General features: G+C 70.5%; 380 protein-coding genes and 24 pseudogenes. 197 read left to right on the top strand and 207 right to left on the bottom strand.

What is annotated here, in order from left to right; all coding sequences use genetic code 11:
- Positions 1–121: 121 nt before the first annotated feature.
- Entirely contained in the window at positions 122–2,197 is a 2,076-nt protein-coding gene (locus tag GQF42_RS37685) for an alpha-galactosidase (RefSeq protein ID WP_158931058.1), read from the bottom strand.
- 680 nt (positions 2,198–2,877) lie between these two features.
- Here GQF42_RS37685 and ltrA point away from each other — a divergent pair.
- Both ltrA and GQF42_RS37675 read left to right on the top strand, forming a co-directional pair.
- Positions 2,878–4,344, top strand: a complete 1,467-nt coding sequence (ltrA, locus tag GQF42_RS37680; protein ID WP_158927462.1) for a group II intron reverse transcriptase/maturase — start codon at positions 2,878–2,880, stop codon at positions 4,342–4,344.
- 196 nt (positions 4,345–4,540) lie between these two features.
- Entirely contained in the window at positions 4,541–5,338 is a 798-nt protein-coding gene (locus GQF42_RS37675; protein WP_158927460.1) for a tyrosine-protein phosphatase, read from the top strand.
- A gap of 19 nt (positions 5,339–5,357) precedes the next feature.
- Here GQF42_RS37675 and GQF42_RS37670 read toward each other — a convergent pair whose 3' ends face one another.
- The 20 genes from GQF42_RS37670 to GQF42_RS37580 all read right to left on the bottom strand — a co-directional run bounded on the left by GQF42_RS37670 (position 5,358) and on the right by GQF42_RS37580 (position 27,038).
- Entirely contained in the window at positions 5,358–5,480 is a 123-nt protein-coding gene (locus GQF42_RS37670) for a DUF6126 family protein (RefSeq protein WP_158927458.1), read from the bottom strand.
- Positions 5,477–6,100 carry a helix-turn-helix domain-containing protein gene (locus tag GQF42_RS37665; protein WP_158927457.1) on the bottom strand — a complete coding sequence of 208 codons (624 nt, stop codon included), beginning with the start codon at positions 6,098–6,100 and terminating at the stop codon, positions 5,477–5,479. Before GQF42_RS37665 ends, GQF42_RS37670 begins: the two co-directional genes overlap by 4 nt.
- Positions 6,101–6,565: 465 nt before the next feature.
- Positions 6,566–7,951, bottom strand: a complete 1,386-nt coding sequence (locus GQF42_RS37660; RefSeq protein WP_158927456.1) for an aspartate aminotransferase family protein — start codon at positions 7,949–7,951, stop codon at positions 6,566–6,568.
- The gene (gene dxs, locus GQF42_RS37655) at positions 7,948–9,996 is read right to left on the bottom strand and encodes a 1-deoxy-D-xylulose-5-phosphate synthase (RefSeq protein ID WP_233273618.1); all 2,049 of its coding nucleotides are present in this window, start codon (positions 9,994–9,996) and stop codon (positions 7,948–7,950) included. The genes GQF42_RS37660 and dxs overlap by 4 nt, the downstream gene beginning before the upstream one ends.
- Before the next feature lie 34 nt (positions 9,997–10,030).
- Complete coding sequence (ispG, locus tag GQF42_RS37650; RefSeq protein ID WP_158927455.1) at positions 10,031–11,158, bottom strand: flavodoxin-dependent (E)-4-hydroxy-3-methylbut-2-enyl-diphosphate synthase; 1,128 nt, start codon at positions 11,156–11,158, stop codon at positions 10,031–10,033.
- Positions 11,159–11,162: 4 nt separating this feature from the next.
- Positions 11,163–12,185 (bottom strand): adenosyl-hopene transferase HpnH, encoded by a 1,023-nt coding sequence (hpnH, locus tag GQF42_RS37645; protein ID WP_158927454.1) that lies wholly within the window; start codon positions 12,183–12,185, stop codon positions 11,163–11,165.
- Between the two features lie 5 nt (positions 12,186–12,190).
- The gene (locus GQF42_RS37640; RefSeq protein ID WP_158927453.1) at positions 12,191–12,832 is read right to left on the bottom strand and encodes a phosphorylase family protein; all 642 of its coding nucleotides are present in this window, start codon (positions 12,830–12,832) and stop codon (positions 12,191–12,193) included.
- A 1-nt stretch (position 12,833) separates the two neighbouring features.
- The gene (gene shc, locus GQF42_RS37635) at positions 12,834–14,858 is read right to left on the bottom strand and encodes a squalene--hopene cyclase (protein ID WP_158927452.1); all 2,025 of its coding nucleotides are present in this window, start codon (positions 14,856–14,858) and stop codon (positions 12,834–12,836) included.
- 117 nt (positions 14,859–14,975) lie between these two features.
- On the bottom strand, positions 14,976–16,040 hold the full coding sequence (locus GQF42_RS37630; protein ID WP_199273143.1) for a polyprenyl synthetase family protein: 1,065 nt from the start codon (positions 16,038–16,040) through the stop codon (positions 14,976–14,978).
- A 68-nt stretch (positions 16,041–16,108) separates the two neighbouring features.
- Positions 16,109–17,545: a hydroxysqualene dehydroxylase HpnE gene (gene hpnE / locus GQF42_RS37625; protein WP_158927448.1), complete on the bottom strand. Its 1,437-nt coding sequence runs from the start codon at positions 17,543–17,545 to the stop codon at positions 16,109–16,111.
- Positions 17,542–17,784 (bottom strand): DUF6380 family protein, encoded by a 243-nt coding sequence (locus tag GQF42_RS47835; protein ID WP_376000812.1) that lies wholly within the window; start codon positions 17,782–17,784, stop codon positions 17,542–17,544. The genes hpnE and GQF42_RS47835 overlap by 4 nt, the downstream gene beginning before the upstream one ends.
- Positions 17,784–18,746 carry a presqualene diphosphate synthase HpnD gene (gene hpnD / locus GQF42_RS37620; RefSeq protein WP_199272932.1) on the bottom strand — a complete coding sequence of 321 codons (963 nt, stop codon included), beginning with the start codon at positions 18,744–18,746 and terminating at the stop codon, positions 17,784–17,786. Before hpnD ends, GQF42_RS47835 begins: the two co-directional genes overlap by 1 nt.
- Positions 18,743–19,639: a squalene synthase HpnC gene (gene hpnC, locus GQF42_RS37615; protein ID WP_158927444.1), complete on the bottom strand. Its 897-nt coding sequence runs from the start codon at positions 19,637–19,639 to the stop codon at positions 18,743–18,745. The genes hpnD and hpnC overlap by 4 nt, the downstream gene beginning before the upstream one ends.
- Before the next feature lie 360 nt (positions 19,640–19,999).
- On the bottom strand, positions 20,000–20,788 hold the full coding sequence (locus GQF42_RS37610) for an ABC transporter ATP-binding protein (protein ID WP_158931056.1): 789 nt from the start codon (positions 20,786–20,788) through the stop codon (positions 20,000–20,002).
- Positions 20,789–20,807: 19 nt separating this feature from the next.
- Complete coding sequence (locus GQF42_RS37605) at positions 20,808–21,740, bottom strand: ABC transporter permease (protein ID WP_158927442.1); 933 nt, start codon at positions 21,738–21,740, stop codon at positions 20,808–20,810.
- 59 nt (positions 21,741–21,799) lie between these two features.
- Positions 21,800–22,645, bottom strand: coding sequence for a glycosyltransferase family 2 protein (locus GQF42_RS37600; RefSeq protein WP_158931054.1), 846 nt, complete (start codon positions 22,643–22,645; stop codon positions 21,800–21,802).
- 32 nt (positions 22,646–22,677) lie between these two features.
- Positions 22,678–23,457: a CDP-alcohol phosphatidyltransferase family protein gene (locus GQF42_RS37595; protein WP_158927440.1), complete on the bottom strand. Its 780-nt coding sequence runs from the start codon at positions 23,455–23,457 to the stop codon at positions 22,678–22,680.
- Positions 23,435–24,496, bottom strand: coding sequence for an iron-containing alcohol dehydrogenase family protein (locus GQF42_RS37590; RefSeq protein WP_158927438.1), 1,062 nt, complete (start codon positions 24,494–24,496; stop codon positions 23,435–23,437). The genes GQF42_RS37595 and GQF42_RS37590 overlap by 23 nt, the downstream gene beginning before the upstream one ends.
- Positions 24,484–25,236, bottom strand: coding sequence for a phosphocholine cytidylyltransferase family protein (locus GQF42_RS37585; protein ID WP_158927436.1), 753 nt, complete (start codon positions 25,234–25,236; stop codon positions 24,484–24,486). Before GQF42_RS37585 ends, GQF42_RS37590 begins: the two co-directional genes overlap by 13 nt.
- On the bottom strand, positions 25,233–27,038 hold the full coding sequence (locus GQF42_RS37580) for a DUF5941 domain-containing protein (RefSeq protein WP_158927434.1): 1,806 nt from the start codon (positions 27,036–27,038) through the stop codon (positions 25,233–25,235). The genes GQF42_RS37585 and GQF42_RS37580 overlap by 4 nt, the downstream gene beginning before the upstream one ends.
- A gap of 359 nt (positions 27,039–27,397) precedes the next feature.
- Here GQF42_RS37580 and galE point away from each other — a divergent pair, with 359 nt between their 5' ends.
- The 3 genes from galE (at position 27,398) to idi (ending at position 30,227) form a co-directional block, all read left to right on the top strand.
- Positions 27,398–28,369 (top strand): UDP-glucose 4-epimerase GalE, encoded by a 972-nt coding sequence (galE, locus tag GQF42_RS37575; protein ID WP_158927432.1) that lies wholly within the window; start codon positions 27,398–27,400, stop codon positions 28,367–28,369.
- A 148-nt stretch (positions 28,370–28,517) separates the two neighbouring features.
- A complete protein-coding gene (locus GQF42_RS37570; protein ID WP_158927430.1) occupies positions 28,518–29,459 on the top strand; it encodes a cation diffusion facilitator family transporter in 942 nt (313 codons plus the stop codon).
- Positions 29,460–29,633: 174 nt separating this feature from the next.
- Entirely contained in the window at positions 29,634–30,227 is a 594-nt protein-coding gene (gene idi / locus GQF42_RS37565) for an isopentenyl-diphosphate Delta-isomerase (protein ID WP_158927428.1), read from the top strand.
- A gap of 6 nt (positions 30,228–30,233) precedes the next feature.
- On the opposite strand, the gene GQF42_RS37560 is transcribed toward idi, so the two are convergent.
- Entirely contained in the window at positions 30,234–30,728 is a 495-nt protein-coding gene (locus GQF42_RS37560) for an ATP-binding protein (RefSeq protein ID WP_158931052.1), read from the bottom strand.
- A gap of 176 nt (positions 30,729–30,904) precedes the next feature.
- A complete protein-coding gene (locus GQF42_RS37555) occupies positions 30,905–31,504 on the bottom strand; it encodes an HdeD family acid-resistance protein (protein ID WP_158927427.1) in 600 nt (199 codons plus the stop codon).
- Between the two features lie 129 nt (positions 31,505–31,633).
- Between GQF42_RS37555 and GQF42_RS37550 the strand changes: the two genes are divergently transcribed.
- Positions 31,634–32,407, top strand: a complete 774-nt coding sequence (locus tag GQF42_RS37550; protein WP_158927425.1) for an enoyl-CoA hydratase/isomerase family protein — start codon at positions 31,634–31,636, stop codon at positions 32,405–32,407.
- On the opposite strand, the gene GQF42_RS37545 is transcribed toward GQF42_RS37550, so the two are convergent.
- Both GQF42_RS37545 and GQF42_RS37540 read right to left on the bottom strand, forming a co-directional pair.
- Complete coding sequence (locus GQF42_RS37545) at positions 32,394–33,029, bottom strand: DJ-1/PfpI family protein (protein ID WP_158927423.1); 636 nt, start codon at positions 33,027–33,029, stop codon at positions 32,394–32,396. The genes GQF42_RS37550 and GQF42_RS37545 overlap by 14 nt on opposite strands.
- Positions 33,030–33,133: 104 nt before the next feature.
- Positions 33,134–34,093 carry a GlxA family transcriptional regulator gene (locus GQF42_RS37540; RefSeq protein WP_158927421.1) on the bottom strand — a complete coding sequence of 320 codons (960 nt, stop codon included), beginning with the start codon at positions 34,091–34,093 and terminating at the stop codon, positions 33,134–33,136.
- A gap of 200 nt (positions 34,094–34,293) precedes the next feature.
- Between GQF42_RS37540 and GQF42_RS37535 the strand changes: the two genes are divergently transcribed.
- Both GQF42_RS37535 and GQF42_RS37530 read left to right on the top strand, forming a co-directional pair.
- Positions 34,294–36,738: a Tex family protein gene (locus GQF42_RS37535; protein WP_158927419.1), complete on the top strand. Its 2,445-nt coding sequence runs from the start codon at positions 34,294–34,296 to the stop codon at positions 36,736–36,738.
- 103 nt (positions 36,739–36,841) lie between these two features.
- On the top strand, positions 36,842–37,411 hold the full coding sequence (locus GQF42_RS37530; protein WP_158927417.1) for a DinB family protein: 570 nt from the start codon (positions 36,842–36,844) through the stop codon (positions 37,409–37,411).
- A 42-nt stretch (positions 37,412–37,453) separates the two neighbouring features.
- On the opposite strand, the gene GQF42_RS37525 is transcribed toward GQF42_RS37530, so the two are convergent.
- Entirely contained in the window at positions 37,454–39,094 is a 1,641-nt protein-coding gene (locus GQF42_RS37525) for an ABC-F family ATP-binding cassette domain-containing protein (protein WP_158927415.1), read from the bottom strand.
- 36 nt (positions 39,095–39,130) lie between these two features.
- Positions 39,131–40,162, bottom strand: coding sequence for an oxidoreductase (locus GQF42_RS37520; RefSeq protein ID WP_158927414.1), 1,032 nt, complete (start codon positions 40,160–40,162; stop codon positions 39,131–39,133).
- Positions 40,163–40,263: 101 nt separating this feature from the next.
- On the opposite strand from GQF42_RS37520, the gene GQF42_RS37515 reads away from it, so the two are divergent.
- Positions 40,264–41,178 (top strand): FAD-dependent oxidoreductase, encoded by a 915-nt coding sequence (locus GQF42_RS37515; protein WP_158931050.1) that lies wholly within the window; start codon positions 40,264–40,266, stop codon positions 41,176–41,178.
- Positions 41,179–41,212: 34 nt separating this feature from the next.
- Here the strand turns inward: GQF42_RS37515 and GQF42_RS37510 are convergent, their stop codons facing one another.
- Positions 41,213–43,180 carry a Xaa-Pro dipeptidyl-peptidase gene (locus tag GQF42_RS37510; protein WP_158927413.1) on the bottom strand — a complete coding sequence of 656 codons (1,968 nt, stop codon included), beginning with the start codon at positions 43,178–43,180 and terminating at the stop codon, positions 41,213–41,215.
- Positions 43,181–43,366: 186 nt separating this feature from the next.
- Between GQF42_RS37510 and GQF42_RS37505 the strand changes: the two genes are divergently transcribed.
- Positions 43,367–44,860: a M1 family metallopeptidase gene (locus GQF42_RS37505; RefSeq protein ID WP_158927412.1), complete on the top strand. Its 1,494-nt coding sequence runs from the start codon at positions 43,367–43,369 to the stop codon at positions 44,858–44,860.
- A 10-nt stretch (positions 44,861–44,870) separates the two neighbouring features.
- Here GQF42_RS37505 and GQF42_RS37500 read toward each other — a convergent pair whose 3' ends face one another.
- Genes GQF42_RS37500 through GQF42_RS37490 form a run of 3 tightly spaced genes read right to left on the bottom strand, consistent with a single transcriptional unit; the run spans position 44,871 to position 47,818 of the window.
- Positions 44,871–45,827 (bottom strand): adenosine kinase, encoded by a 957-nt coding sequence (locus GQF42_RS37500; RefSeq protein ID WP_158927411.1) that lies wholly within the window; start codon positions 45,825–45,827, stop codon positions 44,871–44,873.
- Positions 45,824–46,312, bottom strand: a complete 489-nt coding sequence (locus tag GQF42_RS37495; RefSeq protein ID WP_158927410.1) for a macro domain-containing protein — start codon at positions 46,310–46,312, stop codon at positions 45,824–45,826. Before GQF42_RS37495 ends, GQF42_RS37500 begins: the two co-directional genes overlap by 4 nt.
- Positions 46,313–46,354: 42 nt before the next feature.
- Entirely contained in the window at positions 46,355–47,818 is a 1,464-nt protein-coding gene (locus GQF42_RS37490) for an amino acid permease (RefSeq protein ID WP_158927408.1), read from the bottom strand.
- Between the two features lie 234 nt (positions 47,819–48,052).
- On the opposite strand from GQF42_RS37490, the gene GQF42_RS37485 reads away from it, so the two are divergent.
- The gene (locus GQF42_RS37485) at positions 48,053–48,772 is read left to right on the top strand and encodes a MerR family transcriptional regulator (RefSeq protein ID WP_158927406.1); all 720 of its coding nucleotides are present in this window, start codon (positions 48,053–48,055) and stop codon (positions 48,770–48,772) included.
- On the opposite strand, the gene GQF42_RS37480 is transcribed toward GQF42_RS37485, so the two are convergent.
- The 3 genes from GQF42_RS37480 to GQF42_RS37470 are packed head-to-tail and all read right to left on the bottom strand — an operon-like array spanning position 48,758 to position 53,384.
- Positions 48,758–50,941, bottom strand: a complete 2,184-nt coding sequence (locus GQF42_RS37480) for a 3-hydroxyacyl-CoA dehydrogenase NAD-binding domain-containing protein (RefSeq protein WP_158927404.1) — start codon at positions 50,939–50,941, stop codon at positions 48,758–48,760. The genes GQF42_RS37485 and GQF42_RS37480 overlap by 15 nt on opposite strands.
- Before the next feature lie 41 nt (positions 50,942–50,982).
- Positions 50,983–52,197, bottom strand: coding sequence for an acetyl-CoA C-acetyltransferase (locus GQF42_RS37475; protein ID WP_158927402.1), 1,215 nt, complete (start codon positions 52,195–52,197; stop codon positions 50,983–50,985).
- A gap of 35 nt (positions 52,198–52,232) precedes the next feature.
- Complete coding sequence (locus tag GQF42_RS37470; RefSeq protein ID WP_199272931.1) at positions 52,233–53,384, bottom strand: CaiB/BaiF CoA transferase family protein; 1,152 nt, start codon at positions 53,382–53,384, stop codon at positions 52,233–52,235.
- A 265-nt stretch (positions 53,385–53,649) separates the two neighbouring features.
- Between GQF42_RS37470 and GQF42_RS37465 the strand changes: the two genes are divergently transcribed.
- Positions 53,650–54,837: a saccharopine dehydrogenase family protein gene (locus GQF42_RS37465; RefSeq protein ID WP_158927401.1), complete on the top strand. Its 1,188-nt coding sequence runs from the start codon at positions 53,650–53,652 to the stop codon at positions 54,835–54,837.
- A gap of 124 nt (positions 54,838–54,961) precedes the next feature.
- Positions 54,962–55,150 (top strand): hypothetical protein, encoded by a 189-nt coding sequence (locus GQF42_RS37460; protein ID WP_158927399.1) that lies wholly within the window; start codon positions 54,962–54,964, stop codon positions 55,148–55,150.
- On the opposite strand, the gene GQF42_RS37455 is transcribed toward GQF42_RS37460, so the two are convergent.
- Positions 55,114–55,857, bottom strand: coding sequence for an endonuclease V (locus GQF42_RS37455; protein ID WP_158927397.1), 744 nt, complete (start codon positions 55,855–55,857; stop codon positions 55,114–55,116). The two genes, GQF42_RS37460 and GQF42_RS37455, sit on opposite strands and share 37 nt — an antisense overlap.
- Positions 55,858–55,917: 60 nt before the next feature.
- On the opposite strand from GQF42_RS37455, the gene GQF42_RS37450 reads away from it, so the two are divergent.
- The gene (locus tag GQF42_RS37450; protein WP_158927395.1) at positions 55,918–56,214 is read left to right on the top strand and encodes a YciI family protein; all 297 of its coding nucleotides are present in this window, start codon (positions 55,918–55,920) and stop codon (positions 56,212–56,214) included.
- A 13-nt stretch (positions 56,215–56,227) separates the two neighbouring features.
- On the opposite strand, the gene GQF42_RS37445 is transcribed toward GQF42_RS37450, so the two are convergent.
- On the bottom strand, positions 56,228–57,337 hold the full coding sequence (locus tag GQF42_RS37445) for a WD40/YVTN/BNR-like repeat-containing protein (RefSeq protein WP_199272930.1): 1,110 nt from the start codon (positions 57,335–57,337) through the stop codon (positions 56,228–56,230).
- A 208-nt stretch (positions 57,338–57,545) separates the two neighbouring features.
- On the opposite strand from GQF42_RS37445, the gene ssgD reads away from it, so the two are divergent.
- The 4 genes from ssgD to GQF42_RS37425 all read left to right on the top strand — a co-directional run bounded on the left by ssgD (position 57,546) and on the right by GQF42_RS37425 (position 62,087).
- A complete protein-coding gene (gene ssgD, locus GQF42_RS37440) occupies positions 57,546–57,962 on the top strand; it encodes a spore wall synthesis regulator SsgD (protein WP_158927393.1) in 417 nt (138 codons plus the stop codon).
- Between the two features lie 328 nt (positions 57,963–58,290).
- Positions 58,291–59,916, top strand: a complete 1,626-nt coding sequence (locus GQF42_RS37435) for an ABC-F family ATP-binding cassette domain-containing protein (protein ID WP_158927391.1) — start codon at positions 58,291–58,293, stop codon at positions 59,914–59,916.
- A gap of 169 nt (positions 59,917–60,085) precedes the next feature.
- Positions 60,086–60,862 (top strand): dimethylargininase, encoded by a 777-nt coding sequence (ddaH, locus tag GQF42_RS37430; protein WP_158927389.1) that lies wholly within the window; start codon positions 60,086–60,088, stop codon positions 60,860–60,862.
- Between the two features lie 250 nt (positions 60,863–61,112).
- A complete protein-coding gene (locus GQF42_RS37425) occupies positions 61,113–62,087 on the top strand; it encodes an acyl-ACP desaturase (RefSeq protein ID WP_158927387.1) in 975 nt (324 codons plus the stop codon).
- A 68-nt stretch (positions 62,088–62,155) separates the two neighbouring features.
- On the opposite strand, the gene GQF42_RS37420 is transcribed toward GQF42_RS37425, so the two are convergent.
- Positions 62,156–62,401 (bottom strand): WhiB family transcriptional regulator, encoded by a 246-nt coding sequence (locus GQF42_RS37420; protein ID WP_158927385.1) that lies wholly within the window; start codon positions 62,399–62,401, stop codon positions 62,156–62,158.
- 270 nt (positions 62,402–62,671) lie between these two features.
- On the opposite strand from GQF42_RS37420, the gene GQF42_RS37415 reads away from it, so the two are divergent.
- Entirely contained in the window at positions 62,672–63,460 is a 789-nt protein-coding gene (locus tag GQF42_RS37415; protein WP_158927383.1) for a VOC family protein, read from the top strand.
- Positions 63,461–63,497: 37 nt separating this feature from the next.
- On the opposite strand, the gene GQF42_RS37410 is transcribed toward GQF42_RS37415, so the two are convergent.
- From GQF42_RS37410 to ligD, 3 genes are all read right to left on the bottom strand, one after another.
- Entirely contained in the window at positions 63,498–64,598 is a 1,101-nt protein-coding gene (locus tag GQF42_RS37410; RefSeq protein WP_158927381.1) for a LacI family DNA-binding transcriptional regulator, read from the bottom strand.
- A 220-nt stretch (positions 64,599–64,818) separates the two neighbouring features.
- Complete coding sequence (locus GQF42_RS37405; RefSeq protein ID WP_158927379.1) at positions 64,819–65,757, bottom strand: ornithine cyclodeaminase family protein; 939 nt, start codon at positions 65,755–65,757, stop codon at positions 64,819–64,821.
- 353 nt (positions 65,758–66,110) lie between these two features.
- A complete protein-coding gene (gene ligD, locus GQF42_RS37400; protein WP_199272929.1) occupies positions 66,111–67,130 on the bottom strand; it encodes a non-homologous end-joining DNA ligase in 1,020 nt (339 codons plus the stop codon).
- A 94-nt stretch (positions 67,131–67,224) separates the two neighbouring features.
- Between ligD and GQF42_RS37395 the strand changes: the two genes are divergently transcribed.
- Together GQF42_RS37395 and GQF42_RS37390 are read left to right on the top strand one after the other, a co-directional pair.
- Positions 67,225–68,286 (top strand): ATP-dependent DNA ligase, encoded by a 1,062-nt coding sequence (locus GQF42_RS37395; protein ID WP_158927377.1) that lies wholly within the window; start codon positions 67,225–67,227, stop codon positions 68,284–68,286.
- A gap of 373 nt (positions 68,287–68,659) precedes the next feature.
- On the top strand, positions 68,660–69,709 hold the full coding sequence (locus GQF42_RS37390; RefSeq protein ID WP_158927375.1) for a DUF3048 domain-containing protein: 1,050 nt from the start codon (positions 68,660–68,662) through the stop codon (positions 69,707–69,709).
- A 27-nt stretch (positions 69,710–69,736) separates the two neighbouring features.
- Here the strand turns inward: GQF42_RS37390 and GQF42_RS37385 are convergent, their stop codons facing one another.
- Entirely contained in the window at positions 69,737–70,201 is a 465-nt protein-coding gene (locus GQF42_RS37385) for a MarR family winged helix-turn-helix transcriptional regulator (protein WP_158927373.1), read from the bottom strand.
- A gap of 191 nt (positions 70,202–70,392) precedes the next feature.
- On the opposite strand from GQF42_RS37385, the gene GQF42_RS37380 reads away from it, so the two are divergent.
- The 7 genes and pseudogenes from GQF42_RS37380 to pcaDC all read left to right on the top strand — a co-directional run bounded on the left by GQF42_RS37380 (position 70,393) and on the right by pcaDC (position 76,193).
- Positions 70,393–71,148, top strand: coding sequence for a CoA transferase subunit A (locus GQF42_RS37380; protein ID WP_158927371.1), 756 nt, complete (start codon positions 70,393–70,395; stop codon positions 71,146–71,148).
- The gene (locus tag GQF42_RS37375) at positions 71,148–71,792 is read left to right on the top strand and encodes a CoA transferase subunit B (RefSeq protein WP_158927369.1); all 645 of its coding nucleotides are present in this window, start codon (positions 71,148–71,150) and stop codon (positions 71,790–71,792) included. Before GQF42_RS37380 ends, GQF42_RS37375 begins: the two co-directional genes overlap by 1 nt.
- A gap of 173 nt (positions 71,793–71,965) precedes the next feature.
- Positions 71,966–72,325: pseudogene (locus tag GQF42_RS37370) on the top strand (3-oxoadipyl-CoA thiolase); the annotation flags it as partial.
- Positions 72,326–72,344: 19 nt separating this feature from the next.
- Positions 72,345–73,118, top strand: coding sequence for a protocatechuate 3,4-dioxygenase subunit beta (pcaH, locus tag GQF42_RS37365; RefSeq protein WP_158927365.1), 774 nt, complete (start codon positions 72,345–72,347; stop codon positions 73,116–73,118).
- 5 nt (positions 73,119–73,123) lie between these two features.
- Entirely contained in the window at positions 73,124–73,726 is a 603-nt protein-coding gene (gene pcaG, locus GQF42_RS37360) for a protocatechuate 3,4-dioxygenase subunit alpha (protein ID WP_158927363.1), read from the top strand.
- Entirely contained in the window at positions 73,723–75,063 is a 1,341-nt protein-coding gene (pcaB, locus tag GQF42_RS37355) for a 3-carboxy-cis,cis-muconate cycloisomerase (RefSeq protein WP_158927361.1), read from the top strand. The genes pcaG and pcaB overlap by 4 nt, the downstream gene beginning before the upstream one ends.
- Positions 75,060–76,193: a bifunctional 3-oxoadipate enol-lactonase/4-carboxymuconolactone decarboxylase PcaDC gene (pcaDC, locus tag GQF42_RS37350; RefSeq protein WP_158927359.1), complete on the top strand. Its 1,134-nt coding sequence runs from the start codon at positions 75,060–75,062 to the stop codon at positions 76,191–76,193. Before pcaB ends, pcaDC begins: the two co-directional genes overlap by 4 nt.
- 53 nt (positions 76,194–76,246) lie before the next feature.
- Here the strand turns inward: pcaDC and GQF42_RS37345 are convergent, their stop codons facing one another.
- The gene (locus GQF42_RS37345; protein WP_158927357.1) at positions 76,247–78,931 is read right to left on the bottom strand and encodes an AAA family ATPase; all 2,685 of its coding nucleotides are present in this window, start codon (positions 78,929–78,931) and stop codon (positions 76,247–76,249) included.
- A gap of 345 nt (positions 78,932–79,276) precedes the next feature.
- On the opposite strand from GQF42_RS37345, the gene GQF42_RS37340 reads away from it, so the two are divergent.
- Entirely contained in the window at positions 79,277–80,410 is a 1,134-nt protein-coding gene (locus tag GQF42_RS37340; RefSeq protein WP_158927355.1) for a DUF2510 domain-containing protein, read from the top strand.
- 170 nt (positions 80,411–80,580) lie between these two features.
- Here GQF42_RS37340 and GQF42_RS37335 read toward each other — a convergent pair whose 3' ends face one another.
- Entirely contained in the window at positions 80,581–81,195 is a 615-nt protein-coding gene (locus GQF42_RS37335) for a TetR/AcrR family transcriptional regulator (RefSeq protein WP_158927353.1), read from the bottom strand.
- Positions 81,196–81,449: 254 nt separating this feature from the next.
- Between GQF42_RS37335 and GQF42_RS37330 the strand changes: the two genes are divergently transcribed.
- Complete coding sequence (locus GQF42_RS37330; protein ID WP_158927351.1) at positions 81,450–82,259, top strand: phosphatase PAP2 family protein; 810 nt, start codon at positions 81,450–81,452, stop codon at positions 82,257–82,259.
- Positions 82,256–83,218: a DMT family protein gene (locus GQF42_RS37325; protein ID WP_158927349.1), complete on the top strand. Its 963-nt coding sequence runs from the start codon at positions 82,256–82,258 to the stop codon at positions 83,216–83,218. Before GQF42_RS37330 ends, GQF42_RS37325 begins: the two co-directional genes overlap by 4 nt.
- A gap of 78 nt (positions 83,219–83,296) precedes the next feature.
- On the opposite strand, the gene GQF42_RS37320 is transcribed toward GQF42_RS37325, so the two are convergent.
- The 4 genes from GQF42_RS37320 to GQF42_RS37305 form a co-directional block, all read right to left on the bottom strand.
- Positions 83,297–84,163, bottom strand: a complete 867-nt coding sequence (locus tag GQF42_RS37320; protein WP_158927347.1) for a phospholipid scramblase-related protein — start codon at positions 84,161–84,163, stop codon at positions 83,297–83,299.
- A 66-nt stretch (positions 84,164–84,229) separates the two neighbouring features.
- On the bottom strand, positions 84,230–86,278 hold the full coding sequence (locus GQF42_RS37315) for a phosphocholine-specific phospholipase C (RefSeq protein WP_158927345.1): 2,049 nt from the start codon (positions 86,276–86,278) through the stop codon (positions 84,230–84,232).
- 215 nt (positions 86,279–86,493) lie between these two features.
- Positions 86,494–88,323 carry a molecular chaperone HtpG gene (gene htpG, locus GQF42_RS37310; RefSeq protein ID WP_158927343.1) on the bottom strand — a complete coding sequence of 610 codons (1,830 nt, stop codon included), beginning with the start codon at positions 88,321–88,323 and terminating at the stop codon, positions 86,494–86,496.
- A gap of 76 nt (positions 88,324–88,399) precedes the next feature.
- A complete protein-coding gene (locus GQF42_RS37305; protein WP_158927341.1) occupies positions 88,400–88,825 on the bottom strand; it encodes a cold-shock protein in 426 nt (141 codons plus the stop codon).
- Positions 88,826–88,983: 158 nt separating this feature from the next.
- On the opposite strand from GQF42_RS37305, the gene GQF42_RS37300 reads away from it, so the two are divergent.
- Genes GQF42_RS37300 through GQF42_RS37295 form a run of 3 tightly spaced genes read left to right on the top strand, consistent with a single transcriptional unit; the run spans position 88,984 to position 91,141 of the window.
- Positions 88,984–90,048 carry an aromatic ring-hydroxylating dioxygenase subunit alpha gene (locus GQF42_RS37300; protein ID WP_158927338.1) on the top strand — a complete coding sequence of 355 codons (1,065 nt, stop codon included), beginning with the start codon at positions 88,984–88,986 and terminating at the stop codon, positions 90,046–90,048.
- Positions 90,045–90,215, top strand: a complete 171-nt coding sequence (locus GQF42_RS45165) for a hypothetical protein (protein WP_199272928.1) — start codon at positions 90,045–90,047, stop codon at positions 90,213–90,215. The genes GQF42_RS37300 and GQF42_RS45165 overlap by 4 nt, the downstream gene beginning before the upstream one ends.
- Complete coding sequence (locus tag GQF42_RS37295; RefSeq protein ID WP_233273616.1) at positions 90,212–91,141, top strand: PDR/VanB family oxidoreductase; 930 nt, start codon at positions 90,212–90,214, stop codon at positions 91,139–91,141. The genes GQF42_RS45165 and GQF42_RS37295 overlap by 4 nt, the downstream gene beginning before the upstream one ends.
- Positions 91,142–91,228: 87 nt before the next feature.
- Here the strand turns inward: GQF42_RS37295 and GQF42_RS37290 are convergent.
- Together GQF42_RS37290 and GQF42_RS37285 are read right to left on the bottom strand one after the other, a co-directional pair.
- A pseudogene (locus GQF42_RS37290) lies at positions 91,229–91,405 on the bottom strand (LacI family transcriptional regulator); the annotation flags it as partial.
- 56 nt (positions 91,406–91,461) lie between these two features.
- Complete coding sequence (locus GQF42_RS37285) at positions 91,462–92,139, bottom strand: MmyB family transcriptional regulator (RefSeq protein ID WP_158927334.1); 678 nt, start codon at positions 92,137–92,139, stop codon at positions 91,462–91,464.
- A 250-nt stretch (positions 92,140–92,389) separates the two neighbouring features.
- Between GQF42_RS37285 and GQF42_RS37280 the strand changes: the two genes are divergently transcribed.
- The 3 genes from GQF42_RS37280 (at position 92,390) to GQF42_RS37270 (ending at position 94,043) form a co-directional block, all read left to right on the top strand.
- Positions 92,390–93,046 (top strand): helix-turn-helix domain-containing protein, encoded by a 657-nt coding sequence (locus GQF42_RS37280; RefSeq protein WP_158927332.1) that lies wholly within the window; start codon positions 92,390–92,392, stop codon positions 93,044–93,046.
- Positions 93,047–93,060: 14 nt separating this feature from the next.
- Positions 93,061–93,618 (top strand): toxin-antitoxin system, toxin component, encoded by a 558-nt coding sequence (locus GQF42_RS37275; RefSeq protein WP_158927330.1) that lies wholly within the window; start codon positions 93,061–93,063, stop codon positions 93,616–93,618.
- A gap of 191 nt (positions 93,619–93,809) precedes the next feature.
- Positions 93,810–94,043 (top strand): hypothetical protein, encoded by a 234-nt coding sequence (locus tag GQF42_RS37270; RefSeq protein ID WP_158927328.1) that lies wholly within the window; start codon positions 93,810–93,812, stop codon positions 94,041–94,043.
- Positions 94,044–94,071: 28 nt separating this feature from the next.
- Here GQF42_RS37270 and GQF42_RS37265 read toward each other — a convergent pair whose 3' ends face one another.
- Together GQF42_RS37265 and GQF42_RS37260 are read right to left on the bottom strand one after the other, a co-directional pair.
- A complete protein-coding gene (locus GQF42_RS37265) occupies positions 94,072–94,752 on the bottom strand; it encodes a 4'-phosphopantetheinyl transferase family protein (RefSeq protein WP_199272926.1) in 681 nt (226 codons plus the stop codon).
- Positions 94,700–95,605 carry a metallophosphoesterase family protein gene (locus GQF42_RS37260; RefSeq protein WP_158927325.1) on the bottom strand — a complete coding sequence of 302 codons (906 nt, stop codon included), beginning with the start codon at positions 95,603–95,605 and terminating at the stop codon, positions 94,700–94,702. The genes GQF42_RS37265 and GQF42_RS37260 overlap by 53 nt, the downstream gene beginning before the upstream one ends.
- A 271-nt stretch (positions 95,606–95,876) precedes the next feature.
- Here GQF42_RS37260 and GQF42_RS37255 point away from each other — a divergent pair, with 271 nt between their 5' ends.
- Positions 95,877–97,001 carry an ATP-grasp domain-containing protein gene (locus tag GQF42_RS37255; protein ID WP_158927323.1) on the top strand — a complete coding sequence of 375 codons (1,125 nt, stop codon included), beginning with the start codon at positions 95,877–95,879 and terminating at the stop codon, positions 96,999–97,001.
- 98 nt (positions 97,002–97,099) lie between these two features.
- Here the strand turns inward: GQF42_RS37255 and GQF42_RS37250 are convergent, their stop codons facing one another.
- Positions 97,100–100,144, bottom strand: a complete 3,045-nt coding sequence (locus GQF42_RS37250; RefSeq protein ID WP_158927321.1) for a glycoside hydrolase family 38 N-terminal domain-containing protein — start codon at positions 100,142–100,144, stop codon at positions 97,100–97,102.
- 55 nt (positions 100,145–100,199) lie between these two features.
- On the bottom strand, positions 100,200–101,537 hold the full coding sequence (locus GQF42_RS37245; protein WP_158927319.1) for a 6-phospho-beta-glucosidase: 1,338 nt from the start codon (positions 101,535–101,537) through the stop codon (positions 100,200–100,202).
- Positions 101,538–101,949: 412 nt separating this feature from the next.
- Here GQF42_RS37245 and GQF42_RS37240 point away from each other — a divergent pair.
- From GQF42_RS37240 to GQF42_RS37220, 5 genes and pseudogenes are all read left to right on the top strand, one after another.
- Positions 101,950–102,429 (top strand): annotated as a pseudogene (locus GQF42_RS37240) (DUF4981 domain-containing protein); the annotation flags it as partial.
- A gap of 158 nt (positions 102,430–102,587) precedes the next feature.
- Positions 102,588–104,414, top strand: coding sequence for a LamG-like jellyroll fold domain-containing protein (locus GQF42_RS37235; RefSeq protein WP_158927317.1), 1,827 nt, complete (start codon positions 102,588–102,590; stop codon positions 104,412–104,414).
- A gap of 103 nt (positions 104,415–104,517) precedes the next feature.
- On the top strand, positions 104,518–105,276 hold the full coding sequence (locus tag GQF42_RS37230) for an IclR family transcriptional regulator (protein WP_158927315.1): 759 nt from the start codon (positions 104,518–104,520) through the stop codon (positions 105,274–105,276).
- A gap of 39 nt (positions 105,277–105,315) precedes the next feature.
- Positions 105,316–105,886: pseudogene (locus tag GQF42_RS37225) on the top strand (L,D-transpeptidase family protein); the annotation flags it as partial.
- A 206-nt stretch (positions 105,887–106,092) separates the two neighbouring features.
- Positions 106,093–107,499 (top strand): glycoside hydrolase family 16 protein, encoded by a 1,407-nt coding sequence (locus GQF42_RS37220; protein WP_158927313.1) that lies wholly within the window; start codon positions 106,093–106,095, stop codon positions 107,497–107,499.
- An 82-nt stretch (positions 107,500–107,581) separates the two neighbouring features.
- On the opposite strand, the gene GQF42_RS37215 is transcribed toward GQF42_RS37220, so the two are convergent.
- The gene (locus tag GQF42_RS37215) at positions 107,582–108,493 is read right to left on the bottom strand and encodes a helix-turn-helix domain-containing protein (protein WP_158927311.1); all 912 of its coding nucleotides are present in this window, start codon (positions 108,491–108,493) and stop codon (positions 107,582–107,584) included.
- A 145-nt stretch (positions 108,494–108,638) separates the two neighbouring features.
- On the opposite strand from GQF42_RS37215, the gene tkt reads away from it, so the two are divergent.
- The 7 genes from tkt to GQF42_RS37180 all read left to right on the top strand — a co-directional run bounded on the left by tkt (position 108,639) and on the right by GQF42_RS37180 (position 117,633).
- Positions 108,639–110,714, top strand: coding sequence for a transketolase (gene tkt / locus GQF42_RS37210; protein WP_158927309.1), 2,076 nt, complete (start codon positions 108,639–108,641; stop codon positions 110,712–110,714).
- An 87-nt stretch (positions 110,715–110,801) separates the two neighbouring features.
- Entirely contained in the window at positions 110,802–111,947 is a 1,146-nt protein-coding gene (gene tal / locus GQF42_RS37205; RefSeq protein ID WP_158927307.1) for a transaldolase, read from the top strand.
- Positions 111,944–113,560 (top strand): glucose-6-phosphate dehydrogenase, encoded by a 1,617-nt coding sequence (zwf, locus tag GQF42_RS37200; protein ID WP_158927305.1) that lies wholly within the window; start codon positions 111,944–111,946, stop codon positions 113,558–113,560. The genes tal and zwf overlap by 4 nt, the downstream gene beginning before the upstream one ends.
- A complete protein-coding gene (gene opcA / locus GQF42_RS37195) occupies positions 113,557–114,483 on the top strand; it encodes a glucose-6-phosphate dehydrogenase assembly protein OpcA (RefSeq protein WP_158927303.1) in 927 nt (308 codons plus the stop codon). The genes zwf and opcA overlap by 4 nt, the downstream gene beginning before the upstream one ends.
- Before the next feature lies 1 nt (position 114,484).
- The gene (gene pgi / locus GQF42_RS37190; protein WP_158927301.1) at positions 114,485–116,152 is read left to right on the top strand and encodes a glucose-6-phosphate isomerase; all 1,668 of its coding nucleotides are present in this window, start codon (positions 114,485–114,487) and stop codon (positions 116,150–116,152) included.
- A 2-nt stretch (positions 116,153–116,154) separates the two neighbouring features.
- Positions 116,155–117,033: a phosphogluconate dehydrogenase (NAD(+)-dependent, decarboxylating) gene (gene gnd / locus GQF42_RS37185; protein WP_158927299.1), complete on the top strand. Its 879-nt coding sequence runs from the start codon at positions 116,155–116,157 to the stop codon at positions 117,031–117,033.
- Between the two features lie 6 nt (positions 117,034–117,039).
- Positions 117,040–117,633: a histidine phosphatase family protein gene (locus GQF42_RS37180; protein ID WP_158927297.1), complete on the top strand. Its 594-nt coding sequence runs from the start codon at positions 117,040–117,042 to the stop codon at positions 117,631–117,633.
- Positions 117,634–117,725: 92 nt separating this feature from the next.
- On the opposite strand, the gene GQF42_RS37175 is transcribed toward GQF42_RS37180, so the two are convergent.
- From GQF42_RS37175 to GQF42_RS37165, 3 genes are all read right to left on the bottom strand, one after another.
- Positions 117,726–119,648, bottom strand: coding sequence for an ArnT family glycosyltransferase (locus GQF42_RS37175; protein ID WP_158927295.1), 1,923 nt, complete (start codon positions 119,646–119,648; stop codon positions 117,726–117,728).
- Positions 119,649–119,819: 171 nt separating this feature from the next.
- A complete protein-coding gene (locus GQF42_RS37170; protein WP_158927293.1) occupies positions 119,820–121,607 on the bottom strand; it encodes a sugar phosphate isomerase/epimerase and 4-hydroxyphenylpyruvate domain-containing protein in 1,788 nt (595 codons plus the stop codon).
- A gap of 93 nt (positions 121,608–121,700) precedes the next feature.
- Positions 121,701–122,597 (bottom strand): shikimate dehydrogenase, encoded by an 897-nt coding sequence (locus GQF42_RS37165; RefSeq protein WP_158927291.1) that lies wholly within the window; start codon positions 122,595–122,597, stop codon positions 121,701–121,703.
- Positions 122,598–122,760: 163 nt separating this feature from the next.
- On the opposite strand from GQF42_RS37165, the gene GQF42_RS37160 reads away from it, so the two are divergent.
- Positions 122,761–123,426 carry a TetR family transcriptional regulator gene (locus GQF42_RS37160; protein ID WP_158927289.1) on the top strand — a complete coding sequence of 222 codons (666 nt, stop codon included), beginning with the start codon at positions 122,761–122,763 and terminating at the stop codon, positions 123,424–123,426.
- Positions 123,427–123,606: 180 nt separating this feature from the next.
- Positions 123,607–124,965: an MFS transporter gene (locus tag GQF42_RS37155; RefSeq protein ID WP_158927287.1), complete on the top strand. Its 1,359-nt coding sequence runs from the start codon at positions 123,607–123,609 to the stop codon at positions 124,963–124,965.
- Between the two features lie 190 nt (positions 124,966–125,155).
- Here the strand turns inward: GQF42_RS37155 and GQF42_RS37150 are convergent, their stop codons facing one another.
- On the bottom strand, positions 125,156–125,497 hold the full coding sequence (locus tag GQF42_RS37150) for a VOC family protein (RefSeq protein WP_158927285.1): 342 nt from the start codon (positions 125,495–125,497) through the stop codon (positions 125,156–125,158).
- Between the two features lie 157 nt (positions 125,498–125,654).
- Positions 125,655–126,257, bottom strand: a complete 603-nt coding sequence (locus tag GQF42_RS37145; RefSeq protein ID WP_158927283.1) for a TetR/AcrR family transcriptional regulator — start codon at positions 126,255–126,257, stop codon at positions 125,655–125,657.
- Positions 126,258–126,361: 104 nt separating this feature from the next.
- On the opposite strand from GQF42_RS37145, the gene GQF42_RS37140 reads away from it, so the two are divergent.
- A complete protein-coding gene (locus GQF42_RS37140; protein WP_158931040.1) occupies positions 126,362–127,240 on the top strand; it encodes an NAD(P)-dependent oxidoreductase in 879 nt (292 codons plus the stop codon).
- Positions 127,241–127,283: 43 nt separating this feature from the next.
- Here GQF42_RS37140 and GQF42_RS37135 read toward each other — a convergent pair whose 3' ends face one another.
- Complete coding sequence (locus GQF42_RS37135) at positions 127,284–127,724, bottom strand: PPOX class F420-dependent oxidoreductase (protein WP_158927281.1); 441 nt, start codon at positions 127,722–127,724, stop codon at positions 127,284–127,286.
- 108 nt (positions 127,725–127,832) lie between these two features.
- Here GQF42_RS37135 and GQF42_RS37130 point away from each other — a divergent pair, with 108 nt between their 5' ends.
- The 3 genes from GQF42_RS37130 to GQF42_RS37120 all read left to right on the top strand — a co-directional run bounded on the left by GQF42_RS37130 (position 127,833) and on the right by GQF42_RS37120 (position 131,052).
- Entirely contained in the window at positions 127,833–128,411 is a 579-nt protein-coding gene (locus GQF42_RS37130) for a TetR/AcrR family transcriptional regulator (protein ID WP_158927279.1), read from the top strand.
- Complete coding sequence (locus tag GQF42_RS37125) at positions 128,408–129,763, top strand: MFS transporter (protein WP_158927277.1); 1,356 nt, start codon at positions 128,408–128,410, stop codon at positions 129,761–129,763. The genes GQF42_RS37130 and GQF42_RS37125 overlap by 4 nt, the downstream gene beginning before the upstream one ends.
- A 65-nt stretch (positions 129,764–129,828) precedes the next feature.
- Positions 129,829–131,052 carry a serine hydrolase domain-containing protein gene (locus GQF42_RS37120; protein WP_158927275.1) on the top strand — a complete coding sequence of 408 codons (1,224 nt, stop codon included), beginning with the start codon at positions 129,829–129,831 and terminating at the stop codon, positions 131,050–131,052.
- Between the two features lie 30 nt (positions 131,053–131,082).
- On the opposite strand, the gene ribA is transcribed toward GQF42_RS37120, so the two are convergent.
- Positions 131,083–131,754, bottom strand: coding sequence for a GTP cyclohydrolase II (ribA, locus tag GQF42_RS37115; RefSeq protein WP_158927273.1), 672 nt, complete (start codon positions 131,752–131,754; stop codon positions 131,083–131,085).
- Positions 131,755–131,792: 38 nt separating this feature from the next.
- Between ribA and GQF42_RS37110 the strand changes: the two genes are divergently transcribed.
- Positions 131,793–132,569, top strand: a complete 777-nt coding sequence (locus GQF42_RS37110; RefSeq protein WP_158927271.1) for a creatininase family protein — start codon at positions 131,793–131,795, stop codon at positions 132,567–132,569.
- A gap of 101 nt (positions 132,570–132,670) precedes the next feature.
- Here GQF42_RS37110 and GQF42_RS46375 read toward each other — a convergent pair.
- The 5 genes and pseudogenes from GQF42_RS46375 to GQF42_RS37085 all read right to left on the bottom strand — a co-directional run.
- Positions 132,671–133,816 (bottom strand): annotated as a pseudogene (locus GQF42_RS46375) (lysylphosphatidylglycerol synthase domain-containing protein); the annotation flags it as partial.
- 125 nt (positions 133,817–133,941) lie between these two features.
- The gene (locus GQF42_RS37100; protein WP_407699516.1) at positions 133,942–135,198 is read right to left on the bottom strand and encodes a class I SAM-dependent methyltransferase; all 1,257 of its coding nucleotides are present in this window, start codon (positions 135,196–135,198) and stop codon (positions 133,942–133,944) included.
- Entirely contained in the window at positions 135,195–136,358 is a 1,164-nt protein-coding gene (locus GQF42_RS37095; RefSeq protein WP_158931036.1) for a glycosyltransferase family 4 protein, read from the bottom strand. The genes GQF42_RS37100 and GQF42_RS37095 overlap by 4 nt, the downstream gene beginning before the upstream one ends.
- A 14-nt stretch (positions 136,359–136,372) precedes the next feature.
- Complete coding sequence (locus GQF42_RS37090; protein ID WP_158927267.1) at positions 136,373–136,771, bottom strand: 6-pyruvoyl trahydropterin synthase family protein; 399 nt, start codon at positions 136,769–136,771, stop codon at positions 136,373–136,375.
- 116 nt (positions 136,772–136,887) lie between these two features.
- A complete protein-coding gene (locus GQF42_RS37085; RefSeq protein ID WP_158927265.1) occupies positions 136,888–137,871 on the bottom strand; it encodes a zinc-dependent alcohol dehydrogenase in 984 nt (327 codons plus the stop codon).
- A gap of 107 nt (positions 137,872–137,978) precedes the next feature.
- Here GQF42_RS37085 and GQF42_RS37080 point away from each other — a divergent pair, with 107 nt between their 5' ends.
- Positions 137,979–138,740, top strand: a complete 762-nt coding sequence (locus GQF42_RS37080) for a CDP-alcohol phosphatidyltransferase family protein (protein WP_158927263.1) — start codon at positions 137,979–137,981, stop codon at positions 138,738–138,740.
- A gap of 68 nt (positions 138,741–138,808) precedes the next feature.
- Here the strand turns inward: GQF42_RS37080 and GQF42_RS37075 are convergent, their stop codons facing one another.
- The 11 genes from GQF42_RS37075 to GQF42_RS37025 form a co-directional block, all read right to left on the bottom strand.
- A complete protein-coding gene (locus GQF42_RS37075) occupies positions 138,809–139,519 on the bottom strand; it encodes a YcnI family copper-binding membrane protein (RefSeq protein WP_158927261.1) in 711 nt (236 codons plus the stop codon).
- Positions 139,520–139,577: 58 nt separating this feature from the next.
- Positions 139,578–140,192: a hypothetical protein gene (locus GQF42_RS37070; protein ID WP_158927259.1), complete on the bottom strand. Its 615-nt coding sequence runs from the start codon at positions 140,190–140,192 to the stop codon at positions 139,578–139,580.
- A gap of 51 nt (positions 140,193–140,243) precedes the next feature.
- A complete protein-coding gene (locus GQF42_RS37065) occupies positions 140,244–140,513 on the bottom strand; it encodes a hypothetical protein (RefSeq protein WP_158927257.1) in 270 nt (89 codons plus the stop codon).
- Between the two features lie 246 nt (positions 140,514–140,759).
- On the bottom strand, positions 140,760–142,124 hold the full coding sequence (locus GQF42_RS37060; RefSeq protein ID WP_158927255.1) for a GH1 family beta-glucosidase: 1,365 nt from the start codon (positions 142,122–142,124) through the stop codon (positions 140,760–140,762).
- A 29-nt stretch (positions 142,125–142,153) separates the two neighbouring features.
- Positions 142,154–142,993: a carbohydrate ABC transporter permease gene (locus GQF42_RS37055; protein ID WP_158931032.1), complete on the bottom strand. Its 840-nt coding sequence runs from the start codon at positions 142,991–142,993 to the stop codon at positions 142,154–142,156.
- A gap of 13 nt (positions 142,994–143,006) precedes the next feature.
- Positions 143,007–143,993: a carbohydrate ABC transporter permease gene (locus GQF42_RS37050; protein ID WP_158931034.1), complete on the bottom strand. Its 987-nt coding sequence runs from the start codon at positions 143,991–143,993 to the stop codon at positions 143,007–143,009.
- Between the two features lie 8 nt (positions 143,994–144,001).
- Positions 144,002–145,318: an ABC transporter substrate-binding protein gene (locus GQF42_RS37045; protein WP_158927253.1), complete on the bottom strand. Its 1,317-nt coding sequence runs from the start codon at positions 145,316–145,318 to the stop codon at positions 144,002–144,004.
- 232 nt (positions 145,319–145,550) lie between these two features.
- A complete protein-coding gene (locus GQF42_RS37040) occupies positions 145,551–145,709 on the bottom strand; it encodes a hypothetical protein (protein ID WP_158927251.1) in 159 nt (52 codons plus the stop codon).
- Positions 145,710–145,992: 283 nt separating this feature from the next.
- Positions 145,993–147,408 (bottom strand): (2,3-dihydroxybenzoyl)adenylate synthase, encoded by a 1,416-nt coding sequence (locus GQF42_RS37035; RefSeq protein WP_158927249.1) that lies wholly within the window; start codon positions 147,406–147,408, stop codon positions 145,993–145,995.
- A gap of 165 nt (positions 147,409–147,573) precedes the next feature.
- Positions 147,574–148,074 carry a DUF3592 domain-containing protein gene (locus tag GQF42_RS37030; protein ID WP_158927247.1) on the bottom strand — a complete coding sequence of 167 codons (501 nt, stop codon included), beginning with the start codon at positions 148,072–148,074 and terminating at the stop codon, positions 147,574–147,576.
- Positions 148,075–148,301: 227 nt separating this feature from the next.
- Positions 148,302–151,586 carry a GH92 family glycosyl hydrolase gene (locus GQF42_RS37025; RefSeq protein ID WP_233273614.1) on the bottom strand — a complete coding sequence of 1,095 codons (3,285 nt, stop codon included), beginning with the start codon at positions 151,584–151,586 and terminating at the stop codon, positions 148,302–148,304.
- A 601-nt stretch (positions 151,587–152,187) separates the two neighbouring features.
- Between GQF42_RS37025 and GQF42_RS37020 the strand changes: the two genes are divergently transcribed.
- Positions 152,188–153,045 carry a helix-turn-helix domain-containing protein gene (locus GQF42_RS37020; RefSeq protein ID WP_158927243.1) on the top strand — a complete coding sequence of 286 codons (858 nt, stop codon included), beginning with the start codon at positions 152,188–152,190 and terminating at the stop codon, positions 153,043–153,045.
- Positions 153,046–153,072: 27 nt separating this feature from the next.
- Here the strand turns inward: GQF42_RS37020 and GQF42_RS37015 are convergent, their stop codons facing one another.
- The 6 genes from GQF42_RS37015 to GQF42_RS36990 form a co-directional block, all read right to left on the bottom strand.
- The gene (locus tag GQF42_RS37015) at positions 153,073–153,525 is read right to left on the bottom strand and encodes an NUDIX domain-containing protein (protein WP_158927241.1); all 453 of its coding nucleotides are present in this window, start codon (positions 153,523–153,525) and stop codon (positions 153,073–153,075) included.
- A gap of 32 nt (positions 153,526–153,557) precedes the next feature.
- Positions 153,558–154,844, bottom strand: coding sequence for an MAB_1171c family putative transporter (locus GQF42_RS37010; protein WP_158927239.1), 1,287 nt, complete (start codon positions 154,842–154,844; stop codon positions 153,558–153,560).
- Positions 154,845–154,855: 11 nt separating this feature from the next.
- Complete coding sequence (locus GQF42_RS37005; RefSeq protein WP_158927237.1) at positions 154,856–155,332, bottom strand: hypothetical protein; 477 nt, start codon at positions 155,330–155,332, stop codon at positions 154,856–154,858.
- A gap of 832 nt (positions 155,333–156,164) precedes the next feature.
- Positions 156,165–158,480, bottom strand: coding sequence for an FdhF/YdeP family oxidoreductase (locus tag GQF42_RS37000; protein WP_158927235.1), 2,316 nt, complete (start codon positions 158,478–158,480; stop codon positions 156,165–156,167).
- A 64-nt stretch (positions 158,481–158,544) separates the two neighbouring features.
- Positions 158,545–159,063 carry an SRPBCC family protein gene (locus tag GQF42_RS36995; protein WP_158927233.1) on the bottom strand — a complete coding sequence of 173 codons (519 nt, stop codon included), beginning with the start codon at positions 159,061–159,063 and terminating at the stop codon, positions 158,545–158,547.
- Positions 159,064–159,233: 170 nt separating this feature from the next.
- Complete coding sequence (locus GQF42_RS36990; protein ID WP_158927231.1) at positions 159,234–159,866, bottom strand: DUF1345 domain-containing protein; 633 nt, start codon at positions 159,864–159,866, stop codon at positions 159,234–159,236.
- Between the two features lie 264 nt (positions 159,867–160,130).
- Between GQF42_RS36990 and GQF42_RS36985 the strand changes: the two genes are divergently transcribed.
- Together GQF42_RS36985 and GQF42_RS36980 are read left to right on the top strand one after the other, a co-directional pair.
- Complete coding sequence (locus GQF42_RS36985; RefSeq protein WP_158927229.1) at positions 160,131–161,945, top strand: FUSC family protein; 1,815 nt, start codon at positions 160,131–160,133, stop codon at positions 161,943–161,945.
- Positions 161,946–162,097: 152 nt separating this feature from the next.
- On the top strand, positions 162,098–162,880 hold the full coding sequence (locus tag GQF42_RS36980; RefSeq protein ID WP_158927227.1) for an aminotransferase class IV family protein: 783 nt from the start codon (positions 162,098–162,100) through the stop codon (positions 162,878–162,880).
- 398 nt (positions 162,881–163,278) lie between these two features.
- Here GQF42_RS36980 and GQF42_RS36975 read toward each other — a convergent pair whose 3' ends face one another.
- The gene (locus GQF42_RS36975) at positions 163,279–164,331 is read right to left on the bottom strand and encodes an Lrp/AsnC family transcriptional regulator (RefSeq protein ID WP_233273613.1); all 1,053 of its coding nucleotides are present in this window, start codon (positions 164,329–164,331) and stop codon (positions 163,279–163,281) included.
- Between the two features lie 125 nt (positions 164,332–164,456).
- Here GQF42_RS36975 and GQF42_RS36970 point away from each other — a divergent pair, with 125 nt between their 5' ends.
- Together GQF42_RS36970 and GQF42_RS36965 are read left to right on the top strand one after the other, a co-directional pair.
- Positions 164,457–165,173 (top strand): SDR family NAD(P)-dependent oxidoreductase, encoded by a 717-nt coding sequence (locus GQF42_RS36970; RefSeq protein ID WP_158927225.1) that lies wholly within the window; start codon positions 164,457–164,459, stop codon positions 165,171–165,173.
- Positions 165,167–166,270: an amidohydrolase family protein gene (locus GQF42_RS36965; RefSeq protein ID WP_233273612.1), complete on the top strand. Its 1,104-nt coding sequence runs from the start codon at positions 165,167–165,169 to the stop codon at positions 166,268–166,270. Before GQF42_RS36970 ends, GQF42_RS36965 begins: the two co-directional genes overlap by 7 nt.
- Here GQF42_RS36965 and GQF42_RS36960 read toward each other — a convergent pair.
- The 6 genes from GQF42_RS36960 to GQF42_RS36935 all read right to left on the bottom strand — a co-directional run bounded on the left by GQF42_RS36960 (position 166,201) and on the right by GQF42_RS36935 (position 173,548).
- On the bottom strand, positions 166,201–167,208 hold the full coding sequence (locus GQF42_RS36960) for a zinc-binding alcohol dehydrogenase family protein (RefSeq protein WP_199273139.1): 1,008 nt from the start codon (positions 167,206–167,208) through the stop codon (positions 166,201–166,203). The genes GQF42_RS36965 and GQF42_RS36960 overlap by 70 nt on opposite strands.
- A 276-nt stretch (positions 167,209–167,484) precedes the next feature.
- The gene (locus GQF42_RS36955; RefSeq protein WP_158927221.1) at positions 167,485–169,086 is read right to left on the bottom strand and encodes a glycoside hydrolase family 13 protein; all 1,602 of its coding nucleotides are present in this window, start codon (positions 169,084–169,086) and stop codon (positions 167,485–167,487) included.
- Between the two features lie 26 nt (positions 169,087–169,112).
- Complete coding sequence (locus GQF42_RS36950) at positions 169,113–169,979, bottom strand: carbohydrate ABC transporter permease (RefSeq protein WP_158927219.1); 867 nt, start codon at positions 169,977–169,979, stop codon at positions 169,113–169,115.
- On the bottom strand, positions 169,976–170,920 hold the full coding sequence (locus tag GQF42_RS36945) for a carbohydrate ABC transporter permease (RefSeq protein WP_158927217.1): 945 nt from the start codon (positions 170,918–170,920) through the stop codon (positions 169,976–169,978). Before GQF42_RS36945 ends, GQF42_RS36950 begins: the two co-directional genes overlap by 4 nt.
- A 51-nt stretch (positions 170,921–170,971) precedes the next feature.
- The gene (locus tag GQF42_RS36940) at positions 170,972–172,330 is read right to left on the bottom strand and encodes an ABC transporter substrate-binding protein (protein WP_158927215.1); all 1,359 of its coding nucleotides are present in this window, start codon (positions 172,328–172,330) and stop codon (positions 170,972–170,974) included.
- A 198-nt stretch (positions 172,331–172,528) separates the two neighbouring features.
- Complete coding sequence (locus GQF42_RS36935) at positions 172,529–173,548, bottom strand: LacI family DNA-binding transcriptional regulator (protein WP_158927213.1); 1,020 nt, start codon at positions 173,546–173,548, stop codon at positions 172,529–172,531.
- A 376-nt stretch (positions 173,549–173,924) separates the two neighbouring features.
- On the opposite strand from GQF42_RS36935, the gene GQF42_RS36930 reads away from it, so the two are divergent.
- Positions 173,925–177,191 (top strand): discoidin domain-containing protein, encoded by a 3,267-nt coding sequence (locus GQF42_RS36930; protein WP_158927211.1) that lies wholly within the window; start codon positions 173,925–173,927, stop codon positions 177,189–177,191.
- Positions 177,192–177,332: 141 nt separating this feature from the next.
- Here the strand turns inward: GQF42_RS36930 and GQF42_RS36925 are convergent, their stop codons facing one another.
- The 7 genes from GQF42_RS36925 to GQF42_RS46370 form a co-directional block, all read right to left on the bottom strand.
- Positions 177,333–180,944 (bottom strand): discoidin domain-containing protein, encoded by a 3,612-nt coding sequence (locus GQF42_RS36925; RefSeq protein ID WP_158927209.1) that lies wholly within the window; start codon positions 180,942–180,944, stop codon positions 177,333–177,335.
- A 247-nt stretch (positions 180,945–181,191) separates the two neighbouring features.
- Positions 181,192–182,910 (bottom strand): methyltransferase, encoded by a 1,719-nt coding sequence (locus tag GQF42_RS36920; RefSeq protein WP_158927207.1) that lies wholly within the window; start codon positions 182,908–182,910, stop codon positions 181,192–181,194.
- 41 nt (positions 182,911–182,951) lie between these two features.
- Positions 182,952–184,118 (bottom strand): 4-hydroxybenzoate 3-monooxygenase, encoded by a 1,167-nt coding sequence (locus GQF42_RS36915; protein WP_158931026.1) that lies wholly within the window; start codon positions 184,116–184,118, stop codon positions 182,952–182,954.
- A gap of 192 nt (positions 184,119–184,310) precedes the next feature.
- Positions 184,311–184,646: an ATP-binding protein gene (locus GQF42_RS36910; RefSeq protein ID WP_233273611.1), complete on the bottom strand. Its 336-nt coding sequence runs from the start codon at positions 184,644–184,646 to the stop codon at positions 184,311–184,313.
- A 279-nt stretch (positions 184,647–184,925) separates the two neighbouring features.
- The gene (locus GQF42_RS36905; protein ID WP_158927203.1) at positions 184,926–185,717 is read right to left on the bottom strand and encodes an anti-sigma factor family protein; all 792 of its coding nucleotides are present in this window, start codon (positions 185,715–185,717) and stop codon (positions 184,926–184,928) included.
- Between the two features lie 25 nt (positions 185,718–185,742).
- Positions 185,743–186,345 carry a sigma-70 family RNA polymerase sigma factor gene (locus GQF42_RS36900; protein WP_158927201.1) on the bottom strand — a complete coding sequence of 201 codons (603 nt, stop codon included), beginning with the start codon at positions 186,343–186,345 and terminating at the stop codon, positions 185,743–185,745.
- Positions 186,346–186,832: 487 nt separating this feature from the next.
- Complete coding sequence (locus tag GQF42_RS46370) at positions 186,833–187,039, bottom strand: hypothetical protein (protein ID WP_233273862.1); 207 nt, start codon at positions 187,037–187,039, stop codon at positions 186,833–186,835.
- Here GQF42_RS46370 and GQF42_RS36895 point away from each other — a divergent pair.
- Positions 186,969–187,229 carry a plastocyanin/azurin family copper-binding protein gene (locus GQF42_RS36895; RefSeq protein WP_233273832.1) on the top strand — a complete coding sequence of 87 codons (261 nt, stop codon included), beginning with the start codon at positions 186,969–186,971 and terminating at the stop codon, positions 187,227–187,229. The two genes, GQF42_RS46370 and GQF42_RS36895, sit on opposite strands and share 71 nt — an antisense overlap.
- A complete protein-coding gene (locus GQF42_RS36890; RefSeq protein WP_158927199.1) occupies positions 187,226–188,215 on the top strand; it encodes a metallophosphoesterase family protein in 990 nt (329 codons plus the stop codon). The genes GQF42_RS36895 and GQF42_RS36890 overlap by 4 nt, the downstream gene beginning before the upstream one ends.
- Before the next feature lie 201 nt (positions 188,216–188,416).
- Here the strand turns inward: GQF42_RS36890 and GQF42_RS36885 are convergent, their stop codons facing one another.
- Both GQF42_RS36885 and GQF42_RS36880 read right to left on the bottom strand, forming a co-directional pair.
- Complete coding sequence (locus GQF42_RS36885) at positions 188,417–190,003, bottom strand: Na+/H+ antiporter (RefSeq protein WP_158927197.1); 1,587 nt, start codon at positions 190,001–190,003, stop codon at positions 188,417–188,419.
- 187 nt (positions 190,004–190,190) lie between these two features.
- On the bottom strand, positions 190,191–193,613 hold the full coding sequence (locus GQF42_RS36880) for a glycoside hydrolase family 3 C-terminal domain-containing protein (protein WP_158927195.1): 3,423 nt from the start codon (positions 193,611–193,613) through the stop codon (positions 190,191–190,193).
- Between the two features lie 317 nt (positions 193,614–193,930).
- Here GQF42_RS36880 and GQF42_RS36875 point away from each other — a divergent pair, with 317 nt between their 5' ends.
- Together GQF42_RS36875 and GQF42_RS36870 are read left to right on the top strand one after the other, a co-directional pair.
- A complete protein-coding gene (locus tag GQF42_RS36875; protein WP_158927193.1) occupies positions 193,931–194,626 on the top strand; it encodes an ROK family protein in 696 nt (231 codons plus the stop codon).
- A 246-nt stretch (positions 194,627–194,872) separates the two neighbouring features.
- The gene (locus GQF42_RS36870; protein WP_199272925.1) at positions 194,873–196,081 is read left to right on the top strand and encodes a L,D-transpeptidase; all 1,209 of its coding nucleotides are present in this window, start codon (positions 194,873–194,875) and stop codon (positions 196,079–196,081) included.
- Positions 196,082–196,100: 19 nt separating this feature from the next.
- Here GQF42_RS36870 and pntB read toward each other — a convergent pair whose 3' ends face one another.
- The 5 genes from pntB to GQF42_RS36845 all read right to left on the bottom strand — a co-directional run bounded on the left by pntB (position 196,101) and on the right by GQF42_RS36845 (position 203,619).
- Positions 196,101–197,567, bottom strand: coding sequence for a Re/Si-specific NAD(P)(+) transhydrogenase subunit beta (pntB, locus tag GQF42_RS36865; RefSeq protein ID WP_199272924.1), 1,467 nt, complete (start codon positions 197,565–197,567; stop codon positions 196,101–196,103).
- A 6-nt stretch (positions 197,568–197,573) separates the two neighbouring features.
- Complete coding sequence (locus GQF42_RS36860; protein ID WP_158927189.1) at positions 197,574–199,130, bottom strand: Re/Si-specific NAD(P)(+) transhydrogenase subunit alpha; 1,557 nt, start codon at positions 199,128–199,130, stop codon at positions 197,574–197,576.
- Positions 199,131–199,271: 141 nt separating this feature from the next.
- Complete coding sequence (locus tag GQF42_RS36855) at positions 199,272–200,981, bottom strand: CocE/NonD family hydrolase (RefSeq protein ID WP_158927187.1); 1,710 nt, start codon at positions 200,979–200,981, stop codon at positions 199,272–199,274.
- A gap of 188 nt (positions 200,982–201,169) precedes the next feature.
- Positions 201,170–202,429: a protein kinase domain-containing protein gene (locus GQF42_RS36850; protein ID WP_267906158.1), complete on the bottom strand. Its 1,260-nt coding sequence runs from the start codon at positions 202,427–202,429 to the stop codon at positions 201,170–201,172.
- Between the two features lie 80 nt (positions 202,430–202,509).
- Positions 202,510–203,619, bottom strand: coding sequence for an alpha/beta hydrolase (locus GQF42_RS36845; protein WP_158927183.1), 1,110 nt, complete (start codon positions 203,617–203,619; stop codon positions 202,510–202,512).
- A 371-nt stretch (positions 203,620–203,990) separates the two neighbouring features.
- On the opposite strand from GQF42_RS36845, the gene GQF42_RS36840 reads away from it, so the two are divergent.
- Positions 203,991–205,604 (top strand): glycosyltransferase family 2 protein, encoded by a 1,614-nt coding sequence (locus tag GQF42_RS36840; protein WP_158927181.1) that lies wholly within the window; start codon positions 203,991–203,993, stop codon positions 205,602–205,604.
- Between the two features lie 12 nt (positions 205,605–205,616).
- Here GQF42_RS36840 and GQF42_RS36835 read toward each other — a convergent pair whose 3' ends face one another.
- From GQF42_RS36835 to GQF42_RS36810, 6 genes are all read right to left on the bottom strand, one after another.
- Entirely contained in the window at positions 205,617–207,824 is a 2,208-nt protein-coding gene (locus GQF42_RS36835; protein WP_158927179.1) for a bifunctional glycosyltransferase/CDP-glycerol:glycerophosphate glycerophosphotransferase, read from the bottom strand.
- Between the two features lie 550 nt (positions 207,825–208,374).
- On the bottom strand, positions 208,375–209,211 hold the full coding sequence (locus GQF42_RS36830) for an ABC transporter permease (protein ID WP_158927177.1): 837 nt from the start codon (positions 209,209–209,211) through the stop codon (positions 208,375–208,377).
- Between the two features lie 152 nt (positions 209,212–209,363).
- Entirely contained in the window at positions 209,364–210,665 is a 1,302-nt protein-coding gene (locus GQF42_RS36825; protein WP_233273610.1) for an MFS transporter, read from the bottom strand.
- Entirely contained in the window at positions 210,662–211,876 is a 1,215-nt protein-coding gene (locus GQF42_RS36820; protein WP_158927175.1) for a type III PLP-dependent enzyme, read from the bottom strand. Before GQF42_RS36820 ends, GQF42_RS36825 begins: the two co-directional genes overlap by 4 nt.
- Positions 211,873–213,561 carry an IucA/IucC family protein gene (locus GQF42_RS36815; protein ID WP_158927173.1) on the bottom strand — a complete coding sequence of 563 codons (1,689 nt, stop codon included), beginning with the start codon at positions 213,559–213,561 and terminating at the stop codon, positions 211,873–211,875. Before GQF42_RS36815 ends, GQF42_RS36820 begins: the two co-directional genes overlap by 4 nt.
- A gap of 37 nt (positions 213,562–213,598) precedes the next feature.
- Positions 213,599–215,179, bottom strand: coding sequence for an IucA/IucC family protein (locus tag GQF42_RS36810; protein ID WP_233273609.1), 1,581 nt, complete (start codon positions 215,177–215,179; stop codon positions 213,599–213,601).
- A gap of 408 nt (positions 215,180–215,587) precedes the next feature.
- Between GQF42_RS36810 and GQF42_RS36805 the strand changes: the two genes are divergently transcribed.
- Both GQF42_RS36805 and GQF42_RS36800 read left to right on the top strand, forming a co-directional pair.
- The gene (locus GQF42_RS36805) at positions 215,588–216,352 is read left to right on the top strand and encodes a response regulator transcription factor (RefSeq protein WP_158927171.1); all 765 of its coding nucleotides are present in this window, start codon (positions 215,588–215,590) and stop codon (positions 216,350–216,352) included.
- Positions 216,349–217,758 (top strand): sensor histidine kinase, encoded by a 1,410-nt coding sequence (locus GQF42_RS36800; protein WP_158927169.1) that lies wholly within the window; start codon positions 216,349–216,351, stop codon positions 217,756–217,758. The genes GQF42_RS36805 and GQF42_RS36800 overlap by 4 nt, the downstream gene beginning before the upstream one ends.
- Positions 217,759–217,846: 88 nt before the next feature.
- Here the strand turns inward: GQF42_RS36800 and GQF42_RS36795 are convergent, their stop codons facing one another.
- The 7 genes from GQF42_RS36795 to GQF42_RS36765 form a co-directional block, all read right to left on the bottom strand.
- On the bottom strand, positions 217,847–218,713 hold the full coding sequence (locus tag GQF42_RS36795) for a 3-hydroxybutyryl-CoA dehydrogenase (RefSeq protein WP_158931016.1): 867 nt from the start codon (positions 218,711–218,713) through the stop codon (positions 217,847–217,849).
- A gap of 2 nt (positions 218,714–218,715) precedes the next feature.
- Complete coding sequence (locus tag GQF42_RS36790) at positions 218,716–219,024, bottom strand: hypothetical protein (RefSeq protein WP_158927167.1); 309 nt, start codon at positions 219,022–219,024, stop codon at positions 218,716–218,718.
- A gap of 109 nt (positions 219,025–219,133) precedes the next feature.
- The gene (locus tag GQF42_RS36785) at positions 219,134–220,624 is read right to left on the bottom strand and encodes a purine-cytosine permease family protein (RefSeq protein ID WP_158927165.1); all 1,491 of its coding nucleotides are present in this window, start codon (positions 220,622–220,624) and stop codon (positions 219,134–219,136) included.
- Positions 220,621–221,361 carry an enoyl-CoA hydratase/isomerase family protein gene (locus GQF42_RS36780; RefSeq protein WP_158927163.1) on the bottom strand — a complete coding sequence of 247 codons (741 nt, stop codon included), beginning with the start codon at positions 221,359–221,361 and terminating at the stop codon, positions 220,621–220,623. Before GQF42_RS36780 ends, GQF42_RS36785 begins: the two co-directional genes overlap by 4 nt.
- On the bottom strand, positions 221,358–222,539 hold the full coding sequence (locus GQF42_RS36775; protein WP_158927161.1) for an acyl-CoA dehydrogenase family protein: 1,182 nt from the start codon (positions 222,537–222,539) through the stop codon (positions 221,358–221,360). Before GQF42_RS36775 ends, GQF42_RS36780 begins: the two co-directional genes overlap by 4 nt.
- Before the next feature lie 35 nt (positions 222,540–222,574).
- Positions 222,575–224,668: an acetate--CoA ligase family protein gene (locus GQF42_RS36770; protein WP_158927159.1), complete on the bottom strand. Its 2,094-nt coding sequence runs from the start codon at positions 224,666–224,668 to the stop codon at positions 222,575–222,577.
- Complete coding sequence (locus tag GQF42_RS36765) at positions 224,665–225,561, bottom strand: SDR family NAD(P)-dependent oxidoreductase (protein WP_233273608.1); 897 nt, start codon at positions 225,559–225,561, stop codon at positions 224,665–224,667. The genes GQF42_RS36770 and GQF42_RS36765 overlap by 4 nt, the downstream gene beginning before the upstream one ends.
- Before the next feature lie 234 nt (positions 225,562–225,795).
- Here GQF42_RS36765 and GQF42_RS36760 point away from each other — a divergent pair, with 234 nt between their 5' ends.
- The 5 genes from GQF42_RS36760 to GQF42_RS36740 all read left to right on the top strand — a co-directional run bounded on the left by GQF42_RS36760 (position 225,796) and on the right by GQF42_RS36740 (position 233,187).
- Positions 225,796–226,683 carry a TetR/AcrR family transcriptional regulator gene (locus GQF42_RS36760; protein WP_158927155.1) on the top strand — a complete coding sequence of 296 codons (888 nt, stop codon included), beginning with the start codon at positions 225,796–225,798 and terminating at the stop codon, positions 226,681–226,683.
- Complete coding sequence (locus GQF42_RS47040) at positions 226,664–227,320, top strand: NUDIX hydrolase (protein ID WP_325100385.1); 657 nt, start codon at positions 226,664–226,666, stop codon at positions 227,318–227,320. Before GQF42_RS36760 ends, GQF42_RS47040 begins: the two co-directional genes overlap by 20 nt.
- A 925-nt stretch (positions 227,321–228,245) precedes the next feature.
- Positions 228,246–229,388, top strand: a complete 1,143-nt coding sequence (locus GQF42_RS36750) for a globin domain-containing protein (RefSeq protein ID WP_158927153.1) — start codon at positions 228,246–228,248, stop codon at positions 229,386–229,388.
- Between the two features lie 168 nt (positions 229,389–229,556).
- Positions 229,557–230,690, top strand: coding sequence for a nitric oxide synthase oxygenase (locus GQF42_RS36745; protein WP_158927151.1), 1,134 nt, complete (start codon positions 229,557–229,559; stop codon positions 230,688–230,690).
- A gap of 451 nt (positions 230,691–231,141) precedes the next feature.
- On the top strand, positions 231,142–233,187 hold the full coding sequence (locus GQF42_RS36740; protein ID WP_158927149.1) for an ATP-binding SpoIIE family protein phosphatase: 2,046 nt from the start codon (positions 231,142–231,144) through the stop codon (positions 233,185–233,187).
- A 25-nt stretch (positions 233,188–233,212) separates the two neighbouring features.
- Here the strand turns inward: GQF42_RS36740 and GQF42_RS36735 are convergent, their stop codons facing one another.
- Genes GQF42_RS36735 through proB form a run of 3 tightly spaced genes read right to left on the bottom strand, consistent with a single transcriptional unit; the run spans position 233,213 to position 236,789 of the window.
- Complete coding sequence (locus GQF42_RS36735; protein WP_158927147.1) at positions 233,213–234,454, bottom strand: pyridoxal phosphate-dependent aminotransferase; 1,242 nt, start codon at positions 234,452–234,454, stop codon at positions 233,213–233,215.
- Positions 234,454–235,704, bottom strand: coding sequence for a glutamate-5-semialdehyde dehydrogenase (locus GQF42_RS36730; protein ID WP_158927145.1), 1,251 nt, complete (start codon positions 235,702–235,704; stop codon positions 234,454–234,456). The genes GQF42_RS36735 and GQF42_RS36730 overlap by 1 nt, the downstream gene beginning before the upstream one ends.
- Before the next feature lie 2 nt (positions 235,705–235,706).
- Positions 235,707–236,789 carry a glutamate 5-kinase gene (proB, locus tag GQF42_RS36725; protein WP_158927143.1) on the bottom strand — a complete coding sequence of 361 codons (1,083 nt, stop codon included), beginning with the start codon at positions 236,787–236,789 and terminating at the stop codon, positions 235,707–235,709.
- 265 nt (positions 236,790–237,054) lie between these two features.
- On the opposite strand from proB, the gene GQF42_RS36720 reads away from it, so the two are divergent.
- The 7 genes from GQF42_RS36720 (at position 237,055) to GQF42_RS36690 (ending at position 246,557) form a co-directional block, all read left to right on the top strand.
- Positions 237,055–238,341 carry an MFS transporter gene (locus GQF42_RS36720; RefSeq protein ID WP_158927141.1) on the top strand — a complete coding sequence of 429 codons (1,287 nt, stop codon included), beginning with the start codon at positions 237,055–237,057 and terminating at the stop codon, positions 238,339–238,341.
- A 267-nt stretch (positions 238,342–238,608) separates the two neighbouring features.
- Positions 238,609–238,833 carry a hypothetical protein gene (locus GQF42_RS36715; protein WP_199272923.1) on the top strand — a complete coding sequence of 75 codons (225 nt, stop codon included), beginning with the start codon at positions 238,609–238,611 and terminating at the stop codon, positions 238,831–238,833.
- Entirely contained in the window at positions 238,827–242,033 is a 3,207-nt protein-coding gene (locus GQF42_RS36710) for a non-ribosomal peptide synthetase (RefSeq protein ID WP_199272922.1), read from the top strand. Before GQF42_RS36715 ends, GQF42_RS36710 begins: the two co-directional genes overlap by 7 nt.
- Positions 242,030–242,746, top strand: coding sequence for an alpha/beta fold hydrolase (locus GQF42_RS36705; protein WP_199272921.1), 717 nt, complete (start codon positions 242,030–242,032; stop codon positions 242,744–242,746). Before GQF42_RS36710 ends, GQF42_RS36705 begins: the two co-directional genes overlap by 4 nt.
- Positions 242,747–242,769: 23 nt before the next feature.
- A complete protein-coding gene (locus tag GQF42_RS36700) occupies positions 242,770–243,516 on the top strand; it encodes an SDR family NAD(P)-dependent oxidoreductase (RefSeq protein WP_158927139.1) in 747 nt (248 codons plus the stop codon).
- A 100-nt stretch (positions 243,517–243,616) separates the two neighbouring features.
- A complete protein-coding gene (locus tag GQF42_RS36695; protein ID WP_158927137.1) occupies positions 243,617–245,197 on the top strand; it encodes an AMP-binding protein in 1,581 nt (526 codons plus the stop codon).
- Between the two features lie 10 nt (positions 245,198–245,207).
- A complete protein-coding gene (locus GQF42_RS36690) occupies positions 245,208–246,557 on the top strand; it encodes a condensation domain-containing protein (protein ID WP_158927135.1) in 1,350 nt (449 codons plus the stop codon).
- A gap of 69 nt (positions 246,558–246,626) precedes the next feature.
- Here GQF42_RS36690 and GQF42_RS36685 read toward each other — a convergent pair whose 3' ends face one another.
- From GQF42_RS36685 to GQF42_RS36620, 14 genes are all read right to left on the bottom strand, one after another.
- Entirely contained in the window at positions 246,627–248,657 is a 2,031-nt protein-coding gene (locus GQF42_RS36685; RefSeq protein WP_158927133.1) for an AfsR/SARP family transcriptional regulator, read from the bottom strand.
- An 18-nt stretch (positions 248,658–248,675) separates the two neighbouring features.
- Positions 248,676–250,022, bottom strand: a complete 1,347-nt coding sequence (locus GQF42_RS36680; RefSeq protein ID WP_158927131.1) for a lysine N(6)-hydroxylase/L-ornithine N(5)-oxygenase family protein — start codon at positions 250,020–250,022, stop codon at positions 248,676–248,678.
- Between the two features lie 119 nt (positions 250,023–250,141).
- A complete protein-coding gene (locus tag GQF42_RS36675) occupies positions 250,142–252,157 on the bottom strand; it encodes an FAD-dependent oxidoreductase (protein ID WP_158927129.1) in 2,016 nt (671 codons plus the stop codon).
- Entirely contained in the window at positions 252,150–253,742 is a 1,593-nt protein-coding gene (locus tag GQF42_RS36670; protein WP_158927127.1) for a methionine--tRNA ligase, read from the bottom strand. Before GQF42_RS36670 ends, GQF42_RS36675 begins: the two co-directional genes overlap by 8 nt.
- Positions 253,739–254,107 (bottom strand): cupin domain-containing protein, encoded by a 369-nt coding sequence (locus GQF42_RS36665; protein WP_158927125.1) that lies wholly within the window; start codon positions 254,105–254,107, stop codon positions 253,739–253,741. Before GQF42_RS36665 ends, GQF42_RS36670 begins: the two co-directional genes overlap by 4 nt.
- A 70-nt stretch (positions 254,108–254,177) precedes the next feature.
- Complete coding sequence (gene ddaH / locus GQF42_RS36660) at positions 254,178–255,044, bottom strand: dimethylargininase (protein ID WP_158927123.1); 867 nt, start codon at positions 255,042–255,044, stop codon at positions 254,178–254,180.
- A gap of 145 nt (positions 255,045–255,189) precedes the next feature.
- Positions 255,190–256,053, bottom strand: a complete 864-nt coding sequence (locus GQF42_RS36655; protein ID WP_158927121.1) for a hypothetical protein — start codon at positions 256,051–256,053, stop codon at positions 255,190–255,192.
- 29 nt (positions 256,054–256,082) lie between these two features.
- Complete coding sequence (locus tag GQF42_RS36650; RefSeq protein WP_158927119.1) at positions 256,083–256,670, bottom strand: cupin domain-containing protein; 588 nt, start codon at positions 256,668–256,670, stop codon at positions 256,083–256,085.
- Positions 256,671–256,712: 42 nt separating this feature from the next.
- Entirely contained in the window at positions 256,713–258,554 is a 1,842-nt protein-coding gene (asnB, locus tag GQF42_RS36645; protein WP_158927117.1) for an asparagine synthase (glutamine-hydrolyzing), read from the bottom strand.
- Positions 258,555–258,559: 5 nt separating this feature from the next.
- A complete protein-coding gene (locus tag GQF42_RS36640) occupies positions 258,560–259,300 on the bottom strand; it encodes an SDR family oxidoreductase (RefSeq protein WP_158931007.1) in 741 nt (246 codons plus the stop codon).
- A gap of 680 nt (positions 259,301–259,980) precedes the next feature.
- Entirely contained in the window at positions 259,981–261,717 is a 1,737-nt protein-coding gene (locus GQF42_RS36635) for an HAD hydrolase-like protein (protein WP_158927115.1), read from the bottom strand.
- A gap of 6 nt (positions 261,718–261,723) precedes the next feature.
- Complete coding sequence (locus tag GQF42_RS36630; RefSeq protein ID WP_158927113.1) at positions 261,724–262,110, bottom strand: L-rhamnose mutarotase; 387 nt, start codon at positions 262,108–262,110, stop codon at positions 261,724–261,726.
- Complete coding sequence (locus GQF42_RS36625) at positions 262,107–263,027, bottom strand: dihydrodipicolinate synthase family protein (protein ID WP_158927111.1); 921 nt, start codon at positions 263,025–263,027, stop codon at positions 262,107–262,109. The genes GQF42_RS36630 and GQF42_RS36625 overlap by 4 nt, the downstream gene beginning before the upstream one ends.
- A gap of 125 nt (positions 263,028–263,152) precedes the next feature.
- Positions 263,153–264,238 carry an NAD(P)/FAD-dependent oxidoreductase gene (locus GQF42_RS36620; RefSeq protein ID WP_158927109.1) on the bottom strand — a complete coding sequence of 362 codons (1,086 nt, stop codon included), beginning with the start codon at positions 264,236–264,238 and terminating at the stop codon, positions 263,153–263,155.
- A 775-nt stretch (positions 264,239–265,013) separates the two neighbouring features.
- On the opposite strand from GQF42_RS36620, the gene GQF42_RS36615 reads away from it, so the two are divergent.
- The 3 genes from GQF42_RS36615 to GQF42_RS36605 all read left to right on the top strand — a co-directional run bounded on the left by GQF42_RS36615 (position 265,014) and on the right by GQF42_RS36605 (position 268,925).
- Positions 265,014–266,054, top strand: coding sequence for a LacI family DNA-binding transcriptional regulator (locus GQF42_RS36615; protein ID WP_158931004.1), 1,041 nt, complete (start codon positions 265,014–265,016; stop codon positions 266,052–266,054).
- A gap of 151 nt (positions 266,055–266,205) precedes the next feature.
- On the top strand, positions 266,206–266,679 hold the full coding sequence (locus tag GQF42_RS36610; protein WP_158927107.1) for a hypothetical protein: 474 nt from the start codon (positions 266,206–266,208) through the stop codon (positions 266,677–266,679).
- A 242-nt stretch (positions 266,680–266,921) separates the two neighbouring features.
- Complete coding sequence (locus GQF42_RS36605; RefSeq protein WP_158927105.1) at positions 266,922–268,925, top strand: SpoIIE family protein phosphatase; 2,004 nt, start codon at positions 266,922–266,924, stop codon at positions 268,923–268,925.
- 41 nt (positions 268,926–268,966) lie between these two features.
- Here GQF42_RS36605 and GQF42_RS36600 read toward each other — a convergent pair whose 3' ends face one another.
- Complete coding sequence (locus tag GQF42_RS36600) at positions 268,967–271,582, bottom strand: LamG-like jellyroll fold domain-containing protein (protein WP_158927103.1); 2,616 nt, start codon at positions 271,580–271,582, stop codon at positions 268,967–268,969.
- A 331-nt stretch (positions 271,583–271,913) separates the two neighbouring features.
- On the opposite strand from GQF42_RS36600, the gene GQF42_RS36595 reads away from it, so the two are divergent.
- A complete protein-coding gene (locus GQF42_RS36595; protein ID WP_325100383.1) occupies positions 271,914–276,008 on the top strand; it encodes a beta-galactosidase in 4,095 nt (1,364 codons plus the stop codon).
- A 149-nt stretch (positions 276,009–276,157) separates the two neighbouring features.
- Here GQF42_RS36595 and GQF42_RS36590 read toward each other — a convergent pair whose 3' ends face one another.
- The 4 genes from GQF42_RS36590 to GQF42_RS36575 form a co-directional block, all read right to left on the bottom strand.
- Complete coding sequence (locus GQF42_RS36590; protein WP_158927101.1) at positions 276,158–277,132, bottom strand: magnesium transporter CorA family protein; 975 nt, start codon at positions 277,130–277,132, stop codon at positions 276,158–276,160.
- Between the two features lie 152 nt (positions 277,133–277,284).
- Positions 277,285–277,509, bottom strand: a complete 225-nt coding sequence (gene infA / locus GQF42_RS36585; protein ID WP_123099872.1) for a translation initiation factor IF-1 — start codon at positions 277,507–277,509, stop codon at positions 277,285–277,287.
- Entirely contained in the window at positions 277,506–278,297 is a 792-nt protein-coding gene (locus GQF42_RS36580) for a GNAT family N-acetyltransferase (RefSeq protein WP_158927099.1), read from the bottom strand. Before GQF42_RS36580 ends, infA begins: the two co-directional genes overlap by 4 nt.
- Positions 278,298–278,588: 291 nt before the next feature.
- Positions 278,589–279,530: a heavy metal transporter gene (locus GQF42_RS36575; protein ID WP_158927097.1), complete on the bottom strand. Its 942-nt coding sequence runs from the start codon at positions 279,528–279,530 to the stop codon at positions 278,589–278,591.
- Positions 279,531–279,652: 122 nt separating this feature from the next.
- Between GQF42_RS36575 and GQF42_RS36570 the strand changes: the two genes are divergently transcribed.
- Both GQF42_RS36570 and GQF42_RS36565 read left to right on the top strand, forming a co-directional pair.
- Entirely contained in the window at positions 279,653–281,080 is a 1,428-nt protein-coding gene (locus GQF42_RS36570; protein WP_158927095.1) for an FtsW/RodA/SpoVE family cell cycle protein, read from the top strand.
- Positions 281,081–281,129: 49 nt separating this feature from the next.
- Positions 281,130–281,567: a Sec-independent protein translocase subunit TatB gene (locus tag GQF42_RS36565; RefSeq protein ID WP_233273607.1), complete on the top strand. Its 438-nt coding sequence runs from the start codon at positions 281,130–281,132 to the stop codon at positions 281,565–281,567.
- 153 nt (positions 281,568–281,720) lie between these two features.
- Here GQF42_RS36565 and GQF42_RS36560 read toward each other — a convergent pair whose 3' ends face one another.
- From GQF42_RS36560 to GQF42_RS36540, 5 genes are all read right to left on the bottom strand, one after another.
- Positions 281,721–281,945: a hypothetical protein gene (locus GQF42_RS36560; RefSeq protein WP_158927091.1), complete on the bottom strand. Its 225-nt coding sequence runs from the start codon at positions 281,943–281,945 to the stop codon at positions 281,721–281,723.
- Between the two features lie 291 nt (positions 281,946–282,236).
- The gene (locus GQF42_RS36555) at positions 282,237–283,187 is read right to left on the bottom strand and encodes a hypothetical protein (protein WP_158927089.1); all 951 of its coding nucleotides are present in this window, start codon (positions 283,185–283,187) and stop codon (positions 282,237–282,239) included.
- Between the two features lie 279 nt (positions 283,188–283,466).
- On the bottom strand, positions 283,467–284,282 hold the full coding sequence (locus GQF42_RS36550) for an SAM-dependent methyltransferase (RefSeq protein ID WP_158927087.1): 816 nt from the start codon (positions 284,280–284,282) through the stop codon (positions 283,467–283,469).
- An 82-nt stretch (positions 284,283–284,364) separates the two neighbouring features.
- Positions 284,365–284,583 carry a DUF397 domain-containing protein gene (locus tag GQF42_RS36545; protein ID WP_375999129.1) on the bottom strand — a complete coding sequence of 73 codons (219 nt, stop codon included), beginning with the start codon at positions 284,581–284,583 and terminating at the stop codon, positions 284,365–284,367.
- Between the two features lie 29 nt (positions 284,584–284,612).
- Positions 284,613–285,479: a helix-turn-helix domain-containing protein gene (locus tag GQF42_RS36540; RefSeq protein ID WP_158927083.1), complete on the bottom strand. Its 867-nt coding sequence runs from the start codon at positions 285,477–285,479 to the stop codon at positions 284,613–284,615.
- A 316-nt stretch (positions 285,480–285,795) separates the two neighbouring features.
- Here GQF42_RS36540 and GQF42_RS36535 point away from each other — a divergent pair, with 316 nt between their 5' ends.
- Positions 285,796–286,248 carry an ATP-binding protein gene (locus GQF42_RS36535; RefSeq protein WP_233273606.1) on the top strand — a complete coding sequence of 151 codons (453 nt, stop codon included), beginning with the start codon at positions 285,796–285,798 and terminating at the stop codon, positions 286,246–286,248.
- A 1,188-nt stretch (positions 286,249–287,436) separates the two neighbouring features.
- On the opposite strand, the gene GQF42_RS36530 is transcribed toward GQF42_RS36535, so the two are convergent.
- Both GQF42_RS36530 and GQF42_RS36525 read right to left on the bottom strand, forming a co-directional pair.
- Positions 287,437–288,093 (bottom strand): L,D-transpeptidase, encoded by a 657-nt coding sequence (locus GQF42_RS36530; RefSeq protein WP_158927081.1) that lies wholly within the window; start codon positions 288,091–288,093, stop codon positions 287,437–287,439.
- Positions 288,083–288,604, bottom strand: coding sequence for a SigE family RNA polymerase sigma factor (locus GQF42_RS36525; protein WP_158927079.1), 522 nt, complete (start codon positions 288,602–288,604; stop codon positions 288,083–288,085). Before GQF42_RS36525 ends, GQF42_RS36530 begins: the two co-directional genes overlap by 11 nt.
- Positions 288,605–288,691: 87 nt before the next feature.
- Here GQF42_RS36525 and GQF42_RS36520 point away from each other — a divergent pair, with 87 nt between their 5' ends.
- The 4 genes from GQF42_RS36520 to GQF42_RS45160 all read left to right on the top strand — a co-directional run bounded on the left by GQF42_RS36520 (position 288,692) and on the right by GQF42_RS45160 (position 293,706).
- Positions 288,692–289,153, top strand: a complete 462-nt coding sequence (locus GQF42_RS36520) for a sigma-70 family RNA polymerase sigma factor (RefSeq protein ID WP_158927077.1) — start codon at positions 288,692–288,694, stop codon at positions 289,151–289,153.
- Entirely contained in the window at positions 289,150–289,818 is a 669-nt protein-coding gene (locus GQF42_RS36515; RefSeq protein ID WP_158927075.1) for a hypothetical protein, read from the top strand. The genes GQF42_RS36520 and GQF42_RS36515 overlap by 4 nt, the downstream gene beginning before the upstream one ends.
- A complete protein-coding gene (locus GQF42_RS36510; RefSeq protein ID WP_158927073.1) occupies positions 289,815–291,464 on the top strand; it encodes a transglycosylase domain-containing protein in 1,650 nt (549 codons plus the stop codon). Before GQF42_RS36515 ends, GQF42_RS36510 begins: the two co-directional genes overlap by 4 nt.
- Positions 291,465–292,095: 631 nt before the next feature.
- A complete protein-coding gene (locus GQF42_RS45160; protein WP_199272919.1) occupies positions 292,096–293,706 on the top strand; it encodes a hypothetical protein in 1,611 nt (536 codons plus the stop codon).
- A gap of 1,384 nt (positions 293,707–295,090) precedes the next feature.
- Here GQF42_RS45160 and GQF42_RS36500 read toward each other — a convergent pair.
- Together GQF42_RS36500 and GQF42_RS36495 are read right to left on the bottom strand one after the other, a co-directional pair.
- Entirely contained in the window at positions 295,091–296,758 is a 1,668-nt protein-coding gene (locus GQF42_RS36500) for a flavin monoamine oxidase family protein (protein WP_158927072.1), read from the bottom strand.
- A gap of 79 nt (positions 296,759–296,837) precedes the next feature.
- Complete coding sequence (locus GQF42_RS36495; protein ID WP_158927071.1) at positions 296,838–297,572, bottom strand: TetR/AcrR family transcriptional regulator; 735 nt, start codon at positions 297,570–297,572, stop codon at positions 296,838–296,840.
- A gap of 107 nt (positions 297,573–297,679) precedes the next feature.
- Here GQF42_RS36495 and GQF42_RS36490 point away from each other — a divergent pair, with 107 nt between their 5' ends.
- The 8 genes and pseudogenes from GQF42_RS36490 to GQF42_RS47830 form a co-directional block, all read left to right on the top strand.
- The gene (locus GQF42_RS36490) at positions 297,680–299,374 is read left to right on the top strand and encodes an amidohydrolase (protein WP_158927070.1); all 1,695 of its coding nucleotides are present in this window, start codon (positions 297,680–297,682) and stop codon (positions 299,372–299,374) included.
- A gap of 77 nt (positions 299,375–299,451) precedes the next feature.
- Positions 299,452–301,107, top strand: a complete 1,656-nt coding sequence (locus tag GQF42_RS36485; protein WP_158927069.1) for an ABC transporter substrate-binding protein — start codon at positions 299,452–299,454, stop codon at positions 301,105–301,107.
- Complete coding sequence (locus tag GQF42_RS36480) at positions 301,104–302,060, top strand: ABC transporter permease (RefSeq protein ID WP_158927068.1); 957 nt, start codon at positions 301,104–301,106, stop codon at positions 302,058–302,060. Before GQF42_RS36485 ends, GQF42_RS36480 begins: the two co-directional genes overlap by 4 nt.
- Complete coding sequence (locus GQF42_RS36475) at positions 302,057–302,935, top strand: ABC transporter permease (protein WP_158927067.1); 879 nt, start codon at positions 302,057–302,059, stop codon at positions 302,933–302,935. Before GQF42_RS36480 ends, GQF42_RS36475 begins: the two co-directional genes overlap by 4 nt.
- Entirely contained in the window at positions 302,932–303,942 is a 1,011-nt protein-coding gene (locus GQF42_RS36470) for an ABC transporter ATP-binding protein (protein WP_158927065.1), read from the top strand. The genes GQF42_RS36475 and GQF42_RS36470 overlap by 4 nt, the downstream gene beginning before the upstream one ends.
- Positions 303,939–304,766 (top strand): ABC transporter ATP-binding protein, encoded by an 828-nt coding sequence (locus tag GQF42_RS36465; protein ID WP_158927063.1) that lies wholly within the window; start codon positions 303,939–303,941, stop codon positions 304,764–304,766. Before GQF42_RS36470 ends, GQF42_RS36465 begins: the two co-directional genes overlap by 4 nt.
- Positions 304,767–304,997: 231 nt before the next feature.
- On the top strand, positions 304,998–305,459 hold the full coding sequence (locus tag GQF42_RS36460; protein ID WP_158927061.1) for a PD40 domain-containing protein: 462 nt from the start codon (positions 304,998–305,000) through the stop codon (positions 305,457–305,459).
- 266 nt (positions 305,460–305,725) lie between these two features.
- A pseudogene (locus GQF42_RS47830) lies at positions 305,726–305,854 on the top strand (IS256 family transposase); the annotation flags it as partial.
- A gap of 54 nt (positions 305,855–305,908) precedes the next feature.
- Here the strand turns inward: GQF42_RS47830 and GQF42_RS36455 are convergent.
- Together GQF42_RS36455 and GQF42_RS36450 are read right to left on the bottom strand one after the other, a co-directional pair.
- Positions 305,909–306,692: pseudogene (locus GQF42_RS36455) on the bottom strand (SDR family oxidoreductase).
- A gap of 106 nt (positions 306,693–306,798) precedes the next feature.
- On the bottom strand, positions 306,799–307,671 hold the full coding sequence (locus GQF42_RS36450) for an aldo/keto reductase family oxidoreductase (RefSeq protein WP_158927059.1): 873 nt from the start codon (positions 307,669–307,671) through the stop codon (positions 306,799–306,801).
- 131 nt (positions 307,672–307,802) lie between these two features.
- On the opposite strand from GQF42_RS36450, the gene GQF42_RS36445 reads away from it, so the two are divergent.
- A complete protein-coding gene (locus GQF42_RS36445) occupies positions 307,803–308,225 on the top strand; it encodes a winged helix-turn-helix transcriptional regulator (protein WP_158927057.1) in 423 nt (140 codons plus the stop codon).
- Positions 308,226–308,552: 327 nt separating this feature from the next.
- Positions 308,553–309,395, top strand: coding sequence for a patatin-like phospholipase family protein (locus GQF42_RS36440; RefSeq protein WP_158927055.1), 843 nt, complete (start codon positions 308,553–308,555; stop codon positions 309,393–309,395).
- Positions 309,396–309,954: 559 nt separating this feature from the next.
- Here the strand turns inward: GQF42_RS36440 and GQF42_RS36435 are convergent.
- Positions 309,955–312,186 (bottom strand): alpha-L-fucosidase, encoded by a 2,232-nt coding sequence (locus GQF42_RS36435; RefSeq protein ID WP_158927053.1) that lies wholly within the window; start codon positions 312,184–312,186, stop codon positions 309,955–309,957.
- 473 nt (positions 312,187–312,659) lie between these two features.
- On the opposite strand from GQF42_RS36435, the gene GQF42_RS36430 reads away from it, so the two are divergent.
- The 12 genes from GQF42_RS36430 to GQF42_RS36370 all read left to right on the top strand — a co-directional run bounded on the left by GQF42_RS36430 (position 312,660) and on the right by GQF42_RS36370 (position 324,535).
- A complete protein-coding gene (locus GQF42_RS36430; RefSeq protein WP_158927051.1) occupies positions 312,660–313,721 on the top strand; it encodes a sugar ABC transporter substrate-binding protein in 1,062 nt (353 codons plus the stop codon).
- 46 nt (positions 313,722–313,767) lie between these two features.
- Positions 313,768–315,330 carry a sugar ABC transporter ATP-binding protein gene (locus GQF42_RS36425; protein WP_158927049.1) on the top strand — a complete coding sequence of 521 codons (1,563 nt, stop codon included), beginning with the start codon at positions 313,768–313,770 and terminating at the stop codon, positions 315,328–315,330.
- On the top strand, positions 315,323–316,366 hold the full coding sequence (locus GQF42_RS36420; protein WP_158927047.1) for an ABC transporter permease: 1,044 nt from the start codon (positions 315,323–315,325) through the stop codon (positions 316,364–316,366). The genes GQF42_RS36425 and GQF42_RS36420 overlap by 8 nt, the downstream gene beginning before the upstream one ends.
- A gap of 92 nt (positions 316,367–316,458) precedes the next feature.
- Complete coding sequence (locus GQF42_RS36415) at positions 316,459–317,793, top strand: enolase C-terminal domain-like protein (protein WP_158927045.1); 1,335 nt, start codon at positions 316,459–316,461, stop codon at positions 317,791–317,793.
- A complete protein-coding gene (locus GQF42_RS36410) occupies positions 317,786–318,688 on the top strand; it encodes an amidohydrolase family protein (RefSeq protein ID WP_158927042.1) in 903 nt (300 codons plus the stop codon). The genes GQF42_RS36415 and GQF42_RS36410 overlap by 8 nt, the downstream gene beginning before the upstream one ends.
- On the top strand, positions 318,679–319,116 hold the full coding sequence (locus GQF42_RS36405; RefSeq protein WP_158927040.1) for an RbsD/FucU domain-containing protein: 438 nt from the start codon (positions 318,679–318,681) through the stop codon (positions 319,114–319,116). Before GQF42_RS36410 ends, GQF42_RS36405 begins: the two co-directional genes overlap by 10 nt.
- Positions 319,113–320,150 (top strand): zinc-dependent alcohol dehydrogenase, encoded by a 1,038-nt coding sequence (locus GQF42_RS36400; RefSeq protein ID WP_158927038.1) that lies wholly within the window; start codon positions 319,113–319,115, stop codon positions 320,148–320,150. The genes GQF42_RS36405 and GQF42_RS36400 overlap by 4 nt, the downstream gene beginning before the upstream one ends.
- Position 320,151: 1 nt before the next feature.
- Positions 320,152–320,913: an SDR family NAD(P)-dependent oxidoreductase gene (locus GQF42_RS36395; RefSeq protein WP_158927036.1), complete on the top strand. Its 762-nt coding sequence runs from the start codon at positions 320,152–320,154 to the stop codon at positions 320,911–320,913.
- Positions 320,898–321,539 carry a bifunctional 4-hydroxy-2-oxoglutarate aldolase/2-dehydro-3-deoxy-phosphogluconate aldolase gene (locus GQF42_RS36390; RefSeq protein WP_158927034.1) on the top strand — a complete coding sequence of 214 codons (642 nt, stop codon included), beginning with the start codon at positions 320,898–320,900 and terminating at the stop codon, positions 321,537–321,539. Before GQF42_RS36395 ends, GQF42_RS36390 begins: the two co-directional genes overlap by 16 nt.
- Complete coding sequence (locus GQF42_RS36385) at positions 321,536–322,756, top strand: sugar kinase (RefSeq protein ID WP_233273605.1); 1,221 nt, start codon at positions 321,536–321,538, stop codon at positions 322,754–322,756. The genes GQF42_RS36390 and GQF42_RS36385 overlap by 4 nt, the downstream gene beginning before the upstream one ends.
- Before the next feature lie 59 nt (positions 322,757–322,815).
- Positions 322,816–323,859: an aldo/keto reductase gene (locus GQF42_RS36375; protein WP_158927032.1), complete on the top strand. Its 1,044-nt coding sequence runs from the start codon at positions 322,816–322,818 to the stop codon at positions 323,857–323,859.
- Positions 323,834–324,535, top strand: a complete 702-nt coding sequence (locus GQF42_RS36370) for a FadR/GntR family transcriptional regulator (protein WP_158927031.1) — start codon at positions 323,834–323,836, stop codon at positions 324,533–324,535. Before GQF42_RS36375 ends, GQF42_RS36370 begins: the two co-directional genes overlap by 26 nt.
- A 339-nt stretch (positions 324,536–324,874) precedes the next feature.
- On the opposite strand, the gene GQF42_RS36365 is transcribed toward GQF42_RS36370, so the two are convergent.
- Entirely contained in the window at positions 324,875–325,780 is a 906-nt protein-coding gene (locus tag GQF42_RS36365) for a LysR family transcriptional regulator (protein WP_158927029.1), read from the bottom strand.
- A 146-nt stretch (positions 325,781–325,926) separates the two neighbouring features.
- On the opposite strand from GQF42_RS36365, the gene GQF42_RS36360 reads away from it, so the two are divergent.
- Positions 325,927–327,045 carry a PrpF domain-containing protein gene (locus tag GQF42_RS36360; protein ID WP_158927027.1) on the top strand — a complete coding sequence of 373 codons (1,119 nt, stop codon included), beginning with the start codon at positions 325,927–325,929 and terminating at the stop codon, positions 327,043–327,045.
- Positions 327,042–328,469: a C4-dicarboxylate transporter DctA gene (dctA, locus tag GQF42_RS36355; RefSeq protein ID WP_158927025.1), complete on the top strand. Its 1,428-nt coding sequence runs from the start codon at positions 327,042–327,044 to the stop codon at positions 328,467–328,469. Before GQF42_RS36360 ends, dctA begins: the two co-directional genes overlap by 4 nt.
- Positions 328,470–328,701: 232 nt before the next feature.
- Here the strand turns inward: dctA and GQF42_RS46360 are convergent.
- Positions 328,702–328,875, bottom strand: a pseudogene (locus GQF42_RS46360) (metallophosphoesterase); the annotation flags it as partial.
- A 308-nt stretch (positions 328,876–329,183) separates the two neighbouring features.
- Entirely contained in the window at positions 329,184–330,668 is a 1,485-nt protein-coding gene (locus GQF42_RS36345; RefSeq protein WP_158927023.1) for an RICIN domain-containing protein, read from the bottom strand.
- A 468-nt stretch (positions 330,669–331,136) separates the two neighbouring features.
- On the opposite strand from GQF42_RS36345, the gene GQF42_RS36340 reads away from it, so the two are divergent.
- From GQF42_RS36340 to GQF42_RS36325, 4 genes are all read left to right on the top strand, one after another.
- Complete coding sequence (locus GQF42_RS36340; protein ID WP_233273604.1) at positions 331,137–331,595, top strand: glycoside hydrolase family 97 N-terminal domain-containing protein; 459 nt, start codon at positions 331,137–331,139, stop codon at positions 331,593–331,595.
- A gap of 189 nt (positions 331,596–331,784) precedes the next feature.
- A complete protein-coding gene (locus tag GQF42_RS36335; protein ID WP_325100381.1) occupies positions 331,785–332,687 on the top strand; it encodes an expansin EXLX1 family cellulose-binding protein in 903 nt (300 codons plus the stop codon).
- Between the two features lie 143 nt (positions 332,688–332,830).
- Positions 332,831–333,361 carry a SigE family RNA polymerase sigma factor gene (locus GQF42_RS36330; protein ID WP_158927019.1) on the top strand — a complete coding sequence of 177 codons (531 nt, stop codon included), beginning with the start codon at positions 332,831–332,833 and terminating at the stop codon, positions 333,359–333,361.
- Positions 333,358–334,143 carry a superantigen-like protein SSL4 gene (locus tag GQF42_RS36325; RefSeq protein ID WP_158927017.1) on the top strand — a complete coding sequence of 262 codons (786 nt, stop codon included), beginning with the start codon at positions 333,358–333,360 and terminating at the stop codon, positions 334,141–334,143. The genes GQF42_RS36330 and GQF42_RS36325 overlap by 4 nt, the downstream gene beginning before the upstream one ends.
- On the opposite strand, the gene GQF42_RS47035 is transcribed toward GQF42_RS36325, so the two are convergent.
- Positions 334,034–334,357, bottom strand: a complete 324-nt coding sequence (locus GQF42_RS47035; RefSeq protein ID WP_407699515.1) for a hypothetical protein — start codon at positions 334,355–334,357, stop codon at positions 334,034–334,036. The genes GQF42_RS36325 and GQF42_RS47035 overlap by 110 nt on opposite strands.
- A gap of 47 nt (positions 334,358–334,404) precedes the next feature.
- On the opposite strand from GQF42_RS47035, the gene GQF42_RS36315 reads away from it, so the two are divergent.
- Positions 334,405–336,825, top strand: a complete 2,421-nt coding sequence (locus GQF42_RS36315; RefSeq protein WP_233273603.1) for a non-reducing end alpha-L-arabinofuranosidase family hydrolase — start codon at positions 334,405–334,407, stop codon at positions 336,823–336,825.
- Positions 336,826–336,973: 148 nt separating this feature from the next.
- Here the strand turns inward: GQF42_RS36315 and GQF42_RS36310 are convergent, their stop codons facing one another.
- Positions 336,974–338,587, bottom strand: a complete 1,614-nt coding sequence (locus GQF42_RS36310; RefSeq protein WP_158930994.1) for an RICIN domain-containing protein — start codon at positions 338,585–338,587, stop codon at positions 336,974–336,976.
- On the opposite strand from GQF42_RS36310, the pseudogene GQF42_RS47825 reads away from it, so the two are divergent.
- A pseudogene (locus tag GQF42_RS47825) lies at positions 338,586–339,005 on the top strand (hypothetical protein); the annotation flags it as partial. The gene GQF42_RS36310 and the pseudogene GQF42_RS47825 overlap by 2 nt on opposite strands.
- 208 nt (positions 339,006–339,213) lie before the next feature.
- Here GQF42_RS47825 and GQF42_RS46350 read toward each other — a convergent pair.
- From GQF42_RS46350 to GQF42_RS36295, 3 genes are all read right to left on the bottom strand, one after another.
- The gene (locus GQF42_RS46350; RefSeq protein ID WP_233273601.1) at positions 339,214–339,432 is read right to left on the bottom strand and encodes a hypothetical protein; all 219 of its coding nucleotides are present in this window, start codon (positions 339,430–339,432) and stop codon (positions 339,214–339,216) included.
- Between the two features lie 112 nt (positions 339,433–339,544).
- Entirely contained in the window at positions 339,545–340,117 is a 573-nt protein-coding gene (locus tag GQF42_RS36300) for a HutD/Ves family protein (protein ID WP_158927014.1), read from the bottom strand.
- Between the two features lie 178 nt (positions 340,118–340,295).
- Positions 340,296–342,113, bottom strand: a complete 1,818-nt coding sequence (locus GQF42_RS36295) for a hydroxysqualene dehydroxylase (protein WP_158927012.1) — start codon at positions 342,111–342,113, stop codon at positions 340,296–340,298.
- A gap of 224 nt (positions 342,114–342,337) precedes the next feature.
- Between GQF42_RS36295 and GQF42_RS36290 the strand changes: the two genes are divergently transcribed.
- On the top strand, positions 342,338–342,751 hold the full coding sequence (locus GQF42_RS36290; protein ID WP_158927010.1) for a hypothetical protein: 414 nt from the start codon (positions 342,338–342,340) through the stop codon (positions 342,749–342,751).
- A 56-nt stretch (positions 342,752–342,807) separates the two neighbouring features.
- On the opposite strand, the gene GQF42_RS47820 is transcribed toward GQF42_RS36290, so the two are convergent.
- The 4 genes from GQF42_RS47820 to GQF42_RS47360 form a co-directional block, all read right to left on the bottom strand.
- Positions 342,808–343,227 (bottom strand): IS3 family transposase, encoded by a 420-nt coding sequence (locus tag GQF42_RS47820; protein WP_158927007.1) that lies wholly within the window; start codon positions 343,225–343,227, stop codon positions 342,808–342,810.
- A gap of 93 nt (positions 343,228–343,320) precedes the next feature.
- Positions 343,321–343,485 carry a hypothetical protein gene (locus GQF42_RS36275; protein ID WP_233273600.1) on the bottom strand — a complete coding sequence of 55 codons (165 nt, stop codon included), beginning with the start codon at positions 343,483–343,485 and terminating at the stop codon, positions 343,321–343,323.
- A 222-nt stretch (positions 343,486–343,707) separates the two neighbouring features.
- Positions 343,708–344,145, bottom strand: coding sequence for a hypothetical protein (locus GQF42_RS47365; protein WP_325100380.1), 438 nt, complete (start codon positions 344,143–344,145; stop codon positions 343,708–343,710).
- Complete coding sequence (locus GQF42_RS47360) at positions 344,061–344,651, bottom strand: hypothetical protein (protein WP_325100379.1); 591 nt, start codon at positions 344,649–344,651, stop codon at positions 344,061–344,063. Before GQF42_RS47360 ends, GQF42_RS47365 begins: the two co-directional genes overlap by 85 nt.
- 275 nt (positions 344,652–344,926) lie before the next feature.
- Between GQF42_RS47360 and GQF42_RS36265 the strand changes: the two genes are divergently transcribed.
- The gene (locus tag GQF42_RS36265) at positions 344,927–345,436 is read left to right on the top strand and encodes an SRPBCC family protein (protein ID WP_158927006.1); all 510 of its coding nucleotides are present in this window, start codon (positions 344,927–344,929) and stop codon (positions 345,434–345,436) included.
- Between the two features lie 113 nt (positions 345,437–345,549).
- The gene (locus GQF42_RS36260) at positions 345,550–346,455 is read left to right on the top strand and encodes a helix-turn-helix domain-containing protein (RefSeq protein ID WP_158927005.1); all 906 of its coding nucleotides are present in this window, start codon (positions 345,550–345,552) and stop codon (positions 346,453–346,455) included.
- Between the two features lie 347 nt (positions 346,456–346,802).
- Here the strand turns inward: GQF42_RS36260 and GQF42_RS36255 are convergent, their stop codons facing one another.
- Positions 346,803–347,801, bottom strand: coding sequence for a helix-turn-helix transcriptional regulator (locus GQF42_RS36255; RefSeq protein WP_158927004.1), 999 nt, complete (start codon positions 347,799–347,801; stop codon positions 346,803–346,805).
- 301 nt (positions 347,802–348,102) lie between these two features.
- Between GQF42_RS36255 and GQF42_RS36250 the strand changes: the two genes are divergently transcribed.
- Positions 348,103–348,528 carry an organic hydroperoxide resistance protein gene (locus GQF42_RS36250; protein ID WP_158927003.1) on the top strand — a complete coding sequence of 142 codons (426 nt, stop codon included), beginning with the start codon at positions 348,103–348,105 and terminating at the stop codon, positions 348,526–348,528.
- A 1,176-nt stretch (positions 348,529–349,704) separates the two neighbouring features.
- On the opposite strand, the gene GQF42_RS36245 is transcribed toward GQF42_RS36250, so the two are convergent.
- Positions 349,705–350,007, bottom strand: a complete 303-nt coding sequence (locus GQF42_RS36245; RefSeq protein WP_407699514.1) for an FAD-dependent oxidoreductase — start codon at positions 350,005–350,007, stop codon at positions 349,705–349,707.
- Here GQF42_RS36245 and GQF42_RS46345 point away from each other — a divergent pair.
- Complete coding sequence (locus GQF42_RS46345; protein WP_233273599.1) at positions 349,982–350,317, top strand: hypothetical protein; 336 nt, start codon at positions 349,982–349,984, stop codon at positions 350,315–350,317. The two genes, GQF42_RS36245 and GQF42_RS46345, sit on opposite strands and share 26 nt — an antisense overlap.
- A 3-nt stretch (positions 350,318–350,320) precedes the next feature.
- Here GQF42_RS46345 and GQF42_RS36240 read toward each other — a convergent pair whose 3' ends face one another.
- Positions 350,321–351,229, bottom strand: coding sequence for a LysR family transcriptional regulator (locus tag GQF42_RS36240; protein WP_158927000.1), 909 nt, complete (start codon positions 351,227–351,229; stop codon positions 350,321–350,323).
- Positions 351,230–351,354: 125 nt separating this feature from the next.
- On the opposite strand from GQF42_RS36240, the gene GQF42_RS36235 reads away from it, so the two are divergent.
- On the top strand, positions 351,355–352,158 hold the full coding sequence (locus GQF42_RS36235; RefSeq protein ID WP_158926998.1) for an SDR family NAD(P)-dependent oxidoreductase: 804 nt from the start codon (positions 351,355–351,357) through the stop codon (positions 352,156–352,158).
- 157 nt (positions 352,159–352,315) lie between these two features.
- On the opposite strand, the gene GQF42_RS36230 is transcribed toward GQF42_RS36235, so the two are convergent.
- Positions 352,316–352,999, bottom strand: coding sequence for a DUF4232 domain-containing protein (locus GQF42_RS36230; protein WP_158926996.1), 684 nt, complete (start codon positions 352,997–352,999; stop codon positions 352,316–352,318).
- A gap of 37 nt (positions 353,000–353,036) precedes the next feature.
- On the bottom strand, positions 353,037–354,110 hold the full coding sequence (locus tag GQF42_RS46340; RefSeq protein WP_233273830.1) for an RICIN domain-containing protein: 1,074 nt from the start codon (positions 354,108–354,110) through the stop codon (positions 353,037–353,039).
- Between GQF42_RS46340 and GQF42_RS46335 the strand changes: the two genes are divergently transcribed.
- Complete coding sequence (locus GQF42_RS46335; RefSeq protein WP_233273861.1) at positions 354,087–354,362, top strand: hypothetical protein; 276 nt, start codon at positions 354,087–354,089, stop codon at positions 354,360–354,362. The two genes, GQF42_RS46340 and GQF42_RS46335, sit on opposite strands and share 24 nt — an antisense overlap.
- 255 nt (positions 354,363–354,617) lie before the next feature.
- Positions 354,618–356,750, top strand: coding sequence for a protein kinase domain-containing protein (locus GQF42_RS36220; RefSeq protein WP_158926994.1), 2,133 nt, complete (start codon positions 354,618–354,620; stop codon positions 356,748–356,750).
- A 457-nt stretch (positions 356,751–357,207) separates the two neighbouring features.
- On the opposite strand, the gene GQF42_RS36215 is transcribed toward GQF42_RS36220, so the two are convergent.
- A complete protein-coding gene (locus GQF42_RS36215; RefSeq protein WP_158926992.1) occupies positions 357,208–357,549 on the bottom strand; it encodes a hypothetical protein in 342 nt (113 codons plus the stop codon).
- A gap of 369 nt (positions 357,550–357,918) precedes the next feature.
- Here GQF42_RS36215 and GQF42_RS36210 point away from each other — a divergent pair, with 369 nt between their 5' ends.
- The 3 genes from GQF42_RS36210 to GQF42_RS36200 all read left to right on the top strand — a co-directional run bounded on the left by GQF42_RS36210 (position 357,919) and on the right by GQF42_RS36200 (position 359,611).
- Complete coding sequence (locus GQF42_RS36210) at positions 357,919–358,605, top strand: TNT domain-containing protein (RefSeq protein ID WP_158926990.1); 687 nt, start codon at positions 357,919–357,921, stop codon at positions 358,603–358,605.
- A gap of 39 nt (positions 358,606–358,644) precedes the next feature.
- Positions 358,645–359,034, top strand: a complete 390-nt coding sequence (locus GQF42_RS36205; protein ID WP_233273598.1) for a hypothetical protein — start codon at positions 358,645–358,647, stop codon at positions 359,032–359,034.
- Between the two features lie 331 nt (positions 359,035–359,365).
- Entirely contained in the window at positions 359,366–359,611 is a 246-nt protein-coding gene (locus GQF42_RS36200) for a hypothetical protein (protein WP_158926988.1), read from the top strand.
- A 148-nt stretch (positions 359,612–359,759) separates the two neighbouring features.
- On the opposite strand, the gene GQF42_RS36195 is transcribed toward GQF42_RS36200, so the two are convergent.
- A complete protein-coding gene (locus tag GQF42_RS36195; protein ID WP_158926986.1) occupies positions 359,760–360,272 on the bottom strand; it encodes a hypothetical protein in 513 nt (170 codons plus the stop codon).
- A gap of 362 nt (positions 360,273–360,634) precedes the next feature.
- Between GQF42_RS36195 and GQF42_RS46330 the strand changes: the two genes are divergently transcribed.
- A complete protein-coding gene (locus GQF42_RS46330) occupies positions 360,635–361,039 on the top strand; it encodes an SCO4402 family protein (RefSeq protein WP_407699538.1) in 405 nt (134 codons plus the stop codon).
- Positions 361,040–361,313: 274 nt separating this feature from the next.
- Here GQF42_RS46330 and GQF42_RS36185 read toward each other — a convergent pair whose 3' ends face one another.
- Positions 361,314–361,745, bottom strand: coding sequence for a winged helix-turn-helix transcriptional regulator (locus GQF42_RS36185; protein ID WP_158926984.1), 432 nt, complete (start codon positions 361,743–361,745; stop codon positions 361,314–361,316).
- 87 nt (positions 361,746–361,832) lie between these two features.
- On the opposite strand from GQF42_RS36185, the gene GQF42_RS36180 reads away from it, so the two are divergent.
- The 5 genes and pseudogenes from GQF42_RS36180 to GQF42_RS36165 all read left to right on the top strand — a co-directional run bounded on the left by GQF42_RS36180 (position 361,833) and on the right by GQF42_RS36165 (position 365,076).
- Positions 361,833–362,648, top strand: coding sequence for an NAD(P)H-binding protein (locus GQF42_RS36180; protein ID WP_158926982.1), 816 nt, complete (start codon positions 361,833–361,835; stop codon positions 362,646–362,648).
- A gap of 256 nt (positions 362,649–362,904) precedes the next feature.
- A pseudogene (locus GQF42_RS46325) lies at positions 362,905–363,168 on the top strand (site-specific integrase); the annotation flags it as partial.
- Positions 363,125–363,565: pseudogene (locus GQF42_RS36175) on the top strand (SAM-dependent methyltransferase); the annotation flags it as partial. The pseudogenes GQF42_RS46325 and GQF42_RS36175, both read left to right, overlap by 44 nt.
- Positions 363,566–364,190: 625 nt before the next feature.
- Positions 364,191–364,640 (top strand): DUF4395 domain-containing protein, encoded by a 450-nt coding sequence (locus GQF42_RS36170; RefSeq protein WP_158926980.1) that lies wholly within the window; start codon positions 364,191–364,193, stop codon positions 364,638–364,640.
- A 7-nt stretch (positions 364,641–364,647) separates the two neighbouring features.
- Positions 364,648–365,076: a thioredoxin family protein gene (locus GQF42_RS36165; protein WP_158926700.1), complete on the top strand. Its 429-nt coding sequence runs from the start codon at positions 364,648–364,650 to the stop codon at positions 365,074–365,076.
- Here GQF42_RS36165 and GQF42_RS47815 read toward each other — a convergent pair whose 3' ends face one another.
- On the bottom strand, positions 365,077–365,256 hold the full coding sequence (locus GQF42_RS47815; protein ID WP_407699537.1) for a BTAD domain-containing putative transcriptional regulator: 180 nt from the start codon (positions 365,254–365,256) through the stop codon (positions 365,077–365,079).
- A 119-nt stretch (positions 365,257–365,375) separates the two neighbouring features.
- Positions 365,376–365,480, bottom strand: a pseudogene (locus GQF42_RS47810) (hypothetical protein); the annotation flags it as partial.
- A gap of 789 nt (positions 365,481–366,269) precedes the next feature.
- Between GQF42_RS47810 and GQF42_RS36150 the strand changes: the two are divergent.
- The 3 genes from GQF42_RS36150 to GQF42_RS36140 all read left to right on the top strand — a co-directional run bounded on the left by GQF42_RS36150 (position 366,270) and on the right by GQF42_RS36140 (position 368,120).
- Positions 366,270–366,902 (top strand): DUF4956 domain-containing protein, encoded by a 633-nt coding sequence (locus GQF42_RS36150; RefSeq protein WP_158926978.1) that lies wholly within the window; start codon positions 366,270–366,272, stop codon positions 366,900–366,902.
- On the top strand, positions 366,899–367,729 hold the full coding sequence (locus GQF42_RS36145) for a polyphosphate polymerase domain-containing protein (protein WP_158926977.1): 831 nt from the start codon (positions 366,899–366,901) through the stop codon (positions 367,727–367,729). Before GQF42_RS36150 ends, GQF42_RS36145 begins: the two co-directional genes overlap by 4 nt.
- Positions 367,730–367,967: 238 nt before the next feature.
- A complete protein-coding gene (locus GQF42_RS36140; RefSeq protein WP_158926975.1) occupies positions 367,968–368,120 on the top strand; it encodes a hypothetical protein in 153 nt (50 codons plus the stop codon).
- A 298-nt stretch (positions 368,121–368,418) separates the two neighbouring features.
- Here the strand turns inward: GQF42_RS36140 and GQF42_RS36135 are convergent, their stop codons facing one another.
- Positions 368,419–369,963, bottom strand: coding sequence for an SDR family oxidoreductase (locus GQF42_RS36135; RefSeq protein ID WP_233273595.1), 1,545 nt, complete (start codon positions 369,961–369,963; stop codon positions 368,419–368,421).
- Between the two features lie 202 nt (positions 369,964–370,165).
- Between GQF42_RS36135 and GQF42_RS36130 the strand changes: the two genes are divergently transcribed.
- The 3 genes from GQF42_RS36130 to GQF42_RS36120 all read left to right on the top strand — a co-directional run bounded on the left by GQF42_RS36130 (position 370,166) and on the right by GQF42_RS36120 (position 373,108).
- Positions 370,166–371,719, top strand: a complete 1,554-nt coding sequence (locus tag GQF42_RS36130; protein ID WP_158926973.1) for a bifunctional phosphatase PAP2/diacylglycerol kinase family protein — start codon at positions 370,166–370,168, stop codon at positions 371,717–371,719.
- Between the two features lie 154 nt (positions 371,720–371,873).
- A complete protein-coding gene (locus tag GQF42_RS36125; protein ID WP_158926971.1) occupies positions 371,874–372,059 on the top strand; it encodes a CsbD family protein in 186 nt (61 codons plus the stop codon).
- 206 nt (positions 372,060–372,265) lie between these two features.
- Positions 372,266–373,108: a YihY/virulence factor BrkB family protein gene (locus tag GQF42_RS36120; protein WP_233273594.1), complete on the top strand. Its 843-nt coding sequence runs from the start codon at positions 372,266–372,268 to the stop codon at positions 373,106–373,108.
- Between the two features lie 437 nt (positions 373,109–373,545).
- Here the strand turns inward: GQF42_RS36120 and glgX are convergent, their stop codons facing one another.
- The 4 genes from glgX to GQF42_RS36100 form a co-directional block, all read right to left on the bottom strand.
- Entirely contained in the window at positions 373,546–375,639 is a 2,094-nt protein-coding gene (gene glgX / locus GQF42_RS36115) for a glycogen debranching protein GlgX (RefSeq protein WP_158926968.1), read from the bottom strand.
- Between the two features lie 449 nt (positions 375,640–376,088).
- Positions 376,089–376,538: a helix-turn-helix domain-containing protein gene (locus GQF42_RS36110; protein WP_158926967.1), complete on the bottom strand. Its 450-nt coding sequence runs from the start codon at positions 376,536–376,538 to the stop codon at positions 376,089–376,091.
- A gap of 270 nt (positions 376,539–376,808) precedes the next feature.
- Positions 376,809–376,949, bottom strand: coding sequence for an STAS domain-containing protein (locus GQF42_RS47805; RefSeq protein WP_158926966.1), 141 nt, complete (start codon positions 376,947–376,949; stop codon positions 376,809–376,811).
- A 223-nt stretch (positions 376,950–377,172) separates the two neighbouring features.
- A complete protein-coding gene (locus GQF42_RS36100) occupies positions 377,173–377,526 on the bottom strand; it encodes a hypothetical protein (protein ID WP_158926965.1) in 354 nt (117 codons plus the stop codon).
- A gap of 476 nt (positions 377,527–378,002) precedes the next feature.
- Here GQF42_RS36100 and GQF42_RS36095 point away from each other — a divergent pair, with 476 nt between their 5' ends.
- Positions 378,003–378,320, top strand: a complete 318-nt coding sequence (locus tag GQF42_RS36095; protein ID WP_158926964.1) for a MerR family transcriptional regulator — start codon at positions 378,003–378,005, stop codon at positions 378,318–378,320.
- Between the two features lie 80 nt (positions 378,321–378,400).
- Here GQF42_RS36095 and GQF42_RS36090 read toward each other — a convergent pair whose 3' ends face one another.
- The 3 genes from GQF42_RS36090 to GQF42_RS36080 all read right to left on the bottom strand — a co-directional run bounded on the left by GQF42_RS36090 (position 378,401) and on the right by GQF42_RS36080 (position 379,843).
- The gene (locus tag GQF42_RS36090; RefSeq protein WP_375997682.1) at positions 378,401–378,835 is read right to left on the bottom strand and encodes a DUF2267 domain-containing protein; all 435 of its coding nucleotides are present in this window, start codon (positions 378,833–378,835) and stop codon (positions 378,401–378,403) included.
- Between the two features lie 75 nt (positions 378,836–378,910).
- A complete protein-coding gene (locus GQF42_RS36085; protein WP_158926962.1) occupies positions 378,911–379,306 on the bottom strand; it encodes a DUF2267 domain-containing protein in 396 nt (131 codons plus the stop codon).
- Positions 379,307–379,411: 105 nt separating this feature from the next.
- Positions 379,412–379,843: an Hsp20/alpha crystallin family protein gene (locus GQF42_RS36080; RefSeq protein ID WP_158926961.1), complete on the bottom strand. Its 432-nt coding sequence runs from the start codon at positions 379,841–379,843 to the stop codon at positions 379,412–379,414.
- 128 nt (positions 379,844–379,971) lie between these two features.
- Here GQF42_RS36080 and GQF42_RS36075 point away from each other — a divergent pair, with 128 nt between their 5' ends.
- Positions 379,972–380,619, top strand: coding sequence for a type III effector protein (locus GQF42_RS36075; RefSeq protein ID WP_158926960.1), 648 nt, complete (start codon positions 379,972–379,974; stop codon positions 380,617–380,619).
- A gap of 88 nt (positions 380,620–380,707) precedes the next feature.
- A pseudogene (locus tag GQF42_RS36070) lies at positions 380,708–381,169 on the top strand (carbonic anhydrase); the annotation flags it as partial.
- A 326-nt stretch (positions 381,170–381,495) separates the two neighbouring features.
- Here GQF42_RS36070 and GQF42_RS36065 read toward each other — a convergent pair.
- Positions 381,496–381,731 (bottom strand): annotated as a pseudogene (locus GQF42_RS36065) (Sua5 family C-terminal domain-containing protein); the annotation flags it as partial.
- Between the two features lie 268 nt (positions 381,732–381,999).
- On the opposite strand from GQF42_RS36065, the gene GQF42_RS36060 reads away from it, so the two are divergent.
- Together GQF42_RS36060 and mgtA are read left to right on the top strand one after the other, a co-directional pair.
- Complete coding sequence (locus tag GQF42_RS36060; RefSeq protein WP_325100378.1) at positions 382,000–382,992, top strand: diacylglycerol/lipid kinase family protein; 993 nt, start codon at positions 382,000–382,002, stop codon at positions 382,990–382,992.
- 214 nt (positions 382,993–383,206) lie between these two features.
- The gene (gene mgtA, locus GQF42_RS36055; protein WP_158926958.1) at positions 383,207–385,933 is read left to right on the top strand and encodes a magnesium-translocating P-type ATPase; all 2,727 of its coding nucleotides are present in this window, start codon (positions 383,207–383,209) and stop codon (positions 385,931–385,933) included.
- A 267-nt stretch (positions 385,934–386,200) separates the two neighbouring features.
- Here mgtA and GQF42_RS36050 read toward each other — a convergent pair whose 3' ends face one another.
- From GQF42_RS36050 to GQF42_RS36040, 3 genes and pseudogenes are all read right to left on the bottom strand, one after another.
- Positions 386,201–386,878, bottom strand: coding sequence for an HdeD family acid-resistance protein (locus GQF42_RS36050; protein ID WP_158926956.1), 678 nt, complete (start codon positions 386,876–386,878; stop codon positions 386,201–386,203).
- A 51-nt stretch (positions 386,879–386,929) separates the two neighbouring features.
- A complete protein-coding gene (locus GQF42_RS36045; protein WP_158926954.1) occupies positions 386,930–388,165 on the bottom strand; it encodes an NAD(P)-dependent alcohol dehydrogenase in 1,236 nt (411 codons plus the stop codon).
- 23 nt (positions 388,166–388,188) lie between these two features.
- A pseudogene (locus GQF42_RS36040) lies at positions 388,189–388,362 on the bottom strand (cytochrome P450); the annotation flags it as partial.
- A 442-nt stretch (positions 388,363–388,804) separates the two neighbouring features.
- Between GQF42_RS36040 and GQF42_RS36035 the strand changes: the two are divergent.
- The 15 genes and pseudogenes from GQF42_RS36035 (at position 388,805) to GQF42_RS35965 (ending at position 405,014) form a co-directional block, all read left to right on the top strand.
- Complete coding sequence (locus GQF42_RS36035; protein ID WP_158926952.1) at positions 388,805–391,249, top strand: lysylphosphatidylglycerol synthase transmembrane domain-containing protein; 2,445 nt, start codon at positions 388,805–388,807, stop codon at positions 391,247–391,249.
- Between the two features lie 35 nt (positions 391,250–391,284).
- A pseudogene (locus GQF42_RS36030) lies at positions 391,285–391,392 on the top strand (transposase); the annotation flags it as partial.
- A gap of 354 nt (positions 391,393–391,746) precedes the next feature.
- Complete coding sequence (locus GQF42_RS36025; protein ID WP_375992532.1) at positions 391,747–392,775, top strand: lytic transglycosylase domain-containing protein; 1,029 nt, start codon at positions 391,747–391,749, stop codon at positions 392,773–392,775.
- 118 nt (positions 392,776–392,893) lie between these two features.
- Positions 392,894–393,943 carry an RNA polymerase sigma factor gene (locus tag GQF42_RS36020; RefSeq protein WP_158926950.1) on the top strand — a complete coding sequence of 350 codons (1,050 nt, stop codon included), beginning with the start codon at positions 392,894–392,896 and terminating at the stop codon, positions 393,941–393,943.
- 107 nt (positions 393,944–394,050) lie between these two features.
- Positions 394,051–394,980 carry an ABC transporter ATP-binding protein gene (locus GQF42_RS36015; RefSeq protein WP_158926948.1) on the top strand — a complete coding sequence of 310 codons (930 nt, stop codon included), beginning with the start codon at positions 394,051–394,053 and terminating at the stop codon, positions 394,978–394,980.
- Positions 394,977–395,747, top strand: coding sequence for an MlaE family ABC transporter permease (locus GQF42_RS36010; RefSeq protein ID WP_158926946.1), 771 nt, complete (start codon positions 394,977–394,979; stop codon positions 395,745–395,747). The genes GQF42_RS36015 and GQF42_RS36010 overlap by 4 nt, the downstream gene beginning before the upstream one ends.
- Positions 395,748–395,750: 3 nt before the next feature.
- Positions 395,751–396,575, top strand: coding sequence for an MlaE family ABC transporter permease (locus GQF42_RS36005; RefSeq protein WP_158926944.1), 825 nt, complete (start codon positions 395,751–395,753; stop codon positions 396,573–396,575).
- A 20-nt stretch (positions 396,576–396,595) separates the two neighbouring features.
- A complete protein-coding gene (locus GQF42_RS36000; protein WP_158926942.1) occupies positions 396,596–397,843 on the top strand; it encodes an MCE family protein in 1,248 nt (415 codons plus the stop codon).
- Positions 397,840–398,880 (top strand): MCE family protein, encoded by a 1,041-nt coding sequence (locus GQF42_RS35995; protein ID WP_158926940.1) that lies wholly within the window; start codon positions 397,840–397,842, stop codon positions 398,878–398,880. Before GQF42_RS36000 ends, GQF42_RS35995 begins: the two co-directional genes overlap by 4 nt.
- Positions 398,877–400,040 (top strand): MCE family protein, encoded by a 1,164-nt coding sequence (locus GQF42_RS35990; RefSeq protein WP_407699513.1) that lies wholly within the window; start codon positions 398,877–398,879, stop codon positions 400,038–400,040. The genes GQF42_RS35995 and GQF42_RS35990 overlap by 4 nt, the downstream gene beginning before the upstream one ends.
- Positions 400,037–401,146, top strand: coding sequence for an MCE family protein (locus tag GQF42_RS35985; protein WP_199272917.1), 1,110 nt, complete (start codon positions 400,037–400,039; stop codon positions 401,144–401,146). Before GQF42_RS35990 ends, GQF42_RS35985 begins: the two co-directional genes overlap by 4 nt.
- On the top strand, positions 401,143–402,444 hold the full coding sequence (locus GQF42_RS35980; RefSeq protein ID WP_158926938.1) for an MCE family protein: 1,302 nt from the start codon (positions 401,143–401,145) through the stop codon (positions 402,442–402,444). Before GQF42_RS35985 ends, GQF42_RS35980 begins: the two co-directional genes overlap by 4 nt.
- Entirely contained in the window at positions 402,441–403,715 is a 1,275-nt protein-coding gene (locus tag GQF42_RS35975; protein ID WP_158926936.1) for an MCE family protein, read from the top strand. Before GQF42_RS35980 ends, GQF42_RS35975 begins: the two co-directional genes overlap by 4 nt.
- A complete protein-coding gene (locus tag GQF42_RS35970; protein WP_158926934.1) occupies positions 403,712–404,200 on the top strand; it encodes a hypothetical protein in 489 nt (162 codons plus the stop codon). Before GQF42_RS35975 ends, GQF42_RS35970 begins: the two co-directional genes overlap by 4 nt.
- A 43-nt stretch (positions 404,201–404,243) precedes the next feature.
- Positions 404,244–405,014, top strand: coding sequence for a hypothetical protein (locus GQF42_RS35965; RefSeq protein WP_233273593.1), 771 nt, complete (start codon positions 404,244–404,246; stop codon positions 405,012–405,014).
- Positions 405,015–405,107: 93 nt separating this feature from the next.
- On the opposite strand, the pseudogene GQF42_RS35960 reads toward GQF42_RS35965, so the two are convergent.
- From GQF42_RS35960 to GQF42_RS46315, 3 pseudogenes are all read right to left on the bottom strand, one after another.
- Positions 405,108–406,647 (bottom strand): annotated as a pseudogene (locus GQF42_RS35960) (ISL3 family transposase).
- A 354-nt stretch (positions 406,648–407,001) separates the two neighbouring features.
- Positions 407,002–407,379: pseudogene (locus tag GQF42_RS35955) on the bottom strand (IS701 family transposase); the annotation flags it as partial.
- Positions 407,379–407,742: pseudogene (locus GQF42_RS46315) on the bottom strand (transposase); the annotation flags it as partial. The pseudogenes GQF42_RS46315 and GQF42_RS35955, both read right to left, overlap by 1 nt.
- Positions 407,743–407,997: 255 nt before the next feature.
- Here GQF42_RS46315 and GQF42_RS35945 point away from each other — a divergent pair.
- From GQF42_RS35945 to GQF42_RS45155, 7 genes are all read left to right on the top strand, one after another.
- Positions 407,998–409,602 carry an amino acid permease gene (locus tag GQF42_RS35945; RefSeq protein ID WP_158926926.1) on the top strand — a complete coding sequence of 535 codons (1,605 nt, stop codon included), beginning with the start codon at positions 407,998–408,000 and terminating at the stop codon, positions 409,600–409,602.
- A 62-nt stretch (positions 409,603–409,664) separates the two neighbouring features.
- Entirely contained in the window at positions 409,665–410,576 is a 912-nt protein-coding gene (locus GQF42_RS35940; RefSeq protein ID WP_325100377.1) for an urea amidolyase associated protein UAAP1, read from the top strand.
- 1 nt (position 410,577) lies between these two features.
- Positions 410,578–411,378, top strand: coding sequence for an urea amidolyase associated protein UAAP2 (locus GQF42_RS35935; RefSeq protein WP_158926924.1), 801 nt, complete (start codon positions 410,578–410,580; stop codon positions 411,376–411,378).
- The gene (uca, locus tag GQF42_RS35930; protein ID WP_158926922.1) at positions 411,375–414,968 is read left to right on the top strand and encodes an urea carboxylase; all 3,594 of its coding nucleotides are present in this window, start codon (positions 411,375–411,377) and stop codon (positions 414,966–414,968) included. Before GQF42_RS35935 ends, uca begins: the two co-directional genes overlap by 4 nt.
- Before the next feature lie 5 nt (positions 414,969–414,973).
- Positions 414,974–416,677 (top strand): allophanate hydrolase, encoded by a 1,704-nt coding sequence (locus GQF42_RS35925; protein ID WP_158930976.1) that lies wholly within the window; start codon positions 414,974–414,976, stop codon positions 416,675–416,677.
- A gap of 41 nt (positions 416,678–416,718) precedes the next feature.
- Positions 416,719–417,402, top strand: a complete 684-nt coding sequence (locus tag GQF42_RS35920) for a TetR/AcrR family transcriptional regulator (protein WP_158926920.1) — start codon at positions 416,719–416,721, stop codon at positions 417,400–417,402.
- A gap of 252 nt (positions 417,403–417,654) precedes the next feature.
- Positions 417,655–418,236, top strand: coding sequence for a hypothetical protein (locus GQF42_RS45155; RefSeq protein ID WP_199273179.1), 582 nt, complete (start codon positions 417,655–417,657; stop codon positions 418,234–418,236).
- Between the two features lie 243 nt (positions 418,237–418,479).
- On the opposite strand, the pseudogene GQF42_RS35915 reads toward GQF42_RS45155, so the two are convergent.
- Positions 418,480–419,361: pseudogene (locus tag GQF42_RS35915) on the bottom strand (IS3 family transposase); the annotation flags it as partial.
- Between the two features lie 650 nt (positions 419,362–420,011).
- On the opposite strand from GQF42_RS35915, the gene GQF42_RS35910 reads away from it, so the two are divergent.
- Together GQF42_RS35910 and GQF42_RS35905 are read left to right on the top strand one after the other, a co-directional pair.
- Entirely contained in the window at positions 420,012–424,190 is a 4,179-nt protein-coding gene (locus GQF42_RS35910) for a S8 family serine peptidase (protein WP_158926918.1), read from the top strand.
- A 207-nt stretch (positions 424,191–424,397) separates the two neighbouring features.
- Positions 424,398–425,390, top strand: a complete 993-nt coding sequence (locus GQF42_RS35905) for a helix-turn-helix domain-containing protein (protein ID WP_067039413.1) — start codon at positions 424,398–424,400, stop codon at positions 425,388–425,390.
- 175 nt (positions 425,391–425,565) lie between these two features.
- On the opposite strand, the gene GQF42_RS35900 is transcribed toward GQF42_RS35905, so the two are convergent.
- The 3 genes from GQF42_RS35900 to GQF42_RS35890 form a co-directional block, all read right to left on the bottom strand.
- Positions 425,566–426,606, bottom strand: a complete 1,041-nt coding sequence (locus GQF42_RS35900) for a 3-hydroxyacyl-CoA dehydrogenase NAD-binding domain-containing protein (RefSeq protein WP_233273592.1) — start codon at positions 426,604–426,606, stop codon at positions 425,566–425,568.
- 136 nt (positions 426,607–426,742) lie between these two features.
- Positions 426,743–427,483, bottom strand: coding sequence for a carboxymuconolactone decarboxylase family protein (locus GQF42_RS35895; RefSeq protein WP_158926916.1), 741 nt, complete (start codon positions 427,481–427,483; stop codon positions 426,743–426,745).
- A gap of 306 nt (positions 427,484–427,789) precedes the next feature.
- A complete protein-coding gene (locus tag GQF42_RS35890) occupies positions 427,790–428,983 on the bottom strand; it encodes a PucR family transcriptional regulator (RefSeq protein ID WP_158926914.1) in 1,194 nt (397 codons plus the stop codon).
- Between the two features lie 296 nt (positions 428,984–429,279).
- On the opposite strand from GQF42_RS35890, the gene GQF42_RS35885 reads away from it, so the two are divergent.
- From GQF42_RS35885 to GQF42_RS35870, 4 genes are all read left to right on the top strand, one after another.
- Positions 429,280–430,968 carry an alpha-keto acid decarboxylase family protein gene (locus GQF42_RS35885; RefSeq protein ID WP_158926912.1) on the top strand — a complete coding sequence of 563 codons (1,689 nt, stop codon included), beginning with the start codon at positions 429,280–429,282 and terminating at the stop codon, positions 430,966–430,968.
- A 55-nt stretch (positions 430,969–431,023) separates the two neighbouring features.
- Positions 431,024–432,244: an FUSC family protein gene (locus tag GQF42_RS35880; RefSeq protein WP_158926910.1), complete on the top strand. Its 1,221-nt coding sequence runs from the start codon at positions 431,024–431,026 to the stop codon at positions 432,242–432,244.
- A 199-nt stretch (positions 432,245–432,443) separates the two neighbouring features.
- Positions 432,444–433,226, top strand: a complete 783-nt coding sequence (locus GQF42_RS35875; RefSeq protein WP_233273591.1) for an alpha/beta fold hydrolase — start codon at positions 432,444–432,446, stop codon at positions 433,224–433,226.
- Between the two features lie 32 nt (positions 433,227–433,258).
- Positions 433,259–433,915 (top strand): helix-turn-helix transcriptional regulator, encoded by a 657-nt coding sequence (locus GQF42_RS35870; RefSeq protein WP_158926906.1) that lies wholly within the window; start codon positions 433,259–433,261, stop codon positions 433,913–433,915.
- Positions 433,916–433,977: 62 nt separating this feature from the next.
- Here the strand turns inward: GQF42_RS35870 and GQF42_RS35865 are convergent, their stop codons facing one another.
- On the bottom strand, positions 433,978–435,717 hold the full coding sequence (locus GQF42_RS35865) for a DUF3533 domain-containing protein (protein WP_158926904.1): 1,740 nt from the start codon (positions 435,715–435,717) through the stop codon (positions 433,978–433,980).
- 486 nt (positions 435,718–436,203) lie between these two features.
- A complete protein-coding gene (locus GQF42_RS35860) occupies positions 436,204–436,368 on the bottom strand; it encodes a hypothetical protein (RefSeq protein ID WP_158926902.1) in 165 nt (54 codons plus the stop codon).
- A 97-nt stretch (positions 436,369–436,465) separates the two neighbouring features.
- Here GQF42_RS35860 and GQF42_RS47800 point away from each other — a divergent pair, with 97 nt between their 5' ends.
- Positions 436,466–436,936, top strand: a complete 471-nt coding sequence (locus tag GQF42_RS47800) for a PAS domain-containing protein (RefSeq protein WP_407699512.1) — start codon at positions 436,466–436,468, stop codon at positions 436,934–436,936.
- On the opposite strand, the gene GQF42_RS35850 is transcribed toward GQF42_RS47800, so the two are convergent.
- Positions 436,819–437,613: an IclR family transcriptional regulator gene (locus GQF42_RS35850; protein WP_158926898.1), complete on the bottom strand. Its 795-nt coding sequence runs from the start codon at positions 437,611–437,613 to the stop codon at positions 436,819–436,821. The two genes, GQF42_RS47800 and GQF42_RS35850, sit on opposite strands and share 118 nt — an antisense overlap.
- 98 nt (positions 437,614–437,711) lie before the next feature.
- On the opposite strand from GQF42_RS35850, the gene GQF42_RS35845 reads away from it, so the two are divergent.
- The 3 genes from GQF42_RS35845 to GQF42_RS35835 are packed head-to-tail and all read left to right on the top strand — an operon-like array spanning position 437,712 to position 440,581.
- Positions 437,712–438,908: a CaiB/BaiF CoA transferase family protein gene (locus GQF42_RS35845; protein WP_158926896.1), complete on the top strand. Its 1,197-nt coding sequence runs from the start codon at positions 437,712–437,714 to the stop codon at positions 438,906–438,908.
- Positions 438,905–439,669, top strand: coding sequence for an enoyl-CoA hydratase/isomerase family protein (locus GQF42_RS35840; RefSeq protein WP_158926894.1), 765 nt, complete (start codon positions 438,905–438,907; stop codon positions 439,667–439,669). Before GQF42_RS35845 ends, GQF42_RS35840 begins: the two co-directional genes overlap by 4 nt.
- 15 nt (positions 439,670–439,684) lie before the next feature.
- Positions 439,685–440,581, top strand: coding sequence for a bile acid:sodium symporter family protein (locus tag GQF42_RS35835; RefSeq protein ID WP_158926892.1), 897 nt, complete (start codon positions 439,685–439,687; stop codon positions 440,579–440,581).
- Positions 440,582–440,780: 199 nt separating this feature from the next.
- Here GQF42_RS35835 and GQF42_RS35830 read toward each other — a convergent pair whose 3' ends face one another.
- On the bottom strand, positions 440,781–441,239 hold the full coding sequence (locus GQF42_RS35830; RefSeq protein ID WP_233273590.1) for a winged helix-turn-helix transcriptional regulator: 459 nt from the start codon (positions 441,237–441,239) through the stop codon (positions 440,781–440,783).
- Positions 441,240–441,716: 477 nt separating this feature from the next.
- Between GQF42_RS35830 and GQF42_RS35825 the strand changes: the two genes are divergently transcribed.
- Positions 441,717–442,412: an SDR family oxidoreductase gene (locus GQF42_RS35825; protein WP_158926888.1), complete on the top strand. Its 696-nt coding sequence runs from the start codon at positions 441,717–441,719 to the stop codon at positions 442,410–442,412.
- Positions 442,413–442,914: 502 nt separating this feature from the next.
- The gene (locus GQF42_RS35820) at positions 442,915–443,049 is read left to right on the top strand and encodes a hypothetical protein (protein WP_325100376.1); all 135 of its coding nucleotides are present in this window, start codon (positions 442,915–442,917) and stop codon (positions 443,047–443,049) included.
- A 118-nt stretch (positions 443,050–443,167) separates the two neighbouring features.
- Here the strand turns inward: GQF42_RS35820 and GQF42_RS46310 are convergent.
- A pseudogene (locus GQF42_RS46310) lies at positions 443,168–443,682 on the bottom strand (IS5/IS1182 family transposase); the annotation flags it as partial.
- A gap of 442 nt (positions 443,683–444,124) precedes the next feature.
- Here GQF42_RS46310 and GQF42_RS35815 point away from each other — a divergent pair.
- Positions 444,125–444,433, top strand: a complete 309-nt coding sequence (locus GQF42_RS35815) for a putative quinol monooxygenase (RefSeq protein WP_158926885.1) — start codon at positions 444,125–444,127, stop codon at positions 444,431–444,433.
- A 53-nt stretch (positions 444,434–444,486) separates the two neighbouring features.
- Positions 444,487–445,745, top strand: a pseudogene (locus tag GQF42_RS35805) (transposase).
- 412 nt (positions 445,746–446,157) lie between these two features.
- On the opposite strand, the gene GQF42_RS35800 reads toward GQF42_RS35805, so the two are convergent.
- Positions 446,158–446,574: a VOC family protein gene (locus GQF42_RS35800; protein WP_158926882.1), complete on the bottom strand. Its 417-nt coding sequence runs from the start codon at positions 446,572–446,574 to the stop codon at positions 446,158–446,160.
- A gap of 2 nt (positions 446,575–446,576) precedes the next feature.
- Complete coding sequence (locus GQF42_RS35795; protein WP_158926881.1) at positions 446,577–447,419, bottom strand: NAD(P)H-binding protein; 843 nt, start codon at positions 447,417–447,419, stop codon at positions 446,577–446,579.
- A gap of 74 nt (positions 447,420–447,493) precedes the next feature.
- Between GQF42_RS35795 and GQF42_RS35790 the strand changes: the two genes are divergently transcribed.
- Positions 447,494–448,393: an AraC family transcriptional regulator gene (locus tag GQF42_RS35790; protein ID WP_158926880.1), complete on the top strand. Its 900-nt coding sequence runs from the start codon at positions 447,494–447,496 to the stop codon at positions 448,391–448,393.
- Between the two features lie 270 nt (positions 448,394–448,663).
- Here GQF42_RS35790 and GQF42_RS35785 read toward each other — a convergent pair.
- Positions 448,664–448,786: pseudogene (locus GQF42_RS35785) on the bottom strand (enoyl-CoA hydratase-related protein); the annotation flags it as partial.
- Here GQF42_RS35785 and GQF42_RS46305 point away from each other — a divergent pair.
- A pseudogene (locus GQF42_RS46305) lies at positions 448,784–448,873 on the top strand (MarR family transcriptional regulator); the annotation flags it as partial. The pseudogenes GQF42_RS35785 and GQF42_RS46305 overlap by 3 nt on opposite strands.
- 77 nt (positions 448,874–448,950) lie before the next feature.
- Here the strand turns inward: GQF42_RS46305 and GQF42_RS35775 are convergent.
- From GQF42_RS35775 to GQF42_RS35755, 5 genes are all read right to left on the bottom strand, one after another.
- Positions 448,951–449,373: a Sec-independent protein translocase subunit TatB gene (locus GQF42_RS35775; RefSeq protein ID WP_158930972.1), complete on the bottom strand. Its 423-nt coding sequence runs from the start codon at positions 449,371–449,373 to the stop codon at positions 448,951–448,953.
- Between the two features lie 4 nt (positions 449,374–449,377).
- Positions 449,378–450,307, bottom strand: coding sequence for a twin-arginine translocase subunit TatC (gene tatC / locus GQF42_RS35770; protein WP_158926878.1), 930 nt, complete (start codon positions 450,305–450,307; stop codon positions 449,378–449,380).
- A gap of 114 nt (positions 450,308–450,421) precedes the next feature.
- Positions 450,422–450,673 (bottom strand): Sec-independent protein translocase subunit TatA, encoded by a 252-nt coding sequence (tatA, locus tag GQF42_RS35765; RefSeq protein WP_158926876.1) that lies wholly within the window; start codon positions 450,671–450,673, stop codon positions 450,422–450,424.
- Between the two features lie 237 nt (positions 450,674–450,910).
- Entirely contained in the window at positions 450,911–452,002 is a 1,092-nt protein-coding gene (locus GQF42_RS35760) for an alpha/beta fold hydrolase (protein WP_233273589.1), read from the bottom strand.
- Between the two features lie 292 nt (positions 452,003–452,294).
- Entirely contained in the window at positions 452,295–453,047 is a 753-nt protein-coding gene (locus GQF42_RS35755) for a maleylpyruvate isomerase family mycothiol-dependent enzyme (RefSeq protein WP_158926874.1), read from the bottom strand.
- A 461-nt stretch (positions 453,048–453,508) separates the two neighbouring features.
- On the opposite strand from GQF42_RS35755, the gene GQF42_RS45150 reads away from it, so the two are divergent.
- Positions 453,509–453,709, top strand: a complete 201-nt coding sequence (locus GQF42_RS45150; RefSeq protein WP_199272915.1) for a Clp protease/crotonase-like domain-containing protein — start codon at positions 453,509–453,511, stop codon at positions 453,707–453,709.
- Between the two features lie 16 nt (positions 453,710–453,725).
- Positions 453,726–453,938: an enoyl-CoA hydratase-related protein gene (locus GQF42_RS45145; protein ID WP_199272914.1), complete on the top strand. Its 213-nt coding sequence runs from the start codon at positions 453,726–453,728 to the stop codon at positions 453,936–453,938.
- Positions 453,939–453,951: 13 nt separating this feature from the next.
- On the opposite strand, the gene istB is transcribed toward GQF42_RS45145, so the two are convergent.
- Both istB and istA read right to left on the bottom strand, forming a co-directional pair.
- Entirely contained in the window at positions 453,952–454,722 is a 771-nt protein-coding gene (gene istB / locus GQF42_RS35745; protein WP_158926872.1) for an IS21-like element helper ATPase IstB, read from the bottom strand.
- Positions 454,719–456,158: an IS21 family transposase gene (istA, locus tag GQF42_RS35740; protein ID WP_158926870.1), complete on the bottom strand. Its 1,440-nt coding sequence runs from the start codon at positions 456,156–456,158 to the stop codon at positions 454,719–454,721. Before istA ends, istB begins: the two co-directional genes overlap by 4 nt.
- Before the next feature lie 130 nt (positions 456,159–456,288).
- Here istA and GQF42_RS46300 point away from each other — a divergent pair, with 130 nt between their 5' ends.
- The 5 genes from GQF42_RS46300 (at position 456,289) to GQF42_RS35715 (ending at position 460,838) form a co-directional block, all read left to right on the top strand.
- Positions 456,289–456,693: an enoyl-CoA hydratase/isomerase family protein gene (locus GQF42_RS46300; RefSeq protein ID WP_233273588.1), complete on the top strand. Its 405-nt coding sequence runs from the start codon at positions 456,289–456,291 to the stop codon at positions 456,691–456,693.
- A 538-nt stretch (positions 456,694–457,231) separates the two neighbouring features.
- Positions 457,232–457,834 carry a TetR/AcrR family transcriptional regulator gene (locus GQF42_RS35730; protein ID WP_158926866.1) on the top strand — a complete coding sequence of 201 codons (603 nt, stop codon included), beginning with the start codon at positions 457,232–457,234 and terminating at the stop codon, positions 457,832–457,834.
- Entirely contained in the window at positions 457,831–458,709 is an 879-nt protein-coding gene (locus GQF42_RS35725; protein ID WP_158926864.1) for an alpha/beta fold hydrolase, read from the top strand. Before GQF42_RS35730 ends, GQF42_RS35725 begins: the two co-directional genes overlap by 4 nt.
- Before the next feature lie 70 nt (positions 458,710–458,779).
- On the top strand, positions 458,780–459,607 hold the full coding sequence (locus tag GQF42_RS35720; RefSeq protein ID WP_158926862.1) for a class II aldolase/adducin family protein: 828 nt from the start codon (positions 458,780–458,782) through the stop codon (positions 459,605–459,607).
- Positions 459,608–459,728: 121 nt separating this feature from the next.
- The gene (locus tag GQF42_RS35715; RefSeq protein WP_158930968.1) at positions 459,729–460,838 is read left to right on the top strand and encodes an alpha-hydroxy-acid oxidizing protein; all 1,110 of its coding nucleotides are present in this window, start codon (positions 459,729–459,731) and stop codon (positions 460,836–460,838) included.
- The last annotated feature ends 535 nt before the right edge of the window (positions 460,839–461,373 follow it).

Genomic DNA, 461,373 nt, shown 5'->3' with positions numbered 1-461,373 from the left:
ACCGTAGGCAGGGGTTGACGAACGGTGAGATGAGCCACTCCAAAAGAGTTCGCCATCCAGGAATAGACCGGTCGTCAGGCGCGTTGACCGTGAGATCGCCGCGGGTGTTCCGGCAGAAGGATCAGATGCGCCGCAGCCGGAGAACCGTCGCGTCCAGGTCACCCTTGAGGCCGGTGCGCAGCCCGTGGTGCAGCAGGACGGCCCCGCGGTGCACCTCGCCGGTTTCGCGGCATTCATACGACGCCGCCGGGTCGAGTCCGCGCAGTCGCAGCGCCGGCGCCGACTCGCCGTGGCTCTGCGCCTGGAGCCAGGCCAGGACCACGATCTCCGCACCGCGGAGGTACTGCACGGCGCTCAGGCCGCCGGCCGGAGGCCGCAGCCGGTACAACTCGCCGTGCTGGACGACCGGGCGGATCTCCTTGTACAGATCCACCCAGCGCCGGGCCTCGGCCAGTTCCTCGGCGCTCCACTCGGTGAGGTCGCCGCCGATGCCCAGCACGCCCGCCATGGCGCTGACGAACCGGAACCGCAGCGGGCTGACGCGCCCGTTGAGCTGGGTGTTCGGGCTGTCGGTGACCCAGGCGGCCATGACCCGGGCGGGGTGGAGCTGGCTGAATCCGTGCTGGATGGCGAGCCGGTCCAGCGGATCGGTGTTGTCGGAGGTCCACACCTGGTCGGTGCGGGTCAGCACCCCGAGGTCGATCCGGCCGCCGCCTCCCGAGCAGGACTCGAAGGCGACGCCGGGGTGGGCCGCGCGCAACCGGTCCAGCAGGGCGTACAGGGCACGGACGTGGTCCACCCACAGCCGCTGCGGGTACGCCTCGCCCGGCCAGCCCGCGTCGGTGAAGCAGCGGTTGAAGTCCCACTTCACATAGTCGATGGGGGCGCTGGACAGGAGGGTGTCCAACTGGTCCCACAGATAGTGCTGGACGTCCTCGCGGGCGAGGTTGAGCACGAGCTGGTTGCGCAGTTCGGTCCGCCTGCGTCCCGGCTGGTACTGCACCCAGTCCGGGTGCGCGCGGTACAGCTCGCTGTCCGGGTTGACCATCTCCGGTTCGACCCAGATGCCGAACTGCATGCCGAGGCCGTGCACCTGGTCGGCCAGCGACTTCAGGCCCTGCGGGAAGCGGTCGGGGTTGGGCGTCCAGTCGCCGAGCCCGGCACGGTCGCTGGTGCGGGCGCCGAACCAGCCGTCGTCCACCACGAACAGCTCCACACCGATCCCGGCGGCCCGGCGGGCGAGCGCGAGCTGCTGCTCCTCGGAGATGTCGAAGTTCGTCGCCTCCCAGGAGTTGAACAGCACCGGCCGGTCCCGCTCCGCGTCCGGGACGACGTACGCGCGCTGGTACGCGTGCCAGGTGCGGCTCGCGCCGCCGAAGCCGCCCTCGCTCCACAGACCGGCGAAGACGGGGGTGGTGTACGACTCCCCCGGCTGCAGGAGCAGCAGGCCGGAGTCGTCGTAGCCGGCACCGCCCGTGATCTGCACGCGCGCGTCCGGGAGTTGCGCGACCGCCATCCGCCAGGAGCCGGACCAGCCGAGCGCGCAGCCGTAGACCTCGCCGTGTTCCTCCGTGGCGTCGGTGTCGAGGGCCACCCAGGGCAGGTGCTGGTGGCCGGTGTGGCCGCGGCGGCTGCCGATGACCTTCTCGCCGTAGGTGAGGGGGGCGGTGGTGAGCCGGGACTCGGCGGCCCAGCGGCCGTGCAGCTGGGACAGCCGCCAGCCGTCGCGGTCGGGCAGGGTCCAGGTGGCCGCGTCGGCCCGCAGCAGCTCCACGCGCGCGTGCCCGCCGTTCTCCACCGTCACCCAGCGCTCGACGACGTCACCGCGCATCCGGTAGTGCAGGGTGATCGTGATCCCGTCGTCGTCGAAGCGCAGGTGCAGTTCGTTGTCGCCCTGCGTCGCGTACGAGCCGAAACGCCACTCGGTGCCACGGCGTTCCTCGGTGCGCACGGACAGGGCGGGGCGGACGAAACGGGGGCCGCCCTCGACGGGGTACTCCTCGCGGCCGTCGAGCGGGGACTCGAAGGGCCAGTAGCCGGGCAGCGGGTCCCGCGCGAGGGCCTCGGCGTCCTCGATGGCGATCCGTGGCCCCCAGTGGAGGTGGAGCAGCTCGTCCGCATCGGTGAGATGCAGGGCATAGCTGCTGGCCGGCCCCGAGAGGAGCCAGGTACGACCGTCTTCGGCGATGTCCACCACAGATACCTCACAGGTGTCAACAGATCCGCTCAAGTGCCAACATCATCAAGCCCCTCAACCCTGGTGACAATGCCTGTGGACAACTCCTTGGTGCGCCGTGAGGCGCTTGTTGTTCGAGTGGGGGTGAAAGACCACCACCGTCGCCCTGTCGCAGCAGGGCGGCAGAAGCTGAGGGCAGCTCCTCCCAGGAGGTGCTGGGAAGGGCGGCAAGCAGCCCTGACGAAGTCGGGACGTGCCAGTACTGCCAGATGGCGCGGGTCCGGCGAGCGAGACGGAAAGGAGTACGCGAGGAACCGGCGTTGACGCCTCCTAAATCCACACCAGCTCCAACCTGGCGGATGTGGGCTGGGTGCGGTGCGTCCCTGACCAGCAAGGAGGGCAGGGAACTCTTCGGGTATCGCTGGAATGTGCTCGGGGAGGCCACGGTGAAGTGCTGCGGGGTAGCCGTGGCGATGCCGCGGGGGTAGAGCCGGACTCCTCCTCCGTCGATCGAACAACGAGTGAACACGGGAACCGCCCTGGTCCCGCCTACGCGCCGTGCTCCCAGCGCGGTGGGGGGCTGGGTCCACCGTCGACCGATCGGGCCAGGACGGAGCGGAGCCGCCGTAGTACTCCGAGCCGGGGAGAGCCCGGCACATGGGGAAGGGCGGCAGCGGATTCGAGAAGGGAAGGAGGCTGCAATGCCGAAAGACGCGCTGCTGAACAGCAGTGCTCCCGGGGCTCTGATGGGGTCTCACCAGCGGGTATCGGGGATGCAGGCCAAACTTCACCGTTGGGCGGCGGCCGATCCCGGCCGCAGGTTCGACGATCTGTTCAACCTCGTGTACGACCCGGCGACGCTGCTTGTGGCGTTCGAACGGGTCGCGGGAAATAAGGGGGCAAATACCCCAGGCGTCGACGGTCTTACCGCCGTCAACGTGGAGCGGGATATTGGCCCTTACGGGTTCCTGGAGGGCCTTCGGCGCGCACTCAAGACGGGTGAATTCCGCCCACTGCCGGTGCGTGAACGCAAGATCCCCAAGCCTGGTGGTAGTGGGAAGGTGCGCATGCTCGGCATCCCGACCATCGCCGACCGGGTGGTCCAGGCGGCCCTGAAGCTGGTGTTGGAGCCGATCTTCGAGGCCGAGTTCAAGCCGGTCTCCTACGGTTTCCGACCCCTGCGGCGGGCACACGACGCGATCGCCGAGATCCACTTCTACGGCACCCACGGCTACCGCTGGGTCCTGGACGCGGACATCGAGGCGTGCTTCGACTCGATCGACCACACGGCCCTGATGGACCGGGTGCGAGCGCGAGTGAAGGACAAGCGCGTGCTGCTGCTGGTCAAGGCGTTCCTCAAGGCCGGCGTCCTCACCGAGACCGGCCACCGCGAGGACTCCCTCACCGGCACCCCACAGGGGGGCATCCTCTCCCCGCTCCTGGCGAACATCGCCTTGTCGGCGCTCGATGAGCACCTGACCGGGCCGTGGGAGCCGGGCGCGGAGATGTCCACCGCATCCCGACGCTCCAGGCGTCGTCGCAAGGGTCTGCCGAACTGGCGAATCGTCCGCTACGCGGACGATTTCGTCGTCCTCGTGGACGGCAGCCGCGACGACACCGAAGCGCTGCGCGGGGAAATCGCCGATGTGCTGGGACCGCTCGGTCTTCGCCTCTCGGAGGGCAAGACACAGGTGGTGCACATGTCGGACGGGTTCGACTTCCTTGGGTTCCGCATCCAGTGGTGCCGCAAGCGCGGATCGGACAAGTGGTACGTCTACACCTTTATCGCTGACCGGCCCATCCGGCAGCTGAAGGACAAGATCCGTGCCCTCACGAACAGAACGTCGCAGCGGGATCCCAGGACCGTGCTGATCAGGCTCAACCAGATCATGCGCGGCTGGGCCAACTACTTCAAGCACGCAGTCGCGAAAGTCACCTTCAAGGTCATCCAGCGCTTCGTATGGCGCCGGGTGATCAACTGGTGGATCGTGCTGCACCGCTGGAGGAAGAAGGACGTCCGTCGACGCTTCACCGACCACACCGGACGGTGGAAACGACCGTCGGCGGACGGGGTCGAGTTGTTCGACATCCAAGCGGTGGCGGTCACCCGTTACCGCTACCGAGGCAACACGATCCCCAACCCCTGGAACCGCCTCAACCACGCCTGAAACGGCAGCGTCCGTGGAGAGCCCGGTGCGGTGAGAGTCGCACGCCGGGTTCGGCGAGCGGCGCGGAGAAACGGGCTGGTGGAGACGCCAGTACCGCGCTCCGCGCCGACTCAACCCCGAGGAAACCGATGTCGTATGGTCGACAGAGCGCCCGCCGCCGAGACGCGACGGCGGGCCCCGACCGGGAGGAGCCCCCGTGACGCAGCAGGTCCCGTCGACCGAGCCGGAGCTGGCCGGTGTGCGCAATTTCCGTGACGTCGGCGGACTGCCGACCACGGACGGGCGCCGGGTGCGCCACGGCGTGCTGTTCCGCAGCGGGCACCTTGCGCACGCCACCGAGGACGATGCCGCCTTCCTCGCCTCCCTGGGTCTGCACACGATCTTCGACTTCCGTAACGCGGCCGACCAGCGGCTGGAGGGCCCGGACGTCGCGCTGCCCGGCGTGCGGAACATGAACCTGCCGCTGAGCGACCCCGCGGACGGCGCGGAGTTCTGGAAGATGGTCCGGGACGGCGACCTCGACCAGCTGCGCGGGATCCTCGCCGACGGCAAGGGGGCGGCCCGGATGGTCGCCTCGTACCGGACGATCGTCAAGGAGCGCACCGCCGAGCACTCCCGGGTGCTGCGCTCGCTCGTCGAGGACAGCGTGCCCGCGCTGATGCACTGCGCGGCCGGCAAGGACCGCGCGGGCATCTCCATAGCCGTGACGCTCCTCGCCCTCGGCGTGGAGCGCGAGGCGATCGTCGCCGACTACCTGGAGTCCAACGCCAAGCACCGCCGCTACAAGGTCCGCCGCAGCGGCAGCGCGGACAGTGCGTACACGCCCGAGGTGATGGAGCTGCTCAGCCCGCTCTTCGACGCCCGCGCCGAGTACCTCGAGGCGGCCTTCGAGAGCATCGAGGACACCTGGGGCGGTGTCGACCCCTACCTGCAGCAGGCTCTCGGCCTCACCCCCATCGACCGGGACCGCCTGCGCGAGCGCCTGCTGGACTGAGCGCACACGCCCGGCCCGGTCAGCCCTTGCCGCCCAGCGCGAACAGCAGGTAGAGGAAGGCGGCCAGGAGGTGGCCGACGGCGATGTAGATGATCAGGCGGATCCACAGGGAACGGGGGAATTTCGTCTCGTAGTTGCTCATGGCAGCTCTCCGGTCAACGGCCCCAGGCACAGTGCGGTCGTGGGGCTCTGCAGCAGGGTGTGGACGAACAGCAGCTCGACGCCGTCGTGGTCCTCGGCGGCGAGCCGGTGCGGGGTGAGCGAGTCGAAGTGGGCGCTGTCACCGGGCGCGAGCAGGTGCGCGGTGTCGCCGAGGCGCAGGCGCAGGCGGCCTTTGAGGACGTAGAGCCATTCCTCGCCGGGGTGGACGCGCACGATGTCGCCCTGGGCGCCGTACGGCGCCTGCACGCGCAGGGCCTGCATGCCCCGGCCGGACGCCCCGGCCTGGAAGTACGTCCAGCCGCCCGCCCGGGTCGGCTCCATGTCGCCGGCCCGCACGATCGCGTCCCGGTCGGCGACCGTCTCGCCGAGCAGGTCGGAGACCGTCGTACCGTAGATACGCGCGAGGGCGAGCAGCATCGGCAGTGACGGCTGGCGCTGCCCGGTCTCCAGCCTGGACAGATGGGCGGGCGAGAGCCCGGCGGCGCGGGCCGCGGCCTCCAGGGTGAGGCCGGCGCGCCGACGCAGTGCGCGCAGCTGTGGCGCGACCGCGGGAAGTGCGTCGCCCGGCTCCGCCGGTGGCGCGGCGTCTGAGGCGTTCATGCCTCCATTCAGCCCCAGATTTGCCTAAGCGGCAAATTTCTTGCCTGTGAGGCAAAAGCTTGGCGCGGCCCGGTGACGCCACGCGTCATGGGGATCTCCCGCGCCCTGCGGCCGGGCTGCTGCTAGGCCCCCCAAGGACTTGAACACGTTCAAAAACTGGGGGACCGCATCATGTCCGGATCGGACACACCCCGTTCGGCCGGCTCGCCCGCCGGTGCCCTCGGCCCGCTCTCCCTCGTCCTCGGAGCCGTCGCCGCCGCGGGCGCCTGGCCCACGCAGACCTTCCTGGTGTTCCCCTGGTCGCTGCTCGCAGCCGGTCTCGCCGTCACCTTCGGCGCCATGGGGATCCACTACGCCGGCCGGAGGTGCAGCCGGCTGTGGACCTCGGTGACGGGGACCGTGCTGGGCGCGGTCGGGCTCGTCGGCCTCTTCCTCCTCTTCGTGGTGCTGTACCGGGCACGGCGGTCAGCGGTTGGCCACCGCCTGCTTGATCAGGGTCTTGCCGAAGTCCCACATCAGACCGCCACCGCTGTGCGCGTCGTCCATCACGGCGGTGAAGGCGTCCACGAACCGGTCCACGTCCGCCGTGTCGAGCACCAGCGGCGGGATCAGCTTGATCACCTCCAGGTGATCGCCGGAGACCTGGGTGAGGATCCGGTGCCGTTGCAGCAGCGGTACGACGACCATCTGCGCGAACAGGCCCTTGCGGGCCGCCTGGAGCACGGTCCAGCGGCTGCGCAGCTTGAGCGAGGACGGCTTGCCGAACTCGATGCCGATCATCAGGCCACGGCCGCGCACGTCGGCGAGCAGCTCGTACTTCTCGATCAGCGCGGCCAGCCGGGACCTGAGCAGCTCGCCGGTGGTCCGCACCCCGGCGACGATCTGCTCGTTCTCCATGACCGACAGCACGGCGAGGCCGCACGCCATGGCCTGGGCGTTGGAGCCGAAGCTCGCCGAGTGGACCAGCACGCGGTCCATGGACGAGTAGACCTTCTTGAAGATCCAGTCCTTGCCGAGGGTCGCCCCGACCGGGACGTAGCCCCCGGAGAGCGCCTTGGCCACGCACACCAGGTCCGGCTCGACACCGTCCTCGTACTGGTAGGCGTAGAAGTCGCCGGTGCGGCCGAGGCCGGTCTGCACCTCGTCGGCGATGAGCAGGGCCTTGTGGCGGTGCAGCAGGTCCTGGGCGGCGCGCAGGTAACCCGGCGGGGCCTCGTGCACGCCCTTGCCCTGGATCGGCTCCACGATCAGGGCGGCCACGTCGCCCTTGCTCAACTCCCGTGCCAGGGCGTCGAGATCACCGAGCGGTACGGCGGTGTCGGGCAGCAGCGGGGCGAACCCGTCGCGGAAACCGTCCTCCCCGTTGACGGAGAGGGAGCCCGTGGTCAGGCCGTGGAAGGCGTGGTCGCAGTAGAGGACGCGGGGCTTTCCGGTGGCGTAGCGGGCGAACTTCAGGGCCGTCTCGACGGCCTCGGTGCCACTGTTGCCGAAGAACACCCGGTCCAGGTGCGGACTGTGCACGAGCAGCCGCTCGGCGAGCAGGCCGGGCAGCGGCTGGCAGTCGAAGCGGGTGAGGTCGGCGAGGTCGAGGTCGAGGACGTCGTGCAGCGCCCTGCGGACGACCGGGTGGTGCCGGCCGAGGCCCATCACGCCGAAGCCGGCGAGCATGTCCAGGTAGTCGTTGCCTTCCGCGTCCCAGAAGTGGGCGCCCTCGGCCCGCTCGTAGACCTTGTCGAAGCCGATGGTGTGCAGCATCCGCGGGAGCTGTGGGTTGAGGTACTTCGTGTGCAGCTCGTAGCGTTCGGCTCCGCGCTCGGCGAGGGTGGCGCCGAGGTCGAACTCCGTGCTCATTCCTTCTCCTTGTCAGCGCTCCGAAGGAGCGCGGGGGCCCTGTCGGCGTGCGGCTGCCGCCGCGCCGGGGGCACCTCCCCGCTTGAACGGAGCCGAGAGTTCGGGGGTGCGACCGTCCCCGACGGTGCCACGGCCGCGGTGCGGCCCTGCCCGGAGCCTGCGGCCGCGCCCGCGGCGTCCCGCACCGCGAGACTCGCGCCGATCCGCCCGGCGATCTCGACGGGCGTGAGTCCGATGTCGGCCAGCACCTCGCCGCGCTTGGCGTGCGCGAGGAACTGCTCCGGGATGCCGAACCGCCGTACCGGCACATCCACGTCGGCGTCGCCGAGGGCCAGGGCGACGGCCGAACCGACGCCCGCCGCACGGCTGTTGTCCTCGACCACGGCCACCAGCCGGTGCTCGGCCGCGAGTCCGGGCAGCGCCGGATCGACCGGCTTGACCCAACGGGGGTCCACCACCGTGCAGTCGATGCCGCGCGCCTGGAGCAGGTCGGCGGCCTGGAGGCACACCGGCGCCATCACACCGACGGCCACCAGCAGCACCTCGGGGCGCTCGCCGCGGTGCAGGACGTCCATGCCGCCGACCTGGGCGACGGCCGGGATGTCGGGGCCGACCGACTCCTTGGGGAAGCGGATCAGAGTGGGCGCGTCGTCCACGGCGACGGCCTCGCGCAGCTGGGCGCCCAGCTGGCCGGCGTCGCGCGGGGCGGCGATCCTGAGGCCGGGGACGACCTGCAGGACGGACATGTCCCACATACCGTTGTGCGAGGCGCCGTCGGCGCCGGTGACACCGGCCCGGTCCAGGACGAAGGTGACCCCGCAGCGGTGCAGGGCGACGTCCATCAGCAGCTGGTCGAAGGCGCGGTTGAGGAAGGTCGCGTAGACGGCGACGACCGGGTGCAGTCCGCCGGTCGCAAGGCCGGCCGCGGAGACGGCCGCGTGCTGCTCGGCGATGCCCACGTCCCACACCCGCTCCGGGAAGCGCTCGGCGAACTTGGCCAGGCCCACCGGGTGCAGCATGGCCGCGGTGATGGCGACGACGTCGTCACGCTCCTCGCCGATCCGGACGATCTCGTCAGCGAACACCGACGTCCAGGACGGACCGCCCGAGGGCGCGAGGGGCTCGCAGGTGAGCGGGTCCATCACGCCGACGCTGTGGAAGTGGTCCTCCTCGTGGGCGAGGGCCGGCTCGTAGCCACGGCCCTTCTCCGTCAGGCAGTGCACCAGGACGGGACCGTGGAAACGTTTCGCGCGGCGCAGCGCCGACTCGACGGCCTTGAGGTCATGGCCGTCGATCGGGCCGACGTACTTCAGGCCGAGGTCCTCGAACATGCCCTGCGGGGCGAAGGCGTCCTTGAAGCCCTTCTTCGCGCCGTGCAGGGACTCGTAGATCGTGTTGCCGACGACCGGGGTGCGCAGCAGTACGTCCTTGCCCCAGGCGAGGACCTTCTCGTAGCCGTCGGTGGTGCGCAGGGCGGCCAGGTGGTTGGCGAGGCCGCCGATGGTCGGGGCGTACGAGCGCTCGTTGTCGTTGACGACGATGATCAGCGGCCGGTCCTTGGCGGCCGCGATGTTGTTGAGCGCCTCCCAGGCCATGCCGCCGGTCAGTGCGCCGTCGCCGATGACCGCGACCACATGGCTCTTCTCCCCCAGCACCTGGTTCGCCTTGGCCAGGCCGTCGGCCCAGCCGAGCGCTGTGGAGGCGTGGCTGTTCTCGATGACGTCGTGCTCGGACTCCTCGCGCGAGGGGTATCCGGACAGTCCGCCCTTGCCGCGCAGTTTGGAGAAATCCTGACGGCCTGTCAGCAGCTTGTGCACATAGCTCTGGTGTCCGGTGTCCCACAGGATGCGGTCGGCCGGTGACTCGAAGACCCGGTGCAGCGCGATGGACAGCTCCACCACGCCCAGATTGGGTCCGAGATGACCGCCGGTCCTCGACACGGCCTGGACGAGGAACTCTCGTATCTCGTGGGACAGTTCACCGAGTTCCGCCTCGGACAGCGCCTTCAGGTCGCGTGGTCCCCGGATGTTCTCCAGAATGGTCACGCTGGGCCCCCTCTCGGTCCGTGCTTGCCTCAACTCACTTGTCTGCGGGGCTCGTCCGCTCGGCAATCTTCGCGGCCTCCTCGATGAGGGTCTCGACGATCTTCGACTCGGGCACGGTCTTGACGACCTCGCCCTTCACGAAGATCTGCCCCTTTCCATTGCCTGAGGCAACCCCGAGGTCGGCCTCGCGGGCCTCACCCGGACCGTTGACCACACACCCCATCACCGCAACACGCAACGGCACCTCCATGCCGTCCAGTCCCGCCGTGACCTCCTCGGCGAGCTTGTACACATCCACCTGGGCCCGGCCGCAGGACGGACAGGAGACGATCTCCAGACGCCGCTGTCTGAGGCCCAGCGACTGGAGGATCTGGATGCCCACCTTGACTTCCTCGGCCGGCGGCGCGCTCAGCGACACCCGGATGGTGTCGCCGATGCCCCGCGACAACAGCGCCCCGAAGGCGACCGCCGACTTGATCGTGCCCTGGAAGGCCGGACCGGCCTCCGTGACACCCAGGTGCAGCGGGTAGTCGCACTGTTCGGCCAGCTGCCGGTAGGCCTCGATCATCACGACCGGGTCGTTGTGCTTGACCGAGATCTTGATGTCACGGAAGTCGTGCTCCTCGAAGAGCGACGCCTCCCACAGGGCCGACTCCACCAGCGCCTCGGGAGTGGCCCTGCCGTACTTCTGGAGCAACCGCCGGTCCAGCGAACCGGCGTTGACCCCGATCCGGATCGGCGTGCCGTGCTCCCCCGCGGCCCGCGCGATCTGCTTCACCTGGTCGTCGAACTTCTTGATGTTGCCCGGATTGACGCGCACGGCGGCACAGCCGGCCTCGATGGCCGCGAACACGTACTTGGGCTGGAAGTGGATGTCCGCGATCACCGGGATCTGCGACTTCTGCGCGATCGTGGCGAGGGCGTCCGCGTCGTCCTGCGTGGGGCAGGCGACGCGGACGATCTGGCAGCCGGACGCGGTGAGTTCCGCGATCTGCTGGAGGGTGGGGCCGATGTCCGACGTACGGGTCGTCGTCATCGACTGCACCGACACCGGGGCCCCGCCCCCGACCGCCACCGGCCCGACGCTGATCTGCCGCGACTGCCGCCGCGGTGCGACCGGCCGGGCCGGCACCTCGGGAACGCCCAGGGGAACGGCGCTCACGCCGTCACTCCCGGTTCCCCGAGACGGTCTCGCGCATCGCCCGCAGCGACTCCTTCAGGGAGCCCATGGTGGCAAGAACGGCGGTGGGCTCGTAGCCGCAGTGCGCCATGCAGTTGTCGCAGCGCGGGTCCTTGCCGCGGCCGTACTGGTCCCAGTCGGTCTCCTCCAGCAGCTGCCGGTAGGTGGGCACATAACCGTCGCTCATCAGGTAGCAGGGCTTCTGCCAGCCGAAGAGGGAGTAGCTCGGGATCGCCCACGCGGTGCAAGGGAAGTCGACCTTGCCTTCCAGGAAGTCCAGGAAGAGCGGGCTCTGGTTGAGCCGCCACTTGGCGCGGTTGCCCCCCGAGAAGGCCTTCTTGAACAGCTCCCGGGTCTGCTGTACGCCGAGGAAGTGCTCCTGGTCGGGAGCCTTGTCGTAGGCGTAGGCGGGCGAGAGCATCATCTCGTCCACCTTGAGGTCGTCGTTGAGGAAGTTCAGCACGTCGATGACGGTCTGCGGGGTGTCCGTGTTGAAGAAGGTCGAGTTGGTGGTCACCCGGAAGCCGCGCCGCTTGGCCTCCTTGATGGCCTCCACCGCCTCGTCGAAGGTGCCCTCCTTCGCCACGGAGGCGTCGTGCCGCTCGCGCAGCCCGTCGACGTGCACGGCCCACGCGAAGTACGGGGAGGGTTTGAACTTGTCCATCTTCTTGCGCATCAGCAGCGCGTTGGTGCACAGGAAGACGAATTTCTTCTTGGCCACCAACTGCCGTACGATCTCGTCGATCTGAGGGTGCATCAGCGGCTCTCCGCCCGCGATGGACACCATCGGCGCACCGGACTCGAGAACGGCTCCGACGGCCTGCGCCACGGGCATCCGCTGCTTGAGCACACCCGCCGGGTGCTGGATCTTGCCGCAGCCCTCGCACTTGAGGTTGCAGGCGAACAGCGGCTCCAATTCGACCAGCAGGGCGAATTTGTCCCGCTTCCTGAGCTTCTGTTCGAACAAGTACGTAGCGACCTTGATGGTCTGACGCAGCGGCATGGCCATCTGGCTCACCTCCTGGGGAGCAGCGAAGAACGGTGCCATTCGAAAAATGCGGGAAGCACGGAACGAAGAACACGGAAAGCTGATATTCCACCGCGTACCGTTCCGATCCGGACGAGTTCATGTTCTGGTGCGTCCACGACCACCCGCACGGCCGCAACCGGACGCTCACCGGTGCGCGCAGCGGCGAGGAGCGTGGCGGCCGACTCCATGTCGACCGCGATCGCGCCTCGCGCGAGCAGCTGCGCGCGCTCCGGACCTCGCACGACGTGGTCGGAGCCGGTGAGCGGTCCGGTGTGGACCGTGCGCCCGGGCAGCAGGCGTACGAGTTCCTTGACCAGCAACTCGGTACCCACGCACGGGACGCTGCCGCGCGGGTCCCTGGTCTCCTCGGCGACCACCAGGTCACCGGGGTGCATACCGGGGGCGAGCCCCGCGCAGAAGCCGGTGGCCAGCACGGCGGCCTCGGCGAGCGCCGGGACGGCGAGCCGCCGGGTGACGGAGCGTTCCGCCGCACGGGGCCCCATGCCCGTACGGAGGAAGGTGACCGGCCCGTCGGCCCCGTGACGGTCGCCGGTGCGCAGGGCGAGGTGCTCGATGCCGAGCGCGCAGGCGATCAGCAGCGGGGCCGGTGCGGGCTGAGTGCTCACCTCAGCCCACCTTGACCTCGGAGTGGGGTTTTCTGGCGAGCAGGCCACGCTCGAACGGGTCGCCGTGCAGGTACCGGCCGAGCGCGGTGAGCGGGAAGACCTGCCGGTACAGGTGGTAGTTGATGGAGAAGTCCCAGGGGAAGCCGGTGCCCGTGAAGTACGGCTCGTCCCAGCTGCCGTCCTCCCGCTGGGTGTCGGCCAGCCACTGCACACCGCGCTCGACGGCCTTGGAGTCCTGCTCCCCCGCCGCGAGCAGCGCCATGAGCGCCCACGCGGTCTGCGAGGCGGTGGAGGCGCCACGACCGCTCCACTCCTTGACGTACTTGTAGGAGCGCAGGTCCTCGCCCCAGCCGCCGTCGTCGTTCTGGATGCTCTCCAGCCAGGCCACGGCCCGCCGGATCGCCGGGTGCGAGCCGGGCAGCCCGGCTGCGGTCAGGGCGGGGACCACCGACCCGGTGCCGTAGATGTAGTTGACGCCCCAGCGGCCGAACCACGAGCCGTTCGACTCCTGTTCGGCGAGCAGCCAGTCGATGCCGCGCCGGGTGCGCGGATCGTGGGCGAGACCCTCGGCGGCGAGCATCTCCACGACGTGCGCGGTGACGTCCGCCGACGGCGGGTCGATGACCTCGCCGAAGTCGCAGAACGGCAGCCGGTTGGGGAACGGGCTGGTGTTGTCGACGTCGAAGGCGCCCCAGGCGCCGTTCTTCGACTGCATCCCCAGGTTCCAGCGCACCGCCCGCGCAATGGCCTTGTCCATGCGCTCGGGGTCGTGGTGGCCGACCCGGCGCAGCGCGAGCGCGACCTCGGCGGTGTCGTCGATGTCCGGGTAGTTGTCGTTGTGGAACTCGAACGCCCAGCCGCCCGGCGGCAGTCCGGGGCGCTTCACGGCCCAGTCCCCGGGCCGGACGATCTCCTCGCCGAGCATCCAGTCGGCCGCCTTGACCAGTTGCGGATGATCGGCGGGCAGCCCCGCGTCGACAAGCGCGATGGCGGCGAGGCAGGTGTCCCACACCGGGGACTGGCAGGCCTCGATCATCCGGGAGCCGTCCTCGCGCCACACGGCGAAACGGTCCAGCGAGGCGATGCCCTCGCGCATCACGGGGTGCTCGAGGTCGTAGCCGAGCAGGTGCAGGGCGATGACCGAGTACACGGCCGGCGGCTGGATGCCGCCCCAGCAGCCGTCGTTCTCCTGCCGCTCGATGATCCAGCGGGCGGCCGAGTCCATCGCCGCCCTGCGCAGCCTGCGCGGGACGACCTTGCGCAGCTGGTGCAGCCCCTTGTCCAGCCGCTGGAAGGCGCCCTCCCAACTCGTCACCGGAGCAAGCGGCCTGGGCGGGTTGGGGCTGGCCGGGTCGGTGTGCAGCTCGTCCAGCGGGAAGGGCGCCGGGCGCACCGGACGCTTGGCCGAGACGACGGTCAGCGGCACGATCGTCTGCCGGGCCCAGCAGCCGAAGTCGTAGATGTTGAGCGGCATCCAGGTCGGGAAGTAGATCAGTTCCGGCGGGAGTTCGGGCAGGTCCTCCCACTTCCACCAGCCGAACAGGGCGAGCCAGATCCGGGTGAAGACACGGGAGGCGGCGATCCCGCCACGCTCACGGATCCAGGCGGATGCTTTCGCCATGTGCGCCTCGTCGGGCGCGTCGCCGGCCAGGCGCAGGGCGACGTACGCCTCGATGGTGGTGGACAGTTCCCCCGGGCCCTTGTAGAAGGAGGCCCAGGTGCCGTCCTCGCGCTGCTCGCTGCGGATGAACATCGCGGCGGCCTGCGTGGTCTTCTCGTCACGGATCCCCAGGAACTGACGGAGCAGCAGGTCCTCGGCGTCCATGGTGACGTTGGTCTCGAGGTCGCCCTTCCACCAGCCCTGGGCGTCCTGCCGTGCCAGCAGGAAGTCGGTGGCGCGCCGGGCGGCGCGTGTGGCGGCTTGGTGTACCCCGGCCGCCTCGGGGGTGCTGAGAGTGGTGTCGCTGGCCGCGGCCGCGTGGGACGGCAGGGTCGCCCCGGTGCTTCCGTCGGTCGTCGCTGTCATGGCTTCCCCTTAGTGCAGTCGTGCGAGTCGTGCTGCTGTGGGTCCGCCGTCGGCCGGTGTCCTGCGTCGTACGTATGACACCGGCCGGCGACTACGCGAGGCTTGAGCCGATAGTGATCATCTCTTTCGTACGACGACGAAGTCGGCGAGCGCCGTGAAGGCGTCCCGGACCCGGCCGGGCATGTGGACGACGTCGAGGGCTTCGATGGCGATGGTGTGCTGACGGCGCGCTTCGTCGGCCGTCCACTCGCGGCCGCCGGCCTCCTCGATCAGGGCCGCGCGGGCGGCGAACTCCTCCTCGGAGAAGTTCTCGAAGTCGCTGCTCTTGGCGTCCGCGGCGAGGATCTCGCCAAGCTTCTCGGAGGCGGAGCCGCCTGCCGCGAGCGCGGCGACGACCGGCAGGGACTTCTTGCGCTGGCGCAGGTCGCTCCAGGTCTGCTTGCCGGTGGCCTCCGGGTCGCCCCAGATGCCGAGGAGGTCGTCGACGGCCTGGAAGGCGAGGCCGAGGTGGTAGCCGTACTTCTCCAGCGCGTCGGCGGTGGCGTCGTCCGCTCCGCCGAGGACCGCACCGATGGAGCTGGAGGCGGCGAGCAGCGCGCCGGTCTTGTTGCCCTCCATCTCCAGGCACTCCTCGACGCTGACGCGGTCGCGGTGCTCGTAGGAGATGTCCTGCGCCTGACCGTCGATCAGGGCGCGGCTGGCGGCGGTCAGCCGACGTGTGGCACGGCCGGCCTCGACGGTGCCCAGCTCCAGCAGGACCTCGTTGGCGAGGGCGAAGAGGGCGTCACCGACCAGGATGGCCTGGGCCGGGCCGTGCACCTTCCAGACGGTGTCACGGTGCCGGCGCTGCTCGTCGCCGTCCATCAGGTCGTCGTGCAGCAGCGAGAAGTTGTGAACGAGTTCGACGGCGACGGCCCCCGGCACGCCGACCTCGGGGGCGGCACCGGTGACCTCGGCGGAGAGCACGGCGAGGGCGGGCCGTACGGCCTTGCCGCCGTCGCCGGCGGCGGGGTTTCCGGCCGCGTCGATCCAGCCGAAGTGGTAGGCGGCGACGGTGTCCATGGGAGGCGCCAGCCGGTCGACAGCCGAACGCAGGACCGGTGTGGCCAGGGTTCGGCCGCGCTCCAGCAGCGCGGTCACGTCCACCGCGGTCCTCCGAGCGGGGGTCGGGGCCGGGGGCACAGTGGGCACAGTCTCTCCTCTTGTTGCGGTGCCGGGGGTGCGGGGGCCCGCCCGGTGCTGCTCGAGCATCAGGCCGCCTCCTCGAACGCGAAGAGACGGCGGGGGCGGGGCCGGCCCAGGGCGCTCAGCGCGGCGTCGGCCGCGCTCACTCCACTACGGACCGCACTCTCCATGGTCGCGGGCCACCCTGTGGCGGTCCACGCTCCGGCCAGGTACAGGCCGGGGGCCTTGGTGCGGGCGCCGGGCCGCAGCCGCCCGACGCCGGGGACCGGGGCGAACGTGGCCGTACGCTCCCGGGTCACGAAGAAGTCCTTCACCACGGCGCCCCGGGTGCCCGGGATCAGCCGCTCCAGCTCCGGCAGATAGCGCTCGCGCAGGGTGGCCACGGGCGCGTCGATGTCGTCGTGCGCGGCCGACTGCGACAGCGCCAGGTACTGCCCCGCGGCGAGCCCGGAGGAGTCCGTGCGGTCGAAGACCCACTGCACGGGGGTACCGAGGGCCGCGAAGAAGGGGCGGGCGAGCACCTTGCGGTCGTACACGATGTGCACGTTGAGGATCGGCGCGGCAGGAATGCCGAGCAGCCGCTCGGGGGCATCGAGCGCGCCGGTGGGCAGCAGGTCGTGCGTCTCCTGCTGGGGTACGGCGAGGACGACCGCGTCGGTTTGCAGCGTCTCGCCGGGAACCTGAACGCTCCACGTCCCGTTCTCGTTTGTAGAGACGGAGGTGACGCGTGTACGGACCTCGGTACGGACGCCCGCGGAGTCGAGCGCCTTGCGGGCCAGGCGGTCGTGCAGTTCGCCCAGGGGGACGCGGGCCCAGCCGATGTCGGCCGCGCCCGGGTAGGACAGCAGACCGGTCTTGAACACCATCGCGGCGAGCCCCAGCGAGGCGTCGCCCGCGACCGCGTTGAGGGTGGCGACCCCGACCAGGTCCCACAGGGCCTCGATGGCACGCGCCGACTGGCCGTGCGCGGCCAGCCAGCTGCCGAAGTCCTGGGTGTCCAGGGTCGGATCGGCGAGGTCGAGCCCCTTGAGCGCGAGCGCGGCACGCCCGACCGCGGCACGCTCGGCGAGCGAGAGATGCGGATAGGCGGCCAGGCTGCGCCCCAGGTGGAGCGGGACGGGCAGTGGGTCGCGCCGGATCCTGCCGAGCCGTCGCCCTTCGGGCTTGGCGACGTCGACGACGGGCACGTCGAGGCGGTCCTGCAGCGGCGCCAGCGCCGCGCCCTGGATCCGGTCGAGGAACCAGCGGTAGGCGGTGCAGCAGCGCAGGTACACATGCTGGCCGTTGTCGACGGTCAGCTCGCCGCGCTGGAAGGAGAAGGCGAGGCCGCCCAGCCTCGGCCTGCCTTCGAGCAGGGTGACACGGACGCCCGCGTCCGCGAGCGCGAGCGCGGCGGTGATCCCGGCGAGCCCGCCGCCGACCACTACGGCACTGCGGCCTGCCGCCCCCTCGGCTCCCGCGGTGTCAGCGTGCGCCTGTGCGGGGCGCGAGCGGTCGGTCATCGTGCGTCCTTCCGTGCGAGCGCTCCGCGGGGAGTGCCGTGCTGGGCCGTCGGCCGTCCGCGGGTCCCTCGTGGCTCGTCACACCCACGCAGCGGCAACCGCATCGCCGGCACGGCCCCGCGTGCCTTCGGGGCGCGAGCGTGCTGGTCGAACGGTGCGCGGTCGGCCGTCGCAGTCTGGGACGCCACGCCGCCGTGGAGGGTTGCCTGCCGCATGTCCCCTGGTTCGGTGAGGTCCATCAGGCGCGCCTCCTGACGGACCGCGGCGCGGTGTGGCGGGTGACGTTGCGGGCGTCGAGTCCCGACAGTCCGCGTACGGCCACGTAGGCCTTCTCGCGTCCGGGCAGCGAGACCCGGCCGCGCAGCACAGCTTCCGGATCGCGCTCGATGCGGTCCAGCAGCCGGCGGTAGATGCCGGCCATGGCGGCCACACAGGCGCCGCTGCGCCGGTCGAGCATGGGGAGCAGCCGGTAGCCCTCGGCGAAAAGGGCGCGGGCCCGCCGCACTTCGAAGTGCACGAGGCCCGCGAAGTCGGAGCCCTCCGGTGGCGTCGGCCCGTCGAACCCGGCCGAGCAGCCGAACTTGGCCAGATCGTCGGCGGGCAGATAGGTACGGCCGCCCTGAGCGTCCTCGCGGACGTCTCTGAGGATGTTGGTGAGCTGCAGCGCGAGACCGAGCGTGTCGGCGTACTCGGCGGCGCGCTCGGCACCGCGCGCGCCCCGTTCGGTGCCGAACACGCCGAGCGAGAGGCGGCCGATGGCACCGGCGACGCACCGGCAGTAGACCTTCAGGTCGTCCCAGGTCTCGTAGGTCTCCCCACGCAGGTCCATCTGGACGCCGTCGATCAGCTCGTCCAGCCCGCCGAGCGGGATCGGGAAGGCAGTGGCGGCATGGGCGAGGGCGACGGCCACCGGGTCGGTGTCGTCCTCCTCGACCTGGCCCTCATGGACCCGGGCGAGCAGCGCCCTGGTGTCCTCGAGGCGGGTCAGCTTGGTCTCGCCGGGCAGGTCGCCGTCGCCGATGTCGTCCACGCGCCGGGAAAACGCGTACAGCGCCGACATGGCGCGACGCTTGGGCGTGGGCAGCAGCCGGATGCCGTACGCGAAGTTACGGGCCTGCTGCCCGGTGACGGCCTCGCAGTAGCTGTAGGCGGCGAGCACCGGCGCGGACACGTGCGACGGAGACTCCACGGTCCGGATCACCCCTCTTCTCGCAGGATCACGCCCGCCTCACGCAGCAACTGGACCTTGCCGGGTCTGGGCGGGCCGGGAAGTACGTCGTATTCGGCGGCGGCGATCGCCCTGATCGCCGCTCTTCCCCCCGCCACGAACCCTGCGAGCAGCAGCTTCAACCTGCCGTGGACGCTACCCACCAGGGGGGCGCCTTCATTCAACAGATCGCGGGCGCGTTGTGCTTCGTATGCAACCAGGGCGCGCACCGATGCGCCTGCGGATTTCCCGCCAAGATCCGCTTCCTGCACGTGGAAGCGCTTCATGTCGACGGCCGGGAGGTAGATCCGGTCGCGGGCGAGGTCCTCGGCCACGTCCTGGAGGTGTTCGACGATCTGCAGCGCGGTGCAGATCGCGTCGGAGAGGCGGATCCGCTCGGGGGTCGCGGTGCCCGTGACCCCGAGGACGAGGCGGCCGACGGGGTTGGCCGACAGTTCGCAGTAGGCCAGGAGGTCGTCGTAGGTCTCGTACCGGCTGACGAGCTGGTCCTGGCGGTTGGCGGCGATCAGGCCGAGGAAGGGCTCGGGGGTGAGGCCGCGGCAGCGGACGGTGGGCTGCAGGCGGCGCAGCAGCGGGTGGTGCGGGCTGCCGTCGAAGACGCGGCGCAGGTCGGTCTCGAAGGCGTCGAGCAGGACCAGGCGGTCCTCGGCCCCGTCGGGCGACACGCCGAGGGCACGGGCGTCGGCGCCGCCGGGCGCCAGGTCCCCGTCGCCGATGTCGTCCACCAGACGGGCGAAGCCGTAGACGGCCATGAGGTCGTCGCGCCACGCCCGGGGCAGGAAGAAGGGGGCCACGGGGAAGTTCTCGCTCGCGGCCTTGTCCAGGGTGGCACGCTGCAGGGCCGGCGCCGCCTCGGTGGCCGTCATCGGGCGCTGCCCTGGGCGGGGACGGCACATGCTGCGTTGAGCAGGGGAGTTTCCGTAGCCATTGCCGTCACATCTCCCGTTCTACACTGCCGACCCAATACACACTATTTCGGACACGCCGCCCGGCAATTCACGGGGTCGCCCTGGCGCAGGGTGTCGCGCATTATCGCCCCACTTGCCGCTTTCCGGCACTGGTACAGCTTACGTTGTACAACGCATCGAGGTCCGCCGGGGAGTCCTGCAGATCACAACAACGCACCGATTGACGCCAAGATTCCTTGCGCGAGCCCGAGTTGACGTTTCCTTTGCAGCCCGGGGCCCGGCCGGACGGACTCCGACGGACCCCTGGCCGAAAACAGGCTACTTCCCCGTGAACTTCTCGTACTCCTTGAGCACCTCTTCGGTCGGGCCGTCCATACGCAGCTCGCCGCGCTCCAGCCACAGGACGCGGTCGCAGGTGTCGCGGATGGACTTGTTGTTGTGGCTCACCAGAAAGACCGTTCCGGCCTCCTTGCGCAGTTCACGGATGCGCTCCTCGGAGCGCATCTGGAACTTGCGGTCACCGGTGGCCAGGGCCTCGTCGATCATGAGGACGTCATGGTCCTTGGCGGCGGCGATGGAGAAACGCAGCCGGGCGGCCATACCGGAGGAGTACGTCCGCATCGGCAGAGTGATGAAGTCGCCCTTCTCGTTGATCCCCGAGAAGTCCACGATCTCCTGGTAGCGCTCCTTGACCTGCTCCCGGGACATGCCCATGGCGAGACCGCCCAGGATGACGTTGCGCTCACCGGTGAGGTCGTTCATCAGGGCCGCGTTGACGCCCAGCAGCGAGGGCTGGCCTTCGGTGTAGACCTTGCCGCGCTCCGCGGGCAGCAGACCGGCGATGGCGCGCAGCAGGGTCGACTTGCCGGAGCCGTTGGAGCCGATCAGACCGACGGCCTCGCCGCGGTAGGCGACGAAGGACACCCCGCGCACGGCGTGCACCTTGCGCACGCCCCGCGCCGCGTCGTCGGAGCCCCGCTTGAGGATCCTGCTCAGCGCGGCCGTGGCACTGCCCTTGCCGGTCCTGGCGCCGTTGACGCGGTAGACGATGTGCACGTCGTCGGCGATGACGGTGGGGCGGCGCTCGCCGGTGTTCTGCCCGGGGATCTTCTGCCCGGCGTTCTGCTCAGCCACGGCCGTACCTCTCCTCCGCCTTCCAGAAGTACACAAAACCTCCGGCGAAGGCGGCGACGGCCCAGAACAGCGCGATGGCCCACACGTGCGGCGGCAGGTTGGCGGCGCCGTAGCCGTCGATCAGCGCGTAGCGCATCAGGTCCATGTAGACCGCGGCCGGATTGACCTGGAGCAGCCGGACCGCCAGCTCCGAGCGGCCCTCCATGATCTTGCTGATGGAGAACATCACGCCGGAGGTGTACATCCAGGTGCGCAGGATGAACGGCATCAGCTGGGCGAGGTCCGGCGTCTTGGCGCCCATGCGGGCCACGATCAGCGCCAGCCCGGTGTTGAACAGGAACTGCAGCAGCAGGACCGGCACGATCAGGAGCCAGGACGGGCTCGGGTAGCTGCCGAACCCGACCGCCACGACGAACATCACGATCATCGAGAAGAGCAGCTGCTGGAGCTGCTGGAGCGAGAAGGAGATGGGCAGCGAGGCGCGCGGGAAGTGCAGGGCGCGCACCAGGCCCAGGTTGCCGGAGATCGCCCGGACGCCCGACATGATCGAACTCTGGGTGAAGGTGAACACGAACACGCCGGTGACCAGGAACGGGATGTACACGTCCTGGGACAGGCCGCGGCTCGCGTGCAGGATGACGCCGAAGATGAAGTAGTACACGCCGGCGTTCAGCAGCGGTGTCGCCACCTGCCAGAGCTGGCCGAGCTTGGCCTGGCTGTACTGCGCGGTCAGCTTCGCCTGTGAGAAGGCGAGGATGAAGTGGCGCCTGCCCCACAGCTGACGGACGTACTCGGCGAGCGAGGGGCGGGCGCCGCTGACGGCAAGCCCGTACTTGGCGGCGAGCTGCGCGGCCGTCAGTCCCTCGTCGGGCGACGGTATCGCGTTCACCGCGGCGGCACCGCCGTCATGGGTTGTGTGACTCACGAGTGGAAATCCGGACTCTCTTGGTAAGAAGCTTGCTCTCTTCGGGTAAGAGAAGCTTCTCAGATCACCGGAGGCCGGCCCAACCGGGTCAGCCGCCACACCGTGCGCCAGCGCATGGGGCGGCGCGGGCCGCACGACGTCGTCCAGCCCTCCTTGAAGCCGCCGAACCAGGCCTTCAGGGCCGGGGCGGACGGACGGCGCAGCAGTGTGAGCAGCAGCCAGACACCGAGGTAGACGGGGACCAGGAGGACGGGCAGGTTGCGGCGCGCCAGCCAGACCCGGTTGCGGGCGACCATGCGGTGGTAGACCGCGTGCCGCGAGGGCGCGGTCGTGGGGTGGTACAGGACCATGTCCGACCGGTAGTCGATCATCCAGCCGGCGTCCAGGGCCCGCCAGGCCAGGTCGGTCTCCTCATGCGCGTAGAAGAACTCGTCCGGCAAGGTCCCGGCCTCGGCGAAGACCCGGGTGCGCACGGCGTTGGCGCCGCCCAGGAAGGTGGTGACCCGGGAGGAGCGCATCGGGTCGGAGGCGCGCAGCCGGGGCACATGGCGGCGCTGGGTCTCGCCGGTGTCGGGGTCGGCGATGCGGAAGCTGATGATGCCCAGTTCGGGGTCGGCCTCGAACGCCTCGCGGCACAGCTGAGCGGTGTCGTGCCGGGCGAGCAGCCCGTCGTCGTCGAGGAACAGCAGTATGTCGACATCCCGGCCGCCGGGCCCGAAGGCCTCTATACCGACGTTGCGGCCGCCGGGGATGCCCAGGTTCTCGGCCAGCTCGATCGTCCGTACGCCCTCGGGGACGTCCGGGACGGGCGAGCCGTTGCCGACGACGACCACCTCGATACGGTCGCCGTCCTGCTTGGCGACCGAATCGATGAGGGCCTTCAGCTCGTCGGGCCGGTTGCCCATGGTGATGATGACGGCGCCGACCTTCACGGCACTCACTTCAGCCTGCTGGAAGCGAGGATGGACACCAGGTGCAGCAGGGTCTGCAGCAGGGCGATACCGGCCAGCACCGCGACACCCAGCCGGGAGAAGAACAGGTCGCCGCGCACGTGGTCGACGACCGCCAGCACCAGGATCAGCAAGGACGCCTCGATGCCGAGGATCAGCCGGTGGAACTTGAGGGCGGCGGCGGCGCGGCGGGCCAGCTTCATGCCGGAGGAGCGCATCTCGGCGGCGGCTTCCTGGACCGGCGGCTTGCCCGCCTGGTGGCGGGCGACGCCGACGAGGTCGGTCTCGGCCTTGATCAGGATGGCACCGAGCGCCGCCAGCGTGCCGAGGAAGGCCCAGAGCCAGTCGACACGGCCGCCGCCCCACAGGTCGGCGGCGCGCAGGCCGAAGCCGACGAGCACGGCGGCGTCGGTCAGATAGGCGCCGACCCGGTCGAGGTAGACGCCGTTCAGCGAGTACTGCTTCTTCCAGCGGGCGATCTCGCCGTCGACGCAGTCCAGCAGCAGGTACAGCTGGACGCAGACCACGCCGAGCACGGCGCCCCAGATCCCCGGCACCAGGAGTGCCGGGGCGGCGAGCACGCCGAAGACGGTCATCAGGTACGTGAGCTGGTTGGGCGTGACCCTGGTGTTGACCAGGTAGCGGTCGACCCGCAGGGACACCTCACGCATGTAGAGGCGTCCCATCCAGTGCTCACCGCTGCGCCGGTCCTTCACCCCCGCGGGGTGAACGACCGGACGGAGTTCAGCTACCGATGGCCTTGACATAGTCGGCGTAGATGTCCTTGATCTGGTTCGGCTTGAGGTCGAGGTGCTCGATGATCGTGTAGCGGCCGGGGCGGGTCTCCGGGGCGAACTCCACCGCGCGGACGAACTCGTCCACGGTGAAGCCGATCTCCTCCGGCAGCACCGGAAGCCCGTGCCGGCGCAGGACCTCGGCGGTGTGGGCCGCCTCCTCGTGGGCCCCGCGCAGATACGTCGCGAAGGCCGCGCCGAGCCCGCACTGTTCGCCGTGGGCGGCCGCCCGCTTGGGGAACAGCAGGTCGAAGGCGTGGTTGATCTCGTGGCAGGAGCCCGAGGACGGCCGGGAGTCACCGGAGATGGACATCGAGATGCCGCTGAGCACCAGCGCCTCGGCGAGCACCTGGAGGAAGTCGTTGTCGCCGATGCCGCCGGGGTGCCGCAGCACCGCCTCGCCGGCCTGGCGGGCCACGGCCGCGGCGAGACCGTCGACCTTCTCGCCGGTGACCCGGTTGGACAGCTCCCAGTCCGCGACCGCGTTGATGTTGGAGATCGCGTCGCCGATGCCGGCCCGGACGAAGCGGGCCGGGGCCTCGCGGATCACGTCCAGGTCGATGACGACCGCGATCGGGTTCGGCACACCGTAGGATCCGCGCCCGGCGTCGTTGTCGAGGGTGGCGACCGGCGAGCACAGGCCGTCGTGCGCGAGGTTCGTCGGTACGGCGACCAGGGGCAGGCCGACGCGGGCCGCGGCGAACTTGGCGCAGTCGATGATCTTGCCGCCACCGAGCCCGACGACCGCGTCGTAGTGACCGGACTTCATCTCGCCGGCCAGCCGGATCGCGTCGTCGAGGGTGCCGCCGCCCACTTCGTACCAGGAGGCGCCGGGCAGTGAGGGGGCGATGCGCTCGCGCAGCTTGGCCCCGGAACCACCGCTGACCGCGACGGCGAGCCGGCCGGACTGCGCGATGCGCTCGTCGGCGAGAACGCCGGCCAGGTCGTCCAGGGCACCCGGGCGGATGTCCACGACGACCGGCGAGGGAATGAGCCGGGTCAGTAGCGGCACGCGATCTCCCGTCCCTTGGCGAGGTCGTCGTGGTTGTCGATCTCGACCCACTGGACGTCGCCGATCGGCGCCACGTCGATCCGGAAGCCGCGGTTGACCAGCTCCTGGTAGCCGTGCTCGTAGAACTGCTGCGGGTCGGTCTCCCAGACCGCCTTGAGCGCGTCGGCCAGGTCGGGGGCGGCGTCGCCCTCGATGAGGGTGACGCCGATGTACTCACCGGTGGCCTCGGCGGGGTCCATCAGCTTGGTGATCTTCGTCATGCCCTTCTCGGGGTCGACGACGACCTTCATCTCCTCGTCCGCGAGGGACTTCACGGTGTCGAGGGCGAGGATGATCCTCTTGCCCTCGCCACGCGCGGCGAGCAGGGTCTTCTCGACGGAGACCGGGTGCACGGTGTCGCCGTTGGCGAGGATCACGCCGTCCTTGAGGGCGTCACGGCCGCACCACAGGGAGTAGGCGTTGTTCCACTCCTCGGCTTTGTCGTTGTCGATGAGGGTGAGCTTGAGGCCGTACTTCGCCTCCAGGGCCGCCTTGCGCGCGTAGACGGCCTCCTTGCGGTAGCCGACGATGACCGCGACCTCGGTCAGGCCGATCTCGGCGAAGTTGCCGAGGGTCAGGTCCAGGACCGTGGGCTCGCCCTCTATGCCCGCGGGCCCCACCGGCACCAACGCCTTGGGCAGGGTGTCGGTGTAGGGGCGCAGGCGCCTTCCGGCGCCGGCCGCCAGCACGAGGCCGATCATGCGGATTCTCCTTCGTCGTGTACGGCGGGCGCCCCTGCGGACACCCAGAAGCGGATGCTCTCGGCGAGCACCACGAGGGCTACGGCCACGGCGAGGACCGTGAGCGCGACCGTGAACTGTGCAGCGGTGAGGACCGCAGCCAGGACGGCGACGAGCAGCGTCCGCCCGTCGTGCCCCCCGATGACGCGCACCAGCCAGGCCGGTGGCGCTCCGGCGTTGCCGCGGATGCGGTACACCGTGTCGTAGTGATGGTAGGCGACGGCAGCCACCAGCCCGAAAGCCGCTGGAAGGGCGCCGTTCACGTCCGCCCTGGCCGCGAGGATCAGTACCGTGCCGTATTCGGCGGCGCGGAAGAACGGCGGGACCAGCCAGTCGAGGGCGCCCTTGAGGGGGCGGGCGACGGCGAAGGCCGAGGTGAGGACGTAGACCAGGGCGCCGATCACCGGCAGTGCCGAGCCGAAGTCGGTGACGGCCGCGCAGGCGAGGACCGCGGCGCCTCCCGCAAGGGCGACCGCGGGGACCGCGAGACCCGGCAGGCCCCGCTCGAGCACACGCTGTACGACCTCGGTGAGCGGGCCGGAGTCGGCCAGGTCGGCGAGCGCCCCGGCGGCCCGATCGGTCCGCCGCGCCTTGCGGGTCAGGGACCGCAGCACCCGGCCCGCCGTGGTGTACGTCGCCGCGACGGCACAGCCGACGAGCAGGACGTAGAAGGTGATCCGGGGTGTGGTGGCCGCGGTGAGGACCGCTATCAGCGCCCAGCGCTCGCCGATGGGCAGGACTATCATCCGGCGCGCCCACACCGTCCAGCCGACGCCGTCGAGCCTGTCGGAGAGGGCGGCGGTGGGGCTGGTGTTGGCGGTGGCGTCGTGGTTGGCCTCGTTGAAGGAGAAGTCGACCACGTGCCGGCAGGTCTGCAGGATCATCGCGCCGAGCGCGAGGGCCCATACATCGTCGTGGCCGCCGCCGCGGGCCGCCCCGAGGGCGAGGCCGGCGTAGTAGGCGTACTCCTTGGCCCGGTCGAAGGTGGCGTCGAGCCAGGCGCCGAGCGTGGAGTACTTGAGGGCATAGCGGGCGAGCTGGCCGTCGGTGCAGTCCAGCACGAAGGACGCGATCAGCAGCACACCGGCCGCGACGAACCCCGCGCGCGTGCCCGTCGCCGCACAGCCCGCCGCGATCAGGGCGGTGAGCAGCGAGGCCGTCGTGACCTGGTTCGGGGTCAGGCCTCGGCGGGCGCACCAGCGGGCGATGTAGCGCGAGTACGGGCTGATGAAGAAGGTGGTGAAGAATCCGTCACGGGACTTCACGGCCGACTTCAGGCGTACGGCCTCCTCGTCCACGGCGGCGACGGCCTGCCGGGCCTCGTTGCGGGCCTGCGGGTCGGCGGGGACGGCGGCGACTAGGCTGCCCAGCTCGGGCCGGTGCACCTCGCTGCCGTCGGCGTCGAGGGCGGTGACGATGCGGTCGGTCAGGCTGTCGACCGCGAGGGCCGTACCGCCGCCCGGGAAGGTCTCGCGGGCCACGGCCCGGGTCAGCGCCTGCCGGGCGGCCGGCTGGGCGGTGACGGCGCCGGGGACGGCGGACAGCTCGAAGCGAGGGTCGGTCAGGCCGAGGCGCAGGGCGTGCTGGTGGCCGACGAAGCCGGCGTCGACCAGGGCAACACGTTCACCGGCCGGGGCGGCGGCGAGCAGGGTCTCGGCCTCGGAGGCGTCCTCCGCCACGCGCACGTCGAAGCCGAGGGACCGCAGATCGTTCTCCAGGGACGATCCGGGTACCGGCTGACCGGTGACGATGGCGGTCGACAACCGAACTCACTCCCTGGGTGCCGACGCACGGGCGCCGGTCGCTTGCATGGTGGGGCGCCTGTCTGCGGCACCCGGGCGACATGTCGGCGAAGGCTATCCGATGGGCCGGAATCCGTGTTCACCGGCCGTTCACGGCCCGGCCCACGGGGGCTGCCCCGGCCTTTGCCGCGATCATCATCGGGGATTCGGGGCCCGGCCGACAAACCGTCGGCGCAGATCCGGGCAACCGGGACACCTCCCGGGCCCGCGTCCCGGCCCCCTCCGGACCCGCGTCCCGGCCCCCGCTGCCCACCGGCCCACCGGCACGAGCGCAGCTGCGCTTCGCTCCGGCAGGGGAGGTCGGCCTAGGCTGGGCGACCATGACGTGGCTGATCACCGGAGGAGCCGGATACATCGGGGCGCATGTGGCACGGGCCATGGCCGGCGCCGGGGAGAGCGTGGTGGCGCTGGACGACCTGTCGGCGGCGGTGCCCGCCCGGTTGCCCGCCGACGTCCCGCTCGTCGAGGGCTCGACGCTGGACGGGGACCGGCTCAAGCGGGTCCTGACGCAGTACGGCGTCACGGGCGTCGTCCATCTCGCGGCGCGCAAGCAGGTCGCGGAGTCGGTGGCCGGGCCCACCCGTTATTACCGGGAGAACGTGGGTGGCCTCGCCACGCTGCTGGACGCGGTCGCAGAGGCGGGGGTCCGGCGGCTGCTGTTCTCCTCGTCGGCGGCCGTGTACGGCAATCCGGACGTGGACCTGATCACCGAGGACACCCCCTGCGCCCCGGTGAACCCCTACGGCGAGACCAAGCTGGCCGGGGAGTGGCTGGTGCGGGCCGCGGGGCGGGCGCACGGGATCTCCACCGTGTGCCTGCGCTACTTCAACGTGGCGGGCGCGGCGGCGCCGGAGCTGGCGGACACGGGCGTGTTCAACATCGTGCCGATGGTCTTCGACCGGCTCACCCGCGACGAGGCCCCGAGGATCTTCGGGGACGACCATCCGACGCCCGACGGCACCTGCGTCCGGGACTACGTCCACGTGGCCGATCTCGCCGAGGCGCACCTGGCGGCGGCCCGGCGGCTCGCCGACGGGGACCTGTCCGGGGACCTGACGCTGAACGTCGGGCGCGGCGAGGGTGTCTCGGTGCGGGAGCTGATCACGGTCATCGGCGAGGTGACCGGAGACCGCCGGGAACCCGTGGTGGAGGGGCGCCGGCCGGGCGACGCGCCGCGCGCGGTGGCCTCGGCCGAGCGGGCGGCGCGGGAGCTGGGCTGGCGGGCCCGGCGCGATGTGCGCGAGATGGTCGCCTCGGCCTGGCAGGGCTGGCAGCTGCACCACGGGGGCTGAGCCCGCAGCGCCCTGACCTGCGGAACGTTTCCGCAGGTCAGGGCACATGACAACGGTGTTCAATGCCGCGTTGCCCCATACCCCCCACCCGTAGTTCACTGGGCCTGCCGGACGGATCCCGCAAGGGCACAGGAAGGGTGGTTTCTCCATGGGGGCAGGGCACGACCACGGGCACGCGCACAGCCATGCGCCGGCCACGGGTACGGCCGCGGCGGCGTACCGCGGGCGACTGCGGATCGCGCTGGGCATCACACTGACGATCATGGTCGTCGAGATCGTCGGCGGCCTGGCCGCGGACTCGCTCGCGCTGATCGCGGACGCGGCGCACATGGCGACCGACGCGGTGGGCCTCGGCATGGCCCTGCTCGCGATCCACTTCGCGAACCGCCCGCCGAGCACCAACCGCACGTTCGGTCTCGCCCGCGCCGAGATCCTCGCCGCCCTGGCGAACTGCCTGCTGCTGCTCGGCGTAGGCGGCTACGTGCTGTACGAGGCGATCGAGCGGTTCGTCACTCCCGCGCAGACGCGCGGCGGACTGATGGTCGTGTTCGGTCTGATCGGCCTGGTCGCGAACTCGATCTCGCTGACCCTGCTGATGCGCGGGCAGAAGGAGAGCCTGAACGTGCGCGGCGCCTTCCTGGAGGTGGCCGCGGACGCGCTCGGCTCGTTCGCCGTGCTGGTCTCGGCGGTGGTCATCCTGACCACCGGCTGGCAGGGGGCCGACCCGGTCGCCTCGCTGGTCATCGGGGTGATGATCGTGCCGAGGACGGTCAAGCTGCTGCGCGAGACGCTGGACGTGCTGCTGGAGGCCGCCCCCAAGAACGTCGACATGTCCGAGGTGCGGGCGCACATCCTCGCACTGGACGGCGTGGAGGACGTTCACGACCTGCACGCCTGGACGATCACCTCGGGCATGCCGGTGCTCTCGGCGCACGTGGTGGTCAGCTCGGACGTGCTGAGCGCCATCGGCCACGAGAAGATACTGCACGAGCTGCAGGGCTGCCTCGGCGACCACTTCGACGTGGAGCACTGCACCTTCCAGCTGGAGCCGGGCGGACACGCCGAGCACGAGGCACGTCTGTGCCACTGAACGCACGTGCGGGCGTTCGCCCCTGCGGGCGGTTCCCGGCGGCGGTCGCCGGGCACGATGATCTACCGGGTCCCCGTCCTGGCACGGCGCCGCGCGCGGACGTGCGGGGAAGTGCCGGGAGTGCCGGATTCGTACGGCAGACTTGGGGTGCGAAGAACGAGGCGAAGGATGGGTATGCCGATCACACCTGCCACCGCGACGCACAGCTCGTCGGAGGGCACCGCAGAGGCGATTTTGCTGGAACTGGTCGACGAGAAGGGTGTGACGATCGGCACGGCGGAGAAGCTCGCCGCCCACCAGCCGCCCGGACAGCTGCACCGCGCGTTCTCGGTGTTCCTCTTCGACGAGCAGGGTCGGCTGCTCCTGCAGCAGCGTGCGCTCGGCAAGTACCACTCCCCCGGTGTGTGGTCCAACACCTGCTGCGGCCATCCCTACCCGGGCGAGGCACCGTTCGCGGCGGCGGCCCGGCGCGCCTTCGAGGAACTGGGCGTGTCGCCGTCGCTGCTCGCGGAGGCGGGCACGGTCCGCTACAACCACCCCGACCCGGCCTCGGGCCTGGTCGAGCAGGAGTTCAACCACCTGTTCGTCGGCCTGGTGCAGGCCCCGCTCGCACCGGATGCGCAGGAGGTCGCCCAGGCCGCCTTCGTGACGGCGGCCGAGCTGGCGGAGCGGCATGCCCGCGACCCGTTCTCGGCCTGGTTCATGACCGTGCTGGACGCCGCCCGCCCGGCGATCAGGGAGCTGACCGGCCCGTCCGCGGGCTGGTGAGCGCCGCTACGGCAGCGTCGCGGGCTTGAGCGGCAGGGCGGCCCAGATCACCTTGCCGCCGCTCGCGGTGTGCTCCACGTCCACCGTGCCGCCCGCCTCCCGGGCCACCTCACGGACCAGCAGCAGGCCCCGGCCGCCGGTCTGGCCGTGGTCCGCCTCCAGGGCGGTCGGCCGGTAGGGATGGTTGTCCTCCACGGACACCCGCACCCACTCGGCTCCGACGGCGACCTCCACGGCCAGCACCGGCGACAACAGCGCCGCGTGCCGGACCGCGTTGGTGACCAGCTCGGAGACGATCAGCAGCAGGCCGTACACCAGCTCGTCGGAGACCGGTACGCCCTGGCGCAGCAACAGGTCCTTCACGGCATGCCGGGCCTGCGGGACCGAGGCGTCCACGGCGGGCGCGGTGAACCGCCAGACGCCCTCGTACGGCAGGGGATCGGGCGGCCGTGCGGCGCCCACCGCTGGGCGCGGGCCGTCCCCGCGCCCGTGGTTGTCCATCGTCCGATCGCCACCCTCGCGCTCGATTGTCACCACACGTCGAGTGTTGGTAACGATCGGCTCCGTCCCGGATGCCTGAACACAAGTCAGCGGGTATCGAACACTTTGTGACCGAGTGCGTATGACACGGTCACGTGTGGGACTGTTTCCTGTCCCCTCGCACGCCGCTTCGCGAACTATTCGGGTTGTACGGGTTTGGCTCCGTCCTTGCCCGAGACGAGCCCGACGACGCGGCGCCCGCCGTAGCCGGTGGCCACGAGACCAAGGCCGTCGAAGAGCAGGGCGAGCGAGAAGAAGGCACCAATCACGTACTGGCTGCTGCTCGGCCAGGAGCCGAGGACCAGGATCCCGAGCAGCAGGTCGAAGGCGCCGAGGAGCAGCGTCCAGCCCAGCTGCGGTCCGCGCACGACCAGGCCGCCGACCAGCCGGAAGAGACCGCCGGTGAGGAACAGCAGGGCGGCGAACATGGTGAGGGCGGCGGCTGCCGCGTGGGGCAGGCGGATCACGACGACGCCGGCCGCGATGTTCAGGGCCGCGACGATGACGCCCAGCCAGAAGTAGCTGGTGCCGCGAGCCTGGACCGCGTGCACCAGGCCGACGATCCCGCCGATCAGCAGCAGCCAGCCGAACAGCAGCATCGACGTCAGTGTGGCGACCGCGGTGTAGACGAGTCCGACGAGTCCGGCGAGAACCAGGATCACGCCGAGTGCCGCGAGCAGACCGAAGCCGCGGCGCAGTGTCTTCGCTCTGTCCGTGCGCTTGCCGGCCCTGGCCATCGCAACCTCCTCGGTCGCCGCCTTCTTCGCGCCTCCCTTCCTTTTTGTCCCCGCTGGGCGGGATTCCGTAACTCCCGGCTCCGCCCGCTCCCGGACTGCTCCCGGACGGCTCCCGGATACGATCCGCGCATGGAGTCCCAGCTGTCCCACCACGTCGAAGGCGCCGTCGCCACCGTCGTCATCCGCCACCCGGCCAAGCGCAACGCCATGACGGCGTCCATGTGGCGGGCGCTGCCGCCCCTGCTGGAGGCGTTCGCGCGCGATCCCGGCGTACGGGCGCTGGTGCTGACCGGGGAGGGCGGGACCTTCTGCGCGGGCGCGGACATCAGCACGCTGCAGGGCTCGCCACAGGAGGCACAGGGGCTCGCGGTGGCGGCCGAGGAGGCGCTGGCCGCGTTCCCCAGGCCGACCCTCGCCGCGGTGCGCGGGCACTGCGTGGGCGGCGGGGCGCAGCTCGCGGCGGCCTGCGATCTGCGGCTGGCGGAGGAGAGCGCGCTGTTCGGGGTGACCCCGGCGCGGCTCGGCATCGTCTATCCGGCCTCCTCGACCCGTCGGCTGGTGTCGCTGGTCGGCCCGGCCACCGCCAAGTACCTGTTGTTCACGGCCGAGTTGATCGACGCCGGGCGGGCGCTGCGCACCGGTCTGCTGGACGAGGTGCTGCCGGACGGCGAACTGGACAAGCGGGTCGCGGAGTTGACCCGGGTCCTGGTCGCGCGCTCGCAGCTCACACAGGGCGCCGCGAAGGAGTTCGCCGAGGGCCGGACGGACCGGGACGCGCACTGGGCGCGGCAGGCGCAGGGCAACCCCGACACCGCGGAAGGCGTCGCCGCGTTCCTGGAGCGCCGCCGGCCGCGCTTCACCTGGAGCGCGGCCGGGCCGGAGAACGTGACTACGTCAGGCTGAACCGCCCGCCCGCGCGGAACTCCTCGACGAGGTGCGCGGGCGCCTTGACCGGGGAACCGGCGTCGTAGGGCGGCTGGGGGTCGTACTCGGTCAGCAGCTGGACGGCCTGGGCGTGTTCGTCGCCCGCGATCCGGCCGGTCAGCGTGAGCGCCATGTCGATGCCGGAGGAGACCCCGGCGGCGGTGACGTACTTGCCGTCGGTCACGACCCGCTCGCCGGTCGGTTCGGCACCGAACTGCTCCAGCAGCTCCAGGGCGGCCCAGTGGCTGGTCGCACGACGGCCGTGCAGCAGACCCGCGGCGGCGAGCAGCAGTGAGCCCGAGCAGACCGAGGTCGTCCAGGTGCTCGTCGCGTCGGCCGCGCGCAGCCAGTCCAGCAGGACGTGATTCTCCATCTGCGCCTCCGTGCCGGGCCCGCCGGAGACCACCAGGAGGTCGGGGCTCGGCAGCTCGTCCAGGGCCCGGTCGGCGGTGACGGCGAGAAATCCGGTGTCCGTACGGATCGGCCCGGGCCGCTCGGCGACGAAGGTGAGGTGCGCGTCCGGCAACCGGCTGAGGATCTCGTAGGGCCCGACGGCGTCCAGGGCGGTGAAACGGTCGTAGACGACCATGGCGATCTCCATGGGGGCTCCTTCGGTGGGTGTGAGGGCTTCGACGGGTGCGTGGCCGTCACCGGTGCCGTGGCTCTTCGCGCGGTCGGCCCGGCGTTCTCCACAAGCGGCCCCCTTCAGCGGGCCGGGGCCGGGTGGAAGCGTCTGCGGTACTCCACCGGGGGTGTGCCCAGGGCGCGAAGGAAGGCACGGCGCATGGCCTCGGGCGTGCCGTAGCCGCTGGCGCGGGCGACCTCCTCGACGCCGCCGACGGTGTCCTCCAGCAGGCGGCGGGCGTGCTCGAGACGGACCCGGTCGACGTAGCGCCCTGGGGTCACGCCGGTCTCCTCGCGAAAGGCGCGGGCGAAGTGGCGCGGTGAGAGCCGGGCCCGGGCGGCGAGGGACTCGACGGTCAGGTCGCCGCCCGGGTGCTCGGTGATCCACCGCTGCACCTCCCGCAGGGGCGCGCGCTGCGCGGTCTGGGCCGCCAGCTGGGCGCTGAACTGCGCCTGGTTGCCGGGCCGGCGCAGGAAGACCACCAGGTGCCGGGCGACGGCGAGCGCGACCTCGCGGTCCAGGTCCTCCTCCACCAGGGCCAGGGCCAGGTCGATGCCGGAGGTCACCCCGGCCGAGGTGGCGACGTCTCCGTCACAGATGTAGATGGGCTCGGGTTCCACGGTGACGGCCGGGTGGTCCCGGGCCAGCGTGTCGCAGTAGGCCCAGTGGGTCGTCACCCGGCGGCCGTCGAGCAGACCGGCGGCGGCGAGCAGGATGGCGCCGGTGCACACGGAGACGAGCCGCCGGGCGCGCGGTCCGTGGGTGTGCAGCCACTCGATCAGCCGCGGGTCGGGGGCACGGGTGCCCTCGCCGCCCGGGACCAGCAGGGTGTGCGGGTCGGGCGCCGAGGTGAGCGCCTCGTCGGGGACGAGGTTCAGCCCGCTGGAGGTACGCACCGGGCCGCCGTCCAGGGACGCCGTGTGGATCCGGTACGCCCCGGGCGTGAGCTTCTCGGCGCCGGCGAACACCTCGAGCGGGCCGGTGACGTCGAGGCTCTGAACGCCGTCGAAGAGGACGAAGAGGAGCGTGCGCTGCGGCATGTCATCGATTCTTCGCCGCCCGGAGCATGGCCGCAATGACGAGATTCCCACCTTTTCTGCCATGTCCGGCGCTCTTTTACGGCGAGGTGCGACGGGACAGGGGGACCGGCGGCCCGCCGGTGAGCCGCCCTGATCACCGGTTGTCGGTGCCACCTGCCACAATTGCCGCGCAACCTCAGTGGAGAAGGCGGTACGGGATCGTGACGACACCCGGGTCCAGCGGATCCATCAGCGTGGGATCCATCGAAGGCAGGATCGCCGAGGAGCTCGGCGTACGGGAGCGGCAGGTGAAGGCCGCGGTGGAGCTGCTCGACGGCGGTTCGACGGTGCCCTTCATCGCCCGCTACCGCAAGGAAGCGACCGAGATGCTCGACGACGCGCAGCTGCGCACGGTCGAGGAGCGGCTGCGCTACCTGCGGGAACTGGAGGAGCGGCGGGCGGCGATCCTGGAGTCGGTGCGCGAGCAGGGCAAGCTCACCGACGAACTCCAGGCGCGGATCCGCAGCGCCGAGACGAAGGCGCGTCTGGAGGACATCTACCTCCCGTACAAGCCCAAGCGGCGTACCAAGGCGCAGATCGCGCGCGAGGCCGGCCTGGAACCGCTGGCCGAGGGGCTGCTGGACGACCCGTCGGTGGAGCCGCTCGCCGCTGCCGCCGCGTTCGTGGACGCCGACAAGGGCGTCGCCGATCCGCAGGCCGCTCTGGAGGGCGCGCGGGCGATCCTCACCGAGCGGTTCTCGGAGGACGCCGACCTGATCGGCGAGCTGCGCGAGCGCATGTGGGTGCGCGGGCGCCTCGCCGCGAAGGTGCGCGACGGCAAGGAGGAGGCGGGCGCCAAGTTCGCGGACTACTTCGACTTCGCCGAGCCGTTCACCGAGCTGCCCTCGCACCGGATCCTGGCGATGCTGCGCGGCGAGAAGGAGGAGGTCCTCGACCTCGTCCTGGAGCCGGAGGAGCCCGCTGAGTCCCCGGCGGGACCCTCCTCCTACGAGGGCATCGTCGCCTCGAAGTTCGCGATCGCCGACCGGGGCCGCCCCGCCGACAAGTGGCTGACGGACACCGTCCGCTGGGCCTGGCGCACCCGCATCCTGGTCCACCTCGGCATCGACCTGCGCCTGAGGCTGCGTACGGCCGCCGAGGACGAGGCGGTGAACGTCTTCGCGGCGAACCTGCGCGACCTGCTGCTGGCCGCCCCGGCCGGCACCCGCGCGACGCTGGGCCTGGACCCCGGATTCCGTACGGGTGTGAAGGTCGCCGTGGTCGACGCCACCGGCAAGGTCGTCGCCACCGATGTGATCTACCCGCACGTCCCGGCCAACAAGTGGGACGAGGCCCTGGCCAAGCTGGCCCGGCTCGCCAAGGAGCACGCGGTCGACCTGGTCGCGATCGGCAACGGCACGGCCTCCCGCGAGACCGACAAGCTCGCCGGTGAACTGATCACCAGGCACCCGGAGTTGAAGCTCACCAAGGTGATGGTGTCCGAGGCGGGCGCGTCGGTGTACTCGGCCTCGCCGTACGCCTCGCGGGAGTTTCCCGACATGGACGTGTCGCTGCGCGGCGCGGTCTCCATCGCCCGGCGGCTGCAGGACCCGCTGGCCGAGCTGGTGAAGATCGACCCCAAGTCCATCGGTGTCGGCCAGTACCAGCACGACCTGTCCGAGGTGAAGCTGTCCCGCTCGCTGGACGCGGTGGTCGAGGACTGTGTGAACAGCGTCGGGGTGGACGTCAACACCGCGTCCGTGCCGCTGCTTTCGCGGGTGTCGGGCATCTCCTCGGGCCTCGCCGAGAACATCGTGGCGCACCGCGACGCCAACGGCCCCTTCACCTCCCGCGCGGAGCTGAAGAAGGTGGCGCGGCTCGGCCCCAAGGCGTACGAGCAGTGCGCGGGCTTCCTGCGCATCCGCGGCGGCGACCCGCTGGACGCCTCCAGCGTGCACCCGGAGGCCTACCCGGTGGTGCGCCGCATGGTGAAGACCACTGGCCAGGAGGTGGCCTCCCTCATCGGCAACACGGGCGCGCTGCGCTCGCTGCGGCCCGCCGACTTCGTGGACGACACCTTCGGTCTGCCGACCGTGACGGACATCCTGAAGGAGCTGGAGAAGCCCGGCCGCGACCCGCGTCCGGCCTTCAAGACGGCCACCTTCAAGGAGGGCGTGGAGAAGATCGCCGACCTGTCCGCCGGGATGGTGCTGGAGGGCGTGGTGACGAACGTGGCGGCCTTCGGCGCGTTCGTGGACGTCGGCGTCCACCAGGACGGCCTGGTGCATGTCTCGGCCATGTCGAAGACCTTCGTCAAGGACCCGCGCGATGTCGTCAAGCCCGGGGACATCGTCAAGGTGAAGGTCCTGGACGTGGACATCCCGCGCAAGCGGATCGCCCTGACCCTGCGCCTGGACGACGAGGCGGCCGCGCAGGGCGGCCAGAGCGGCCAGGGCGGCCAGGGTGGCCAGGGTGGCGGCAGCCGGCAGCAGCGCGGCGGGGGCCGGCCGCCCCAGCAGCGCCAGGGCGGCCAGGGTCAGGGTCAGGGCCAGCGACAGGGCCGTGGCGGCGGTGACCGGGGCGGGCGGCAGGCGCCGGCACCGGCCAACAACGCGATGGCCGACGCACTGCGCCGCGCGGGTCTGCTCGACCCCAGGAAGCGCTGAGGCGACGGGGGCCGGAGCCACCGGGTCCGGCCCCCGTGCAGCCCCCCCGCCGCGAGGGAAGAAATCCGGTGGACGAAGGTCGTCCGACCGGCAGACTGCCCTCATGACCGATGCCAAGGACGACCTGCGGGTCTACCTCCAGGACGCCCGCGACGTACTGCTGTGGAAGCTCGAGGGCCTGTCCGAGTACGACGTCCGCCGCCCGCTGACCCCGACGGGCACCAATCTGCTCGGCCTGGTCAAGCATCTGACCGGTGCCGAGGCCCTGTACCTGGGGGCGGCTTTCGGACGGCCCTTCGCGGGCACCCCGCTGTGGTTCACCGGGGACGCCGCGCCCGACAGCGACCTGTGGGCGCGGGCCGACGAGTCACGCGAGGACATCGTCTCCGGATACCGCCGGGCGTGGGCCCACGCCGACGACACGATCGCCGTGCTCTCCCTGGACGCGGTCGGCCGGGTGCCGGGCGCACCACGCGAGATCACACTGCACCGGGTGCTCACCCACATGATCGCCGAGACCCACCGGCACGCCGGACACGCGGACATCGTGCGCGAACTGATCGACGGCACGGTGGGCCTGCGGCCGGACGGCGTCCATGTCGCACCGTACGATCCCGGGCACGCCGGCCGGGTCGAAGAGGCGGCGAAAGAAGCCGCGGCGCGCTGCTCGTAGAGCCCCGCAGGCCCGATGGCGCACCGCGGGCCCCGCGGTGCGCTACCGCTCCGTCACCTTCCCGTCCGCCACCTCCAGGCGCCGGCCCACCCGCACCGCGTCCAGCATGCGGCGGTCGTGGGTGACCAGCAGGAGGGTGCCGGTGTAGGTGTCGAGGGCCGACTCCAGTTGCTCGATGGCGGGCAGGTCGAGATGGTTCGTCGGCTCGTCCAGGACCAGCAGGTTGACGCCCCGGCCCTGGAGCAGGGCGAGGGCGGCGCGGGTGCGTTCACCCGGGGAGAGGGTCGCGGCCGGGCGCAGCACGTGCTCGGACTTCAGGCCGAACTTGGCGAGCAGCGTGCGCACTTCGACCGGCTCGGTGTCGGGGACGGCCGCGCAGAAGGCGTCGAGGAGTGTCTCGGAGCCGTGGAACAGACCGCGGGCCTGGTCGACCTCGCCGACCAGGACGCCGGAGCCCAGGGCGGCGTGGCCCGCGTCGAGCGGGACACGGCCGAGCAGCGCGCCGAGCAGGGTGGACTTGCCGGCGCCGTTGGCCCCGGTGATCGCGACCCGGTCCGCCCAGTCGATCTGCAGGGAGACCGGGCCGAAGGTGAAACCGCCGCGCCGGACCTCGGCGTCCCGCAGGGCCGCCACGACGGCGCCGGAGCGTGGTGCGGAGGCGATCTCCATCCGCAGCTCCCACTCCTTGCGCGGCTCCTCGACCACGTCCAGCCGCTCGATCATGCGCTGGGTCTGCCGGGCCTTGGCGGCCTGCTTCTCGCTGGCCTCGCTGCGGAACTTGCGGCCGATCTTGTCGTTGTCGTTGCCGGCCTTGCGCCGGGCGTTCTTGACGCCCTTGTCCATCCAGGACCGCTGCATCCGCCCGCGTTCCTCCAGGGCGTTCTTCTTCCCCTCGAACTCGTCGTACTCCTCGCGGGCGTGCCGGCGGGCCACCTCGCGCTCCTCCAGGTAGGCCTCGTAGCCGCCGCCGTAGAGGTTGATCTGCCGCTGGGCGAGGTCGAGTTCGAGGACCTTGGTGACCGTGCGGGTGAGGAACTCGCGGTCGTGGCTGACGACGACCGTGCCCGCGCGCAGGCCGGTGACGAAGCGCTCCAGCCGCTCCAGGCCGTCGAGGTCGAGGTCGTTGGTGGGCTCGTCGAGGAGGAAGACGTCGTAACGGGACAGCAGGAGCGAGGCGAGGCCGGCCCGGGCCGCCTGGCCGCCGGAGAGGGAGGTCATCGGCTGGTCGAGGCCGACCGCAAGGCCGAGGGAGTCGGCGACCTCCTCCGCGCGTTCCTCCAGGTCCGCGCCGCCCAGGTTCAGCCAGCGATCGAGGCTCAGCGCGTAGGCGTCGTCGGCACCGGGCGCGCCGTCGACCAGGGCCTGGGTGGCCTCGTCCATGACGCGCTGGGCCTCGGCGACGCCGGTGCGGCGGGCCAGGAACGCGCGCACGGTCTCGCCCGGCCTGCGCTCCGGCTCCTGCGGCAGATGGCCGACGGTCGCGGCGGGCGGGGACAGCCGCAGCTCGCCCTGCTCGGGCGCGACGAGCCCGGCGAGCATCTTCAGCAGCGTGGACTTGCCCGCGCCGTTGGCACCGACCAGCCCGATCACATCGCCGGGCGCGACGACGAGGTCGAGCCCGGAGAAGAGGGAGCGGTCGCCGTGCCCGGCGGCGAGGTTCTTGGCGACGAGGGTGGCAGTCATCAGGACGTCGATCCTAATGGGCCCGCCGCCCCGCGCTCAGCTCCGTTTCCCGCCGGTCACCGGTGCCGCGAGCACGCCCGACGCCGTCCGGGCGACGAGGTACGCCTCCCCCTTGACCGCCCGTGGGACCAGGGCGACGCGGTGCCGGCCGGGTTCTAGGGTGCCGTCGAACACCTCGTGGCCATGGGTGCGGCGGAGCCGGTCGAGACGGTACGCGGTGATCCGCACCCGGCACGGCGCGCTCACCTCGACGTCCGCGGCGTCGCCGGCGGCGGCCAGCGCGGTCAGCAGGCGCCGCGGGCGCGGGCCGTGGTCCAGTGCCTGCTCGATCTGGGCGACGAGCAGCGGCACGATCGGGGCGAGGCCGTCCACCACCGCGATCTCCACCCCGGCGCGCTCGAACGCGGCCAGGACGGCGGCCCGTTCGGCCTCGCCCACCGCCCGGCCGAAGGCGACCGCGCCGTAGCCGCGCAGTTCCTCGGCGGGGACCGCGCTCGCGTCCTGGGTGATGTCGGTGCCGATGCCGATGGTGCGCAGCGCCGCGGCCAGCCGGGCGAGGACGGCGACCCGGGCGCCGATCAGCAGCACCCGGCGGCGGGGCGCGCCGCAGCCGTCGCGCAGGGCGGTCAGGGCGGCGCGGTAGCCGGGGCCGTGGAAGCGGAACGGCCCTATGCCGGGATAGCCGTTGCGCTCCGGATCGGCGTGCTCGTCCGTCTGCCAGACGAAGTCCCGCCAGACGTAGTCCTCGCCGTCGCGCTCGATGACGGCGGTGACCGCACCACAGGCCAGGTCCTCGCACTCGGGACAGCCGTAGAGGACGAACCGGCCGTCCGGGAGCGGCGGCTCGGCCTCCAGCAGCAGCGCGCGTACCTGTTCGGTGAAGATGGCGGGCGGGACGTCCGAGGCGAGCGGGGAGACCGCGTCCAGGTCGGACAGCTGGAACAGCAGCGGACGGCCGTCCACGACGAAGTCCACGAAGTCGCGGTGGACCTGGTACCCGCCGTCGGCGAGGACGGCGCCGGCGCGGGTCGCCGGTGCCAGGCCGAAGGTCGCGTATGCGGCAGACATGTTGTGAGTATCCCCACACCGGAGCGGTTGTGAGCGCAGCATGACAGGTTCGCTCGGACAGGGCTTATCGTCCAGGCGTGGACAGCGAGCCGAATGACGAAGTGATCGTGGTCGGAGGCGGGGCCGCCGGGCTGACGACGGCCGTGCTGCTGGCCGAGTCCGGGCGGCGGGTGCGGGTGTGGGCGCGGGAGCCCGCCGAGCGTACGACCTCGGCGGTCGCCGGCGGCCTGTGGTGGCCGTACCGCATCGCACCCGAGCTGCTGGTCGGCGCCTGGGCGCTGGAGTCCCTCGCCGTGTACGAGGAGCAGGCGCGACGGCCGCAGGAGACGGGTGTACGCCTGGTCGACGGCGTACACCGGGGGACCCGGCTGGACGAGCTGGGCGACTGGGCGGGCCGGGTGCCGGGGCTGCGGGAGACCGCCGACGGCGTGGCGGCGCGGCTGCCGGTGATCGACATGCCGACGCATCTGGCCTGGCTGCGGGAGCGGTTGGCGAAGGCCGGCGGGGAGGTGGAGATCCGCGAGGTCACCGATCTGGCCGCGGTGCCCGCCCGTGTCGTCGTCAACTGCGCGGGCCTCGGAGCCCGTTCGCTGGTACCGGACCCGCAGCTGCATCCGGTGCGCGGGCAGCTGGTCGTGGTGGAGAACCCGGGGATCACGACGTGGTTCACCTCCGTCGACCACTCCTGCGCGGCCTCGACGTACTTCATCCCGCAGCCGTACGGCCTGCTGTTGGGCGGTACGGCGGAGGAAGGCGACTGGTCCCTGGAGCCGGTCCCGGCCACCGCCACGGCGATCGTCGCCCGCTGCGCGGAGATCCGCCCGGAGGTCGCCGGTGCCCGGATCCTGGCGCACCGGGTGGGGCTGCGGCCGGCCCGCAGCGCCGTACGGCTCGAACGGGAACTTCTGCCGGACGGTCGCGCACTGGTGCACAACTACGGGCACGGCGGTGCCGGGGTGACGGTGGCCTGGGGGTGTGCGCGGGAGGCGGCCGGGCTGGCCTCTGCCGGAGTCTGAGCGGGACGCCCTGTGCTCCCGGCCGCCTGCGCCGTCAGCTCGCCGGGAGGTGCCGGACGGCGGCCGGGGTGCGGACGCCCATCAGGATGCCCGGGGTGGGCTGCGTGACCGCGCCGCCGGACGTGGCGCGGGCGAAGGCCGCCGGGCCGCCGACCAGCGGGAGGCGGGCCGTCGTGGCGGACAGGTCGACGGTCAGGGTGGGCTTGGTGGACGGCGGGTCGATGAGGTCCTTGTCGGTGCCCGCGATGATCAGGGCCAGGCGGTGTCCCTGGGGGACAACGTGGTCGGTGGCGGCCAGGTCGAGGGTCATCGTGTAGGCCCTGCCCGGGGTGAGCGGGACGCCCTTGCCGAGCGAGGCGTAGTGGCCGAGGTCGGCCCAGCCGCGGCTGAACACGGTGTAGTCGACCTTGGTCGTCCTGGCCTTGGTCGCCTTGAAGCAGGCGCTGTCCCCGGCCGTGCTCTCACCCCAGCAGGTGCGGTTCGTCAGTGTGGTGATGCCCTCGGCCGCGTCGGCGTAGTCGCGGATGGTGTCCGGGCCGACGTCGACCAGAACCGCTGACAGGTGGGCCGAGGCGGTGGTCGGGGTCGCCGTCACCGTGACCGTGGACGAGCCGGACAGCCGTAGGTCGTGGGTGAGCGGTGCGGTGAGGAAGCCGGACTTCTCGGGTGTCGGCGTGGTGAGGTGGGCCGCCCAGTCGGTCTCGCTCAGCTTCGGGTCGTCGGTGAAGGCCGCGGTGCCGCCGGCCCGGCGCAGGCCGAGCGTGCCGACGCCGGCCCGGGTGCCGGGGGCCGGGTGCAGGGCGGTGGCGCGGGTGGTCTGCGGGGGCCAGACGCGGGAGGTGACCCACTGGTCGGGGTGGCGCTCGATGTCGGCCATCGGCTCGCGGTCGATGCCGTTGTCGTAGCCGAGGAGTTCGTGGTCGAACCAGCGGTGCAGGGTGTCCACCCAGGCGCCGCGCCGGTAGTCGAAGGGGTCGACGTGCCCGGTCTGGGAGAGCCAGATCTTGCGCTCGACGCCGTGCTGGGCGAGGGCGTCCCACCACTGGCCGAAGTGCTTGGTGCGGACGTTGAGGTCCTGCATCCCGTGGACCAGGAACACGCTCGCGCGCACCTTGGCGGCGTCCTTGACGTAGTCCCGCTCGGTCCACAGGGAGGTCCAGTCGCCGCTGCGCGGGCTCCCGTCGGTGAGCTTCTTCTGCACGGCCGCGCAGTGCGGCTTGGCCGCGTCGCTCTCGACATCGCCCGCGAGGTCGGCGGGGCCGCCGTCGTACAGCGGGGCTCCCTGGGCGAAGTAGTAGTCGTACCAGGAGGAGATGCCGCTGATCGGGACGATGGTCCTCAGGCCCTTGACGCCGGTGGCGGCGACACCGTTGGCGATCGTGGCGTCCCAGCTCTTGCCGATCATGCCCGTTGCGCCGTTGGTCCAGGTGGCCTTGACGGTCTTCGTCCCGGTACGGCTGGTGTACGCCGTGGCACGGCCGTTCAGCCAGTCGACGACCGCCTTGGCGGACTGGATGTCGGAGCGGCCGCCGACGTCGACACAGCCGTCGGAGCGGTTGGTGCCGGCGAGGTCGACACCGACGAAGGCGTAGCCGCGGGGCACGAAGTAGTTGTCGTAGAACAACGGCATCTGGACGACGTGGCCTTGGGCGTCGTAGGTCTTGACCTGGCTCTCGTTGCCGCGTCCGCAGCAGGAGAAGTAGGGGCTCGCGTCCATGATGACAGGCACCCGGTGGCCCTGCCGGGCGGGTTCGGCGGGCCGGACGATGTCGGCGGCTACCCGGTCGGGCTTCCCGTCCCGGTCCCCGTCGAAGCCCGTGTCCACCCAGACGGACTCGCGGATGGCGTGGGCGTAGGAGTACACGGGTCGGCTCTCGCGGGGTGTTCGGCCCGCGCGGTCGGCGGCCTGTGCGGCGACCGGGGTGAGGAAGGCGGCCGTCAGGATGACGACGACCGCGCTCGCGAGCGGTCTCCAGATCGTGAAGCGCGTGCGTTTCGGCATGCGCGGACGGTACTCCGGTCAACTCCCCGGCAGAAGAGGGCTCCACGAGACCCCGGGTGACGGATGACGGCTGAATGGCGATCGTGTGACAGCGGGTGCTGTGGACAGGCAGGGGGTCACAGGGAATGAATAGGCTCCGCAGTGATCCATCGAACGCACTTGCACTCCCGACGACTTGGAGCTGACGTGCACCGCAGAATCATCGCGCCGGGCGCACTCGCGGCGGCCTCCCTCCTGCTGGCGATCCCGGCATCGGCCGCGAGCTACACCCCCGGCGCACCGGGCATCGGCGACCCCTACTACCCGTACTACGGCAACGGCGGCTATGACGTCTCGCACTACGACCTGAGGCTGCGGTACCAGCCCAGGACGGACGAGCTGCAGGGCACGGCGACGATCCTGGCGCGGACCACCCAGGACCTGTCCAGCTTCGACCTGGACTTCCTGCTGGACGTGAGCGAGGTGCGGGTCAACGGCGCGAAGGCGGCCTTCTCGCACTCCCAGCAGCACGAGCTGGTCATCACGCCCAAGACACCGCTGGCCAAGGGCACGCCGATCACGGTGGTCGTCCGCTACAGCGGGGTGCCGTCGACGAAGACCGCGTACGGCTTCAACACCTGGCACCGCACCCCGGACGGCGCGGTGGCCGCCGACGAGCCCGAGGCCGCCTGGTGGTGGTTCCCGAGCAACGACCACCCGAGCGACAAGGCCACCTACGACGTGTCGGTGGCGGTGCCCGACGGCACCCAGGCCATTTCCAACGGCACGCTGCAGTCGACCAGTTCGCGGCTGGGCTGGACCCGCTACAGCTGGCGGCAGAACAAGCCGCAGGCCACCTATCTGGCCACGCTGGCGATCGGCAAGTTCGACATCACCACCGGCACCTCCGACGGCGGGGTGCCTGTCGTCAACGCCTACAGCAAGGACCTCGGCGACAACGACGGAGCCGCGCGGGCCAGCGTGGAGCGCACCGGGGAGATCGTCGACTGGCTCAGCAACTACTTCGGGCCGTATCCGTTCAGCTCGGCCGGCGGGTACGTTCCGAACACCACCACCGGGTACGCGCTGGAGACCCAGACCCGTGTCTACTACAGCCCGAAGCAGTTCGCGAAGGGCGCCAACCCCTCGGTGGTCGTGCACGAACTGGCCCACCAGTGGTACGGCGACGACGTGTCGCTGAAGGGCTGGAAGGACATCTGGCTCAACGAGGGCTTCGCGACGTACGCGCAGTGGCTGTGGTCGGAGCACGAGGGCGAGGGCACCACGCAGCAGCTCGCCGACTACGTGTACGCCTCGCACCCGGCCGACGACGCCTTCTGGACGGTCAAGCCCGGTGACCCGGGCCCTGACCACCAGTTCGACGACGCCGTCTACGACCGGGGTGCCGTCGCCATCCAGGCGCTGCGCGACCGGGTCGGCGACGACGCGTTCTTCCGCATCCTCAAGGGCTGGCCCAAGGAGCACGCGTACGGCAACGCCTCGGTGGCCGACTTCCAGCGGTACGCCGAGCGGGTGTCCGGCAAGCCGCTCGCCGCGCTGTTCGGCACCTGGCTGTTCCAGCCGTCGAAGCCGGCCGGGTCGGCGGCCCACGCCGTGTCCCTGGCCAAGGCCGGCACGACGGTGGCCCAGCCCAAGTCGTGGAAGAAGATCGAGGCGGCCCACGGCGGCCACGGGAACTGACCCGGGCGCGTCAGCGTCTCGGTCCGGCCGCCGTCCTGAGCAGCCGGTCCCGGTCCATCGCGTCCGCGCGGGAGGCCGGGACCGTGCAGGCGTACGCCCCGGCGATCGCGCCGTAGCGGGCACAGGTCTCGGGCGGCTCTCCGGCGAGGCGGCCGTAGAGGAACGCGGCGGCGAAGGCGTCGCCCGCGCCGTTGGAGTCGACCACGGGTGCGGGCGGGGTCTCGGCGGGCACCCGGGTCAGCTCGCCGTCGGCCAGCAGATACGCGCCGTCGGGGCCGGCGGTGGCGACGACCGTCCGGGCCCGGCCCCGCTCGACGATGCGCCGCATGGTCCGCTCGGGGTCGGCCAGGGCGGCGGCCGACAGGAAGACGACATCGGCCGCGTACGCGAACGGCTCGTGGTACGGATTCTCGCCGTCCCAGTCGTGCAGATCCGTCGACAGGGGCACGCCGGTCGCGGTCAGCACCGGCAGGGCCTCGGCACAGGGCTGGGTGATGGTCACATGGACGTGCCGGGCGGCCGTGGCGAGGGCGCCGAGGGTCTCCTCGGGGAAGCGGTCGCCGGGGCGGGCGCGGCTCGTGTCGTACAGGGACAGCCGGCGGCCGTCGGGGCCGACGAGGTTGACCGCCCGTCTGGTCCCGGCGGGCTGCGGGAGCGCGGTGAGGCCGATGCCGTGCTCGCGGTGCAGGGCGCGCACGAGGTCGCCCTCGGGGTCGTCGCCGAGCAGGTCGAGGTGGTGGATGCGCAGACCGAGGGCGGCGAGGCCCAGCGCGACGAAGTCACCGGTCTGACCGGCCCGGGTGCGGATCCCGGAGTCGATCATGTAGCTGTCGGCGTACGGCAGGGGCAGCTCGGGAACGTGGATGATCGTGTCCACACCGGCGCCGCCGAGCACCAGGACGTCCGTTCTGCCGGTCCGCAGGGCATCGGTCTGCGGCGCGTGTGCCTCACCGGTCCGTGTGCTCATCCCCGGCCCTCCCCGTGGTCGTACACCGTCACGCTGATCCCGCGATGCACCAGCCGTTCCGTGATCAGCGGCTCCATGCGGGACCATGTGCCGCCCGCCAGGCCACAGCCTATGCGGGGCATGTGCACGGACGCGCCGCGTTCCGTCACGTCGTCGGCGAGGCGGGCGAGGGCGGTGTCGATCGCCTCGTAGCGGACCGGGACCCCCTTGCTGCCGGTCCTGATCCCGCGCTGGCCGATCATGTTCGCGACCCACACGGACGGCCCGACCGGGACCAGCTGGACCGCGCCCAGCCCGAAGTCGTTGTGAGCGCGGTCGCGATGCCAGGCGCGGTACGCCTTCTCCGGTTCGGACCAGCGCTGTGAGAGCGCGAGGACGAAGCCCCTGCCCCAGCCGCCGATGTCGTTGCAGACATGAGCGATCACCTTGGCGCCCTTGACCGACGGAACGGTGGCGTCACCCCGGACATACGTGATCCCCGACATGACGCCACCGTAGGCGATGCCACTGACAGTGGCCCCGAGCTGCTACTTCGTCAGCTGCTCCGGCTCCTTGGCGGCGTTCTCGGCCACGCGCCGGCGCACGCCGAACCAGCCGGCGACGAGCATGACGGCGATCACCGGGATCAGCAGGATGGTCTTGCGGCCGACGTCGGGGTCGTTCCACATCATGCCGAGGCAGATCAGCAGGAAGGCGATGGTGGCGATCTCGATGACCGGGCTGAACTTCAGCTGGAAGTGCGGCCGGGTCACCAGGCCCGCACGGGCGCGCCGGACAAAGACCATGTGGCAGATCATGATGATCACCCAGGTGCTGATGATGCCGAGGGAAGCGACGTTCAGCACGATCTCGAAGGCCTGGCTGGGCACGAAGTAGTTCAGGGCGACGCCGAGCACGCAGACCGCGCAGGTCAGCAGGATGCCGCCGTAGGGCACCTGGCTGCGGCTCATCCTGGCGGTGAACTTGGGTGCGGAGCCCGCCATGGCCATGGAACGCAGGATGCGGCCGGTCGAGTACAGGCCGGAGTTCAGCGAGGACATGGCGGCGGTCAGCACGACGAGGTTCATCACGTCACCGGCCGCCGGGACACCGATCTTGGACAGGACGGTCACGAACGGGCTCTGGTCGGCGGAGTACACCGAGCCGGGCAGCAGCAGCGCGAGCAGGACGACCGAGCCGACGTAGAACAGGCCGACGCGCCACATGATCGAGTTCACCGCGCGCGGGACGACCTTCTCCGGCTCGGCGGTCTCGCCGGCGGCCACGCCGACCAGCTCGAGGGCGGCGTAGGCGAAGATCACGCCCTGCATGACCAGGACGACCGGCATCAGGCCGTGCGGGAAGAATCCGCCGTGATCGCTGATCACGCTGAGGCCGGGGGTGTGGCCGCCGACCTTGTGCTGGGTGGCCAGCAGGAAAATGCTGATCAGCATGAAGCCGACGATGGTGGCGACCTTGATGATCGCGAACCAGAACTCCATCTCGCCGAAGATCTTCACCGAGATCAGGTTCACGGCCAGGACCACCGCGAGGGCGATCAGCGCGAGCACCCACTGCGGGATCGAGGTGAAGAAGCTCCAGTAGTGCGTGTAGAGCGCGATCGCGGTGATGTCCGCGATGCCCGTGGTCGACCAGTTCAGGAAGTACATCCAGCCGGCGACGTAGGCGCCCTTCTCGCCGAGGAACTCGCGCGCGTAGCTCACGAAGGACCCGGAGGACGGCCGGTACAGGACCAGCTCGCCCAGGGCACGCACGACGAAGAAGGCGAAAACGCCGCAGACCAGGTAGGCCAGAGCGAGCGCCGGGCCGGCGTTGTGCAGTCGGCCGCCGGCTCCCAGCAGGAGGCCGGTGCCGATGGCACCGCCGATGGCGATCATGTTGATGTGGCGGGCCTTGAGGTCCTTGCTGTAACCGGCGTCGCCCGCGTCCGCGGGCGTCTGGGCCACCTGGGGGGCGGCGGCCGGTGCCGATACCACGGCGTCCTTGCTCACGGGTGGTTCCACTTCCTGGTGCGCCCGGGCCTCGTGAGCCCGGGGGTCGTGCAGGGGGCGGCCCGCACCACCCTGTCGAACTGCGGCACAGACCAAGGCAGCAGTTTCCCAGAAAGATCCGCAGTAGTCGGTGGCCCATGTCACAGAGCGTCGCTTCTCACACGATCCACTCAGGGTCTACGCGATGTTCACCACGGGTTTCACACTCTTGGTGAGACAGCGATACTGCTGCACATGACGACCGACGCGACGTCCGCCACCGGGGGGCCGACCCTCACCATCGACGAGCTGGCCGCCCGCTCGGGCGTCACGGTCCGTACCGTCCGTTTCTACGGCAGCAGGGGGCTGCTGCCGCCGCCGGTGATCGGTCCGCGCCGGGTGGGACAGTACGGGCCGGAACACGTGGCGCGGCTGGCCCTCATCGAGGAGTTGCAGCAGCAGGGCATGACGCTGGCGGCGATCGAGCGGTACCTGCGGCAGCTGCCCGCCGATCTCACCCCGCACGAGCTGGCCATTCACCGCGCGGTGGTGGCGTCCTGGGCGCCGGACGGGGTGGACACGGTGTCACGGAGGGAGCTGGAACGGCGGGCCGGGCGGGCCCTGTCGGCCGAGGACGTGCGGCGGCTGGCGGCCATGAACGTCGTCGCGGAGGCCCAGGACGGCACCTTCCGGGTCGACGCGGGGCTCCTCCGGCTCGGTGTGCAACTGCTGGACGTGCCGCTGTCGCACGAGGCGATCCTCGCGGCGCGCAAGGTGCTCATCGAGCACTCGCGCGCCGCGGCCCGTGAACTCTCCCAGCTCTTCCGCGACGAGGTGGCCGAGCGTGCCGCGCAGGACGTGAAGTCCCTGTCGGCGCACATGCACCCGTTGGTGGTGCAGGCGTTGCTGACGACGTTCCAGCGCTCGCTGCGGGAAGAGCTGAGCGAGTGGGTCACCGGCTCAGGAACGGACTGAGTCGGCGAACGGCTCCCCCTTCTCGGCCTTCTCCACGAGCAGCGCGGGCGGGGTGAACCGCTCGCCGTAGGCCGCGGCCAGCTCCCGCGCGCGGGCCACGAAACCGGGCAGGCCTCCTTCGTAGCCGTTGATGTACTGCAGCACACCGCCGGTCCAGCCCGGGAAGCCGATGCCGAAGACGGAGCCGATGTTGGCGTCGGCGACCGAGGTCAGGACACCCTCCTCCAGGAGCCGCACGGTGTCGAGCGCTTCGGCGAAGAGCATCCGCTCCTGCATGTCCCGGAACGGGATCTGGTGACCGGGCCGCGTGAAGTGCTCACGCAGGCCCGGCCAGAGTCCGGCCCGCTTGCCGTCCTGCGTGTAGTCGTAGAATCCGGCGCCGCCGCTGCGGCCGGGGCGGCCGAACTCGTCGACCATGCGGTCGATGACCGCCTCCGCCGGGTGCGCGGTCCAGGTGCCGCCCGCCTCCTCGACGGCCCGCTTCGTCTCGTTGCGGATCTTGCGCGGCAGGGTCAGGGTCAGCTCGTCCATGAGGGAGAGCACCTTGGCCGGGTAGCCGGCCTGGGCGGCGGCCTGCTCCACGGAGGCCGGCTCGATGCCCTCGCCGACCATGGCGACGCCCTCGTTGATGAAGTGGCCGATCACCCGCGAGGTGAAGAAGCCGCGCGAGTCGTTCACGACGATCGGCGTCTTGTTGATCTGCCGGACCAGGTCGAAGGCCCGGGCGAGGGCCTCGTCGCCGGTGCGCTCGCCCTTGATGATCTCCACCAGCGGCATCTTGTCGACCGGCGAGAAGAAGTGCAGCCCGATGAAGTCGGCCTGGCGCTCCACTCCCTCGGCGAGGGTGGTGATCGGCAGGGTGGAGGTGTTGGAGCACAGCAGCGCGTCCGGCGCGACGACGGACTCGATCTCCTGGAACACCTTGTGCTTGAGCGCGGTGTCCTCGAAGACGGCCTCGATCACCGCGTCGCAGCCCGCGAGGTCGGCCGCCTCGGCGGTGGGCGTGATCCGGGCGAGCAGCGCGTCCGCCTTCTCCTGGCTGGTACGGCCCTTGGCGACGGCCTTGGCACACAGCTTCTCGGAGTAGCCCTTGCCCTTGGCGGCCGCCTCGGCGGAGACGTCCTTGAGGACGACCTCGATACCCGCGCGGGCGCAGGAGTAGGCGATGCCGGCGCCCATCATGCCGGCGCCGAGGACGGCGACCTTGCGGACCTGGCGGGGTTCGATGCCCTTGGGCCGGTTGGCGCCGGAGTTGACGGCCTGGAGGTCGAAGAAGAACGCCTGGATCATGTTCTTCGAGGTCTGCCCGGCGGCCAGCTCCACGAAGTAGCGGGCCTCGATGACCTGGGCGGTCTCGAAGTCGACCTGTGAGCCCTCGACGGCCGCGGCGAGGATGTTGCGCGGGGCCGGGTAGGGTGCGCCGCCGGTCTGCTTGCGCAGGTTGGCCGGGAAGGCGGGCAGGTTGGCGGCGAACTTCGGGTTGGCGGGCGTGCCGCCCGGGATCCGGTAGCCGGGCTTGTCCCAGGGCTGCTGGGACTCGGGGTTGGCGTCGATGAAGGCGCGGGCCTTGGCGAGGAGTTCCTCGGAGGTGGCGGCGACCTCGTGCACGAGGCCGTTCTCCTGGGCGCGGCGCGCGTTGTACTGCTGGCCCTGCAGGAGGACCTTGAGCAGCGCGTCGGCGATGCCCAGCAGCCGCACGGTGCGGACGACGCCGCCTCCGCCGGGGAGCAGGCCGAGGGTGACCTCGGGGCAGCCGATCTTGGTGCCGGAGGTGTCGAGGGCGACCCGGTGGTGGCAGGCGAGGGCGAGTTCGAATCCGCCGCCGAGGGCCGCGCCGTTGATCGCGGCGACGACCGGCTTGCCGAGGGTCTCGATGCGGCGCAGGTTGCGCTTGATGGCGAGGCCGCCGTCGAAGAGGTCCTGCGCGGTCTCGGGGGTGACCCGGATCAGGTCACGCAGGTCACCGCCGGCGAAGAAGGTCTTCTTCACGGAGGTGAAGATGATGCCGCGGATCGAGTCCCGCTCCGCCTGAAGGCGGTCGGTGATCGCCGCGAGGGAGTCGCGGAACGCCTGGTTCATGGTGTTCGCGGACTGGTTGGGGTCGTCCAGGACGAGGGTGACGACACCGGTGTCGTCCTGCTCCCAGCGGATGGTCGTGCTTTCGGTCATGACGTTGGTCTCCGTTGAAGTCTGTTGATTCCGCGGGGAGTTCAGATGCGCTCGACGATGGTGGCGATGCCCATGCCGCCGCCGACGCACAAAGTGGCGAGGCCGTAGCGCTTGTCCTGGCGCTCCAGTTCGTCCACGAGGGTGCCGAGGATCATCGCGCCGGTCGCGCCGAGCGGGTGGCCCAGCGCGATGGCTCCGCCGTTGACGTTGACCTTGTCCAGCGACAGGCCCATGTCCTTGACGAAGCGCAGCACGACCGCGGCGAACGCCTCGTTGATCTCGACCAGGTCGATGTCGTCGATGGTGAGGCCGGCCCTGGCGAGCGCCTTGCGGGTGGCGGGGGCGGGCCCGGTGAGCATGATGGTGGGCTCGGAGCCGGACACGGCCGCGGCGACGATCCGCGCGCGCGGGGTGAGGCCGTAGCGCTCGCCGATCTCCTTGGAGCCGATCGCGACGAGCGAGGCGCCGTCCACGATGCCGGAGGAGTTGCCCGCGTGGTGGACGTGGTCGATCTTCTCCACCCAGTGGTACTTCTGCAGCGCGACGGCGTCGAAGCCGCCCAGCTCGCCGATGTCGGCGAACGACGGCTTGAGCCCCGCGAGCGAGTCGGCGGTGGTGCCGGGGCGCGGGTGCTCGTCGTGGTCGAGGACGACCAGGCCGCTGCGGTCCTTGACGGGGACGACCGAGCGTTCGAAGCGGCCCGCCTTCCAGGCGTTGGCGGCGCGCTCCTGGGACAGGGCCGCGTACTCGTCGACGTCGCGGCGGGAGAAGCCCTCGATCGTGGCGATCAGGTCGGCGCCGATGCCCTGCGGCACGAAGTTGACGGCGAGGTTGGTCATCGGGTCGTTGAACCAGGCGCCGCCGTCGGAGGCCATCGGCACCCGGGACATCGACTCCACGCCACCGGCCAGGACGAGGTCCTCGAAGCCCGAACGGACCTTGGCGGCGGCCATGTTGACGGCCTCCAGGCCCGAGGCACAGAAGCGGTTCTCCTGTACACCGGCGACCGTGTCCGGCAGGCCCGCGGCGATCGCCGCGATCCGGGCGATGTCGGAGCCCTGGTCGCCGACCGGTCCGACGACACCGAGGACGATGTCGTCGATCGCGGCGGGATCGAGGCCGGGGAAACGGTCGCGGAGCTCGTGGATGAGGCCGACGACCAGGTCGATGGGCTTCGTGCCGTGCAGGGCGCCGTTCGCCTTGCCACGGCCGCGCGGGGTGCGGATCGCGTCGTACACGTACGCTTCGGTGCTCACTGGGGTGCCTTTCGGAAAGGGTGGGCCGAGCAGGGTCAGTCGCTGCCCGCGACCGGGTCGTCGTTCACGAGGTCGGGTATGCCCCAGTCCCGCGCCACCGTCCCGGTGTCCGCGCCGGGCAGGGCGGGGCCCGTGCGGACGGCGGTGGGGGTCGCGGAGAAGCGGGGGGCGGGGGCGGGCTGGGTGATGCCTCCGTGGGCGGTGAAGGTGCCGCGGGCGACGAGGTGCGGGTGGTGCGGCGCCTCGCCCAGGGACAGCACGGGGGCCACACAGGCGTCGGTGCCCTCGAAGAGGGCCGTCCACTCCGCGCGCGTGCGGGACTTGAAACGGGCGGCGACCCGCTCGCGCAGCTCGCCCCAGCGGGTCCAGTCCTTGTGGGCACCCGCCAGGTTCTCCAGATCGATGAGGCGCAGGAACTCCTCGTAGAACCGGCCCTCCAGAGCACCCACCGCCATGTACCCGCCGTCGGCGGTCTCGTAGGTGCCGTAGTAGGGGCAGCCGCCGTCGAGCAGGTTGGCGGCGCGCCGGTCCTGCCAGCCGCCGGCCGCGAGCATGCCGTGGATCATCGCGGACAGGTGGGCCGTGCCGTCGACGATGGCGGCGTCGACGACCTGCCCGGTGCCGGTCGCGCGCGCGTGGTACAGGGCGGCGAGGACGCCGACGGCCAGGTAGAGGGAGCCGCCCGCGTAGTCGCCGAGCAGGTTGGCGGGGACGGCCGGGGGCTCGTCCGGGCGGCCGATCATGCCGAGGGTGCCGGTCAGCGCGATGTAGGCCACGTCGTGGCCCGCGCGCTGGGCGAGCGGTCCGTCCTGGCCCCAGCCGGTCATCCGGCCGTAGACCAGGCGGGGGTTGCGGGCGTGGCAGTCCTCGGGGCCGATGCCGAGGCGCTCGGCGACGCCCGGGCGGTAGCCCTCGATCAGGACGTCCGCCCGCTCGGCGAGGTCCAGCACGCGCGCGGGGCCGTGCGGGGTCTTCAGGTCGACCACGACGGAGCGCTTGTTGCGGTTCGTCACGTCGTACGCGGGGTCGATCCCGAGGCCGGGGCCGCCCGGGCGGTCCACCCGGACCACGTCCGCGCCCAGGTCGGCCAGGAGCATGGCGGCGAACGGGCCCGGCCCGATACCGGCCAGCTCGACCACGCGCACGCCGGTGAGCGGGCCCTGCCCCGGCTTCGCTGCCGTCGTCATGCTCCAGCCCCCAGACGTGTGTGACACAACTGATGTAACACCTGTGATGCTAAGAACGCGTTCCATCGGACACAAGACCTGAACGAGCAAGCGCTTAGCCAAGTGCCCGGTGACTCCCGGATCGCCCGGGAGAGTGAAGGGCGGGCGAGGTCCGTGGCGTTCCTGGTGTCAGCCACCGCTGCCTCCGGGCCGGTCGTCGTCGCTCGTTCCCCTCACGCTAGCCTCGGCCACCGACAGCGGCGCGGGCTGCACGACAAGGGGTGTCATGAGCAGGCTAAACAGGACGGATCGTCCCTACGACCTCGTGCTCTTAGGAGCCACCGGCTTCGTCGGCACACTCACCGCCGAGTACCTCGCCGCGCACGCGCCCGAGGGCCTGCGCTGGGCACTGGCGGGCCGTGACGAAGGGAAGCTGGAGCGGCTGCGCGAACGGCTGCCCGGCGGCGCGGACATCGACGTCCTGCGGGCCGACGTGGCCGAACCGGGCACCCTGCGCGCCCTCGCCGAGCACGCGCGCGTGGTGGCCACGTCCGTCGGGCCGTACCTGCTGTACGGCGAGGATCTGGCCGCCGCCTGCGCGGACACCGGCGCCGACTACCTGGACCTGACCGGAGAGCCGGAGTTCGTGGACCGCGTGTACGTCCGGCACGACGCACGCGCGCGGGAGACGGGCGCGCGTCTGGTGCACGCCTGCGGCTTCGACTCCGTGCCCCACGACCTGGGCGTGCACTTCACGGTCGGGCAGCTGCCCGAGGGGGTGCCGCTGACCGTGGACGGGTACGTGAGCGCCGACGCGGCCTTCTCCGGCGGCACCCTGGCCTCGGCGCTGATCCAGTTCGCGCGCGGCCGGCAACTGCTGGGTGCCGCACGCGAGCGGGCCCGGCACGAGCCGCGGCTCATGGGGCGCCGGGTCGCGACCCCGACGGGCGCGCCGCGGTTCGCCGCGGAGGTCGGCGCGTGGGCGCTGCCCCTGCCGACCCTCGATCCGCAGATCGTGCGCCGCTCGGCGCGGGCACTGCAGCGGTACGGTCCGGACTTCCGCTACCGGCACTACGCCGCGGTGCGGCGCCTGCCGGTAGCGCTCGGCGGGCTCACCGCCGTCGGCGCGGTGGTGGCCGCCGCCCAACTGCCGCCCGCTCGGCGCTGGTTGTCGGACCGGCTCCGGCCGGGCGACGGGCCGAGCGCACAGAAGCGGGCGCGGAGCCGGTTCTCGGTGCGTTTCGTCGGCGAGGGCGGCGGGCGGCGCGTGTTCACGGAGGTCGCGGGCGGCGACCCCGGTTACGACGAGACGGCGAAGATGTTCGCCGAGGCCGCCCTGTGCCTGGCCTTCGACGACCTTCCGCAGACGGCCGGGCAGGTCACCACGGCACAGGCGATGGGCGACGCCCTGACGGAACGGCTGCGCGCCGCAGGCATCACGTTCCGCGTGGCGGCAAGCGCCCCGGAGGCCTGAGAGGTTTGAGACTTCCGCTCTCAAAAGTCCACGCCGCCTGCAGTCATGGCCGACAAAGTCTCACCGGGTTTCTCAATGAAACGATGAAGACACAGGCAGCGGAGCGGAAGGAGGCGGGGAAGGCATGAAGTTCGTGCTCGAAGTGACCGTGGACGAGGGTGCGCCGGCGCAGGAGCGGGCGGGCGAGCTGGGCCGGATCCTGCGCTACTGGGGCGGCAATCTGCACCACTACGCCCTCGAACCGGGCGACGGATCGGCCGTCCACGACTCGGCGTATCAGGAGGTCGGCGCCTGGCGCGTCGTCGCTTCCTGAGCACCACCCGGAGCAGTCCTCTGTGCCGCCTGCCGTAGCGCCCGGCGGCACAGGGCGTCGGCCCTGCGCGTGGTCTCGGGCAGCCGGTAGCGCGGGGTGAGGGCCAGGGTGTGGGCCAGGGCGTTGTCCAGGCTCACCCGGTGGCCGACCGAGACGAAGACCGGCTTGACGCCGTCCCGGGTGCGCAGGGCGCGCCCGACCTCCTCGGTCCCCGCGAGCAGCGGGGCCGAGGCGCCCCGCGCGGGGCCGGGCTCGTCGTAGGTGAAGGTGAACGGGTTCTTGGCGACACCGATGACCGGCAGGCCGGTGAGCACGCCCAGATGGCCGGCGAGGCCGAAGCGGCGTGGGTGGGCCAGGCCGTAGCCGTCGCACACGACCAGGCCGGGCGGGCACGGCAGCCGCTCCAGGGCGGCCACAACGGTGGGGATCTCCCGGAAGGCGAGCAGCCCGGGCACGTACGGGAAGGACACCCGACCCACGGCCGTCGCCTCGGCCACCACGTCCAGGGTGGCGGCGTCGAGCACGACGGCCGCCGCGGCGACGAGGTCGAGAGCGTCGTCGTAGGCGACGTCGACGCCGGTGACGTGGCCCGACCCGGGCGGCGGTCCGGGCTCGTCCAGCACCACCCGCCCGCGCAGCTCGTCCTGCACGGCACGGGCCTCTTCCTCGGTCGCGGGCCAGCCCGCCGGTACGCCTACGGTCGTCATGGTGACCAAGACTGTACGGCTCGGGGCGGACTGTCACAGTCCGGGGGTAGCCTCGGGATCATGTTCGTCCTCGATGTGACCTACACTGCCCCGCCCGCCGCCGTCGACGCCCTGCTGCCCGACCATGTGGCCTGGTTGCAGGAGCAGTTCGACAAGGGCGTCTTCCTCGCCGCCGGCCCCAAGAACCCGCGTGACGGCGGGGTGATCCTGGCCGTCGGGGAGGACCGCGCCCGGATCGAGGAGATCATCGCGGGCGACCCGTTCGCCGTCGCCGGTGTCGGCACGTACCGCGTCACGGAGTTCGTCGCCACGAGAACGGCCCCGGAGCTGGTCCGCCACCGGCACACGCCGAGCTGAGCCGTCCGCCGGCTCAGCGTTCCAGCCGGGCCACCCTGCCCTGTTCGCCGGCCGCCCAGCAGCTCAGGTCGGGCGTGCAGGCCACGGTGTCGTACGAGCCTGTGTCGATGGTCCGCCAGGTGCGGCCGCCGTCGGTGGTCAGGTCGGTGCCGGTGGGGCCGACCGCGAGCGCGGCGGTGCGGCTGTGCGGCAGCCAGGCGGCTCCGGAGCGGTAGGCCGGCGGGGGTGTGGCGGCCGGCGTCCAGGTACGGCCGCCGTCGGCGGTGACGGCGGCCGCCTGCGGCGAGGGCTGGCCGGGGCGGTAGTCACCGCCGACGGCGAGGCCGTGGAGGCCGTCGCGGAAGGCGAGCGCGAAGACGCCCTTGGCCGGATCGCCGGCCGGGATCGGGGTGTCGGCCGCCGTCCAGGTCAGTCCGCGGTCGGCGGAATGCAGCACGCGCGCGCGGGCGCCGCCGCCGGTGGCCAGCCAGACGTCCTTCGGGCCCGAGGTGACCAGGCACTGGCCGCTCGCGGCGAAGCCGGCCTCGCCGTCCAGGGCGGGCGGCATGCCCTGCGCGGGCAGCACCCGCCAGGAGCGTCCGCCGTCACTCGTGGACAGGATGCGGAACCTGCCGTCCACCGGGTCGCCCATGGCGAGGCCGTGCCGGCGGTCGAAGAAGGCCAGGCAGTCGTAGAAGGCGTTCGGGTCGGTGTTGCGGAAGGACTCGGTCCAGGTCGCCCCGCCGTCGTCGGTGCGGTAGACGCGGGAGGCCTCGCCCTCGCCGATGGCCAGCACCACCGCGCGCCGCGCGTCGAACGCCTCCACGTCCCGGAACTGCAGGTCGCCGGCGCCCGGCGGAGAGACGTTGCGCCAGCTCGCCCCGCCGTCCGTGGTGCGCAGCACCGTACCGCCCGTGCCTGCCAGCCAGGCGGTGTGCCGGTCGACGGCCGCGAGCCCCCGGAAGCGGACCTGCGGGGTACCGGGATCCTTGGGCGCCCAGTGCACTGCCCCGCTGCCCTGTCCGAGAGGGCGGGCCTCGGCCACCGGGACTGTCAGCGCGGCGAGCGCCGCCCCGCACGCCACCCCCGCCGCCACCAGCCGGCCCGTCCGTCCCCTGCCTCGTATGCTCCCCAAGCGCCTCATGGCGGGCGAAGCTAGCCCACCGGACCGGCGCCGTCCAGGGGGCCAACTGCCCGCCGCTTCGGGCAGAAAGACCTGATTGAGAGGGTGTGAACGCGGTGACCGAGGTCACTCGTTCTCCGTGTGCACGCTTCGGCCGGATCCGTCGTCTCTTCCAGTGCCGGGTGTCGCACACCCGGGCGTCGTCCAGCCGTCACGAGGGAGCAAGGCGTTGTCCACCGTCATCGAGCAGCCCGTAGAGGCCCGTCTCGTCGCCGCCGCACCGCGCATGCCGAACATTCCCGCCACGCTGCGCTACGACCGACGTGATCCCTTCGCCGTCGTCATGACCTTCCCCGCCCCGGCCACCCTGGAGAACGTCGAGGTGTGCTGGACCTTCTCGCGCGAGCTGCTCACCGCCGGGCTGCGGGGCTCCGAGGGCCACGGGGACGTCCGGGTGCGGCCGTACGGCTACGACCGCACGGTGCTGGAGTTCCACGCCCCCGAGGGCACCGCGATCGTGCATGTGCGCTCGGGCGAGATCCGGCACTTCCTGGAGGCGACCCACGACCTCGTGCCCGTCGGCCTCGAACACCTCCAGCTCGACCTGGACCACGGCCTGGCCGAACTGATGCGGGACGCCTGCTGACCGTCACGCGCGCGTGCACCGCGCGTCCGCTGCGCCGGGCGCGTGCCGAGGGCCGCCCTGATGAATTGCGTTGACAGCCGCCGCGGCCCCTCCTACCGTTTATCCCGGTCCTGTTGCCGTCGATTGGAGAAGGACGTTGCTCGTCTGAGGTCCTGAGGCACCGCGAAGCACCGGTGAGGTGTGCGCGGCGTACGACCTCGGCGTCCGAGCCGTCCCCCAGGCACAGGCCTTTTTTCATGGCCTCGTCGTGCCTCAGACTCTTCGGTTCCCGCCTCGTGGTGTCTCGAGATGCGTTCACCGACCGCACGCACCTGTACGCGAGGCCTCCATGTCATCTTCCCTCACCTGTACGTCCCTGACCTTCGCCTGGGCCGACGGCACCGCCGTCTTCGACGGCCTCGACATCGCCTTCGGCCCCGGCCGGACCGGGCTCGTCGGCGTCAACGGATCAGGAAAGTCAACCCTGCTGAAGCTGCTGGCCGGGGAACTGACCCCGACCGACGGCACCGTCAAGGCGGCCGGCGAGATCGGCTATCTCCCGCAGAACGTCACCCTCGACACCACCCTCCGCGTCGACCAGGCTCTCGGAATCGCCGCCCGGCGGGCCGCGCTGCACGCCATCGAGGCGGGCGACGTCGCCGAGGAGCACTTCGAGACGGTCGGCGACGACTGGGACGTCGAGGAACGCGCCCTGGTCACGCTCGGCGAGCTGGGCCTCGGTCATATCGGCCTGGACCGCACCGTCGGCGAGATCTCCGGCGGCGAGTCGGTGCTGCTGCGGCTGGCCGCGCTGCTGCTGCGCCGCCCGGACGTGCTGCTGCTGGACGAGCCCACCAACAACCTCGACCTGTACGCGCGCCGCCGGCTGTACCAGGCCGTCGCCGCATGGCCCGGCGTCCTGATCGTGGTCAGCCACGACAGGGAACTGCTCGACCTGGTCGACCAGATCGCGGAACTGCACTCCGGGGAGGTCACCTGGTACGGCGGGAACTTCTCGGCCTACGAAGCGGCCCTCGCCCTGGCGCAGGAGGCCGCCGAGCGGATGGTGCGCGTGGCCGAGGCCGACGTGCGCAAGCAGAAGCGCGAACTGGCCGACGCCCAGGTCAAACTGGCCCGCCGCAAGCGGTACGGGCAGAAGATGTTCGAGCAGAAGCGCGAGCCGAAAATCGTCATGGGGGCACGCAGACGCGCCGCCCAGGAATCCGCGGGCAAGCACCGCATCATGCACGAGGAACGGCTCGCCGAGGCCCGCGACCGGCTGGACGAGGCGGCGGAGGCCGTACGGGACGACGACGAGATCCGCGTCGACCTGCCGTACACGGCCGTGCCGCCCGGCCGGCAGGTGCTCACTCTGGAGAACCTGGAGCCGGCCCACGGGGCGCGCATCGAGGGCGTCCTCGATCTGCGCGGCCCGGAGCGGATCGCACTCGTCGGCCGCAACGGCGCGGGCAAGACGACGCTGCTGCGGACGATCGCCGGGGAGCTGGCCCCGGTGACCGGCGAGGCACACACGCACGTGCCGCTGCGCTTTCTGCCCCAGCGGCTGGACGTGCTGGACGACGCGCTGACGGTGGCCGAGAACGTGGCCCGGTTCGCGCCGAGCGCCACCAACAACCGGATCCGGGCGCGCCTTGCCCGCTTCCTGTTCCGGGGCGCGCGGGCCGATCAGAAGGCGGCCACCCTGTCGGGCGGCGAGCGGTTCCGGGCGGCACTGGCCGCGCTGATGCTCGCCGAACCGGCACCCCAGCTGCTGCTGCTCGACGAGCCGACCAACAACCTCGACATGGCGAGCGTGCAGCAGCTGGTCTCGGCCCTGGAGTCGTACGAGGGCGCACTGGTCGTGGCCAGCCACGACATGCCGTTCCTCCAGTCGATCGGGATCACTCGCCGACTGCTGATCGAGGACGGGCAGCTGAAGGAGGTCACTGAGGAGGACCTCGGGTATCCCGCCTAGCCGGCGGGGTGCCCGATGCCGGGACGTCCCGGGCGCCGCCGGGACGTCTCAGGAGGGGCACAGCCTGACAACGAGGGTTTTGCCCTGGCCGGAGCGGGCTGCATGATGGCGAAACCGGTGCCGTGTACATGAGCACCGACCACCGCACCATCGATACGAAAGGCCCCTCGTGCCCAGCAAGAAGGCCCTCGTCCGCCGCCCCGGCCCCCGCCTCGCCGAAGGTCTGGTGACGCACATCGAGCGGGAGAAGGCCGACGTGGGGCTCGCCGTCGAGCAGTGGGAGGCGTACGTCGAGGCGCTGCGCACGCACGGCTGGGAAACGATCGAGGTCGACCCGGAGGACGACTGCCCGGACTCGGTGTTCGTCGAGGACACCGTCGTCATGTACAAGAACGTGGCGTTGATCACCCGGCCCGGCGCCGAGTCCCGGCGCATCGAGACCGTCGGGGTGGAGGAGGCGGTGGCCCGCCTCGGCTGCTCGGTGAACTGGATATGGGAGCCGGGCACGCTGGACGGCGGTGACGTCCTCAAGGTCGGCGACACCGTCTATGTGGGCCGGGGCGGGCGGACCAACGCGGCCGGCGTGCAGCAGCTGCGGGCCGCCTTCGAGCCGCTCGGCGCCCGCGTGGTGGCCGTCCCCGTCAGCAGGGTGCTGCACCTGAAGTCCGCGGCGACCGCGCTGCCCGACGGCACGGTGATCGGGCACATCCCCAAGCTGGACCGGCCGTCGCTGTTCCCGGGCTTCCTGTCGGTGCCGGAGGAGTCCGGCTCGCACGTGGTGCTGCTCGGCGGCCACAAGCTGCTGATGGCGCAGAGCGCCCCCAAGACGGCGGAACTGCTGACCGATCTCGGCCATGAGGTCGTCACGGTCGACATCAGCGAGTTCGAGAAGCTCGAGGGCTGTGTGACCTGCCTGTCGGTGCGCCTGCGGGAGCTGTACTCCTGACCGGCTGATCCCGCGACGTCGACGGCCCTGGGACCGATGCACCCCGGGGCCGTTCCGCATACCCGCGAAGAGCTGGGCCACGTGTGTCCGAAATCCGTTCCAGGGGTGCTGATCAGCGATCTTTACGACGAACTTAACCTACGGCTTCGTAACCTACGGATTCGTAGCCTACGATCACGTAGGTTCTCCGGCCCCGCTCGCCGGACCGTCCCCTTCTCTCCCCCCTGCCCGGCGTCCCCCTGGAGTTCCCGTGACGATCACCTCCCCTCACCTCGGCAGCCCGTCCGTCTGGACCGACGCGCGGCTGCTGTACGCGCTGGAGGAAGTGGTCGAGAACGAACTGAACCGGCATCTGAAGGTCGCCAAGGACTGGATGCCGCACGAGTACGTGCCCTGGAGCGACGGCCGCAACTTCCCCGGCCTGTTCGAGGACGGCGAGGCCTGGGACAAGGGCCAGTCCAAGGTGACCGAGATCGGCCGGACCGCCCTCGTGGTCAACCTGCTCACCGAGGACAACCTGCCGAGCTACCACCACGAGATCGCCACGCTCTTCGGCCGCGACGGCGCCTGGGGCACCTGGGTGCACCGCTGGACGGCCGAGGAGGGCCGGCACGGCATCGTGATGCGCGACTACCTGCTCGCCTCGCGTGCGGTGGACCCGGACAAGCTGGAGCAGTTCCGCATGGCGCACATGAGCGAGGGCTTCGAGTCCGACAACGGGCACTCGATGCTGCACTCGATCGCCTATGTCGCCTTCCAGGAGCTGGCCACGCGGATCTCGCACCGCAACACCGGCCACCAGTCGGGCGATCCGGTCTGCGACCGCATGCTGGCGCGCATCGCGACCGACGAGAACCTGCACATGGTCTTCTACCGCAACCTGCTCAAGGCCGCCTTCGAGCTGGCACCCGACCTGACCATGCAGGCAGTCCGGGACGTCGTGGTGAACTTCCGGATGCCCGGCCACGGCCTCCCCGGCTTCGAGCGGGCCGCCGCGCAGATGGCCATCGGCGAGGTCTACAACCTGCGCATCCACCACGACGACGTCCTGCAGCCCGTGCTGCGCTTCCTGAAGGTCCTGGAGATCGACGGCCTCGGCCCCGAGGGCCGCGAGGCGCAGGAGGAACTCGGCCTGTTCATGGGCGGGCTGAACGCCGAGGCCACGAAGTTCGACGAGAAGCTGGCCGCGCGCAAGGCCCGGCTGGCGGCACGCCTCGGCGGCTGACTGCGACGGGCGCGGCCCCGGCCCGAGCAGGGTGTCCGTCCGGCGTCGGACGGGCACCCTGCTCGGGTTCAGTTGGAGGTGCGGCGCAGGGCCAGGCGTTCCTTCTCGGAGAGCCCGCCCCAGACGCCGAAGCGCTCGTCGTTGGCGAGGGCGTAGTCCAGGCAGGCCGGACGCAGCTCGCACATGGCGCAGATGCGCTTCGCCTCGCGCACCGAGCTGCCGGGCTCGGGGAAGAAGAAGTCCGGCCCGGTCTGGGCGCACAGGGCCTGTGCCTGCCAGGTCTCGTCGGCCGGGGTGATCGTGTCGAAGTGCATGCCAGGATCGTGCCGTCCGGCGAAAAACGTTCGCTCAACGGCGGATCAACGCCGCCGCCCGGACCTGGGGCCGCCTTGATGATGCTCCCCCGGTCCCGGCCCGTGCACGGCGGCGCGCGGGCGAGAAGGAAATCCTGGGGAACGCCTCCGGCCACCAGGTGTGCGGCCACGGGCCGCTCCGGCGCGCCGCGGTGCTCCGGCGGCGATTGTCAGTGGGGGGTGCCAGACTCGGCAGTGCAGAGGACGGGACCCCTTTCGAGGAGGGCGAAGATGCTCACCACCCGGTTCGTCAACGGCGCTCCGAACTGGATCGATGTCACCACGTCCGACATCGACGGCGCCCGCTCCTTCTACGGCGGCCTGTTCGGCTGGGAGTTCCGGTCGGCCGGACCGGACGCCGGCGGCTACGGCTTCTTCCAGTCGGGCGGCAGGACCGTCGCGGGCGGCATGCAGGCCGGCCCGGAGCAGGGTCCGCCGACCTGGACCGTGTACTTCCAGAGCGCGGACGCCGAGGCCACCGCCAAGGCGGCCGAGCAGGCCCACGGCAGCGTGCTGGTCCGGCCCATGGACGTGATGGGCCAGGGACACCTGGCGGTCCTCGCCGACCAGGCGGGCGTGCCGTTCGGGATCTGGCAGCCCGCAGCGATCAGAGGCATCGAGGTGGCGAGCGAGCCGGGCTCGCTGTGCTGGGTCGAGTTGTACACACGGGACGTCGCTGCGGGCGCCGCCTTCTACCACAAGGTACTTGGCCTGGAGACCTCCTCGACCCCCTTCCCGGGCGGCATGTACACCTGCCTCAACCCCGCGGGTGCCGGTGAGGACGCGATGTTCGGCGGGATCATGTCCCTGGCCGAAGGCGGCGCGGCGCAGGACCACCCGTACTGGCTGCCGTACTTCGAGGTCGAGGACGCGGACGCCGTGGTCGACAAGGCGCAGCAGCTCGGCGGAGTGGTGCGGATGCCGGCCACGAGCATGGCGGGCGTCGGCCGCATGGCCCAGCTCACCGACCCCTACGGTGCCCGCTTCGCCGTGATCCACAGCGCCTCGCAGAAGGGCTGAGCCGGGCGCCGGCGGCCCGGCGCGGGCTCGCCCGTGGCTATGCGGAGGCGCGGCGGACCAGTGTCGTCGGGAGGATCACACCGCCGTCGGGCGGCGTGTCCGCCGTGGCTCCTGCGCGGTCGCGGCCACCGGACAGACCGCGCAGCAGCAGGCGGGCCATCAGCCGTCCCATCTCCTCGATGTCCTGACGGACCGTCGTCAGCGGCGGGTCGGCCTCCATCGCGACGGGCAGCATGTCGTCGAAGCCGATCACTGCCACGTCCTCGGGCACGCGCCGGCCGCTCGCGCGCAGCACGCGCAGCGCGCCGAGCGCGGTGAGGTCGTTGGCGGCGAACACGGCGTCCACGTCCGGGCAGCGGTCGAGAAGCGTACGCATCGCGCCTTCGCCGCCGCCCGGCGTGAAGTCGCTCTCCACGACCAGCCGGGGGTCGCTCCCGCCGGGCAGGTCGGCCATGACGTCCCGGTATCCGTCGAGCCGGTCCACGGCCGAGGTCTGGTCCAGGGCACCGGTGATGTGTGCGACACGCCGGCGGCCGAGGTCCACGAGATGGCGTACGGCCGTGCGGGCGCCGCCCCGGTTGTCGCAGTCGACGTACACCACACCCGGGTTGCCACCGGCCCGGCCGGGGCGCTCGGGGCCCGGGGCCCGGGTGTCGCCGCCCCAGTCGGGCCGCCCGCCGAACACGGTGGGCACGCCGGCGTCGTGGATGAGGCCGGGCAGCGGGTCGTCCAGGTGCAGCGAGAAGACGAGGGCGCCGTCGACGTGTCCACCGGCGAGGTAGCGGGCCACGCGCGCGTGATCGTCACGGCCCTCGGTGAGCAGCAGCACCAGCTGGTTGTCGTGGGCGGTCAGCTCCTTGCTGATGCCACGGAGTTGGAGGGCGAAGAAGGGGTCGGCGAAGACCCGGGTCTCGGGCTCGGCGATCACGACCGCGACGGCGTCGTGCCGCCGGGTGACCAGGCTGCGCGCCGCCTGGTTGGGGACGTAGCCCAGCTCGGCCACGGCGCGCCGGACCCGCTCGGCCAGCGGCTCGCGCACCCCGTCGCCTCCGTTGACCACCCGCGACACGGTGGCGCGGGACACACCGGCCCGCGCGGCCACGGCCTCCAGCGTGGGACGCGACACTGCCTCGGTCACTCAGGACTCCTCCTCGGCGGCTCGCGGCCAGGATAACCGCGAGGTGGGGACGGCGCCGGTGCCGCAACAGCCCTTCGGCCGGGGTGGGTTGCCCGGCAGCGGTGTCGCACCGCGGCCTGCGGTGCGGGCGTCCGGCCGACCCGCACCCGGACGCCCCGGTCACGGGCGGCACACGGTGCGGGACACGACCGGCACCCCCTTTCGGCATGCGGCGCGTGGCTCAGCTCAGCAGGTCGATCGTCGCTCCCACGCCCCGGCGCTCCGCCTCCCGCCAGGCGAGCCAGGTGAGGGCGAGATCCTGCCAGGGCAGCCCTACGGGGGCGTACACCGTGCGTTCGCGCGCCGAGCCGCGCCCGGGGCGGGTGCCGCGCAGGATGTCGGTGAGGGTGGCGTCGGCGGTGGTCCGGGTCAGTTCGGGGGCCGCCAACACGCCCATGTCGATGGCGAGTTCCTCGTCGTCGACGACGAGCAGTGCGGCGTCCAGCAGGTCGGGGGCGAGTTCCCGTTTGCCGGGCTCGTCGGTGCCGAGGCTGGTGAAGTGCTGTCCGGGGCGGGTGTCGGCGAGGGCGAGCAGCGGTGTCCGGGACCAGGTCGCGAGCAGGACGGTGTCGGCAGACTCGGCCACCGCGGCGGCGGAGTCCAGGACCCGGCCGCCGTGCCGGGCGGCGAACGCGGCGGCGCGCTCGGGGTCCGTGTCGTGGACGACGAGGTGCCGCGGCCGGTGCTCGCCCGTCAGGCCGCGCAGCGTCAACTCGGCCTGGGCGCCCGCTCCGATCACCCCGAGGACGTCGTACGCCGCCGGGGCCAGCAGTGCGGTGCCCAGGGCGGCGGCCAGTCCCGTCCGCCAGGCGGTGACGGTGGCCGAGTCCAGCAGCGCGAGCAGTTCGCCGTCCGCGCCGCTGTACAGGCAGATCACCCCGCGCAGGGCGGGCCGGGCACCGGGGAACTTGGCGTTCGCCTTCACCGTGTACGCGTCGATGCCGGGCAGCAGGCCGGGGACGAGCACGGTGGCCGTGCCGGGAAACGGCAGGTCGGTACGGACCCGCCGACCGGGTACGGCCACGGTGCCGGCCGTACGGAAGCCGTCGCGCAGGGCTGTGAGACAGGCCGCCGGCTCCAGCAGGGCCTCGAGGTCGCTTCGGGTCAGGACACGGGTCATCCCGGCATGATCGCTTGTACCGGGGGGTGTTGTCAGTCCCGCACGCACATGCCGCACGAGAGCCTCCCTCCTCCCCCAGCTCTCTCGCGGCGGCCTCGCACGCACCGAGCCGGCACAGCCGACGGCCTCCGACACAGCCGCCGGCGGCCGGAGCCCGGGACAGCGCCGGGACCGGCCGGCAGCGGGGCGGATGCAGGCGGCAGCGGGGCGGATGCGGGCGGCAGCGGGTGGGCGGGTCCAGCCGCGGAGCGGGACCGGCGGGCAGCAGCGCGCGCAGTTGGCGGCAGCGCGCCCGCAGGGCGAGCGCGGCCGGCCGCAGAGCCTGTGCGGCCGACAGCAGGGCGGGGCCGTGTTCAGGAAGTCTGGTCGCGGCGGGCCCGGCTCGGCTGGACCCGCTTGGGTTCGCCGGGCATCTTGGGGTACTCCGGTGGGTACGGCAGATCGCCCAGCCCGTGGTCGTGTTCGTCGCGTCGGGCCAGCTCCAGGAGCGCGTCCAGGCAGTAGGCGTGGTCGTCCATGTCGGCGTGCACGTCGCCGAGTTCGGCGAAGCGAGCCGGCATGGTGGCGAGGTCGAAGTCGCGGGGGTGGACCGCACCGACCTCCTCCCAGCGCAGCGGCGCCGAGACGGGCGCGTGCGGGCGCGGCCGTACCGAGTAGGCGGAGGCGATGGTGCGGTCACGGGCCGTCTGGTTGTAGTCGAGGAAGATTCGGCTGCCCCGTTCCTCCTTCCACCACTTGATCGTCACCTGGTCGGGCATCCGGCGTTCCATCTCCCGGCCGACCGCGATCGCGGCGCGCCGCACCTGGGTGAAGGTCCAGCGCGGTTCGACGGGCACGAAGACGTGCAGGCCGCGGCCGCCGGAGGTCTTGGGCCAGCCGCGCAGCCCGCCGAACTCGTCGAGGACCGCGCGCAGTTCGTGGGCGGCGCGGACGGCGTCGTCGAAGTCCGTGCCGGGCTGCGGGTCGAGGTCGATGCGCAGTTCGTCGGGGTGGTCGACATCGGTGGCACGCACCGGCCAGGGGTGGAAAGTGAGAGTGCCGTACTGGGCCGCCCACACCACGGCTGCCTGCTCGGTGGGGCACATCTCGTCGGCGCTGCGGCCGCTGGGGAAGGTGATGTGCGCAGTCGGGATCCAGTCGGGCATGCCCTTGGGGGCCCGCTTCTGGAAGAACCACTCACCGTCGACGCCGTCCGGGTAGCGCTCCAGGGTGGTCGGCCGGTTGCGCAGGGCGCGCAGGATGCCGGGGCCGACGCCGACGTAGTACCGGGCGACGTCCAGCTTGGTGAAACCGCGCTCGGGGAAGAAGACCTTGTCCGGGCTGGACAGCCGTACCGTCCGGCCGGCCACCTCCAGTTCCACCGCATCACCCATGCGGCCACGGTAGGCGTACCCGGCACAGCGCGCATACCGGAAGGCAGTGGGTGACAGCGGGCACTCGCCACCGTATGCGAGCAGAATCGGACGCATGGATCTGCCGGTGATGCCTCCCGTGAAGCCCATGCTCGCCAAGTCCGTGGCGATGATCCCGCCGGGTATGGACTACGAGGCGAAGTGGGACGGCTTCCGGGCGATCGTGTTCCGTGACGGGTCCGAGATGGAGGTGGGCAGCCGTACCGGAAAGCCGCTGACCAGGTATTTTCCGGAGCTGGTGGCCGCGTTGCGGGAGCGGGTGCCCAAGCGGTGCGTGCTCGACGGGGAGATCGTGATCGCGCGGGGTGGGCGACTGGACTTCGACGCGCTGAGCGAGCGGATCCACCCGGCGGACTCCCGGGTGCGGATGCTCGCCGAGAGGACCCCGTCGTCCTTCGTCGCCTTCGACCTGCTCGCGCTGGACGACCGGTCGCTGCTCGACGTGCCGCTGACCGACCGCCGGGCCCTGCTGGACCGGGCGCTGACCGGGTCGACCCCGCCGGTGCACCTGGCACCGGCGACGAGGGACCTCGAGGTGGCACAGAGGTGGTTCGAACAGTACGAGGGCGCCGGTCTGGACGGCGTCGTCGCCAAACCGCTCACCCTGCGCTATCTGCCGGACCAGCGGGCCATGTTCAAGATCAAGCACGAGCGGACGGCCGACGTCGTCGTGGCCGGATACCGCTTCCACAAGAGCGGCCCGGTGGTCGGCTCACTGCTGCTCGGCCTGTACGACGACCACGGCAGGCTCCAGCATGTGGGTGTCTCGGCCGCCTTCGCCATGAAGAAGCGGGCCGAACTGGTCGAGGAACTCCAGCCGCTGCGCATGGACGACGTGACCGGGCATCCGTGGGCGGCCTGGTCGGACGAGTCCGCCCATGAGACGGCCCGGCTGCCGGGCGCGCCGAGCCGCTGGTCGGGAAAGAAGGACCTGTCCTGGGTACCACTCAGGCCGGAGCGGGTCGCCGAGGTGGCCTACGACCACATGGAGAACGGGCAGCGTTTCCGGCACACCGCCCGCTTCCGCCGCTGGCGCCCGGACCGCACACCACAGAGCTGCACCTACGCCCAGCTCGAGGAGCCGGTGCGGTACGACTTGGCGGAGATCCTGGGCTGACGCTGCGCTCGGCCCTCCCCCGACGGCGCCTTCCGGAGTGCCGCGCGATGCCATCGGGGCATGGCCCGTGTACGCACCGCACCGCCGTGGCTCACCGCGCCGCGCGGCCCACCTCCCGTCCGACACGACCCGCTCCCCCGTCCGACATGGCTCAGCGTCGTCCGGCGCGGCCCACCTCCCGTCCGACACGCCCCCGTCCGGACACGACCCGGCCCCGCCCAACCCGGCTCCCCGTCCCGCACAGCGCCCGTCCGACACCTCCCGCGCCCCTCAGAGACGCTGCCCCGCCCCCCGCCCGGGTCACACCCCGCGTCTGTTCGGCCCAGTGGGCGCGCATGGCCGCATGCGATCGGGTAGGGCCAGCCTCGACCTGATGAGCACACAATCCGACTACGCGGGCAGGGTGGCAACAGTGGGCACGAGATGCGGAACGCGCACGCGGCGCGCAGCACTGACGGCGGCTGTGCTGGCCACCTCACTGACCGTCTCCCTCACCGCGGGCTGTTCGCGCCGCGGCCGGGACGACGACCGCGCCCCGCAGCACATGCCTGCCCCCGCACAGCCCACGACGGTGTCACCGGCCTCGGCGCCGCCGGTCACCGCGGCGGGCCAACCGCTCGCCGTGAAGATCGACAACGCGCCCGCGGCCCGCCCGCAGACCGGCCTTGAGGCTGCGGACGTGGTGTACGCGGAACAGGTGGAGGGCGGCCTGAGCCGGCTGATGGCGGTGTTCGCGACCAGGCTGCCGGCGGCCGTCGGACCGGTGCGCAGCGCACGCGAGTCCGATCTGGAGCTGCTGCGGCAGTTCGACCGGCCGGCCCTCGCCTTCTCCGGCGCCCAGCGCAGCCTGCTGCCGCTGATCGGCAGGGCGCCGCTGTGGGCGCAGTCCCCCGACCGGGCGCCCGCCGCCTACTTCCGGGGTGCCGGCAGGCGCGCCCCGCACAATCTCTATCTCCGGCCCTCCCGGCTGCTGTCCGCGGCCCCGGGCAGGGCGGCGCTGACGACCGGCTTCGGCTACGGCCCCGCCCCGTCGTTCGGCGGCATCCCCACGGTCTCGCGCACGGTGCACTACCCGGCCGCCCGCTTCACCTTCACCTGGTCCCCGGCGCGCGGCCGCTGGCTGGTCGCGATGGACGGCACGCCCGCCGTCACGACCGGCGGGACGCGGGTGGCGGCCGCGACCGTCGTCGTGCAGTACGTCAGGATCCACGCCTCGCGCTATCACGACGCGCTCGGCAACCACACGCCGTACACCGAGACGGTCGGCGCCGGGACGGCGGAGGTGCTGCGCGACGGTCGGTCCTTCGCCGCCTCCTGGTCGCGGCCGGCCGCGACGGGTGGGACGACGTTCACGGCGGCGGACGGCCGGCGGATGAACTTCGCCGCCGGTCCGGTGTGGGTGGTGCTCACGCCGGAACAGTGACGCGTCGCGAACCGACCCGCCCCTTGCTCAGCCCTGCGCGGCCATCGGCTCGGCCGGGTTGCGCAGGCCCTCCGCCGCGTCCGCGACCCGGCGGATCAGGTCGAAGAAGACGGTCTGTTCCTCCGGCGAGAGCGGGGCGAGGAACACCTGGTTCATCCGGGCGGTGCGCACGGTCAGCTTGCGGTGGGTGCGCAGTCCGTCGTCGGTCAGGCGGAGCAGGAAGCGCCGGCCGTCCTGCGGGTCGCGCACCTTGGTCAGCAGCCCGCGGCGGCCGAGCCGGCTGATCACCTCGGCGATGGTCGACCGGTCCAGGCCCACCCGCTCCCCCACGGTCCGCTGGTCGAGACCCGGCTCGGCGACGAGCGCGTTCATGACCGCGAACTGCGGCGAGGTGATCTCCTCGGAGACCATCGTGTTCCACAGCAGGTAGTGCGCCTGCTGGAGCCGCCGGGCCAGATGCCCGGGATGGGTGGCGAGGTCCACCGCGGCCATGTGCACTCCCCTGATCGCCCTGATCACTTCGTTGGTGTACTGAACAATACCTGTCGACCGGACGACCTGTCTCCCGTAAAGAGTGCAGGTAGTCCACGTCTTGACGGGTGCCTTCTGCGGTGGCAGCGTGTTAAAGACCTCGCAGAAATACTCAGTGCGCTGATTAATGGCGAAGAGATGAGGCTTCACGGATGGACAAGGTGGTCGCCACGGCCCAGGAGGCGGTGGCCGATGTACCGGACGGCGTGTCCCTCGCGGTCGGCGGGTTCGGGCTGAGCGGTGTGCCGAACGTGCTGATCCAGGCGCTCCACGAGCGCGGGGTCGGCGGGTTGAGCGTGGTGTCGAACAACTGCGGGGCGATGGAGACCGGACTCGCCGTGCTGCTGGCGGCGGGCCGGATCGCCCGGGTGACCGGCTCCTACATCGGCGCCAACAAGGAATTCGCCCGCCAGTACCTGGCCGGTGAGCTGGAGGTGGAGCTGATCCCGCAGGGCACGCTGGCCGAGCGGCTGCGCGCGGGCGGCGCCGGGATCCCCGCCTTCTACACCCCGGCGGGGGTCGGCACCCAGGTCGCCGAGGGCGGGCTGCCCTGGCGCTACGACGGCGCCGGCGGTGTCGCGGTGTCCTCGCCACCCAAGGAGGTGCGGGAGTTCGACGGTGTGCAGTACGTCCTGGAGCGTGCCATCCGCACCGACTTCGCACTGGTCAGGGCCGCGAAGGGGGACCGGCACGGGAACCTGGTCTTCAACAGGTCGACCCGGAACTTCAACCCGCTGGCCGCGATGGCCGGCAAGGTCGCGATCGCCGAGGTGGAGGAGCTGGTCGAACCCGGCGAGATCGACCCGGACGCGGTGCACCTGCCGGGCGTCTTCGTCCAGCGGGTCGTGGCGCTGACCCCCGAGCAGGCGGCCGACAAGCGGATCGAGCAGCGGACGGTGAGCAGCTGATGGCCTGGACACGCGAGGAGATGGCCGCCCGCGCGGCACGCGAGCTGCGCGACGGCCAGTACGTCAATCTCGGTATCGGCCTGCCGACGCTGATCCCGAACCATCTGCCGCCGGGCGTCGAGGTGGTCCTGGAGTCGGAGAACGGGATCCTGGGCACGGGGCCGTATCCGACCGACGACCAGGTCGACCCGGACCTGATCAACGCCGGCAAGGAGACCGTCACGGTCCTGCCGGGCGCGTCCTTCTTCGACTCGGCACTGTCCTTCGCGATGATCCGCGGCGGGCACATCGACGTGGCCGTGCTCGGCGCGATGCAGGTGTCCACCGGCGGCGACCTGGCCAACTGGGCGGTACCCGGCAAGCTGGTCACCGGGATCGGCGGCGCGATGGACCTGGTGCACGGCGCCCGGCAGGTGATCGTGGTGATGACGCACACCGCGAAGGACGGCACCCCGAAGATCCTCAAGGAGTGCACTCTGCCGCTCACGGGCAAGGCATGTGTGAACCGGGTCATCACCGATCTGGCGGTGCTGGACGTCACCGACGAAGGGCTGGCCCTCGTGGAGACCGCCCCCGGCGTCACCGTGGACGAGGTCGCCGCCCGGACCGACGCTGAACTCGCCATAGCGGAGGACCTGCTGTGAACACGGTTCACATCGCCGATGCCGTCCGCGCCCCCATCAGCTGCCACAACGGCGCCCTGGCCTCCGACCACCCCGACGGCCTCGCCGCCCACACCATCCGCGCGCTCCTCGACCGCGCCCCGGACCTGGACCCGGCCCTCATCGAGGACGTCGACCTCGGCAACCCCGACGGCGTCGGCGAGGAGGGCCTGCGAGGCACCGGTCGCGAACCCCGCGTCCGCATCGGCGCGACCGGGGCGTCAGCGACCGACCCGCACCACTTCGGGCTCGCCCCGGTCGAGGCCGCCAACCGGGCACTTGCCAGGGCAGCCAAGGAATTTGACGATCCGCAAGTCCGCGAGCTGAATGCGGCGCCCGCCGCCCAGGTCCTCGGCTGCCTCGCCGAATGGCCCGAGTTCACCCCGGCCGTCCCCAACCCCCGGGGCGGAGCCGGCGCGCCCGGCCACCCGTTCGCCCGCCGCGGCTCCGGCACCGGTGCGGCCGCCCTCTGCATCGGCGTGGGCCAGGGCCTCGCCCTCGTCCTCGAACGATAAGGAAGCACCAGGTATCCCCATGGCTCTCACCCAGCAGCACATCGACCAGGAGATCGCCGCCGAACACGCCGCGTACGAAAAGCGCGTCGCCGACGGCGCCCCTGTCGAGCACCACCCCCGCCGCGACTACACCCCCTACCGCTCCTCCGTCCTGCGCCACCCCGAACAGCCGCCGGTGTCCATAGACACCAGCAGGGACCCGGAGATGGTGGAGCTGCACTCCCCCGCCTTCGGCGAGCGGGACATCACCGGGATCGACAACGACCTGACCCGGCAGCACACCGGAGAGCCGGTCGGCGAGCGGATCACCGTCTCCGGACGGCTGCTGGACCGCGCCGGGCGCCCGGTGCGCGGCCAGCTGATCGAGATCTGGCAGGCCAACTCGGCCGGCCGCTACGCCCATCATCGCGAGCAGCACGACGCCCCGCTCGATGCGAACTTCACCGGCGTCGGCCGCACCCTCACCGATGCCGAGGGCCGCTACCACTTCACCACCATCCAGCCCGGCCCCTACCCCTGGCGCAACCATGTCAACGCCTGGCGCCCCGCCCACATCCACTTCTCGGTGTTCGGCGCGGCGTTCACGCAGCGGCTGGTGACGCAGATGTACTTCCCGAACGATCCGCTCTTCGCATACGACCCGATCCTTCAGTCGGTGACGGACGACGCGGCCCGGCAGCGGCTGGTCGCCACCTACGACCACGGTCTGTCGGTGCCGGAGTTCTCGCTCGGCTACCACTGGGACATCGTGCTCGACGGCCCGGCCGCCACCTGGATCGAAGAAGGACGCTGACCGCCATGACGAAGATCGACACGAGCGGCCCGGAACACGTGCTGCCCACCCCGTCCCAGACGGTCGGCCCGTTCTACGGCTACGCGCTGCCCTTCCGCGGGGGCGAGGACATCGCACCCCTGGGCCACCCCGACACCGTCACCGTGCACGGGTACGTCCTCGACGGCGAGGGCGATCCGCTCCCGGACGCGCTCGTCGAGCTGTGGGGGCCACGCCCCGACGGCACCGTGCCGCAGGTGGACGGCTCCCTGCGGCGGGATCCCGCCACCGGTGCGTATCTGGGCCGCAACGGCGTGGAGTTCACCGGCTGGGGGCGCATCCAGACGGATCCGAACGGCCACTGGTACGCGCGCACGCTGCGGCCCGGTGCGCGTGGACGCGGCGCCCCGTACCTGAGCGTGTGCGTCTTCGCCCGCGGCCTGCTCATGCACCTGTTCACCCGGATCTACCTGCCGGGCGACGCGGCGGCCCTCGCCGGGGACCCGCTGCTCGCCCGGGTGGGCGACCGGCGCGACACGCTGATGGCGACGGACGAGGGCAGCGGCACCTACCGTTTCGACATCCGCCTTCAGGGCGAAGGCGAGACGGTCTTCCTGGAGTTCCAGTGACATTTGCGTCTCCCGCGTACACCGACAGCGGCCTGCTCGCCCCCGAGTGGGGCCTGTCCGGCGCGGCCCGCGAGACGAGCGACCACGCGTATCTGCGCGCCCTGCTCGACGCCGAGGCCGCCCTGACCCGGGCCCAGGCCGCGCTCGGGCTCGCGCCGGCCGAGGCTGCGACCGCCGTGACCGGGGCGGCCGTCCCCGCGAACTTCGACATCCGGTCCCTGGCGGCCCGCACCCCGGCGGGCGGCAACCCCGTCATCCCGCTGGTCGCCGACCTGACCACGACGGTCGGCGCGGTGTACGGTCCCTACGTCCACCGGGGCGCGACCAGCCAGGACATCATGGACACGGCGACGATGCTGGTCGCTGTACGCACCCTGGAGCTGGTCCTCACCGACCTGGGCCGGACCGAGCGGGCGCTGGCCGGGCTCGCCGCGGAGCACAGGGACACGGCGATGCCCGGGCGGACGCTCACCCAGCACGCCGTACCGACGACGTTCGGGCTGAAGGCGGCAGGCTGGCGTTCCCTGGTGCTGGACGCCCGCGACCGCATCACCCGGGTACGGGACTGCCTCCCGGTCCAACTCGGTGGCGCGGCCGGGACCCTGGCCGCCTTCCAGGCGTACGGCGCCCGGGACGCGGGCGCGCTGACGCAGGCGTACGCCCGTGAACTCGGCCTCACCGCACCGGCGTTGCCCTGGCACACACTGCGGACGCCGGTCGCCGACCTGGCCGGCTGCCTGGCCTTCGCGGCGGGGGCGCTCGGCAAGCTCGCGGCGGACGTGCTGACGCTGGCGCGGACCGAGATCGGCGAGGTGAGCGAGGGCAGCGGCGGAGGCTCCTCCGCCATGCCGCACAAGGCGAACCCGGTGCGGTCCACGCTCCTCGCGGTCGCCGCCCGGCGCGCCCCGCAGCTCGCCGCCACCCTGTACGGCTCCCTGGCCGCCGAGGACGAGCGGCCGGCCGGCGCCTGGCACGCCGAGTGGGCGCCACTGCGCGACCTGCTCCGGCTGGTGGGCGGGGTGAGCGCGCAGGCGGCCGAGCTGGCCGAGGGCCTGCGCGTGCACCCCGCCGCAATGCGCCGGAACCTCCACGCCACCGGGGGGCTGATCGTGTCCGAACGGCTGTCCGCCGCGCTGGCCCCCGCCCTCGGCCGTGCGCGCGCCAGGGAGCTGCTGACCGATCTGGCCCGCCGTGCCCGCGAGGAGGACCGACCGCTGCGCGAACTCCTCGCCGGGGAACCGGGTTCGCAGGGCCTCGACCTGGACGACCTCACCGACCCGGCCCGCTGCACCGGCTTCGCCGGTGTGCTCACCGACCGTGCCCTGGAGCGACGTTGACCGCACCACTCCTCAACCATCTGTCGCAGGGCCCGGATTCCGCGCCCCCGCTGCTGCTCGGACCCTCGCTCGGCACCTCCTACGCCCTGTGGGACGCGGTCGCGCCCGAACTGTCCGTCACTCACCGGGTGGTCCGCTGGGACCTGCCCGGGCACGGCGGCTCGGCGGCGGACCTGATCGGGCCGGGCGCGAGCGTCGGCGACCTCGCCGCGCTGGTGCTGGACCTGGCCGACGCGCTCGGCATCGACCGGTTCGGCTACGCGGGCGTCTCCCTCGGTGGCGCCGTCGGCCTGCACCTGGCCGTGCACCACCCCGACCGGCTGACCTCGCTGGCGGTCCTGTGCTCCGCCGCCCGCTTCGGCGATGCCACCGCCTGGCGGGAGCGGGCGGAGCGGGTGCGGCGCGAGGGTCTCGAGTGGCTGGTGGAGAGCGCCGACGCGCGCTGGTTCACCCCGGGGTTCACCGTGCCCGCGCTGGTCCGGGACCACCGGGAGGCCGACCCGGAGGCGTACGCCGCCTGCTGCGACGCGCTGGCCGCGTTCGATCTGCGCGACCGGCTGGGCGAGATCGCCGTACCGACCCTGCTCGTGGCGGGCCGCCAGGATCCCGCGACACCGCCCGCGCAGTTGCGGGAGATCGCCGACGCCGTCACCGGTTCGACGCTGGTGGAGCTGCCCGGGGCCTCGCACCTGGCGCCCGCGCAGTGCCCGCGGGCTGTTCTGGCCGCGCTGCGCACCCAGCTCGACGGACCGCCGGCAAGCGGGATGGAGGTGCGCCGTCAGGTGCTGGGCGACACCCATGTGGACCGGGCGCAGGCCCGGCAGACCCCTTTCACCGCCCGCTTCCAGGACTTCATCTCCCGCTACGCCTGGGGGGAGATCTGGACCGACCCGACGCTGTCCCGCCGTGAGCGCAGCATGATCACCCTGACCGCGCTGGTCGCGCACGGCCACTACGACGAGCTGGCCATGCACGTCCGAGCGGCGAGGCGCAACGGGCTGACGCCGCAGGAGATCGGCGCCGTGCTGCTCCAGAGCGCCGTGTACTGCGGAGTGCCTGCCGCCAACTCCGCGTTCGCGACGGCCCAGCGGGTCCTCGAGGAACTCGCCGAGGAGGAGGATTCGGGCTGACGGCCGGAGGCCCGGGGAGCCCTGCCGGCCGTGGCTTCAGCTGCGCCCTGCGCCTACCGCAGCCCCTTCCCCGTCTCCAGCATCTCCCTCGCCTGGGCCACCAGGCCCTCCGCCCCGCACGCCCGCGCCAGGTCCAGACCACGCTTGAGTTCCGCGACGGAGCGGGCGGCGATGCCGTACTCGACGCGGGCCGCCGCGTGTTCGTACTGGCAGGGTGAGGCCTCCAGGTAGGTGACGGCCTGGGCGGCGAGCTGGACCGCGCGGGCTCCGGTCTCCAGGGCGGCGGCGCAGCGCAGGGCCTCGCCGATCGCGGTGTCCGTGCCGAAACGCTCGGCCTGCCGGCGGGCGTCGGACGCGAGCTGGGCGGCCCGGGCGGGGTCCTGCCCGGCAAGGGCCCTGGCGAGGTCGACGGCCCAGGGCGCGAGGACGGGGTTGTGGCCGCCGCGCGAGGTGGCCGTCTTCTCGGCCGCTTCGAGTTCGTTGATGCCGTCCTCGACGCGGCCGACGGCGAGCAGCAGCCGGCCGCGTACGGAGCGGATGTCGGGCAGCACGATGGTGGACGGGTAGGGCGGTGCGAAGCCGTACTGGTCGGCGATCGTCCAGGCCTCCTGGACCCGGCCGCGGGCCAGCAGCGTGTCGACCAGTCCGCAGGTGGCCGACCAGTACAACGGCAGCCTCCGGCCTACGCGTTCGGCGAGGACGAGCGCCTCACGCAGGGTGGCCTCGGCGTCGCGCAGCCGGCCCTGTCTGCGGTAGGCGAGACCGAGGAAGGCGTTGGCGAGGGAGAGATGGCCGCCGCGCCAGCCGGCGGTGGTGTAGGCGCGCAGGGCCTCGGCGAACAGGCTCTCGGCGCGGTCGAGCCGGTCGGCGTAGGCGTACGCGCTGCCGAGCATCATCAGCAGCTCGATGCCCCACTCCTGGTCGGTCCAGCCGAGGCCGGGCGCCAGGCGGCCGTTGACCAGGGCACGGTCGCACAGTTCGAGGACCTCGGAGGCGCTCTCGCCATGGGTCATGGCGTCGAAGCCGCGCAGGATGAGCAGGGCGCGTTCGGAGTTGTCGCGGCCGGTGCAGGTGCCGGCGAGTTCGGCCAGACGCGCGGAGCGGGCCGGGGAGACGGTCTCGCCGTGGATGCCCTCCCACATGAACTGCACGGCCTGCAGCCGCAGTTTGACCGGGCCGGGCTCGTGCCGCGCGGCCTCGGCCTCGACCGTGCGGACGGCCTCCTCCAGCTGGTCGTTGTGGAGCAGCGCCTGGGAGAGCCGGACCAGCGCGTCGACCCGCCGCTCGCCGTCGAGGCCGGACATGCCGAGGGCGTGCTGGAGGTGTTCGATGGTGACGGCGGGTGCGGTGAGCAGGGTGGCGCAGCCCAGTTCGTACAGGACGTGGGCGTGCACCTCGGGGAGCGGCGGCTCCCGCAGGGCGCGTTCGAGACAGGTGCGGGCGGCGTCGGGTGCGCCGACGGCGAGGTGCTCGCGGGCCGCCTCGCGCAGTTGCTCCACGAGTTCCTCGTCGCCGTCCGGGTGCACCTTCAACAGGTGCCGGGCGGCCTGGGCGGCGCCACGGTCCAGCTCGGTGATGATCTGGGCGGCCACGCCGTGCATGGCGGTGCACACGCCGGACGGGATGGAGTTGTAGACGGCGGTGGCGATCAGTGGGTGGACGAACTCCAGCTCGCCCTCCTCGTGTTCGACGCCGGTCGCGGGGTCGGGCGCGGTGAGGATGCGGGCGTTGCAGAGGAGTTCGGCGCAGTGCCGGGCGATGTCGTCGTTCATGGTGGCGAGGCGGGCGACCATGTCGACGGTGATGGAGGTGCCGAGGATGGCGGCGGCCCAGGCGAACCGGGTGGCCTCCAGGCCGAGGCCCTTGAGCCGGTCTACCAGTCCGCCGCCGCGGGCGGAGCGGTTGAGGGCGCGCAGTTCCCCGGCACGGGACTCGACCGGCTGCAGTTCGCTGTCCTGCACCTTGGCGAGAAGTTCGACGGTGTCGTAGGGGTTGCCGCCGGTGACGGCCCACACCTCGCGGCAGAACGCGTCGTCGGCGTGCCGGCCGAGGCCGACGCGGGTGAGTCCGGCGCAGGCGTCCGGGGTGAGGGCGCTGAGGTTGTTGACGGCACGGCCCGAGGCGGCGGCCACCGCGTCGAGGTGGCTGGCGCTGTCCCCGGCGACCTCGCCGGGGCGGCGGGCCACGACGACCAGGACGGAGACGTCGTCCAGCCGCTCGGCGAAGGCGGCGAGCCAGCGCAGGGTCTCCTGGTCGGCCCAGTGCGCGTCGTCGATCAGCAGCACGAGGGGCCATTCACGGCGGGCGAGCCGGCGGACCGCGGCCACGAGGCCGTCGCACACGTACTGCGGGTCGGCGCTGCCCTCCTGCGGATCGACTATGCCAAGGGCGGGACCGGCGATGTCGTACCAGTCGCCGAGGTACTCACGCGCCTCCTCCGGCAGCAAGGAGAGCAGGGCGGGCTGGAGCAGCTGTCGCACCACGTTGAACGGGACGGACCTGAGGGTCTCCGCGCCGCGCGCGGACCACACGGTGCAGTTGCGGCGCTCCGCGATGCGGCGGATCTCGGCGAGCAGCGCGGTCTTGCCGAGTCCCGCCACGCCGCGGAAGAGCAGCAGACTGCCCCCGGACGAACGGTCGGCGCACAGGACGTCGAGTGCCTCGGTGACGGCGGCGATCTCCGCGTCCCGCTCCCACAGGGAAGCCGAGGCGGCCGTCGGGGGCCGTCCCTTCGTCATCCCGATACCTCCCCAGGTCGCCCGAATGACGTACAGAGCACGAGCGTAGCCGTCAGGTGGGGCCCGTGGTGGGCGGTCGGGGCAGCTGTTGCCCCGCCGGGTGAAAGCGGGTGCGGCCAGGCGACGCGCGCGCCGCCCGAACCGCCGGTCAGCAGCCGACGGAGCGTCAACATCGCCGCCCGGGGCGGTGCCGGAGACGGTCGCCGGACGGCCGTCGAGGAGGTCTGCGGTGGAGCACGACAAGAAAGTCGGACGGGAGAAATCGGAGGCGAAATATTCCGGTCCGTTCCGTTCGCGACGGATCCTCTCATCGCACTTTCACGCTCGCCTCATACGGTGGGGGGCATGACGCAGGTGACTCCCCCCGGGTGGTACCCCGACCCCGGGCAGACGAACGACGGTCCGCCCACCGAGCGCTGGTGGGACGGCAAGGCCTGGACGGACCAGACCCGCCCCGCCGGGACGGCCGCCGCGTGGGGTCCCCCGGCACAGCAGCCGCCGGACGCGGGCGCGCAGCCGGCGTTCCCGTCGCCTCCTGGACCGGCCGGTCACGACGCCCAGCCGACGCCCCCCGCTCCTGCCGGCCACGGCGCCCAGCCCGGGTACCCGGCGTATCCGGCGTACCCCGCCGAGCCGCCGGCCGGGTCCCGGCGCGGGCTGCGTACGGGCATAGCCGTCGCGGCGGCGGTCGCGGTACTGGCGAGCATCGGCGTCGGTGTCTACGCCCTGACGAAGGACGACGGAGGCGGCGGCGACCGCGCAGGCTCGCGCCGGAGTGCGCCGGGCGGGCAGAACGGTGGAGAGAGCGGCGGGCCGTTCGGCGGGTCCGGCGGCGGCTCGGGCGGCTCCGGAGGCTCTGGGGGCCCGGACGGGTCCGGGGGCGCCGGCGGGTCCGGCGGGTCCGGTGGCGGTTCGCCGTCGCCGGGGCAGTCCGACGCGCCCAAGGTGCCCGGCGGCGGCACGGTGCCGGACCCGGTCAACGGGATCAGCCTGCCGGTGCCGCAGGGCTGGACCGGGAAGGTCATCAGCGTCGGCGCGCAGGTCACCTCGAACGACTCCTACAAGTGCCCCGGAAATTCCGGCCAGACCTGCACCGCGGGCGGCGCCTACACGGCTCCGGCGGTGGTGCTGGGCAACAAGGGCACGACACCCGAGGCGGTCGCCGAGGCGGACATCGCGGCCAACGCCAAGGAGTCCTACGGCGGCGACACCTACGGCAGCATCACCTCGCACCAGCAGCTGGCCTCCCAGGCGGTCACGGTCGCCGGGCAGAAGGGCTACATGGTGCGCTGGAAGGCGGTCACCAGCAAGGGCTCCGACGGCTACGTGGAGTCGGTCGCCTTCCCCTCGCCCAACGACGCCCAGCAGATCGTGGTGGTCCGCTTCGGTGTGGACGTCGGCCAGAAGCTGTCCGTCATCGACGAGATCCTCAAGGGGATCAAGGTCTCCTCCGGCAGCGGCGACGGCCAGAACGTCTGAGCCGCGCCCGCGCCGCGGGCCGTCCGGGACCGGGACGCGAAGCGGCCGGGTGGGGCACCCCTCCGCTCAAGAGGAGCCCCACCCGGCCGCGGGGTGCGCGCCGCCCCCGTCCCCACGGTGCGGCGCGGGCAGGTCGCCGTTCAGTCATCCCGTGAACGGCGGCCTGGGTCTTACGTCAGCCCGAGTGCGGGCAGCACGATGGCCTCCACGAACCGGACGAGGTAGTCGGCGTCGGCGTACTGGCCGCTGAGCACGGGCCGCACACGCAGGACGCCGAACATCATCGCGGGGACGTACTCGAGCGCCGGGTGGCCCGCCGGGACCTCGCCCCTGGCCACGCCCCGGGCGAGCATCTCCTGCAGCGCGGCGATCTCCGGGTACACGAGTGCCTCGCGCAGCGCCTGGGCCAGTTCCTCGTCGGCCGTCCATGCGTGCCCCAGCGCCTGGAGCAGGCTGGTGTCCTTGCCGGACCAGTCACCGGCGGCCCGCGCGGCCTGGCGCAGGTCCTCGGCGAGGGATCCGGTGTCGATGCCGGCGAAGCGCACCCGGCGGCTGGCGCGCAGCGCCGCCGCGACGAACTGGGGCTTGGTCTTCCACTGCCGGTAGAGCGTGGACTTGCTGCACCGGGTGCTGGCGGCGACGCCCTCCATGGTGACGGACTCGTAACCGCACTCGCGGATCTGCTCCAGCACGGCGTCGAAGAACTCCCGCTCACGCTCCGGCGTGATCTTGGAGCGGCGCGAGGCGACGACCGTCTCCGGTCCCTCCGCGGCCTGCGACGTCATGCGGTGCTTCCCCTCACTCGTGTCCGACGGGTCGTCCATGTACGGCCCCACTGCAGTCCGGCTCGAGCCCGGCTCAACCGGGTCCGCCGACTCTGGCTCCAGTGTGGCGCACATCAATCGATACGCCAGTGTACCGGTACTCAAGCGTATCGGTACACTGGCGTTTCGGTACGGCGACGTATCGATGGGTTCGGGCCCGGTGTGGGACCCGCCCGCACCACCACACGCACCACCGTCAGTGAAAGGGCCGGGGGATGACTGCGCGAACCGAGCCTGCGGAAGCAGAAACGGAGCCGCCGGACGCGACCACGCGTCCGGCACTGATACGTGAGCTTCTCCTCGTCGCGGGGCTCTTCCTGGTCTACAAGCTCGGCCGGCAGCTGGCCACGGGCCACACGGGCGACGCCATCCACAACGCTCACCGCGTGTGGGACCTGGAGCGGACGCTGCATCTCCCCCACGAGAACGCCGTGCAGTCCGCACTGCTGCACGGCGACACCCTCGTCCACATCGCGAACACCTACTACGCCACCGTCCATTTCCCGGCGACGCTGGCCTTCCTCGTCTGGCTCTACGTCAAGCGGCCCGCCCACTACATCTGGGCCCGCCGGGTCCTTGCGGCCGTCACCACGGCCGCCCTGGTGCTGCCCTTCACCTTCCCGCTGACCCCGCCCCGGATGCTGGCCGGGACCGGCCTGGAGGACACCGGGAGGATCTTCGGCCCGTCCGTGTACGGCCCGCCGTCCAGCGACCACCTGTCCAACCAGTTCGCGGCGATGCCGTCGCTGCACTTCGGCTGGGCACTGATGGTGGCGGTCGGGCTGATCGTGGCCACCCGGTCCCGGTGGCGCTGGCTGTGGCTGCTGCACCCGCTGATCACCCTGCTGGTGATCGTGGGCACGGCCAACCACTACTGGCTCGACGCGATCGTCGCGGGCGCCATGCTCGGCATCGCCCTCGCCGTGATCCATCCGCCGCGGCGCACGGCCACCACGGCCGGACGCGACGCAGGCCGGCGCCGGGTCACCCCCGACACCCCCGTACTGGTGGGAGCGGGCCGATGAGCGCCGCCGCCGTGGTCGCCGTGGCCCTCTCACTCGTCTCGGCCGTCGCGTACGCCCTCGCCGCGGTCGCCCAGGAACGCCTCGCCTCCCGCAGCACCGGCAGCGGCCTGCTGCGGCTGCTGGGCACGGGTGCCTGGTGGTCGGCGGTCGCCCTGAACGCGGGCGCCGCACTGCTGCACGTCGTCGCGCTCAAGTACGGCCCGCTGACCCTCGTCCAGCCGCTGGGAGCACTCACTCTGGTCGCGGCCGTGCCGCTCGGGGCGCGCGCGGCCGGGCGCCGGGTCAGCGCGGTGGAGTGGCGCGGTACGGCGCTCACCCTGCTCGGGCTCGCCGCACTGCTCGTGACCGCTTCCGGTCCGGCGCCCGAGCGGGTGCTGTCGCTGACCGAGGCGCTGGCGGTCGCCGGTACGACCGCCGCCGCGATCGGCATGCTGTCCCGGCCCGGCGCCCGCCCGGGGCTCAGGCACGCGACGGCGTCCGGCTTCGCCTCCGGTGTCGCCTCGGCGCTCACCCAGACGGTGACGGTGGCGGCCACCGAACGCACCGGCCCGGCGCTCGGCACCGAGGTGATCGTGGTCGCCGTCCTGGTCGCCGCGTTCGCCGTGGGCGGGCTGCTGCTCTCCCAGACCGCCTACCGCGGCGGCCTCGGCGCCCCGTTGGCCGTGGTCACCCTCGCCAATCCGGTGGCCGCCGCCGTGATCGGCCTCACCCTGCTCGGCCAGGGCCTGCAGGGCGGCGTCGGCGGGGTGCTGCTGGCGCTCGCCGGCGCGGCCCTCGCCGCCTGGGGCGTGATCCTGCTCACCCGGGTCACCCCGCAACGCGGGCAGGAGGACCCGGTCCACGAGGACGACGACCACCCCGTGGCCGCGGTCCTGGCCCTGGAACCGGGCACGGCGACCGCCGAACCCGCGCTGGTGCCACGGCAGCCGGACAAGCCGGGACACCTCACCACACTGTGACCGCACAGAACGGCGGCCGGTGCACGCATCCTCTGCGCGCACCGGCCGCCGTCGCCGTACTCCCCCGTCGGGGCAGGCTCAGTTCCAGCCCCGCGAGTCCTGCTTGAGGGCGGTGTCGACGGTCAGGGCCGTCGCCACCACGAGGCTCAGCAGCGGCTCGGGAAGCTGGTAGTGGATCTGCAGGACGTAGTTGTCCGCGGTCGTGAACAGGGTCTTGGCGAGGCCTTCCCAGGTCTTGGTGATCCGGGCGACCTCGTTGTCCGCGTGGTCGACGATCGCGAAGTTCCAGGCCCGCCAGTTCTCCGCCTTGATCGCGCCGACCTGCTGGCCGTTCGCGTTCATCGCGAAGTTGATCTTCCCGATCATGTTCTGCTGGACGATCTCACCGACCGGCGAGCCGTCCGGGCGCGTCACGACGACCCGGGACTTGAAGAACTTCGCGGGCCGGGTCAGCACCAGCTGGGGCTGACCATAGGCGTCACGGATCTCCAGCTTGTGGGTCATGAACTGGTCGAGGCTGGAGACGAAGCGCAGGATCTTCTTCAGCGCGCCCTGCCCGACCTCGGTGACCGAGCCGATGTCCCGGCCGTGCTGGTCCATGACCTTGTACTCGTTGGTCAGCTCGATCAGCTTGGCCTTCTGGTTCACGACCAGAACGGGCTCGGTGAACAGGGTGCCGCCGCCGGGGCCGCCCGCCTGCACACCCGCCTTCTGCTGCACCTGCCGCTGCACCTTGGGGTCGGCGGCCTGCTGCTGCGGGACGCCGAACTGCTGGGCGGGCGCCTGCTGCTGCGCGGCGGCCTGCGCCTGCGGAGCCTGGCCGGCCGGTGCCTGCGCCGGGTTGGTGTGCTGGGTCCACTGTGTGCCGTCCCAGTAGCGGAGCGTCTGGGGCGCTCCGTGCGGATCGGGGTACCAGCCTGCAGGAGTGTTGGATTGCGTGGTCACCGGGGCACACTACCCTGATCTGACCAGTACCTGACCAGTCCGCACGGAGCGGTGTTCATCGCCCGTTCACTGTGTGACGATCGCCGGGTCGCTGACGCCCGGACGCCCGTTCTCGACATGGCCGGCGAAGCCGCGCAGGAACGCCGGGTCGGCGTCGCAGGTGACGGTCACGTCGTACCAGCGCTTGCTCGCCGTGAGGTCGACGGTGTGCTGGACGGTCGCGCCGGGCCGTACGGTCACGGTGGCCGGGTGACCGCCGTAACCGTTCACGACCTTGAGCTGCACGGCCCCGGAGCCCTTGTTCGTGAAGGCGAGTTCCAGGTGGTCGCCGGCCGGCCGGGCGGTCACCTCCGGGCCGGCGACCTTGCCCCTGCCCTTGAAGACGCGCAGGAAACCGTTCGGGCCGTGCACCGCGAGGTCGTGGGTGCCGCCCGACCAGAACGAGTTCCAGGTGTCGGAGAGGGTCTTGCCGGCCTCGGTGGTGTAGGTCCAGGGACCGTCGGTGCGGTTGCCGGAGGTCACGAGGAAGGCGGCGCCCGCGTGCGCTCCCGAGGCGAACGTGAGCGTGAGCTTGCCGTTCGCGGTGTCCGCGGAGGCGTCCACCACCGGGGCGTACCTGAGCGGGCGGGTGGGGCGGTGCCCGCGCTCCTGCTTGGGCAGGGACGGGTTCGCCGGGGGCTTGGGCACGTAGTCGGGGTGCCGGTTGTGGTCCGGCGGCTGGTAGCCGGCCGTGGACGGCAGCGCGACCGGCTTGGTGTCCTTGTGGGAGAAGTCGAAGGCACTGGTCAGGTCGCCGGTGACGGTCCGCCGCCAGGGCGAGATGTTCGGCTCGTGCACACCGAAGCGGCGCTCGATGAAGCGGATGATCGAGGTGTGGTCGAGGGTCTCGGAGCAGGTGTAACCGCCCTTGCTCCACGGCGAGACGACGAGCATCGGCACGCGCTGCCCGAGCCCGTAGGCACCGGCGACGTGGCTGATGTCGCCCTTGAACAGGTCGAGGGCGGGGTCCACGGTCGACAGGCCCTGCGCGGCGGAGGCCGGCGGGAACGGCGGGACGACGTGGTCGAAGAAGCCGTCGTTCTCGTCGTAGGTGATGAACAGCGCGGTCTTGCCCCACACCTCGGGGTTGCTGGTCAGCGCGTCCAGGACCTGGGAGACGTACCAGGCGCCGTAGTTGGCGGGCCAGTTGGGGTGCTCGGTGAAGGCCTCGGGCGCGACGACCCAGGAGACCTGCGGCAGCTTGCCGGCCTTCACGTCGGCCTTCAGCCGGTCGAAGAAGCCCTCGCCCTGCTTGGCGTCGGTGCCGGTGCGGGCCTTGTCGTACAGCGGGTCACCGGGCTTGGCGTCCCGGTACTGGTTGAAGTACAGCAGGGAGTTGTCGCCGTAGTTGCCGCGGTAGGCGTCCTGGATCCAGCCCCAGCTGCCGTTCGCGTCGAGGCCGTCGCCGACGTCCTGGTAGATCTTCCAGGAGACCCCGGCCTTCTCCAGGCGCTCGGGGTACGTCGTCCAGCCGTAGCCCTTCTCGTCGTTGCCGAGCACCGGGCCGCCGCCCCGACCGTCGTTGCCGACGTAACCCGTCCACATGTAGTAGCGGTTGGGGTCGGTGGAGCCCATGAACGAGCAGTGGTAGGCGTCGCAGAGGGTGAAGGCGTCGGCGAGCGCGTAGTGGAACGGTATGTCCTCGCGGGTCAGGTAGGCCATGGTCGTGCTGCCCTTGGCCGGTACCCACTTGTCGTACTTGCCCCCGTTGAAGGCGGCGTGCGTGTCGTTCCAGCCGTGCGGCAGGTCCTGGATGAAGGCGAGGCCCAGATCGTCGGCGTCGGGGTGGAAGGGCAGGATGTCCTTCGTGCCGTCGGACTGCTTCCAGACGGACTTGCCGTTCTGCGAGACGGAACGGGGGTCGCCGAAACCCCGGACACCGCGCAGCGAACCGAAGTAGTGGTCGAAGGATCGGTTCTCCTGCATGAGGACAACGACGTGCTCGACGTCCTGGACGGTCCCGGTGCGGTGGTGGGCGGGCAGCGCGGCCGCCCGCTGGATGCTGCTGGACAGCGCCGTGAACGCCGTGGTGGCACCCGCGAGTTGAAGGAAGCGGCGCCGGTTGACTTCGGCCATGGGTGTTCGGGTCCTCTCGTCCTGACGTACGTAATGCCGCCCAGATGACGGAATCTGCGCGGAGCGAGTGTTCCAAGAGCAGCAAACGTCAGGGAAGGGTCTGATGGCGCCCATGTGAAAGTCGGCGGTCCGTGCGGTGCCGCTCCGGCCACGGTCACAACGGACCGCGGCCGGCGGACAAACACCCCAAAGAGCTGATGCGTGGGGCGTATCGGTCAGATCGTCCGAGCGAGGCGGTCGGCGAGCAGCTTGGCGAATCGGGCCGGGTCGGCCAGATCGCCGCCCTCCGCCAGCAGGGCGGTACCGTACAGCAGCTCGGCCGTCTCGGTCAGCTCCGGGTCCTGCGCCCGCTGTTCGTACGCCTCCCTCAGCCCGCTGACCAGCGGGTGCCCGGGGTTCAGCTCCAGGATCCGCCGCACCGCAGGCAGTTCCTGGCCCATCGCCCTGTACATCTTCTCCAGCGTCGGCGAGATACCGTCGGCGTCACTGACCAGGCAGGCCGGGGAGCTGGTCAGCCGAGTGGTCAGCCGTACGTCCTTCACACCGTCCAGCGTCTCGCCCAGCCAGCTCAGCAGCGGCGCGTAGGCGCCGGACTTCTCCTCGGGCACCTCCTCCTCGGCGGGCAGGTCGACCGCGCCCCGCGCGACGGACCGGAACTCCTTGCCGTCGTAGTCGCCGACCGCCTCGGCCCAGATCTCGTCCACCGGGTCGGTGAGCAGCAGGACCTCGTACTCCTTGGCCTTGAAGGCCTCCAGGTGCGGGGAGTTCTCGACCTGCGCGCGGCTCTCGCCGGTCATGAAGTAGATCTTGTCCTGGCCGTCCTTCATCCGGGCGATGTAGTCGGCGAGGGTGGTGGGCTCCTCGCCGGCGGTGGAAGCGAACGACGCGATGTCGAGGATCGCCTTGTGGTCCTCGGCCGGATCGAGCAGGCCCTCCTTGACCGCCGGCCCGAACTCGCGCCAGAAGGTGCGGTACTTGTCGGCGTCGTTCGTCATGAGGTCCTTGACCGTGGACAGGACCTTCTTCGCCAGGCGCCGCCGGATCAGCTGGATGTGCCGGTCCTGCTGGAGAATCTCACGGGAGATGTTCAGCGACAGGTCGGCGGCGTCCACGACCCCCTTGACGAAACGGAGGTGGGACGGCAGCAGCTCACGGGTGTCGTCCATGATGAACACGCGCTTGACGTACAGCTGGATGCCGTGCCGGGCGTCGCGCTGGAACAGGTCGTGCGGGGCACGCGCGGGCAGGAAGAGCAGCGCCTCGTACTCGAACGTGCCCTCCGCCCGCATCCGGATGGTCTCCAGCGGGTCGGTCCAGTCGTGGCTGATGTGCCGGTAGAACTCCCGGTACTCCTCCTCCCCGACCTCGGAGCGCGGGCGCGCCCACAGCGCCTTCATCGAGTTGAGGGTGTCGTCGCCCATCCGGATGGGGAACGCGATGAAGTCCGAGTACCGCTTGACGATCTCCCGGATCTTCCACGCGTCGGCGTAGTCGTGGAGGGCGTCCTCCTCGTCCGCGGGACGCAGGTGGACGGTGACCGCCGTGCCCTCCGGCAGGTCCGGGGCGGTCTCCATGGTGTAGGTGCCGCCGCCGTCCGACTCCCAGCGCACACCGGTCTCCTCACCGGCCTTGCGAGTGTGGAGGGTGACCTTGTCGGCGACCATGAAGACGGAGTAGAAGCCGACTCCGAACTGGCCGATCAGCTCGGCCGATTCCGCACTCTCCTTCATCCGGCGCAGTGTCTCGGCCGTACCGGAGCGGGCGATGGTGCCGATGAGGCCCACCACGTCCTCGCGGGACATGCCGATGCCGTTGTCGCGCACGGTCAGGGTGCGGGCTTCCTGGTCCGCCTCGATCGCGATGTGCAGGTCGTCGGCCCTGAGGCGGTCGTCGGTGAGACCCGCCAGGCGCCGCTTGTCCAGGGCGTCGGAGGCGTTGGAGATGAGTTCCCTCAGGAAGATGTCCTTGTTCGAGTAGATCGAGTGGACCATCAGCTGCAGGAGCTGGCGCGCTTCGGCCTGGAACTCCAGCGTCTCGGTGCTCATTGCGTCCTTTCTCCGGTGTCCGGCAGGGCGCTGCCGTCCGGCCCGTCCGCCCTTGCCGTCCTGTCCGTCCTGTCCGTCAGTCCTCGATCCAGCCGTGCCGTTTGGCGAACAGGACCAACTGCTTGCGCGTGGCCAGGATCTGTTGTCCCGTCAGGTCTGGGACGCAGGCCAGCAGCAGCTCCGTCACCTCGCGTGTGTACTCGGCCGAGCCGAGCACGTCGCACATCGGTTCCTGGCCGTCGGCTGCGGCCGCAACGCGGTCGGCGGACTCGGCGGTCTGCGACGGCGCCCCTTCCGCGTCCTTCGCGAACCGGACGGAGGAGGCCTTCAGCCCGCGTCCGCCGTTCTCCACCTCGAACTCCACCGCCAGGCCCGACCGCACGGACGACTCGGGAATCAGCAAGTCGTTCACATGCAGGAAGACGTCCTCCCCGCCCTGCTCCGGCGCGATGAAGCCGTACCCACGCATCCCGTCGAACCGGACCACCCTGCCGACAGCCATCCACAACCCCCGCGTCAACGCCACACACAGCCTCTGTACTGCCGCTCAGCGTACGCGACTTGCGGGAGCGGGGTGTTTCCGCGTGGCGGAAGGAGCGTTGCGGTCCTTCGACGCGCTCCCCGACGATGCCAGCACCTCGACAGACAGGAGCCGGCTCCATGCCCCATGCAACCGCCTTCGCACGGAATCAGTGGTATGTCGCCGCCTACAGCCAGGAGGTCGGGCGCGAGCTGCTCGGCCGGACGATCCTCGGCGAGCCGCTCGTGCTGTACCGCGCCGAGGAGGACGGCGCCCCCGTCGCCCTGCACGACCGGTGCGTCCACCGCCGCTACCCGCTCTCCGAGAGCGGCCTGGACGGCGACCGGATCGTCTGCGGCTACCACGGCTTCACCTACGACCGGTCCGGCACCTGCGTGTACGTACCGGGCCAGAAACGCGTTCCGCGCACCGCTCGCGTCGCCTCCTACCCGGTGCTGGAGCAGGACTCCCTGGTGTGGGTGTGGATCGGCGACGCGGCCCTGGCCGACCCGGGAACCGTCCCGCGGGCCCGGCACCTCGACTCCCCCGGCTGGGTCACCGTCCGGGGCATGGAGCCGATCGACGCCGACTACGGCCTGCTCGTCGACAACCTCCTCGACCTCTCGCACGAGACCTATCTGCACGGCGGCTACATCGGCACCCCCGAGGTCGCCGAGACGCCCATCACCACCGAGGTGGACGAGGGCGCGGGCATCGTCCGGGTCAGCCGGCGCATGGAGGACGCCGAGTGCCCGCCGTTCTACGCCCGCTCCACCGGCATCACGGGCCGGATCACCCGCCGGCAGGACATCGAGTACCACGCGCCCTGCCTGTATCTGCTGCACAGCCGTATCGCGCCGACGGGGGTCGCGCCCGCGCCGGACGGCAGCGACCCGCACGGCTTCCGCACCGAGATCACCTACGCCATCACCCCCGCGTCGGACGGCAGGGTGTACGACTTCTGGGCGGTCTCCCGGGACTGGGCCACGGACGACGCCGAGGTCACCGAGTTCCTGCGGGCCAACAACCACACCGTGGTGATGCAGGACGTGGACGCCCTGCGTCTGCTCCAGCGCACCCTGGACACCGAACGCACCGGCTACCAGGAGCTGAGCATCAACATCGACACCGGCGGCCTGGCCGCCCGCCGCATCCTGACCCGGCTCGCCGAGGAGGGCGACAAGCCGCAGGAGCGGGTCCGGTGAGCACACCCACCGGCGAGGTCTACCGCATCGACTGGCTGCCCGGCACCGATGTGCTGCACGGTACCTGTCACTGCGGGGCCGAGCGCACCGCACAGGATCCGGTGACGATGTGGAAGTGGATGGTGGCGCACCCCGCGGGGCACGAGGCCGGGGAGGACACACGGTGACGCAGAGCGAACTGGTCGTCGTGCAGCGGCGGTTGGCGGCGGACGGCGTGGTGTCGCTGACTCTGCGCCACCCGCTCGGCCGGCAACTGCCCGCCTGGGAGCCCGGCGCCCATGTGGACCTGCTGCTCGGGCCGGGGCTGGAACGGCAGTACTCGCTGTGCTCGGACCCGGCGGACCGCTCCGCATGGCGGATCGCGGTGCTGCGCGAGCCGCACGGGCGCGGCGGATCGGCCCACGTGCACGCCGAGTTGGACGTGGGCGCCAAGGTGCGGGTGCGCGGGCCGCGCAACCACTTCCGGCTGGAACCCGCCCGCCGCTACCTGTTCGTCGCGGGCGGCATCGGCATCACCCCCCTGCTGCCGATGCTGGCCGCGGCCGAGGCGGCGGGAGCACAGTGGTCGCTGCTGTACGGCGGCCGGTCCCGTGCCTCCATGGCTTTCACGGGGGAACTCGCGCGCTATGGCGACCGGGTCGTCCTCGCCCCGCAGGACGAGACGGGCCTGCTGGACCTGGGCCCGGTGCTGGACGGCCTGCCGGAGGACGCCCTGGTGTACTGCTGCGGTCCGGGGCCACTGCTGGACGCCGTCGAGGAGCGCTGCCCGGCCCGGTCACTGCGCGTGGAGCGGTTTCGGCCGAGGGAGCAACAGGCGCACTCCGAACGGGAATTCGCGGTGGTCCTCACCCGCAGCGGCCGTACCGTCACCGTCCCGCCGGACGTCTCCGTGCTGGACGCGGTGCGCGCCGCCGGGGTCGAGGTGCTGTACTCCTGCGCCGAGGGGACGTGCGGCACCTGTGAGACCGGGGTGCTGGAGGGCGCCCCGGACCACCGGGACTCGGTCCTCACCGAGGAGGAGCGGGCGGCCGGCGACACGATGATGATCTGCGTGTCGCGGTGCCGGGGCACCCGTCTGGTGCTGGATCTGTGACGCGCCCCCGTCTCAGGGCGTCAGGTGGGCCCCCACCTCGCTGAACTGCCTCGTCGGCCACAACGTGTTGGCGCTGCCGGACAGGCCGAGACGGCGCAGGTCGGCGCGCGGCCGGGTCGGACGCTCGTGGCCGAGGACGTCGAGAGCCGTCGGCACCGCCGGCCGGGTGGCCCGGGAGACGCCGGGCTCGCCGCTGAGCACCCGGCCGACCGTGGCCTCGCCGGCCCCGACGTTCTTCGCCGCTTCCGCAAGTCGTCGTGTCATGAACGCGGGTGTCCCGACCCGGCGCCGCCGACGACCTGAACGTCGGCGGTGCCGGGTCAGTCCTGGGGTGCCGGGACGACCGTGAGGTGGGCCGCCGTCGTGCCACGCGGACGGCGCGCGCGGCGTGGGGCGGGCGGGGCGGGCCGGCGGGCATCGCGCAGGACCATCGTCAGCCGTCGGTAGCCGATCTCCCGGAGGGTCTGCGGCGTCTCGTCGACCACCCGGCACTCGGTCGGGCCCCGGCGCGGGTCGGGGTGGAGCAGCAGCCGGACGGCCCCGTCGAGCCGGGTCCCGGCCTCGCCGACGGCCCGCATCCAGTGCGGCAGGCCCTGCCGGTAGGCGGCCTCCATGAGCGGGTCCTGGGCGATCTCCCGCCGCACCGCCTGGAGTTCGTGATCGTGGCCGTACGCCTCCAGGGCGGTCCTGAGATGGGCCAGCATCGGCAGGCACCAGCCCGGCTCGTGCTCGCCGAGGATCTCGGAGGCGTCCGGGTGGAAGAGCACGAACCGCAGGAAGTTGTCCCCCGGCATGGCCGTCGGATGCGGGCGCACGCCGCGAAAGAGCGTCGCGTACGCGCTGTTGGCCATGATGACGTCCCAGCGGTGATCCACGACGAGGGAGGGCAGGGCGAGGGACTCCAGCAGTGCGGCGTAGTCCTGGAGGTACGCCTGGGTGTCGCACGTCTCGGGGACGGGCCGCGGTGCCGGCCGCTGCCCTCCTGCCTGATGTGCCATCGGGAGGTCACCCCTCTTGCCTCTGCGGCCTTGACGCGGCCCCTGCGATCCTGCGACCCCGGCCTGTGGCATGTCAACTATCGTGGCATTTCTTGCCTGTTGACGGCTGAAATTCGCCACAGTTGTGGCGACACCTGGATGTGGGTTCCAGGCACCGGCTAATCTCCGGGAAGTTCACGGTGACCGCTCGCGAAACGCACGGACGCAACGGACACATCGGAAGCCTTCGAGAGACGTAGGAGTTCTGTCGGTGACGGATGGCTACGAGGATCCGGGCGCCTCGGCGACCGCTCAGCTGCCGGCCGTCGTCGCCCGCGTCACCGCGCTCGCCGACCGGCTCGGCGTACCGCACAGCGAGGTCTTCGACGTCGGACGGCTCTCCGTCGCCTGCGGCGTCCCCGAGCCGGTGGTCAGGGCCCTGCTCAGCGGACGGCCCGCGGGCGAACCGGACGTCCAGGCACGCTTCCTGCAGCGCCTGGGCCTGCTGCGCCGCACCCGGCTGAAGCCCAACGGCCGCAAGTACACCCAGCAGGAGATCGCCGACGGGGCGGGCATGTCCCGCCAGCAGGCCGGCGCCCTCATCAACGGCGACCGCCGGCCCACCATGGAGCACTGCAACGCGCTCCAGCGGTTCTTCCGGGTGCACGCCGGTTTCCTGACCGCCGAGGACCCCGAGGCACTGGCGGGTGCGCTGCAGCGCACCGAGCAGGAGCTGCTGCAAAAGCTTGCCGACCGCGAGCGGGCCGATGCCGGGGCCGACGCGGATCCGCTGGAGCGGCTGCTGCAGGACCACGGGGTGCGCGGGATCGCGTGGCGGGCGGCGCAGTTACCGACCGACCAGCACCGGGACAAGGTCGCGGAGTGGCTGGACATGCTCTTGGAGAGCGTCAAGCGGCCCGAGTCGTGAGCCGGGGGAGGACCGTGGGCATCGGCAGGGACATGCGCCGGCTGTGCAACGAGTTGGTGGGCGGGCTGACCCTGCCCGCGCCTGCGCCGCCGCAGGAGCTGTACCGCGCGCTGTGCGGGGCGATGAGCCGCCGCCGCGGTCGGCCGGTGACCTTCCGTACGGCCGCCTTCCCGTCCGGCACCGCGAGCGGGCTCTGGCTGGATCTGACCGACCGCGATCTCGTCGTCGTGGAGGAACGTACCGCCCCCGGCCACCAGTTGGTGATCCTCGGTCACGAGCTGTGGCACATGCAGGCCGACCACTGCGGGCACCCCGTGGCCGGGATCGGGGTCGCCACTCGGCTGCTGGACGACGACACCGACCAGGCCGCGCTGCAGGCCGCGGTGCAGCGGGTCGCGGCCCGCACCCGCTTCGACCTCGCCGAGGAACAGCAGGCCGAGACCTTCGGGCTGCTGCTGGCGAGCAAGTGCCGTACCTGGCTGGCCGGTTCGGCCCCGCGCGGCTCGGGCCGGCGCGACGACCTGGCCGGCCGTATCGAAGCGACCCTGGGCTATCCGGGGCCGCAGGGCTGAACCGCCCGGGACGCCCTGCTGTCCGAGACGCCCTGCCGTGCGGGCGTCGCCCCGGGGGATCCGTCGGGCCGGCCTGCGCCGAGCGGGGGATCCGGGGCGCAGCGGGACGGCGTTGTCAGTGGTGGACGGCAAGCTGGAGACGTGCGCCCACGGGCGCGCGACCGTGACGCCTACCCGGGGAGAGCCGACCGATGCCCACTGCCGTACTGACCGACCGTGAGCGCACCGCCGTACAGGCCTATCTGCGGCTGTTGCACACGGTGCGCGCCGCCTTCGACGGGCCGCCGGACGCGGGCCGGCCCGCCCTGGTGCCACCCGCCGTGCTGGCCGAGGCGGAACAGGCCCTGGCCCGGGCGGGGCTCAGGGGCAACGAGGAGGAGTTCTTCCGCCTGCTGCGCAACTGGCACCCGCACCCACCCGCCTGACGGCCAACCGGCCCGCCATGCCGGGGCGTCACGCGTGCGGTACGACCACGGCGGTGGCCACCAGCGCGTCGCGTACGGCCCACCGGCCGTCGAAGGCCTGGAGCCTGCGGCCCGCGACCAGGGGGCCGGGGACGAGGAGTTCGGCGTGCAGGGTGCCGTGCGCGGCGCCCTCCGGATCGGTGTGCAGGGTGATGTCGGCCTCGGAGAAGTCCAGCCACTTCCGGGTCAGCGGGAACCATGCCTTGTAGACGGACTCCTTGGCGCTGAACAGGATCCGGTCCCAGTGCACGGCGGGCCGCTGCGCGGCGAGCCGGGCGAGCCGCTCGGCCTCGGCGGGCAGGAACACGCTGTCGCCGACACCCTCCGGAAGCGGCCCGTGCGGCTCGGCATCGATTCCGAGGGAGGCCAGTTCGCCCGCGCGGACGAGCGCTGCGGCGCCGTAGCCGTCGCAGTGGGTCATGCTGCCGATCAGGCCGGCCGGCCAGACGGGGGCGCCCCGCTCACCACTGACGACGGGCTGGGCGGGCACGCCGAGCTTCTCCATGGCCCGCCGGGCACACCCGCGCACGGCGGCGAACTCACGGCGGCGCTTGGCCACCGCGCGCTCGACGAGCGCCTCCTCCTCGGCGAAGAGCGGCGTGTCCCACAGCGGGTCGTCACGGTGTGCCTCCACGGCCACGACCAACCCCGGGAGCAGCTCCTCGATCACCGGCTTCGACCTCCATCGGCAGGATACTGCGCAGCCGGCCCGGCGGTTCCGGACGCTTGCGCCACTCTCGGGGATAACCCACGGACACCTCCACGAAGCGGACTCCGTCGTGCCAGGTGGTGCGGGGGATGTGCAGATGACCGTAGACCATGGTCGCGACGGGGAACCGGCGGTGCCAGTCGGCGGTCAGCTCGGTGCCGCACCACATGGCGAACTCGGGGTGCCACAGCACCTCGGTGGGATGCCGGTGCAGCGGGTAGTGGTTGGCCGGCACGACGGGCAGGCCCGCGGGCAGCGCGGCCAGTCTGCGTTCGGTCTCGGCGACCCGGGCCCGGCACCAGGCGTCCAGGGTCGGATAGGGGTCGGGGTGCAGCAGGTACTCGTCGTTGCAGACGATGCCCGTGCTCTCCGCGTAGGCCAGGCCGGCGGCCTTGGTGGCGCAGCCGGCCGGCAGCCACGAGTAGTCGTACCCGAGGAAGAGCGGGGCGACGGCGACCGGGCCGCCCGGGCCCTCCCACACCGGGTAGGGGTCCTCGGGGGTGACGACGCCCAGCTCCCGGCAGAGGGCGACCAGGTGCTCGTAACGGGCGACACCCCGCAGGGTGACGGTGTCCTTGGGATGGGTCCACAGGTCGTGGTTGCCCGGCGCCCACAGCACCTTGGAGAAGCGGCCGGCGAGCGTGGCGAGCGCCCAGCGGATGTCGGCCACGGTCTCGGCGATGTCACCGGCCACGATCAGCCAGTCGTTCTCACCGGTGGGGTGCATGCCCTCGACCAGGGCGCGGTTCTCCGGATAGGTGATGTGCAGGTCGCTGATGGCCAGCAGCTGTCCGGCCCCGGCCGTCGACTCCACCCCGTACCCCTTTCCGATCATCCTCGCCCGGACCACAAGAACACATTCCCGGACTCGGTACAAGATGCGCCCCGGCCAGGTGCCCGGGGCCCCCGCGGGTTCGGGAATCCGTAACGCCCGCGTTGCACGCGCAGGCCCTTGAAAGCCGTATGATCGGCCCAACACCGACGATCCAACCTCCCTTTTCGCAGGGGTTGTTCGGTGTCCCTCCTCTCTCCTGCCCGGGCACGGGCCGCTCCGCCCTGCCCGAAATCCCCGAAAGGCGGCCTGCATGCTCTCTCGCGTACGCGTCTGGCTCAACCGCACGTACGCGGAGAACGTCTTCTTCATGGAACAGCTGCGCAGAAATCCCAGCGACCGCGCCGTGGAGATCCATGCGACGCACGGGGACCCCGACTCCCCCGTGCTGGCCGCCGCCGACACCGCCGACCTGGAGCCCGAGGGCCTGTCCCCGGCCGCCTATGTCGAGTACGCGCTCGACCAGTGCGCCCGGCGCGGTATCGACGTGTTCGTGCCCCGGCTGCACCAGGCGGCGATCGTGGCGCACCGCGCGGAGTTCGCGGCGGCCGGTACGGCGCTGCTGGCGCCGACCCCCGAGGCGGTGGCGGTGTTCGAGGACAAGGCGACCGCGTACGAGGCGGTCCGCTCGGTGGGCGTCCCGGTGCCGCCGTGGTGGCGGGTGCACACGGCGGACGAACTCGCCGCAGCGGTGGCGGAGTTGGAGGCGGCCGGGCACAAGGCGTGCTTCAAGCCGGCCGCCGGTGCGGGCGGGGTCGGCTTCCGGGTGATCACCCGCGCCCCGTTGTCGCTGACCCATCTCGCGGGCTTCCCCGGCCCGTACGTACAGCTGGACCTGGTCCTTCAGGCGCTGCGGCACTGCGAGGAGCCGGTGGACTGGCTGGTGATGCCGCGCCTGGAGCAGCCCGAGGTGTCCGTCGACGTCCTCACCGGGCCCGACAACCGGGTGCGGCTCGCGGTGGGCCGCACCAAGAACGGCCGTCGGCGGGGCTTCACCCTGGACGAGCGGTGGCTGGCCCCGGCCCGGCTGATCGCGGAGGGCTTCGGGCTGCACCACCTGTCCAACATCCAGTTCCGTATGTACGGCGACCGGCCGGTGCTGCTGGACGTCAACACACGGCCGGCCGGCGGGCTGCACCAGCTGTCGCTGTGCGGGGTGAACGCCCCCTGGGCCGCCGTGCAGCTGGCGCTCGGCGAGGACCCGGGGGTCGTCGAGCCGCCGTTCCTCGGGCAGGACTACACGGTGGTGGCGGGGCCTCGGCCGTTGCTTCCGGCGCTTCCGCGGCAGCGGACGCAGGAGACCGAGATCCAGCTTCCCGCCGTGCCCGTGCCGCTGCCCGTGCAGGCGGCCTCGGCCGCGCAGGTACTGCCGCTCTAGGCCAAGTGCCGGTCCGCTGCGGCCCGTCGTGCCCGCACGGCGCAGCCGCCCATCGGGCACGGCCCGCGCCCCATAGGAGCACGGGACTCACCGGCGGCTCAGCGTGACACTGCCAGCCGCAGGGTGCGCACCTCGAAGGGCCGCAACCGCACCGGTACGGCGTCACCGTCGGTCTCGGCCGGCTCGAGCGGGCGTTCCAGCAGGTCGGTGACCTCGGCGCGGGCCAGCGGGAAACCGGTGCGCAGGACGCCGCTCGCACGGCCGCCCCGGCATTCGTACAGCCGGACCACCACGTCCCCGGAGCCGTCGTCGGCGAGCTTGACCGCCTCGACGGTCACGCCCTCGCCCTCGGCAAGGACGACGGGCTCGGGCTCGCCCGCCGAATCGGCCACGCGCAGCGGGAGGTTGAGGGCGTAACCCTCGGCCACCGCGTCCTCGATGCCGGCGCCGGGCAGCAGCGCGTAGGTGAGGCGGTGGCGGCCCTGGTCCGCCTCGGGGTCCGGAATGCGCGGGGCGCGCACCAGGCTGAGGCCGACCGTGGTGGTCGTACCCCCGTCCTCGCGGACCGTACGGGTGACGTCGTGGCCGTAGGTGGAGTCGTTGACGACCGCGACGCCGTAGCCGGGTTCGGCGAGGTGCACCCAGCGGTGGCCGCAGACCTCGAAGCGGGCCGCCTCCCAGCTGGTGTTGGTGTGGGTCGGTCGCTGGACGTGGCCGAACTGGATCTCGGCCGAGGAGTGCGGGGCGCGCACGTCGACGGGAAAGACCGCCTTGAGGATCTTCTCCGTCTCGTGCCAGTCGATGTCCGTCTCGAAGTCGATCCGGGCGCTGCCGGCCCGGACGCTGATCGTCTGGGTGATCCGGGAGCCCCTGCCGAAGCAGCGGACCACGCGGATCGCGCCGACGAGGGGTCCCTCCTCGACCACGGTGACCGAGTCGGTCTCCAGCAGCTCGGTGCAGCGGTTGCGGTAGTGCTTGTCGATGTCCCAGGCGTCCCAGAAGTTGGGCAGGTCGGTGTGGAGACGCAGGAGGTTGCCGGGACCGGCGAGGACCTCGCGGCCCGCCAGCAGATCGTGTACGGACGTCAGGGTTCCGTCCTGCGCCACCTGCACCCGGACGATTCCGTTCTCCAGGGTGTGCCCGCTCACCGTCACCGGATGCGGGGGCACGGCCGGGGTGAGGGGCGCGGAGCCGTTTGCGGGCACCCGTACGTACACCGGTGCGCCCTGCGGGGTGCGGACCACCTCGGCGCGCTCGCGGGGGCTCGTGTTGAACACACGGGGCGCACCGGCGCCCAGGGCGGCGACCGCCTCGGCGGTGAGTGCCGTCAACTCCTGTGCCACGCGGGCGTACTCGGCCTCGGCCTCGCGGTGCACCCAGGCGATGGAGGAGCCGGGCAGGATGTCGTGGAACTGGTGCAGCAGGACCGTCTTCCACAGCCGGTCCAGCTTCGCGTACGGGTAGGCGTAGCCCGGCGCGTGCAGCGCGGCCGTGGTGGCCCACAGCTCGGCCTCGCGCAGCAGGTGCTCGCTGCGCCGGTTGCCCTGCTTGGTGCGGGCCTGGGTGGTGTAGGTCGCGCGGTGCAGCTCCAGGTACAGCTCGCCCACCCAGACGGGGGCGTTCGGGTACTCGGCGCGGGCCTTGGCGAAGAACGCGTCCGGGTGCTCGATCTCGACCTTGGCCGAGCCTTCCAGGTCCTTCAGGCGGCGGGCACGTTCCAGGATCTCGCGGGTGGGGCCGCCTCCGCCGTCGCCGAAGCCGAAGGGGGCGAGGGAGCGGTTGGCGCCGCCCTTCTCGGCGTAGTTGCGCACGGCCCGGGACATCTCCTCGCCGCTGAAGCGGGCGTTGTAGGTGTCGATGGGCGGGAAGTGGGTGAAGATGCGGGTGCCGTCGATGCCCTCCCACCAGAAGGTGTGGTGGGGGAAGGCGTTGGTCTGGTTCCAGGAGATCTTCTGGGTGAGGAACCAGTCGTTGCCGGCGAGTTTGGCCAGCTGGGGGTAGGCGGCGGTGTAGCCGAAGGAGTCCGGCAGCCAGACACCCTTGGTCTCGACGCCGAAGTGGTCCATGAAGAACCGCTTGCCGTGCACCAGTTGGCGGGCGAGGGCCTCGCCACCGGGCAGGTTGCCGTCGGCCTCCACCCACATGCCGCCGACCGGCGCCCACTGGCCCTTCGCCACGGACTTCTTGATCCGCTCCCACACGTGCGGGCAGGTGTCCCGGACCCACTCGTACTGCTGGGCCTGGGAGCAGGCGAAGACGAACTCCTCGTACTCGTCGGCGAGCGCGGTGGCGTTGGAGAACGTCCGCGACGTCTTGCGCCTGGTCTCCCGGATCGGCCAGAGCCAGGCGGTGTCGATGTGGGCGTGGCCGACGCCGGAGAGGAGGTGCGCGCTGGCGTGGGCGGGCTTGGCCAGCACCGGGCGCAGGGCCTCGCGTACGGCGGGCGCCGAGCCGGAGACGTCGTCGAGGTCGAGCAGGTCCATGGCCCGGTCAAGGGCGTGGGTGATCTCGTGCCGGCGCGGGTCGTGCTCGCCGAGTTCCCGCATCAGTTCGCGCAGCACCTGCAGGTCGAGGTCGAGGTGCCAGACCTGTTCGTCGAGGACGGCGAGGTCGGCGCGGCGGAACGTGTACAGGGGGCGGTCGCCTGCCGTACGCGGATCGCCGAGCGGGGTCGGGTGGGCGAAGAGGTCCGCGAGGATGTCCGGGTTGGAGGCCGCCTCCACCAGGTACTCGACGGCTTCGCCGCCGGCTGCCGGGCGGGCGACCGGCACGTACTGGTTGAGCGGGTTGACCGCCTTGAGCGGGGTGCCGTCGGCGCGGTGGACGAGAGCCTCGGCCTGGTTGCCGGGCCAGTCCCCGGCGAAGCCGAGGTCGATGACGGCCTCGACGCGCCTGCCGGCCCACTCGGCGGGCACGTCGCCCCGCATCCGGAACCAGGTCGTGCCCCAGGGCGGCCCCCACGGGGTGTCCGTCGCGAACGGCGTGTACACGGCGGCCGCGGCCTCCTCGAACGAGACCGGTTCCCCGGGGGCCTGCCAGGCCGCCACCTCCAGGGGGACGCCGGCGGCGTAGCTCGCGGGCTTGATGCGCTGGTCGTGGAGGCGCGCGACGCGCTCCTCGATGCGACGGCGTTCGTCGTGCATGGCGATCTCCAGGAGGGAGAGGCGAGCATGGGGTGAAAGCGCTTACCGAGAGTCCTCACTCAAGGTACGCGAGGCCAGGATGGACCTCGGTGTAGCCCTCCACCAGTGCGCGCGCGACGGTGACCGAGTCGACCAGCGGGTGCAGCGCGAAGGCCTTGACCGCCGTGCGCCGGGAGCCGGACTCGGCGGCGGCGAGCACCTCGCGCTCGACGGCCTTGACCGAGCAGACCAGCCCGGTGGCGTGCCCGGGCAGCGGAGCGACCGCGACGGGGTGGGCGCCGTTGGCGTCGACCAGGCAGGGGACCTCGATCACCGCATCGCCGTCGAGCGCCGACAGCGTGCTGCCGTTGCGCACGTTGAGGATCAGCGTGGTCCGCTCGTCACGGGCGATGGCCCGCATCAGGGCGAGGGCGACCTTCTCGTAGCCGCCGGACAGATCGTCGGCCTCGCGCTCGCCCGCACCGGCGCTTCGCCGGTTCTCGGCCATGTAGGTGGCCTCGCGCTCGGCCCGGGTGCGGTCCCAGGCCCCGAGAGCGGAGGTGTCCGGGCGCAGGGCCTCGTCGTAGAACCGGGCCTGCTGGTCACGCAGGAAGGCACCCCGGGTCCGCTCGGCCTGCTGGTAGGCGCGTACGGCTTCCCGGTTGAAGTAGTAGTAGTGCAGGTACTCGTTGGGGATCGCGCCGAGCGACCGCAGCCAGTCGGCGCCGAAGAGTCTGCCCTCCTCGAAGGAGCCGAGCAGGGCGGGGTCGGCGAGCAGGCGCGGGAGTTCGTCGCGGCCGGCGACGTGCAGGCCGCGCACCCAGCCGAGGTGGTTGAGGCCGACGTAGTCGATGAAGGCCTGCCCCGGGTCGGCGCCGAGGGCGCGGGCGATACGACGGCCGAGGCCGACGGGTGAGTCGCAGATGCCGATGACGCGGTCGCCGAGATGCCGGGACATTGCCTCGGTGACCAGGCCGGCCGGATTGGTGAAGTTGATGACCCAGGCGTCCGGGGCGAGGCGCGCCACGCGCCGGGCGATGTCGACGGCGACGGGCACGGTCCGCAGGCCGTAGGCGATTCCTCCGGCGCCGACGGTCTCCTGGCCGAGGACGCCCTCGGCGAGCGCCACGCGTTCGTCGTCCGCCCGGCCCTGAAGGCCGCCGACGCGGATCGCGGAGAAGACGAAGTCGGCGCCGGCGAGTGCCGCGTCGAGGTCGGTGGTGGCGGTCACCTCGGGCGCGTCGGGGATCCCGGCGGCCTGTTCGTCCAGTACCCGGGCCACCGCATACAGTCGACGGTCGTCCAGGTCGTGGAGGACGACCTCGGTGACCCGCCCTTCGGCGTGGTCGGCCAGCAGTGCACCGTATACGAGCGGCACGCGGAACCCGCCGCCGCCCAGAATCGTCAGCTTCACCTCTGCACCCTTCCCTGATCCTTGGCCACGACCACGTCCCGTTCCTCCGGCCCGCAGGCCCTCGTCCCGTCCGTGCCGGGGAACGGGGTGGCGTCCGCGAACGGAACGTCCCGGTCGTCCGCCGCGATCATGCCCGTTCGACCGGCACCCCGGCCACGGCCGTGCCCCGCGCCTGCGCGGCGGGCGGGCCGGATCCCGCCCGCACCGGGCAAAGGCCCCTGGATGCTGCCCGCGAAGGCCGTCCTCGCTGCCGACGCGGGCCGGGAGTGGTGCTCACGACGGACCGTTCCGCCGAGCGGCGCAGGTCGGCGGCCGAGTCGTCGTCAGGGGTGCCCGGTGGCCGGTCCGGACGAGCCGCACACGGCGCAAGGGTGGACTGCGCACGCCGTTGCGCACGGCGGGGGCCACGGTGGCGACGGGCACCCGCGTGGCCCACTGGGCGGCCACCGAGTCCACCCCGGCTCTTCAGGGTGGCTTCATCCCGTGGTCCCGGGACCACGGAATCGTGCACCGGGTGAGCGACGGAAGAGCGGCCGGGCGCACCGGCGCCGGGCCGTACGAGCACCGGGAGAGCCGGGCTCCGGTCGGCATCCGGTGTCTGCGGCACGAGGGGATCGTCCTCGTCAACGACCACGAGGTCCGCGGTCTCGGCCGGCTGGCGGCGAGTTGGGAGCTGGTGCGGGCCGACGGCCGGATCCTGACCGCCCCGGCCGAACTGCCCGATCTGCGGCCGGGCGAGACGGCGGCCGTGTCCCTGCCGTTCCGGCTACCGCAAGGCGGCGGGCCGGCGTGGCTGACGCTGCGCGTGACAACGGCGGCGGACGAGCCGCGGGCGCCGCGCGGTACCGAGCTGTGCGCACCCCGGGTCCTGCTGCCGGCGGCTGCCGCGGTCGCGCGGCACACCGGGACCGAGGGTGTCGTACGGCCGTCCTACCCGGCCCCGGCCCCGGCCCCGGCCAGGACGGTCCGCCGGAGTCGGCCGCTGCGCGCCGTCTGACCTCTGAGCGCGTCTCCAACCCCCTTCTGCCCCCTGACTTCTACGGAGCACACGTGTGTACGTCGCATGACCCCGTTCGGGGCGAGGCCGTGCAGGCCGGTGCCGGACGGCGCAGTTTCCTCAGGGCCACCGCGCTGCTGGGCGCCGCCGCCACAGCCGCAGGCGCGCTGCCGGCGGTTGCCGAGGCGGCCGTGCTCAGCGGCCGGCGGCCCGACCCCCAGAGCCGTCGTTTCACCCTCGCGGTGATGCCCGACACCCAGTACCTGTTCGACGGGCCGAGCATCGACCCGGCGCCCGTCGAGGCGTCGTTGCGGTATCTGCTGGAGCACGGGCAGGACGAGAACATCGTCTTCCTGTCCCATCTCGGTGACCTCACGCAGAACGGCGCCGAGGAGGAGTTCGCCGCGATCGGCCGGGCGTTCGGGATCCTCGACGGGGCGGGCGTCGGCTACAGCGTCCTGGCCGGCAACCACGACGTACCCTCCTCGACGGACGACCGGCGTGGCTCGACGCCGTACCTGAAGGAGTTCGGTCCGCAGCGCCTGAGCGGCAGGCCCACGTTCGGGGGCGCCTCCCCGGACGGCTACAACACCTGGCACGTGTTCCGGGCGGCCGGGCGCGAGTGGCTGGTGCTGGCGCTGGACTGGCGGCTGTCGGCCGAGGGGTTCGCGTGGGCGAAGGACGTCCTCGCCGAGCACCCTGGAACGCCGGTCATCCTGACCACGCACGAACTCGTCGCCGAGGACGCCCGGTTGTCGGCGTACGGCGAGCAGTTGTGGGACCAGCTGATCGAGGACCGCGACCAGATCTTCCTGACCCTGAACGGCCACTACTGGCCGGCCGGGCGGGCCATCCGCAGGAACGCGGCCGGCCACGAGGTCCACCTGCACCTGACGAACTACCAGAACCGTTACTTCGGCGGCGCGGCGATGATCCGTCTGTACCGGTTCGACCTGGACCGGAACGTCATCGACGTCAAAACCGTCTCGCCGTGGATCCTCGGCCGCGCCGGCCGGGGCCTGAACGCGCTGGAGCGGCAGGAGATGGAGCTGAGCGGCGACGCGGACCGCTTCTCGGTCGGCATCGACTTCGCCGCCCGCTTCGCCGGCTTCGACCCGGTACGGGCCCGCCCCCCGCGCCCGGTCTCGAAGATGCTGGTCCCCGGCACGGTCGCCTACTGGCGTTTCGAGTCGCCCGTCTCGGGCACCGTCCGCGACGTGTCCGGCCGGGGCAACGACCTCACCGTGGTCACGGTGGGCGACGGCGCGCTCGCCTGGTCGGCCGACCACCACCCGGACCAGCCGGGCCACGGCAGCCTGGAGTTCCAGGGCCACAAGGCGCCGCTGCAGGGCGCGTACCTGCGCACGGTCGACGGTGCACCGCTCAACTCGGCGACGTTCGGGCACGGTTACACCATCGAGGCGTTCTACCGGCTCCCGGCCGACTGGGACCCCGCCCACCACGCCTGGTCGGGCCTCGTCGGCCGCACCGGCACGGGCGGCGCGGCCGGCAGGACCGCGGACGACCCGGACGAACCGCTGGCCACGCTCTCGCTGTCGAACGGCCGTGAGCCGCAGTGGGCGATGCGTCCCCTCAATCAGGAGGGCATCGCCACCAACTGGGGACAGGAGACCCCGCTGGAGACCTGGTGGCACCTGGCGGTCGTCAACGACGGCTCCCACACCACGCTCTACGTCGAGGGCTGCCCGGTCGTCCGCAACCCCAAGGCCCCGGCCGTCGGCATCACCTCCGTCGGACTGCCGTGGTTGCTCGGCGGCTACGAGTACGCCGGAAAGATCGACCAGATCCTGCACGGCCGCCTCGGCGACGTCCGGATCGTCGCGCGGGCGCTGCCCGTCACCGCCTTCATGAACCACTGACCCTGGCCACCTCCCGCACACGTACGCGTCCCCGTACTGTCGGCGGTGGCGCTCTCGTCGGGAGCGGCGGGGCGCGACGGCGACGAGGACGAGGTGGGAGCGGATGGGCGAGCGGTCCGCCGCAGACCGGCTGCTGTCCGTGCTCGCCGCGTTCGACCACGAGCACCCGGCCCTGTCGCTCACGGACATCAGCCGCCGGGCCGGGCTCAGCCTGACCACCGCGCACCGGCTGGCGGGCGCCCTGGCCGCGTGGGGCGCGCTGGAGCGCGACGCGTCCGGGGTCTACCACGTGGGGCTGCGGCTGTGGGAGGTGGCCGCGCTCGCTCCACGCGGCCTCGCCCTGCGCCAGCTGGCGCTGCCGTATCTGGAGGACCTGTACGAAGCGACGCACGAGAACGTGCAGTTGGCGGTGCGCGACGGTACGGAGGTCGTCTACGTCGAGTGGCTGCAGGGCCGTTCGGCGGTGGGCGTGCACATCCGCATCGGCGCGCGCTGGCCGCTGCACGCCACCGGGGTCGGGCTCGCCCTCCTCGCGCACGCCGGTCCGGCTGTGCAGGAGGAGTACTGCTCCGGGCCGCTCGCCTCCTTCACCCCGTACACGATCACCGATCCGGCGCGGCTGCGGCGCGCGCTCGCCGAAGTGCGCCGCTCAGGGGTGGCGGTGAGCGAGCGTCAGGTGACGCAGGACGCGCTGTCCGTGGCGGCGGCCGTCAGCGGCCCGGGTGGTGAGGTCGTGGCGGCCGTGTCGGTGGTGGTGCCCCGCACGGGCGCCCAGGTTCCGGCGCTGGCCCCGGCGGTCCGGCTGGCGGGCCGCGGGATCTCCCGGGCCCTGGGCTGGCGGCCGGAGCACGGCGTGCGCTGACAAGCCCGAGGACGAGAGCCGGCACCCCGGTGACGCTCCGGGCACCGGTTCAGCGACACCCGGCTGGACTTCCGGCCGCAGACCCACTGGGCTATCGGTACGAAGATCACGCTCGGTCTGCGGCTGACGGACGTCGAGGGCGCGGACGCCGTCCACGGCGTTCAGGACAAGGTCGTCGGTTCTCACATCGGCCGCGAACAGATCAGCACGGTCGACCTCGCGACGAAGACGATGACCGTCCGGCGCTCCGGAGCGACCGTCGCCACCCACGCCCGTCACCGGCGGCGACTCCTCACACACCACCTGGTCCGTACTCATGGTGATCAGCGCGCGGTTCAGGCAGACCCGGATGGAGTCCCCCACGGTCGGCCTCGGCGACGAGTGCGACGTCCCGGACGTGCCGCACGCCCAGCGGCTCACCGCCTCCGGCACCTTCGTGCACAGCAACTACTGGGCGTCCACCGCGCTGTTCGGGCACCAGAACACCAGTCACGGCTGCATCGGCCTGCACGACGCCAAGGGGGCGGGTGACACCTCGGTGGACGGCTACAGGTTCCACGACGGCTCGGATCTGTCGTGGGCCGACTGGCGGGCGGGCAGCGCGGTCTGAGCCGGTACGGGCGACTTCACCCGGTGAACTCTTCTGAGAATCAAGGACTTTGCTTGCTTCAAGGCTTGACGGTCGCCGGGGCGGGGAGCACATTGGCGGCGTCGTGAGAGCGCTCTCAATCGCGCGGCGATGGGAGCGCTCTCACCTTTCTCCCGCCCCCCGCTCCCCACTCCCCGTACTCCGTACCCCGTAACCGAGAGGCCCCCATGAGCGCACCCTCCGGCATACCCAGACCCCGCCACCCACGACCCCGCCCGCTGCGACGCGCGCTCGTCGCCGTCGTCGCCACGCTCGGCCTGTCCACGGCCCTCGCCACGGCTGCCACGGCGCCCGCCGACGCCTCCGCGCCCGCACCCCCGTCCGGCTGGACGCAGGTCTTCCTGGACGACTTCGACGGCGCGGCCGGCTCGGGCGTGAACACCTCCAACTGGCAGTACGACACCGGGACCTCGTACCCCGGCGGAGCCGCCAACTGGGGCACCGGCGAGGTAGAGACGATGACGTCGAGCACGAACAACGTCGCCCTGGACGGCAGCGGCGACCTGCTCATCACCCCGCGCCGCGACGCCTCGGGCAACTGGACCTCCGGCCGGATCGAGACCACCCGCACCGACTTCCAGCCCCCGGCCGGCGGCAAGCTGCGCGTGGAGGCCCGGATCCAGATGCCGAACGTGACCGGTGACGCGGCCGCCGGCTACTGGCCCGCGTTCTGGATGCTGGGCGCGCCGTATCGCGGCAACTACCAGAACTGGCCGAGCGTCGGCGAGCTGGACATCATGGAGAACGTCAACGGCCTGAACAAGACGTGGGCCACCATGCACTGCGGCACCAACCCCGGCGGCCCGTGCAACGAGACGACCGGCCTCGGCAACTCCACCGCGTGCCCGAACACCACCTGCCAGTCGGGCTTCCACACCTACACGATGGAGTGGGACCGCTCGGTGAGCCCGGAGGCCATCCGCTTCTACGTCGACGGTGTCAACTACCAGACGGTCACGGCGAACCAGGTGGACGCGACGACCTGGGCCAACGCCACGAACCACGGCTTCTTCGTCATCCTGAACGTGGCGATGGGCGGCGGCTTCCCGGCGGCGTTCGGCGGCGGCCCGACCGGCTCCACCGATCCGGGCCACCCGATGGTCGTGGACTACGTCCAGGTGCTCCAGTCCGGCGGCAGCGGCGGCACTCCCCCGCCGGGCAACCGCGACGCCTACAGCCCGATCCAGGCCGAGTCCTACGACGGCCAGTCCGGCGTCGGCACCGAGACCACCACGGACACCGGCGGCGGGCAGGACATCGGTTACCTCGCGAACGGCGACTGGGCGCTGTACAAGGGCGTGAACTTCGGCTCGGCGCCGGCCACGCAGTTCTACGGCCGGGTGGCGAGCGGGGCCGCGGCCGGGGTGAGCGGCCTGGTCCAGGTACGACTGGACAGCCCCACCAGCACCCCGATCGGCAGCTTCGCGGTGGGCAACACGGGGGGCTGGCAGTCCTGGCAGACGATCCCGGCCAACATCAGCTCCGTGACCGGCACACACGACGTCTATCTGACCTTCTCCAGCGGCCAGCCGGCGGACTTCGTCAACGTGAACTGGTTCGACTTCGGGCACTGACCCAGCCGGCAGAGAAGAGGGTGGCTCCACGCACGCGTGGAGCCACCCTCTTTCCGTCCGCGCACACGTCTGCGCACGCGGCTCAGCGCAGCTCCGCCCGGAACGCCACCGGGGTCCGGCCGGTGTGCAGCTGGAAGAACTTGGAGAAGTTCGCCGCGTCGGGGAAGCCGACGGCCACGCCGACACGGCCGATCGGCAGGTCGGTGTGGGCGAGGAGGCGTTTGGCCTCGAGGATCACGCGTTTGTCGATGAATCCCTTCGGCGTCTCGCCGGTGGCCGAACGGACGGCGCGCACGAGGGTGCGGCGGGAGTAGCCGAGGGCGTCGGCGTAGGCGCTGACGCTGTGGTTGGTGGCGAAGCCTTGCTCGACGGCGTCGCGGAACCGGGTGAAGGTGCTGTCGGTCTGCTGCCGGGAGGCCTCGGCGGAGCTGGCCGCGAGGTGGGCGAGGCGCAGCAGGAACGCGGTCAGGGTGTGCCTGAGGACGGCTGTGTGCAGGCTGAGCGGGAGCGTCGCGGTGTCCTCGTACTCGCGTTGCAGCTGGTCCAGGGAGGCCTGGAGGGCGGCGAGCCGGTCCGGGTCGGGGCGCAGCAGGGGCGGCAGGTCGTAGCGGTACAGGCCGGTGGCCTCGACGGTGGCGCGGGGCAGGAAGCCGGGCTGCATGGTCAGGACGGTTCCGTGGTACGCGGACTTCCGGGAGAAGCGGTGGACCTGTCCGGGTCGGATCCACAGCAGGTCGCCGGCCGAGGCCTCGTACTCGGCGAAGTCGATCATGTGGCGTACGGGGCCCTCGGTGAACAGCATGACGACGTGGAAGTCGATGCGGTGGACTCGCTCCAGCGGGGCGTCGGCGTGCCAGGTACGGCCGGTGCCCATGGGGCCGACCTGCATGCCGACGCGACCGACGGCCAGCTCGGTCGGAAAGGGGAAGGTCCTGATTCCGCCACCGTCGCCGCTCTCGGCACTGCCGCCACCTTGTGGCGTTCTGTCAGCCATGTCCTGTTCGCGCCGTCCATCTTCCGTGATCACTGTCCCAGATTCACCACAGACTGACACACCCCGACCTTCCTTCGAAAAAGTCAGACTTTTAAGTTTGAACACGTCAGGCCAGCCATCCGCACCGAACGAGGACTTCTTGAAGATGACCACGCAGACTTCCGAGAGCTTCGAGTGGACCGACCTCGACCGGCGCGCCGTGGACACCGCCCGCCTGTTGGCGGCCGACGCGGTACAGAAGGTGGGCAACGGCCACCCGGGCACGGCGATGAGCCTGGCACCTGCCGCGTACACGATCTTTCAGAAGGTGATGCGTCACGACCCGGCGGACCCGGAGTGGGCCGGCCGTGACCGCTTCGTCCTCTCCCCCGGTCACACCTCGCTGACCCTGTACACGCAGCTCTTCCTCGCCGGGTACGAGCTGGAGCTGGACGACCTGAAGGCGTTCCGCACGCACGGCTCCAAGACGCCCGGCCACCCCGAGTACGGCCACACCGCGGGCGTGGAGACCACCACCGGCCCGCTGGGCCAGGGCGTCGCCAACGCCGTCGGCATGGCGATGGCGGCCCGCTACGAGCGCGGCCTGTTCGACCCGCAGGCACCCGAGGGCACCTCTCCCTTCGACCACACCATCTGGGCGATCGTCTCGGACGGCGACCTGGAGGAGGGCGTCTCCGCCGAGGCCTCCTCGCTGGCCGGCCACCAGAAGCTCGGCAACCTGGTCTTCGTCTACGACGACAACCACATCTCCATCGAGGGCGACACCGCGACCGCCTTCTCCGAGGACGTCCTGGGGCGGTACGAGGCCTACGGCTGGCACACCCAGCGCATCGAGCCGACCGCCGAGGGCGACGTCGACCCCGAGGCCCTGTACGCGGCGCTGAAGGCCGCGCAGGCGGAGACCGGGCGGCCCTCGATCATCGCCATGCGCACCATCATCGCCTGGCCGGCCCCGAACGCCCGGAACACCGAGGCCTCGCACGGCTCCGCGCTCGGCGAGGACGAGATCGCCGCCACCAAGCGTCTGCTCGGCTTCGACCCGGAGCAGACCTTCGAGGTCGCCGACGAGGTCATCGAGCACACCCGCCGGGCCCTGGACCGGGGCGCGGAGGCGCACGCGGCCTGGGACAAGCAGATCGCCGAGTGGCGCACCGCCTCGCCGGAGCGGGCCACGCTGTTCGAGCGGGTCGGCAAGGGCGAGCTGCCCGAGGGCTGGCAGGACGCGCTGCCGGTGTTCGAGGAGGGCAAGTCGGTCGCCACCCGCGCCGCCTCCGGCAAGGTGCTGCAGGCGCTCGGCCCGGTGCTCCCGGAGCTGTGGGGCGGCTCCGCCGACCTGGCCGGCTCCAACAACACCACCATCGACAAGGCCAGCTCCTTCCTGCCCAGGGGCAACCCGCTGCCCGAGGCCGACCCGTACGGCCGTACCGTCCACTTCGGCATCCGCGAGTTCTCCATGGCCGCGGAGATGAACGGCATCGCACTGCACGGCAACACCCGCATCTACGGAGGCACCTTCCTGGTGTTCTCCGACTACATGCGCAACGCCGTCCGCATGGCGGCACTGATGCAGCTGCCGGTGACGTACGTCTGGACGCACGACTCCATCGGCCTGGGCGAGGACGGCCCGACCCACCAGCCGGTCGAGCACCTGGCCTCGCTGCGCGCCATCCCGGGCCTGAACGTCGTCCGCCCGGCGGACGCCAACGAGACCGCGGTGGCCTGGGCCGAGATCCTGAAGAGGCACGCTGTGAACCCCGCCCCGCACGGGCTCGCGCTCACCCGCCAGGGCGTGCCGGTGTACGCGCCGAACGAGGACGCGGCCAAGGGCGGCTACGTGCTGCGCGAGTCCTCGACCGAGGTCCCGGAGGTGATCATCATCGCGACGGGTTCCGAGGTGCAGCTGGCCGTGGCCGCGCGGGAGGCGCTGGAGGCGGGGGGAGTCGGCACGCGTGTGGTGTCGATGCCGTCCGTGGAGTGGTTCGAGGAGCAGGACCGGGCGTACCGGGACTCGGTGCTGCCGCCGGCCGTGAAGGCCCGGGTCGCCGTGGAGGCCGGGATCGGTCTGACCTGGTACCGCTACGTCGGCGACGCCGGCCGGATCGTCTCCCTGGAGCACTTCGGCGCCTCCGCCGATGCCAGGACCCTGTTTGCCGAGTTCGGCTTCACCGCCGAGAACGTCGCCGCCCAGGCCCGCGCGTCGCTCGCCGCCGCGCGAGGCTGACCCGGGCGCGACATCAGATCCGCGACACAGAAGAATCCGCGACATACGTCCGCGACGACAAGACAACGCGACGAGAAGACAAGAAAGATGACTGACGTGACCGAAGCAATCGCCACCGCCGGAGCCCTCAAGCGCCTCGCCGACGAGGGGGTCTCCATCTGGCTGGACGACCTGTCGCGCAAGCGGATCGCCTCGGGCAACCTGGCGGACCTGATCGAGAACAGGAACGTCGTCGGTGTCACCACCAACCCGTCGATCTTCCAGGCCGCCATCGGCTCCGGCGAGGGCTACGAGGAGCAGCTCACCGACCTCGCCGTCCGCGGTGTGACGGTGGACGAGGCGGTGCGGATGATGACGACCGCCGACGTGCGGGCTGCCGCCGACATCCTGCGTTCCGTGTACAGCGCCTCCGAGGGTCGCGACGGCCGCGTCTCCATCGAGGTCGACCCGCGCCTCGCCCACCAGAGCGAGGCCACCGTCGCCGAGGCCAAGCAGCTGGCCTGGCTGGTGGACCGCCCCAATGTGATGATCAAGATCCCGGCGACCAGGGCGGGCCTGCCGGCAATCACCGAGGTCATCGGGCTCGGCATCAGCGTCAACGTGACCCTGATCTTCTCCCTGGAGCGCTACCGCGAGGTGATGGCCGCCTACCTGGCCGGCCTGGAGAAGGCCCGTGAGCGCGGCATCGACCTCTCCACGATCCACTCGGTGGCGTCCTTCTTCGTCTCCCGCGTGGACTCCGAGATCGACAAGCGGCTGACCGCCCTCGGCACCGACGAGGCCCTCGCCCTCAAGGGCCGCGCGGCCCTCGCCAACGCCCGCCTCGCCTACGAGGCGTACGAGGAGGTCTTCGCCTCCGAGCGCTGGCTGGCCCTCGCCGGCGACAACGCCAACAGGCAGCGTCCGCTGTGGGCCTCCACCGGTGTGAAGGACCCCGCCTACAAGGACACCCTGTACGTGGACGAGCTGGTGGCGCCGGGCACGGTCAACACCATGCCGGAGGCCACGCTGAACGCGGTCGCCGACCACGGCGAGATCACCGGTGACACGGTGACCGGCGACTACGCCGGGGCCCGCGCCGACCTCGACGCGGTCGAGCGGCTCGGCATCTCCTACGACGGGATCGTCCAGCAGCTGGAGGACGAGGGCGTCGCCAAGTTCGAGGCGGCCTGGCAGGACCTGCTGGACGCTGTTGCGAAGTCCCTGAACAGCAAGGGAGTTGACGCCCGATGACCGAGAACGCACCCGCCGCCGCGGCACCCGCGAAGGCGCAGGCACCGGCGAAGTCGCCGGCGGAGGTGACCGTGCCGCTCGGCTCGGCCGCCGACTGGGGGAACCCGCTGCGGGACGCCCGCGACCGCCGCCTGCCGCGCATCGCCGGCCCCTCCGGTCTGGTGATCTTCGGTGTGACCGGTGACCTGTCCCGCAAGAAGCTGATGCCGGCCGTGTACGACCTGGCCAACCGCGGTCTGCTGCCGCCGGGCTTCTCCCTGGTCGGCTTCGCCCGCCGGGAGTGGGCGGACCAGGACTTCGCGCAGGTCGTCCACGACTCCGTGCGCGAGCACGCCCGCACCCCGTTTCGCGAGGAGGTGTGGCAGCAGCTTGCCGAGGGCATGCGGTTCATCCCCGGTGACTTCGACGACGACACCGCGTTCAAGCAGCTCAAGGACGCCGTGGAGGAGCTGGACGCCTCCCGTGGCACCGGCGGCAACTTCGCCTACTACCTCTCGGTGCCGCCCAAGTTCTTCCCCAAGGTCGTGCAGCAGCTCAAGAAGCACGGCCTGGCCTCCCCGCCCGAGGGTTCCTGGCGGCGCGCGGTCATCGAGAAGCCGTTCGGCCACGACCTCGACAGCGCCCGCGAGCTGAACGCGATCGTGCACGGCGTGTTCGAGCCGGACCAGGTGTTCCGCATCGACCACTACCTGGGCAAGGAGACCGTCCAGAACATCCTGGCGCTGCGCTTCGCCAACCAGATGTACGAGCCGATCTGGAACCGGTCGTACGTCGACCACGTGCAGATCACCATGGCCGAGGACATCGGCATCGGCGGCCGGGCCGGCTACTACGACGGCATCGGCGCCGCCCGTGACGTCATCCAGAACCACCTTCTGCAGCTGATGGCGCTCACCGCCATGGAGGAGCCGATCGCGTTCGACGCGGAGGCGCTGCTCACCGAGAAGCTCAAGGTGCTCAAGTCGGTGCGGCTGCCGGCCGACCTCGGCGAGCACACCGTGCGCGGGCAGTACGCGGAAGGCTGGCAGGGCGGCGAGAAGGTCGTCGGCTACCTCCAGGAGGACGGCATCGACCCCAAGTCGAAGACCGACACCTTCGCCGCGATCAAGCTGGGCATCGACAACCGCCGCTGGGCGGGCGTCCCGTTCTACCTGCGCACCGGCAAGCGGCTGGGCCGCCGGGTCACCGAGATCGCGGTGGTCTTCAAGCGGGCTCCGCACTCCCCCTTCGACTCCACCGCCACCGAGGAACTGGGCCAGAACGCGATCGTCATCCGCGTCCAGCCCGACGAGGGCATGACGGTCCGGTTCGGCTCGAAGGTGCCGGGCACCTCGATGGAGATCCGGGACGTGTCGATGGACTTCGCCTACGGCGAGTCGTTCACGGAGTCGAGCCCGGAGGCGTACGAGCGGCTCATCCTGGACGTGCTGCTCGGCGACGCGAATTTGTTCCCCCGTCACCAGGAAGTGGAAGAGTCCTGGAAGATCCTCGACCCGATCGAGGAGTACTGGGCGGCGCACGGCCGGCCGGCGCAGTACGCGTCGGGCAGCTGGGGACCCGGAGAAGCGGACGAGATGCTCGCACGAGACGGACGGAGCTGGCGCAGGCCATGAAGATCGACCTGACCGACACCACGGCAAGCAAGATCAACAAGGCGCTGGTGGACGGCCGCCGCGCCATCGGCACCCCGGCCGTGGGCATGGTCCTGACGATGGTCATCGTCACGGACGAGGAGAACGCCTACGACTCGATCAAGGCTGCCGAGGAGGCCTCGCACGAGCACCCCTCGCGGACCCTGGTCGTCATCAAGCGGCACGCCCGCACCCTGCGCGACCGCACCCACTCCCGGCTCGACGCCGAGGTGCGGGTCGGCTCGGAGGCCGGCGCCGGCGAGACCGTCGTGCTGCGTACCTACGGCGAGGTGTCCGACCACGCCGACTCGGTCGTCCTGCCGTTGCTGCTGCCGGACGCGCCCGTCGTCGTGTGGTGGCCCGTGGAGGCCCCCGACGCCCCGTCCAAGGACCCGCTGGGCGCGCTCGCCCAGCGCCGGATCACCGACCTGTACGCGGCGCTCAAGCCGATGGAGGTCCTGGAGACCCGGGCCCGCAACTACGCGCCGGGCGACACCGACCTCGCCTGGACGCGGCTGACGCTGTGGCGCTCGATGCTGGCCGCCGCCCTGGACCAGGCCCGCACCAGGATCACGTCGGCGGCCGTCGAGGCCGAGGCCGACAACCCCAGCGCCGAACTGCTCTCGCGCTGGCTGGAGGCCCGGCTGAAGGTGCGCGTGGACCGCGTGGTCACCGCTGGACCGGTCGTCACCGCCGTACGCCTCGGCACCGCGAACGGCGAGATCGTCATCGACCGGCCCGAGGGGCCCCTGGCGACACTGACCCTGCCGGGCCAGCCGCCGCGCACCCTCGCGCTCAAGGTCCGCCCCACCTCCGAACTCATCGCCGAGGAGCTGCGCCGCCTCGACGCCGACGAGATGTACGCCATCGCCCTGAAGGGCGAGGCCGCCAAGGAGAACGCCTGACATGGCAGCAACCCAGCCTTCCGGGTTTCCCAAGCTCAGCAACCGGCCCGAGTGGACGGCCCTCGCCGACCACCGCGCCGAGGGCCGGCCGCACCTGCGCGAACTGTTCGCGGCGGACCCCGGCCGCGCCGAGCGGTACGTCGTACGGGTCGGCGACCTGTACATCGACTACAGCAAGCATTTGATCACCGACGAGACCCTGGCCCTCCTCCAGGAACTCGCCACCGCCACCGACGTGTTCGCCCTGCGCGACGCCATGTTCCGCGGCGAGAGGATCAACGTCACCGAGGACCGGGCGGTGCTGCACACCGCGCTGCGTGCCCCGCGCGACGCGGTCGTCGAGGTCGACGGCGAGAACGTGGTGCCGAAGGTGCACGCCGTCCTCGACAAGATGGGGCGCTTCGCCGACCGGGTCCGCTCGGGTGAGTGGACCGGCCACACCGGCAAGCGGATCCGGAACGTGGTCAACATCGGCATCGGCGGCTCCGACCTCGGCCCCGCCATGGCGTACGAGGCGCTGCGTCCGTACACCGCACGGGAGTTGACGTTCCGGTTCGTGTCCAACGTGGACGGCGCCGACCTGCACGAGGCGACCCGCGACCTGGACCCGGCGGAGACCCTGTTCATCGTCGCGTCCAAGACGTTCACGACGATCGAGACGATCACCAACGCCACCTCGGCGCGCTCCTGGCTGCTGAAGGCCTTCGACGGCGACGACAAGGCGGTGGCCAAGCACTTCGTGGCCCTGTCGACCAACGCCGAGAAGGTCGGCGAGTTCGGCATCGACCCGGACAACATGTTCGAGTTCTGGGACTGGGTCGGCGGCCGCTACTCGTACGACTCCGCGATCGGCCTCTCGCTGATGATCGCCGTCGGCCCGGACCGGTTCCGTGAGATGCTCGACGGTTTCCACCTGGTCGACGAGCACTTCCGTACGGCACCCGCCGAGGCCAACGCACCTTTGCTGCTGGGCCTGCTGGGCATCTGGTACGGCAACTTCTACGACGCCCAGTCGCACGCGGTCCTGCCGTACAGCCACTACCTGTCGAAGTTCACGGCCTATCTGCAGCAGCTGGACATGGAGTCCAACGGCAAGTCGGTGCAGCGCGACGGCGAGCCGGTGCAGTGGCAGACCGGCCCGGTCGTCTGGGGCACACCGGGCACCAACGGGCAGCACGCCTACTACCAGTTGATCCACCAGGGCACCAAGCTGATCCCGGCCGACTTCATCGGCTTCGCCCGCCCGATCGGCGAGCTGAGCGGTGAACTCAAGGCCCAGCACGACCTGTTGATGGCCAACTTCTTCGCCCAGACCCAGGCGCTCGCCTTCGGCAAGAGCGCCGAGGAGGTCCGCGCGGAGGGCGTGCCCGAGGAGCAGGTGGCGCACCGCACCTTCCACGGCGACCACCCCACCACCACGATCCTCGCCGGTGAGCTGACCCCGTCGGTGCTCGGCCAGCTGATCGCCCTCTACGAGCACAAGGTGTTCGTGCAGGGCGCGGTCTGGAACATCGACTCCTTCGACCAGTGGGGCGTGGAGCTGGGCAAGGTCCTCGCCAAGCGCGTCGAACCCGCCCTGACCGAGGGCGCGGACGTGCCCGGTCTCGACCCCTCGTCCAAGGCCCTCGTCGCCGCCTACCGCACTCTCAAGAACGCATCGGAGAACTGATCATGCAGCTCGGTCTCATCGGTCTCGGCAAGATGGGCGGCAACATGCGCGAGCGGATCCGCCGCGCCGGCCACACCGTCATCGGCTACGACCGCAACCCCGACGTCTCCGACGTCAAGTCCCTCGCCGAACTGGTCGAGCAGCTCGACGCGCCCCGTCACATCTGGGTGATGGTCCCGGCCGGCACCGCCACCCAGACCGTCATCGACGAACTCGGCGACCTGCTCGAGCCCGGTGACACGGTGATCGACGGCGGCAACTCCCGCTGGACGGACGACGAGAAGCACGCCGCCGCGCTCGCCATCAAGGGCATCGGCTTCGTGGACGCCGGTGTCTCCGGCGGCGTGTGGGGCCTGCAGAACGGCTACGCGCTCATGGTCGGCGGCGACAAGAAGCACGTGGAGGCCCTTGAGCCGATCTTCGAGGCGCTCAAGCCGGACGGCCCCTACGGGTACGTCCACGCGGGCCGGGTCGGCGCCGGACACTTCTCCAAGATGGTCCACAACGGCATCGAGTACGCCATGATGCAGGCCTACGCCGAGGGCTGGGAGCTGCTGGAGAAGGTCCACTCCGTGGAGAACGTCCGCGAGGTGTTCCGCTCCTGGCAGGAGGGCACCGTCATCCGGTCCTGGCTGCTGGACCTCGCGGTCAACGCCCTGGACGAGGACGAGCACCTGGAGAAGCTGCGCGGCTACGCGGAGGACTCCGGCGAGGGTCGCTGGACCGTCGAGGCGGCCATCGACAACGCGGTGCCGCTGCCCGCGATCACCGCCTCCCTGTTCGCCCGGTTCGCCTCCCGGCAGGACGACTCCCCGCAGATGAAGATGATCGCCGCGCTGCGCAACCAGTTCGGCGGCCACGCGGTCGAGAAGAAGGACTGATCCGCCGTGGGGGACCTTCTGCTGGTCCGCCACGGTGAGACGGAGTGGAGCAGGTCGGGACAGCACACCAGCTGGACCGACCTGCCCCTGACCGAGCACGGCGAGGAACAGGCCAAGTCCCTCGCCCCGCTCCTCACCGGACGGACCTACGCCCTCGCGCTGGCCAGCCCGCTGGGCCGCGCGATACGCACCGCCGAACTGGCGGGCCTGACCGGGGTCGTGCCCGATCCCGACCTGCACGAGTGGGACTACGGCGGCTACGAGGGCATCACCACCGTCGACATCCACCGCACGCGTCCCGGCTGGGACCTGTGGACCGACGGTGTGCCGCCCGGCCCCGAAGGGCACCCGGGCGAGTCACCGCAGGAGATCGGGGCGCGTGCCGACCGGGTGCTGGCCCGCGTCGACGCCGCGCTCGCCGAGGACTCCGGCGACGTCGTCCTCGTCGCCCACGCCCACTTCCTGCGGGTGCTCACCGCCCGCCGGCTGGGCCTTGCCCCCGCCGAGGGCCGGCTGTTCCAGCTGGCCACCGCGACGGTCAGCCTGCTGTCGACCGAGCACGGGCGGCCGGTGATCGCCGAGTGGAACAGACGGCCGTGACGACTCTGCGTCCGCGCGGCAGGTGCGCAGCGGGGGCCTGCCCGTAACGGCCGTCACCCGCAAGGCGCCTGTCCATGGGCCCGCGGCCCGGTTCACCTCTGGTGGGCCGGGCCGCAGTCGTACAGCCGGTGCACCCGGTCGTGGGAGCCGTACGCGGACGCCGGGACGAGCGTGCAGTGACGGGTCGTCCAGTGCACGAGCCCGCCGACGGGCGTGTGGTCCCGGTGCCGGTGATCGGCCAGGACATCGGTTCGCTTGAGGACGACGTAGCGCAGCCGGCCGGAGTCGATCAGCCGGTGGAAGCGGGCGGACGACGGGTACGGAACCCTTCCGGTGAAGCCGCCCATGGGCATGATGTGCGCGTTCGCCGAGATGACGTAGGGCGCGGCGGACCACCAGCCGGGCATCGCGGCCAGGTACTCGGCGTCGCCACGGTGTGCGGTGAGGTAGCCGAGCATCTGCCGCTGGGCGGGGGTCAGCCGTGCGAGGGGGTTGCCGGGCCGGCTGCTGCTGGGGCCCACGCGGGCCAGCGAGCCGGGCTGGTTGTAGCGCAGCGACAGCGCCGACGCCGACCACGCGGCGGGCACGAGCAGGACCGCGGCCAGGCCCAGGGCAAGACCGGCGGTGACCACGCGCGGGCGGCGCCGGATCGCGGCCGGGACCAGGGCCGACACGCCGAGGACGGCTGCCGCGGGGGCCGCCCAGGGCAAGAAGCGCGGGTACCACAGGGTCAGCCCCACACACCAGGCGGCGTTCGCGGCGAGTGCCACCGGCAGCACCCAGGCGCGCCGGCCGCCCCGCAGGCCCGCCCGCCGTGCCTGTACGACACCGGCGCCGGCGAACGCGGCGAGCGGCACCGCGACCACACCCATGTAGTAGGTGTGCCCCGTCACGCTGCCGAAGCTGAAGACCAGGAAGAACGTCGCCAGCCACACACCCCACAGCACCTGCCCGGCGAGCATCCGGTCGGTGCGGGCCGCGCGCCGCCGCCACAGGGCCACCGCGCCGCCGACGAGCCCGAGCGCGGCCAGCGGGTACAGCCACCCGGTCTGCGTGGCGAGCCCGGGGCTGAACATCTTCCACACGCTGTCGCCCATGCCGGGGCCCGAACCGGCCACCCGCAGGCTCTGGTTGGGCGCGACACTGCCGGTGCCGGCCGCGTCGACGCCGACCGTCTGGAAGCGGGTGAGGAAGTTGTAGCCGACGACCAGGCTGAAGGGCGAGTTGTCGGTGGTGCCGTCCAGATAGGGCCGGCCGGAGCCCGGGGTGAGGGCGGCCACCACCATCCACGACACCGACACCGCGAACATCACCGCGGCGGCGAGCGCGAGATCGCGCAGCCGGCGCCGCAGCGCCAGGGGAGCGGCGACCAGGTAGGTGGCGGCGAGCGCGGGCAGCACCGCCCAGGCCTCCAGCATCTTGCACTGGAAGGCCACGCCCACCCAGAACCCGGCGAGCAGCAGCGGGGCGACCCTGCCCCGCTCGGTCGCCCGCTGCACGGCCTCGGCGGCCAGCAGGAGCAGCAGGACGAACGGCGCGTCCTCGGTGACGGACCGCCCAAGACCGATGGTCACCGGGGTGAGGGCCAGGAAGGCGGCCGCCAGCAGTCCGGCCGGCGCGCCCGCCCAGCGCCGTACCACCACATGGAGCAGCACCACGGAGGCCACGACCTCGAGCGCCTGCGGCAGCACCAGCGCCCACGGGTGGAAGCCGAACATCAACGCCGACAGGGCCTGTGGCCACAGGAAGCCGGGCAGCTTGTCGATCGTGAGGGTGTTGCCCGGATCGAAGGAGCCGTAGAAGAACGCGACCGGGTTGTCCGTCATGCTGCGCACCGCGGCGGCGTAGAAGCCGTGGTAGGAGCTGTGGTTCAGGCCCCACAGGGTCAGCAGCGCGGCGAGTGCAGCTATGGCCACCAGTACCGGACGCTCGTACCTGCTGGTACGCGGGCGGGGCGCGGACACGGGCGGCGGGCCGCCGTCCCGGACGACCGACTCGGTGGGGGTGCTCAGCATGAACGGCCTTTCGGGCTCCCGGAAAACGTGGTGATCCGGGCGCAGCGCGCATACCGGATCTTGCGGAGTATCCGCCTCCGGACATGTACGGAGCCTGAACCGGAGCTGAACCCGGTATAGGTCTCACCGGCCTCTCACCCCTACGGGGTATCCGGTAAGAGGCCGGTCAGTTCAACGCAAGAGCCGCCCCGCGTGCTGGGCCGCGAGCCGCACCGGCGCGTTCGCGGCGCCGTAGCCGTGGTGGCCGGGATCGCGCTGGACCAGTTCGAAGAACACCCGTCCGACGGTCTCGGTGTAACAGTGCCGGAAGGTACCGCCCGCGTCCCGGTCGTAGAGGATGCCCAGCTCACGGTAGGCCTCCAACTCGCCCTCGGCAAACGTGAATCGGGCCGCGAGGTCGTCATAGTAGTTCCCCGGCACCCGCAGCAGCCGGCCGCCGGCCGCGCGGAAGGAGCGGGCCGCGGCCACCACGTCGTCGGTGGCCAGGGCGATGTGCGCGGCATGCACGGTCTCGTCGGCGGGCGCCGCACCGACGGTGAGGGCGATGCGGACGCTGCCGTCGGCATTGGCCACGGCCCGGCTGCGGCGCAGCCCGTAGGGGTCGGCGAGGTCGACGCTCTCCTGGGCATCCAGGCCGAGGACGCCGCGGTGGAAGAGCGTCGCCTCGTCGAAGTGGTGCCAGGGCTGGGTGAGGGCCAGGTGGTCGACACGGGTGCCGCAGGCGGACTCGGGGGTGTCCTGCAGATCGGCGAAGTCACCACGCCAGGCGTGCAGTTGGGGCTCCTCGGCGGCGAGGAGGAACAACTCCGTGCCGTCGGGCGCGGCGACCGCGTCGAGCAGGGCGTCCTCGGGGGCTCGGCGGCGGGGCAGGACGGGGGCGTGCAGGGCCTGCGCACGGCGGGCGGCAGCGGCGGGGTCCGCGGACGCGAGCCCGATCGCGGCGAGCCGGGTGCCCTCACGGCGGTCGGCGGCGGTGTTGACCAGGATCCGGGCCTCACCGTGCTCCCACAGGTCCACGGGCTTGCCGCGGTGCCGGGCGGTGCGGGTGAAGCCGAGGGCGGCCAGCACCGCGGCGACGGGCTCGGCGTCCGCGGTGAGCAGCTCGGCGAAGGCGACGCCGGTGGGAACGACCGGCGGCGGCAACTCAGCGGTCCCGACGGCCTCCTGAAGCAGGAGCAGGGACCGGTGGGCGTCCACGGCGGTGGAGCCGGCATCCGCCTGCCGGTGGACGTCGTTGAAGACCTCCAGCGACAGCGGCCCGCGGTACCCGGCGGCGAGCACCAGCCGCACCAGCCCCGCGACGTCGAAGCCGCCCTGACCCGGGAAGCACCGGTGATGACGGCTCCACTGCAGCACGTCCATGGCCGGCAGCGGCGCGTCGGCCAGCTGCAGGAAGAAGATCTTCTCGCCGGGTATCTCCGCAACCCCCCGGGGATCCGAGCCTCGGGCGAGGATGTGGAAGCTGTCCAGGCAGATGCCGAGCGCCGGATGCCCGGCCGCCTCGACGATGCGCCACGCATGGTCGTACGTGTTCACGTACCGCCCCCAGGCGAGTGCCTCGTACGCCACCCGGATGTCGAACTCCGCTGCCATTTCCGACAGTTGGACCAGCTGCTGGGCGGCGAGGCCGTCGTAGTCCAGGGCGAGCGGGGACACGCTGGAGCACACGAGCACGGTGTCGGCGCCGAGCCGCCGCATGAGGTCGAACTTGTGCCGGGCGCGCCGCAGATTCGACGCGAAGACCTCCTGCGGGACGGCCTCGATGTCCCGCATCGGCTGGTACAGATCGATGCGCAGCCCGAGATCCGCGCACCGGGCACGGATCTCCTCGGGGGACAGCGGGCTGGCCAGGAGATCGTTCTCGAAGATCTCCACACCGTCGAACCCGGCACGGGCCGCGGCGGTGAGCTTCTCGGTGAGGGAACCGCTCAGGGAGACGGTGGCGATGGAGGTGTGCATACCTGGACTCCTTGACGGGGCTGTGCTGCCGCGCGCCCGAAGAGAGCGCGGGGAACGGGAACTGCGCGGGCAACCAAGGACGGCTCGCGGCGGTCATCCGGCACAGGCGACCGAACTCTCCGCCCCGGCCAGCTCCTCGAAGTCGGCCAGCATCCGCGCACGGTCCGGCTCCACTCCCGTGAACAGCCGGAAGGAATCCGCAGCCTGGAACACGGCCATCCCGCCTCCGGGCAGCACCGCACAGCCACGTTCCCGCGCGACCCGCACCAACTCCGTCTCCAGCGGCCGGTACACCACCTCGGCGACCCACACCCCGGGCCGGAGCAACGGCGCACGCAGCGGCAGCCCGGGATGGGCCGCCATCCCGGTGGGCGTGGCGTGCACAAGCCCACCGGCCCCGTCGGCCTGCGCGAGCAGCTCCGGCAGCTCGTCAGGGCCCGCGGCCTGCGCCCGGCCGGGGCCGAAGTGCCGGACGAGGGAGTCGGCAAGGCCGACGGCCCGGCCGGGCAGCGCGTCGACGACGGTCACCCGCCCGGCTCCCAGCGTGAGCACGGCGTGTGCCACGGCGGCGCCCGCACCGCCCGCGCCGAGCTGGACGACCCGTTCCAGCGGGGCGTCCGGCAGACCGCGCGCGAAGGAGGCGGCGAATCCGGTGACGTCGGTGTTGTGGCCGACGGCCCGGCCGCCCGCGTCGAGGACGACCGTGTTGACCGCGCCGAGCGCCTCGGCCTGCGGGTCGAGCGCGTCGAGGTGCTCGAGGACGAGCTGCTTGCAGGGATGGGTGATGTTCAGCCCGTCGAAGCCGAGGTCGCGGGCGGCCCGGACCAGCTCGCCGACCGCCTGCGGGGCCACGCCGAGAACGTCGAGGTCGAGGAGGCGGTAGAGGTAACGCAGGCCCTGCCGGTCCGCCTCCCGCTGGTGCAGGGCGGGGCTGAGCGAGGGGCCTATGCCTGCCCCGACCAACCCGACGAGATACGAGTCCTTGGCCACGCGGACCTCCCGAGACAGCGTTAATGTACGAACCAGTACGTTAGCTATATCAGCCCCGAGTGCCGCCGAGAAGGCCCCCGGCGGTAACCGGGGCCCTGCTTCTACAATCACCGGCACCGCGCACGAGCGCTGCGCCCAGGCACCCCCGGCCCTAAGGAAACCGATGACCAGCGTCGAAGAACCCCTGCGCCCCGGCGGGCGGACGCGCGACGCCGCCCGTACCCGGGCCGAGATCCTCGACGTGGCCACGCAGGAGTTCGCGCGGGCCGGCTACGACGGCGCCCGGGTCGACGAGATAGCGGCCCGCACCCGCACCACCAAGCGGATGATCTACTACTACTTCGGCGGCAAGGAACAACTGTTCACGGCGGTGCTGGAGCGGGCGTACGGCGTGATCCGGGAGGCCGAGCAGCAGCTCGACGTCGAGCACCTGGACCCGGTCGCGGCGATCCGGCGCCTGGCCGAGCTGACCTTGGACCACCACGAGCAGCACCCGGACTTCATCCGCCTGGTCAGCATCGAGAACATCCATGGCGCCGAGCACATCGCGGCCTCCGAGAAGCTCGGGAGGATCAGCTCCCCGGCCCTGGACGTGATCCGCCGCATCCTCGCCGCCGGGCAGGAGTCCGGGCTGTTCACGGCCGACGTGGACGCGGTCGACCTGCACGCGATGATCAGCTCGTTCTGCTTCTTCCGGGTCGCCAACCGGCACACCTTCGGCGCCCTGTTCGGCCGCGACCTGGTGGACCCGGGCCGGCGCGAGCACTACCGCACCATGCTCGGCGACATGGTCATCGCCTACCTGACGGCGGAACGGGCCGGCGACTGACGTCCGCACACCAGGGCCCCGCACGGACTCTTGACACACGGGAAACACGGGCGCAACATCCCACCCACCGTAACTAACTATCCAGTGGGTTCATTACGCCGAGACCCGGCCCCACCCGTCGTCGTGTCCCTCCGCCGCTCACTCCCCCGCAGGGTGGAGTCCCCCCGAAGGAGCACCGCCGTGTCCGTGCCCGTCCCCGCACCCGCCTCCGACGCCCCTGCCGGCCAGCCCTGGAAGGCGGCGACGGCCGCCTGGATCGGCAGCGCGCTGGAGTACTACGACTTCTTCGCCTACGGCAGCGCCGCCGCACTGATCTTCCCGAAGGTGTTCTTCGACGCCTCCGCCCCGGCCACCGCCACCCTGCTCTCGCTGGCCACCTTCGGCGTCGCCTACGCCGCCCGGCCGCTCGGTGCCCTGGTGCTCGGGCATGTCGGCGACCGGCTCGGCCGCAAGAAGATCATGGTGTTCACGCTGCTCCTGATGGGCCTGTCGACCTTCCTGATCGGCTGTCTGCCCACCCGCGCCCAGGCCGGGTCGCTCGCGCCCGTCCTGCTCGTGCTCTGCCGTGTCCTGCAGGGCATATCGGCGGCCGGCGAGCAGGCCGGCGCCAGTTCCATGAGCCTGGAACACGCGCCGGAACACCGGCGCGGATTCTTCACCAGCTTCACGCTCAGCGGCACCCAGGGCGGCCAGCTCATCGCCACCCTCGTCTTCATCCCGATCGCCCGGCTGCCCGAGGACCAACTGCTCTCCTGGGGCTGGCGGGTGCCGTTCTGGCTGAGCGTGGCGGTCGCCGTCGTCGGCTACGTCATCCGGCGCCGGCTGCGCGAGACCCCGGCCTTCGCCAAGCAGGCGGCCGGCGAGGGCGTGGTGCGGCTGCCGCTCGCGGTGCTGCTGCGCGAGCACTGGGCGGACGTGCTGCGGGTGATCGCGGGCGCGCTCATCGCCTCGGTCAGCACGATCTTCACCGTGTGGGCACTGGCGTACGCCACCAGCGACGCGGTCGGCATGTCCCGTACGTCGATGCTGTGGGTCGGCGCCCTCGCCAACCTGGTGGCGCTGGCCGCGATCCCGCTGTGGGCGACGCTGTCGGACCGGATCGGGCGCCGCCCGGTGTTCCTGATCGGCGCGGTCGGCAGCGCGGCGGCGATGGCCGGCTACCTGTGGGCGATCTCCACCGGCTCCTACCCGTTGACCCTGGCCCTCGGCATCGTCGCCTTCGGCGTGCTCTACAGCGCCGCGAACGGCGTGTGGCCCGCCTTCTACGGCGAGATGTTCGCCACCCGGGTCCGGCTGTCCGGCGTGGCGATCGGCACGCAGACCGGCTTCGCGGTGGCCGGGTTCGCGGTCACCTTCGCCGCCCGGATCGCCGGCCCGGGCGGCGACGACTGGTCGGCGGTGGCCCTGTTCACGGCCGCACTGTGCGTACCGCCGGTCGTCGCCGCACTCTCGGCCCGCGAGACGCACACCGTCCCGGCGGAGCTGCTCGGAGAGCGGGACGCGCGGCGCCCGGCACCGGCACAGCGGGTCACGGCCTGAGACGGCACACTCCACGGGCCCGGGTCCAGGTCCGGGTCCGGGTCCGGGTCCGGGTCCGGGGTCGGGTCCGGGGTCGGGGGCGCGATCGGAACCGGGGCAGGGCCGAGACCGAGGCCAGGGCCGCAGCCAGGACCGAGGTCAGGGCCAGGGGCAGACGCCGGATCCGGGGTCGGGGTCGGCGCCGGGGCTGCTACGGACGTGGGTGGCGTGGCTCGTACAGCGCCAGCTCGCCACCGCCCGGCAGCCGCAGCGCGGTCACCCGGCCCCAGCGGACCTCCTCCACCGGCCGGGTGAACTCCACTCCCCGCTCGGTGAGTTGACGCCGGGTCTCGTCGAGGTCGTCGCACATGAGCATCAGCTCGTGCGCGGGCTCACCCTCGGTGGGGTGGCAGGCCACCTCGGCGGGCGGCGCCTTGAAGATGAGCCATCCGCGGCCCGCGTCGACGTAGTTCCAGCAGAGCGTGCCGCGCAGAAAGGCCCGGTCGGCCTCCGGGTCCCGGCTGTAGAGCACCACATGTGCACCGTTGATCACGCGCGGAGGCTAATGCCGCGCACGGGGCCGGACAAGCACCGGCGGCCCGCGACCCGCCGTACGCGCGCGCCCGTCGTGCACGCGCACCCGCCGAACCTCCGCACCACCGCACGGGCCGCACGCGACGCACGGGCCGCGTCCACCGCACGGTCGGCGCTCACGAGGCCGGCGGCACCGCCGCGTCGAGCAGGGGACCCAGTTCCGCCACGACCGTCCGCAGCGGCCGTACGTCCTGCTCGGCGCGGGCCAGGATGATCGCGCCCTCCAGGGTGCTGATCATCAGCGTGGCCAGGGCCTCGGCGCGGGCGGCGGGGACCCCCATGTCGCCGAGGGCCCCGGTGAGCGGCTCCCGCCACGTGGCGAACGCGGCGGCCACGGCCTCGCGGGTCGCCCCGCCGGCCGACGCCCGCTCGACCGTGGCGGCGGCCACCGGGCAACCCCCGCCGAAGCCCTGCGCCTCGTACTCGTCGGTCCACTGCGCGATCATCGCCGCGAACAGAGCGCTCGGGCTCGGCTCGTCCAGGTCGGCGACAAAGCGTGCGATCCGCTTGCCCGCGTACCGCCCCGCCCACCCCACCGCCTCGTTGACCAGCTGTTCCTTGCCACCCGGGAAGTAGTGCTGAAGAGAGCCGCGCGGCGCGTCCGCGAGGGCCGCGACCTCCCGCATCCCGGTCGCGGCGATCCCGTCGCGCCGGATCAGCTGGGCCGCACTGAAGACCATCCGCTCCCGCGGGCCCCGCCGCGCCTGTGCCTCACCCATCACCGGCCTCCGTTCCGCACCCCGCCCACTCTATGACCGACGTCATAACGACGGCTACCATGACAGCGGTCATAGGCGGCTCGCGCGAAGGGGAGGACGACACCGTGAACGTGGGTTTCATCGGACTCGGAGTGATGGGCCGGCCCATGGCACTGCGCCTGGCGTCCGCCGGCACTCCCCTCGTGGTCTGGAACCGCACCCCGCAGCGCACCGCACCCCTGCGCGCCGCCGGTGCCCAAGTCGCCGCGGATCCCGGCGAGGTGTTCGCGCGCACGGACGTGGTGCTGCTGATGCTCGCCGACGAAGCCGCCGTCGACACCGTCCTCGCCCGCGGCACACCCGCCTTCGGCACCCGCGTCGCGGGACGCACCGTGGTCCACATGGGCACGACGTCCCCCGAGTACTCGCACGCCCTGGAGTCCGACGTCCGCGCCGCCGGCGGCCACTACGTCGAGGCTCCCGTCTCCGGATCGCGGGTCCCGGCCGAACAGGGGCAACTGGTCGCCATGCTCGCCGGCGACGAGGAAGCCGTGACCGCCGTACGCCCCCTGCTCGCGCCCCTGTCCCGGGAGACGTTCGCCTGCGGCGAGGTGCCCGGCGCCCTGTTGATGAAACTCTCCGTCAACCTGTTCCTGATCACCCTGGTCACCGGACTGACCGAGGCCTACCACTTCGCCGAACGCCAGGGCCTGGACCGCCGCCTGTTCCTCGACGTCCTCGACGCGGGCCCGATGGCCAGCCCGGTCTCCCGGATGAAGGCACCCAAGCTGCACGAGCGGGACTTCACGGTGCAGGCCGCCGCACTGGACGTCCTGAAGAACAACCGCCTCATCGCCGAGTCCGCCCGCAGGGCCGGCCTGGCCTCACCGCTCCTGGATGCGTGCCACGCGCTGTTCGAGGAGACCGTTGCGCGGGGGTACGGCGACGAGGACATGGTCGCCGTACTGCGGGCGATCGAGGCGCGGACGACCGAGGGGGTGTAGGCGGGGGGGGCCGTTCACCGGGCCGTCGGCCGCCGGCTGCGCCTCAGCCTTGCTTGGGGATCCCGTACACCCGGTCCACCCGCAGCCGCACCACCAGCCGGCGGTCGCGGACCATCGCCGCCCGGTAGTCGTCCCAGTCGGGGTGTTCGCCGAGGACGTCACGGTAGAGCCGGACCAGCTCCTCGACCGTCTCGTCGTGCGGGTCCCGGGCGACCGGGCTCAGTTCGGCCGTGCCCTCGGCGACGGTGTACTCCCAGCGGTCTGCGCTGGTCACGTGGTAGGAGGCGCGGGGATCGCGGCGCAGGTTGCGGGTCTTGGCGCGGTCGTCGGTGACGGAGATGCGGATGGTCCGCTCGTCGGGGTAGTAGGCATGGCTGACATTGGACAGCTGGGGGCGGCCGTCCTGCTTGAGGGTGACCAGGGTGCCGCCGTGGCCTGCGGAGAGCAGGTCGAGCAGTGCGTTCTGGGTGGAGTCGTCGGTCATAGCACCGTCAACTCGTCGCGGCGGCCCCGGCATTCCCCGGAGCCGTGGGCCGAACGGGTGACAGGCACCTCGTAGACACTGTCTACTCGCGCCTGGTAGACAGTGTCCATGACCGACTACGACAGCGGGTTGCGGGAGCGTCTGGTCGACGTGGGGGTGGAACTGCTGGCCGCCGAGGGGCTGTCGGCGCTGACCCTGCGGGAGATCGCGCGGCGCGCCGGGGTCTCGCACGGGGCGCCACGCCGTTACTTCCCCACCCATCTGGAGCTGCTGTCCGCCATCGCACGCCGCGGCTTCGCCGACCTGGCCGACCGAGTGGGGACGGCGCCCGGGCCCGGCACCGACCCCCGCGCCCGGGTGGCCGCGCTGGCACGGACGTATCTGGAGTTCGCGCTGGACCGGCCGGGGATGTACGAGCTGATGTTCCGTCATGATCTGCTGGAGAGCGGCCACTTGGGGTTGCGGGACACCAGTCTTCCGTTGTTCGAGCTGCTCGCCGGGCTGGTCGGTGAGGTGCGGCCGGAGGCCGACGCGCGCGAGGTGGCGGGCGCGCTGTGGGCGAACCTGCACGGGATCGCCCAGCTGTGGCGCTGGAACAGCCTGCAACTGGCCGTCGGCGGCAAGGACTTCGGGCCACTGCTCGATGCGGCGCTGGCGGCGCATCTGGGGGCGGTGGGGGGCCGGTGAACCGGCGGTGGACGCTGGCGAGCAGCGTGGCGGGCGCGGTGGTCGTCGCGCTGGACGGTACGGTCCTCACGGTCGCGCAGCCGCGTCTGCAAAGAGATCTGGGCGCGACGTTCGCCGAGGTGCAGTGGACCAGTACGGGATATCTGGTCGCGGTGGCGAGCCTGCTGGTGTTCGCGGGGCGGCTCGGTGACCGGTACGGGCACCGGCGGGCGTTCGCGCTCGGCATGCTGGGATTCGGGGCGGTGTCGGCGGCCATCGGTCTCGCGCCCGGTGTGGAGTGGGTCATCGGACTGCGGGCGGTGCAGGGGGTGTTCGGGGCGCTGTTGCAGCCGGCCACGCTGGGCATGCTGCGGGTGGCGTTCCCGGCGGAGCTGCTGGCGAGGCCGCTCGCCGTGCGGACGGCGGCGATCGGGCTGGCGGCGGCAGCGGGACCGCTGGTGGGCGGGGCGCTGGTGACGCATCTGGGCTGGCGGGCGGTGTTCTTCGTGAACGTGCTGCCGGCGCTCGTCTTCGGCCTGCCGGCCCTCCTGCGCCCCGAGCGGACCCCGCCCGGCGACGCCCGGACCGCGCTGGACATCCCGGGCGCCGCACTGCTCACGCTGACCCTGGCCTGCCTGGTGGACGCGCTGAGCGCCGGGGCCGTCAACCGGTCGTCGGCCCTCTTCCTCGCCGCGACCGGCGCCGCCTTACTCGTCCGGCACGAGCGGCGTACGGCGCGTCCGCTGCTGCCGCCGGGCCTGGTCGGCTCACGGGCGGTCGGGGCGGGGCTCGGTGTCCTGGTCGCGGTGTCGGCGTCCCTGTTCGGCACGCTCTTCGTGGCCACGTACGTGCTCCAACGCGGCCTCGGGCTCGACCCCTTGGTGAGTGCGCTGCGCAGTCTGCCGCTGGCGGCGCTGATGGTGGTGTCCGCCGCGCTGTGCCCGGTGCTGCTGCGCCGGTTCGGAACGCGCGGTACGACGGCAGTGGCTGCGACCGTGCTCGCGCTCGGTGTTCTCGTGCTGTCCCGGGCCGGGTCCGTGCCGGTGTTCGGCTGCGGTTTCGCGCTGCTGGGCGCCGGGTTCGGGACGGTGATGGTGGCGGCCACCCATGCGATCGTCTCCGCGGCGGAGCCGGCCGTGGCCGGGGTGGCGGGCGGGCTCCAGCAGACCGTGCTGAACGTGGGCCCCGCTCTCGGCGTGGCCGGCGCGAGTGCGCTGCTGGACGCCGGGACCGGGCCGGCGCTGCTCGTCCTGGCGGCCGTCGCCGGGCTCGCGGTACCGGCGGCCTGGGCGCTGTCCGGGCGGGGCCGCGTCGCGTCCGTCACACCCGTTGCCGAAGATCACCTCCCGGACGGTGTTCCTGCGCGACGATGAGCACCGGGTGCGCACCGGCCGGGCGGCCGGACGGCATCGGGTACGACGGCGACCGGAGGAGAGCGATGGCACAGCTGCGACAGGAAGTCGACCCGGGTGAGGCGGGGTTGGACGCGAAGGCGCTGGACCGCCTGGACCGCTGCTTCGCCGACCACGTCGACGCGGGGCGGCTGCCCGGCTTTCTGCTGGCCCTGGCCCGGGGCGGGCGGGTCGCGCACCTCACGACGTACGGGCGACGCGATGTCGCGGCCGGTCTTCCTGTCACGCCGGACACGTTGTGGCGGATCTACTCGATGACCAAGCCGGTCACCGCCGTCGCGGTGCTGCAGCTCATGGAGGAGGGCCGGCTCGGCCTGGACGATCCGCTGGAGCGCCATCTGCCGGCATTCGCCGACCTGCGGGTGTACGAGGGCGGCTCGGGCGCCGGAATGCGCACCCGGCCCGCCGCCGGCCCTGTTCTCCTGCGCCATCTGCTCACCCACACGGCCGGGTTGACGTTCGGCTTCTACCACACGCATCCGGTCGACGCCCGGTACCGCGAGTCGGGCCTGGAGTACTCCGTGCCGCCGGGCGCCGATCTGGCCGAGACGGTCGAGGTGTACGCGCGGATGCCGCTGCAGTTCGAGCCGGGCACGCAGTGGAACTACTCGGTCGCCTCGAACGTGCTGGGCCGGGTGATCGAGGTGGTGTCCGGGCAGCCGCTGGATGCCTTCTTCGCCGAACGGATCCTCGGCCCGCTCGGCATGACCGACACCGGGTTCCACGTCACGGCCGAACAGGCGCCCCGGCTGGCCGAGTTGTACGGGGAGAGGGACGAGGGCGGGATCGCACCGGTGCCGGGGCTGCCGGTGCACGGCCGGCCCCGGTGCCTGTCCGGCAGCGGTGGCCTGGTGTCCTCGGCGTACGACTTCCACCGGTTCATGGAGATGCTGCGCCGGGGCGGCGAACTGGACGGCGTCCGGCTGCTGTCGGCGGACAGCGTCACGCTGATGACCGGCAACCGGCTGCCCGGCGGCGCCGTCCTGCGGGCCTTCGGCTCCCCGGTCCACCAGGAGCCCGGCAACGACGGTCTCGGCTTCGGCTTCAACGTCTCGGTGGTGGTGGACCCGTCCCGCACCCTGGCCCCGTCCAGCCTCGGCGCGTACGGCTGGACGGGCGTGGCCACGACCGCGTTCTGGGTCGACCCGGCCCACGAGCTGACGGTGCAGTTCATGACCCAGCTGCGCCCGCGGACGCTGAAGGTGTTCCCGCAGCTGCGGCGGCTGGTGAGCGAGACCCTCGTTCAGTGACCGCCGGTGGGCCGCCAGGGCGCCGGGCCGTCAGGAGCCATGGGCGACGGCGTCCAGGTGGGGCAGGATGTGGTCCAGCCGCTCGCGCTTGGTGCGCAGGTAGGTGATGTTGCTCTCGCACGGCTCGATCAGCAGGGGCACGCGCTCGGCGACCTGGATGCCGTGCCGGACGAGTGCCTCCCGCTTGCGCGGGTTGTTGGACATCAGCCGTACCGAGCGCACGCCGAGGTCGCGCAGCATCTCGGCGGCGACGCGGTAGTCGCGGGCGTCGACGGGCAGGCCGAGCGCGAGGTTCGCCTCCACCGTGTCCAGGCCCTCCGCCTGCAGGGCCATCGCGCGCAGCTTGGCCAGCAGGCCGATGCCGCGGCCCTCGTGGCCGCGCAGGTACACGACGATGCCGCTGCCTTCGGCGACGACGGCGCGCAGCGCGGCCGCCAGCTGGTCGCCGCACTCGCAGTGCCGGGAGCCGAACGCGTCCCCGGTCAGGCACTCGGAGTGCAGCCGGGTGAGCACGTTCTCGGTGCCGATCTCGCCGTACACCAGGGCCACTTGCTCGTCACCGCGGTCGTGGTCCAGGTAGCCGATCGCCTGGAACTTGCCGTACACGGTGGGCAGGGGTGCATTCACGACGCGTTCCGTGCCCGATCGCCGCGCGGACTTCGCGCCCACTGCGCCGATGTTGACGCCGTTGTTTTCTGTCATGATCTGTTTCCTCAGCAGAGACGAAAGGCCGTGAAAAAATGAGTGGTTCGGGCGTGCGTGCGGCGGCACACGGGGTGATGCCGGCGGACACCACGGAAGACGTACGGGCGCGGGGGGCGCTCGCCACGGCACAGGTGGCCGTCCTGCCCGTCGGCAGCTTCGAACAGCACGGGCCCTTCCTTCCGCTGGCGACCGACACCCTGGTCGCCTGTGCCGTGGCGCGTGAGATCGCCGCCGCATACCCGGTGCACCTCCTTCCTCCGGTGACGGTCTCCTGCTCGCACGAGCACGCCGGGTGGCCGGGGACCGTCAGCATCTCCGCCGTGACGCTCCACGCGGTGGTCCGGGACATCGCGGCGTCGCTGCGCCGCGGCGGGGTCGACGCGCTCGTGGTGGTCAACGGGCACGGCGGCAACTACGTGCTGGGCCACGTCGTCCAGGAGGCGTCCGCGCGCGGTGAGCGGATGGCGCTGTTCCCGGCCGTCGAGGACTGGGAGGCCGCCCGGGATCGGGCGGGGGTCGAGACCTCGCTGCTCACCGACATGCATGCCGGGGAAATCGAGACCTCGATTCTTCTGCACGCTCATCCTGAATTCGTCCGCCCTGGCTACGAGTCCGCCGATTTCGTCGCGGACGACCGTCGTCATCTGCTCACCGTGGGAATGTCCGCCTATACCGAATCGGGCGTCATCGGCCGTCCTTCCCTGGGGTCGGCGGAAAAGGGGAAGGAACTGCTGGCAGCCCTGGTGGAATCCTTCTCGGCGGTGTTCGCGCTGCTCACCGCGCCCGACGACGCCGGGGACGTCCGGGCGTAGCCGCGCAGTCCGGCGCTCCAGCGGGCGAGGAGCACGACGGCGCCGGGCAGGCTCGCCACGAAGCTGAGCACGCCGTACACCACGGCGACGGCGACTCCGCTGCTCGCACCGAGTCCCGCGGCGCCGAACGCCCAGGCGGTGACGCCCTCGCGGGGGCCGAATCCGCCGACGTTCAGCGGCAGTCCCATGGCGACCAGGGCGAGGACCGCGAGCGGGACCAGCACCGCGACGGGGGCGGCGCAGCCGGTGACCCGGGCCGCGACGACGAACGTCGCCAGGTGTCCGGCCAGGATGACGGCGGAGGCCAGCGCGACACCGGGCCCGGTCTGCCGCGAGAGCAGCCCCTGCCGGGCCTCGCCGAGGAGGCTGTGCAGCGGGCCGTGGCGTCGGGTGGGCGCACGGTTCATGCGCAGGGCGGCGACGACGGCGAACGCTCCTGCGGCGGCCAGGGCGGCGAGCGGAGCGACGTTGCGCGCGTCGTCGCGTACCGGCGAGGGCAGGACCAGCAGCGCCGCCGCGCCGAACACGGCCAGCGCGATCTGCCCGGCAACGCGCTCCAGGACCACCGCCTTCACCGCGCGCCGCAGATCGCCGGCGCTCTGCCCGTGCCGGACCGCCCGGTGCACATCGCCCAGGACCCCGCCGGGCAGCGCCGCGTTCAGGAACAGCGCGCGGTAGTAGTCGGCGACGGCGGACCCCAGCGGCAGCCGGATCCGCAGCCCCCGGGCCACCAGGTGCCAGCGCCAGGCGCTCAGCACGGTGGTGACCCCGCCGATGCCCAGGGCGGCCAGCAGGGACTCGGTGTCGATACGGCGCAGCCCGTCGAGCAGCGCACCGGTCCCCAGCCGCCACAGCAGCACACCGAGGATGACCGCACCGGCGAGGGTCCCGAGGTGGGCACGCAGGGTACGGGGGCCGCGGCGACGGGAGGCGGGCGCCTCCCCCGACGTTGGTGCGGACACGGATCCAGGCTCGGACGCGGGGGCGTGGGCCGGCACGGGCGCGGTGGGTGAGGTGTGCGCGGGCGCGGTGGGTGAGGTGTGCGCGGGCGCGGTGGGTGAGGTGTGCGCGGGCGTGAACGCGGCGCCGTGGGCCGGGACTTCCGACGGCGCGCCGCCGCCGGCACCGACCTGCGGCTCCGCCTCCGCACCGCGCACGCGCGCGTGTGCGGTATCGCCGGGCGTTCCGCCCGCCCGCTCACCGACTCCCCCGGCCCGAACCGCATCCGCCGACGCCGAACCGCCCATGCCGGCCGCCTGCCCGGCATCCGCACCGCGCACCCGCGAGCGCCGCGGGCCGGAAGGCGTTGCGCCCGCGCGTGGGTCGGCTCCCGTGGTCCGGGATGCCCGGTCCGTTGCCGTCGTTCGGGCCGTCATGTCGTGCCGCCCCTCGGCCGGGGCAGGGCCAGCAGATCGCTGTGGTGGACCATCACCCGCAGTTCGCCGGCCGCGCAGGCGGCGAGGCGCGCGCGCAGATAGCGCGCGGCGCGGTCGCGCAGCGCGGGCCGCTGCTCCACGGCTGCGCCCACCCAGCCGCGCAGCCACTGTTCGGTGAGCGCGGCCTGCTCCGGGCCGAGGCGCCACGGGCTCGGATGCACGCGTACCGCCGCCCCGCGCGCGGCGAACGCCTCGCAGGTCGCGGTGACCGCGTCCGGGCCGAGCAGTCCGGCGCGCCGCTGATGGTCGTTGAACGCCTCGGCGATCTCGGCGTCCAGCGGGTCGGCGGGAGTGAGTTCGACGCGTCCGGCGACGGACAGCGTGAGCAGAGCGGGGCAGCCCGCACCGGTGCACGCGTCGACGAGGGTGCCGACCTCTTCGCGGGTGAGGACGTCGAGCAGCGCGGAGGCGGTGACCAGCGAGGCGCCACCGAGCGCCTCCGGGGTCAGCCGGGCCACGTCCGCGCGCCGGGTCTCGACGGTGACCCGGCTGCCGTCGGCGGCGGAGCGCGGGGAGGCCGCGGCCGCGAAGTGCAGGAGGTAGGGGTCGCGGTCGTGCAGGACCCAGTGCTGGGCGCCGTCGAGGCGGGGTGCGAGCCAGCGGCCCATCGAGCCGGTGCCGCAGCCCAGGTCGTGCACGGCCAGTGCGCCGGTGCGGCCCGGCAGGTTCGTCAGCCGGATCCTGAGCGGGTCCAGCAGGTCCTGCGCGCGGGCGGCCGCGTCGGCCGGTTCCCGCAACTGCAGCCACTCGGGCGCGTACCGGGGCGGTTCGTCGGGGTCGGGGTCGGAGTCGGAGTCGCGCAGCCGTACGGTGGCCCGCTCGCCGGGACGCCCGACGGGCCCGGCTCCGGCGACGACCGAGAGCACCGAGTCGGCGGCGGCCGCGGGACCTCCGCTCCGGGCGGCATCCACAACGGACGGGGCTGCGGCGGGCGTTCCGGCGCGCGGGCCGTCCGCCCCGACGCCCCCCTCGTCCGTCTCCTCCCCGGGGCGGGCCTCGGTCGTCGCGGGCCCCTCGCCCCCGCTCCCCCGGCCCGCGCGGGCCGCTGCGTGCACAGCGTCATGGTCCACGCCGATCCCGGTCGGCTCCGTCGCGTCCTCGTTCTCGCTGCGCCGCATCGACTCCGCCTTCCTGGGCCGGGGTTGGGCCGGGATCGCGGCGGCGCCGTGCGTCACGGTGTTGCGCCTGGTCATGCCACCCTCCTCGGGGCCTCGGGGAGCCGGCCGAGCACAGCGGCCAGGCTGCGGGCGGTGGTGGCCCAGCCGTCGAGGGCGGCGCGGCGGGCCCGGGCGGCGGCCTTGAGGCGGCGGCGTACGTCGGGCTCGCCGAACCAGCCGCGCAGTTCGGCGGCGAGCGCGGCGGGGTCCTCCGGCGGGACGAGGATGCCGGGCACGCCGCCGTCGGGGGCCCGGCCGACGGCCTCCGGTACGCCGCCGACGTCGGTGGCGAGGACGGGGATGCCGCGGGCCAGGGCCTCGGTCACCGCCATGCCGTAGGTCTCGGCGTAGGAGGTCAGGACCGTCAGGTCGGCGGCGGCGTAGACGGCGTCGAGGTCGGCGCCGGAGCGCGGCCCGGTCAGGTGCAGACGGTCGGTCAGGCCGTGGCGGGCGATGAGGGCGCGCAGCCGGGCGACGTACTCGGGGTCCTGGCCGAGGCCGCCGACGCACTCGCAGGTCCACGGCAGGTCCCGGACGGCCGCGAGCGCCTCCACGAGCCGGTGCTGGCCCTTGCGCGGGGTCACCGCGGCCACACACAGCAGCCGGGAGACGCCGTCGGTGCCGGGGGCGAGGGGCGCGATGTCGGCGCCGGGTGCGGCGACGTGCACCCGGTCGGGGGCGAGGCCGTGGTGCGAGACGAGCCGGCGCACGGCCCAGTCGCTGGTCGCGATCACGGCGGGCGCGGCCCGCAGCACGGCCCGTTCGCGGGCGTCGAGGTCGGCGGCGACGGCCGGGGCGAGGCCGGTCTCGTCGCCGAGCGGCAGATGGACGAGCACGGCGAGGCGCAGCCGGTCGGCGTGCGGGGTGACGATCTCGGGGACACCGCAGGCGACGAGCCCGTCGAGCAGGACGACCGCGTCGTCCGGCAGGTCCCGCAGGGTGCGGGCGAGCCGGTCGCGGGCGGGCCGGTCGGGACGCGGCCAGGTGCCGGGCGCACGGTGCCGGGTGACCTGCCAGCCGAAGCCGGGCAGGTCCAGGCAGACCCGGCGGTCGTAGGCGTTGCCGCCGCTGGGCGCGGCCGGGTCGTCGACGCCGCCGGGCAGGACGAAGTGCACGGTGCGCAGGGACATGGGGGTGACTCCGGCGCTCTCGGCGGCGGGCTGTGCCGGCACGTAGGACAGGCGGGCCTGCTGCATGGTCGTCGTCCCGGTCACAGGCCACGCTCGTAACTCGCCCAGGCGATGTGCGACTCGTGCAGGGTGACGGTCATCCCGGCGAGCCCCTTGGCGCCTTCACCGAGCGCGCCCCGGTGGATGCGGGCGGCGAGCCGGTCGGCGATCACCTTGGCGAGGAACTCGGTGGAGGTGTTGACACCGGCGAACTCCGGTTCGTCGTCGAGGTTGCGGTAGTTCAGCTCGGCCGTGATCAGGCGGAGTTCCTGGGTGGCCAGGCCGATGTCGACCACGATGTTGTCCTGGTCCAGCTGTTCGCGGCGGAATGTGGCGTCCACGAGGAAGGTGGCGCCGTGCAGTCGCTGCGCGGGCCCGAACACCTCGCCGCTGAAACTGTGGGCGATCATGATGTGATCGCGGACGGTGATGCTGAACAACGGACGACCCTCCAGGTGCGGCGCGTCTGGTCCCCCGGACGGTGCCTGTCCGGGGATGACGTGTAGTACGGCTCTTCGCTTCCCCGTGTTCAGCCCTCTCTCACTCTTTTCTCAGGTCAGACCGCCTCGGCATACCGGATCCGGTGGCACAGGGCCGGGATCCGGCCGGTGGCGAGCTTGGGCATGACGTCGGGGAGTTGCTCGAACGCGCTCTCACCGGTGATGAGCGCGTCCAGGGCCGGGTCGGCGAGCAGGTCGAGGGCGAGTGCCATCCGGTCGGCGTAGTCGCGGCCGGCGCGGGCTGCCGGGGAGACGGTGCCGACCTGGCTGCTGCGCACGGTGAGCCGACGGGAGTGGAATGCCTCGCCGAGCGGCAGGCTCACGCGCCGGTCGCCGTACCAGCTCAGTTCCACGACCGTGCCCTCGGGGGCGAGGAGCTGCAGGGCGCGGGTGAGGCCGGTTTCGGTGGCGCTGGCGTGGACGACGAGGTCGCAGCCGCCGCGGGCGTCCTCGGGTGTGGCGAAGTCGACGCCGAGTGCCTCGGCGGTCCTGGCGCGGGCGGGGTCGGCGTCGACGAGCTGGAGGCGGACGCCGGGGAACCGGGCGAGCAGGGCGGCCACCGAGCAGCCGACCATGCCGCCGCCGACCACCGCGATCCGGTCGCCGATCAGCGGGGCGGCGTCCCACAGGGCGTTCACGGCGGTCTCCACGGTCCCGGCGAGCACGGCCCGGGCGGCGGGCACCGACTCGGGTACGACGGTCACGGCGCTCACTGGAACGACGTAACGGCTCTGGTGCGGATACAGGCAGAAGACCGTGCGTCCGATCAGCTCAGCCGGGCCCTGTTCCACCTTGCCGACGCTGAGATAGCCGTACTTGACCGGGCCGGGGAAGTCGCCGTCCTGGAACGGCGCCCGCATCGCGGCGTGTTGGCTCTCGGGCACCTGGCCGCGGAAGACGAGTGTCTCGGTGCCGCGGCTCACCCCGGAGTACAGGGCGCGGACCAGGACCTCGCCTTCGGCGGGTGCCGCGAGGGTGACGTCGCGCAGTTCCCCGTGACCGGGCGACCGCAGCCAGAACGCGCGGGCCGAGCGGTTCATCGGCATCCTCCTGAACATTAGGCAAGTTGTTCACGTACCGAGAAGTGCACAGGCCGCGCACAGTACGCGGCGTTGATCGACTCTGTCACTCGGCCGGAGGGTGTGCGGTGGCCCTGAACAACACGTATGACGCGAGGCTTCAGCAGGAGACCGCTGTGGGAGCGGGCGTACAGGTCCTGCTGCTGGCCCTGCTCGGCACGGCGATAGGCATGGGGCCGGCCGGCTGGCTGACGGGGCTCGCGTTCGCGTTCGCCACCTGGGCCGTGCTGGCTCGGGCACTGCACCGCTCGCGCCTCAGTTCCTTCGGGCCGGCCAACCGGGTCACGTTCGGCCGGGCGACCCTGGTCGGCGGGGTGACCGCGCTGGTCGCGGACTCCTTCGAGAGCGCCCCGCCGGTGACGCTGATGGTGGGGCTGACCGCGGTCGCCCTGCTGCTGGACGGCGTGGACGGCAAGGTGGCCCGCCGCACGGGTACGTCGACGGCTCTCGGCGCGCGTTTCGACATGGAGGTCGACGCGTTCCTGATCCTGGTGCTGAGCGTCTACGTCGCCATGCAGCTGGGTCCGTGGGTGCTGCTGATCGGCGCGATGCGCTACGCGTTCGTCGCCGCCGCCCGCCTCGCCCCGTGGCTGAACGCCCCGTTGCCGCCGTCCTTCGCCCGCAAGACGGTGGCCGCGGTGCAGGGCATCGCCCTGCTCCTGGCGGGCGCCGAGCTGCTGCCGCGCCCGGCGAACCTCGCGATCGTGCTGCTGGCGCTGGGCTCCCTGGTGTGGTCCTTCGGCCGCGACGTGCGCTGGCTGTGGCGTGCGTCGCGGACGTCGGCGCAGGTCCCGACCGAGGCGCCGGTCCTGGAACTGGCGGCACGCTGAGCGAACCGCCGCCAGAGGGAAGGGCCCGGACCGGGATGCCGGTCCGGGCCCTTCCCCCTGCATGTGATCTACGACTGCGGCTTGCGGCTCCGGACGAGCGCGAAGGCGGCCGCCGCGAGGCCGAGGACGCCGACGACCAGGCCGGCGATGCCGAGCCCGCGGGCCGTGGAGTCGCTGGAGCCGGACGCCTGGGCGGTGGCGGCGGCGCTCTTGGCAGGGGCCGGGGCGGCGCTCGCGTCACCGGCGGTCAGCTTGAGCACCGGGGCCGGGTTCTCCGGCTCGTCGGCGCCGGTGGGCTCCTCGATCCAGCGGACGATCTTGCCGTCGGAGTAGGTCTGGAGCGTCTTGAAGGCCAACTGTCCGGTGTCGTCGGGCAGTTGGCCGAAGGCGACGTTGAAGTCCTCGTACTGTCCGGCGCCGATCTTCCCGCCCGTGAACGTGATCTCGGAGGCGGCCTCGGTGATGGTGCCGTCGTCGGTCTTGACCGGCGTCTTGAGCTTGGTGGTGGTGACCTTGGCGCTCCAGCCGTCCTGCGGGTGGACCAGCACGCCGAGGACGGGGTGGTCGGTGGGCAGGAAGACCTCGACCTTGGTGGTGGTGGCGTTGTCCTCCTCATTGGGGACGCGGAAGGTCAGGACGCCGTCGGTGGCGCCCTTGGCGTAGCTGTCGGGGTGGACGGTGACGTGCGCGAACGCGGCACCGGCGGTGAGCAGGACGGTGGCGGCGGCGCCGGCGGTGACGGTCGCGGCGCGGCGCAGGGCCGGGTGTGCTGCGGACATGGGTGAGTCGGTCTCCGTACGAGAGGTGTGGTGGTACGAGAGGTGTGGAGCATCCGGGTCAGATCGAGTACGGGACCGGGTGCGGGGGGCCGCGCCGGCCGACCGCGTGCCGCAGCGGGGTCCGGCGGGGTGGTGCGGGGTCGGCCGGGACGCGTACGGGGCGCGGGGCGGGAGCGGGCAGCGGGGCGCCGTGCCACCAGGCGGCGAGGCCGGGGACGAGCGTGGCGGTGCGGCGCAGCAGCGACCACAGGGCGGCCTCGCCGCGCCGTAGCCACCAGGAGGCGGCCAGTGCGGCGAGAAAGTGGGTGGCAGTGGCGTGCGCGGTGAGATGCGGGGCCCCCGGGTGGACGTGCATCGCGGCCATGTCGTGGGCATGCACCGCGGCCATACCGTGGCCGGACGTGGTGACACGCCCTGTGGTGCGGTGGGCGGCGTCGAAGCCGGCGTGCAGGGCGGCCTGGGTGAGCAGCATGGCGGCGCCGATCCCGGCGAGCGACCGCTCCCGTCTGCCGAGGACCCAGCCGAGCGCGAACACGCCGAGGAAGCCCGCCGCGTCCGCCCACAGCGGTGGCATGTCGCCCATGGCGAGCCCGTGCCCGGCCGCGGCGAGCAGCACGCACACCGCGGCGAACACCGCGGCCCGCAGACCTCTCACCGCCGGGGACGCGCTCATGGAGAGGGAGTCTCCCACGGTGAGGGGATACGTGGGGCAGGGGTGTGGTGTTCAGGTGCCGTGCCGCGCCCCGGACGGCACCGGCCCCGCCGTCGGCAGGGCGCCCGTCGCCGTGGTGCCGACGAGTTCGAGCAGGCCCGCGGCGAAGGCCGGGGCGTCGGTGGGAAGCCCCAGCCGCCCCGGCTCCGCCAGGGCTTCGCCGTACGCCGTACCGGTCGGCGAGGGCCCGGCCCGCCACGAACGGTCCCTGCCCGTGCCCGCAACGGGGACGGGGCGGTCACGGGGCGGCAGGCTCCCGGTTCCTCGCGGGGCGTTCGGCACGTCGTACGGCTCCCGCCGCCGTCACGGCGGGCCGGTGGCCGGCAGGGCCGTGGTGGTGAAGGCGGCGAGCAGGGTGCACGGGACGCGAGGGGACGGCATGCGGTTCTCCTTGCGGGGCGGAGGCGCACGTGCCGCTCTCCGTCCCGGGCGTGCGAATGTCGCATACATGACATTCGACATGCGCGGTGTGGCCGGGAGACCGGTGGGCACGGGTCTCCCTTCCCGTGCCCACCGGCCGGCCCCGGGTCAGGCGGCCCGGCGGCCCCGGCCGCGGTGGACACGGACGATGTCCGCGTACCGGTGGCCGCTGCCCTTGATGGTGCGCACCTGGGTGCGGTAGTCGACGTGAATCAGGCCGAAGCGCTTGGCGTAGCCGTACGCCCACTCGAAGTTGTCCAGCAGCGACCAGGCGAAGTAGCCGGCGAGCGGGGCCCCCTTGCGGGCGGCGGAGGCGCAGGCGGCGAGGTGCCGCTCCAGATACTCCTGGCGCTCGGGGTCGTCCACGCTGCCGTCGGGGCGGACCACGTCTTCGAAGGCCGAGCCGTTCTCGGTGACGTAGATCTTCCGGGCGCCGTACTCCTCGGTGAGCCTCAGCAGCAGGGTCTCGATGCCGCTCGCGTCGATCTCCCAGTCCATGCCGGTACGCGGGACGCCCTCACGGCGCACGGCACGCACGTACGGCGGCGGGCCGTCGGGGGCGTCGGCGACGTAGGCCGGGAAGTAGTAGTTCAGGCCGAGCCAGTCCAGGTCCGTCGCGATCGTGTCCAAGTCACCTGTCTGGACGGGGAGTTCGACGCCGTATGTCTCCACCATGTCGGCGGGGAAGCCGCGGCCGTGCACCGGGTCGAGCCACCAGCGGTTGACGTGGCCGTCCTGGCGGCGGGCCGCCTCGACGTCCTCGGGGCGGTCGGTGGCCGGATACACGGTGGAAAGGTTGTTGACGATGCCGACCTGGGCGCCGGGGGCGGCGGCGCGTACCGCCTGCGCGGCCAGGCCGTGGCCGAGGAGCAGGTGGTAGGAGGCGCGCACGGCGGCAGCCGGATCGGTCCAGCCGGGCGCCATCTTGCCCTCGAGGTGGCCGATCCAGGCCGAGCAGGACGGCTCGTTGAGGGTCGCCCACAGCTTCACCCGGTCCCCGAGGCGGGCGGCGACGGCCGAGGCGTATTCGGCGAGCGCGAAGGCGGTGTCCCGCTCCGGCCAGCCGCCCCGGTCCTGCAGCGCCTGCGGCAGGTCCCAGTGGTAGAGCGTGACCGAGGGGGTGATGCCCGCCTCCAGCAGGCCGTCCACCAACTCGTCGTAGAACGCGAGACCCTTGGGGTTGACCGGCCCGGTGCCCGCGGGCAGCACGCGTGGCCAGGCCACGGACAACCGGTAGGCGTCGACGCCGAGTTGCCGCATCAGGGCGATGTCCTCGCGCCAGCGGTGGTAATGGTCGCAGGCGACGTCACCGGTGTCGCCGTTCGCGGTCTTCCCCGGGATGTGCGAGAACGTGTCCCAGATCGAGGGCGCACGGCCGTCCTCGGCAACGGCCCCCTCGATCTGGTACGCCGCTGTGGCCGTACCCCACAGGAAGTCGTGCGGGAAGGCGGCGAGGTCGATGCGTTCGGACACGGAAGTCCCTTCGGAATGCGGGGTGTTGGTCACTTGACGGCACCTGCCGTCAGCCCGGCGACGAGATAGCGCTGCAGCAGCAGGAACCCGGCCACCACGGGCACGCTGACGACCAGCGAGGCGGCCATGATCTGGTTCCAGTAGACGTTGTTGAGGGTGGAGTAGCCCTGGAGGCCGACGGCCAGGGTGCGGGTGGTGTCGTTGGTCATCACGGACGCGAAGAGCACCTCGCCCCACGCGGTCATGAAGGCGTAGACGGCGACCGCGACGATGCCGGGGATCGCGGCCGGTACGACGATCCTGAGCAGCGCGCCGAGCGGGCCGCAGCCGTCCACCAGCGCCGCCTCGTCCAGGTCGCGCGGCACCGAGTCGAAGTAGCCGATCAGCATCCAGATGGAGAACGGCAGCGAGAAGGTGAGGTAGGTGAGGATCAGCCCGCCGCGGGAACCGAACAGGGCGATGCCGGTGGCGTTGCCGATGTTGACGTAGAGCAGGAACAGCGGAAGCAGGAAGAGGATGCCCGGGAACATCTGCGTCGACAGCACGGTCACCGTGAACACGCGCTTGCCGCGGAATTCGTAGCGGCTGACGGCATAGGCGGCGAAGACCGCGATGACCACCGAGCAGACGGTCGCCGCGCCCGCCACGATCAGCGAGTTCACGAAGTAGCGGGCGAGCGGGACCGTCGACCAGATGTCGATGTACGGCCGGATGGTCAGCCCGCTGGGCAGCCAGCGGAACTTGCCGGTGACGTCCGCGAGCGGCTTCAGCGAGCTGGAGATCATCACGTACACCGGGATCAGTACGAAACCGGTGAGCAGGGTGAGGAAGATCCGCCGCGACCAGGTGAACGAACGCGACGGCGCCATGGGCGAGTCGGTGCTAGCCATCGGAGGCCCTCCGTCCGCGCGAGGTGACGAGCAGGTAGGTGCCGGTGACGACGAGCAGGAACAGCAGCAGCAGGACGGACATCGCCGAGCCGGTGCCGAAGTTCCAGGTGACGAACGAGGCCTGGTAGATGTGGACCGAGATGAGGTCGGCGGCGTCCGGGGCGGACCTGCCGAACAGCACGTACGGCGTGTTGAAGTCGTTGAACGTCCACAGGAACAGCACCAGGACCAGTACCTGGTTGACCGGGCGCAGCGAGGGCAGGGTGATACGGCGGATCTGCTGCCAGGTCCCGGCGCCGTCCAGCGCGGCGGCCTCGTACAGCTCCCTCGGGATGTTCTGCAGGCCGGCCATCACGATGAGGAAGGCGAACGGCCAGCCCTTCCACACCGACACCGTCAGCAGCGCGTAGAAGCTGTTGTCTCCGATCAGCCAGAAGGAGGGCTTGCCGGTGAGGTGGAGCTGGTCGTGCAGGACGTGGTTCACCAGGCCGTTGTCGTGCTGGAACATGAACACCCAGGTGATGACGGCCGCGTACACGGGCAGCGCGTACGGCACCAGGAACAGGGCGCGCAGCAGACCCCGGCCGCGGAAGCTGTCCTGCATGAAGACGGCGGCGGCGGTGCCGATCAGCCAGCACAGGCCGACCGACAGCAGGGTGAAGCCGACGGTGACGAAGAAGGAGTGCAACAGCGCGTTGCCGACGGGCGCGTTGAAGTCCACCGACACCTTGTAGTTGCTGAAACCGGACCAGGGCGCGGTGCCCCAGTCGCGGATGTAGAACTGGGTCAGTTCCTTGAAGCTCATGATGATGCCGATGACCATCGGCACCAGATGGACCAGGAGTTCGAGCACGAGGGCGGGCAGGAGGAGCAGGTAGGGCAGGCCGGCCCGGCGGATCCGCCCGGTGCGGCGGCGCTCGCGCGTCGCCGCACCGGGGGAAGCCTCGCGCACCGGATCCTTGAAGGCGGTGGTCGTCATCGTCTCGTTCACGCCGCCGGCATCTGCTGCTGGGCCTTGTCCAGCGCGGCCTTGACCGAGTCGGTGGTCACCGCGCGCCCGGCGGCGGCATCCGCGAACAGGTCCTTGACGGCCGTACCGACCGCCGTCTCGAACTGCGACTCGGAGGCGACCTGTGGCAGCGCCGCCGCGGAGGTGGCGAGGGTGTTCTTGAGTACGGCGTTGGCCGGGGTGCCGAACGCCGCATCCGCCTGGGCGGACTTGACCGGCGGGATGGAGCTGTAGGCCTTGTTGAGGATCTTCTGCTCCTCGTCGGAGGTCATGAACTTCACGAACTGCGTGGCGCCGTCGAGGTTGTGGGTGTTCTTGAAGACGGCGAGGTTGATGCCGGCGACCATCGAGTTGACCTGGGTGCCGGTGCCGGGGGTGCCGGAGATCACCGGTACGGGCGCGATGCCGTAGGCGTCCTCGCTCATGCCCTGGGACTTGAGGTTGGCGGCGGCCGACTGCCACAGCAGCATCGCCTGCTTGCCCTTGGCGAAGTCGCTGACGGACTGGTTCTGCGCGTACTCGGCGTCGCCGGCCGGGATGACCTTGTCCTTGGCCATCAGGTCGACGTAACTCCTGACCGCGTCGACGACCTTGGGATCGGTGAAGTTCGGCTTGCCGTCGGCGGTGAAGAAGTCGGCGCCGTGCTGTTTGGCGAAGACGAAGACGTGGTGGATGTTCTCCGCCAGGCTCGCGCCCTCGGCCCCGAGCGCGGACTTGCCCTTGGCCTGGATCTTCTTGCCGTCGGCGACCAGTTCGTCCCAGGTGGCCGGGGGCCTCGCGATGCCGGCGTCGGCGAAGATCTTCTTGTTGTAGTAGAGGGCGTACGCCATCGAGTACAGCGGGACCGCGGCCGGGTCCTTGCCCGCCGCGCCGGTCGAGCCGAGCGCGGAGTCGACGAACCGGTCCTTGCCGCCGATCTTGGCGAGGTTCTTCGCGTCCCACGGCAGCAGCGCGCCGGTCGCCTGCAGCGAGGCGCTCCAGGTGTTGCCGATGTTGAGCACGTCCGGGCCCTGGCCGGAGGTGGTGGCGGTGAGGATCCGGTTGAGCAGGTCGGACCAGGGCACGACCTCCAGCTTCACCTTGATGCCGGTCTGCTTCTGGAACTTGGTGAGTTCGGGCCCCAGCACCTGCTGGTCGACGGCGATGCTGGCGCCCTGGTTGGAGGCCCAGTACGTCAGTGTCTTGGGTGAGTCGTTCGACCCGCCCCCGGTCGCGGAACCGCCGCCGCAGGCCGTGGCCGCGAGGGCGAGAGACAGGGTGACGGCGCCGGTGGCCGCGGCTCGGATTCTGCGCATGGCTCCTGGTGTCCCTTTCCGGGAGTCGAACTCCGAGGCCCGCCCCGGGAGCCGACACCGCGTCAGCGCGACTCCCGAAGGCTCCTCATGGCTTAATTTACGACGTGAGTTAAACCGCGTGAGCGACGTCCGTCAAGGGGTTGAGCACAGGTGACGGCAGTCGTGATGAACTCGATGACCGACAGGCCCGCCGAGCACGGCGGGCAGGGCGCCGTGCCCCGCCCGGCGGGAGTCAGCGGAGGGTCTTGCGCCAGGCGTACCGGCCGAGGAGGAACACGAACGGCACATATCCCGAGAAGACCGCCCAGATCCACAGCAGGGCGGCTTCCGCTCCTCCCCGGACGGTGCTGACGGCCACGTCGAGAAGGAGTGCCAGCAGCACGAACGCCACGCCGGCCATGTGTACCGCAAGTCGGACCACAGGCTCGTCGCCACCAAGACGGCGAGCGACAAGTACATGAGCGTCAAGAAGCTCGGATCCGGCGGGAACTACGTCGACGTCCGGATGGTCATGCATGCCTCCAACCCGTTCTGCAAGGGCCTCGGCACCATCAAGGGTGCGATCGACGGCACCCTCCAGATACACATGACCACGTCCGGGAACCGGGAGATCCGTTCCGGCAACCACCGCCTCATGCCGAACCACTACATCTGCATCTACGACGGCGGCCGGGTCACCGGCGTCTACACCCGCGAGGCCCTGGTCCGGGGCCCGGCCGATCCCGGCCACCGGACGTCCAGGCGTCGCGGAGACGGCCGGCCACCACCAGGTTGCCGTCCGGGGTGCGCCGCACGAGGTCGCCGGTGCGGAGGTACCCGTCGGTGGTGAAGGAGCGTGCGTTGTGGTCCGGCGCACGGTAGTAGCCCCGCGGCGTGTACGGGCCGCGGGCGAGGAGTTCGCCGGGCTCTCCGTCGGGCACGTCCTTGCCGTCGGCGTCGACGATGCGGATCTCGTCGTCGGGCGAGAGCGGACGGCCCTGGGTGGTCAGCACGGTCTCGTCCGGATCGGCAGGCCGGGTCACAGTGAGCGGCCCCTCGGCCCCGCCGAAGACCTGCTGCAGGCGACAGCCCTGTGCGGGACCTGCCGTCACGGTGGCCGCCCGGCGCAACGGCGCGCCGCCGACCTGCAGGAGCCGCAGACTGCTCACGTCGGCCCGGGCCGTGGGAAGTGCGTCGAGCCAGAGGCGGGCGACGGCGGAGGGCACCGACGTGACGGTGACCCGCTCTCGCCCGATGACCGGAAGGCACACGGCGGGTTCGGGGTTCCCGGCCAGGACGACGGTGCCACCGGCACAGAGGGTGCCGACGATGCCGGGGCAGCCGAAGGCGAGGTTGGACTCGGCGGGCAGCGCGGCGAGATACACGTCGTCCCCGGTGAGGGACACCACCTCGGCGGCGGCCCGAGCCTGGTAGGCGTAGTCGTTGTGGGTGCGCGGAACGAGCCGGGGCGCCGTGGTGCTACCGGCGGAGAGCAGGAAGAACGCCACCTGGCCGGCGCTCTGCGCGAGCGGGCGTTCGGGCGGGGCGTCGATGGAGCCCAGCGGGAAGTAGTGGCAGCCCGACGGGTCGGTGGACAGGCCGCCGTACGGGGACGCGGTGCCCGGCGCCTCATAGGTGAACACCCGCCGCAGGAAAGGACCTTGGGCCGCGAGGTCCGCGGCCATCGCCGTGTGGTCGAAGCCCTGGTACGTCGAGGGACCGACGTAGCCGACGGCCTCGGTGACCCGCACGATGTGGGACACCTCCGGCGCGCGGTGCGACAGCGGGCAGAGCACCGGGACGGCGCCGGCCCTCATCAGCGCGAACACGGTGACGACGAACTCGGGGACGTTCGGGAGCTGCACGACGACCCGCTGCCCGGGCCTGAGGCCGCGCAGCCGGAATCCGGCGGCCGTGCGGTCCACGCGGCGGTTCAGGTTCGCGTACGTGATGCGGGTCTCGCCGTGCACGAGCGCGGTCCGCGGTCCGTACTGCAGGGCTGCGTCGCGCAGCAGGTTGTCCAGTGTGCGGCCACGCCAGTGGCCCGCCGCCCAGTAGCGGTCGGCGAACTCCTCGGGCCAGGGGGTGCAGCCGTCGAGCAGGGATGCCATGTGCCTCTTTCCGTACCGGTTTCTGCGGCAACCCAATCCGGCAACACCTCTCTGCACAATGTGCTTTCCCGACGACGGATGCCGGGTTCCCTCGGTGGAAGGTCCAATGGGCGCTGCCGACCACCCCTGACAGAGGGCCGGACGCTGCTGTGCGCGGGCCGTCCCTCAACCGCGGATGCGGTCGGCGACGAGTGCTCCCGAGCCGGCCACGGCCAGCCCGAGACCGACGGTGAAGGTGAGCCACCGGTGCTCGATGAGATCCCAGGGGCCCCAGCGCAGGGCACCGGCCGCCTGGGCGTCGTCCGGGTCGGCGGGATCGTAGACGACGGTGGTGTGCACCCGCCCGTCGTCGCCGGCCGGGCCGCTCGGCACGTAGAGCGTGTGCGCGAGCCGGGGTTCCGCGACGTACTCGTCGAGACCCTGGGCGTCACGGAAGGTGAGCCACACGTTGGTCGTGGAGCATGTGGTTCCGCGGCCGGTCGAACAGGCCCGGGCGATGGAGGCGTCGCCGGGCACCCGGCGTCCGTGGGCACGGAGCGCGGAGATCCGGCTGTCGCCCTGGACCACCTCGGTGAGGGAGACCGCAAGGATGCCCGCCCCGATCACCGCCATCACCACCGCCGCCACGGTGCGGCTGCCTGTCCTCGTACGCCTGTCCGTCTGCATCCTCAAACGCTATGGCCCGGTGGGACAGCGGCACTGGACCGGGTCCAGACGGTGGCGACTCGTGCTCCGACCAGGGCCGAGCAGCCGCGCAACCCGGTCAACGACCGGTCGGTGTACGACCGGTCGTCCGGCACAGCCCCTGCCGATGGCCCCGCACGTCCGGCGGGCCGGCTCCCGTGGCTCGAGTCCCCGGGAACCGGCCCGCCGTCGTCAGTGTCCGCCGGGTCTCACTGGCCGAAGCCGTAGGCGAACAGGTGGTCGGAGCCGGTCGAGCCCGTCACGGGCAGGGTGATCGACGCCACCTGCTTGGACGCGTCGAGCGGGACCTTCGTGGCGAAGACGTACGTCTTCACGCCGTCCCGGCCACCGCTGCCGGTGTTCCGGTAGCCCGTCGTGACGGCCGTGGTGTCACCCGCGAGCGGCTTGCTCGAACCACCGTTGAGCGTCCAGTCCGAGAAGCCGACCGTCGCCTTCGACGTGGTGCCGTCGGTGTAGTTGACGGTCACCGTGCCCGAGACCCCGCTGCCGTCGGTCGGTGCGTTGGTCGCCGTGCCCAGCAGGCCCAGCGACGCGCCCGACGTGCCGGCGGGCATCGGGATGGTCTGGCCGGCTATCTCCAGGTTGTCCAGCTGACCGGGCGTCACGGCCGGCCAGGTGTAGGAGATGCCGTCGGCCGTGACGGTGGAGCCGCTCGTGACGCCGGCGGCCGAGAGCGCGTTCTGCGAGAACGCCCAGCCTCCGCTGTCGAAGCCGCCCGAGAAGCTCGTGCCGTCGGGGTAGATGCCTTCGTTGGTGTCGTACGGCCACAGCTCGCCGGCCTTGGCCACGGCCACGCGGAGGGCCGCCCCGCTCAGTGCCGCCCCGGTGCTGTGGTCGCTCAGCGCGAAGGCGACCGGGAACGTTCCTTCGCTCGCGCCCGCCGTCACGTGGAATTTCACCTCGGCGCTGCCGGAGGCGGGCACCTTCACCGAGCCGGAGACGGGGTCGAGCGTGGCGCCGGAGGGCACGGTCGCCTTCCAGTCCACGGTGACGTCCTTGCCGCCGAGGTTGGTGAGGGCGAGCGTGCCGTCACCGGACGCGCCCGGCTGGAGCACCAGGCCGTCGCTGGAGGGGCCGGTCGCGGCCAGCACACGGTCGCCGCCCGTGGTGTCCGACGGCGGCGCCGCCGACGGGCCGGACGCCCAGGACGTGTCGGGCTGGGTGCCGAGGGTGAAGTCGAGCGTGCCCGCGCCCTTGAACTGCTGGTAGGTCAGCCAGGAGGTGTTCCACTCCTTGCCCTTGACGTCGAGGGACTGCACGTACGGGGCCTCGGGTGCCGCCTGCGGCGCGTTGATCCGCACCGTCTTGCCGCCTGCGAAGGTCACCTCGGCCACCGGGAACACCGGGCTGCCGAGCGCCAGGGTGTCGGCGCCCGGGGTCTCGGGGTACATGCCCAGCTCGGACCAGACGTACCAGGAACTCATCGCGCCGAGGTCGTCGTTGCCGAACGAGCCGACCGGAGCGTTGAAGTACAGCTTCTGCTGGGCCTCGCGGACGGCCGCCTGGGTCTTCCACGGCCGGCCCGTGTAGTCGTACTCCCAGGGGATCTCCACGCTGGGCTCGTTGCTCAGGTTGGCGTTGGTGTTGCCGGGGTTCGTGATGTTGTCGAGCAGGCTGTCCAGGTAGGACGAGTACGCCTGGTCACCGCCGCGCGCCTGGATGAGCTGCTTCAGGTTGAACGGGACCATCGGCGTGTACTGGGCCGACGTGCCCTCCACGAAGCCGTTGGAGGTGCCCGGGGTGAAACCGCCGGCGAACTGGCCGTCCTTGTTCTTGGCCTGCATGTAGCCGGTCTGCGGGTTGAAGACGTTCATCCAGTCCTGGGCGCGGGTGGCGAACTTCTCGTAGACGGCCGTCCTGCCCAGCGCCTTCGCGAAGGCGGCGAGGGCGTAGTCGGCGGAGTCGTACTCCAGTTGCGTGGAGACCGGGCCGTAGAAGTTGCAGCAGCCGTAGTCGTTCTCGTCCAGCGGGAGGTAGCCCTTCGCGTCCCGCACCGACTCACCGGGGCGGTCGTTGTTCGCGGCGGTGGCCTCGTGCTGCAGGGCGGCGAGCGCCTTGTCCGTGTCGAAGCCGCGGGCGCCGAAGGCGTACGCGTCGGCGATGATGCCGGCGGCCGGGTCGCCGACCATGACGTAGCTCTCGCCGTTGTTCGAGGCCCACTTGGGCAGCAGGCCCGTCTGGTCGTAGCCGTTGAGCATCGAGGTCACTACGTCGCCGGCGACCTTGGGCTCGGCCATCGCCATCAACTGGGTCTGAGAGCGGTAGGTGTCCCAGCCCGAGTAGTTGGCGTACTGGGCCTGCTGGCCCCTGGCCAGCTTGTGGATCTGGTTGTCCATGCCCATGTACTGGCCGTTGTCGTCCGAGAAGACGTTCGGGTGCAGCAGCGCGTGGTACAGCGCGGTGTAGAACTGCACCTGCTGGTCGGTGGTCCCGCCGCCGATCCGGATCTTGTTCAGCACCGCGTTCCAGGCGTCGTGGTTCGCCTGCTCGACGGTGTCGAGGTTCCAGTTCCTGACCTCGGTGGCGAGGTTGTCCGCCGCGCCCGCGTCGCTGGTGTAGGAGACGCCGACCTTGGCCCGCACCGTCGGGTTGGCGGAGGTGTCGAACGTCAGGTACATGCCGTTGGCGCCTGTCGTGGGGGGCTCGGCGGACTTGCCGGCGCTTGCGTGCACGGTCGGGGACGGGGTCGCGGGAACGGTGAAGTGCTGTTCCCTGAGCGGCTTCGACGGGTGTGCCTGCGGGTTCTGCCGGGCCTTGCCCGCCTTCAGCGACGTCGCGCTGCGGTTGATGGTGCTGCCGGCCCAGGTGCCGCTCGCGGTGAACGGCTGGTCGAACTTGATGTCGAAGTGCAGGGTGTACCGGTTGTTCGCGCCGCAGAAGTGGCCGCTGTCGACCGCGCCGCTGATCTCCTTGTCGTTCACGACCTGGACACGGGTGCCGTCCACCTGCGTGGCACCGCCGCTGAGCTTGAAGAGCAGGTTCGCCTGCCGGCCCGCGGGGAAGGTGAAGCTGCCCAGGCCGGCGCGTGTGGTGTCGGTCAGCCGGGTCGTGACTCCGTTCGCGTCGGTGACCTTGTAATACCCGACACCCGTCTGCTCGTCGGCGTGGCCGAAGCCGACGGACGTGTCGCCGAGGTTGCCCGACAGGGCGCCGGTCACCGGCAGGATGGGCAGATCGCCCGCGACACTGCAGCCGGGTCCCGAGACATGGGTGAGGCTGAAGCCGGAGATCTTGTTGTCGTTGTACTCGTAGCCGCCGCCCTCGGGGCGGTTGGGCGTCGTGTCGGGACCCCACTGCACCATGCCGGCGGGCATGTCGGGGCCGGGGAAGGTGTCCACCTCTCCGGAGGTACCGATGAGGGGGTTGACGAGGGACGCGGGGTCTTTCACCAAGGCCGGTGGTGCGGCGGTCGCGGCATGGGCGGCGCCGATCGCGGGGAGCGGGAGTGCCGCGATGCCCAGGACGGAGATCACGGCCAGGCGTTGGCGGAGTCTTTTTCGGTTACGTGGCGCGGCTGAACGTCGGGGTCGGACCATCGGTTGCCTCCGCAGCGGTTCGTGCTTCGCACAGGTGCTGACGTGCCGAAGGACAGGGGCATCAGTGACAGGCAACGGTGCCGGTCGCCTCGGACGGCCTGACAACGTTGCCATACACGAGTGTCGAGTGAAACGCGTGGGCTTACGGCATGTCAACGAGGTCAACAGCACTTTCTGAGCGCGAAGTTCGCAGTCGGCGACTGCCTGCTCTCGCCGGCGACACGGCCAACGGTCCGATCGGGCACCGCCCCCTCGGCCACGCCGGCCGCGTCGCACAAGCGACGGGCAACGACACGGGGCGAGTTGCCGCCGCCCTGGACGACCACTCGAAGATCGCTCTCGCCCCGTGGGCGGGGAGCCGCTCGCGGCCGGCTCGACGGTTGTCCCAAGTCAGCGCGATGACGGGGGTGGTCGTTGCCGCCACCCCCGTGGACGGCAACGACCACACCTCGATCACCAGAAGGTGAAACTATCCCCTTTTAGTGATCTGATCAAGTGGCTAGAGTGGCCTGACCCGCCAATCTGATGGAGTACTTGCATGCCCGAGCGCACCTTCGACGGCAGTGAACTGCGCAACCGCCGCGTGCTCCTGCGCCAGTCCCAGTCCGAGTTGGGTGCGGTGCTGGGTGTGGGGACCAACGCGGTGTCGCGCTGGGAGACCGGTCAGGCCACTCCCCCGCCCGAGCGGCTTCCCGGCATCGCCGCGGCGCTCGACGCGGACCTCGACGACCTGTTTCCGCGCCTGGAGCCGCCCCACCTCGCGGACCTGCGATGCGACGCCGGCATGACGCAGGCGGACACCGTGGCGGTCACGAAGACCCGTTCGCCGATGTCGGTCCGCGCTGCGGAGCGCGGCAAGCGGCCACTGCCGGAGGCGTTTCACGAGCCGCTCGCCGACGCGTACGGCGTCACCGTCACGGAGTTGCTCGCCGCCCAGAAACGCAGCTTTGGTCACGTCGTGCCCGTGCGAGCCCCCACGGGGGCGTCGGCGGCCTCGGTGGCGCACAAGCTCGCGCACCTGCGGGACGACGTCTTCCAGGGTGCGCTGCCGTCGGACGCCGAAATCGCCGCCGAGGGCAACCGTAAAGCGGGCAGGCCCGTACTCACGGAGGCCGTGGTCGAAGCGTTGCGACTGGGAACGTACGCCGCGCTCTCGGACGAGATCCTCAATGCCCTGGCGCTGGCCCTCGACGTGCCGTCGGTGTTCTTCCGGAGCCCGGACCCCCAGATCGAGCAACTGGTGGTGTCGACGCGCGCCGTCCGGAACAGTTTCACGGTGGAGGCGGCGCGCGGCGGCGAGCACGAGATGCCCCCCGCCGCGCGGGCCGAACTCCTGGACTTCATCAGCAGCACGATGGCCGAGATCCTCGGCCCCGATTCCGGCCTGCCCGAGTAGGCTTCGCCGCTCTGCTGCCGCGCTCGGCTAGCGCGCGAACTCGCGGTACGTGGTGCTTCCCTCGGCGAGACAGGCCAGGGCCGCCTCCCAGACCGGCCGCACGGCGGGCGGGATCTCGTCCGGCCCGATCTCGTCCGGTGCGCTGAACCGGTAGTCGGTCAGCTCGCTCTCCTGCAGGACGATCGCGGCCCGCTGCTCCTCGCCGAGCACTCCGCCGTCGAAGACGAAGTAGATGTGGCTACCGGCCGGCGTCCGGACGAAGGCGCTCACCAGGAGCCGCCCGACCGCCTGGTCGATGCCGAGTTCCTCCAGCAGTTCACGGCGCGCCGCCTGGGCCGGCGTCTCACCCTCGTCGACGCCGCCGCCCGGGAGGTTCCAGCCCGGCTTGTAGCCGGGCTTGACGATCAGGAACCGGCCCTCGCCGTCCCGCAGGACTGCCGCGGCGGACATCGTGGGACGGTCGGGGTTGGGGGAAGTCATGTGCAAACCTCGGTGTTCTCGGTATCGGTTGCTCAACTGTGGCCGGTGGGCTGGCGGGTGAGCAGATTCAGGGCGTCGGAAGCTGTGGTGAGCCTGTAGGCGGATGCCAGGTTCCGCAGGTGGGTGACCTCCTCGCGCGGGGTGGCACCGGGGTCGAAGGGATACGGCGCGCTCGTGCCCGTCGACTCGGGCACGGGCTCGTCGACCGTGGACAACGCGGCGCGGATCCAGAGCGCTTCGGCCTGCACATCGGTGGCATGCTGCGGCCTGAGGTCGTTCTCGGCGCGCGCGAAGGCACGCTCGGCAAGGTCGTGAGGCGCGTGCCGTCGCAGCAGGAAGACCACGTCGCGGACGTCCATGGCGAATCGGTCCAGACGGGCCGGCAGTGACGGGTCCGGGCTGAAGAACAGGTCGCGGGCAGCATCGAGGCGTGCCGCCTTCGCCGTGACGCGGGTGAAGAGCGTGCTGGGGCGGTACCGGACGGCGTCCGGGAAGCGCAGTGCGAGCTGCCGCCAGAGAGGGGACAGCTCGACGAGGCTGCGCAGGGCGTGGTACCGCTCGCGTGCGGCGTGCGTCGCCGGTGCGATGGCGCCGAGGCCCCAGAGCAGAAAACACAGGTACAGGAGGGTGTCTGTCACCATCTCCTGCGTGTGTTCCGTGCCGTTCGAGACCCTGGAGAAGGTCACGACGAGGAGGAAGGCTATGCGGAGCACCGAGTAGACCGTCGTGATCACCATGGCGGTGGACATCATCCGCAGGCCGATGCGCAGGGAGCGGAACGGTGCGTCCTTGACGGCACCTCCCCACTGGACCGCGCACACTGTGGCAGCGACACCGGCGTACAGGTAGAACAGCCCCATGTACACGGCGACGGCCGCCCCGTCGTGGTACCGCGCGATGAAGTAGGGGGTGGACGTGTCGGGCTTGCCCAGCAGGAAGAAGAAGATCACCGCCATCACCAGGACGGTGGCCGCCGAAGCCCGGGTAGCGACGCGGTGGACGACGGCGGACAGCCGGACGGCACGGGACCGCTCGCCGTCCGGTCCTGCCGTGCGGTAGACCGCTGTGACGTAGCGCAGGATGACGCAGATGCCGATGATGGACAGGACGTGCTTCACGAAGTAGGCCAGGTCGGGCAGACCAAGGCTGTCCAGCACGGCATATCCTGCGCTGGTGCGGCTCAGCCATGCCGCGGCGAAGGCCACGAAGGCCCCCCACAGCGACCGGTCTCGCCGGTGGCCCCTGACGGCGGACTTGGCTCTCAGTCCGGCTTGTATGAGCAGCAGGCCCGCGATGAGGTAGGCCAGGAGGTCGGACATGTTCTGGTCTTTCAAGTCTTGGGCCTGCCGTAGGTGAAGTCCTGGGCGAGGCTTCGCGTGGTCGGGTCGTCGATGGAGTGCTGGGTCTGCGCCATGCGGTTGATGAGCGCTGCCGCGTCCTCTGCACGCTGTTCGACCCAGGTCTCGTATCGCCGACGGGCGGAGACCCGCCCCTCGGCCACCAGCTGCTCGGCGCGCTCGGCCGAGAAGTTGGCCAGCAACTCGTCGGTGCCGATGACACCGGTGGAGTCCTCGGCCCACAGGTGGACCAGCTCGTGCAGTTTGACCTGTCTCTCGTGCCACGGGGAACCGCTGTTGACGTGGAAGATCAGGTCGAGAGGCCGGGTGTCGTGCCGGACGTACAGGCCGCAGATGCCGGTGACGCCGGCAATGCGGTCCGGCAGAGGTCTCATGACGATGCGCCGGCCCCGGGCCTGTTCCATGTTCCGGACCAGTTGGTCCAGGTCGAAAGGCTCCGGCAGCGGCATCGACGAGACGATCAGCTGCGTCTCGCGGCGGAGCGCACGCCGTGACAGCCCGACTCGAGCGGGAGCCGGCGCACCGTACGACGCATTGCGGGCAGGGTCCGCGTCCTTGCCCGTATTCCGCCTTTTTCGACCACGCCAGATCATCCGCACGCAGGTTCTGCACTCGCGCCACGGTGGCTGCGGTCGCCGTGGCCCGGCTCCTGGGACATGGCGGATCGCGAAGACAGCGGTGCAGGCCGGTGGCATCCCCGGATGCCGCAGCCTTGGGCGACGCCCGGACGTTCGCCCCCGCTCCACCGTTCGGTCACGACGCTGCAGCTCCATCCCTGAGGTTTCAGGCCAATGTATCGCCCCCGGTTCACCTGAAGTGGCGCAAGAGGCACCCCCTCGCCCCTTGAAGGGGTGAGTCGGACACTCAGTCCTGGGTGCAGCGAATCACTACGTGGAACCACAGGAACGGCCGCTTCCGCAGCCCGGATCTTGCAATGCGTCCGCCTTGAATGTCAACGATCGCAGGCAGAGCGGGAGTCCGGACTGCGGGGGCGCCGGGGCCGGTGGGGAGCCTCGGCGGGATGCTGGGCATGACCGTCCTGGGCGCCGTGGCCGCCTCTGTGGTGAGCCGGCACGTCGGGCCCGCCGGCACGGCGACGGCCACCGCGGTCCGCGCGGCGTACGGGCACGCGCCCGCCGAGACCTTCGCCGCCGCGCTCCCGTTCGCGCCGGCCGCCCTGATCGCCGCACTCGCCCTGCGCGAGACCCTGCTGCGGGGCTGCCCCGACCAGCGTTCATGCCTTCCCGGGACCGGCAGCAAGGATGAAGCCGCGTCGGGACCCTACGCCTGTGGTGCGGTACGCAGCCGGGCAGCCGCGGGCTCCAGCCGGACCAGGATTGCCTTGGACGTCGGCTGGTTGCTGATCTCGGCCACGCTGTCGAGGGGCACCAGGACCTGTGTCTCCGGGTAGTAGGCGGCGGCGGAGCCGCGTGTGATCGGGTACGGGACGACTTCGAAGTCCTCGGCGCGGCGCGCGGTGCCGTCCGTCCACACGCCGACCAGATCGACGCGTTCCCGTTCGGCCAGCCCGAGTTCGCTCATGTCGTCCGGGTTCACCAGCACCACCCGGCGGCTTCCGTGGATGCCCCGATAGCGGTCGTTGGGCGTGTACGGGATGGTGTTCCACTGGTCGTGGGAGCGCAGCGTCTGCAGCAGCAGATGGCCCTCCGGGACCTGCGGCATCTGCCAGGCGTTGCAGGTGAACAGCGCGGTGCCCGACGCGGTGGGGAACACGCCCTCGTTGACCGGGTTGGGCAGTCTGATGCCGCCGGGACGCGCCACGCGCCGGTTGAAGTCGTGCAGGCCGGGCACGATGCGGGAGATCCGGTCCCGGACGGCCCCGTAGTCGGCTTCGAACTGCTCCCAGGGGATGCCCGGCCTGCCGTTCAGGGTGCGCCGGGCCAGACGGCACAGGATGGCGACCTCGCTGAGCAGGAGCGTGGAGGCCGGCTTGAGCCGCCCGCGGGAGGTGTGCACCTCACTCATGGAGTTCTCCACGGTGACGAACTGCTCTCCGCCGGCCTGGACATCGCGTTCGGTGCGGCCCAGCGTCGGCAGGATGAGCGCGGTGCGACCGCAGACGGTGTGCGACCTGTTGAGCTTGGTGGAGATGTGCGCGGTCAGGCGGCAGGTGCGCATGGCCTCCTCGGTGACGGCGCTGTCCGGAGCGGCCCTGACGAAGTTGCCCGCGACGCCGAGGAACACCTTGATACGGCCCTCGCGCATCGCCCTGATCGAGTTCACGGAGTCCAGTCCGTGAGCCCGGGGCGGGTCGAACCCGAACTCCTCCCGCAGTGCGTCCAGGAAGGAGTCCGGCATCTGCTCCCAGACGCCCATCGTCCGGTCGCCCTGCACATTGCTGTGCCCGCGTACGGGGCAGGCGCCGGCCCCCGCTCGGCCGAGGTTTCCGCGCAGCATCAGGAAGTTCACGATCTCCCGGACGGTGGCCACGCCGTGCTTGTGCTGCGTGATTCCCATGGCCCAGCACACGATCACGCGTTCACTGCGCAGGACGTCGTCGCGGACCTGCTCGATCTCCGTACGGGTCAGACCGGTCGCGGTGAGCACGTCCGGCCAGGCGATCCCCCGGACGTGCTCGGCGAACTCCTCGAAGCCACTGGTGTGGGACCGGATGAAGTCATGGTCCAGCACCTGCCCCGGCCGGGCGTCCTCGGCCTCGACCAGCAGCCGGTTGAGCCCTTGGAACAGGGCCAGGTCACCGCCGGATCGAATGTGCAGGAACCGGTCGGCGATCCGGACGCCGTGCCCGATCACTCCGCGTGCCTTCTGCGGGTTCTTGAATCTCAGCAGTCCGGCCTCGGGCAGCGTGTTCACCGCGATGACGCGCGCGCCGTTCAACTTCGCCTGCTCCAGGGCGGACAGCTGCCGCGGGTGGTTGGTGCCGGGATTCTGGCCGACCAGGAAGATGAGGTCGGCGTGGTGGAGGTCGTGGAGGCTGACCGTTCCCTTGCCCGTGCCCAGCGTCTCGTGCAGGGCGAAACCGCTGGACTCGTGGCACATGTTGCTGCAGTCGGGCAGGTTGTTAGTGCCGAACGCCCGGGCGAACAGCTGCAGGACGAACGCGGCCTCGTTGCTGACCCGGCCCGAGGTGTAGAAGACCGCCTCGTCCGGAGAGTCCAGGGAGGTCAGCTCCGTGGCGAGAAGTCCCAGCGCCTCGTTCCAGCTGATCGGCTCGTAGTGGTCGCAGTCCGGTCGCTTGACCATCGGTTCGGTCAGCCGGCCCTGGTGGTTCAGCCACATGTCGGAGCGCCGGCCGAGTTCGGACACCCGGTGCCTGCGGAAGAACTCCGCGGTCACACGGCGTGTCGTCGCCTCGTCATTGATGTGCTTGGCGCCGTTCTCGCAGTACTCGTTGCGGTGCCTGTGTCCCGGAGTGGGATCCGCCCACGCGCAGCCGGGACAGTCGATCCCGCCCACCTGGTTCATGGTCAGCAGGTCCACACCGGTTTTGGCCAAGGACGTCTGCTCCAGGGAGTACTCCAAGGCGTGCACCACCGCCGGAACTCCCGCGGCCCATGTCCTGGGGCGCGTGACGGTGAGATCGTCCTCGGGCTCCTCGCTCGGCGGCTTCGTCATCCGGTTGCCTCTCCCTTGGCCTGTGCCCTCACGTGGATCAGCCGATCGTGTGCCCTCGGACGGATCAGCCGACCGGCCAACAGGGCACCCGGCTCCTGGGCGGATTCGGTTCCGCGTGCCGTACGTGTCCGTTGTGGATCGCGCCGCGCCAGGCACCGCCGGCTTCTCCGAGCCCCTCGATGAACTCCTTGAAATGCCCGAGTTCCAGCCGCACCACGCGGCCGGTGACACGGGAGGCGCGGGGCAGCCGCCCCGCCATACCGCGCGGCTCCACCTCCATGCGCACCGTGACCGCGGTGCCGCCGTCGGCGGTGGGGCTGAACGACACCTCTCCCCGGTGCCGGGGGCGCCGGTCAAGGCTGCGCCAGACCAGGCGGGAGTCCGGCTCCTGCTCCACGATCTCCGCCTCGAACTCGCTGTGCACCGGTCCATAGCCGATGACCCATGCGGTCACGGTCGGCCCCACCTGTTCGACCCTCTTCACCGAGGCCATGAACCGGGGAAAGCTCTTGAACTGGGTCCACTGGTCGTAGGCGGTACGCACCGGCACCGCGACCTCGATCTTTTCCTCGACGGTGTGCATGGCCGGTGTACCTCCCGGTGCTGCTCCCCCACCCCAGTGTCGTCGCCCCGCCGACAGGTCGCCACATGAGCGACCGCGTCCCGGCGGGGAGGCGGGTCGTCGCACGCGTGGTGTGCGGCCCTCCGGGCTCACGCTCCGGCCGCCGGTCCCGGGCGGTCTCCAGGGAGGGGTCAGCGCGTGACGATGCCCGCGACGAGGTTGACGGCGGTGGCGAGCACGCTGGTGCCGAAGACGTAGGACAGAAGGCAGTGCCGCAGCACCATGGCACGGATCGCCGAGCTGGACACACCGGTGTCCGAGACCTGGTAGGTCATACCGAGGTTGTAGCTGAAGTAGAAGAAGTCACGGTACGCCGGCAACTGCTCGGAGTTGAAGTCGATCCCGCCCATGGCCTGCGGGTAGTAGAGGAAGGCGTAGCGGGTGGCGTACATCAGATGGAGTGCGGCCCAGGCCATGAACACACCGCCGAGCGCCGTCGCGGCATGAACGGGGTCGGCATTGCCGAAATGGAGCACCACGATTCCGAGGAGTCCGCACACGGCGGCCGCGATCACGGCGATTTCCTCGGCCACCGGGCGCAGGTCCTCACGCCGGGCGTGGCCGCGCGTCGCTTCGGCGTTCATGGGCCACAGCACGATCCAGCCCGACACCACGAAGAACGCCTCTGTGGCGGCGATGCCCGCGAGAATACCGAGCGGTGCATCGGTCGGGACGCCGACGGCGGCCCCGATCACCATTCCCGCGACCACGGCGCATGCGAGTCGGGGGATTGCGGACCGGAACAGTGACACCCGTGTCCTCATACGTCACAACAGTAGCGGCGTCAGCCCTGCCAGCGCCCTCGCACAAAAGTCGCTAGCGTGATGACATGCGGCATGAGGGCGTCGCTGCCGGCAGCGTAGACGTGGCCGCCGGGCCGCCTGCCGCCGCGGTCGACGGCCGGCACACCCTGCTCGTGCGAGCCGTCGGCGGCTCGGAACCACTCGTGGCCGCGGGAGCGGTCGATCGCGCGATCGCCGACCGCCGGCTCTTGCGCGCGGCGAGGGTGCATGCGGAGGCGACGGTGTATGCGCAAGGGGACCCGCGGACGGCATGAGGGCACCGCTGCCCGTGCCGGTTCGTCTGATGTCCAGGCATCCGCTGTGGCCCGGGGGAAGTGGCGGGGGCCGGCCGGCAGCGCCGCGCGGGCGCTGTCCCCGCGCGGGGCGCTCGCCCTGCACAGGGTGGACGGAGCCTTCCTCTTCGCCCTGCGAGCGGCCCTGGCCATGGCCGTGGTGGCGCTGCCGATCGTCCTGGCCGGGCGACCGGATCTCGCGGTCTACGCCATGCTGGGTTCCTTCACCACCACGTTCGGACGCAATGTGCCCTACGCACGGCGCGCCCGCGTGCTCGCCGTGGTCGGCGTGGCCATGACGGCGTGTGTGGGCTGTGGCTCGGCCCTCGCCGCGTGGGCGGATCCACGCGCCGGCGGAGCGGGCGCCGTCGTGGTGGCGGCAGCCACCGCGGTCGTCGCCGGGGCGACCAAGTTCGGCTGCGACGCCACGCGGCTCGGGGGGCTCGGCGCGGTCCTCCTGCTGTTCTCGTTCGCCGTGGCGGCCAACAGTTCGGCCACCTTCGCCGATGTCCTGCCCCGGACCGGGCTGGCCGCCGCTGCATCGCTGGTGGCGTGGGCGCTGGCGGTGACCGGCTGGTTCGTGCACCCGGACCGCCCTCAGCGCCTCGCCGTCGCCGCGGCCCTGCGCGCGCTCGCGCAGCTGCTGGAGGCGACCGCGGCCGGCGCCGAACCCGCGCGGCAGCGGCACCGGGCGACCATCGCCGTCCTGGCGGCGTACGACGCCCTCGGTCTCGCACCGCCCACGCACGCCCGGCAGGGTCCCCGGGGCGGGGTCTGTGTGCAGCTGACGGACATGTCCTGGTCGATACTGGTCGGCTCCGCAGGCCTGTCGCCGAACGGCCTGTCCACGGCTCGGCGCCTGCGCCTGCAGGCCCAGGCGCTCGCGGACCGGCGCCGCAGGCCTCCCCCGGTGCTGCCCGGCGCGTCCCGGCCGACCGCGGACCCGCACGGAGGCGAGGGGCGCCTTGCGCCGGGCGTGGCTGCCGTACCGGAGCGGCGCGCTGCCCGGCGCGCCTCCGAACTGATCACGGGGTGCCGTCGGGGCGGCCCGGGTCACCTGTCGGTCTGGGTGGTTCCCGCGCTGCGCATGCTCCTCGGCACCGGGGTGTCGGGCGCTCTGGCCCTGCTGCTCGGTCTCGGGCACGGCTACTGGGCGGCGATCTCAGCCGCAGCCGTACTGCACTCGGTCAACGTCCGCACGACCGCGCAGCGGGCCGTCCAGCGCTCGCTCGGTACGGTCGTCGGCCTGTTGCTCGCCCTCGCCGTGCTGGCCGCGCATCCGGGGCCGGCGGCCCTTGCCGTCGTCGTCGTGGTCCTGGAATTCCTGCTGGAGTACGTCGTGGTCCGCAACTACGGTCTCGGTGTGGTCTTCCTGACACCGCTCGCGCTGCTGATGAGCGACCTGGCCGCGCCCGAATCCGCGGGTGAACTCGTCCACGACCGCGGGCTGGCCAGCCTGCTCGGCATCGTGGTGGGTCTGCTCTGCGCGCTGCTGGTGTCCGGTGGCCACGCCGCGGTGCGGGCCGAACGGGCGCTGGCGCAGTGCGAGGCGGCTGCCGAGCAGGCGGAGCGCGCGCTGGCCGGCCCGGGGCCCCCGCATCCCGGGGTCCAGATGCGACTGGCGCAGGCTGTCGTGGAGTTGCGCGAGGCCGACGACGCCGCGGCGGGCGAGCTGTGGTCGGCGGGCATCGACCCCGTTGAGCTGGCCGCGGCGGAGCAGCGTGGCTACCTCCTGCTGGCAGGGCTGCTGCGCCGTCGATGGGAGTGAGTCCTCAGGCAGGATGACCCGACCGGCACGGGATCCGTGCCCTGCTGCCGTCGTGGCCCGGGCCGCGCGGGCGCCTGCCGCGTGTCGTTGAGGGAATGCCTGGGGATCTGCCAAGCGCTCAATCGCAAGCCGGCAACAGCCACACTGACCTCATGGCTACTGTCAATGGGCTGCCCGCGTCCGTCGAGCAGATGGCGGGCCTCGCCCTCACGAACTACGGGCATTTCACCACCATGCGGCTGGACGGCGGAGGGATCCGCGGACTCCCGCTGCACCTGGACCGGCTCGAGCGGGACTGCGCCGCGCTCTTCGGGGCGCCTCTCGACCGGGAGCGGGTCCTGCACTGCGTACGACAGGAGGTCGGACGGCAGGCCGGTCCGCTGATCGTACGTGTCACCGTCTTCGACCCCGCACTGGACCTGGCGCACCCGGCCGGGAAGGCGGACCCGCACATCCTCGTGACCACGCGTCCGGCGAGCGCTCTCCCGCCGTCTGCGCTCAGGGTCAGGTCTTTCGCGTTCCACCGTGACACTGCCGCCGTCAAGCACGTCGCGCTCTTCAGCCAGCTGCGACTGCGGCGTGCGGCGCAGCTCGCCGGGTTCGACGACGTCCTGTTCACCGACCCCGACGGGCGGGTCTCGGAGGGCTGCACCTGGAACATCGGCTTCTTGGACGAGGCCGGAGAGGTGGTCTGGCCCGACGCCGACATCCTGCCGGGGGTCACCATGCGCCTGCTGCACAAGGCTCTGGAAGGGAGCACCACGCGCGAGGTCCGGATCGCCGAACTGCCTTCCATGCGGGCCGCTTTCGCCACGAGTGCCGCTGTGGGAGTGCGCGCGGTCCTCGGGGTCGACGACCTGAGGTTCCCCGACGGCGACAGCGCGCTCGCACCACTCCGGGAAGCCTATGCCGCGCTGCCGGCGGAACGTCCGTAGCGGTCTGTGCGGCTCTCTCCAGCGGGACATCCCCAGGGTCGCAACGGTCGGGATCAGCCGACGGCGTGCCCCCGGTGCCGGGCGGGCTCTCGCCCGGCACCGGGGGCGCCCGCCATATCACTCCTTGTCGCGCAGCGTGTACATCCCCTTCTTCGGCCCGCGCGGGACGGGAAGGGCGTACGGATCCTTCCCCGGTCTGCGCGCACCCCTGCCGAACAGCTTGTTGAACATGCCGCGCCCTCCCCAGGTCCCGCGTGATCGTCCGGCGCAGCACAGGCGGCCCCACCGACACCGCTTCTGCAGGGTTTCCACCGGTGCTTCACGGGTTCGGTCCGGGTCGGGAGGACCGACGATCCGACGATTCCGGCCGGGTCGGGCCGGGCCGCCGCCGTGCGTCCTCAGCGTCGCGCCCGAGCGCTGCGCGGCGCGACGAGACGGTCGCCGGACACGAGCGTGCCGGCCTGCTTGATCTGCTGGAGCACAGGAGAGATCTCCATGCTCTGGACGCCGGACATGGACCCGATGCGGTCCGACGTGAACTCGAAGAGTTCGTTGAGGTCTCGGCAGTGCGCGACGGCATGGAGGTTGCAGGGCCCGGAGACGGCCGCGGCGAAGGCGATTGCGGGTTCCTGCGCGAGTGTGCGTCCCACGCTCTTGACCGCCGCGGGGTGGACGCGGAGCCAGAGGAGGGCCCGAGCGTGATAGCCCAGCGCCGCCGGGGCGATCTCGACATCCACATGGACGACGCGGCGCCGGAGCAGGACGTGGAGGCGGCGTGACACGCGCCCGGGCGTGAGGTCCGCCGCCGCACCGAGATCGACAAGGCTGGCGCGGCCGTCCGCGGCGAGCACGTCGAGCATCTTCTCGTCCTCGGCAGTGAGCTGCACCGGATCGCGCGGGACGACCGGGGATTCCGTGAAAGGGGACCCCTCGCTCCCGAGCATCGCCTCCTGCTGTGGAGTCAGGGTGCCGCGCAGAGCGGCCCAGTAGTGGCCGCGGCCTCCGACGAACTGGCGCAGTACCGCGGATGCGTGGATGTCGATGACGGCCGCGGTGCGCGGAAGCCGCTGTCCGAGCAGGTCCTCGCGCTGTTCGCGGGTCCGCGACCGGACGGCGCAGGTGATTTCGGAGCCCGCGGCGCCCAGGGCCACCCAGCTGACATCGTCGCGCTTCGCGAGCGCGTCGGCGATCGCCGGGACGCTGCCGGGGCGGCAGCGCAGCCGCACCAGCCACCTGCTCTGTCCCAGCGCCCCCGGATCGACGACGCCCGCGACGCGGATGACACCCTCGGCGCGCAGCCGACGATACCGGCGTGTGACGGCGCCTTCGGCAAGGCCGAGCGCATCCGCGATCGAGGCGAACGAGGCCCTGGGGGCGACCTGGAGCGCGCGAATGAGACGCACATCCTCGGGCTGCACAACGGCGGATTCCTTCATGAACGCTGCTGCCATGAAGGCAATCGTACGAAGTCACGCCTCGGACGTGCCTCGAAGACGGAGGTGAGGAGAGGCTTGGGACGCACCTGGGGCGCTGCTCCCGGCACCCGGAGAAACGCGAAGAAAGGACGTGGCACGAAGTGTCATCAGCTGACGCGGACCGGCACCCGCCGACCGCTCTCATCGTCGGAGCGTCGCGCGGTCTCGGCCACGCGATGACGGCCGAACTCCTCGGCCGGGGGTGGAACGTCATCGGCACGGTCCGGGACGCGACTGCCAGGACGCCCTTGCACGATCTCGCGGACCGGTCCGACGGGCGGGTCCGCGTCGAGCATCTCGACATCAACGAGCCCGCACAGTCGGCTGCCCTGCGCGAGCGTCTCGCCCACCGGGAACTCGACGTGCTCTTCGTCAACGCAGGGACCACGAACCATGAGCAGACGCCGATCGGTGCGGTCCCGACAGCCGATTTCGTCGAGGTGATGCTCACCAACGCGCTCTCCCCCATGCGCGTCGTCGAGACGCTCGAAGACCTCGTGTCCGCGACCGGACTCATCGGGGCGATGTCCTCCGGGCAGGGCAGCATCACGAACAACACGACCGGATCGCGGGAGGTCTACCGGGGCAGCAAAGCAGCCTTGAACATGTTCATGCGCAGCTTCGCGGCCCGGCGGGCCGAGACCCGGCGCGCCTTCGTACTGATGGCGCCCGGCTGGATCCGCACCGACCTCGGGGGACCCGATGCGCCGTTCACCCTCGACGAAACCGTCCCGAAGATAGTCGACGTTCTCCTGTCGAGGCTGGGAAAGCCCGGTCTCGCGTACCTGGACCGCTTCGGCCGGAGCGTCCCGTGGTGAACCCGACCGGCCCGGCCCCCACCATGACCGGCGGCCGTGCGAACGACGACCTGAAGATCATCGCGATCGAGGAGCACTGGAACAGCATCCGTCTCCGCGACGCGCTCGACCGCCTGCAGAACGGGGCGCGCGACGAGAGTGTCGCCTTCAACACCATGGGCGGCAACCGGGCCCGGCTCGAGGACATCGGCCGGGGCCGCATCGAGGCGATGGACGCCGCCGGGATCGACGTCTCGATCTTGTCGGTCGTCACGCCCGCCACCCAGGCGCTCCCCGCCCGGGAAGCCGTCGCACTGGCCCGGGAGGCGAACGACGAGGCGGCTGACGCGGTCCGCGCGCATCCGGCCCGCTTCCGCGCGTTCGCGACCCTGCCGACCGGCGATCCCCGGGCCGCGGCCGCGGAACTCGAACGGTGCGCCACCCGGCTGGGCCATGTCGGTGCGATGATCCACGGCCGCACGGGCAGCCGTACGCTGGACGACCCCGCCTACGACGACCTGCTCGGCACCGCGGCCCGCTTGCACCAGCCCCTCTTCATCCACCCGCAGATCCCGTCGAACGAGCTGCGCGATGCCGCGTACCGAGGCCTGGATCCACTGATCGACCTCGGACTTGCGACGTTCGGCTGGGGCTGGCACATGGAGGCGGGTCTGGCCGCGCTACGGCTGATCCTGCGTGGCACGTTCGACCGCCACCCCGACCTTCAGCTCGTGCTCGGGCACTGGGGCGAGATGCTGTTGTTCTGGATGGATCGGGTCGACAGCCTCTCCGGGCTCGCAACGCACCTCGAGCGCCGGGTGTCGGACTACATCACGACCAACATCCACATCACCAGCAGTGGGATGCTCCAGGAACGACTGCTGCGCCACGCCCTCGACTTCACGGGTGCCGACCGGGTGCTGTTCTCCACCGACTACCCCTTCCACCGTCCCGACGCGGTGGCGGTCAGGCGGTTCTTCGACGCCATCCCCGATCCCGCGGACCGCTCCAAGATCGCTTCCGGCAACGCGGAGACACTGTTCGGGCCTCAGGACAGGTCGTTGACGAGCACCGCCGCCCCGTCGAACCGTCCGGCCTTGAGGTCCTGGAGCGCCTGATCGGCCTGTGAGAGCGGATAGGCGTGCGTCGTCGCGTGCACCCCGTGCCGCACCGCCCGGGACAGGAACTCCCGAGCGTCCTCACGGGTGTTGGAGGTGACGCTGCGCAATTCCTTCTCGTAGAAGAGGTCGCTCTCGTAGTGCAGGGGGGGCGTGTCGCTCAGATGGATGCCGGCGACCGCCAGCACGCCGCCGCGGTCCAGGGCCCGCAGTGCGACCGGGACCAGGTCGCCGACGGGGGCGAAGAGGATCGCGCTGTCCAGCGGCTCGGGCGGCGTGTCGTAGGCCTCCCGCGCCGAGGCGGCGCCCAGCTCCAGGGCGAGGCGCCGGGCGACGGCGCCCCGTGTCATGACGTGCACGGTGGCACCCTCGGCGATCGCGACCTGCGCGCACAGGTGGGCGCTGCCCCCGAAGCCGTACAGTCCGAGGCGCCCGCCCGGTGGCAGCGACGCCCGGTGCAGCGCCCGGTAGCCGATGATGCCGGCGCACAGCATCGGGGCGAGCGAGATGTCGTCGAGTTCGTCGGGCAGCCGGTGCGCGTAGGCGGCCGGCACGGTCGTGTACTCGGCGTAACCGCCGTCGGCGTCCCAGCCCGTGTAGAGCGAGGCCGGACACAGGTTCTCGGTGCCCCGTCGGCAGTACACACAGTCCCCGTCCGTGCGGCGCAGCCAGGCCACTCCCACCCGCTCCCCGACCGTGAAGTCCCGCACCGCGGCCCCGAAGCTCTCGACCACGCCGACCACCTCGTGACCAGGCGTGACCCTGGGACGGTGCACCGGCAGGTCACCCTCGGTGACATGCAGGTCGGTACGGCACACCCCGCACGCACGCACGTGCACCAGCAGCTCGTCGTCGGCCGGCACCGGAACGGGCTTCCCGACCAGCTGCAGGGCCCCGTCCTCGACGGGCCGCGGCCCGTCCACGGCCCACGCCCGCATCGTCGTCCCGTTCGTCATGGCGTTCCCCGTCCGCCGAAGCCGTGCATGTCCGCGCTCCTCGTCCGGCACCCGGCCGAGAACACCGGTCCGGAACTCCAGTCTGTAGCAGAGGACGGCGTTCGGCGCGCGGTCCCTCCGGGGGTGACCGCAGGCGAGAACCACCGAGAAGGACCCGCAGGTGCTGAGACCGACCCCACCGACGTTGCGGGCAGGGGCGGGCCGCGCCGCCCACCTCCATGAGCGGCGCGGCCCGGTGCGGTCGGTGCCGCGTCCGGGTCAGGGCAGGCGCAGCCAGACCGCGGTATCGGTGGGCAACTGCCCGTCCCTCAGCTGTGCGCTGCTCAGCAGGACCTGCCGGTGCGGTGGCAGCGGCGCCGGCTCCGCGCCCAGGTTGACCACGCAGCCGAAGCCGGCGTCACGGGTGAAGGCGAGAACCTGGGGGCCGCTGGGAAGCCAGGTCATCTGCCCGTCACCGAGGGCGATCTCGCTGCGGCGCAGGCGCAGCGCCGTGCGGTACAGGCTCAGCATGCTGTCCCGGTCCGCCACCTGCCGCTGCGCCGTCATCGCCGACCAGGCCGCAGGCTGGGGCAGCCAGGGCCGAGTGCCCTCGGGGCCGAAGCCGAACGGCGGGGCGTCGCCGCTCCACGGCAGTGGCACGCGGCAGCCGTCCCGGCCGGGGTCGGCTCCTTGGGTGCGGTGGAACATCGGGTCTTCGATGACCGAGTACGGCAGGTCCTCGACCTCGGGCAGGCCCAGCTCCTCGCCCTGGTAGAGGTAGACGGAGCCGGGCAGGGCCAGGCTCAGCAGCGCCGCCGCCCGGGCGCGCCGGGTGCCCAGCGCGAGGTCGGTGGGGGTGCCGTGGGTCTTGGCCGCGAAGTCGAATCCGGTGTCGGCACGCCCGTAGCGGGTGACGGTCCGGGTCACGTCGTGGTTGGCCAGTACCCAGGTGGCGGGCGCTCCGACGGACGTGTGCACGGACAGCGTGGTCGTGATCGCCTCGCGCAGCCGCACGGCGTCCCAAGGGCAGGTGAGGAAGCCGAAGTTGAAGGCTGTGTGGAGTTCGTCGGGGCGCAGGTAGCGGGCGAAGCGCTCGGGGTCGGGCAGCCAGACCTCACCGATCAGGGCGCGCGGCGGGGTGTAGGACTCGGCGACCTTGCGCCAGTCCCGGTACACCTCGTGGATCTCGTCGCGGTCCAGGTAGGGATGCGGGACCGCGCCGTCCACCAGGTCGGGAAGCGCCGGGTCCTTGACGACCTCGGCGGCGGAGTCGATACGGACCCCGGCCGCGCCGCGGTCGAACCAGAAGCGCAGCACCTCCTCGTGCTCCCGGCGCACCTCGGGGTGCTGCCAGTTCAGGTCGGGCTGGGCGGAGGCGAAGCGGTGCAGGTACCACTGGCCGTCCGGGACGCGGGTCCAGGCGCTGCCGCCGAACTGCGACATCCAGTTGTTGGGGGGAAGTTCGCCCCTTGCGCCTCGGCCCTCGCGGAACCAGAACCGATCGCGCTCCGGGGAGCCCGGGCCTGCGGCGAGCGCCTCCTGGAACCAGCGGTGCCGGTCGGAGACGTGGTTGGGGACGATGTCGACGATGGTGCGGATCCCCGAGGCCAGCGCCTCGGAGATCAGTTTCTCGGCCTCCCGCAGGCTGCCGAAGGCCGGGTGGATGGCGCGGTAGTCGGCCACGTCGTAGCCACCGTCGGCCATCGGTGAGGCGTACCAGGGGGTGAACCAGAGCGCGTCGACACCGAGTTCGGCGAGATACGGCAGCCGGGACCTGACGCCCGCCAGGTCGCCCACCCCGTCGCCGTCCGCGTCGGCGAAGCTGCGCACGTAGATCTGGTAGATCGCGGCGCCACGCCACCACTCGTGGGGTTGGTGCACGGTAGAAGTCTCCTCGGGAGATGGTGTCAGCCCTTGAGGCTGCCGGCGGTGAGCCCGGACATGATGGAGCGTTGGAAGATCAGGAAGAAGATCACCGTCGGCACGGCGGAGATGGCCGAGGCGGCGATCAGCACGTTCTCCGGCACGCCCAGGGAGAGCGAGTAGATGCCGGCGTTGAGTGTCTGCCTGGTCGGGTCGGGCTCGGCCAGCAGCGGCCAGAGGAAGTCCTTCCACACGTTGACCAGGGCGAAGATGGACACCACACCGATGATCGGCCGGGACATGGGCAGCACGATGGAGAGCAGTGTGCGCAGCGGTCCGGCGCCGTCGATGGCGGCGGAATCGAGCAGTTCCTGGGGCACCGAGTCGAAGAAGCGCTTGAGCAGGTAGATGTTGAAGGCGTTGGCCACCGACGGGAGCCAGATCGCCCAGGGCGAGTTGAGCAGGTTCTGGTGGATCAGCGGCAGGTCCAGCACGGTCAGGTACTGCGGGACGACCAGCACCATGGCCGGGATCATCAGGGTGGCCAGCATCAGGCCGAGGATCGCGTTGCCCAGCGCCGGCCGCAGTTTGGACAGCGAGTAGGCCGCCGCGACGTCCAGGACGAGCTGGAAGGCGAGTGCTCCGAAGGCGTACCACAGCGTGTTGAGCAGCAGGTGGGCGATGTTGAGGCGAGACCATGCGTCGCTGTAGTTGGAGGCCTCGATGTGGTGCGGGTAGAAGGTGGGCGGGGTCTGGATGGACTCGGTGGTGCCCTTGAGCCCGCCCGTCACCAGCAGGTAGAGAGGGCCGAGGAAGGCCAGCGTGAAGGCGACGACGACCAGGATCAGTGCCGCGCGGTACAGCGTGCGGTTCAGCTGGGCCGGATTGACCAGGGTGCGGGTGTCGCTCATGACTCCAGCCTCCGGTTGAGTCGCACGTAGATCACCGAGAACGCGGCGAGCACCAGCAGCAGGAGCAGCCCGAGTGCGCAGGCGGCGCCGTAGTTGGAGAAGTTGAAGGCGTACTGGTAGATGAGGTAGACGACCGTGGTGGTCGAACCCTCCACGCCCTGGCCGCCGTTGGTGAGGATGAACGGCTCGACGAAGACCTGCATGGTGGCGACGATCTGAAGCATCAGCATCAGCGAGAGGACTAGTCGGGTCTGTGGGATCGTCACGTGCCAGACGCGCCGCAGCAGTCCGGCGCCGTCCAGTTCGGCGGCCTCGTACAGCTCACCGGGTATGTTCTGCAGCGCCGCCAGGTAGATCAGTGTGGCGCTGCCCATGTTCATCCAGGTGGAGGCGATGACGACGGCGAGCATCGCCATGTCCGGGGACTGCAGCCAGCCGGAGGTGGGCAGGTGCAGCAGCTGCAGTGACCGGTCGATCGGCCCGTACTCGGGGTTGTACAGGTACTTGAACAGCAGCAGTGAGGACACCGGCGGAAGCATCACCGGCAGGTAGACCAGGATTCTCAGGTAGCCGCGCGCGTGCCGCAGTTCGTTCATCACCACGGCCGTGACGAACGGCAGCGCGAATCCGAACAGCAGGGCCAGGCCGGTGAATTCGGCGGTGTTCCGCCAGGCCGGCCAGAAGCTCGGGTCGTGCACGATCTGGTCGAGGTTGTGCAGGCCGACCCAGGTGGTCCTGCCGGCCTTCGCCTTCTGGAAGCTCATGATCACTTCGCGGACCATGGGATACCACTGGAAGCAGGCGAAGCAGAGCACCGCGCCGATCAGGAAGCCGTGTGCGGTGAGGTTGCGCTGTACGGATCTGCGCAGTGTCCCGGCCCGGCCGGCCGCCGCGGCGGCGGGCGGCGCGTCGGTTCCGGAGGATGCGGTCACGACCGCCATCGTCGATCTCCTTGGGAGGCTGCTCGTCCCGGGGCCTGGCGCCCCTTGCGGCTACTGGGCGTTGGCAAGGACCTGGTTGACCTGCTGCTCGGCGGTGTCCAGCAGCTTCTTCAGGTCGGCGTCGCGGCTCGTCAGTGCGGACGCCATCGCGGTGTCCAGGATCTTGTAGATGGCCTGGGCGTTTCCGGGCTCGGTCACGCCGGGGACATTGGCCTTGACGAAGGGATCGAAGGCCTTCACCGACATGGTGGCGTTCGCGGCCTTGAGCTGGGCGTCCTTGGCAGCGGTCGCGCCCTGGAACAGCTGCGGCTCGGGCAGGCCGACCGCCTGGCCGGAGGCCTTGGAGCGGGGGTAGTTGTACTGCTGGCCCTGGCCCTCCGTCAGCCAGAGGTAGCTGAGCAGCTGGATCCCGGCCTTGATCTGCTCGGGGGTGTCCTTCACGTTGAACATGTAGTCGTCGCCGCCGGTGAGGGTGCCGGCGCCGGGACCGTTCTGGCCGGGTACCGGGCCCATGCCGAAGTCCTCGTAGTGGGCGCCGAGGCTCTGCACCATGTAGGTGATGTCGTCAGGGGCGGCTATGTACATCCCCAGCTTGCCGGCGGCCATCTGCTTCTGGAGGTCGCCCCACTTGTAGAGCTGGGTGCTGCCCATGACGTTGTCGTCGAAGCGGAGCTTGTGCAGGTTCTGCAGCACGGCCAGGCCCTGAGGGTTGTTGAAGGCCGCCTTGGTGCCGTCGTCGCTCACCATCCGGCCGCCCTGGGCGTAGATCTCGGCGGTGAAGTGCCAGCCGCCGTTGTTTCCCGCGCTGTAGTCGCCGTACCCCGCGATGCCCTTGCCGAGGGCGGCGATCTTCTTGGCGTCGGCCTCGACCTCGGCCCAGGTCTGCGGCGGTTGGTCGGGGTTGAGTCCGGCCTTCTGGAAGAGCTTGCGGTTGATGATCACGCCCATGGTGTAGTTGGTGCGCGGAATGCCGTAGACCTTCCCGTCGGTCTTCTGGGTGTCCCACACCGAGGACATGATGTCGTCCTTGACCGGCAGGTTCCCGGAGGTGACGTACTGCGTGATGTCGGCCGCCCGGCCGGCGTCCAGGACCTGCTGCTTGTCCGTGAAGTAGGTGTAGAAGACGTTGGGCTCGGTGCCGCCCTTGAGTGCGGCGGTGAACAGTTCAGGGGTCTCGCACGGGAACGTGTCGATGCTCTTCACCGTGATGTTCGGGTGCAGCTTCTCGAAGGCCGCGATGTCGTCGGCCCACTGCTTCTGCTGCGTCGGGCGGCTTTTCGGCGGGGCGCAGTCGATGGAGATGGTGACCTTGCCGTTGCTCGGCTTGGTACCGCCGCCGGAGGAGCTGGAACAGGCGGCGGCGGTCAGGGTGAGAGCGCCGACGATCAGCAGCGCTGCGGATCTGCGCATGAGTGGAAGACCCCTTCATGGGCGGAGTGCGTGGGATGTGGCGCGCCTCACTCAAGCACCAACCCGTCGGTCGCGCAATATCTCGACGGTAGTTTGCAAGAACTCAACGTAGAAACGTGATGGGTCGCGCCACGGACAACGCAAAGGGCCGCACCCCATGGGGTACGGCCCTTGTCGGCGCTGCGAGTCGGTGCTCCGTCAGCGGCTGGGCTCCCTCCGCGCCAGACCGGTGGATCCGCGCACCACCAGCTCCGGCTCGAAGAGCAGCTCGTCGTGGGTGACCTTGGCACCGGCCAGCTCTCCCACGAGCAGCTCCACGGCGGCGCGGCCCATCGCCTCGATGGGCTGACGGATGGTGGTCAGCGGCGGATCGGTGCAGGTCATGAAGGAGGAGTCGTCGTAGCCGATGATCGACACATCCCCGGGCACATCGAGCCGGCGCCTGCGGGCAGCGCGCACCGCCCCCAGGGCCAGCGGGTCCGAGGCGCAGATGACGCCGGTGACACCACGCTGCAGCAGGCGCGCAGCCGCGGCCTGGCCACCCTCCAGGGAGAACAGCGCGTGTGCGACGTCCTCCTCCTCGAGTTCCAGCCCTGCCCTGTCCAGTACCGTGCGGGCCGCCGCCAGCTTGCGCCGCGACGGCATGTGATCGGGCGGTCCGAGCACCAGGCCGATCCGGCGGTGTCCCAGCGACAGCAAGTGCCCGGCGCCCTGTTCCACCGCGACCGCGTCGTCGCAACTGACCTGCGGGAAGTCCAGGTCGGGTATGGCGGCGTTCATCAGCACCGTCGGCAGACCACGGCGGGACAGCCGCTCGTAGTGCTCGTGCGGGGACTCGGCCTGGGCGTACAGGCCACCGAAGAAGATCACGCCCGAGACCTGCTGCTGGAGCAGCAGTTCCACGTAGTCGGCTTCGGAGACACCGCCCGCCGTCTGCGTGCACAGCACCGGTGTGAAGCCCTGCTGCGCCAGTGCGCTGCCGACCACCTCGGCGAAGGCGGGGAAGATGGGGTTCTGCAGCTCCGGCAGGACCAGCCCGACCAGTCTCGAGCGCTCGCCCCGCAGTTGGGTCGGGCGCTCGTAGCCGAGCACGTCCAGGGCGGTCAGCACGGCCTCGCGGGTCTGCTCGGAGACACCGGGCTTGCCGTTGAGCACCCGGCTGACCGTCGCCTCACTGACCCCGACTTTCCTGGCCACCTCGGCAAGTCGTCGCGTCATGGCTCAAGCCTAGGGCATGATCCGCAATCCACTTACAGTTCGACGTAAAAATTCGTCAGCACTTGCAGCAAGGACGTCGGGACAGTGACGACAAGGAGGCTCACAACGCCGGAGATCCATATCTTACGAGAAAAAGTCAGCATGAAACAAAATCTGGTCCGAATATTGCTCGACTCTGTCGGAGCCAATACGGTGCTGCACGCGCCGCCGCCTGTGATCGGATCCTCCCGCTCCATCTGTTCGCACCTGCTCCATCCGCCTTGCCCGGCCGCAAAGGGCCGGCGAAGCGCTGCGTCGTGCCCCAGGGCACCTGGCCTCGGGCACCCCACCCGGCGGCGGCACGCCTCACGACGGCTTCGGCCCCAAGGAGCAACCCTTGTTCCAGTTCCTCCACACACTCAGACGCGCGGTCGCCCTGAGTGGCACCGGCGCACTGCTGGTCGCCACGGGCGTCCTCCTGTCGGCGCCCTCGGCATCGGCCGCCACCACCACCGCCACCACTGCGACCGCCACCGGCGGCAGTGGTGCCGCCCTGCCCTATGTCGAGGTCCAGGCGGAGAACGCCGCCACCAACGGCGGTGTCATCGGCCCCAGTTACACCCAGGGCCAGCTGGCCGACGAAGCCTCCTACCGCAAGGCCGTGACCCTGCAGGGGGCGGGCAAGTACGTCACCTTCACCACCCCGGTGGCGACGAACTCGATCAACTTCCGGTACAGCATCCCGGACAGCTCGAACGGGTCGGTCTACAACGCGCCGTTGTCCCTGTACATCAACGGCACCAAGCAGAGCGACTTCACCCTGACCAACGCATACAGCTGGTTCTACGGCAGCTACCCCTTCACCAACACCCCGGGCAGCAACCCGCACCACTTCTTCGACGAGGCCCATCGCCTCTTCACGCAGACATATCCGGCCGGGACCACCTTCACGCTCCAGGTGGACCCCGAGGACACCGCATCGTCCTACACCATCGACTTCGCCGACTTCGAGCAGGTCGGTGCCGCGCTGACGCAGCCGGCCGGCTCGGTATCGGTGACCGGCAAGGGCGCGGACGCGACCGGTGTCAACGACTCGACCAGCGCCTTCAACTCGGCGATCAGCGCCGCGGGTGCCGGTGGCACCGTGTGGATGCCGCCGGGCACATACAGGATCCCGGGCCACATCGCGGTGAACAACGTGACGATCGCCGGTGCCGGCATGTGGTACTCGACGGTGACCGGGTCGGCGCCGGGCTTCTACGGCAACTCGGCACCGTCGCCGAGCACCGGCGTGCACCTGGAGAACTTCGCGATCTCCGGCGACGTCCAGGACCGCAACGACAGCGCGCAGGTGAACGGCATCGGCGGCGCGATGAGCAACTCCACCGTGTCCAACGTGTGGATCGAGCACGAGAAGGTCGGCGCCTGGATGGACGGGCCGATGGACGGCCTGACCTTCAGCGGGATGCGGATCCGTGACACCACCGCCGACGGCATCAACTTCCACGGCGGTGTGACCAACTCCAAGGTCACCGGCAGCGACATCCGCAACACGGGCGACGACGGCATCGCGACCTGGGCCGACGCCGGCATCGGCGCGGACGCGGGCGACACCGTCTCGGACAACACGGTGCAGCTGCAGATGCTCGCCAACGGCATCGCGATCTACGGCGGGCACGACAACACCGTGAGCGGCAACCTGGTGCAGGACACCGGCATCACCCAGGGTGGCGGCATCCACGTCGGACAGCGCTTCAGCTCCACCCCGGTCGGCACCACGACCATCTCCGACAACACGCTGATCCGCAACGGAAGCCTCGACCCCAACTGGCAGTTCGGGGTCGGCTCGCTGTGGTTCGACGGCAGCCAGGGGGCCATCAACGGCCCGGTCAATGTGACCAACGCGCTGATCCAGCAGAGCCCCTACGAGGCTGTCCAGTGGGTCGAGGGCACTGTCAGCGGTGTCCACCTCAACAACGTGACCATCGCCGGGACGGGCACCTTCGCCCTTCAGGAGCAGACCGGCGGCTCGGCGAGCTTCACCAACGTCACCGCGACCGGTGTGGGCGGGCCCGCCCCCGTCTACAGCTGCGAGGGCGGCAACTTCAGCGTCACCGACGGCGGCGGCAACTCGGGCATCGGCGGCACCGCGTACTGCGGCGGGTGGCCCACCCCGGTCTACCCGCCCTATCCGGCCACCACGGTCACCGCCTCCCCCAGCGCGCTGAGTTTCGGCTCGCAGGCCGACGGGACGACCAGCGCGGCGCAGACCGTGACGGTCTCCAACCCGACCGGTTCCTCCGCCTCCGTCTCCTCCATCTCCACCAGCGGCGACTTCGCCCAGACCAACAACTGCGGCAGCTCCGTCGCGGCGAACGGCTCGTGCACCGTCAGCGTCACCTTCAGGCCGACGGCGACCGGCACTCGCACCGGGACGCTGACCGTCGACACGGGCGGCACCACCAACACCGTCGGCCTCTCCGGCACCGGCACCGCCGCCGGCCCCGTGCTGAGCGCCGACCCGGCGGACCTGTCCTTCCCCGGCACCGTGGTCGGCTCCTCCGCCGGCGTCAGGACGGTGACGGTGACCAACACCGGCACCACCACGGCGAGCGTGTCCGGCGTCGCGGCGAGCGGTGACTTCAGCCAGACGAACAACTGCTCCACCATCGCCGTCGGCGCGTCCTGCACGGTGAGCGTCACCTTCAAGCCCACCGCCCCCGGATCCCGCACCGGCACCCTCACCGTGTCGGGCAACGCGAACAACAACCCGCTCACGGTGGCCCTCGCCGGCAGCGGCATCGACAGCAGCACCGACGTGGCGGCCGGCCGGCCGGCGTCGACGAGTTCGAGCAACAGCCCGTACGTCGCCTCGAACCTCACCGACTCCGACGCCTCCAGCTACTGGGAGGGCACCAACGGCTCGTTCCCGCAGTGGGCCCAGGTCGACCTCGGCCAGAGCTACAGCGTGGGCAAGGTCGTGCTCAGGCTGCCGCCGTCGACGGCATGGGGGGCCCGCACCCAGACCCTGTCACTGCTGGGGTCCACGGACGGCTCGACGTTCTCGACCATCGTGGGGCCCGCCGGCCACACCTTCGATCCGAACACCAACAACAACACCGTGACCATCACCTTCAACGCCACCACGGCGCGCTACGTGCGGGCGAACATCACCGCGAACACCGGGTGGAACGCGGCTCAGTTGTCGGACTTCGAGGTGTTCCCCGGCGGCGGCGGATCCGGCACGGTCAGCACCGATCTCGCGGCCGGCAAGGCCACCGGCGAGTCCAGCCACACCCAGACGTACGCCTCGTCGAACGTCACCGACGGCAACCAGTCCACCTACTGGGAGAGCGCCGACAACGCCCTGCCGCAGTGGGTGCAGGTGGACCTCGGCTCGCAGCAGAGCGCGTCCCGAGTGGTCCTCAAGCTGCCCGCGGGCTGGGGCTCCCGCGACCAGACGCTGTCGCTGCTGGGCAGCACCGACGGCACCGCCTTCACCACCGTCAAGGCGTCGGCGAGCTACACCTTCGACCCCGCTACGAACAACACGGTCACCATCGATTTCCCCGCGACCACCCTGCGGTACTTCCGGGTGAACATCACGGCGAACTCCGGTTGGCCGGCGGGGCAGATCTCCGATTTCCAGGTCTGGAACACCTGATCCGACCCGAACCCGCGGTGCCGCCGAGTGCTCGTGCGCTCGGCGGCACCGTTGGAGGAATCGGCGCCCGACCGTGGAGAGCATGACGGCCCGGGGGCCGGCCCACGCGGTTGTGGGCCGGCCCCCGGGGATCCTGCACCGTCAGGGATTGACGTTGATGGTGAACGTCGTGGTCGGGTTGTACACGTCGACGTGGTTGTCGGTCTCGGTCAGGTGGTTGAACGTCGCCGAGCCCACGGCCGGGCCCTGTCCCGACTCGGGCAGCGGGTTGGCCCAGATGCCATAGCCGGACTTGGCGTCGTAGGCGTCTCCGCTCTGCTGTGCCCCGGTGATGGACGTGTTGGTGAAGACGGTGTCCTTGACGGGGTTCTGCGCCGTGCCGCCCACGTAGTCGGTCTGGAACATGATGCCGGCGTACGTCGGGTCGACGATGTCGGTGTCGTTCACCCGGATCCCCTGGAACGGCTGCGTCGCGGAGAACAGCCAGATCGCGGGGAACACCTGGCCGCCCCAGAAGTGCCCACCGTCGCGCACCAGCGAGACGTTCTGGACGGTGGTCGGCTCGGTGCCGAATCCCTGGAAGGCATAGCCGAAGTTCAGCGAGCTGATGGTGATGCCCGAGTAGGTCAGCGTGTCGGCCACGTACAGGTTCTGCAGGGTGTTGTTCTCACCGCCGTAGACGGCGACTCCGGCCGCCCGCCACGGGGTGAGCGCGGTCAGGTTCTGGAAGGTGTTGCCGGTCAGGTCCGAGGAGTTGTGCTCCTGGGCCGCGAACAGTGCGAAACTGTCGTCGCCGGTCGACCGGGCCTCGTCGTTGCTCACCAGGTTGTCCTGACTGCCGTTGGTGAGGTTGATGCCGTCGGCGAAGGTGTCACGGATCCGCATGTTCGTGGCCCTCAGACCGTTCACGTGGGTGCCCCAGATGGCGCACACCTGGTGCTCGATCCAGACGTCGTCGACGGTGATGTTGGAGACGTCGGTCAGGTCGAAGACCTTGCCGGGCCCGTCGATGCGGGAGGTGTAGTTGCCGAACCAGCCGAAGCCCTGGAAAGTGGAACCGTTGGCGCTGCTCTGCACCGACCAGCCGACGTCCGAGTTCTCCGACGTGGCCGGGGAGTTGAACTGGGTGTACCAGGGGCCTGCGCCCACCACCTTGACGGCCTTGCCGTAGACGTTGAACTTTCCGGTGGTCTGGTACTGCCCGGCGGGCAGGTAGACGCCGACGAGCTTGCCCGTGGTGTCCTGCCGGACGGTGTCGAGCGCCTTCTGCACGTCCTGCTGGCCGAAGCCGGCCGGCGTGAGGTAGGCGTTCGGGTCCGGGTTGGCCACCGGGGCGACCTGCTCGGTGTTGATGTAGTCGATCGCGTACTGCGAGGTGTTGGACGAGTCCTTCTGCAGCTTGATGACGCTGCCCTGGGGCACGGTCCGGTCGAGCAGCACGTGCGTCTCGTCGTAGATGTGACGCGGCGATCCGGCGCTGGGATCGTTGCCCGGGCCGGTCTCCGCGCCGTACAGCCACGCGTACTTGGAGTTCAGCGTGATGGTCTGCAGGAAGGTGCCGTCGACATAGACGTCCAGGGTGGCGGTGTCACCACCGCCGCCGGGGGCGTCGGGGATGGAGAAGCGGGTCACCAGGGTGTTGGTGCCGGCCCGGGTGGTCCACTGGACGTAGGCGCCGGTGCTGTTCAGGGTGACGGCCTTGCGCCCGGACGCCTCACCGGCCAGGTCACCGATGGTGCGGTTGGGGCCGACCACGGCGGCGCCGCCGCCGATCTGGCCGTCCTCACCCTGGTAGACGTCGTAGGGCATGTTGGCGCCGCGGCCGACGAAGAGCGAGAGGTCACTGGTGTTGTTGGCCTGCTTGACCGACAGTTCGTTGGTGTCGACGGCGATCACGGTGTGCACCGTGTACTTGCCGTTGACGGCGGTCCAGCTGCCCAGGTTCACGGGGGGAGCACTGGCGCCGGCGGCTATCGTGCCGGTGTAGGAGCCGGTCAGGGTGGTGAGCGTCTTGCCGGTGCTGTCGAGCAGGGTGAGCGTGACGCCGTGGGAACCGCTGCCCGAGGCGAGCGTGCCCTGGTTCTTCAGCGTCACCGAGAACGTGACGTTGTTGCCCGCCGAGGGGTTGTTCGGGGTCCAGTCCACGGTTGCGACCAGGTCCGAACTCTGTACCGGCGCGACGACAAGGTTGTCCGGGTTGGTGAAGGCGTTGTTGTCGTAGCCCAGCTCGATGAAGCTCTTCGCCTCGTCCACCTTGGCGGTCAGCTGGTACGTACCGGCCGTCTGCGTGCCTATCGCCGCGGACACCTTGGTGGAGGCGCCGGCCGCCAGCGCGCCGACGGGGGCGGTGCCGACCTTGGTGCTGCCCAGGTAGAAGTTGACGTCGGAGGCCGGAGCCGCCGCGGTGCCCACGTTGGCGACCGTGGCGGACGCGGTGACCGAGTCGGTCTCCACCGGGGCGGACGGGGACCACGAGGACGCGGAGACCGTCAGGTCGGGGTTCGGGGCCGGCGTGCCGATCACCTGGAGTTCGCCGACCTGGCCGCCGGGGGCTCCGCTGTTGCTGGTGATGCTGAGTTCGACGTCCGCGACCCTGGCGCTGACCGGAATGGTGACGGTGTTGCCGGTGCTGGGGTCGAAGGTGTACGTCTGCGCGGCCGAGATGCCGGTGAAGTCCGTCGCGCTCTGCTCACGGCCGAGCACCTGGATGGTCTGGGTGCGGGTGGACCAGGCCGAGGCCGGGTTCAGCTTCACCACGACGGAGGTGACGTCGGCGTTCGCGCCGAGCTGTACGGTGAGCCGGCTCGGGTACGAGGAGCCCTCGAAGTACGTGGTGGGGTCGCCGTCGTTCGCGTTCGCCGGGGCGTAGATGTACGTGTACGGGGTACCGGTGATCGGCTTGTGCAGCGCCAGGTTGGTGCCGGTGCCGCCGGTGCCGTCGCGGGTGACGGTGTTGCCGGCGGGCGAGACGTTGCCGGCGGCGTCGCGTGCCTTTACGTAGTACGACACCGTCGCCGTGCCCGGCTGGTTGTCGGTCCAGGTCAAGGTGGTGCCGCCGACGGTGCCGGCCAACGCGCCGTTGCGGTAGACGTCGTAGGCGGTGACGCCGACGTTGTCGGTCGACGCTCCCCACGACAGGGCGATCCGGCCGGCCTGCGGCTGGGTGTAGGACAGGGTGCCGGGCGCGGTGGGAGGTGTGGTGTCGGTGGTGCTCGGCCCGTACACCTGGAACCCGGAGACCTGGGCCGCCGGCCATCCGGTGTTGGCCGTGACCAGCGCCCGCAGGTAACGGGTGCCGGTCGCCGCGAAGTTGATGGTAACCGTGCTGTTGGTTCCCGGGTCGAACGTGTACGGGGCCGACGCCACGATGGTGGTGAAGTTGCTGCCGTCGGTGCTGCCCTGGACCGACAACGTCTGGGTGCGGGCGGGCCAGTTGGCGACCGGCACCTGCAGCACGAGCTGGTTGACGCTGGTGGTCGCGCCCAGGTCGACCTGCAGCCACTGCGGGAAGGCGTTGTTGGCGCTCTCCCAGTAGGTCGACTGGTCACCGTCGTTGGCGTTGGACGGCGTGTAGGTCTGGGTGTAGCTGCTGGCGCTCATGGTCCTGCCCGCCGCCAGATCGGTCCCGGCGGCGTGGGCGGGTACGGCCTGCAGCACTGCCAGCAGCGCTGCCAGCATGCTGAGCACTGCGACGACGGCGGTTCGCTGCCGGCCCGAAGCGGGCAGCGCGGAGGATCTTCCGGTGGTTCTCATCCTCGTCCTCGGCTCCTTGAAGGGGTGGGGATACGGATGCGAGGGCTGACGAACTCGGTGCGTTGGCGACGGCGCGGAAAATCTCAGTGTCGATCTAGTGAGATTGCCAATGATTCGATGCAAAAGTCGCAACTTGAACTGAAAGGAAGCTACAGAGCAGCCATGCACTCGTCAATGAATGTGACAGCGCGGGCCGTTGCCGTCCGCTCCTGGGACCTGCCGCCGAAGTACGCGCCACCAGGCGTGATCAGGCGAGGCGCACAGGCACGGCAGGCTGGAACGCAGAGGCCTTTCGGGCGTGCAGCACGCTGCCGTCGAGGGGCAGCGGCGAGCAGTCCACGAGTGTGAGTCCCGCTGCGTCCAGCAGTCGGGCGTAGTGGTCGGCGCGCCGTTCGCGGCCGCCGACGTTGCACATCATGTGGAGGTCCCACGCGGTGGCCAGCGAGGTCGAGCCGTCGGTGGGCAGTACGCGTTCGACGATGAGCAGATCGGCGTGGGCGGGCATCGCGCGGGAGCAGTGGTGCAGGATCTCGCGGCAGCGGTCGTCGTCCCAGTCGTGCAGCACACGCGACAGGATGTAGACGTCCCCACCCGCCGGCACGTCCGCGAAGTCGCCCGCACGGTAGGCGCACCGGTCGCCGTGTCCGCCGGCGTCGAGGGAGCGGCGGGCGCCCTCGATGACGTGCGGGCGTTCCAGCAGAATGCCGCGCAGACGCCGATGCGCGGCGAGAATGCGGCCGAGCAGCTCCCCGTTCCCGCCCGCGATGTCGACGACGGTCCTGGGTACGGGTGCCTGGCCCGCGGCCTTGATGACCGGATGCGCGGGCAGTGGCTCGAACATGTGCGAGCTTGCGGCCATGGACCGGTCGAAGAGTTCGGCGAGTTCGGGGTGGCGTGCGAAGTAGTCGAAGTGGTTCTCGCCGAAGAGGTGGTCGAAGGCGACGTCTCCCGTGCGCACGGTGTGTGCCAGGCCGGCGAAGGACCGGTAGAACGGGCCTCCGTACATCAGGGCGAGCGGTCGCATCGAACCCGTCGAGTCGGCGCGCAGCAGCGCGCCGAGTTCGGTGAGCCGGTAGCCGGTCCGGTCCCTCGCCACCACGTCGAGCATCGCGAGGTATCGCAGCAGCCTCGCCAGGTTCTCCGGCTCGGCACCGACCGTCCGTGCCAGGACCTCGACACCGATCCCCGTCGTCACCTCCATGGCCTCGGGCAGGCGCAGTTGCGCGAACGCCGCCAGGGCCTGTGTCGTCCATGCTCCGGTCAGCAGGCGCAGGAGCGATTCGGCAGGTTGTCGCGCGCGGTGCTCGTCCAGGTGGGCGGCGAGCACGTCCCGGTGGTCTCCGGGTACGTACAGCTCCACCCGCTGATACCCGGCCTTCGATTCGGCGGGTGCGGCGAAGTAGAACACCGTGCCGTCCTCGTGCGGGGTGTAGCCCCCGCCGTCGGGGACCGCCCCGTAGCGTCCGAAGGCCGCGCACAGGCCGCGCAGCTCCAGCGGGTCCGGGCCCTCGACCTCGAAGGCGAGGTGCGCCTCGTGCTGCCAGGTGCGCTCGTGCTCGGCGAGCCGGGTCAGGTCCGAGCCCTCCGGCACGGCAAGTGCGAACACCTCGACCATGCGCCGTGCCCCGTCCAGACCCACCACCGTGGGGCGCAGGATCTCCACGTCGAGCTGCGTGGCCACGCGTCCGTGACGCAGGGCCAGGCGGTCACGGACGACGACACTCGGCTGTGCCGGGGCGTCCGAGGCCAGCCCGCACTCCGCCAGTGTGGCGCGCAGCGCCTGCGGATGCGGCGGGAAGACGAGCAGCGCGGCGTGTGCGAAGCGGCAACGGTCCACCAGCATGCGCAGTTCAGGGCCGTCCAGGCCGGGCAGCAGGAGCGAGAGCAGGGTGGGGGTGTCCTGTTCCCTGACGAATTCGACTGCCGCGCGCAGGCGCGCCACGTCGGTGGGCAAGGTCGTCATCATCGCGAAGGCATCCTCGTTTCGGTGCTCGGGCGGAACCGCGCTCATACGCCGACGTAGTTCTCGGCGAACCAGTCCTGTTGACTGCGGGACGTGCGCAGCGACTCGATGCGGGCACGCCGCAGGGAGTTGTGGAACGACGACTCACCGTCCGAGCCGGATGGGCCGTGCAGCAGCTGGGTCATCCACTGCGAGAAGTCCTGCGCACGCCAGATGTGTGCCAGACACTGAGCCGAGTAGCGGGCAAGCCCCCGGCCGTCGCCGTGCCCGAGGTCGTCGATCAGGGCACGGGCGAGGATCTCCGCCTCCAGCACCGCGAGATTCGCACCCTTGGCCGCGGACGGGCTGATCACACTCGCGGCGTCGCCGGCGAGGAAGAGCGCTCCGTGGCGGAGCGGTTCGAGTACGTCGGACTCAAGGCTGACGACGGCCCGCTGGACGATGCGGCCCCGGTGCAACGGGCCGTGGTCCGCGGCGTGCATCCGCAGCTCGAGTTCGTCCCAGATCCGGTCCTCGGGCCAGGTGTCGGCCGGGCTGTCACGCTCGCACTGCAGGTAGTAGCGCGTGACGTCGGGGGTGCGCGCCATGTGACCGGCGAAGCCCCGGTCGTGCACCGCGTAGCCGACGGCGTCGAGACTCGGCGGTGCTTCGACGAGCAGGCCGAGCCAGGACACGCCGTGGTCGCGGTGGTGGCGGCGGACCGCACCGGGCGGGAGCGAGCGTCGCGCGGCGCCGTGCCGGCCGTCGCAGCCGGCGACGTATCGGGCTCGCCATGGGCCGCAGCGTCCGTCCGGCGCGCGCACCGTGACGGAGGGCCGGGCGCAGTGCGCTCCGAGCACGGACACCGCCTCGGTGTCGAAGTGGATCCGGCCGCCGACATCCAGGAACTGCGTCAGCAGGTCCGTGACCAGGTACTGCTGCGGATAGACGGTGTGCTGCTCACCCAGCCCGAGGCCGCTGTAGTCCAGGCGGAAACCGCCGCCCTCGGTGCGGAACTCGCAGGTACCGTGCGCCCGGCCGCGCCGGTGCAGACCCTCGGCCAGGCCGTGTCGCTCCAGAATCCGTACGGTGTTGGCGGCGAGGAAGCCGGCACGTGCGCGGGTCTGGACGTGCGCGCGACTGGCGCGCTCCAGGATGACGCAGTCGATCCCGCCCCTGTGGAGGAGATTGCCGAGCACCAGCCCGGCCGGCCCGGCGCCGAGGATGACCACGTCAGCCGCGCCGTCAACTGCTCGAATATTCTGACCTTCCGTCACGGAAGTGGATCTTAATTGCCCAAAAACAACGGATCCGTAGATATCACTCCACGGCGTACAGGGCGTACAGATCTACTATTTGGTCCGTTCGTCAGGACGGCAGGTCGAGCAGCCGCCGAAGAGCCGCGCGGCCCGGGACGGGGCCGGTCATGCCGAGCACCGGAGGCAGGCGCGGACTTCCCGGCCGCCGCACGTCTCGTGGATCTCGGTCGACTGGGCGAGGTACCTGACGATGCCGGTGCCGCGGCCGTGTTCGTCCGGGGCGGCATCGTGCGGAACGCGCTCCACCTCGGTTCCCGAGTCGCTGACCACGATGTACAGGGCGCCGTGGTCGAGGACGAGCACCAACGTCATGCACTCGCGGCCGTACTGCGCGGCGTTGGCGGTGAGTTCGTCGACGATGAGCACGGCGGAGTCACGCTCGTTCTCGGGAACGCTCCAGCACTCCAGCAGATCCGCCGCGAAGTGACGCGCGGCGGACACATGCGCCTCCCGTGCAGGCAGGGTCAGCGTCGCCCGATGGGAGCAGGGCCGTGAGCTGATGCACTCGGAATCGGTCACAAACATGGTCTTCTGGCTCTTCTGTGTGGGTGCGAAGGCTGGATCGGGGCAAGGACCGTCAAGAACGAGGAGGCGGTCGGGGTTGGTACACCGGAACCGGCACGTGAGCACTCATCTGGTAATACGCACGCAAGCGACATACGGTTCGAGGGATTCGCACCTTTTCCAGCTTTTGCCGCTTCCGACCGCTTACGGCCGACCTCACGCCCGGATCGTGACCAGCTTCTGGCCGTTCCCGGCGATGATCTCGAAGCGGTCGATGGCTCCCGGAGCCATGGGGACCGCCCCGGGAATCTTCGTTCCGGGCGGGTACGCGCCGGCTCGCCAGGTGGCGGCGGCCTCTCTGGTCCCGCCGGTCCCGACCGCCTGCAACCGGCAGATCACACCGGCCGGCGCACCGTGGGCCGAGACCTGCAGGACACTGCCCCAGGCCGAGGAGAAGACCTTCACCGAGGCGGTGACGCCGGTGGTGGAATCGGTTCCGGAGAAGGTGCGCGACGGAGTCGGTGCCGCAGGTCCGGGCTGTGTGCCCTGCCCTGTCACGGAGGCACTGGTCGCCAGCCAGGTGCCGCCGACCGCTGCCGCCGCGACCAGCATCAGGGAGGCGACCGCGCCGGCCAGTTGCAGCCGCCAGGTCCTGCGGCGCCTGGCCGCGGCCTGCTGAAGCAGCCTGTCGATGAATCCTGCCCCGGCCTCCTGCGGCGCCGCGGACCTGCCGGACGGTGCCCCCGGTGTGGCCTGTACGCTCTCGGCCGCCCGCCGCACCAAGCGGTCGGCCAGGTCCTCGTCGCCCACGGGCACCGTCCGGCCTGCCGCTTCGGCCTCCGTGACCATCTCGAGCAGCGCCGGCAGTCCGGCCAGCTGCTCGTGTTCCGCGCGGCATGCGTCGCATGTCTCCAGGTGGGCGCGTACCTCTTCCATCTCGGCCGGGGACAGCGCGCCCAGGACGTACCCTCCGAGCGCCATCCGCAGGGCGTCGTGGTCCGCGTTCACGGCCGGCACCTCCTCCACGCCTCGGTCATGGCTCGATGCCTCGTTCCTGCAGCGCAAGCCGGAGGGCGTGCAGGGCGTAGTACGTCCGGGACTTGACGGTGCCCAGCGGGATGCCCAGCACGCCCGCGGCCTCCGCCATGGTCCGGCCCCGGTAGTACGTCTCGACCAGTACGGCGCGGTGGTCCGGGGACAGCGTCCGGATGGCGTCGGCCACCGCCCAGCTCTGCAGCGCCTGCTCGATCGGGTCCTCGCCCGGCGCCTGATCGGCAGCCCGTTCCAGGGCCTCGCCGCCGGTCTCCGCCGGCCTGGCCTGCCGGGCCCGGTGGGCGTCGATGACCAGGTGCCGGGCGACCGTGAACAGCCAGGCCCGGGCAGGCCCGCGTCGGGGTTCGAACGCGGCGGGGTGCTGCCACGCCCGCAGCAGCGTCTCCTGTACGACATCCTCGGCCCACTGCCGGTCTCCTGACGTCAGGCGCAGCGCGTAGTGGAACAGGGGACCCGCGTGCTCGGCATACAGCGTGCGGATCAGTTCCTCGTCCCTGGCCGAAATGGCCCCTTCACCAGAGACACGGTCCGCAGAGCGATCCGTATCGGCCGTTTCACCATGTTTTCGGGCACTCCATGGCATAAATCGATCATTACGCATACACGCGCTTTTGTCGTGCCACATGACGTCCGTGGCGACAGGTTCGACCGGGGAGATCGCAAAGAGAGCCAATAAAAGGCGCGTACCAGTCGAACCGGCCGGAACCTTTGCCCGTGAAGTCGGACAAGAGCCGAGACAAGCGGCACATCGTCGCTGAGCGTCGTGGCACTGCCACCGCAAGGCCGCCGCACTGCGAACCCCCGCTCGCCGGGGCCGGTGCCAAGGACGCGGCCGTCGCACGTGGATTCCGCGCGCCGGACCGTCGCACGCGCTCGGCCACCACCTTCCCTCTTTCTGATCGGTAAGGAACGAACACCATGGACCCGAACTCTGGTCACGCCGGTGGACGATCACGCGTCGCGGTCGGGCTCACCGCCGTGACGGCGACCGCCCTCGGGCTTCTGGGCGGCTGCGGCCACTCCTCGCACTCCACCGCGGTCGGCGCCATCACGGCCGGCCCAGGTCAGCGTCAGGTGGCCGGGATGCCCGGTGCCTCCGCGCCGGGGCACCCGACGGGCACAGCACCCGCCACCTCGCCAATGCCCAGCATGAGCATGCCCATGAGCCCGCCCAGGACGGGCTCGACGGATGCGCCGGATGCGCCGGTGAGCGGGGTCGCCGTGACGATCAGGAACTTCGCGTTCTCCCCGGCCACGCTGAAGGTCCCCGTGGGCACGACGGTGACCTGGACCGACCAGGACACCGACACCCACACCGTCACCAGCACCGGATCGGGCGGACCGTTGCACTCGCCCGCTCTGGCCACCCACGCCACCTACAGCTACCGGTTCACCACACCGGGCACCTACGCCTATCTCTGCACCATCCATCCCTTCATGACGGCAGAGGTGGAGGTGACCCGATGACCGGGTACCGTGACGCGCAGGACCCCGTCCCGGACGGTGCCGCCGACCAGCCTGCCGGGGAGCACGGCATGTCACGGCGTCAACTCATGCGACACGCGGGATGGTTCGGCGGGGCCGTCGTGCTGACCGTGGCCGCCGGAGAGGTGACCAGCCGCATCGCCGGCCCCCGGGGCACGGGCGCCGAGGCCGTCGCGGCAACGGGCGGCGCCCTCAGGTTCGTTCAGGTCTCGGACAGTCACATCGGCTTCCACGGGCCGGCGAACACGGACGTGGCCGGCTCGTTCACCAAGGCGATCGACCAGGTCAACGCGCTCGGTTTCCGGCCCGACTTCGTCATGCACAGCGGCGACCTGACCCACCTGTCCACGGCGGACCAGTTCGACCAGGTCAGGCAGATGATGACCAGGCTGCGGACGGACCGCGTCTTCACCGTGCCCGGCGAGCACGACTCCATCGGCGACGCGGGCCGCGCATACCGCCAGATCTTCGGCAGCGGCACACTCGGCGACGGCTGGTACAGCTTCGACACCCACGGAGTGCACTTCGTCGCCCTCGTCAACACCCTGAGCCTGGAAAAACTGGGTCACCTCGGCACCGAGCAGATCGACTTCGTGCGCAAGGACCTGTCGGGACTGTCCTCGGACACCCCGATCGTGGTCTTCAGCCACATCCCTCTGTTCGCCATGTACCCCCAGTGGGGCTGGAGTACGGACGACGCGCTGAAGGTGATCGCGCTCCTGCGCCGATTCTCCTCGGTGACCTGTCTCAACGGACACGTCCACCAGCTGTTCACCAAGACGGAGGGCAACATCACCTTCCACTCCGCCACCACCACCGCCTACCCGTTGCCGAAGCCGGGACGGGCCCCCGCCCCCACTCCCCAGGTCGTGCCCGCCCGACAGCTCAAGGCTGCGCTCGGCATTCGCACCGTGGGCTACCGGCAGGGCGACCGGGAGCTGGCCGTCAAGGACGAGCGCCTGGCATGAGCGCGCGTATGGGCAGTGGTGAGGTCCACGGGCGAGACGGCGGTGTCCGGAACCAGGAGCCATCCCCTGACGGCCGACCACGGCACCGGCCGCCCCGCTGCCGGGTGAGAAGAAGCGCCTCTCGGCCGGAGCGCTCCGCCGCATGGTCATCGACCACCTTCGGGCTCGTCCCGACGGGGCGTTCACGGTCGGCAGGATCGGTCAGTCACGGGGGCGGAGGCTGGCTTCCTCGAGGTCGAGTTCGTGCTGGATCCGGCGCCGGGTGGCGTTGCTGATCTTGTTCGCTTCGTAGAGATGCTGAAGTTCGGCCACCTCGATGGCGATGAGTGTCCGGCGTATCTCGCGGTAGGCGTCGGCAGGACGGGCGTCCGGGTCGCTGTAGTGGGCGTCCTCAACCTGGTGGATGCGCGCTTCCAGGTGACGGCGGGCCTGTATCAGGGCGGCCTGGGCAGCAGCACCCAGATCCGCGAGCTGATCCGGATCGCCGAGCAGTTTGAGTTCGTCGAGAGCGGCGTTGGCAATATGACGGCGGGTGCGGGCCTCCTCGCGGGCGGTGTGCTCCGGTTCCAGAGCGATGCCGGAGCGGCGGACGACGGGGGCCAGGGTGAAACCCTGGAAGATGAGCGTGAGGGCGATGGTTCCGGTGGTGAGCGTGAGAACGAGCGCCCTGTGCGGCAGCGGCGCCCCTGTGTGGGTGACCAGGGGGATGGAGAGTGCGGCTGCCAGTGGCATGACGCCGCGGGTGCCCGCCCAGGACAGGACGGCCGGAACGCGCCAGGAGAGGCGGTTGTCGGCCTCCAGGTGCCGGCGGTGGATCAGGGCGGACAGCGGGAAGATCCACAGCAGGCGGATCGCCAGCAGAGTGAAGGTGATCACCGGCACCCACAGCGGCCAGCCGTGTTCGTCGCGCGCGAGTTGCCGGACGGCCGAGGGAAGCTCGAGACCGATCAGGGCGAAGACGACGCTCTCCAGCAGAAAGGTCACGGTGTCGTAGACGGCACGGACCTGGAGGCGGACGGGGGCGTTGCTGAGCTTGTGGCCGGTGCTGCCCAGGACGACCCCGGACACGATGACGGCGGTCACGCCGGAGGTGTGCGACTGCTCCGCGATGACGTAGGAGGCGTAGGGAGCGACCAACGCGATGACGGTCTCCAGCATGGGGTCGTCGGTGCGTCTGCGGATCAAGGTCACCACTGCGGCGAGCGCCGCCCCGATGAGGGCTCCTCCGCCTGCAAGGATCAGGAACTCCACAACGGTCCCGGGCACGCTGATGGCGCTGCCGGACACCGCGGTGGCCACGGCGACCTTGTACAGGACCAGTGAGGTGGCATCGTTGAACAGGCTTTCCGCCTGCACCATGGCCTGCACGCGCGGCGGAAGAGACAGGCGCCGGCCGAGCGCGGTCACGGCCACGGGGTCGGTGCTGGCCAGGACGGAGCCGAGGATGAACGCGGTGGCGGCGGTGAGCGGGGTGATCGCATGGGCCACATACCCGACGGCGACGGCCGAGGCGAGGACCAGGCCGAAGACCAGGCCGGTCACGGGCCGCCATACGGTGCGCAGGTCGCGGACGGAGATCTCCTCGGCCGAGGCGTAGAGCAGCGGCGGCAGCACCAGAACGTTGATCACGTGAGGCGGCAGGCGGACCTCGGGAACCCCGGGCACCAACCCCACGACGAGACCCGCGACCACGAGGAGCGAGGGGGCGGGCAGGCTCCAGCGCCGGGCACCGGTCGCCACCGCTGTGGCCACGACCACCAACAGTAGGACGACGATCAGGCCGGTCATGGAGCGTCCTCAGTGGATTACGGCTTGTTACCCCCCGCTGGCCAGGTGCTTTACCAACGTAACCGACCTCGGTCGTGCACGCAGCCAAGTGCAGCGCTCCACAGCGCTGTCCGTCCCGCTCCGAGCGAGAGCGGGACGGAGCGGGGCGGGCAACATCAGGTTCGGTGGGCGGACTCAGCCCGTCCGCTCAGCCGATGGCGATGGCGAACACATGGATTCCGCTGTCGTTCGGCAGGGTGATCGTCGCGACCGTCCTGGCCGGGTCCAGGGCGCCGCCGGTGGTGTAGAGGCTGACGGCGTGGTCGCCGATGGTGTCGCCGGGAGGCCGGTGCCAGTTGGCGGTGGTGACCGCGAGCTGGGAGTTGCCGCTCGCGGCGTTGCTCCACCAGTCGGGGAAGGTGATCGGGATGTCGGCGCTGGTGCCGTCGGTGTAGGTCACGGTCACCGTGCCGGAGTGCGTGGAGCTGATGCCCGTGCCGAGGAGCCCGAGCCTGCTTCCCCGGCCGTGCACGTCGACGGCCTGACCCGCCGCGGCCACGTTGTCGTACTGGCCGGGCTGTGTGTCGGGCCACTGGTAGGACAGCCCGTTCGCGCCGACGGTGACACCGGGGGTGTAGCCGACTGCGGCAAGTTGCGAGGCGGAGAAGCTGTACCCGCCCGGGTCGAGGTTGCCGGGAGTCGCGCTCCCGTCGGCGGTGATGCCTCGGTTGTCGAAGGCGTCGGACAGCTTGGTGTACGGCACGACCGTGACCGCGTCGGCGCTGCGGGTCTGTCTGCCGTTCAGGGTGAAGGAGGCGTTGCCGGTGAGGGTCGTCGAACCGGCGGCGCCGGTCGGCGCGGTCACCCGCCACGTGGTACTGATCGAGCTGTGGGGCCGGACGACGGTGGGCACGGAGTTCTGTGCGGTGTCCGGTTGGACGCTCCAGCCGTGGGGCGCGGCCAGCGAGAGCTTCAGGCCGCGGACGGCGCTGTCGCCGGTGTCGGTGAAGGTCTGCTTGACCGTCCGGGTGCTGCCCGGCTCAGTGAGGTGGGCCGCCGTGACCGAGGTGTACTGGGTGCCCAGGGTCTTGTTGACGGTCACCGAAGTGGCGAGCGGGGTGTCCGCGGAGGACTCGCCCACGTGGACGGGAGAGGTGCCGTCGAGGACGGTCCAGGCGTGGGCGTTGGAGTCCCAGGTGCGCAGCGCGTCGCCGTCCAGGGTGAGCGTCACGTTCCTGGTCTGGCCGGCCTTCAGCGTGACCTTTGCGAATGCCTTGAGTTCCTTCGGGGGCTCGCCCGCGCTCTTGGGGTGTCCGATGTACGCCTGCACGACGTCGGAGCCGGTCCGCTTGCCGGTGTTGGTGACGTCGACGCTCAGTGTGATCTTGCTGCTGGTGCCTGCGCCGGCGGTGACTCGGCCGGGGTCGCGCCTCAGGTGGGAGAGCTTGAAGGTGGTGTACGACAGGCCGTAGCCGAAGGGGAACAGCGGAGTCCGGTCGGTGTCCTGGTACCAGCGGTAGCCCACGTCCAGCTGCTCGCTGTAGTCGTAGACGCCGTCGACTGCCGGGTAGCGGCCGGGGGCGGCCGCGGTCGCGGTCTGGGTGTCCGTCGTCGGGAAGCTGACGGGCAGCCGGCCGCCGGGCTCGGCGTCACCGGTCAGCAGCGCGGCGAGCGCGTTGCCGTCCTCCTGGCCCGGGTACCACATGTCGAGCACCGCCGGGACCTTGTCCAGCCACGGCATGAGTACGGGGGCGCCGGCGCGCAGCACGACCACGGTCTTGGGGTTGGCTGCGGCCACCGCCTCGATCAGGGCGTCCTGGGTGCCGGGCAGCGCCAGCGTGGTGCGGTCCGAGCCCTCGCCGGAGTGGTCGCCCACGACCACGACGGCGGCTTCGGCGTTCTTCGCGGCCGCGACGGCTGCCGCGATCCCGGGATCGGGAAGGGTGGGGGCGGACCAGCCGAGGCTGACCGAGGCGTCGCCTGCGTTCTCGTAGTACTCCACCCGGATGCTGTGGTGTTCGCCCGCCTTGAGCTGGACCGGTGCGCTCGTGACGGTCTGTGCCGCGTGGTCGCTCCAGTTGTCGACGATCAGCTTGTCGTCCAGGTAGACGCGGCTGCCGTCGTCGCTGGTGGCGGAGAAGGTGTAGGTGTCGGTGACCGGTGCGGTGAGTGTGCCGGTGTAGCGGGCGGAGAACCCGTCGGCCGGGATGCCGGTCGCCGGAGAGCCGGTGTTCCAGTCGAAGTCGATGTTCGTCTCGTCGCGGGTCAGTGCGGGGGTCCCGTCGAGGAACTTGTTGGTGAAGTACTCACCCTTCAGGCCGCTCAGGGCGGAAGCGGGGATGACGGGCCGGCCCGAGTCGCTGCCCGCCTTCACGTAGTTGACGTCGCCCGAGGTGCCCAGCCTCGCCTTCAGGCCACTGACCGGGTCCACCTTCTTGTACGGGGTGACCGCGGAGCTGCCTCCGCCGCCGGTCACCGCGGTGTCGGCGTTGGGGCCGATGACGGCGAGGGAGGTGAGCCTGCCGGTGTCCAGTGGCAGGGTGGAGTTGTCGTTCTTGAGCAGGACGCTGCCGTCCTCGGCCGCCCGGCGGGCGAAGAGGCTGTCCTGCTCGAAGTCCGCCGTCGGCGGGGTGTGCGGATCGAACAGCCCGGTGCGGAACTCCAGTCGCAGTATGCGGCGGACCGCGTCGTCCAGCACGGACTGCGGCACCTGCCCGGCCTGCACCGCGGCCGGCAGTTGCCTGAAGTACGTCGTGCCGCTGAACTCCTGGTCCAGGCCCGCCAGCGCGGAGGCGACCGTGGAGTGGTTGGCCGGGTAGTCGGTGTCGATCACCCCGTCGAACTTCCAGGTGTCTATCAGCACATCCCGCAGGATCTGCGCGTTCTCGCACGCGTAGACGCCGTTGACCTTGTTGTACGCGCACATCACCGACCAGACCTTGCCGTCCTTGACGGCCTTTTCGAAGGCCGGCAGGTAGATCTCGTGCAGTGTGCGCTCGTCGATGTCGGAGCTGGACGTCTGGCGTGCGTTCTCCTGGTTGTTCCCCGCGTAGTGCTTCACCTGGGCGGCGACGCCCTGGGCCTCGATGCCGCGGATCTCGGCGGAGGCGATGTCGCCCGCGAGTTCGGGATCCTCGCCCAGCGTCTCGAAGTCCCGGCCGCCCAGGGGGGTCCGCACGATGTTGACCATCGGGCCGTAAAGCACCTGATAGCCGCGCGACTTGGCTTCCGTGCCCATCACGGTGCCGTAGCCTTTGGCCACTTCGGGGTCGAACGAAGATGCCAGCGACACCGGCGACGGCAGCGCGGTGGCCGGCTGTCCGTCCCGTACACCACCCGGTCCATCGCTGAACTGCAGACCAGGAACGCCCAGCCGCGCGACCCCCGGGGTGTAGCCGGTGGCGTGCGAGCCGGTCGGGTTGTCGACCGCCGTCATCATGGACGCCTTCTCGGCGTTCGTCATCTGCGCCAGCAGCAGCTCGATCCGCTTCTCCACCGGCAGGGACGAGTCCAGCCAGGGTCTCGCCCCGGCGGAGCTGCGTGCGGACTGTGCTCCGGCGACTGCGGGGACCGCCAGAGGCAAAGTCAGAGCGGCAGCCGCCACCGCGACCGCGAGTCTCGCCTTACGCATGCGGAACACTCCAAGTGAGGGGTACGGCGCTGTGCGGAGGATCCGGGGACGTACCGCACAGCCTGCGTGTGTCGGTTGTCGGGACGGAAACGTCCTTGAGCGGTTCAGCGGCGTACTCGGCCGACCGGTGGCCGGTTGATCGCGTCGGCGATGCGGGGCAGATCGGGGAAGTCGCCACCCGTACGCCGGAGTTCGGTCCTGAAAGCCCGGTACGAGTGGGGCGCTGCACGGTTCCTGGTGCCTTGCGGAAGTCCACGCTATGGTCGGCGAAATAAGGCCGTCAAGAGTCGTAAAGTGACTCTGTTTTATTCCTTTGAATGGCGGAATTCGATGAATGGATCGGCCTCAACCCGGCGGAGGAACTCTCGCGCAGGTTCGGCCACCAGATCCTCGTCGCCAACGACGCCGACATGGGCAGCCGCGGGGAACACGCCTTCGGCGCCGCCCGCTGCGTCGACGACTTCTTCTGCATCAAGGCATCCCATGGCATCGGAGCCGGGCTGGTCCTGGCCGGGCGTACCTACCGTGGTTCCAGCGGGATCGCCGGCGAGATCGGCCGCACCCACTTGGAAGGCGCGTCCAACCTGTGCCGTTGCGGCAACCGGGGCTGCCTGGAGACAGTCGTCTCCATCACCGAGGTACGCCGTCAGCTGGCGCACGTCCTGCCGTCCGAGCATCCGGCCGATCGACCCGGCCCGGGCTGCGAAGGTCCGCCCTCACTGGCAGACCTGGCCACCCGGCCCGCTGCCGCCCGGGTGATCACCGACGCAGGACGCACCCTCGGCCTGGTCCTCGCCGACCTCGTCAACTGCCTGAACCCAGCAGCGATCATCCTCGGCGGCGACCTCAGCGCCGCCGGGGAGCCCCTGGCACAGGGCGTGCGCGAGTCCGTCAACCGCTACGCCCAGCCTGCCAGTGCCAACGCCGTCACCATCAGCGTCAGCACGCTCAGGCAGCGCTCCGAACTCCTCGGCGCCGTGGCAACCGCCATCCAGCAGTCCGCAGTCGACTGAGCCCGCCCTCCCCGCGGGCTTCGAGAGAGCAGACGAACACGCGCCGTCCGGCCGTCGAGCAGAGCCTCGGCGACGCTCTCACGGCGCGTGGAATACGCCACAATTCATTCCCTTCAGGGCGGATCAATGGGTAAAAGTGGAATTTGATGCCGGTTGCCGCTCCTCCGGTGGCCGGTTTCCGGGATTCAACGATCAGCGGCATAGGAGAAGTGTTTGATCACGCCAAGTAAGCGACATACCAGGCTGATGGCTACGGCCGGCACACTCGGCGGCGTCCTCGCACTCACGGCCCTCGCCGGTACCGGCAATGCTGCCACCAGCGGAAACAACGCCGGGAACAGTCCGAAGCCGCAGGCGCAGGCAAGTCGGGCGGGCGCCCAGGACGCCTCCGACGCCCGAATAGGGATCACGCCGGGTGAAGGTGCCCACAACGTCGGGATCACCGGCCCCGTCAAGGTCACGGTGAGCAACGGCAAGCTCACCAAGGTGACCATGACCGCCGTCGCGACCGGCACCGAGATCCCGGGCACCCTGTCCGCAGACGGAACGTCCTGGAACCCGAACGGCCGGCTGGCGAAAGCCACCCAGTATCAGGTCGCCGCAGAGGCCCAGGACGCCCAGGGGCGCCCCGCCACCGGGAACGCCACGATCACCACGGTCTCGCCGGCCAACGACTTCATCGGGCACCTCTCCCCCATGGACGGCTCGACCGTCGGCGTGGGCATGCCGGTGACGGTCACCTTCGACAAGGCGATCAGCGACAAGGCCGCCGTGGAGTCGAAGATCCGGGTCAGTTCCAGCAGCGGGCAGCAGGTCGTCGGTCACTGGCTCAACGGCAACCGCCTGGACTTCCGCCCCGAGACCTACTGGAAGCCCGGCTCCACCGTCACCGTCCAGCTCACGAGCCACGGCGTCCGGAAGACGGTCACGTTCAAGATCGGCCGGAGCCAGATCAGCACCGTCGACGCCAGGACGAAGCAGATGACCGTCGTACGGGACGGGAAGACGATCAAGACCATCCCGATCTCGTCCGGCAGCCCCGAGCACCCGACGTACAACGGTCGGATGGTCATCTCGCAGAAGTTCGGGCAGATCCATATGAACGGTGCGAGCGTCGGCCTCACGAAGAAGGACGGCAAGCCCGCGTACGACATCAGCGACGTACCGCACGCCATGCGCCTCACCGACTCCGGCACGTTCATCCACGGCAACTACTGGGGTGCCGACTCGGTCTTCGGCAAGGCCAACACCAGCCACGGCTGTGTGGGCCTCAAGGACGCCAAGGGCGGCGGCGACGGCGGGCAGCCCGCCGCGTGGTTCTTCGACAACTCGATGACCGGTGACGTCGTGATCGTCAAGAACTCCGACGACAAGACCAGGCTGGCCCCGGACAACGGCCTCAGCGACTGGAACGTGCCCTGGACCCAGTGGGTCTCGGGCAACGCGACCGGATGACGCACCGGACCGACACGGCTCACCGGCCTGCCGCCGTCGTCTGGCGCGCGGCCGAGGCCGTCCCGTGGGAACCGTCGGTGCCGAGCGCGGCCAGGATGCCCTCGACGCTCTGCCTGGCGTCGCCGAAGAGCATGCTGCTGTTGTCAAGGAAGAACAGCGGATTCTGCACGCCCGCGTAGCCGGATGCCATGGAGCGTTTGAAGACCACGACCCGGTCCGCCTCCCAGACCCGCAGCACCGGCATGCCGGCGATCGGGCTGGCCGGGTCGTCGATCGCGGCCGGGTTGACGGTGTCGTTCGCGCCGATGACCAGCACGACCGAGGTACCGGCGAAGTCGTCGTTGATCTCGTCCATCTCCAGGACGATGTCGTACGGGACCTTCGCCTCGGCCAGCAGGACGTTCATGTGCCCGGGCAGGCGCCCGGCAACGGGGTGGACGCCGAAGCGGACCTCGACGCCCCGCTCGCGCAGCCGGCGCGTCAGCTCCGCCACGGGGTGCTGGGCCTGGGCGACGGCCATGCCGTAACCGGGGGTGATGATCACGGAGTGGGCCTGGGCGAGCATCTCGGCCGCCTCCGCGGCTTGCACCCCCCGGTGCTCGCCCTGTTCCTCCTCGCGGCCGGCGGGCGCCTCGATGCCGAAACCGCCCGCGATGACGGAGAGGAAGGACCGGTTCATCGCCCTGCACATGATGTAGGACAGGTAGGCACCGGAGGAGCCCACCAGCGCGCCGGTGACGATGAGCAGGTTGTTGTCGAGCAGGAAGCCGGCCGCGGCCGCCGCCCAGCCCGAGTAGCTGTTGAGCATCGAGACGACGACGGGCATGTCGCCGCCGCCGATCGCGGCGACCAGGTGCCAGCCGAGCGCCAGTGCCAGCACGGTCACCGCGATCATCAGCGCCAGGTTCGGACTCATGGTGAACCAGACGGTCAGTACGACGAAGGCGCCGAGCGCACCGAGGTTCAGCGCGTTCTTGCCCGGCAGCATCAGCGGACGGGATTTGATACGCGCCGAGAGCTTGAGGAAGGCGACGATCGAGCCGGTGAAGGTGACCGCGCCGATGAAGATGCCGATGAACACCTCGGCGTGGTGGATTCCCAGCAGGTCGGCGTCGATCCGAGTCTGTGCCCTGCCGTGGGCTTCCACCTCCAGGTAGCTGTTCCAGCCCACCAGTACCGCGGCGAGGCCGACGAAGCTGTGCAGCACCGCGATCAGTTCGGGCATCTGCGTCATCTCGACGCGGCGGGCCCGCCACAGGCCGATCACCGCGCCGAGCGCCATCGCCAGCACGATCAGGGCCACCGCCCCGGCGGTGATGCTCCGGGCCGCCACCACGACCGTGGCGACGAGTGCGAGGGCCATGCCGGCGATGCCGTAGACGACGCCGGCGCGGGAGGTGCGGTGCTGGGACAGGCCGGCCAGGCTGAGGATGAACAACAGGGCGGCGACCAGGTCGGCCGCGTGGGATGCCGTCAGTGAGGTCATGTCGGCTCAGCCTTTCGAGAACATGGACAGCATGCGGCGGGTGACGGCGAAACCTCCGAAGACGTTGACGCTCGTCAGCAGGATCGCCAGGAAGGCCAACGTGGTGACGAACCGGTTCTCGTGCCCGATCTGCAGCAGGGCGCCGATCACGACGATGCCGGAGATCGCGTTGGTCACCGACATCAGCGGTGTGTGCAGAGCATGGTGCACCTTGCCGATGACGTAGTAGCCGATCACGACCGCCAGGGCGAACACGGTGAAGTTCCCTGCGAGTTGGGCGGGTGCGAAGGCCACCATCAGGAACATGACGAGCATGCCCAGCCCGATCAGGCCGAAGCGCCGCGCGGGCGTGAGCCACAGTTGCTTGGGCGCGGGCTCGGCGGGCTCGGTCTGCGGCGGGGCGGCAGGGGCGGCCGAGACCGCCACGGGAGGCGGCGGCCAGGTGATGTCTCCCTCCCGCACCACGGTCACGGCCCGCTGCACGGCGTCGTCGAAATCGATCGCCAACTGCCCGTCCCTGCCCGGAGTGAGCAGCTTCAGCAGGTTCGCCAGGTTGGTGCCGAAGAGCTGTGAGGCCTGGGCGGGCAGCCGGGAGGCGAGATCGGTGTAGCCGATGATGGTGACCCCGTTGTCGGTGACCACCGCGCGCCCCGGCACGGTGCCCGCGACGTTGCCGCCCTGGGCTGCGGCCATGTCGACGATGACGCTGCCCGGCTTCATCACGGCCACGTCCTCGGCGGACAGCAGGCGCGGCGCCGGCCGGCCCGGGATCAACGCAGTGGTGATCACGATGTCCACGTCCTCGGCCTGCCGGTGGTACAGCTCGGCGGCGGCACGGTCGTAGTCGGCGGAGGTCGCCCTGGCGTAGCCGTCGGTGCTCGTCTCCTGCGCGACGTCCACCGGGAGGTACTCGCCGCCCAGCGACTTCACCTGGTCCGCGACCTCGGGCCGCGGGTCGGTGGCCCGTACGACCGCGCCGAGGCTGGAGGCGGCGCCGATCGCCGCCAGACCGGCCACGCCCACGCCGGCGACCAGCACCTTCGCCGGTGGCACCTTGCCCGCCGCGGTGACCTGGCCGGTGAAGAACCGGCCGAAGACGTGCGCGGCCTCGATGACCGCCCGGTAGCCGGCGATGTTCGCCATCGAGGACAGCACGTCCATCGACTGGGCCCGCGAGATGCGTGGCACAGCGTCCAGCGCCAGCGCCGTCACCCCGGCGGCGGCCAGCGTCCGCAGCAGCTCGGGCCTCTGTGCGGGGGCCAGCAGGGCGACCACGGTCGCGCCCTCCCGCAGCCGGGTGACCTCCGTGTCGGAGGGAGAATTCACTTTCAGGACGACATCCGCATTCCAGGCCTGGCCGATACTGGCGCCGGCATCGAGGTAGGCTTGGTCGCCGAAGCCGGAGGCGGCACCGGCCCCGGACTCCACCACCACCTCGTACCCGAGGGCCAGCAGCTGACGAGCCGTCGCCGGCGTGGCCGCGACCCGCGTCTCGCCGGAAACGGACTCGACCACGACGCCGATGCGCTGGGGCGGGTGTTGCGCAGATTCTTGTGCAGACATGTCTCGTGTTCTCTCCTTGGGAGGAGGGCTTGACGGGTATCCGCGTTCGAGGGACGCCCACAGGACTTTCCCGTGGACGCGGGCCGCAGGAAACCTACCCGTCGGAGCCATCTGAGCCGACGGACACGGCCCTGATGTATTTCACTTGGCCGTCCCGGCGCCATGACTCGCCAGGACCGGTCGGCGCAAGGGCAGCACCAGACGGGACGGATCGGCCTGCGGGGAGCTGAACGAGACGTCGCTGCCGGGCGGGGTGGTGCCGCCGTACGCGGGGTCCTCGGTGTCCAGGACGAGGGCCAGCCGGTGGCCCGCCGGCAGGTCGTAGGCCGTGTCGAAGAGGGCGACGTCGAGCGGGAAGGCCTGCCCCGGAGTGTGGCCGGACCAGCTCTGTGGCGCGTGCGAGACGAGTTTGCCCAGGCCGAGGGCGTTCACGTCGTAGACGTAGGCGAAGACGGTGCCCTGCGACGCGGAGGAGGTGACGGTGGTGTGCAGCACGGCCTGACCGCGGATGCGCTGGACGGACGGGTAGGGCGCCGACTGCCAGACGGCGGCAGCGAACCGGGGCAGCAGCGGAACCTCGACGCTCGGCGGCAGCTCAGCGACCTGGTCGAGCACCCCGGACAGTTCGGTGACCCCGGCGTCCGCTCCGGAATCGATGCCACCGGTGATCGTGGTGTGCCATCCGGTGTCGGCCGGACCGTCGAGCGTACCGGTACCGAGGGCGTCCTCAGGGCCGAGCGGCAGTGACCGGGTCCGTGAACCCACGGCCTGCCAGCTGGGATAGTCCTCTACACCGCTTCCGTTCCTGACGTGCAGTTCCACCGGTGCGCCATGGCCACCCGAGGTGTCGCCGCCGCCCTTGAGCCGCTGGTCGAACCACTCACGTGCGTCCGCCCATGTCGCGTTGTCCAGGCCGAGGAATCCGGTCAGTTCCTGGGTGGCGTGGTCTCCGGGGCGCATGATCAGGCGCTTGGGGCCGGTCAGCTTCTGGTAGAAGTACGCGATCTGGCTGGAGTTGAAGATGCTGTCGCTCCACGCGTTGGCCAGCAGGACCGCCGTACCGTGGGCATTGAGGCGATCCACATAGGTCTCGGGAGACCGCGTCCTGGCCCACTTGACGACTGCCTGCATGTCGCGATTGGCATAGAGGTCGGCCAGAGTCTGCGCGTACTCCGCGCCCGGACGGCCGGTTGGCGCCTGCAGGGCGTTGAGCAGTGCCGCCGCCTGCAGATGCCGGGTCTGCCCGCTGTAGAGGGAGCTGACCAGGTCACCCCAAGCACTCAGTGCGGCCACCGCCTTGATCCGCGGATCGGAGGCGGCACCCAGCAGGGACATGCCCGCGCCCAGTGACAGACCGAGCATGCCGACGCGCCCTGGGTCGGCCTCGGTGTGCGCGAGGGTCCAGTCGATGACGGTAGAGACGTCGCCGACATCCGTGGGCCCGCCGACGTCCACCCGTCCGCCGGAGAGCCAGAATCCGCGTACCGTGTAGGTGACCACCACATAGCCGTCGGCAGCCAGCTTCCGGCCCTGAGCGACGTACTCCAGGTCGTTCTGCCCCCAGGAGGCGGGCTGCACGATCACCGGATGACGTCCGCGCGAGTCGGCGCCCGGTGTTCCGGCGGCGGGCGTCAGGACGTCGGCCTTGAGGACCACGCCGTCCTTCATGGGGATGTCGACCAGGCGCAAGGACGACCCGGCGGTGACGGCGGCCTGTGACCGCGCAGGAGAAGTGGTGGCTGCGGCGGGAACCGTGCCGATGCTCGCGCACAGGGCGACCGAGGTCACCGCCGCCGCGCCCGCCAGCCTCCCCCGGACCAGGTGCGCACGAATACGGCCGTAACCCGTCATCGGTGTCCCCATCAGGCTCGGATCGGACCGTGATGCCCCAACGGCATCCATCCGGTGTGGTGATCGGAGCCTAGAGAGACTCACGTGGCCCCCGGGAGTGCATGACCAGCCAAATCTACCGGCCAGTAACCATCAGGGCTCGGCCTCTTCCGTGGGCCGCGGGCCGCGACCGTGGCCCACGGGGACCTCTACCTCTGTCGAGGTGCGCCCTGGGACAGGACGACCCGCAGGACGGTATGACCGGGCACCTGGCTGCCGGGCGAGGGTGTCTGCTCGCATACGCGGCCGACGGGCGTGCCGGGGCGAGGGCAGGCTCGGTGCCGGATGGGCTGGACGCGTACGCCGGCTGCCGCGGCGCTCGAGCGGGCTTCGGTCATCGTCTCGCCGATCAGCGAGGGTGCCGCGACCCGGGGACGAGCAGGAGCGTGGTACCCGGTGATCGCGTAGGTGCACACGGCGGCCCCCAGCAGCACCGCCATCGCCTGCAGTGGCCGGCGGATGCGCCGGCGGCGCACGGGGCGTTCCTTCCGGGGGTCCGGGGGCGGCGGCACCCGGGTGTGCCGATCCGTCGCGGGTGGCGCCGGCAGCGCCGAGGGGGCGGCCGTGTCGCTGCCTGCCAGCAGCTTCCCGATGGCCTCGCGCATCTCTTCGGCGCTCTGGTAACGGTCGGCACGGTCCTTGGCCAGGGCGCGCAGCACCAGGGTGTCGTAGGCGGCAGGCAGCTGCGGGGCGTGGGCAGAGGGGGGCACCGGCGGTTCCGAGAGGTGCTTCATGGCCACGGCCAGCGGGGTGTCACCGGTGAACGGGGGGCGGCGGGTGAGCAGTTCGTACAGCAGGCAGCCGGTCGAGTACAGGTCGGTGCGGATGTCCACCTGCTCGCCCCGGGCCTGTTCCGGCGAGAGGTACTCGGCCGTGCCCACCACCACCGAGGTGCGGGTGAGGGTCGTACCCGCCCGGTCCACGGAGCGGGCGATGCCGAAGTCCATCACCTTCACGGTGCCCTCGTGGGAGAGCATGACGTTCGCCGGTTTGATGTCCCGGTGGACGATGCCGTGGCGGTGGGCGTGGTCGAGCGCCTCCAGCACGTCGGCGGTGAGTTCCAGGGCGTGCTCGGGCCCGACGACCGGTGCCTCGCGCACGAGTTGGAGCAGCGTGGTGCCCTTGACGTACTCCATCACGAGGTACGGGACGAGGTGGCCGTCGATCGTGTCCTCGCCCGCGTCGTAGACGGCGACGACGGACGGGTGGCCCAGCAGGGCCGCCGAGACGACCTCACGGCGAAAACGCGCCCAGTGTTCGGTATCGGCCGCCAGTTCCGGCCGGAGCGTCTTCACGGCGACCTGGCGGAACAGCAGCAGATCGTACGCCAGCCACACCTCGGCCATCCCCCCTTGACCCAGGACCTGTTCCAGACAGTAGCGTCCGCCCAGACGACGTGAACGGTCCACGGTGCTCCCCCCTCGTTGCCGACTTCCGTCGCGGCACCGTAGGGGCGGTTCTTGTGGGATCTCTGTGATCCTTCGTGGGCTCAGGAGGACGGCGTGGGGCCCTCCATCTGCTCGCTGATCCACTGCATGGGCTCCTCCATTTCCCTGAGGTAGGTGGCGCCGTTGTGGGTGCCGCCGGGTATCTCCCACAGCTTGGTGTGGACGGGGCCCTTGCCGTAGGCGGCCATGAAGTTCTTGACGGCGTTGACGGTCACGGGGTTCTCCCTCGTTCCGACCTGGAACGCGACGTAGACGTCCGGCCCCTTCGTGGCCGCCAGCCGCTTGGCCAGCACCTTGGGGTTGTTCTCCGCCATCTCCTTCTCGTGGCCCCGCCACAGCGGGGAGTCGGGGACGATGTCGGGGCCGTTGGCGATGGCCGTCTTGAACCTGTCGGGGTGCTTGAGGACGGCCTTCAGGCTGGCGAAGCCGCCGGTGGAGGAGCCCATGTAGCTCCAGCCCGCACGGTCCTTGATCGTACGGAAGTTGGCCTTCATCAGGTCCGGGACGTCCTCTGTCAGCCAGGTGCCCATCTTCGGCTGGTCGGGGATGTCACTGGCGTCCCAGTAGATGCCGTGCGTGTCCGGGCCCGGATTGAGGATCGGCATGGCCAGCAGGAAGGGCTTGCTCCTGCCCTGCTCGTACCACTTGGAGACGCTCTTCTCCAGCGAGAGCCGGTCCGGGCCGAACTCGCCCACCGACCAGTAGTTGCTGTCGTTGCCGGGGCCACCGGGCAGGGCGATCATCACGGGGAAGCCGCTCGCGGCGAACTTCGCGTCCTGGTACTCCTTGGGCGCCCAGACCCACACCTTGCCCTTGAACCCGGACTTGGGTCCGTCCAGGGTGACGACGCTGACGTGGGTGCCGTCGCTCAGGGTCTTGACGTTCTTGAACTCGGCCCTGGGGCCCGTGGGCATCAGCGACTTGGAGTCGGCGGCCTTCGCGCCCTTGCCGTCCTGCGCGCCGTCGGCGGCCCGGTCGTAGGTGACCGGGTCGCCCTTGTCCGTGAACGGCGGGATCTCGTAGTGGCTCATCACCTGCCAGGCGATCAGTCCGAGCGTGGCCGCGGACGCCGCCCCGATGATCCGACGTCGGGCCCGGGACGTGCGGCGCCGGCCCTTGGACCGGTGGGTCCCGGCAGGTGGATTCCTCATCTTGCTGCTCCGGCTGGTACTGCCCCGATGGGGCAAGAAGGTCAGTTCCGTCCGGTTGGATGGACGCGCCAGGACCGGAGGTTGCCTGGTCGAGCCGTTCAGCAGGTCTTTGATGCGAAATCCTGACAATCAGGCTCATGCCTCCTTGCCGCTTCAACGGTATCGGGGGAAACCGTCACAGGGGGGAGGGGCCTGTTGACCGCCCCGGCGCAGGGGATGCGCCGGGGCGGTCCGTCGTCGTGGCTGGTCAGCCGAGTGAGGTGAGGAAGGTGTTGACATACTGCGCGACTGTGCCAGCGGGAACCTGAACACGTCCTGACTGCAGTCCTACATAATGTAGGAGTTCATCGACCGCACGAACGGGAGCAGAGTTGTCCAGCGCACAGGACGGGGCGGTCACGGTGGTGGTCATCGCCTACAACGACGCGGAGCACATCGCGCAGGCGGTGACCTCGGCTCTCGCACAGGGCGATGCGGTGGGCGAGGTCGTCGTCGTCGACGACGCCTCCACCGACGACACGCCTCACGTACTGGGACAGCTCGCAGCCACCGAGCCGCGCGTGCGCGTCGTACGCCGTGCGGTCAACAGCGGCGGCTGCGGCACCCCGCGCAACGACGGGATCGACGCGGCCCGCCACCCGTGGCTCGTCTTCCTCGACAGCGACGACGTGCTTGCGCCGAAGGCCGTGGACACGCTCCTCGCCGTCGCACTGCGGCACGGCGCCGATGTGACGGCAGGCCTGTGCGTCCGGCGCGAGCTGCCCGGTGGACGCGAGATCCCCTGGCAGGAAGCACTGTTCACGACGGAGGCCGTGTACGACGGGGTGGCCGGGCGCCCGCAGACGCTGTGGGACACCCTGTCGGTGAACAAGATGTACCGCCGTGACTTCCTGCTGTCCCGGCGGATCCGCTTCCCCGACGGCGCCGCGCACTACGAGGACTTCGTGTTCACCGCGCGTGTCTACGCGGCCGGGCCGCGCTTCGCCGTCACACCCGAAACCGTCTATGTCTGGCATGTGCGCTATGGCACAGGCCAGGCTTCGATCTCACTGCGCCGGGACCGGATCCAGAACTGGCAGGACCGGGTCAACGCCCATCAGCAGGTGCTGGAGATCATGCGGGGCAGCGGCGACCAGGATCTGCTGATCGCCGCGCAGACGAAGTTCCTCGAGTTCGATCTCGCCGTCTACCTTCGTGAACTGCCGCAGCGCACGCCGGAGTACCAGGACGACTGGTGGCGGATCGCCCGCGAGCACGTGGGCGCCTTCGAGACGGAGGCGGTGCGGCGGGCCACTCCCGCTGCCCGCTGGCGCACCGAGGTGCTGCTCGGCCGCGAGCGCCGTGCGGTGGACGTCCGGCGGCTGGCCGAGTTGGCGGCCGACCCACCGCGGCTGGCACCGCCGTACGCCGGTGACGCGCGGCGACCGCTGTGGGACGAGGCGGATTCCATCCCCGAGGCAGCGGACGAGATCGTGCTCGACGGTCTCGGCGACACCCCTGTCGCACAGTTGCCCTTCTACGCCCTCGGGAACGTGGGTGCGGGTCGCCGGCTGGTGCTCGAACTACGACTGGGCGACCTCTACGGCAGGACCGCGCACGCCGGCCCGGAGCGGGCGACCGTCGAGTTGCGGCACCGGGTGACGGGCGCGGCACACCGGTACGAGGCCGCGTGGGAGGCCGGGCCGGACGGACACGGCTGGCGTGCCGTCGTCACCGCCGACGTGGCGGCGCTCTGCGAAGGCGGCACGATCACCACCTGGGACGCCTGGGTGACCCTGACGTTCCGGGACGGCGAGTCGACCACGAGGCCGCTCCGTGCGGGATCCGGCCTCAGGCGGCTGGTGCGGATGGGCCGCCGAGGACGGGTGCTGCTGCTCCAGCCGTACGCCACCAGCAGTGGCGGCCTCGCCGTGCACGTCACGGACGGCCTGTCCGGGATGCGCCGCGTTGTCGCGGGACGCGTCGCCCGCCGCGTACGGAGCTGAGCGGCGACGGGGTCAACTGCCTGTCTGCGCCGGTCCGTTCGTGCTGGCCGGCTCTCCCAGGAAGACGCTGCGCACCACGCGCTCGGCCGCGTGCCCGTCGTCGTAGGGGCAGAAACGTGCCCGGAATCCGGATCGCCGCTTGGCCATGTGCGGCCCTGTGTACTCGCCGCTGAGGAAGATCTCGGCGAGTTGCTCCTGCGTGGTGGCGACCACTCCGGGCGCTTCGGCGAGGAGGTCGAAGTAGACGCCACGTGCGCGACGGTACGTCTCCCAGTCGGGCGCGTAGATCACGATCGGCCGGTCCAGGGCGGCGTAGTCGAACATCACCGAGGAGTAGTCGGTGATCAGGACGTCGGCAGCGATGCACAGGTCTTCGACCGACGGGTGGGACGAGACGTCCATGACGCCCTGCGACGGGACGGTCCGAGGGGTGTCGAAGTAGTGCGCGCGCACCAGCAGGACATGGTCGTCCCCGAGCTGTTCGGCGAACCGCCGCACGTCGAGCAGGGCCGCTTCCCGGTCCTCGTGGTCGCGGTGGGTGGGCGCGTAGAGGACGACGGTCCGCCCGGGGGTGATGCCCAGTTCGGCCCGCACCCGGTTGGCGCGGTCGGGCGAGGCGTTGACCAGCCGGTCGACGCGCGGATAGCCCGTCTGCAGTACCTGGTAGCCGCCGGGGTAGACCCGGGTGAACACCTCGGTGGTGTGCGGGTTCGGCGAGACCAGGAAGTCCCATCGCCCGCACTGCTCCACCAACCGGTCGAAGTTCATGCCGCGTGCGGCTGCGGGGTGGTCCCGCAGGTCCGTCCCCATCTTCTTCAGCGGGGTGCCGTGCTGTGTCTGCACCAGCACCGCGCCGCGCCGCTTGGGCAACTCGTAAGGAAAGTTGACGTTGTTGACCAGATACCTGGCCCGCGCCATGGTGCGCAGGCATCGTGCCGATCCGTCCACCACGTACTCGACACCCGGCGGAATGGATCCCGTCCTGTCCTTGGCGACCACCCACACCCCGCGGATGCCGGGCGCCAGCTCGCGGGCCTTCTCGAAGACGGCCGCGGGGTTGCAGGCGTAACCGCGGCTCCAGTAGGCGGCGTAGACGGCGAGGCCGTCGTCGACGGGAAGCAGCAGACAAGCACGGTAGTAGGCCCGCCGCAGCGCCTTCGCCGCGAGCCGGGGTGCCCGCCGCGCCGTACTGCGCGCCCGGCCGAGGGCGGTACGGAGTGCGAGACGAAGCCGGTTCACCGGTTCCAGGGCCACGTACGCGGAGTGGGCGTCCCGCTCCACCAGCCGGTACTGCAGGCCACGCAGCCCGGACGGGTGGGAGTAGTCGCGTGGCCGGAACCTGCGGAAGTGCTGCGACGCCTGCCGGAAGAAGTCGCGCCGCATGGTCTGCGGCACGAGTCCGGGGGTGGCGAGCACCGTCGTCGCATGTCGTACGGTCCGGTCGAACACCGCCCTGCGGAAGGGCTCGGCGGTCTCGGCCTCGCGGTCGATGAAGGCGAAGATCCGCTCGTACTGGCCGAAGAGATCGAAGTGCTTGGGGCTGGAGGTGTTGGTGATCGCTCCCTCACGCCCGCGCCGGTAGTGGTAGCAGACACGGTCGAGCATGCTGATCCGGCGCGCCGCGAGCAGGACCGGGTAGGTGACGGAGATGTCCTCGTAGTAGCCGTGCCCGAACTCCACGTCCAGGCCCAGCAGGAACTCGCGGCGCAGCACCCTGCTCCACGCGGTCATGATGAGGTCCAGGGTGCCCGGGCGCTCGGCGAGCGTGAACGTCTCGGGGGCGTCCCGGAACAGATGCGCACGCACGTTGCGCTCCATGCCTCCCTCCGGGTCGACGAGGGCGTGGTCGACGAGAAGCACGTCGGGCTCGGTCCGCTTGAGCCGCTCCGCGACCGCGGCGAGTGCCCCGTCGGCCAGCCGGTCGTCGCTGTCGACGAACCACACGTACGTGCCACTGGCCCGCGCCAGTCCCTCGCTGCGCGCTCGGCCGAGGCCGACGTTCTGCGGCAGGTGGACCACGCGCAGCCGCCGGTCCCGGGCCGCGTACTCGTCGAGAAGGGCACCGCTGGAGTCGGGGGAACAGTCGTCCACGGCCACGACCTCGATGCCCCGAAAGGACTGCGACGCCCCGAGGACCGAGTCGAGGCACTCCGGCAGATACTCCTGCACCTGGTAGACGGGCAGGACGATACTGATGAGTACCTCTTCGGACGGCTGCACGGCCGGGGTGTCAGTCGTTACCACATGGTCTCCAGGCAGGTGTCGGTGTGTATGTGTGCCACGCTCGGACCGGGGTCTGGCAGATGCGAGGGGCCTCCTTCGGGGTTGCCGGGACCTCGTCGTGCGCCGGGGTACGCTGCGGATCGCCGTGCCGACGACGTTGACGCGGTACCGCCCCGCGGACCGCGCCACGATGCCGGTCACGGGGCAGCGGCACCGATCCGATGACGGCGTTGCGTCCCACCCGTGCGGTCGTCTCACAGGAGAACGCGGCAGCTCCTCGAGCACACAGTAGTCCTACATGTTGTAGGAGGACCAGTGCGGTCGTGCCGGGCGAGCCGAGAACGGGCCGGCACCGCATGAACCCACGCGCATGCGGCCGAGCGTCGCACCGACGTGCGACTCAATCCGTGTGTCCCGTCGCCTGCTGCGGTTCGACGACGTCCCTGCGGGTGACGGACAGGGGATGACCGCAAGGACGATCGCAAGGACCGTGGTGCTCGTCTCCAGCGGCGCGTACGGCAGCGTCGAGCGCCTCCCGTCCGGGCCTCTACTCGGAAGAACGGCTCGGCGCCGGGCTCCTGAGAAACCTTCTGACCTCGCGCGGGGACCCCGTGCGGGCGTCCGGCCCCGGGCGGTACAGACGGTGCCGGGCGACCAGCTCAAGGGTCACCGCCACCGCGATGGCCTGCACGGCCATGAGCGCGATGAGGACGAACAGTTGCACCGCCGCGGCCGGCAGGGGGCCGGCTCCTCCGAGGAGCATGCCGACGAACGCGCCGGGGAGTGTGACCAGCCCGACCGTACGAGTCTGGTCCAGGCCGGGCAGGAGGGCCTCGGAGGCCGCGGGACGTGCGATCTCCATGCGCGCGTCGCGGTCCGGGAACCCCAGCGCCATCGCGGCTTCCACCTCTCCACGGCGCTGGGACAGTTCGTCCAGGGCACGCCGTCCGGCTAGCACGGTCACGGTGAGTGCCCCGCCGATGAGGATGCCCGTGATCGGAATCAGGGCGACGCCCTTGAGAGGGACCAGTCCGGTGGCGAGGAGCGCCACGACGACCGGTATCACACCGACGGCGATCGGGGCGGCCGTCCACCACCAGGTGTGGTTGCCGGTGATTCTCCGCCCGGCCGTGCGCACGGCCACCGCGAACATGACCACGAGGAACGCCAGGAGCCCCGGCACCGACTTGACGGCCCAGGTGATGACCACCGAGACGAGGGCGAGCTGGACGCCGGCCAGGAGGATCTCCCGGGCCCGGCTCCTGTACGGGTGCGGATCGAGACGGGACCGGCCCGCGACCACCGCGGCCACCAGCAGGAGAGCGGCGAGCAGGACACCGAGGGTTGCGTTGACCGGTACGAGGGATGCCGTGCTCGACGCCACGTTTTCCACCTCAAGAAGCTGCTGGACGGGCCGATGGGGTGCGCGGGCCCCTCACCTGACCGGCCCCTGCGGCCGACAGCGCAGTCTACGTCGCCGTCCTTCCGCCGCGGTTCACGCCTGCCAACGCCGCTGAAGCCGAGCCCGCGAACGTGTCAGACGTCGGGCCGCCGGTCCCCCGTCGGCCGGGCTGAGGCGAGGGCCGAGCTGGTGAGGGAAGCCGCTCCTGCGACTCGGGGACGCCGTTGGACTCGACGGGTGACCAAGGAGGAGAGCGCAAGTGCGGAGGACGCCGAGACGACGCCGCCCAGGACCAGTGTCGAGCGGGCGCCGAGGGTGTCCGACACCAGGCCGACCAGCGGGGCGCCCACGGGGGTGCCGCCGAGGAGGACCAGGAAGTAGACGGACATGACACGGCCTCGCAGGTGTGGGTCGGCATGGAGCTGGGTCAGCGCGTTGGCGGTGGTGGTCACGGTCACTGCGGCGAAACCGGTGGGGATCAGCAGGGCCATGAACGAGCCGCCGTCCGGCATCAGGCCGAGCGCCGCTTCCAGTGCCCCGAAGACGATCGCGGTGGAGATCAGGCGGCGTGCGCTCGGGGGCCTGTCACAGCTTGCCCCGTAGAGCGCGCCGGTGAGGCTGCCCAAGGCGTAGGCGGCGGAGAGGCAGCCGAAGGCGGCGGCGCTCGTGTGGAAGGCCGTGATGGCGACGAGGGAGATGGTGACCTGGAAGTTGAGCCCGAATGTGCCGACGAAGGCGACGAGGCTGATCGGCAGGAGCAGTTCCGGGGTGGAGGCGACGTGGCGGAAGGCGTCGCGCAGTCGGGTACGGCCGCGTCGGGGGCGGCGGTGGTCGCCCGGGTCCGTACGGATGGTGGCCAGGCCGTAGAGGACGGCCAGGTAGGAGACCGCGTTCGCGAGGAACACCGGGCCCGTGCCGAAGGCGGCGACGGTCAGGCCGGCGAGGGCGGGGCCGACCGTGCGGGCCACGTTGAACTGGGCGGAGTTCAGGCTGACCGCGGTGGCCACCCGCTCCCGGTCGACCAGTTCGGAGATGTAGGCGTTGCGGGCGGGACCGTCCAGGGCGGTGGCGGTGCCGAGGGCGAACGCCAGCACGTAGACGGACAGCAGACTCACCGCGCCGGTGACGGTCAGCAGTCCGAGCAGGAGTGACTGCACTGCCATGGCCGTCTGGGTCACGAGCAGGATCCGTCGCTTGGGGTACCGGTCGGCGAGGACGCCTCCGGTCAGGCCGAACAGGGTCTGCGGGAGGAACTGCAGTGCGGTCACGAGGCCGACCGCGCTGCCGCTGTTGCCGGTGATGTGCAGGACGAGCAGGTCCTGGGCGGCACGCTGCATCCACGTGCCGATGTTGGAGGTCAGCTGCCCGAACAGGTAGCGGCGGAAATTCCGGACGGAAAGTGTGGCCGTCACCGGCATGCGGGAGCCCGTGCTCATGACATCCGGTGGGCGTACGTGCCGCAGGTGACGGACTCCTCGGCATCGTCGAGGTGATGGAAGGTCGGGTGCGGGTGCATGAGGAACCCGTGGTGCGAGATGTTCCAGGCATAGGCGCCGGCCATGGCGAAGGCGACCCGGTCGCCGACGCGCAGCCGCTCCACCATGACCCGGCGAGCCAGGACGTCCTTGGGCGTGCACAGCTGTCCGACCAGCGTGACCGGCTCGTCACGGGCCTGCGGCCGGTCCCAGGGCCGCGGCCAGACGTCGTCGGGGATCACCTCGAAGGGCTGGTCGTGCTGTTTGGCGGCCGGAGTGCGCAGATGGTGGGTGCCTCCGCGCAGCACGGCGAACGCCTCCCCGCGGCTGGACTTGATGTCCAGGACCTCGGTGACGTACCAGCCACAGTACGCGGTGACCGAACGGCCGGGCTCGATCCGCAGCGTGAGGCGAGGGTGGCGGGCCAGGATCCGGGCCAGCCCCGCGCCGAACACGGGCCAGTCGAACACCTTGTGCGGGTGTGTGTAGTCGACGTCCATTCCCCCTCCGACGTTCACCTCGGCCAGGTCTGCTGCGCGTCCGCGAGCCCAGCCTTCGGCCCAGGTCAGGACCTCGTCGACCAGGGCCAGTTGAGCCTGGGCCGTAAGGCCGCTGGCCAGGTGAAGGTGCAGGCCGCGCAGCCGGATCCGCGGTTCGGAGGCGATCAGCTCCAGGCAGCCGTCCAGGTGCGCGGGGTCCATGCCGAAGGGGCTCGGTTGGCCGCCCATGGCGAGGGCGACCCGGCCGACGTCGACGGGCAGGTTGGCGCGCAGGAGGACGTCGGCACCGCGGTCGCCCAGCAGGGTGGTGAGGAGACGTAGTTCGTGTTCGCTCTCGACGTGCAGGCGCTCCACTCCGGCTTCCAGCGCCCGAGCCAGCTCCGTCGGCGTCTTGCCGGGACCTCCCAAGGCGAGCGGCGCGTCGGGGACGAGCCCGCGGACGTGGCTCAGTTCGCCGCCGGAGGCCACCTCGAATCCGTCGACGTGCGCGGCCAGGGCCCGCAGGATCCGGGGATCGGAGTTGGCCTTGGCCGCGTACAGAAGCTCGACGCGTTCGGGCAGCGCGGCCCGGATGGCGTGCACGTGCTCACGCAGGGCCGGGAGGTCGTAGACGTACGCGGGCAGGTCGTCGCCGGTCAGCCGCCCGACATGGTCGAGCAGGACGGGCCTCACCGGAACACCTCCCGGGGAAAGTCCGCACCGAGCGGGCTGGGCAGCGGTACGTAGGTGGCATGCCGGTCGGCCTGACGGGCCCAGCGCAGCAGGAGGTTGGCCTTGGCGGGCAGGGGTACGCCGGACAACAGGGCGCGCAGGCGCGGCGGTTCGGCGGCGCTGCGGGCGTAGGCGTCGAGGTGGTCGCGGACCAGGCCCCAGAGGGCGGGTTCCAGCGTCGGTTCGAGGTCGGCCAGGGCGCTGAGGACTTCGGCGGTGTGGTTGACCAGGAGGCAGTAGGCGACCCGGTTCCAGCCATGTTCGGGATCGTAGGTCAGGGGGCCCCGCACGTCTTCGGGCAGATCGGCGAGGGCGTGCCGGTGGTGTTCGGCCAGGAGCTTGGTGCCCTCCAGGTCCCTGAAGAGCATCTGCGCGGGGGTGCCGTCGGGATGCACACCGACGACGACGTTCTGCAGGTGCGGTTCCAGGACGACGCCGTGTTCGAAGTAGGCGGCCAGCACCGGTGGCAGCAGCAGTCGCAGGTACGCGTCCCACCAGGCCAGGACGTCTGCGTCGCCGCGGGCGAGCAGATGGGAGACGTGGGCCGTACTGGTCGGGTACTCGTCCGCCACCGCGGCGGCGAGCAGGGGTGTCACCCCGGGACGCAGATGCCGGCGCAGGCCGGAGCGGACGATGACGCCGAGGCCCTCCAGGAGTTCCTTCCCGGCAGCGAGCGTCCGGTAGCCGGGCTCGGCCAGCAGCGCACACCCGGGGAAGCGGCCGGCGAGTCCGGCGAAGACGGGCTGCAGCAGGCGGTTGAGGGCGACGGCACCGGACAGCTCGTAACCGGCGTGCCTGCGCAGGCAGTTGGTGAGGCGGACGTTGAGGCTGAACTTCAGGAAGGTGTCGCTGTCGGGGTCGTACAGCGTGCGCACCGATGCGGTCGGCACCAGCTCCGGTCCGCCCACTTCGGCGTCGACGACATCACCGGCGGCCACTGCCTGCCGTAGCCGGTCGTGGCCCTGCAGCAGCCGGTACTGCCAGGGATGCACCGGCAGCACCGCGAATCCCGGATCGGACGCCGGGCACAGCACGTCCAGCTCCCGCAACTCGCCCTCCTCGCACACGAGATGACGGCGAACGGCCAGGTGGCGCAGACGGAAGCGCGCGCCGGTCTCCGGGCCGTACGCCAGCCAGTCCGCCGGATCGCCGGTGCGGGCCTTGGGAGTGGGGTGGAAGCGATGGCCGAACACGAGGGACTGCTCCGACGCGACGTACGGATCGGGGTGCGGTGAGGCGCCCGCCCGCTCGTCCAGAGCGGTGCGGATCGTCTCACGGCTGTCGGCGACCTGGCTCAGGAACTCCTCGTTGGCGACACCCGTACGCAGTTCCAGTTCGTCCCGGATGTATCCGGCCAGCTCCTTCCAGCCGACCGCCACCCAGGCGTCGTTGTCGAGCCGCTGCACCGGTCCCCGGAAGCGGTGGGCTCCGAGCAGCGAGACCCTGCGCAGCGGGGAACGCAGCAGGACGCCCCGGCGGGGCAGACGTAGCAGGAGGTGGCCGTCGTCGACCGTCACCTGGTGCTCGGGAGCCGACACCTCGCGGATCAGGCAGTTGAGCAGCGTGTGGACGGTGACGGTGTCGGCTGTCGTCACGGGCGTGCTTGCGCCGGTCGGGGTGTCGTGGGTGGCGGTGCCGGTGCTCATACGGTCGCTCCAGGGGGACAGCGGTCGGTGCAGGGAATCAACGGCAGGACGCCAGGGGGTTGAGGACGGGCGTCCACTGGGCCTTGCGCGGGTTCTGGGCCAGGCGCATGGCGACGGTCGCCTTGAGCGGCATCGTGTCGCCGAAGAACGCCGCCGCGTCCTCGCAGTCCGGCAGGCCGGCGTACACGCGGCGGCCGACCTCGGCCACCGCGCCCCACAGCGCCCGGGGGTCGGCCGCCCGTGTCCGGCTGAGCACGGCGGCCAACTCGGTGAAGACTCCGCTGACGAGACCGCCGAAGAGTTTGGTACGCAGCGCGTCCAGGTCGTCTCCCGCGCGGGTGCCCAGCAACGGCGGCAGGGTGAAACCGCACCGGGCCAGGCGGCGCGGGCTGACCCGCACGCCGTCCAGATCCCGGTACAGCACCCGCACCGGCCGCCCGTCCCGCAGTACGACCAGGGTGTTCTGACCGTGCGCCTCCAGCGCCACCCCCATGGACAGCAGCGTCAGTACGGGCGGCAGCACGAGCCCCGCGAAGTCCGCCAGCCAGCGCACCGGGTCACCCGACACCACAGCGGCTCCGGTCGCGTGGACGGCGGTGAGCGGAACCGCGATCTCTCCGGCGTCGAGGTAGCACTCGGTCGACTCCCGGATCATCGCGGCCAGGCTCTCGCAGGGCTGTCCGTCCACGCGCACCGCGCCGCCGCCCAGCTCCCGCAGGACGCGCAGGCTGCCGCGGTACCCGGCCTTGTCGATGACGGCCGCGACCAGGTCCGACAGCGGGGGCCCGTCGGCGACCTCGGCCGGGGAGATGGTGCGCCGGTAGTTGGTGACCTGCACGTCGAGCGCCGTCTTGATGTGGCAGCCCGGCAGGACATCCAGCGGGGCGAGGGTACGCAGCGACAGCAACGGCCGGGCTCGGATCGTCTCCTCCACGACGGCCAGGCCGGGGTGGTGCGCGAGCATGTGGTCCCGCTGCCAGGGGTGCAGCGGGAGGAGGATCGTGTCGCCGTCCCGCAGTCGCCACGGCCAGTCGCCGGCCCCCTGCCAGCGGTCGGCCGGGACACGGAGCAGCGCCAGCCGGACGACCGGGTGGTGCTCAGGAGCGTAGGCGAGCACGTCGTCGATCGACATGCCGGTACGCGTCCGGCAGCAGGGATGCTGCGGGTGACCGTCGACCACCGCCTGCTCGGCGTCCGCCGAGTCCTTGGGTGGGACCCTTTCGCCGGCGTTCGCGGCCCTGGCCAGGGCCAGATTGACCACGCTGTTGTCCAGCTCGGCCGCCAGTCGCTGCGCCGCGGGGGTGCGCAGGCCCAGGTGCTCCAGCAGCTGCGCCGGTCCGTGGATCGGCCCGCTCGGACCCGATACGGCGAAGTCGTCGGGCACCTCGGCGAACGGCCGCGCACTGGATTCGGCCGCCGAGAGTGCACCGCCCCGCTGCAACTCGACCACGAGGGCGTCGGACTCCCGGCGATGCCCGGTCACGCCGGGCAGGGGCTCCCGTACGAAGGCGCCCCACAGCCGGCCGAGCACGGTGGCACGTGCTCCCGGCAGCGCGGTCGTGAAGGGTTCCACCAGGTCCGGGCGCGTGCGGCGTAGTTCATCAAGGGGCATGGGCATGGGCATCCCAGGTGCTCGTGGGGGCGCTCGGCGCACGGTGCTCCGGTGGCACCGGCCGGGCAACCGACACTATGGGAAGACGATCAAACGCAGTGCCAGGGCACGTACAGCAGCGATCCCGGATTCCTCCGATGAGACGTTTTTTCTTCCTCACCTCAAGCCGATTCCACCGAGAGGTGGATTCCCGTCACGCGGCCTGCCCCTGCCTCGGTTCTCGGCCGTCACCTGGGGGAACGGAACACTGCCGTGCTCGGCCTTAACTCTGGGCTTGCTCCCCGCTGTCCCTGTCCTGGATGTCGTCATCGCACTGTGCCCGAGCGGTTACGCCGATCGTGGAGGATCACCGGCTCGAGGGAGGCTGCGGCGTTTGCGCCGCACTCGTCGGCCGAGGTCTGTGAGCCTTTCGGCATGCGTGTCTTGCTGATCGAGGACGACGACCGGGTGGCCGGACCGTTGGCGGAGGGACTGAGCCGCTTCGGATTCACCGTCGAACACGCCAGAAACGGGGCCGACGGCCTCGCCGCGCGGGAGGCGGAGATGGTGCTGCTGGACCTGGGGCTGCCCGACATGGACGGCATCGACGTCTGCCGTGCCCTCCGCTCCCGTTCCGCCGTACCGATCATCATGATCACTGCAAGAGACGACGAGGTGGACCGCGTACTCGGACTTGAGCTGGGTGCGGACGACTACGTCTCCAAGCCGTTCGGCGTGCGGGAACTCGTCGCCCGGATCCGTGCCGTGACACGCCGCGCCCGACCCCCTGCGCCGGCCACCCCGCGCGAGGAGCCGCAGCCCTCGGACGACCTGGCACGACACCCCGGGGCGTCCCACTCCCAGCGGATCGGCCCGCTGACCATCGACCACCGCACCCGGCGGGTGCACCTGCACCAGGCACCCGTTGCCCTCGCACCCAAGGAGTTCGACCTGCTCGTCTGCCTCGCCGAGGACCCCGGAGCCGTCTGCTCCCGCCGGCAGATTCTCGACACGGCGTGGGGACCCCACTTCTTCGGCCCCACCAAGACCCTGGACGTCCACATCGCCGCACTGCGCCGCAAACTCGGTGACTCCTCCTGGATCGAGAACATCCGCGGAATCGGCTTCCGCCTGGTCCCTCCGGCTCACAGCGACGCCACGTCCCCCGCAGAACCGGCGCGCGGCGGAGAGTCCCGGTGACCCGTCGCCTGCTGCTCAGCCATCTGAGCCTCATGCTGTTCGTCCTGCTCGCGCTCGAAGTGCCGTTCGGCATCCTCTACGCCCGCAGCGAGCTGTCCCGCTTCTCCCATGCGGCACAGCAGGGGGCGATGACACTCGCCGAGGTCTGCGAGGACAAGATGGAGCACGGGCTGACGGCCGACCTGCCCGAACTGGCCCGCGCGTACGGGCAGCGCACCGGCAGTCGCGTGCTCGTCGCCGGCCACAAGGGCACTGTCCTCACCGACACCGCTGCCCGCGCCCCGGTCGGCAGGGACCTGTCCGCCGAGCCGGACATCTCCACCGCACTGCGCGACCAGCCCGCCGTCGGCACCCGCAGCGACCCGTCCACCGGGGGCGAGGTCCTTTTCGTCACCGTGCCGGGTGGCTCCGACACCGCCATCGCCTGCGTGGTGCGAACGGTCTACACGCTGGGCTCGCTCAAGGCGAAGGTCCACGGCACCTGGCTGGCCCTCGCCGGCGTCGGGCTCGGGGTCCTGACCGCCGTCTCCCTGATCGGCTTCGCTCTCGCCCGCTCGATCACCCGTCCCGTCCAGGCCCTGGAACGCGCCACCGCGCAACTCGCCGAAGGGCGGATCACCGATCCGCCGGCCACCGATCACGGGCCGCCGGAACTGCGTCGGCTCGCCGTGTCGTTCACGAGAACCGCGACCCGGCTCCAGCACCTGCTCCAGGCCCAGCAGGCGTTCGCCTCCGAGGCGTCCCACCAGCTCAAGACTCCCCTGACCGCACTGCGCCTGCGCCTGGAGAACTTCGAGCCCCACCTCGCCCCCTGTGCCCATGACAGCCTCGACAAAGCACTCGGGGAGCTGGAGCGGCTCAGTCGTATGGTGCAGGGGCTGCTCGCGCTCGCCCGGCTGGAGAACTCCGAGATCAGACCGGAGGCGGTCGATCTCAGTGCCGTAGTCGCCGATCGCGCGGCCATCTGGACGGCCTTCGCCGACGAGCAGCAGGTCGGCATCATCGTCCGCGGGGCCACCGGCGCTCGTGTGTGGGCGGTCCCGGGAGCCCTGGAACAGATCATCGACAACCTGCTCTCCAACGCGCTGCGCGTGTCCCCGCCGGGAACCGCCATCACGCTGGCGACCACCACCGCCCCGAGGGAAGGCGGCGGCACCCCGCCCATGACGGAGCTGCATGTCACCGACCAGGGCCCCGGCATGTCCGAGGCCGAACGGCGCAGCGCCTTCGACCGGTTCTGGCGAGCCGCCGATGCCGACCACGACGGCACGGGCCTCGGCCTGCCGATGGTCCGGCAGCTCACCCGCGCCTGCGGTGGCGAGGTCGCCCTGGAGGCGGCCCCCGACGGCGGGCTCGACGCCGTCGTCCGCTTTCAGTGCGCCGAGAGCCGCCTTCACCGGGAATGACCGGATCTCTCCACGCACGCCGCCCACGCAGGCCGCCCGCAGCAGCGCTGTTCGCTGCCCGGCGGCATCACCGGTCACCTCGGCAGGCTCAGGCACTCCCGTAGTCGTAGAAGCCGCGGCCGGTCTTCTTGCCGAGGTGTCCGGCCTCGACCATACGCAGCAGCAGCGGAGGCGGTGAGTACAGCGGCTCCTTGAACTCGGCGTACATGGACTCGGCGATCGCCTGGGTGGTGTCGAGTCCGATCAGGTCGGCGAGCGCCAGCGGGCCCATCGGGTGTGCGCAGCCGAGGACCATGCCCCGGTCGATGTCGGCGGCGGAGGCGAAGCCGGATTCCAGCATCCGGATCGCGGACAGCAGATACGGCACGAGGAGCGCGTTCACCACGAAGCCGGCACGGTCCGATGAGCGGACGACCTGCTTGCCGAGCACGGAGGTGGCGAAGTGCTCGGCGCGCGACCGGGTCTGTTCGCCGGTCAGCAGCGAGGGCACCAGCTCCACCAGGGCGAGGACCGGGACCGGGTTGAAGAAGTGGATGCCGATGACGTGTTCGGGCCGGGAGGTGGCCCTGCCGAGCTTGACGATCGGGATCGACGAGGTGTTGGAGGCGAGGACGGCGTCCTCGCGTGCGACGACCTTGTCCAGGGCGGCGAAGACGTCGACCTTGGCCCTCTCGGTCTCCGCGACGGCCTCGACGACCAGGTCACGGTCCGCGAAGTCATCGAGGTCGGTGGTCAGACGGATCCGCGCCAGCGCCCGCTCGTGGTCCGTCTCCGACAGCTTTCCGCTGCGCACCGCGCGGGCCAGTGACTGTTCGATGCGCCGTCGCCCGGCGGTGAGGGCGTCGGTTCCGCTCTCGGCGACCAGGACGTCCAGGCCGGCCCGGGCGCAGACCTCGGCGATTCCCGAGCCCATCTGCCCGGCGCCCACGACGCCGATCCGCTGCGGGGTTTCCATGGTCATCTGTCCCTTCTGTGGGCGGCGAGCAGCGCAGTGAGCCCCAGGCGGGCGCCCTCGGCTCCGCCGGTCGGCAGCCGTTGGGTACTGCCGAGGGCACGGCGCACCCACCACGGGTGTTCCAGGCGAGCGGTGTGCGGGAGATGGAGGGGGAAGCAACGGGACGCGACCTGGACACGCGGCCGGTGCCCTGCCTCCGGGCGGTGCCCGGTGTCACCGAGACGGACCAGTGCCCGGTGCCAGGAGCTGTCGTCGGCAGCCATCCGGTGGGACGCCTCCAGGATCCGGTGGCCGGTGCCGTCGGGTGTCATCTCGCAGACGACGAGCCGACGGCCGCGGTGGAGGTGACGGGCAGCATCAGGCGGGCCGGGCCCGCGAGTTGAAGGGGCCTGCGGGCGGCGCCGGCGGGAGCGGCCGTGGTCACGCGGTGTGTGCCGTCAGGGAGGTACCCGGCGGCACGTCCGGGTCCAGGCCGTCGTCGGCGTGGTCGACGACGGCGCGCTCGGCCGTCACGTCCAGCGACCTGCAGACCAGCAGATACAGTCCGGCCGAGACGACCAGGCCGACGATCATGGTGATGTCCAGGCCGCCCATCCACCGCGCGGCGGGCCCCATGCTGTCGCCGACGACCGCGAACGGCATCATCGAGGCGAAGCCGACGGCGTAGGAGAGCAGCCCTCGCCAGCTCCACCGCCCGTAGATGCCGCGCGGGTTGAAGATCTCCCGGATCGAGTAGTGGCCGCGGCGTATCACGTAGAAGTCGACCAGGTTGATCGCCGTCCACGGGGTGAACAGGTAGCCGAGCACGACGAGGAAGCGTTCGAACTGCTGGAGGAACGTCTCGTCGGAGCCGAACGCGATCGCTGTGGACAGCAGGCCGATCACGAGCAGGGTCGCGACGCGTTTGGCGACGGTCGGTCTGATCCGCCTGACGGAGTCCATGCTGGACAGGAGCGTCAGGCTGCCGCCGTAGAAGTTGAGGGTGCCGATGGTGACGAGCGGCAGGACGGAGGCCAGCAGCAGGGTCAGGCCGAATCCGTGGAAGACCTTGTTGCCGGCGGAGATGATCGATTCGACGAGTGCCGCCTTCGGGAACAGTCCGGCGGCCACGGTGCCGACGAGCATCATCCAGGCGCCACCGATCGTGGCTCCGAGGTAGGTCCACCAGAACGAGGAGCGCACGCCCACCGTCGGTGGCAGGTAGCGGGAGTAGTCGGAGACGTAGATGGACCAGGAGAGCTGGTAGACCGCGGCGGTGAAGAACTGGACCAGGAAGGGTGAGAGGGCGAAGGCACCGAGGTCGGTCTGTGCGGGGCTGAACGGGTCGACGGCGACGATGCCCACGCTGAACACGACCAGGGCCACGAACATGAGGTAGGTCAGCCAGCGCGACGCCCGGTGGATGAAGTCGTAGCCGACCACCGCCAGGACGATGCCCACCACGGCGTAGCCGACATAGCTCGCCCCGTCGGGCACATGGGCCAGGTGGTCCAGCGTGCGGCCGACGAGGATCTGGTTGAACGCGGTGTATCCGACGTACGTCGTCAGGGCGGTGACCCATACGAGCAGGGCGCCGACGAACCCGAACTGCGGGCGGGACTGCACCATTTGCGGCAGGCCCAGCTGCGGCCCCTGGGTGGAGTGGAAGGCCATGAAGAACGTGCCGAAGGCGCTGCCGAGGACGACGGCGATCGCCGTCCAGATCAGGTTGCCGCCCAGGGCGACCCCGATGGCGCCGGTGGCGACGGTCGCCAGGTGTGCGTCACCGGCGAACCACACCGGGAACAGGTGCCAGACCTTGCCGTGGCGTTCGGCCAGGGGCACGTAGTCGATGGAGCGAGTCTCGATGACCGGGCGGCCGGAGGAGGGAGTGGCCGCCGCAGCAGTGGTCGAACGCGAGGTGGCGGTCATGTCGGATCCTCGGTGGCGGGTCGGGCGGCCTGGTTGAGGGATGCGTAGGCGAGCTGCTCCAGCAGCAGGGTGGACTCGCGCGGGGTGTCCGCGGCGGCGTCGATGACGCGCTTGGTGACGGCGATCGCGAGCGGCGGCAGCGCGGCCAGTTCGCCGGCGACCCGCAGGGCCTGCTCCAGGTGCGCGCCCGGCTCGCAGACCTCGGTGACCAGGCCCCAGGCCAGGGCCTGGTCGGCGCTCAGGCGCCGTCCGCGCAGGACGAGTTCGCGGGCGCGGGCCGGTCCGACGGCGCGGACCGTGCGGTAGGTGCCGCCGGAGCTGGGGAGGATGCCGATGCCCACCTCGGGCAGACCGAACACCGCGGTCGCGTCCGCCACCCGGAAGTCGGTGGCCAGGGCGAGTTCCAGGCCGCCGCCGAGGCAGTAGCCGGCGACGGCGGACACGGTGGGCTGCGGCAGCCCGGCCACCTTCTCGTACACCGCTCCGGAGTCACGGTAGTAGGCGGTGATCGCCTCGGGAGTCATCTCGCGCAGCTCACCGGTGTCGGCACCCGCGGAGAAGACCCGGTCGCCGCCGGTCAGGACGACGGCACGGCTGGTGGTGACGGCCTTGTCGTCCAGGGCGCGCAGCAGCTCGCGTTCCAGGTGCGTGGAGAGGGCGTTGAGTTTCGCCTCCCGGCGCAGCGTCAGCACGGCGGTGCTGCCGCTGCGCCGGATCTCGACGGTGCCCGCGCTCACGCCCGGGTGCTTCCGGTCGTCGGGAAGTCGAGCATGCCGAGGCCGCGCTTGCCGATCTCGTTGGCGATGACCAGGCGCTGGATCTCGGAGGTGCCCTCCCAGATGCGGTCGACACGCAGTTCGCGGTAGAGCCGCTCGACGGGGTAGTCGCGCATGTAGCCGCGGCCACCGAAGATCTGCACGGCCCGGTCGGCGACACGGCCCGCGGCCTCGGAGGCGGACAGCTTGGCCATGGCCGCCTTGGCGTGCAGCGTCTTACGGTCGCCGCCCTGGTCGAACTCCCAGGCCACCTGGTGGACGAATGCGCGGTTGACGGCGATGTCGACGGCCGAGTCGGCGAGCATGCCCTGGATCAACTGACGTTCGATGAGGGCCCGTCCGCCCTGGACGCGTTCACGGGCCCACTCGGTGGCCAGGGCCAGGGCGCGTTCGGCGGCGCCGACGGTGCGGGCGCCGATCATCAGGCGTTCCTCGGTGAACCAGCTGCGGGTCAGGTCGTAGCCGCCGCCGATCTCGCCGAGCACCGCGTCCTTGCCGACCTCGACACCCTCGAAGACGTACTCGGGGTGCTCGTAGACGAAGGTGTGCATGTAGCGGGGGACGCGCTTGAGGCGCACGCCCGGCAGGTCCTTGTCGACGAGGAGGAGGGTGGGTGCCCTGTACTCGCCGACCAGGGCGAGGACAAGGAAGAAGTCGGCCGCGTCGCCGACCGTGACGAACCACTTCTCGCCGTCGATGCGGTAGCCGTCGGCGGTCGGCGTGGCGGTGGTGGCGATGCCCTGCGGGTCGGAGCCGGCGTCCGCCTCGGTGATGGCGACGGCGTCACGGCGCTGTCCGAGGATGTCGGGGACGAGGTAGCGCTCGCGCTGGGCGGGGGTGCAGGCGGACAGGGCGTTGGCCGGCCGCCACACCGTGTCCCACAGCGCGTTGGTGAGCTTGCCCAGCTCTTCCTGGACGACGACCTGCTCCAGGACGCTCAGTCCGGCGCCGCCCCACTCGGTGGGCATGTTGACGGCCTGCAGTCCGTCGGCGAGCACCTCGTCGCGGATGCCGCGCAGCACCTCGGACGGCAGACCGTTGTTGGCCTCGCAGGCGTCCTCGTGGATCATGATCTTGCCGGCGAGTGCGGCGGCCCGTTCCTTGAGTTCGGTCAGGCGCGGGGTGTAGGCGAAGTCCATGCGGGTCTCTCCTCGTGAGGTGGGGTGACGACGGGTCAGGAGCCGAGGACGAGGCGGGCGTCGAGGCCCAGGCAGCCCTCGGGGGTGACGAGCAGGGGGTTTACCTCCAGCTCGTCGATCTCGGGGTGTGCGGCGGCGACGGCCGTGATGGCCTCGACCGCCCGGGCGGCGGCCGCGACGTCCACGGCGGGCCGCCCGCGGGTGCCGTGCAGCAGGGGTGCGGCGGTCAGACGGGCCAGCAGGGACTCGGCCTCGGCCGCGGTGACGGGCGCCAGCGCGAGCCGGACGTCGCGCAGCACTTCGGTGAAGACGCCGCCGAGACCGACGAGCGCGACGGGACCGAAGCGGGGGTCGCGGCGGACGCCGACGATGAGTTCGACGCCGTCCGTCGTGTCGGCCATGGCCTCGACGCAGTAGCCGGGCGGGGCGAGGCGGCGCGTCATGTCGGCGTGCGCGGCCCGTACGCCGGTTTCGTCGGCGAGGCCGAGCGCGACGCCGCCCGCGTCGGACTTGTGCAGCAGGCCCATGGCCTTGAGTACGACGGGCCCGCCGATCTCCCGGGCGGCCGTGGCCGCCTCGTCCTCGGTGTGCACCAGGCGGGCGGCGGGGAACGGGAGCCCGACGTTGCGCAGCAGTTCGCGTGCGGTCCAGTAGTCGTCGGCCGTGGCGGGTGCCGCGGGATTGGGCAGGGCGGGCACCCGGGGGGCGGGCCGCTCGGAGCGTTCGGCGATCCGGCCGAGGACCCCGGCCGCGTGCTCCACCGCGCCGAAGACGCAGACGCCCTGGTCCTTGAGTTCCGTGGCGGCGGGCCGCTCCGCGTACATCGTGTGGACGGCGACGGGCTTGCCGTGGGCGCGGACGTGTTCGGCCATCACACGGGCGGTGGCCCTCTCGGCGTTCGCGAGCGCCTCGCCGTAGCCTCCGTAGCCGCCGAAGTAGCCGGTGACCAGGACGGCGTCGACCTCGTCGGCGCTCAGCGCCAGGTCGAGGACCCGGCCGAAGGAGGTGATGTCCTGCTCCCCCGCCCCGGCCAGGTCGACCGGGTTGGTGGTGCCCGCGGAGGGTGGCAGCTCGGCGGCCAGGGCGGAGGTGAGAGAGGCGCCGAACTCGGGGACGACCAGACCGTGTGCCTCGGCGAGGTCGCTGGCGAGGGAGGCGTGACCGCCGCCGTCCGCGATGACGGCGACGCGGCGTCCGCCGCCCCGGCGGTTGCGGTGCAGTGCCCCGAGCAGGTGGGCGAGTTCGGCGACGCTGGCGACGCGGTCCACGCCCGCGGCCCGGCACGCTGCGTCGATGACCGCAAGGTCGCTGGTGAGCGCTCCGGTGTGGGAGCGGGCGCCGCGCATGGAGGCCTGCCCGGCGCCGACCGTGAGAAGAACGACGGGCTTCCCGGCCCCTACGGCGTCGGCGGCGGCACGGGCGAAGGCCCGTCCGTCACCGAAGTCCTCGCAGTACAGCGCGATCAGCTCGGTGCCGTCGTGTGCGGTGTAGCCGTGGATGAGGTCGGCGGCGGTGAGGTCGGCCTGGTTGCCGAGGGAGGCGAACCGGGAGAAGCCGAGACCGTCCCGCTCCAGGTGGCGGCCGAGTTCGAGGGCCATGTTGCCGCTCTGGGAGATGAACCCGACGGGCCCTGCGGGCATGTCGTTGGAGGCGAGGCGCAGCCCGCTGGTGGTGTCGAGCACGCCGAGGCAGTTCGGGCCGAGCAGGACCGCGCCCGCCTGCCGGATACGCGCGGCCAGGGCCGACTCGCGCTGCCGGCCCTCCTCGCCGAGCTCGGCGAAGCCCGCGGTGATGCCGACGATCGCCCGGGCGCCGGCGGCGAGGGCGTCGTCCACGGCGTCGGCGAACCCCGCGGCGGGCACGGCGATCACGGCGAGGTCCACGCCGCCCGGCGCGTCGACGGCGCGACGGTGGACGGGGCGGCCCAGCACGGGTTCGCCGCGCCGGTTGACCAGGTGGACCGGGCGCCGCCGGTCCCCGCGCAGCGCCTGGACCGCGATCCAGTTTCCGTACTTGGTCTGGTCGTTGCTGGCTCCGATGACGGCGACCGAGGCCGGGTCGAAGAGCGCGGACAGGTCACGGGCGGCGTCGGCGGGTGCGGCCGTGCCGTCGGGGAGTGTGAGGGTCACGGGGCGATCTCCAGGGCGTCCGGGCTGTTCGGGGAACCGGGGGTGTGCGGCGCGTCGAGGGCGCCGGGCGATTTCGGGGCGCCGGGCGTGCGGACCGCCAGGTCCGGGGCCGGGTGGCCGGTGCCCCAGGCGTCCACGCCGCCGTCGACGACGACGGTCGTGCCGGTGACGTACGAGCCGCCCGGGGAGGCGAGGAAGGACACAAGCCCGGAGACCTCCTCCGGGCGGCCCAGCCGGCCGAGCGGGACGGCCTGCTCCCAGGTGCGGCGGTCCTCGTCGCCGTACGCGGCCGCCATCCCCTCGGTGGCGATGGTGCCGGGGGCGACGCACACGGTGCGGATGCCGTAGCGGCTCCACTCCAGGGACAGTCCGGCGGCGAGGTTCTCCAGGGCGGCGCGTGCGGAGGTGGCGTGCACCATGCCGGGGATGCCGCGGCGCGGGGAGAACGCCATGAAGAACACGGCGCCGGACCGGTTCGGGATCATCGAGCGGATCGCGACCTCGCGGGTCATGGCCCAGCCGGCGTCCACGGCGAGGTCGTGCACCGCGCGCCAGCCCCTTGGGGTGATCTCCTCGGCAGGGGCGGTGAACTGGCCGCCGGCGCTGTTGACGAGCACGTCGATACGGCCGAACGCCGCCAGGGCGGCGTCCACGACCCGGGTGGCCGCGCCCTCCTCGCGGATGTTCGCGGGGACGGTCAGACAGGTACCGCCGGCGGTCTCGATCTCGGCGCGTACCTCCTCCAGCGGACCGGGGCGGCGGCCGCAGACCACGACCTTCGCCCCGCAGGCGGCGAAGTCGGCGGCGATGGCGCGGCCGATGCCGGTGCCCCCGCCCGTGATCAGCACGACCTTGCCGTCGTGCACATCAGGGCGCAGTGGTGTCGTCCCCACGGTGCTCTCTTTCCTGCCGGGATCAGGGCATGCGGAACCATGACGGGGATCCGTGCCCGGGACGTCGACTAACTGATGCGTCGGTCGGGAATTGCCCTCACTCTGAGATGCCGTACGAGCGCTGTCAATAGGTTGTACAACCTGCGGTTTCTCTGATCGTGCAGGCATTGTGTGCGCCCCGGCACACACCAGCGGTATTGCGATTTACGCAACGGAGGCCTACGCTTGGGGAGCATGGACGACACAGCGCAGCGCGTGCGCAGCGTGATCGCATCGGTCGCGGACACACACCGGGAGTTCGCCGCACGCATCGGCCTGGAGCCGACCAAGCTCTCCAAGTCGCTTCAGGGCAGCCGCCGCTTCACGGCCAAGGAGTTGTCGGCCATCGCCGCGGCGGGCGGCGTCACCGTGGACTGGCTGGTGTACGGCCGGGGCACGGGACCGCGTGCGGCGGCCGAGCGGCGGCCCGCCGAGCCGGGGGGACAAGCGGCGCCGGCCGAGCAGGCGGGCGACGAACGCCGGCGCACCGAATTCCTCGAGGCGGCCTGGAAACTGATCTCCGAGCACGGCTACCACGACGTGCGGATCGCTGACATCGCCCGCGCGTGCGGCACCAGCAGCGGTGCCGTGCACTACTACTTCCCCACGAAGCAGGACGTGCTCAGTGCGGCACTGCTGCACTGCGTCCACAGCGCCTTCGAGCGGCAGAGCGCCGAACTCAGGGCCGTGGACAGCGCCCACGAACGCCTGCTCAGGCTCATCGACATGCAACTGCCCACGCCGGGCCGGGTCCGGGACGAGTGGCTGGTGTGGCTGCAGTTCTGGACGGAGACGGCCTTGCGGCCCGAACTGCGCGCCATCCACAACGACTTCTACGCCCGCTGGCGCGAGGCCGTGGTCAGGATCATCCGCAGGGGGCAACGGCAGGGAGAGTTCAGTGCCGACGCCGACGCCGAGCAGCTCGCGCTCGGCATCACCGCGCTCACCGACGGCCTGGCCATCCAGGTACTGACCGGGGCTCCGCAGGTGACCGCCGAGCGGATGCGGACGGTCCTGGTGGACTTCATCGCGCGCGAACTGCTCGCACGGACAGGGGGAACCCGTGAACGCAGCCATGCCTGAGGGGCTCGGCGCCACCGCGACGGCCTCTGCCCTGGGGGAGGTCGCCGACCGGGTGCGGGCCAATCTGGCCGTGTTCGAACGGCGCGAGGCCACCGCATCACAGGCCTCCCGGCGCGCCGGCGTCTGCCTTACTCTCTTCGCCCACCGCGGCCGGGCCCACGTCCTGCTGATCAAGCGAGCCCCGCGCGGCCGAAACGCCGGTCAGTGGGCGCTGCCCGGTGGCCGGCTGGACGACGGCGAGACTCCGGTGGCGGCGGCGCTGCGGGAACTGGCCGAGGAAACGGGAGTCCTCGCGGATCCCGGCGAGGTGGCCGGGCTGCTCGACGACTTCGTCACCGACTCCGGTTTCGTCATCACGCCGGTCGTCGTCATCCCGCGGGAGCCGGTGACCTTCACACGCGACCGGCGCGAGGTCCACTCACTGCATCCCATCCCGCTGCGCCGGCTCACCGACCCGGACATCCCTCGCTGGCGAACCGACGGCGACGGCCGCCCGCTGCTCCAACTGCCACTGCGCCGGGGCATGGTGGTACACGCCCCGACAGGCGCACTGCTGTGGCAGTTCCGCGAGGTGGCCCTCCTGGGCCGCCCCACACGGGTGGCCGACCTCGCGCAGCCGGCCTTCACCCGCGCGTGAGGTAACACCCTCCGGCTGCTGGTACAGACGCTGGTCCGCCGGAGCGCAGGGTATTCCCGGAGCAGGGCCGCAGCCCGGAACCCGAGTGCCCCGGTTATCCGGATTTACCGACAGAGATCACATTCAGCTCGGCGAATTCACACGGTATTACGCTGTCATGAGCCATGCCTTCTGAATACACTGCAGCTCCCGAAACCGACGGGTTTCGGGTGGCAATGCGGAGTGGGCTTCGACACGTCACCGGCAGAAGCGGACGCGAATTTCGCGAAGTTGCCGGGCTGCCGCACCGCAGCCTGATTCCGGCCGGTTCCACACGGTTTATCCGGTCGGTTCTGCATCGACCTCCCCTCCTCGGCGCCGAACCCACGCCTCGCAGACCGGCCCGCGGGGCGAAAGCGCGCGAGTGGCGGCGAGGTCGTGCCTATCCTTTGGTTGACGGGTGAAGATTGTGTATTAGGGTGAATGCGTTCCTGCCGATCGCCACCGAGCGGCAGGACGTCCCAGGGAGTTCCGCCCCGTCCATTCCCAAGTCGCCGATGTGCGGCCGAGTTGAACCCTGGCGTCGTATCGTGACGGCGCCACAGCCGAATGGCGGACCCTTTCTGGGTGCAGGGTGGGCAACCGGCACAGCGGAACCCCGTGCCGGTCATCGGCCTGTCCCGGGCAGTCGCGACCGGTTGTGCAGCGGTCGTGGCGGTCCCCGCTCCCCACTGCTCTGACACTGAATTTCCCTCATGGTGATGACGATTCAATCTGAAGCGGGAGGCGCCCGGTGATTTTCTCCCGAGCGTCGCGAGGACGCCGTGACGCAGCGGATGCCACGGCGCAGTCACCGGAATCAGCAGCGCCTCCTGCCGCTCCCTCACCCCCGGCGCCGAGTCCGCTGCCGGACCTCGTGCCGCTGACCGCGGAGGAGATCGCCCTGATGCGCGCAAGCGTGACCGTGGTCGGCCCGCACGCAGCGGACATGACGGTGTATTTCTACGCCATTCTGTTCGCACGCCACCCCGAGGTGCGCGGGCTCTTCCCGGACAACCTGGACGTGCAGCGCGACCGGTTGCTGCGCGGGCTGCTGCAGATCGTCGACCTCGTCGACGACCCGGAGAACCTGATCCGGTTCTGCGGCCGGCTCGGCCGCGACCACCGCAAGTTCGGGGCGCTGGACGGCCACTACCCCGCGGTGGGCGAGTGCCTGCTCGCCTCCCTGGCCCGCTACGCAGGCCCGGCGTGGAGCCCGGAACTGGCCGCCGCATGGACGCACGGATACGGCGTCGTCGCCCAGGTGATGATGCACGCGGCGGCGGAGGACGCCCGCACGGCGCCCGCGGTGTGGGAGGCGGAGATCATCCACCACCTGCACCGCGGCCACGGCATCGCGGAAATCACCGTGCGGCCCGACGCGCCCTACCCGTACACGGCGGGCCAGTACGCGAGCGTGGAGACGCCCTGGCACCCCAAGGCGTGGCGCTACTACTCGCCCGCGCACGCACCGCGACCGGACAACACCGTGACCTTCCACGTGCGCGCGGTCGCCCAGGGCCAGGTCAGCCAGGGCCTGGTCTACGGCGCCAAGCCCGGGGACATGGTGCGGCTCGGACCCGCTCAGGGCGACATGACGCTCGACCCGCGCGCCGAGCGGGATCTGGTGTGCGTGGCCGGCGGGACCGGCATGGCACCCATCAAGGCCCTGGTCGAGGACGCGGCCCGCATCGGGACGGAACGCTACGTCGACGTCTTCGTCGGCGCGCGGACCGCCGAGGAGCTGTACGGCCTCGACGACATGCTCAGGATGTCCCAGCGGCACCACTGGCTGTCCGTGCGGGCCGCGGTGTCGCACGAGCGTATTGCGGGGCTGGAGGGCACCCTGCCACGGGTGCTGAACGAGTTCGGGCCGTGGTACCGGCACGAGGCGTTCCTCTCCGGGCCGGTGGACATGGTCACGCAGGCCAGCGCCACCCTGGCCCGGCAGGGTATCCCGCAGGAGCGGATCCATTTCGACCCCTTCGACGTACCCGCACTCGAGGCCGCTTTACTGCCCCGGCAGTTGCGGGAACCACCCGAGGACTGAGCGTCGCCCGATCCGGCCGACCCAGCCCCGGCCGCGCGGCCACTCGCTTGCCGCGCCCGCCCGCCGGACTCGGCATCGCCCCGTCCGCTCCCGGGCCGAGCAGTCGCCGGACCACCTCCGGCGCGCAGGGCCCGTGCGAGCACCAGACCCCGAGCAGGAGAGAACCCGGTGCAACTCCCCCCTTCGTCCGACCCGGCTCGGCGCCGCCCGTCGGCGCCCGAGGCCGTCCTGGCGGCCGCCGAGGTGTTCATCCGCCAGTACGCCGCCGAGAACCCGGGCGACGGCGATCCGCACCGGCGGCTCGCGGAGGTCACCGCGGAGGTGGAGCGCTTCGGCACGTACGCACACACCCCGGCGGAGGTGGCGTTCGGCGCCCGGGTGGCCTGGCGCAACGCGGCGCGCTGCATAGGCCGGCTCTACTGGAACAACCTGATCGTGCGGGACCTGCGGCATGTCACACATCCCGACGACATCGCCAGGGAGTGCTTCGAGCATCTGCGGATCGCGACCAACGGAGGCCGTATCCGGCCGGTCATCAGCGTCTTCGCCCCCGATCGCCCCGGCCGTCCCGCCGCCAGGCTGCTGGGCGAGCAGTTGGTGCGCTACGCGGACGACCCGCGCAGCGCCCAACGGGTGGCGCTGGCCAGGGACTTGGGCTGGAAGGGCGGCGAAACCCCCTTCGAGGTGCTGCCGTTGCTGGTGCAGCCCGGCTCCGGCATGGCCCCGGAGTTCTACGAGGTGCCCGAGGACGCCGTGCTGGAGGTGCCGTTGACGCATCCGTACCATCCCGGGTTCGCCGCCCTCGGTCTGCGCTGGTACGCGGTGCCGGCCGTCAGCGACATGTCGCTGGAGATCGGCGGGGTCACGTACCCGGCCGCGCCCTTCAACGGCTGGTACATGGGCACCGAGATCGGCTCACGCAACCTCGCCGACACCGACCGCTACAACCTGCTGCCCACTGTCGCCGAGTTGTTCGGCCTCGACACCCGCAACGAGCGCACCCTGTGGCGGGACCGCGCCCTGGTCGAGCTGAACCTGGCGGTGCTGCATTCCTACGAGCAGGCAGGGGTGAGCATGGCCGACCACCACACGGAGTCGCAGCGGTTCCTCGCGCACGTGGACCGCGAGAGGCGGCACGGGCGCCCGGTGCCGACCGACTGGAGCTGGATCGTCCCGCCCCTGTCCTCAGGGGCGACCGCGGTGTTCCACCGCTACTACGACCCCGAGGACCCCGACCTGCGACCGGCCTTCGTGCACCGGACCACGGGGGCGCCGCAGGGATGCCCCTACGGCGCGGTCTGAGAGGGCACTGCTTGCCAACAGCTCTTCACCGAGGCCCGGCGGTTGCGCCTGCGGGGCGTGGTGGGTTGTGCGGCCGGCGAGACGGCGCGTCGGCTGTCGACGTCGGGGACCCTTGTACTCCCGCGGGGCGGCAAAGCCGGGTCGACCGGCCTCGCCTTCACGGCCGACGGCACGACACCGGTCGCCACTCTCGACTCCCTGACGGGCAGGGCATCTGGCGGCTGAGCCGACGGTTGTCGCAAGCAAAGCCGGGGACATATGCGAACGGCGGTGTATTGTTTTGGTTTGCCTGATTTGCGGAGCTGTTCGTCACTGAATGTACAGATCCGCGAGCCAGGAGTAAGTAGGAGGCGAATTGATACCTGCGACAGGCAGAGCCGGGGATCACCCTCAGCCGCCAGGGCCGAGCCGTCCGGCCGCCTCGTACAAAGCGGCGCGGAGCGCGGAGGCGATGCTGGCCCTAAAAGCCGCCGAGTGCCTGGACAGCCGGGGCGCGCTCCTGCACCGGTGGGATCCTGTCGCTCGCCGGCTGCGCCTGGTCGCGGTCAGCGGGGTGGCCGCGGAGAGCGCCGAGGCGTGGGCGGAGCTGTCCGAAGACCAGCAGGTGGCGCCCGTACGCGCCCTGCGGTGCGGTGAGTACGCCTGGGTGGCCGGGGACAACCTGGGCACCGGGGCGGCCGGCACGGCAGCGGTGCCCCTGCTCGGTGCCGATGGGCCGATCGGCGTGCTGTCCGTGATCACGGCGGGGTCCGGCGAGCCGGACGAGATACAGCGGTCCTTTCTGCATTCGGTGGCGGGATGGGCCGCTGCCCGTCTGGAGGACTTGCCCCACCCGGCACCTGCCTGCCGTTCGGTGGCCGGTTCCGAGCGGACGGTTCGGATGGGCAAGCTGACCTCTGCGCTCGCGGAGGCGGTCGCCTCTCGGGAGGTCGTGCAGGCCGTGGCGGCGCACGTCCTGCCCCCGTTCGGCGCCGACGGGCTCATAGTCTGGGTGTTCGAAAGCGGCCGACAGCATGTGGTCGACTCCCGCGGATACACGCAGGAATTCCTCGGCCTGCTCGACGGGCTCGCGGTCACCGACTACCCCGTGGCCGCCGACGTGTTCGGGGCATGTACTCCCCGGTTCATCGAATCGGCCGCAGAGTACTGCCGACGTTATCCCACACTGGGGCACATACCGGCAGCGGCCCGGAAGAACGCGTGGGCGTTCCTGCCCATGGTCGCCTCCGGGCACGCCATCGGCATGTGCCTGGTGTCCTTCACCCGGCAACGCTCCTTCACCGACGAGGAGCGCACGCTGCTGACCGCCTTGAGCGGTCTGGTCGGCCAGTCGCTGGAACGGGCCCGGTTGTTCGACGTGGAACACGCCCGGGCACAGGGGCTGCAGCGTGGCCTGCTGCCCCGGACGCTGCCCCGCCTGCCTGCCACCTGCGCTGCCGCACGCTACCTGCCCGCGGGCAGGGGCGAGCAAGTCGGTGGCGACTGGTACGACGTGATCCCGCTGTCCGCCGACAGGGTCGCCATGGTGATCGGCGACGTCATGGGACACGGCATCCCCGAAGCGGCCACCATGGGCCAGCTGCGCACCGCGGTACGCACCCTCGCCGACTTGGACATACCTCCCGACGAGTTGCTCAGCCGTCTCAACGACCTGGTGAACGACCTGGGTGAGGACTGCTACGCCACCTGCCTGTACGCCGTCTTCGACCCGATCACCCGGATATGCTCCTTCTCCCTGGCCGGCCACGTCCCCCCGGTCGTCGTCCATCCCGATGGCACCGTCCACAGGCCCGACCTGACTGCCGACCCGCCGCTGGGGGCCGCCGAGCCACCGTTCGAAACCCACCAGATACTCCTGCCCGAAGAGTGCCTGCTGGTCCTGTGCACCGACGGACTCGTCGAATCCGCCACCCAGTTCGTCGACCAGGGACTGGCCCGACTGCACCAGGTCCTCACTCAGCACGCGGCGCCCACGTTCACGGCGCTGGACGAGAACGACGCCGTCCGGCGCCTGGACGACCTGTGCGAGACAGTGGTCGCGGCCCTGCTGCCCGACCATGGCAGCACGAGCGACGACGCGGCCCTCCTCATCGCCCACACGCAGGCCACCGACGCCGGCGATGTCGCCTCCTGGATCCTCCCGGAGGATCCCCGCGCTGCCGGACAGGCCCGCGCACACGTCCGCAACCAACTGGCCGCCTGGGGGCTGGACGAGCTGGCGATCACCACCGAGCTGCTGGCCAGCGAGCTGGTCGGCAACGTGATCCGGCACGCCAAGGGCCCCATCCGGCTGCGCCTGCTCCGCAGCCGCTCGTTGACCTGCGAGGTCTACGACGGCAGCCCCAGCACCCCGCGTATCCGCCACGCCGCCCACACCGACGAGGGCGGCCGCGGCCTGCAACTCGTCGCCGCCCTTTCCAAACGCTGGGGCGCCCGCTACCTGCACGACGGCAAGTGCATCTGGACCGAACAGGACATCCCCCAGTGCGCGGCATAGCGGGACCTCGAACACAAGGAACGCCCTAGATCCGGCCCTCCGGGCGAGCGAACTGCGTCGGGTACGGGCGAGCGGGAAGGTGTGCCGGAGTGGTGCTCTCGACGAGGTCGCGGATCGCGGCCACACCGCGGGCGATGCGGTCTTGGGACTCGCTGCCCACGGAGACCCGGATATGGCGATCGCACGAGTCCCCGTACCCGATGCCGGGCACCACGCTGATCCCGCTCTCCTTCAGCAGCCGGCCGGCGAACTCGGTGGAGTCGAGGCTGGATCCGCCCAGGGAGACGAAGAGATAGAACGTCGACGTGCCGGGCAACGTGTCGATGCCGTTGTCAGCGAACCAGGTACCGACACGGTTGCGCAGTTGGACGGTGCGCTGGATCTGCGGTCTGGTGATGTCCAGAAGGTCGTCGAAACGTTCGGCGAGATAGGCAGCCAGAATGGTCGGCGCACAGGTGACCAGGTGCTGGTTGATCTTCAGAATCTGGTCGGTGAGCCGCTGGTTGGCGATGAGGTATCCGATCCGCCAGCCCGAGACGCCGTAGTTCTTCGACATCGAGTTGACCGTGACCGTGTGCTCCTTGTCCGGGTCGAGCGCCCCGGCCGCGAGGAACTCGGTGCCCGGCGGCATGAACTCGTTGTACGCCTCGTCGACGATCAGCAAGAGCCCATGACGGTCGGCCAGTTCGTGCAGGTACTCCAGCTCGGCCCGGGTGTAGATGTGCCCGCTGGGGTTGTTCGGGTTGTTGATGATGACGGCACGCGTGCGCGCAGTGACGAAACGTTCGAAGTCGAAGACGGGCACATCGTGGGGAACCATCACCGGCTCGCCACGGCACATACGGATCTGCGCCGGATAGCTCAGCCAGTACGGCTCCGGCACGATCACCTGGTCGCCGGGGTCGAGGATGGCCATGAGCGCCATGTAGATGGCGGCCTTCGATCCGGCGGTGACGATCACCTCGGTGTCCGGGTCCACCGGGAGCGTGAACCTTGTCTCGTAGTACTTGGCCAGCAGCCGACGCAGCTCCGGCAGCCCCCGGGAGTGCGAGTAGTGGTGCAGATCGGGCGTCGTGAGCCCGTCGAACGACGGCAGTGGCAGGTCGAAGAAGGCCTCGCCGAGGGACAGCGTGATGATGTCCCGTCCGGCGGCCTTCATGTCGTAGACCAGGTTGTTGTACTGGACCGACAGTGCCTGGCCGATGTCCTCCATCAGCAAGGAGGTGCGCAACGGCTGCTTCGTCGCGGTGTGCAGTTGTCCCCCCATCAGATCGTCCTCGTCTGGCCACTGCCCCAGACCACGTTCTTCACGGTGGTGAGCGCGTCCAGGCCCATGGGCCCCCGCACATGCAGCTTCTGGGTGGAGACGCCGATCTCCACGCCGTAGCCGAACTCGCCGCCGTCGGAGTAGCGGGTGGAGGTGTTGACGAAGACGCTGCCGGAGTCGACCTCCCGGGTGAAGCGCCGCGCCACGTCGATGTCCTTGGCCACGATGCCCTCCGCGTTGGAGGTGCCCCACCGACGGATGTGCGCGATGGCGCCATCGGCATCGGGAACGACCTTGACCGCGAGCACGAGCCGCAGGTACTCGGTGCCCCAGTCCTCCTCGGTCGCGGCGACCGCCTTCGGCCAGACGCGCTGCACGGTCTCGTCACCGCGGATCTCCACGCCCGCCTCGGCCAGTAGTCCAAGGACACCGGGCAGCCAGGTCTCCGCCAGGTCCTCGTGGACCAGCAGCGTCTCCATCGCGTTGCACACGCTGGGCCGGGAGGTCTTCGCGTTGATCGTCACAGCGGTCGCGATGTCCAGGTCGGCGGAGCCGTCGATGTAGGTGTGGCAGTTGCCGGCGCCGTCGATCACCGTGGGTACGGTGGCGTTCTGCTCGACGGAGGCGATCAGCTCCGGGCCACCTCGCGGGACGAGCAGGTCGACGTACCCCTTGGCACGCATGAGTTCCATGGCGGCGTCACGGGACGGGTCCGACACCAGCTGAACGGCCGCGGCGGGCACTTCGTCGTGCTCGGAGACGGCCTCCGCCAGGGCCGCCATGATCGCGGCATTGGTGGCCGTGGCCATGGACGAACCGCGCAGCACCGCGCAGTTGCCGGTCTTCAGGCACAGCGCCGCGACCTCCGCCGTGACATTGGGCCGAGCCTCGTAGATCACGGCGACGACGCCCAGCGGCTCCCGCACCTGCTCGACCAGCAGCCCGTTGGGCCGCGTCCAGCCCTTGACGACCTCACCGACCGGGTCCGCCAGCGACGCCACCGTGTGGATGGCCTTCACCAGGCCGGCCATCCTGCTCTCGGTCAGGGTCAGGCGGTCGATGAGGGTGGGGGTGACGCCGGCCGCACGGGCGGCCTCGATGTCCTGCTCGTTCGCCTTGATGATCGAGTCCCGGTGGCGCTCGACGGCGGCCGCCATGTCCAGGAGGACCTGGTCCTTCTGGGCCGTGGTCAGCTGCTTGACGTGGGCGGACGCCTCCGCAGCAGCACGGCAGATCTCGGTTACCGACACAACTAGCCTCCAAAAATCCGTACGTAGTCACAGTCGTCGAACAATGCCGAGGCGGACCGGCCGCCGGCCCCGGCCTCCGCCGAGCCGAGGCGGACGCTGCCGCGGGCGATCACCCGGGAATCCGTGCCGACGATGTCCACGACGTCGCCGCTGTCGAAGGACCCCCTGATCGCGCCGACGTTCCCGCCGAGCAGGGCTCGGCCCGACTCGATCGCCTGCTGCCCCGCGGCGTCGCAGATCACGGACCCGCTCGGGGGGTTGCGGAACGCACGCCACAGGCGACCCAGGTCGGGTGCGGCGCAGTGGGATGTGCGCGGCGGGAAGACGGTCCCCGCCACCTCGTCGCCCCGGAAGGCCGCGACCAGGGCGGTGGAGTCCATGGCATCGGCCACCACGGTGCGGACCCCGGCGTGCGTGGCGATCCAGCAGGCGCTCAGTTTCACGAGCATGCCGCCGGTTCCGCCGTCCCCGGTGGATCCCCCGGCGACTGCCTCGACCTCGGAGATCGGACCCGTGACCTCGGCGATGCGCACAGCGTCGTCGCCGAGCAGCGGGTTGCCGTCGTAGAGGCCGGCCACGTTGGTGAGCAGCAGAAGCAGCCGCGCTTCGATGAACCCGCTCAGCAGAGCGGCCAGTACGTCGTTGTTGCGCACGCCCAGCGCGTCGTTCTCGTTGACGATGGGCACCATGCCCAGCGACCGCATCAGGTCGAGCGTGCCGCGGACTCCCCCACCGTGTTCCGGCGCGACGAGATCGTGCGGCGTCAGCATGATCTGCCCTGTTTCAAGACCGTACGCGGCAAATCGGGCATGGAGCGCGGCGTACAGCACTCCCTGGCCGAGTGCCGCCGCGGTCTGCGCGGCCTCCGTCGTGTCCTGTGTCAAAGTGCTGTGCCTGGTCCGGCCCAGTGCAATGGCCCCCGAGGTGACAAGCACCGGCGCCAGACCGGCCTCGATTCCCTTCGACACCGTCGCGCAGAGGGTGTCGAGCTTGACGGGGTCCACCTCTCCCCGAGTGATCAGGGACGAGGTTCCAACCTTGATGACGACCCGGTTGCCGGTGCCGTCGTTCATTCCATCCCGCATGGTCTCCTCGCCTGGACCTCGGCAGTCGATATGAGAGAGCGGAGGGGCGGTGGCCGCTTCCAAGGGGAGATGGTTGCCGGGGGTGGTGTTCTCCCAATGTGCTGCCGATTCGCAGCCGCTGTCGGGCACTCGCCGCGTCGCCAACTGGCTGAACTCGCCGGGGTTTTGCCGCATGATCAATTGGGCGGGGGTCCGGTGTTCAGGACTCGCCCGGCATCGCGCCGCGTGCCTCGGCCACGGGGCGAATTCAGAATGGGGAACTCCTATGGCAGAACCTACGGTGTCCAGCATTTCGTCGCCGGGCCTGTCTCCCCAGTCACCCCCGGCGGACCCCAGTACGCGCAACACCTGGGTGCTGGTGTCGTTCACCGCCGTGACCAACCTGACCGACGGCGTGACCAAGGTGGCACTCCCTCTCGTCGCCACGTCACTGACCGACTCACCGGCTCTGGTCTCGGGTGTGCTGCTCGCCCTGACCCTGCCGTGGCTGCTGGTCGCGCTGCACGTGGGCGTGCTGGTCGACCGGTCCGACCGTCGCAGGCTGCTGTGGCTGGCCAACACCATGCGCATGACCGTGGTGCTCGCTCTTTTCACCGCCGTGGCGACCGACGTGGTCAGCCTGCCCATGCTCTACGGGGGAGGGCTGATCCTCGGTGTCGCGGAGGTGATAGCCCTGACGTCGGCCGCGGCGCTGGTCCCGGCCGCCGTGGCACCGGCCGGTCGCGAGCGCGCCAACACCTGGGTGACAGCGGCGGAGACGCTGTGCAACGAGTTCGCCGGGCCCTTCGTGGGTGGCATCCTCGTCGCCGTGAGCGCTTCGATCGCGCTCGGCGCGACCATCGGCGGATACGCGTTGGCCATCCTCATCCTCCCCTTCCTGGTGGGCCGGTTCCGGGTCCCACGGCAGTCCGGTCGGCGGGAATCGACCGTCCATCAGCAGATCTGGGAAGGCCTGCGGTTCCTGTGGGACCAGCGGCTGCTGCGGATGCTCTCGCTGACGGTCACCGGGCTCATCACCTGCTGGTCCGCCTGGTTCGCCCTCATGCCGCTGATCGCGACGAAGGAGTTGGGCCTGAGCGCGGACCGTTACGGCATGCTCGTGGGGGCGCTGGGCGTCGGTGGCGTCGTGGGCACGATGAGTGTCGGCCTCGCCAACCGGCTCCTCGGCCGACGGTGGGTCATGTTCGCAAACGTCTTCTTCTCCGCTTCCATGGTCGCTGTCCCGGCGTTGACCAGCAACGTCTGGGCGATCGGTGCAGCTGCGTTCCTCGGCGGCATGGGGGGCACCCTGTGGACGGTCAACTCCCGCAGCATCAGTCAGGCTCTGGTGGGTGCCGAGTTGATGGGCCGCTACAGCGCCGCCGCCCGGGTCTTCTCCTGGGGCTCCAGCCCGGTCGGTGCCGCGGTGGCGGGGGTGCTCGCCCAGTGGCTGGGGTACCGGGTGACGTTCGGCCTCTTCGCCATGGCCACGGCGGTGGTCATCGTTCCCTTCCTGCGGGTCTTCACGCCGAAGGTACTCACCGAAGTCGAAGCTCGGATCTCGGCCCGCTGAGGGTCGGGGCGTCCCTCCACTCGCGCGGTGCCCTGCGCGTCAGTACGTGACGGTCGGCACACGTCACAGGGCAGGCGCATCGACAGCACATCGAGAGAACAACTCGGCTCGCAAGAATCGTCGTGCAGGCGTCGTAAGCGCCCGGCGGAGCCCCTTCGCGGGACACGCCCACCGTTACCTGTTGCACGAGCGGACCCACGCTCGGCGTACGAGCACTCGGCATGAGGTGGAGACAACGTGCTGACCACACCGCCAGACCTTGACTCGATGATCGCGCAATATGCCACGGCAGATTTCGGCGACTCCACATTGATCCAGGAGGCCGGTCTGGAGTCGCTGTCGCTTCTACGCCTGGCTGTCGAGGTCGCCGCCGGCGAGGACGCGGAGATCGACGCTGCGGGCCTGGTCGACCTACGGACGGTCGGGGACCTCAAGGTCTGGCTTACCAGCCTGGTCCCGGACAACGCGGATGGGACCGGTGCCGCGTGCTGAAGAACTCCGAGGCCCCCAGCACGGCGGACGCCACCCTGCTGCCTCTCACCGATCCCCAGAAGGGGCTGCTCGTCGTCGACAGCAGGGTGCCGACCCGCGAGATCTACAACCAGATCATGCGGTTCGACCTCGACCCGCGGCTCCCGGACGAGGCCATCGGCCGTGCCCTCGCGGTACTGGTCACGGTTCAGCCTGCTCTGCGCCAGGTCTTCGGCCACCTGCCGAGGATGCATTCCAGGTTCACTCCTCCGCCGCAGACGGGACAGGTGCCCTTCGAGCGGGTGGACGTACCGCCGGGCGAGTACGCCGCAGCTGCCGAGGCATTGGCGAGGCGGCTCGGGCAACGCCCCTTCGACCTCGCGGCAGGGCCGGCCTGTCGATTCGGATACGTACGCGCCACTGACGGCTCCGCGGCCGCCATTTTGATGTGCGGCCATCACATCATCGGGGACGGCGTCTCGGCGGGGCCGATCATCCGTGACCTGGAATCCGCGCTGACCTCGAAGCTCACCGCAGAGGACGTCGAAACGCTGCGCGAGGCACGCGAGTCGGCCTTCCTCAGGGAACTCGAGGCGCAGAACCGGGCCTCCGGCTCGCCTCAGACGGCCGAGCACGTCAAGGTCTGGGCCGAGCGGTTGCGTGACGTCCCACCTCTCGTGCTGAACCCCCGGCCGGGGCGGCCCGAGGAGACGGACTTCTCCGGGGCACGCCTTTCGTGGCTACTCAGTGAGCAGGAGGCGTCCGGCTTCCAGGAGACGTGCAAACGGCTCTCCGTCACGCCCTTCGTACTGCTGAGCGCCGTCTACGGGGCCGTACTCGCCCGGCACGGTGGTGTGTCCACGGTTCTGATCGGCAGTCCCCTGTCGGCCAGGCGCACAGTCCGCTCGTACGACCTCTGCGGGTTCTTCGTCAACACGCTGCCCGTCACGGTCGACGTGGACTGGTCGCGCACGGTGGACGAGCACATCGCCGAGACCGTCCGGGAAGCCGTCGACCACTGTCGTGCCAGGGTCGCCGTCACGCTCAACCAGCTCGTGGCGGCTGTCGGGCAGGACCGCACCAGCAACCGCAACCCCTTGTTCTCCTGCATGCTCGCGATGCAGGACACCTTCGACGGGAAATCGGCCGGCGCCGTCGTCGGGGTGCAGGAACCAGGCAACGGAACGGCGAAGTTCGACCTGTGGCTCGGTGCCACGAAGGTGGAGGGCCGATGGTTGCTGGAGCTCGAGTACGACCGGCATCTGATATCGGAGGCTGTCGCGGACGCGCTGCTCGCGTCGCTGCGCACGGCACTGCGTCGCACGCTCGAGGACGGCACCCGTGCGTTGGCCGACCTGTTCACCGACCTGACCACCGACGGCGAGCTTCCGGACACGGCCGTCGAGTCTGCGGACGGCGGCCTGCCGGCGCCGGCTCCGGCCTGCTCTCTCGCGGAGTGGATCGAGCGGGCCGCTCGCCGTACGCCCGACGCGGTCGCCGTCGAGGAGCCCGTGCGGAACCTGACGTACGGCGAACTCCTGGCCGCCGCCGAGCGAACCGCCGACGGACTGGCCCGGCTGGGCGTCACACCGGGGCAGGTCGTCGGCCTGTCCCTGGACGGGCTGTGCGACACCGTGACCGCGATGCTCGCGATCCTGCGCTGCGGTGCCACCTATCTGCCACTGGACACGAGCCTGCCGCGGGAACGCCTCGCCCACATGGTGGACCAGGCAGGCTGCCGCCTGATCGTCGGCCACGGCCTCGACCTTGCCGGGACGCGCACCACCAGCCTGGCCGAACTCTCCGTCCCCGGCGACGGGCCCCGTGCCTCGGGCGGTTCCGCCGACTCGGCGGTGTACCTGATGTTCACCTCGGGATCGAGTGGCCTCCCCAAGGGGGTGGTGATGGGCCACCGGCCGCTGCTGAACCTGGCCGCGTGGCAGATCTCCGCCATGGAGCACGATGCGACGACGCGCTTCCTCCAGTACGCGCCCCTCGGCTTCGACGTCTCCTTCCAGGAGATCATTCCGACACTCGCCTCGGGCGGCACCGTCGTGTCCCGCGAGCCGGCCGACCGGCGGGACTTTCCGGCGCTGATCCGGCGCGTCGAGGAGACACGGGTCAGCCACGTCTTCCTGCCGGTGGCGGCCCTCCGCTCGTTCGTCCAGGCGGCGCGGCGCGCCTCGGCCCACTTTCCGGACCTGCGGCGCGTCTGCGTCTCCGGTGAGCAGCTCCTCGTCGACGACGAGATCCGCCGCTTCTTCGTCGACCACCCGGAATGTGTGCTCGTCAACCTCTACGGTCCCACCGAGACCAATGCCGCCACGGTGCACGAGATGCGGGGCGACGACGCGCAGTGGCCCGCCCACGCACCGATCGGCCGCCCGTTGCCGGGCGTGGCGGCGTACGTGGTCGACGAGACGGGCCATCTCGCACCCGTCGGCGTACCCGGCGAGCTGCACCTCGGCGGCGTCAGCCCCGCGGACGGCTATCTCGACGCAGAACGGACCGTGGCGAGCTTCCTGCCCGACCGGTTCTCCGGCGACGGCACCTCGCGCATGTACCGCACAGGTGACCAGGTGGTGCGGGACGCCGACGGGACACTGATCTTCCTCGGCCGACGGGACGGCCAGACGAAGATCCGCGGTTACCGGGTGGAGCTGGGCGAGATCGAGGCGGTCGCCAACACCGCGGCCGGCGTCCGACAGTCCGTCGCCGTGGCGAGAGGGCTCGGGGCCGACCGCGAACTGGTCCTCTTCCTCGTCGCGGAGCCCGGTGCCGACCCCGATCACGCACAGCTCCAGGCCCGGATCTCCGCAGCACTGCCGCCGTACATGTCGCCGTCCTGGATCTTCGACAGCGACCGGATACCGACGTCGCGCACCGGCAAGACCGACCGGGACGCCCTCGTCGCCCTGGCGGACCGGCTCGCCACCGAGCAGAAGACGAACGCGGCCACGACCACGGTCGAATACGCCTCCGATCTGGAGCGCGGCCTGGCCGCCATCTGGTCGTCGATCCTGGAGACCGACGGCATCGCCCGCGACCGGTCCCTGATCGATTACGGAGCCCACTCCCTGAACATCTTCACGGCCTTCGCCGAGATCGAGGAGGAGTACGGCACGACGGTCCCGGTACCGGCGTTCTTCCGGTCGCCCACGATCGCGACGCTCGCCGAACTCGTACGGGCGAGCCTGGCCGAAGACGAGGCCCGGGCGTGACGGCCGTGGCGGTGCCCGGCCGCCCCATCAGGCTGGCGGGGGGCGAGGACCGCCCCGGCTGCCTGATCCTGCCCGGAGCCGGTGGCGGACTCACCCCGTACGTGGGGCTGGCCTCGGTGCTCGGCAGGTCCCATTCCGTCGACTTCGTACGGCCCTTGGGGCTCATGCCGGGCGAAGAGCCGGAGACGACGGTCGAGGAGATGGCCGAGTCGGTACTCGGCATCGTCAACAGGACAGCCACGGCGCCGCAGTTGGTGGTCGGCTGGTCACTCGGCGCCCTCGTGGCATGGGAGGTCTGCGCCAGGCTCGCCGAGGACGAACACCGGCCGGATCTCGTGATCGTCGACAGTTTGCCGCTGCCGCGGGTGCCCGAGCCGGGCGAGGACGAGTGGATCCGGGACAAGATGGTGGCCGATCTCGGCCCGAAGGCGGATCCGCAGACCGTCGCCAGGATGGTGCGCACCTTCGTGGCGCAGGCCGCCGCCCTCACCGACTACGCGACCGAGTCGAGTTACCCGGGCAGGGTGCTGCTCCTCGTGTGTCGCCCGTACGACAAGGCCGGCCGGGAGGCCGCCGTACGACGCTGGCGGGAACTCGCGCCGAACCTGGACCTCGCCCACCTCGACGCCGGACATCACGACGTGTTCGAGCCCGCGCACCTTCCCCAGTTGACCGAGGCCATTCACGCGTTCCAGAACCAGGACGGACGATGACAGCGCAGACAGGGACGACAGTGATGAATCGGCCTCCGGTAGCCGTCGTCAGCGGCGGAACCCGCGGTATCGGCCTCGCCTTCAGCCGGCGTCTGGTGAAGCTGGGTTTCCGGGTGAACGCGCTGTACCGGTCCGACGAGGACGGTGCGCACGAGGCGGTGCGGGAGTTGGGCCCCAGCCTCAGCACCGTGCGGGTGGATCTGGCCGACGGAACCTCCGTGGTCGAAGCGGCGGAGGCGGTCCTGACGGAATGCGGGCCGCCGACGGTTCTGGTCAACAACGCCGGGACGAACGTCGACCGTCCGTTCCTGGAGATGAGCCACGACGACTGGCGGCGGGTCATCGACACCAACCTCTCCGGTGTCTTCTATCTGACCCGCGCGCTCGCCCCGGCGATGGTGGCCTCCGGCACCGACGCGACGATCGTCAACGTAGGCGCCACCACGGGCATCCGCCCCCGCCGCAACGGCGCCAACTACTGTGCCAGCAAGGCGGGTCTGCTCCATCTGACCAAGTGCCTCGCTCTCGAACTGGCACCCCGCGTCCGGGTCAACTGCCTGATTCCCGGCAACACGGAGACCGACGAACTGGTCGAACGGTTCAACCTGAACGATCCGGACGCCCGGCGCGCGATGCTCGACGAGATACCGCAGCGGCGGATCGCCGCCCCGGAGGAGATGGCGAACGCCCTCGAGTTCCTCGTCGGCCCGAACAGCGCGTACATGACGGGACAGAAGCTCGTCGTGGACGGCGGACAGTTCATGTGGTGACGGGCACGGCGGCACGTCCGGGCGCGAGCAGTACCCCACTTCTTCGGCCTCTCGATCACCGCGACCTCTCGATCAGCGTCTCCTCCGAAAGGGAAGCACCATGACGACCCGCACCCTCTACGACTGGTTCCGGGCCTCCGCCGAGGCGAATCCGGACGATCCGGCCCTTGAGGTGCTCGACGTCACCTTCACCTACGCCGAACTACGGGCCGCTGCCGAGTGGATGTCGGCCCGCATGGTCGAAGCGGCGGGTGGCCGGCCCGGCAGAGTGGGCCTGCTCACCTCACGCACCGCGGTCAGCTTCGTCGCCTGTCTGGCGGTACAGCGGCTGGGTGCGACCGCGGTGCCGCTGAACCCCGCCGCCCCGGCGTCGCGCAACCTCGACATCACCAAGGAGGCCGGACTCGATCTCGCGGTGTTCGACGACACCGCGGGTGACGGTGCGGCGGAGTACCGGCACAACGCCGGGGTCCGGCTGCTCGACATGACCGGCGAGAAGTGGCGCCCGCTGCTCGCCCCCGAACCCTCGGACGACATCCCGGACCAGGGTCACCCGGCCGAGACCGGCACCGCGTACATCATCTTCACCAGCGGAACCACCGGCAGACCCAAGGGCGTGCCCATCACGTACGCCAACGTGAACGCGTTCCTCATGGAGGCCATTCCGCGCTATGAACTCGGCCCCGGCTGCCGGGTCTCGCAGACCTTCGAGATGTCCTTCGACGGCTCGGTCTCCGAGATGTTCAGCACCTGGGGGTCCGGCTCGACCCTCTGCGTGGCACAGCACGGTGACGTGTTCACCCCGGTGCGGTTCATCAACACCAAGCGGCTCACCCACTGGATGTCGGTGCCGTCCGTCATCTCCTTCGCCAAGCGCCTGCGCGCGCTGGCCCCCGGGAGCATGCCCACGCTGCGGCGTGGCCTGTTCGGTGGGGAGAGGCTCGGCTTCGACCAGGCCGAGGCGTGGTCCGCCGCGGCGCCGAACGCGGTCATGAACAACTGCTACGGCCCGACGGAGACCACGATCGTCATCACCGGGTACGAGGTTCCGCGGGAGCGGGCCGACTGGCCGCAGACCACCGACCGGTCCCTCCCCATCGGCCACCCGCACCCGCTCATGGACTGGCTCCTGCTGGACGAGGACCTGCGGCCCGCCGACGACGGGGAGCTGTGTGTGCGTGGCCCGCAGCGTTTCCCCGGCTATCTGGACTCCGCGGAGAACGCCGGGCGGTTCGTCCTCATGGAGTCGGGCTCGGACTGCGACTCGCACCACGGCCGCGGCCGCATCCACGACGGCCAGGAGCCGCTCACGCCGGAGCACTACTACCGCACCGGCGACCGGTGCCGGCTCGAACACGGTGAACTGTTCCACCTCGGACGGATCGACGGACAGGTCAAGATCCGTGGCAACCGGATCGAACTCGGTGAGATCGAGTCGGCGCTGCGGTGTCACCCCTCGATCGACGAGGCCATCGTCCTAGTCGTCCGCGCCGCTGACGGCGAGAACGAACTGCGCGCCGTGTACACCGGCAAGGAGGTCCCGGCGGACGAGTTCCCGAAGCTGGTCTCCGCCCTGCCCCGCTATATGCGTCCGCGCAGCTACCACCACCGTGAGTCGATCCCGCTGACCACCGTCGGGAAGGTGGACCGCAAGCGGCTGACCGACGAGTTCGCGGCCTGAGGAGACGAGTGTGACCACCAGACCTCCGGTCATCCCGGCGACGGCCCAACAGGCGGCCCGTTGGCGCACGTTGCAAAGCGCCAGGGACAGTTCCGTGTACCACATCACCTGGCGACTGGGGTGTGCCGGACACGTCGACTTCGACGCGCTCGCCGCCGCCTGGCAGACGGTGACGGACCGTCATGACAGCCTGCGCTCCCGGTTCGTGGCGCGCGACGGCGAGTTGGACCTGGTGATCGAACCGGCCGTGGACGTTGCCGCGCGGCTGATCGAGCCGGACGTACCAGACGTCGGCCAGGCCGCTCAGGAGTTCTGGCGCATCGCTGCGGAACTCCACACACAGGAGTTCCACCTGGACACGGGCCCCATGGCCCGGCTGGCCCTGGTCAGGATCGGGGAGCAGGAGGAACTTATCCTGACCATCCATCACATCGTGGTGGACGGCTGGGGGATGACCGTTCTGCTCGACGACCTCTCCGCCGCGTACGCGAGCTTGGTCCGAGGCGAGAAGCCGGTCTTCACCGACGACGCCCCCAGTTTCCACAGTTACGCCGAGAGGCTGCGCTCGCAGGAGGAGCAGGGCCGTTGGCGACGAAGCCTCGACCATTGGCGTACGGCACTCGACGGGGTCGTGCTCACGACGGTGGCCCACGATCGCGAGCCCGGCCGGCCCACGGCGGTCGGCGATCCCGGCAAGACCGTGCGCTACCGGTTCACCGCGCAGGCCGGCTCGGGACGTGCGGCACTGGCCCAGGAACTCGGTGCCACTTTGTCCTCCGTGATGCTGGCCGCCTGGCAGATCGTTCTGGCGCGGGGCGGGGAACGCGAGTTGACCGTCGGGGTCCACAGTATGAACCGGAGCACCCGCAGCGAGCAGGCACTGGTCGGATTCGTCAGCAACTCCTGCCTGGTCCGCGCCACGGTCGACGATCACGCATCGATCCGTGCGGTGGCCACGGCGGCACGGGACGCGACCTGGAACCTGCTGGCCCACCAGGGCGTGCCTTTCCCGGTCGTGCACGCGGCCCTTGCGCAGGAGACCCGGTCACGCCTGACCAACGTCAAGCTGACCCTCAACTACCTCGGGCCGATCGCCCAGGACATGACGCTCGGCGACATCGGCCTGACCATGCTCCAGGCCCCGAACCGCGCCGCCCGTGCGGACATGTTCGTCAGCTACTGGGACGACAGCGACGGGATCCTCGCGGAGATCGAGTACAACACCGAGGTGTACGAGGAGGAGACCGTGCTGCGGATGATGCGCGACATGGATGACGTCCTGATCCTGGCCGCGGCGGACGTGGACCGCCCGGTGGGCGCAGTACAGGTGCTGACCCGGTCCGCTCCCGCTGCGGGGTAGGTCCTGCGGCCCCGGCAGACCCCGAACGGAGCAGGGCCCGCCCGGCGGTTGCCGTGCGGGCCCTGCCGGTCAGGACTGCAGGTACGCCGGGCGGGATCCGCTCGCGCTCAGCCTGCACCGCATTCTGCCGAGGGATTCGATCAGGATCCCGGTTCTGTCGCGCGTGACCAGGGCGTTGAGTGTCTCCCGCTCTCGGCGGTACCACGCTCCGGGAGCCAGCCTCGTCTGCTCCCGCGCGGCGACGGCGTAGTGGTCGACAACGCGTTGCACGGCCTCGGTGGCCTCCTGGTCCGAGCCTGTGATCTCTCGCGCCAGGGCCCGGACACTCTGCGGGACACGGTACCGGTCGATCGCGAGCGATTCGATGAGACCGACATCGACAAGCCGTTCGGCGATCTTGTGTGCCTCACCCTCCCTGGTGCCGAGGAGCACGGCCAGCGCCGCGACGGTGACAATGGTCAGATCGAGGAAGCCCAGTCGCCGCAGTGCCGTCACCGCTGTCACCGCCGCCCCACCGGACTCGTCGGACAGAAGGTGGAGACTCTCCAGCAGTGAGTCGCGCAGGCTGACGTTGCCGTCGGCCAGGAAGTCCAGCCGCTGGTGCGGCTCGGTCACGTACCGTGCGAAGTCCGCGACCGTCCAGTCGGGCCGGGTCGCGAGTCGGTCGACGGCGAGGCGGAGCGCGAGGGGCAAGTAGTCGCAGGACCTGGCGAGTTCGGAGGCGGAGACGGGTTCCGCGTCGATGCGTGGTACGCCAACGCCCTTCCGGAGCAGGTCGATCGAGGCGGACACGGCCAGCCGTCCCAGACGCAGATGCGTGAGGCCGTCCACGCCTCCTATGGGCGATCGGCTCGTGATGAGAAGCGAGCTGCCAGGCGGCGCGGGGAGGAATGCCCGGATCTGGGCGGAGTCGCGGACGTTGTCCAGCACGATCAAGGCCCTGCCTCCGGCCGGACCGGCCCACGTCTGCAGTGCCGCCGCGTCATCGACGCCCTGATCCGTTCCGAACGAACGCAGAACCATCTGCATCGCCTGGTCGGGCCGCAGGGCGGCGCTGCCTGTCGTGCCCCGCATGTCCACATGGACCTGCCCGCCCGGGAAATCGCCGGCCGCGGCATGCGCAGCCCCGATTGCCAGGGCGCTCTTGCCCGATCCCGCCAGCCCGTGGATCACCACTGCCGGGCGTCCCTCGGCCAAGAGTGCCCCGAGCCGGGCCAGTTCGGATGTGCGGCCGACGAACAGCGAGGGTCGATGCGGGAGCAGACATGGTGCCGCCTGCGAGGACACGGCAGGCTCCCTGGGACCGGACACCGTCGCGCCGTGCGGGGCGCCCCGGTCGTTGAGACTCGGGTCCTCTTCCAGGATGCGCTGCTGCAGCTCGCGCAGTGGCCGGCTCGGATCGATGCCCAGTTCATCGGCGAGCAGGTGGTGGAGGTCCCGGTACGCCCCCAGCGCCTCGGCCTGTTGCCCGGTCCTGTACAGCGCCATCATCAGGTGCTCGTGGAGCCGTTCCCGCAACGGATGCTGGGCGACCAGGAGTTTGAGTTCGGGCAGTACGTCCTCGTGTTGTCCCAGGGCGATCTGCACGCCGAACTTCGCCTCCATCACCGCCAGCCGGGACTCCTCCAGACGCGCGGACTCGGCCATGATCGAGGAGGTGAGGGTGACGTCAGCGAGAGGAGAGCCCCGCCAGAGTTCGAGTGCGGCGCCGAAGGACTCCATGGCCTCGACCAGCTTCCCCGAGGCGCGCTGCATGCGGCCGGAGGCGACGAGTGACTCGTACGCGTGAAGGTCGAGGCTCCCGGACGGCACCGCCAGCTGGTACCCGGCGGGCCGGGTGAGAAGGGTCTTCCCGGCGGAGTCACCGATGGCGGCGCGCAGCCGCCACACACAGCCCGCCAACAGGCTGCCCACGTGGCTCGACGGTCCGTCACTCCACAGTTCCGAGTGCAACTGCTGTGCGGGCACCAGATGGTTCGCGTTCAGGAGCAGTACCGCCATGAGCGCCCGCTGCTTGGCGGCCTTGATGGGGACCCAGTTCTCTCCGTCGTGGAACTCGACCGGCCCCAGAATGCGGAACTTGATCGGTGGTTGACGCATCGCTGGCCTCTCTGTCCCCTAGACCGGGACCGTGACCGGGGCGTGGCGACGGGCGACCAGCGAGGCTCGGATCTCGCCGGCCCGCACGGCGACCATGGACAGCAGGTTTCCGGTGATGCCGTGCGTGTGTTCCGTACCGCCCTGCAGATAGAAGCCGGTCTCCACCGTCTCGTCGGTGTGCAGCCGGTAGTCGCGGTGGACCAGCAGCCGGCCGCTGTCGTCGCGCCGGCAGGCCCCGGTGAGGGAGCCGAGCAGTACGGCGTGGTCGGGCTCGGTGTAGCCGGTGGCGTACACGATGACGTCCGCGGTCATCCGCTCCTCGGATCCGTCCGCCAGGTTGCGGACCTGGACGGCCACCCCGTCCGCCTCGTCCTCGACATGCGTGACCTGGGCGGCGCCCATGATGCGCAACCGGTTCTCACCGCGGACCTTCTCCTGGTAGGAGCGCCGGTACAGCTCGTCGATGAGGTCGATGTCGACGACGCCGTAGTTGGTGTTGCGGTGGTACTCCATGAGCCGGTTGCGTACGGAGGCGTCCGCGCCGTGGTACAGGTCGACCGCCTCGGGGTCGAAGATGCGGTTCGCGTACGGGCTGTCGTCCGCCGGGCTGTAGCCGTAGCGGGAGAGCACCGAGCAGACCTCGGCGCCGTCGTAGGTGCGGTGGAGATGGTCGGCGACCTCGGCGGCGCTCTGGCCGGCGCCGACCACGACGAAGCGGCGCGGGGCCGCCACCGGGAAGTCCGCGAGGCGGTGCAGGAACTCGCTGGAGTGCCAGACGCGTGCGGAGCGTACGACGCCATCGGGCATCCGGGGGACGAGGCCGGTGCCGAGGGCGAGGTTGCGCGCCCGGTAGGTGGCCCGCTCGGCGCCGTCGACGTCGAGCGCGCTCACCTCGACCTCGCGCACCGGGCCGGGCGCCGCGCTGCCGGCGACCGGTTCGACGGCGGTGACCTCCAGTCCGTAGCGCACCATGTGGTCCACGCCGTCGGCGCACCAGCGCAGGTAGTCGTGGAACTCCTCACGGGTGGGGTACAGCACCTTGTGGTTGATGAAGTCCACCAGGCGTCCCTTGTCGTGCAGATACGACACGAAGCTGAACCGGCTGTTCGGATTGCGCATCGTCGCCAGGTCCTTGAGGAAGGACACCTGCATGGTGGCCCCCTCGATCAGCATGCCACGATGCCAGCCGAAGGACGGCTGTTTCTCCAGGAAGGCGGCGGTCAGCCGTTGGTCCGGCGCCACGGTCTCGTTGTGTTCCTCGATGGCGATGGCCAGGGCGAGGTTGGCCGGACCGAAGCCCACGCCGACGATGTCGTAGACCGAGTCGGGCTGGTCGAGTTCATGCGCTGAGGGCAGGAAGGTCATCGTTCAACGCCTTTCGATTGGAGGGCTCTGACGGAAGCGGCGGCTGATGTCCGATGGCGGGAGGGCAGGAGCGGGTCGAAGGCGCGCCCTCCCGGTCCGCGTGCCGTGGCGGGCAGGCGTCATCCGAGTGCCTGCACGGCGTGGGCCGCGGCCGACTCCGCCACCGCGGGTGCGATCTTGAACCCCCCGCCCGAGCCGCCCGTGGCGAACACGATGCGCGAGTCGGCAGGGTCCGGGCCGAGCAGCGGGCGCCCGTCGGTGGTGAAGAGATCGACGCCGTGGCGCCCGCCGACGAAATCGGCCGCGCCCATCCAGGGCCAGCGCCGCACGGCTCCTTCGCGGATGTGCTCGGCCTGGGCGGGGGTGACGCTGTCCCCGCCGCCGGGCGGTACGTCCCACTCGTCCGCCGGGCGGCCCACCAGATACCCGCCCGCGCCGACCCCGGTGTGCTGTGGGCGCGCCCACAGACCCGTGACGAGGTCCACCACGGTCGGCAGGCACTGGCTCTCCGGGTGCCGGAAGAAGGCGTAACGGATGCGCTTGGTCCGCGTGCTCCCGGTGGGCGCCGAGAGGCGGTGTCCGCGGATCCACGGTGTCGCGGCGCCGGCCGCGAGGACCACGGCGCGTGCTCTGACCTCGCCCTGGTCGAGGGTGACCTGGACCTGGTCGGCCCGCTGGTCCACGCGTTGGACCCGGCCCGGCAGGACGAAAGCCCCGTGCGCGGCGGCGTCGTACCGGTGTCCACGGCAGGTGGCGACCGGGTCGGCATGACCCCCGGCCGGTTCCCACAACGCGCCGGCCACGTCATGCGTACGAAACCCCGGGAAACGCTCGCCGAGTTCGCCCGTAGTGAGCAGATGGGCCTCGATTCCGGCGTCCGTCAGCTCGGCGACGCCCTGCTCGGCCTGGTCCAGGTCCGCTTCCCCGAGCAACACCAGGGATCCGGTCCGCCGAAACCCGTTCGGGCGACGCCGGGCCGCACCCTCCTGCCAGGCCAGTTCGTAGCTTCGCAGGGCGAGTCGGCGCAGAACCGGGTCGGTTTCGAAGGCCCGCACGAGCCCGCCCGAGTACCGGGTGGCCGCCGGGTCCCCGTCCGAGGGGGCCGTCATGGCGACGCGTATGCCCTGACGTGCGAGGACGTCGGCGGTGGCAGCGCCGAGTACACCGGCGCCGATCACGAGCACGTCGTAGGCCCTGCCGTCGCGCCCGGCGCCGCTGTGGCCCGTCGTGGGCCGCCTCGGTGGTTCGCCGAGCGGTATCACCTCCCAACCGGGGCAGGCCGTGCCGGGCGCGCCCGGTTCGGGTTCCCCTTCGGGGGTGAAGCGGCGGTCCGCGTGAGCGCGCAGGGCGTCGAGGAGCGCCGTCCCCGTGAGGTCCGGCCGGGCGGTGAGGACGGCGGCGGCTGTGGCGAGGGCCGACTCGACGTAGGTGGAGGCGCCGCTGCGCAGCCTGGTGACGCGCGCCGTGTGGCCCGCGTCCCCGAGGAGTTCGGCGAACTCGTCGACCGCGCAGTCGTCGGTGAAGTACAGCGCGCCCGTGAACCCCGCCGCCCGCTGGGCACGGGCTGTTCGGGCCGCACCGACGTGGGTGCCGCAGACCACGAGCGCGTCGGCGTCGCCCGGCTCCACGAGACGCACACCGTCGGCGGACAGGCCGAGGAACAGTTGGGCGAGTACCGCGCCGTAGGTGCTGCCGTCGTCCAGCACCGCGAGGCGCGAGTGTCCCGCCCGCCGGATCGCGGAGCGCAGTTCCACGAGCTGGGCCAGGTCGTCGGGGCACCAGCGCAGTGCGGCTCCGGCCGTCCCGTCGAGCAGGCGCGGCGCGGTGGCCAGGGGAAGCAGGAGCGGCAGGCCCGCGCAGCGGTAGACCGGAAGGGCGAGACGGGCACCGGCGCTGTTGAAGTGGCCGACGACCAGGGCGTAGCCGCCGTCGGCGACGACTGCCTCGGCGACCTTCCGGGCGACGATGGCGTCGCCGCGGTCGTCGTGGAATTCCCACTGCACGCCGTCGTGCGCCGCGGCGGCACCTTCGAGCAGCTCGCCCCAGGCGGCGCGGGGGCCGGAGAAGGGGCCGACGACCGCGGCGCGCACCGGGCGCACGCCGTGGTCGTCGGCCGCACCGCTCACGTCAGCCACCGAACACCGCCTTGTCGGGAACGGCGAGCGGGGTGCCGGCCGGCGGAGCCGCCATCGCCGCCGCGTCCACCCGGCGGCCCGCCGCGACGCCGAGCAGCTCGGACAGACGGGCCGAGGCCGCAGGCAGGATCGGGGCGGCCCAGGCGGCGAGGCCGGTGGCCACCGCCAGCTGGGCCACGACGGCCGAACGGTGTGCTGCGGCCCCCTCGGGGCGGTCCCGCTCATGGCTGTGGACATGTCCGAAGTCCGTCGCCAGCGCCACCACTTCGTCGAGCAGGGCGACCGCGCGCCGGGTGTCGTAGCCCTCTACCCCGTAGGCCTCCCGCAGCTCGTCGACCAGTCGGGTCAGCCGTTCCTCCAGCCTGTTCCAGGCGGCGCCCCGCGGACGCTCGCGGGGCACGACGCCGCCGCAGTCCTCGGCCACCGTGGTCAGCAGTGTGCGCAGCCAGCCGTCCCATGCCTCGTCGAGGTGCCGGCGGCTGCGCTCGAGCGCAGCCGGGGTGAAGTTGGTCTGGCGGCCGTTGGGGCGGTCCGACAGAACGTGGTAGCGCAGTACGTCCGCGCTGGTACGGGCCAGCTCGTCCCGGGCCCAGATGGCGTGACCCCTGCTGGTGGAGAACTTGAGCCCCTCGAGGCGGTAGAACTCGTTGACGACGAAGGCGCGCGGCAGGGGCGCGTGCGCGGAATGGGCCAGGAACGCGGCCGGGTTCAGCACGGCGTGGAAGTAGCCGTTGTCGAAGCCGAAGAACTGCACGGGACCGGGAGCCTGGTGGCCGGTGTCACACTGCTCCCATTCGATCAGATAGCCCGGGGCCATCTCGAACCAGACGTACACCCGCTGGTCCCTGAAGCCTTCGACGGGCACCGGCACACCCCAGTCCGAGGGATGGCTCACGGCTATCTCGGGCAGCCCTCCGTGCAGCATCCGCTCGCACAACGCACGCAGGTGCGGCGGCATGTCGACACGCTGCCAGAAGTCCTGGAGCTGGTCGGCGAAGGGGGCGAGCGGGAAGTAGAGCCGCTCGCAGTCGCGCAGTTCGGCCGGGGCGCCGCAGCCGGTGCAGACGGGGTCGCGCAGATCGGCGCAGTCGTTGGGCCGGCCGCACGGCTCGCAGGCGTTGCCGTTGGAGGCGGAGCCGCAGTGCGGGCAGTCTCCCTTCACGTACGCCTCGTACAGCCAGCGCTCGCAGCCGGTGCAGTACGGCAGTGGTCGGGTGCGCGCGACGATGTGGCCCGCGTCGTACAGCACCTCGAAGAAGTCCTGGACGTGGGCGAGGTAGCCGACGGTGCGGCGCGGACGGACGACCGTGTCGAAGTCCGCGTGGGCCCGGGACCAGACTTCCTCTATGGACTCACCGTACTGGTCGGCGACTTCCTGTCCCTTGAGGCCGCCGTCCTTCAGCCCGCGCACCGGCACATAGCTCTGGTGGTCGTCGAGCCCGGTGGTGTAGCGGACGTCCACGCCGTCGGCGGCCAGGAAACGGCGCAGCACGTCTCCGGCGAGATACGGGCCCGCCATGTGCCCGAGATGCAGGGGACCGTTGGGGGTGGGTGGCGTCGCGGTGATCCACGCGAGGTTGCTCATGCGGAGACCTCCGGGTCCTTGGCAGGCTCGTGCAGCGGCCAGTAGAAGGAGACCCACTGAAGCTCTTCGTCGCCCGTGCTGTGCACCACGTGCTCCTGGTTGCGCGGCAGTACCACCACGTCGCCCGCGCTGCACGACGTCTCTTCGCCGTCGAGTGTGACCCGGCCGGCGCCGGACGTGACGATCATGACCTCGTCCTGGTCGTGGCAGTCCGGTGCGCTGCTGCTGCCCGTCGGCAGGAAGCAGGCCATGGCGCCGAGCGGCGGCTCTTCCGCTGCGGCGCCCGCCCAGGGGATGATCCGCTGGCAGTGCATACCGAATTCCTCGGCGGCGGAGCTTTTGTCGACGCGGATTTTGGTGATCAACGGTCGGATCCTTTCACAACGTGCGGGCCCTGAAGCGGCATTCGTCTCTGTCCAGGCGCTGCAGGTGTGGTCAGCCGCGCAGCTCCAAGGTGCAGCACTTGGCGCCGCCACCGGCTTTGAGCAGCTCGGGCAGGTCGATTCCGATGGGCTCGTATCCTCTTTTCCCGAGCTGTGCGGAAAGGTGCGTCGCCGTGCTCGGCAGCAGTACGTGCCGGCCGTCACAGAAGGCATTGAGCCCGAACACTTCGGCGTCCGCCTCGGTGGCGAGTATCGCGTCCGGGAAAAGTTCTCGCAGTACGGCTTGGCTGCCGGCGGAGAAAGCCTCGGGGAAATACATGATGTCGTCGTCGGAGAGCACCGCCAGCGCGGTGTCCAGGTGGTAGAAACGGGGGTCCACCAGGGACAGTCCGGTGACGGGCACACCGAAGAACTCCTGTGCCTCGGCGTGGGACCGCGGGTCGGTGCGGAACCCGGTGCCGGCCAGCAGACGGCGTCCGGCCAGCAGGTAGTCGCCCTCGCCCTCGTTGATGAACTCCGGCCAGTGGACCTCGGTGTAGCCCTGCTCACGGAACCAGGCCAGGTAGGCGGGGCCTTCGGCGGTGCGCTCCATGTGCCGGAAGCGCGCGGCGAGGACCTTTCCGTCCACGACGGTGGCCCCGTTGGCCGCGAAGACCATGTCGGGCAGTCCGGGGATCGGTTCGATCAATTCGACGGTATGGCCCAGTTCGCGGTAGAGGTCGCGCAGCCGTTCCCACTGGACGAGTGCGCTCCCGGCGTCCGACGGCTTTTCCGGATGCATCCAGGGATTGATGGAGTAGGTGACGTCGAAATACCGAGGAGCACACATGAGGATCCGCTTGGGTGTCGCGGTCCTGTGGTGCCGTTCCGCGGTCGGTCCGGGGCGGTCGGCGGGGGTGATGGGATCCGAATACGGCATGGGTGTTTCCTTCTCCGTTGATGAGGAATTAGCCCACCAGAGGCCCGGAACGGCCATCCCGTCGATACGGCACGAAATGGTCGCCTCGCGGTGCGATCGGCACCGGGGCTTCTGCGTGTGTGAGGAGCGTGGGAGGTCGGCCGGATCAGTCGACGACGAACACCCCGGAGCGGTTGACCTCTTGAAGGAACGTCACGTCGGCGAGGAGCGTCGCTTCGTCCGCGTGCTTGAGCAGGACGGCGGCTCCGCCGCCCTCACCCACGGTCCGCTCGACCGGCTCGCCGAGCGCCGGCATGAAGAGGTCGTTGCGGTACGAGGGGAGGCTGCGGACCTCGTCCAGACCGGTGAAACCCGTCAGCGTGCCGCTCCGCCGTACGGTGAAGGCGTAGTCGGCCACGAACCCGTCCGGGGCCTGGGCCTCCCGTCCCGACTGGCCGGCGACGCCCAGGAGGTCGCAGAGTCCCGGTAGCGGTGCACCGGCGACCCGGTGCGCGAACTTCACCACCTTGACCTGCTCGCCGCCGAGTACCACCTCGAAGCAGACGGGCCCGTCGGCGACGGCGGTCGCCGCGGCCAACGGCTGCAGCCGTTCCCGCAGCAGCTTGACCTCCACCGAGTCGGGCAGGACGTTCACGACCGCGGTGAGTAGCGAGCGCGGCCCCTCGTCCAGGCTGTAGCACCGCCAGGTGTCGGTGAGGCACAGTTGTCCGTCCACCACCACGCCGTTGGCGAAGTACGGCGTGCCCGGCACGAAGTCATGGACGACGACCCGCCCGCCGTCGCGCCACAGTCCGTCGAGATCCGCCGGGCGCAGCGGCCTGTCCGGGCCGGCGAAGAGCGCGGACCCCGTGTTGGCCGAGAACTCCGGGCGGAGCACCTTGAGACCGTTCGCGGCCTCGGCCAGATGCCGGGTGAGCGTGCCCGGGTCACTGAAGTACGCCGTTTCGAAGGCCAGTCGGGTGTCGATGCGCCGTACGGTCTCGTGCTGGACCACTTTGCTGTTCGTCATGGCTTGGCAGGCTCCAACGATCGTGTTTCTCACACCGCACGGGCGTCCTCGCGCACGACGTCCTCCACGTGGGGAAAACCGTCCGCGATCTTGTCTGCGGTGAACTCTCCGTCGAACCCTTCCGAGGTGAGGTAGAGACGTACGGCGCGGAAGTCGGGGCGCAGCCCCATGTCGAACCAGTGGCGTGTGCCGGCCGGCAGGGACAGCAGGTTGCCGTCCGTGGCCACCAGGATGTGGACCTTGCCCTCCGCCCGGATGTAGAAGCAGGCCCCGCCGTCGGCGAAGAACCAGATCTCGTCCTCGCTGTGGGTGTGCTCGTTGAAGTACGTGCGGCGCGAGTCCTGCACGTCCTCGACCCACTCCTGGTTGGTCTCGTCGAGGCGGACCGTGACGGTCTCGGCCCTGCGGTCGCGCCCGTCGGAGTCGAACGCCTCGATCTCCGCGCTGTAGGCCGCGACCAACGCCGCGTCGGAGGCGTCCCGGTCGACCCGGCCGACCTCCCGGTTCCCGAAGCACGCGCCCAGCGGAGCGGGGATCTCGGCGATCTGCCGGTCGTCCCGGGTGCGGAGCAGCGTCCGCGTGGGGTCCGCCTCGGGCGTGACACGGAGCAGTGTCATGGGTTTCACCTTCCCTTTCCCTGTGGTGCAGCCGCCGCGGGGTCAGGCGAGCTGCAGCGCGGGCCGGTGGACGTCGAGCCAGGTCGCCATGTCGAGCCAGCGCTCGAGCCCTGTCCTGAGCGCCGGGGACACGTCCTGCGCACGCTGGTTCAGGACCTCTTTCAGCACCCGGCGGTCGGTCAGCTCCTGGACCGGATGGTTGCCGTCGGCCAGCACGTCGGAGGCCTGCCGCAGCAGTTCGCCGGTGTACGCCGGGTCCTGCGTCGAGGGGTAGGGAGCCTTTCTGCGCTCCACCACCGAGCGCGGCAGCTCGTCCCGGGCGGCCGCGCGCAGCAGGCTCTTCTCCGCGCCGTCGAAGGTCTTGAGGGACCAGGGCGTGTTGAAGACGTAGGACACCAGACGGTGATCGCAGAACGGCACACGGACCTCGAGCCCGGCGGCCATGCTGAGCCGGTCCTTGCGGTCGAGGAGAATGCGCATGTACCGGGTGAGGTGCAGATGCATCTGCGTCCGCATCCGGGCGTCGGTTCCGCTCTCCCCCGCAAGGCGCGGCGCCTGTGCCACCGCGTCCGCGTAGCCCTGCCGGATGTACTCGGTCAGGTCCAGGGAGGCGCGCAGCTCGGGGGTGAAGACCTCGACCCCGGTGTGCGGGCTGGTGACATGGGTGTGGTCGACCCAGGGGAAGTTCTCCGCGCGCTGTGCCCTCGGGTCGTGCATCCACTTGTAGCCGCCGAAGACCTCGTCCGCCGACTCCCCGGACAGGGCCACGGTGGAACTCTTCCTGATCTCCTGGAACAGCAGGTAGAGCGAGTTGTCGGCGTCCCCGAAGCCGGTCGGCAGGTCGCGCGCGCCGACGACCGCCCGGCGCACCTGCGGATCCGCCATCCGTATCGCGTCCAGGACGACGTTCGTATGGAGTGTGCCGGACCGTTCGGCGACCTCACGGGCGAAGGGGGCGTCCGGCGAGTCCCGGAACCGGTCGGCCGTGAACCGCTCGCCGTGCTGCACGAAGTCCACGGAGAAGCTGCGGATCCGCTCGGACGTGCCCAGCTCACGCTGCGCGAAGGCGGTGATGACACTGGAGTCGAGGCCGCCCGACAGCAGGGTGCAGCGCGGCACGTCGGTCACGAGCTGGCGCCGGATGATGTCCGACAGCAGTTCGTGGACCCGCTCGACCGTGGTGTCCGTGTCGTCCTCGTGCGCCGCCGCTTCCAGCTGCCAGTAGGTGTGCTCGCGCAGACCGTTCCGGTCCACGGTGATCACGGTGCCGGGGCGGACCTCGGCCATCCCCCGCCACACCGCGTGCCCCGGGGTGCGGATCCAGGAGAACGCCTCGCGCAGGCCCGCCAGGTCGACGGTGCGCGATACCTCGGGGTGGGCAAGGATCGCCTTGGGCTCCGAGCCGAACAGGACGTCGTCGCCGAGGCGGTAGTGGTAGAGCGGCTTGACGCCGAGCCGGTCGCGGACCAGCAGCAGCCGCTGGGTACGCCCGTCCCAGATCGCGAACGCGTAGATGCCATTGAGCTGTTCGACGAAGGCGTCGCCCCACTCGAGGTAGGAGCGCAGAACGACCTCGGTGTCACTGGCCGTGCCGAACTCGTGGCCGCGTCGGCGCAACTCGGAGCGCAGTTCGCGGAAGTTGTACAGCTCTCCGCTGTAGGTGAGCGCCACCTCCCCGCCGTCGGCGTCCACGGCCATGGGCTGGACTCCGCCCTCGAGGTCGATGACGGCGAGCCTGCGGTGCCCGAGTGCCACCCGGGGGCGCAGCCACACGCCCCCGGCGTCGGGCCCGCGCAGAGCCATCGTGTCGGTCATGGCCTCGGCCGTCGCGCGCTCGAGGGCAAGGTCACGGACGGGCGAGTACCAGCCTGCTATTCCACACATGTCGGCTATTCCTTGGAGGCGTTGGACGGCGGCTCGAAGTCGAAGGAGCGGATGAAACAGTCCCTGGGCTGGCTCACGGCGAACAGGATGCAGTCGATCAGCGACTGCGCGGTGAGGTCCGCCCCGGCCCGGCGGTCGGTGGTCTCCCACTCCGGGCCCAACGGATCCACGTTCCTGAAGTCCGGCGGGTACAGCGAGATCACTCGCACGCCCTCCGGCCGCAGCCGCTGGGACAGGATCTCGGCGAAGTTCGCCTGTGCCCCCTTGGCGGCGTAGAAGGCCGGGTTGCCCCCGCACGGGTCGCTGCGTCTGGAGGCCGCCATCGAGATCATGTTGACGATGTCGGGCCGTTCCGACCCGCGCAGCAGCGGCAGGAAGTGCTTTGCCATCAGGACGGTCCCCGTGCCGCCGGACGCGATGGTCGCCGTGATCTCGTCGTCGGTGGCGGCGTCGAGGTCGAAGCCCTCGAGCCACCCGGCGCCGTTGTTGAGGACGATGTCCACCCGGTCCGTGAGTCTGCCGACCTGCTCGGCGAAGGCCCTCACCGAGGCGGGCTCGGCCAGGTCGCAGGAGAAGGCGTGGACCTTGTCGTACCCCAGCGCGACGATCTCGTCGCGGGTGGCCTGCGCCGCCTCCAGGCTACGGGCGGACAGATAGACCTCGGCCCCCAGCGCGGCGAAACGGACGGCCAGGGTACGACCGAAGTCACGGGCCGCGCCGGTGACGACAACACGTGTGTTCTTCATGTGTGTTCCTCGGTTCACAGTCAGCTCGGTCGCATCGCTCTGCGCCGGCAACCGGTGGAGCAGGTGGCCGACAGCGGTCTTGGCCCACTCGTCGGCCGACGGGCAGGTGTGGTGCTCGTCGGGCAGGCAGGTCGCGAGCATCGCGGTGCCCGGGCCGCCGCCCGGAACTTGCTCGCGGTGTACGCGGCGAGCAGCCCCCGGGGGTTGCGCCCCCAGCCCGACGAGACGGTGACGCGCGTGCCGCCGTCCGCGATGCGCGGCAGAAACGTCCTCGCGTACACGCCGCCCACGCTCACGCGGATCACCGTGTCGAAGTCCTCGGGCGGCACCTCCCACACCGGGGGCTTGCGCGGTGATGGCACCGGCGTCGGCGACGACCGGACCGGGCACGCCCGGCTCGCGGTGCACCCGCTCGGCCCGGGCGTCCACCCACTCGGCGTCGGTGACGTCAGCCCGCTCGAAGCGGTGGCCGTCGCCCCGTTCGGACGCCGGCTCACCCAGCGCGTCGGCGCCGCGGCCGCAGCCCGCCACCGGATGGCCCAGTGCGGCGAAGCGCCGGGCCAGGGCCTGCCCGAGGCCCCTGGTCACCCCGGAGATGACCACCGGCTGCCTGCTGTCCGTCACAGCGTCCCTTTCCTGCGGCTCGGTACTCCGTGCTGCGACCGCGCGCGCCGACGGGGTCAGCCGTCCAGCCCGGTCAGCACCCTGACCGGAGCGTTCGGGCGCAGATCGGTGACGATCCGGGCCGGGCGTCCCGGACGGTCGCGCAGGACCTGATCGGGCGGGAAGAACCCGTAGCGGGTCACGAGCAGGAAGTCGATGCCCAGCTCGTCCGCGGCAAGGACGTCCTGCCGCGAGTCGCCGACCAGCACCACGTCCCGCGCGTCGGCACCGGCCTGCCGCAGAATCTCCGCGAGGCGGCGGGACTTGGGCTCTTCTCCGCCGAGTACGGCGCGGAAGGCGCCGAGCAGTCCGCCCGCGTCGAGCACCTTGACCGCCTCGTCCCCGAGCGTGCCCGTCGCGACGTAGAGCGGGATGTCCCGGGCGGCCAGGCCCTGTACGGTCTCCGCGGCGTGCGCGCACAGCGGCGCCTCGGGATAGCGGCGGGCCAGCTGGTCTGCGTACGCCCCCGCGTGCTGGTCGTAGAACGCCTCGAAGTCCGGGGACGCGAGGCCGTGTTCCACGCTCATGCGGTGAAAGGCGACGAAGTGCTCCCGCCGTGACCGGCCGAACGTGCGCCGGAACTCGTCCGTGAACCGTTCGACCAGGTTGCCCGGGAAGCCGGCGAACGCGGCGCGGACACACTCGACCTTCAGCTCGTTCGAGTCGACGAGCACACCGTCGAGGTCGAAGACGACCACCGGGTAGCGCGCCAGGACGTCCGCCAGGCGCTCCCCGGACGCGCGGGCGAGTGCCTCGTCCAGCAGGGCCGCGGAGAACCCGGCGGACGATGCCTGCGCGAGGAACCCGATGGCCCTCAGCTTCTCCTCGGCCCCCAACGAGGCGGTTTCCTCGATGCGTTGGACATAGGTGGGGTGGATGTCGCGCATACCCGCGATCGCGTACAGGCCGCTGGGGCCCCAGCGATACCTGTCCATCAGTGGGTGGAAGTGCCGCACGATGAGTTCCATCAGCGGCTGTAGCCGGTCCGGGCCCTCGCCCAGCACGGGGAGCAGTTGCTCGATGCGGGTGTTGCCCGCGCCGCGCCCCATCCCGTACACGGTGCCGTCCAGCCACAGGGCACCGCTCTGTGCCGCGACGACCGTGTTGTGCAGGGCGAAGCCCTGGTTGTCGTGGGCGTGGATGCCGACCGGGGCGTCCTGTCCGGTACGGAACAGCTCGACCAGCTCGGCGGTGCGCTCCGGCCGCAGGGACCCCAGCGAGTCGGCCATGTAGACCGCCTCGAGCGGGCCCATCGCGACCACGGCGCCCAGGCAGGCGGAGAGTTCGTCGGCGGATGCGAGGTCGATCTGCATGAGGTTGAGGCAGACCCCGTACCCGGCCTCGCGGAGCGAGCCGACCGCGTCCGTGACGTCGGCCGCCTTGTCGTAGCGCACCGCGACCCGCACGAGTTCCACGGGCAGTGAGCCGGGGGCCAGCTTCTCCCTGAGCAGTCCGCCCACTTCCGCCGGGGGCGGACCGACGAGGTCGGCGGCGTCCACCATCACCGCGAAACGCAGCTCGTGGTCCTCGGGCAGGGCCTTCCGCAGGTTGGGGGTCAGCCCTTCGGGCAGCTGTCCGTACGGCCCGAACCCGTCCTTGGTCAAGCGGACGTAGCCCAGCTCCACCACGTCGATGCCGAGCCCCGGGCAGGCGGCCAGATACTCCTCGACGAGAGCGGTGTCGAAGTTCCAGTTGGTGTAATAGCCGCCGTCACGTAGCGTGCAGTCGAGAACGGTCAACCCGACGCGGTCCACAGGCGCTCACTTCCCGTCGAGGTCGGGCAGCGTGTTGGTGAAGTCCACATGGTGAATGCGCTGCATTTCGGCCCAGTTCAGCTTGGCGTCGTGGTTCTCGTGCCGGACGAGAAGACCGCCGTCGGCGTGCATCATGTCGTCCCATTCCTGCACGGCCGGGTGCAGGTCATTGGCGCGCAGGAAGTCGCGCGTGGGATCGAAGTGGTCCTCGGCCTCGACGTACATGAAAAGCGTCAACGGCTCGATGAAGAAGATCTGGAGCTTGCGGACGCCGATGGTGTCGAGCGCACCGCCCGGGGCGACAATCTCCGGAATGGCCTCACGGTGCAGCGCGATGTACTTCTCGGCGGCGGCGTCGTCCTTGAGCCGGATGGTGAAGGCGTGGTTCTTCATCGATTGAACTCCTTGGCGAGAGAAAGCAGGTTCTGGTAGGTGTGGTGCACTTCGGTCCACGTCTCGTCGTCGAGCACATGCCGGCTCGGCCCGCGCACATGCGTGCTCTTGACGATTCCGCGCTCCTTGAGGAAGCGCTTCGCGATGGACAGGTAGTAATCGGTGCTGTTCATCATGTGGCACATCAGGTACGAGAGGGGGTGGCCGATCCGCTCCGCCTCCGCACGCCTGCCCTGTTCGAGCAAATTCCAGAGGGCTATGACGATTTCGGCGATCTCGGTGGCGGGAATGGTGCCCGTCAGGCCTCGCCGGTGGCAGTCGAGCAGCATCATTCCGCCGTCGCCCTCGAAAATACGGGCCCGGCCTCCGGTCGCGTCGCGCAACTGGCTGACGCGCGGCGGGGTGGGCTGCGCCTCCGGCTTGAAGAGGACCCGCTCCTCGCCGTACTCCTCCAGCAGCTGCACCTGGGCGGCGATGCTCAGCGGCTGCTTCGCCAGGCTCTTGGCGTGGTGGACGATGACGGGGATGTCGACGGCCTCGATGACCTTGCTGTAGTAAGCGACCATGCCCGCGTCGTCCAGCGGAATCGTCGCCGGGTGCATGACAAGAAGGGCGTCGACGCCGGCCTCCTGCGCGTGGCGCGAGTACTCCACCGCGGCGTTCGGGGTCTCGGCCCCCGTGCTCATGATGGACACGCCGCGACCCCGGGCCGCCTTGGCCGACAGCTCGGCGACCCGCAGCCGCTCCTCGTGGGTCAGGCGCAGCACCTCCGAGACCTGGCCCACGACGAAGCCGTCACAGCCGACGTCGAACATGTGCTCCGTCTGAGCGAGGAAGTCGTCCTCATCGACCCTGGCGCCGTCCTCCGTGTAGGGCATGAGGACGACAGGGAGAACCCCCTTGATGTCATGGGTCATTCACATTCACCTCTCACTTGGGCCACTTGGGCATGGCGGGGTACGGCAGTCGGCGGCGGACTCCCGTGGAGCTGGCGACGGACGTACTGCGACGGACTTGGTGACGGGCCGCGACGGCGTGGCGCTCAGCGGTCGCCGAGGAGCCGGGCCGCTTCCTCGGCGGCCCACGGGGCCATCTTGAAGCCGCCGCCGTTGAAGCCGGTGACGAGCATCAGCCCGGCCTCCCCGGGGACCCACGCCACTCGCGCGCGTCCCTTCGGGGCATAGCACTCGGCGGCCCTGAAGCCTCCGAGTGACGCACTCCCCCCGACCCATCCGAAGCGCCGCGCCCCTGCCTTGAGGGCGAGCCGGGACTGGTCGGGGTCCACGACGGTGCGTCCCACCGGCCCTTCGATGCGATACCCCGTGGGATGGCCGAGCAGCATCCCGGCGGAGTCCGGGTCCGGCCTGCCGTTGACGTCGTACACGTCGTCCATGTACGCGGGATGATCCGCGACGGAACCGTTGGGGCTGCGCAACTCGACCTGGATCGCCTGTGCCCACAGGTCGTGCCGGACGCCCCAGGAGTCGAGCAGCCGCGGCGTATGGGCGCCGGCGGCGAGGACGACCGCGTCGGCCGGTATCTCGCCCGCGGTACCGCGCACCCCTCGAACCCGCCCTCCCGTGCGGGTCAGGCCGTCCACCCGGACGCCTTCCAGTACCCGGCCCCCCTTGCGGACGCCGGCCCGGACGAGCGCACGCGTCGTCTCCAGGGCATCGAGATAACCGGCTTGCGGCTCCCAGACCGCGCCCTCGACCGAACTGCTCAGCACATGGCCGAACCTGCGCTCCGCGTCGGCACCCGAAAGCCACTCGGCCGGAGCGGACTGCGCGATACGGTCCGTCAGCATCCGGGCGTGTTCGAGCCTGCTCGGATGCGGAATATAGAGAAATCCTGTCCGATTAAACGCTACATGAATTCCGGTGCGCCGGGAGAATTCACGGTAGAAAGACAGGCCCAGAATCGAACGATCGACAAGGACAGGGTCGTCGTGATAACAGCGCACAATGCCGCCGCTCCAGGCGGTGGTGCCGAGCCCGATGCGGTCCTGCTCGACCAACAGTACTTTTCGGTTGCGACCTGCGAGTTCATGAAATAAGGCCGCACCCATGATGCCACCACCGACTATGACAGCGTCCAGAACTTCAGGCTCGCCCAGGCCCAAATACACGGAACCTTCCCCCATACAGCCGCCAAAGGTGCAACTGGATCACGCGGACAGCCAGGTGAACAATGGATTCCGTTTGTTCCCCGATGGCTTCCCTGACTAATGACCTTGGCACCCCCGTTTAATACTTGATCAAGCTCCGCAAGTAGAACACACGAGCTTGAGCCTCGACAAGTGACCGTGATCACGAGGGGTGGATGTTTTCGCGGACACCAGCCTTACATCCAGCTAGGACCGACTTTTGATCGGATGGTTACTGACCGGGTCAAGTGCGGCATAGCAGCTGTATGGGGGTTTGAAGTCGCAAGCCCGTACGGATCTCGGAGGAATCCGGCGCGGGGCCCTGTCCGGCGCGATCGGCCGGACAGGGCCCTGGGCTCAGCTCACTTGCACTGGCCGGTGCGCGGCCCGTTCACGATGACGCTGCCGCGGCAGCCCCCGTCGCCCGAGCGGGCTCCGGCCGGTGGTGGGCGCCGCTTGCGCGAGGCGGCGACGCCGTCGCGCCGGGACGGTCGACGACGTCCGCCGCGGAGGAGCAGCAGAGGGACGGCGTCGGGAGCCGTCAGCCCGGCCCACTCTCGCCGAGCCGCGGCGGGGGTCGGGGACGTGGTGGACGGGTCCCCCGGCTGCCGCCCGTGGGCGTGAGGAAAGGACCCGTCATCCGCACAACGGGTGGGAGGGTGCGTCATGGGTCAACTCCTCGTGGCGCAGGCGGCGGCGCCGGTGAGAATGGGCGGGCGAGGCACAGGTATCGGGAGATGGGCGAGACGTGGCGGATATGACGGGCGAGGGGCGTTCGGTGACGCTGCAGGGGATCGCCGAGCGGTTGGGGTTGCATGTCTCGACCGTCTCGCGGGTGCTCAACGGCCCGGCAGACGAGCGGGGCCGGGCGGCGTCGGGCGAGACGGCGCGCCGGATCCGGGAGGTGGCCGAGGAGTTGGGCTACCGTCCCAACCCGCACGCCACCAGCCTGCGCACCCGGCGCAGCAACCTCGTCGGAGTGCTCTTCCCGCGGCTGTCGGAGATCGTGGTCGCCACCGTCTACGAAGGCATCGAGGAGGAGGCGACCGAGCGGGGGCTGTCCACCTTCGTCACCAACACCCATGACGATCCGGCGGTACAGCGTGAGCGGATCGCGATGGTGCTCGGCCGCCGGGTGGACGGGCTGATCATCGGCGACGCGCATCTGGACGGCGCGGCGCTCGCCTACCCAGCACTGGAGCGGACCCCGTTCGTCCTCGTCAACCGCCGCAGCGCAGCCGACCACCCGGCGGTGACCTGTGACGACTACCTGGGCGGGCGGCTGGTGGCCGAGCACTTCCTGGCCCTGGGCCACCGGGAGGTCGCGGTCATCGCCGGGGAGCCGTTCGCCAGCACCGGCACGGACCGCACCGCCGGTTTCACCGACCGTTACCGCCAGGCAGGCCTCCCCCTGCCCGCCCACCGGGTCCACCACTGCCCCTTCGACACCACCGGCGGACGCCGGGCAGCCCTGGCCCTGCTCAGCCGCCCGGACCGGCCCACTGCTGTCTTCGCCGTCAACGATCTCGCCGCGATCGGCGCGATGGGCGCGGCCCGCGACCTCGGCCTGCGCCTCGGACAGGACCTGGCCCTGGCGGGTTTCAACGACACCCCGCTCGCCGCCGAACTACCCGTCCCCCTCACCAGCGTCCGCTCGCCCATGGCGGAACTCGGCAGGATCGCCGTACGCCAGCTCCTGCTCCGCATCGCCGGCGAGAAGGCCGCCTCGCAGCGGCTGCACCCCGAACTGGTGGCCCGCGCATCCACCGGCTCCGCGCTCGGACCGCCCCTACGCTGATCCCACCCGCTGCTTCGTCCCCTTTGCACTCCCCGCCAAGCGCACCCGATGCCCACGTACCCAAACGATTGCGCCAAACGTTTGGGTACGTCAACCTCGGTACATGAACGCAGTGTTGAGCTTTCCGTCGAGAGCCATCCAGGAGGCAGAGATGCGCATTCCCCCCAACCGTCGGACCTCGCTGCCGGCCCTGGCGATCATGGGCGCACTCCTGAGCGGGTGCAGCGGCAGCACGCACTCCGCCACGGATCCCCTGAAGCATCCGTGCACACTCCTCGACACCGCGGAGGGCAGAGCCGTAGTGCAGCCGTCGACGGGAAGCGGCGAGGAGATCGTGAACCACGAGGTGAGCGAGTGCGCCCACAAGGAGGCGGACCTCTACGTCGCCCTGGCACACGCGCCGTACACCCGGACGTCGTTCCAGCACGTGGTCGACGGCACCTGGGGGAACCGACCTGCCGTGCGCAAACCCGGCCTCGGTGACGCCGCATACGGCTTCCGCGAGTCGGGGCACGAGCCCGCCCTGCTCGACGTCCTCAAAGGCGACCGGCTCGTTCAGATCACCGCGCCCACCCTCGCCACCGCCGAACGGACGGCTCGAGCCGTCCTGCAAGGCCTGGCATGAACAGACGCAACCGATGCGCCGGCTTCAGCCGAGACCCTCCCCCGCCGGCCAGGTGGCTTCAGGCACGCATGGTGGCGACGCCGGAGTCTGCCGTCCCCGGCGGGTCCGGCGTACCCAACCTAGACTCAAGGGGACGGAGCTCACCGCGAGACGGCCCTGCCGGCGACTCGGCCACCGGTTCGTGCGCAGGGCAGGGGATGCGCATGTCAGGTCCACGAACGAGACGCGCACGTGTGGGGCTGGTGCCCCTTACTGCCGTCGCTGGTGGGCTGCTCGCCCTGCTGATCGGGCTTGCCTTCACGATGCTGCTCTGGTCGATCATCGGGCTCGGCGAGTCGGCGGCTGCCGACCGCCGCACAGAGACGGCGCTCGCCCAGGCGAGGACGGTCGAGGGACTCGTCGTCGACCTGGAGACAGGCCAGCGCGGCTTCGTCATCACCGGGGAGAAGCAGTTCCTCGAACCATGGCAGACCGCACGGACCACGTTCTCCGGCCAGGCACAGGAACTGGTGCGCCTCAGCACCACCCCCGGCCAGAGGACACTGGCCCAGCAGATCAGGCAGGCCGGCGAGTCCCTCATCCACGACTACTCGATTCCGCTGGTCGCGGCTGCGGGCCGTGGGGATGCCCGGGCACGCGGCGTGCAGTCGACGCTGGAAGGCAAGCGGCGCGTCGACGCGCTCAGGAAGCAGTTCGACCGGTACGACTCGACCCAGGAAACCCTGATCGCGGCGCGTGAAAGCGCGGCCAATTCTGACGCCCGGGAAGCGGTCGTGGCGGCGTCGATCGGCCTCACCGGCTCCATGCTCCTCATCGCGACCTTCGCCGGGTACGTGATCCGGGCCGTTGTCTGGCCGGTCCGCAAGGCGGCCGGCGTGGCGTCCCGGCTCGCCGACAGCGACCTCTCCGTGCGGATGCCCGAAACCGGCAGGGGCGAGATCGGGCAGCTCGGGACGGCGTTCAACACCATGGCCTGCTCGCTTGCGGAGAGCCGTGAGCAGACACGTCGAACCCACCTGCGTCTGGAACTGTTGTACGAAGTCGGCATTGTCATCGGCACGACTCTCGACGCGAAGCAGACCGCACAGGAACTGGTACGCATGCTGGTCCCACGCTTCGCCGACTTCGTCACCGTCGATCTTGCCTTGCCCGCCCTGCTCATCGACGAGCCGCTCGCCGACCACGGCGCATGGGCTCGCCGCGTCGCACTGGGCGGTGTCCGCGATGACCCCCCGCTCGACCCTGTGGGCTCACAGATCACTCTCGCGACCGCGAGCGCGACCTTCGTACCCGACCTTCGCACCTCCTCCGTATGGCAGGCCCAACACGGCCAAGAGGCCCGCACGCTGCTGGACTACGGCATGCACTCGCTGATCACCGCCCCGCTGTACTCACGGCGCACGCTTGTGGGTGCGGTCGGCCTCTGGCGAGCGGAGAACCCCAGCCCGTTCGCGGAGGACGAGCTGTCCGATGCCGAGGAAATCGCGGCCAAGGCCGCCGTGGCGATCGACAACGCCCTCAGCTACGCCCGCGAGCACGACACAGCTCTGACACTGCAGCGAAGCATGCTGCCCCGCAGCTTCAACCCGCCCGACGGCATCGAGATCGCCCACCGCTACCTGCCCGCCTCCGACGCCAACGAGGTGGGCGGCGACTGGTACGACGTGGCCGCCATGCCCCCCGACAAGGCCGCCCTGGCCATCGGCGACGTCATGGGGCACGGCATCCCCGCAGCCGCCGTCATGGGGCAGATGCGCAGCACACTCCGCGCCCTGGTCCGCATGGACCTGCCCCCCGACCAGCTGCTGCACCACCTTGACCAGGCAATCCAGGACCTCGACGGCCCGATCCTGGCCACATGCCTCTACGGCGTCTGTGACGCCGCGGCCAACCGCTGCCGGCTCGCCCGGGCCGGACACCCCCCACCTGCCCTGATCACCCCCGACGGCACGGCCCACCTCATCGACCTGCCCCCTGGCGCACCACTCGGCATCGGTGGCATCTCCTACACGACCACCGAGATCCCCATCGCTCCCGGGACCGTGCTCGTCCTCTACACCGACGGGCTCGTCGAAGCCCGAGAGCACGACCTCGATGAGCGCCTGGAGGAGCTGACCCACCTCCTCGCCGGTATCCATCCGTCCCTCGACGAGCTGGCCGACACCCTCATCAACCGCCTCGCCCCGACCCCCGCACAGGACGACATCGCCCTCCTCATCGTCCGCATCGGCACCGCGATCCCCTGAGCCCGATGAGATCCACCGGCTCGGACCCGGGCCGAGAGCGGTCACGTCAGGTCGAGTTCCAGTACGGTGACCGAGAGCGGAGGCACGGTAGTGGTGAAGGACGCTGCCGCGCCGGTGACGGTGCTCGTCCTGGGCACCAACGTGTCCGGTTCCGTCAGCGTGTTGGTGGCGGTGCGCGAGGTGCCGGTCAGGACCGTCACGGTGGCACGCCTCTTGACCCCCTTGGCCAGTCCCTTGAGTTCGACCGGCACGATCGCCTTCTCCGTCCCGCAGTTGACGACCGCGAGGTGGAGGCGGTTGCCGGAACGGGTGGCCACGGTGGCGAGGCCGGGCAGCGCACGTGCGGTGGCGGGCAGCACCGTGGTGCCGAGCCTGCTCGTCAGCATGTGCTGTGCCCAGTAACTGGGTGACGCGTAGCTGGTGAGGTTGTCGTAGGCGATCAGGTTCGTGGCCCAGACGTTGTTCTTGACGTGTGAGAAAAGCGGCGCGTAGCACTCCATGAGGACCTGGTCCGAGTTGCGGATCAGCCCCGCCAGCCAAGCGGCGTCGCCGAGTGCCGCGTTGAGGTCGGGTGTGGGGCGGCCCTCCTGCGCCGCCCACTCCCCGACGAACACCTTCGTGGAGTTGCGGTCCCGGTTGTCGTACTTGTGGGTGGAGGCCTGGGCGGCGGACGGCGCCAGATAGTAGTGCTCGTCGATCAGGTCCGGCGTGCGGCTCGTCACGGGCGTCGTGGCGATCAGCTTGAGATGCGGGTACTTCGCCTTGATCGCGTCGTGGAAGGCCGCGAACCGCTCGTCGTAGGACCCCGAGGAGTCGAACCAGTCCTCGTTGCCGATCTCCACGAACTCCAGCGCGAACGGCTCCGGATGTCCGTCGGCGGCACGTCGTGCGCCCCAGGTGCTGGTGACGGGGCCGGTGACGTACTCGATCTCGTCGAGTGCGTCCTGGACGAACGGCCGCAGCGCGTCGCCGGTGACGTGTTCGCCCTTGAGCGAGTAGCCGGCGTAGACGGCGAGGACCGGCTGGGCGTGCATGTCCTCGACCCATTCCAGGTACTCGAGGAGTCCGAGGCCGTCCGTCGACCAGTAGCCCCAGGCGTCGTCCGGGTGGCCCGGGCGCTCCCAGACCGGGCCGATGGTGTTCTTCCAGTTGAACCGTGTCGCGATGGTGTTGCCCTCGATGAAGTTGCCGCCCGGGAAGCGCAGGAACTTCGGCCTCAGAGCGACCAGTTTGTCCATCAGGTCGATGCGCAGGCCGTTGGGCCGGTCGTTGTAGGTGGGCGGGAAGAGGGACACGTGCTGGAGCCACAGGGTCTCGCCCGCGGCGGCGGGGTCGGCCGTGGTGATGGTCAGCCTCGCGTCACCGACCACCGGGGTACGCGAACCGGTGCGCAGGCTCAGCTCGAACGGCCGGCCGGGGAAGGCGGTGCCGATGTGGGGCACGTGGGCGGAGGCGTACACGGCCCTGCCGTCGGCCGACTCGATGGCCACCGTGAGCGGGCCGATGCGTCGCGACGCCTTGGCGAACAACCGGGCGGTGTAGGTGGTTCCGGGCCGCACCGGTATGCCCCAGAAGCCGTCGTTGGCGACACCCGCCCGGCTTCCTGCCCCCGCGCTGCTCGGCAGCACGACCTTGAGGGAACGGTTGAGCGCGGTGTTGAGGGGGGTGGCGGTGTCGAGTGCGAGGGTCGCCCCGCCGACGCCGGACCAGTGGACGGGCGTGGTGTCGTCGGCCATCATCGCGCGGTTCTGCACCAGTTCGGCGTAGATGCCACCCTCGCCGGAGTGGTTGATGTCCTCGAACATCAGACCCGGCAGGACGGGTGACACGGCATGCGCGGGGTTGCCGACGTCCACACTCAGCAACGGCGTCGTGGCGTCCACGGGGACTCCGGCCAGCGCCGCGATCTGGTCGGAGGTGAGGACGGACGGGAACATCCACACGTCGTCGATCAGCCCGTTCCACTGGTCGACGTGCCCACCGCCGTAGAGCGCACGGCCGACGGCGGTGTCGCCACTGCCGGCCCAGCCCGCGCCGTAGGCGGTCTCCCCCTCCAGCACCCCGTTGACGTAGAGGCGGATGACGCCGGCGGTCGGGTCGCTGACTCCCGCCAGGTGGGTCCAGGTGCCGGTGGTGGGCGCCGAAGCGGCGGCCGCCACCGCGGCGTTCTGGGTGGCGTCCGAGCCCAGCCGGGCGAAGGCGAAGGTGCCGGTGTCGTCGCGCAGCCCCAGGTAGAAGGAGCTGACGACCTTGCCGTCGATACTGACGGCGGTCTGGTAGCCGCCGAGTTGGGCGAGATTGACCCAGGCGCTCACCGAGAACGCCTTGGAGGTGTCGAGGGCCGGCCCGGACGCCGTGGCGTTGCCGCCCGCCGTGAGGCTCAGGCTGTGCGTGCCGACCTTGCCGGTGCCCCAGCCCGCCGCACCCTGGAGCGTCGCGGTGCGACCGTTGCCGGAGGACTCGGCGGCAACGGTGCCGGAGCCCTCGTCGAAGGTCCAGTGCGCGGCTGCGGCGGGGAGGTCCGCGACAGTGGCGTCTGCGGTCGTGCGGGTGAGTTCGGCGGCCCCGGCGGGAGCGGCGGCGAAAGTCCCCGCGAGGGAGACGGCGCCCAGGACGGTGAGCACGGTTCTGCGGGGCACTCCGGCTTCTGAAGGCATGCAGCCCATTCCTTCGTTCGATATCCCGTACGGTGGTCGACACTTCGAGCAGCTGGGATCTTAGGGTCTTGGCGAGTTCCGTCAACACCCCTTGCACGGCAATGCTTTTGCAGGCCCCGTCGACCCCGCGGCTCTCAAAAGACAACGGCGTCCGAGGTCTTGCGCCGCTCTCACCAACCGGCAACACTCCTCATGCCAACAGATTCGCACATAATTCAAACCTCTGAAGCCACGAGTTCTGGTGCAAGTGGTTGGCATTCGGGGGGCGATCAGCTTGCTGGAGGACCAGATGAAGGCTCATGGCCCGGGTCGCCGGGCAGCCAGACGTCGCTTGTCGGTCGCTGCGACCATCGCCCTGATGTGCGGAGTGGGCATCGGCGCGCAGCCCGCGGCGGGCGCCGTCCCGGCCTCCTCCGCCGCGTCCGCCGCGGCCTCACCCGCGACACACTCGGTGACGTACGACGGCTACTCGTTCATGATCGACGGGAAGCGGACGTACCTGTGGTCGGGAGAGTTCCACTACTTCCGGCTGCCGAGCCAGGCCCTCTGGCTCGACACACTGCAGAAGATGAAGGCGGCGGGCTTCAACGCGGTGTCGCTCTACTTCGACTGGGGCTACCACTCCGCGGCACCCGGCGTCTACGACTTCACCGGCGTCCGCGACGTGGACAAGCTCCTCGACATGGCCAACGACCTGGGCGTCTATGTCATCGCCCGGCCGGGCCCGTACATCAACGCCGAGGTCGACGGGGGCGGTTTCCCCGGCTGGCTCTCCACCAAGGCCGGCAACACCCGCACCTCCGACCCTGAATACCTGAAGTACAGCGACGAGTGGCAGACGCAGATCGACCGCATCATCAAACGCCACCAGCTCACCGACGGCACCGGGTCGGTCATCGAGTACCAGGTGGAGAACGAGTACTACCACGGCTCGGCGGCCGGCCGTACCTACATGAAGCACCTGGAGGACAAGGCGAAGGCCGACGGCATCACCGTGCCGCTGGTCGGCAACAACAACGGCACCTTCAACACCGGTGACGCCGCCCTGGACGTGGACGGCGCCGACTCCTATCCGCAGGGCTTCAACTGCTCCGATCCCACAAAGTGGAACGGTGTGCCCGACATCGGCTACGACCATGCGGCCGGAAAGCCGCTGGCAACCGCCGAGTTCCAGGGCGGCGCCTTCGACCCGTGGGGCGGCCCCGGCTACGACAAGTGCGCCCAGCTCATCAACGACCGGTTCGCCGACGTGTTCTACAAGCAGAACATCGCGGTCGGCGCCACCTCGCAGAGCTTCTACATGACCTACGGCGGCACCAACTGGGGCTGGCTGGGCATGCCGGAGAACTACACCTCCTACGACTACGGCGCCGCCATCCGCGAGACCCGCCAACTCGACCCCAAGTACGACCAGGACAAGCTGATCGGCTACTTCACCCATGCCGTCGCCCCCCTGACCAAGACCGACGCGCTACCCGCCACCCCCACCGACAACCCGAAGATCGTCGACACCGCGCGCGCCAACCCCGACACCGGAACGCAGTTCCATGTCCTGCGGCACGCCGACTCCACCGCCACCAGCAGCGACAGCGCCCATGTGACGATCGACCTCGGGGCCCACCCCGGATACACCTACGACGACCCGGACCCGGCCCTCACGTACACCGGCGGCTGGTCGCACGTGGGCGCGGAGCAGAACTACACCGGCGGCGACTACCAGCACACCGAGTCGTTCTCGAACACCGCCGGCGACACCGTGTCCGTGCCCTTCACCGGCACCGGCGTGAAGTGGATCAGCAACCTCGACACCAACCACGGCATCGCCGACGTCTACCTCGACGGCACCAGGGTCAAGACGGTCGACACCTACGGCGCCTCCAAGCAGAACCAGTACGTGGCGTACCGGGCGAGTGGCCTCGCCAAGGGGCCGCACACCCTGAAGATCGTGGTGACCGGAACCAAGGGCCCCGCCGCCTCCGGCACTTTCGTGACGGTCGACGCCGTCGACGTGACCACCGGCTCCGCCGCGACGGCGCCCGTCTACACCGTCCCGCAGCAGCCCGGCACCGCCCTCACCCTGGACGGCCGCGAGTCCTCGATCATCGTCGCGAACTACGACCTGGGCGGCAACCACCTCCAGTACTCCACCTCGCAGATCATGACCAACGCGACGATCGCCGGACGGGATGTCGCGGTGCTCTACGGCGACCACGGCTCGGACGGCGAGACGGTCCTGCACTACGCGTCCAGGCCGACGGTGATCTCCACGGGCGGCGCCGTCACCTCCACCTGGGACCCGGCCAGCGGTGACCTGCGCCTGAACTACCGGCACACCGGCCTGACCCGGGTCACCGTCACCGCGGGCTCCCACCCGCTGCTCCTGCTGCTCGCCGACACCTCGACGGCAAGGACCTTCTGGCGGCAGGACACCGCGTCCGGCCCGGTGCTGGTCCGCGGCACCCACCTGCTGCGCGGAGCAGAATCCACCGGTACCACCCTGCGCCTGACCGGCGACACGGGCAGCGACGGTTCGCTCGAGGTCTTCGCCGACGCCGACTCGCTGACCTGGAACGGCACATCGGTCCGCACAACGTCCTCGGCGAGCGGCAGCCTCACCGGCACCGTGCCCACCGCCGCCCCTGTCACCCTGCCGGCCCTGACCGGCTGGAAGCACATGCAGGAGTCCCCCGAGGCACAGCGCGGCTTCGACGACTCCACCTGGCAGGTGGCCGACAGGACCACCACCCACAGCACCACACAACCAGGCAGCCTCCCCGTGCTGTTCGCCGACGACTACGGCTTCCACACCGGCAGCACCTGGTACCGCGGCAGGTTCACCGGCACCGGCAAGGAGACGGGCATCACCCTGGCCACGCAGAGCGGCGGCCGGGCCGCAGCCTCCTCGGTCTGGCTCAACGGCACCTTCCTCGGCAGCTCCACCGCCGACGGCCAGAAGACCTACGGCTTCCCGGCCGCAGCGGTCAGGACCGGCGGCGACAACGTGATATCCGTGCTGACGGTCAACATGGGCCACGAGGAGGACTACAACGAGTCCAACGGCAACAAGGCCGCCCGCGGCCTGACCGGCGCCCTCCTCGACGGCAACCCGCTGAACACGGTCACCTGGCGACTGCAGGGCGTCCGTGGTGGCGAAACCCCCGTCGACACCGTACGCGGGCCACTGGCCACCGGCGGTCTGTACGGTGAACGGGCCGGCTGGATGCTGCCCGGCTACCCCACCGGCAACTGGACCCCGGCCACCCTGCCCGCCACCGACACCACCCCCGGCGTCTCCTGGTACACCACCGACGCCGCCCTCGACCTGCCCAAGGGACAGGACACCTCGCTCGGCCTGACCATCACCGACGACCCGTCGCGCAAGTACCGCGCCGAGATCTACGTCAACGGCTGGGACATGGGCAACTACGTCAACTACCTCGGCCCGCAGCACAGCTTCCCCGTCCCCGACGGCATCCTGAACCCGAACGGGAACAACCGGATAGCCATCGCCGTATGGAACCTGGACGGCTCCACCGGCGGCCTCGGCAAGGTCGCGCTGACCGACTACGGAAGCTACGCGTCCTCGCTGAGGGTCCCGCAGAACGACAGCCCGCGCTACGACCGGACGCGGTACGCCATGCCCGCCGCGCCAGGCGCGCGCCTCACCCTGAACGCCCCCGGGTCGGCCGGCGCCGCACAGCACTTCACCGCCACCGCGACCTTCCAGGTGCCCGCAGGCGCACCACCGGCCTCCGGCGTGACGGCACAGCTCGCCGCACCCGAGGGCTGGACGGTCTCCCCGAAGCCCGCGCCCAGCACTGCCCGGCGGATCGCGCCCGGCGCCTCCGTGACCTTCGGCTGGGAGGTCACCACGCCTGCCGGCATGGCGAAGACCAACGCGCTGAACGCCACTGCCGCGTTCGTCCAGCGCCACCGGTCCGCCACCGCCACCGACGAACGGATCGTCGCCACCGTCCCACCCCCGCCGCCTGCCGGGACCGACCAGGTCAGCGACCTGCCGTTCCTGTCGGCCACCAACGGCTGGGGCCCGGTCGAACGCGACCAGAGCGTCGGCGGCACCGCGGCGAACGACGGCACACCACTCGAACTCGGCGGCACCGTCTACGCCAAGGGCCTGGGCACCAACGCCGCCAGCGACGTCCTGGTCCACCTCGCCGGACAGTGCAGCAGGTTCACCGCGACCGTGGGCGTCGACAACGGTGACCCCGGCACCGTCACCTTCTCCGTCCTCCTCGACGGCAAGGTGCTCACCACCATCCCTGTCCTCAACGGCAGGTCGGCGCCCCGTACCCTCGACGTCCCCGTCACCGGCGGGCAGGTCCTCGACCTGTCCGTGGGGGACGGCGGCGACGGCAACGGCAACGACCACGGCGACTGGGCGAACCCGGTGCTGACCTGCGGATGACCTCGGATTGAAGTGGTGCGCCGGGTGCCGGGCAACCGGCGCACCACCGAGCCGCAGCCCTGTCGCCGCCGCTGCGCCCAGCTGGTCCGCTGAAACAGGGAGAGAGATTGTTCACCACGTGCGGACGGGGCCCTCACCGCGGCACGGGATCATATCCAGTCTTTACGTTTGAAGACCCAGTAGAGCAGCCCGGATGCGACGACCATGACACCGGTGGACGTGAGGAAGCCGACGTGGGTGTTGACACCCGGATACGGGACGTTCTGTCCGTAGAAACCGGTGACGGCCGTGGGCACGGCCACGATCGACGCCCAGCTGGTGACCTTCTTCATGATCAGGTTCATGCGATTGCCCTGAACCGTCAGATTGGTCTCCATGATGGACGTGATCATGTCCCGCAGTGACTCGGTCCACTCGGTGGCCCTGAGGACGTGGTCGTACACGTCCTGGTAATAGGGAAGCAAAGGCTCGGCGACGACGTGCAGGTCGCGCCGGAGAAGGCTGTTGACGACCTCCCGCATCGGCAACACCACGCGGCGCAGTCTGGTGAGGTTCTTGCGCAGCGCGTAGGAGTCCCGCTGGACGGAGTCCATCTGCTCGCGCCCCTCGTCGAAAAGCAGATCCTCCACCGCTTCGATACGGTCGTCGAGGTCCTGCACGGCGGCGAAATGCCCGTCAACGATGTGGTCCAGCAGCCCGTGCAGCAGGAATCCCACTCCGTACTTGGCGAGATCGCTGTTGTTGTCCCAGCGTTCGACGACCTTCTCGATGTCGAACCGGTGGTCGGGGCGGATGGTGATCAGTGCTGTGGGCGTGATGAACACCGACAGTTCACTTGCGGTCAGCTGCCCACCGGTCTCGTCCGCGCTGATGGCGTAGGCGCTGAGGAAGGCATGGGTGCGGTAGCGGTCCAGCTTCGGCCGCTGATGCTCGTGACGCGCGTCCTCCACCGCGAGTTCGTGCAGACCGAACTCCTCGCTGATCATCGCGAAGTCCGCCGAACACGGATCGCACAGGTCGAGCCAGACCGCCACATCCGGATCGTTCACGTATTCCGAGATGTCAGCGGTCGGAAAGTCCTCCAGGATCAGGGAGCCGTTGCGGTAAAGCCGTGTACGAGTCATGGCGACGCACCATAAGCCGCCTCGGTAAGAAGCCCCCTGTGCGCTCCTTGCCGCCCGCGGGTGCGGGGCTCCGCCGTCATCGGGGCCCCGGTCACCCACGACGGCGTGACCGGGACCCCGGGATCAGATGTCGCGGAAGGTGCCGCCCGCCGCTAGTTCCGGTACCGGAACACGATCCGGCCGCGCGTCAGGTCGTACGGCGGAAGCTCCACCAGCACCCGGTCCTCCAGCATGATCTTGATGTAGTTCTTGCGGATCTTCCCGCTGATGTGCGCGAGCACCCGGTGTCCGTTCTCGAGCTCCACGGTGAACATGGCGCTGCGCAGGCACTCGACGACCTTGCCCTCGACCTCGATGACGTTCTTGTTCCTCGTCATCGCACCAGCTCCAGGTTGCTGCTCATCGGCCGGGCGCCGATGCCCTCGAACAGTGCCGAGGCTGCTTGGTTGGACTCGTGGACCTCGGTCCAGGCCGCGGCGGCTCCGGAGCGGTGCAGCGTCCCCAGTGTGTGGGCCAGCAGCGCCCGCGCGATGCCGCGGCGCTGCTCGCCGGCCCGGACCGCGACCAGCCCGATGCGCGGCCGCTTCACCCTCACCACCCGGATCAGACCGAGGTAGCGGTCCGGCGCCGCGGCCACCGCGTACTTCGACGGGTCGACGACGGTGTCGCCCTGGGGGCGGGGAATCACCTCCGCGGGCATCGACCGCCACCCGACGCTCGCCTCGACTTCGTCACGGATCGCGCGGTCCACCGCCCGGAGCAGAGCCTCGTCCGCCTGACCGGCGGGCACGATCGTCACGCCCGAAGGCGGCAGGACTGCTTCGAGCCCTGTGACCCGCGGGTCGGTCGGCACGACGTACTCCCACTCGCGGCGCCGTATCGTGAAACCGGCTCGCCGCCAGCCGGCCGTCAGCTCGACGTCGGCTTCGTCGACCACCGTGTACAGCGGCGCCGGCAGTTGCATCAGCATCGCCTCGGCGAGCCGGTCGAAGGTGGATTCGTGCCAGGCGTCGATGCTGACGAACAAGCGGCCGTCGGGCCGGTGTTCCGCATGCCCGCGGCCGACCACCAGGTCGTCTTCCAGTGCATGCCATTGCCTGTCCGCGACGCGCGTGATCATCACCGCGTTCTCGCTCAGGCCGGATGTGAAGGGCTTCGTGTTCATCGGAGTCTCCTCCCAGGAGTGCCTCGATCTCAGGCGCTCCTGGCGACACCGAACGTCAGCCGCCGGACCGTGACGGGTTGAGGGAGCACCCATGGGTGACTGTGTTCACGGGGCTCACCTCCATACGACGACTTCACGGTCCACCACGAAAGTAGCAGCGGGCCGCCGCCTCGCTCAAACCCTTTCCCGGGAAGGAACGCCCGAACCCGGCCCCGGGTGCGGGGAACACCGGTACCACCAGCACCGGGTACTGCGGTGCCCGTACGCACGCTCCGTTCGAGGAATCCAGCACTAGCTCACTTTCACGGCCACCGTCGAGGACTCCGCCGACGCGGGCGCGATGTGCGTCCAGCCGCGGTCCGAGGCGCCGCTGCTCCACCGGCGGTTGCCGAACGTGACCGACGAGGCGTGCAGCGCGGGGGCGTGACAGACCAGCCACAGGGCGAGGGACCAACCCGTGGCTGCGTCGGAGACCGGGTACTCGACGCTGTCGCCGGTCGCGGGGTTGGCGATCGGCACTCCGCCGAACTCCCGCCGGACCACTGCAGCGACACCGCCACCGCCCTGACGCACGGCACCCGCCGCACCGCTGCCCCGACCTGCCACGGCATTGTCGACGCCGGTCCCTGCGTCGGCCTGGGCGGGATCGGCCCCGCTCCTGCCCACCGTGCTGACCGTGCAGGTCAGTGCGGGCCCCTCCTGTCCCGTCAGCACGTCGGCCAGCGTCGTGGCCGTGGCCTCATGTGATGCGTAGGCCTCCGGGTAGCCGCTGTGCTGGACATCCTGTGCGGCGACGGTGACCGGCAGGTCGACGTAGCCCTGCACCTTGACCAGCGCGTCGAAGAACTTGCCTGCAGCGTAGACAGGGTCGCGGATCTCGGCGGGGCTGCCCCAGCCCTGGGACGGGCGCTGCTGGAACAGACCGAGGGAATCCCGGTCCCCGTTCGCGAGATTGCGGAGTTTGGACTCCTGTATCGCGGTCGCCAGGGCTATGGTGACGGCCCGTTCGGGCAGGCCGCGTGCGTGGGCCACGGCCGCGATGGTCGCGGCGTGGGCCGCCTGGTCCAGATCGAGCGTGACGGTCGTACCGTCCGTGCCGTGCGCCGTGCATTCGTCGGACGTCGCCGAGCGGATGAACCGGACGGCGAGATAGCCCACGAGCGCCAGGACCACGCCCACCCCGATCACCACCGGCCACAGCCTGTGGCGCCCCCGCCTGCGCGCTGCCGCCACGCCAACCCTCCTCTTACCTGCTCTCGGCTACAGTTCAGTTGCGTTATTGCGCAACCATATAACCTTGCTGACCGTGGCCCGGCGCGGGGATTCCGGCGGGGGACCTGAACGAAGGGGGAAGCATGACTGGTCGGCGGGGACCGGCGAAGCTTGCAGTGCGGCCAAGCCGGTCAGGGCGCCTGAGCGACCGGAACCTGGAGCTGGTCCTGCTGTTCGGCGCCCTCCTCATCTGCTGCTACGGCTATGCCGAGACGGCCCTCGCCGTCAGCGGGAAGCTGCCGCCGAGCATGGCCCTGACGTGCCTGGCCACCGCCGCATTGCCCGTGGTGTGCCATGTCACGGTACGCCGGTTCGCGCCACATGCCGATCCGTTGATCCTGCCCCTGGCCACCCTGCTCAGCGGTCTGGGGCTCGTCCTGATCCACCGTCTCGACATCGCCTACGGGACGCACTACCACCACTCGACGCCCGCGGCGTCGGGGCAGCTGATGTGGTGCGGCATCGCGGTGGCGGTGTTCTCAGGGGCGGTGGCGCTGCTGCGGGACCACCGCAGGCTTCAGCGCTACCCGTACGTCACGATCACCGTGGGGCTGGTCCTGCTGATGGCGCCGGCCTTCTATCCCGGCGACGTCTACGGCGCCAAGCGGTGGATCTTCATCGGGCCGCTGTCCTTCCAGCCCGGGGAGTTCGTGAAGATCGTCATCGTGGTGTTCTTCGCCGGGTACCTGACGCTCCGCAGGGACGCCCTCGCGCTCGCCGGGCGGCGCCTCATGGGCATGTATCTGCCGCGCGGGCGACAGTTGGGCCCGGTCGCAGCCGTGTGGATCCTCAGCCTGCTGGTCCTGATCTTCGAGCGGGACCTCGGTACCTCGCTGATCTTCTTCGGCCTGTTCGTGATCATGTTGTACGTCGCGACCGAGCGCACCAGCTGGGTGGTGTTCGGCATCGTCATGTTCGCCGTGGGCGCCTTCGTCGTAGGCTCCTTCGAACCGCACGTGCACGGCCGTGTCGTTGCCTGGCTGCATCCCATGGACATCTTTCTGCCGCCCGACAAGCGACCGCCGGGGCTGATCTCCGACCAGGCCGCCCAGGCCCTGTTCAGCTTCGGCTCGGGCGGCATCATGGGCACCGGTCTCGGACAGGGACACCCGGAGCTGATCGGATTCGCCGGGCGCAGCGACTTCATCCTCACGACGGTCGGCGAGGAACTCGGCCTGACCGGGGTGACGGTCGTCATTCTGCTCTACGCGCTGCTCGCCGAGCGCGGCCTGCGGACGGCCCTGACCGTCACCGACCCGTTCGGCAAGCTGCTTGCGGGCGGCCTGGCCTCGGCGCTCGTCCTCCAGGTCTTCGTCGTCGTGGGTGGAGTCACCGGGCTCATCCCGCTCACCGGCAAGGCACTGCCGTTCCTCGCCCAGGGCGGTTCGTCCATGGTGGCCAACTGGCTGTTGGTCGCTGTCCTGATCAAGGTCAGCGACACGGCCCGTCGCCCGCCGCCGATGCCGGCCGCGGACGTCAGTGCCGCCGAAACGCAGCTGGTACGACCGTGAGACCGGCATCCCCTTCGGGGACAGATCGGAGGCACCGACGTTGTTCGACGTGAGCCCACTGGACCTCCTCGTCCTGGGGGTCTTGATCATCCTGCTCTTCGGCCCCGACAAGCTGCCCGAGGTCGTACAGAAGGTGACGGGGTTCCTGCAGAAGGTCCGCGCGTTCTCCGAGGCAGCCAAGGAGGACGTTCGCTCGGAACTGGGCCCGGAGTTCGAGGACCTGGAGCTGGCGGACCTGCACCCGAAGCGGTTTGTGCGCCAGCACCTCCTCGACGCCGAAGTCGACGGCGACGCCTTCGGTATCGAGGAGATCCGCTCGGCCCTTGACCCGAGGGCTGAGTGGGCGGAAGCGGCCGATGCGGTGAGAGGCCAGTCGACCGAGCGGGCCGTGCGAACCGAGCCGACCGGGTGGGCCGGGAGTGGGGCGAGCCGAGCGGCCTCGCCGGAGCAGGCCCCCGCGCACTCCTACGATCCCGACGCCACTTGAGCCACGACGAGCGGTCAGGCGGCCTTTGCCGCCCCGAGCGATCAGGAGCACGTCGGAGGACGAAGTCACCCGCCCCTGCGCCCGAGGAGGAACGCGTGTCCCCCTTGCCCGGCGTGGCGGCGGCTCCACACGCCGGCACGAGGCGGAGGCTCCTCACCCGGGCGTGAACCAGCCGGCCATCGGCTCAGCTCGAGGCAGACGCCCCTTGCGCGACGGTGAAGTAGCGGGCCCGCCCAGCCGCGCCACCGGGCAGTGGACGGGAAACGGGATGAGGATGCGGTTCTCGAAGCAGCGGACGTGGTTGCGGATCGCGAGGTAGACCGCCACAAGCGCGACCACGTTGCCCGCCGGCTGCGGATCGCGCAGGCCGTTGCCCACGTGCGCCGAGCAGCGGGGGCAGCTTGCTGCTGCAACGGGCAATCGCCCGCACCGCTTCGACCGCGGTCCGAACCGATCAGCCTGCAGGCACGGCTCAGGTGCCTGGAGGTCGGCCCACGAGACATGGCCGTCCCTCCTCCGACGCTTGGCCGCCGGTTCGAGTCCTGCCGAGGACTCCTGCTCGCGACGGCAGGGCCACCAACTGCGCGGTATTCAAGGTCAGGTCTGCCGGCAGAAGGACGCCACAGGCCGGTGAAGGGTCCTGGACCGGCCGGCCACAAGGCCGGTCACCTACTGCGGAACTCTTCGCTGTGCCTGCTCGAACCCGGTCAGAGGATCGCCGCCGGCCTGCCAAGGCCAAGGGGTGACGATGCCGCCGAGCGCCTCGAAGGCCGCACGCGCTTCGTGGCGCCGGTCGGCGGCCATCAGCGCGTAGGCGAGGAGGTTGAGGTCGGCACATGCCCGCGCGTGACGGAGGAACCCGGGCTGCACCCAGGTGTGGGCCACGTGGTCGAGGGCCCGGGCACCGGACGTCAGGGACCAGTGATTGCGCGCCACCAACGCTTCGAAGCCGCCGCGGTCGAGGACCGAGTGGTACTGGAAGACCTGGGCGGTGAGTTCCGTCGCCGCGCAGGGCGCGTTCGCGGGCATGTGAGCGCGCAGGGCATCCACGAACTCCAGAACCTGCATCCGCGACCCCGCTTCCTCGGGGGCGAGATAGCCGAGCATGGTGAGGTAGGCCTGACGGTTCCAGCGGTCGCGCGCGAGCACCTCGTTCCAGACACCGAACACCTGCGGCTGTTCCCAGCGTTCCAGGCGTGCCGCGCTCAGCACGACCACCCATGGGGTGGGGTCCTCAGGGGTGAGCGTGGCGGCCCTGAGACAACTGTCGATCACACCGGCGGCGTCTTCCAGGCCTCCCCGGGAGCCGGCGCGGACCACCTCGCTCCATGCGTACAGCACGAGGGCGTTCGCGTTGCGCGGCTCGCGCGTGGCCCAGGAACTGGGCAGACGCGATCCGGCCAGGAACTCCGCGAGGACGCCCATGCGGTGCGCTCGACGGTCCCAGTCGTCCGGCTCCTGCTCCAGCAGACGGGACATCTGCGCCACGCACATGTCCGTCATCGCGATCGCACTCGTCCTCGTGGTCGCCACCAGGTTCTTCATCAGCTTTCCCAGGTCCTCGTCGTCGAGTTCCGGGGCAAGGCGGGACCTTCTTCGGCGACTGGAAAGAAATGCCATGTCGGGAGAGTAAACGTGACAAGGAATCGCACAAGGCCTGAGCAGAGATCGTTATGGATTACACGTCTCACATGGGCACAGACCCACTCCCCCGAGCAGACCCCGTGTCCGCCGGACAAGCAGAGCCTGGCGCGGCAGCGGCACCAGCAGAGCGGCGAGGAGGGCTCGGGCACTGCTGGGCGGTCCACTGAACGTGCTGGGCATGTACCGCTCGGCATGCCGGGAGTCGGCGTGCACGGACACCATGCTGCGGGTGCCGCACTGTCGGCCGGGCCCCGACTAGTGTTTGATGCCTACGCCCGCCAACAGGCTGATCTGGGCGTCCGTGGGCTCCGTCCCATCGGCGGCTCCGGCGGGCCGCCAGCGGTGGCAGCAGACGATGCCGGGGTCGATCAGGTCGAGTCCGTCGAAGAAACGGCGGACGTCGCTGTGCGAACGGAACTGCACCGGAGACCCGGACTTGGTGTAGACCTCCGCGACCTTGTTCCAGGTGGCGGGGTCGAAGTCGGGCGTGCAGTGGTTCATGGCGAGGGCGCTGCCCGCCGGGAGCGGGTCGAGCAGCCGGCGGATGATGGCGTACGGGTCGTGCGGGTCGGTGATGAAGTGCATGAGCGCGTTGAGGGAGAGGGCGATGGGCTGGTCGAAGTCCAGGATCTCCGCGGCCTCCACGGCGTTCATCAGCGCATCGGGGTCGGTGACGTCGGCTTCGACGTAGGCCGTGCGTCCCTGCGGCGTGCTGCGCATGAGGCGTTCGGCGTACTTCAGGACGAGGGGGTCGTTGTCGGCGTACACGACGCGGGCGTCGACCGCGACGGACTGGGCGACCTGGTGCAGGTTGGGCTCGGTCGGGATGCCCGTGCCGATGTCGAGCCACTGGCGGATGCCGTGCTCCTGCGCCAGGGCCCGGGTAGCCCGGTGCATGAACGCCCGGTTCTCGCGGGCGGTCACGTAGATGCTGGGGTGGGCTTCGGCGGCGACCAGGGCCGCCTCCTTGTCGATCTCGAAGTGGTCCTTGCCGCCGAGGAAGTAGTCGTACATCCGGGCCGAGTGCGCCTTGCTCGTGTCGAGATCCCGGCCGGCCTGCCTGGTGGTCATGCTCTCCCCTTCACACGTGTGTCTGTCGGCCCGCAGACCAGAAGCGGGACCGGTGTCGTCGTCCCTCATGTCTGCCACCGGTTCATCCGGCGGCCAAGTGATCGGCCAGGCCCTCCTTGACCCCGCGGACGAAAGCGGCGATCTCCTCCGGCGAGTAGATCAGCGCAGGCCCTGCCGGGTCGGTCGACTGCCGTACGGCCACGCGGCCGTCGGCGAGTTGTTTCGTCTCGACGCATTGACCGCCGTTCGGTCCGCTCCAGGGGCGCTCCCAGCCCTGTTCCCCGAGGTCGCGGGCCGGCATCCCGTTGTAGACGCCTTCGTCGGTGAATGTCACGAGTACTCCTTGCGCATGCGGTTCAAGAGCGCTCTGCTGTCCTCGGACGACGTCAGCAGCGCCATACGGGAATGCGCCTCAAGGTGGGCGACAACGTCCGCGCGCTGGTCCAGGTAGACGGAAGCGGACAGGAGTTCGCTGTAGACGATGTCGGGCAGCTCGGGTTCCTCGAACCGGAAATATGTGAACGGCGCGCACGCCCCGACATGCGCGCCCGCGGCGAAGGGCACGATATCGACGCTGACGTGCTCGAGTTCTGACACGTTCAGGAGCCGCTCGATCTGCTCCCGCATCACCTCGGGGCTGCCCACTGCCCGGTGCAGGACGGCTTCCTCCATGACCACCCACAACGTGGGGGCGTCCTCCCGCTCCAGCAGGCTCTGGCGGCGCAGCCGTAGCTCCACGCGGCGCGCCAGCTCCTCCTCGCTGCCGTGCGGCAGCCCGCCGCGCAGTACGGCGCGGGCGTAGTCAGGGGTCTGCAGAAGGCCGGTGACGTACTGGGGTTCATAGGTGCGCAGGGTCTTGGCGCTGGTCTCCAGGCTGACGTAGGCGGTGAACCAGCTGGGGACGGCGTCGCGGTAGGAGTGCCACCAGCCAGGCTGGTTGGCCTGCTCGGCCAGATCGACGAACTCATCGATCACCTGGCGGTCCGCCCCGTAGGTCTCCAGGAGCTTCTCCACGTAGAGAGGCTTCAGCGCGACCTCGGCCTTTTCCAGCCGACGGATCGTCAGGGTCTTCACGCGCAGGGCCTTTGCCGCGTCCTCCAGCGAGGCACCGGCGTCGAGCCGCATGTCCTGCAGCCGACGGCCGAGGATCATGCGCAGGACTGTCGGTGCGCTGGTGCCGGAACGGGCTTCGCTCACGCCCACCCTCCTGAGGGGTTATCAACAACACCATTCTGACAGCGACTTGCTGTCGCTGCCAAGGTGATACCCGTGCTGCTGAAATTATCAGGGAGTCGGTTGCAGCCTGAGCGCGATCGCGCGCATAGTTGGCATGTGAGCGGTCAAGTCACAGCTCTGACGCAGCATCCGGCCTGGACGGGACCCGTGATGCCGATGCCGTCATCGGCACCCCCACCGCAGGGCGCCCGCCTCGTCATACGCCTCTCACCACGCGAGCTGGAGCCCGAATCCCCACACCGCGCCCGCCCCGAGAAGGCGCTGGAAGGCGACATCCGTGACCCTGCCCACGCCCTCAGCCCCGGCCCCCGCCTTAGCCACGACCGTGCCTCGTCGGGAGTACTGGTTCGGCCTGCCCGCCCTGCGCACCAGCGTGAGATCCGCCCGCGACACCGTGCGCGACCGGCTCCGTACTTGGAAGGTACCCGGCGATACCTGCTGCGACGCGATGCTGCTGGTCTCCGAGCTGACCACGAACGCTGTACTCCACACCGACAGTGGTCATGTGCTGTGCGGTCTCACGCTGACCGGCGACGAGAGACGCCTGCGTATCGAACTCCACGACGACGGCCGCATCCCGGTCCGCCCGCCGGAGTACCGCGCCGGCCTCGTAGAGGAGGGCGGGCGGGGCCTGTTCCTCGTCCAGCAGCTCGCCGACCGCTGGGGCTCCGCATCCTCGACGCGGGCCGAAGGAAAGGTTGTCTGGGCGGAGTTGACGGTCCACCCCTGATGCCATGGTCACCGGTCGGCGCTGAATATGGCGCTCGCCCGGCAGCGACAGCCCGGATGCGGCGATGGCCGGACCCGGCCGGCTGCGCACCGGACAAGTTGCCCTGCCCAACGGCAGAGACGCGGTCGGCACCGCACAGCCCCCGCTACGTCCCCTTCGCGCTGCGAGGAATCCCTTCGCCTCGATCCATCTACAGAAGGCGCCCATGAACCCCCACGGCGAAACCGCTTCTCCTGTCGTGCTGTACGTATGCGCCGACCGAGCCCGGGGCGCGGCCGGGGCAGCCACGCAGTGCGCGCGGACAGAAGGCCACGCGTTCGCCCGGGAACGCGGACTGGCGATCGCCGAGGTCATCACCGACACGTACGGTGAGCCCGACCCGGCCCAGCGCAGAGGGTGGCGGCGTGTCAGACAGCTGGTACAGGCAGGCCGCGTCACCGCGGTACTCGTCCGCTGGCCCAGTGCCATTGCCCCGGAGTCCGCGCATGAACTCCGGCACCGTGAGACCGCCTGGCTCCACGACCACGGTGTGCGCGTCTGGTACACCTGGGCGCCCTTGGCATCGAGGAGCGCGCCGGGGTTCCACCCGCATCCCACATGAACTCTTCGGGGTGATTCCTTCGCTGCGGCAGGCAGGTGGTGTGCGGTAAGCCCAGGGTGGTGGGCTTACCGCAGAGCGGCGACTGTCTCGCGAGCGGATCCGGTACGAGGCCGGTGAGCGGTGGGCTCGTGGCGAGAGAACCGCGGTGATCGCGAAGGACCTGCGGGTCATGCCTCGACTCACATCCCGAGGCGACGCGGACGCCCACCCACCGTCCGGTCGATCCGCACCCTGCTCCTGCGCCTCGCCCGAAAAACAGCTCGTGGATTCTACATCGGACACCGCCCACACCGAGCCCTGGGCCAAGCCGCTCCCCTCCGCCCGCTCCCCACCCGATCAACGAACCGGGGAACACCAGACGCCCGGAGATCCGCCGACGGGACCGACTCGGCGGAACCCTGCACGCATCCCACCAAGCCGCGTAGACCAGGCCGGACGATGTACCGGCACCCGCTGGCGCCGAGCACGAACACGCCGGCCTCGACGACGGCCACCCCCATCCCACCGGTGCCACGCGAGTCTCCGACGGCCCAGCCACGACTACCGGCACGACCCGCTGCACACGGCCCAAGTTGCTCCGGCCTCTGTCATGCGGAGGGTGTGGGCCAGGGGACCGCCGGTGCGTGACCCTCGATGTCGACCACCGACCCGGTCCGCAACCGGTCGTACAGCCACTTGGCGTCTGCCGTCCGCAGGCCGATCCAGCCGGACGTGAGGTCGACGACGCCCGGCGCCGTGCCGTCGGTGATCATGCCGAAGACCGCCGTCGTCGTGCCGTCGTCCGCGCGCAGCCGGATCACCCAGGGCACCCTGTACCGGAAGTCGGGCGGCCTGCCGACCACCGCTCCGGACACCACGGTGACGCGAACCCTGGAGACGACGGTCATCCGCCCGGTCGGGGTCGGGGTGCGCGCGAGGCCGGACGAGACGGGCATTCTACGGCCCCCGGCCACGAGAAGCCGCGACGAGAGAGCCACCTCGGCGTCGGGCGCCGGCCGCCGCGTGAGCGTGCTCGTCGGCTGCGTGGCCGGCATGTCCTGTCGTCCAGGGCCCGGCCCACCGGGGCCCAGCACCAGCGCCAGGCCCAGGGACGCCACCGCGGCCGTCCCGCCGAGGGCCGCGATCGTACGACGGCGACGCCCGCGCCGCTGGGCGAGTTGGCGGATGTCGGCACCGGAGAACTGCGGCGACTGCTCCACCGACTCGGCGAGTTCGCGCAGAGCGGTGGTGAGGTCATCGGACACGGTCGTCCTCCCTGTCCCCGAACTCCTTGTCCTCGGAACCCAGTTCCCTCGCCAGCGCGGCCCGGCCACGGGACAGCCGGGCCTTGACCGTCCCCACGGGCGCACCGGTCTCGGAGGCTACCTGCTCGACGCTCAGGTCGCACAGATGGTGCAGCACCACCGCCATCCGCTGCGTCTCCGGCAGTCGCCGCAACGCCGCGACCAGATCGGCGAAGTGGGCGTGCTGCAACTCCGGGCCGGGAGTGCTCTCGGGCGGCGGCGTGCGGCACACCAGCTCCAGCCACCGTCGCGCCCGCCGCCACCGGCTCACCGCGAGGCGCATCGCCACGGTCCTGATCCACGCCTCGGGCGCCCCCTCGGCAAGGAAGTCCCGCCGCCGGTCCCAGGCCCGTACGAACGCCTCCTGGACGACGTCCTGCGCCTCCCCGTGGTCCCCGGTGAACGCGTAGAGCTGACCGGTCAGCCGGGGGAACGCGGCGGCGTAGAACGCGTCGAACTCATCCTCCGTCATTTCCCTGGCGTCCCTTGCAACCCGATGGTCCCTGCCGTGCGTACAGGTCCCGTACGTCGCACATCGAAACACACCGCGAGGGGCACGATGACCATCACCAGAGCCAAGTTCGCCCAGTCTCCCTCTCCTCGTGGGGACTTCAGGGCCTACGCCACCGAGGCCTGGCCCCGCCTCCTGCGCACCGCCCGCCTTCTCACCGGCGACGCGGACGAGGCGGCCGACCTGGCGCGGGCGGCACTCGCGGAGACGTACGCGCGCAGACGGAGGGTGCCGAGGGACGACGCCGACTTCTATGTGCGGCGGACTTTGGTACGGCTGCACGGCCGCCGCCGTTCGACCCGACGGCGGCGCGGGTTCACGGCGCTCGGGCGGGCGTTGGCGGACCTGCCCGTCCGGCAGCGGGTCGTGCTGGTGCTGCGGCACGGCGACGGACTCGACGAGTCGGAGATCGCCGAGATGCTGGGCTGCTCGCAGGGCGCGGTGACGTCGTCCGCGCGGCGGGGGCTGGCCGCCCTGAGCACCCGGCCACTCCAGGAGGTTCACCCATGAACCGCGTCAAGGCACGTCGAGTCGACCTTCAGCGCGCCGAGTTGAGCGAGGCGATGGCGGTGGAGGTGCGTGATCTGATACCGCCGCCGGTGCCGCTGGCGGAGATCGAGCGCGAGGGACGAGCGCGGAGAAGGCAGTGGCGGGTCCGGTGGCTGGCAGCGGTCGCTCTGCTGCTCGGGACGATCGCCTACGTCGTCGTACCGCGTGTGACCGGGAGGACGGCCTCGGGAGCGCCGACGCCCTCCGCCGGGACGACGTCGACCGTGCGCATCGTTGCGGCAGGTGAGCATGTACGCCCTTTGCCCGACGTGGAGTTGTGGCTGACGAAGGACGGGGAGCACTCCTCGGCGGCGCCGGGGCTGGTCCCGGCACCCGCGGCGCGGGGCGGCCACAAGGCCGCGGTCACCATGGAGATGCTGGGGACGGGCAACCGCTATCTCATGACCGGCACCTACCGGGGGCCGACGCCCGCGGCCCGCGTGACCTTGCGCACGCCGTTCGGTACGACCTCCGGCACACTGCTGGCGCTCGCGGGCAGCCCCGGCTGGAGCGCGTGGTACGCGACCGGCGAACTACCCAAGGACAAAAAGAAGTTGATGGACGCGCGGGTGACGATCCACGACGCACGGGGCACGGTCGTGGCACAGGGCGGGGTGGGCCCGTGAGCAGCACGGCGGACACACCCCATGCCACCGACGAGAAGCCCGTACACCGTCGTCGCCGGGTCTCCTTCCGTCTCCGCACCCGGCGCCGCCGGGCCCGCTGGATCCGTCGCGCGCTCATCGCCGTACTGACCCTCCTCCTGGCCCTGTGCACCGCGGCCGTCGTCGCCTACCAGCTGACCGTCATCCCCGCCCCGCACCCGGAGATGGTCATCCAGAGCACGGTGTTCCTGGACGCGAGCGGTCAGTACCTGGGCCGGCGCGGCCCGGTGGACCGGCAGGACGTGCCGCTGTCCCAGGTGCCGCGCAAGGTGCAGGACGCGGTGATCGCGGCGGAGAACCGCTCCTTCCGCACGGACTCGGGCGTCTCCCCGACCGCGATCCTGCGGGCAGCGTGGTCCACGCTGAGCGGCGCGGAACGGCAGGGCGGTTCGACGATCACGCAGCAGTACGTGAAGAACGCGCTGCTCACCCCCCAGCAGTCGCTGTCCCGCAAGGCACGCGAGGCGCTGATCGCGGTCAAACTGGACCGCACCCGCTCCAAGGACGCGATCCTCCAGGGATACCTGAACACCGTGTACTTCGGGCGGGGCGCGGCCGGCATTGAGTCGGCGGCCCGCAACTACTTCGGCATCGACGCGAAGGACCTCGACCTCTCCCAGGGCGCGGCCCTGGCGTCGATCATCAACCTGCCGTCGTACTACGAACGGGTCGGAGCCGATGCCAAGGTGACGGCCACGCTGCAGAAGCGGTGGGCGTGGGTCCTCGACGGCATGCGGGCCGCGGGCACGATCACGGCCCGGGAGCGGGCCTCGGCCCTCTTCCCGGCGTTCCGCTTCTATCCCCCTGGCGGCACCGACGGGCAGCGCCAGTACCTCATCGACGCTGCTGCGGCCGAGGCGGCCGACCGGCTCGGCATCACCCAGGACCAGCTGGCCCGCGGCGGGTACACGGTCCGTACGACGTTCGACATCGAGGCGCAGGACGACATCGCCCAGCAGGTGGACCACGCTCCGGCGGCCGCCAAGGGGACGCGCCTGCACACGGCCGTCGTCGCGACGGTCCCGGGCGACGGCGCGATCCGCGTCCTCTACGGCGGCGCGGACTACGCCCGGCAGCCCTTCAATGACGCCGTCGCCGGGGCAGTGGAGGCGGGCAGCGCCCTCGCTCCGCTGCGCGCCACCGGGCCCGGAGCGGTCGCGGCCACCTCCCTCGTCAGAACGCCGACCCCGACTCCGCTTCAGCTGGCCTCGGCGTACGCGACGGCGTCGGCGCAGGGAACGTACGCGAAGCCGTACACGGTCGCGAGGATCACCCGGGGCGGCCGCACCCTCTACACGGCCCACCCCGAGACCCGCGCCCTCCTGCCCGTGCCCACAGCCCGACCGGCCGCCACGGGCAGGACCAGCTACACCGGCACCGCGGGCTCCGGCGCCACCACCACCCGCACCCTGTGGCACACCGAGTCGGACCACCGGCTCTGCGTCACCGTGGCGCTGTTCGCGGAACACCCGGCGCAAGGAAAAAGAGCGGCGACGCCGGCCCACCTGCCCGACGCAACGGCGGCGAAGAGGTTCGCAGCGGCAGCGGCGAAGCGGGTGCAGGAGGAGGTGACGGGCGGTGAGAGGGAGTTGAGGGGCTGGCGGTGAGCGGAAGCCGGTTAGCAGACACATCAGGCAATTGATGGGTCGTTACTCATTTTTGACCGGGCACTTCCTCCACCTTTCCTGAATTCAGAGCCTATTCATAGGCGGCCCCAGGTCGGCGAACGACCTCCCACGCCCCTCGGTGCGCCATGCCGTAGCAACTGACTGGCGCATGCTCCGATTTGGCGTTCGACCAGCGGAATCAGCGGACGATCGACGTCGAGCCCACCCGTTCGAGAGGCAGGCCACCGCCCCCCTGAGAGAAGGGCACACCCTCCATTGACCTGAACCCGTCAAGTCTGCTTTGCTTCTCCGCGTCTGACAGGGCATCACCATTCCAGCCGGCAAGAAGTCGCAGTACGAACCCTTCTCACTGCCTTTTTCATTCGTCCGGTCCAGGACGAGAGACCCCGCGGATCACAACACCGTGCGTGAGTTCCCCAGCTGCCGAGCACATCGCCCGTGCAGTCACCCGGTGCCGCTCGGACTTCTCCTCCTGCTCCGCAACGAGACCGGCGTCAACGTCGGTGGCCGGATTCGGTTTGCGGAGTGGTGCGCCTCGTCGACGTCCCGTGCAGATCACCTCCGCCGGACCGACGGCGGAGGTCCGTGCGAAGAAAGGGCCCCAATACCCATGGGCATACCCCACATACGCGGCGCAGCCCGAGCGACCCTGACCGGTCTCGCGTCGTTGTCCCTCGTCACCGGTGTGGCACTCGCCTCCGTACCCCAGGCGGCAGCCGCCACCCAGGCCACGGCTCGCACAACAAGACCCAACCCCTACAGCCCGGCGTATCAGCACTCGTACCGGCACGGCGTCATCCCGACCATTCAGCAGAACGCCAAGATGAAGTCCTGGGCTGCCGACCAGCCGGCCGCTACCACGGCGACCGGACCGGAGACGTTGTCCTACGGCGGCGGCGTCGACGGCATCGGCGTCCAGAGCGGCCATTCCAAGGTCTACCTGGTCTTCTACGGCTCGCAGTGGGGCACGCAGAGCACCAACGGCAACGGCGACGCCACGTTCTCCGGCGACCCGGACGGCGCGGCCCCGGTCACCCAGGAGATGTTCAAGGGCATCGGCACCGGAAACGAGCTGTGGTCCGCGGACCTCACCCAGTGGTGTGACGGACCGAACGTTTCGGCAGGCGCCACCAGTTGTCCGTCCAACGCAAACTTCATCCCGTACCAGAGCGGCGGCGTGCTGTCCGGCGTGTGGTACGACAACTCGGCGGCCTCACCCAGCGCCGCGACCGGACACCAACTGGGCGCCGAAGCCGTCAAGGCGGCCGGACACTTCGGGAACACCACCGCCGCGTCCAACCGGGACGCCTACTACGTCATCCTCTCGCCGCACAACACCAACCCGGACAACTACCAGGGCCAGTACTGCGCCTGGCACGACTACAACGGCGACAGCACGCTCACCGGCGGGCCGGTGTCCTCCTCCTACGGGGACATCGCGTTCAGCAACCAGCCGTACAACATGGACTCCGGCTCCGGCTGCGGCGTCGGATTCGTCAACTCGCCCGGCACCCTCGACGGCTGGACCATGACGCTCGGCCACGAATGGCACGAGATGATGTCCGACCAGAACCCGGCCGGCGGCTGGACCAACCAGACCGGAAGCTCGTACAACGGCCAGGAGAACTCCGACGAGTGCGCCTGGATCTCGCCCGGCAGCACGGGCGGAGCGGCCAACGTCACGATGGGCACCGGTACCTTCGCCGAGCAGGCGAGCTGGTCCAACGACACCAACAACTGCGCCATCTCCCACCCCATCGTCGGGGGCAGCGGCGGCGGCACCGGCGGCACCCTCACCAACGGCACCTTCGAGACCGGCAGCCTGTCGAGCTGGACGACCAGCGGCACCACCTCCGCCACCACCTCGGCGGCGCACAGCGGCACCTACGGCGCGATGCTCGGCTCCACCAACCCGACGAACACCTCCTCGGTCTCCCAGTCCTTCACCGCCCCGTCCGGCAGCAGCAGGGTCTCCTTCTGGTACAACGTCACCTGCCCGGACACCGTGAGCTACGACTGGGCGACGGCCACCCTCCAGGACACCACGGCGGGCACCACCACGACACTGCTCGGCAAGACCTGCACCCAGGGTGCAGGCTGGAAGCAGGTCTCCGGCACCGTGACCGCGGGCCACAACTACACGCTCACCCTCACCAACAAGGACGACAACTACGCGGGTGACGCGACCTACACCTACTACGACGACGTGACTGTCTCCTGACCCTCGCGCCGCACGGTGGGGGCGAGCCGACGGCTCGCCCCCACCCCCGTCCAAGCGCCCACGCCGGGCGGCATCCACCGGAGGACCCGTGCTTCCTTCGTCAGCCCGCACGAGCCCCGCCCTGCGCGCGCTGCACGCCGGACTCGCCGCCGTGGCCGCGGCAGCCGCGACCGGCGTCCTGGGCGGCTGTTCGTCCGGCCCCGCCGGATCGCCCTCTCCCCCGCCGACGCACACTCCCGCGTCATCCGCGTCATCCACGTCCTCCACCGGGTCGGCCGTCCTCGACGAACGGTCCCGCGGAACCACGGTCCGGGTGACCGTCGGCACGCTCATCGTGGTACGCCTGCACAGCGCATACTGGTCAACCCCCGCCAGCTCGAACCCGCAAGTGCTCACCCCCGTCGGCGGCGGGACCACAGGCACTGCCACCTGCCCGCCCGGCCGCGGCTGCGGAACGTCTTCCGTGCGCTTCACCGCCCTGCGGCCCGGCACGGTTCACATAACCGCCCGACGCGACTCATGCGGCGAGGCGATGCGCTGCCCGCCGGACCAAGGGCGCTACGACGTCACCGTGACGGTCACCCGACAGCACAGGCAGCCGTCCGGCACGCGCTCCTGACACCGCGCCGCTGAAACCCCCTCCCGACGGTACGGCCACCTCACATCTCGAAGATCAGCCGGTGGCCGTTCTCGTATCCGGGCACCCCTCCGACGCCGGGGCGAACGCCCGGATCAGGTGGGATCCCGTACACCGCCTTCCAGGACGCAACCGACAACAACCCTAAGAGATCAGCAGAAGGCCGGCGGGCTCACGCCAGTGGAGGTGTCTACGGCGGAGTCTGCCATCCCGCAGGGAACCCTTCGCCCCACAGGGCCGCACCCATGAACGCCCGTCCGGCCGCGCTCTTGCCGAATACCTCGTCCATGCAGGTGGGAACTGGTTTCGGCGCCAGTCGAGGCCGCTCGAGTCGCAGCTGTCGCACGGCGGTGGTCGGCGCGGCGTGATGATCAGTCGTGCTGTTGAGACTGGCGTACTCGGGCGTGACGAACGCGTTCGCGATGCTGCGGCTGCTGCCGATGAGCGACCGCGAGAGAGACGTCGAGATCCTGGCCTTGCGCCACCAGATCGGCGTTCTGGAACGGCAGTCGCCCGGTTTTCCCACGCGACCCCACCCACGCGTCGGACATCGGCACCCGCCCTGCTCGGCCGCAGCCGGAGGGTGTCGCGGGCGATTGATGGTGGCCGCTCAACCCACTCGCCGCGGGCGGGGCTGCCACTGACCTGGCAGGGGCCATGTGCTGGACCAGGGCCGCTGGAGGATCGGCCTGGCCCAGACGCCAAAGGGCAAGTAGTCCGCCGGTGCAGGACGGCTGAGCCGGCGCTTCAGATCTGGGCCGCGATCTCCGCCGCCGCCCGCTCGCCAGAGGCGACCGCCGCGTTGAGGGTGGCGTTGTCGACGTCGGTGTGCTCTCCGGCGAAGTGGACCCGGCCCTCCTGGACGGCCTCGTAGCCGGCGATGGTCGTGTACTGCCCGACGCCGTAGTAGTGGTACGCACCCTTGTGCCAGGGGTCGAGCGACCAGTGGTCCTCGTAGGCGAGGCCGTTGTAGGCGGCAGTGGTGCCGGGGAAGACCTGCTCGATCTGGGAGAGGAACCAGTTGACGTCCGCCGCCGGCGCCGGGCCGTGCGCGGCGCCGGTGAGGGTCGAGCGGGCGGTGTCACCGCCGGGGAAGTCGACCAGCAGGGCCGGGCTGCCGTTCGGGCCCAGGGAGACGGAGCCGTCCCAGGCGGTCTGATAGCCGCTCGGGCCGGTGTTGCTGACGCCGTTGTAGCCGAGCGAGGGCCATGTCTTCGAGTTGAGCTGGGTCACGATCTTCGCGTTCTGGCCCATGCCCTGCTGATGTATCGCGGTCAGCTTGAGCGTGGACAGCCCGGAGCGGGACAGATCCACGTCCCGGAGCGTGCTGAACGGCAGTGCGAGGACGAGATGGTCGGCCCGGACGCTGACCGGGGCGCCCGCCCCTCCGGTGGGGTCGAAGGTGCAGCTGTAGCTGCCGTCGCTGTTCCGGACGACCGCCATCAGCTGGTAACCCTGTTGTACGGTTCCGGCGGGCAGCTGCCCGGCCATGCCGCTGACCAACTGGTCGTTGCCGTCGACCAGATGGTACTTCTCGTCGAAGCCACGCCCGCCGTCGAAGGTGGACGAGCCGCCGAGGAAGCCGATCATTCCGATCGCGGAGGACTGGGCGGGCTCGCCGCCGCCCTGGAGCTGAATCGTTTGGATCAGCCGGCTCAGTGCCGAGCCGGAGGGCAGGCCGATCTCCGCCAGGTAGTCCAGGCAGGAGAGCTGATCCAGGCGCTCGGCCTCGGCGGTTGAGCTGTTCCAGCGCGGGGTGCCCATGGCCGCGCAGGAAGCGGCGAAGGCGTCGTACGCCTCGGCGACCCAGTCGCTCTGCTGAGCCGCGCCGTCGTAGCGGCCGCCGTTGATCCAGCCGGCGTAGTCGCCGGAAGGCAGTTCGCCGCCGCCTGCGATCTCGGTCTTCAGGCCGAGTGACTTGGCCAGTCCCAGCACCGCGGAGTCGGTGGAGCTGATGAAGGCGCCCCCGTGTTCGTGGAGTTGGCCGCTCGCGAAGAAGCCGCGCAGCGACCAGCAGCGGCCGCCGAGATGGGTGGTGTCGGCCTCGTAGACGGTGGACTCGATGGCCCTGGGGCCGGTCCACAGGGCGTGAGCGCAGCGCAGCCCGGCCAGTCCCGCCCCGACGATCACCACCCGCGGGGTGGTCGCGGACGCGGTCGCCGCGGCGGCCCGCGTCGCCCCGGCCAGGGTGGCGCCCGTCAGGCCGGCGACGGTCGCCGCGCCGGTACCGGCAAGGAGTTGACGGCGGCTCAGGGCGGCGCGCTCGGCGCGCTCACCGGCCACCTCGGCGACGGGCATACCGCGCCGCCGTGCCTCGCCCTCCCATGAGAAGGCGAGGCCCAGCCCGCTGTCGGGCAGCCCGGTGCGGGTGGCGGAAGGGGAGGCAAGGGGGGATCTGACGGGTTCCCGGTGCATGAGAATCCCTCTCTCGGGATCGAATGATGCAGACCGGGAGTGAACTGGCGCCGCAACGCCGTTGTCAACAGTGTTGCGCTTATTCCTTGCCGCCGCCCAGCTCGGTGACCCTGCGCTCGATCGCCGTGATCAGTGCCTCCACCCTGGCCCGGAAGACCGCGTCCGGCGTGACCGCCGCCAACTCTTCCGTGACGGCGGTGATCTGCGGGAACCGCTCCGGATCGAGTAGCCGGTACTCGTGGGTCCAGGAGGATTCATCGGCCGCCCTGACCTCCGGCGCGAAGAGCCGGAAGGCGGCCCGCTGCCCCACCAGGGCCAGCAGCGAGTCGCCGACCATTCGGTAGTGGACGGCCGCCTCCGCGCCGCTCAGCCCGGCCTCGGTGACCGCGCCGAGGATCAGCTCGACGACACGGAATTCATTGGTCCGCCGGGTGGTCCGGCTGGCCATGGTGGAAGCCACCGCCGGGTACTTGAGCGCGACGGCCAGCGAGCCGTCGGCCAGGGCACGGATCCGGTCCTGCCAGCCGAGGCCCTCCGGGATCGAGTCCAGCACCTCACCCAGCGTGCGATCGGCGACCTCCAGCAGCAGTTCGTCCTTGTCGCGGAAGTGTCGGTAGACGGCGGTGGGATCAGCGCCCAGTTCCTCGCCGAGTCGACGGACGGTGAAGGCGTTCGCACTGCCCCGGGCGGCGATGCGCAGGCTGGCCTGGACGATCGCCTCGGGTGTCAGCTCGCTTCCGGAGCGTCTGCTGCGACCGCGGCCGGTCGGCTTGTCCGCCGAAGCGGTGGCGCGTGGGGTGGGTGGCTTCGTCATGGTTCCGCCAGTGTAACGATGCGGCCCCGGCCTGCGCGCAACACCGTTGACAACAACGTTGCGCGACGCTTCACTCCTCTCACCACCACTCGGGGAGGAATGCGCCGATGGCGTCGCACGTACCGTCAGAAACCCATGCCGATCTGCTCTTCCGGGGCGGTAGGACCTTTACCGCCGACGGAGGTGCGCAGCCCGTCGAGGCGGCCGTGGCCGTCCGCGCCGGGCGGATCACCGCCGTCGCGCCCGAGGCCGAACTACGCCCGCTGGTCGGCCCCGCCACCGAGGTCGTCGACCTCGACGGCGGGCTGCTCGCCCCCGCCTTCCAGGACGCCCACGTCCACCCCACCGTCGCCGGAGTGCAGATGCTCCGCTGCGACCTCTCCGCCCACCGCAGCGCCGACGCCTGCCTCGCCGCCATCGCCGCCTACGCCGAGGCCGAGCCGGAGGCCGAATGGATCCTCGGCGGCGGCTGGTCCATGGACGTCTTCCCGGACGGTATCCCCACCCGCCACCAACTCGACGCCGTCGTCCCCGACCGCCCGGTGCTTCTCACCAACCGCGACGGCCACGGCGCCTGGGTCAACTCCCGCGCCCTGCACCTCGCGGGCCTCGACCGGCACACCGCCGACCCCGCCGACGGCCGGATCGAGCGCGAGCCGGACGGCACGCCGATCGGCGTCCTCCAAGAGGGTGCGATGGAACTCGTCGCCCGCCTCGTCCCGGTCGCCACCCCCGAGCAGGCACGTGCCGGGCTGCTCGCAGCCCAAGAACACCTCTTCTCGCTCGGCATCACCGCCTGGCAGGATGCCATGATCGGCGCCTTCCCCGGCAATCCCGACAACTTCTCCGTCTACCTCGACGCCGCCGGCGACGGCTCGCTGCGAGCCCGCGTCGTCGGCGCGCTCTGGTGGGACCGCGAGCGCGGCGTCGAGCAGATTCCCGAGCTGGTCGAGCGCCGCCTGCGCGGCTGCGTCGGCCGTTTCCGCGCCACCACCGTCAAGATCATGCAGGACGGCATCGCGGAGAACTTCACCGCCGGCATGCTGGAGCCCTACCTCGACGCCTGCGGCTGCGCCACCGGCAACCGGGGCCTCACCTTCATCGATACCGAGGTTCTGCGCGAAGCCGTCACCCGCCTCGACGCACTCGGTTTCCAGCTCCACTTCCACGCGCTCGGCGACCGCGCCGTCCGCGAGGTCCTCGACGCCCTGCAGTCCGCCCGTGCCGCCAACGGCCCGGGCGACAACCGGCACCACCTGGCCCACCTCCAGGTGGTGCACCCCGACGACCTCAAGCGTTTCGCCGAGGTCGACGCCGCCGCCAACATCCAGGCCCTGTGGGCGGCCCACGAACCGCAGATGGACGAGCTGACCATCCCCTACCTCGGCCCCGAACGCGCCGCGCTGCAGTACCCCTTCGGCGACCTGGCCCGCGCCGGGGCCCGTCTCGTCGCCGGCAGTGACTGGGGCGTCAGCAGCCCCGACCCGCTGTGGGGCATCCATACCGCGGTCAACCGCGCCGTGCCGGTCCAGGCCCCCAACGCCGCCGCGGACCGCCGCCCGCGCCGCCCCTTCTACTCCGAGCAGGCGCTCACCCTCGCCCAGGCCTTCACCGCCTACACCGCGGGCAGCGCCTGGGCCAACCACCTCGACCGGGAGACCGGCACCGTCGAGCCCGGCAAGGCCGCCGACCTGGTCGTCCTCGACCGCGACCCCTTCGCCGGGCCGCCCGAGGAGATCGGCGACACCACGGTTCGCATGACCTTCCTCGACGGCAGCCCCGTCTATGCCGCCACCCGCTGACCACCCGACTCCCGCACTGCCTGTCGTCCGCCGCCCCCGCTTCCCGCATTTCCGACTGCCCGCTGCTCGGAGGCTCCATGCCCACCCTCAGGACCGTCCGCGGAGCCATCGCCCTGGCGACGCTGCCGCTGACCGCCCTCGCTCTGACAGCCTGCTCCGGTACCGCCCATGGCGGCAGCGCCGACCAGAGCGCCGCCTACCGCCTCACCGCCTCCACCGCCGCTGCCAAGGGCGACATCGACGGCTTCACCTGGTCCCTCTTCGCAGAGCCGACCTCGATCGACTACGCCTATTCCTTCGACTACCCGCCGAACACCGTCCTGGCCAACGTCTGCGAGAGCCTGCTGCGCTGGAATCCGGACCTGACCACCTCACCCGGCCTCGCCTCCGCCTACACCAACCCGACCCCCACCACCTGGGTCTACACCATCCGCAGCGGCGTCCACTTCCACGACGGCAAGCAGCTCACCGCCGACGATGTGGTCGCCTCGCTGCGCCGGAACCTCGACCCGAACGTGGGCAGCGACTGGGCCTACCCCTTCCGCAATGTGAAGTCGGTCGACAGGACAGGGCCGATGCAGGTCACCGTCACCCTGAAGACCCCCGACTCGACCTTCAACAAGTACCTGGCAGCCAGCCCGGGAACCGTCGAATCCGCAGCCACGCTCAAGGCCGACGGCAAGGACTACGGAAACCCCGCCAAGGGCGTCAACTGCACCGGACCGTTCTCCTTCTCCTCCTGGAAGCCCGGCCAGTCCATCGTCCTCAAGCGTTTCAACGGCTACTGGGATCGGGCCCTGCGTGCCAAGGCCGGGCAGGTGAAGTTCGTCTTCCTCGCCGACGCCACCGCCCGCGTCAACGCCTTCCAGACCGGCGAGGTCGACGGTGGCTGGATGGTCCCACCGACCTCCTACGCCCAACTCGCCGCCTCCGCCAAGGGAAGGCTCTACTACGGCCAGAACACCACGGTCGCCGACGAGGTCGTCAACAACCTCAAGGGCCCGCTCGGCAACGCCCAGGTGCGCAAGGCGCTGCTGATGGCCATCGACCGCAAGGGCATCATCAAGGCGGGCGTGGCCGGAGTCGGCGACGCGGCCGACAACCTGGTCACCCGCAACAACTGGAACGGCAGCCCGCGGGGCACCGTCGACAGCACGCTCAAGGCCCTTCCCAAGTACCCCTACGATCCAGCCAGGGCCAAGCAGTTGGCGGCCGGGGCGGACGTCACCGGGCAGAGGGTCGTCATCGCCACCAGCCCGCTGGACTCGCAGACCACCATCATCACCCAGGCCATCGCCCAGGCCGCCACAGCCATCGGCCTCAAGCCGCAGATCGACACCGTCTCCCCGGACAAGTACACGGCGCTGTTCACCGACCCGGCCGCGCGCAAGGGCATCGACCTCTTCCTGACCTTCTGGTACACCTCCATCACCGACCCGTTGGACATGTACGGCTCGCTGCGGACCGGCGCCTACAGCAACTACGGCAACTGGTCGGACCCGCAGTTCGACGCCGCCGTCGACCAGGCGGTCGGCGCCGCCGACCCGGCCGCCCGTACCGCGGCCGCCGCCAAGGCGCAGCAGATCGCCATGGACCAGCTGCCCTGGCTGCCGCTCTACACCGAGCCGGTCTCGGTCTTCCTCGGCAACCGGATCACCGGGGTCAAACCCTCCATCGACTATCTGTACTACCCGTGGGCGGCCGAGATCGGGGCCAAGGAGGCAGCGGGATGAGCGTCGCCGTGGCCGTGCTGCGCAAGCTGGCGGGCATGGCCGTGACCCTGCTGGTCACCTCCTTCCTGGTCTTTTCCTCCCTCTATCTCGCCCCCGGCGACCCGGTCTCCTTCCTGGTCCGCGGCCGCAGCCCGAGCCCGGCCGAAATGGCGGCGATCCGCAGGCAGTTCGGCTTCGACCAGCCCTTCCTGGAGCGCTACTGGCACTGGCTGGACGCGGTGCTGCACGGCGACTTCGGCCACTCCTACCTGTTCCACGAGAGCGTCGGCGCGGTCATCTGGTCCCGGCTGCCCGCCTCGCTGCTGCTGGTCGCCGTCGCCACGCTGATGATCGCGGTGGTCGGGATCGGGGCGGGCGCGCTCGGCGCGCTGCGGCGGGGCACCCGCACCGACAAGGGAGTGCTGTTGCTGGTCACCGTCGGCGCGGCGGTGCCCTCCTTCGCCGCCGCGATCGTGCTCCGCTCGGTCTTCGGGGTCCGCCTCGGCTGGTTCCCCACCATCGGCAACGGCAACGGCCCGCTGGACCAGTTGCATCATGTGGTGCTGCCCGCCGTCGCCCTGTCGGTGACCTTCATGTCCCTGGTCACCCGGGTCACCCGCACCGCCATGCTGGACCAGCTCGGCAGCGAGCACGTCGAGGTGGCGCTCAGCCGGGGCACCCCCCACCGCACGGTGCTGCGCCACCATGTCCTCCGCAACGCGCTCGGCCCGATCGTCACCGTTTGCGGGCTGCTGGTCTCCGGGATGCTGGTGAGCACCGCCATCGTGGAGACCGCCTTCGGGATGTCCGGCATCGGCTCGCTGCTGGTGCAGTGCGTCGACGAGCTGGACTTCCAGGTGGTCCAGGCTCTCGTGCTGCTGGTGGTCGCCGTTTTCGTGGTCGTCAACACCCTGGTGGACCTGGTCTATCCGCTGATCGACCCGCGGGTCGCCGCCCAAGGAGGAGCCCGATGACCGCCGCTGCCCCCACCGCCCTGCAGCGCCGTCCCGGGACGGGCTGGCTGCGGCGCGGGTTCCTCGCGCACGGCCTGCTCTTCCGGATCAGCCTTTCGCTGCTGCTCCTCTTCGTTCTGGTTGCACTGTTCGCGCCGTGGCTGGCCCCGCACGATCCGACCGTCGGCGACTTTGCCACCGTCATGGCCGGCCCCAGCGCCGACCACCTGCTCGGCACGGACCAGGGCGGCCACGACACCTTCTCCGCCCTGTTGGAGGGGGCCCGCACCAGCCTGCTCGGGCCACTGGGCGTGGTCGTCTTCTCCAGCCTGTCCGGTATCGCGGTCGGCCTGTGGAGCGGCTGGTGCGGCGGACACGTGGACGCGGTGATCGGCCGAGTCCTCGACATCCTCTTCGCCTTCCCCTCGCTGCTGCTGGCGATCCTCGCGGTCGCCCTCTTCGGCAAGGGACTGGGCGCACCGGTGCTGGCCATGGCCATCGCCTACCTCCCCTACAGCGCCCGACTCGTGCGCGGCCTGACCACCCAGGAGAAGACCCGGACCTATGTGGCCGCCTATCTCGTGCAGGGCCATGCCCCGGCCTTCGTCGCGGTGCGGCGGCTGCTGCCCAACATCGCGCCGACGGTGCTCGCCCAGTCCACCGTCAACTTCGGCTACGCGCTGCTGGATCTGGCTGCTCTGTCGTTCCTCGGACTCGGCGTGCAGCCGCCGACGCCGGACTGGGGAGCGATGATCAACCAGGCACAGACGGCGCTGCTCGCCGGCCGGCCGCTCTCCGCCGTAGTGCCGGCCGCAGCCGTAGTACTGGTCGTGGTCGCCTTCAACGTCGTCGGCGAGCAGTACGGCGACCAGCTCGCCGGACGGGAGACACGGTGACCGTCCCCGCACTCCACGACACGGCACTCCTGTCGATCGACGCCCTGACCGTCGAACTCCCTGGCGCGGCGCGCCCCGTGCTGGACGCGGTCAGTCTGCACGTCGCCGCCGGCGAAATCGTCGGCCTGGTCGGCGAATCCGGCTCCGGCAAATCGGTCACCGCCCGTTCCGCGCTCGGCCTGCTGCCGCCCGGCGCACGCACCAGCGGCCGCGTCCAGGTCGATGGCGTCGACCTGAACGGCGCGCCTCCGGCAGCGCTGGCCCAGGTCCGCACCGGCGCCGCCGCGATGGTCTTCCAGGACCCGCGGGCCGGTATCAATCCGGTCCGCCGGCTCGGTGACTACCTCACCGAGCCGCTGCGCCAAGCCCACGGCTGGCCCCGCCGCCGTGCCGAGGACCGCGCGCTGGAGCTGCTCGCCGCAGTCGGCCTGCCCGACCCGCCGCGTCACCTGCGTCAGTACCCGCACCAGCTCTCCGGCGGCATGCTGCAACGCGTCATGATCGCCGGGGCTCTGGTGGGCGAACCCCGGCTGCTGCTCTGCGACGAACCCACCACCGCACTGGACGTCAGCACCCAGGCCGAGATCATGGCCCTGCTCGGCCTACTGCAGCGTGAACACGGACTGGGACTGCTGCTGATCACCCACGACATCGAACTCGCCGCCGCCAGCTGCGACCGCGTCTACGTCATGTACGCCGGCCGGATCGTCGAATCCGCCCCGGCCGCCGAGTTGTTCGGCACCCCCCGCCACCCTTACACCATCGGCCTGCTCGGCTCCACCCCACCGCTCGAAGGCCCACTGGAGCGGCTGCGCCCGGTCCCCGGCGCACCGCTGGGGCTCGCCGAATCAGCCCCGGGCTGCGCCTTCGAGGCCCGCTGCCCCTACGCCGAACCCGGCCGCTGCGACCAGTTCCCGCCCGAACTGCTGTCCCTGACGGAGCACCGGGCGGCGGCCTGCGCCCGTGTCGCCGAACTCCCCACCACCGCCAGGGAGATCCACCCATGACCGCCCTCCTCGAAGTCTGCGAACTCCGAAAGACCTACGGTCCCGTCACCGCCGTCGACGGCGTCTCCTTCACCCTGCCGCACGGCGGCGCGCTCGGATTGGTGGGAGAGTCCGGGTCCGGCAAGACCACCACCGCCCGAATGCTGGTCGGGCTGGAACGCCCGGACGCCGGCACCATCCACGTCCTCGGCCAGCCGCTCGCCCCCTCGGTCCGCGACCGGGCAGCACGGCTGGCCCGCGCCAAGGCCGTCCAGATCGTCTTCCAGGACCCGTATCTCTCCCTGGACGCCCGCCTCAGTATCGGCGCGACCGTCGAGGGCGTCCTGCGGCTGCACGGCCACCACGACCGGGCGGCTCGCGCGGCCCGGGTCCGCGCCCTGCTCGCCCAGGTCGGCCTCGGCGGCCGGGAGGCCGCAGCCCTGCCCCGCCAGCTCTCCGGTGGTCAGCGCCAACGCGCCGCGATCGCCCGAGCGCTGGCCGTGGAGCCGGCCGTCCTGGTCCTCGACGAGGCGGTCTCCGCCCTCGATGTCTCCGTCCAGGCGCAGGTGCTCAACCTGCTCGCCGACATCCGCCGCGACTCCGGCATCGGCCTGGTCTTCGTCAGCCACGACCTGGCCGTGGTCCGCTACGTCTGCGACGAAGCGCTCGTCCTGTTCCGCGGGCGCCCCGTCGAACACCGCCCCATGACCGAACTGCTCACCGATCCCCAGCACCCCTACACCCGCCTGCTCCTCGGCTCCGTCCCCCACCCCGGCTGGAACCCGGACGACATCGCCCAACGCCGCCGCACCCTCAGCGCGTCCAGCGCGTCGGCTCGAGCGTAGGCATGGACCTTCTGAGCACGGCCCACGAAGGTGTCGCGGTGGGCGCTGGGGCCTGCCACCCGGCCCGCGGGGCTGCGGTCCGCAGCTGGCCTCCTGCGCTCGCGGGGAGGCGGCATGCGGCGCTGAGGGCGCGCTCGTCGTCATGTTCCAAACGAGTACTTCTCCAGCCAGCGGCGAGCGCCTACTTCGGCGGCGGATTCGCGAACGGTCAGGACGGCGAGGAACTCGCCGATGGCGTACGCGAACACCGCCGGCATCATCTACTCGCCCGGAGCCGGTTCATCCGCCCCGTCGTTCAGCCCCGACGGACGTACCCTCGCCTTCGTGGAGGACGGTGACCAGGGCGAGGCCTTCGGTCCGGAGGACAGCCGCGGGCGTGTGGCGCTGTGGGACGTCACCGATCCCCACGCTCCCGTCCCCCAGGGGGGAATGGCATACCAGGACTCGATCAGCATCTCGGGAACCGTCGCCTTCAGCCCCACCGGGCACTTCCTGGTCACCACGGTCTCCGAGTCGGTGGACGTGTGGAGCGGCGATCCCGAGGACGACGAGCACCAACTGTGCACCGCCGTCGGCGATGCGATCGACCCGAAGGAGTGGCAGAAATATGTGCCCCACGAGAGGTACACCCCGCCCTGTGAACAGCCCAACGTTCCGGACGTGATCCATCCGGTGCCCACCGGCGCGCCGTGACGGCACGCCGATCGATTCCGACGCCCGTCCTCGCATCAGCCTGACGCGCACCACCGTCGAATCTCGCCAGTGCGGGTGCAGATAAAGCATCCGCCCGGTTCACGGCCCCGATCGCCTGTCGCCGGCCGTGCCCGCCCCTCGCCCCAATGTCCTCACTCGTCCAGAACATCGACTGCATCATGATCTGTCGTGCTGTCGCGCCTGACCCACCTCGCCACGACCAACGCCCTGACCACCTTGCCGAGGCGCGCTCGCTGATCGACCCGGTCGTCTCCGGTGCCGGCAGCCCGGCCGCCGCCTTGGCGATGGTGTTCAAGCTTGTTGCATCTGCCCAGGCCCGATGGCGGGCGATCACCGGTGCCCACCTGGTGTCGCTCGTCCGGGCGGGGGCCGTTTCGAGAACGGTGTACCGGTTGAGCGGCCGGAGGCCGCGCAGCCGGGCCGGCTGGTCAGTCGGCGAGACCGCCGTTGCTCTTGAGCAGTTGGCCGGTGATCCACTGGCCCTGCGGTGAGCACAGGAAGTCCACCAGGTGAGCGGTGTCCTGTGGGCTGCCCAGACGTCCCAGCGGTGTCTGGCGCAGTACCTGGTCGCGGATGTCGTCGGACATCCATCCGGTGTCGATCGGGCCGGGGTTGATCACGTTGGCGGTGATCCCGAGGTGGGCGAGTTCGTGGGCAGCGGCCAGGGTGATGCGGTCGAGTGCGCCCTTGCTCGCCCCATAGGGCACGTTGCCGACGGTGTGGTCACTGGTGAGGGCGATCACGCGTCCGGTCCCCGGAGTGCCGCGGAAGCGGCGGCCGAACTCACGGATCAGCAGCCAGGTGGCACGCGCATTGACCGCGAAGTGGCGGTCGAAGCTCTCCAGGGTGGTGTCGAGCAGGCCAGAGTCCACCGACTCGCAGTGGCACATCACCAACGCGGTGATGTTGCCGAGACTGCCCTGAGCCTGGTCAAAGACTCGCTCTGGGGCCTCAGGATCGGCGAGGTCCGCCTCGACCGCCGCGGTGAAGGCGCCCCGTTCCTCCAGGGCCTTGGCGATGGTGTCCGCGGCGTCGGCCTCGATGCCCCAGGCCATGCGCGCGTCGTACGGCGTCCAGTACGTGAACGTTCCAGCCTGCCTCCGCCAGTCGGCGAGCGATCTCCGCACCGATTCCGATGGACCGGCCGACGCCGGTCACCAACGCGACCGGTCTGGCGGCATCGAACAGCGGCTTCTCATCAGCAGTCGTCACAAAGCGCAATCGTTCGGCCTGCTACCCGGGGAGGGCAACCCGATTTCCCTTCAGCTCATCCACAAGTCTTGACGGTTGCTCGTGCGGTCGACGACCTGTGTGTCGTTCAGGGGCCGATGCTGTCCAGTTCAGCCATGTCCTCGTCGGAGAGGCAGAGCCCGGCGCCTGCAATGTTCTCGCGCAGGTGGGCGGTTGACGAGGTACCCGGGATGAGCAGGATGTTCGGCGAGCGTTGCATCAGCCAGGCCAGCGCTACCGACATCGGCGTCGCCTCCAGCCGGCTCGCGACCTGCGAGAGGGCTTCGGACTGTAGCGGCGTGAAGCCTCCCAGGGGGAAGAACGGCACGTAGGCGATGCCGTCGGCGGCGAGGTGGTCCACGAGGTCGTCGTCGTGGCGGTGGGCGAGGTTGTACATGTTCTGCACGCACACGATCGGGGCGATGCCACGTGCCTCTGCGATCTGCTCCGCGGTGGCGTTGCTGACGCCGAGGTGGCGGATCAGGCCCTCTCGCTGGAGGCCGACGAGCGTTTCGAATGCTTCGGCGATCGAGCCGGGCTGGGGGCCCTGGGCGTCACCCATGCGCATGTTGACCAGGTCAAGGGCCTCGACGCCGAGGGATTCGAGGTTCTCGTGGACCTGCTTGCGCAGGTCTTGGGGGCGCCGGGCCGTGGGCCAGCCGCCCTGCGCGTCGCGGTTTGCGCCCACCTTGGTGGCGATGAACAGCGACTTCGGGTAGGGGTGCAACGCTTCGCGGATCAGCTCATTCGTGATGCGCGGTCCGTAGGCGTAGCTGGTGTCGATGTGGGTGATTCCGAGGCTGACTGCCTCGCGCAGGACGGCCAGGGCGCCGTCGTGGTCAGCGGGCGGCCCCATGACCCACGGTCCGGCGAGCTGCATCGCTCCATAGCCGTAACGGGTGACGGTCGAGTCGCCGAGCGTCCGGATTCCGCCGGGAAGAGGTGTGGAGGGCGTGTTCATCGTGATGCCTTTCACCAAGTGCCAGGGGTGGTGTCTCCGGTCCCCTTGCACCAGGATTGAAGACGAACTTCCCATCGGGAAGTAGGCACTCTGAAGTGCGTAACTACCCCAGAGGGTGAGAGGCGAGATCAGTGGCGACGACGAAGGCCGACAAGAAGGCGGAGTACAACGCTTTCCTCGCGGTGTGCCCCAGCCGCCAGCTCCTCGACCGGATCTCGGACAAGTGGGCCGTCCTGATCCTGTGCGCGCTGGGCGGTGACGCGTCCGAACAGCCCGGCGCATCGCACGCCCCGAAGGCGATGCGCTTCTCCGAGCTGGCCCGGCTACTGGCCGGCGTCAGCCAGAAGATGCTGACCCAGACGCTGCGAGCCCTCGAACGCGACGGCCTGCTCACCCGCACCGTGACACCCACGGTCCCCGTCACCGTCACCTACGAGCTGACTGACCTCGGCCTCTCACTTCACCACCTGACACGCGGGCTCAGGCAGTGGGCACAGACCCACATGGACCAAGTCCTCGCCAACCGCGACAAGCACGACGCCCAAGCTTCCTAGCGTGGACAGCGTTGTCCGTCTCTGCTGCGGACCGAGATGAACCCGACCTTGCGTGACGTGCAGTGGACGCGGATCGAGCCGCTATTCCGGACCGGACGCCGCGACCGGGCTGAGGCCAGTCGATCGGCGCAGTTGCTGGTCCTGGAATCGGTCTGCCGACTCCGCCGCAGACCGTTGCAAAGGATCGGGGCTGAGCCGGCTACCGGCTGCGGGAGGGGCTGGCCGGGCTGGTGTCTGTCCATCGGTGAACGCTGCGCTCAGGAATATCCCTACCCACCTGGGACTTTGCAGTGACGTTCAACCGGATCAGCAGTCCTGGGGGTAGGGATGAAGAACGAACGTGCGCTGGTCGTCGGCGGTGGCGGGGTGGCCGGAATAGCCTGGGCTACGGGCGTGCTGGCCGGTCTCGCTGACGCCGGGCTCGATGTCACCGACGCGGACGCCCTGTTCGGGACCTCGGCCGGGTCGGTGGTGGCCGCACAGCTCACCAGCGGTGTGGAGCCGCCGGCGCTGTTCGGGGCGCAGGTGGACCCCGCGCTGCAGCAGAAGGAACTGACACCGAGGGCAGGCGCGCTCGTCGAGGCCTTCGAGTTCGCCGCGAAGGTCGACGCCGAGGTCACCGACCCGGTGCAACGCCTGCGTCGGATGGGCGAGATGGCTCTGGCCGCCGAAACCGTGACCGAGGCCGCCCGGCGGGCAGTCATCGAGGCCCGGTTGCCGTCCCACAGGTGGCCGGAGCGCAATCTGTCGGTGATCGCCGTGCACGCTGTCCGCGGTGAGACCCGGATCTTCGACCGCAGCTCCGGCGTCGGCCTGGTGGACGCTGTGACGGCGAGCTGCGCCATTCCCGGCGTGTGGCCTGCCGCGACGGTCGGAGACGACCGCTACATCGACGGCGGCGTCCGTTCGCTCACCAACCTTGATCTCGCAGCGGGCTACGCCCGTACTCTCGTCATCGCTCCGATGCCCGACCCGGTACTGGATGCAGACGCGGCCTCAATCGCGGAGCGGGGCGGCCTGATTGAGGTCATCACCCCCGACGATGCCGCTCTTGCCGCCTTCGGCACCGACCCGCTGTCCCCTGCCAGCAGGACCCCTGCGGGCCACGCCGGTTTCGGCCAGGGCCGGGCGGCCGCGCAGGAGATCGCCGCGCTGTGGACCATGGCGTAGCACACGGCGCGACAGGGTGGCCGTCGCCGACGGCATCGGCCCTCAGAACGGAAGCCACCAACAGCTCGGACGGATGACGGGGCTTCCCGGCCCTCACACGCGACGAGGAGAGCGGCGGCAGTCCCCGGGGCTGTCGCGCAGGGCCGCTGGAGCCACCCGCCTGGTTCACCGGGGAGCCGGCTGTGCCGATCCCGGCCAGCGGGCAGGATCGGCACGACGGCGTACGTCATCAGGTTGTTCGTCCCTCGTTGTCCTGCGTGGCGGCGCGCGAGGCGCCGGTGGAGGCCACCAGACCGGCGAGGGCGAACGCCAGCGTGGCCAAGGAGGCCGCCAACCCCTGGCGCATTCGGCGAAAAGTGGACAGCGCAGGCAACAGGAACTCCCGTGTTCATCGGTGCGGATCATCAAGTCGCGCCCCGACCGAGTCCGCGGCGGACCGGTCGGCGCGGCAAGGTCCGTGCAGGCGAACGGCGGTGAGAGGCCGCCGGGGGCCAATCCAGTGGGGCAGCTGCCCCCTCGAGCGCGCCCGCGGCAGCCGCTCGTCATGCCTGTGCTGGAGTCACACCGCCGTGAAGGTCCACTCCATGTTGGGACTGCTGTTCCCGGACCACTGCTTGGTCACGGAGCCCGAGGGCACGTTGCCGCCGCCGTCGAGGACGAGGCCGGTGGTGCGGTTGACGATCCAGTACCTGGCGCCACCGCGGGGCGTGATCTGCCACTGCTGGTTGGTGCCGCCGTTCCAGGGAGCCTGCTGGGCGGCGGAGCCGTTCGTGGTGGCGCCCCATCCGTCGGCGACCATGCCGTTGGTGCGGTTGACCAGCTTGTAGTAGCCGTTGCCGAGCTCGACGGCCTGCCACTGCAGGTTGGTGCTGCCGTCCCAGGTCCACTGCTTGAGGTTGGAGCCGCTGGGGACGTTGCCGCCGCTGTCCAGCACCAGCCCGTCGGTGACGTTGGTGATCCTGAGCAGGGCCGAGGGGTTGAACTGCACCTTCATCGACACGACGGCGTCGTTGTTGCCGGTGTTGCGCAGGTCGGCGTTGTCGGAGGTGAAGGTCCAGGCGGTGCCGGTGAAGTTGTCACCGGGGTAGCCGATGATCTGGTAGCCGGGGGCCAGCTTCAGGGAGGACAGGCTGGGACTGGGCAGTCCGGCGAGCGTCAACTGGTCAGCCGTGTAGGAGCCGATGGGGAGCACGGCGTAGCCACCGGAGTAGTTGACGTCCTGGTAGGCCACGGCCCCGGCCAGTGGCTGCAGGGTGGGTATCCGGCCGGAGAAGGTCAGCTTCACGACGTAGGCGAGGGCGGAGAACGGCGCCGACGACGGCAGGGTCACGTGCAGCCCGGTCGAGTCCTGCGTTGGGGTGGGCAGGTTCGTGTACGTGCCGGCGGTGGAGTTCAGGAGCTGCACCGAGGTCAGGGAGCTGACGTCGATCCGGGCCGAGTTGAGCGTCGATATCGTCAGTGTGCTGCCCGGCCAGCCGAGGACCGTGGCGTACAGGACGGCGTCGTTCTTGTTCCGGGTGAAGCGGATGTCCTGCGGGGTGCCTGCTTGCGGGGTGGTGAAGGCGCCGCCGCCCATCTGCGTGGGACCTTCGCCGTATGCGGTCCAGGCCCGGGTGGAGTACACCGACTCACCGAAGCGCTTCAGGTAGTCGCCGATGCCGAGGAGGATGTCCTGCTGTGCCTGGGGGATGGTGCCGTCCGCCATCGGAGCGATGTTGAGCAGCATGTTGCCGTTCTTGCTGACCCGGTCGATCAGTGAGTGCAGCATCTGCTGGGTGCTGTAGTAGCCGATGCCGTTCGTGTAGCACCAGCTGGAGCTGGAGATGCTGTCGTCGGTGAGCCAGTAGGGGGCGGTGATGTCGGCGGGGCCGCCGCGCTCGTAGTCGAAGACCTCGCCGTGGCTGTCGAAGCCGTCCTTGTAGGTGGCGACGACTTCGCGACCCCAGGTGTTCGCCTGGTTGTAGTAGTACGACAGGAAGTTCAGCCGCTGGCCCTCGTCGACCTTGGACAGGTCGAAGTCCTCCCAGAGGATGTCGGGCCGGGCGAGGTCGATGACCTCCTTGAGCTTGTCGTACCACAGCTGGTTCTCCGCCGTGGTGCCCAGTTGCCCGTACAGCTTCTGCAGGCTCGGGTCGGACTGCGTCGGCACGTGGTCGTAGTAGCCGTTGAAGTTGTACGCGTGGTGCATGGCCACCAGGAGCTTCAGCCCCTTGGCGCGGATGGAGTCGGTGAACAGCTGGAGCAGGTTGAGCTTCGGTCCCTTGGCGACCGAGTTCCACTCGTTGACCCGGCTGTTCCACATGGAGAAGCCGTCATGGTGTTCGGCGACCGGCCCGGCGAACCTCGCGCCCGCGTCGACGAACAGCTGCGCCCACTCGTCGGGGTCGAAGTTGCCGCCCGCCGACTTCAGCCTCGGTGCGAACTGCACGAAGTTGCCCGCCAGGTCCTTCGCCCCGTTGATGAAGTTGTGGTACGGCCACACGGACGGGTCGCCGTAGGTCGCGATGTGGTGCTGGTTGACCGAGTCTCCGCTGATGTACATCCTGCGCGGATACCACTCGTTCCCATAGGCCGGAACGCTGAAGACGCCCCAGTGGAAGTAGATGCCGAACTTGGCGTCCTGGAACCACTCGGGGGCGGGCGGGTGCTGGTCGAGCGAGGGCCACGACGGTGTGTAGGTGCTCGGTGCCGCCTGTGCGACGCCGGACCCGAGGCTGCCGCCGGCGACGGTCGCCGCCGCTGCACATGTGGCGGCGGCCAGGAACTGGCGTCTGTTGAACGAGTTCGGCATGAGGACATCCCTGAGGTGGGGGACAAGGGGAGACACGACGCCCACGGCTCTGGAGCGCCGCACGTTACGCATGAAGTTCGACCATGTGACGCGCGGATGTCAACGGGCGTGCAGGGATGAAAGCAAGCTCTTAACTCAAAGGTTCATACGGAGTTAGACAGTTATGTCCCGTTTATTAATCGTCAGACATGGCATGTTTGCGCGATGCGATGTGCGAAGGGCGCACCGCCACACGGAAAGCCCGAGGACAAGCCGCCGACGCATCACAAATACGCATCATTGATGGGATCGATTCGACCCCCGAGCCATCGCAGGCTGCTCCAAGTCCCCCTGGTTTGCAGTGGATTCTGCCAAGACCTAGACAGGGCCCTCGGTCGCCGCCTATACATACATCCCATCTCTCCGATGTGGCGGCCCGCAGTCGTCGCCCTGCACACCCTCTCCCGCTCCGGGACCAGCGCGAGGAAGTATCGATGAGACTCAGAACTGCTCTCTGCTCCACCGCCTCGGCCCTGTCCGCCCTGGCTCTGCTCAGCGCCTGCAGCAGCGGCTCGGGCACCGCGTCCGCATCGAGCGACGCGCCGCTGGTCGGCGTCGACTACCCGCGTTCCGACACCGACTTCTGGAACTCGTACATCAAGTACACACCGGAGTACGCCAAGCAGCTCGGCCTCTCGTTCAAGACCACCAACTCGCAGAACGACGTCGCCAAACTCACCTCCAACGCACAGACGTTCATCAGTCAGGGCGTCAAGGGAATAGCGATGGCCCCGCAGGACACCGCCGCCATCGCCCCCACCCTGGCGCAGCTGGAGGCCAAGAAGATCCCGGTCGTCACGGTCGACACCCGTCCCGACACCGGCAAGGTCTTCATGGTCGTCCGCGCCGACAACCGCGCGTACGGCGAGAAGGCGTGCAAGTACCTCGGCATCAAGCTCGGGGGCAAGGGCAAGGTCGTCATGCTCCAGGGCGACCTCTCCTCGATCAACGGCCGTGACCGCACCGAGGCGTTCAACGCGTGCATGAAGGCGAACTACCCGGGCATCAAGGTGTTCGGCGAGGCCACGAACTGGGACGGTGCGGTCGCCGCGCAGAAGCTGCAGACGGACCTGACCGCCAACCCGGACATCAAGGGCGTCTACATGCAGTCCAGCTTCGCACTGTCCGGGACGCTCCAGGTGCTCAAGCAGAAGGGGCTGTTGGCCGGCCCGAAGGACAAGAAGCACGTGTTCGTCGTCTCCAACGACGGCATCCCGGAGGAGCTGAAGGACATCGCCGCCGGGCAGATCGACGCCACGGTCTCCCAGCCGGCCGACCTCTACGCCAAGTACGCCCTGTACTACCTGAAGGCCGCGATCGACGGGAAGACGTTCCAGCCCGGCAGGACCGACCACGACAGCACCATCGTCAAGGTCCGCGACGGGCTGCTCGAGGACCAGCTCTCGGCTCCGCTCGTCACCGCCGACGGCGCCACCTACGGCGGCGTGCCCAGCGTCAAGAGCGACGACAAGTCGCTGTGGGGCAACCTCGGCTGACACCACGTCCCGAAGACCAACGGCGAACACCACCAAGGCGGTTGAGATGAGCGACGGGGAACGAGCAGTCCGCCCCGCACCCGCCCCGACGGACGACGGACGGGTCCCGGCAGATCCGCCCGTCGTCGAGGCGACGGGCGTGGTCAAACGATTCGGTCCTACGGTGGCCCTGAACGGCACCCGGATCACCATCAGGCCCGGCGAGACGCACGCGCTCGTCGGCCGCAACGGCGCCGGCAAGTCGACCCTGGTCTCCGTCCTCACCGGCCTGCAGGCCCCGGACGAGGGAACGGTGACCTTCGGCGGCAGCCCGGCGCCACGGCTCACGGACCGCGACGCCTGGCGCCGGCGTGTGGCCTGCGTCTACCAGAAGTCGACGATCATCCCCACGCTGACCGTCGCCGAGAACCTCTTCCTGAACCGGCACGACCACGGCCGCCACAGGCTCATCAGCTGGCAGGGCGTACGCCGCCGCGCACAGGACCTGCTGTCGACCTGGTCCGTGGACGTCGACCCGCAGACGCCCGCCGCCGATCTCAGCGTGGAGCAACGACAGTTCGTGGAGATCGCCCGGGCCCTGTCCTTCGGTGCCCGGTTCATCATCCTCGACGAGCCGACCGCCCAGCTCGACGCCGCGGCGATCAACCGCCTCTTCGACCGCATCCGCGACCTGCAACGGCAGGGCGTGACCTTCCTGTTCATCAGCCACCACCTGCAGGAGATCTACGAGATCTGCGACATGGTGACGGTGTTCCGGGACGCCCGCCACATCCTGACCGCCCCGGTGGCCGAACTGCCCCGCACCGAACTCGTCGCCGCCATGACCGGTGAGGCGGCGGCCGACCGGCGCGAGGAGCGGGCGAGCACCCTCGACGCCGGCGCCCCGGCCGCGCTCAGCGTCCGGGGTCTGGGCGGCGAGACCTACGGCGACATCACCTTCCAGGTCGGCGCCGGGGAGATCGTCGGGCTCGCGGGGGCCGCGGGCAGCGGACGCACCGAAGTGGCCGAGACCGTCGTGGGACTGCGGGCCGCAGACAGCGGCGAGGTGGAGATCGCCGGCAACCGTCCACGTCCCGGCAGCGTGCCCGCCGCGCTCGCCGCCGGCGCCGGGTTCGTCCCGCAGGACCGGCACCACCAGGGCTTCGTGCCGGACATGTCGATCGCGGACAACGCCACACTGTCCGTTCCCCGCAGGCTCGGCAGGAACGGATTCCTCAGCCGCAGCCGACGCGACCGGCTCGCCGAGGGGATGATCGAGCACCTGGCGATCAAGACACCCGGCCCCGACCTGCCCGTCTCCGCCCTCTCCGGCGGCAACCAGCAGAAGGTCGTCATGGCCCGCGCCCTCGCCGACGACCCCCGGCTGCTGGTTCTGATCAATCCGACCGCGGGCGTGGACGTGCGCTCCAAGGAGTTCCTCCTCGGAAAGGTCGAGGAGACCGCGCAGACCGGCACCGGAGTGCTCATCGCCTCCGACGAACTCGACGACCTGCGCATGTGCGACCGGGTCCTGGTGATGTTCCAGGGCCGTGTGACCTCAGAGATCGCCCGCGGCTGGCACGACCACGAACTCGTGGCCGCGATGGAAGGAGTGGACCTCGATGCCTGAAACCGTCCTCGCCGACACCGCCGCAGCCAAGGGCACGGAGCCTCGGGCGAAGCGGACCGCGCTGCTCGGCGGCCGGATACCGCTGGCCCGGCTGCGCGACCTCGCCCTCGTGCCCGCCATCGTGGTCATCGCGATCGTCGGCCAGATCGTCAACCCGGTCTTCCTGCAGGTGGACAACCTCATCAACGTCCTGCAGACCATGTCCGAGATGGCCCTGCTGGTCCTCGCCCAGACGATGATCCTGATCGTCAAGAAGATGGACCTGTCGCTGGAGTCCACCATGGGGCTCGCACCGGGCGTCGCGGCCTGGCTGGTGGTGCCGGCCGGCGCCGGGCACGGTCTCGGCCTGCTCCCCGGCGCCTGGGCCATCCCCGTCACCCTCGCCGTGGGCGCGCTCGTCGGAGTGATCAACGCCCTGCTGATCATCCGCTTCGGTCTCAACGGCTTCATCGTCACCCTCGGCATGCTGATCGTGCTGCGGGGCGTCCTCACCGGCATCTCCGGCGGCCAGACCTTCTTCCAGCTGCCACCGTCCATGCTGTACCCGGGCACCGCCGAATGGTTCGGGATGCCCGCGTCGATCTGGATCTGCCTGGTGCTGTTCGCGGTCGCCATCGTCGTCCTCGGCTGGACCAGCTTCGGCCGCTCGCTGTACGCCATCGGCGGCAACGTCGACGCTGCGAAGGCGGCCGGCATCCGTACCGACCGGGTGCTGTGGATCGTCATCGTCACCGGCAGCGTGCTCGCCGCCCTCGCCGGGCTGCTGCTGTCCGGCCGCCTCGCCTCGGTCGCCTCCGCACAGGGCAACGGCTACATCTTCACCGTCTTCGCCGCCGCCGTCATCGGCGGAATCAGCCTCAACGGCGGCAAGGGCACCATGTTCGGCGCCTTCAGCGGCATCCTGCTGCTGTTCATGATCCAGAACGTGCTGACGCTCGCGGGCGTCCCCGCACAGTGGATCGGTGCCCTCAACGGCCTGATCATCCTGGTCGCCCTGACCATCTCGCGTATCACCGGCGGCAAGGTGCAGGAGTGAACCGGGCGGCCGTCGCCGCCGCACACCGCTCGCCGCTCGCCCTTCCGTCGCAGGGGGCCGTGTTCCCACCTGCTCTCACAGGAGTTGCCGTCATGTCCTCTGCCGTGTCCGCTCCATCGGCATCTGCCCGTATCACCGCCCTCGACGTCCTGGACGTGCGGTTCCCGACGTCCGAGCACCTGGACGGGTCGGACGCGATGAACCCCGAACCCGACTACTCGGCCGCCTACGTGATCCTGCGTACCGACGCCGGCGACGGGCTGGAGGGCCACGCCCTGGCCTTCACCACCGGACGCGGCAACGACGTGCAGGCCGCCGCCATCGCGGCCCTCGCACCCCATGTGGTGGGCCTGTCCGTCGAGGAGGTCTGCGGCGACCTCGGAGCCTTCTCCCGCTCCCTCGTCCACGACCCTCAACTGCGCTGGCTCGGACCGGAGAAGGGGGCGATTCACATGGCCACCGGCGCGGTGGTCAACGCCGCCTGGGACCTCGCGGCCAAGCGTGCGGGCAAGCCCGTGTGGCGCTTCCTCGGCGAGATGCCGCCCGAGGAACTGGTCGCGCAGGTCGACTTCCGCTGGCTCAGCGACGCACTCACTCCAGAGGACGCCCTGGACATCCTGTGCCGTGCCGAACCGGGCCGCCAGGAGCGCACCGCCCGCCTGCTGGAGCGCGGCTACCCCGCCTACACCACCACCCCCGGCTGGCTCGGCTACTCCGACGAGAAGCTGGCCCGCCTGGCCCGGGAGGCCGTCGCCGCCGGCTTCACCCAGATCAAGCTGAAGGTCGGCGCGTCGCTGGAGGACGACGTACGACGCATGCAGGTGGCCCGCGAGACGGTCGGCGCCGGCATCCGTATCGCCGTGGACGCCAACCAGAGATGGGACGTCCAGGACGCGATCGACTGGGTGCGCGCCCTGGCGCCGTACCAGCCGTACTGGATCGAGGAACCCACCTCCCCGGACGACATCCTCGGCCACGCCGCCGTCCGCAAGGCCGTCGGCCCCATCAAGGTCGCCACCGGCGAGCACATCGCCAACCGGGTCGTCTTCAAGCAGCTCCTCCAGGCCGGCGCGGTGGACATCGTGCAGATCGACAGCGCACGGGTCGGCGGCGTCAACGAGAACATCGCGATCCTGCTGCTCGCCTCGAAGTTCGGCGTGCCGGTGTGCCCGCACGCCGGCGGTGTCGGTCTGTGCGAGATGGTGCAGCACCTGTCGATGTTCGACTACGTCGCCGTCTCCGGGACGGCCGAGAACCGGGTCATCGAGTACGTCGACCACCTCCACGAGCACTTCACCGACCCGGTGCGCATCGCCGACGGTCACTATCTGGCGCCGGAACTTCCCGGGCTGAGCGCGCAGATGCACCCGGAGTCCCTCAAGGAGTACGCCTACCCCGACGGACCCGTCTGGACCGCCCGTGTCTGATGCCCAGACCCTCGTCGACGCCCACCACCACGTGTGGAACCTGGACATCCGGCCGCAGCCCTGGCTGGACCAGCCCGGGCACGAACCGCTCCGCCGCAACTTCAGCTCGTACGCCCTGCGATCGGCCGCGACCCGGCCGATCGCCGGACGACGGCTGACGAGTACGGTGCTCGTCCAGTGCGTCACGTCCGTCCCCGAGACACGCGACCTCCTCGCCCTGGCCGAAAGCGACCCGCTGATCGGCGCCGTCGTCGGCTGGGCGGACCTGACGTCCCCGGCGATCGGCGACGTCCTCGACGACCTGCGGACGGGCTCTGCAAGCCGGTACCTGCGGGCCGTCCGGCACATCGTGCAGGGCGAGTCCGACCCGCACTGGCTGCAACGCCCGGAGGTCGAGCGGGGGTTGCGAGCGGTCGCAGAGCGCGGGCTCGGGTATGACGTGCTGATCCGCAGCCACCAGTTCCCGCAGGCGATCCGTCTCGCGGAGAGGCTGCCGGAGCTGTCCCTCGTCCTGGACCATGCGGGCAAGCCGCCTCTCGTGACGCGGGAACTGGCCGACTGGGCACAGCAGGTGCGGACACTGGCCCGGCATCCCCAGGTCCGCTGCAAGGTGTCGGGGCTCGTCACGGAGGCCGACCACGAGAAGTGGACCGTCGACGACATCCGCCCGGTGTGGGACGTCCTGCTCTCCGCCTTCGGCCCCGACCGGCTGATGTTCGGCTCCGACTGGCCGGTCTGCGTCCTCGCCGGCGGCTGGAACCGCTGGGCGGCCGCCGTGGACGAACTCCTGGGCGACTGCTCCGGCACCGAGATCCACGCGGTGCTCGCCGGCACCGCGACGGACTTCTACCACCTGACGCCTGCCCCGACGAAGGAGGGGACGCCGTGCTCCTGACGGACCTGCTGCACCCCGGAATCCTCGAAGCCCTGGCCGGAGCCGGCCACGGCGCCCGCGTCCTGCTCGCCGACGGCCACTACCCCGCCAGTACGGCCGCCGGAGAGCGGGCCAGGACCGTCCACCTCAACCTGAGGCCGGGTCTGCTGGACGTCACCACCGTGCTCGACGCCCTCCTGCGCGCGATCCCCGTCGAGTCGGCCCAGGTGATGGTGCCGCCCGAGGGTGAACCGGAGCCGCCGGCCATCGCCGAGTACCGCGCCAGGCTGGCGCCCGCCCCGGTGGAGACGCTGGACCGGTTCGCCTTCTACGACGCCGCGCGCTCCCCCGACCTGGCGCTGGCCATCGTCACCGCCGACATCCGTACGTACGCCAACCTGCTGCTGACCATCGGCGTCCGCGCTGAAGGGACCCTGACCCCACGATGACACTCGCAGTCCGCTACACGGCCGCCCGCACCCTGGACACGGCGCCCGCCGAGGCCTCCTCCCCCGGCCCCGGCGAGGTGGAACTGGCGCCCGCCTACGTCGGCATCTGCGGCACCGACCTGCACATCTTCCACGGCGACATGGACGCCCGGGTCGCCGCGCCCGCCGTCCTCGGACACGAGATGTCCGGCCGCGTCGCACGCGTCGGGCCGGACGTGGAGGGCTGGCAGCCCGGTGACGCGGTGACCGTGATGCCGCTGCGCTGGGACGGAACCTGCCCGGCGTGTGCCTCCGGTCACCGGCACATCTGCCAGAACCTCGACTTCATCGGCATCGACTCGCCGGGCGCGATGCAGCAGCGCTGGACCGTGCCGGCCGCTACCCTCGTCCGGCTGCCCGGCTCCCTCGCCCTGGACCGGGCCGCACTCGTGGAGCCCACGGCCGTGGCTGTGCACGATGTCGGCCGGGCCGAGGTGCGGGAGGACGAGCGGGTCGTCGTGGTCGGCGGCGGACCGGTCGGGGTGCTCATCGCGCTGGTGGCGCGGGCCGCCGGTGCCGAGGTCCGCGTGGTGGAGCTCAGTACCCACCGACGCCTCCTGGCCGAGGAGTTGGGCCTGACCGCGTGGGACCCGGCCGCCGACGACGTGCCCGAACTCGTCCAGCGGTGGACCGGCGGCGCGGGCGCGGACGTCGCCTTCGAGGTCTCCGGCGCCGCGGGCGGTGTCGGCACCGCCGTGGAGGTACTGGGCGTGCGCGGCCGCCTGTGCCTGGTGGCGATCCACCCCCGCCCGCGCGAGATGAACCTGCACCGCTTCTTCTGGCGGGAGCTCACCCTCGTGGGCGCCCGGTTGTACGACCGCTCCGACTTCGAGCGGGCGGTGACCCTGGTGGCGGACGGCACGATCCCCGCCGAGCGGCTGATCAGCAAGGTCGTGCCGCTCACCGAGGCGCCCGCGGCCTTCGAGGCGCTGGAGGCGGGCGGGGACGTGATGAAGATCCTGGTGGACTGCGGCAACGACGCGACGGGAGCCTGAGATGCCTCTTTTCGATCTGACCGGCAGGCTCGCCGTCGTCACCGGCGCCCGGCGGGGCATCGGCCGGGCCATGGCCCACGCGCTCGCCGAGGCCGGCGCGGACGTCATCGGCGTCAGCGCCTCGCTGGAGGAGTCCGGCAGCGCGGTGGAGAAGGACGTCGTCGCCGCGGGCCGCACCTTCGAGGCGATCCGCACCGACTTCGCCGACCCCGACGCCGTACGGGCCCTGGGCGCGGACCTCGCCGGGCGCGAGCGGCCGGTGGACATCCTGGTCAACAACGCGGGCACGATCCGCCGGACCCCTGCGGCCGAACACACGGACGCCGACTGGGAGCTGGTGCTCCAGGTCAACCTCAACGCCCAGTTCGCGCTCACCCGGGCGGTCGGCGCGGCGATGGTGGCCCGCGGCCAGGGCAAGGTCGTCTTCACGGCCTCGCTGCTCAGCTTCCAGGGCGGCATCACCGTCCCCGGCTACACCGCCGCCAAGCACGGCATCGCCGGACTGACCAAGGCACTGGCCAACGAATGGGCCCCGCACGGCGTGAACGTCAACGCCATCGCGCCCGGCTACATCGCCACCGACAACACCCAGGCACTGCGGGACGATGCGGTGCGCAGCAAGGCGATCCTGGACCGCATCCCCGCCGGACGCTGGGGGGCCTCCGACGACCTCGCGGGCGCCACCGTGTTCCTGGCCTCGGACGCCGCCGCCTACGTCCACGGCACCGTCCTGCCCGTCGACGGCGGATGGCTGGGCCGGTGACCGCGTCTGTCGTCTCCGTGCTGTCCGGCGCCCGGATCCTGCCGGTGCTCACCGTTCCGTCCGTCGCAACCGCGGGCCCGCTCGCCGACGCGCTCACGGCGGGCGGCGCCCGGTGCGCCGAGGTCACCTTCCGTACCCCGGACGCCGAGCAGGTGGTGAAGGCGATGGCGGCGCACGGTGGGCTGGCGGTCGGCGCGGGCACCGTGCTCACGTCCGAGCAGGCGGAGCGGGCCGTGGTGGCCGGGGCCCGCTTCGTGGTCTCCCCCGGTTACGACGCCGAGGTCGTCGCCACGTGCCGCGAGCTCGACGTACCCGTCGTACCGGGTGTCGCCACCGCCACGGAAGTGATGCGCGTCCTGCGCGCCGGTCTCGACACGGTCAAACTGTTCCCCGCCGAGCCGCTCGGCGGCATGGGCATGCTCAAGGCACTCGCGGCTCCGTTTCCCCGGGCACGCTTCCTGCCGACCGGAGGCATCGGCCCCGCTCACCTGCCCGGCTACCTTGCCCACCCGGCGGTCCTCGCCGTCGGCGGCAGCTGGATGGCGACCACCGGCCACGTGGAGCGCGGCGACTACGACGGGATCCGGCGGCTGACCGCCGAGGCCGTCGAGAGGAGCAGGGGATGAGCGCCCCCGAGGTCATCGCCCTCGGCGAGGTGATGCTCCGCTTCGACCCCGGCGAGGGCCGCGTCTGCACCGCCCGCACCTTCCACGTCTGGGAGGGCGGCGGCGAGTACAACGTCGTACGCGGACTGCGCCGCTGCTTCGGCCTGCGCACGGCCGTCATGACCGCCCTGGTCGACAACGCGGTGGGGCGGCTGGCCGAGGACCTGATCCTCCAGGGCGGAGTCGACACCTCACTGATCCGCTGGGTGCCCGGCGACGGCATCGGCCGCACCGCCCGCAACGGGCTGAACTTCGTGGAGCGGGGCTTCGGCATCCGGGGCGCGCTGGGTGTCGGCGACCGCGCCAACACGGCCGTGTCCCAGCTGCGCAAGGGGGACGTCGACTGGCACGCGCTGTTCGCCGCGGGCCCGCGCTGGTTCCATACGGGCGGCATCTTCGCCGGCCTGTCGGACACCACGGTGGACGTGGCGGACGAGGCGATGGCCGCGGCACGCCGGCACGGCGTCACCGTTTCCTACGACCCCAACTACCGCCCGAGCCTCTGGGCCGACCGCGGCGGTGCCGAACGGGCCCGCGAGGTGGACCTGCGGCTCGCCCGGCACGCCGACGTGGTGGTGGGCGCCCTCGGCCTGGCCGGACCCTGCCCCGGAGCGGTGCGCGTCCGCGCGGACGAGGTGCCGGAGGCGCTCGCCGAGGTCGCCGACCTGCTGCCCGAGGCCAAGGTACTGGCCACCACGCTCCGCGGCGTGCCCTCGGCAGGCGTGAACGACTGGTCCTCGGCGGCCTGGTCACCGGCGACCGGCTTCGTCGCGGGCCCCGACATGCCCGGCCTGCACGTCCTGGACCGCATCGGCTCCGGCGACGCCTTCGCGGCCGGACTCGTCTACGGGCTGCTGACGTCGGCCCCCGGGCCTGAGGACGAGTCCACGGCCGGTTCCGGGCCGGCTGACGGACGGTGGAGCGCCAAGGCGCCGCGGCACCGCCCCCTCGGCCGGGCCGGGTCGCAGCACGCACCGCTCGGGCGCCCCGCCTCCGAGCCGCTCACGGGTGCCGAGCCGACCGGTGCGCCGCTCACCACCGCCCTCCTGGAGCGCGCCCTCGCCTACGGCACGGCTCACGGCGCACTCTCCATGACGACGCCCGGCGACGTCTCCATGGCCTCGCTCGCCGAGGTCGAGGCGCTCGTGGCGGGCGGCTCGGCAGCCGTCAGGCGCTGAACGGCGCCTTGTCCCGCCCACAGGAAGCCGTCCCACCCGTCTGACCCGAGGAGCACGTCTTGCGAACCCGGAAGATCACGAACACCGCCGTCGACGTCACCGAACTGGGCTTCGGTGCGTCCGTCATCGGCAACCTCTACCGGGTCACACCGGTCCAGGACGCGGCGGCCGCGATCAAGGCGGCCTGGGACAGCGGCATCCGGTACTTCGACACCGCGCCGCACTACGGGCTCGGCCTGTCCGAGCAGCGGCTGGGGGCCGCCCTGCGCGACCGCCCCCGCGAGCAGTACGTCGTCTCCTCCAAGGTGGGCCGGCTGCTCGTGCCCAACGAGCAGCCGCGGGGCGTCGACAGCGAGGGCTTCGTCGTCCGGGACGACCTGCGCCGCCAGTGGGACTTCAGCCGGGACGGCGTGCTCCGCTCCATCGATGCCACCCTGGAGCGTACGGGTCTCGACCGTCTCGACATCGTCTACGTGCACGACCCCGACGAACACTGGCGGCAGGCCGCCGAGGAGGCTCTGCCCACCCTCGCGGACCTGCGCGACCAGGGGGTGATCGGCGCGATCGGCGCCGGCATGAACCAGTCGGCCATGCTCGCCCGCTTCCTGGGCGAGACCGCGGCCGACGTGGTGATGCTGGCCGGACGCTACACGCTCCTCGACCAGTCGGCGCTGGACGACGTGCTGCCCGCCGCTCGGGAGCACGGCAAGAGCGTGGTCGCCGTCGGCGTGTTCAACTCGGGCCTGCTCTCCCGGGACCGTCCCGTGCCGGGCATGAAGTACGACTACAAGGACGCTCCGCCCGAGTTCGTCGCCCGTGCCCTGGCCATCGCCCATGTCTGCGAACATCACGGCACGACCCTGCCCGCCGCCGCGATCGCTTTCCCGTTCAGCCATCCCAGTATCATCAACGTCACCCTGGGAATGAGGAATCAGGAGCAGGTCAGGCACAACGTGGAACTCCACCGTCGGCGCGTGCCGGAAGCTCTCTGGGACGATCTTCGCGCCCAGGGCCTGATCAGGCCCGACGTACCCACGCGGAACAGCGCGGAGAACACTCCGGAGAAAGGGGTGCGCGTTGTCTCTGACGGACAAGGCCATTGAGCGGATCCGTGAACTCATCCGCACCGGGGCGCTGCCACCGGGCTCGAAGCTGCCGCCGGAGCCGGAGCTGGCGGCCCAGCTGGGCCTGTCCCGCAACCTGGCTCGCGAGGCGGTCAAAGCGCTTGCGGTCGCCCGCGTGCTCGAAGTCCGCCGGGGCGACGGCACCTATGTGACCAGCCTGGAGCCGAGCCTGCTGCTCGAGGGCCTGGGCGGCGCGGTCGAGCTGCTGCAGAGCGACTCGGCGGCGCTGCTGGACCTGATGGAGGTGCGCCGGCTCCTCGAACCGGTGGCCACTGCACTCGCCGCCACCCGGATCTGCGACGACCAGCTGGCAGAGGTGAAGCAGCACCTGGACGCCATGCGAGCCGCGCGTGACGACGTCGAACAGCTGAACGCGCACGACGCGGCGTTCCACCGCGCGGTGGTCTCGGCCACGGGCAACGAAACGCTGCTCACCCTGCTGGAGGGCATCTCGGGCCGCACCCTGCGCGCCCGCATCTGGCGCGGCCTGGTCGACGACCAGGCCGCGGGCAGGACCCTCGCGGAACACGAGGCGATCTTCGAGGCGCTCTCCACCCGTGACGCCACCCTCAGCCAGGCCGCCGCACTGATGCACGTGAGCCACACCGAGCAGTGGCTGCGGGAACATCTGAGGAGCACCGCGCCTGCAGGATGACGCCGCGCCCGCGCAGGCGGACTCCTCGTCTGCAGCGCCTCATCAGGCGCTGCTCTGGCTGCCGGATGATCGGATCCACGTCCTCCGCAGCTTGGCAGCCCGCGATTCCACGCCGGCACCCGGCCGCGCTGCGAGGGCCCTCGATCTCCCCTCTCTGTGGCGGTGCCCCCACACGTCGGGGGACTCGTCCCAGTGTCCACTGCCCCGAATCCGCTGACCGGGCGCGCCCCTGCCAGGTTGCTTGCCGCCGCCCGTTGCTCAGGTCCAACGCCTAAGTGCGGGGCTTGGATTGTCGGCGGTGAGCGCGACGGTTCCATGACCGGTGGGCGTGGTTCGGTGTCAGAGGGTTCGGGCCGCAGCGGCGTCGCGGAGGAGTCCGGCGAAGGTCAGGGCGGCGGGGGTGAGCGAGTGGTCGGCCATGCGCACCAGGAGGATGCGGCGGACGGGGGCCGGCGGCTGGAGGGGCAGGACGTCGACGCCGGGCCGGATGCCTTCCAGGGCAAGGGTGGGGGCGAGGGCGACGCCGATACCGGCGGCGACCATGGCCTGGGCTTCCTGGTAGTCGTGGGCCTCGTAGGCGATGTGGGGCTCGAAGCCGACGGCGCGGCAGCCGCGGACGAGGGCTTCGGCCACCGGGTGACGGTCGGCGCGGGTGATCCAGGGATCGTCTGCGAAGTCGGCGAGTGAGGCGGCGTCGCGGCCGGCGAGCGGATGGTGGTCGCTGACGAGAAGGGCCGGCGGGTCGTCGAGGAGGGGGGTGACGACGATGTCCTCCCGGTCGATTCGGCTCCAGTCGTAGTCCCACATCAGCGACATTTCGATCTCCCGGTTCTCCAGCATGGTCCAGAGTCCGGCGATGCGGGCGCTGCGGACGGTCAGCCGTACATCGGGGTGGGCGTCGCGGAAGGCGATCACGGCCTGCGGGAGGAGCGAGGCACCGACGGTGGGGAAGGTGCCGATGCGCAGGGTGCCCGCCCGCAGACCGGCGTGGTCGGCGAGTTCGTTTTCCGCGGCCTGCAGCTCGCGTTCGATCCGTTGCCCTCGTTCTGCCAGCGCCCGTCCGGCGTCGGTGAGGGTGACGCCCCGGGCGTGGCGTTCCAGCAGGGGCTGTCCTGCCTCCGTTTCCAGGCGGCTGATCTGCTGCGATACCGCTGACGGGGTGTAGTTGAGGGCGCGGGCTGTCGCGGTCACCGAGCCGCGCCGGGCGACCTCCGTGAACAGCAGGATGCGCCGGACGTCGAGCATGCCGCCACCTCCAGCGTTCACTTCACCTTAATAGCCATGCAGATTTCCGAGATTGTACTTCACGCTGCCGTAACCCACCGTGGAGGACACCACGCGCGGCGAGACCGTCGGTGGATTTCCCCTTCCCTGGCTGTGAGGAGTCAGTTGTGCTGCGTCTGCAGGGCGAGATGATCCGCGGAGGAACCAGCAAGTGCTGGATCTTCGACCACCGCGACGTGGCCGCCACGGGCGTGGACGTCGATGCCCTCCTGCTCGCCGCCTTCAATGCCGCCGACCCCCGCCAGATCGACGGCGTGGGCGGCGCCTCCTCCACCACTTCCAAGGCCGCCGTCGTACAGGCGTCGACCCAGGCCGGCGTGGATGTCGAGTACGCCTTCGCGCAGGTCGGTATCGGCGACGAGCACGTGGAATGGGCAAGCAACTGCGGCAACTGCGCCACCGCCGTGGCCCTGTACGCCGTCCACCACGATCTCGCGCCGATCACGTCGGACACCACCACCGTCCGCATGCTCAACGTCAACACCGGGGCCCGTCTCACCGGCACGATCCCCACACCCGCGGGCGTGGCCCCGGAGGAGGGCACGGCCGTGGTCCCGGGTACCTCGGCACGGGGCGTGCCGGTCCTGCTCGGGTTTCAGGACCCGGCGGGCTCGACGACCGGCCGCGCTCTGCCGACCGGCCGGACGCTGGACGAGCTGACCGGCCCGGACGGCCTTGTCGAGGCATCCCTGGTGGACGCCGGCGCTCCGGCCGCGCTGTTCGAGGCCAAGGCGTTCGGCCTCGACGGCACGGAATCCCTCACCGCGTTTGCCACCGCAGTGCCCGCGCTGACGCTGCTGCGCCGCCAGGCAGCGCTGGCCATGGGCCTGGCCCGCGAGGGCGATCCGGTCAGCCACGCGGTGCCGAAGGTGGGCATCGTCGCCCGACCCGCCCCCTATCACACCACCCAGGGCATGCTCGTCGACCAGGACGAGTACGACCTGGCCGTGCGCATGGTCTCCATGCACGCCCCGCACCCGGCGATCGGCCTGACCTCCGCCGTGGCCCTGGCCACGGCCGCCGCCACCCCTGGCACCCTCGCCCACCGCGTCGCCCGGCAGACCGCCGACGGCACGCTGCGCCTGGGCACCCCCGCCGGCGTGGTCACCACCCGAGCCGTCCCCGCACCGGACAGCGCGTCCCCCACGCTGCTGCTGCACCGCGCCGCCCGGCGTATCGCCCGAGCCGAACTCCTCGTTCCCGTCCTGGAAGGACGCCCCGCATGAGCCGCAACGACGCCGCCCCGGGTACCGTCACCCCACCACCGGGCCGCATCCGCCGGATGCTGTCCCACCTCTACGTCCAGTGCCTGATCGCCGTCCTCCTCGGCGCCGCCGTGGGCGGGCTGTGGCCGTCCGCCGGCGCTGACCTCAAGCCGCTCGGCGACGGCTTCATCGCGCTGGTGAAGATGTTCATCGCGCCGATCGTCTTCTGCACGGTCGTCCACGGCATCGCCTCCATGGGCAACGCCCGCGCGGTCGGCCGCGTGAGCCTGAAGGCTCTGGTCTACTTCGAGGTGCTGACCACCGTGGCCATGGTGATCGGCCTGGTCGTCGTCAACGTCGTCCAGCCGGGCAGCGGTCTGCACATCGACCTCTCGACCCTGTCCACCAAGGGCCTGCCGCCGGAGGCGACCACGGCCCACGAGGGCTTCGCCGCCTTCCTTCTCGCCACCATCCCGGCCACCCTGGTCAGCGCCCTGACCGGCAACGAGATCCTGCCCGTGCTGCTGGTGTCGGTGCTGTTCGGCTTCGGCCTGCACGCCAGCGGAGAGGCCGGCCTGGGCATCGCCCGGGGCGTCGAGAAGTTCTCTACGGTCCTGTTCACGCTCATCCGCTGGATCATGCGGCTCGCCCCCATCGGCGCGTTCGGCTCGATGGCCTTCACCATCGGCCACTACGGCCTGGGCACCCTGCGCCACCTGGCCCTGCTGGTCGGCTCGTTCTGGCTGACCGCCGTCTTCTTCGTCCTGGTCGTCCTCGGGACCGTGATGCGCCTGAACGGACTGCGACTGCTGGCCTTCCTGCGCTATATCAAGGAAGAACTGCTGATCGTCCTGGGCACCTCCTCCACCGAGCCCGTCCTGCCGCGCATGATGGCCAAGCTCCAGCACGCCGGCGCCTCGAAACCGGTCGTCGGCATCACGCTGCCCGCCGGGTACTCCTTCAACCTCGACGGCACCGCCATCTACCTGACCATGGGCTCGGTCTTCCTCGCCCAGGCCCTCGGCATCCACCTCAGCCTCACCCAGCAACTGGCCATGCTCGCTGTCATGTTGCTCACCTCCAAGGGCGCCGCAGGCGTCACCGGCTCCGGCTTCGTCGCCCTGGCCGCCACACTCAGCGCCGTCCCTCACGTCCCGCCCGCCGCCCTCGCGCTGATCTTCGGCGTCGACCGGTTCATGTCCGAAGCTCGCGCCCTGACCAGCCTGGTCGGCAACGGCGTCGCCACCCTGGCCGTCGCCCGCTGGGAGGGCGAGTTGGACGAGGACCGCGCCAAGGCCGTCCTGCGCGGAGAGATCCCCTACGCCCCTGCCCCCGCTCCTTCTGCGGTGCCGGCCGAGCCCGATCCCAAGGACACGCCCGCACCCGAGGCGATGCCCGAGGCGATGCCCGAACCGACTCGCGACCCGGTCCCCGCCGCAAGCTGATATCGCGTGGGCGGGCCGGCCCGGAACAGACGCTCCGGGCCGGGCCGCCCACGCGACAACCGGACGTCGTACTCGCCGTCCTGGATGATCGGAAACGTCCGGCCCTCTGGTACGCCCGGTCGTCCAACCGGTGATCAGGTCCGGCGAACGCCTCCGAGCCGGAGACCCGGCAACGGATGCGTCCTGCCCCAAGCGGTGTGTTGGCGCGCCCGTCTACGGCGAGGTGGGCCGGGTGTGGGGAGCGGAGCACGAGCAGGGTGATCTCGCTGGGGGCGAGGACGCGGAACGGCGGGCCCCGGAATCCTGGCTGGTGTGCCAGGAGCAGGACGGGGCAGGCAGGTCGGTGCGGGGCTCCGGTGAGGTGGGTGCGGTGGCCTGCCGGGCCGGAGGACTCGGCCGTGACGTCAGCGCACAACCGGGCCACGGGAGGCCCGGTGAGCACCTCGGCGACCACCCGCCCCGCCACCGCGGCGTACAGCACGGCCGCCCACGGCGGTGCGTAGCGCTCGTGGCCGAGGAGGCTGACGAGTTCGCGGCCTCGGTCCACGCGGGCAGCCGGTGGACGGCGGCGAAGTAGCACAGGTGCTGCTCGACGGTGACGACCTGGCCCCCGTGTGCCGGATGACGAGTTCCTCGGCCGGGTGGAGGCGTTGCGGGGTCAGGAACACGTGGCCGACATGGTCGTTGTCCGCGTCAGTGGCCCTGGCGCACCTGTCAGGAAAGACTCCACTGCTGGCTGGAGGCGCCGGTGCCCGGTTCCTGGTCCACGGCCGCTCCGCCGGTGGTCGAGGCGGTCGTGACACCGATGTCCAGGTCGCTGCCGACGCCGGCGAGCATGTAGGTGCTGCCGGTGTAGCTGCCGACGAGGTCGAGGAACCATTCCTGGTTGGTCCCGCCGTTGCAGGCCCACTGCTGCAGTTGCAGGCCGGTGGCGGTCGACTGGTTCGGCACGTCCAGGCAAAGGCCGCTCTTCACGCTCTTGAGCGTGAAGATGTTGTCCCCCACCCGCGTGAGCGTCCACTGCTGGTTGGTACCGCCGGTGGACGGCCACTGGATGATCTCGGCGCCCTTCGCCGTGGAACCGCTCGACACGTCCATCAGCATGGAGCTGTTGACATCCTTCAGGGTGTGGACGCCCTCAGCGGGGATCCCGCTGTCGGCCGTCCAGGTTCCCGCTGCGGTGTCGAGTGACCAGATGGGGTACTGGCCGAGGTTCACCGACGTTCCCCTGATGGTCAGGGGCAGCCAGATCAGTGTCGACGCGCCGAGGTCGGAGGTGTTCCAGCGGTCGCCGGCGTAGATGTAGGTGGTGCCGGAGGAGCCCTGGACGGTGATGACGTTCGCCGTCTGGCTGCCGTAGGTGTGGGTGCCGGGTGCGGCCAGGTCACGGAACGACGACCAGGGGCCGCCCAGTGACGTGGCGGTGGCGTAGATGTTGTCGTTGAGGCCCCAGCCCGTCAGGTGCGAGCCGAATACGTAGTAGGTGCCGTTGGCCTTGACCATGGCGGGCGCCTCGACGCTGCCGCTGCTGCCGAGCACCGCCACAGCGCTGTCCACGGACAGGTAGTCGGCGGACAGCTTGTCGATGCGCAGGCCGTTGTTGCGGTCCTCGCTCAGCAGATAGGCGGTGCCATCGGTGTCCTGGAACAGGCCGAGGTCACGGCTGAGGTTGCCCAGCGGCCGGAAGCTTCCCCGGTAGGTGTACGGGCCGCAGGGGGTGCTACTGGTCGCCACACCGACCTTGGCCTCGGAGTAGTTGGTGCTGTCGATGTGCATGTACATCACGTAGGTGCTGGTCGAGGCGTTGTAGATGACCTTGGGTCGCTCCACGACGCGGCCCGGCCCCAGGTCGCCGCTGCTCTGCCTGGCCAGGGCGACGCCCCGGTAGGTCCAGTTGGCCAGGTCGGTCGAGGTGTAGCAGGGGATGTCCTGGAACGACGTGTCCGACGACGTCTCGCCGGTCTTGTCCTCCCCGAAGCCGTACCAGGTGCTGCCCACCTTGATGATGCCGAGGCCGTGCAGCTGAAGCGCGTTCCCGTTCTGGTCGGTGCGTGCGGCGCCCGTGGTGAACGACACCGAGGCCGCGTGCGCCTCGGTCGCCGGAAGCAGGAGCGCCGCAAGGCCTCCCAGCAGGGTCAGTAACGCGGCGGCTCTGCGCCGCCATCGGCCGGCGGGCGTCCGGGCAACTCCCTTGAACATGTGCGTCCCTCTCTGTCGAGGTTGACGGTCCCTTGGTGTCGGCGGAGACCCATGAGAGTCGTGGCATGTTTGCGGCGTCAAGGACGGCGTTCGAATTTGTTTAAGCTTGACCGGCTCGCCGCACACCCAGCCGGACTCGTCGGGGCCGCAAGTCGCCTGAACTGTCCAGGATTTCGGACATGCGGAAGGACGGATGCGAGGGGTTGACCTCTGGTTCGGGACGGGCGTAGAGACTTCACGACACAGTCAGAATCTGTTACTTGCTGGTTGAGTTTGTTGGAAACCGTATCCAAGCGAGGTGGACCGGCTGTGAACGTGTCAGGGCCTCAGGAACCCTCGCGCCGCGCGGTGCTCAAGGGCGCGGTGTCGCCGCCGCAACGGCCGCGCCGGGCATCGGCAGCACATATCCGGCCGAGGCCTCGGACGCCCGTCACCGCGACATCGGCCGACGGCGCCACCAGCATCACCATGTCGCTGGCGGGCGGCTCGCTCCAGTGGTCGGCCCGGCGCAAGGGCGCGACAGTCGTGGCCGGTTCGGCCATGGGCCTGCGGCTGAGCGACGCAACCACCCTCGGCGCCGACGCCGTTCTGACGAACTACCAGCGCTGGCACGTCGACCGCACGTGGAACCCGGTGTACGGCCGCAACGCGACCGTCCTGGGCGCCTACCAGGAGATGCGCTGGAACCTCCGGGACAACCGCACCTCCATCAACTTCGGTGTGCAGATACGGGCTTACGCGACCGGCTTCGCATTCCGTTACGTCCTGCTGGACCCGGGCACCGCCGCCATCACCGGCGAACTGACGACGTTCACCTTCCCGGACGGCACACTCGTCTACAGCGCACGGGACGAGGACGACTACAACCCGGTCGCGCCCGGCTCCATCCCGCCACCGGAACCTCCTCCACGGACACCGGACCCCTGACCGACCTCCCCCTCACCGCGACCTACAGCAGCGGGCTCAGTGCCTGCGTCGGGGCGGCAACCTTCTCGTCTCCTGCGGCAACTGGGAGCCGGAAGGCCGAGTCGAACTACCGGATGGACGGGCATGAGGGCAACGAAGCACGCCGCGCCGCAACCGTGGCGCAGGCGCGGACCGGTCACGGTTATTCCCTTGGGGCTGCTAGTCGTCGGTGTGCTGGCGTGCCTGGCCCTGACCGTCCTCACCGGGAGCGGAACCAGTGCCGGAAGGGCAGCCGACGCGTCCGCAGCAGGCGCACGAGCGGCCGCCCCGTCCGGTGCCGGGTCGGTGGCGGGCGGCGGTGCGGGTGCGACGGTGCAGCCGACGGCCTCGGCCAGTCCCACGGTCCCGGACTCGGCCTCGGCCACGCCGTCGCCTGCGGTCACTCCGACGGCCTCCGCCACCAGTACCGCGCCCGCGAGCGCCAGCGCGGCGGCCCCGGCCGGACGGATCAGACCGGCCGTCAGCTACCGGGGAGTCGCCACCGCCTATGCGGCTGGTGACGGCAGCGGCTCCTGCCTGTACGGGGCGTCCGACGACCTGATGGTCGCGGCGATGAACGTCACCGACTACGAGTCGGCCAAGGCGTGCGGGGCCTACGTGCTGGTCCGCGCGGCCGGCGGAGCCGCCATCACGGTACGGATCGTCAACGAATGCCCGTCGCCCTGCGCGCCGGGGCAACTCGACCTCAGTCGGCAGGCGTTCGCCAAGCTCGCCGACCCGTCGGTGGGCCGGCTACCGATCACCTGGTCGCTGCTGAGCCCGGACCTGCCGGGCACGATCGCCGTCCGGTACAAGGCCGGGTCCACCAAGTGGTGGTGCGGGATCCAGGTGACCGGCCACCGGAACCCGGTGGCCGCGCTGGAGGTGCGGACCGCCGACGGCTGGCGGCGGCTGCCCCGCACCGACTACAACTACTTTCTGTCCGCCGATGGCACCGGCTGTGGCGGGGCGCTCAGGATCACCGACGTCTACGGGGAGCGGCTGACCGTCGACGGCATCGCCGTGCGGCCGGACGTCTCGCAGCCGACCGGCGTCCAGTTCGCCCGGCACTGACCAGCCCGCCGGTCGTCCTTCACCGGCCCGCAACCGAGCACGACCGCCGTTCGGATCCCGGGCTGGGCACTGTTAGGCTGCCGCCCCTATTGTTAAACGCGCAACCAATGCGCACGTCATTGCCAGGAGAGGGCGACCGGGGGATGGTCCTCGATGACGCGTCCGCGGAGTTCCACGAATTCTTCGAACGCCACTATGCCGAACTCGCCCGTCTAGCACACCTGTTGACCGGCGAGACCGACGCGGCGGACGACCTTGCGGCGGATGCCCTGGTCGCCCTGTGGCAGCGCTGGGACCGGTTGCGGCAGGCCGACCACCCGCTCGCCTACGCCCGCGGTGTGGTGGCCAACCTGGCGCGCGGACGGATCCGCAGCGCGGTGCGCGAGCGACTCCGGATCACGCTGTTCTGGTCCCGCAGCCCCGAGAAGGTGGAGGGGCCGGACATGGCGGCCGTGCTGGACGTCCGCGCGGCGCTCGCCCGGCTGCCGTTCCGCAAGCGCGCCTGTGTGGTGCTGCGACACGCCTTCGACCTGTCGGAGAAGGACACGGCGGCAGCGCTGGGCATATCGGTCGGTACGGTGAAGAGCCAGACCTCGAAGGGAATGGCCGAGCTGGAAAGGATACTGGGCGCGCGAGCGGTCGGGGACCTGGTGGCAGGGAGGAGGAACCGGTGAACGAGGAGATCGCCCGTCGGCTGCGCGAGGCCGCCGAAGCCCACCGGCCCGACCGTGCGAGGATGCTGGCCCGGGTGCAACGCGGCACGGTCGGCCCCGCCGTCCGTCACCGCGCCAGGCCGTTCGCGAGGTCCGGTACCAGGGTCGCGCTCGCCGGGCTCGCCGCCACCGGCATCCTGGCGACCGGCGGCCTCGCCGTCGCCGCCATCGTCGCGCACTCGTCGCCGTCGGCCACCGTGACCACTCCTGCCACCCCGTCCCCGACCGTCAGCTCCCCGCACCCGACACCGGGCCGCCCCACCCCCGTCGCGCCGGACCCGGCCACCACCTCGGGCAGCGCGCGCCCGACTCCGTCGGCCACCAGTCCATCGCCGACCGCCGGCGAGAGTCAGAACGGGCCGCTGTGGTCGGCCGGCTCGGTGGACCCGCACAGCACCGTCTACTGGACGCAGAGCAACCTCGTCCTCAAGACGACCCGGCCGCTCACCTCGTTCACGGTCGAGATGCGGATCGTGCAGACCGGCGGGGTGAAGATCACCGGCACCTGGCAGACCCTGCCGAGTGCTGACTTCACCGTCACCGCCCAGGAGGCCGGCCGCGCGCTGGTCTACCGCTGGGTCCTCAAGCCGGGCCTGACCGTGCCGGCCGGGAGCCATGAGTTTGCCGCCCAGTTCAACAACGGCACCGGCGTGCGCAGTGCCCTGGGCGACGGCTACCGCGTCGACGCGCAGGGTTCGGGCGGCTCCGCGTCGGTCCGGGGAGGGTTCGTCCCGACCCGGTGAACGCCGCTGTGCGGCAAGAGGACGAGTCCCCTTGGCGCACAGCTCGATGGGAGAACAAGTACCCGAACTGCTGGTACGGGGTCCAGTCGGCCGGGCCGGCGTTGGTCCCGTCGGCGTAGGTGGCCAGCAGGTCGCCGTGGAACTGCGTGGGGACGGTGACGGCGGCCGTGGAAATTCCCTCGGTCGCGGCAACCTTTGTGTGCGTGGGCGGCAACTGGCGGGTAACCAGGGCCGGATCAAGGCCCGTTGTTCCAGAAGGGCATGCCCTTGTCAGATCAGAACCGCTCTCGTCGCCGCCGTCCGGCTACCGGCCGCGTGCTCGCCGCCGCCGTGGTCCTCGCCGCCGCTGGTGCTGCCGTACCCCTGGTCGCCCAGGCCGCACACACCCCGAATGCCCGCACGCCGACCCTGGCCGGTGCAGCGGCCGGCAGTGGCCGCTACTTCGGCACGGCCGTGGCAGCCGGGAAGCTCGGCGACCCGACGTACTCCACGATTCTCGACCGGGAGTTCAGCACGATCACCCCGGAGAACGAGATGAAGTGGGACACCACCGAACCGTCCCGCGGCACCTTCAACTTCGGCCCGGCCGACTCGATCGTCGGCCACGCCTCCGCGCACGGTCAGCGGGTGCGCGGCCACACCCTGGTGTGGCACTCGCAGCTACCCGGCTGGGTCAGCGGCATCAGAGACGCGAACACGCTGCGCAGCGTGATGAAGAACCACATCACCACCGAGATGAGCCACTTCAAGGGCAAGATCTACGCCTGGGACGTGGTCAACGAGGCCTTCGCCGACGGCGGCAGCGGTCAGCACCGCAGCTCGGTCTTCCAGGACGTGCTGGGCAACGGCTTCATCGAGGAGGCGTTCCGCACCGCGCGGGCCGCCGACCCCTCGGCCAAGCTCTGCTACAACGACTACAACATCGAGAACTGGTCCGACGCCAAGACGCAGGGCGTCTACAACATGGTCAAGGACTTCAAGTCCCGCGGTGTACCCATTGACTGCGTCGGCTTCCAGAGCCACTTCGGCGCGGGCGGCCCGCCGGCCGGCTACCGGACCACCCTGTCCAAGTTCGCCGCGCTCGGCGTGGACGTCCAGATCACCGAACTCGACATCGCCCAGGCCTCACCGACCGCCTACGCCAACACCGTGCAGGCGTGCATGAACGTCGCCCGCTGCACCGGCATCACCGTGTGGGGCATCCGCGACAGCGACTCCTGGCGCACCGGTGAGAACCCGCTGCTGTTCGACGCGGGCGGCAACAAGAAGCCCGGCTACAGCGCGGTACTCACCGCCCTGGGCGGCAGCAGCGGCACGCCGGGCGGGGGCATCACCTCCGGCACCGTCTACACGCTCTCCGACGTGGCCGCCGGACGCGTTCTCGACGAGCCTGCGGGATACAACGGCAACGGCACCCCGCTCCAGGTGTGGGACGCCAGTGGTGCCTCCAATCAGCAGTGGCGGGCCGGCCGGAACAGCGACGGCTCCTACACGCTGACCAACGTCGCCAGCGGCCGGGTACTGGACGAACCGGGCAACCAGACGGGCAACGGGACGAGGATGCAGGTCTGGGACTCGGGCGGCGGCGCCAACCAGCACTGGCGGGCCGACCGGAACAGTGACGGGTCCTACACACTGACCAACGTCGCCAGCGGCCGGGCGCTGGAGATCCCCGGCGGTCGGACCGCCAACGGCACTCCCGTCCAGATCTGGGACTCGGGCGGCGGCGCCCACCAGCACTGGAACCTCAGGACTTCGACGCCCGCGCCGGCGGGCGGCACGTGTGCTCTTCCGTCGACGTACCGGTGGACGTCGACGGGTGCGCTGGCGCAGCCGGCGAACGGGTGGGACGCGGTGAAGGACTTCACCGACGTGGTGTACAACGGCAAGCACCTGGTCTACGCGTCGAACGTGTCGGGATCGTCGTACGGCTCGATGATGTTCAAGCCCTTCACGAACTGGTCGGACATGGCGTCGGCCGGCCAGACCGGGACGAGCCAGTCCGCGGTGGCGCCCACGCTGTTCTACTTCGCGCCCAAGAAGATCTGGGTGCTGGCGTCCCAGTGGGGCGCGTCGCCCTTCGTCTACCGCACGTCCAGCGACCCCACCAACCCGGGCGGCTGGTCCGCGCCGCAGCCGCTGTTCACCGGCAGCATCCCCGGCGCCGCCCCGATCGACCAGACCCTGATCGCCGACGACCAGAACATGTACCTGTTCTTCGCCGGCGACAACGGCAAGATCTACCGGGCGAGCATGCCGATCGGGAACTTCCCGGGCAGCTTCGGCTCGTCGTACACGACAGTCATGAGCGACACCGAGAAGAACCTGTTCGAGGCGCCGCAGGTCTACAAGGTCAAGGGGCAGAACCAGTACCTCATGATCGTTGAGGCTCGGGGTGCGAATGAGCAGCGCTACTTCCGCTCCTTCACGGCCTCCAGCCCAAGCGGTTCATGGACCCCGCAGGCCGCCAGCGAGAGCAACCCCTTCGCGGGCAAGGCCAACAGCGGTGCCACCTGGACCAACGACATCAGCCACGGCGACCTGGTCCGCAACAACCCCGACCAGACCATGACCATCGACCCCTGCAACCTGCAGTTCCTCTACCAGGGCAAGTCCCCCACCGCGACCGGCCCCTACGACCGACTGCCGTGGCGGCCGGGTGTCCTCACCCTGCAGCGCTGACCCGCCTGATCAACGGTGATCGCGATCGGGTGCGGTGCACCGGCACGTAGACGAGCGGTCTACGACGTGAGCACCTCCACCCGCTGAGCCCGACGAAGATGACGAATGCGCCCCCATCGGAGAGATGGGGGCGCATTCGTACCTTCGCCTACTTGAGCGCTGTGCCGCCCGAGTTGTGATAGCCGATCGTCTTGCGGATCAGGTTTCCGCCGTCGGACTCGGCCGTTGTCTGTTCCTGCTGCCCTGGACCGAAGAGCAGGCCGGCGACATGGGCGTTCGCGACCTGGTCCATGTGCGCGAAGAACCAGTCCACCTTGTCGTCCTTGTAATGGTTGAGAGTGTTGTTCTGCGCCATGTTGCCCACGGGGATCTGCCACAGGACCACCGGCTTGCCCACGGACTCGGCCATCGTCTTGTAGAACTTCAGTGCGGCGGCGGCCTTCTGGTCGGTCCAGAAGTGGTCACTGCCGCCGTGGGCCGGCTGTGCGTACCAGCCTGCGTCGCGGTCCGACACATCGGTGACCAGGAAGTCGGCGTTCTCGGCCCCGAGCTTTGCGTAGTCCTTGACGCATGCCGGTGTGTTGGTCTGCCAGTCCCAGCAGGTGAGGTGGAGCCCCACGGCGGTGTTCGGCGCGTACTTGCGCGCCATCGATATCAGGCAGCGGCTGAGTCCGGCGGCGCTGTTCTCCTGCGGTCCGCAATCGGTCGGGTTGGCGGCCGAGACCTGTGCGGCAACCTGGTGCGGATCGCCGAGCGACCGGACGTAGCCCCAGAAGTCGGGCTCAAGGTCGATCGCGTCGTGCGACGTGCCGATCTTCTGGAGGAAGAAACGGTAGTCGTTCATGTACCGGGTGAGCAGGTCGAGCCTGTTGATGGCCTTGACCTCGCCCGGGCCGTCGCCCTCGCCTGCCAGATCTCCGAGGTCGCGCAGTGAGTACCAAGTCCACAGATACTTCTGCGGGCGCGGCCTGCCCTGGTAGGTCGCCTGGGCCGCATGGGCGTCCGACCAGGTCACGTAGTTGCCGGGCGCGGTGGTGGGGCCGCCCCAGCAGCCCCACCAGTTCGACCACGCGTCCTGGCAGCGCGCTGCCGAATAGGCGGCCGACGAGGGCGCGGGCCGGCTGTGCACATAGGCGTAGCGCACGTCGAACGGCGCGGCGGTCGCCGAGGCGTCAGTCATCGAGCCGCCGATGAGCACCGTGCTGCTGCCCATGAAACGTGTCGTCGAGCTGCCGTCACCGGGCGCGGGAGGCGACGGCTGCGTGCCGATGCTCCCGGCCGGGACGAGTTGCCACTGCTGATCGGCGCCGCCCCGGTCGCGATCCTGGACGACGTCGCCCCCATCAGCCTTGGTGGCGTTGTGGACCTCGACGGCCATGCCACTGAAGCGATTGACCAAACGCACATAGCCGTCCGGCGACTTGGCCAGTTCGAACTGCTGGTTGGTGCCGTTCAGGGCTTTCCACTGCACGATGGCGGAGCCGGCGCTCTTCGACCAGCCGAGGTCGTCCAGCACCTTGCCGGAGTTCCGGTTCTGCAGCCGGTAGTAGCCGTCACCCGCGTCGATGAACCGCCACTGCTGGTTGGCCCCGCCGTGGCGCGCCCACTGCACCACCGCCGCGCCGTCGTTCGTGGCGAAGCCGCGGTCGTCCAGCACCCTGCCGCTGTTGCGGTTGACCAGCACGTACCACTTCTTCAGATCCAGGGTTTGCTGCGCCGAAGCCTGGCTGACCACAACGGCGGAGCCGGCCACGACCACCATGACGAGGCCCGCCCAGAAACCCCGATGCGCGAGCAACCGACGGCCACGATGCTTCGGGCGACCACCGCGGGCGCGGCCGTCGGCACGGCGGCCGCCGGCGCGGGATGCCACCGATGACGTGGGTGGGCTGGGGACATGTCTGTGCTCTCGTTCAAGGGGCATGTCTGCGCTCTCTTTCAGCCGTGCATGTGACCGGACCACTTGGCCGGGCAACACTGAGTGGCCCCAGAGGCCGAAAAGGTTGCCGCGAAGATCCGCAGAGTCTCTCGCGACGCGGGAGGTGGTCGGCTGGGCGATGGCCGACCACCACCGCGCCGGGCTGCCGGTCGCCGCCTTGCGGATGGCGGCCGGGCGTGGCGGCCTGGAGCAGGGTTGCGTCATGCATACGGATCGCAGCAGTGAGTACACGAGTGACGAATTCCGCAGCGAAATACGCAGGTTGCGCATGAGGCAGTCGCTGGGGCGCGTCGGCTCTTGTTACGAGAATGCCGCTGCGGAAAGCTGGTTCGCCATCCTGAAAGCAGAGATCGGGACGACCATGTGGGAGACCCGCGAGGCCCCCGGGCCGACGTTTTCCGCTACGTCGAGGTCGAGTACAACCGCAGCCGGCTCCGTCGGCATCCCGACTACGGGTACGTCACCCCGCTCGAAACGAGATCCTTGCTCAGGCAGAACCTCGTCCCGGCAGCGTAAACACCCGCTGTCCAGTTCGCGGGGGGAACTTCAGCGCCGGCCTCCTCCAAGCGCTCGGCCATCTGCTTCCACGCGGCGTCCAGCACGGCGACCCAAACCGGCGGCACCAGCTTGTCGTCGATCTCGCGCGGCAGCAGCGGCTTCTCGCTCACCCGGCGCCTCGCCAGGGCAGGCAGCCGCTTCGAAGAGCTCCCCGCGCACCCCCACGGCGGCCGGCCGCCTCGTGAGTGAGCGGCAAGCCGCCCGCACTCCGAAGGCGCCGGGTCAGTCGGAGTCGGGGTCCGCGACGGTGACCAGTGCGAGAACCCCGTCGACGTCGATGTCCTCGGCGTCCCCCGTGGCGAACAGCGCGGCGTCCAGGTGATCGAGGCGGACGGACGTCCGACCGAGGGCGGCCGTCCCTTCAAGGACCACTGTCAGCACGCACGTTCCGGCTTCCGGCCGCACCGCGACGTGATCGCGCACGATCCGGACCCGCGCCGACGCACCGGCGCGCCGCACCATGACGTTGAAGTCGACGATCGGGCCGCCGAGCAGCTCGCACTGCGTGTCGGAGTCACCGGCGAAGGCGAACGGCTCGTACGGGACGGCCATCACATGCCGGGCGCCGTCGACCGTCAGGGCCATGCCGGGACCGTCGACGACGGTGATGATCCTGTCCACACCCTCGAAGACCGAGAACGGTCCGCTCTGCGCGACATCGGCAATGCTGACACGCCAGACGAAATCGTCGGTCCGTGCCCCCTCGGGACGGGCCGCGACCTCGGAGGTGACACCCCCGCCGTTCTTCCACGGCGCGGGAGTTCTGTCCTGCGCCCGCAGAACCTGCAGTGCCATGCGCTTTCCTTCCGTCTGGGACGGCCGCGGAGCCCGTTCCTCCCGGCCCCGCGGCGGACAAGACGAGAGGACCGCGCGGGTCGGGCTGCGAACCCGGACCGTGAGGCCCTCGACACCGCACTGTACGCGACGCCCCCAACGCCTCACAGGAGCCGGAACGGAGGGAGGCCGGTCGGGCTCACCCCAGGTCGAAGGTGTTCGGCAGACCCAGCCTGTAGCGCAGCTCGTCGATCCGCTTCAGGGGCTCCATCTCCGGCGGCCGGTACAGTTCCCACACACGGCACCGCTCGGCATCCGAACGGTCCGCGTCGAGCAGGGCGTTGACGGCTCGTCGTGCGGACTCGTTGGCGCCTTCCATGGTCGCAAGGTCGACGTCGGTGCGGATGTAGTCGCCCGCGAGGAAGAAGTTCGGGATCGTCGTCTGCGCCGAGGGGCGATGGTGGAGCGTGCCCGTCGGGTGGATGAGGAGCTGTTCGCGATTGTGCGGGTCGGGGCCGCCCAGGCCCGTCACCGCCGGGTCCATGAACCAGCCGAGGCGGTCCTCGTCCCTGAGCGTGGTCTTGCCCGCGTCGTTCAGCCCGTCCTTCAGCTGCGCCCACAGCTCGGCGACGATCTCGTCCCGGGTGCACTCCTTGGCCGTCTTGCCGTACAGGATGCCGGGCTTGTCCCACTCCGAAATGATCGCGGAGAGGCAGTCGTGGGCCCGCCCGTCGCCGTAGTCACGGGAGAAGTCCCGGACGTCCCAGAACTGCGCCTGGCCCACGGCCGTCACCGACCAGGGTGAGTCGAGGCAGTTGATGTGGCCGTGTACGACGGGTGTGGGCGTGCGCAGGTAGAACATCACGCCGGTCATCCAGTCCGTCTTCAGCGCGTCGCACCGGCCGAGCTGCGGGTCGGCGGCGCGCAGGGCCCTGCCCCAGGTGACGCGAGCGTGTTCGACGGGCATGGCGGAGACGTAGTGGTCGGCGGTGACCGTGCGCTCGTGGCCGCCGTCACGGGCCGCGACGCGGACGCCGGTCACCCGCCCGCCCTCGTACCCGACCTCCAGCACCTGCGTGCCGGTCACGAAGTCGACGCCGAGCGAGCGCAGATGCGCCTCCCAGGGGTCGATCCAGGCCTCGCTGGTGGGAGCGTTCAGGACGCGGTCGATGTCGGCGTCGCCGTCCATCCCACGGCCGAGCAGGCCCCACAGGATCAGGGCTTCGATGATGACGCGGCCGACCGTCCTGGTCGACGCCACCTCGGCGCGGGTGGCGACGAGGTTACGGGTCTGCCCGATGCCGAGGAGGGTCTGGTACTCCGTGCTCATCTCTCCCGCACGGATGAAGTCCCACCACGCGACCTTCTCCCACTGGTCCTCGCGGCGGGCGTCGCAACTGGTGAGATGGACCAGGAGGCGGTCCGCGAAGTAGGCAACCTCGTGGGCGGGCAGCCGGGTGCCCACATCCAGGACGGACAGGATCTGGTCGCGGATCCAGGACGGGGTGATGTCGCCGGGCGCCGGCTGGGTCGTGATCCTGCGCAGCGGGAAGTGCAGGTCGGGGCGGCCCGAGCCGCGGGCGAACAACTCCTCTGTGGCGTTGCGGAGGTTGCCGTGGACGCCGCCGGCGTTGCCGGGGAAGGGGATGCGGCGCATCGTGTCCGGCAGGTTGCGGTAGAAGCCGGGGAAGAAGCGGAAGCCGTGTTCGCCGGGCAGCGGCTTGCGGCCGCCGGCGGCTGTGCCGGGGACGTCCATCGAGCGGGCCTTGCCGCCGAGGATGTCGTAGTACTCGTAGACGGTGACGGCGTATCCGCGTTCGGCGAGTTCGTGGGCGGCGCTGAGCCCGGAGACGCCGCCGCCGAGGACGGCGACGCTCCGGCGGGAGGGCGTGGCCGCGGCTGCTCGCGCCGCGGGCCGTAACACGGTCGCGCCGACCGCGCCACCGGCGGCCGTGAGGAAGCGTCTGCGGGAATGTCCGGCGGTCGGCCGGGGCTGCTGCGCGTGGTCTGTCGCCATGATTCCGGGAGGGTAGAGAGGGTTCCGGGAGCCCGGAAGCCTGTTTCCCGTCCTGCACAGCATCCTCACGATCTCGCGGGAAACGGACATGCATGCCAAGTGCCTTGATGACAGCGTCGGTTGGTGCAGGGGCGCCGGAAGGTCGCAGGAGGCGGTGAGGTCGTCTCGGGCCGCCGGCAGCAGGCACTCGATCTACGGGACCTGTTCGGCGGGCAAGCCCTGAGGTGGAAGAGGTGCTCAGACGCCGGGTGATCGGGCTGGAGCAGTATCCGGAGGCGCCGGCTGAGGAGGAGGCGCCCGCCGTGGTGGGCGGAGGGGTGTCGCAGAGGAAGCCGGTGCGTCCGCGCCGGGCGGTGCCTCACCGCAAGGACGCGGCCGACACCGAGGTGCTGTCGGTGGACTACCAGGCGTTGATGGCTGCCGCCTTGGAGGCGGGAGCCGATGGGCTGGGTGCCCGGCGGGCAACGGTGGTGCTGGGCTGGGACAGCGCCTCCGCCTCCCGCGTCGAGGGAGCGAGGGCCCGGTTGAAACGGCTGGTGGAACGGGGCTGGCTGGTGGAGGAGAAGCCGGGCAGGTTCATGCTGCCCGCGCCGGAGCAGGACGCTGCCGGCGCTGGGCGGCCAGGCGGCGGCTCATAAGCATGGTCATCGACCACAGGATGACGGTCTCGCTGGTGTCGGTGCGCCGTTCGTAGTCACGGACCAGGCGTCGGCTGCGCAGGAACCAGGCGAAGGACGTTTCGACGACTGCGCCTGCCGAGAATGTCATCCATGCAGCTCACGGGCCTGTTCGGTGCTGAGGCAGGATGAGCCTCGAGTTTGCGTCGCACCAGGTCAGGGGCAGTCTTCCGCTTGCCGGGGCGGGTGAGCGAGCGGCGTCGGCGAGGCGGCTTGCGGCCCTGCAGGCCGAGTTCGGCCATGATCTCGGCGACGGTGTTCTGTGACACCTGCCAGCCCTCCTCCCACAAGTCCACTGTGATCCTCGGCGAGCCGTACGTCCGGCCGGAGCGGTCGAAGAAGTGACTGATCCGCTCGGCCGGCTCTGCGCGTCTGGTCTCGCGTTTCGTCGGCTCGGACGCCCGGCGGCGCCACTTGCAGAACCACGCCTCCGACACGCCCCGGGGCCCGGCAGGAGGTGCGGTACGGAACGCTGTGCACGGTCTTCTGGTCGCTGATCACCCCGACGAGCACCGCCGGGTCCGCCACAGCTACTTCACCCACAAGACCATGCAGCGTTCGAGCACATCACGCTCCATGGCCAGCTCCTTGCTGTCCTTCTTCAGCCGCGCGTTCTCCCGCCGCAGCCGCACGAGGGCCTGCGCGACCTGCGCGACCTGCGCGATCGGCTTGCCGGTCTCGGCGACGATCCGCACAGCCCCTCACGGAACTCCGCATCGAACTTCCGCCCCTTGCCTGCCATGACCCTCAACTTCCCCTGCAGTCAGGGTCTCCACGCTACGAGGGGAAGGTCAGTCGGCCTATACCCGTCCTGTGGTAAGACGGCCGTCGCTGCCGTGACGAACGGGCGGCGTCCGCCCTTGTTGCCCTTGCTCCGTCTTGGGTGGGTTTCTTGGAGCGCGGTCGTGCGCGGGGTGTCAGTCGTTGAGGTGGACCGTGATCTCGTTCGGGTCCTTTCCGGTGAGGTAGGCGGCGCTCATGATGTAGGCCGTGTCGCCGCGCAGGGCGATGGAGGTCGGGCCCTGCAGCCCGTCGGCGGCGGTCAGGACGGTGGTGTGGGTGCCATCGGGCTGAACGAGGGCGACCTGGTCGACGGTGTCGAGGACGGCCAGGATCTGGTCGCCGTGGCCGGTGAAGGCGAAGTCGTCGATGCCGGTCAGGCCGGTGGCGGTGATCTGGGCCGGGCCGGCGGTCCCGTCGGGGAGGATCGGGATGCGCGCGATGGTGCCCTTGTCCAGGTTGGTGGCCCAGATCGCGCCGTTGTGGACCTTCAGGCCGTTGGCACCGAGGAATCCGGCCGGGGCCAGTGCGGGGTCGGTGGACCAAGCGGTGGCGGTGCCGCCGGCGGCGGGCACGCTCCAGACGGCGCCCTCGGAGTCGGTGATGTAGAGGGTGTGGGTGCGAGCGTCCAGGGCCAGGCCGTTGGGCAGGCTGTTCGCGGGCAGCGCGGCGATCCGCTCGGGCCGGCCGCCGCGGTGAGGTCGGTGGTGCCGGTGGCGTACAGGAAGTACAGGGTCCCGTCGTGGTCCCGGGTGATGCCCACGGTCAGCGGGAAGCCCAGCGCCGGGGTGTGCACGCCGCCGTCGGCCGGCAGGGGCATGGTGGCAAGGATCCGGACGGCGCCGCCGCGGGTGACCTCGGCGACCTGGCGGGCCTTGGCGAAGGTGACGTACTGGTTGCCGTTGGGGGCCAGGGCGATGTTCTCAGGTGTCTGGCCCGCGGCCAGGTTGAAGTGCACGGCGGTCCGCGGGTGGCCCAGCGGGGCGGACGCGGCCGACGCCTCGGTCGCGCCGATGGTCGCGACCAGACCGGTGGCCACAGCGGCGACCGACACGGCGATCTTGGAGAGCTTGGTGAACATGGTTCCTTCACAGGTTCCGGGCATGCGGCGGCCCGATGCCGACGCACAGGAAATGGATGGGTCCCGCCCCGGGCGCCAGGGGCCACGGCAGGCAGCGGCCGCTACCGGGCCGTCCCCCGCAGGGACTGCTCCGAGTATTCGGTCGGGGTGGAAGGCGCAACCACTCACTGGCGGGGATACGCACCGCGGGGGCTCGCCGCCCGGTGGGGCCGGCGCTGGAATGGACGTCGCCGCACCGGCGATCCGCAACACGGCCCAGCCCCCAGGAGGACCCTTTGAGCACCAGCGTCAGAGAATCCGACCCCTTCGAAGCCCTGGACGCGTCGGAGTTCGCCTTCACCCGCCGGGTGTGGGTCGATGCCGCACCCGACCGGGTCTACGGCCTGGTCAGCAACGTCTCCGCAATCGGCCGGTGGAGCCCGACGGCGAGCGACGTCGCCTTCGACCCCGGCGCCGGACCCGAGACCGGCGCCTGGTTCAGCGGCACGAACCACCGCGACGGCAAGCAATGGACCACCCGGTCCCAGATCGTGACGGCCGTCCCCGGCACCGCGTTCGCGTTCGTGGTCGGCGGCGCCGCCGACGGCATCGTGCACTGGAGCTGGACCTTCCACCCAGCGGGGCGCGGAACCGTCGTCGAGCAGTCCTGGCGACTGCTGCGCCTCGACCCGGTACTCGGCACCGACCGCGCCGACCTGGACCGCCTGCGCGACTTCATGACCGACAGCGTCGACCTCACCCTGCTCTCTCTCGCCCAGTGGATCGCCGAAGAACACCGGCCATGAACACCGGGCCGGCCACTCCGCCGCCGGCGCGTCCACGAGGATCCGACCAGGCGGCGGTGCCTGACACTGGCAGGGAGTGGTCGGCTGCCCGACGGCTGCCCATGCTTGGGGCCATGGACAGACGACGACAGCTCGGCGAGTTCCTGCAGACCCGCCGCGCACAGCTGCGACCGGAAGACATCGGCCTGCGGGTGTTCGGCGATCAGCGCCGGGTCCCGGGGCTGCGGCGCGAGGAACTCGCACTGCTGGCCGGGGTCAGCGCCTCGTACTACTCCCGGCTGGAACAGGGCCTGTCGTCCAACGCCTCCCCGCAGGTCCTGGGCGCGATCGCCCAGGCCCTGCGTCTGAACGACGCCGAGCGCCGGCACCTGCACGCCCTGGCCGACGGCGCGAAGACACAGCCGACCGGACGCCGACCGGCACCGGAGAAGGCAGGCCCGGCGGTGCGGCAGCTGCTGGACACCCTGGCGGACGTCCCGGCCCTCGTGCTCGGCCGGCACAGCGACGTCTTGGCGTGGAACCGCGCCGGACACGCGCTGTTCGCCGGACATGTGGACACGGGCGGCCCCAACCGCCCCGGGCAGCGGCCGAACATGGCCCGCCTGGTATTCCTGGACGGGCACACCCGCGAACTGTACGAAGACTGGCAGGCCAAGGCCCGGGCCGTGGTCGGGACGCTGCGCCTGGCCTCCGGTCGGTTCCCGAACGACCCGGCGCTGGCCGCGCTGGTCGGAGAGCTGTCAGTGCACAGCGCCGAGTTCGCGGGCCTGTGGGCCGACCACCGGGTCAAGGCCGGCGACACGGCGCTCTACCAGATGCGCCACTCGCTGGTCGGCGCCATGACCGTCACCCAGCAGGCCCTGCGTACCGAACAGGACCAGCACGTCGTCATCGCGACCACCGAGGCCGGCTCGCCATCGCGGGCCGCGATGACCCTCCTGGTCCACACCGCGGCCACCAGCCCGGACCGCTCCGAGCCGGCCATCGAGGAATCCCGCGCGGTGCCGCTGCCCGAGTAGCGGGCTCCCGGCACCCCTCCCCTTCTCCGCCCTCCTGTCTCACCCACCCCCTTGCCCAGGCCACGGCACGCGCGTCTTTCGCGTGCCCGAGGCGGAGCGGCCGCGGCAACCGGTCGTCGTCCCCGGCGGCCGGCGGGTCTCGGCGCTGGACCGCTACGGCGCTCGCCGCGCGACATCTCGCCGCGCGGGTGGTCAAGACGCCGGAGCGGTGCGACGCGCTGAAGACGGGCGGCGGGCCGACCTGGGACCTGTCCTCGATACTGCACGGCATCGTCAAGCCGTCGTAAACGCCGGCGGGCAGTCCGAGCGGTCGGCGGACATCTCGTGGACGCACTTGGCCAGGATCGCTACCAAGCGCGTGGTGGTCTCGTTGGATGGCGCGGCGCGGTCATCGCTTCCGCAACAGGCGCCTGGCTCCGGCTGTCCGCCCCGTCCCGTGGGGATCCCGGAGTCTCGGTGCGTCCCGCCTGCCGCGCGGCCGGGAGGGAAGTCGGAACACCGGCCTGGGCGAGGAGGCACAGCGCTGCCGCTGACGTGGTGCCGGCATCGGCGGTCGCCACGACTATGCGCTGGCCCTCCTCCTGCGGGACGTTCAGGGTCTGGAGGTTGAGCTGCATGCGGCCTACGAGCGGATGGTGCATGCGGTACGTCGCAAGGTCCCACTTCCTGACTCGGTGTTCGGACCACATCGTGGCGAACTCCGCACTCCTCATGGCCAGTTCACCGATCAGCGCGGCCAGCCGCGGGTCGTCCGGATGCTGCCCGACGGCGAGCCGCAGCTTTCCCACCACGTCCCTGGCCTTCTTCGGCCAGTCCACGTCGTAGAGGTCCCGGGTGTGTGCGTCCAGGAAGACCAGCCGGGCCGTGTTCGGGCGCCGGTCGGGCTGATCGGGGATGTGCGGGTCCAGATGCCCGGCGAACAGGGCGTGTCCCGTGCGGTTCCAGGCCAGTACGTCGCTGCGGCGCCCGAGCACGACCGCGGGTGCGTCGCCGAACGCGCCGAGCAGCTGCTGGGTCGTGTCGCCCGCCCGCTCCGGCACGGGCCTGCGCCGCATACCGGTGCGGCGCGAGGCGCGGGCCAGGTCGTGCAGATGGGCCCGCTCCACCTCGTCCAGCCCGAGGGCACGAGCCAGCGCGTCCAGCACCTCCGGTGAGGCGTTGAGCGAGAGCCCCTGCTCCAGCCGCGTGTAGTAGGACAGGCCCACCCCGGCGAGCTGTGCCAGCTCGTCGCGGCGCAGACCCGGCACGCGACGGCGTTCTCCGAAATCCGGGAGTCCTACGTCTGCCGGCTGCAACTGCGACCGGCGGGTCTTGAGGAACTCCCCCAACCGCGGCTTCTTGTCCATGCGCCGAGTATCGAGCACCAGGACGCCAGGCAGCCTGCCCCTGGCAGGGGCAGGCTGCGAGCGGCCGGCGCCAGCACACTCGGAGCCCACGAGCAGGACGCAGGTCCGCCCCGCAACGGAACTCGGGAGGGGGGTGGGCGACCGGCGCCACCGGCCCGGAACCCGGTACGGCGACTTCGCCGCCTGCGGGGCCCGGCTTCGGCTCGGCCCGACTCACTTGGCCACGGCATCCCCGCCCACCACGTCCCGGACGCGATGTCCGGCGTACCGGCCGGACCGCGTCTCACGAAAGGGAAACAACATGTCTGCGCTGTACACCACCGAGGCCCTGTCGACCGGTGACGGTCGCAATGGCGAAGTCCGGTCCCTCGACGGCGTCCTGGACGAAGTCCTGGCGGTCCCGAAGGAGATGGGCGGCCCCGGCGGCGACAAGACCAACCCGGAGCAGCTCTTCGCCGCCGGATACGCCGCCTGCTTCCACAACGGACTGCGCCTGATCGCGCGCGGGCAAGGGGTCGAACTGTCGGCCTCGACCGTGCAGTCGAAGGTGGGTCTGCTGGCACGGGAGGCCGGCGGTTTCACCCTGGCCGTGTCGCTGACCGCGCACCTGCCGGGCCTGGAGCAGTCCACCGCCGACCAGTTGATGAAGGCCACCCATGAAGTGTGCCCGTACTCCAACGCCACCCGGGGCAACATCGAGGTGACCCTCACGGCCACGGTCCACTAAGGGACTTCGGGCGGCTGATGCCCCGAAGAGACTCAGCGGCTGTCGTCACCGCGTGGTGGCGACAGCCGTGCCCACCATGCCCGTTGGCCACGACAGCCGGGGGGCTGTTCGGCCGGCGGGACTCTCCCCGTCGGGCCGCCCGGCAACCCCGGCTTCACGAGCGGCGTCGCGGAACAAGCCACGGCCCAGCAGGGCAGACAGCGCAGTACAGGAATACCGCCGTACCCGGCCTACGCCCCCGGCTCACCCCAGCCTCCGCCCGCACCGCGGCACCCGACGTTCCCGGACTCCGCCAGCCAGGACCCCAGAGTGGACTGGGCAAGGTACACAGGGGACGAGAGCCCAACGGTCACCCTCACCACCTATCACGGTGCAGGGGCGTTCGACACCCTGATCTTGCGCATGCCGCGCATGGGGGAAGAAGAGCCGAACCTCGACCGTCCCGCTGAGGCAGTGGCGGACCGCGGTCGGCGGCGGTAGACCGCCCACCGCGAAGCCTTGGCCTGAATGTCGCGCTGCGCTTTAGGAGCGGATCACAGGGAGTCCCGGCCGGCGAACCGGACGACCACGCCCCGGGTAACCGCCCCGGCACCGGCGGCGGCATTCCGGGCGGCTTCCGTTGTGCCGCCCGGATTGATCAGCCCCGGGACCGACTGATCTGATGCGACGAGTTGGTGACGGCCTGGTGTGCGTGAGGGTCCACCTGAACCGACGACTGGTCCGCCCGGCGAACGCGCTGTCAGGCAGGCATCTCCACGGTGGCCGCCACCAGGTCGGTCTCCTCGGGGAAGCACTGGAAGATGCACCTGACGGTCGGCGACTCGTACCTCCCGCAGTCCATGGACTGCTACGTCGTCAACGACGGCAAGGCGTACAAGAAAGGGGCGCCGGCCCGACTGGCAGTTCGGGCCGAAGGACCTCGACTGGAAGGCCCTGGACCAGCTGACCACGGACCCGGCGAAGCTGCTCCAGCTGCTCCAGACTCCGCCGAGGCCCGGGAGCATCTCCCCCTTCGACCACACCGTCACCCTGCTCGGCGGTCCCCGGCGAGCCCGAAACTGCGGGCGGGGCTGTTCAAGAGACCGGACCAGCGGGGAGGTCCTCGAACGGCTGAGGGCGCCTGGGGGCGTACAGCGCCTCCAGGCGCCTTCGGTCAGTTGTTCCTGCTCCTGACGATCAGTGGGCGGTCATGTGGGCGAGGGTCTGCTCGGCGCTGTCGGGGGCGAAGGCGCCGTCGACGCCTTCGGCGGCTCCCTCGGCCGCTTCGACGGAGCGGGGGATGAGGATCTCCTCGTAGGCGGTGACGGCGTCGTCGGCAGTGGCGTGTTCGGTGAGGGCCTGGGCGAGGTCGGCGCCGTCGCGCATGGCGAGGTTGGCGCCCATGCCGGAGAAGAAGGGGGACATCAGGTGGGCGGCGTCGCCCAGCAGGGTGACGCCGGGGGTGGGTTCCCAGGTGTGGGGGACGGGCAGGGCGAACAAGGGGCGGCCCACCGAGGCCACGCACTGGATCGAGGTACGCGCCGTCGTCGCCCGTATCGCCGCGGACCACGCCCTCTCCGCCCGGCTGTGGCTGACCGCCGCCCGGTTCCACGCCTCTTCGGCACGCCGGGATCTCCCCAGCGCGCGCACCTGCCTCGACCACGCCTACCAGGAGTGGCGCGGCGTGACGGACGAAGACGTCATCGACGAACTGGCCTCGACTTTACGGGCAATGTGCCGACAGGACCCGTACTACACCAGCCTGGACAGACACCTGCTGCACAAGACTGCTCACTCCCATCAGGATTGAACGTCATGGCGCCGCACGAAGCTGTGCGGCCTCGTGGCGCAGTGCCTCCACGGTGGCCGTCACTTCGGGAGAGCGGTCGCGGACCGTGACGGCCACGACGGCTCGGCCGAGCCAGGCGGGGTCGTCGACGCGGACCGTGCGGACGCCGGTGGGGATCGCGGCGGCGGCCACTTCGGGAAGTACGGCGATGCCCAGGCGGGCGGCAACAAGGCCCAGGCGGGTGGGCCATTCGCGGGCGGCATAGGCGATCCGCGGGTTCTCGATGGTTGGCCAGGCGCCGAACTGGGGGTCGCCGCGCAGGCCCTTGCCGACGATCCAGGGTTCGTCCCTCAGTTCGGTCACCGGGACGGGCCCGCGGCCGGCGAACCGGTGGTGCTCGGGGACGGCGAGCAGGAGACCGCCGTCTAGGAGCAGGTCCCGGGACAGGCCCTGGAAATCGTATGCGGGCAGGTCCGGCCCCACGCCGATCACCGCGACGTCGATGCGGTGAGCGCGGAGCTGGCGAAGCTGCGTGGGCGAGGACGCCTCGCCGAAGTCGACGATCAGACCCGGGTGGTCGTTTCCCAGGCGAGCCAGTGCCCTGGGGACGAGCACGGCGGCGGCCGAGGGGAACGCCGCGATGGCGACTCGTCCGGTGACGTGGTCCTGCAGTCCGGCGAGGTCTGTGCTGACGGCGTCGATCTCGTTGAGGGCCGTCGCGGCTCGGCGGGCGAGCAGCATGCCCGCGGGAGAGGGGGCCACCCCGCGTGCGCCCCGGACGAACAGTGGGGCGCCCGCGGCGGCTTCCATCGCCGCCACCTGACGGGACACCGCTGACTGCGTGTACCCGAGTGCGTCGGCCGCGGCGGTGAACGATCCGGTGTCGACCACTGTCTGGACGACTCGGAGACCGGTGAGGGTGAAGTCGGCCATGCGGCCATCCTGACGCATTCCGAAAACGCATGTCTTCCATGAAAGGGCTTCGCTGGTGGAATACCTGTATCGGCGGCACGGTGGAGGAGCAACAGCAAGCAATCCGCGCACAGGGAGCACCGGTCATGGCGAAGACGTGGTTCATCACGGGCAGTTCGAGGGGGTTCGGCCGCGAGTGGGCAGAAGCGGCGCTCGAACGCGGCGATCACGTCGCGGCGACGGCTCGGGACATCAGCCTGCTGACCTCATTGGCCGAGCGGTACGGGGACGCGGTACTGCCGGTCAGGCTCGACGTCACCGACCGCGCCGCGGTGCATGAGGCGGTGCAGCTCGCCCACTCGCATTTCGGTTCGCTGGATATCGCGGTCAACAACGCCGGCTACGGGCATTTCGGCATGGTCGAGGAGCTGGACGAGGACGGCCTCCGGGCTCAGGTGGAGACCAACTTCTTCGGCGCGGTGTGGGTCACGCAGGCCGTGCTGCCTCTCATGCGGTCGCAACGCTCGGGAAGGATCCTGCAGGTGACCAGCGAGGGAGGCGTACGTGCATTCCCCGGCATCGGCGCGTACCACGCCTCCAAATGGGCTCTTGAAGGGCTGTCGGAGTCCCTGGCGCAGGAAGTGGCGGCCTTCGGCATCCACATCACCAACGTCGAGCCCGGCCCCTATGCCACCGACTGGCTGGCTCGCGGGGCACGGCACAGTGCGCGGCACCCGGACTACACCGAGGTCCACGCGGCCACCGCGCAGGATTTCGAGGTGGGCGACCCGCGCGCGACCCGCGAAGCGATTCTTCGGATCGTCGATGCGGAGCGGCCTCCGCTGAGGATCTTCCTCGGCAAGTCCTTCACCGACGTCGCCGCTCTCTACGAGGAGCGTCTGAGCACCTGGCGCCAGTGGCAGCCGGTCTCCCTGGCTGCGTTCGGCTGAGCGGGAGCGCCGACTGTCAGTGGTGGGCGTTCATGCGGGCCAGGACCTGCCCGTCGCTGTCGCGCATGGCCAGGTTGGCGTCCGCACGACGCGCTCCGACGATCTCCAACGGCACGGCACAGGCCGGCAGGTACGCCTCCGTAAAAGGCTGCTGGGCTTACTTGCCGGAGCCGACGTGGTAGCCGACCGGGTCGACGTAGACGTCCGGAGCGTTGCCACTGGACGCGGCGATGGTGAAGGCGAGACCGTTGAGATTCACGATCTCCGAGACCTTCTCGTTGGGCGGGGTGACGGAGAGCCGGGTGTACTTCTTGCCGGAGCCGCTGGTGTCCGGGATGTAGCGGACCAGGAAGCGGGTCTCCTCGCCGGGCCCGATGGTGACGGTGGACGCCGAGGCGTCGGTGCGGGCGGCGTCGGGCCCGGTGTCGCCCAGTCCATCGGGGCCCACGAGCTGGACACCCGGGAAGCCGTGCATGCTGCACTTGCCGGAACCGGTGTTCTTCAGGTTGACGACTATCTCGTTCTTGGTCCCGCTGGCGGAGGCGCTGAAGGCGAGATGGTCGGTCTTGCACATGGAACTCGACGTCGAGGTCTGGGTCTTGGCGGAGAGCTCACTGCCCTTGCTGGAGCCGCTGGGACCGCTGGAACCGGACGAGGAGGAACCCGAGGTCGAGCCCTGGCCGCCGGTGGAGGAGCCACCGCCGGTGGAGGAGCCGCTCGCGGTGGTGGACGCGCTCGTGTTGGCAGAAGCGCTCGATCCGTCGCCGCTGCCGCACGCGGTCAGCGAGAGGCCGGCAGCAGCGACGATGAGGGCGAGGGCGGGCATCTTCTTGACGCGCATCGGTACTCCTGGGAAGCGGTGTCGTATCGGCCGCTCGCTACGGCTTAGCGGCTTCGGTTGTTTCATAGGAGGCCGGCGCCGGGCCATGCGTTGCCGTCAAAGTTGCACCAAGACACCGCTGTGACAAGCGAGTTGACACGCCGTTACGGGAAAGCGGAGAAACACGGACAGAGCGGGCCCATCGCAACGGCTGCTGGGCCCTGAAGGCACACGCGGTGAAGTCGACCGCGTAACCACCCGGCCTTTCTCGCCGGTTTTTGCGTCCTGCCGGAGGGCGTAGGGGAGCAAGCCACCGGACTTCCGTGGAGGAGTACCGGCAGACCGGCCGAACTGAGCAAAGATCCGTCGGCAGGGGGGCCGGCACTGCGGGGCGCCGCCCGGGGCCGAGTCGGACCAGCAGCTGAGCGCCGGTGTCGGCTGCCGAGCTGAGGAAGCCTCCCATCACGATCCACACGGGCGGGCCTGCCCCCGCCATGACGCGACTGTGAGGAGAGGGACGACGTCGTGTCCACCCCTCGGCCGGGCCGTCAGGACCAGTGCCACACCTGGTCACGCTGCCCGCGCATCCCCAGCCCTGGACCCGCTGGCCGTCCGGCCCGGAGGTGGAGGCTTCCGCATCCAGACAGAAGCCGTCCGGGACGCTGACCAGCGTTCCGCCGCCGCCCAGCTGCCACGTCCGGGCGCTCAGCCCGTCGCAGCTCGTGGCCTGTATCTCCTGGCCGTTCTGGCCGGTCGTGCCGGTGCCGGCGTCCAGGTAGAGATGGCTGCCCCGATTCACGGCGCGGTACCGAGTGCCCTGGCCGGCCACACGGTACAGGGCCCAGTTCTGGGCGTCCGTGCCGTTGCACCCCCACACCTGGACGTCCGAGCCGCGGTTGTCGAGACACCGGGCGACCGAGGCGGCGTTGACGCTCTCGGTCACCGTGACCGAGCCGGCCTGGACGGTTCCGCGGGGCAGGGCGTACAGGGGCTTCTTGGTCTGCGCGCCGGCCTTGCCGTCGACGGTGAGGCCGGCCTCGGTCTGGAAGGCCCTGACCGCGGCGACGGTCGGGACGTCGAAGTCCCCGCTGACCGGGACGTAGAGGCCATGGCCGTCGAGGAGGAGTTGCAGGGCCTTGACGCAGGCGCCGGTGGTTCCCGACGTGAGCTCGGCGGAGCACTCGGCGTGCGGAGGTCCGGTGTCCCGGAACCCTGCGTGGTGGGGTCCTTCGTTGCCGCCGCACTCGGCGACTGTTTCGCCGACTGGTCCACCTGCGACGGGGAGGACGTCGGCGCCTTCTGTGAACTGCTGCGCGTTGAGGCCGGGTTGTCCGTCACGGTCGCCGACGTGTCCGGCCCGGGGGCGGCCGTCGTGGAGGAGTGACTCTGTGGCAACAGTGCCACGATGACGGCCACGGCGACCGCGACACCCACCGTGGCAGGGACGACGGCCCCGTCCGATCGGGGTGTCCAACCTCGACACTGACATCGGCTTGGACTGCCAGGAGTTGAGTTCCCGGCAGGACGGATGACCCATCGCACGGTTCAGGGGCACACCGATGCGCGGCTCCGTTTCCGGGGCGGCGGGCCCTACTCTGATCCTCGTGAAGCAGGCCGGCGCTGGGAAGGATGATCGGCGATGACGCCCCTGAGCACCGGGGACCCGGAGTCCATAGGCGGGTACACCCTTCTGGGTCGGCTCGGGGCGGGCGGCATGGGAGTCGTCTATCTGGGGGTCTCCGCCTCGGGACGGCAGGTCGCAGTCAAGCTCGTGCACGGGCCGTATGCCCAGGAGGAGGAGTTCCGGACGCGTTTCCGGCAGGAGATCGCGGCAGCGCGCAGAGTGAGCGGAGCCTTCACTACGCCCGTCGTGGACGCCGACCCGGACGCCGAACGGCCGTGGATGGCGACGCTCTACGTGCCGGGGTTCACCCTTTCCGAAGTCGTGGAGAAGGACGGTCCGTTGAGCCAGCGGCACCTGCGCGCACTCGGGCTTGGGCTCACCGAGGCGCTGCGCGACATCCACCGGGTGGGCCTGGTGCACCGGGACCTCAAACCGGGCAACGTCCTGATGACCGAGGACGGGCCGCGCGTCATCGACTTCGGCATATCGCGCGCTTCCGACAACCAGAACCTCACCACGACCGGGCGAATCATCGGCACTCCGGCCTTCATGTCGCCGGAACAACTGGCCTCTCCCCGAAAGGTCACCCCGGCCTCGGACGTGTTCTCGCTGGGGTCGCTGCTGGTGTTCGCGGCCGTCGGCACAGGACCGTTCGATGCCGACAGCCCGTACATAACCGGCTATCAGGTGGTGCACGGGACCCCGGACCTCGGCGGGGTACCCGAAGCGCTTCTGGACATTGTCGAGCGCTGCCTGGACAAGGATCCGACCGCACGGCCGGAAGTGACGGACGTACATCGCATGCTCCAGACGCTGCTGGAATCCGACACCACCGGGTCCCCGACGACCGGGCAGTCCGCGCACCTCCGGCGCCACCCCACTTCTCGGAACGCGACCGCCACCTCCGCGGGCGCCACGACCGACACCGGCACCGGCAAGCGACGCCGAGCCCGGCTGCTGCTCACCGGCCTCGGCGCGGCGCTGGCCCTCACGGGGCTGGGTATCGGGGTGGGCGTCTTGGTGTCCGGTCCGGACGCCACCACCGCCTCCGCCCGTGCCGCGTCACTGCCCGACGGCTGGCGGCCGTGGCGCACGGCGCTGCAGTCCGACGTGAAGGGTGTTCCTCTCGACTACGACAGCCCTGGATGCGTGACGGAGGGAAGTGCCCTGTTCTGTGGCGGTACGGGCTTCACGGCCGCCAGGATCGACGCGGCCTCCGGCCGCATCCGGTGGCGGACCGGCACCCGCCCTCAGGGGGCGCAGCCGATCGGCGTCCGCGACGGGCTGGTCTACATGTACGAGGAACCGGACGACAAGACCCGGCGCGTGGTGGCCCTCGACGCCGCTACCGGGCACCGGCGGTGGCAACGCGACATCAACAGGTCCCAGGACGCGGTCCTGTACGACGGCGGACTGCTGACCATGTCCCCCGACTACTCGTCGTTCATGGCCTACGGGCCGTCCGGCAAGGAACTGTGGCGGGCGCCCTCTCTGAACGAGGTCTGCACTCCGTCGGCGCTGGGAGGCGTCCCCTACGCGCTGTGCTCAGCCGGCACCGAGCCCGGCCAGGCCCCGGTCGAGCTGATGAAACTCGGCCCCGGCAGCCTGACCACAACCGCCACGCTGCCCAAGAAGGCGGAAGCGCTCGGCGCAGTCGGCGGGCAACCCCTGTTCCTCGCCCCCCAGACCGCGAAGGACGTGTACGAAGCCGGGTACGAACGGCCGTACAACGCGCTGCTGCAAGTGGCCCCGGACACCGGACAGGTCAGACGGATACCGCTGGCGCATCCGCTGACCGGCACGGCCGCCCTCGTGGACGACGTCGTCTACTTCGTCCGGTCCGACGGGACGGTCACCGCGGTGTCGGCCCACAGCGGCAGACAACTCTGGCAGAAGACGACGGACATGGAGAGTCTGTCCGCGCCCGCGGTGTCAGCGACGTACAAGCGGGTCTACTTCTCCAACCGTTTCGGCCGTCTGCTGGCACTGGACAGCCGAACCGGAGCAGAGGTCTGGCGCACCTCCGCGCTGGACGCCCCCGGAGACAAGGCGCAGGAATACCCGCCGCGCGTGCTGCTCGTCAAGGACGCGATCGTGGCGCTGGCCGGCGACACGGCCTTCTCCCGTAGCCCGAACAGGCCCACCTGACCGGCCGAGGCAACCGCCGCGCACCGTGCGGATCATCCCGCAGACCGCCTACGCCCCCATATAGGTGTGCATCTGCAAGCCGATATGTCGGGACCATCCCACACCCGCAGGTGTCCCACCGCAGCGCAGCGGTCCGGCCCCCGCGCAGTGCCGCCGTGTGGATGCGTGCCCAAAGCGTGCCCATAAGGCGGCCAACCACGGTAAACAGCGGTGCGAAACCAGCCCTTCAAACTGCACCCCGGCGGCGTACCCGCAGGTCAGAAGCCGTGCCGCCATCCAAGCGCCGTCGCTTCCCAAGCTGAGGGCTCCGGCGCCGTGGTCACGCACCGGCTGTCGCGGCTTGCTCTGGTCGACGGCATCAGCAGCGTGTCTGAGCCCGGTGGGGGTACAGCGAGACATACGCGCGCCTGGTCGGTCGGCGCACCCGCCATCGTGGCTGACTTTCGTCGGCTGTGGTTCAGACGTGGGTCCGCCGAACGCCGGTGCACGCGATCAGCCTCCCGCCGTCTTCGGTCAGGAACAGCATGAACGTCCAGGAGCTATCGGTGGCCCTGATCTGCCCCAGGCGAACCAGCTGTTGATGCCGGCCGAGCAGTTCCACGGCACATGCCAGGTTCTTGGTCTCGATTCCCCGGCGGCGCGCATGCCGCAGTCGGCGTCCGTAGATCAAGGCGAGCGACTCAGAAGCCGTAGTCCCCTCCCAGACCACGTGGGAACCGCCGCAGCGGAGCGCAGCCAGAGCGGCCACGGACGCCTCGTCGGCACCAACGAACAGCCGTTCAACTAGTTTCCGCTCCACGCCGCCACCCCCACCAGGATCCTGCTGTACAGCAGCCGGATACAGCAACCACGGCAACCGGTCCCACCCCGTAGCGTCCCCCCGCGCAGCCGAAGCGCGACCTGTAGACCGTCCGTGACCGATCTCGCGAGAGCTACGGATCAGATGGCGCTCGCGCCCTGCCCCACCCGTTGCATCGCCCCCGGTCTTCGACCATCCGAGGAATTCGGCTCATCGGTTCGGGTGACTATCTGCGGCTCCTTCCTCTCTCAGGCATATGCCGCGCGTGAACTGGGCCCTGTAACACGATGAGGCGGTCAGCCGGTCACCGGAGCCGACCGACCGCCCCCACGCGGCGCCTGTTGGCGCCGGAAGAGAAAAGGAGACCGGATGCGCGTACTGCGCGCTTTCGTGGGGAGCGTCCTCGCATCGCTCCTCCTGCTGGTCGGCATCTCACCGGCCACGGCCCACGCAGACCACCTCCGGGCGGGGAACGAAGCCCACTGCCCGACGACGCACCGTAGCCGCGGGAACAACTCCGCGCCGACGACGGCGTACCAGCGCTACTACCTCAACGACTGGCGGCTGGGGCCGACTTACCTCCCCGGGACCGGCGCCCTCGGCAAGATGCTGAGGGGCTATCACCGCACGGACGACACCTCCGCCTACTGGTTCCTCGGATGCTACTGGCAGACGGATCCCCAGACGGGGAAGTCGGGCTGGTGGTATCCCGACAACAACGGCTTCGTGCTGAAGAACGGACAGCCGGTGAAGCACTCCGCGACGCTGCACAAGGGCCAGCTGGTCGACCTCTTCGGCAGCGGCTTCGGTAACTTCCTCGCCCCCGCAGGCACGCCGTACGCCAAGCGCGCCATCCCGCCGAGCAATCTCGACACCTACGTCAACACATACCCGTTCAGCTACCACCTCTACCGGGTCCTGCAGCCGTTCACCGTCGACGCCGGCCCGATCAGGCCCTGGTTCGGCCAGCCCGGCCTGGGCCTCCAGTACGTGACGACACAGACGATCCCCACACTCATCACCGCGCACAAACTGGAAGAAGTGCATGTGAGCTGACGTAACCAGGCCCGGGGTGGCCACGGATCCACGTGGTCGGTGGCCACCCCTGAGGCAGACGATGGGACAGACCCGGTGGACAGCGCAGAACTCGTTGAAAGGCTCCGCGAGGCGGACGTTCCAGAGGCGTTCTACGACATCCCTGGCGTCCACGATGTGCCCATCCAACTGGACGCCTACTACTTCCTGTGTCGTGAAGCCGACGGCTGGACCGTAGGGCTGCGCCAACGCTCTCAGGACAGCGTCATACGGCGTTTCGCCACCGAGACCGAGGCATGCGCATACCTCTACGACACGCTCATCCAGTTGTCCTCTCCCCCCTCAGGGCCGGCGCAACCCCTGGAAGAACTCCTTGCGGACACCGAGGAGATCCAACGGCAGGCGTGGGAAGACTTCGATCGTCGCCGTGGGGCGGCTGACGACGGTTGAATCCTGAGCCGTCGAGAAGCGGCGGAGCACGAGCCATGGCCAGGCCAGCGGGCTTCCATGATGGACCTGCCGGAGAGCTTCGGCTCGGAGGAAGAGGACGAGACCTCTTGAGGCTACATCTGGTGCCGACGCTGGACGTGCCAGATCCGTGCCAGGTCGGGCGGGGAACAGCGGGGAATACCGGGGACTGAGCCAGCGGTCGGCCGGACACCGACACCGCTCCACCCCAGGTCAGCAGAGCGATCGGCCCCGGATCACCTGAGCTTCCCAAGCTGAGGGCCCGGCGCGCACCGGCCTTGACCCGATCGGCCGGTGCTGATCGGCTGAGCCCATGGCCGTGGACCCCAGCGAGTACGAGAAGGCGATGCCGATCGTGGCAGCCCACCTCGCGAAGATCGAGCGGGCGGTTAACCGAACCCGCGCTTCACATGCGGGGCAGCCGTTCGAAGCAGTCCATCAGGCACTTACTGAAGCGCTGCAAGACGAGGTCGCCCAACGCGTCGTCCCCCAGGTCGTCGAGGAGTTGGCGCGCCAGATCTCTGCGGTAGAAGCCGGGCCTTCAGGAGCGGCGGGGTGAATGTCTAACTGCGTGACAAAGCCGACGTACATCGGTGGACGTGCGCGGACGCATACGGGCCATCAGCCCAGGTGACGAGCACAACAGCCCCAGGAAGAGCGCCCAACCAGGTTGCTTCGGGACAAAGCGGTCCGTAGACAAGACGGGGTCAGTCGGACACGCCCAGGTCCTCACGCATGATCCGGCGCATGGCAGTCAGTGCGGGTTCTGCCGCTTTCAGGTCGATGAGCGCCTGATCCGCGCTCTCCCCTTCCCGAGCCAGACCCCGATCAATGCGCTTGGCAGTAGCGTCGATCGCGGCCAGGACGACGTTCAACTCGCGAGATGCCCTGAGTACCGCTTCGGGGACGATCATCTGAGCCTCGGCGTAGCGATCCCGGTAGTCCCGCCGCGCCTCCTCGACCTGGGCGCGGTCGTCGTCGGTGTAGACACCGTCTCGCATGCGATGGAGGGCGTCTTTCAGCACGGTGTGAAAGTGACGGGACGCGCGATTCATAGCGCTGTACCCAGCGCGCCGCTCCTCAAAGACCCGTCTTCCCTCCTCAGCCTGCCTCTCTTCCGCCCGCTGGCGCTTCGTCGTCCAAGTCGTGATCACAGGCGCCAGGAGCGTGCCGAGCACTCCAACGACGGCAGTGACCATGGCGGCAGTCGTGGCACCCATGCGCGCGACCCTAGCGGCTGGCCGCTGTTGCTGGCCCCAGAACCCGTCAGCGGCTCTGGTCAACGGCCCGCTGACATCCATGCTTGACATCAACGACACCAGACAGGGACGCACGCAAGCGTCTCTACGCGGCTGGGAAGACGGTCAGCATCACCGAGCCCCCGGACTCCGGATCGAACTCCTAAAGCGGTGCTCCGAGAGCACCGGCGCCTCCACCCGCTGCGGTCGCTACGCTCGGACTCGTGAGCGAAGCCGCCCGACTCATAGCGAACCACCGAGTCCACGTCGTACCCGTTGTGTTGGCCCTGGCCAATCCACCATGGCAGCGGGACGTGTGACTCGACCCGTCGGCGTTCGAAGACCTGGACCATGTCTTCCATACACTCTTCGACGACTTCTGCGACGCCGACGACCCAGAGCGGTACCTCGGCGTCAGCCTCCGAAGTGACGAAGAGGTCGTCCTGATGAGAGAGCTCGGTGCCGCGCTTAACGCCGCGGCGGCCGAGGCGCCCAACGACACCGACGCGGAGTATCTCCAGGCCTCCGTCTGGCCAGAGGTCGTGGCCATCGCCGGACGCCTTGCTCAAGTCATGGTCGCGAACGACCTAAGGGAACTTGCCCTGCTGCTCGACGAGGCGGCCGTGCCAGACCCATGCCAGATCGTGCGGGAAACCACGGGGAACAGTGGGAAACAGGCAGGCGGAGATTCAGGCTCCGACACGGCATCGCCACAGGTCGGTTCGGCAACCTCTCGTAAACGCCCCTAGCTTCCCAAGCTGAGGGCTCCAGCACCGTTGTCACGGGTCGGTCGTCATGTCTGGCTCCGGTCGACGGCACAAGCAGCGTGGCTGAGCCAGGTCGGGGGGGCCACGAGACATACGCGCGCCCGGCCCGTCGGTGTGCCCACCACCGTGGCTGACTGTCGTCGGCTCGGGTTCAGACCTGGGTCCGCCGCACGCCAGTGCACGCGATCAACCTGCTGCCGTCCTCGGTGAGAAACGACATGAACGTCCAGGTGCCATCAGCAGACCCTTTCGCTGATCAGCGGATCTCGTTGTCGGGGTGCTCGCTGTCGTAGGTCTCACGGGCGCGGGCGATGTGGGCCCGGTGTTCGAGTGACCAGTCGGCAAGTGCCTTGACGAGGTGTGTCAGGCTCGCGCCCGTCTCGGTGAGCCGGTAGTCGACCTGGGCCGGCACGGTCGGATACACGGTCCGAAGGACCAGGCCGTCTCGCTCCAGCCGGCGCACCGTAAGGGTGAGCATGCGCTGGGAGATCCCATCGATGTCGCGCTGAAGTTGCCGGAAGCGCCGCGGGCCGTTGGCGAGCTCGACGATGACGAGAACCGACCACTTGTCACCGACCCGGTCGAGGACGTCGCGGATCCCGCAGTCGGGGTGGTCCCGCTGTCCGCAGGGTTCGAGTTCAGCGGGTTCAGCGGGTTCAGCGGTTACCTCGGTGTGCGTCACTGACACGAAACTGCCTCCTTGTGGGGCGACCTGGGCCGGTTGAAGATCTCACTGTAGTTACTGAAGAGAACCACGGCAGGAGACAGAATCACAATGATCATGGTGACCGGCGCGAACGGGCGGCTCGCCTCTCTCACGCTCCAGGAGTTGGCTGAGCGCCACGTGCCCGCCCTGGGCGGCACTCGATCGCCCGCAGAAGGGCAGCGGCGACTCGACTTCGACGACCCCACGAGCCTCAACCTCACCGGCGTTTCCACGCTGGTCCTCGTCCCGGCGGGGTACGCCGAGGACGACCAGGTCATCACCCGGCACCAGGCAGCTGTAGACGCTGCGGTGCGCAACGGCGTGAGCCACGTGGTGTACACCAGCCTGGCTGGCCACGGTGACCACCTTGGCTTCGCCCTCGCCCATCGGGCCACCGAGCAGCTGATCAAGTCCAGTGGACTTGGGTGGACGGTCCTGCGCAATGGGCTCTACGCCGAACTCTTCGGGGCGCTCCTGACCTGGACCGCTGACGGTGTGGAATCGGCTTTCGGCGACGGAGCGCTCGCCGCTGTGGCGCGGGCGGACCTGGCCGCGGCCGCAGCCGTCGTGGCCAGCAATCCGACCGCGCACGCCGACAAGACCTATGACCTGGTCGGCGAACCGATCACCGCTGTCGGCATCGCCGAATCCCTCGGAGTCGCGCACCGGACCATTGGGCTCGGGGAGTACCGGGCCCAACTCCTCGCTGATGACACGCTGCTGCCGTTCCAGCCGCCGATGCTCGCCTCGATCGCGACCAGCGTCCGCCACGGGTTCCTCAGCACCACCAGCCCCGACCTCGCCCAACTACTCGGCCGACCGCTCACCGACCCGCTCACCGTCGCCACGGACACCGCGGCCGCGATGCGCCGCGACGCCAGCTGACACGGATGGTTCACCGCAGCCCCGCAGGGTCGTACCAGCGGCTGGCGGTGGCCACCCGGTCGGAGGCGGAGTCGGTCCAGCCCCCTGGTAGCCGAGGTCGGGGGTGTCTAGTTAAATTGACACACCCGTTCGCTGTACGGGACTGCTGCACACAGCGGCGGCGACAGGGAGGGCGAGCGTTCGCCGACAAACTGGGCGAGTGCAATCGTGACCATGGCGGCGGCGGTCACCATGCATTCGCCGTGGTGGGCTCGGTGACACCGGCCTGGCCCGTCTGCTCTACGGGCAAGCCCGCGCGCTGCTGGACCAGCACACCGCCCCGGGCGGCCCGGCACCGGCTGGTACCTGCACGAATGGCGCCACTCCGGGCTGACGCATCTGGGCGAGCCGGCCGCGTTCGAGCTGATGCCGGCGGTCGAGTCCCGGCTCAAGAAAGCGGAGAATGTCCGCCTCTGCTTCAAGCCCCCATGATGCGATCGCCGGGCACACCAGCCTGCTCGCGCCCGGCGGCAGCCGACGCTGCGGCCCCCTTTTTCGGCGCGGACCGTTGCGGGCTCCACGCCGGCTGCGCCGTGCTCGACGTCGAGCCAGATGCGCGAATGGCCGTCTTCGCACAAGCCCGCGGCCTGCAGGCCGAGGTGGCGACCTTCGAAGCCTGGGAGCCGGCCGGAGCGCTCGACGCATTGATCGCCGCACGGTCGTAGCACTGGGCAGACCCCGTCGCCGGCGCCGTGAAGGCGGCCCAGGTACGTCCGAACGGACGCCTGCCGATCTTCGGGCGCGTATTCGAGTCGCCTGCCGAGGTGGCCGAGCCGTTCGCGGCTGCTTACCGTCGGGGGGCGCCCGACTCCCCGTTCCGCAATCAGCCGGCGCGACGTCCGTTGGGCATGTACCAAGCAGGGAGCGCGAAGATCGCCGCAACGTCTGGCCTGGACTGGGCAGGGGTGCCTGCACCGGCGTCTGAAGGCCGCCTCGTGGTAGGGGCCGGCCAGTCCCGGGGCTGAGTCTGGTGGAGGTAGGAAATGACACGAAACAGAGGAAATGACCAACAAGTTTCCCGGCCATGAGGTGAGTTGAGAGGTGTGCCGGCATACGGGGAGGGAGCCGCGCCGGCGGGCCGGTGGAGATCGGGATGCCTTGCTGCACCGATATACAGTCGCCCTCGCCGGCCGGTGGCTCGCCGGGTCCCTGGCCTGCGAGTTCGGGGCGAGGCGGGAGTCGTGTCCAAGTGTGCACGCAGAAACGACGGCGGATGCGACACCGGATACGACGGGGCGGACCCCATCACCTGCTCCCGGACGAGTCCAGCTCAACCCGGTGTTCTCCGGTCCGTTCCATCCGCCCCCGGGTGGTCCGCCCATGTGTCCGGCAGGTGGGCGGTGATTGACCGCGGCGGGGGTGACTGCTGCAATAACGGCATGTTCTCCGCGACGTTCCTGGTGATCAGGGCGCACATCGACTTCGGTCGGGTGTGGTCCGCCGCGTGTCGCTGACCGCGCGCCCCCTTCGCCACAATCCGTCCCTACCGTCCCGGAGTCCTTCATGTCCGACCGCACCCCTGGTGTGCCTGTCCGCGTTGATCCACGCGGGCCGCGCTTTGCCGCCGTGCTCACGACCCTCGTTCTGCTTCTCGTCCTGGTCAGCGGCAGCGGCGTGCTGCTCGCGGCGCAGGCCGTCGTCTTCGCCCTTGGCGCGGTTCTGGGGCTGCGCCGGTCCCCGTACGGCTGGCTCTACCGCCGGCTGGTACGTCCCCGTCTCGGGCCGCCGCAAGAACTGGAGGACGAGCGGCCGCCGCGGTTCGCGCAGGCGGTCGGCCTGGGCTTCGCGGTTGCCGGGGCGGCGGGTTACCTGTCCGGTGTCGCCTGGCTCGGCATCGCCGCGAGCGCGGCGGCACTCGCGGCGGCCTTCCTGAACGCCGCCTTCGGCTACTGCCTGGGCTGCGAGTTCTACCTGCTCGCGGTCCGCGGCCGGGCCCGGCTGAGCCACGGGTGAGGCGGCCGTGAGCGATCCGACCGGGTTGATCGTGGCCGCCGTCGTGCTGGCGGCCGCGACGGCGTTCGGGCTGGTCCGTGCCCGTCGCGATGGCAGGCTGCGCGACGGTGGCCGGGGTGACGCGCTGCGGTTGTCCTCCGGTGAGCTGGGTGGGGCACTTGGCGAGCGGGCGACGCTGGTGCAGTTCTCGACGGCCCTGTGCTCGACCTGCCCCGGCACCCGGCGACTGCTGGCCGGTGTGGCCGCCCAGACACCTGGCGTGCGTCTTGTGGAGATCGACGCCGAGACGCGGCTCGACCTGGTCCGCCGCGTCGAGGTGATGCGCACGCCGACGGTGCTCGTCCTCGACCGCGCCGGTCGCGTCGTGCTCCGCGCCTCCGGGGCGCCGAGCCGCGCCGATGTGGTGTCGGCGGTGGAACTGGCTACGGCGGGCTGATCACCGGGTCTGACGGGTCCGGGCTGTGATGAGAGCCTGGGTGGCCGGCTCGGGTTCGAGGCCGAGATCGCTGAGGTGTCTTGCCAGGCGGGTGTAGGCGTGGCGGGCCGCGTCGTTGCGCCCGGAGCCCTGGTAGAGGCGGATGGCGTGCTGGGCGAGGCGTTCGTGGTCGGGGTGGATGGCGCCCAGGTGTTCCAGCAGTGCCAGGACGGCGTCCCGGTCACGTGAGGTGTGCCGGGAGACAGGGTGACCCGCAGGATGGCGTTACGTGGCACCTGGCTGCCGGGCGAGGGCGTCTGCTCACATACCCGGCCGACGGGCGTGCCGGGACGACGGCACACCCGGTACCGGATGGGCGGGATGCGTACGCCGACGGCCTGGGCACTCGCCCGGGCTTCGCTCATCGTCTCGCCGATCAGCGAGGGTGCCCCCACCGGGGAACGAGCAGGAGCGCGGGACCCGGTCATCATGTAGGTGCACACGGCGGCCGTCAGTGACACATCGCCTGGAGTGGCCGGCGGATGCGCAGCCGGGGCACAGGACGCTCTTTCCGCAGACCCCGGGGCAGCGGTTGCTGGGCGTGCCGAACCGTCACAGGCAGAACCGGCAGCGCCGGGAAGACCGCCGTGGCACGGCCTGCCAGTACCTTCTCGACAGCATCGCGCATCCCTTCGGCGGTCTGGTACCGGTCCGCACGATGCTTGGCCCTATTCCGCCTCCTTCGGTGCCGCCTCCTCCAGTGCCTCCTGCGTCGGCCGGCGTCGCGGCCGCGGCTTCGCCTCCGGTACCGCCGGCGAACACGGTTGAGCCCATCGGCGACTGTCCCGCCGGGCGTGCCGTCGTTCCGGCCAGGGACCACTGAGGCTTTCCGCGCGGCCGCTGACGCTGATTCCCCCGGCCGCCGACCGATGAGCCATGCGTCGCGTGAGGGGCTGCGGGTTGCGAGTCCGGCGGCGAGACACTGCACCTTCGTTGGCTTCCCCTGCCCGGCAGTGGAGCGTCGAAGGCGGTCGGCAAGAGGGGCGAACGCGACAGGAGGTGTTCGCTTCCGGTCAGTTGGGGCCGAAGGCCATCAAGGAGGCGCATCGTTTCTCCACAAGCGAATACATGTTCGCCATGCGTTCACCTACCGTCTGTCTCTCGTTCCGGCTTTTCGGGGCCCTCCGGCCTCGGTACTTACAGGGAGTGCAGTCATGGAGTCGTTACGGCATCTCGCTGCCCACCTCGGGCTCGACCTCGCCGCCGTCGGCGTGCTGACCTTCGCCATCTACTATCCGCGCCACCGTCGGCGCGACCTCGTGCCGGCCTATCTCGCCCTGAACACCGGCCTCTTCACCGTCGTCACCGCCCTCGCCGAGGTGCGCAGCGGCGGGGCGGCCCTGGGCTTCGGCCTCTTCGGCGTGCTCTCGATCGTGCGACTCCGCTCCGACGCCGTGCAGCACGAAGAAGTCGCCTACTACTTCACCACCCTTGTCCTCGGCCTGCTCTGCGGACTGCCGAGGCTGCCGTTCGCGCTCACCGGCGGGCTCTGCGCCACCCTGCTCCTCATCGTCTGGGCGGCCGACAGCCCCCGCCTCCTGGCCGACACCCGGCGCGCCGTCGTCACTCTCGACACCGTCCACGAGGACCCGGCCGCGCTCCGCGCCGACCTCGCACGGCGCCTGGGTGAGCCCCTCCACTGGACGGTCATGGAAGTCGACTTCGTCCGGGACCTCACCGTCGTCGACGTCCGCTATCGCGAGAGCACAGCGGCCCCGGCCGGCCGGGGCCCCGTGCCCGCCGCCGGACCCGCCCACCGGACCACGCCCACCTGGGAAAGCGCATGACCACCGCATCGGTCCGCTCCGCCGCTGCGGTCCGCGCCATCGGCGACGCCGCCCACGGCGCCGGCCCGATCTCGCTCGACGAGCTCAACGAACGGGCCGCTCTCCTCGCGCGTTTCGACCACAGCTACCTGGTGCCCGCGGACACCTTCCTGCGCATCGTCGGCCGGCTCACCGACCCGCACCGGCCCGGCGGCCCCTTCCGCGCCCTCGCCATAGACGGCCGACGTGCCTTCCGCTACCACTCCGTCTACTACGACACCCCCGAGCTCCGCTCCTTCCACGACCACCGGCAGGGCCGCCGGCTCCGCTTCAAGATCCGGGAGCGGGTCTACACGGACACGGGTGAGCGGCAGTTCGAGATCAAGGTCAAGGGGCCGCGCGGTGACACCGTCAAACGCCGCCGTCCGTTGACCGGAGCGGCCACCCCGCTCGACCCCGACTGCCGGGGGTTCCTCGCCGACACCCTGCGCACCGCGTACGGCATCGACGCCCCGGCAGCCCTCGAACCGTCCCTGTGCACCGACTACATTCGCGCCACCTTCGTGGCCGACGGCGAGCGCATCACCTGCGACGCGGCACTGGTCTGCGACGACATGCGCACTGGGCGCACCGTGCGGTGCACGGACGACCTCGTTCTCGTCGAGATCAAGACCACCGGGCATCTCACCGAGGCGGACCGCCTGTTGCACGCCCACGGGATACGCCCCGCCATCTTCACCAAGTACTGCAGCGCCTACGCCGCACTGCGACCCGCGCTCCCCGCCTGCCGGTGGCGCCGCGCCGCCCGCCGTGCTTTCGGTGAGGTGGCCCCGGAGCCGGAGTGTTGAACGGCCGGTGAAAGCCCGGTGGCATGACGGGCCCGCCGCCGGGACAGCCCTGCGGCCGGGAGGCGATGTGCGTCTTCCCGGCCGACACCGGGGCCCCGCCGCGCGGATCTTCGCTCGTGGGCGCGCCCGGTGTGGCATGGCCGGCCCCGGCGAGAGGCGCGGCGCATTTCGATGTGCGGACGGCGTGGCGATCCGAGTCTGGCTCGCCGCCTGCGCAGTCGGCCTCACCGTCCAGGACGTGAGGAAACGCAAGCTGGACACCACCGGTGTCGTGATAGCCGACCGCGATGCCGAAGGCATCTGGCGAGTCCTGCCCTGGGCCAGCCTGCTGGTCGGGGCTGCTGGGATCGAGCCGTGGGACAGCGGCCCGGCAGGCCAACCGCTGCAGTAGGGCCAGTCCCCGGCTCGGCCATTCTGAATCCGCCAGTGGGTCCGAGAAGTCTTCCAGCGTACTGAGAGACACCATCAATTATCGCCACACCAGCCGGTCTCGTCGGCCGGCCCGATTCGCGGGCCGTCACGGATGCCCGCAGCACGGAGATGACCCGAATGCCGCCGTTTCGCGGAGGTGAACCGCGATGACTCTGCCCGGCGGTGGAGGGTCCGATGGGCGGCAGGGGGTTGCCGGCCTCGCCGCGCCACAGTGCGTCGCTGAGGGCGTTGCGGACGCGACAAGTGTCGTGGCCGGCTCAGCGGTGTGGGGGGTGGTCGTGCTGGACGCGGGCGGCGGCGCGGACGATGTTGCGGGACATGCCTCCGAAGACGACAGCGTGGAGGGGCTTGATACTCCACCAGTACAGATGGCCCAGCAGGCCGCGGGGGTGGAACAGCGCCCGCTGCCGGTAGCGGACAGGGCCACTGCCGTTGCCGTCCACTCGCATCTCCAGCCAGGCCAGGCCGGGTAGCCGCATCTCGGCGCGCAGCCGCAGCAGCCGGCCGCGTTCGATCTCCTCGACCCGCCAGAAGTCGAGCGAGTCACCGGCCCGCAGCCGTCGGGCATCCCGCCGGCCCCGGCGCAGGCCGACGCCGCCGACTAGGCGGTCGAGCCAGCCGCGCGCGGCCCAGGCCAGCGGAAGGGAGTACCAGCCGTTCTCGCCGCCGATGCCCTCGATGACCTGCCACAGTGCCTCCGGCGCCACGTCCGCCTCGCGTTCGCGGACGTCGGTGTACAGGCTGCCGCCTGCCCAGTCCGGGTCGGTCGGCAGTGGGTCGCTGGGGGCGCCGGGCACGGAGGCCGAGGACCAGCGTGTGGCGACCTGGGCTTCGCGGACGCGCTGCAACGCGAGGGTGACCGCTTGGTCGAAGCCGAGCGGATGGCCGGGCGGACTGGGCAGGTACCGCTCGATGTCCCTCTCCCGGCAGACCACTTCGTGGCGCAGGGACTCCGTGAGCGGGCGGGCGATCGAGGCGGGCACCGGCGTCACCAGGCCGACCCAGTGACTTGACAGTCGGGGTGTGAGCACGGGTACGGGCATGATGAGCCGCCGGGGCAGTCCGGCGACGGCGGCGTACCGCTGCATCATCTCCCGGTAGGTCAGCACCTCCGGGCCGCCGATGTCGAAGGCACGGCTGACGTCGGCGGGCAGACGGGAGCAGCCCACCAGGACGCGCAGGACGTCCCGCACGGCGATGGGCTGGATACGGGTGTGCACCCAGCGCGGGGTGACCATCACGGGCAGCCGCTCGGTGAGGTAGCGCAGCATCTCGAAACTGGCCGAGCCGGAACCGATGATGACGGCGGCGCGCAGGACGGCGGTCGGCACACCCGAGTCGAGCAGGATGCGGCCCACCTCGGCACGGGAACGCAGGTGGGCAGACAGATCCGGCTCCGGAACCCCTTCCGGGGTCAGTCCGCCGAGGTAGACGAGGCGGCGGACGTGGGCCCGACGGGCCTGCTCGCCGAAGACGCGGGCCGCGTCACGGTCGGTCCGTTCGAAGTCGCGGCCGGTGCCGAGGGCGTGCACCAGGTAGTAGGCCACGTCCACGCCGTCCATCGCCCGTGCCACCGACGCGGCGTCGAGGACGTCGCCCCGGACGACCTCCACCCGGTCGGCCCACGGATGGTCGCGCAGCTTGCGCGGTGTGCGCGCCAGGCAGCGCACCCGGTACCCGGCGTGCAGCAGCTCGGGCACGAGCCGCCCGCCGATGTAGCCGCTCGCACCGGTCACCAGACAGGTCAGTGGCTCGTGATTCGTCGCCCCGTCGCCGGTCGTCGTGGTCGCCTCGTCCGCCACCGGTACCGTCCCTGCTCCTCGCTCGTGCGCCGCACCTTGCTTTCCCGGACTTCTACAGTGTTGGTCGTCCAGCGGAACGCGGCTCGTACTCACGCTGATCGGGTGACGTCAGCGGCTGCGGGCACCGCCGGGCGAGAGGACCGACCGGAACGACCGGGCCGGCCCATGGCATCACTCCGCATCCAGCGGGCACGTTGATCGCATGGCGTCCCGTCCTCAGTACACCGCACGCACGCTGCTCACCCTGCTCACGCGGCCGCCCGCTGCGCGGGGCGGGGCCGACTCCTCCCACGGCCCGGTCCGGGCACTGCTGGCCCGTGCCGACCGGCGCGTCTTCGAGGAGGTCGCCGCCCGCCACTGGCCCCTCGCCGAGAAGGTGCTCCCCCGGCTGAGCCGCAGCGCCGACCACGGGCTGCTGTGGTTCGGTGTCGCGGCCGGAATGGCCACGCTGGGCGGGCGGCCTCGGCGACGGGCCGCCGTCCGCGCCGTCGCGTCACTGGCCGTGGCCTCGGCCACCGTGAACACCCTCGCCAAACGGTCTGCGCGGCGCCCCCGTCCACCGCTGGATCGGGTACCGGCGGTGCGGCACCTCGCCCGCCTCCCCTTCACCACCTCATTCCCCTCCGGCCATGCCGCCTCGGCCGCCGCCTTCGCCGTCGGCGCCGGCCTGGAGTCCCGCCGCTGGGGCCTTGCCCTGGCCCCACTGGCCTGGTCGGTGGCCTTCTCCCGCATCTACACCGGGGTCCACTACCCCGGCGACGTGCTCGCGGGGGCGGCCCTCGGAGTGGGCGCGGCGTACGCCGTGCGCGGCATTGCGCCTACCAGGGAGCAGTTGGGCCCGCAGGCCCGACCGCGCGCCGAGGCACCGGCTCTGCCCGCCGGACGCGGACTGGTGGTCGTGGCCAACAGCGCGGCAGGCACCGGGGGCGAGGCGCTGCGGCAGGCACGCGCCGCACTGCCGGAGGCGGAGTTCGTCACCGCGAAGCCGGACGCTTCGCTGGAGGAGCTGTTCGACCAGGCCGCCGGACGCGCCACCGCGCTGGGGGTGATCGGCGGCGACGGCACGGTGAACGCGGCCGTCACCGCGGCCGTACGGCACGGGCTGCCGCTGGCGGTCCTGCCCGGCGGGACGCTGAACCACTTCGCCTACGACCTCGACCTGCACTCGGTCGAGGACACGGCCGAGGCCGTCACCGGCGGACACGCGGTGAGCGTGGACGTGGCCCGGTTCCGGCCGGGGCCGCACGGGCACGAGGCCTACTTCGTCAACACCTTCAGCATCGGTGCCTACACCGACCTGGTCAGAGTGCGGGAGAAGTGGTCGCCGCGGCTGGGCAGCGTGGCCGCGGGCGCGCTCGCGGTGCTGCACGTGCTGGGTACCGCGCGTCCGGTGGAGGCCGAGTTCGACGGGCGGCGGCGTCAGATCTGGCTGTTGTTCGCCGGCAACTGCACCTACCGTGGCCTGGGCCTGGCACCGGTACGCCGCCACGACCTGGCCGATGGCCTCCTCGACGTCCGGGTCGTACGGGCCGGACGCCTGGCCCGGCTGCGCCTGGTCGCCGCCGCCCTGTCCGGCACCCTGCGCCGCTCCCCCGTGCTGTCGGCACGGCGCGTCAAGCGCCTGCGCGTCACCGGCCTGGACGGCGCCTCCCATCTGGCCTACGACGGTGAGACCGCCCCGGCCCCGCCCGAACTGCTGCTGGACAAGGCGCCGAGCGCACTGACCGTCTACCGCCCGCTGCCCGAGGCGCCCTGACGGTGGGGGGTGGAAGCCGTGGTACGTCTGTTACCGGCGCGTCGTCGGTGGGGAGGCAGCGTCGGTGGTCCGGGCGCGGAGCGGACATCACATGAGGCGACGCGGGTAGAGGAGTTGGGACCGCGAGGAGCGCAGGCTGAGGAGGACGGTTTCGATGAGCACTGCGGACAAGGCCGACAACGCCGGCGACAAGATAAAGGGCAAGTCGAAGGAAGCACTCGGCAAGGCGGTCGGCGACGAACGCCTGCACGCAGAAGGCAAGGCCGACCAGGTCGAAGGCGACGTCAAACAGGCCGGCGAGAAAGCCAAGGACGCGGCGAAGGACCTCTTCGGGGACTGAGTTGCATTTCTGACGAAGGCGGGTCATGGCTCATCGAGCTGCGGCCCGCCTTCCGCGCTGCCCCGGTTCGACAGCGGAGTCGTGCGCGGCAGCGGACCGGCGAGGCAGTTGTGAGGGTGCCCAGTCATTCCTGTGGGGAGTAGACGGTCATGGATGATACTGACGGTCGTAAGCAAGAGTGGTGGGCGGCGCTGTGCCGCACACCGGTGGCGGTCTGGAACGATGACGTCACCGACTGGGCCGCCGCTCTGACCTACTACGCCGTCCTCGCCCTGTTCCCCGTCCTGTTGGTGATTCTCTCGGTTCTGGGGCTGACCATGCCCGCTACGACGCCTGAGGTGATCGACCGGGTGACGGGGGTCGTCCCGGTCACCTCCCGCGGGCTGCTGCGCGGTGCTCTTCTACAGATGGCCGAACAGTCTTCCGCGGCATGGATGCTGGTCTTCTTCGGCGCCGTGGGGGCGTTGTGGTCGGGCTGCAGCTATCTGAGTGTCTTCCGCAGGGCCCTGCACGCGATCCACCACGCCAACGCACACCGGCCAGTTTGGCGCACCGCCCCGCGCATCATCATCACTGCGATCGTACTGATCAGCCTGCTGCTCACCACGACTCTCGCGCTGTTGGTGAGCGGGAGCCTGGCCAGGCGCCTGGGCCGGGCCTTCAATCTGGGCACCGTGCCTCAGACCGCGTGGGACGCGCTGCGCTGGCCCGTTCTGGCTGCGGTGGCGGTTGCCCTCGTCCTGGTGCTCTACCGGTCAGGTCCCGCTCCCTCGAGACGGGTGCGGAACATGGCGCCGGGTGGTGGGCTGGCGATCGTGCTTCTGCTGACCATCTCCCTCGGCTTCACCCTCTACGCCTCGCACGTGAGCACTTACCACCGTCTGTACGGTTCGCTGGCGGGCGTGGTGGTCTTCCTCATCTGGCTGTGGCTGTCCAACCTGGCCCTCTTGATCGGTGCTCAGTTCAACGTAGAGCTGGCGAAACCCGCCCGGCATCGGTCGACGGCGATTACTGCCTCAGCGTCGCCGACCCCACAGCCTCCCAGCTGATCGTCTACTTCATGAAGGTGCGCCGGGTTGCACCATCCTGTCCCTATGGCAGTAGTCACCAGCGGTCCATCGAACGAGGCATCGGTGCGGGATGCGGCAGGCCCCGGGCATCTGCCTGCGCCCTGGAAGTGACCTGCGAAGGGATCGGCTCCGGTTTCAGCTGTTGAGTCTCTTGTGGTGGCTTCCACCGCTGATGGTGATCTTGCGAGGCTTGGGCTGCTCGCGACCGGGATCCGGAGCTTGGGCACACGGGCCTCGAGTCCGATCGGACACTGTTCCGCCAGCTTCATCTCCGGGCCGCATTGCGTTCGAGCCTGAACGGCGTCTCTCGCTTTCCTGGTCTTCGGCGACGGTCAGGTGGCCACGGTCACCCGCGAGGTGCTGCGCCGCGCCGAGCCGGACCCGGAGCGACGGCCGCGGGTCCACGTGAGTCGAGTTCAACCGTCCTGGTGAGCCCGGAGGACGAGCATGGAGCGGGCCTCGACCTCCACCTCGCTGCCGCCCTTGATCAGCGGCCGATACTCGGTGTACGGGATGGCGGTGTCCACCTCCACCGCCCACCACGGATCGAGCCCTTCGGGAACGGTGAAGCCGAGGGCCTGGCTGTGGGCGTTGAAGAGCAAGAGGAACGAGTCGTCCTCCACGCGCAGGCCCCGCAGGTCGGGTTCCGTGATGGCCTTGCCGTTGAGATGGACCATCAGGGACCTGGCGAAGCCGGTGTCCCAGTCGGTGTCGGTCATCTCGCGCCCGGTGAGGGTGAACCAGGTGATGTCCTTCACCGCCTCGCCGGATACGTGCGCTGCCCGTCCCCTGAAGAAGCGTCGTCGGCGGAAGACGGGGTGCTCGCGGCGCAGGGCGATCAGTGTGCGGGTGAAGTCGAGCAGTTCGCTGCCTTCGGCGACGTTCGGCCAGTCGATCCAGGTCAGCTCGGTGTCCTGGCAGTAGGCGTTGTTGTTGCCGTGCTGGGTACGGCCGAGTTCGTCGCCGTGCAGCAGCATCGGCACGCCCTGGGAGAGGAGCAGGGTGGCGAGGAGGTTGCGCTGCTGACGAGCGCGGAGCGCGAGGATGACGCGATCACGGGTGGGGCCTTCGGCGCCGCAGTTCCATGAGCGGTTGTGGTTCTCGCCGTCGCGGTTGTCCTCGCCGTTGGCCTCGTTGTGCTTGCCGTTGTACGAGACGAGGTCGCGCAGGGTGAAGCCGTCGTGTGCAGTGACGAAGTTGACCGAGGCGTAGGGCCGGCGGCCGTCGTTCTGGTACAGGTCGGAGGAGCCGGTGAGGCGGGAGGCGAACTCGCCGAGTGTGCCGCCCTCACCCCGCCAGAAGTCGCGTACCGTGTCGCGGTACTTGCCGTTCCACTCCGTCCACAGCGGTGGGAAGTTGCCGATCTGGTAGCCGCCGTCGCCGACGTCCCAGGGCTCGGCGATGAGTTTCACCTGGGAGATGACCGGATCCTGCTGGACGAGGTCGAAGAACGACGAAAGCCGGTCCACCTCGTGGAACTGGCGAGCCAGGGTGGCGGCCAGGTCGAAGCGGAAGCCGTCAACGTGCATCTCGGTCACCCAGTACCTAAGCGAGTCCATGATCAGCTGCAGGGTATGTGGGTGGTTCATCCGCAGGCTGTTGCCCGTGCCGGTGGTGTCCCAGTAGAAGCGCGGATCCTCCTGAGACAGGCGGTAGTACGCCGCGTTGTCCAGTCCACGGAGCGACAGAACGGGCCCGAGGTGGTTTCCCTCGGCGGTGTGGTTGTAGACGACATCGAGGATGACCTCGATGCCCGCCTCGTGCAGGGCCTTGACCATCGACCGGAACTCCTGCACCTGCTCGCCCCGCTGCCCCGACGAGCAGTAGGCGTTGTGCGGGGCGAAGAAACCGATGGTGTTGTACCCCCAGTAGTTCGACAGCCTCCGCTCCGCCAACGCGTGGTCCTGGACGAACTGGTGGACCGGCATCAACTCGACTGCGGTGACACCCAGTTTGACGAAGTAGTCGAGCATGGCCGGGTGCGCCAGTGCGGCGTACGTGCCGCGCATCGGCTCCGGTATCGCCGGGTGGGTCTTCGTCATGCCCTTCACGTGGGCCTCGTAGATGACGGTCTCGTGATACGGGGTCCGCGGCGGGTGGTCACTGCCCCAGTCGAAGAAGGGGTTCACCACCACCGACTTCGGTGCGTACGGCGCGGAGTCCAGGTCGTTGCGCCGACCCGGAGCGTCGAAGTGGTAGGGGAACAGCGCCTCGTTCCACTCGACCTCACCCTCGATCGCCCTGGCGTAAGGGTCGAGCAGCAGCTTGCCCGGGTTGCAGCGCTCACCGCGCTCGGGCCGGTACGGTCCATGGACGCGGAACCCGTAGCGCCGTCCCGGGCCGACGTCCGGCAAGTAGATGTGGTGGACGAAGCCGTCCACCTCCTTGAGAGTGACGCGCTCCTCGGCGCCGTCCTCATCGAACAGACACAGCTCCACGTGCTGCGCCACTTCGGAGAACACGGCGAAGTTCGTCCCGGCACCGTCGAAGGCCGCGCCCAAGGGCGACATCTGTCCCGGTCGCGGGCCTACCTCGGTGCTTTCCTGCCAGATACGCACGTCACGCCCCTCCCCAACGCGGATAGTGGGCAGGGCAGCCCCGCCTTGTTCGTTCCCTTTTGCCCACGTAACCGGTGAGCATGCGCGGTGCGTGCCCTGTACGACCAAGGGATGACGTGTATGACGTCGCAGCACATCGTTGACGTACGTCCAAGGGACTCGCCTCAATGGCGGAGGCTGCTCTCCAGCGGGAGGGTGACACGCCCGGGCAACAGCTGTTTCAGTGCGCTCGGGCTGCTGCCCGCAAGCTCTCCGGGGCAGTCCCGGCGGACCGGGAACTGCACGAAGCGCCCTCCGGGCGGACAGAGGCGTCTCGGAGCCGCGAGTCAGGACGGCGCATTCCTCAGCACCATGCTGTCGTGCAGGCCACTGCCGACGCCGTCTTGATCGGGCCCCGTTGCTCAGAGCGGCGAGCGGCTACGCGGCACCAGCGTCAAGGGGCACACAACCCCGTACAGCTGGTTGAACGTGTCCCGCAATACCGGGCGGTCTGGTGGTGCAGCGGTCACCAGTGTCTGTTCCAGAAGTTGCCGGCGGCGCTGACGTGTCGCTTCGAGCACACCCTTTCCGGCGCCAGTGAGAGAGAACTCGCCGGACGGTAGGCGCCGTACCAGCGTGCGCTGAACCAAGTGGTCCAGCAATCGGGTCACCCACGAGGCGCTGACACACAGGTCCCCGGCAATCCGGGCAGGATCGGTTGACTCGGTACCCAGGGCGAGCAGAATGCGCATCTGCTCCTCGGAAACCGTGGGGGCGACGTCCTCACGGGCCTGCTGCCACAACTTGATCATGGTTTCGGCAACGTGTTCCGCAGCAGGACTCGCTTCGGCGCGCTCGGGTTCCACTGACATGGCTTTCCCCTTCCTCGATGCCGTTGGGTACGCGCTTACCCACCCGACGGGTCGTCAGCCCCGTCTCTGCGTTCGAAAAGGCTGTGAGCTGGGACAGGAAGTAAATAATATGTAGAATTGCTCGGTCATCCGGGTGATGCGGTCTTCAGTGCCGATATTTCTCTCCTTCCCCGAATTTCCGTTGGCGCGCCCCGGAAGGTCGGACACGGCATCTTCCGCAGCGTCGCAGGCGTCAAGAATCCTGTCGACGCCGGTGAGCTTCAGAAGCTGTCATAGCTGCGTCTGCACCCTGGTGAGCGCCAACCTCGTACCGGTTTCACGCGCATGTCGACGGGCCGCCAGAAGGGAATTCGGCCCCGCCGAATCACAGAATGGGACACCGGAAAGGTCCGGCACGAATGAACCGTTCATCGGAAGTCACGGGGCTCAAGAACTCGGTTCGAAATGTCGGGCCGATACGTCGCCGTCGACGACCGCCGCTACCTGGACGGCGCTTTGCGAGACCGCACGAACATCGACCTGGTGGCTGGCACCTGCACCGTGGTGGCCATCGATCCGCTCACCCGACGCCACCTTCGGTGTCGCCGCAGGGGCCGTACGAAGCATTCGCCGGGGTTGTGGATCTGGATCGGCATCATGGCCAGTGGGCGACGATGGCGGTGACAGAGGTTCTGGCCGAAGCCACCGTCGCCCAGGTGGGGGAAGCAGTCGGGGCAGCGAGGTTGCCGGCTGTCCGCCGGGCCGCGTTGGCGAGCGGGGTGCGGGGGTGCGACGACTCGTGCGGCCCACTGGGCGAGTGGCTGCGCCGCCCGTCGTAGCGGCTGAGCCGCTGAAGCCAGTCGGCACCCCACATGTGGCGGAAGTCGTCCCGGGCGCCGTCCGGGTCGATGTACTGGACGTCGACGGGGCCGGTATTGACGGGGCTGTCGCCTTCCACGACCTCGGGGACCCCGGGGGCGTGCGTGGGTGTCGTCTCGGTGTCGGTCATGTGCTGTCACCTCGCCCCGGGATCGGTTGTGCCGCAAGGCTCAGCGTGTGCCCGCCCGGCGGGGTTCAACCCATGGCAGCACTCTTCAAGGTGTACCTGGAGTAGAATTCCGCGCATGGACCTGCAAGAAAATCTGTCGTGGCCATAGTAGACCTTGACCCGTCACGGGGTTACCGTTTTGCCGAACCCCGGAAGTCGTTGAGGGTACGGCAGACACGAACTGCCGTGCATGCAGGTCAAGCAGGACGCGGCCCTCAGGGGTCGCGGGCAGTACCCGCGGTATCCAGCAGTACAGCCAAGTAACCGAAGGTAAGGAGCAGAGCGCCATCAGGATCGCCCGGGCGAGGAAAAAGTCCGCCCGGGTACCGCAGGCCCCGGATTGGAAGGTGGTCCCCGGTCACGCATCGCGATCCCCGCAGCCCCGCCCTCCCAGGCGGAACCTGCGGACACAGAAGTCCGGCACGGGTTGCCGGTAGATGGTGTTGAAAGCTCGGGGCCCGGGCGCCGGTACTGGCGCCCGGGCCGCCGAGATGCTCGGCACCACCCCCGCCTTCCTCCGCACCCTGGGCGAACACCGCCTGATCACCCCGCTGCGCTCCGAAGGCGGGCACCGTCGCTATTCCCGCTACCAGTTGCGCATCGCCGCCCGTGCCCGCGAACTCGTCGACCAGGGCACTCCCGTTGAGGCCGCCTGCCGCATCGTCATCCTCGAAGACCAGCTCGAAGTAGCCCGGCGCATCAACGAGCAACTGCGCGCTCAGAGCGGCGAGTCACGGCCGAAGACCACGGCCTGATCACAACGCCGGTCGGCAGGCGGACAACACTGACCGCCGGCGAGGGAAGCCGACCGGCATCATGACTTCGAGGCGCGCGTTCAGGCTGCCTGGGTGAGTTCGGCGCGGCCGAACAACAGCGCGTAGCCGGTGGGGAGTTGGCGCAGGATGCGAGTGAGCAGTTCGGGGCCGGCCGAGGCGGCGACGGCGGCGAGGACGGATCCGGTGTCCCAGCGGGTGGTGGCCAGGCTGGCGCCGCTGCGGGCAGCGAGGTCCTTGACGAAGGCCCATCCGGTCAGCGGCTGGGGGTCGGGGATCTGTTCGGCGAGGATGCGTGCGGCCTCCCAGGGCAGGCGGGCGGCCAGTTCGACGCGTTCCTCGCCGGTCAGCTGGCGTCCGAGTCCGGAAACGACGAGACGCACGGCTTCCTCGGCCTGTTCCCGGGTGGGGTAGGCGCCTTCGTAGCGGACCTTGTCCAGCATCTGCTCGAACGTCATCACGGGCAGGTGCTCAAGCGGTGCACGCCGGTCGGACATCACTGCGGTGGTTGCCTTTCTCTCGCTGGGGTGCCGGTGTCCGCGCGGATTGCGCGGACCCCGGGAGTGGGGTGGTCAGGTGGGCTGGGGGCGGCCGAAGAGCAGGTCGTAGCCTGCGGGGAGCTGAAGCAGGATCTGCGTGAGGAGGTAGTCACCGGCAGCGTCGGCGACCGTGCTGAGGACGGCACTGACGTCCCAGGCCGCGGTCTGCTCGGTGGCCCCCTCGATCCAGGCCGCCGTCGCCCGCACGAACCGCTCCGGCGGCAGCGGTTCGGCGCTTTGCAGCGGATTGAGCAGGATCAGGGCGAAGGCCTCCGGCAGGCGCGCCGCCAACTGGGCGCGTACCTCGCCGACCAGGTGTGCGCCGAGCAGGGCGAGGACCACGCGGGCCGCGCGTTCTGCTTCCTGATCACTTTCGTACTCGCCGCGTTCCTTGACTTGGCCGAGGAACGCTTCGATTCGCAGGGTCACGTCCGCCGCCGCCCTTCTTCGGCTTCTGTGCTCCGGTGGGTGCGGAGGGCGGGTGAGGGGGAGATGCCCGCCCTCCGCTGCTGATCGGCCCCTGTCACCTGCCGATCAGCCGGAGATCTCCTTGCGGCCGGATCCGACGCCGATGGAGATCTTGCGGGGCTTGGCACGCTCGGCGATCGGGATGCGCAGGGTGAGCACCCCGGCGTCGTAGTCGGCCGTGATGTGCTCGGTGTCGAGGGTGTCGGCCAGCACGATCTGGCGGGAGAAGACACCCAGCGGCCGCTCGGACAGCTCCATCTGCACGTCGTCGCCCTTCGCCACCGGCCGGCGCTCGGCCTTGACGGTCAGCATGTTCCGCTCGACGTCGATGTCGATCGCCTCGGAGCTGACGCCCGGCAGGTCGAAGGCCACCACGTACTCGTCACCCTCGCGGTAGGCGTCCATCGCCATCGCGGACGGCCGCGACCAGGTGCCCGGACCCATCATCTGCTGAGCCAGCCGGTCGAGTTCACGGAAGGGGTCGGTGCGCATCAACATCGTGAAACACCTCCAGAAGGTTCGGGCAGTTGCTGCCAATGCGCTTCACTGAAACCGTTGTAACATGTCATCCAATGGATGACAAACACGATGTCATCGAACGGACGACACGCTTGAAGGAGGTGCCCATGGCAGCAGCCGACCACCCGGCCTCTTCCAGCACCGACGGCCGCAGCCCGGCCTCGTTCCTCGCCGCCGACGCGGCCTTGCACGCCATAGACGACGCTCTGCACGCTGCCCGGCAAGAGACCTCCGAGGCCCCTGATACCGGCCCCGACCCGGAGCAGGCCCTGGCCTCGCTGCTGCTGCTGCGGCAGGTTCGCGAGCAGCTCGCCGGCTGGGAGAACGGCCTGATCGAAACAGCCCGCGCCGCGGGCGCCAGCTGGGCCGACCTCGCCCACCCGCTCGGCGTCGCCAGCCGCCAGGCCGCCGAACGCCGCTACCTGCGAGGCCGGCCCGGCCCCACCGGCACCACCGGCGAACAACGCGTCCAGGCGACCCGCGAACGCCGCGCCGCCGACCGCGCCCTCACCGCCTGGGCCCGAAACAACGCCGCCGACCTGCGCCGCATCGCCGGCCAGATCACCGCCCTCACCCAACTCCCCGCCGCCGCCCGCGGCCCCGTCAGCCAGCTCGACACGGCCCTCGCCCAGGACGATCCCGCCGCCCTCGTCAGCCCCCTGAACGCCACTCGCCCCTACCTGACACATCTCCACCCCGACCTCGCCGCCCGACTCGACGCCCTCACCGACACCAGCTCCGCCGCCTCCGACTGAGTCGGTGCTTCCTTGACCGGTACAGCTGTCGGCGCTCAGAGGGATCTGCTGCCGGGATGCGCTGTCAGGATGTCCGGGCACGGCGCGGACGGAGATCATCTTTGACCGCGGCCTGGGCGACCTGTTCGTGGTGCGCACTGCTGGCCACGTCATGGGCCCGGAGGTGCTGGGCAGCATCGAGTTCGGCGTGGACGTGCTGGGCTGCCCGCTGGTCGTAGTCCTCGGGCACGACTCGTGCGGCGCGGTCGGCGCGGCCTGCGCCGCTCTGGAGGACGGCATGACACCGGCCGGATACGTCCGGGACGTCGTGGAGCGGGTGGCCCCCAGCGTGCTGGCCGCACGGGCCGCCGGGCGCGTCGAGCCGCAGGAGGTCCTGGCCAAACACATAAGGCACACCGTCGACCTGCTGCTGGACCGCTCCCGAGTCCTCGCCGAGAAGGTCGCCGTCGACCAGGCCGCCGTGGTGGGCCTGTGCTACCGCCTAGCCGACGGCAGTGCAGAGCTCGTCGCAGCTCGCGGCCTCGACGTGGCGGTCCCCACCGCGTCCTGACCACCCCGGCCAGAGCCGCGCCGCGGCTGCCCAGAGTGATGTGCCGCGGCCGCAGGACACGCCTGTATGCGTCGGATGAGGCACGCGCCCAGCACCGTCCCCCGCCCTGATCTGGCGTGGGCCGCGGGCTGCGGGCTGCGGGCTGCGGGCTGCGGGCTGCGGGCTGCGGGCTGCGAAGTGTGCCGGGGACGAGGAACGGTCGTCACCGACCACAGGCGGCGCGAGCTGTGCCCGGCCTGCCAGAACGGTGGCTGCTCAGCCGAACCCGTCCCCAACCCGCCCCGGCCCGTCTCCAAGAGCAGTGAGAGCACGGCGCCCGGCGCCGGTCACGCGGTGGACCGTGGCCCCGCGGCGCGGCGAAGCCGGTTGACGATCGCCAGTCCCAGTCCCTCCTCCGTCGGCAGGGAGGCGACGATGTCCCATCCCTGCTGGTCGAGTTCGCGCAGGAACCCGTACAGCCCGCGCGCGTAGGCGCGAGAGAGCTGGGGACCCTCACCAAAGCGTGCGCCTTCACCGCAGTGCCGGCGAAGGTCGGGGGAAGGAATACGCCCACCTGGTGCCCCGGGGATCGGTCCGTGCACGGTGGACTTGACGGGGGTGGCGGGTCGACCAGGCACGTCCCAGGTGCGGATGCTCAGGCCACACAGCAAGCTGGTGCCGTAGGCCGCAACTGTCGAAGGAAGTGTCATGGTGGCGGTGGCCACACGTGGGATCGCCGGAGCGTCGGCCCGGTGGGGGACGGCGCCGTCGGATGCGGATGTGATCGGGGCAGCCCTGCTGTCGCCTGTGATGTGCGCCGGGCTGGTGCATGCGGCTTGCCGGTACATGCCGTGACTGAGAACGCGTCGCGACCGGCGACCGGCGCGCGTCGGCCCTATCTGATCGTGAACCCGCGTTCAGGGGGAGGGAAGGCGAGCCGGTTCCGGATCGCAGAACGCGCCCGTGCGTTCGGAGCGCAGGTTTTCCTGATCGATCATTCCCTGCCCCAGGACCTGGCGGCTGTCGCGCGACGCGCCGTGGACGACGGTGCGGATCTGCTCGGGGTGGCGGGTGGAGACGGCACACAGGCACTCGTCGCCGAGGTGGCCGCGGAAAGCGGCCTGCCCTTCGTCGTCGTTCCGGCGGGTACCCGCAACCACTTCGCGATGGATCTCGGTCTGGACCGTGAGGACCCTTCGGCCGCGCTGGAGGCACTCAGGGACGGCGTCGAGCTGCGCGTGGACCTCGGGTACGCAGGCGAGCGGGCATTCGTCAACAACGTGTCGTTCGGAGCGTACGCCGCCCTGGTGCAGGACCCCGCCTACCGGGAGGACAAGATCGGCACGATGGTACGGATCCTCCCGGAATTCCTGGCCCGCCACCAGGGTCCGGAGCTGGTGGTACGCACAGGGCTGCTCACCGTGGACCGGCCGGACGCCGTACTGGTGAGCAACAACCCCTACCAGATCGATGACCCGGCCGGGCTCGACAGGCGTGCGCAGCTCGACTCCGGACTCCTGGGAGTACTGGCCGCCAGGGCGGAGACGCCCGCAGAGACGGCCGCCAGGCTGCGAAGCGGGCAGATGCAGGGACTGACCCGTCTGGCGACACCCGACGACGTCGTCATTCACGCCGACCCCCCGGTCGTCCCCGTCGGGCTGGACGGCGAAGCCGTCACCCTGCGCGCTCCCGTGCGGTGCCGGATCAGTCCCCGGACGCTTCGGGTATGGGTTCCCCGCCATCGGCCGGGCGTCGCGCCCACCGGATGGCGACCGCCGGGATGGGCCGTCGTCCAGCGGGCGGCCTCACTCGTCGGGCGGTCTCATGGCCATCACACCGCTTGACCGAAGCAGGCCGCACAGTGGGCAGCGGAGACAGGGCCCAAAGGCCCATTGGGGCGCGGCGGCCAAAGGTGGAAGGTGAGATGGTGAGGCCGCTGTCAGGTGATCCGTGTGCGGGCCCGTCCCCCCGTCCGCTCAGCGCTGCCGGACGTTCGTCCGGCCGTGCGCGGACGTGTTCGCCTGTGTGGAGGCGCAGACGCCCGGGCGGTGGGCGCTGATGGTGACCACTGTCGGGGCGAGGCCGATGGCCGGGGGGCGTGCCGTCTCGGCGGCCGCCCTGCCCACCGCGCAGGTACTCCGTGATCTCCAGGTGCCGGAAGGCGGCCTGTCGTCGGAGGAGGCAGCACGACGGCTGAAGCGCTGGGGCCCGAACGCCGTCCACTCACACCGAGCTCGGGCGTGGCTGGTGCTGTGGCATCAGCTGCGGTCCCCGCTGCTCGGCCTGCTCCTGGCCGCGGCCGTAGTGTCGTACTTCGTCGGGGAGCGCAGCGACGCCGTGATCATCGCGGTGATCGTCGCGCTCTCCGTCGGCCTTGGTTTCGTCAACGAGTTCCGGGCGGAGAAGACCGCCCAGTCGCTGCACGCGAAGATCCGGCACCGCGTGGTCGTGCTGCGCGACGGACGACCACAGGAGGTGGAGGTCAGCACCCTGGTCCCCGGTGATGTGGTCGAGCTGCGGCTCGGCGACATCGTGCCGGCGGATCTGCGGCTGCTTCAGACAGCTGGGCTCGAGTGCAGCGAGTCGGTGCTCACCGGCGAGTCGTTGCCGGTCGCGAAGGACACCGCTGCCGTGCCGGCCGGCACGGCGCTGGCGGACCTGTCCGGCTGCGCCCTGATGGGCACGGTGGTGCACTCCGGAAGTGGCCGCGGTGTCGTGGTCGCCACCGGCGCCGAGGCCGAGTTCGGGAAGATCGCCGCCGGCCTGAGCGGACATCAGCTGGAGACCGAGTTCCAGGTGGGACTGCGCCGCTTCTCCATGTTCCTGGTCTACGTCGCCGGGGCACTGACCACGTCGATCTTCATCATCAACGTCGCACTGCACAAGCCGCTGATCGACGCCCTGCTGTTCTCCCTTGCCATCGCGGTCGGCATCACCCCGCAACTGCTGCCCGCGGTCGTCTCCACCAGCCTCGCCGCCGGCTCCCGGCGCATGAGCCGGCGCAAGGTACTGGTCAAGCGGCTGGTGTGCATCGAGGACCTCGGTGACGTCGATGTGCTGTTCACCGACAAGACCGGAACCCTCACCCAGGGCCGCATTGACTTCATGCGAGCCGTACCCGTCCCCGGCACCTCGGCGGAGGAAGTTCTGCACCGGGGACTGCTGTGCACCGAATCGGACGTGGACGGCCAAGGCAGGCCGGTGGGCGGAAACCCCCTCGACGACGCCCTGTGGGACTCACCGGCCGCCGCCGCCCAGCGTCCGGTGCTCAGCGGCTGGAACCGGACCGGCGTCCTGCCCTTCGACCATGAGCGGCGGATGGTCTCCGTCACCGTCACCGATCCCGCCGGTGACACCCTGCTCGTCACCAAGGGCGCTCCGGAGACGGTACTGGAACGCTGCACGGAGGTCCCCAAGCCGGTCCGCGAGGCGCTGGACGCGGAGTTCGCCGCCGGGAACCGAGTCGTCGCGGTGGCGACCCGGCCCGCCCACCTGGCCACCGCACTCAGTGCCGCCGACGAGCGGGACCTCCGTCTGGCCGGTCTGCTGGTCTTCCTCGACCCGCCCAAACCCGACGCGGCCGAGGCTCTGGGGCAGCTGGACGCGCTCGGTATCACGACGAAGATCGTCACCGGGGACAACCCCACGGTCGCCGCCAAGGTCTGCCAGGACCTGGGGCTGACCGACGCCGCCATGCTGACCGGGACCGACCTGGACGCCATGGACGACGAGCGGCTCACCGCCGCCATCCGCGACACAACTGTCTTCGCCCGGGTCAGCCCCGAGCACAAGGCTCGCATCGTGCGGATCCAGCGGAAGACCGGTGGCGACGTCGCCTTCCTCGGCGACGGCGTCAACGACGCCCTCGCGCTGCACGCCGCCGACGTGGGCGTCTCGGTGGACTCGGCCACCGACGTGGCCAAGGACGCAGCCGACGTGATCCTGCTGGAGAAGGACCTCGGGGTTCTGGCGGACGGGGTCGCCGAGGGGCGGCGGATCTTCGCCAACACCATCAAATACGTCCTGATGGGCACGTCCAGCAATTTCGGCAACATGTTCAGTGCGGCCGGAGCCTCGTTGTTCCTGCCCTTCCTGCCGATGCTGCCGTCCCAGATCCTGCTCAACAACCTGTTGTACGACACCAGTCAGCTCGCCATCCCCACCGACGAGGTCGACGAGGAGCAGGTGCGGCGGCCCGCGCACTGGGACATTGCCTTCATCCGGCGGTTCATGATCTGTTTCGGGCCGATCAGTTCGCTGTTCGACTTCGTCACCTTCGCCGTGATGCTGGGCGTCTTCCACGCCGACGCCGCCCAGTTCCACACCGGCTGGTTCGTGGAGTCCCTCGCCACACAGACCCTGGTGATCTTCGCCATCCGCACCCGTCGTATTCCGTTCTGGCGCAGTCGCCCCAGCCTGCCTCTGACGCTGACCGTGCTGGGAGTCGTCGCGCTCGGCGCCGCCCTGCCGGCCACTCCCCTGGCCGACGTCCTCGGCTTCCAGCCCCTACCGACCGCCTTCTTCGCCGCGGTAGCCGTCATGGTCGTCGTCTACCTGCTCCTCGTCGAACTCGGCAAACGGATCTTCTACCGGACCACGGGCCCACGGGGTCGCCCCGAACCCGCTCCCGGCCACCGGCATTTGCGCCGCCGCGCAGCACGGTTCAGCACCGTCACCCGCCTGCCGCACCGGCAAGCCCTCCGCCGTCCGCCGGTGAAGGGTCCGCACCCGACGGGCACGACCGTGTCTCCCCACTCCCCCGTTCCTCGGACCCCATCTGCCTGATCCGCCGGAATCCCGCATCCGTCCGCCGTGCGACTCGGCATTTTCCAGCCGGTCGGGCTTCTACGGCCGCAGCAGTCTGTCTTTGAGTGGCTCCTTGAGCCGGCAGCCCGAGCAGGAAGGCCCAGCGCGCTCGGTCCCTGATCCGCGCAGCTCCGATGTCGCCGCCGTGGTGGTCACATCGTGGACGACTTCTCCACTCCTCTGACTCGGGCGGTACGTGAGTGCGGCCCTGATGAGCCGATACCCGAGAACGCCCCCGCCGGCCGATCAGTGCTGGGGGTGCGCACGTGCGTGGAACAGAGGACGCCGCTGGGTGGCCGTGCCGGGAGCGAGCTGGCCGATCTCGACGCGTGTCCTGATGGCGCGGACCACCTCGGTCAGGCCCAGAACTATGGCCATGACGCCCACCACCAGTGTGAGTGTCGCGATGGATGCGAACGGCATGATGATCATCACGATGCCGGCCATAGTGCCGATGATGCCGAAGGCCACGTGCCAGCCGCGCCCCGGCATGGTCTGATCGGAGGCTGCGGCAACCGTCTCCAGGGTGCCCCGCAGGAGCCAGCTGAAGCCGATCCACAGGGCGAGCAGAAAGATCGACTCGAGGGTGCCCTTGAAGCAGATCAGTCCCAGCAGGATGGAGGCCGCGCCGGTGATGAAGTGCAGTACGCGAAGATGCCGGGGGACGTGGGTGCCGAAGGCGGCGGCGAGTTGGAAGACACCGGTGGCAAGCAGGTAGACGCCGAAGAGCACGCCGACGACGCGGAGGGTCTCGCCCGGCCAGGCCAGGGCGATGACGCCCAGGGCGATGGTGGCGAGGCCCATGGTGAGCAGGATCTGCCAGCCCAGGTTCGCCAGTGCGGCCATGCCTGCGGCCATGGGGCCCTCGTGCGGCCCGGTGCCGTGTGGGGAAACGGGGCCGGAGGATTGTGAAGGAGCTGTCATGGCACCTGCCTCCTTCTCGGAGCAGCGTCGTCACATCCGTCCATTCCATCGTCACCCGATCAGCCTTATGTTGCTCGCTGGAGAGGGCGGGGTGTGGCGCACGAGGTATTCCACGCACAAGCTCCTCCGGCTACTCATCCGGACAGCCCCTCGGCGGGAACTCAGGATGGGAGTTCCCCGGGCCGCCCCGCGCCAGCCGCCACAGCACATGTCCCGCTGTCCCGTTCGGGTTGACACGTCGGACTCATGCCTCGGGGTGATGACGGCGCGCCCTTGGATCTTGCCGTCGTGCAGGAGCTGGTACGCCTCGCCGGCGCGTTCCAATGGGAAGTGCTCGACCAGCATCCTGATCTTTTCCTGCTGGGCGAGGGTGATCACTTCCATCAGTTCGGGGAGGGTGCCCCAGTAGGGCGAGGCGACCGAGCACTCGTGCGGCGGGCTGGAGAAGTCGACGGGCAGGGCTCCGCCGCCGAGGCCGACGATGGTCAGGTGGCCGAGCACCCTGGCCACCTGAGCAGCCATCCGCAGCGTCGGGTCTATTCCGACCATGTCCAGCACGAGCTGTGCGCCCTGCTGCGCCGTGAGGTCCTTGATGCGCGCGATCGCCTCGTCGCCCGAGAGCAGTGCCTCGTCGGCTCCCATGCGCTTGGCGGTTTCCAGTTTGCCGGCGTCGGTGCCCACGGCGACTACGGTGGTCGCCGCGCTCAGCGCGCGCAGAATCTGGATGGTCATCTGACCCAGACCGCCCGCCCCGATCACGACCGCGGTCGACCCCGGTCCCAGCAGGTGCAGCGACCGTTTGACGGCGTGATAGCTGGTCAGTCCGGCGTCGCTGAGCGGGGCGGCCCGGCGGGGGTCAAGGGTACCGAGCGGAATCAGGTACCGCGGCGCCGGGACCAGCAGGTACTCGGCCATGCCGCCGTCGTGACCGCCTCCAAGGCCGGGGCCCTGACCGCCGAGGTTCTGGCAGTAGTTCTCCCGGCCCTGGCGGCAGTTGGCGCACACCCCGCAGCCCCAGGAGCCATAGACGATCACAGGGTCCCCGGGCGCGAACCCGGTAACACCGGGCCCCAGCCGTTGCACCCATCCCGCGTTCTCGTGGCCGAGCGTGAAAGGCAGATGTGTGAAGCCGGGTGGCGGCCCGGGTGCCTCCATGATGTGCAGATCGGAGTGGCACGCACCGGCACCCGCGACCTTCACCAGCACCTGCCCCGGCCCGGGCTCGGGAACCGGCACCTCGCGCAGCTCCGGCGGATGCCGCCACCCGACCAGTTGGAAAGCCCGCATAGCGATCCCTCACACACACGCGCTCAGTCGCGGATGCCGTCGATGTCGACCAGGACGTGCCGCGGGCCGCGGAAGATCTGGTTGTGCCGGTACGGCGGCGGGTCCTCGACCAGCCGGGGATTCTGCACCCGGCGGACGAACTCACCGACCGCGACCTGGACCTCGAGCCGCGCAAGCGGAGCGCCGAAGCAGAAGTGATCTGCCTTGAACCGCCGCGACATCCACTTCCCCGCCAGACAGCCTCTGGTAGAGCGAGGGGGTGACGCACCTGGCCTACGCCCTGACTGCCCGGCCGGGACTTCGAGGCCGCTGTCTTCCGAGGGCGGGACACATGGCGAGCACGATGCAGAGGAGGAGCGACAAAGGCCGATCAGCACCCCCAGCACGTGCTCTGGATGGCGTGGGTTTGCGGACCGCTCCAGGACGCGCTCGAATGACGGAAGAGCGGACCCGTCTGCCCGCATCAGTTGGTCGGATGAAGCGGCGGTGCCCGCCAGGGCCCGCCTCGGGCCTAGGCCCGCCGACGAGGAGCCGACATGGCCAAGGCCGGATCCGCCTGGGCGGCCGGCTGTGAATGAACGCCCTGGCATCCTCCCACTCTCCGTTGCTGCCGGAGACGCTCAGACCGCGGCAACGCCGGTGATCGACGCTCCGCCGCCGCGCCAGGTGCGCCGGGCGGCCGATCTGTCGCGGCTGCTCGTCTCCGGCGCCGTGCTGGTGGTGACGGTGCTGCCGGCCGTCACGGCGCTCGCACCCACCCGCAGGATGCAGCAGGCGCTGCTCGACGCGGCGACCGCGCTACCGCCGGGATTGCGCGATGGTGTCGTCGGGGCGGTGCAGGTGGTCGCTGTCGTCGCGCCGGTGGTGGCCGTCGGCGTGCTGGTCGCCCGGCGGCGCGGCGACGCGATTCTCCGGATCGTGCCCGCGGCGGCGCTGGGCGCGCTGCTTTCGTGGCCCGTCACCCACCTGGCCATGACGCGTAGCAGACCAGGCGTATGGCCGCAGGTGCTGGTGGGGCGGGGCGCGCTGGTGGATGCCGGCTGGCCGCCGGCAGCGTATCTGGCCGCCTGCGCTGCGGCGGTCGTGGCGGCAGGTCCGTGGCTGGAGGCGCGTCTGCGGCGGACGTGGTGGACGCTGACCGTCGGGTGCGCCGGGCTGAGCATCACAGCCGCCGCCATCATGCCACTTGAGGCAGTCGGCGCGCTCGCCCTAGGAGGTGTGGCCGGATCTGCCGTGCTGCTGCTGGCCGGAGCCCCGGCGGACCGGCCGGCCCCGCAGGCGGTCGCCGACGCACTCGTTGCGTGCGGGATCCCGCTCGCCGCGCTGCGGGAAACGCCGCCACCGGATCAGCGCTCCGGGGAAGGGGCCGGCTACGGCGCCGAGACCACCACCGGTGCGCGACTCACGGTACAGGTGCTCGGCCCCGAGGACCGCAACCGCGACCTCTTCCACCGGCTGGCCCGGCTCGCGCTGCTGCGCCATCCCAGCGACACGGACGCGCATACCCCACTCGCCGCGGTCGAGCACGAACTCCTCATGCTCGTGTTCGCAGGCCGTACCGGCGCCCGGGCGGCCGAGCCGGTGATCGCGTACCCGGTGGACAAGGGCGGCGCACTCCTGGTGACGATCGAGCACGCCGCCCGTCCGCTGTCCGCGTTCCCGGGCGAGGAGATCACCGACCAGATACTCACCGGCGTATGGACGTCCGTGGCCCGCCTCCAAAAGCACCGACTGGCGCACCGGGCGCTCCGCCCGGAACACATCCTCGTCGAGCCGGACGGTGCGTCCCGGCTCATCGCGTTCGCACGCGCCCGGCTGGGCGCCACGCCCGACGCGCTCGGCAGCGACATTGCCGAACTGCTGGCCACCACCGCGACACGCATCGGGGTGCCGCGCGCCACCCAGTGTGCGCTGGCCGGCCTCGGGCCGCCGCTGCTGGCGACCGCCCTGCCCTACCTGCAGCCGCTCGCGCTGCTCGGCCCCGCACGGCGCGAGGTCGCCCGGTACGACCAGGCCCGCGCTCGTGCGGCGGGAGCGGGTACCAAGCGGCGTACGGTACGGCCCGGCGGCCGCCCGAGCCTGCTGCGTGACCTCTCTGCCGCGGTCGTGGAGGCGACCGGCGCCGAGCCCGCTCCCCTCGCGCCCCTCGCGCGCTTCACCTGGAAGACCATCTTCGGCCTGGTCGGTGCATTCCTTGTCCTGCACTTGGTGCTGCCGCAGTTCGCCAGTGCCTCAGCGGTGGTGGCCGCGTTGCGAAAGGCCGACTGGTGGTGGGTGCTCGCGGCACTGCCCGTCACCTTCATCTCCCAGGTGTTCTCCACCTGCCTTCAAATGGGCACCATTCCGGCCAGGTTGCCGTTCGGCCCCACGTACGAGGTGCAGTTCGCCAGTTCGTTCCTGAACCGCATCACCCCGAACAACGTCGGCGGCATGGCGCTCAACCTGCGCTACCTGCAGAAGACGGGGATCGAGACCGGGGCTGCCACGGCCTCCGTCGGCCTGCAGAGTCTCGTCAGCGCCGTCTCCAACGCCGTGCTCGCCGCCTGGTTCTTCGCCTGGGCCGGACGCCACCACACCGGAGTTCACCTGCACGTGCCGGCAGGCCGGTATGTGCTGCCGGCCATCGCCCTGGCCCTCGCGGCAGGGGGTCTGCTCGGTGTCACCCCGGCCGGGCGGCGCTTCCTCCGCGAGAAGGTGTGGCCGTTCCTGCGGGCGGCGGCGTCGACTGTGACGGGGGTCGCCTCCGATCCCGCCAAGCTGGCTCTCCTCGTCACCGGCGCGCTGGGCCTGCCCCTCATCCAGGTCGTCGGACTCGTGTTGAGCGTGCGCGCGTTCGGCGGTGGTCTTCCCTTCGTCCAGGCCGGCGCCGTCTACATGGCGGCACGCCTCGTCGCCAACGCGGCTCCTGTCCCCGGCGGACTGGGTGCCCTCGAAGTCGGCCTCATCGCCGGTCTCACCGCGCTCGGCGTCACGGCCGGCGCAGCCACCTCGGCCGTGCTCGTCTACCGGCTGCTCACCTTCTGGCTGAACGTCCCACTGGGCGCCCTGGCCCTGCGCGCCGTACAGCGCAAGGGCTACGCCTGACGCTGCTGCCGTCGCCGGCCTCCCGAGCCGGGTTCGTGCCCTTCCTTTCCCTCGACGTCGAGATCCGCAAGGTCATCTGCAGCACGAACGCGATCGAGAGCGTCAACGCCCGCATCCGCAAGGCCATCCGCGCCCGCGGCCACTCCCAAAGCTCGGCGCCTGAGACTGGTCCCGGCCCGGTGTACGCCAGCTATCCCCTGCCCCGCAGGCCCGTTGAAGTGCCCGTATCCAGGTCAGCCTCCGCATCCCGCAGCCGATGGACGACGCAGGACGCCACCAGTTGCGTCGTGGTCCGCAGCCCTCCCTTACGCGCAGGTCGGGCGGGCCGGCGATCGGGGTCGGTGACCGCCCCGACCGCTTGGTGAGACCTTGACGGACACGCGTGTGTACCCCGGTCCCGAAGAGGCTCGCGCCCCATCCGCCCGGTTCCGCGCGACGGACCCGCCCTCCGGCCGCGTAGAGCGGACGACGGATTCACCCACGGAGGGGACTGCACAGTGACAGCGCGTGCACTCAAGGGAGCAGCACTGAGGGGTGCCAGGGGTGCGGCGATCGCGGCGGCGGCGATGGCCGTGCTGACCGCATCGCAGGCACCGGGGGCGGTCTCGGCCGAGGCCGCGCAGCCCGCGCGGAAGGCGGCGCCCGCCGGGCACGGCGCCAGCGTGTCCGGCGACACCCCGTACCGCACCGGCCTCCCCCCGCTGCGGACACGGAAAGACGGCTCGGCACCGGGAGCGACGGTCGGCGGCGCCCTGCCCGCGACCGTGTTCGCCGCGTACCGGCGTGCCGAGGAGGAACTGGCGCGCAGCGCGCCCGGCTGCCGGCTGCGCTGGCAGCTGCTGGCCGCGATCGGCCAGGTGGAGTCCGGGCAGGCATGGGGTGGCCGGGTGACCCCGGACGGTACGACCGTGACGCCCATCCTCGGCCCGCGGCTGACCGGCGGCGCCTTCGCCGTCGTGCCGGACACCGACGGCGGCGCGTACGACGGGGACCCGGTGTACGACCGCGCGGTCGGCCCGATGCAGTTCATCCCGTCCACCTGGGCCCGCTGGGGCGCGGACGGCAACGGCGACGGACGGTCGGACCCGAACAACGTCTACGACGCCGCGCTCGCCGCCGGCCGCTACCTGTGCGCGGGCGGCCGCGACCTGTCGAACCCCGCCGACCTGGACCGGGCGATCCTGGGCTACAACCACTCGGACGCCTATCTACGCACCGTCAAGGCCTGGTTCGCGTACTACCTGACCGGACACCGCGTGGTGCCGGACGCGTCCACCGGATCCCGGTCGGACCGGCCGAAGCCGTCCCGCACACAGCGGCCGAAGCCCTCGCCGCCGAAGTCGTCGCACGACCGGGAGCCGGCCCCTGGCCCTTCGCCCACGTCGTCGGCGCCGCCCGCCTCACCCTCCCCCAGCCCGTCCCCAGCGGCGGGCGTGCCCAAGGCGTCCGGGACTCCGCTGGTCCCCGTCCCCGAGCCGACTCTCGCGCTGCCCGGCGGCGGCGTGCTGCCCGACGTGGGGCCGTGACCATCGGCAACGGCTGGAACACGATGAGCGCCTCCCCCTCCACAACCGCGACTACTCAGCGGTAATGTCGCCATCCGCCGGAAGCACAGGACCGGCGGGTGAGTGCGAAGGGGCCCTCATGGCGACGGACATGCCTGCGGACACAGCGGCCGCCGAGGAGCGTTGGCAGCGCATGTGGAGCCATCGCGAGCAGCTGCTCAAGGTGGCCCGGCGACGCTCCATGAGCCACGAGGATGCCGAGGACGCCGTGCACGAGGCGATGCTGCGGGCCGCGGAACGCCCGGACCTCGACGACGAGCGGCTCGGCGCCTGGCTGACGACGGTGACGATGCGGCTGTGCGTCGACCGGTACCGGCAGGTCAACCGAGAGGCCGAGGTGGGCAGCCGCCCCACGCTCGTCGCGCCGGGCCCGGTCCCCGTCGAGGAAGCGGTGTGCGACCGGGCCGAGGCGAAGTGGCTCGCCGTGCGCAGCGGTGAGCTGCCCGCCCGGCAGGCGGAGGCACTCCGGCTGAAGTCCGAGGACCTGGACGTGAGTCAGGTCGCCGTGCGGATGGGGCTCAGCTACCGGACCGTCGAGTCGCTGCTCGCCCGGGCCCGGCGCACGCTGCGCGCCTCGCTGGCCGGGACGCTGGGGCTGGTGATGTTCCTGGTCGGGCGCGGGCGGCTGCGCGGGGGTGGCAAGGCCCAGGTGGTCGCGGTGACCTCGACGGCGGCGACCCTGGCGGTGGCGGGGCTCGTGCTGCCGTACGCGCTCAATGCGGGCGGGAAGGGGAACGGTGCGGCGCCGCGGCCGGCCGTGTCCAGCGACGCGCAGGTGCGGCGCAGCGACGCCACGGGCCGGGGGCTCACCCTGAGGACGCGCACCTCCCCGCCCCCGGCGCCCGGCGCCCGGAGTCGGACGCCCTCACCGACCGGGGGGAAGTCCCGGCCGCTGCCGGTGCCCGTGCCGTCCCTGCCGGGCGTGTCCTCATCCGCGCTCCCGGGGCTGTCGGCGCCGCAGGTCCCGCGGCTGCCCGGCGTACCCAAGGTGCCGGACCTGCCGACGAGGTCGGCCGCCTCGTCAGTCCCGTCGCTGCCCCCGGCCCCGACGGTACCGGCCGCTCCGTTCTCCGCCCCTGTCCCTGCCCCGAGGACGTCTTCGAGCACGCCGTCGCCGAAGCTGCCGTAGCACGCCGTAAACACGTCCGAAAAAAATCCCGGTCGTCGCGACGGACGTCCCGCGCCTCCCCGTAGAGCAGATGTCGGAGCTGCTCCACGGGCGAAGGGTGGGACCGGATGGGTGTCGAGATCTGTGTGGAAGGGCTGACCAAGTCCTTCGGCCATCAGGTCATCTGGCAGGACGTCTCGCTGACGCTGCCCGCCGGGGAGGTGTCGGTGATGCTCGGCCCCTCGGGGACGGGCAAGTCGGTGTTCCTCAAGACGCTCGTGGGGCTGCTGAAGCCGGAGCGCGGCTCCATCACGATCCAGGGCCGGGACATCACCAGGCTCCGTGAGCACGACCTGTACGAGGTGCGAAAGCTTTTCGGTGTGCTGTTCCAGGACGGCGCGCTGTTCGGCTCGATGAACCTGTACGACAACATCGCCTTCCCGCTGCGCGAGCACACCCGCAAGTCGGAGAGCGAGATCCGGCGCGTCGTGCTGGAGAAGATGGACATGGTCGGGCTGATCGGCGCCGAGGAGAAGCTGCCCGGCGAGATCTCCGGTGGCATGCGCAAGCGGGCCGGGCTCGCCCGCGCCCTGGTCCTCGACCCGGAGATCATCCTGTTCGACGAGCCGGACTCGGGCCTGGACCCGGTCCGCGTGGCCTACCTCAACCAGCTCATCGTCGACCTCAACGCACAGATCGACGCGACCTTCCTGATCGTCACCCACGACATCGCCTCGGCCCGCCAGGTCCCGGACAACATCGGGCTGCTGTTCCGGCGCGAGCTGGTGCTGTTCGGGCCCCGCGAGGAGCTGCTGACCAGTGACGAGCCCGTCGTACGGCAGTTCCTGAACGGCCGGATGCAGGGGCCGATCGGCATGGCGGAGGAGAAGGACGCGGCCCAGGTCGAGCAGGAGCTGGCCCGAATCGACGAGGGACCACGCGTCCGGGACCTGACTCCCCGCCTGCTGCCCGGCCCCGGCATCACCCGCCCGCCCCGCTGGGAGGCGATCGCGAGACGGGAGGCAGAGCTGCGCGGGACGGGGGTGAGCAGCGCATGAGACTCTCCCCGACAGGTGCGCTCCGGCACTCGGGCAACCTCTTCGCGATGGCCCTGGACGTCGTCCGGACCCTGCCCCGACGGCCCTTCCAGGCACGGGAGTTCATCCAGCAGGCGTGGTTCGTCGCAAGCGTCACGATCCTGCCGACGGCACTGGTCTCGATCCCCTTCGGGGCGGTCATCGCACTGCAGATCGGCAGCCTGACCCGGCAGCTCGGCGCGCAGTCCTTCGCCGGTGCCGCGTCCGTGCTCGCGGTGCTGCGCGAGGCCTCGCCGATCGTCACCGCGCTGCTCATCGCGGGCGCGGGCGGCACGGCGATCTGCGCGGACCTCGGGGCGCGCAAGATCCGGGACGAGATCGACGCGATGCAGGTGCTCGGCATCGACCCGATCCACCGGCTCGTCGTACCGCGCGTGCTGGCGTCGATGGTCGTGGCCGTGCTCCTCAACGGCCTCGTCTCGGTCGTCGGTGTCGCGGGCGGCTACTTCTTCAACGTCGTCCTCCAGCACGGCACGCCCGGCGCCTACCTGGCGTCCTTCACCACCCTCGCGCAGCTGTCCGACCTGTGGGCGGCAGAGGTCAAGGCGCTCGTGTTCGGGGCCATCGCGGCGATCGTCGCCTCGTACAAGGGGCTGACCGCACAGGGCGGTCCCAAGGGCGTGGGCGATGCCGTCAACCAGTCCGTGGTGATCACCTTCATGTTGCTGTTCGTGACCAACTTCGTGATGACCGCGGTGTACTTCCAGGTCGTCCCGCAGAGGGGTTAGCCGATGAGACCTCAAAAAGTCCTCGATCGCCCCTTGCGCTCACTCGAAGAGCTGGGCGCCCAACTGTCCTTCTACGGACGCTCCTTGGCCTGGACGGGCCGCACCCTGCGCCGCTACAAGAAGGAGGTGCTGCGGCTGCTCGCCGAGGTGAGCTTCGGGCGCGGCGCACTCGCCGTCGTCGGCGGCACGGTCGGCGTGATCGCGTTCCTGTCCTTCTTCACCGGCACCGAGGTCGGCCTCCAAGGCTACGCGGCCCTCAACCAGCTCGGCACCTCCAACTTCGTGGCGTTCCTGTCGGCGTACTTCAACACCCGGGAGATCGCCCCGCTGGTGGCCGGGCTCGCTCTGTCCGCGACGGTCGGCGCCGGGTTCACCGCGCAGCTCGGTGCGATGCGGATCAGTGAGGAGACCGACGCGCTGGAGGTGATGGGCGTCCCGTCGCTGCCGTTCCTGGTGACGACGAGGATGATCGCCGGCTTCGTCGCGGTGATCCCGCTGTACGTGATCGGGCTGCTGTCCTCGTACCTGGCCGCCCGCACCATCACCACCGGCTACTACGGGCAGTCGACGGGCACGTACGACCACTACTTCCACCAGTACCTGCCGCCCGTCGACGTGTTCTGGTCCTTCGGCAAGGTGATCGTCTTCGCCGTGCTGATCATCCTGGTGCACTGCTACTACGGCTACCACGCGAGCGGCGGCCCGGCGGGCGTGGGCGTCGCGGTGGGCCGTGCGGTGCGGACCTCGATCGTCGCCGTCAACGTCCTGGACTTCTTCCTGAGCCTCGCGATCTGGGGCGCCACCACGACCGTACGGATAGCGGGGTGAGAGCGGTGCGCATACAGAGAATGAGACTCAGGCTGTACGGCATCGCCTTCCTCGCCGTGCTCGCGCTGCTGCTGTCGCTCGCGGTGGCCGTCTACCAGCAGGCGTTCACGTCCGTCGTGCCCATCACCCTTCAGGCCGGCACCCTCGGCAACCAGCTCGATCCACGCGCGGACGTCAAGCTGCGCGGGCGGCTGGTCGGCGAGGTGCGCGAGGTGCACGCGGACGGCACGAAGGCCACGCTCGACATCGCGCTCGATCCCCGGTACGTCCCGTACATCCCCTCGGACGTGCACGCCCGCCTGCTGCCCAAGACGCTGTTCGGCGAGAAGTACGTCGACCTGGTCCCGCCCCCGCACTCTGCGCGGTCGTCGGCTCGGCCCATCCGCGCCGGAGACGTCATCACCCAGGACCGCACGAAGGTCGGCATCGAGGTGCAGCAGCTGATGAACGACCTGCTGCCGCTGCTGCGCACGGTCCAGCCGGGGGAACTCAACGCCACGCTCTCGGCGTTCGCCACCGCGCTGGAGGGCCGCGGCGACCGGATCGGGGACAACCTCACCCGCGTCGAGGGGTATCTGCGCCGTCTCAACCCGCACATGCCCTCCCTCAAGGAGGACATCTCGCGGTTCGCGGACGTCGCCGAGGTGTACGGCGACGCCGCGCCCGACCTGATACGCATCCTGCGCAACACGGTCACCACCAGCCGCACGATCGTCGACAAGAAGGACCAGCTGGCCGCCGCGCTCCGCTCCACCGCTTCCGTGGCGGACACGGCGAACGGCTTCCTGTCCGAGAACGGCGACCGGCTGATCACGCTGGGCCGGGTCTCCCGCCCCACGCTGGAGCTGTTCGCCCGCTACTCCCCCGAGTACCCATGCCTGCTGACGGGCCTGGTCCGGCAGGAGAAGGCCTCGGAGGACGCGTTCCGGGGCGGCGAGATGCGGATCACCCTCGAAGTCGTCCGGCCGCAAGGGGCGTACCAGCCCGGTGAGGAGCCGGTGTACGGCGAGCGGTCCGGCCCCAACTGCCGTGGCCTGCCGCATCCTCAGGTGCCCGGCCCGAAACCTCATCTCGACGACGGTACGTCGGCCGGAGGTTCCTCCGGCGCACTCCCCGGAGGTGTCAACGTGTCCGCCACCCGGGCCGAGCAGCGGGCCGTCGGCTCACTCGTGGCCCCCGTCCTGGACGTCCCCGCCGACCAGGTGCCGCCCGTCGCGACCCTGCTGTTCGGTCCGCTCGCGCGCGGAACGGCGGTGAGTGTCGCATGAGCAGGTCAGGAGCCCGGCAGGCCGCCGCCCCGCTGGTCAAGTTCAGCCTGTTCGCGCTGGTCACGATCACGGCGACGGCGCTGCTCGCCGCCACCATCGTCAACATCTCCTTCACCCCGACGGACACCTACCACGCCGTGTTCACCGACGTCACCGGGCTGGAGACCGGCGACGACATCCGCGTGGCCGGAGTGCGGGTGGGAGAGGTCGAGGGCATCCGGATCAAGGACCGGACCCTGGCGGAGGTCACGTTCACCGTCGGCGCGGACCGGCCGCTGCTCGCGGGGACCCACGCGGTCGTGCGCTACCGCAACCTGGTCGGGCAGCGGTACATCGCGCTCACCGAGGGCCCCGGCGACGTCACCGCCCGGCTTCGGCCCGGCGGCACCATCCCGCTGTCCCGGACCCAGCCGGCGCTGGACCTCAACGCCCTGCTGAACGGCTTCAAGCCGCTGTTCGCCGCGCTCAGCCCGAGCGACGTCAACCAGCTCGCCACCGAGATCGTCCAGACCCTCCAGGGCGAGGGCGGGACGGTCAACAGCCTCCTCGCGCACACCGCCTCGCTCACCACCACCCTCGCCGACCGCGACCAGCTGATCGGCTCGGTGATCGACAACCTCAACACCGTCCTGGACACGCTCGACAAGCGCGGCTCCCGCTTCTCGGACCTGCTCACGCAGTTGCGGCGGGTGATCTCGGGCCTGTCGGCCGACCGCAAGCCCATCGGGGAGTCGCTGGTGAGCATCGGCGACCTCACCGACGTCACGTCGGGGCTGCTGAAGGACGCGCGTCCGCCGCTGAAGGGCGACATCGCCGGGCTCGGCGAGCTCACCGGAACACTGGACAAGAACGAGCACACCGTGGAGGGCGTCCTGCAACGGCTGCCGAACAAGCTCAACGCGCTGACCGGGACGGCGTCCTACGGATCCTGGTTCAACTTCTACCTCTGCGACTTCGACGGCCGGGTCGTGCTGCCGGAGACCAAGCAGGTGATCACCCCGGACCTACATGTGGCGCGGGCGAGGTGTGGCGGATGAGACTGCGTGTCCCAAGGCGGAGGCGCCGTCCCGAGCCGCTGGTGAAGGTACGGGTCCTGCCACCGAAGCTGCCGAAAATCCCCCGGCTGCTGCCCAAGCGGGAGCCCCGCCCCCAGCCCTTGGTCAAGGTACGCGTCCTGCCGCCGAAGCTGCCCACGATCCGGCTGAAGCGGCCACGCCTGAAGCCCTTCCGTGAGCGGAACCCGGTCGTCGTGGGCGCCGTCGGCCTCACCGTCCTCGCGCTGCTCACGTTCGCCGCGTTCAACGCCGACAGCCTGCCGCTGATCGGCGGCGGCGACACGTACAGCGCGGCCTTCTCCGAGGCCGGCGGGCTCAAGCCGGGCGACGAGGTACGGATCGCCGGGGTCAAGGTCGGCAAGGTCGAGGGCGTCGACCTGGACGGCGACCACGTCAAGGTCACCTTCAAGGTGAAGGGCCACCCCGGGTTCGGCACCGACACGGGCGCGGCGATCCGCGTCAAGACCATCCTCGGCGCGAAGTACCTGGCCCTGTACCCGAAGGGGCCCGGCCAGTTGAAGCCGGGCAGCGGGATCCCGCTCGGCCGGACCGTGTCGGCGTACGACGTCGTCCAGGCCTTCAGCGACCTGACGACCACCACCGAGGCGGTCGACACGGACCGGCTCGCGAAGGCGCTGGACACCCTCTCCCTCACCTTCCAGGACTCCCCCGAAGAGGTACGGGCGTCGATCAAGGGACTGTCACGGATCTCCCGGACCGTCGTCTCCCGTGACCAGGCCCTGCGCGGGCTCCTCGACCATGCGAACGGGGTCACCAAGGTGCTGGCCGAGCATACGAAGGACTTCTCCGCGCTGGTGAAGGACGGTGACGCGCTGTTCAAGGAGATCGACGACCGGCGCGCGGCGATCCACACACTGCTGAAGAGTTCCGCGCTGCTGGGAATCGAGCTGTCCGGCCTGGTCGACGACAACAGCAAGGAGATCGGGCCCGCGCTGAAGAACCTCGGCACCTTCCTGAAGATGCTCGAACGCAACCAGGCGAGCCTCGACCGCAGCGTCCAGCTCCTCGCCCCCTACGTGCGGCTCTTCACCAACACCCTCGGAAACGGCCGCTGGTTCGACTCCTACGTCCAGAACCTCGTCGCCGCCCCGGTCACACCGCGGACGGGAGGCACCCGATGACCCGCAGACTCCTGGCCCTGTTCACCGCGCTCGCCATCGTCGCCGGCCTCGCCGTCGTCCTCTGGCCGGGCCCCGGCCCCGTCCACGTCACGGCGTACTTCCCGCGCACCGTCGGCATCTACCCCGGCTCCGACGTCCGCGTCCTCGGCGTCCGCATCGGCGAGGTCGGGAAGATCACGCCGGAGGGCGACCGGGTCCGGGTGGAGCTGGAGTACGACCGGGGGCGCAAGGTCCCCGCCGGCGCACAGGCCGCCATCGTCAACTCCTCGGTGGTCAGCGACCGTTACGTGCAGCTGCTGCCGGTGTACCGCAAGGGCGCGGAAATGCGGGACGGAGACGTGATCCCCGAGTCCCGTACGGCCGTCCCCGTCGAGCTGGACCGGATCTTCGACAGCCTGCACACCACCGCCGAGGCGCTGGGTCCGAACGGCGCCAACAAGCAGGGCTCGCTGTCCCGGCTGCTCGGTGTGAGCGCGGACAACCTCCGGGGGCAGGGCCAGAACCTCAACCAGGCGGTGGACGACCTGTCCCAGGCGGCCACCACGCTGTCCGACGGGCGCGGCGACCTGTTCGGGACCGTACGGAACCTTCAGGTGTTCACGGCCGCGCTGGCGGCGGACGACAGCAGTGTGCGGTCGTTCGACACCGACCTCGCCGACGTGGCCGGACAGCTGGCCGGCGAGCGCAAGGATCTCGCCGCAGCGCTGAAGTACCTGGCCGCCGCACTCGGTGACGTGGCCGGCTTCGTGAAGGGCAACAAGAAGGCGCTGACCACGGACGTGCAGGGCCTGGCCAAGGTCACCAACGTCCTCGTCACCCAACGGGCCGCGCTTCAGGAGCTGTTGACCGTTGCCCCCACGGGCCTGTCGAACCTGCAGAACGCCTACAATCCCGCCGCCGGCACCCTCGACACCCGCAACAACGCGCAAACCCCTCAGGATCCGGCATCGCTGCTCTGCTCGATCCTGAGGACGACCGGTGACGACCACGACAACTGCGCCGGGCTGAAGAAGCTCTTCGACTCCCTGCCCGAAGTGCCGTCGGCCCCGGCGTCGACGGGCACGGTCGACAAGACCCTCGGCGGAATCCTGGGGGCACCGGCATGAGCGTAAGGCGCTTGGGGCGACTGGCCGCCTGGACGGCGGCCGGCTCGCTGCTGCTGACCGGCTGCGAGTTCAACGGCTGGTACGACGTCCCGCTCCCCGGCGGCGCCGCCTCGGACGGCCACGCCTACCACGTCACCGTCGAGTTCCGGGACGTCCTGGACCTGGTGCCGCAGTCGGCGGTCAAGGTCGACGACGTCACCGTGGGCGCGGTCGAGAAGGTGGAACTGGACGGCTGGCACGCGCGGGTACGGCTGCGCATCGCCGACTCGGTGAAACTGCCCGGCAACGCGGTCGCCGACCTGAGGCAGACGAGCATGCTCGGCGAGAAGTACGTCGCCCTGTCCGCGCCGGCCGGCACCGCGCCCGTCGGACGGCTCCACGACGGCGACGTCATCCCGCTGTCCCGCAGCGGCCGCAACCCGGAGGTCGAGGAGGTGCTGTCGGCCCTGTCGGCGCTCCTCAACGGCGGCGGGGTGGCCCAGCTGAAGACGATCACCGTCGAGCTGAACAAGGCCCTCAGCGGCCGCGAGGACCGGGTCAGGTCCCTGCTGAAGCAGCTCGACACGTTCCTCGGCGGCCTCGACGGCCAGCGGGCGGAGATCGTGCGCGCCCTCAAGGGCGTCGACCGGCTGGCGAAGCGGCTGAAGAACGAGAAGCAGACGATCGCCCTGGCCGTCGACACCATGCCGCCCGCGCTGAAGGCCCTCGCCGACCAGCGCAAGGACCTGACGAGGATGCTCACCTCCCTGTCCACACTCGGCAAGACCGGCACCAGGGTGGTGAACGCCTCCCACGACGACACCGTCGCCGACCTGAAGAAGCTCCAGCCCATCCTGCAGGAGCTGAACCAGGCGGGCGACGACCTGCCCAACTCCCTTGAGATCCTCACCACTTACCCGTTCCCGCGCAACGTGACGGACGCCGTCAAGGGCGACTACGTCAATCTGAAGATCACCGCCGATCTCGACCTGGCGGCCCTGTACGGCAACGTCACCGGCAAGCCGGGCAAGGGCGGGAAGTCCCCGGCCCCCGGGACCCCGAAGCTCCCCGGCCTGCCCACTCCCACCCCTCTCCCGTCCGTCCCGCCCCTGCCGGGCACCCCGACCGTCCCACCCGTGCCTCCCGTGCCCTCCGCACCCGCCGCGCCCTCGACGCCGTCCATGCCCTCCGACGGCAGCACCCTGCTGTGCCCGCCCGTGTGCACCGCGGCCTACGGCAACGGGGGCGGCTCGCGTCGTCTCCCGCCCGGGATCGATCTCGGCCTCGCCGAGCTGATGCTGAAGGGGATCATGCCGTGATCACACGTACGGTCAGGGCCCAGCTGCTCGCCTTCGCGACCGTCACCGCCCTCGGGGTGTCGTACGTCGGCGCCCGGTACACGGGCCTCGTGGACGACCTCCTGCACCGCGGGTACACCGTGCGCGCCGACTTCGCCGAGTCCGGAGGCGTCTTCCCCGGCGCCGAGGTCACCTACCGGGGCGTGCCGGTGGGCCGCGTGGGCGATCTGCGGCTGACCGGGTCCGGGGTCTCGGTGGCGCTCAAGATCGAGGACGGCGCCCCGAGGATCCCGGCCGACACGCTCGCGGTGGTCGCCGACCGTTCAGCGGTGGGCGAGCAGTACGTCGACCTCCAGCCGCGGCGGTCGGGCGGGCCGTACCTCATGGACGGCAGCCCGATCCCGCGCAGCCGCACCCGGACCCCGCTGCCGGTCACCGACCTGGTCCTCAGCCTCGACCGGCTGGTGAACTCGGTCGGCAAGGACGATCTGCGGGTCACCGTGGACGAGTTGGGCAAGGCCTTCGCCGGCACCGGACCGAACCTGAGCCGGCTGGTGGACTCCGGCAACGCGCTGGTGGAATCGGCATCCGCGTCGCTCCCCCAGACGGTCTCGCTGATCGAGGACTCGCGGAAGGTGCTCAAGACACAGGCCGACCAGGGCTCGGCCATCAAGTCGTTCTCCCGCGACCTGGCCAGGCTCACCGAGCAGCTGAAGTCGAGCGACGGCGATCTGCGCAGGCTGATCGGCAACACCGCGCCCGCCGACCAGCAGCTGGACTCCCTGCTGAAGTCCATCCGGCCGCACGTGCCGGTCCTGCTGGCCAACCTCATCAGCGGCGGCCAGATCACCCTGGCCCGGCTGCCCGGCGTCCAACAGGCCCTGGTCACGCTCCCGCTCACGGTCGCGGGCAGCTACACGGTCATCCCCGGCGACGGCACCACCCACTTCGGGCTGACCGTGAACGCCGACGACCCGCCCGCGTGCACCCAGGGCTACGGCACCCAGCGGCGCGCCCCCGCCGACACCAGCACACGCCCGGCGAACACCGGCGCGCGCTGCACGGCACCGCGCGGCAGCAAGACCTCGGTGCGCGGTGCCCAGAACGCCCCCGGCCCGGCCGGCGGCCGGTACAGCGCCGACCAGGCCGCGTTCGTGGCCCCGTACGACCCGGAGACCGGCACCGTGACCGGCCCGGACGCAGCGCCCGTCGAGATCGGCTCGACGGGCGGCGAACAGACCGTGTTCGGAAAGGAGTCGTGGCAATGGCTGCTCGTGGGACCGATGGCATGACAGGGGGCCGGGCGAGGCTGCTGTCTGCGGGGCTCGTCGCCGCGACCGTGCTGACGACCGTGCTGTGTGTCTGGCTGGGACTGAAGCTGGCCGACCAGCGCGCGGCGCAGCAGCGCCGTCAGGACATCCTGGCGGCGGCCCGCCAGTCGGCACTGAACTTCACCTCGCTCGACTACCGGCACTACGACCGGGACAGCCGCACCGTGCTGGAGGGCGCCACCGGCGACTTCAAGAAGCAGTTCGCCGCGCAGACCGCGCAGCTGACGAAGCTCGTCGCCCAGAACAAGTCGGTGTCCGAGGGGCAGATCCTGGAAGCGGGCATCGTGCGGTCCGACACGCGCTCGGCCCGGGTCCTGGTCGTGGCCGACAGCAAGGTGACCAACACCGCGGCGCCCGAGGGCCAGGCGCGCACCTACCGACTCCAGCTCGACCTCGTGCGCGTGGCCGGCCGCTGGCTGACCTCCGACGTCACGTTCGTGGGCTGAGCCGACCGACCCGACTGTGAGGCCGTCAATGAGGAGAGACACCGTGGCGAACCCGACCTCCCGCACCCGCGGCACCGGCTCCCCGGGCCGCCGCACCATGACCGCGGCCGCCCGCGCGGCGGCCAAGCGCGCAGGGCGGCCGGCGCGCCCCGAGGGCGCTGCCCGCCGGGGCGAGGAAGCCGTCCCCGGGCACACCCTGCTCGTCGAGCCCCCGGCGGGCGGCTGGGAGGACCCGCCGGAGCCCGCGCACGAGCACTTCGAGAGTGAGCCCTGCGAGGATGAGCCGGAGGAGAGCGCGCCTTCACGCAGGGTCGGACGGAGCGTGCTCACCGCGGTGCCGGTCCTCGTTCTCGTGGCGGCTCTGGTCCTGGCAGCCGTCCTCGGGTGGCAGTACCGGCAGGGGCGGCAGGCCGAGCAGGCCCGGGGCGAAGCCCTCGCGGCCGCGCGGGAGGCGGCGCCGGTCGTGCTGTCGTACGACTACCGGCACCTGGACCGGGACTTCGCCCGGGCCCGCGCCCTGCTGACCGGGTACTTCCGCGACCAGTACGGCAGGACGACGAAGACGGTGGTCGCGCCGACGGCGACGACGTACCACGGCGTGGTGAAGGCGACCGTGGCCACACCCTCCGACGGCGGCACCCCCGCTGCGTCCGTCGTGTCGGCCACACCGGACAAGGCCGTCGTCCTGCTCTTCGTCAACCAGGTCACCCAGAGCACCCAGGTCCCGGAGCCCCGGCTGGACCTGAACCGGGTGCGACTGACGCTCACGCGCACCTCCGACGGCTGGAAGGTGAGTGGCGTCGATGCCCTCTGACCAGGCATGGGCATTCCGTGACAGCCGGGTGACCCGGTACTGGGCCTGTCAGACGAGCGGCTCTGTTCCGTAGTCGGTGGTGACGATGCGTGGCTATGTGCTGAGCAGAATGCGGTGGCGGAGGAGTTCGAAGCCTGCACGGCCGTGCATCTGCCGCATGATCCGTTTGGTGCGGGTGTTGACGCCCTCGGTACGGCCGTTGCTCCAGGGCAGGGTCAGGCCCGCGATGACGGCGGCACGATCGAGTTCGAGGCCGTTGCAGAAGCTGTGCAGGTGGGGCAGGTCGGCCCCGCGAGCCTTGGCGATCCAGTCGGTGAGCTTGGAGTCGTTGCTGCTGGCGGGGGTCAGCAGGACGGCGAAGTCACAAATGAGTGCCGCAAGTTCAGTCATCTCGGAGCAGGCCGCAGTGATCAGGCCGAGCAGATCGGAGTCCTTGGTCCGTAGGTGTCCGGGGTGGGTTGAGCAGGAGCCGGGTAAGACGGCGGGGGGTGGTCACGGGGCGGTCGCCTTCGGCGCGGCCCTGGTTGAGGTAGCGAACCAGCAGGTTGGCGCTGCCCGTGTAGCCCAGTGCCCTGATCTCGTGAAGGAGGTGGGTGACGGGTACGCCGGGCTCGGCCGCGCGTCGCGTGCGCAGGTGCTCGCGGTAGGGGTCGACCAGAGTGGGTCGGTAGCGCGGAGTGATGCGCTCGGTGGGCGGCTCGGGGATACGGGCGTAGCGCTTGACGGTGTTCAGGGCCAGGTCCGGGCGGCGGGAGCAGTCCAGCAGGCCGACACCCTGGCCGAGGAGGGCGTGGACCTTGTGCCAGCGCTCGCGAGTGGTCTGCTCGCGGATGCCGCCGGGGCGGGGCGGATTGATGGTGGCCCAGCACGGGGCGTGGGCGCGGACCTCGGCCTGGACTTTGTCGCACAGGTTGCGCCACACATGCCAGCGATCACTTACCTGCACGGCGTCGGGCAGGGCCTGGCGGATGGCCTCGGCGTAGGTGGTCGAGCCGTCCCGGCACACGACCTCCACCTCGGGACGAGAGCGCAACCAGGCGGTCAATGTGGCGGCCTCGCGGTCGGGTAGCACCTCGACGCGCCGGCCCGTTTCGGCGTCGATGACGATCGTCGCATAGCGGTGGCGTCGACGCAGGGCAAAGTCGTCGACCCCGATCACCCGCGGGACAGGGACCGTCGGGATGGGGATACGCCGCAAAAGACGCAGAGCAGTGGCACAGGAGACCGGAGCTGCCAGCAGGGACGTGAGCCGGGCGGCCGCCCGGCCGCATAACTCCTTGACCACGCCCGAGACCTGGCTGGTCAGGCGCGTGGTGCGACGCTGCAGGCGTTCCAGCAGGCCGGGGACTTGCTCGCGGAAGGTCTGCCGTCGACAGCCCAGAACCGAACAGACAAGGCGCCGGACCCGGAGACATATCACGACGCGGCGGCCATCCACCGGCACATCCCCCACCGTCCGGCCATGGTAACCGTGCACCTTTCCCGTCAGCACCCCGCACATCGGGCAGGGAACGGGAACATCCCGGGTCCGGGCTAAGACCCGGATCACCTCACCATCGTCCGCCACATCATCGATGACCAGCGCCGACAGCCCTGAAAACACCGTCGCCGCAGGGGAGTTGTCATCACGCATATAACGTCAACGATGCCCGTCGCTTGCCGTCACCACCGACTACGGAACAGAGCCAAACGAGCAGTGTAACTAGGGTAGTTGGAGTTACTGGCGGGCTGCAGAGTGCAGTAGCTGCACCCACCAAGCAAGGTGCTTTTCTAATTTAACTATTACTAGTGATCTCCTCCATGACGACTGCCGAGTTCGCGCGCCGGACTCCGGCGCAAGGCGGGAAACAGCAGCACGTCTCCTCCCAGCACCGCCTCGTGGAGGGCCCGCACGTCGAGGTCGGCGATCCAGCGCACCTTCGGTTCGTGCCGGGACGGGGCCAATACTGTGGCACGCGCCGATAGTCACGGCAGCTGTAGTTCTTGATCACGGTTGGTCGTGACGGTGGTGTCGTTGCTGGTGGCAGGCGGTCGCGACGGCTTGGTGATGGCGTCGCCAGGCGGTCCAGTGCAGGACGTGCTCGCGGTCGCGGACCGGTGGCGGCAGCACGAGGGCTCGCAGGAGCCGGATGAGCTCGGGGCAGCCCAGCGGGACGAGCGCGGGCTCGTCCTCGGCGGCGTCGTGGACGGCGGTGGCCGTGAGAGCAAGGACGGCGGCGGCGATCAAGGAGAACAGTGACCATCGCATGCAGGAGTTCCAGCAGGTCACCTGGCCCTGGTCGAGTCCGGTGAAACCCTTGGCGAGTTGGAAGGTTTCCTCGATCCGCCACCTTCGACAGATCACTTCCACCAGTGTGCCGAGCGAACGTGGTGCTTGCTGCCGCCCCTGCCCCGGTCCGCCGGAGACGGCCCGGTCTTCGCACCGCCCTTCATTGCCCGCAGGTGCGAGCCGTCCACCGCGGCCCGCGAGAAGTCCAGCTGGCCAGCCGCCCGCAACTCGGCGAGCAGCAGTTCGTGCAGTGCCTGCCACACACCAGCCTGGTGTCAGTCCCGCAGCCTGCGCCAGCACGTGCTCCCCGAGCCGTACCCCAATTCCTGCGGCAGGAACTCCCAGGGGACCCCCTGGGCAGAGCACGAACAGGATCCCGTTGAGTACCCGCCGTTCCTCCAGCCGTTTGCGCCCCGGGTACCGGATACGCCGCTCGGTCACCGGCAGCAGCGGAGCGATCCGCTCCCTACAGCCCGTCCTCGACCTCCCACGGCCTGCGCTGCCCCATGCCACACCCCGCCGCTCATCAGACGGAGGCGCAACGTCGGCTGGCAGCCTGTCATTCCAAGGTGAGTGCTGACACACAGTCATATCCGAGGCGCGTGCGCAGATACACGAAGTTAACTTCCCCGACTCGGGTGTGAGACCGGTCCGGCCGACGATCGCAATACCTATCAAGCGACAGGTATCTGTCGACCGATCGGAGGTGCGGCGATGGGCCGGCCCGAACTCCCCCTTGCGCAGGACCCTGGCGGCGGTGGCACGACCGGCCACGCCCACTTCGGCTACCCGCAGGAACTCCGCCGCGGCGTAGGCAGCTTCGCGTCGTTCGCCGCGGGCTTCTCCTTCGTGTCGATCCTCACCACCGTCTTCCAGCTGTTCGGCTTGGGCTTCGGTCTCGGCGGCGCGGCGTTCTTCTGGACCTGGCCGCTGGTCTTTGCGGGCCAACTCCTCGTCGCGCTCTGTTTCGCCGAACTGGCCGCACGCTGGCCCGTATCCGGGGCGATCTACCAGTGGTCGAGCCGACTGACCGGCACCACGACGGGGTGGTTCGTCGGCTGGATCATGATCATCGGGCAGGTACTCACGGTCGCGGCGGCCGCGATCGCGGCGCAGGCGGTGCTGCCCGGTATCTGGTCCGGTTTCCAGATCGTCGGCGGCCCGGGTGCCGATCCATCGGTCGCCTCCCCGACCGGCGCGCAGAACGCAGTCCTGCTGGGATGCGTTCTGCTGGTGATCACGACGGTGGTGAACATCCTGGGAATCCGCCAGATGGCCGCCGCCACCAGCTTCGGCGTCACGGTCGAGATCATCGGCGTGCTCGCGCTGGTGCTGATCCTCTTCTTCCTGCCCGAGCGGGGTCCGCAGGTGGTGGCCCACCCCACCGGCTGGGCCGGCCACGGCGGCTACTTCGGGGCCTTCCTCGCGTCCTCACTGATGGCGGCGTACGTGATGGTCGGCTTCGACTCGGCCGGCGAGCTGGCGGAGGAGACCCACAGTCCGCGCCGAACCACTCCCCGGACCATCCTGCGGGCCTTGACCACCTCGGGTGTCGGCGGCGCCTTGCTGATCCTGTCGGGGCTGATGGCGGCGCGCGGCCTGACCGACGGAAAGCTGGCAGCCGGTGGTCTGTCCTGGGTGCTCACCGACCGGCTCGGCGGGGTTCTGGGCCGCCTGCTGCTGTGCTGCGTGGCGGTCGCAGTGTTCGCGTGCACCCTGGCCGTGCAGACCTCCGGGGCGCGGATGATGTACTCCATGGCGCGCGAAGGCGCCCTGCCCTTCCACCGGCACCTCGGCAAGGTCTCGGCCCGCACCGGTACGCCGATCAGCACGTCGATCGTGGTGGGCGTCGGCGCCGCGATCGCGCTCGTGGTCAACATCCGCCAGCCGGCGATCTTCACCGCCCTGTCCAGTCTCTGCATCGCCCTGCTGTACCTGGCCTATCTGGGCGTGACGGTGCCCCTGCTGGTGACCCGGATCCGGCGAAGGGGCAGCGGCGGGCTGCCGACGGGCGTCGACGAGACCGGCCGGCCCCTGTTCTCGCTGGGCCGGTGGGGAGTGGCGGTCAACACGCTCGCCGTGCTCTACCAGGCCGGCATGACGGTCAATCTGATCTGGCCCCGTGCGGAGATCTACGACCTCACCGGCGGCACCTGGTGGCTGCGGTGGAGCGCCCCGCTGTTCATCGGGCTCAGCCTCGCCGCCGGTGCCGTTTACTTCCTCGCCCGCCGGCTGCACCGCCGTATCGAGCTGAGGCACGTACCGCACACGCACATCGAGCCGCCCCTGGACGCGCAGGCCGTAGTCGAGCCCGCCTGAGGGCCCGTGTGACGCGAGGGGACGCATCGATGACGTACCGACGAAGCGACGACGGGACATCCATGACCACCACCGAGAACTCGACGGCCGTACCGCAGCACGGCCGCTACGCGACCGGGCAGGCTCCCGCCCGCGCCCGTGATCTGCACCTGACCGACAGCGTCCTGAGCGCCCGCGACGACGCCCGCGCCCAGGGCGGGCAGGCCGGCGCATGGATGCCGTACCTTCCGGCGTCGGACAGCCCCTACTGCCCGCCGGGTGTGGACGCCGCCGCCCTGGTGTGGGCGGAGACGGTGGCGCCCGGCGGCTACACGCACAAGGTCCTTGCCCGCGGTACGCGGCTGCGCTTCGACGATCCGAGCGGTGACGCCTGCGCCCACGTGCTGCTGTTCAACGCCCTGGAGCCGGTGGAGCGGCTGAACGTCGCCGACACCCAGAAGGTGCCGTGGCAGGCGTATCCGGGCCTGAACCATCCGCTGCTCTCCGGCGACGGCCGGGTCCTGGCCGTGGTCAGCGCTGACTCCTCCGGCCGGCACGACGCCTTCTGCGGCACCACCACCGACGCCTGGAACGAGCGCAAGTACGGTGACGCCCGCCCCGAGGGGCCGTCGCCGTCCGGCCGCGGGCTCTTCCTCAAGGCGGCCGCCAAGCACGGTCTGAGCCGGCGCGACCTGCCGCCCAGTCTCTCCTTCTTCCAGGGCGTGCGCGTCGAGCCGGACGGCACCCTGGCCTGGCACGGCAGCGCGGGGGCGGGCACGCATGTCGAACTCGTCGCGGAGATGCCCCTGCTGGTGCTGGTCGCGAATGTCGCCCACCCACTGGATCCTCGTCCCGGCTATGTAGTCGGCCCACTGCGGGTGCACGCCTGGCGTGGTGCCCCGACCGGCCCCGGCGAGCCGCGGTTCACGGCGACTCCGGAACTGCACCGGGCGTACCTCAACACCGTCGACTACTGCGAAGCCCGGGGGCTGTGACATGGCGACCACACGGACCGGGACCACGCCCGTCAGCTGCCCGACCGCCGCCGGCGGCACGGTCGCCTCCACCGTCCCCGTGGGCGCGGTGCATGCGGAGGGCTCCCCCCTGGACTGGGGTGCGAGCCTGGTCGAGGGCAAAGTCGTCCTGGACGAGACGGTGGCCCCCAACGCGCCCTGGTCGGCGGTGGTGCGGACGGGGCACGTCCTGACGATCGTCGACGTCGGCGGCAACCAGTCGGCCGACTGTCTGCTCTACAACGCCGACGATCCCGAGGAGCGCTACAGCGTCCCCGACACCCTGGCCTGGCAGGGCAACGCCTATGTGCGCACCGGCACCGTGCTGCGCAGCAGCGAGGGCCGCCCGTTGATGACCGTCGTGGCCAACGAGGTCGACCGCCAGGACACCATCGGCGGCGCGTGCGGCAAGGAGTCCAACACCCTGCGATACGGCCATCATGTGATGTTCCAGCACGGCTGTCGTGAGAACTTCCTCGCCGAGGCCGGGCGGCGTGGCCTCGGGGTGCGGGACATCGTCTCCAACCTCAACTGGTTCATGAACGTGCCCGTCGAGGCGGACGGCGCGCTGGGCATCGTGGACGGCATGTCGGCGCCGGGCCGCCGGGTCGCGGTGCGCGCCGAGACGGACGTGCTGGTGATGGTGTCCAACTGCCCGCAGATGAACAACCCGTGCAACGACTTCAACCCCACCCCGCTGCGGCTGATCGTCGTGGAGCCGGCACCGGTCGGCGTCGGCGCACGGTCCGCGGAAGCCACTCGCACCGCGAAGGAGGGCGCGTGATCCGCCCCACCGCCGTTCTCGTCGCCAACCGCGGTGAGATAGCCCGCCGCGTGATCCGCACCGCCAGGAGGATGGGTCTGGGCACCGTCGCCGTCTTCTCCGACGCCGACCGGGCCGCCCCGCACGTCCACGAGGCCGATCACGCGGTCCGTCTCGGTCCGGCACCCGCCCGCGCGTCCTATCTGCGCGGGGAGGCGATCATCGAGGCCGCGCTCGCCCATGGCGCGGGCATCATCCACCCCGGCTACGGCTTCCTCTCCGAGAACACCGCCTTCGCCCGTGCCGTGGAGGAGACCGGTCTGCGTTTCGCGGGACCGACCGCCGACCAGATCACGGCCTTCGGTGAGAAGCACACCGCACGCGCCCTGGCCAAGGCCGCCGGAGTGCCGCTGCTGGCCGGGACGGAGTTGCTGGCAAGCGCCGAGGAGGCCGTCACCGCGGCCTCCTCCGTCGGGCTGCCCGTGATGGTCAAGGCCACCGGCGGTGGCGGCGGCATCGGCATGCAGGCCTGCGCCACCGCCGATGAGGTACGCGGGGCCTTCGCGCGCGTCGCGGCGCTCGCGGAGTCCAACTTCGGGTCCGCCGGGGTGTTCCTGGAGCGCCTCGTGCGCCCCGCCCGCCATGTCGAGGTGCAGGTCTTCGGCGACGGCACCGGCCGGATCGCCGTCTTCGGCGACCGGGACTGCTCGTTGCAGCGCCGCAACCAGAAGGTGATCGAGGAGGCCCCGGCCCCGGCCCTGCCTCCTCATGTGCGGGCACTGCTGCACGACTCCTCGCGCCGGCTGCTCGCCTCGGTCGGCTACCGGGGCGCGGGGACCGTGGAGTTCGTCTACGACCCCGTGCGCGAGGAGGCCGCCTTCCTGGAGGTCAACACCCGCCTCCAGGTCGAGCACCCGGTGACCGAGGAGGCGTATGGCGTCGACCTCGTCGAACTGATGCTCGTCCTGGCCCGCGACGGCTGGGTCGAGGACGCGGTGTTCGAGCGGGAGTGGACGCCCGCCGGGCATGCCGTGGAGGCCCGCGTCTACGCCGAGGACCCCGGCAAGGACTCGCTGCCGTCCCCGGGCCTGATCACCCGGGCGGCCTTCCCCGGCCAGGGCGCCGACAGCATGCCCGGCGTGCGCGTCGACGGCTTCGCCGAAACGGGTCTGGAGGTCTCGCCGTACTACGACCCCATGCTCGCCAAGGTGATCGCGAAGGGTCCCACCCGGGAGGCCGCGTTCGACGTGCTCGGCCGGGCCCTGGCCGCGAGCCGGGTCGACGGCATCGTCACCAACCTGGGCCTGCTGCGCGAGCTGACCTCGCGGGGCGAGGTGCGCGAGGCCGTGCACAGTACCAGCACGCTCGCCACCACGGCCGACCCCGAGCCGCGCATCGACGTCCTGGTACCGGGTGCGATGACCACCGTCCAGGACCTTCCGGGCCGGCTCGGCCACTGGCACGTGGGCGTGCCGCCGAGCGGCCCCTTCGACGCCGTCTCCTTCGCCGAGGCCAACCTGGCCGTCGGCAACCCGGCGCAGGCCCCTGGCCTGGAGGTCACCGCGGGCGGGCTGAGCCTGCGCTTCTCGGCCGCCACCGTGGTCGCCGTCACCGGCGCTCCCGTCCCGGTCACGGTCGACGGTGGCGCGGTAGTCCTGTGGGAGCCGGTCACGGTCGCGGCCGGTGCCACCCTGGTGCTCGGCGCCTGCCGGGGGCCGGGCCTGCGCAGCTACGTGGCCGTCCGGGGCGGCATCGACGTACCCGAGTACCTGGGCAGTGCCTCGACGTTCACTCTCGGCGGCTTCGGCGGGCACGGCGGGCGCGCGCTGCGCGCCGGAGACGTACTGCGTCCCGGGGCTTCGTCGACCGCCGGCGGTGGCCCCACCCCGCCCGAGCGCCGGCCGGCGATCACCTCGCACTGGCAGATCGGTGTCACCGAAGGGCCGCACGCGGCGCCCGAGTTCTTCACCCGAGAGGACATCGACACCCTCTACGCCACGGACTACGAGGTCCACCACAACTCGGCCCGCACCGGCGTCCGCCTGATCGGGCCCAAGCCGCGGTGGGCGCGCCAGGACGGCGGTGAGGCCGGGCTGCACCCCTCCAACATCCACGACACGCCGTACGCGGTGGGTGCCCTCGACTTCACCGGCGACACGCCGATCATCCTGGGCCCCGACGGTCCGTCTCTCGGCGGGTTCGTCTGCCCCGCGGTGGTCGCCAGCGGCGAACTGTGGAAGCTCGGCCAGCTCCGCCCCGGCGACACCGTCCGCTTCGTACCGGTCAGGGAAGCCGAGGCGGCCGCCCTGGATGCCCGCCTCTCCTCCCCCACGCTGATCAGCACGGGCGGAGACGGCGACGACGGCGTTCTCGGGCGCCTGGAGGCCACCGATGCCCGCCCCGCCGTCACCTACCGCCGGGACGGCGACGACAACGTCCTGGTCGAGTACGGCCCCATGGTGCTCGACCTCGGCCTGAGGATGCGGGTCCACGCCCTGCAGGAGACCCTCGCCGGCCACACGCCCGACGGCGTCCTCGACGTCACCCCGGGCATCCGCTCCCTCCAGATCCACACCGACGCCCGCCGGCTGAAGGCCCGTGATCTCACCGCCCTGCTGCGCGAGCTGGAGGACGAAGTCCCGCCCAGCGACGAACTGGTGGTCCCCTCCCGCACGGTGCGGCTGCCACTCAGCTGGGACGACCCGGCGACCCGGCTCGCCATCGAGCGGTACATGGCCGGGGTGCGCGACGACGCCCCGTGGTGCCCGTGGAACATCGAGTTCATCCGCCGAGTCAACGGTCTTAGGACCGCCGACGACGTCTACCGCACCGTTTTCGACGCCTCCTACCTGGTGCTCGGCCTCGGCGACGTCTATCTCGGCGCCCCCGTCGCCACCCCGCTCGACCCTCGGCACCGCCTGGTGACCACCAAGTACAACCCGGCCCGAACCTGGACCGCGGAGAACTCCGTCGGCATCGGCGGCGCCTACCTGTGCATCTACGGCATGGAAGGCCCCGGCGGCTACCAGTTCGTCGGCCGCACCGTGCAGATCTGGAACCGGTTCCGCAAGGGCGGCCTGTTCCAGGACTCGCCGTGGGCGCTGCGCTTCTTCGACCGCATCGAGTGGTATCCCGTCACCGCGGAGGAACTGCTCGAACTGCGGGCCGAGACCGACGCCGGGCGCGGTGACTTCCCGACCGAGGAGGGCACCTTCTCCATCGCCGAGTACAACGCCTTCCTGAACGCGGAGGCCGACTCGATCGCCGTGTTCCGCCGGCGACAGAGCACCGCCTTCGAGGCCGAGAAGCAACGCTGGCGAGCCGCCGGAGAGTTCGACCGCGACGACGATCCCGGCCCCGCGACCGCCCCCGCTGCCGTCACCGTGCCGGACGGCGCGGTCCCCGTCACCGCGCCGTTCACCGCCACCGTCTGGCACATCGCCGCCGAGCCGGGCGCCACCGTGGCGAGCGGCGATGCGATCCTCTCCCTGGAGGCGATGAAAATGGAGTCCAAGGTGAACGCCCCCGCCGCCGGAACGCTGCTGGAGATCTACGTCAAGCCCGGGGAACAGGTCGCCCCCGGCCAGATCCTCGCGGCGGTGCGGGCATGAACGCCATGACACCGGCCGCCCGCGTCCAGGCCGCCTACGACCGCATCGACGACGCCGGCCGGCCCGAGATCTGGATCCGCCTCAGGCCACGCGAAGAGGTGCTCGCCGAGGCGGCCGGCATCGACCCGGCGCTGCCGCTGGCCGGCCTGGTGGTGGCCGTCAAGGACAACATCGACGTGGCCGGCCTCCCCACCACCGCGGGCGCCCCGTCGTACGCCTACGAGCCGCAGGCCGACGCGCCCGCCGTGGCACGGCTGCGCGCGGCCGGCGCGGTGGTGCTCGGCAAGACCAACCTGGACCAGTTCGCCACCGGCCTGGTCGGCACCCGCAGCCCCTACGGCGCGGTGCGCAACGCCTGGGACGCGGCCCGCATCTCCGGCGGGTCGTCCTCCGGATCCGCCGTCGCGGTGGCGCTGGGCATCGCCGACATCGCGCTCGGCACCGACACGGCCGGCTCCGGGCGGGTACCCGCCGCCCTCAACGGCATCGTCGGCGTCAAGCCCACCAAGGGCCTGGTGCCCGTGACCGGGGTGGTCCCCGCCTGCTACACCCTCGACTGCGTGACCGTCTTCGCCCGCGACCTGCAACTCGCCCGCACTGCTGCGGAGTTCGTCGAAGGCGCCGATCCGGCCGATCCTCTCTCCCGCACCGGCACCCAGCTTCCGCCGCCCCCCGCGCGCCCGCGGATCGCCGTACCGGCCGGGGAGCATCTGAACGGCATGGCGGACGGCTGGCACGAAGCCTTCGACGCCGCCGTCGCCCGCCTGGCGGGCACCGGGGCGGAGATCGTCGAGACCGACGTCACCCCGCTGCTTCAGGCCGCGGACCTGCTGTACGGCGGCGCGTTCGTCGCCGAGCGGTACGCCGCCGTGGGCGCGCATCTGGAGAAGCACCGCGACCTGATCGGGGCGGGCCTCGATCCGACCGTCGCCGCCATCGTGCTGGCAGGCCGGGAGAAGACCGCCGCCGACTGGGCCGCCGACGCCGCCAGGCTCGCCGCGCTCGGCGCCGCCGGACGCGCGGTGCTCGACGGCTGTACAGCTCTCCTGACGCCGACCACCACCTGGCATCCCACCCTCGATGAGGTGACGGCCGACCCGGTCGGCGCCAACGCCCGGTTGGGACGGTTCACCAACTTCGCCAACCTGCTGGACTGCGCCTCGCTCGCCGTTCCCGCCGGGTTCGTGGACGGCCTGCCGTTCGGCGTGATGTTCACCGGACCGGCCTTCTCCGACCGCGCCCTGGCCGCGCTGGCCGAGCGGTTCGCCAACCCCGGGCTCGACCTGTTCGTGGTCGGCGCCCACCTCACCGGTCAACCCCTCAATGCCCAGTTGGTGCAGGCAGGCGGCACTCTGACCGGCAGGGCCCGCACCGCAGGCGGTTACCGGCTGTACGCCCTGGCCACCGAGGTGCCCAAGCCCGGTTTGCTCCGCGTCACCGAGGGCGGGCGGGACGCCGGCGCCGGGGCGGGTCACGCCACAACGTCAGGCGGCGACGTGGGCATGGGAATCGAAGGCGAGATCTGGCGGCTGCCGGCTTCCGGGTTCGGGGCGTTGACCGCCGCCGTGCCCGCGCCGATGACCATCGGCACCGTCGAACTGGCCGACGGGCGGCAGGTCTGCGGCTTCCTCGTCGAGCCGTACGCCGTCGAGGGCGCGCCCGACATCACCCGCTTCGGTGGCTGGCGGGCGTACACGGCGTCCGCGTGACCGGAGGCCGCGGGGCGGACACCTGGTGGCAGGATGGGACCATGACGACGACGCGTCCCCGTCAAGGCAGGCCCCGGCACACTCCGCCGTCCGACCCCGGCACCTCCGCCCGGGAACAGATCCTCGACGCCGCCGGGGCGCTCTTCGTCGACCATGGGATCACCAGCACCAGCACCCGCATGATCGCCGAGCGGGTCGGCATCAGACAGGCCTCGCTGTACTACCACTTCGCCACCAAGGAGGAGATCCTCGCCGAACTGCTGGCGACGTCCGTGCGGCCCAGTCTGCAGATGGTGGACCGGATCCGGGCCCTGGTGCCCGAGCACGCGGATGCGGCCGCCGCACTCTACGCCGTGGCCGCCATGGACGTACGCACCCTCTCCCGCACTCCGTTCAACATCGGCACGCTCTATCTGCTGCCGGAAGTGCGGGCCGAGCGGTTCGACGCCTTCCGGGCCGAGCGGGGCCGTCTGCAGTCGAGCTACGGCACGCTGGGCGCCCTGGCGGCGACCGAGGACGTCGCGCGCGGCCTGCCCGCCGAGCGGCTCGGCGAACTGCTGATCCAGCTGGTGGAGGTCGTCATCCAGATACGGCGCTCCCGCGAGCCGGATGCGGCTGACACCGAGGCCGTCGCGTCGTCGTGCCTACGCCTGTGCGGGCTCGGAGAGCCGGCGGTGGCCGCCGCCCGGGAGGAGGGCCGAAGGCTGCTGAGCAGCCTGGACTGACCGGCGGCCCACCGCACACCCTCCAGCGCCGCCATGCAGCGGCTCAGCCTTCACCGGGCCCTCGGTGTCTGTCTGCCGGCGCGGTCGGCGGCCGCACTCGTGGGGTGATGCGAGGGCGGCCGTCGTCATGTCCGGCCAAACCACCATCCACTGGCCCCTGGACAACACCCCGAGACCCGTCGGCTTCAGAGGCTTGGGGCTAGTATCCGGTCCGACGAGGTTGCGCGGAGCAGGCGGAGGGATGCCCGGACCATGTGGGAGCACGAGAGCGGGAGCGTGGAGGGGCACGAGGCTTCCGCCCTCGGCACCTTGGCGGACGGGATCCGCTTCACCTTCCGGGCCGGCGCGGTGTCGTTCGACGGAGACGGGCATGCGGACGAAGGATGGCAGCCCGAGGTTCGCGACCCGCGGATCGTCCACCTGACTCCGCTGTGCGCGTGCGGATGGCGCGGCGAGAACGTGCCAGTGCCCGGCAGACTGGAGTCCACGACCGGGGACGGGCACAGCGGCTGGGCCGTGCCCGAGGATGCCGCCGCACCGGTCCGCCAACTGTGGCAGCAGCACGTCACGGCCGTGCGCAGCGCAGCCGTACCGGCATGGCACACGATCCGCTGGGCGGAGCAGAACCTCGCCCTGCGAGAAGTGACCGCGCAGCAGCCGATCGCCGCGCTGCGACTGCTCCGCAAGATAATGTCGGATGCGGAGGCGCACCAACTGGCCGCCGTCAGGTGGGCTTGCGAGTGGGGGGTGCCCTGGAAAGACCTCGCCGCCCAGCTGGGACTCGACGAGGATAGCGTACGGGACCTGCACGCTCGGGCTGTCAACGGCTTCTGACTCTGGCGACGTGTCAATCCCCTCATGTGTGAGGACCTTCTGAGCGGCCGGCGCCAGGGAGGAGTTGGAGCGGTGGTTGCGTTCGTAGTCGATGGGGCTGCCACGACCCGCACCGCGGGTTCGACGCCGTCGCTGTCGGGGAGCCGCAACGCTGCCCTCGCCGAATACCTCATCCATGCAGGTGGGAGAAGCTACCGCGGGTGTCTGAGCGTCGGCATGCGCCCACATGAGCACGATCACCGCGACATGATGGGTGGTCATGCTGCTGCGATCGGCGTGAACGATCCCGCCCGGCTCGGGGCGGCGGTTGCGGATGGCCATGTCCAGCGCGTTGACCACGAGGATGGAGTCCTGCCGTGAGGCGATGGACCAGCCCACGATCCTGCGGCTGAACGCATCCAGGACCCGCCGCGCAGTACACCCACCCTTCCCTGGTGCGGTGCTGCGTGATGTCGGTGACCCACAGCTCGTCGGGACGCAACCGATGAAACTTGCGATTGACCAGGTCCTCGGCGGTGACGATGCCACGCAGCCGCTTGATGCGCACCGGTCCGGGCAGGCCGTGGATCCCGGCCTGTGTCATCAGCACCGACACGGTCCTGGTGCAGACCCGGATGCCCATGCCCAGGGTGAGCTCGGCGTGGATGCGGCGGTAGCCGTAAGTGCCGCGGGAAGCGACGTGAACCTCTCGGATCAGCCCGGTCAGCCAGTCCCGCCGTAGCTGCCGTGGAGTGGCCGGTGTGCGCTTGTGCTTGTAGTAGTTCTGCCGGGCGACGCCAAGGATCCGGCAGCACCTGTTGACCGGTGCCCCGGCGACGAGTCGGTCGATCACCGGGTAGAGCCTTTTGGGGCCGGCTTGTCCTCGCCGAGGAACTTCGCCGCCTGCCGGACGATCGCCAGCTCGGTTTCCAGCTCATGGATCCGCCGGCGAGCGGCCCGCAACTCAGCAGACTCGCTCGACGGCGTTCCCGGTCGCCGCCCGTTGTCGATGTCGTCTTGCCGCAGCCACTTCGACAACGTGACGGGATGGACGCCGAGCTCCACCGCTGTCTGTTTGGCCTGCTTGCCGGCGCGGATCAGCGCGATGGCGCGCGCCCGGAACTCCGGAGGATAGGGACGAGGCATGACTGCCAGCCTTCCGTGAAGGGCTGTCAGTCAGCCACCAGAACTGGAACCTGAGAGGTGGGGCAGGTCAACCTGTCACCCGAACCTGCAGCAGACCCGATCTACGACTGAAGGGGCTGACCGACGCCATGAAGCAAGCAGGTTCCGTTCGGGTGCGCTGACAGCTTGTCACGGCCAGCCATGGATGGCCGCCCGTCATGGCGTGTGCTGAGCCTCTAGCACCCGCAGACTGGTCGGCTCTGCGGCATGGGAAAACGTGATGATGCCGTAGGCAACCGGGGTGGCCCGCCGAGACCGCGGCGGGCTGCGGCTGCCGAACGTCGGCGGGCACGATCAGGGCGTGCAACCGCCGGACGGTGCGTCGTGACACAAAAGAGGGCCAACGCGCCTCGACCACCGGCTGCGCGCAGTGAAACCCTGACTGCCATCAGCTACCGACATCATGTCGACAACACAGACTCAAAGCCGGTAAATGCCGTACAGCTTCGCCGTTTCGGTGGCGACTTCCTGCCGGTTGGCAGAAGTCCGCCAGCCTGCTCATCTTGTGGCGGCTTTTCCAGGTTGAAAGATTCCCCGCAGCGTGGGCGCTGTTCGGGGGCAGCGCCTGGTCTTTGCTTTCCCCGAGTTCGCTTGCAAGAAGTGGAGTGCCCATGAAACGGCGGAGACGAGCGTTCGCTCGCGGCCTCGCCATAGCCAGTGCGGCCGTGCTGCTCGCCGCACCCGAGCAGTACGCGTCGGCCACCGGAGCGAAGACCTCTGCGGTCGATTCCGGTGCGAAAAGTACGGCTTCGGTGGGCGCGTTGCCCGGCATACCCGGGTCCTCGGCGCTCGGTCCGTGGCGCTCGTTCCAGCAGCCCATGCCCGCACAGTCGGCGAAGAACGGCCCGCACCAGGTCCTTGTGGTGCTTGGCTCGGCCACCCACGTGACCGGCAAGTCGCTGGGCAAGCAGCGCAGTCTGCAGATCCGTACCCCGCTGACCTCGGACACCGCGGTCAACTCCGCACTCCACCGGACTCACGCCGTCTCCATGCGGCCGCTGGTGCCGGGTCTCACCGCCGCCCAGGCCCGGCAGCTGCACTCAGCCGCCCAGGCGAAGCTGGGATCCGCGGCGATCGACCTGTCCAAGGTCCAGGTCGTCCAGCTGGCCGGCGGCGACGCCTCGGCTGCCGCCCATACGCTGGCCGCTGCACCCGGGGTCGTCTACGCCGAGCCCGACCGGACCGTCTCCCCCATGAACACCGGCGCCGTGCCGCTGCCCTCCTCAGTGGGCGCCACCGCAGGGAAGGCCGACTCGTCGGTGAGGGAGCAGGACAGCGGTGCGACCGGCACCGACGGTGTGCCCGGCAACGCGGCTCTCGGCACCTCGCTGCAGAGCTTCCTCAACGCCGGCGGCGTCGACGCGACAGGCGCCTACAGCCTGCTGAAGCAGCAGTTCCAGCAACTGCCCGGCGCCGGTGAGACCATCACCAACGTCTCGGTGGGCGACCTCACAGACGCGTCGACTCCGAACCTGGGCCCCGCGGGGCCGACGACTGTCGTCCAGAACGGCCGGCGATACCTGGACATCCCCACGATGCCCTTGATCCCGACCTACACCGCGGACGCGACCGGCACACTCGACCCGACCGGCTCGACTCGGGGGCAGGACTCCGCGCTCGGTGAGGTGCTGCTGGACTTCTCCGTGATGGCGCCGCTTCCCCACGACCTGCAGCGTCCGGGCATGCAGGGCAGCGGGAACTCAGACCTGCTGGGCATCGCCCCGGGGGCCGACTACCGGCTCGTCGTCCCGCAGCAGCCGACGTTCAGTCAGATCGCGGTGGCTCTGCTGGCTGCCGCCCGGCAGCAGCCGCGGCCCGACGTGATCACCGCCAGCCTGGGCTACGGCACCGACGCTTTCGGGTTCGCCGGACGCTACCTGGAGGACGACCCGGTCCAGCAGTCCGTGATCGCGTCGATCGTGCAGCAGTACGGCATCACCATGGTGGTCTCGTCGAACGACGGGACCAGGCTGTTCACCAACGCGGCCGTCGGCCCCGACGGCGGCAGCACCGCGACCGACGTGACGGGCAAGGCCGCCGACACCACCAGGATCGACGACGACCAGCTGTCGACCACGCCCAGCAAGGTCCTCGACTCCGGCGCGATCGCCGCGGGCGGCACCACGACAGACGACACTCTGGCCGTGCCCCCGCAGAACGGCGCAGCCGCGTCGGGCAACGGGGCCTGGGCGACCACCAGGCTCAACGGCTCCGGGATCTTTTCCTCGGGATTCGGCACCCGGATCGACGTCTCGGCGCCCAGTGACGGCATCCCCGCCTTCGAGCACCGAGGCCAGACCGCGCAGTCGGTGACAGAGGTCCTCAGCGGAGGCACTTCGGCTTCCGCGCCCGAGATCGCGGCCGCCGCGGCGGTCGTGCTGCAAGCCTCCCGGCTGACCGGGCAGCACGCGTCGCCCCAGGACGTCCGCTCGCTGCTGGAGCGCACCGGCCGGGCCGTACCGACTGCGCCGCAGATCGACCAGCCGCTGCACGTCGGTCCGCAGCTCGACGTCACCGCCGCGGTGCAGGCGGTCCTGGCCAAGGCGCACGGCAGCCATGTGACCACGGACACGCCCCGGATCGTCCGGCTCTCCGTGGCGCATCGCCAGACCATCGGCGGGCTCGGTGGCTCCTACCTGGAGGCCACCGACCCGGGGTACATCGACCTGGCCGGACCGGGCACGGGCGCCGGCGCCACCGGTGAGGGCCTGGTGGGACCGGTGACCATCGGCGCCGACGTCACCGGCCTGAGCGACCGGCACGGCGTGAGCTACGCGCTGCGCATCAAGAACCACGAGTTCACCTCCGCTGTGCCGGCGATCCGACTCACCCCCACGCAGATGCTGGCCGCCGCCGGACTTCCGGTCGTCTCCGCGACGGACCGTCAGGTCCCGCTCACCTTCGAGGTGCGCCGCGGCAACGAGGTGCTGGCCTCCACCACCCACCAGCTGGCCTTCGGCCCCACCGACGGCGGCTACGCCGAAGCACTCGCCCCGGTGGTCCAGCCTGTGGTCGAGGCGGGGCACTCCGTACCGGTGCGCTACGACCTGACCGGCGTGCGGAACGTCAGCTCGCCCCAACTGGTCGTGTCGCAGGTCGGCCACTGGAACCCCGCGTCGGCACCCATCTTCTCCGCCGTCCACACCGTCCCACTGACGGGACTGCGCGGCACCGTCACCGTCCCGGCCGACGCCTTCTCCGCCGGCGGCGGCATCTACGGCATCGGTGTCCTCCAGAACCCCGCAGGCGGCGCCAAGCGCGGCCCGGTGTACGGCGAGTTCGCCTCGGTCCGGGTCGACGGCGGTGACCCGTCGCAACGCCCGGCGGCGCCGACCCTGGCTGCGAAGGGATCCCAGGAGTTCGGTCACCTGCTGGAGGTGAACCGGGCTGCGCCGCGATTCTCGGTGCGCTACGACGTGTCGCGGGTCAAGGGCGCCACCGGCACGCTGCTGGAGTTCTCCGCACCCGGACCGAACATGTACAACTCCTACAACATGGTCAGCAACCAGAACGGCACCACCCTCGACCACAACGGGCTGGACAGCCCGGCCACGCTCGACCGCTCACTCACGGGCACGCGAGGCACGGCGGACCTCGACGCCCTCGCGCTCAAGCTCCCTTCCTCGATCGCCTACGACCTGCGGGTGTTCGCCGTCAACCAGCACGGCAAGACAGTCGGGCAGGCTTCGCCGACGTCCCTGCTGGCCTACGACGACGGAACGGCCCCAGACGGCACAAACCTGACCGACTTCGCGATCGTCCCCGGCGGCACGTCCGTCGCGGCGGTCGAAAGCCCCACCGGTGAAGGCTCGGTGTACGACTACGACGCCGCCACCGGAACCTATGGCCGCAAGCTGACGAGCGACCCCGCGTACGGCTCCATCTACGAGGTGTTCGGCGTCGACTCCGCCCACCACGCGTTGGTCCTGCACAAGCAGACGACCACCGGCGAGCAGTGGCTCGAGACATACGACACGGGCACCGGCGACGCGGTCGGCAGCCCCGTCCGGGTCGATGACCAGTACGTCGTGACGGGCGGGCGGGTGGACGCCAAGCGCCACCGCGCAGCGGTACTCGCCCACCGTTCGAGCGACCGGGCGGGCTTCGTCCTGCCCGTGGACACGGCAACCGGCGCAATGGGCACACCGCTCCAGCTCGACCCCACTCCGGACGGGAGAACGTCGTACGGCCTGCTGGACGTGGACGAGTCGACCGGCCTCTTTTCCGCGCAGAAGACCGGCACCACCGTCAACTGCGTGGCATCGATCGGCTCCGGCACGGTGGCAGCGGTCGACCTGGACACCGGGACGGTCACCCACAGCCAAGGCGGTATCCCCTGCGCCGGGGACCTCGCCGCCGACCAGAAGGGCAACCTCTACGAAACGTGGTACCACTCCTACAGCGTCAACTTCGCCGGCACCGGATACCTCGGGCAGCTCGGCGGCGGTGACCCGGTGAACGTCGGAACGGCTCAGACGCCCCTCGCGCTCGCCGTCGACGGGGAGCACCAGCTGGCGTTGATCGCCTTCCGGTTCCCGGACCTGAAGCCCATGGGCGGCTTCCAGCAGTACGGCTTCACCGACAACAACGCCACCGGACGCATGGCCGTCGTCGACCTGAAGACAGGCAACACGGTGGGTACGGTGACCGGCGTCGAGTACCCCCTGTACGGCTCCTGGAACGGCCGGCTCGAAACACACCGCGAGCGCGTCATGCAGCTCGACCCGGCGACCCGGACGGGCTGGACGTACGCAGGCGACGGAAGCCAGATCCAGCAGTTCTCCTACTGATCCGATCCGCTTGCTCGACACCCGGGTCCGCGGGCGCCACAGCGCCCGCGGACCCGCGGGCCTTACGGTAACCGGCCACGACCCCTGGCCCCCGGACCAGGCCCTCCTTGACGACATGGAAAATGTCGACGGGACAGCTGTGGCGCAGGACCAAAGGTGGCCGACATCCGCCGGCCGGCGGGCAGGCGACATGAAGGCGGAAAAGCCATGACATTCAACGTGCTGGGACTGGCAGAGGAGACTGAACGCGTCTACGCCGTGCTGGTCCATACGCCCCACGCGACGGCTTCGGAGCTCGCCGGCGCCTGTGAACTGTCCGTTCCCTCCACCACGCGGCAGCTGGCCGATCTGGTCAAGGAGGGCCTGGCGACGCGGGCCACCGGCCGACCGCCCCGGTTCACCGCGGTGGCCCCCGACATCGCTGTCACCGCGCTGATCCGCCGCCGTGAGAAGCAACTCGATGAGGCCCGGTCGCAGGTGCACCGGCTGATGGAGGCACACCGGGAGGCGTCCCGGATCAGCAGCCCGGACCTCGCGGTGGAACTCCTCACCGAACGCGCCGATGTCAGTACCGCGGTGCAGTGCATGACCACCCAGGCACAGCGTGAGATACGGGCCTTCGACCGGCCCCCCTACGTCGACCGGCCTGGCAGCAACCTCGATGAGCAGATCAAGCGGCAGCGCCGGGGCGTCGCCCACCGCGTGATCTACGACCGCGCCGCCGTCGCCTGGCCGGGCCGCCTCGCAGACGACATCCTGCCCAGTGTCCGGGCCGGTGAACAGGCGCGTGTCCGTACCGAGCTGCCGCTCAAACTCGTGATCTGCGACAGCCGGGTCGCGATCATCCCCATCAGTTCGGCGCCGGGCGGTCAGTTGGCGGCGTATCTCGTGAAGAGCTCACCGATGCTGGTGGCCCTGGAGGCGCTCTTCGAGGTGGAGTGGGAGCGGGCGGTTCCCCTGCCCCTGACGCACCGCACAGCTACCGAGGGGGGCTTCGAGAGCGGCACCGGCGAACCCGACCAGGAGACCCGGTCACTGGTGTCGCTGCTCGCGGCAGGGCTCACCGACGCCGCGATCGCCCGCGCCCAGGGCTGGAGCGAACGCACCACTCAACGCCGTATCCACCGGCTGATGAGTCAACTCGGGGTGAACACCCGGTTCCAGGCCGGGCTGACCGCCGCCCAGCGCGGCTGGCTGTGACTTTACGCCGGATGGTGGCTGACTCGGGAGTCTCGGAGAGCCAGTTGACGTCGGTCAGCGAGGCGTTGTACGTCCCCACCACTGGCACCACCAGCGCCGGCCACCTGCGTCTACTCGCCTGGGCACATCGCTTCGACGAGCACCGCGTCCAGAAGCCGGTGCAGGTCATCGATCCTCATCGGGCGGGAGCGGGCGGAAGCTCACCCAGCGCACGCATGAGGGCGATCTGCGCCTGGTCCCGCTGAGTTGCGAGTTCCTCGATGGGTCGGTCGCCGAGGTAGGCCTCGGCCTGCTCGCTCAGGAGTTTGACGGTGGCCTCGTCGAAGGTCGGGCTTCCCAGGAACTTCCAACTCTGTTCCATCGCGGGAGCGAGATGCGAGAGGAAGTGAGCAAATCCGCCGGAACCGCCGCCGAGATGGAAACTCTGGAAGGGCCCGGCAACCGCCCAACGAGGGCCGATCGAAGAAGTGACGAGTTCGTCGAGTTCCTGCTCGGTCACCACTCCCTCGGCCACCAGATGGACGCACTCGCGGAAGAAGGCCGCCTGCAGGCGGTTCGCGACGAAACCCGGAACTTCCTTGTGCAGGACCTGGGGCTTCTTGCCCAGGGCGCTGTAGAAGGCGCGTGCCTGCTCAACCGTCTCTTCCGAGGTGAGCCTGCCCGGAACGATCTCAACAAGAGGCACCAGGTGCGGCGGGTTGAAGGGGTGGCCGACGATCAGGCGCTCGGGCTGCTTGAGGACGGTGGCGATCTCGCTGGCCGGAAGACCCGAGGTCGAGGTGGCGAAGAGCGCATGGGCAGGAGCGTTCCCCTCGATGGTGGCCCACATCCGGTGCTTGATCTCCAGGCGCTCCGGGCCGTTTTCCTGCACCACGTCGGCGTGGGCCACCGCGGCGGCCAGATCGGCCTCGAAACGCAGCCGGGCAGTCAGGTCGTCCGTCCGCATGCCCAGCTCTTCCAGCGTGGGGGCGATGTCTGCCAGACCTGCGCGGACCTGACTCTCCGTCGTGGGAGCCGGGTCGCTGATGGTGACCTCAGAGCCGTGGGCGAGGCACAGGGCTGCCCACGACATGCCGATGACGCCGGCGCCGACGATGGTGACGTTACGGAACGATTCCGCGTTCGCAGTGTTCATGGTGTGCGATTCCTTACGGGTGGTGAGCGTTGCACCGCGACATTGCATGAAGTGTTTGAGGGCTGCCCGCGGGCGTGCCATGCTGACGGAGGGCGTGCTTGATCTCTGTTGCCGAGAAATCGCAGGCAAAGTACGCATGGCGAATTTTCCAAGTTCCACGCCTGCCCCTCTCGCGCTTCTCCGGGGTGTCGGCCCCGTACGGGCCGACACCCCCACGTCACTGCGCCGGTACCTGCATGCGCCGGCTCGCGTCGATCACGGCATCACCATGGTCTTTCTCGACCTCGACATCGAGAACGGTGCAGACCCGTCCGAAGGACCAGTAGAACCCGGTCACCTGCATGATCTCGAGGATCTCGCGTGGAGTGAGGCGCTCCTTCACCGCGGAGAAGATCTCGTCGGAAACGGTCGGGGCGGCAATGACCGCGGCCACGAAGCGGATGATTGCGCGGTCGTCGCCGGGGAGCTCCGGGGCGTTGAAGTCCTTGCGCTTGATCGCGTCCCGTACGGCGTCCGACACACCGACAGACGCTGAGATCGGCACGTGCTGGGTGAACTCGTATGCGCAGTCCGTGGCGCTGGCCGTGGTCAGAATGGTCAGTTCACGGTCTCGCGGGGAGAGCGCCAGCCGGGTGAACTGCGCCTGGCCCTGCCGAAGGAAGATCTCGACGGTGGCCTGCGAGTGCGACAGCATGTCGAATGCCGCGTGCTGCGGCAGCTGGTCGAGGAACTCACGCAGTTCCTTGGGAAAGTCCTGCCGGTCGGGGTAGGTAAGACGGGACACAACGGCTCCTTCTGGGAATGCGACGGTGAAGTGCTGCTCTGCTGCGGCAGTGGATGGGCCACTCGGTATGCCGGGCCGTTGGGCCGCATGCCATACCGTCTCCGCGTCTTCGAGGTCCACACCATTTCGAATGGTTGGCCGCACCTCGCCGGACTGCGGGGCGATTGCCTGCATTTGCCAATCTAGGCTTGCGTGACCGCGACGCACCGAAGCTCGACTACAAATTCTCGTAGTGCTTACGCCAATCGGCATGGAGTCGCATTCCGGTCGGAGTGCTACCGCGACCGGGCGCCGGCGAGGCTGTTCGGCTCGACGGACCATTCGTGCCGACCCGCCGTTGACCCTCGCCGTGATTGTCGTGAGCGTTCCCCGCGGGCATTCCCTGCTCTCAAGTCGGCACCTATGCGCTCGGTCCGCCCGCATGCCTCGGTCCACATGCGGCGCACACCCCACGGCAGACAAGGGTGAAGGAATCCTCCGTCACGTCTGATAGAGACGGAGCGCGACCAGGGACGCGACGAGTCCGTCGCCGCTGCGCGGATCGAATCCGGTGAGTTCGTGCCACCGGCCGAGCCGGTAAGCCAGCGAGTTCGGGTGCAGGTGCAACCCGCGGGCCGCGGCGGCCACCGACAGGCCGTGGTCTGCGAATGCGACCACGGCCTGGGCCAGGTGGGGGTCCGTGCGCGCCGTGGCCACGGCCTTGGTGAACAGCGGAGCCAAGCGGGTGGCCTGCCCGCCGAGGCCGGCGGCGAGCCAGGCGTCGGCGAAGTACACGACACGGCACTGTTCGCCCGTCCGGGACAGCGCCTGGGTCGCGTCGGTGATGCTGTCCGCCGCCCCGGCCAGGCCGGGGCGGGACAGGCCGACGCCGATCGCTGTGGCGTCCCGCCGCGGCGGGATGGCCGCGGCGGCTGCGGCCACGGCGTCCGGGTCGTGCCGCTGCCCCAGGACCAGGAGCCGGGCGCCGCCGGTGGCGCAGTGGAGTTCGCCGGTCAGGGCGGTCAGCCGAAGGCGCAGCTGTTCGGTGCGGTCGTCCTGCCAGTCCTCGGCGGGCAGGCACAGCGCCTGGAACTCGCCGTCGACTCGGTAGCCGAGCGCTTGGGCCAGGGGGGCCGCCGCCTCCACCTGGACGGGGTCGGCGGTGAGCGCGGCGAACAGCCGGTGGGCGAGCGTGACCCGGGTGACCTGAGCGCGCCGGACTTCCTCGCCGTAGGCCTCGGATGCGTTGCCGGTGAGGACCCGGATCCAGGTCCAGATGAGCGTGACCAGATGCGTCAGGTCGCCGACGTGCTCGGGGTGGTCGGCCGTGGCCCGCTGCAGGATCAGGTTCCACGCCTCACGAAAGGTGACGTGATAGGCCCCGAGCATGAGTTCGATGGGCAGGCCCTGCTCGGCGCGCCGCCGCCCCAGCTCCCGGGCGTGGGCAATCTGCTCCTCCCCCGGCGGCCGCTGCTCGGCGATTCCGGCGAACAGCATGCGGCCCTGGTACAGCACGAAGTCCCGGTGTTCCTCCGTAGGCACGACGGCGTAGTCGGGGATCTCGGCCCGGATTCGCCGGACGACCTCGAGACTGATCACCGGGAGGTCGTCGGTGATGTGCGCGCAGATCTGAGCAACGGCGTTCCGGGCCGCGCCCGAGAGGGGCGTCGACAGTGCCGGGTTCTCGGATTCCACGAACTCGACCCTAGCATTTCTGGCTTTTCACCGTAGATCCAGAGCGCTGGGTGGTGAAAATCTCAAATCCCGGACGGAAGATCGGCCTGCGGGGGGTGCGGACGCGGGGAGCCGTGAGGTCGAAGGGTGAGCGGCGAACGGTTGGCCCGACAGCGCCCCGGGCTCGTGGATTCCACAAATCCTGGCTCAGCATCTCCAGGTTTTCGCCGTAGTTTTGTCCGTTATGCAGTGAAATGCTCGAACCGTTAGCGAAAAACCCATGGAACAGGCGCAACTGCCGGAAACCGAGGTCAGACATGACAGGCGACTACACCGTTGGCGACCACCTTCTTGCCCGGCTCGACGAGATCGGTGTCCAGCACGTGTTCGGCGTGCCGGGCGACTACAACATGGCCTTCCTCGATCGCATCGTCGAGCACGACCGCATCAGCTGGGTCGGCAACGCCAACGAGCTCAACGCCGCCTACGCAGCCGACGGCTACGCCCGCGTCAACGGGGCCGGTGCCCTGCTGACCACCTACGGTGTGGGCGAGCTCAGCGCGATCAACGGGATCGCCGGCGCCTACGCCGAATACGTCCCGGTCATCCACATCGTGGGCGCACCGTCCACGGCGGCGCAACAGGCCGGCGCGCTGCTCCACCACACCCTCGGTGACGGCGACTACCGGCACTTCGCCCGGGCACACGCCGAGGTCACCGTGGCCCAGGCCTACCTGAGCGCGGGCAACGCGATCGCCGAGATCGACCGGGTGCTGGCCACCAGCCAACGGGAACGGCGTCCCGGCTACCTCGTACTGCCCACCGACGTGGCCGCGAGCCCGGCCGAGCCGCCGACGCAGCCGCTTCTCGTACCCGCGCCGGAGGCGTCGGCCCGGGTGCTGGCGGAGTTCACCGACGCCGCACGCACCATGCTGGCCGAGGCCGACGCACTGGGTCTGCTCGCCGACTTCCTGGCCGACCGGTTCGGTGTCCGGGCCGAGGTGGCCGAGCTGGTCGCTGCCGGCCGGATCCCGAACGCGACGCTGTCCATGGGCAAAAGCGTGCTCGACGAGAGCGCCCCCTTTTTCACCGGCACCTACTGCGGCGCCGCCAGCGAGAAGCGGGTGCTCGCCGCCATCGAGCAGGCCGACGTACTGCTGTCGGTCGGTGTGCGGTTCAGCGACAGCACCACTGCATTCAGCCACCGTATCGACGCGGAGCGGACCATCGACATACAGCCCTGCGCCACCCACGTCGGCGACCGGGTGTTCGCTCCCCTGCCGATGCGCGACGCCGTGCGTGCGCTGACCGGGGTGCTGGCCGAGTCGGGCCGGTCGTGGGCGCGTCCGGATCTTCCGCCGGCCTCAGCCGATGACCTGGCCGACGAGACGCCCTCCGACAGCGCGGAAGCCCTGCGTCACGCGACGTTCTGGCCGACGATCCAGAGCTTTCTGAGGCCTGGCGACATAGTGGTCGCCGAGCTGGGCACCTCGCTCTTCGGAGCGCAGGCGATGCGGCTGCCGGCCGGGGTGACTTTCATCGGCCAGCCGTTGTGGGCCTCCATCGGGTACACCCTCCCGGCGACCCTCGGCGCACAGCTCGCGGCGCCCGGGCGGCGCACGATCCTGCTCATCGGGGACGGCTCCGCACAGGTGACCGCTCAGGAGCTCGGCACCCATCTGCGGGAAGGCTGCACGCCGATCGTGCTGCTGATCAACAACGGCCGATACACCATCGAGAACGTACTCCACGGTGGGGAACGTCGCTACAACGACATTCCCCGATGGAACTGGAGCCTGCTCCCGGCGGCCATGGGAGGCGAGTGGGCGGCCACCATGCGGGCGAGTACACCGGCCGAGCTGAGCGCGGCACTGGCCAGCGCCGCCGATCCGGCCGACCTGGTGCTGCTGGAGGCCGTACTGCCCCCGTCGGACGTTCCGGAGGTGCTCGTGCGGGCCACGGAGCAGTCGCTCGCCGCTGCCCAGGATGCCGACGCGGCCCGCTGAACACCGATGACACCCGGACCGACCATCGAGACACCCCATCAGCGGAAACAGCACTATGGATCCTTTTCTCCCCGGCACGCGGCATGGAAGCACGGCGGTAATGCCGCGGGCCTGGACGGCCGCGCTGCGAATGATCAGTACGGTCCGTGCGAGAGAGAGTGAGTACGTCCTGCGCCATGGGGTGAAGAGCCTGGTCGCAGCCGTGTTCGCGTGGCAGCTCATCGCCTTGTGGCTACCGGGGCAGCAACAGTTTCTCGGCGTCGGCACGGCGTTGGTCATGGCCAATGCGTCCACGGTGTACAGCTCGGTGGTCCATGCCGCGCGCCGGGTGGCGATCCAGGTGTCAGGTGTCTCCCTGGCTGTTGCCGCCGCCTGGTTGCTGGGGGCCACCGCCGGAGCCATCGTGGCCGTCCTGATCGTGGTGCTGCTCACCGGTGGACGTCGTAACGGTGAGGACCGGCTTCAAGTCGCTTCGACTGCGGTGATCAGCCTGTCGGCCGCCGCAGCGGCTCCGGTCGGGCATGTGGTCGTCCCCGCGGTCTCCACCCTTGCAGGCGCCACGGTGGGAGTCGCGGTCAATGCCTTGGTCTTCCCACCGACGTATCTGAGCCGGTCCGACGCCGCCGTGCGCGGCCTGGCCCGCTGCACGGGCACGTTGCTGCGGGACATGGGCCGTGACGTGCGGGAAGGACGGTCTGCGAGTCACGCGCACCTCTGGCTGGAGAGGGCAGGAGAGCTGGAGCGGCAGGTCTCGGACGCTCGCGACGAGGTGCAGAAGGCTGCTGAGAGCCTGCGCTGGAACGCCCGCGCAGCCGCGCACCGACAGCACATGTCCACAGTCCACGAATACGCCTTCGAAGTGCTCCACAGGGCGTCGTTCCAGGTGCGAGGCATCGCCAGGACTCTGGCCGACAGCCTCGACCAGGACGGCACCGACCACGGCCTGAAGCAGGGATTCGCAGTGCGATACGGGGAGGCCCTCGAGTTGGCAGGGCAGGTCTTCCTCACATATGCCGCTCTCGGTGTGGCGGCCGACGCACGTCAGGGCGATGCCCGGAGACAGTTGCGCACAGTGATCGATCGCATGCTGACCTGGCATGCGACGGTGACCGATCTGCTCGAGCGCGGCGCACTGACCGATCTGAGCGCATGGCAGGTCTACGGTTCGCTCGTCGCCGATGTGGAGCGACTCCTCACTGACCTGGACGGCATCGAGCCACCCGAAGAAGCAGGTGCGGCTGAAGTTGTCAGCGTTCGTGGCGTACTGAGTCGATGATCCGATCGAGCATCTGTCTCGAACATCTGTCGTGAACATCTGTCGTGAGACACGGAGAGTAGACATGTCACGTGAGCCGAGAGCGAGGCGCGCAATGTCAGCCGCTGGGTCAACCGATGGCGTCGAAGCCTGGTGGTCAGGAGGCGAGTACGTCGCTCTCCGCCTGCGCGGCGTCGATCACCTGATCTTCGTACGCCGGATGGGCAGCGGGCCCCCGCTCACACTCCTGCACGGATACCCGGCGTCGTCCCACCAGTGGGCCAGGATCGCACCCGAGCTGGCCCGCAACCACACCCTGGTGATGCCGGACTTCCTCGGCTTCGGCGCGTCCGCCAAGCCGCACGAGCACGACTACTCCCTGATGGAGCAGGCCGATCTGGTGGAGGCCCTGTGGGCGCACCACGGCTTGAGTGCCACCCGGGTCGTCGCTCACGACTACGGCAGCTCGGTCGGGCAGGAGCTGCTCGCACGACGTTCGGAGGGCTCGCTGTCTGTGGCCCTGGTCGACATGACTCTGATGAACGGCGGCATCTACCCCGAACTGCACCGGCGTACCGACGCGCAAAGCCGGCTCCTGGACCCCCAGCTCGGCCCCGTGCTGAGCACGCAGGTCGACCAGGACCGATTCATCACCGACCTCGCCGTCACGTTCGCACCCGCCTACGACGCGCTGACCGACAGCCTGGAGATGTGGCGGACGTACAGCCGTGACGACGGACATCTGAACTCCCATCTGCTGCTGCGCTATGTCCGCGATCGGGAGACGTACCGCGATCGCTGGGTCGACGCGCTCGAGGGGACAGACCTTCCGCTTCAGTTCGTGTGGGGTCTTCAGGACCCGGTCTCCGGGGCGCACATCGCCGAGCGGATCCGCGACCGCGTGCCCGGGGCACGGCTGCTCGAGCTGCCGGACGTGGGCCATTGGCCGTCGCTGGAGGCGCCGGAGCGAGTGATCTCGGCACATGAGGACAAGCGCTATTGATCGCGTATCGCGTTATAGGAGGCGACTGGTCCATGATCAATGAACCGGAGGAATGGACCGACCTCCGACAGGAGATGGCGGTCTGGCGGAACCGGTTCCTGCGACTGCTCGACCGGTCGCCGGCACCCACTGCGATCAGCCAGCCCGATGGATTGCTGGTGATCACCAATCCCGCATTTTCTGCCCTGTGGGGCCTGACGCCGGGACATATGCGTGATCTCAACCTGCTCGATCTGCTGGTCTCCCCGGACGAGGAGTCATTGCACAAGCTCTCGGAGGGGCTTCGATTCGGGCGTCGTTTCCGCTACCCGATTCGAGTCGAGTGGGACGCCGAGGGCGTGACGAGAACCGGGCAACTCACCGTGGAACCGGTCAGCGACGAAGTCATCACTCCGACGCTGCTCATGGCGTTCCTGCACGTCGACCCGATGGCGCACGGGGCAGAACCGAATCTGGCGCAGGACTTGTCCTCGAAAGAAACACACATCCTGGCGTTGGTCGCGTCCGGAGCCACCTCCGCGTTGATCGCCCGGTCGGTCGGCCTCACGGCGGACGGCGTCAACTACCATCTCTCCCGGATGTGCCGCCTGCTGAAAGTGCCGAACAGGACCGCACTGGTCGCCAAGGCGTATGTCCTCGGAATTCTGAGCCCCACGTCCTGGCCCCCCGGCTCCGAAGAAGGCAAGTGACGTCGAGCGAGCCCCGCCCACTGTGACCGGGCGAAACGGCGGAGGCGCCGGACCACCGCTCGTCATGCCGGAACCGTCCCGCTCAGTCCGCTCAGTCCGCTCAGTACGACGTCGTGGCATCGAGACCTGTCGCCGATCTGAACGATGGCGGCGTGGGGCTGGTGGTCGTCCGCCGTAGCAAGAAGGAGGCAGGCTCCGGATGCCGGCGCATCAATTTCGTAAGAGCCATCGGATTGCGTGCCGATCCGGCCCAGTTGGCTCCCATTAAGCGAGAGAAGGGTGACGGCGGCCAGGGACACAACGTCTCCGTAAGAGTTCCGTACCCGACCGAAGACGCGGGGTGCTGCCTGCGAGGGAGCGGTCGACTCGGTGGCGTTGCGCCGGTCGGGCGCAGCGGCTCTGGGAGCGGGCCTTCCACCGGATTCGTGCTGCGTACCGCCGGCTGTGGCCGCGAGGGAGACCGTGGAGCGGAAGTGTGCATGTGCGGCGGTGATCTGATGGCTCGTGAGCCGCTGGTGACCGCCGTGATCACGGATCCACGCGACGATCAGGCCCAGAGCCAGGCCGACGAAACACCCCAAGGCGATCATGATCCAGCCACGCGTCAGGCCGGCATCGCCCCGGGCGTCGAAGTAGAGGATTGCGCGAACGCCGTCGTCGATCTGCCGCATAGGTTCGAACTGAGCGAGCCACCGGTAGGGGCTGGGAACGGTCTGGAGGGGGAAGCTCCCCCCGGACGAGGGCACCGCCAACGCGACGAAGAAGAGCATGCCCACCAGCGACCCGAGTCCTCCGACCAGCGAAATGATGGTCTGAGCGGTCACCCCGACGGCGATCGAGGCGCATACGGAGTAGATCCATAGCTGACCGAAGTGGGGTGTATCCATGTGAAGGGCGAATTTACACGTGAGCAAAATTGCTGTCGCGGTGACCGGTGACAGGACGGCCGACATGACGGTCTTGGCCACCAGTGTTTGGGTGCGGGTGATCGGGACCGGCAGCTTGCTGGACCAGCGACGTCCGCGCTCGGCTGACTGATATCCGAGAGCGAAATCGACCGAGCTGCTGACGACACCCGCACCCAGATAGGCGCCAAGAGTGAGGACGAGGCTGACGTAAAAAGCGCTGAGGCCGAATCCGGAATGGTTGCCGAGAGGGCGATGCTCGCTCGTGTGCAACGTGACGGGGTCGGCCAGCAACATCTTCTCGGCGGTCGGGATCGCCCGGCGGCTCGTGTGGTGCGCGGGCTCCATGTGTGCAGCCAGCGTCGCGGCGATACGACTCGATACGGTGTGGGTCGTTCGCTCTCCGACGGCTTGTACCGAGGAGGTGGCCACACTGCCGGAACGGGGGTTGGTGAGCAGGTGGACACTCGGCTGCCGCGGAGCCCTCCCATGGGGCGCGACGGGGCCGGTCAAGGACAGGACGCCGCTGCTGAAGTCAGCCGGAATGATCAAGGCGCCGTAGACTGCGTCTTTGTCCATCCCGGCTTCTGCCCCACGCAGACTCAGCGTCTGCCATTCCACGCGTTGACGGGAATCCGACGCGGTCGTGATGGCCCGGACGATCTGCGGACCGAGGTGCACCTTCCGGCCGTCGACGTGCACCGCCTGGTCCTCGTCGACGATCGCGATCGGGAGGTGGTGGAGGTTGCCCGTGGGGTTGATGATGCCTCCGATGTAGGACAGCGACACCACCACGCTGACCGCGATCATGACTAGCGTCGGGAAGAACCAGAGGTTCGGCCGGCGTAGCAGGTACCGGGCGGTGGCCTTCGGCACACCGGGAACATTCATCGTCATGGGTGTCGGATGCCTTTCGGGTTCCGGGTGGAGCTGCGGACAGGCCCTGGTTGACGGTCTGCGGCTGGGTTTACGGCGCGGCCTGAGCGACGTCCGTGCGAGCCGATCCTGCGCGGATGTGGCGCGCGCGGCGTGCACGCCTTCCGATGCGGACCGTCTGCGCCAATGCCGCGCAGCGACTCGATACGGATGGGGCCCGGATTTCGATGATGACGTGGGACGGCGCCCGATTCGCCGGCTCGGCCTACAGGAATTCGTAGTCGAGGGTGCGCGGAGCGGTCCGCCACGGTGTTCTCCGGCAGTTGCTCCTCGGTGGCACGACAGGCGCCCGTCCGGCCGGAGACCACGAGGCGCGGGAGCGTGGAGTCCGGCGTGGTGGAGACCTCTGCGACGACGTGGCGTCAGGTCTGCAGTCCGGCCCAGACGTCGGGCGTGCCGACGCCCGTGGAGCGGCCGTACGGGTCGAGCGTGTTTCGGGCGGGCGGATCAGGGCGCGTCCGACGGCGGCAGGTCGGTGGACAGGGCCTGACGGGAGGCGCGGCCGTCGTGTGCCAGGTGGGCGAGAAGGGCGTGGTCCACGGCGGTGATGTCTCCGGCGCCGCGCCGCGCCGGGCCGGCCGGGGCGTGACCGGTACGGCGAGCTGAGCGCATTGATCCTGCAACGCCCCGCCGCCCATGACAGTGGTGAGCCGGAGCGCTCGACAACAGCACGCCGAGGCCGCAACGGGGAGCGCCACACAGCAGCCAGGTGCAGGCTGGATGGTGGAGGTGGGTTGCCGTGACGCAAAACGAAGCCGTCTCGCCGGGCGGGGGTGCTGCGGCGCTGGAGGCTCTGTTCCGCCAGTCCCCTACCGGGCGGCTGATCTTGGACACGGAGTTGCGCATCCTGCGGATCAACCTCACCAGGCCGATTCTGCACGAGGCGCCCACCGAACAGATCGTGGGCCGACACGTCACTGACGTGTATGACCTTTCCGCACCCGATGAGGTGGAGGCGATGCTGTACAGCGTGCTGGAGAACGGCGCCCCCGCACGGGAGCGGCTCGTGGGGTTGCGTCCTAAGGGCGCACCGGGGCTGCGCGCCCTGCCGTTCCCGACGCCTTACGCCCAGACGCTGGCCGAGCCTTCCCGTTCGGCCATGGGACTGTTTGCGGGGTCCTGCCCGTCCCACAGGGACGTCACGCGCGCGGCGGCGTCGCGGACCAGGACGCCGTACTGATCGCGGAGTTCGTCGGAGAGCCGGTAGGTCGGCACGGAGATGCTGAGGGAGGCGGCCGGCGCCCCGGTCGGATCCAGGATCGCCGCAGCGACGGCGCTCACGTCGTCGCGCCACATCCCGGTGTTGATGGCGTAACCGCGCTTGCGGACCGTGGCGAGAGTGGCACACAGCACCTCGGCGTCCGTCACGGTCTGCGCGGTGTACGGGGTCAGCGGGTGTCGGGTGATCGCGTCTGCCGGAAGGTGGGCGAGGATCGCCAGTCCGGAGGCCGACGCGTGGAGGGGAGCGCGACCGCCGACCCAGGAGACGTTGCGGACGGTGTGCGTGCTGTCGATCTTGTCCAGCAGGATCACGCTGTCACCGTCCACGATCGTCAGGTGGATCGTTTCGCGGGTCTGCCGGGCGAGGTCCGCCATCGCGGGCGCTGCGGCCTCACGGAGCAGGCGCTCGTGGCGTAGTACGTGTCCGGCCAGCTTCAGGGGCCTGGCCGTCAGTATCCACCGTGTGTGGCCGCTGCCGTCCAGCGGGCGGATCCACCCCACCTCGGCCAGCGTGGTCAGGCTGCGCTGCACGGTGCTCTTGGGCAGATCCAGCTCCCGCGCCAGCGCGCCCACACCGACCGGCTGGGCCTCGGCGAGCGCTTCGAGCACGGTGAAGGTCGTGAAAACACTGCGCATCTGTTGACGCCTCCTGACCGCTCCCCTAGCGTTTGGACCGCATAGTAGCACAGCCGTTCCACCATGCGGCACAAAGCGCGAAGTCCTCAGGAGATGCGATGGCGGGCCCCCTCGACGGCGTACGGGTTCTGGACGTGAGCCAAGTGATGGCTGGTGCCTACTGCGCGGCGCTCCTCGCCGACATGGGCGCCGACGTGATCAAAGTCGAGCGTCCGGCCGGCGACGAACTGCGCGGCTGGGGAGCCGACTTCCCCGGCGGCCAGTCGCCGGCATACATGGCGGTGAACCGGAACAAGCGCGGGATCGCTTTGGACTTGCGGGACGAGCGGGGAGCCGCCGCGCTGCGCAGGCTCAGCGAAGGAGTCGACGTCCTCGTCGAGAACTTCAGGCCGGGCGCCATGCAGCGCCTCGGCTGCGACTATCCCAGACTCGCCGCACGGAACTCCGCCCTGGTCTACTGCTCGATCTCGGGATTCGGCCAGGACGGCCCACTGGCCGGCCGGGGCGGGTACGACCTCATCGCCCAGGGCATGTCCGGGATCATGAGCGTCACCGGGGAGCCCGGTGGCGCGCTGGTCAAGGCGGGCGTGCCGATCTGTGACCTCACCGCGGGTCTCCTGGCCGCCAACGGTGTGCTCGCCGCCTATGTCCACCGTCTGCGTACCGGTGAGGGACAGTACGTGGACACATCCCTGCTGGAGGCCGGTATCTCCCTGATGGTGTGGGAGAGCGCCGTCCTGTTCGCCACCGGGCAAGTAGCCGGCCCGCTCGGCTCGCAGATGCGGCTCGCGGCCCCCTACGAGGCGTTCCGGACTGCCGACGGCTGGCTGACCGTCGGCACACCCAATCAGCGGATGTGGGAACGCCTCGTGGAGGCCTTGGAGTGGCCTGGGCTGGGGACGGACCCGCGGTTTGCCGATCCGATCTCCCGCATGACCAACCGCCCGTCGCTGACCGAGCAACTGCAGAAGAAATTCCTGGAGTACACCACCGAGCAGTGGATGGACATCCTCCTGCCCTACGGCATTCCCGCCGGGCCCGTGTACGACATCGGTCAGGTCTATTCCGACCCCCAGGTCCGGGCCAGGCGGATGCTCGTCGAGGTCGAACACCTCTCGGCGGGTTTGGTGAAGCACATCGGCGTGCCCGTCAAGTTCTCCCGCACTCCGGCCGTCATCGATCGTCCGGCCCCGCTGCTGGGCGAGCACACGACCGACGTGCTGACCGAAGCCGGCTTCGGGCGGTCCGAGATCGAGGCCCTGCTCGCCGCGGGCGTGGCCAAGGAGGAGAAGTGAGCGCAGTCCAGCTGAGGCACCACACACCGCACGTTGTGGTGATCACACTCAGCAACCCGCCCGTCAACACTCTCACCTGGGAGAGCCGGGCGCACCTGAAAGCGGCCATCGACCGGCTGGAGGAGGAGCCGGAGATTCGTGCGGTCGTCCTCACCGGGGCCGGGGGTGTGTTCACCGCCGGCGCGGACCTGGTCCAGGACCAACGGATGAGCCGGACCGAACTGCCCGACTTCCTGGCGGACTTCGAGCGGATCGTCGACGGCCTGGAGAGGTTCCGCGCTCCAGTGATCGCCGCGGTCAACGGACCGGCCGTCGGCGGCGGATTCGAGCTGGCCCTGGCCTGCGACATTCGCGTCGCCTCGAGCGAGGCGTCCTTCGTCGCGGCCGGGGTCAATGTCGGCCTCATGGCGAACTTCTGGCGCCTCGCCAGGATCGTGGGACTCGGACCCGCCAAGGAGATCCTCCTCACCGGCGAACGCTACGAAGCCGAGCGCGCCGCGGCCTGGGGACTGGTCACCGAGGTGTGCGCACCCGAGGCGCTCATGCACGTAGCGCTGGCGAAGGCGGAACGGATCGCGACCCGCGCCCCCCTGTCGGTCGAGGCCACCAAGCGCTGCGCGAACGACGCTCCGGAGATGAGCCGGGACCAGGCGCACCGTCGACAGATCGACGAACTGGCCGAGTTGTTCACGAAGGACGACCACAAGGAGGCACTGCGTGCCTTCTTCGCCCGCTCGGTCGGCGAATACCACCGGCACTGATCCCGAGGAGTGACGTTGCACAGCTCTGTCCTGACCACCGTGCTGTTGCCGATCGCCCTGGCGGTCATCATGCTCGGCCTGGGCCTTTCTCTCACCTTGCCCGACTTCGTCCGCGTGATCAGTGCGCCGCGTGCAGTGGGCACGGCACTGGCCTGCCAGCTGGTGCTGATGCCCGCGCTCTGTCTGGCGCTGCTTGCTCTGACCCGAGCCGACCCCGACACCGCGGTCGGGATGCTGCTCCTGGCCGCATCACCCGGCGGAACGCTCGCGGCCCTCTACAGCCACCTCGCCCGCGGTGACATCGCGCTGAACATCACCCTCACCGCGGTCAACTCGCTGATCTCCGTCGTCACACTTCCGCTCGTCATGTGGGGCGTGACCCGGCACTACGTCGGCCACGCCCACACCATCGGACTGCAACCGCAGGGCGTCGTCACGCTGATCGCCACCGTCGTACTGCCGGTGGGCCTGGGGATGGCGCTGCGGCGCCTGCACCCGGGCCTTGCGCGGACGCTCAGCCAGGCGGTCCGGATCGTCGCGCTCATCGTGCTGGCGGTGGTGATTGTCGGTGCGATCCTGCAGAACGCCGGCCGGCTGGGCCAGTCCCTCGGCTTCGTCCTTCCGCTCACGGCGGCGTTCAGCGTCCTGAACCTGGTCATCGGCTACTGGGTTCCCCGCCTCACCCGCGTCGAGCGGCCCCAGGCCGTCGCCTCGTCGATGGAGATCGGCATCCACAACGGTGCGCTCGCCGTCACCATCGCCCTGAGCCCCGCGTTGCTGAACATGCCGGCCGCCGCAGTGACACCCGCGATCTACAGCCTCGTCGCTTTCATCACCGCGGCAGTGGCAGCCTCCCTGCTCGCCCGGCGGCCCCGTCCACTCCCCGTGATGGAACCGGCGAGCAGCACCTGACGGCCGCGCAGGGTCGTGGAGATATGGTCCGCAGCAGCGGTGATGTTCTCCTGCGTCAGGCACCGCCACTCGCCTCAGCGCTTTCAGGCCGCAACCGCGAACTACTGCAGGACGAGGCTCTGTACTGCGGTCGCGCGACACAGATCTTCCCCTCACCGCTTTGTCACCGTGGGGAGTTGGGCAACGAAGTCCTACGCCATCAGGCCCCGGGACCCGTGTTCATCACGAACGTCACTTCCTCGGCGGGCAATTCGCGGCCGTCGTCGCCGAGGAACCCCACCCGCACGGCCTGACCGGTGGAACGCAATCGCCGCAGAGAAGAGGGTCCCGACGGGCGAGGGCGGTGGTGGTCACCCCACTGCTGGAGAGCCGCCAGCACGAGTTGCAGCTCCTGCCCGGCCGGAGACAGGTGGTAGCTCTGCCGATGCCGACTGCCCGGCTCCTGGTACGTCCGCGTGCGCAACACACCGGCCTCACTGAGAAGCTTGAGCCTGTCGCTGAGCAGGTTCGGCGCGATGCCGAGGGACGACTGGATTTCGGCGAATCTGTGCTTGCCCGCGAATATGTCGCGCAGGACCAGCAGTGTCCAACGTTCGCCAAGCACCTGCAGGCTGCGCTCGATGGAGCAGGCCGGTGAGTCGTCCGTGGGACCGGACACCTTCCTCGTCGATGGCACTGCCACCCCACCTTCCACATCTCTGCGGGATCCACATGTATGCCACGCGACCGCATGGCATACACGAATTGTACACCTGGGTATCGGATCCATATCCAGAAGGTGCCAAGCGTCCGGAACACACTGCTCGCCCGTGACCGGCATGGCGGCAGGACGGTCCACAGGACGGGTCCGGCTTCACCCGCACAGCGGGTACGGCCCACACGGCGGGCGGCCACCTCCCCCGCGGGGCCGGGGCCGTCCCGCTGCAGTCACCGACAGGACATCCAGCACTTGAGAGCCCCGGCAGGGACGAGGGTAGCGGAGCGGAACGACGCCGGTGATGCGCGCGGCACCGACGCCGCACCTCGGGGCAAGCCCCACCCGCCCCTTGACTTTAATAATACAAGTCAGCTGGAATTGCTACCGCCGACGCCAGACCTCGGCCCGCGTGCGACACCGAACGGATGGGACATAGACATGCAGATTCACGGCAAGACCGCCCTGGTGACGGGCGCCAACCGCGGGATCGGCCAGGCGTTCGCCCGAGAGCTCGCCGAGCACGGCGCCACGGTCTACGCCGCCGCACGCCACCCCGAACTGATCACCGACCGCGGGGTGGTGCCGATCCAATTGGACGTCACGGACCCGGCCACCATCGCCACGGCGGTCGAGGCGATCGGGGACCTCTCGATCCTGGTCAACAACGCCGGAACCGCCCTCGCGGCGCCGGTGCTCACCGCGTCACTGGCCGACGCCAGGCGCGAGATGGAGGTCAACTACCTCGGCACCTGGGCTGTGACCCAGGCCTTCGCTCCGGCGCTGTCCCACAACGGCGGCGGTGCCGTCATCAACATGCTGTCCGCTGCATCCTGGCTGGCCCTGGACCAGGCGCCCGGATATGCAGCGAGCAAGGCAGCGCAATGGTCGCTGTCCAACGCCATGCGGCTGGCCCTGCGTGCGCAAGGCACCCGCGTGATCGGTGTGCACGTCGGGTATGTCGACACCGACCTGTCCGCCGGTGTCGACCAGCCCAAGATCAGTCCCGAGGAAGTCGCGCGAGCCGCGATCAAGGGACTCCTCGAAGGCAGGGAGGAAGTACTCGTCGACGAATTCAGCCGCCGGATCAAGTCCGCGCTGCCCAACGACATCGCCGCGCTGTATTCGCCCCGGTGACGGACGGCGCACTCATGAGCGACCCATGACACCCGTCGCACGGCGGCTTCGCCGGCCGATCCCTGCAACAACACGTCATCAGCAGCGCCCGGCCACTTGCCGCACGACACACGACACGCATGGTCACCGGTGGGCTGCAAGGGCACCGATCCATCCCGATGTACACGAGGTGGTCGCCCGGCTCGGCACAGCCTTCCATGTGTCGCACAGCTGCGGTCCGCAGGAGCCTTGGGTGTGCTACGACTGCCGGGCCTCGCCTCGATCAGGATGTTGCGCTGGGCCGGCCCGGTTGGCGCGCGGGGTCCCCGTCCGGCGGCCGTTGGGACACGTCACGGTCCCGACCAGTCACCGTTGCGTTACGGGTTTGACAAGTGACGCAGAGGGTGGGATCCAGAGACGCCGAGCGATACGGCTCGACCCGCCGACTGAACGGAGATTGACTGTGGGAAGTCGGAAGACCTTGGACAGCGCTGCGGCGGCACGTCACGCAAGGTTCGGCAAGTTGCCCGAGCACATCCGTTACGAGGACATGGTCGAGGAGAAGGCGGCCACGTCGAATGACCCGGCCAGGTATGCCCACAACCCCGAAGGATCGTGGATGTCCTTCTCCTGCCTGGCCGTCGACCTGGGCCTGTGAACGAAGGTTCCTCAGGCTGTGTCCGTCAGCCGATCAACGGCTTGCGGTCCGTCTGTCACCTGACGGTGCGCCACGGGCTGCTGCGTGATCGCTGCCCCAGCCTGACCACCGAGCTCTTTCAGCGCTGCCGTTCCAAGGTGAGGCCGACCGCGGAGATCGACGACATCCGATTTGGACTGCACGGGGGTGTCCTCATGCACGGCTCCGAGTGCCACGTAGGCACGGTCGGCGAGGTCCGGAACGCCCTGGCACTCGCAGGTCCGGATTGATCCGGTGGGTGCGGACTGCGGACAGGCCACGCGCGACCGGGCAGTGCGGATGAGATCCACCGCAGTCGGCCATGCGGACCGGTCACGAGCTCCACGTTCACGCGGTGCCGGCGCTGTTTGTGGGAGTGCTCGGCCGGGCCGTCGCCCACCCGGTCCCACTCCGCCAGGGTGCCGTCGGGCAGAACGTGGTCGGGGTCGGCCTCGCGCAGGACGCGCAGCAGGCCGGGCACGCGGTCGGCGAGCAGGTTGATCACCGGGGTCACGTAAGCGTGGGCGGTGCCGATGTGCCGAAGCCCGCGGCAGTCTGCGCGAGGGGGTCGAGCCCGCGCAGGTGGACCAGGCCGACCAGCCCACGCTGGTGCGAGGAACACCTCCCACCGGCAGTTCGAGGCACTTACGTCCGCCGAGGACACGGGCCGTCCGGGGGCTTTGCACCTCCTCGGGAGCGGCCCGGAGACGGTGACACCTGCCACCCGGGCCGCCGCTGGGCCGTCCCAGCCCGATCAGCTATGACGGATGACGACAGAGGCTCTATGACGGATGACGACAGAGGCTACGGATGACGACAGAGGCTTGAAGACGTCACCGCAGGTCACAGGGGTGCGCCGGGGAAGACGCCCGCATCGGATACCTGGCTCGTCACTTCCAGCAGAACTGATCAAGGCTGCTGGCGGCGCCAACAACTGTGGAGCGCTACCGTGCTGCCACCGGTGGCGTGGCGGCCGGTGCGGTGCATCATGAGAGTGCGGCTTCGCCCCGACTCCCACGTTCACTGCGCGGAGACCGTCCCGGGAGGTTGTGCACGTATGCCCGTCGTCATCGCCCGCCTGATCCCCGCGCCGGGCAAGACCCAAGAGGTGCTTGACGTGTACCGCGAGCTCGCCCCGCTGGTCCATCAGGAACCGGGATGCCGGCTCTTCGCACTCCACACCGATGGCAAGGACGTCTTCATCGTCGAGCACTGGCTCACCCCCGAGGACTTCCAGGCGCACCTGGCCAGCTCGAATCTCCAGCGGATCAGGGACGCGACAAAACCCTTACTGACCGCCCCCAGCGAGATCTGGCCGGTGGAAAGCGTCTCCCTCGGCGACCCCGGCAAGGGCGTGATCCCCTAGCGACCGCCGTCTGAGCCGTCACGGCAGCGGTCATCTCCCGCACGGCGTACTGGGTGGAGTGGTGGCGTCGCTTCGGCCCGGCTTCCGGTAACGAGCCGAAGCTGAAGGACCCCTTCGGCCGGTACGTCATCACCACCTTCGTGAAGGGCACCAACATCGGCCCCTATGAGGCCGCGCGCCACATCCCCGGCGTGAGCGGGCACGAGCTGTCGTTGGCCGCGAACCGGCACTTCTCCATCCCGACGCTGAACGAGGCGATCGCCGACCTGGTCAACGCGCATGCCCGCCTGGACATCTCGCAGGCGTGGGGCGACGGCTCCGCGGTCGCCGGCGACGGCACCCACATGGACACGTCCTCAACAACCTGCTGACCGAGACGTCCGTGCGCTACGGCAAGCCGGGCGGCATCGCTTACCACCACATCTCGGACACCTATATCGCGCTGTTCACGCACTTCATCCCGTGCGGGGTGTGGGAGGCCGTCTACATCATCGAGGGTCTACTGAAGAACACGTCCGAGGTGAAGCCGACCACGGTGCACGCGGATACGCAGGGCCAGTCGTTCCCTGTCTTCGCGCTCGCCCACTTGCTGGGCTTCGACCCGATGCCCAGGATCAGGAACTGGAAGGACCTGACCTTCTACCGGCCCACGAAGCGGACCGAGTACGTGCACATTGACGCCCTGTTCGGGGAGCCGGGCCGCAACGTCATCGACTTCGACCTGATCGAGTCCCAGTTCCGGCATCTGATGCGGGTGGCCGTCTCCGTGCGCGAGGGCGCCATCTCCTCCACCCTGCTGCTGCGGCGCCTGCGTGCCGGCTCGCGCAAGAGCGCCACCTACATCGCGTTCCGCGAGGTCGGCCGCGTCATCCGCACCGTCCAGCTGCTGCGCTACCTCTCGGACGCCCCGCTGCGCCGACGGGTGACCGCCGCGACGAACAAGGTCGAGGCATTCAACGGCTTCTCGCAGTGGATCGGCTTCGGTAACGGCGGCGCCATCACCGACAACGACCCCGTTGAGCAGGAGAAGACCGCGAGTTTCAACGCTCTGCTCGCGAACGCGGTGATCTTCCATAGCGCCCTGGACATCGCCGAGATCGTCCGCCAGTTACTGGAGGAGGGCTGGGAGACCGATCCAGAGGAATTGGCCCACATCTCCCCGTACCTGACCGAGCGCATCCGCCGCTTCGGCGAGTACAGCACCCATGAACTCGGCATCCAGCCGGAGGCGTACGACCCCAAGCTCGACGTCGACTTCACCCAGCTCCACGAACAGGAACCGGCCGCCTCCGGCTTCGGCACGGCTGCCTGAGCACCGAAGGACCCACACCAGGCCTACTGAACAGCACGGTCGCTCTACCAGCGTCGATGCCACCGACCTCGCGCAGGACGAGGGCCAAGGCACCTTGCTCGCGCTCGCGTGCAGCCCGCACGCTCTCGACGAGGTTTCCAAGAACGTCACGCCGCCTCCGACGGTTGCCCGGATCACGGCGCCAACCGCGTGATCGCCTACGGCAAGGGCGGAGAGTTCGCCTCGAACCGGCGCGACCGTAAGGAGATGCTTGTCCTGTTCGTGAGCATCCTCCAGTGCCTGATGCGCGTCCTGAGCCCCCAGGGCGAGGCGGGAACCGGCCGCAGGCCAAGCAGGGCGACCCCTACGTGGCCTGCGGCCCGCTGCGTCGGCCAACGCTGTGCTCAGTCCAGAGAGACCGCCTCGTTCAGCACTACTTTTCGTTCCAGGCCTTATGCACGAACTCGAGGCGGTTGCCGTCGAAGTCGGCGACGTTGGCGGCGTAGTAGCCGGGGGCGAAGTAGGTCCGGTCCGCCGGTGCGCCCTCGTCGATGCCGCCGGCGGTGATCGCGGCGGCGTAAGCGGCGTTAACGGCTTCGTTGCTGTCGCACACGATGCCGACGTACAAGCCCGTCTCGCTCGGCTTGCGCTGGCGCAGCCAGATGCTCGATCCGAGGCCGCCGGCCACGTAGGTGGCGTCGCCGATGCCAAGGAGGTCTGGGACACCCTCGGGGGCGGACGAGGCGTCGAAGCTCCCGAACTCTCTCCAGCCGAGGGGCCCAAGAGCGGCGAGGTAGAAGTCCCGCGACTTCTCGACGTCCGATACGGAGATGTAGACGTGGTCGATCATTTCTAGGCTTCTTTCCAGGCTGCGGCGTTCTTATGGGCAAAGTCGCGGAACGTGCGCGACGGTGTACCGGTGACCTGCTCGACCGTGCCGTTGGGACGGGACCCGTTGCCGGACGCCACCGTCTCGGTGAGCTGCCGGAGCAGGGCGCCGAACTCGGCTGGGAATCCCTTCGCAATCGCGCCGGCAATCCAGACCTCGCGGTCCATCTCGTGATGCGCGATGGTCCGACCGGTCGCCTCGCTGATGATGGAGGCAGCCTCGGAGACGGTCAGCGACTGCGGGCCGGTCAGGCTGTACGCCGCGCCCGCGTGCGAGGCGGGGTCGGCGAGCGTGGTCGCGGCCACGGCCGCGATGTCATCGGCGTCGATGAACGCCTCGGATCCGTCGCCGGTGGGCACCAAGATCGCGCCGTTGATCGGCTTGCAGAAGGCCTCGCTGAAGTTCTGCATGAACCACGCAGGACGCAGGATGGTGTGACCCAGCCGCTGGCGGCCCAGCAGGTCGAGTTCAACGCTGCGGGTTGGGATCTCAGCCGGCGCGTGCTCCATCCCGTAGGCGCTCAGGAACGTCACGTGCTGCACCGCGGCGGCCTCGGCCTCGTCGAGGAACACCGAGACGTCCTCGGCAAAGTCGAGCCGGTCGACCGGGGCGACCAGGTAGACGCGATCGACCCCCTTGAGCGCGGGGGCGTAGGTGTCGCGGTCGCTCCAGTCGAAGGCGACGTCGGCACTGGACCGTGCAGCCCTGAAGACCGACACCCCTCGGCTTATGAGGTCCGCGGCCACGCGAGAGCCGGTCTTGCCAGTCGCGCCCAGGACAAGAACTGTTGAAGTTTGCTCACTCATGCATCCAGCTTATGGCGGAAAATGAGCTATGCAATGCTTATTACGCTCGAAATGCAACGTGATACGCTCACTCCGTGGACATATTGCACGACTATCTCGTGAGGGCGCGCGCGTCCGGTGCGGTTTTCGCGCGCTCGGTCGTCCGTCCACCCTGGGGGCTGACGCTGCCCGGGTCCATCCAGCTGTCGCTCCACACCGTGGTGCGCGGCCATGCATGGGTGTGGCTCGACAATCCGGCCGAAGCCGAACGCCTACTGCCAGGTGACCTGGCGGTCGTCGTGGGTGGTCGCGATCATCACCTCGCAGATGAGCCGAGCCCGGACAGGTGCGTGACCCACGAGCAGTTCTGGGCGGCAGGCGCCGACGAGGATCCTGACGCTCCCCACGCCGCTGTCTTCTTGTGCGGCGCCTACCGACTTGCCGGCGACGTGGGCCAAAGCCTCATCCGGGCACTGCCTCCGATGCTGGTGATTCGGCCATCCGCACACGATCACTTGCACGGCGTGGTCTCCCTCATCTCAAGCGAACTCACGCAGTCGGCCCCTGGCCAGCAGACCGTGCTCGACCGACTGCTCGACGTGCTGCTCGTCCTGGTCATGCGAGCCTCCTACCAGGACAGCTCCGACGCGCCGAGCTGGTACCGCGCCGCCCAGGACCCACGGCTGGGGCGAGCACTCCAAGCGATGCACGAAGAGCCCGCACGTAGCTGGACCGTGCCGGAACTGGCCAACCTGAGTGCAATGTCGCGCCCGTCGTTCGCCCGCAACTTCGAACGTGCGCTCGGGCAGACGCCGATGCAGTACCTGACGGACTGGCGCTTGACCCTGGCCCGCGAATACCTGATGGCAGGCGAACTCACCTTGGAGCAGATCGCCCGCCGTACGGGATACAGCTCACCGAACGCCTTCGCCGCGACGTTCCGTCGCCACGTGGGAATACCACCCGGTCGTTGGCGACAGGAAGTTTCTGGATGAGCTGAAGGCCTCTACCCGAGAGCCCGCCCTCGTCGATGAAGTCCACCACCCCCAGCGGCACGTTCGCCGGCGTGGCCAAAAGGTGCCGAGCATCCGCACGGCCCGATCCGGCAGGAACGAGGACACTCGAAGTGTCGGCAAACGATGGCACCCTCAAGGTTCCCTATGGGTGCCATGGCACACGAGACTACGCCGGTCCCGGGCATCAACCTGCTCTGGGGACTACGGCCCGGAGACCGCCCCGGCTGCGCTGTCGCTGTCCTGGTCTTCGCGGGCGTCGCTCGCGGCCAGTGCGGCGATGTCCGCCCCCGAGCAGAACTTGTCGCCGTCGCCGGTCAGCACCAGCACCCGCACTGCGGGGTCGGCCGCCAGCCGGTGCAGCAGGATGGGCAGACCTTCTCCTCGAGGGCCGCCGTCACCAAGCGGCTCAAGCAGCTGACCGAACGGGGGCTGGTCGAGCGGCGTGGCGACACCCGTGACAGCCATACCGGACCCGGGGGCCAGGCGCCCCGTTGCGGGGCCACGAGATAGGTAACGGGGCGTGTGCGGCGTGGAGCTCACGTCAGATCACGGTCGTACGGCGTCGGCTCTCCAGCGGCCGGTGGTGTGACCTCGAGAGGCCTGCCGGTGCTACCGCTGTGTGGATCGACGTGGGCGGCTCGCAGTGTCGGTGGGGCAGCGAGCGCGTCCTTTGTCAGGCCGTTGCGCAGTTCCTGCATCTCAGAGAGGCCGAGTTCGTCGCCGTGGCGGGACAGTTGCTTACGGACGAAGGCCTTGGGGTTCAGATCTTGGAACTCGAAGTCCTGAAATTCGGGGCCCAGTTCATTACGGATCTCGTGCTTGGTACTGTCGGAGAACTCACGAACCTTGCGGATGAATCCCCCGACCTCGCTGATCATCTTCGGGAGTTTGTCGGGGCCGAAGAGGATCAGACCGAGAACGACGAGTGAGGCGATTTCGAGCGGGCCAAAATTGAATATCACCCTACTGCTCCTCGGGTGGGCGGTGATCCGGGACGTTCGGTGGGAGATTCAGCTGGGTGGTGACCGTCGGTTGCGCGTGTGCGGGATGAGAGACGTCTAGCGGTTCGGGGAAGTCCAAGGGGGTGGTGGTGAGGTCGGGTGAGGAGGCCTCGTCGTCGTCGAGTTGACTGTCGGGATCCTCGGCGCGGCGTCGTTTCTTCGTACGGTCGTGGAGGGTGGCGACGACCAAGGCGAGGGAGTAGAGCAGGCAGAGAGGGACGGCCAGGGCGGTCATGGTGAGTGGATCGCCGGTTGGGATGACGACCGCCGAGAAGACGAAGATCACGAAGACAGTCGGACGCCACCAGCTGCGCAGTCTGGCTGCGCTGACGACACCCAGGGAGTTCAGCAGCACCAGAAGCAGCGGCAGTTCGAAGGAGAGGCCGAAGACGAACACCATGCGCAGGAAAAAACCGAGGAACTCGTCACCGGGCAGGGACAGGGAGAAATCCGCGGGGTTGAAGCTCGCCAGGATCTGCACTGCCTTGGGAAAGATCACGTAGGCGAGGTAGCCGCCGCCACAGAAGAGGGGCACGGCGGCGAAGGTGAAGCCAAGACCGTAGCGCTTCTCCTTCTTGTACAGCCCCGGGGCGATGAAGGCCCAGAGTTGGTAGCTCCACACCGGGCTGGCCAGGATGAGCCCGGCTGTGATCGAGACTTTGAAGCTGAGGGAGAGCGGGGAAAGAAGACCGGTGTTGACCAGCAGGCCGTCGGGGCACTGCTTGGTCGGCCGGCCAACCCCGTGGACGTGGGTGATGTGGCAGGCCGGGCCGGTAATTTGGTCGAGCAACCAGCCGTGGAACAGCCAGCCGACGACGGTGGCGATCGCCAGAGCGAGCATCGAGACCAGGAGACGGTTCCGCAGTTCACGAAGGTGCTCGGCGAGCGGCATGACCCCCTTCGGAGCCTTCCGCGACCGTGCGGACGTGGGTGATCCGGCCTGCTGAGTTTCGTTCGCCATAGGGGTTTTGGTCTCTGCGCGGTGGGCCGTTGGGGAGCTGGGCGGTCAGGACTGGATGATCGATGCCGACTCGGTGACGGGATGGCCGGTGACGTCCTCGATGGGGCCGGCGGCAACACTCCTCGGGGCGGCGGTTGTCGCCTGCGCTGAGTCGGTCTTCATCGCGCTGACTTCGGATTTGAAGATGCGCAGGGACTTGCCCAGCCCTCGCGCGGCGTCAGGGAGGCGCTTGGCTCCGAAGAGCAGCAGCACGACGGCGGCGATGATGATGATTTCCAGGGTGCGGTTTTCCAACATGGTTCACTCTCCAAGTCGGTTGCGTCTGCGATGGGTTGGGGTATCGACTCTCGCCGGGCGGGACGCCGACCGGGTTCCCCGACCCGGGCTCGTGGGCATCGTCGCCTGCGGAGGCGACTTGGATGTCCGAGGTGCCCGGGCCGGAGCCGTGCCCGCGGTCGGTGGGGCCGACTTGGGGGCCCCGCTCGGCCCGGCCCCACCGGGCGGGCACATGCGTAAAGGGTGCGAACCGGTCGGCTACCGGTAGGCGGCGGTGTGCGCTGCGCGGTAGGGGGCCAGGAACGGGGTCAGGGCCGCCAGCATCTGCTCGGGCGCCTCTTCGGCGACCCAGTGACCGGTGTCGGGGATGACCACGGTCTGCACGTCGTGCGCGGCGGCCTTCATGGTGACCCCGGCCCCGTCACCGACGCTTGCTGCTCCGCCGATGGCCAGGACGGGCATGGTCAGCAGGCCGGCCTTCTGGCGTTGCACGTTCTGCGCGAGCGTGGTGTCGAACGCGCGGTAGAAGCTGAAGCTGCCGCGCAGCGCGTTGCGGTCGGAGGCAAGGGTGCTGATGTAGTAGTCGACGGCGTAGTCGGGCAGCTTCTTCACGGCGTTGATGTCGAACTCGAAGCCGAAGAAGATGTCTTCCCGTCCCCTGACGAGCAGTTCGTTTATCGTGGCGAGCCGGTTGAAGCCGATGTGCCAGATCCGGTCGTTGAGCCACTCCGGGCCGAAGGCCGGCGGCGAGACGCTGATGCCCGGGAGGGGGGCCTCGGCGACGACCAGGCGCTCGACCCGCTCCGGGTGGTCGGCGGCAAGAGCGTAGGCGATCGGCATGCCGGTGTCGTGGCCGGCCACGGCGAACTTCTGGTGGCCGAGCGCGTCCATCAGGGCGGCCAGGTCGGCCGCGATGGTGGCGGTGTCGTAGCCGTCCTGGGGCTTGTCGGTCAGGCCGATGCCGCGCTGGTCGACGGCGATGACGGTGAAGTCCTTGGCCAGCGTGGGCATGAGCAGGCGCCAGGCGTACCAGGTCTCGGGCCAGCCGTGCACGAGCAGCAGCGCCGGCCCGCTGCCGCCGACGACCACGTGCTGGCGCAGTCCATTGGCGTGGACGAACCGGCTGGTGAACGTCTCGGTGAACCCTGCGGGCAGGTGCGGCGCCCGGGAGACGGTGCCGAAGCCTTCCGCACTCGCGCCTGCCAGCGGTCCACGGCCGGTTCCTCCTTCGGCTGCTACGGCCGACTGGGCGTGGAGCACACCGAGGGATCCGGCGGTCACTGCAGCCGCCGCTGCAGCCGAGGTGGCGAGGAACTTCCGCCGAGAATGCGACGGAATCTTGTCAGACACGGTAGATCTCCTGGACTGTTCGGGTTGAGGTAAAGGCGGGACACCGAAGGGCAGTTACGCCTGCCCACTCTGTTCGTCCGACCATTGAGGTTTGCACTGGGAAGGAGGGAAAGAACCACGGGCGAGAGCTTGGAAAAGGCGGGCTCGAATCTGCGGAATTCACAAGTACCGCGAGGCCGGCTCCGCCCTCGGACACGGCCGGCAGGCCGCCGTCCGGATCCGCGCGCCACGGCTTGGTGCTCCAGTTTTCCCGGGACAGCTGGGGGGTGCCGGCGATGGAAGAGGGGGCCGGTCAGGGCGTCAACGTGGCCGTCAGCAGGGCGTTGGCCGCGGCGATGTCACCGCTGATCCATTCCGGGTTTGCGGGCTGCCGCTTCCACAGGGCGAGCAGCAACTCGGCGGCGGGGGCCTGCACCGTGGCCGCTGCGGCCTCCGAGTCAACCGGCAAGGCCTGCGGCATGTCGCCCGGCTGGATCAGCCAGTTGTGTCCGGTGTCGGTGGTGTGAAGCGCCACCGGCGCCGGCAGCGGCTTCTGCTCGCCGTTCTGCCAGACCCTGGGGACCATCACGGCGAAGACCTCGTCTACGCCGTCGGCCGCGATCAGCGGATCGACATGCACGTCGGCCCCGGTGGCCAGTTGGGCATCGACCAGGTGGACCGCGGTGTCCTGGGCCACGCGGCGGAACCAGAGCGCCGCCATTGTGCCTTCGAAGCCGAACGCCCAGGCCGGTGCGGTGGGATCGGTCTCCTCCAGGGTGGCCAGGATTGCGGCCGCGCCCCCGGCGTACCAGTCGGCAATCCCCTGCCCGGCCGGCGGGGCGAACTGCTCGCGGGGCAACTGCCCGGTCTGCAGCAGGGCTGCCGCGAAGCGGGACGCCTGGCCCAGATGGATGCCCAGGTCGTGCATGCTCCAACTGCCGCAGGTGGCCACCGGGGTGGCCGGGTCCGCGATGCGCAGCAGCTGCTCGAGTGCCGCCGCCTTCTCACGCAGGGTGGCCAGATACACGTCGGTGGCGAGCGGCAAGGGAGCGGGGGACTGATTCAAAGTGACCTCCGGTACGGCGGGGGGCCTGATGACAGCGGTTGCCTCGGCCGCCAGATGACTAGGCCTGCATGCAGGAAGCGATCGGGTGAACGCCGCCTCTGGGGCTGGAAGGAAGCATGCACGGCAGACTTGCACTTTGCAAGTCAGACTGCTCGACCAAGCGTGACGGCATACAGGGAAAGCAACTCGCCTCCCCCCTACTCGGCCAGGCCGGGGTTTCGTGCTGCCATGTCGACGCCGGCCGGCCACGTCCGCACGATGCGACTGGTGGGACCAGAAGCAGCCACGCAAGATGCCGTATCGCGGTCGCCAGGTGGACAGTTCGACCGATCAATCAACGGCGGCGGACAGGCATGTCGCGCGCAGGTGCGCCGGGTCGGCGGCGGGCGGCATCGAGGCCTCATGAGCACGTAACCCACAAGGATTGACTTTTGAAGTTATAGCCAGCTACTTTGCGGCGCATGCCAAGCACACCGCAGTTCCACGTGTCCGAAGTGTCGTCGTCCTACTGGAACGTGACCTTCTCCAACGGCCCGATCAACCTCATGGACGTGGACACCATCGAGCAGCTCGCCGACCTGGTGGACCGCATGGAGCAGGCTCCCGACCTGACCGTGGTCGTCTTCCGGAGCGACAACCCACTTCGACTTCCTGGCGGATAAATCGCGCATAGCCGCCATGAAGCCCGGCCCCACAGGGCTCCACCCCTACTCGGACAACTTCATCCGCCTCGGCAGGGTCCCAGCCGTCACGATCTCCGCACTCAAGGGCCGCACCCGCGGAGCGGGAAGTGAGTTCGCGCTGGCCACGGACATCCGTTTCGCGGGACACCGCGCGATCCTGGGGCAGTTGTCGGCGTACTCTCCCTTCGGGCCGGGCCGGTACGTTTGAACGTCCCCAGTTGTCAGGCCACGTCGGTCTCTCGCTCGATGGCCTGTAGGCGGTTCTTGAGCCGGTAGCTCGGGCCATTGATGGCGATCACTTCGCAGTGGTGGAGGAGGCGGTCGAGGATCGCGGTGGCGAGGACCTCGTCACCGAAGACCTGTCCCCACTCGCTGAAGGTCTTGTTTGAGGTCAGGATGATGGAGCCCTTCTCGTAACGCTTGGAGATGACCTGGAAGACCAGGTTCGCCTCGGCTCGTTCGAGGGGCTGGTAGCCCACCTCATCGACCACAAGGACGCTCGGCCGCAGGTAGGTGCCGAGTTTGTTGACCAGCCGTCCGGCCGACTCGGCGGCCTTCAGGTTGCGGACCATGTCGTCGAGGCTGGTGAAGTAGATCGAGTAGCCGGCCCGGCAGGCCGCGACAGCGAGAGCGACGGCGATATGCGTCTTGCCCACTCCGGGCGGCCCCAGCAGCGCTGCGTTCGCTTTGCCGTCGACGAAGGAGAGGCTGGCGAGGTCTTTGACCTTGCGCGGGTCGAGCTCGGGCTGGAAGGAGAAGTCGTACTCGTCCAGCGTCTTGTGGTGCGGCAGCTTCGACAGCCGCAGGCCCTGGCGGAATCGGCGGTCGTCGCGGACGGCCAGTTCCTCGGACAGGACCAGGTCGAGGAAGTCGAGGTAGCCCATCTTCGCCTCGTCGGCCCGGCGGGTGTACTCGTTGATGGTCTCTGCCAGGTGGGGCAGGCCGAGCTTGCCGGCCGTGGTGCGGATGCGGTTGCCGGTCAGCTCGCTCAAGACGACTCCTTCGTCTGGAAGTTGGTGGTGAAGGGCCGGGTGCCGGTCAGTTCGTCGTAGACCGATAGCGGTCGCCTCCCTACCTCGATCTGGGTTGCGGCGGACCGGCTCAGCAGGGCCTGCAACGGCCCGATGCGACCGGACGCGGAGGACTCGCTCCGCGGTGGTGGCGGCTCGTCGCCCGTCGTGGTGCGGCGGTTCCTGCCGGTCGGCAGGCCGTCCCAGTGCTCGTCCTGCCTGACAACCACGCCACGGCCGACCGCCCGCGGATGGCTGGACAGCAGGGTCTCGCCGCCGGCATCGGGGACGGTCGTGTGCACCATGACCTGGGACTTCGTCGCTCTGATCTCCACCAGCTGACGCGGGCGAACCTTGCGGGCGGGCACCGAGTAGAGGTTTCCGCCGAACGCGACCAGGCAGTCCTTGCCGACCGGCCGCAGATGCCGCTCGGCCACCAGATAGGGCGAGGGTGGCAACGGCTTGAGGGCGGCGTGATCCCGGGCGGCCCGGTGTCCGATGACCTCGTGGTGGGTGGCGTGGGTGCGGGCGCGTCGCTGCGGCACCCACGCCATGAAGGCGGCATCCAGCTCCTCGAGCGAGGAGAACGCCCGCCCGGCCAGCACGTGATCACGCACGATCAACACCTGGCGTTCGACCCGGCCCTTCCCGGTGGGCCGGTAGGCGGCCAGCACGTCGATGTCGAAGTCGTAGTGGCCGGCGAAGCCGACCGCTTCCGGATGCAGCGGCACCGCCTCGCCCGGGGCGACGTGCCGGCGCACGACGGTCTTGGTCCGGTCGTAGACGATCGACATCGGCACCCCGCCGAAGTGCGCAAATGCCCGCCGGTGGCAGTCGAAGAAGGTCTGCAGGTCCTGGCTCGTGGTGAAGCAGCAGAACGGGTCGCGCGAGTACGACAAAACCATATGGAACGAGTAGACCTTCGGGATGCCCAGGTGGGCGAGGATCTTGCCTTCATCGCCCCAGTCGACCTGAGCCTGGGCCCCGGGGACCACCTCGAAGCGGCGATGCATACCCGCCAACTCCCGCGGTTCGATGCCCAGTTCACCCGCGATCCGCGGCCGGGCCTCCTGCAGATAGAGCTTGACCCGCTGATAGTTGATCGTCGAGCCGTACTCCTTCACCAGACGCTCGTGCACCACGGCGCCCTTGATGAGGATCTCTGCCCGCAGCATCGCGTCGATCAACGGGGCGACCTCGTCGACCACCTTCTTCCGGGGCCGGCCGTTCGACGTCCGCCTCGGCGGCACTGACGCCGCCGTGCTCGACAGATACTTGCGGACCGTCTTGCGGTCCAGCCCGGTCTCCTTGGCCACCTCGGTCAGACTGACCGCTCCTGACTCAACCAGAGCACGGAACCGCCGCAGCTCCAGCCAGCGCTGCGGGTCCAAAACCACCGCGTCACCGCCCTCCGCCACCCTTCACCGGACGAACAGCAGGGTGCCGGGCACCACGATTCACCGCACCATCAAGCGTCCCTTTTCACTCGTACGCGACCGGGGACGATCGTGTGTACGCCGACAGCAGTTCGAGGTCGGCGTCGGGGCCGTGCCCGGCGGCAACGCGACGGGACACCTGGCCAGGCTGGTGGGCCGGGGCCGCGCGATGGAGATCCTGCTGGGGGCCGACGACTTCCCAGCGAAACTGGCGGCAGAATACGGCTACGTCAACCGCGTCCTCCCCGAGGACGAACTGGACGATTTCGTCGACGCCGTCGCCCGCCGTATCGCAGGGTTCGACAAGGTCGCCGTGGCCGGAACCAAGGCCCTCATCGACGAGAGCATCCCGATTTCGGACGAAGAGTTCGGATCCGCCCTGTCCACCTACTTCCAAACGGTAGGACGGCCCGTGAACGAACACCGCGTCCGGCGCCTCTTCGAAGGAGGCCTGCAGAAGCCGGACGGCATCGAACTCGACCTCGGCAAGCAGGTCGCAGAGAGCAACCGGAGCTGACGCCTGCGACACAGGACCCAGAGCGGGACCCGGCCCTCACCGAAGCCGGCGAAGTCCGGCATGAGTGAGCACGCCGGGCGGCGTGGAAACCACAGCCGGGACGGCACCTCTCCGAGATCGCCGTAACCGGTCCCGGCCGGACCCCGGTCAGCCTCCGACCCGGGGTCCGGTCGGCCGACCGGACTACCACCGCCCACGTCCATCCGGACCCACCGCCCTACGCCGACAACGCTCGTCCGGACTCTCCGGGCACATCGGCCTTATCTGCGACGCCCATGGTCATGAAGTGCCCGTCGTGGCGCCGCCGGGCGGCCCCACGACGGCCTGAGCAGCGAGTCGGAACCCGGCCGCACCTTGCTCGATGCAGCCTGCCTCGGTTCGAAGAGCGTCCCCGGGCGTGAATACCGCCGTCGCAGGCCTTGCGTCAACGGCACTCTCCCTCGATAGTGTCCCCTATCGGATAGGAACCCCTATCCGATAGGAGGCACTATCCGGCCTCTGGCATCGTCAAGCGCCTTGACAGAAATAGGTGGGATGCATGACACAGCGCGTGACCAAGAGACGACGGGAGACGAACGAGCGCCTGCTCAACGCGGCCGAGCAGGCCTTCGCCGAGTGCGGGTTTCAGGGTGTCTCGATCGCGGAGCTGTGCGCACGGGCCGGCTACACGACCGGCGCGTTCTATTCGAACTATGACTCCAAGGACGAACTCTTCCTCGCGCTGTTCACTCGACGCTCCGAGATCGTCCTGAAACAGCTGGGTGAGGCGGTGGACCAAGCCCTCGTCTCCGAGCAACCGGTCGCCACGTTCATCGAGCTGGCGAGCGTCGTGGACGAGCAGACGCGAACCTGGTTCCTCATCTCCACCGAGTTCACTCTCCACGCCATCCGCAACCCCGAGGCGGCCCAAGCCCTCGCCCGCCACGACGCAGCGATCCGGGCGGCAATCGCGGAGTTGCTCGCACCACTTCTCGCGACCACACAGCGCAAGGTGACCGAGACGGATCTCGACATGCTGCTGCGCCTCGTCGTCGCCGTTCGGGAAGGCGGACTGGCCCAAAGCCTGGTGGAACCGGCAGCGCTCCCGCATGGCGAGCTGGAACGCCGGTTCCTGCCCGCACTGTTCGGAGGGCTCCGATGACGGTCAGTATCGAGCGATGGTGGTCCGAAGGCGAACTGCTTCCGCTCACCGTCGCGGGAGTCTCGCGCCAGGTGTTCGTCCGCCGCATCGGCAGCGGTCCCGTGATGACCCTGCTCCACGGGTTCCCCAGTTCGTCGCACGACTGGGCCCGGGCGGTTCCTGTTCTCGCCGCTCGCCACACCCTCCTCATACCGGATTTCCTCGGCTTCGGCGCGAGCGAGAAGCCGGCCGATCACGACTACTCGATCCACGAGCAGGCCGACTTGGTGGTCGCGTTGTGGCAGCACGAGGCGGTGACCTCGACACATCTGGTGGCACACGACTATGGGGCCACCGTGGCGCAGGAGTTGCTCGCGCGCAGCGCCGACGGGTCGTTGAGGAGTCGGATCACGAGCCTGACGCTGCTGAACGGCGGCATCTACCCGGAACTCCACCGACCGGAAGCGGCCCAGACGGCGCTGCTCGACCCGGACACCGGCCCCCGGCTCAGCGCAGCACTGACCGGCGAGCTCATGGCCGCCGCCCTCTCACCGACATTCGCCGAGCACTACGACTCAAGCGCCGACGCAGCCGCGATGTGGAAGGGCATGAGCCACGGTGACGGCCATCTGAACTCCCACCGGTTGATCCACTACATCACCGACCGGGCTGCCCATCGCGACCGATGGGTGGAAGCCATGGAGACCAGCGATCTGCCCAAGGCGTTCGTCTGGGGCCTGCGGGACCCCGTCGCGGGTGCCCACATCGCCGATCGGATCGCCGAACGCATGCCGAACGCGACACTCCACGCCCTTGCAGACGTCGGCCACTGGCCCCTGCTGGAGGCACCGCAACGCGTCGCCTCACTGATCCTCGCCACGGAGGGAAGCGGCTGAAGTCCGCACGATCCGTGTCACCACGCTCGCCGCTCGACCACGTCTGCACACATCGAGAGGAACGAAGACCATGACGATCACGCAGCGCCACGCCCCCGAGATGCTCGACCTGATCCGAGCCAACATCGGCCCGATCCCCGACGACTTCGATCTCCCGCTACCGCCCACGGGGCTTTCGGTCGAGCAGGAACGCGACGTACGCAAGCAGGAACTCGCCGCCGCCTTCCGGGTCTTCGGGAAGCTGGGCTTCTCCGAGGGAGTCGCCGGGCACATCACTGCCCGTGACCCCGAGTTCCCCGACACGTTCTGGGTCAACCCGTTCGGGATGAGTTTCCATCAGATCAAGGTCTCCGACCTGGTCCGTGTCGACCACGAAGGCAATCTGCTGCACGGCAAGCGCCCGGTGAACCGTGCCGCCTTCTGCATCCACGCCGAGGTCCACAAGGCCCGCCCCGACGCCGTCGCGGCCGCACACGCGCACTCCCTCCACGGCAAGGCGTTCTCAGCACTCGGGATCCCGCTTGCACCACTCACCCAGGACGCCTGCGCCTTCTTCGAGGACCAGGGCCTCTACGCCGACTATCGCGGAGTCGTGAGCGACTCCGACGAGGGGCGCCGCATCGGCGAGGCGCTCGGCTCGGCGAAGGCCGTCATCCTGAAGAACCACGGCCTGCTGACCGTCGGACAGTCGGTTGCCGCCGCCGCGTGGTGGTTCATCACGATGGAACGATCGTGCCAGGCACAGCTTCTGGCCATGGCCGCGGGCACTCCGCACGAGATCGACCGGGAGACCGCGGAGCAGGTCCGCACGCAGATCGGCGGGCCGCTCGCAGGCTGGTTCCAGTTCCGTCCGCTGTGGGACCAGATCATCGCATCCTCGCCGGACCTGTTCGACTGAGGCTGCCGACCGAGCCAGACCGGCCCGCCGGGCCACAACCGACCGGGAGCAGGTGGAAAACCACGTGTCGAACTTTGGCGACTACCAGTTCGATATCTACCTCAACGGACTCTCCGGCATCATGCCGAAGTTGCCGATGACCTTCGCAGAGTTGGAGGAGCGAGGATCCAAGGCGTTGGACCCCGGGCTCCTGTCCTACGTCGCCGGCGGGGCCGGCGACGAACGCACCCAGGACCTCAACGTCTCGGTGTTCGACGACTGGGGGCTCATCCCGAGGATGCTCGTCGACGGGGCCCAGCGCGACCTGTCCGTCGAGCTGTGTGGGCTGTCCCTCCCGTCCCCGCTGTTGATGGCGCCCGTGGGTGTGATCGGCCTGTGCGCACAGGACGGCCACGGCGACCTGGCCGTGGCACGAGCCTCGGCCAGGACCGGCGTGCCGATGATCGCCTCCACTCTCTCGGTCGATCCGATGGAGGAGGTCGCCGCGCGGTTCGGTGACACCCCGGGCTTCTTCCAGCTCTACACCCCGAACGACCGGGAGCTGGCCGAAAGCCTGGTGCACCGGGCTGAGCAGGCGGGTTTCAAGGGGATCGTCGTCACACTGGACACCTGGATCCCGGGGTGGCGGCCTCGCGACCTCAGCCGCTCGAACTTTCCCCAGCTGCGAGGGCTGGCCCTGCAGAACTACTTCAGCGACCCTGTCTTCAGGTCCCGGTTGGCCAAGCCCCCGGAAGAGGACCTGCAGGCCGCAGTGGGAGCCTGGGCGACGACCTTCGGTGAGCCGCACCTGACGTGGGACGATCTCGCCTGGTTCCGTTCCATGACCGACCTGCCGCTGATCCTCAAGGGAATCATGCATCCCGAGGACGTCCAACGGGCCGTCGACGGCGGTGTCGATGCGATCTACTGCTCGAACCACGGTGGACGCCAGGCCAACGGTGGCCTCGCCTCACTCGACATGCTGCCGGACGTCGTCAATGCGGCAGGCGAAACTCCGATGATCTTCGATTCGGGTGTGCGCTCCGGCGACCATGTGGTGAAAGCCCTGGCGCTGGGCGCGCGAGCGGTAGCGGTGGGGCGGCCCTATGTTTACGGTTTGGCACTGGGAGGCGAGGACGGCATCATTCACGTGTTGCGTTCCCTCCTTGCGGAGGCTGACCTCCTCATGGCGGTCGACGGCTACCCCAAGATCGCAGACCTGAGCCCCTCGGCCTTGCGGCGACGGCCGTGACCCGGCGGTTCAGCCTGTGCCGAGCACATGCACGCGGGTTTCCCGTTCGAGCCCACCCACTCGTGTTACTGAAGAGCGTTACGAGGCAGATGCACGGCCGCACTGGGTCCGTACTGCGCCGACGCATGATCCACCAGCAAGCCTCGCGGTGGAATCCCAACAGCGCCTGCGGGGCGCCAAGCACAACGAATCCAGTGATCGGGCTTGGGCAGCCGGCTCGCCGGGGCGGACGTGCTGTCCAGTGCGTCAGGCCGCGGGAAACGCTTCGAGGACGGAAGGCACCTGCGGTGCTCACCTTGATGCGACGCAGACCGGCTACGGTGAAGAGCGCGTTGAAATCCCAGATTTCCCCGATCCCTGCCATCGTCGTGTCGAGCATGTTCAGTGAGCTGTCGCCAACTCGAGGGCGCAGGTCAATGGTCTGGCATGACCGGCTTTCGAGGTGCTCGCGCTGGTCGCGGGCGGGAACCTGTGGAGGAGATCGACTGGCAGGACTTCGTGCGGTGGAATAGACCCTACGGCCAATCGCCCTCTC

It is taken from the genome of Streptomyces broussonetiae (assembly GCF_009796285.1).
GTDB classification, from domain to species: domain Bacteria; phylum Actinomycetota; class Actinomycetes; order Streptomycetales; family Streptomycetaceae; genus Streptomyces; species Streptomyces broussonetiae.
The sequence above is the reverse complement of the archived record's forward strand: the minus strand, read 5'-3'. Positions and strand labels throughout refer to the sequence as shown.

What these genes read in the sequence shown, in the direction of transcription:
- GQF42_RS35905 (WP_067039413.1), top strand. Translation starts at nt 424,398, where the DNA reads ATGACATTCAACGTGCTGGGACTGGCAGAGGAGACTGAACGCGTCTAC.
- GQF42_RS36925 (WP_158927209.1), bottom strand. Translation starts at nt 180,944, where the DNA reads ATGAGAACCACCGGAAGATCCTCCGCGCTGCCCGCTTCGGGCCGGCAG.
- GQF42_RS37500 (WP_158927411.1), bottom strand. Translation starts at nt 45,827, where the DNA reads ATGAGCACACGGACCGGTGAGGCACACGCGCCGCAGACCGATGCCCTG.
- GQF42_RS37300 (WP_158927338.1), top strand. Translation starts at nt 88,984, where the DNA reads ATGCCCCATGCAACCGCCTTCGCACGGAATCAGTGGTATGTCGCCGCC.
- opcA (WP_158927303.1), top strand. Translation starts at nt 113,557, where the DNA reads ATGAAGATCGACCTGACCGACACCACGGCAAGCAAGATCAACAAGGCG.
- GQF42_RS35715 (WP_158930968.1), top strand. Translation starts at nt 459,729, where the DNA reads ATGCCGAAGTTGCCGATGACCTTCGCAGAGTTGGAGGAGCGAGGATCC.
- GQF42_RS37315 (WP_158927345.1), bottom strand. Translation starts at nt 86,278, where the DNA reads ATGGCCGAAGTCAACCGGCGCCGCTTCCTTCAACTCGCGGGTGCCACC.
- GQF42_RS36525 (WP_158927079.1), bottom strand. Translation starts at nt 288,604, where the DNA reads ATGACGGAGGATGAGTTCGACGCGTTCTACGCCGCCGCGTTCCCCCGG.
- GQF42_RS35900 (WP_233273592.1), bottom strand. Translation starts at nt 426,606, where the DNA reads ATGGCACGCCCGCGGGCAGCCCTCAAACACTTCATGCAATGTCGCGGT.
- GQF42_RS35725 (WP_158926864.1), top strand. Translation starts at nt 457,831, where the DNA reads ATGACGGTCAGTATCGAGCGATGGTGGTCCGAAGGCGAACTGCTTCCG.
- GQF42_RS36940 (WP_158927215.1), bottom strand. Translation starts at nt 172,330, where the DNA reads ATGCGCAGATCCGCAGCGCTGCTGATCGTCGGCGCTCTCACCCTGACC.
- GQF42_RS45160 (WP_199272919.1), top strand. Translation starts at nt 292,096, where the DNA reads ATGGGCATACCCCACATACGCGGCGCAGCCCGAGCGACCCTGACCGGT.
- GQF42_RS36995 (WP_158927233.1), bottom strand. Translation starts at nt 159,063, where the DNA reads ATGCACACCGTCGAGGAAAAGATCGAGGTCGCGGTGCCGGTGCGTACC.
- GQF42_RS37050 (WP_158931034.1), bottom strand. Translation starts at nt 143,993, where the DNA reads ATGACGACCACCGCCTTCAAGGATCCGGTGCGCGAGGCTTCCCCCGGT.
- GQF42_RS36615 (WP_158931004.1), top strand. Translation starts at nt 265,014, where the DNA reads ATGACGGGCGAGGGGCGTTCGGTGACGCTGCAGGGGATCGCCGAGCGG.
- GQF42_RS36460 (WP_158927061.1), top strand. Translation starts at nt 304,998, where the DNA reads ATGGCGTACGCGAACACCGCCGGCATCATCTACTCGCCCGGAGCCGGT.
- gnd (WP_158927299.1), top strand. Translation starts at nt 116,155, where the DNA reads ATGCAGCTCGGTCTCATCGGTCTCGGCAAGATGGGCGGCAACATGCGC.
- GQF42_RS37540 (WP_158927421.1), bottom strand. Translation starts at nt 34,093, where the DNA reads ATGCCGCAGCGCACGCTCCTCTTCGTCCTCTTCGACGGCGTTCAGAGC.
- GQF42_RS35995 (WP_158926940.1), top strand. Translation starts at nt 397,840, where the DNA reads ATGAGCAGGTCAGGAGCCCGGCAGGCCGCCGCCCCGCTGGTCAAGTTC.
- hpnE (WP_158927448.1), bottom strand. Translation starts at nt 17,545, where the DNA reads ATGACCGACCGCTCGCGCCCCGCACAGGCGCACGCTGACACCGCGGGA.
- GQF42_RS37345 (WP_158927357.1), bottom strand. Translation starts at nt 78,931, where the DNA reads ATGACGAAGGGACGGCCCCCGACGGCCGCCTCGGCTTCCCTGTGGGAG.
- GQF42_RS37470 (WP_199272931.1), bottom strand. Translation starts at nt 53,384, where the DNA reads ATGACGACGGCAGCGAAGCCGGGGCAGGGCCCGCTCACCGGCGTGCGC.
- GQF42_RS37270 (WP_158927328.1), top strand. Translation starts at nt 93,810, where the DNA reads ATGCCCACTGCCGTACTGACCGACCGTGAGCGCACCGCCGTACAGGCC.
- GQF42_RS37520 (WP_158927414.1), bottom strand. Translation starts at nt 40,162, where the DNA reads ATGTCTGCCGCATACGCGACCTTCGGCCTGGCACCGGCGACCCGCGCC.
- GQF42_RS36465 (WP_158927063.1), top strand. Translation starts at nt 303,939, where the DNA reads ATGACCGCCCTCCTCGAAGTCTGCGAACTCCGAAAGACCTACGGTCCC.
- GQF42_RS37665 (WP_158927457.1), bottom strand. Translation starts at nt 6,100, where the DNA reads ATGAACGCCTCAGACGCCGCGCCACCGGCGGAGCCGGGCGACGCACTT.
- mgtA (WP_158926958.1), top strand. Translation starts at nt 383,207, where the DNA reads ATGGTGACCACTGTCGGGGCGAGGCCGATGGCCGGGGGGCGTGCCGTC.
- GQF42_RS36945 (WP_158927217.1), bottom strand. Translation starts at nt 170,920, where the DNA reads ATGGCGGTCGTGACCGCATCCTCCGGAACCGACGCGCCGCCCGCCGCC.
- GQF42_RS47835 (WP_376000812.1), bottom strand. Translation starts at nt 17,784, where the DNA reads ATGGACCTCACCGAACCAGGGGACATGCGGCAGGCAACCCTCCACGGC.
- GQF42_RS37385 (WP_158927373.1), bottom strand. Translation starts at nt 70,201, where the DNA reads ATGGCCGCGGTGGACCTCGCCACCCATCCCGGGCATCTGGCCCGGCGG.
- GQF42_RS36650 (WP_158927119.1), bottom strand. Translation starts at nt 256,670, where the DNA reads ATGACACTGCTCCGTGTCACGCCCGAGGCGGACCCCACGCGGACGCTG.
- GQF42_RS37110 (WP_158927271.1), top strand. Translation starts at nt 131,793, where the DNA reads ATGAGTGGTTCGGGCGTGCGTGCGGCGGCACACGGGGTGATGCCGGCG.
- GQF42_RS35990 (WP_407699513.1), top strand. Translation starts at nt 398,877, where the DNA reads ATGAGACTGCGTGTCCCAAGGCGGAGGCGCCGTCCCGAGCCGCTGGTG.
- infA (WP_123099872.1), bottom strand. Translation starts at nt 277,509, where the DNA reads ATGACGAGGAACAAGAACGTCATCGAGGTCGAGGGCAAGGTCGTCGAG.
- GQF42_RS36625 (WP_158927111.1), bottom strand. Translation starts at nt 263,027, where the DNA reads ATGACCCATGACATCAAGGGGGTTCTCCCTGTCGTCCTCATGCCCTAC.
- GQF42_RS37495 (WP_158927410.1), bottom strand. Translation starts at nt 46,312, where the DNA reads ATGTCGGGGATCACGTATGTCCGGGGTGACGCCACCGTTCCGTCGGTC.
- GQF42_RS36170 (WP_158926980.1), top strand. Translation starts at nt 364,191, where the DNA reads ATGTCCGACCGCACCCCTGGTGTGCCTGTCCGCGTTGATCCACGCGGG.
- GQF42_RS36870 (WP_199272925.1), top strand. Translation starts at nt 194,873, where the DNA reads ATGGCTACGGCCGGCACACTCGGCGGCGTCCTCGCACTCACGGCCCTC.
- GQF42_RS36260 (WP_158927005.1), top strand. Translation starts at nt 345,550, where the DNA reads ATGGACAGACGACGACAGCTCGGCGAGTTCCTGCAGACCCGCCGCGCA.
- GQF42_RS36750 (WP_158927153.1), top strand. Translation starts at nt 228,246, where the DNA reads ATGCGCGCAAGCGTGACCGTGGTCGGCCCGCACGCAGCGGACATGACG.
- GQF42_RS36810 (WP_233273609.1), bottom strand. Translation starts at nt 215,179, where the DNA reads ATGCCCATGCCCCTTGATGAACTACGCCGCACGCGCCCGGACCTGGTG.
- GQF42_RS36020 (WP_158926950.1), top strand. Translation starts at nt 392,894, where the DNA reads ATGGCGACGGACATGCCTGCGGACACAGCGGCCGCCGAGGAGCGTTGG.
- GQF42_RS37340 (WP_158927355.1), top strand. Translation starts at nt 79,277, where the DNA reads ATGACGCAGGTGACTCCCCCCGGGTGGTACCCCGACCCCGGGCAGACG.
- GQF42_RS36790 (WP_158927167.1), bottom strand. Translation starts at nt 219,024, where the DNA reads ATGACACCCGACGGCACCGGCCACCGGATCCTGGAGGCGTCCCACCGG.
- GQF42_RS36515 (WP_158927075.1), top strand. Translation starts at nt 289,150, where the DNA reads ATGAACCGCGTCAAGGCACGTCGAGTCGACCTTCAGCGCGCCGAGTTG.
- GQF42_RS36580 (WP_158927099.1), bottom strand. Translation starts at nt 278,297, where the DNA reads ATGAACACGAAGCCCTTCACATCCGGCCTGAGCGAGAACGCGGTGATG.
- GQF42_RS36885 (WP_158927197.1), bottom strand. Translation starts at nt 190,003, where the DNA reads ATGACCGGCCTGATCGTCGTCCTACTGTTGGTGGTCGTGGCCACAGCG.
- ribA (WP_158927273.1), bottom strand. Translation starts at nt 131,754, where the DNA reads ATGACAGAAAACAACGGCGTCAACATCGGCGCAGTGGGCGCGAAGTCC.
- GQF42_RS36805 (WP_158927171.1), top strand. Translation starts at nt 215,588, where the DNA reads ATGCGTGTCTTGCTGATCGAGGACGACGACCGGGTGGCCGGACCGTTG.
- GQF42_RS37595 (WP_158927440.1), bottom strand. Translation starts at nt 23,457, where the DNA reads ATGTCAAGGCCATCGGTAGCTGAACTCCGTCCGGTCGTTCACCCCGCG.
- GQF42_RS36825 (WP_233273610.1), bottom strand. Translation starts at nt 210,665, where the DNA reads ATGAGCACGGGCTCCCGCATGCCGGTGACGGCCACACTTTCCGTCCGG.
- GQF42_RS37480 (WP_158927404.1), bottom strand. Translation starts at nt 50,941, where the DNA reads ATGACCGAAAGCACGACCATCCGCTGGGAGCAGGACGACACCGGTGTC.
- GQF42_RS36400 (WP_158927038.1), top strand. Translation starts at nt 319,113, where the DNA reads ATGACACTCGCAGTCCGCTACACGGCCGCCCGCACCCTGGACACGGCG.
- GQF42_RS37550 (WP_158927425.1), top strand. Translation starts at nt 31,634, where the DNA reads ATGGAGTCCCAGCTGTCCCACCACGTCGAAGGCGCCGTCGCCACCGTC.
- htpG (WP_158927343.1), bottom strand. Translation starts at nt 88,323, where the DNA reads ATGAGCACCGAGACGCTGGAGTTCCAGGCCGAAGCGCGCCAGCTCCTG.
- GQF42_RS36125 (WP_158926971.1), top strand. Translation starts at nt 371,874, where the DNA reads ATGAGCACTGCGGACAAGGCCGACAACGCCGGCGACAAGATAAAGGGC.
- GQF42_RS35945 (WP_158926926.1), top strand. Translation starts at nt 407,998, where the DNA reads ATGGGCCGGCCCGAACTCCCCCTTGCGCAGGACCCTGGCGGCGGTGGC.
- tal (WP_158927307.1), top strand. Translation starts at nt 110,802, where the DNA reads ATGACTGACGTGACCGAAGCAATCGCCACCGCCGGAGCCCTCAAGCGC.
- GQF42_RS36235 (WP_158926998.1), top strand. Translation starts at nt 351,355, where the DNA reads ATGGCGAAGACGTGGTTCATCACGGGCAGTTCGAGGGGGTTCGGCCGC.
- GQF42_RS35865 (WP_158926904.1), bottom strand. Translation starts at nt 435,717, where the DNA reads ATGACGATGAATGTTCCCGGTGTGCCGAAGGCCACCGCCCGGTACCTG.
- GQF42_RS36000 (WP_158926942.1), top strand. Translation starts at nt 396,596, where the DNA reads ATGAGACTCAGGCTGTACGGCATCGCCTTCCTCGCCGTGCTCGCGCTG.
- GQF42_RS36420 (WP_158927047.1), top strand. Translation starts at nt 315,323, where the DNA reads ATGCCTGAAACCGTCCTCGCCGACACCGCCGCAGCCAAGGGCACGGAG.
- GQF42_RS36005 (WP_158926944.1), top strand. Translation starts at nt 395,751, where the DNA reads ATGAGACCTCAAAAAGTCCTCGATCGCCCCTTGCGCTCACTCGAAGAG.
- GQF42_RS37465 (WP_158927401.1), top strand. Translation starts at nt 53,650, where the DNA reads ATGAGCAGGCTAAACAGGACGGATCGTCCCTACGACCTCGTGCTCTTA.
- GQF42_RS35880 (WP_158926910.1), top strand. Translation starts at nt 431,024, where the DNA reads ATGGATCCTTTTCTCCCCGGCACGCGGCATGGAAGCACGGCGGTAATG.
- GQF42_RS35970 (WP_158926934.1), top strand. Translation starts at nt 403,712, where the DNA reads ATGACAGGGGGCCGGGCGAGGCTGCTGTCTGCGGGGCTCGTCGCCGCG.
- GQF42_RS36450 (WP_158927059.1), bottom strand. Translation starts at nt 307,671, where the DNA reads ATGAACACGCCCTCCACACCTCTTCCCGGCGGAATCCGGACGCTCGGC.
- GQF42_RS36480 (WP_158927068.1), top strand. Translation starts at nt 301,104, where the DNA reads ATGAGCGTCGCCGTGGCCGTGCTGCGCAAGCTGGCGGGCATGGCCGTG.
- tatC (WP_158926878.1), bottom strand. Translation starts at nt 450,307, where the DNA reads ATGCCGCTCGCCGAGCACCTTCGTGAACTGCGGAACCGTCTCCTGGTC.
- GQF42_RS36495 (WP_158927071.1), bottom strand. Translation starts at nt 297,572, where the DNA reads ATGACGAAGCCACCCACCCCACGCGCCACCGCTTCGGCGGACAAGCCG.
- GQF42_RS37070 (WP_158927259.1), bottom strand. Translation starts at nt 140,192, where the DNA reads ATGAGCGCGTCCCCGGCGGTGAGAGGTCTGCGGGCCGCGGTGTTCGCC.
- GQF42_RS36310 (WP_158930994.1), bottom strand. Translation starts at nt 338,587, where the DNA reads ATGGTGGTCGTGGCCGGCTCCGCCGTTGTGGTCAGCCAGGCTTCGGCG.
- tkt (WP_158927309.1), top strand. Translation starts at nt 108,639, where the DNA reads ATGACCACGCAGACTTCCGAGAGCTTCGAGTGGACCGACCTCGACCGG.
- GQF42_RS36980 (WP_158927227.1), top strand. Translation starts at nt 162,098, where the DNA reads ATGGCTACTGTCAATGGGCTGCCCGCGTCCGTCGAGCAGATGGCGGGC.
- dctA (WP_158927025.1), top strand. Translation starts at nt 327,042, where the DNA reads ATGAGCCGCAACGACGCCGCCCCGGGTACCGTCACCCCACCACCGGGC.
- GQF42_RS36555 (WP_158927089.1), bottom strand. Translation starts at nt 283,187, where the DNA reads ATGGCATTTCTTTCCAGTCGCCGAAGAAGGTCCCGCCTTGCCCCGGAA.
- GQF42_RS36700 (WP_158927139.1), top strand. Translation starts at nt 242,770, where the DNA reads ATGAATCGGCCTCCGGTAGCCGTCGTCAGCGGCGGAACCCGCGGTATC.
- GQF42_RS37450 (WP_158927395.1), top strand. Translation starts at nt 55,918, where the DNA reads ATGTTCGTCCTCGATGTGACCTACACTGCCCCGCCCGCCGCCGTCGAC.
- GQF42_RS37120 (WP_158927275.1), top strand. Translation starts at nt 129,829, where the DNA reads ATGGCACAGCTGCGACAGGAAGTCGACCCGGGTGAGGCGGGGTTGGAC.
- GQF42_RS35815 (WP_158926885.1), top strand. Translation starts at nt 444,125, where the DNA reads ATGCCCGTCGTCATCGCCCGCCTGATCCCCGCGCCGGGCAAGACCCAA.
- GQF42_RS35895 (WP_158926916.1), bottom strand. Translation starts at nt 427,483, where the DNA reads ATGCAGGCAATCGCCCCGCAGTCCGGCGAGGTGCGGCCAACCATTCGA.
- GQF42_RS46335 (WP_233273861.1), top strand. Translation starts at nt 354,087, where the DNA reads ATGGCCGTCGAGGAGGAGTTGCAGGGCCTTGACGCAGGCGCCGGTGGT.
- GQF42_RS35940 (WP_325100377.1), top strand. Translation starts at nt 409,665, where the DNA reads ATGACCACCACCGAGAACTCGACGGCCGTACCGCAGCACGGCCGCTAC.
- GQF42_RS36095 (WP_158926964.1), top strand. Translation starts at nt 378,003, where the DNA reads ATGGTGTTGAAAGCTCGGGGCCCGGGCGCCGGTACTGGCGCCCGGGCC.
- GQF42_RS37405 (WP_158927379.1), bottom strand. Translation starts at nt 65,757, where the DNA reads ATGACCCGTGTCCTGACCCGAAGCGACCTCGAGGCCCTGCTGGAGCCG.
- GQF42_RS37045 (WP_158927253.1), bottom strand. Translation starts at nt 145,318, where the DNA reads ATGCGCAGAATCCGAGCCGCGGCCACCGGCGCCGTCACCCTGTCTCTC.
- GQF42_RS35920 (WP_158926920.1), top strand. Translation starts at nt 416,719, where the DNA reads ATGACGACGACGCGTCCCCGTCAAGGCAGGCCCCGGCACACTCCGCCG.
- GQF42_RS37510 (WP_158927413.1), bottom strand. Translation starts at nt 43,180, where the DNA reads ATGCCGAAACGCACGCGCTTCACGATCTGGAGACCGCTCGCGAGCGCG.
- GQF42_RS36960 (WP_199273139.1), bottom strand. Translation starts at nt 167,208, where the DNA reads ATGCGGGCGTGGGCCGTGGACGGGCCGCGGCCCGTCGAGGACGGGGCC.
- GQF42_RS37095 (WP_158931036.1), bottom strand. Translation starts at nt 136,358, where the DNA reads ATGCAGCAGGCCCGCCTGTCCTACGTGCCGGCACAGCCCGCCGCCGAG.
- GQF42_RS36485 (WP_158927069.1), top strand. Translation starts at nt 299,452, where the DNA reads ATGCCCACCCTCAGGACCGTCCGCGGAGCCATCGCCCTGGCGACGCTG.
- GQF42_RS35850 (WP_158926898.1), bottom strand. Translation starts at nt 437,613, where the DNA reads ATGCGCAGTGTTTTCACGACCTTCACCGTGCTCGAAGCGCTCGCCGAG.
- GQF42_RS37250 (WP_158927321.1), bottom strand. Translation starts at nt 100,144, where the DNA reads ATGCACGACGAACGCCGTCGCATCGAGGAGCGCGTCGCGCGCCTCCAC.
- zwf (WP_158927305.1), top strand. Translation starts at nt 111,944, where the DNA reads ATGACCGAGAACGCACCCGCCGCCGCGGCACCCGCGAAGGCGCAGGCA.
- GQF42_RS36045 (WP_158926954.1), bottom strand. Translation starts at nt 388,165, where the DNA reads ATGCGGGCTTTCCAACTGGTCGGGTGGCGGCATCCGCCGGAGCTGCGC.
- GQF42_RS37075 (WP_158927261.1), bottom strand. Translation starts at nt 139,519, where the DNA reads ATGTCCGCAGCACACCCGGCCCTGCGCCGCGCCGCGACCGTCACCGCC.
- GQF42_RS36340 (WP_233273604.1), top strand. Translation starts at nt 331,137, where the DNA reads ATGTCGCTGGCGGGCGGCTCGCTCCAGTGGTCGGCCCGGCGCAAGGGC.
- GQF42_RS45155 (WP_199273179.1), top strand. Translation starts at nt 417,655, where the DNA reads ATGTGGGAGCACGAGAGCGGGAGCGTGGAGGGGCACGAGGCTTCCGCC.
- GQF42_RS37485 (WP_158927406.1), top strand. Translation starts at nt 48,053, where the DNA reads ATGACGACCGACGCGACGTCCGCCACCGGGGGGCCGACCCTCACCATC.
- GQF42_RS37035 (WP_158927249.1), bottom strand. Translation starts at nt 147,408, where the DNA reads ATGGCATCCCTGCTCGACGGCTGCACCCCCTGGCCCGAGGAGTTCGCC.
- galE (WP_158927432.1), top strand. Translation starts at nt 27,398, where the DNA reads ATGACGTGGCTGATCACCGGAGGAGCCGGATACATCGGGGCGCATGTG.
- GQF42_RS36430 (WP_158927051.1), top strand. Translation starts at nt 312,660, where the DNA reads ATGAGACTCAGAACTGCTCTCTGCTCCACCGCCTCGGCCCTGTCCGCC.
- GQF42_RS37170 (WP_158927293.1), bottom strand. Translation starts at nt 121,607, where the DNA reads ATGCACACCTCCATCGCCACCGTCTCCCTGAGCGGTTCCCTCACCGAG.
- GQF42_RS37175 (WP_158927295.1), bottom strand. Translation starts at nt 119,648, where the DNA reads ATGCTGAGCACCCCCACCGAGTCGGTCGTCCGGGACGGCGGCCCGCCG.
- GQF42_RS37030 (WP_158927247.1), bottom strand. Translation starts at nt 148,074, where the DNA reads ATGCAGACGGACAGGCGTACGAGGACAGGCAGCCGCACCGTGGCGGCG.
- GQF42_RS37010 (WP_158927239.1), bottom strand. Translation starts at nt 154,844, where the DNA reads ATGTCCGACCTCCTGGCCTACCTCATCGCGGGCCTGCTGCTCATACAA.
- GQF42_RS37255 (WP_158927323.1), top strand. Translation starts at nt 95,877, where the DNA reads ATGCTCTCTCGCGTACGCGTCTGGCTCAACCGCACGTACGCGGAGAAC.
- GQF42_RS36990 (WP_158927231.1), bottom strand. Translation starts at nt 159,866, where the DNA reads ATGAGGACACGGGTGTCACTGTTCCGGTCCGCAATCCCCCGACTCGCA.
- GQF42_RS37545 (WP_158927423.1), bottom strand. Translation starts at nt 33,029, where the DNA reads ATGGAGATCGCCATGGTCGTCTACGACCGTTTCACCGCCCTGGACGCC.
- GQF42_RS37005 (WP_158927237.1), bottom strand. Translation starts at nt 155,332, where the DNA reads ATGCCGCTGCCGGAGCCTTTCGACCTGGACCAACTGGTCCGGAACATG.
- GQF42_RS37085 (WP_158927265.1), bottom strand. Translation starts at nt 137,871, where the DNA reads ATGAACCGCTCGGCCCGCGCGTTCTGGCTGCGGTCGCCCGGTCACGGG.
- GQF42_RS35860 (WP_158926902.1), bottom strand. Translation starts at nt 436,368, where the DNA reads ATGCGCTCAGCTCGCCGTACCGGTCACGCCCCGGCCGGCCCGGCGCGG.
- ligD (WP_199272929.1), bottom strand. Translation starts at nt 67,130, where the DNA reads ATGGGTGATGCGGTGGAACTGGAGGTGGCCGGCCGGACGGTACGGCTG.
- GQF42_RS36230 (WP_158926996.1), bottom strand. Translation starts at nt 352,999, where the DNA reads ATGCGCGTCAAGAAGATGCCCGCCCTCGCCCTCATCGTCGCTGCTGCC.
- GQF42_RS35845 (WP_158926896.1), top strand. Translation starts at nt 437,712, where the DNA reads ATGGCGGGCCCCCTCGACGGCGTACGGGTTCTGGACGTGAGCCAAGTG.
- GQF42_RS36385 (WP_233273605.1), top strand. Translation starts at nt 321,536, where the DNA reads ATGAGCGCCCCCGAGGTCATCGCCCTCGGCGAGGTGATGCTCCGCTTC.
- GQF42_RS36975 (WP_233273613.1), bottom strand. Translation starts at nt 164,331, where the DNA reads ATGGCAGCAGCGTTCATGAAGGAATCCGCCGTTGTGCAGCCCGAGGAT.
- pntB (WP_199272924.1), bottom strand. Translation starts at nt 197,567, where the DNA reads ATGACCTCACTGACGGCATCCCACGCGGCCGACCTGGTCGCCGCCCTG.
- GQF42_RS35925 (WP_158930976.1), top strand. Translation starts at nt 414,974, where the DNA reads ATGACACCGGCCGCCCGCGTCCAGGCCGCCTACGACCGCATCGACGAC.
- GQF42_RS37335 (WP_158927353.1), bottom strand. Translation starts at nt 81,195, where the DNA reads ATGACGTCGCAGGCCGCGGAGGGACCGGAGACGGTCGTCGCCTCGCGC.
- GQF42_RS37145 (WP_158927283.1), bottom strand. Translation starts at nt 126,257, where the DNA reads ATGGGTGAGGCACAGGCGCGGCGGGGCCCGCGGGAGCGGATGGTCTTC.
- GQF42_RS36685 (WP_158927133.1), bottom strand. Translation starts at nt 248,657, where the DNA reads ATGCGTCAACCACCGATCAAGTTCCGCATTCTGGGGCCGGTCGAGTTC.
- GQF42_RS36220 (WP_158926994.1), top strand. Translation starts at nt 354,618, where the DNA reads ATGACGCCCCTGAGCACCGGGGACCCGGAGTCCATAGGCGGGTACACC.
- GQF42_RS37420 (WP_158927385.1), bottom strand. Translation starts at nt 62,401, where the DNA reads ATGCACTTCGACACGATCACCCCGGCCGACGAGACCTGGCAGGCACAG.
- GQF42_RS37325 (WP_158927349.1), top strand. Translation starts at nt 82,256, where the DNA reads ATGAGCGCCGCCGCCGTGGTCGCCGTGGCCCTCTCACTCGTCTCGGCC.
- GQF42_RS35825 (WP_158926888.1), top strand. Translation starts at nt 441,717, where the DNA reads ATGCAGATTCACGGCAAGACCGCCCTGGTGACGGGCGCCAACCGCGGG.
- GQF42_RS36080 (WP_158926961.1), bottom strand. Translation starts at nt 379,843, where the DNA reads ATGTTGATGCGCACCGACCCCTTCCGTGAACTCGACCGGCTGGCTCAG.
- tatA (WP_158926876.1), bottom strand. Translation starts at nt 450,673, where the DNA reads ATGTTGGAAAACCGCACCCTGGAAATCATCATCATCGCCGCCGTCGTG.
- GQF42_RS36100 (WP_158926965.1), bottom strand. Translation starts at nt 377,526, where the DNA reads ATGACCGACACCGAGACGACACCCACGCACGCCCCCGGGGTCCCCGAG.
- GQF42_RS37435 (WP_158927391.1), top strand. Translation starts at nt 58,291, where the DNA reads ATGTCATCTTCCCTCACCTGTACGTCCCTGACCTTCGCCTGGGCCGAC.
- GQF42_RS36860 (WP_158927189.1), bottom strand. Translation starts at nt 199,130, where the DNA reads ATGTCTGCACAAGAATCTGCGCAACACCCGCCCCAGCGCATCGGCGTC.
- GQF42_RS37100 (WP_407699516.1), bottom strand. Translation starts at nt 135,198, where the DNA reads ATGACCAGGCGCAACACCGTGACGCACGGCGCCGCCGCGATCCCGGCC.
- GQF42_RS36295 (WP_158927012.1), bottom strand. Translation starts at nt 342,113, where the DNA reads ATGGCGACAGACCACGCGCAGCAGCCCCGGCCGACCGCCGGACATTCC.
- GQF42_RS36255 (WP_158927004.1), bottom strand. Translation starts at nt 347,801, where the DNA reads ATGGACAAGAAGCCGCGGTTGGGGGAGTTCCTCAAGACCCGCCGGTCG.
- pcaH (WP_158927365.1), top strand. Translation starts at nt 72,345, where the DNA reads ATGGCTCTCACCCAGCAGCACATCGACCAGGAGATCGCCGCCGAACAC.
- GQF42_RS36695 (WP_158927137.1), top strand. Translation starts at nt 243,617, where the DNA reads ATGACGACCCGCACCCTCTACGACTGGTTCCGGGCCTCCGCCGAGGCG.
- GQF42_RS37375 (WP_158927369.1), top strand. Translation starts at nt 71,148, where the DNA reads ATGGCCTGGACACGCGAGGAGATGGCCGCCCGCGCGGCACGCGAGCTG.
- GQF42_RS36785 (WP_158927165.1), bottom strand. Translation starts at nt 220,624, where the DNA reads ATGACCGCCACCTCGCGTTCGACCACTGCTGCGGCGGCCACTCCCTCC.
- GQF42_RS36610 (WP_158927107.1), top strand. Translation starts at nt 266,206, where the DNA reads ATGCGCATTCCCCCCAACCGTCGGACCTCGCTGCCGGCCCTGGCGATC.
- GQF42_RS36880 (WP_158927195.1), bottom strand. Translation starts at nt 193,613, where the DNA reads ATGCGTAAGGCGAGACTCGCGGTCGCGGTGGCGGCTGCCGCTCTGACT.
- GQF42_RS36330 (WP_158927019.1), top strand. Translation starts at nt 332,831, where the DNA reads ATGGTCCTCGATGACGCGTCCGCGGAGTTCCACGAATTCTTCGAACGC.
- GQF42_RS37285 (WP_158927334.1), bottom strand. Translation starts at nt 92,139, where the DNA reads ATGGCACATCAGGCAGGAGGGCAGCGGCCGGCACCGCGGCCCGTCCCC.
- GQF42_RS36570 (WP_158927095.1), top strand. Translation starts at nt 279,653, where the DNA reads ATGACTGGTCGGCGGGGACCGGCGAAGCTTGCAGTGCGGCCAAGCCGG.
- GQF42_RS36110 (WP_158926967.1), bottom strand. Translation starts at nt 376,538, where the DNA reads ATGTCAGTGGAACCCGAGCGCGCCGAAGCGAGTCCTGCTGCGGAACAC.
- proB (WP_158927143.1), bottom strand. Translation starts at nt 236,789, where the DNA reads ATGCGGGATGGAATGAACGACGGCACCGGCAACCGGGTCGTCATCAAG.
- GQF42_RS36890 (WP_158927199.1), top strand. Translation starts at nt 187,226, where the DNA reads ATGACCGGGTACCGTGACGCGCAGGACCCCGTCCCGGACGGTGCCGCC.
- GQF42_RS36735 (WP_158927147.1), bottom strand. Translation starts at nt 234,454, where the DNA reads ATGGGGGGACAACTGCACACCGCGACGAAGCAGCCGTTGCGCACCTCC.
- GQF42_RS35870 (WP_158926906.1), top strand. Translation starts at nt 433,259, where the DNA reads ATGATCAATGAACCGGAGGAATGGACCGACCTCCGACAGGAGATGGCG.
- GQF42_RS37220 (WP_158927313.1), top strand. Translation starts at nt 106,093, where the DNA reads ATGAGCGCACCCTCCGGCATACCCAGACCCCGCCACCCACGACCCCGC.
- GQF42_RS36550 (WP_158927087.1), bottom strand. Translation starts at nt 284,282, where the DNA reads ATGACCACCAGGCAGGCCGGCCGGGATCTCGACACGAGCAAGGCGCAC.
- GQF42_RS36640 (WP_158931007.1), bottom strand. Translation starts at nt 259,300, where the DNA reads ATGAAGAACACACGTGTTGTCGTCACCGGCGCGGCCCGTGACTTCGGT.
- GQF42_RS37215 (WP_158927311.1), bottom strand. Translation starts at nt 108,493, where the DNA reads ATGGCTGACAGAACGCCACAAGGTGGCGGCAGTGCCGAGAGCGGCGAC.
- GQF42_RS36655 (WP_158927121.1), bottom strand. Translation starts at nt 256,053, where the DNA reads ATGACGAACAGCAAAGTGGTCCAGCACGAGACCGTACGGCGCATCGAC.
- GQF42_RS36435 (WP_158927053.1), bottom strand. Translation starts at nt 312,186, where the DNA reads ATGCCGAACTCGTTCAACAGACGCCAGTTCCTGGCCGCCGCCACATGT.
- GQF42_RS36875 (WP_158927193.1), top strand. Translation starts at nt 193,931, where the DNA reads ATGGCGGAATTCGATGAATGGATCGGCCTCAACCCGGCGGAGGAACTC.
- GQF42_RS36010 (WP_158926946.1), top strand. Translation starts at nt 394,977, where the DNA reads ATGAGACTCTCCCCGACAGGTGCGCTCCGGCACTCGGGCAACCTCTTC.
- GQF42_RS36395 (WP_158927036.1), top strand. Translation starts at nt 320,152, where the DNA reads ATGCCTCTTTTCGATCTGACCGGCAGGCTCGCCGTCGTCACCGGCGCC.
- GQF42_RS37330 (WP_158927351.1), top strand. Translation starts at nt 81,450, where the DNA reads ATGACTGCGCGAACCGAGCCTGCGGAAGCAGAAACGGAGCCGCCGGAC.
- GQF42_RS37160 (WP_158927289.1), top strand. Translation starts at nt 122,761, where the DNA reads ATGACCAGCGTCGAAGAACCCCTGCGCCCCGGCGGGCGGACGCGCGAC.
- GQF42_RS36855 (WP_158927187.1), bottom strand. Translation starts at nt 200,981, where the DNA reads ATGACGGGTTACGGCCGTATTCGTGCGCACCTGGTCCGGGGGAGGCTG.
- GQF42_RS36630 (WP_158927113.1), bottom strand. Translation starts at nt 262,110, where the DNA reads ATGAAGAACCACGCCTTCACCATCCGGCTCAAGGACGACGCCGCCGCC.
- GQF42_RS36200 (WP_158926988.1), top strand. Translation starts at nt 359,366, where the DNA reads ATGGCCGTGGACCCCAGCGAGTACGAGAAGGCGATGCCGATCGTGGCA.
- GQF42_RS37135 (WP_158927281.1), bottom strand. Translation starts at nt 127,724, where the DNA reads ATGACCGACGACTCCACCCAGAACGCACTGCTCGACCTGCTCTCCGCA.
- GQF42_RS37130 (WP_158927279.1), top strand. Translation starts at nt 127,833, where the DNA reads ATGACCGACTACGACAGCGGGTTGCGGGAGCGTCTGGTCGACGTGGGG.
- GQF42_RS36490 (WP_158927070.1), top strand. Translation starts at nt 297,680, where the DNA reads ATGGCGTCGCACGTACCGTCAGAAACCCATGCCGATCTGCTCTTCCGG.
- GQF42_RS37445 (WP_199272930.1), bottom strand. Translation starts at nt 57,337, where the DNA reads ATGAGGCGCTTGGGGAGCATACGAGGCAGGGGACGGACGGGCCGGCTG.
- GQF42_RS47360 (WP_325100379.1), bottom strand. Translation starts at nt 344,651, where the DNA reads ATGTTCACCAAGCTCTCCAAGATCGCCGTGTCGGTCGCCGCTGTGGCC.
- GQF42_RS37600 (WP_158931054.1), bottom strand. Translation starts at nt 22,645, where the DNA reads ATGGGCAACCGGCCCGACGAGCTGAAGGCCCTCATCGATTCGGTCGCC.
- GQF42_RS36425 (WP_158927049.1), top strand. Translation starts at nt 313,768, where the DNA reads ATGAGCGACGGGGAACGAGCAGTCCGCCCCGCACCCGCCCCGACGGAC.
- hpnH (WP_158927454.1), bottom strand. Translation starts at nt 12,185, where the DNA reads ATGGCCATGCCGCTGCGTCAGACCATCAAGGTCGCTACGTACTTGTTC.
- GQF42_RS36180 (WP_158926982.1), top strand. Translation starts at nt 361,833, where the DNA reads ATGATCATGGTGACCGGCGCGAACGGGCGGCTCGCCTCTCTCACGCTC.
- GQF42_RS37560 (WP_158931052.1), bottom strand. Translation starts at nt 30,728, where the DNA reads ATGGACAACCACGGGCGCGGGGACGGCCCGCGCCCAGCGGTGGGCGCC.
- GQF42_RS37395 (WP_158927377.1), top strand. Translation starts at nt 67,225, where the DNA reads ATGGATCTGCCGGTGATGCCTCCCGTGAAGCCCATGCTCGCCAAGTCC.
- GQF42_RS36680 (WP_158927131.1), bottom strand. Translation starts at nt 250,022, where the DNA reads ATGACCTTCCTGCCCTCAGCGCATGAACTCGACCAGCCCGACTCGGTC.
- GQF42_RS35985 (WP_199272917.1), top strand. Translation starts at nt 400,037, where the DNA reads ATGACCCGCAGACTCCTGGCCCTGTTCACCGCGCTCGCCATCGTCGCC.
- GQF42_RS36950 (WP_158927219.1), bottom strand. Translation starts at nt 169,979, where the DNA reads ATGAGCGACACCCGCACCCTGGTCAATCCGGCCCAGCTGAACCGCACG.
- hpnC (WP_158927444.1), bottom strand. Translation starts at nt 19,639, where the DNA reads ATGACGGCCACCGAGGCGGCGCCGGCCCTGCAGCGTGCCACCCTGGAC.
- GQF42_RS36210 (WP_158926990.1), top strand. Translation starts at nt 357,919, where the DNA reads ATGCGCGTACTGCGCGCTTTCGTGGGGAGCGTCCTCGCATCGCTCCTC.
- GQF42_RS37455 (WP_158927397.1), bottom strand. Translation starts at nt 55,857, where the DNA reads ATGACGACCGTAGGCGTACCGGCGGGCTGGCCCGCGACCGAGGAAGAG.
- GQF42_RS37055 (WP_158931032.1), bottom strand. Translation starts at nt 142,993, where the DNA reads ATGGCGCCGTCGCGTTCGTTCACCTGGTCGCGGCGGATCTTCCTCACC.
- GQF42_RS36390 (WP_158927034.1), top strand. Translation starts at nt 320,898, where the DNA reads ATGGCTGGGCCGGTGACCGCGTCTGTCGTCTCCGTGCTGTCCGGCGCC.
- GQF42_RS36015 (WP_158926948.1), top strand. Translation starts at nt 394,051, where the DNA reads ATGGGTGTCGAGATCTGTGTGGAAGGGCTGACCAAGTCCTTCGGCCAT.
- GQF42_RS35875 (WP_233273591.1), top strand. Translation starts at nt 432,444, where the DNA reads ATGGGCAGCGGGCCCCCGCTCACACTCCTGCACGGATACCCGGCGTCG.
- GQF42_RS36475 (WP_158927067.1), top strand. Translation starts at nt 302,057, where the DNA reads ATGACCGCCGCTGCCCCCACCGCCCTGCAGCGCCGTCCCGGGACGGGC.
- GQF42_RS36050 (WP_158926956.1), bottom strand. Translation starts at nt 386,878, where the DNA reads ATGACAGCTCCTTCACAATCCTCCGGCCCCGTTTCCCCACACGGCACC.
- GQF42_RS37230 (WP_158927315.1), top strand. Translation starts at nt 104,518, where the DNA reads ATGGGCGAGCGGTCCGCCGCAGACCGGCTGCTGTCCGTGCTCGCCGCG.
- GQF42_RS37305 (WP_158927341.1), bottom strand. Translation starts at nt 88,825, where the DNA reads ATGGCTGTCGGCAGGGTGGTCCGGTTCGACGGGATGCGTGGGTACGGC.
- asnB (WP_158927117.1), bottom strand. Translation starts at nt 258,554, where the DNA reads ATGTGTGGAATAGCAGGCTGGTACTCGCCCGTCCGTGACCTTGCCCTC.
- GQF42_RS37415 (WP_158927383.1), top strand. Translation starts at nt 62,672, where the DNA reads ATGCTCACCACCCGGTTCGTCAACGGCGCTCCGAACTGGATCGATGTC.
- GQF42_RS37670 (WP_158927458.1), bottom strand. Translation starts at nt 5,480, where the DNA reads ATGAGCAACTACGAGACGAAATTCCCCCGTTCCCTGTGGATCCGCCTG.
- GQF42_RS36715 (WP_199272923.1), top strand. Translation starts at nt 238,609, where the DNA reads ATGATCGCGCAATATGCCACGGCAGATTTCGGCGACTCCACATTGATC.
- GQF42_RS36600 (WP_158927103.1), bottom strand. Translation starts at nt 271,582, where the DNA reads ATGCCTTCAGAAGCCGGAGTGCCCCGCAGAACCGTGCTCACCGTCCTG.
- GQF42_RS36195 (WP_158926986.1), bottom strand. Translation starts at nt 360,272, where the DNA reads ATGGGTGCCACGACTGCCGCCATGGTCACTGCCGTCGTTGGAGTGCTC.
- GQF42_RS36365 (WP_158927029.1), bottom strand. Translation starts at nt 325,780, where the DNA reads ATGCTCGACGTCCGGCGCATCCTGCTGTTCACGGAGGTCGCCCGGCGC.
- GQF42_RS36520 (WP_158927077.1), top strand. Translation starts at nt 288,692, where the DNA reads ATGACCATCACCAGAGCCAAGTTCGCCCAGTCTCCCTCTCCTCGTGGG.
- GQF42_RS35980 (WP_158926938.1), top strand. Translation starts at nt 401,143, where the DNA reads ATGAGCGTAAGGCGCTTGGGGCGACTGGCCGCCTGGACGGCGGCCGGC.
- glgX (WP_158926968.1), bottom strand. Translation starts at nt 375,639, where the DNA reads ATGTCGCCCTTGGGCGCGGCCTTCGACGGTGCCGGGACGAACTTCGCC.
- GQF42_RS36145 (WP_158926977.1), top strand. Translation starts at nt 366,899, where the DNA reads ATGACCACCGCATCGGTCCGCTCCGCCGCTGCGGTCCGCGCCATCGGC.
- GQF42_RS36815 (WP_158927173.1), bottom strand. Translation starts at nt 213,561, where the DNA reads ATGAGCACCGGCACCGCCACCCACGACACCCCGACCGGCGCAAGCACG.
- GQF42_RS37380 (WP_158927371.1), top strand. Translation starts at nt 70,393, where the DNA reads ATGGACAAGGTGGTCGCCACGGCCCAGGAGGCGGTGGCCGATGTACCG.
- GQF42_RS37555 (WP_158927427.1), bottom strand. Translation starts at nt 31,504, where the DNA reads ATGGCCAGGGCCGGCAAGCGCACGGACAGAGCGAAGACACTGCGCCGC.
- GQF42_RS37660 (WP_158927456.1), bottom strand. Translation starts at nt 7,951, where the DNA reads ATGAGCACGGAGTTCGACCTCGGCGCCACCCTCGCCGAGCGCGGAGCC.
- GQF42_RS36740 (WP_158927149.1), top strand. Translation starts at nt 231,142, where the DNA reads ATGCTGGCCCTAAAAGCCGCCGAGTGCCTGGACAGCCGGGGCGCGCTC.
- GQF42_RS36500 (WP_158927072.1), bottom strand. Translation starts at nt 296,758, where the DNA reads ATGCACCGGGAACCCGTCAGATCCCCCCTTGCCTCCCCTTCCGCCACC.
- pgi (WP_158927301.1), top strand. Translation starts at nt 114,485, where the DNA reads ATGGCAGCAACCCAGCCTTCCGGGTTTCCCAAGCTCAGCAACCGGCCC.
- GQF42_RS36760 (WP_158927155.1), top strand. Translation starts at nt 225,796, where the DNA reads ATGGACGACACAGCGCAGCGCGTGCGCAGCGTGATCGCATCGGTCGCG.
- GQF42_RS37530 (WP_158927417.1), top strand. Translation starts at nt 36,842, where the DNA reads ATGACCGATGCCAAGGACGACCTGCGGGTCTACCTCCAGGACGCCCGC.
- GQF42_RS36150 (WP_158926978.1), top strand. Translation starts at nt 366,270, where the DNA reads ATGGAGTCGTTACGGCATCTCGCTGCCCACCTCGGGCTCGACCTCGCC.
- GQF42_RS36920 (WP_158927207.1), bottom strand. Translation starts at nt 182,910, where the DNA reads ATGATGACGACCTTGCCCACCGACGTGGCGCGCCTGCGCGCGGCAGTC.
- shc (WP_158927452.1), bottom strand. Translation starts at nt 14,858, where the DNA reads ATGACAGCGACGACCGACGGAAGCACCGGGGCGACCCTGCCGTCCCAC.
- GQF42_RS36440 (WP_158927055.1), top strand. Translation starts at nt 308,553, where the DNA reads ATGAAGAACGAACGTGCGCTGGTCGTCGGCGGTGGCGGGGTGGCCGGA.
- GQF42_RS36795 (WP_158931016.1), bottom strand. Translation starts at nt 218,713, where the DNA reads ATGGAAACCCCGCAGCGGATCGGCGTCGTGGGCGCCGGGCAGATGGGC.
- GQF42_RS35800 (WP_158926882.1), bottom strand. Translation starts at nt 446,574, where the DNA reads ATGATCGACCACGTCTACATCTCCGTATCGGACGTCGAGAAGTCGCGG.
- GQF42_RS37525 (WP_158927415.1), bottom strand. Translation starts at nt 39,094, where the DNA reads ATGACTGCCACCCTCGTCGCCAAGAACCTCGCCGCCGGGCACGGCGAC.
- GQF42_RS45150 (WP_199272915.1), top strand. Translation starts at nt 453,509, where the DNA reads ATGCCAAGCACACCGCAGTTCCACGTGTCCGAAGTGTCGTCGTCCTAC.
- GQF42_RS45145 (WP_199272914.1), top strand. Translation starts at nt 453,726, where the DNA reads ATGAAGCCCGGCCCCACAGGGCTCCACCCCTACTCGGACAACTTCATC.
- ddaH (WP_158927123.1), bottom strand. Translation starts at nt 255,044, where the DNA reads ATGCCGTATTCGGATCCCATCACCCCCGCCGACCGCCCCGGACCGACC.
- GQF42_RS36590 (WP_158927101.1), bottom strand. Translation starts at nt 277,132, where the DNA reads ATGACTCGTACACGGCTTTACCGCAACGGCTCCCTGATCCTGGAGGAC.
- GQF42_RS36090 (WP_375997682.1), bottom strand. Translation starts at nt 378,835, where the DNA reads ATGTCCGACCGGCGTGCACCGCTTGAGCACCTGCCCGTGATGACGTTC.
- GQF42_RS36250 (WP_158927003.1), top strand. Translation starts at nt 348,103, where the DNA reads ATGTCTGCGCTGTACACCACCGAGGCCCTGTCGACCGGTGACGGTCGC.
- GQF42_RS35795 (WP_158926881.1), bottom strand. Translation starts at nt 447,419, where the DNA reads ATGAGTGAGCAAACTTCAACAGTTCTTGTCCTGGGCGCGACTGGCAAG.
- GQF42_RS47805 (WP_158926966.1), bottom strand. Translation starts at nt 376,949, where the DNA reads ATGAACGGTTCATTCGTGCCGGACCTTTCCGGTGTCCCATTCTGTGAT.
- GQF42_RS36720 (WP_158927141.1), top strand. Translation starts at nt 237,055, where the DNA reads ATGGCAGAACCTACGGTGTCCAGCATTTCGTCGCCGGGCCTGTCTCCC.
- idi (WP_158927428.1), top strand. Translation starts at nt 29,634, where the DNA reads ATGCCGATCACACCTGCCACCGCGACGCACAGCTCGTCGGAGGGCACC.
- GQF42_RS36130 (WP_158926973.1), top strand. Translation starts at nt 370,166, where the DNA reads ATGGCGTCCCGTCCTCAGTACACCGCACGCACGCTGCTCACCCTGCTC.
- GQF42_RS36985 (WP_158927229.1), top strand. Translation starts at nt 160,131, where the DNA reads ATGCGCAAGGGGACCCGCGGACGGCATGAGGGCACCGCTGCCCGTGCC.
- GQF42_RS35935 (WP_158926924.1), top strand. Translation starts at nt 410,578, where the DNA reads ATGGCGACCACACGGACCGGGACCACGCCCGTCAGCTGCCCGACCGCC.
- GQF42_RS36845 (WP_158927183.1), bottom strand. Translation starts at nt 203,619, where the DNA reads ATGAGGAATCCACCTGCCGGGACCCACCGGTCCAAGGGCCGGCGCCGC.
- GQF42_RS36545 (WP_375999129.1), bottom strand. Translation starts at nt 284,583, where the DNA reads ATGCCGGCCCGCGACCTCGGGGAACAGGGCTGGGAGCGCCCCTGGAGC.
- GQF42_RS35730 (WP_158926866.1), top strand. Translation starts at nt 457,232, where the DNA reads ATGACACAGCGCGTGACCAAGAGACGACGGGAGACGAACGAGCGCCTG.
- GQF42_RS36075 (WP_158926960.1), top strand. Translation starts at nt 379,972, where the DNA reads ATGGCAGCAGCCGACCACCCGGCCTCTTCCAGCACCGACGGCCGCAGC.
- GQF42_RS35885 (WP_158926912.1), top strand. Translation starts at nt 429,280, where the DNA reads ATGACAGGCGACTACACCGTTGGCGACCACCTTCTTGCCCGGCTCGAC.
- GQF42_RS36240 (WP_158927000.1), bottom strand. Translation starts at nt 351,229, where the DNA reads ATGGCCGACTTCACCCTCACCGGTCTCCGAGTCGTCCAGACAGTGGTC.
- GQF42_RS36300 (WP_158927014.1), bottom strand. Translation starts at nt 340,117, where the DNA reads ATGGCACTGCAGGTTCTGCGGGCGCAGGACAGAACTCCCGCGCCGTGG.
- GQF42_RS37390 (WP_158927375.1), top strand. Translation starts at nt 68,660, where the DNA reads ATGAGCACACAATCCGACTACGCGGGCAGGGTGGCAACAGTGGGCACG.
- GQF42_RS37020 (WP_158927243.1), top strand. Translation starts at nt 152,188, where the DNA reads ATGCCCGAGCGCACCTTCGACGGCAGTGAACTGCGCAACCGCCGCGTG.
- GQF42_RS37460 (WP_158927399.1), top strand. Translation starts at nt 54,962, where the DNA reads ATGAAGTTCGTGCTCGAAGTGACCGTGGACGAGGGTGCGCCGGCGCAG.
- GQF42_RS35720 (WP_158926862.1), top strand. Translation starts at nt 458,780, where the DNA reads ATGACGATCACGCAGCGCCACGCCCCCGAGATGCTCGACCTGATCCGA.
- GQF42_RS36345 (WP_158927023.1), bottom strand. Translation starts at nt 330,668, where the DNA reads ATGTTCAAGGGAGTTGCCCGGACGCCCGCCGGCCGATGGCGGCGCAGA.
- GQF42_RS37570 (WP_158927430.1), top strand. Translation starts at nt 28,518, where the DNA reads ATGGGGGCAGGGCACGACCACGGGCACGCGCACAGCCATGCGCCGGCC.
- GQF42_RS37015 (WP_158927241.1), bottom strand. Translation starts at nt 153,525, where the DNA reads ATGACTTCCCCCAACCCCGACCGTCCCACGATGTCCGCCGCGGCAGTC.
- GQF42_RS36670 (WP_158927127.1), bottom strand. Translation starts at nt 253,742, where the DNA reads ATGAGCAACCTCGCGTGGATCACCGCGACGCCACCCACCCCCAACGGT.
- GQF42_RS36415 (WP_158927045.1), top strand. Translation starts at nt 316,459, where the DNA reads ATGTCCTCTGCCGTGTCCGCTCCATCGGCATCTGCCCGTATCACCGCC.
- GQF42_RS36775 (WP_158927161.1), bottom strand. Translation starts at nt 222,539, where the DNA reads ATGGACTTCGCCTACACCCCGCGCCTGACCGAACTCAAGGAACGGGCC.
- pcaG (WP_158927363.1), top strand. Translation starts at nt 73,124, where the DNA reads ATGACGAAGATCGACACGAGCGGCCCGGAACACGTGCTGCCCACCCCG.
- ltrA (WP_158927462.1), top strand. Translation starts at nt 2,878, where the DNA reads ATGCCGAAAGACGCGCTGCTGAACAGCAGTGCTCCCGGGGCTCTGATG.
- GQF42_RS37000 (WP_158927235.1), bottom strand. Translation starts at nt 158,480, where the DNA reads ATGACGAAGCCGCCGAGCGAGGAGCCCGAGGACGATCTCACCGTCACG.
- GQF42_RS36315 (WP_233273603.1), top strand. Translation starts at nt 334,405, where the DNA reads ATGCCCTTGTCAGATCAGAACCGCTCTCGTCGCCGCCGTCCGGCTACC.
- GQF42_RS36900 (WP_158927201.1), bottom strand. Translation starts at nt 186,345, where the DNA reads ATGCCATGGAGTGCCCGAAAACATGGTGAAACGGCCGATACGGATCGC.
- GQF42_RS36935 (WP_158927213.1), bottom strand. Translation starts at nt 173,548, where the DNA reads ATGACGCGACGACTTGCCGAGGTGGCCAGGAAAGTCGGGGTCAGTGAG.
- GQF42_RS35910 (WP_158926918.1), top strand. Translation starts at nt 420,012, where the DNA reads ATGAAACGGCGGAGACGAGCGTTCGCTCGCGGCCTCGCCATAGCCAGT.
- GQF42_RS37585 (WP_158927436.1), bottom strand. Translation starts at nt 25,236, where the DNA reads ATGATCGGCCTCGTGCTGGCGGCCGGCGCCGGAAGGCGCCTGCGCCCC.